Source organism: Acidovorax sp. SUPP2825, assembly GCF_030158995.1.
Classification (GTDB): domain Bacteria; phylum Pseudomonadota; class Gammaproteobacteria; order Burkholderiales; family Burkholderiaceae_C; genus Paracidovorax.
Map to the genome: position 1 here is coordinate 168,531 of NZ_BQXK01000001.1, position 351,109 is coordinate 519,639.

Consider the following 351,109-nt stretch of genomic DNA (forward strand, 5'->3'; position numbering starts at 1 on the left):
AAAAGTAGTTAACTTCCTTGAGGTCGCGTAGCGACTGCGAATCTGGCCTATAGGACGCTATGTCCGCCAATAGAATCGTTTCAATCACGCGGCTCCCTCCCCGTGCGGCCCGAAGGGCCGGTTCTCCACAAAGAATTTAGTCGCGGGAGATCATAGTTCAGCTGCCCCACAGGTCATCTAAGTCCCAACAGATGTAGCCCGTTCTCAGCGCGGAAACCGCAAACAGATCCCGGCAACGTGGGTTCGTTGACGAACAAAGGGCTCCGACGCCCGGGCATCTGCCGCTGAAGAGAAAGTGAGTAGCCACGATACGGACAGTGGTCAACGGCTGCTTCTGGCCGGCAGTTGTTTTCCACACCATGCTGGTTGACCGGCAGCAACCGCTGCATAGTCGATCTTCAAGTTGACTTGACAAGTGCACGCTCTGGGTCGATTACAGCGCCCGTCTGTTCGTCGGTGCTCACCTTTATCCGATGGATTTCTGGGGCCGGCCATTGGTCATCAAGCTTTAGATCAGAGACGACTACCCATCGAATCCTGCTCATGCCTGAGCGCCCAGACCGGCGCCCGAAGGCTGCCTTGCGCAGCCCCCGGGCGCCCCCGGTCAGCGGGGCCGGAACGCGTAGACGTCAGGGTTCCACACCTGTCCGCCCTCATCGTTCTGGCACGAGAAGCCAAAGCCCGAGAACACGTACATCACGCCTCCCACCGCGGCCGCGTTGGTGCGTTTGAGCGCCGGGAAGGCATCGCCGCCCGGGGCCAGCAGGCGCCACGTGCGGTCGTGCAGATTGAAGCGCCACAGTTCGGACGTGGCGTTCTGCGGGAACGCGGCGCCGCAGCCGGAACTGCCGCCCGGCAGGTCGCCCCCGGCCATCAGCAGCGCGTGGCCGATCTGCACGGTCGATCCCTGGTGGCGGGGCGCATCGACGTTGTCGGCTTCGGCGGGCGTGATGTTCTGCCACTGGCGGGTGGCGAGGTCGAAGCGCCAGGTGTCGTTCAACGAGACGAAGCCGTCGCTGTCACTGAATTGCCCGCCGTACAGCGTCAATTGCCCGTCCCATGCGCGCCCGGCCACCGCGGCCTCATGGCGCGAGGTCGGCGAGTTCGCGTCGCCATTGGCGATGATCTGGGTCCACAGGTTGGTGCGCAGGTCGAAGGCCCACAGGTCGTTCAAGGTGTGGAAGTCGGTCTGGATGCCGCCGAACACATAGACCTTCTCGCCGTCCACCCACATGGCGGGGCGCGATCGGGCCGAAGGCCCCGGATTGCCGGGCTGTAACTGCGTCCAGCGGTTCAGCAGGGCGCTGTAGGCCCACAAATCGTCGAAGAACGTGAGCGAGGAAAGGTCGGCGCTGTAGTTGGCGCCGCCGAACACCAGCATCCAGTGCCGCGCCGGCACGGCGGCACTCGCGGCGAAGGCCCGGGCCGGTGGCTTGGCGCCGGGGGGCGACAGCGGCGTCCACCGGGCCAGGCGGGGGTCGAAGCGGTACAGGTCGTCGTAGAACGTGTTCTGGCCACTGGCGAAATCGTCCTTGACCCCGCCGAACAGGTAGATGGACCCGAGGACCGGCGCCACGGCGGGCGTCGAACGCACGGACGGCCCCTCGCCCGTGGTGACCAGCCGGGTCCAGCGGCCGTCTGCTGCTGATGCTTCTGCTGCTGCGCTCCCATGCGCTTGCGCCCCGGGGGCGATCAGCGCCAGGGCCATTCCCAGGCCCCACAGAAATCGTTTCATGAAATTCCTCCGTTGTATTGATTGAATGAACCCGGTCGTCCGGACTTCTCCGGAAACGACCGCGCGCAGTCTATCTTTCCGCTGTTCGGAATATTGGATCGGTCACCACTGGATGCATCTGTAACCTGTGCAGGCTGTCCAAGGTCTTGCGCGCTGCAGCCAGCGGCGCTGGCATCGTGGTGAGGCGGGCCCGATGGGCGGCTTAGGATGTTCTTCGAGTCCTACAGAGGGCCTGCGTGGCTTGGGCGACAGTCAGCGGGTGCGGCACCAAGCCCGCTGGGCCTTCTGGCGCTTCGCGTGTCGATGGGTTGGTTTCACATGAGCGCCGGTCGATCGGCGGAACGAAGAAGGATGCAGAGTTGGACAAACGCATGGCACCGAAGACCATCCTGCACCGCGTGCGGCAAATCGCCTGGTCCGTGCCGGGGCTGCCCGTCATCGCCCTGGCGGTCCGCAACTACATCCTCCACCAGAGCGCCAACCAGGCCGGGAGCATGGCGTTCTCCTCGGTGCTGGCGATGTTCCCGCTGCTGATCCTGCTGTCGGCCACGGCGGCCTATGTGGGCGAGCCGGGGGATGCTGCGGCGCTGGCCCAGCGCGTGCTGGAATACGCGCCGCCGGTGGTGCGCGACGCGATGCAGCCGGTGATCCAGCAGGTGCTGGCGCAGCGCAACCAGGCGCTGCTGGCGATCGGCTTTCTGGTCACGCTGTGGACGGCGTCGTCGGGCATGCAGGCGGTGCGCACGGCGCTCAACCGCTCGTACGGCATCGAGCGCGGCCTGCCGTTCTGGAAGGCGCGCATCAAGGTGACGGTGTTCACGGTGGTGGTGGGCGGCGGCATCTTCGCGGCGTTCAGTTCGGTGATCGTCATGCCCTATGTGTGGCAGCTGCTGGAGCGCAACGTGGGCGTGGGCCAGGAGACGCCCTGGCTGCGCAACAGCGTGCGCTACGGCACGGCGTTTCTGGTGCTGACGGTGCTGTACGCGCTGCTCTACGGCTGGCTGCCCGATCTGCGGCAGCGGCTGCGCACCGTGGTGCCGGGCGCCATCGTGGGCGCGGCGATGTGGGTGGGGGCGGCCGCCACCCTGTCGTACACGCTGCGCAGCGCCGGCAAGCTCGCGCTGGTGTACGGCAGTTTCGCGGGCGTGGTGGCCACGCTGGTGTTCCTGTACATCAGCGCCACCACGTTGATCTTCGGCGCGGAGGTCAACGGGGTGCTGCGCGACAGGGCGGCGCTGCCGGAAGACTGGGGCGGCCCCGATGCTTCGCAAGGAGAGTCCACCGCGCCCGGGGCGTGATGCGTTCCGGACTGTCCTGGATGCAAACCTTGGGCAGGACCGCCGGGCGTGGCGGGGTGTGAAGTGCTGGCGCATGCCCCAACCCGGGCCAGGTGCATTCAGCCGGTTCAGAGTGAAAGCCGGCCCCAGCGCATGAATCACTAGGGCATATTGCTATTGAATTAGTAGCAAATGAAATTCAGCGCCCGGCCTCGGGCCAGAGGTACAGCAGCCCGGCCGTCATGGCCAGGTAGCGCCCGAACTTGCCCACCGCCATGTAGGCCACGCAGGGCCAGAAGGGCAGCTTGAGCCAGCCGGCCACCGCGCACAGCGGGTCGCCCACGACGGGCAGCCAGCTCAGCAGGCAGGCCTTGGGGCCGAAGCGCTGCAGCCAGGCGAGGGCGCGGGGGTTGGAATGCTCGCCCCGGGCGCGGTCCACGGCCTTGTGCGCGCCCAGGCCCATCCACCAACTGAGGGCGCCGCCCAGCGTGTTGCCCGCGGTGGCCACCAGCACGGCGGGCCAGAAGAGTTCCGGGTTGAGCTTGATGAGGCCGAACACCGCGGGCTCGGAGCCCAGCGGCAGCAGCGTGGCGGAGATGAACGACACCATGAACACCGTGCTGAGGCCGTACTGGGGCAGCGCCAGCAGGTCCATGAGGTGGTTCATCCAGATTTCCATAACTGGGGCGCAGTTTAGGGGACGCCGGCGAGCCTTCGCTGTCGGACAGGCGCTTGGGCTCCGCTACGATCGCGCCGCGGTGCGGCCCGCCGGTGGGCCGCCGCCGCACACCCATACAAGAGGAGGTTCCCCACCATGCAATGGTTCGATGTTTCCGTCCCGGCCGTGCGCCGGGCCCTGGCCGTGGGCGCGTTCGGCCTGGCCTGCTGGCTGGCCGGTGCGGCGCAGGCCGCTGTCCTGCACCTGGAGGGGCCGGGCGGTGCCCGGCAGGTCGAGACCGAAACGCTGCTGCGCCACCCCGAGGCGCGCGACATCGACGTGCCCGCGGACGTGGCCTACCACCGGCCCATGCGCTACCGTGCCGTGCCCCTGGCCGCCGTGCTGAACGGCCTGGGCCTGGGCGCGGGCGACGTGCTGGAGGCGGTGGCGCTCGATGGTTTCGTCGCCCAGTTGCCCGGCGCGCTGGTGCTGCGCCCGGGTCGGGGCCAGGCCTGGCTGGCGGTCGAGCCGGCCGGTGCGCCCTGGCCCGCGCTGCCGGGCAAGGCGTCGGGCCCCGGGCCGTTCTACATCGTCTGGCCGGTGGCCGACGGCGTGCTCAGCGAGCAGTGGCCCTATGCCGTGGCCCGGCTGCACGTGCGCGAGTCGCCGGAAAAGCGCTGGCCCCGGATCGGCGTCGCGCCCGAGGTGCCCGCGGGCGATGCGCGCCGGCGCGGCCAGGCGATCTTCGTGGCGCAGTGCTTCGTCTGCCACACCATGAACGGCGGCGGCGAGGCGCGCTTGGGCCCCGACCTGAACCTGCCGATGAGCCCCGTGGAGTACTTCCAGCCGCAGGCGCTGCGCCAGCTGGTGCGCAACCCGGCCAGCGTGCGCCAGTGGCCCGGGCAGTCGATGCCCGGCTTCGCGCCGGACCGGCTCAGCGACAGCGATCTGGACGATCTGGTGAGCTACCTGCAGCACATGGCCCGCGAGCGCCGCGGGGCGCGCTGAAGAACGGCGCGGCGGGCCGCCGATGGGGGGCGGTGGCAGCGCCGGACGCACTTTTCATTTGCTGAAATTTTGAGCAGCTACAATCCTGCCTCCTTTTTCAGCACGCGCTGCCTCCCCCCTCCCATGCACATCGGCCACATTCCTTTGGCGAACCGCCTGTTCGTCGCCCCGATGGCGGGCGTCACGGACCGGCCGTTCCGCCAGCTGTGCAAGGCGCTGGGAGCGGGCTACGCGGTGAGCGAGATGGTCACCTCGCGCAAGGACCTGTGGGACAGCCTCAAGACCTCGCGCCGGGCCAACCACGAGGGCGAGCCCGGCCCCATCGCCGTGCAGATCGCCGGCACCGACGCGCAGATGATGGCCGAGGCCGCGCTCTACAACGTGGACCGGGGCGCGCAGATCATCGACATCAACATGGGCTGCCCGGCCAAGAAGGTTTGCAACAAATGGGCGGGCTCCGCCCTGATGCAGAACGAGGCCCTGGCCCGGGAAATCGCCGAGGCGGTGGTCCAGGCCTGTGCCCCGCGCAACGTGCCCGTCACGCTCAAGATGCGCACCGGCTGGAGCCAGGAGCACAAGAACGCCGTGGCCCTGGCCCGGGCGTTCGAGGGCGTGGGCATCCAGATGCTGACGGTGCACGGCCGCACGCGAGAGCAGGGCTACAAAGGCCAGGCCGAGTACGACACCATCGCCGCCGTGAAGGCCGCGGTGCGCGTGCCGGTGGTGGCCAACGGCGACATCACCTCGCCCGAGAAGGCGCGCGAGGTGCTGGCCGCCACGGGCGCCGACGCGATCATGATCGGGCGCGCGGCGCAGGGCCGGCCTTGGATCTTCCGCGAGATCGGCCACTACCTCGCCACGGGCGAGCACCTGGCGCCGCCGCTGGTGGCCGAGGTGCGGCGCCTGCTGCTGGACCACCTGCAGGACCACTATCGCCTCTACGGCGAGTTCACCGGCATGCGCAGCGCGCGCAAGCACATCGCCTGGTACGTGCGGGCCCTGCCCGGCGGTGAGGCGTTCAGGCAACACATCAACACCATCGAGGACTGCTCCGAACAGTGGCACGCGGTGGCCCACTATCTGGATGCGATCGGGCAACGGATGGACCGGCTGCCCCCCGCGCACACCGAGGACGCAGACCCCAGCGAAAAACAGGAAGACCTGGCGGCATGAGCAAGAAACACATCGAAGAGTGCGTGCGGGAGAGCCTGCAGGGCTACTTTCGCGACTTAGGGGGCGAGACACCGGACGGCATGTACGACATGCTGGTGCGGTTGGTCGAGAAGCCCCTGCTGGAAGTGGTCATGAGCCACGCCGACAACAACCAGTCCCGCGCGGCCGAATGGCTGGGACTGAACCGCAACACCTTGCGCAAGAAGCTGGTGGAGCACAAGCTGCTGTAATTCAGTTGCTATAAATTTAATAGCGTAATGCCCTAGTGGATATTGTGCTGAAGCCCGATTTCAATCAAACCCCACCCCCTGCCATGAACGCACTTCTCTCCGTCTCCGACAAGACCGGCATCGTTGAATTCGCCCAGGCCCTGCACGCGCTGGGCATCCGGCTGCTGTCCACCGGCGGCACCGCCCAGCTGCTGGCCAAGGCCGGCCTGCCCGTGACCGAAGTGGCCGAGGTCACCCAGTTCCCCGAGATGCTGGACGGCCGCGTCAAGACGCTGCACCCCAAGGTGCACGGCGGCCTGCTGGCGCGCCGCGAGCTGCCCGAGCACATGGCCGCGCTGGCCGCGCACGGCATCGACACCATCGACCTGCTGGTGGTCAACCTCTACCCCTTCGAGGCCACGGTGGCCAAGGCCGGCTGCACGCTGGCCGACGCGATCGAGAACATCGACATCGGCGGGCCCGCCATGGTGCGCAGCGCTGCCAAGAACTGGAAGGACGTGGGTGTGGTGACCGACGCCGCGCAGTACGAGAGCGTGCTGGGCGAGCTGAAGGCGTCGGGCAAGTTGTCGGATGCATTGCGCTTCGGCCTGTCGGTCGCCGCGTTCAACCGCATCGCGCAGTACGACGCGGCCATCAGCGACTACCTCTCGTCCGTCACGTTCGAGGCCGAGAAGCTGGCCGAGGACTACGTGCCCGCCCGCACTGCCTTCCCCGGCCAGAGCAACGGCATCTTCACCAAGGTGCAGGACCTGCGCTACGGCGAGAACGGCCACCAGCAGGCCGCGCTGTACCGCGACCTGTACCCCGCGCCCGGCTCCATCGTCACCGGCGTGCAGTTGCAGGGCAAGGAGCTTTCGTACAACAACATCGCCGACGCCGACGCCGCCTGGGAATGCGTCAAGAGCTTCGACGTGCCGGCCTGCGTGATCGTCAAGCACGCCAACCCGTGCGGCGTGGCCGTGGGGCTCGACGCCCTGGGCGCCTACGGCAAGGCGTTCCAGACCGATCCCACCAGCGCGTTCGGCGGCATCATCGCCTTCAACCGCCCGGTGGACGGCGCGGCGGCGCAGCAGATCGCCAAGCAGTTCGTGGAGGTGCTGATGGCCCCCGACTTCACGGCCGAGGCGCTGGAGGTCTTCAAGGCCAAGGCTAACGTGCGGCTGCTCAAGATCGCGCTGCCCCCGGCGCTGGACGCGGCGGAATACGCGCTGGGCAGCAACACGCCCTGGCACCGTGGCCGCAACGCCATGGATGCCAAGCGCATCGGCTCGGGCATGCTGCTGCAGTCGGCCGACAACCATGAGCTGTCGATGATCGACATCAAGGTCGTCACCCAGAAGCAGCCCACGCTGGAAGAGATGGAAGACCTGCTGTTCGCCTGGAAGGTCGCCAAGTACGTCAAGAGCAACGCCATCGTGTTCTGCAAGGGCGGCATGACGATGGGCGTGGGCGCCGGCCAGATGAGCCGCCTGGACTCGGCGCGCATCGCCAGCATCAAGGCGCAGCACGCCAGCCTCTCGCTGGCCGGCACGGTGGTGGCGAGCGACGCGTTCTTCCCCTTCCGCGACGGCCTGGACGTGGTGGTGGACGCGGGCGCGACCTGCGTCATCCAGCCCGGCGGCAGCATGCGCGACCAGGAAGTGATCGACGCTGCCGACGAGCGCGGCGTGGCCATGGTGTTCAGCGGCGTGCGCCACTTCCGCCACTGAGCCGGGCGGCAGGAACCGCCCCCAAGCGCGAAGGCCCTGCCAGCGCGGGAAAGGCAGACCCTGCCTTCCTGCGCCGGCAGGGCCTTCGCCGTTGTGGCGTCAGGTCACCCGACCGTCTGCACGGACTGGCGCACGCTGCCGGCGCCGTGCATCTTGCTGGGGTCGCCCGCCATCACGTTCACCGGCGTCTTGCCGCCGTCCACATCGGTGTTCGAGATATTGACGGTGGAGTGCTTGGAGTCGAAGCGGAAGGTGAAGGCCTTGAGGTTCTGCAAGGTCGAATCGGAGATGTCCACATTCGCCGTGATCGGGTAGCCGCCGCGCGTGACCGCCAGCTGGCCGATGTTGTCCGCGTAGATGCCCTGAAGCTTCAGGTTCACGTCGCCGTTGATCTGGATCGCCTTGTCGTGGCTGTTCTGGAACGACGAGTTCGTGATCTCCACCTGGGCCGGGCCGCTCGGAAGGTCCTTCGCCGAGATGCCGGCGCGCTGGGCGTCGACCGCCTTGTTCTCCGCGCCATCCACGGTGACGAAGTCGTCCCCGGTCTGCAGGCCGTGCACGTTGTCCAGCTTGGCATCGCCCAGCAGGTGGATGCCGTCCCCGCCCTTGAACTGCAGGTTCTTGATCGATGCGCCCGGCTCGAGGATGAACATCGGCAACTGCGTTTCGGCGGTGCCGCCGCCGTTCAGCCCGGCGCCGGCGTTGAACAGCTTGCCTTGCCCGTCGTAGGTCGTGCCCGCCTTAACGATGATGGGCTTGTTCACCTCTTCCACGCCCGTGGGCTCGGCGACCTTCATGTTCGCCGGCGGCTTGGTGACGGCTGAATTCGTTGACGGGGATGGGGCCGGTGTGGGGGCTGCCGACGGCGCGGTCGCCGGTGCCTTGCCGCCCGAACCCACCTCCGTGGGGGGCGGCGGTGCAGGCGTCGGCGATGGCTTGGGCGCGTTCGTGATCGTGGACGGGTCGGGCGTGGGCGCCGCTGCCGTCGGCGCCGGGGCTTGCGTGGGCGTGGGCGCGGGCGCCGGTGTGGCCGCACCGGGGGACGGTGCCGGCGACGGTCCCGAAGAAGGCGCGGCGGCGGGCGAGGGCGAGACAGACGGGGCCGGAGATGGTGCCGGCGAAGGGGACGGCGACCCGCCGCCCGAGCCGCCGGATGAACCGGACCCCTGCTGGCCGCTCAAGTCCTTGATCAGCTTTTCCAGGAACCCCTTGAGCAGGGACTCGATGGCTTTCTGCAGCGTCTGGCTGTCGGTGCCCGAGGCGGAGGACGGGGAATTTCCGGACTGGACCTGGGCCTTGCGGTGGGTGTTCCAGGCACTGAAGGAAGAAAGAAGGTCGATGGGGCTCATGGGTGCTCGCGATCCCGGCGGAACGGGCCGTCGGTCAAAATGCCACGCAACATGCGTGGCTTCGCGAACACTGTGCGCCGCGCGCCTGCTTTGCAGGGCGGCCGCGCGAAGCGGCGCCGCACCACCCGAAGCGCCGTGGGTGGGCAGTGATTGACCCGCGGGCGGGTTCGGTCCCTAGCGGGCGGCGAGCGTGCGGAACACGTCGCGCGCGATCGCCACGGTTTCGTCGATGTCCTGCGCGGTGTGCGCGCTGCTCACGAAGCCGGCTTCATACAGCGCCGGGGCGATGTACACGCCGCGGTCCAGCAAGCCATGGAACAGCGTGTTGAACCGCGCGCCGTCCGTCGCCATCACCGTGGGGTAGTTCTGCGGCAGCTCGGGCAGCAGGAAGAAGCCGAACATGCCGCCTTCGCTGTCGGCGCTGAACGGCACGCCTTCCGCCTGGGCCGCCCGGGCTAGGCCTTCGACCAGCGAGCGGGTGCGTGCGCCCAGCGCGTCGTAGAAGCCCGGCCGGGCGATCTCGCGCAGCGTGGCCAGGCCGCAGGCCGTCGCCACGGGGTTGCCCGACAGCGTGCCGGCCTGGTACACGGGCCCGAGCGGCGCCAGGTGCTCCATGATCGCGCGCGGCCCGCCGAACGCCGCCAGCGGCATGCCGCCGCCGATCACCTTGCCCAGTACCGTGAGGTCGGGCTGGAAGCCGGGAATGCTCCGGGCGTACAGGCTTTGGGCGCTGCCCAGCGCCACGCGGAAACCGGTCATGACCTCATCGAACACCAGCAGCGCACCGTACTGCGTGCACAGCTCGCGGCAGCGCTGCATGAACGGCACGCTGGCGCGCACGAAGTTCATGTTGCCGGCGATCGGCTCGATCATCAGGCAGGCCAGATCCCGGCCATGCAGGGCGAAGGCCTCCTCCAGCTGCGCGATGTCGTTGTATTCGAGCACCAGGGTGTGCTGCACCACCTCGGGCGGCACGCCCGCGCTCGTGGCGTGGCCGAAGGTGGCCAGGCCCGAGCCGGCCTTCACCAGCAGGGCATCGGCATGGCCGTGGTAGCAGCCGTTGAACTTGATGATCTTGCTGCGGCCCGTGGCGCCGCGCGCCAGGCGGATGGCGCTCATGCCGGCCTCGGTGCCCGAGCTGACGAGGCGGATCATCTCCATCGAGGGCACGTGCGCGATGATGGCCTCGGCCAGCTCGACCTCGCGCTCGGTCGGGGCGCCGAAGCTGAAGCCCTCGACCGCCGCCTTCTGCACCGCATCGAGCACGGCCGGGTGGCCGTGGCCCAGGATCATCGGCCCCCAGGAACCGATGTAGTCGATGAAGCGCTGGCCGTTGGCGTCCCAGAAGTAGGCGCCTTGCGCACGCTGCACGAAGCGCGGCGTGCCGCCCACGGCCTTGAAGGCCCGCACGGGCGAATTGACGCCGCCGGGGATGAGCGCCTTGGCGCGTTCGAACAGGGAGAGGTTGAGGTCAGTGCTGGGTGTCATGGGGTGGCATCACGAAGCCGTCGATGGCGGTGGGGTCGGGGGTGGGCTCGCCGTCTTCGTCATCCTCGTCGTCGTCGGGCTGCGCCCAGAACATGCGGTCGGGGATGATGTGGCCCATGCCCGGGCGAAAGCCGGCGTCCAGGCAGCGGTCCAGGTAGGCGAGCGCCTCGCTCGTGGCCTCGCCCAGGTCGTTGCCGCTGGCCACCAGCGCCGTCAGGGCGGCCGAGAGCGTGTCGCCGGCACCGGCGAAGGTGGCCTCGAACAGTTCGAACTTGCCGCTGCCCAGCACCGTCTGCGGCGAGGCGAGCACGTTCTCCACGAACTGCTCGGGCGCGGGAATGCCGGTCACCAGGACATAAGGCACGCCCAGTTCGGAGGCGGCCATGGCCAGATCGCGCGCGGAAGGTTTTTTCTCGCTGGTCCAGTCCGGCAGCAGCCAGCGCCACAGGGTGCTGTGGTTTCCTGCCAACAGCGAGACCTGGGGCAGCAGCAGTTCCTGAAAGGCGTCCAGGTACTGGTCGATGAGGTCGTCCCGCCACCAGGACAGGTTGGGCATGTAGGCGATCACGGGCACGTCGTCGTAGTCGGACGCGATGGACGCGATGGCGCTCAGGTTCTCGGGGCTGCCCGCGAAGCCCACCTTGATGGCCTGCACGGTGAGGTCCTCCAGCACGGTGCGCGCCTGCTCGGCCACCGCCTCGTCGTCGAAGGCGTAGTGGTCGAAGATCTCGGCCGTGTCGCGGATGTAGGCGCCCGTGGCCACCGCGATCGGGTGGCCGCCCACGGAGGCGATGGTGGCGATGTCCGCCGTCAGCCCGCCGGCCCCGCTCGGGTCGTTGGCGTTGAACACCATCACGCAGGCGGGGGTGGCGCCGTCGTCGTCGGCTTCATCGGGGGATAGGGAGAGGTCTGGGGGGAGGGGGGAATCTGTGGTCATGGCGCCGCACCAGCGTAACGGTTGGCACGGAAACTGCCTTCCCGTTGAGATGCTTGGATACAATCGTTGCATTCTATGTGAAGGCCATTTAAGCTGTGACGGACCCTAAAACCTGGATGTGCTTGATTTGCGGTTGGATATATGACGAGGCAACAGGTTCTCCTGAGCACGGAATAGCGCCCAATACGCCGTGGGATCAAGTGCCCATGAATTGGACCTGTCCGGAGTGTGGCGCTCGCAAGGAAGACTTCGAAATGGTCCAGATCTGAGGCGCGGCTCCTGCCAGCGTTGTTATTTCCCCTTCAGGAGCGGTGACGAAATTGACTACAACAGGCGCATCCTTCAAGGTGCTCGTCGTGGATGACAGCAATACCATCCGCCGCAGCGCAGAAATCTTTCTCAAGCAGGGTGGCCACGAAGTGCTGCTCGCCGACGATGGCTTCGATGCCTTGGCCAAGGTCAACGACTACCAGCCCCAGTTGATCTTCTGCGACATCCTGATGCCCAAGCTGGACGGCTATCAGACCTGCGCCATCATCAAGCGCAACGCGCGCTTCGCCGACACGCCCGTCGTGATGCTCTCCTCCAAGGACGGCGTTTTCGACAAGGCGCGTGGACGCATGGTGGGGTGCCAGGAATATCTCACCAAACCATTTACCAAAGACCAGCTGCTGAAAGCAGTTCAGCAGTTCGGTAATGCCCAACAAGGAGCGATGTAATGCCTATCCAGAAAGTACTGGTCGTTGACGACTCGAAGACCGAGTTGATGTTTCTGACCGACTTGCTGCAAAAAAAGGGCATGCAGGTCCGCACCGCGGAAAATGCCGAAGAAGCCTTCCGCCGCCTCGCGGAAGAAAAGCCCGACCTGATCCTCATGGACGTCGTGATGCCGGGCCAGAACGGCTTTCAGCTCACGCGCGCCATCACCCGAGACCCCCAGTTCGCTGACGTGCCGATCATCATGTGCACCAGCAAGAACCAGGAGACCGACCGGGTGTGGGGCATGCGCCAGGGCGCTCGCGGCTACATCACCAAGCCGGTGGATCCTGCCGAGCTGCAAGCCAAGATCGACGCACTGAACTAAAAGCGCCCGGACCGTCCATGGCCAACCGTGAAGCGCTGAGAGAGCTCCAGACCCGCCTTGCAGCCCGCCTGCAGGCGGCGCGGGGCGAGGGTGTGTCTGTTTCGTCCTGGCTGGCCGTCGAGTCGGCGGGGCGCCGTTTCCTGCTGCCGCTGGGCCAGTCGGGAGAGATCTTTCCCTGGGCGGGCGTGCAAGCCGTGCCCTATACCCATGCCTGGTTCCTCGGGGTGGCCAACCTGCGCGGCTCGCTGATCGGCGTGGTCGATCTGGCAGGTCTGCTCGGTTTGCCGTCCAACCGCACCGAGCAGGCGCTGGCCGATGCCAGCCTGCTGGCTTTCAATGCGGTGCTCGATGTGAACGCCGCGCTGCTGGTCGATCGCCTGGCCGGCCTGCGCGGCACGGAAGCCTTTGTTTCCTCCGAGCCCCCCGCCGAAGACGCGCCCCCGTTCTACGGCACCACGTATCTGGATTCCCAGGGAGTCCAATGGCAGGAGCTCAACCTGCAAGCCCTGTCCCAACACCCCGCTTTCCTCAGCATCAGTGCTTGAGTTTTTCTGTAAGGCCGCACCATGTCCGTCGTCAACCCATTTGCAAAAATGTTCAACCGCAAGCCCGCCGAGCCGGATGCCAACCCAGGGCTTTCGGGAGCGGATGCCGGACTGGATCCGTTGACGTCCGATGCGTCCTCGCTGCGTGACTCCTACCAGGCGGACGCCATGAACAGCGTGCAGGGTGACCCTTCTGCGATCTCGCAGTTCGCAGAGGGCGAAGTCGCCGACGAAGACCTGATCTCGCTGCCCCTGCTGGGCCGAGCCACGGCCGCCAGCCACCAGCGCCGCCTGCTGATGCTGCTGGCCATCGGCGTGATCGTGCTGGCGGCGATCGCCGGCTGGGTGCTGCAGCAGGCCGACCGTTCCGCACAGCAGCTGGCCGCGACCGGCCAGTCGCTGATGCAGTCGCAACGCCTGGCCAAATCCGTTTCGCAGGCGTTGGTGGGCAGCCCACAGGCCTTTCCGGACGTGATGGAAAGCTCGGGCTCGCTGGCACGCGACGTGCGCGCATTGAACAGCGGCGACAACGAACGCAACGTGCAGGCGCTGGGCGAGACGTTCAAGCCCGACCTGGAGGCCGTGACGCCGCTGATGGAGCGGGCCGAGCGCAACGCCAGCGTGGTGATGGGCCAGCAGAAGATCCTGACGCAGGTGGGCGACGCGCTTCGCACCATCAACCGCCAGTCGTCCGACCTGCTGGAAATCGCCGAAACGATCTCCTCGCTCAAGCTGCAGCAGAACGCCCCGGCCGCTGAAATCTCCGCCGCCGGCCAGCTGGTGATGCTGACCCAGCGCATCGGCAAGTCCGCCAACGAATTCCAGACCACCGAAGGCGTGAGCCCCGAGGCCGTGTTCCTGCTGGGCAAGGACTTGAACTCGTTCAAGGAAATCGCCCAGGGCATGCTGGACGGCAGCGCCGACCTGCGCCTGGCCGCCACCCGGGACGCGCAGACCCGCGAGCAGCTGGAAAGCCTGATCAAGCTCTACGAACAGACGCGTTCGCAAGCCAGCGCCATTCTGGGTAACCTGCAAGGCCTGGTGTCCGCCCGTGAAGCGCAGTCCGCCATCATTGCCGACAGCGAACCGCTGCGCCGCCAGCTGGAAGGCCTGCAGACCAAGCTGTCGTCCCAGACGGGCCTGGGTGCCGGCCAGTTCGCTGCGCTGGCCATCGCCGGCCTGTTCGTGCTGTTGTGCGGTATCGGCATCTCGCGCGTCCAGCTGATGGACAGCCGTTCGCGCCAGGCCTCTGCCGAATCGCAGCAAAAGGACGCCCGCCGCCAGGAGCAGGAAGCCAAGCGCGTGAACGACGCCAACCAGGCCGCCATTTTGCGTTTGATGAACGAACTGCAGTCGGTCGCCGAAGGCGATCTGACCCAGGAAGCCACCGTGACGGAAGACATCACCGGCGCCATCGCCGACTCGGTGAACTACACGGTGGAAGAGTTGCGCCAGCTGGTGGGCAGCGTGCAGAACACGGCCACCCGCGTGGCACAGACGACGTCCCAGGTGGACAGCACCTCGACCGAGCTGCTGGCCGCTTCGACCGAGCAACTGCGCGAAATTCGCGAAACCGGCCGCTCGGTGCTCGACATGGCGAGCCGAATCAACGAAGTGTCCACGCAAGCGCAGGAATCCGCCTCGGTGGCGCGCCAGTCGCTGCAAGCGGCCGATTCCGGCCTGCAAGCCGTGCAGAACGCCATCGGCGGTATGAATTCCATCCGCGACCAGATCCAGGACACCTCCAAGCGGATCAAGCGCCTGGGCGAATCGTCGCAGGAGATCGGCGAAATCACCGAGCTGATTTCCGACATTACCGAGCAGACGAACGTGCTGGCACTGAACGCCGCCATCCAGGCCGCATCGGCCGGTGAAGCCGGTCGCGGCTTCTCGGTGGTGGCGGAAGAAGTGCAGCGGCTGGCCGAGCGCTCCGCCGATGCCACGCGCCAGATCTCGGCGCTGGTGAAGGCCATTCAGACCGACACGCAGGATGCCGTGGCCGCCATGGAGCGTTCCACGCAGGGTGTGGTGGAAGGGGCCCGACTGTCCGACAGCGCCGGTACGGCCCTGACCGAGATCGATCGCGTGTCGCGCCGCCTGGCCGACCTGATCGAGCAGATTTCGTCCTCCACGTCCCGCGAAGCCGAACTGGCCAACGAAGTGGCCGACAACATCCAGCACATTTTTGCGGTGACGGAACAGACCGGCGAGGGCACCCGCACGACGGCCCAGCAGGTGCGCGAGCTGTCGCACATGGCTGAAGAGCTGCGCCAGTCGGTTGCACGTTTCAAGATCGCCTGACGCGCGGACCCATCAACGAACTGGCTCGCGGAGCCGGGGACGAATCCATGTCATCTACTGACGCCGCAAACGCACCCGCCGCAGACTGGACCCAGGGTGAGCAGGACCTGGGTCCTCTTGCTTGGGTGCTCGATGAGTTGCGCAAGTCCCTCGACGGCGCCGTCAAGGCCATGCGCCGCTTCGTGCGCGACGCCGAGCTGGCACGCGAATCCGATCTGGCGTCGCTCGACGCCGGCACGTTGCGCATCGCGCGGCAGCAACTGCACCAGGCCAGCGGGGCGCTGGAGATGGTGGGCATGGGCCCGCCCGCGCTCGTGCTGCGTGCCATGGAGGCAGCGGTGCAGAAGTTCGTGCACCGGCCCGAGTTGTGCAGCGACGAAGCCGCCGGCGTGATCGAGCGCGCGAGCTTCGCGCTGGTCGAATACCTGGAAAGCGTGCTGGCGGGCAAATCCGTCTCGCCGGTGGCGCTGTTTCCCCAATACCGCGATGCCCAGGCGCTGGCGGGTGCGGAACGTGTGCACCCGGCCGACCTGTGGCCGGTGGAGAGGCGCTTTCGCGAGCCCGACTTCGCCGTGTCCGTGCCGCCGCTCGACTACGGCCCCGAGGCGCGTGCGCGGCTCGACTCGGCCGTGCTGCGCATCGTCAAGACGGGCGACCTGACCGCGGCAAGCGATCTGCGCGACATCTGCCTGGCCTTCGTGGCATCGCAGTCGGACCGCCAGTCGCGCGCGTTCTGGAAGATCTGCGCGGGCTTCTTCGAGGCGCTCTCCAAGGGGCGGCTCAACCCCGATCTGTACGTGAAGCGCGTGGCCTCCCGCGTGCTCATGCAATATGCCACCCTGGCCAAGGGCGATCCGACCATTGCCGACCGGCTGGTGCAGGACCTGCTCTTTTTCTGCTCCCAGGCGCGGCCGCTGGCGGCCAACGAACCCGCGGGCGATGGATCGGCACTGCAGGCCGTGCGCCAGGCGTTCGGCCTAGACCGGTTCAAGGCCGTCGATTACGAAACCCCCCGGTTCGGGCTGTTCGATCCGGCGCTGCTGGCCCAGGCGCGCAAGCGCATGTCGGCCGCCACCGAAACCTGGTCGGCCCTCGCAGGCGGCGACCGCAACAAGCTCAAGCCGGCCACCGACCAGTTCAGCCTGGTGTGCGATTCGCTGTCCAAGCTGCACCCGGGCAGCGACAGCCTCGCCAAGGCGCTGACCCGCGCCGTGGAGGTGACCACCCGCTCCGGAGAGCCTCCGTCGCCGGCCCTCGCCATGGAAGTGGCGACGGCCGTGCTGTACCTGCAGGCCACGTTCGAAGAGCTGGACTCGGCACACGAATACATGGCGGACCGCGCCGCGCGGCTGGCGGAGCGGCTGGACAACGTGACCGCGGGCGGCGAATCGGCCCCCCTCGAGCCCTGGATGGAAGAGCTGTACCGCCGCGTCAGCGACCACCAGACGATGGGCAGCGTGGTGGACGAGCTCCGGTCCACGCTCGGCGAAGCCGAAAAGGCCCTGGACCAATATTTCCGCAGCCCGGACGACCTGTCCACGCTGGCGCCCGTGCCGGGCCGCTTGGCGCAGATGCGCGGTGTGCTGTCGGTGCTGGGCCTGGACCAGGCATCGCTGGCGGTGCTGCGCATGCGCGACACCGTCGAGCGTCTGCTGATCGGCCAGGTTCCCGAATCCGAGCGCCAGCAGGTGTTCGAGAAGCTGGGCAGCAGCCTGGGGGCCCTGGGCTTCCTGATCGACATGCTGAGCTACCAGCGCACCATGGCCCGCAAGCTGTTCGTCTATGACGAAGAGCTGGGCGAGTTGCGCATTCTCATGGGCCGCACCCGTGGCCGTGCCACCGATGCGCCCGAGGAACTGATCGCCAAGGTCGAAGAGCGCGGCCCCGTGGTCGCGCCCGAAATCGTTCCCCGCGTGGAGCCTGCACCCAAGGTGGTTCAGGAGTCGCTGGGCGAACTGGCCCCGACGCTGGAAGAAGTGCTGGAATTGCCTTCCTCCGCAGCGGCGCTGGCCGAGGCCCCGCCGGCCGCCATCGAACCCGTGGAGAGCCTTCCCCCCGCGCCTGCGGCGCCCGCACCGGCCCCCGTGGCGGCTGCCGATGCCACGCAGGACGATGAGGAAGACGAGCTGCTCGACATCTTCCTGGAAGAAGCGCGCGAAGTGGTGGTCAACGGACTGGCCGCGGTCGACGCCCTGAAGGCCAAGCCGGCCGACCTGAGCGAACAGACCACGCTGCGGCGCGCGTTCCACACGCTCAAAGGCAGCTCGCGCATGGTGGGCCTGGATGCCTTCGGTGAAGCGGCCTGGTCGATGGAGCAGGTGCTCAACGCCTGGCTGGCAGAGCAAAAGCCCATGCCCCCGGCCCTGCTGCAGTTGTCGGGCGAGGCCTTGCGGGCCTTCGGTGCCTGGGCGGACGACATTGCTGCCGGCGATGCCTCGGCCTGGCAACCCCGGGCGTTCAACGCATCGGCCGAAGCCATGCGCGACACCGGCACCTTCCTGCCGCTGGCCGTGCCCTCGGCCGGTGGCGTCGTGGCCGAAGCGGTGGCCGAGCCGGTGCCGACCGTGGCCGAGGACCTGTCGGAGCCCTTGCCCGAGATCGATCTGCCTGTCGAAACGCCGGAGGTGCAGGCCACCCCCGCTGCTGCCGAGACCATCGAACCCGCGACGGCATCCGTGCCGGCCCATGAGTTCGACCTGATCCTCGAAGACGAGCCGCCGATGCTCGACTTCGCAGACACCGAAATGCCGGAGCTGGCCGGAGCCGAACCAGCGCCGCAAGAGCCTGCGCAAGCCGCAGCGCCCGAAATGGCCGAAGACATCGACTTTTCGGTGTTCGCCGAGGCTCTGGCGGAAGAATTGCCCCCGGTCGCCGAGGCCCCTGCGCAGGAGCCGGTGCAGGACGTGCCGCTGCCTTCGCTCGACGACGTGCTGGTGGACGCGGCAGAACCTGCGGCGCTGTCCGAACTGTCGCAGGCCGAGTTGGCCGATTTGGCGCTGGACCTGCCCGAGGACCTGGCGGCCGAGGCCTTGCCCGATCTGACCGCGGATGACTCTCTGCTGGACGTGCCCGAACTGGAGTCCGACGCGGCAGGTGCGTTGCCGGACACCGCCGCCCACCAGGACGATCTCGCAACCGAGCCAGAACCACACACCGAGACCGAGCCCGAAATGGCCTCCGTGCGGGACATGGTCGAGGTCGTGGAAGCCATGGAGGATGGGGTCGAGGATGTCCCGGCCGAACCGGTCGCCGATGCCGACGCCGAAGCGGCCGCGCAGGACGAGGCGGTGAAGGTCATCGAGACCTTGCGCATCGGCATCCCGCTGTACAACGTGTACCTCAACGAGGCCGACGAATGGTCGCGCCGCCTGGCCACCTGCCTGCAGGAATGGGCTTTGGAACTGCACGAACCGCTGCCCGACACGGCCGTGGCCCTGGCGCACTCGCTGGCCGGCAGCTCGGCCACCGTCGGCTTCCATGCCCTGTCGGAAATGGCGCGCGCCCTGGAGCATGCGCTCCAGCACGTGCAGCTGCGCGGGGAAGGCACGGCCGACCAGGCCCGTGTGTTCCTGGCGGCGGCCGACGACATCCGCCGCCTGCTGCACCAGTTTGCCGCAGGCTTCCTGAAAGAACCGAACCAGCAGGTGCTGGCCGAGCTGCGCGAGATCTTGCAGACCGAGGTCGGCAGCGGCCTGGCCGCGCTGGAGAGCGAGGCCCTGGCCGACGAGCCTGCGCAGGCCTTGCAGGAACTGCCCCCGGCCGAAGCACTGCCTGCCGAACCCGTGCAGGCGCCGGCGGTCGAGGAGACCGCCGAAGCCGACGTACCGGGCGAAGAGGCTTCGCCGGAACCGGTGCAAGAGGCCCAGACGGATTCCGCAGAGGCCCCGTCCGAGCCCGAAGACGTGCCTGCGCCGGTGGCCCGCGGCTACGTGGCGCCTGCGTTGTCGGTCGTGGTGTCCAACCCGTACGACGACGAGGTGGACGCGGCCATCGCCCATGCGGTGGCGCAGTCGTCCGATATCGACGACGACATCGACGCGCTGGACGTCATCGACCCGGACCTGTTCCCCATCTTCGAGGAAGAGGCGATCGAGTTGCTGCCGGTGCTGGGCGCCGCGCTGCGGCAGTGGGCCGCCCGGCCCGAGAACCTGGGCGCCCGCAGCGAACTGCTGCGCGCCCTGCACACCCTCAAGGGCAGTTCGCGGCTGGCCGGTGCCATGCGTTTGGGCGAGATGGCCCACCGCCTGGAGTCGGCCGTCGAACAGATCGACGTCGAAGATCCCAAGGCGGAGCTGATAGAGCCCCTGCTGGCCAGCTTCGACGGCCTGCAGGCCAGCTTCGATGCGCTGCGCAAGATCGGCTCGCAAGGCCTGGTCGAGCCCGTGGCCGTGGCACCCGTGCCCGCCTCCGAGCGGCAGGACTTGTCGTCGTCGTCGGCAGAGGCCCCCGAGGCACCGGTGCTGCAGAAGCTGCCCGCGGTGCGCCTGCCGGCGGCCTCGCAGCTCACGGCCGTGCGGCCCGTGTCGAGCCAGTCGGTGCGCGTGCGTGCCCAGTTGCTCGACCGGCTGGTCAACCAGGCGGGCGAGGTGATGATCGCCCGTTCGCGCCTGGATGTGCGGTTGGGGCAGATGAAGGGTTCGCTGGCTGATCTGTCGGGCAACCTGGATCGCCTGCGCCAGCAGCTTCGCGACATCGAGGTGCAGGCGGAATCGCAGATGCAGTCGCGCCTGGCGCTGTCCAAGGATTCGGCCGCAGGCTTCGATCCGCTGGAGTTCGACCGCTTCACGCGGGTGCAGGAACTGACGCGCATGATGGCCGAGTCGGTGAACGACGTGGCCACGGTGCAGCGCAACCTGCAGCGCTCCATGGAAGGCGCGGAAGACGATCTGATCGCCCAGGGCCGCCAAGCCCGAGAACTGCAGCGCGACCTGCTGCGCACCCGCATGGTGGAGTTCGAAGGCATTTCCGAGCGCCTGTACGCTGTGGTGCGCCAGGCGTCCAAGGAGACCGGCAAGCAGATCAAGCTGGACATCTCCGGCGGCTCCATCGAGATGGACCGGGGAGTGCTGGACCGCATGACGCCCGCCTTCGAACACCTGCTGCGCAATTGCGTGGCCCACGGCATCGAGGCCCCCGAGGTCCGGACGGCAGCGGGCAAGCCGGCGTCGGGCACCATCACGGTGGACCTGCACCAGGAAGGCAACGACGTCTCGGTCGAGTTCCGCGACGACGGCGCGGGCCTGAACATCGACCGCATCCGCGCCAAGGCCGTGGACCAGGGGCTGATTCCTGCGGACGCCGAGCTGAGCACGGCCGATGCCGCCAACCTGATTTTCACGCCGGGCTTTTCGACGGCGAACGAGATCACCGGCCTGTCCGGGCGGGGCATCGGCATGGACGTCGTCCGGGCCGAAGTCAACGCCCTGGGCGGCCGCATCGAGACCCACACCACGGCGGGGCAGGGCACCTCCTTCCGCATGGTGCTGCCGCTCACCACGGCCGTGACGCAGGTGGTGATGCTGCGCGCGGGCGATCTGACCATCGGCGTGCCGGCCAACCTGGTGGAGATCGTGCGCCGCACGACCGCCAGCGAGCTGGATGCCGCCTACCAGCATGGCGCGTTCGAAGACGGTGTGGAGGCCTTGCCCTTCTTCTGGGCGGGTGCCTTGCTGCAGTCTTCGCAGCGCAGCAGCGAGACCTCGGGCAAGACCCGTCCGGTGGTGGTGCTGCGCAGCGCGTCGCAGCGCATCGCGGTGCACGTGGACGAAGTGCTGGGCAACCAGGAAGTCGTGGTGAAGAACCTCGGGCCGCAGCTGTCGCGCCTGCCGGGTCTGGCGGGCATGTCGGTGCTGGCCTCCGGTGCCGTCGTGCTGATCTACAACCCGGTGGCGTTGTCCACGGTGTACGGCGACCAGGTGCGAGCCCAGCTGGCAGCGCTGTCGGCGCCGGCCGGCGGTGCCGAAGCGCACGGCGGCGGCGATGGCGAGCGCAAGGCGGCGGTGCCGGCCCTGTCGGCGGCCAGCCAGGTGCCCCTGGTGCTGGTGGTGGACGATTCGATCACGGTGCGCCGTGTCACGCAGCGCCTGCTGCAGCGCGAAGGCTATCGCGTCGTGCTGGCGGCCGATGGCCTGCAGGCCCTGGAGCGGCTGCAGGAAGAGCGCCCGACCGTAGTGCTGTCCGACATCGAAATGCCGCGCATGGATGGCTTCGACCTGGCGCGGAACATCCGTGCCGATGCGGTGCTGCGCGACCTGCCGATCATCATGATCACCTCGCGCATCGCGCAAAAGCACCGCGAGCACGCGGCCGAACTGGGGGTGAACCACTACCTGGGCAAGCCGTATTCGGACGAGGAGTTGCTGAGCCTGGTGCAGCACTACGCGCGGGCAGCCGCCGAAGCGGCCGTGGCCTGAGCCGCCCCGCTGCCACCGCCATGAGGGCCGCTTTCGAGCGGCCCTTTTTTCTTTTCATCCAGGGGGCCGACCGCACCATGCCCTGGTGGCTGTCGGCATGGTCGCGCGCTCTCCCGCCAAGGCCATCGCGCCGCCAGTCGCCGTCGCCGGGTCAGTCCTTTGCGGCCTTGACCACCCCGTACCGCGCGAGCGTGCGTTGCCGCGCCTCGTCATGGTCCACCACCGGGCGGGGGTAGTTCTTGCCCAGCACCACGCCCGCCGCCTGCAGCTCCAGGGGGGCCGCTGTCCAGGGCGCATGCAGCGCCTTGCCCTGCAGGCCCGCCAGTTGCGGCAGATAGCGGCGGATGAACTTGCCGTCCCGATCGAACTTCTCGCTCTGGCTCACGGGATTGAAGATGCGAAAGTAGGGCTGCGCGTCGCAGCCGCTGGAGCTGGCCCATTGCCAGCCGCCGTTGTTGGCCGACAGGTCGAAGTCGTTCAGCTTCTCGGCAAAGTAGCGCTCGCCCCAGCGCCAGTCGAGCCCCAGGTCCTTGGTGAGAAAGCTGGCCACCACCATGCGCAGGCGGTTGTGCATGTAGCCCGTCTGGTTGATCTGCGCCATGGCGGCATCGACCAGCGGGTAGCCCGTGCGGCCCTCGCACCATGCGGCGAACAGGGCTTTGGCGTGGACGCCGCTTTCCCATTCGATCGCATCGTAGGCCGGCTTGAAGCTCGCGCCCGCCACGTGGGGGTAATGGGCGAGGATCTGGAAGTAGAAGTCGCGCCAGATCAGCTCGCTCAGCCAGGTGGCGGCCCCGGCGCTGCCTTTGCGGCTGCGTTCGTGGGCCGCGCGTGCGGCCACCCGGGGCGACAGCGTGCCGAAGCGCAGGTGCACGCTCAGGTAGCTGGGGCCCTTCACCGCCGGGAAGTCGCGGGCCTCGCCGTAGTGGTCGATGCGGCCGAGGAAGTCCTCGAACAGGGTCTGCGCGCCCTGCATGCCCGTGGGCAGGTGCAGCGACTTCAGGCCCGTGGGCTCGAACCCCAGCGACTGCAGCGAAGGCACCCCGCGGCGCAGGCCCGCAGGCCTGGGGGCCAGCCGGGCGGCGTGGCGCTCGACGGGGTAGGAGCTCAGGTAGAAATCGTCGGCCTTGCGCAGCCAGGCATTCTTGTAAGGCGTGAACACGGTGTACGGCGTGCCCGACTGGGTCAGCACCTCGGCGCGCTCGAAGATGCTGTGGTCCTTGAAGGTGAGCAGGCGCTTGCCCATGCCATCCAGGGCGCCGCGCACGCGTGCATCACGTTCGAGCGCCAGCGGCTCGTCGTCGTGGTTGGCGAACACCGCCTGCACGTCCAGTGCCTGGGCGAGCGCGGGAATGTCCTGGTGGGCGATGGCGTGGCGCACGATCAGGCCGCCATGCGGGTCCTTGGAGAGCGCCCGCAGGGCTTCATCCAGTTCCACCAGGGATTCGCGGATGAACTCCACGCGCCGGTCCGCGCGGGGCAGGGCGTCGAGGATCTCGCGGTCGAAAACGAAGGCGCAATGCACCTGCGCGCACTGGCGCAGGGCGTGGTACAGGGCGGCGTGGTCGTTGCTGCGCAGGTCGCGGCGGAACCAGACAAGGCCCGATGAAAAGGTGTGCTCCATGATCGTCGTTAAAATTGCCAAATGCCTGCCGATTCTGCGCCCATGAACCTGACGCACCATTTCTTGATCGCCATGCCGGGACTGGAAGACGCGTCGTTTGCCCGCAGCGTCGTGTACCTGTGCGAGCACAGCGAGCGTGGTGCGCTCGGCCTCATCATCAACAAACCCTCCGACATCAGCCTCAAGGGGCTGTTCGACAAGGTCGATCTGTCGCTGCGCCGCGCCGACCTGTCCCAGGAGCCCGTCTTCCAGGGCGGCCCGGTCCAGACCGAGCGCGGCTTCGTGCTGCACGAACCCATGCTGACCGACAGCGTGGACACCGACGAATCGGCCTATGCCTCCACCATGACCATTCCGGGCGGGCTGGAGATGACCACCTCCAAGGATGTGCTCGAGGCCCTGTCCACCGGCGCCGGCCCGCGCCGGGTGCTGGTCACCCTGGGCTACTCGTCCTGGGGCGAGGGGCAGCTCGAATCCGAACTGGCCGAGAACAGCTGGCTGACCGTGGGCGCCGACCTGTCGGTGATCTTCGACACGCCGGTGGGCGAGCGCTACGACCGCGCCCTGGGCCTGCTGGGGCTGCAGTCCTGGATGCTCTCGCCCGACGCGGGGCATGCATGAGCGGCACGCCCGCCGCCGCTCCCACCGCCCCGCTGGCCGTCCCCGCGCATTTCCAGAGCTTTCTGGCGCTTGACTTCGGTCTCAAGCGCACCGGGGTCGCCGTGGGTTCGCGTCTGCTGCGCACCGCCACCCCCCAGGCCACCATCCGCGCCGAAGGCGATGCCCGCTTCGCGCAGGTGGCCGAGCGCATCCGCGAATGGCAGCCCGATGCGCTGGTCATCGGCGTGCCCTACCACCCCGACGGCGCGAGCCACGAGAACACTGCGCGCGCCCTCAAGTTCGCGCGCCAGTTGCGCGGGCGCTTCGGCCTGCAGGTGTTCGAGGTGGACGAGCGCTACAGCACCACCGAGGCGCATTCGACCGGCGCCCGCGATGCCGACGCCGCCTCGGCCTGCATCATCCTGGAGCAGTTTTTGAGGAATCTTCCATGAGTGCCACGCCCCCCACGTCCCCACCGCCCACCCCGGGCACCCCGGGCACCCCGGGCACCCTCGCGCTCGACGCCGAAGCGCTGTACCGCGAGCTGCTGCGCGGCGTGCGCAGCCTGCGCACCGCCAACACCCAGCTGGCGGGCATCGCCTCGGGCGGCGCCTGGCTGGCCGAGCGGCTGCAAAAGGACCTGGGCCTGCCCGGCGAGGCGGGCGTGCTGTCGTCCGCCATGCACCGCGACGATTTCTCGCAGCGCGGCATGGCGGTGAGCGCCCAGACGGCGCTGCCCTTCGACGTGAACGGCGCCGACATCCTGCTGCTGGACGACGTGCTCTACACCGGCCGCACCATCCGCGCGGTGCTCAACGAACTGTTCGACTACGGCCGCCCCGCCAGCGTGCGGCTGGCCGTGCTGGTGGACCGGGGCGGGCGCGAACTGCCGGTGCAGGCCGAGTTCGCCGCCGCCCGCGTGGCGCTGCCGGACACGCAATCGCTGGCGCTGGCCCGAACCGAGGCCGGCACCTTCCACTTCCAAGTCCAAGAGGCCTGACGGTGCTGTACAAGCGCAATCCCCAACTGAACGCCAACGGCGAGCTGATCCACCTGCTGTCCATCGAGGGCCTGCCCAAGAGCATCGTCACGCACATCCTCGATACGGCAGCCAACTTCGTTTCGGTGAACGACCGCGAGGTCAAGAAGGTGCCCCTGCTGCGCGGCAAGAGCGTGTTCAACCTGTTCTTCGAAAACAGCACGCGCACCCGCACCACCTTCGAGATCGCCGCCAAGCGCCTGTCCGCCGACGTGATCAACCTGGACATCGCGCGCAGCTCGGCCAGCAAGGGCGAGTCGCTGCTGGACACCATCGCCAACCTCTCGGCGATGGCTGCCGACCTGTTCGTGGTGCGGCACAGCGAATCGGGCGCGCCCTACCTCATCGCGCAGCACGTGGCGCCGCACGTGCACGTCATCAATGCGGGCGATGGCCGGCATGCCCACCCCACCCAGGGGCTGCTGGACATGTACACCATCCGCCACTACAAGAAGGATTTCAGCAACCTCACGGTGGCCATCGTGGGCGACGTGCTGCATTCGCGCGTGGCCCGCTCCGACATCCACGGCCTGACCACGCTCGGCTGCGCCGAAGTGCGCGTGGTGGGCCCGCGCACGCTGGTGCCGACCGACATGGCCCAGATGGGCGTGCGCGTGTGCCACACGCTGGAGGAGGGCATCAAGGACGCCGACGTCGTCATCATGCTGCGCCTGCAGAACGAGCGCATGAGCGGCGCGCTGCTGCCGTCCAGCCAGGAATACTTCAAGAGCTTCGGTCTCACGCCCGAGAAGCTGCAGTTGGCCAAGCCCGATGCCATCGTCATGCACCCGGGCCCCATCAACCGCGGCGTGGAGATCGACTCCGCCGTGGTGGACGGCAAGCAGAGCGTGATCCTGCCGCAGGTCACCTTCGGCATCGCGGTGCGCATGGCGGTGATGTCGATCATCGCTGGCAACGAGGCGTGATCATTTGCTATGAAATTTATAGCTACATGCCCTAGTGATATCTGCGCTGGCGGCCTTTTTTGCTTAAAACCATGAAGATACTGATCCAGAACGGCCGCGTGATCGACCCTGCCAGCGGCCTCGACCAGACCGGCGATATCGCGCTGGCCGCGGGGCGGGTCATCGCCGTGCAGCGGGTGCCCCGCGACTTCACGCCCAACCGCGTGATCGACGCCACCGGCTGCATCGTGCTGCCCGGGCTGGTGGACCTGGCGGCGCGGCTGCGCGAGCCGGGCCACGAGCACGAGGGCATGCTCGAATCCGAAATGGCGGCGGCCGTGGCCGGCGGCGTGACCAGCCTGGTGTGCCCGCCCGACACCGACCCCGTGCTGGACGAGCCCGGCCTGGTGGAGATGCTCAAGTTCCGCGCCGAGAAGCTGCACCAGGCGCGCCTGTTCCCCCTGGGCGCGCTCACCCGCGGCCTGGCCGGCGAAGTGCTGACCGAAATGGCCGAGCTGACCGAATCCGGCTGCGTGGGCTTCGGCCAGGCCGACGTGCCGCTGGCCAGCACCCAGGTCACGCAGCGCGCGCTGCAGTACGCCGCCACGTTCGGCTACACGGTGTGGCTGCGCCCGCAGGAACTGCACCTGGGGCGCGGCGTGGCGGCCAGCGGGCCGCTGGCCACGCGCCTGGGCCTGTCGGGCGTGCCCGTGGCGGCCGAGACCATCGCGCTGCACACCATCTTCGAACTGCTCAAGACCACGGGCGCACGCGTGCACCTGTGCCGCATCAGCAGCGCGGCGGGCGTGGAACTGGTGCGCCGCGCCAAGGCCGAAGGCCTGAAGGTGACCTGCGACGTGAGCATCAACTCCCTGCTGCTCACCGACACCGACATCGGCTTCTTCGACAGCCGCGCCCGCCTGTCGCCGCCGCTGCGCCAGCAGCGCGACCGCGACGCCCTCCTGGCCGCGCTGGCCGACGGCACCATCGATGCGCTGGTGTCCGACCACACCCCGGTGGACGAAGACGCCAAGACCCTGCCGTTCGCCGAGGCCGAGCCGGGCGCGACCGGGCTCGAACTGCTGCTGGGCATCGCCCTCAAGTGGTCCGCCGACCACGGCGTGCCGATGGCGCGTGCGCTGGCCACCGTCACGTCGGAACCCGCGCGCGTGCTGGGCAGCGCCCTGGGCACGCTGCAGGCCAGCGTGGGCCAGATCGTGGAAGGCGGCGTGGCCGACCTGTGCGTGGTCGATCCCGCCGCGGCCTGGACCGTGGAGGCCGGTGCGCTGCGCAGCCAGGGCAAGCACACGCCGTTCTCCGGCTACGAACTGCCCGGCCGCGTGCGCTGCACCCTGGTGGGCGGGCAGATCGCCTTCGAGCGCGGCAGCGAGTGAGCGTGCGCACCGCCGCCACCGGGCCCGCGGCATGAAGCGCCAGGTCCGCGCCGCATGGCGCCTGGTGCGCGTGCTGGTGCATCTGGTGACCGGGCTGGGCACCGTGGCGCTGCGGTTTCCCCGCATGCCGGAAAGTGAGCAGCACGCGCGCGTGCAGGCCTGGTCGCGGCAGATGCTGGTGCACGCCGGCATCACCCTCGACGTGCGCGGCACGCCCGCGCCCCATGGTCCGGTGCTGCTGGTGGCCAACCACCTGTCCTGGCTCGACATCACCGTCATGCATGCCGCGCGGCATTGCCGTTTCATCTCCAAGTCCGACGTCAAGGGCTGGCCGCTGGTGGGCACGCTCGCCACGGCGGCCGGCACGCTCTACCTGGAGCGCAGTTCGCGCCGCGATGCCGTGCGCATGGTCCGGCTGATGCAGGAAGCGTTGGCGCGCCGCGAGGTGCTGGCCGTGTTTCCCGAAGGCACCACGGCCGATGGCACCGCGCTGCTGCCGTTCCACGCCAACCTGCTGCAGGCCGCCGTGGCCGCCAACGCCCCCGTGCAGCCGGTGGGCCTGTGTTTCGTGGAGCGCGCCACCGGTGCGCCGACCACCGCGCCGAACTATGTGGGCGACGACACCCTGGTCGGCTCCCTGTGGCGCACCTTGACCGCAGACGCCTTGGTGGCGGTGGTGCACTACGGCCCGCTGGAGCAGGCGCAGGGCCGCGACCGCCGCGCCTGGGCCGACGATCTGCGCCACGCCGTGGACGCCCTGCGCCGCCCCTGAGCCACGCCCCAGGGCAGAACGCCTGCCCGGCATCGCAGCCATCGGCGGCTGCGCCAGTGTCGGTGTCAGTGGGTGCGGGCGGGGTCTTCCAGCGGCAGGAGCCGGTTGGCGATCTGCGTGGACTTCACGATGGACGTGCTCGTCGTGGCATACGGCGCGAGCTTGCCCAGGCAAGGGTCCAGCGCTTCGATGTCGCGCAAATAAAGCCGACAGAAGAATGCGTCGTCGCCGGTGACCTTGTCGCATTGCACGACTTCGTCGATTTCACGAATCACCTGCTCGACCCGGGATAGCTCTCCGGGCAGCGGGCGAACCCGCACGATCGCTGCAATCGGAAACCCAATGGCCTTGGGCGACACCTGGATCGAAAATTTCTCGATCACTCCCTGGTCGATCAGTCGCTTGATCCGTTCGGCGCAGCTGGGTTGAGACAGGCCGACCCGCTCGCTGAGCGCTTTCACGGTGGTCTTGGCGTCTTCGTGCAAGGCGCTCAACAGATTCCGATCAATGTTGTCCATATTATTCAAATGAGGTAGTGGCGAAAAATATCTAATTTAATTAGGATGATTGGCATTTGAATCTCATTTTTTGCATTCCTCTCATTGATTCCCCCTTATTAGAATGGGTGCCGTTTCAGCAGAGGGGCAATATAAGCGACTTGGGAGAAATCGGAAGCACGATTTTCTCCAGGCTTATGCGGATCGGGCATGGCTTATTGCGTGCCAGGAATGCTGCTGGACTTTCAATGTGGAGCGCTCCCGGCGGTCCGGCTCGCGGCAATGTGAAATTTGCCGCCGCGAATCGACCGCGGTGCCGCCTTTTTAATGCGGAGATCAAATGATTCAAAACCAGCTCAAGACACACGGCTACTGCCAATTCATCCCCGAGATCGAATGCGTTCCCGGCGAACTGAAAATCCTGCACCAGGAGTTCGATGGCTTGGAGCACGACCCCTACGCGCCTGCGCAGGTCCAGCGGTTCCGGCGGTATGGCAACGGGATCATCCTTCCGTGGGACGACCAGGCCGACATCCATTGGATTCCGACGGTGCGGGACGACCAGGGCGCCCGGCTGTCTGGCTACGATCAGGGCGGCAACAACCCGGAGCACCCCGACATCCGGTACTTTCATGCCCTGAGCGAGGCCGCCAAAGCCACCGATTTCCTCTGCGATCTGGTGAAGAAGGATTTCTCGCACACCTTCTGGTCGGAGGCCGACCGCCGTTCCCCCATCTATTTCGGCGTGCATTTCGTGAAACTCCGGTCCGGCTCATCGTCCGACCTGGGCATCAGCTCGCCGGACTGCTTCCACCAGGACGGCGAACCCTTCACGTTCGCCCATCTGATGCGCCGAACGAAAAGCACCGTGGGCGGCACCAATTACATCGGCACGGTGGAAGCGCGTGGCCTCGGGCTGCACGAAGTGCCCAAGGAGCAGGTCATCGCGGAATTCGAACTCTCGCAGTTTCTGGAGAGCTTCGTGGTCCATGATCCGCGCGTATCCCATTATGTGACGCCCATTCGTCGAAAAGAAAATGAAATGGATGACGGAGAACGCTGCGTTATACTCATCGACTTTTCCAGAATGAGGCAGAGCATTTAAACCATGGGTGTTTTTTATTCCTTGCTCCCGATCGTGCTGGCGCTGGTGGGCGGTTTCCTTGCCGGGAAAATCATTCCGCCCCGATTTTGCAAGCGGCTGATCGGTTGGATATTGCCCCTGGTCTGGCTGCTGCTTTTCCTGATCGGCGTGGAGTTTGGCGAGGTCATTCTTTCTGCGCAATCGGTCGGGCAGGTGGTCAAGACGGCCGTGATCTTCGCCCTGCTGACCACCCTGGTGCCCTGCGGCCTGATTTTTGCGGCCGGCATTCGCAGCAGCGGCACGGCGGGCGCCAAGGCCGGCAAACTGGGCTTTCACACCATCTGGCCGCCGCTGAAGGAGTGCTGCATCGCCCTGTCCATGGTGGCGCTGGGCAGTGCCCTGTTTTTCGTCAACCAGGCGTATCTGGCCGATGCCCTCTGGCTGCCATCGAGCTCCGCCATCCTGCTGGCCTTGATCGTGTTGGTGGGCATCGACCTGGCCCACGTCAAGCTCAGCTCCCATTGGTTTTCATGGGCCGTGCTGTCGGTGCCGGTGCTGGTGGTGATCGGCTCGTTCGTGGGTGCGGCCGCGGCCTCCTGGGCCACGGGCGAGGCCATGAGAACCTCGCTGGCGCTGTCGAGCGGCTTCGGCTGGTTCACCCTGTCGAGCGTCATGGTGGGGCACCACCTCGGGCAGACCTATGGGACCATGGCGCTGATGACCGACTTGTTCAGGGAGCTGATAGCGATCGTCGCGCTCTACGCCATCGGTCGCTACCAGCCCGCGATCGGCATCGGCAGCGCAGGCGCCACGGCGCTGGACTCCACGCTGCCGATCGTCAAGCAGGCCTGCCATCCGGATGCGGTCCCGCTGGCCCTGGTGAGCGGCTTCATCCTCACCATCCTGGCCCCCGTCTTCATCGCCTTCTTCCTGTCGTAGACGGCCGCTGTTCGCCTCGGATGGGGCGAGGCAGGCCGCCGCCACCATCGACGCACCCATCGCGGGATCAGGCGCGCGGAAACGCCACCACGTGGTCCACCTGCGGTCGAATGCCGATCCACTCGCCCACGGCGTGGTCGTGGTGGCTCGGCACGTGGGCCATCACCGTGAGGCCGTCCCGCAGTTGCAGCGTGTACAGGAACTCCGAGCCCCGGAACGACTTGCGGACGATGCGCGCCTGCACGGGCGAGGCGTCGTCGTGCACCACATCGTCGGCCCGCAGCAGCACGTCGCATTCCCCGCCGGGGTAGCCCGTGGGCAGGGGGCACTCGGCCGCATCGGTCAGGTCGCCCAGCGGCGTGCGGGCCACCACGTTGTCCCCGCGCTGCTCGAGCGTGGCCGGCGCGAACACCCCGTGGCCGATGAAGTCGGCCACGAAGCGCGTGGCCGGGCGGTGGTAGAGCGCATAGGCATCGTCCCACTGGTGCAACTGGCCGCTTTCCATCACGCCGATGCGGTCGCCGATGGCGAAGGCCTCCAGCTGATCGTGCGTGACGAACAGCGCCGTGGCGCCAGCCGCTTTCAGGATGCCGCGCACCTCGTGCGCCAGGCGCTCGCGCAGGTCCACGTCCAGGTTGGAAAACGGTTCGTCCAGCAGCATCAGCTGCGGCCGGGGCGCCAGCGCGCGGGCCAGCGCCACGCGCTGCTGCTGCCCGCCGGAGAGCTCGTGCGGAAAGCGGGCGGCGCTGCCCTCCAGGCCCACGAGCCGCAGCACCTCGTCCACGCGCGCTGCCTGTTCGGCGCGCGGCAGGCGGTGGATGCCGAAGGCCACGTTGCGCCCCACGGACAGGTGGGGGAAGAGGGCGTAGTCCTGGAACACCATGCCGATGCGCCGCTGCTCCGGTGGCACGCTGCGGCCCGCGCCACCGCTCACCACGGCGCCGCTGAGCCGGATCTCGCCGGCCGTCACGGGCTCCAGCCCGGCCACGGCGCGCAGCAGCGTGGTCTTGCCGCAGCCGGAGGGGCCGATGAGCACGCCGATCTCGCCCGCTGCGAGGCCCAGGGTGACGCCGCGCACGGCGGCTTGCGCGCGGCCGGCGTAGCGCACTTCCAGTTGGGAGACTTCAAGGAACATGGCCGCGATTCTAGAAGGCGCCAATGCGTAGAATTCGCATTTGCATCCAGACGGCCCTGCCGGCGTGCCCTTCAGCGCTCGACCGAGGCCGTCTTCGACCGGAATGCCCCGTCCGATTCTCCCGACCCGTCCCTTCAGGGCCCGCCCTTGCCACGCCTTCTTTCCGCCCTGCGATCCATTCCCCTGCTGCTGCTCGCCGCTGCGCTGACCTTGCCGGTGCTGGCCGTGCTCGCGTCGTGGCTGCCGGGCAGCGCGGGTGGCGCCGAGGCCGGGGCCATCCTGCGAGAAATGGCCGCCACCGTGCTGCCCGGCTACTTCGCCACCACCGTGTGGCTGGGCCTGGCCGTGGCCATCGGCGCGGCGGTGGTGGGCACGGCGACGGCCGCTGCCGTCACCCTGTTCGATTTTCGCGGCCGCCGCACGCTGGAATGGCTGCTGCTGCTGCCGCTGGCCATGCCGGCCTATGTGACTGCCTACGCGTACACCGACTTCCTGCAGTTCAGCGGCCCGCTGCAGGTGTGGCTGCGCGAAACCTATGGCCTGCAAGGCCGGCTGCTGCCCGAGGTGCGCAGCCTGGGCGGCGCGGTGTGGGTGTTCATCTTCTCGCTCTATCCCTATGTGTACCTGCTGGCCCGCACGGCACTGGGCGAGCGCGCCGCCCACCTCATGGAAGCCGCCCGCCTGCTGGGGGCCCCGCTGGCGCGGCGCGTGCGCACCGTCGCGCTGCCGCTGGCGCGCCCCGCGGTCGCGGCTGGCGTGGCGCTGGTCCTCATGGAAACACTGGCCGACTTCGGCGTGGTGAGCTACTTCGGCATTCAGACCTTCACCACCGGCATCTACAAGGCGTGGCTGTCGATGGACAACCGCCTGGCCGCGGCGCAACTGGCCACCATCCTGCTCGTGCTCGTCATGCTGCTGCTGCAACTGGAGCAGCGTGCGCAGCGGCGCATGCGCTTTGCCGCGGGCGGGGCGGGCCGTGCGGGCTCCGCCGAGGCCCAGCCGCAGCGGCTGCAGGGGCTGCGCTGCATCGCCGCGTGGGCGGTGTGCGTGCTGCCGGTGGTTTTCGGCTTCGTGGCCCCGGTGGCCTTCATGCTGCGGCCCCTGGCGGCCGACTGGTCCGTGCTGCCCTGGTCGCGCTTTCTGGAGTGGGCCGGCAACAGCGTGCGCCTGGGCAGCATCACCGCCGTGCTGGCCGTGGCCATCGCCCTGGTGCTGGCCTTCGCCGTGCGGCGGCGGGCCGGCGCGCTCACCCGCGGCGTGGCGCAACTGGCCAGCCTGGGGTATGCCGTGCCCGGCGCCGTGATCGTCGTGGGCCTGCTGCTGCCCGTTGGCTGGCTGCAGGCCGCCGCGCCCCAGTGGGGCCTGCCATCGATCATCACCGCCACTGCGGTCGGCATCGTATGGGCCTACCTCGTGCGGTTTTGCGCCGTGGCGTTGCAGTCGATGCAAAGCGGCTACGCGCGCATTCCCGCCAGTCTGGACGACTCCGCCCGCATGCTGGGCGCCGGCGGCGCCGGCCTGCTGGCCCGGGTGCACTGGCCCCTGCTCAAGCGCTCCACGGCCGCCGCGGCGCTGCTGGTGTTCGTCGACGTGATGAAGGAACTGCCCGCCACCATGGTGCTGCGGCCCTTCAACAGCGACACCCTGGCCGTGGTCGCCTACCAGCTGGCGCGCGACGAGCGGCTGGGCGAGGCTGCCTTGCCGTCGCTGGCGCTGGTGGCGGTGGGGTTGGTGCCTGTTGTGCTGTTGAGTCGGACGTTGCGGAGCCGGGGGTGAGGGGGAGATAGAGGGGGCTTTTCAGGGCCTGTTTAAAGCCACGCACCCGCACGGGGCGCGACTTGTAGCGGGCACTGATCTCCGGATACCCGAGGTTGTTTCAACCCACGCGCCCGCACGGGGCGGGACTGCCGATCGCCTGCAGTGCCTGGCCGCCGCTGGTGTTTCAACCCACGCGCCCGCACGGGGCGCGACCGGACTGCTGGGCCTGACGTGCTGCAGCCGCTGCAGTTTCAACCCACGCGCCCGCACGGGGCGCGACGATTGAAAGCGCCCGCCACCTCCCCGACTGCAGAGTTTCAACCCACGCGCCCGCACGGGGCGCGACGTCATGAACCGGCCTTGCGTCGTGTCCGCGTTTCAACCCACGCGCCCGCACGGGGCGCGACCCATCGGTCGTTTTGACCATCTGGATGAGCGTGCGGTTTCAACCCGCGCGCCCGCACGGGGCGCGACCTGTCAACCGTGCGCTTGCCGCTGATCGCTCCGGCGTTTCAACCCACGCGCCCGCACGGGGCGCGACTGCGCACGGCGCCGCGTCCCACCACCGTGCGCAGATGGTTTCAACCCACGCGCCCGCACGGGGCGCGACACGGCGGTCATGTGGTCCTCAGAGCGGGTGGAAGGTTTCAACCCACGCGCCCGCACGGGGCGCGACCATCACTCCGGCGCCGTTCGGGTCCAGCACGCGCTGTTTCAACCCACGCGCCCGCACGGGGCGCGACGCAGCAAGATGCTCTTCGACTGCGTCAAGGTCGTGTTTCAACCCACGCGCCCGCACGGGGCGCGACCTCAGTTCGTCATCGCCCTGCTCGGGCATCAAGTCGTTTCAACCCACGCGCCCGCACGGGGCGCGACGCTCTTCGAGCCTTTGGGCAAGCGGGATCAGCTGGTTTCAACCCACGCGCCCGCACGGGGCGCGACTGACGCTGCGCGCCGATAAGTTCGCGGAGGAGCGGTTTCAACCCACGCGCCCGCACGGGGCGCGACACCTGGGCGGTTCGGTGGCTGCAACGTTCAGCGAAGTTTCAACCCACGCGCCCGCACGGGGCGCGACGCGGGCCCGACTACCGAATCCGCAACCCGGCCGATGTTTCAACCCACGCGCCCGCACGGGGCGCGACCCTCGGACATCGGCGAGTAAGTGCCGATGAATTCGTTTCAACCCACGCGCCCGCACGGGGCGCGACGCCTTGCCGCCCAGCAGGTGCAGCACGCTGTCGCGGTTTCAACCCACGCGCCCGCACGGGGCGCGACTTCCAGCCGAAATCGAGCAGCGGTTGCTTGGCCGTGTTTCAACCCACGCGCCCGCACGGGGCGCGACGTCGCTGTGGGCGGCAGCTGGATTGCCGCCGCCAGTTTCAACCCACGCGCCCGCACGGGGCGCGACGGCTTGGCGCGCCATCGCAATGGACGGCGAATCAGCGTTTCAACCCACGCGCCCGCACGGGGCGCGACCCCCCGCCGGCAGGCGGCTACGCATGAGAGTTCGTAGTTTCAACCCACGCGCCCGCACGGGGCGCGACAAGAACGCCCGACCGATCACCGCCGAAACGCTGGTGTTTCAACCCACGCGCCCGCACGGGGCGCGACGCCATCGCTACTGCCACCGCCACCGCTGTGGACGTTTCAACCCACGCGCCCGCACGGGGCGCGACCAAGCGGGCGATCCACTGGCCGCCGATGGACTCAACGTTTCAACCCACGCGCCCGCACGGGGCGCGACGCCAGTGGCCAGGGCATTGCTGAGCGACTGCTGGATGTTTCAACCCACGCGCCCGCACGGGGCGCGACGTTATTCAGTCCATCGTTCAAGTAACCGAAGAATTGTTTCAACCCACGCGCCCGCACGGGGCGCGACGGTTCGCACCCCTGATGCGGGTGCTTTCGACGTGGATGTTTCAACCCACGCGCCCGCACGGGGCGCGACCGGTTGCGGGTGCGGAACTCCTGAAAGCGCCAGTAGTTTAAACCCACGCGCCCGCACGGGGCGCGACCTTGGGCTTGGAACCCGAGCCATCCGAGCGGATGTTTCAACCCACGCGCCCGCACGGGGCGCGACGGTTTCGCCCGCGTTGTAACCGCGCCAGCCCTTGAGGTTTCAACCCACGCGCCCGCACGGGGCGCGACAATCGCGGCCCAGTTCGATGTGGCGACGTGTGGGCGTTTCAACCCACGCGCCCGCACGGGGCGCGACGTGCATGCCCGGGTGGTTCACGCGGTTGGTACGGTGTTTCAACCCACGCGCCCGCACGGGGCGCGACTGTGTGCACGTCACACCCCCTGATTGCGGTGCCGTCGTTTCAACCCACGCGCCCGCACGGGGCGCGACGCTCGCCCGCGAAGAGCTTGCCGCTGTTGCCCTTGTTTCAACCCACGCGCCCGCACGGGGCGCGACCTGCCTACAGCGACCAGATGGACTCCCCGAGCGATGTTTCAACCCACGCGCCCGCACGGGGCGCGACATGATGAGTTCGCCGGGGAAGGCGAGTTGCAAAGTGTTTCAACCCACGCGCCCGCACGGGGCGCGACGGGCTTTCAGTGCAGCCGGTGTGCAGGCATTGAAAAGTTTCAACCCACGCGCCCGCACGGGGCGCGACCCGCGTCGCACGACACCACCAGCTTGTCCGGGTCGAGTTTCAACCCACGCGCCCGCACGGGGCGCGACGGAAGATCCGGTATCGGCCGAACCACCGCAGGAGGTTTCAACCCACGCGCCCGCACGGGGCGCGACCGACAAGCTGCTGGCGGTGGTTTATGCCGGCCCTGTTTCAACCCACGCGCCCGCACGGGGCGCGACGGGCGCTTCCGCCACGAGCGACAACCCAGGGCAGCGTTTCAACCCACGCGCCCGCACGGGGCGCGACGGCAGTCGTAATACGCCTGCACCAGCTTTTCGAATGTTTCAACCCACGCGCCCGCACGGGGCGCGACACAAGGTGGGCCGGAAGGTGAAGCCGCTGAGGTGTTTCAACCCACGCGCTCGCACGGGGCGCGACGGGGCAGCGGGTGTTCGTACGCGACGGGGTCATCGTTTCAACCCACGCGCCCGCACGGGGCGCGACGCCAGGCTCTCCGGGCCCGGCGTGTGCCAAGCGTTCGTTTCAACCCACGCGCCCGCACGGGGCGCGACAGGTCCACCTTTGTCACCGAGCCCTGGTAGTCCACGTTTCAACCCACGCGCCCGCACGGGGCGCGACGATGCGCACGAAGTCGATCAGGCCCGCCAACTGCGTTTCAACCCACGCGCCCGCACGGGGCGCGACCGCTGGTCGGCTGCATTGCTGACGTCAGGCAGGCTGTTTCAACCCACGCGCCCGCACGGGGCGCGACGAGGGACTGCGGGTGTCGGCCGCGGTAACCGACGGTTTCAACCCACGCGCCCGCACGGGGCGCGACCCGCTCCACGAATTGGGGATCGTTCCCCACGCTGGAGTTTCAACCCACGCGCCCGCACGGGGCGCGACAAAGGGCTGAGCGCCTGGAGCGCACGTTTCTCAAGTTTCAACCCACGCGCCCGCACGGGGCGCGACAGTGGATCGAGTTCAGTGGGTGTGCGGTCGGTGGGTTTCAACCCACGCGCCCGCACGGGGCGCGACTTCATCAATCGTTGATCCAATATGCAAAGGTATTGTTTCAACCCACGCGCCCGCACGGGGCGCGACCACCAAGCCGGCGGTTTCCTCCATATGTCGGATCTGTTTCAACCCACGCGCCCGCACGGGGCGCGACTGCCCATTTATAACCGCCTGTCCCCACTAGCAAAAATCCCCTCTTTCCGCGAACCCCTTCCCTTTGGCAGGCGTACCAGCGCCTCTCCCACGTGCCAGGAGAAAAATCATCGATCAATCAAAGAGTTGGAACTCCGCGAAGCGCGATGGCCGTGCCCAGTCGCTTGGGGTTCGCAAAATGGCGCCGCCGGTGCCCAAGGCGTGTCAGAGAATGAGCGGAGCGTTCAGGTCGAGAACGGGCTTGGCCCCCACGTGTTCCACCCGGTCTTTCCATTGTTGGCCCAGGTAGTAAAACCGAAGGCTGTCCGTGGACGGGTCGATGATCTGGACCAAGCGGTTTTTCAGGGCCACCCATTGTGCCGAGTCCACTTCGATCTCGAACACCGAGTACTGCACGCGCTGGCCAAAATCCAGACACGCTTTGGCGATGTGCCGCAGGCGCCGGGCACCCACCTTGTCCTGCGAACGGACGTCATAGCTCACAAGCACCATCATGATCGGCGATGCCTCATTTCCAAAGGAAGGGTGGGTAGGCGTCGAGGTCGCCGCGCAAGTGGCGGGCCAGCAATTGGGCCTGGATGAATGGAAACAGCCCGATGGGCGCCTTCTCTTCCAGAAAAACGTGCCGCAGCGTTTCGCGCTTGCGCTCCTGGTAGGCCGTCAGCACCGTCTTGCGCGATTCTTCGCGCAGCAGCACGGCGCCGTTGTCCATCGTCTGAAAATCGCGCTCGCCGATCTGGCGCAAGTTGATCAGCGACAGCGCCAGCCGGTCGGCCAGCAGCGGCCGAAACTCCTCCAGAAGATCCAGCGCCAAGCTGGGCCGGCCTGACCGGTCGCGGTGCAGAAAGCCCACCGCCGGGTCCAGCCCCACGCTTTCCAGGGCCGAGCGGCAATCGTGGGTCACCAGGGTATATAAAAAAGAGAGCAGGGCGTTGACCGCATCCAGCGGCGGCCTGCGGCTGCGCCCGGTGAACCGCATGGCGGTGCCGGGCACGCGGATGAGGTGGTCGAACACCCCGAAGTAAGCCTGCGCCGCTTCCCCCTCGTACCCGCGCAGCAGGTCCACCGACGGTGTCTGGGCCAACTTACCGGCGATGCGTTCCAGACGCTGGTGGGCATGCGCCAGGGCGGCTTCGTCTCCGGCCGCCAGCTTGCTGCTGTGATCGCGAAGGGCCCGGCCCAGCACGGCGCGCTGGTTGTGCAGCTTGCCCTGCAAAAGATTGCGCACGATGCCGGCACACCCCTCGGGGTTGTCCGCGTTGCGGTACTGCGCGCGCCGCAGCAGGACGTTGTCGGACACGGGTCCTTCCACCCGTGCCAGAAACCTGCCGTTGGTCGTGAGAAAGCAGGTGCTGATGCCCTGTTCCGCGCAATAGCCCAGCAAAGGGGGCGACACCAGCACGCGGCCAAAGCACACCAGGCTTTCCAGCATGTGCACGGGCAGCCGGGCACGCACCGTTTGCTCGACTTCCATCACGATGTTCGCACCGTCCTTGTGAAGCCAAGCGCCTTCGGTGGTCACATACAGGGTGTTCAGCTGTCTGCGCATGGTGGCTCCGCCTCGCTGTCTTCTTTCAGTTGTCGGGCGAGCCAGTCGTTCACGCTGCTCTGGCGTCCCAGCAGCTTGGGCTGGCACAGGTCGAGCAGCGAGCAGGCATCGCAGCGCTTGGGGCTGTACTGCGCGGTGGGTGTGATGTTCGCGTCCAGCATGGCGCGTGTGGCACCGATGGTTTCCCGCGTGAGTTGGCGCAGGGCCTGATCGAACGGCACATCGGTGCGTCGGCGTGTCTCGCCATAGAACAGGGCGCCCTGCGCAATCGGCTGCTCCAGCATCGCTTCCAGGCACAGGGCCTGTGCGCACAATTGCACTTCGTCCGCGCGATGGGCCTTGGGCCGCCCGCGTTTGTATTCCACGGGAAACGCCTGTTCGCCGTCTTCGATCTCGTGGAACTCCACCACATCCGCAATGCCGGTGATGCCAAGCCCCGGGTGCGCCAGCGGCATGGCCGTGACCGTGCGCACACCGCGTCGGCGCTCGCCCCGGGGCTTGTCGGCGCGCTCGTGAAGCACCCGCCCCTCTGCGGTGTGACGGCTTTCCGCCCAAAGTTGCTCCACATGGATGAGGGCGCACTGGCGAGGGCAATACAGGTAGTGTTGCAGTGCCGAAAGGGGAATGAAGTCCGATTCGTCCACGGCCTGCCTCCAGGCGTGCGAAGCCGCGCTAGATCAGCTCACGAACGGCCACGCCCGAAGGAATGGCCGCTCGGTCGATCTCCACGCGGTAATCCGCGAACCGGCGTGGAGCGCTGTCTGCATCGGCCTGTGCCGGTGTGATCCGGACGGCATCGAACAGCACATGCGCTGGTGCATTGCCCATGGCGCTTTCATGCTCGAACACGATCAGCTTGCGGGCCGCCATTTCGCCGCGTGCGGCCGAGCGGTCGTGTTCGAACATGTTGATGAGCGCGCGCCAGAACAGCTCCAGGTCTGCGTCGGAAAAGCCCGTGCGCTCGGCCAGCTTGGCCGAGACAAAACCGTGCGCGCGGTACAGCCCGTAGGGAATGATGTGCTTTCGACCCATGGTGCGGTTGTCGCCGCTCTGCGCCTCGGCCTCCTTCTCGGTGGTCACGGCCATGCGGGTGATCGAAATCTCCAGCGGCACCACCGGGTCGATGGAGGTGGCGAACGCCATCTGCACCGGCCCGCGCACCTGGCCCGCGTTGACACCCGTGGTCATCACCGCGCCGAAGGTGCGCACGTCGAAGAAGTTGTTGCACATCCATTGCGTGATGGCGCGGGCTTTCTCTTCTTCCTTGGGCAGCTTCTTGTCTTCGGGTTTCAGCGACTGGGCATCGTAGGCTTTGCGGTGCTGGTTGTTGAGCACGGCCTTTTCCTGCATGTAGATGGCATAGCGCTCGTCGGTTGGTTTGTCCAGGCTGACGAAGTTGCGGATCTTGCGCTTCAGGCACACGTCGGTCACCAGGCCCCGGTTGGTCTCGGGGTCCAGGCGCGGCAGGTTGCCGGCGTCTGGATCGCCATTGGGGTTGCCGTTGGTGATGTCGAAAAGGTAGACGAACTCGTAGCGGTGGGCAATGGCGGTCATGCGGGGGCTCCCTCGGTGTTGTCGGTGTTGGAATCTGCGGTGTCTTGTTCGGCCTCCGTGCCGCCTTTGATGAAACGGCTTTGGGACTGGTGGTAGTACCCGATGGCGAAGCGGCCCTGGTCCTCGATGCGCAGGCTGCGCGGGAACTGCTCCCCCAGGCCATCGACGATTTCGCGGATGTCTTTTTCCAGGTTCACGGCCAGGCCCGGTTTGTCCTTGCGCAGCTTGCCCAGGTGGTTCTGCGTATTGCGCAGCAGCACCGGAAAGACGGATGCCGGCGTGGCCGATGCCGCGCCGTAATACCGGTCGCGGATGGTGGCATTGACCTGGCCACCGAGTGCGCTGCGCTGCACGGCTTCCAGCACCGCGAACAGGCGGCCCAGCCGGTAGCCTGGGTTTTCGGATTGCTTGTCGAGACTCACGGGAACCTCCTCCTTGTGGATGTGTGTGTGGATGCCCAGCCGCTTCTCCCGGGCCAGGATGCCTTTGCAGATCGCCGCGCGCAGGCCCGACAGGTTGCCGTCCGAGCGGATGCGCATGAGGGTGTTGGCCAGCAGGCTGCGCGGATAGGGCCGGCCGCTCAGCACCGAGCGCATGAATTCGCCGGCCAGGTTGTTGAAGGCATCGTCCATCTTGGGCATGGCGCCTTCGCGGTTGGGCACCGTCGCAAGGAGGACGCGGCGCGCGGCCGGCGCGGTCTTCCAGGGAACAGGTTCGATCCGAAAGTCCTGCGCATGCTCTGCCAGGCGCTGGGCGAAGAGGCCCAGCGTGCCCGTCTCCCAGAAGCGGATGGAGATGCGCGAGGCGTTCGGAGCCAGCCCCAGCACGAACATGCGCGTGCCGTCCTGCAGCTTCGGATTCAGTTCGCTCAAGGGGCGTCCCTTGGCGATCTGCTCCAGCACTTCACGCACCCGCGCCGCTTCCTGGGAATCGTCCGGCGGCGCGTTGAGCAGCGACTCGAACGTCAGTTCGGCTTCCTGCGCCTGATCCGCATCGTCCGCCTCCGCCCAGAACACCACGCTCGCATCGCCGATCTGGATGCGCTGGCGGTTGTGCTCGCCACGCCGCAGCAGGTGGTTGAACACGGTGGTGTAGGCAAAGGCGGCCTGCTCGGAAACGGGCGCGTTTTCGCCCTGGCTCTTGCCATACGACGTGAACGACTCCAGGTTGAACGACACGATGGATGCGCCAGAGCTTTGCGCACCGTTCACGCCTTTGATGGCAGGGTGCAGGCGCGCCACTGGCAGTTGCTCGCCGGTCACCAGGCAGTGGGCCCGCGCGTGGGGCGCCGCATCTTCACTGCCCAGCAGCCGTGCGCGCACCGTTTGCGCGGCGGGGCGCTCGTGCAGGTGGGTGCGCTCGCCGTCCAGGCGAAAGACGACGTTGGCGTCCAGCATCTCCGGCGTGAAGGGGGCCTCGGCAAAGCGCGCCGGTGTCCAGCCGGACAGGAAGCCCAGAAGCGCCTTGAGTCCCGCATCCTCCGTGCCTGCCAGGCTTTCCTGGTGCAGCGCCTTGAAGGCTTCGTGCTCCTTGTCCGCACGCTTGCTCGTGGCGCTGGCGCCCAGCACATAGCTGGTCTTGTCCCAAAGAAAGTTCGACTTGATGCCCACCGTGCGCTTTTCGGGCTGCGGTACGTTCATCGGGCGCGGCAGCGGCTTTTTCCCGGAGGTGTCGCGGATGTCGTTCACATCCACCACGCGCCCATCGGGTGCCAGCAGAATCTCGTAGCTGATCTTCTCGGGGCTGTAGCCGAAAGGCGAGAGCCCCTCTTCGCCGCGCGTCAGCAGGCGCTGGTAGTAGGTGTTGAGGGCCTGCAGGATCATGCCTTGACCTCCTCGCTGTGCCAGGGCGGCACCTCGATCACGCCGTCCGCCATCTGCGCGCGGAAGAAGCGGGGCGACATGCCCCGGTCGAAATCGATGTCGTGCAGCGTCCAGCCCAGGTCGCGCGCCTCCTGCAGGCTTTCGTGCTTCTCGGGGATGGGGTCGCCGTCTTCGATCAGCTGGAAGTTCGCCGGAAACTCCCGCACGCCCATGCAGGGCTGCTGAAAGCACTGTCCCTTGCGTGCGCGGCGGTTGAAGATGTCCAGGTGCTTGCCGACCGAGTCCTCGGCCCCGGCCTTGGGGGTGAGATCGAAGTGCGCTTCGATCACATAGGCCACGTCGCGCAGGATGGTGGCGGCGCGCTGCTGCCGGTCTTCATCGACGTAGTTCACCAGCCCCGCGGTGTCGCCGGCCTTCATGGCTTTGGTCACGCTGGCGGGGGAGAGCTTGCCGCCCACTTCGTTGCGCCGAATGGATTCGAAGCGGATGGGATTCAGCACATGGATGCGGTCGACATGCCATCGGATCGCCGGCTTCCAGTGGATCGCATCGAGAATGCCGCGCGCGGCGGAGGGGGTGATGACGTCGTAGGAGACGCGTTCCACCTTCATTTCGGGGCGCGTAAAGCAAGCGCGTTCGCCCCAGACCTTGAGCTTCACTCCATATCCCATTGGCCCTCCCGTTTGTGTCATTGAATCATCGCTGGGCACCCCTACAGCGGGCTTACCAGTTCAGGTGTTCGGTGCGGATGAATGCCGGGTGATCCCAGCTCAATCCAAATTGCGGGTCGTAGAGGCCGTCATGGGCGAGCACCATGAACTGGTCGCCCCATTTTTGAGGCGCGACAGGAATGACCGCGCCCGCCTCGTCGAGCGCATCGAAGCCCTGGCGGGGCAGTTGCACCAGATAGGGTTGCAGCTTGCGCGCGAGGCCGACGCTGCCTTCGGCGTGCTCCAGATCGCGCAGCAAGCCTTTGGCGTCGTCGTCATACGGCACGATCACCGGCATCTGCACGGTGTCGATCATGCGGAATTTCGTGGCCAGCGTTTCCATGGGAAGGCTGTCGATGCGGCTTTCGCGCAGCAGGCCCATGAGGTCGGGCTTGTCCAGCGAATCACCGCCCTTTTGCCAATACAACAGGGCGAAGTAGCGGCCGATGGCCTCGGGCGACAAAGGGTCGCCTGCGTTCTGACGCAGCACTTCGCGGGCGGCCTGGGCGTATTGCTTCAGTTCAGGCGGCGGGGCCCAGTCTTCGTTGGCGTTGGCAAACACCAGCACGTCGCTGGCGTCCAGGGGCCTGCCGCCTTCGCGGTTGCAGCGGCCTGCCGCCTGGGCGATGGAGTCCAGGCCCGCTTCGGCGCGCAGCACGGTAGGGAAGTCCACATCCACGCCGGCTTCGATCAAGCTCGTGCTCACCACCCGGCATGGCTCTCCAGCCTTGAGCATCTGCCGCACCTCGGCCAGCACGGCGCTGCGGTGTTTGGCGCACATCAGCGTGGTCAGGTGGCGTGCGCCGGGCAGATCGGCCATGGCCTGGTACACGGCCCTCGCATGGCGGCGGTTGTTGACGATGCACAGCACCTGTTCGCGCGAGCGCATTTCGGCGGCCAGCGCCTCGTCGCTCAGCGTGCCCACATGCCGCACCCGCACGCGTTCGAGCTGGCGGAACAGCCGGTCCGGCTCCGGCGCCAGTTCGCGCACGCCCGTGAGCCCGCCTTCGAACGCCGGCGCCTCCAGGGCGGGCTGCGTGGCCGTGCACAGCACCACGCTCGTGCGGTAGTTGCGGGCCAGCTCATCGATGGCGGCCACGCAAGGCCGCAGCAACTGGAGCGGCATGGTCTGCGCCTCGTCCAGGATCACCACGCTGCCCGCGATGTGGTGCAGCTTGCGGCACTGCGAGGGCTTGGCCGCGAACAGGCTTTCGAAGAACTGCACGGCGGTGGTGACGACGATGGGAGCGTCCCAGTTCTCCATGGCCAGCCGCAGCTTCTGGACCGACTGGTACTTCTCGGGGTCATTGCGCGGGGGCGGCTGTTCCACGAAGGCGCTGTGGTGCTCCAGCACGGCCGCCTCGCCCAGCGGGCCCAGTGCCTTGCGGAACACGGCGGCGTTCTGCTCGACGATGCTGGTGAACGGGATCACGAAGATCACGCGCTGCAGCCCGTGGCCAATAGCGTGGTCGAGCGCGAACGCCAGCGATGCCAGCGTCTTGCCGCCCCCCGTGGGCACCGTGAGCGAAAACAATCCTGGCTCCTGCCCCGCCTGGCCCCGCACATGGCGCAGGATGTCGGCACGCAGGCGGTTCACGCCGCTATCGGCCTGGAACTGGCCCAGGAAATGGTTGAGCTGCTCGCGCAGCGCCACGAGCGTGGGCGGCGCGCCGCCGCCACGGCGCAGGTCGGGGCGTTTTTCAGCGAGGTGGTAGAACGCCTCGGTATCGAGGAAGTCGGCATCCACCAGGCACGAGAACAGCATGCGTGCGAGAAACGCCAGCTGGAACGGATACCGGTCCTTGGCCTGCTGGCGGCCCTGGCCGCTGTAGGGCTTGAAGCCCGCAGGCGCCCCGAGGCGAGCGGGCAAGGCGATGTCTTGTTCCCAGGCGGGGTGCAGCGCCGGCAGGTCGGACGACAGCCGGTCGGCCAGGGCCGTGCGCTCGCCCTCGCCCTGCCCATTGGCCAGCCCCGCATGGTGGCCGGCAATGCCGTAGGCCAGCAGTTGCCCCATATCCCCCAGGCGCTCCTGTGCGATGCGTGCCCCCCAGGTGGAGTGGTCCACACGCAGCGGACTGCCGCGCAGCCGGTCCTGAAAGGGCTCGGTGTACTTGCCCAGGTCGTGCAGATGCCCGATCACCCGGGCCAGCGCCTCGCCGCCGAAAACAGCAGCGAATTCTCCGGCCCCTCGGCCCACGGCGTGCAGATGGTCCGGCAGGGGCTGCCAGCCTTCCCGGTCCGCGCTGCCGGTGGAATGCGCATAAAAGCGCGGCGTGCCAGTGCCTTGCTCTGGGTCGTTCAATGGTTTTTCCTCCCTTTGGATCGGTGGCCGCAGTCCTTTATGGATGAGCTGTCGGCGGGGGCATTGTGGCGGTTGTGTGTGGCGGGCCGCCTGCGGGATTTCCCTTTGGTGCGCCTTCTCGGTCACGTCCAACGAATGAACTGCGCCGCAACCGGGCCTGCATCGCCAGCCCCCGGATGTCCCTAAGCCACACCTAAGTCTCGTTGCCCAAACTGCCCCCCATGCAACGACCCAACGAAAGGACTGCCATGAACTCCGTTCTATCGACCCCCCGCCGCCTGACCCTGGCCCTGCTCACTGCCGGCGCCATCGGGGCCACCGGCGCGGGGCTGGTGACCAACATGCATTCCAGCCGAGCCGCCATGCCGCCTGCCGCGGTGCAGCCGGCGGCCATGCCGTACACGGGCGGCGTGACGGCGCCGGACTTCGCGCAGATCACCGCGCGCAACGGTCCGGCGGTGGTCAACATCAGCGTGAGCGGTACCACCAAGACGTCCATGACCGATTCGGACGACGACGATGACGAGACCGCGGCCCACCCGCGCAGCGGCGCGCAGGGCATCGACCCGAACGATCCGATGTTCGAGTTCTTCCGCCGTTTCGGCATGGTGCCGCCCGGCCTGCAGGCCCCCGGCCGCCAGCGCGAGGTGCCCACGCGGGGCGAGGGCTCGGGCTTCATCGTGAGCGCCGATGGCGTGATCCTCACCAACGCCCACGTGGTCAAGGGCGCCAACATGGTCACGGTGAAGCTGACCGACCGGCGCGAGTTCCGGGCCAAGGTGCTGGGCTCCGACCCCAAGACCGACATCGCGGTGCTCAAGATCGACGCCAAGGACCTGCCCGTGGTGCAGCTGGGCAGCACGCGCAACCTCGCGGTGGGCGAGTGGGTGCTGGCCATCGGTTCGCCCTTCGGCTTCGAAAACAGCGTGACGGCCGGCGTGGTGAGCGCCAAGGGGCGCTCGCTGCCGGACGACAGCTACGTGCCCTTCATCCAGACCGACGTGGCGGTGAACCCCGGCAACTCGGGCGGCCCGCTGTTCAATGCGCGCGGCGAGGTGGTGGGCATCAATTCGCAGATCTACAGCCGCTCGGGCGGCTACCAGGGCGTGTCGTTCTCCATCCCGATCGAGGTGGCCGCCAAGGTCAAGGACCAGATCCTGGCCACGGGCAAGGCCAGCCATGCTCGCCTGGGCGTGTCGGTGCAGGAGGTGAACCAGGCCTTTGCCGATTCGTTCCAGCTCGACAAGCCCGAAGGGGCGCTGGTGGCCGGCGTGGAAGAGGGCGGCCCGGCCGACAAGGCGGGCCTGAAGTCGGGCGACGTGATCCGCAGCGTGAACGGGCAGCCCATCGTGGCCTCGGGCGACCTGCCGGCCATCGTGGGCCAGGCGGCGCCCGGCACGCAGGCGCGGCTGGAGGTGTGGCGCCATGGCAAGCGCGAGGAGTTCACCGCCACGCTGGGCGATGCGAGCGACAAGGCCACCAAGATCGCCAGTTCGGAAAAGTCGAGCGGCAAGGGCCGGCTGGGCCTGGCGCTGCGGCCTTTGCAGCCGCAGGAGCGCCGCGATGCCGGCGTGGACGGCGGCCTGCTGGTGGAGGATGCCCACGGCCCCGCCGCCCTGGCCGGCGTGCAGCCCGGCGACGTGCTGCTGGCCATCAACGGCACGCCGGCGCGGGGCGTGGAGCAGGTGCGCGAGGCGATGGCCAAGGCGGGTAAGTCGGTGGCCCTGCTGATCCAGCGCGACGGCGACAAGATCTTCGTGCCGGTGCCGCTGGGCTGAAGCCCCGTCCTGCGCGGCGGCATTGGGCCAGCCGCTATGCTTGGCGGCCATGGACGCCGCCGCCTGTTCGCAACCCCCACGCACCCGCGCCGCTGGCGCTGCGATTGCCGCAGCCGCCGCCGGCGCGGTGGCGTTTGAGACCTGAAAAGAAGAGGAGGGCCGCCCCATGCGCCTGCTGCTCGTGGAAGACGACACCATGATCGGAGAGGCCGTGCACGATCTGCTGCGCGCCGAGCATTACGCAGTGGACTGGGTGCGCGACGGCGAGATGGCCGACACCGCCCTGCGCACGCAGACTTACGACCTCGTGCTGCTGGACCTGGGCCTGCCCCGGCGCGACGGCCTGGCGGTGCTGCGCGACCTGCGCGCGCGCAAGGACCGCACGCCGGTGCTGGTGGCCACCGCGCGCGATGCGCTGGCCCAGCGCGTGGAGGGGCTGGACGCCGGCGCCGACGACTACGTGCTCAAGCCCTACGAACTCGATGAACTGCTGGCCCGCATCCGCGCCCTCACGCGGCGCGCGGCCGGGCGGGCCGAGCCGGCATACGAGCACAAGGGCGTGCGGATTTTGCCGGCCACGCGCGAGGTGACGGTGAACGGCGCGCCCGTGGTGCTGTCGGCGCGCGAGTGGGCCGTGCTGGAGCCGCTGCTGGCGCGCCCGGGCATGGTGCTGTCGCGCACCCAGCTCGAAGAAAAGCTCTACGGCTGGAAGGACGAGATCAGCAGCAACGCCGTGGAGGTGTATGTGCACGGCCTGCGCAAGAAGCTGGGCGCCGAGCTGGTGCTGAACGTGCGCGGCGTGGGCTACATGGTGCCCAAGGCATGATGCCGCCCGCCACCCAGGACCCGACCCACAGCCAGCCCGCGGGCCCCGGCGGGCCGGCGCCGCGCACGGGCGCACCGGCGCATTCGCTGCGCGCGCGGCTGCTGTGGTTCCTGCTGGCGGCGATCGTGTGCACGGCGCTGTTGCAGATCCTGCTGTCGTACCGCTCGGCGCTGTCCGAGGCCGACGAGATCTTCGACTACCACATGGAGCAGATGGCGATGGCCCTGCGGCCCGGCCTGCCGGAGGTGTCGGCCAACGCGCCCGGACCGCTGGTGCACGACGACGAGAACTACGAGTTCGTCGTGCAGGTCTGGTCGGCCGAAGGATTGCGCGTGTTCGAGTCCGCCGTGGGCGCTGCCCTGCCGCAGCGCGCGGTGCTGGGCTTTTCCAGGGTGAAGGCGCATGGCACCACCTACCGCGTGTTTTCGGTGCAGACGCGCTCCCAGGTCATTCAGGTGGCGCAGGACATGGCCGTGCGCAAGGCGATGGCGCGCGACTTGGCCCTGCGCACGGCCGGGCCCATCGCACTCATGGCGCCGCTGCTGGCGCTGGCCGTGTGGTGGGTGGTGAGCGGCTCGCTCGCGCCGGTGGAGCGCGTGCGCCGCGAGGTGGCGCAGCGCCAGGCGGACGACCTCTCGCCCGTCGACGGCGATGCCCTGCCCGCCGAGGTGCAGCCGCTGGTGGACGAACTGAATCTGCTGTTCGCGCGGGTGCAGCGGGCTTTCGAGGCACAACAGCACTTCGTCGCCGATGCGGCGCACGAGTTGCGCTCGCCCCTGGCCGCGCTCAAGCTGCAGGCACAAGGGCTGCTGCGCGCACCGGATGCCGAGGCGCGCGGCGTGGCGGTGGCCCGCCTGTCGGCCGGCATCGACCGGGCCACGCGGCTGGTCGAGCAGCTGCTGGCCCTGGCGCGGCAGGAATCCAGCGTGGCCGCGGGGGCCCCCGCGCAGTCCGTGGTGTTGGCCGACCTGGCGCTGCAGGCGGTGGCCGATGCGGCGCCCGCCGCCCAGCAGCGCGGCATCGACCTGGGCCTGGCCCGGGCGGATGCCGCCCCCATTGCCGGTCATGCCGAGGCCCTGCGCATCCTGCTGCGCAACCTGGTGGACAACGCGGTCAAGTACACGCCCGACGGCGGCGTGGTGGACGTGCATGTGATCGCGGATGCGCCCGCGAACGGCGTGGAGCCGGGCGGCGCCGTCACCCTGGTGGTGGACGACAGCGGCCCCGGCATCGGCGAAGGCGACCGCGAACGCGTGCTGGGCCGGTTCTACCGCGCGCCGCAGGCGGTCGAGGGCGGTGCGCAGGTGCCGGGCAGCGGGCTGGGCCTGGCGATCGTGCAGTCCATCGCGCGCATGCACCAGGCGCAGGTTGCCCTGGAGGGCTCGCCGCGCCTGGGGGGCTTGCGGGTGTCGGTGCGGTTCGATGCGCTGGCGGGGGCCGCGCCCTCCGCGCCGGCCCCGCAGGCGCCATCGGCCGGGGACGGCGCTTGACCGGCTTCGCCGTCCTCTCGGGCCTGGGCCACGCGGTGTTCGTGGCGGTGGGCCTGCTGATCTACGTGATGGGCACGCGCATCGGGCGCCAGCGGCGCCACCCCTCCGCCGCGGTGGCCTGGGTGCTGGCCATCGTGGCCTTTCCGTACGTGGCGGTGCCGCTGTTCGTGCTGTTCGGCGCCCGCAAGTTCGCGCGGCCCCTGCGCCGCCCCCGCAAGGCGCAGCAGGAGACCGCCGCGGCCGCCGCGCAGCCCGCCGGCCCGCCCTGGGCCGCGCGGCTGCTGGCCAGCATGGAGCTGGAGCCGGCCGTGCGCAACGCGCGCGTCGTGCTGCACGCCGACGGCACGCAGGCCCTGCACACGCTGCTCGCGACCATCGCCTCGGCCGGGCACCGGCTGGACGTGTGCACCTTCGTCTTCGGCGACGACCCGGTGGGCCGGCAGGTCGCACGGGCCCTGGGCGAATGCGCGCAGCGCGGCGTCGCCGTGCGGCTGCTGCTGGATGCGGTGGGCAGCCTGGCCACGCCCGGCGCGCTGGTGAAAACGCTGCAGGCGCAGGGCGTGCAGGTGCGCCGCTTCATGCCCATGCTGCACAACCCGATGCGCGGGCGCACCAACCTGCGCAACCACCGCAAGCTGGTGGTGGCCGACGTTGAGCGGCTGTGGAGCGGCGGGCGCAACCTGGCCTGCGAATACTTCCTCGACCAGCCCGGCCACCCGGCCTGGATCGACCTGAGCTACGAGGTGCACGGCCCCCTCGCCCTGCAGGCCGCCGCGCAGTTCGAGGCCGACTGGAGCACCGCCAGCGGCCGCCTGGTGCGCGCCGCGCTGCCCCAGCCGCTGCCGCCGGGCCCGCGCGATGGCCCGTTGGCCCAGTGGGTGCCCAGCGGGCCGGACCACGCCGACGACACCGTGCATGCCCTGCTGCTGGCCGGCGCCTACCACGCGCAGGAGCGCATCGTGGCCGTGACACCGTATTTCGTGCCCGACGACGCGCTGCTGGAGGCCTGGTGCATGGCCTGCCGCCGCGGCGTTCGCGTGAGCCTGCTGGTGCCCTGGCGGTCCAACCACCGCCTGGCCGACTGGGCCCGCGAGCGCGCCCTGCGCGAGCTGGGCCTGGCCGGCGCCGAGGTGTGGCTGGCACCGGGCATGGTGCATGCCAAGGCCGTGCTGATCGACGACGACCTGGCCCTGTCCGGCTCGCTCAACCTCGACGCGCGCAGCCTGTTCCTCAACTACGAGGCGATGACGGCCTTCTACGGTCCGGCCGAGGTGCAATGGCTGTCGGACTGGTGCGCGCGCCAGATCGCCCTGGCGCGGCCCTATGTGCCCCGGCGCCCGTCCTGGCCGCGCGACATCGGTGAGGGCGTGGTGCGGGCGGTGGGCTTTCAGCTGTAGGACGGCCGTTCGCCCGGCGCGGGGCTCCCGCAAAGCGGTGTTTTGCTATTGTTTTTATAGCTTCATCGGCAATAAGTACTAGGGCATGAGGCGGTTTTGGTATCGAAATCGCCCTGTGGGCGCGTGGGGCGCCCGGGCCGGCCAGCCCGCGCTCACGCCCGGCCCGCCTTGCGCCGCAGCCGCCGCCAGCCGATCACCATGCCCGTAGCGCTCAACGCCGCGCCCCCCAGGCCCAGCACCAGCATCACCGCGTCCCACAGCGGGCGCCGCTCCAGCAGCGGCACCCAGTCCCAGCTGTGCAGCATGGCGAAGAGCCAGCGGCTGGCGCGGCGGTGGCCGTCCAGGCGGCCCAGCACGGCGCCGGTGAGCGGGTCCACGTGCACCCAGGTGGCGTGTTCGTCGGCGAACACCGCGCGCAGCACCGGCAGGGGTTTGGCGGGCGCACCCGTCATGGTGTGGGGCGCGCGGGCGTAGTAGTACAGGTCGTAGTGCGCCAGCGTGTCCACGCGCACCAGGGGCGCAGCCACCAGGCGGGCGATGGCCTCGCGCAGCGCGGCGGTGTCGATGGCGGTGGGCGCGGCCGTGGCGGCATCGAGCACCTCGGGCGCGCCTTGGGCGGGCTGTGCCAGCACCAGCGTGCGGCCCGTGGCGCGCACCCAGCGCAGTTCGCGCGTGGCGCCGCCAGACTGGGCTAGCAGCGCGGCCAGCGAGGCCGTGGGCGGGTGCGGGCCCTGCGGCGGGCCCATGGCCAGCGGCCCGCCCTGCAGGGCCGCCAGATTCAGCGGCGGCGCGCCGCTGTCGAACAGCTTCCACGGGTTCATCGACATGAAGCCGCTGAAGATCCACGCGATGGTCGCCGCCGAAAACACCAGTCCCAGCGCATGGTGCCAGCGCATCGCGGGCGTGGGGTAGGGCGTGCGCGCGCCGCTGCGGTAGCGCCCGCGAAAGCGCCAGCGCTGCAGGCCCACGACGGTGCCGGCCAGCGCCGCCAGCGTGCCGGCCACGGCGAGCGTGTTCACCGTGGCGCTCCAGCAGGGCTGCAGCGCGTTGCCGCGCAGCGGGTAGAGCCAGTGGATCCACGTGCCCACGTAGCCCCACAGGCGCTCGGTGCGCGGCGCATCGCGCACCACCTCGCCCGTGGTGCCGGACACGTAGAGCACGGTGCCGTCCGCATCGTGCAGCCGCACGCGGTGCAGCGGCCGGTGCATGTCCAGCCCGCGCGAATGGGTGAACGCATCTTCCTGCAGCGTGCCTTCGTAGTCCGCGGCCACGCCGGGGCCGGCCCAGGCCGCGGCGCTGGCCAGCGCGCGTGGCGCGTCCACCGCGCGCAGCACCTCGCCCGTCGCCGCGTCGATCACCGTGGCGGGCGAGCGGGGCGGCGCCCCTTCGGGCCGGACCAGGTACACCGCGCGCCCGCCGCTGGCCACCGCCAGGCGCAGCTCGGCCAGCGGCACCAGCGCCAGGCCGGCGGGCGCCAGCGCGGCGTCGGGCTCCCGCAGGCCCGTGCCGTCGCCCAGCGGCGGCAGGTGGGCGGTGCGCTCGGCCTCGGTGAGCTGGGGGTAGCCCACGTACATCATCACGATGCCGGAGACGAACCACATCGCGAAGAAGCCGCACAGCAGCACCCCCAGCCAGCGGTGGGTGAGAAACAGCCAGCGCTTGGCGCGCACAGGGCGGGTCCAGTCCATGGTGCGTTTCCCGTCGGCGGTCAGAACGCCACCTGCAGCGACACGTCCACCGTGCGCGGTGCGCCCAGGTACACCTGCGCGCTGCGCGCTTCGGCCGCGTAGAGGCGGTCGGTGGCATTGCGCAGGTGGCCCGAGAGCGTGGCGGTGGGCGAGAGCTTCCACGACAGCCCCAGGTCCAGCAGCGTGTACGAGGGCCAATACTGCGTGTTGGCCGCGTCCGCATAGATACGCCCTACGCGCCGCGCCCCCGCCGTGGCCTGCAGCGCGGGCGTGACCGCGTAGCCCAGCCACAGGTTGGCCACGCTCTCGGGCGTGTTGATGGGCGTGCGGCCGGCCAGCGACACGCCGCCCTGCACGAACTGCTCGTAGCGGGCGCGGGTGCGCATCGCGTTGGCCTGCAGCTGCCAGCGATCGGTCAGGCGCAGGCCCACGGCCACCTCCGCGCCGCGCGACGACTGCTCGCCCACCAGCACGGTGAACGCGGGGTTGTTGGGGTCCTGCGAGGCGATGTTGCGCCGCGTGATCTGGAACGCCGCCACCGTGGCCGTGCCCCGCCCGCCCCAGAAGTCGAACTTGGCGCCCGCTTCCAGCTGCCGGCCCGTGGTGAGCGCGCTGTTGTTGGCCACGTCGGCGAACGAGGCCGTGGACAGCGAGCCCGACGGCGGGTCGCTCGCCGTGGCGTACTGGGCGTACACGTTGGCGCCGGGAGCCACGTCCCACACCACGCCCAGGCGGCCGGTGGTGGGCGTGTAGCTGCGCTCGAACGTGGCGGGGCTGGTGGCGGTGACGGCGCGGCGGTTGGTCAGGTCCAGCGCGATGCGCTCCTGCCGCAGCGCCGTCACCAGGTTCACGCCGGGCACCAGGGCCGTGCGGTTCTCCACGAACACCGCGGTGGTCTGCACGCGGTTGTCGCGGTCGGCGCGAAAGCCGGGCGCCATTCCGGGAATGTCGAAGAAGCGCTCGGTCGTGAAGCGGTACGGGTCCACCGTGCTCACCGTGCCGGCCAGGCTGTTGGGAAAGCGCGTCTGCCGGTTCACGCTCACGTCCAGGCCGAAGGCCCAGTCGCTCGGCCGGCCGGCCAGCGTGCCGTGCCAGGTGGCCTCGGTGCGGTTGCCCACCAGTTGCTGGTCGTGCCGCTGCAAATAAGCGCTGCCGCGCGAGACCAGGGTGTTGGCCGCGTTGTACTGGTAGGTCTCCACGTTGCGGTAGTCGCGCAGCGCGTCGTAGGCATAGAGCGTGTTGCGCCATTGCAGGGCGTCGGACACGCGCCACTGCGCCACCGAGCGCAGCCAATGCACGCGGTGGGCGTACATGCCGTCGCTGCTGTTGTAGTTGGCAAAGCGCGTCCCGGGATCGATGCGCAGCGCGCCCACGGCGGGGTTGAGCACCGGTGTGCCCCAGTAGGGGCGGTCCACCGCGTCCTTCTGGTACTCGTACGCCAGCAGGTGCGTGAAGCCGCCGCCCAGGTCGGACAGCAGCGACGCGGCCAGCTGCGTGGACCGGGTCTGCGTGCCCGTGGTCCAGCTGCCGGCGTCGCGGTGGTTCAGGTCGATGCGCGCGAAGTGGCTCGGCCCTGCGCCGCCGTCCTGCGGCCCCGCGATGCGGCGGTTGAGGCCCGCCGAGGCCTCCTTGAGCCCGTACGAGCCCGCGCGCAGCCGGCCTTCCGCGAAGTCGCCGCTGCGGTCGGGCGTCTTGGTGATGTAGTTGAGCGAGCCGCCCACGGCCCCCGCACCGTACAGGAAGCTCGAGGCGCCGCCGACGGCCTCCACCCGGTCGTAGATCCAGCTGTCCACCGCGCGCGTGGCGCTGCCGTACTGCACCGTGATGCCGTTGTACAGCTGCGTGACCGAGTTGTTGCTGAAGCCCCGGTAGCTGGCCGCCATCGAGCCCGGCGCGTTGTGCGCGGTCACGCCGGGGATCGCCCGCAGGATCTCCTGCGTGTCCTGCGCGCCACGGGCTTCGATGGTGGCGCGGTCCACCACGGTGACCGAGGCGGGCGTCTCGCGCGGCGTGAGGCCCAGGCGGCTGCCGGTCTCGGCGGGGGTGTCCAGGTTCAGCCGGCCCAGGGGCTCGGCGGATGTGCCCGAGACGGTCACCGGCGCCAGCGTGGGCACGGACGAGAGGGGCGCGTCCTGCGCCGGGGCGGCGGCGGGCCCGAAGCCGGCCAGCGCCGCCAGCACCGCGTGGGAAAACGGTGAGCGTGCCTTGCGCGGTGTTCGGGCCGAAATCGGCTGCGGCTGCAGTGGTGGCGCGGGCAGGGCGGAGGAGAAAAGGGAAGTCGTGGTCATGGCATCGATCAGCACGCGGATCGCCCGCACCCGGCGCACGCCGCCCGCCGCGCGGTGGCGGCGGTACGGCAGTGCGCCCGGCGGGCCGGATCAGCAAAGGGGAGGGGAAATGCGTTCGCGCGGGGCAGCAGTCACCCGCCCACGGGCGGATGGCCGCGCTGCGGCGAACGCAGGGAGCCGGCGAGGCTCAGGCGTGCTGAAAGACCGGGGGGCCGCGCGCAGGCAATGGCGCGGCCGTGGCGGCTGCGATGCGCGCCGCTGCAATGGCCTGCATCGCATGCCCGAGCGGCAGCGGCTGCGGCAGGGTTTGCACCGCCACCACCGGGGGCGGCGCTCCGTGGGGAATGCACAGGGGGCAGTCCATGGCCGTCTGCCCCATCTCCACCGGCCCGTCGTCGGTCTGCACATAGACCTTGACCATGCCGGACGTGGAGCAGACCCACTCCATCGCCCGCGCATGCACCAGCGGCGAGGCCGTGGCCACCGCCATCGCCGCCATGAAGCCCATCAACACCCAACGGCGCAGCGCACGCAGGGCGTGCAGCAGGGCGATGGAAGTCGGTTGCTTCATTTTTGATAGCACTATGCCGGGAGGTTGATTGCGCTGGAGGCCTTTTTGACCCAGATCCGCGTTCGTGGAGCAGCACCACCGGATCGTCGGGGCGGGCCGCCGGATTGTAGGCCGGGGCCCCGGCTGCGCGGTGGGGTCGGCGGCGCGCGTGCCGGCAGGGCCGACAATCGGCCTGGCGCCCGTCCACCCTTCGTCATCCGTTCACCTTCATCCATCCTATCCATCCACGCCGTTCGCGTGGGAGGCGTTTTCCATGAACCAGGCCGTCCGTCTCGTCGCGTTCCTCGAAGCTTTCAAGGGCCTGCTCGTCCTGGCCGCCGCCACCGGGCTGCTGTCGCTGGCGCACCGGGACATCTACGCCATCGCCGTGCGGCTCATCGAGCATGCGCACCTCAACCCCGCGGCGAAGTACCCGCAGATTTTTCTGGATGCAGCCCGCAACGTGCAGGACTCCCGGCTCATGCTGCTGGCCCTGGGCGCTGCCGCGTATGCCGCGCTGCGGCTGGTGGAGGCGTACGGCCTCTTCAAGGAACGCCCCTGGGCCGAGGTGCTGGCTGCGGGCAGCGGGGCGATCTACCTGCCGTTCGAGTTCATCGGCTTCCTGCACCACAGCAATGCGCTGCACGCGGGCATTTTCGTGGTCAACGCGCTGGTGGTGGGGGTGATGGTGCGGGCGCTGCTGCAGCGGCGCGCTGCGCGACCGGGCGGTGCGCCGCAGGGTCTGCACGGCCGCTGACGCCGAAGGCGGGTGGCGGCGCCGGGGCGGCTACCATGGCTGTTTCCCCCGCGGAGTTCCCATGCGCAAAGCAATGACCGTCCTCGCCGTCGTCGGCACCCTCGCCGCCCTGTACTTTGCGTACCGCTACGGCGTGTATTGAGCACAGACCCAGCGCGCCCATCATCGCCACGGCCGCCTGCGCCGGTGGAAAAAACCATTAAAGAGACAACATGCCATGCCCATGAAACCCACCCGACTCGCCATTGCCGCCGCCATTTCCCTGGCGGCCCTCGTGCCCCACGCGGGCGCCCAGACCCCCGCCAAAAAGCACGACGATTTCTTCTGGCTCGGCGAGATCAACAAGGCCACCGCCGTCATCAACACCGACGAAGGCCTGCTCGACAAATCGCTGTCGCCCCTCGTCTACAAAGGCATCACCCAGGTGCTGGCCAACGGCGACAAGCCGGGTGGCAAGCGGCCCTCATTGGTCATCACCTTCGAGCCGTTGCTGATCGAAGCCGCCGGCCCCCAGATCACGCTGCTGCACGCCGGCCGATCGAGCCAGGACATGCTGGCCACCGCGCGGTCCGCCATCCTGCGCGATGAAATGCTCCACCTGGCCGAGGCGCTCAGCCAGATCACCGCCACCCTGATCGAACTCGCCGGCAAGCACCGGGCCACCGTGGTGCCCAACTACACCAACGGCGTGGCCGCCCAGCCCAACAGCTACGGCCACTATCTGCTGGGCATCGCCGCCGGGCTGGAGCGCGACGCCCAGCGCATCCGCGAAGCCTATGCCCGCATGGACCGCTCGCCCATGGGCACCACGGTGCTCAACGGCACCAGCTGGCCATTGAACCGCCAGCGCATGGCGGACTACCTGGGCTTTTCCGCCACGGTGGACAACGCGTACGACGCCGCGCAGATCTCCGCCGTGGACCAGCCCGTGGAGGCCGGTGCCATCGTCATGGCCATCGCCCTGCATGCCGGCAGCTTCATCGAAGACGTGATGACCCAATACGCCCAGCCGCGTCCCTGGATCCTGCTGCAGGAAGGCGGCGGCAACACGTATGTCTCCAGCGCCATGCCGCAAAAGCGCAATCCCGGCCTGCTCAACAGCACCCGCCGCGACGCTTCCACCGCGCTCAACCTGGGCATGGGCCCCGCACTCCAGGCGCACAACATCCCCCCCGGCATGAGCGACCCCAAGGAGGTCCGCACCAACGCCGCGATGGTGCAGGCGGCGGTCGGCGTACTGAACAACTGGACGCGCATCCTCAACAACCTGGTGATCGATCCCCAGCGTGCGCTGGAGGAGCTCAACAGCGACTGGACCGCATCGCAGGAACTGGCCGATGTACTGATGCGCCAATACAAGCTGCCCTTCCGCGTCGGCCACCATTTCGCCTCGGAGGTCGTGGAATACGCCAAGGCCAAGGACATCAAGCCTCTCGCGTTTCCGTATGCGCAGGCGCAACGCATCTACGCCGAGACGGTGAAGGGAACGGAGTTTGCACAGGTGCTGCCCCTGTCCGAGGCCGAGTTCCGTTCCACGCTCGACCCCGTGGCGATCGTCAGGAACCGCCAGACCGCCGGCGGCCCGCAGCCCGCCGAAATGGACCGCATGCTGCGCGAGGCCACCCAGCGCGTGGCCGAGCAGGACGGCTGGATTAAGGCCCGGCGCGCGCAGATCGCGGCGTCGCTGGCGCGGCTGGATGCGGATTTCGAGAAGTTGGGCGGGGCCCGCTAGGGTGCTCGCGCTCATCGCTGGTGCCGCGCTCGCTCTGATAGCGAGTGGCGCGATGGCCTCGCCACAGCAGCCCCCTCAGCGGGAGGCAGAGCCAGCGCGCGAAAACTTCTACCTCGGCACGCTGGATACCGCTGAATGGGGACTGGTCTCGATCTTCGGCCCTGATGGCACAGAGCGGCACGATTGGCCAAGGACCGGCATGGGCAATTCCGGCCCATCGGTGCGGTTGAGCTTTCCAGGTGCCGGGCTTTTCGGCCTGCGCGTGTGCAACGGGTCGACATTCCGATACCGGTGGTGGGCCGAGGACGACGGCATTCGTGCCGAGCCAGTTTTCCAGACGATGGCCGCGTGCGACGATCAGCCCCTGATGCAGATGGAGGCCTGGGCCCATCGGCAGTTGTCGCAAATTCGCCGATACAGCCTGTACACCGCAGCCGGTGGCACCTTGAGACTCAGGCTGTCTTTTGCCGATGGCAGCCGTTGGGAGCTGCAAGGCTGGCCGTGACGCGGTCGGTGCCGCGCGGCTTCGACGCATTTCGAAACAGTCGCGCACAAGGGCCGGGCTATGGTGCGACGGTCACAGGTAGGTTGTGGCCATCGTTCAATCCATGCACCAGGAGAAGAAAACCCATGGCACTCGTTCCATGCCCCGAATGCAACCGACAGATTTCCGATCAGGCGGCCGCTTGCCCCGGCTGCGGCCATCCGCAGGCACCCGCCATCAGCAGGCGCTCTGCCTTTGAATCCGGCACCCACGAGGGCCGCCACGCCGGTACCGTGAAAGCCGGCATTGCCGGGATGACCGCCGCCAGCCTGGGTGGCTGGGCCGCGCGGGCGGTGGCGGTGGTGGTGCTCGGCATCGTCGCGGTCGTGGCGATGCTCAGCCGCTGAGACGCGGTTTGCGGGCGCTGGCCCCGCATGCCTTGGACCGACTGTCCCTGGAAACTCCGGCTCGCCGCCATGCGCTGCGTCCGCTCACCGTCGGAGGCCCGCCCCGGGTGATCGAGGGCTGGCTGGGGCAAGAGCGCCCTTAAAAAAACGCGACTTTCCGCAGATCCAGGGCCGGAACGCTTGTAAGAAACCCGTCAGAAACGCATGATCCCGGGTCTTTTTCGACCTGCTGCCAGTTGATCCATGGTTTTTGCGTTCTCCCCGCCTGTTCCCCCCTTTCTGGATATTCGGAGATGGGCTGGCCGATGGGCCCTCTTCATTGCGCTCGCCGCCCTCTCGCAGGGCGCGTGGGCCATGCAGATCTTCGTGAAAACCGTCTCCGGAAGGACCATCGCTCTGGACGTGGAGCCCAGCGACTCGATTGAGAACGTGAAGGCCAAGATCCAGGACCAGGAAGGCATTGCGCCCGAGCAGCAGCGGCTGATCTTCGCGGGCAAGCAACTGGAAGACGGCCGAACCCTCTCGGACTACAACATCCAGAAGGAATCGACCCTGCATCTGGTGGTGCGCCTGCCGAGCGTCGAGGACTCGTTCACCGGCGCTTCGCCCGCCGGCAGTGGGCAGATCACCGCGTCGCTGACCGGCGTGAGCGGTTGCACGTTCGACGCCGCGCAGACCGCGTTCGAGGTGCCATCCAGCCGCCCCGCGGGCGCGCAGTTTCCCCAAGGCGTCTTCCGCTTCGTGGCGACCACCTGCGCGGGCAAGGTCACGGTGACGTTGAAATACCCGCAAGCGCTGGTAGCGGGCAGCCGCTTCATGAAGTACGGCCCGCGCACGGTGGGCGCGGCGCAGTCGGAGTGGTTCGAATGGCCGGGCGCACAGATCAATGGGGACACGGTGACCTTCGACATCGAGGACAACGGCCCGGGGGACGCCGATCCGGCAGTGGGCACGATCTCCGATCCGGGCGGGCCGGCGGTGATCGCCGCGGCGCCGGCGAGTGCCGCCGCCATTCCCACGCTGTCGCACTTCGGCCTGGCGATGCTGACGGCATTGCTGGGGCTGCTGGCATGGCATCGGCGGCGATCTGCCTGAGTGCAGCGCGCACTTTGTTCAGCGAAAGATTTCGATTCCCTCAAACCAATGCAGCCGATAAATCCTGGCTTGACGCGCGGTGGTATGAGCGCGTAAATTGCAAGCGTTCGGTGTCGCAAAGCCGACCGCATGGGAGCAATTCCCTGCATAGCCGATTCGGCACCAGCCTCGGCGTCCGACCCGACCAGTCATTGGCGACGGAAACAGCACCGCTGTTTTTGATCGCCCATGCTGAAAATCACCACGGCTACCCTCCGCAAGCGTGCCTACTTTGCCCAACAGGGCCTTTGCATTTATTGTGAGTTGCCGATCTGGGAGCCGGAATGCCGCAAGAGATTTGCGCAGGCATACAGTCTTCCTGACGCTCTGCTCGATGTGCTTCGGTCGACAGCCGAGCATTTGGTGGAGCGTCAACGAGGTGGCCTGGATCATCCAGCAAACATTGCGGCTTGCTGCCATTGGTGCAATTGGAAGCGCCATGCCCATCGGCACCACTGCGCGCCCGACCCGGTTCGTTATCAGTCAGAGGTAAGGCGAGCCATGGCGGCCCGGCTATGGCATCCGGCTGCCAGGAGCATTGAGCGAAATCGGCAGTTACTGTCCTCTGCAGACCTCCGAAACGACGACTTCGGAAGTTTGTTCCGAACTTGCCTCGCCTTACCCGCCGACTTTGCCTGCAATGGGCCCTGCGGGGTAAACCTGGTCCCTCAGCAGCTATCGCAAGCTACCTTTTAACCCGCTGTTCAGGCCATCAACTTTGGCCGCTGACCAATCCACGTCGCCACCTTATACGCGTCATACGACGGCGTATTCGGTGAGGCTGACGGGTGAAGGGCCTCGGCCAGTTTGAAAGGGTGGATTTCTGTGGAGGTTTGCATGCCTGTATGGTCTTGTGTGGACCGCTCAGCGCCAAGCGAATGCGGGTGTGTAGAGGCTGTACACATGCAATGATTCAGTTCGCAGTCGTCCATTTAAGCCCGTGCTGGTCGGGCAAAGGACCGGAAGCTTCAAGAAAACGAAGAGGGGGGAACGAGATGGCATCACACCTACCAGCGCTTTCAGCGAAAAGGATCACGCCACTTGCAGGTGAAAGCCATGGATTCCCAGAACGTGCGTTCATTGACCGTGCACGACGTTTTCACGAGCGCGTCAGCCAGTTTCCATTCAAGCTAGCAACGGTGGCCAGCTTCATCGTGGGATGCGTCTTGATCTACCTCTACTTGATGAGGATCGAATACGTGCCATCCGACTTGCTGGGATTGTTTGGCCTGGCAACTCTGGTGTCTGTGTGGTTGCTCTTGCTGTGGGTGTTCGTGACCATCCCAATGTTCGGGACGGTGTTCGCCGCGATGTCTTATGAAGTCAGACCACGGGGATGGTGGGCAACGTTGTCAGGCCAGATCGGTGGAGCCTGGCTATTCATTTGGTGGATGACGAAAACAGTGCCATACGCCCACTACGTAGGATTGGCTGGTGCAATTGCACTCGTTGTAATGTTCTTGATGTTGTGGAGAGATCGTCCCCATCCGTCAATCGGCACGCTCTTTTTGACAGTAGCGGCACTAACCTTGGGGGGCTCACTCATTCCCATGGGCGTGTTCATCCTGGTGTGGGCAAGTGGCATCGCTGAATCCAAGCCTGACAGCTGGGCTGATTGGCGGTTGCTGTGTGGGCTTACTGTGTTGCTCCTATTGCTTGTGGCGAACACCGCTGCGGTCGTGCGCAATATCAGGCCAGTCGTGTTTTGGTCTGTAGCCAGCGTGGTGGTCGCGGCGCTTTTCGTCGGGTTTGCGGGCTTGTGGTATGTGCCGGCAGTCTTAGCGGAGCGAGTAGGAGTGAAGCTTCCAGGTGAAAGCACGATGACCGTCTCTAAAGAAACGTGTCTGCGCCTCATGGCCGTTACGGAGATGCGGCAACCGCACGGCGAGGCTGGCCCTGTACCTCAATGCTCAGAACTGGTGAACTTCGTCAGAGCCGAGGTTCAACTGCGGTGGGGTGGCCGCTGGCTGCTGGCCGTTCGGTCGATCAACGGGATGCATATTTCGGGTGATGCACCACGGGTGACCATTGCTGACGACGGGACTCAGCTGGTGATTCCTGGCAAAAAACGCGGATGAGTGAGCGGCTTGCGACTAGAGAACACAAGACCTTTTGAAATGTGCTCCCAGTTGTCCTGGATGAGCAGGACTGGTTTGGGCAATAGTGGACTGGTAAACCATCGATTGCAAAGGGAAATAAAAAATCCGGAAGAGTTTGGACTCCCCGGATTGGTCGATGGTCCCCTCGACAGGAATCGAACCTGTATCTAGCGCTTAGGAGGCACTCGTTCTATCCATTGAACTACGAGGAGGACGGGCGATTGTAAAGGCGTGGCCATGGCAGCTTTTCCCCGCTGTGCTGAGACCTCCGCAAAAGAGGATCGCGCCCGGCGCGGGGCCAGAGGCCATGGGAGTGCCGCATTTCCGCAGCGGCAAAGCGCCCCGGGTCGGTGCGCCGCTCTAAAATGCCTCCGCAATGATTTCACCGATGACGCCTCCACAGTTCCACGCCATGCTCCAGGCGGAGGGACTCTCTCCCGCCATGGAGGCCCTCAACCGCGGTGTGCCGCATCGGTACACCGGCGTCTTTCAGGTGATCGAGTCGCAGCTCATCAATGTCTTCCTCTACGACAAGCAGCACCAGATCCGGCCCGAGGCGCTGGCCGTGGTGGCGCTGGACAACAGCTTTTGCCAGTTCGTGCTGCGCGATGGCTCGCTGCTGGTGGACAACTCGATGCATGACGAGCGGCTGCTGGCCAGCTCGTTCCGCGGGGTGGTGGTGGCCTACCACGGCGTGCCGGTGACCGATCACCGCGGCGGCCTGTACGGCACGCTGTGCCATTTCGATCTGGTGGAGCAAGGGCTGGCGTCCGCGCAGTTCGAGTTGCTGCAGGCCGCGGGGGGCCTGCTCTATCCCTATCTGCCGCACGGGGATGGCCGGGTGCAGAACGCGCCCCAGTTCGCCCGCACCGCGGCGGGCTGATGGGCCCCGTCAGTCGTACCGCACCGTGTAGATCAGGTCCACCGCGCTTTGCGCGCCGGTCTGGCCGCGCAGCGTGAGGCTCTTGGTCAGGTCGTAGAAGATGTACAGCGTGCCCAGGGCGCCCGAGAGGCTGCGCTCGTAGGTCACGTACAGGTCCTTGGACAGGCGCTTGCCGAAGGTGAGCGCGGCGGCCGAGGCATCCTCGCCCGAGCCGGGGCCCTTGAACCCGATCTCGTCGAGCCCCACGCGCTTGGCGAAGTTGCCGGCACCGGCATTGCCGTTGCCCCCGAGCAGCGCCAGCGCCGCCTGTTGCAGCAACGCGGCCTCGGCGCCGCCGGCGGCACCGCTGCGGCCCAGCACCACCCAGGAGAGCTTTTCGGCGTCGGGCAGATCGGGGTCGGAATAGAGCCGCACGCGCGGCGCCTTGGCCGAGCCGGTGACCTGCACGCCGGCGCGCACGCTGATGTTCGGCCGGATGGCCAGGATGTCCAGCGCGGGGTTGTCGTACGGGCCGTTGAAGCGTGCCAGGCCCGTCTCCACATCGAGCGACTGGCCCCAGGCGCGGTAGCGGCCTTCCACGGTGCGCACCTCGCCGGTGACGCGCGGCGGCGCCCCGGCGACGGTGGCGCCGCGGATCTCCAGCTCGCCCGCCAGGCGGGTGGTGATGCCGTGGCCCTGCAGTGCGAAGTCGTCGCCCAGGTTGAGGGTGACGATGATGTCCGGCGGCTTGGCCGCTTCCACGCGGCCGGCGGCTTGGCCCGCGCGCTCGGCCTGCTTGACGGTTTCGCGGTCCTTGGCGGCGGAGCGCACGACCACGTCGGTGCCCAGGCTGGGTGCGCCGGCCTCGGGCAGGATGATGGTGGCGCGGTCGGTGGTGAGCTTGCCGCGCAGCGTGAACTGGCCCTGGCGCAGCCGCGCCTGCAGATTGCCGGACACGCTGACCTGGCGGTCGGCGCGCACCAGCACCTGCAGGGCGCGCGCTTCAGCGTCGAAGTCCATGGCGATGCCGGAGCCGGTGGCGCCGCTTCCGCCCGTGGCCCACGACACGCTGCCTTTACCGGTGAGCGTGCCGCCGTCGCGCGGGGCCGCGGTGCGGTTGCCGCTGAAGCCGGCGATGCGGGCGTTGCTGCCCTGCCCGCCGTTCACGCGGAATTCGGTGATGTCGAGCCGGTCGCCGTTCAGCGTGGCGCGCAGGCGCCCGTCCTGCAGGTCCACGCCGTCGATGAGCGAGCGCACCGACAGCTGGTCGGCGCCGAGCGTGCCGCTCCAGCGGGGGGCGGCGCGGTTGCCGGCGAGGGCGACATTGGCGTCCAGCGTGCCCTTCACGCGCCAGCCCGGCGGTGCCAGGGCGGACCACACGCCCACGTCCGGCAACTGGGCGCGCACGGTGGCGGCGAGTGGAGCATCGGCAGGCCATTGCCAGCCGCCATCGGCACGGGCCAGGCGGGTGCTGCCATCGGCCTGCACGCGGCCGGCGCGTTCGCTGTCCCATTGCACGCGGGCACGCACGGTGTCGCCTTCGGCCTGCAGCTGCACTTCGGCCTGCCGCACGCCCGCTGGCGTGCCGGGCCCTTCGCTCGTCTGCGCGCGGCCGGCGCCCTGGCCCTGGCCGCTGCTGTGCACCACCGTCGTGGTGGGCGCGGCACTGCCGGCCAGCACGCGGATGTCGCCGCTGGCGCGCCGCACGCTGGCACTGGCGCGCAGGGTGTCGCCCGCGTCCACGTCCCAGTCGCCGTCGAACACGAGGTTGCCGGCCAGGCCCAGGCGCTGCAATGCTTCCTGGCCTTGGGGGCCGAACGCTTCGGTCCAGGCCATGGGCAACCCCTGCAGGCGGCCCTGCGTGCGCAAGGCGATGGCGCCATTGGCGGCCTGGGCGAAGCGGACGGGCTCCCAGTGCAGCGTGACCTGCCCCGGCGCCGGGCCGGAGACGGTGGCCTGGCCGCCCGAGGTCTCCACCTGCAGGCTGGGCGACTGGCGCAGAGCAACGGATAGCGGCTGGTTGAACTGCACCGTCCAGGGGCCGGACAATTGCTCGTCGCGGGCCTGCGCACGCAATTCGGTGATCTGCGCGTTCCATTGCCCGGGGGCGGCCGTGCCCGCAGTGCCGCGCAGGCGCAGGTCCAGGCGGCGCCGGTCCACGCGCGCCTCGCCGTCCAGCGACAGCGTGGACTGGGGTAATCCGCCGGCCAGTTCGGCGCGCACCGCTGTGAGCCGCACGGCCATGGGTGCGGCCGAGCCGCTGGCGGGCAGGGAGACGTCGAAGCGCGGCGCGGCCAGCCGGGCCTGCCATTCGAACCGCTCGCCGGCAGCAGCGCGGGCCGTGCCTGCGGCGGCCGGGGCCAGCAGGCCGGCGGCCTGCAACTGCCGCTGAAGGGTCTGCCAGCCGCCGTTCCAGCGGGTGGTGAGCTGGGCGTCGCCCTGCATGGATGCGCCGCGCAGGGCGGTGGCCAGGCCGGGCAAGGACTCGATCCAGCGCTGCACGCGCTGCGCATCGGCCACGCGCAGCTCCAGCTGGCCGTTGCCTGCCCGGGGAGCGATCTGGCCGTCCATCTGGGCCGTTGCACCCGGCACGGTGGCCTGCAACTGTCCTTTGACCGACAGGTCGGCCGTGCCGATCTGCAACTGGCGTGCATTCACCTGCGCCTGCAGGGCATCGAGCTGCAGGCGGGCGAGCGCCAGCCGGCTGCCTTGCCAGGTGCCTTCGGTGGCCAGCCGCTCGACGCGCAAAGCTGCGGGCACGCCGGCACGCCGGGGTGCCGCGGTGCCGGTGGCGCGCAGGTCGGCGGAAAAGCGCACCAGCGGTTCGCCGTCGCCGCCTTCGCTCCGGGCCTGCGCCTGCCCGGCGACGGGGGTGGAGTCCAGGGTGCTGTAGAGGGCGCTGGGGCGAAGGCCCCGCACTTCGGCACGGCCTTCCATGGCGCGCGTGGCGGGGGTGAAGCGGCCCTGCAACGCCACGCTGCCGTTGCCGATGCGCGCAGTGGCGTCGGGCACGGTCCACTGCGTGCCGTCGAAGGCGGCCTGGGCATCGATGCTTTCCAGGGGCAGCCGGCGCTGGTCCCACGGGCCCGGCACGGCGTTGCGCAATTGGGCGCCGATGGCCCAGCCGGTGCCGGTAGCGTCGGGGGCAGCAGCGGCCGGGTCCACGCGCAGTTGCCCGCTCAGCGAAGTCACGGGGGCCTGCGGCCACAGGGCGGCCAAGTCGAGCGATTCGACATCGGCGCGCGCCTGCAGCACGGGTTGCGTAGCCCAGGGTGCGATCTCGGCCTGCACGTCGGCGCGCATCGGCTCGGCGGGTTTCGCGGGGCGGGCCGCTGGCTTGCTGGGTTTGGCGGATGGGACGGGGTTGGGGCGGGAGGCACCCGCTGCGGGCGGAGCCACTGTCAGTGGCTCGGCGGCCTGTGCCTGCAATTGGGCGGTGATCTGCAGCCGTGCGGCTGCGGTGGCCAAGTTGCCTTTGGCCTCGGCATGGGCCTTGGCTTCGATGTCGTCGCCGCCGCCCGGCGATGCCGTGCGCACGGTGCCGTCGGCCTTCAGCTCCAGCGCCATCGGCGCCTGGGCCTGCACGGTGGCCTGGCCGGAATAGTGGCCCTGGGCGAAGGCCACGCTGTCCAGCGCCAGTCGGTGGTGGGTGCCGTCGTAGCGGTAGTGGCCCGCCAGCCCCTGCGCGGTGACCGGGCTGGGCGCGGCCCAAGTGATGCTGTCCACGCGGAACGGCAGGTCGATGCGCAGCGGCAGTTCCAGCGATTGCAGCGGCTGCGGCGGCGTTTCGGGCTCGGTGCGGGGCGGGCCCTGCGGGATGATCTTGACCTCGGCCGCATGCACTTCGCCCAGCGTGAGCTGGCGCTGCAGCAAGGGCGCCAGCTGCCAGGCAATGCGCGCATCGTTGACTTCCACCGCCAGCGTGGGGCTGCTCCAGCGCAGCCAGCCGATGTGGCCGCCGGCGCGCAGCGAGCCGGTCACGTCGCGGGTTTCGAGTTGCTGGTCGGCGGGAAGGTAGCGTGCCGCGCGGTCCAGCGTGGTGGCCAGCGAGGCTTGGCCACCGGCCCACCACCAGGCCGCACCGAGGACGAGGGCGACCAGGGCCAGCAGCGCGGCAAGGGTCCAGGCGGCGATGCGCCAGCCGCGGCGGCGCCGGGGCGCGGGAACGGGGGCCGCGGCGGCGGCGTAGGGGTTTCGGGGAGGGCGCGTCGCCATGGGTCTTTCAGAGTGCGGTCAGAAGCTGAAGCCCAGCCTCAGGTGCAGCCGCAGTTGCTTGGCCTGCACGCCATAGGCCAGGTCGGCCTGCAGCGGCCCGACGGGGCTGCGCCAGCGCAGGCCGGCGCCCACGCCCACGCGCGGGTCCAGGTCGCCCGCGCGGTCGGCCACCGCGCCGGCATCGATGAACATGGCGGTTTCGAAATCGGTGCGGTTGCCTCGGAACTCGATGGGCCGCTGCCATTCGGCGCTGGCCACGGTCAGGTAGCGGCCGCCATACAGCTGGCCGTTGGAGGTGCGCGCCCCGATCTCGCGGTAGCCGTAGCCGCGCACCGTGGTGTCGCCCCCGGTCAGGAACAGCGTGGTCACCGGGATCTCGGCCGCGCGGCGCGCAAGCACTGCGCCGCCTTCGGCGCGCAGGGCCAGCCGGCTGGTGCGGGTGACGCCTTCGCCCATGTCCACGCGGCCCATGGGGTAGAACGACTGCCACCGCAGGTAGGCCCGCACGAACGGGTCGCGCTCGGGCCGCAGCGTGGTGCCCACACCCAGCTCCGCGGCCAGGCCGAAGCCCCGCGTGGGATTGGTGGTGTTGTTGAAGTAGCGGCCCGTCCAGCCGTAGTTGGCGCTGATGGCCGCGCTGGAGGGAGGCGCGTCCGTGCCCTGGCTCTTGGCGGTGTCGTGCTGCAGGAAATAGCTGCGGTCGATGTGGTCGGTGCTCTTGCTGCGGCCGCCCCGCAGGCGGCTGCTGTTGACCTCGTAGTCGCCCGTGGTCTCGCGCTGCACCTGCGCGCCGGTGAACCAGCGCCAGCCGTCCTCGCCGGGCAGGTCGGTCCAGTCGGTGGACAGCAGCTTGTTCTTGCGGTCCACCGAGACCTTGCTGACGGCGCGCCAGCCGATGCCGGGCAATTGGTTGTGGATGTGGTCCACGCTCAGCCGCGGGCCGCTGTCGGTCGACAGGCCCACGCCGAACACCACCTTCTGCAGGGGGGCCTCGCGCACCTGGGCCACCACGGGCGCGGCCTGCGGGTCGGTGCCGTCGGTTTCCAGCGAGAGGAACACGGCGTCGTAGTAGCCGCTGCTGGCCAGCCGCATCTGTGCATCGAGCAACTGGGCTTCGCTGTAGTCGGCGCCCGTGGGCAGGCGGGCGATGCGGCGCGCACCGTCGGCGCTGTAGCGCTCTCCGCCCTGCACGCGCAGCGCGCCGAAGCGGTAGGGCGGTCCGGGGTCGTAGGTCACGCCCAGCTGTGCTTCGTTGCGGTCGGCGTCGATTTCCGCGCGGCTCTTGGCGATGCTGGCGGTGGGATAGCGCGTGGCCTGCAATTGGCGCAGGCCCTGGGATTTGGCGCCGTCCCAGGCGTCCTGCGTGAAGGGCTGGCCGGGCGCGAGCGACCAGCTGCGCTGCACGCGCGCGCGTCGGTTGGCGAACTGGGGCGAATCGGCCTCGGCGCCGGTGAAATCGATGTCGGCGCGGGCCACGCGGGTCTGCGGGCCGGGCTCCACCTCCACGGTGATAGTGCGCGGCGCGCCGGTGGCGCCGGGCGTCTCCTGCATCGTGATGGTGAGCGTGGGGCTGAAATAGCCCAGGGTGCCGAGCAGTTCGCGGGCATTGGACTCGGCCGCGCCCAGCAGGCGGGTGATCTCGCTCGACTGCAGGTCGGGCAACTGGCGAAAGCGCTGCAGCTCCATGTGCCGCGTGAGGTATTCGCGCACGGCATCGGGTGCGCGCACTTCGAGCGAGAACGCATCGGGACCGGTGCCGGCACCGGCATCGGACTGGATGGTGTTGTTGTCCACCGTGCCTTCCTTGGCGCCCGGCAGCAGGCTGCAGCCCTGCAGGGCCACCAGGCTCGAAAGCAGCAACGCCGGCCACAAGGCCGGCGTCGGAAATCGTCTCGAAAAATGCGTTGCGGGGAGGGACACGTAAAAGAGGGCTTGGTGGGGCTGGAAGGGAGTGCTGCCAGGCCGTCGCATCCGGGGTGCGCAACGGCAATTGGGGGCACTATGGCCTGAAAAACGCACCGCCGCTGTCAGACAGCGGCGCGCGCTGGGTGGTCCCGGCGGTCAGGCGGTCACTTGGACAGCAGCCGCATGGTCTCTTCCAGGCCCTTGAGCGACAGCGGGTACATGCGCTGGCCCACGATCTGTTGGATGATGCCGATGCTCTGCCGGTACTGCCACACGCCCTGCGGCTCGGGGTTGATCCAGGCGAACCGGGGAAAGGCATGGATCAGGCGCTGCAGCCACTCGGCGCCGGCCTCTTCGTTGTCGTATTCCACGCTGCCGCCGGGCTGCAGGATCTCATAGGGGCTCATGGTGGCATCGCCCACGAAGATGAGCTTGTAGTCCTTGTTGTACTTGCGGATGATGTCCCAGGTCGGAAACTTCTCGGCGAAGCGGCGGCGGTTGTTCTTCCACATGAAGTCGTATACGCAGTTGTGGAAGTAGTAGAACTCCAGGTGCTTGAACTCCGTCTTCACCGCGGAAAAGAGCTCTTCCACGCGCTGCACGTGCTCGTCCATGGTGCCGCCCACGTCCATGAGCAGCAGCACCTTCACGTTGTTGTGGCGCTCGGGGACCATCTTGATGTCCAGGTAGCCCGCATTCGCCGCCGTGCTGCGGATGGTGTCCGGCAGATCCAGCTCCATCTCGTGCCCTTCGCGAGCGAACTTGCGCAGCCGCCGCAGCGCCACCTTGATGTTGCGCGTGCCCAGTTCCTGCGTGTCGTCGTAGTCCTTGTAGGCGCGCTGGTCCCACACTTTCACGGCGCTCTTGTTCTTGCCCGCGCCGCCGATGCGCACGCCCTGCGGGTTGTAGCCGCCGTGGCCGAACGGGCTGGTGCCGCCCGTGCCGATCCACTTGTTGCCGCCCTCGTGGCGCTCCTTCTGCTCTTCCAGGCGCTTCTTGAGCGTCTCCATCAACTCGTCCCAGCCCATCTTCTCGATGGCGGCCTTCTGCTCGGGCGTGAGCTCGCGCTCCAGGATCTTGCGCAGCCAGTCGGCAGGGATGTCCTTGCGGAAGTCGGCCACCATCTCCACGCCCTTGAAATAGGCGCCGAAAGCCCGGTCGAACTTGTCGAAGTGCTTCTCGTCCTTCACGAGCACGGTGCGCGCGAGGTGGTAGAAGTCGTCCAGGCTCCAGGCGTCGTCCGAGTTCGGACCCACCACGCCGGCCTGCAGGGCCTCCAGCAGGGTGAGGTATTCCTTCACCGACACCGGCAACTGGCCGGCGCGCAGGGTGTAGAAGAAGTCGATCAGCATGGGTTGAAGCCTTTTAGCCCTCTGGCGCTTATTCCACTAGGGCGTGCTGCTGCAAAAGGTATAGCAATTGGGCTTTGGCTTCCGGCCATTCGCCCGAGCGCATGCTGTACATCACCGTGTCGCGGATGGTGCCGTCGCGGCGCAGCGCGTGGCCGCGCAGCACGCCGTCTTTTTTTGCACCCAGGCGCTCGATGGCGCGCTGCGAGGCGAAGTTGTAGTTGTCGGTGCGCCAGCCCACCACGTGGCAGCCCAGCGTGTCGATGGCGTGGCCCAGCAGCAGCAGCTTGCACGTGGTGTTGACATGCGTGCGCTGCACACTCTTGGCATACCAGGTGAAGCCGATCTCCACCCGCTTCACGGCCGGCACGATGTCGTGGTAGCTGCTGGTGCCCAGCACTTTGCCGGTGTCTTCCTGCACCACGGCGAAGGCGAAGCGGTGGCCTTGCTCGCGGCCGGCCAGGGCGGTCTCGATGTAGGCGCGCACGTCCTGCGGCTCGGGGACGGAGGTGATGCGCAGCGTCCACAGCGCGCCATCGGTGGCCGCGGCGCGCAGGCCCTCTTCATGCGACAGCGCGAGGGGCTCCAGGCGGATGCCGCGATCGCGCAGGGTGACGGGTTCGACGAAAGCCATGGAAAGAATCACTCCTTGTCGCTAGGTGCGCGGCTGGCGCGCCAGCGCCGTGCCGCCTGCAGGCCGAAGCCGCCGCCCAGGCCCACGAGGGCGATGCCCGCCAGGCTGGACGGGCCGTAGCCCGAGGTGAAGATGTCGAAGCCCAGCAGGTGGCCGATCCAGTAGCCCGCGAGCGCGCCGCCCACGAAGCCCACGGCGTCGGACAGGCCTTCCATCAGCAGGCGGCGTGCGCTGCTCATCTCGGGCCCTTCATCGGTTGCGCTGGTTCATGAAGACCAGCTTCTCGAACAGGCCCACGTCCTGTTCGTTCTTGAGCAGGGCACCCACCAGCGGCGGCACGGCGACCTTGTGGTCGGCGCTTTGCAGGGCTTCGAGCGGAATGTCTTCGGCCACGAGCAGCTTGAGCCAGTCGATGAGCTCGCTGGTGGACGGCTTCTTCTTGAGGCCCGGCAGTCCGCGCACGTCGTAGAACGTCTTCATCGCCACGGCGAGCAGTTCGGCCTTGAGCGTGGGAAAGTGCACGTCGACGATCTTGCGCATCGTCTCGGCTTCGGGGAACTTGATGTAGTGGAAGAAGCAGCGGCGCAGGAACGCGTCGGGCAGCTCTTTTTCGTTGTTGGACGTGATGAAGACCAGCGGCCGGTGCTTGGCGCGGATGAGTTCGCGCGTCTCGTAGCAGTAGAACTCCATGCGGTCGATCTCGCGCAGCAGGTCGTTCGGGAATTCGATGTCGGCCTTGTCGATCTCGTCGATCAGCAGCGCCACGGGCTGGTCGGCGGTGAAGGCCTGCCACAGCACGCCCTGCACGATGTAGTTGCGGATGTCCTTCACGCGCTCGCTGCTGTCGGCATCGCCCAGCTGGCTGTCGCGCAGGCGGCTTACGGCGTCGTATTCGTACAGCCCCTGCTGCGCCTTGGTGGTGGACTTGATGTGCCACTGCAGGAGCGGCATGCCCAGCTCGCGCGAGACCTCTTCGGCCAGCATGGTCTTGCCGGTGCCGGGCTCGCCCTTGACGAGCAGCGGGCGCTGCAAGGTGATGGCCGCATTCACTGCGAGCATCAGGTCCTGGGTGGCAACGTAACTCTGTGAGCCTTGGAATTTCATGGGCCGTAAATAGGGTAATCGTTGATAAAAGGCCTGGAAAGGCGCTGGCTATAATCGTTTTCTGCCCGAGCACCGACAAACTTCCACGAGATTGTGCGCGCAAAATGAACAAGAAGTTGACCACGATATTTGCCCTGGCTGTCGCTTGCGTGACCGCGGTTTCGCAGGCCCAGGAGACCAAGGGCGATGCCAAGGCGGGCCAGGGCAAGGTCGCCATGTGCATCGGTTGCCACGGCATTCCGGGCTACCAGGCCAGCTTTCCCGAAGTGCACAAGGTGCCCATGATTTCGGGGCAGGGTGAGCGTTACATCGCCTCGGCCCTGAACGCCTACAAGAAGGGCGACCGCAAGCATCCGACCATGCGCGGCATTGCCGACTCGCTCACCGACCAGGACATCGCCGATGTGTCCGCGTACTACGCGGCCCAGGTGCGCGAGGGAGCCAACCTGCCGGCCAAGCCCACGCGCGAGCCGAGCGTGCAGGTGGCGCAGCTGCTGCAAAAGGGCGCCTGCGTGTCCTGCCACGGCGATAACTTCGCCAAGCCCATCGATCCGTCGTATCCCAAGATTTCAGGCCAGCATGCGGACTATCTGTTCGTGGCGCTCAAGGCCTACAAGGCCGACCCGAACAACGCGCACCTGGGCCGCTCCAACGCCATCATGGCGGGCATTGCCAAGCAGTTCACGAATGCCGAACTGAAGGCGCTGGCGGGTTACATCGGTTCGCTCGACGGCGAGCTGCAGGTGGTGCCGCAGTCGCGTTTTCGCTGACCGTCGCGCGCCGGGGCCTCGCCTCGCGGCTGTCCATCTCAACCCGCCTTCTGGCGGGTTTTTCTTTGGCTGGAAGATGGCACAGGCCATGCCCCGGGGCGGGTGCGCAGCAGGGCCGATGGAGGTCCGGATCGGCGTGGAGGGGCGTTATATTTTGGTGTGCCCTGTCTTTCGTTCCATCCCATCAACGCATCTCCATGAGGCCAACGCATGAGCATTTCCGTCGCCGGTCGCCAACTACAGAATTCCTCTGCCTTGTCGGAGTCGGGGCGGCACGCCCTGGCCTTCGTGGACGGCGGTCCGCAATGGCTGGACTGGGCCATCGCTTCGCCCGGGGCCCATTACCACTTCCCCGATGAGACCGCCCTGCTGGATGGCACGCAGAAAGGCCTGCACGGGTCTCCCATGGCGCTGCTGCCCCGCTTGGGGCTGGCGGTCAGCCCGGTCAAGCTGATGACGCTGGGGTTGAGCGACCTTCGTACCTTGGCGCTTGCCGAAGCCGGCGATGCCGGCCCTGCGGTGGTCGCGCAGGTCCAGCGCGTCCTGCAAGAGCATCGGCTGCTCACCGCCGCGGACCTGCGCAACGCGCAGGCGTTCCTGGCCTCGCTGGGCGTGGCGGGGGCCCCGGTGTTGCAGTGCATCGATTTCATGGACTGGGTGGCGCTGTGCGAATTGCCGGGCGGATCCTTTGGCGGGCCCGCGCCCTCGCAGCCGCTGCAGTCGGAGGCCGCGACATTCGGCGTGGACCAGGCGCGCACGCCCCGCGAGTTCGCCGACTACTACCGCGTCTATCTGCACCTGGCGGCCCATCTGCCCGGCCTTGCGCAGGCGTCCGCGGCACAACGCAGCGAGGCGGCGCAAGCGGCGCTCTATGCCTTGCTACCAGCACTTCTCGGTGCGCTCGATGGTCCGGTGCTGAGTGCGGTGCCGACGTCTCCGGCGGAGGTGCGGATGGCGGTGCACAACTGGCTGGCAATGGGCAGGCGCATCGGCTTTTCCCGGGCGTCCGAGGGTGTTCGGTGCATCGTCGAGGGCGCCAGGTACCGGGGTGAAACCGGCGCGGCGGCCGCGCGGATCGTCGACACGGCCCTTCAGCAGGCGATGGCGGTGCTGGCCGCGAATGACCTGCGGTCGGCGCGGCTGGGCCAGGACGGGGCGACGATGGCCGCGCCGGTCGGCCCTGCGAACGCGCAGGTCGAGTTGCAGGTGTCCAGCGCTGGCCTCGTTTCCCTGACGCGCGTCGGCGGCACGGACGCATAGCCACCGCTGCAGGCCCGTCCGGGGCCCTGCGGGGTTCTCATTCGCGCGGGGACAGGTCCATGAGCTCCAGTGGTGCCGGCCGGCCGAATTGGTAGCCCTGGGCCTGGGCGCAGCCCATGGCGCGCAATTGGCGGGCCTCGCCCTCGGTTTCCACGCCCTCGGCCACCACGGCCACGCCGAACCCCTTGGCGATGTGGAGCACGGCGGTCACGATGGCCGCGTCCTGGGGCGAATGCAGCAGGTTGCGCACGAAACGCTGATCGATCTTCAGGCAATCGAACGGCAGCCGGCTCAGGTAGGCCAGCGAGGAATACCCCGTGCCGAAATCGTCGATGGCGATCTTCACGCCCAGCGCGCGGATGGCGGCCAGGCGTGCCTGCGTCACGCCGTCGTCCTCGATCAGCACCGATTCGGTCAACTCCAGCGTGAGGTGGTCCGGCGGAAGCCCGCTGTCGCGCAGCACCTGCTGCAGCGTGGCGGGGAAGTCCGACTGGATGAGCTGGCGCGCCGACACGTTCACGTGGATGTCGAAGCCCTCCGGCAGGCGGGGCAGTTGGTCCGCAATGGCCTGCGTGGCCGCGCGCAGCACCCAGTCGCCCAGGGCCAGGATGAGGTCGGATTCCTCGGCGATGGGAATGAACGTGCCGGGCGGCACCAGACCGCGCGTGGGGCTGTTCCAGCGCACCAGGGCTTCCGCCCCTGTGACGCGCCCACTGGCCAGGTCGATCACGGGCTGGTAGTGCACGAGGAACTGGCCTTTTTCCAGCGCCTGACGCAGTTCGATGGCCAGCCGCGTGCGCTCCATCGACTGCTCGACCATGCTGGGCTCGAACACCACGCACTGGTTGCGGCCGCGCCGCTTGGCCTCGCCCAGCGCGATGCTGCCGTTGCGCAGCCATTCCGCCAGATGCTCGCCCGCCAGCGAGCCCGCGACCACGCCCACCGAGGCATTGAGCATGACCTCGTCCGCCCCCACGGAAAACGGGGTGGAGAACAGGCCCAGCACGGCCTTGCCGATGGTGTCTTCCGCCACCGCGTGCCCGTCCAGGTGCAGCAGCGCGAATTCGTCGCCGCCGAGTCGCGCCATCAGCACGGTGGCTGGCAGGTGCTGGCGCATGCGCTCCGCGATGGCCTGCATCAGCCGGTCGCCGGTGCCGAAGCCCACGCTGTCGTTGATGGCGCGAAACGCATCCAGCCCCACCAGGCTCAGCACGGCCCAGCGCGGGGATTTCCAGTCGGCTTTCTCCAGCAGGCCGCGCCGGGTGAGCAGGCGGGTGAGGGGGTCGCTCAGCAACTGCTCGCGCATCTGCTGGAAGGACTGGCGCAGCCGGTCGGCCATCTGGTTGAAGGCCTGGATGAGCGTCGTGGTCTCGCGCAGCGCGCTGGCGTGCGGCAGCAGGCCCGGTTCCCAGTCGCCGCGCGACAGGCGGTTGGCGGCGTCGGCCGTGAGCAGGATGGGGCGCGCCACGCGCTGCACCGCCCACAGCCCCAGCAGCAGCCCGAGCAGGGCGATGCCGCTCGCCGCCAGAATGGAACGGCGGCTGATGACGCGCGTGTCGCCCAGCAGGTCGGACTCTGGGAGCAGCACGACGATGCGCCAGTCGATGCCGGGCTGCTGCGTGAACGGGGTCACGCGGGCGAAGTAGCGCTCGCCGTTGTATGCGAACTGAAAATCGATGCCCGCATCGGAGCGGGCGTGGGGCAGGGCGGCGGCGGCGGCGCGGATGGGCGCGCTGGCGCTCCGGCCGGCGGTGAGCCGCTCGCGCTCTCCGCCGCGCGGGGCGGGCTGCTCCGACAGCACCGAGCCTCCCTCGGACTGCGCCACCAGCCGCTGCTCCGTGTCCAGGATGAAGATGTGGCCGTTCCCGCGCAAGGGGTCGTCCCGCAGGAACTGGTTGAGCGTGTCCAGGCGCACATCGGCCTCCATCACGCCCACCATCTGGCCGCTGGCGATCACGGCGGAGGCCGCCGAGATGGTCACATCGGCGCGCTCTCCGGCCGTGGTGTAGATCGGCGACCAGCCCGCCTGCCCGGACCGGGCCACGGGCACGTACCAGGGCCGTGTGCGCGGATCGTAGCCGCGGAACGAGGCCGACACCGCGTCGGGCGTGCCGCTCTGGTACACGTGCATCAGGCCCTCGGTGGAGCGGTCCTTGAGGATGAGCCGAAAGCCGTCCGCCTCGCGGCGCATGCCGGTGTATTCGCCGTCACGGCTGCCGAAGCTCAGCAGGCTGATCTGTCGCTCGTCGCGGTACAGGGCATCGAACACGGCGCGCAGGTGTTCGTGGATGGGCCGCATGTCGCCCGGCTGGTACAGGCCGTGGCGGCCGATGGCATCGGCGATGTCGCGCTGGATTTCGAAGGGCCGCGAGAGAAAGCGCGACAGCCGGTCCCGGGCGGTGAGCGTCACCGCGTCCAGCAGCCGCACGCTTTCCTGGTCGATCAGGTGGCCGATCTGCCGCTGCTGGGTGAAGGCATGCAAGGCCACGGTGGCCGCGAACAGCACGGCGAACGGGACGGCAATGGCGGTGCGCAGAGAAATCTGCCACCGGCGCATGTCAGGCCCCCTGGTCGGGTGCGAGGGCACCGCGGGTCCGTGGGCACCGTGCAGGGTACGGCCTGGCCCACAGCGCCACCGCGGCGGGCGACGCTGCCGGCCGGTCAGCGATCTGGAGGGCGGTTCTGGACATGGCGGCGTGCGGCAGGCGGTGAGCCCTCAGTCCCGGGTGGCGCGCCGCTGCACGCAGGCGACATATGCATCGCCATCGGGCGGGCGGCCGGAACGCTGGCTTTCCCACAGCATCTGTCCCAGGCATTCCATGGCGGCATGGTGCGCATCGAGCAGCGAGTCCTTGCGGGCGGCCAGCAGTTCGACCGCCTGGCGGATGCCGCGGGGCTGGTCGATGCTGCACTGCTCGCTGATCGACAGGTGCATGGACAGATGCAGGAAGGGGTTGGTGCGGTCCGGCGTCTCGTCGTAGTTGCGGGCCAGGGCTGCATCGACATCGGCCAGATCGGCGTGGTATTCGGGGTGCTCTGCGATCCACAGGCTGGCCAGGGTCTCGATGGCTTCCATGGGCTGGCCGGCCTGGGATTTGGCGTACACGGCGCAGAAAAAGCGCCGCACATCGGCTTGGGACGGATTGAACATGGCAGCCAGCGTAGCACGGGCAAAGCGGGTTTCAGGCAGGGGTTGCACGGGAGGAAACCGTGCATTCCGGCATGCGGTGCGCCGCTGCGCCCCGCATCGCCGGCGCGGCCGGCTGCAAGCTGTCAGAAGGTCTCCCAGTCGTCGGCGTTGTGCTTGCCGCCTGCTGCGGGCGCTGCTGCTGCGGCGGCGGGGGGCGCGGCGATGGCGCGGGGCTTCGGGGCGGGGGCCGTGGGGGCCGCGGGGGCCTTGCCCGCCGGCGCTTTGGCGGCGGGAGCCGACAGCCGGGAGGGCGCGGTCTTGGGCGTGGGCCGGGCTGCTGTGGCCGCCTGTGCGGGCAAGGCGGCCGTCGGGCGAACCGGCGCCGAGGCAGGCGGGGCCATTACCGCAGGGCGCGGCGCTGCCATGCCGCTGCCGGGGGCCAGCTTGAACACGGCCACGGCCTGCACCAGTTGGTCCGCCTGCACGCGCAGGCCCGAGGCTGCGGCCGCGCTTTGCTCGACCAGGGCGGCGTTCTGCTGGGTGGCCTGGTCCATCTGCACCACGGCTTCGCCGACCTGGGCGACGCCATCGCTCTGCTCGCGGCTGGCCGCGCTGATCTCGCCCACGATGGCGGTCACCCGGCGGATGGAGGTCACCACCTCCTGCATGGTGGCACCGGCCTGGTCCACCAGGGCCGTGCCCTGTTCCACGCGCTCCACGCTGGCGCTGATGAGGTTCTTGATTTCCTTGGCGGCATCGGCCGAGCGTCCGGCCAGGCTGCGCACCTCGCTGGCCACCACGGCGAAGCCGCGCCCCTGCTCGCCCGCGCGGGCGGCTTCCACGGCGGCGTTGAGCGCCAGGATGTTGGTCTGGAAGGCAATGCTGTCGATCACGGAGATGATGTCCGAGATCTTGCGCGAGCTGTCGTTGATGCCCTTCATGGTGTCCACCACCTGGTTGACCACCTCGCCGCCCTTCACCGCAACGTCGCTCGCATCCTGCGCGAGTTGGTTGGCCTGGCGGGCGTTGTCGGCGTTCTGGCGCACGGTGCTGCCCAGTTCCTCCATGGACGCGGCCGTCTCTTCCAGGGCCGAGGCCTGCTGCTCGGTGCGCTGGCTCAGGTCATTGTTGCCCTGGGCGATCTCCGCGCTGGCGGTGGCCACGCTCTCGGCATTGCCGCGCACGGTGCCCACGGTCTGCACCAGGTTGCTCTGCATGCGCTGCAGGGCAGTCAGCAGGGCACCGGTTTCGTCCCTGGATTGGGAAACGATCGGCACGCTCAGGTTGCCGTCGGCCACGCGGTCGGCGGCGTCCACGGCGTCCTGCAAGGGGGCCGTGACGGAACGCGTGATGAAGAAAGCGCAGACCGCACCGATCAGCGCGGCGATGAGCGCCACGGCCCAGACGATCATGCGGGCACTGAGGTACGCGGCGTGGGTTTTTGCGCCACCTTCCTGCATGTTCTTTTCTTGAAGGTCCACCATCTTCTTCAGCGTGGCCAGATAGGTGCCCTGCAAGGCGAATCGGGGGCCGAACAGCAGCTGCCGCGCCTCGTCTTTCTGGTTTTGCAGGCCGAGTACCGCCACCTCCTGGCTGAAGGCGACGTAGGCTGCGCGCTGGGTCTTGATGTCCTGGATGAGGGCACGTTCTTCCGCGGTGTCGGCCAATTTTTCCAGCGTTTCGATGATCGCTGCGCCCGCGGTGCCGTTTCTGTCCAGCGTCGCCTTGTGGGGCGCCATCGACTGTTCGTCGGGCAGGATGATGAGGTTGCGTACCACGCGTGCCGTGTCCATGGTGAGGTAGGACAGCTGCTGGCTGGCCGCGGCCTTGGGGTACAGGTCGGTGATGAGTTGCTGCGAGCCTTCGTCCTGGTCGGCGAGGCGGAACAGGCTCATGCCGGTGATGATTGCCATGAGCAGGAGCACCACGCCGAAGCCGAGGCCCAGGCGCACGCCCAGTTTGAGATTTTTCATGGAAGGGACTTCCTGGAAATGACCGATTGGAGAGATGGCAACAGCAAGCTGCCTATTTGTCATTAATCGTAACCACTAATTGCCAGGGGCCCTGGGCGCCGCCTGTTTTTTGGCGGCTGCGCCGGCCGGTTGTGGGAAAAATTCCACAGCGGCCGGCGTGTCAGCGGCGGGTGCCCAGCGTGCGCGAGATGGCTTCGGCCGCCTTGAGCAGGGCCGGCAGTAACTCGGTCTGCATCATCTCGGCGCTGGTCCGGTTGGCCTGCCCGCTGATATTGAGCGCCGCCACCGTCTCCCCGGCCCGGTTGCGCAGCGGCGCGGCGACCGAGATCAGGCCCTCTTCCAGTTCCTGGTTGATCAGGCACCAGCCCTGCGCGCGGGCCTGGCGCACGGCAGCGAGCAGGGCGTCGTCGTCCAGCAGGGTGTGGGGTGTGAGCCGCTGGCGCGGCACCTTCGGCAGCAGCGCCACCACGTCGGCATCGGGCTGGCCGGCCAGCAGCACGCGGCCCATCGACGTCCAGAAGGCGGGCAGGCGAGAGCCCACGCCCAGGTTGGTGCTCATGATCTTGTGGGTGTGCACGCGCAGCACGTAGACGATGTCGCTGCCGTCCAGCACGGCGGCCGAGCAGGATTCGTGCACCTGGTCCACCAGCGCTTCCATCGTCGGCTCGGCCAGATCCCAGATCGGCATGGACGACAGGTAGGCAAAGCCCAGGTCCAGGATGCGCGGGGTCAGCCGGAACAGCCGCCCATCGCTTTCCACGTACCCGAGCGTCTGCAAGGTGAGCAGGATGCGCCGCGCCCCGGCGCGCGTGAGGCCCGTGCGGGCCGCCACTTCGCTCAGCGTCTGCTGCGGCGCGGTGGCGCTGAACGAGCGGATCACCTCCAGCCCACGGGCGAACGACTGCACATAGCTGTCGCCCGGCCTAGGGTTATCACCAGTCTCCGCGGGGGTATCGCTCATAAGCATTTGGTCCTAAAATTCATTATACGAACATTTGTTCTATATGCGAACAAATGCCCAGCCGCTCCGGCGGGACCCGAATTCTCACCTTTAGGCTTCTCCTTTCCCCATGATCAACAAGATTGCGGATTCCGTGGCCCAGGCCCTGTCGGGCATTCAGGATGGCGCCACCGTGCTGATCGGCGGCTTCGGCACCGCCGGCATTCCCGGCGAACTGATCGACGGGCTGATCGAGCAGGGCGCGCGCGACCTCACCGTGGTGAACAACAACGCCGGCAACGCCGAAGCGGGTCTGGCCGCGCTGCTCAAGGCCGGGCGGGTGCGCAAGATCATCTGCAGCTTTCCGCGCCAGGTGGACAGTCACGTGTTCGACGGCCTGTACCGCTCCGGCCAGCTGGAGCTGGAACTGGTGCCCCAGGGCAACCTGGCCGAGCGCCTTCGCGCGGCCGGGGCGGGCATCGGCGCCTTCTTCTGCCCCACGGGCTACGGCACGGAACTGGCCAAGGGCAAGGAAACGCGCGAGATCGGCGGCAAGCAGTACGTGCTGGAGTACCCCATCCAGGGCGACGTGGCGCTGATCAAGGCCGAGCGGGGCGACCGCTGGGGCAACCTCACCTACCGCATGTCCGCCCGCAACTTCGGCCCCGTCATGGCCACCGCCGCGCGGCGCACCGTGGCCACGGTGCACGAGGTGGTGGAGCTGGGCGCGCTCGACCCCGAGGCCATCGTCACGCCCGGCATCTACGTGAGCCACGTGGTGCGGATCGACCGCGTGGCCACGCAGGCCGGCGGTTTCAAGAAGTCAGCATGAAAATGGCCCCCAGCGCAACAGGAGCTAGCGTGAGTAGCTATCAAAGAAGAAGCAAAGACGAACTGGCCGCCCGCGTGGCGCAGGACATCCACGACGGTGCCTACGTCAACCTGGGCATCGGCCAGCCCACGCTGGTGGCCAACCACATTCCACCGGGCCGCGAAGTCATCCTGCAAAGCGAGAACGGCATCCTGGGCATGGGCCCGGCGCCGGCCGCGGGCGACGAGGACTACGACCTCATCAACGCCGGCAAGCAGCCCGTCACGCTGCTGGCGGGCGGTGCGTACTTCCACCATGCCGACAGCTTCGCCATGATGCGCGGCGGCCACCTGGACATCTGCGTGCTGGGCGCCTTCCAGGTCAGCGCCACGGGCGACCTGGCCAACTGGAGCACGGGCGAGCCCGGCGCCATCCCCGCCGTGGGCGGCGCCATGGACCTGGCCATCGGTGCCAAGCAGACCTGGGTGATGATGGACCTGCTCACCAAGCAGGGCCAGTCCAAGGTCGTGCCGCAATGCACCTACCCGCTGACCGGCATCGGCTGCGTCAAGCGCATCTACAGCGACCTGGCCACGCTGGCCTGCACGCCCGAGGGCCTGGTGCTCATCGATGCCGTGCCGGGCCTCGACCATGCCGAACTCGAACGCCTCGTGGGCCTGCCCATCCGGCCGGCGCACGCCTGACACCGGCCGCCGCGGCACCTTTCCCGACACACACCCTGGAGACAAAAACCATGACGCAAGCCTTCATCTGCGACGCCATCCGCACGCCCTTCGGCCGCTACGGCGGTGCCCTGTCCAGCGTGCGCACCGACGACCTGGGCGCCATCCCGCTCAAGGCGCTGATGGCCCGCAACCCGAACGTGGACTGGGCCGCCGTGGTGGACGTGCTCTACGGCTGCGCCAACCAGGCCGGCGAAGACAACCGCAACGTCGCCCGCATGTCCGCGCTGCTGGCCGGCCTGCCGATCGACGTGCCCGGCGCCACCATCAACCGCCTGTGCGGCTCGGGCCTGGACGCCGTGGGCACGGCCGCGCGCGCCATCAAGTCCGGCGAAGCGGGCCTGATGATCGCCGGAGGCGTGGAGAGCATGAGCCGCGCCCCCTTCGTGATGCCGAAGGCCGAAACCGCCTTCAGCCGCGCCAATGCGGTGTACGACACCACCATCGGCTGGCGCTTCGTCAACAAGCTCATGAAGGCGCAGTACGGTGTGGATTCGATGCCCGAGACGGCCGAGAACGTGGCCGACGACTACGGCATCGAGCGCGAAGCGCAGGACCGCATGGCCCTCGCCAGCCAGCGCAAGGCCGTGGCCGCCCAGCAGGCCGGCCATCTGGCGCGCGAGATCACGCCCGTGCAGGTGCCGCAGAAGAAGGGCGAGCCCGTCACCGTGGACAAGGACGAGCACCCGCGCGAGACCAGCCTGGAGGCGCTGGCCAAGCTCAAGCCCGTCGTGCGCGAAGGCGGCACGGTGACGGCCGGCAACGCCAGCGGCGTGAACGACGGCGCCTGCGCGCTGCTGCTGGCCGATGAGGCGAGCGCCGCCCGGCACGGCCTCACGCCAAAGGCCCGCGTGGTCGGCATGGCCACGGCCGGCGTGGCCCCGCGCGTGATGGGCATCGGACCCGCGCCGGCCACGCAGAAGGTGTTGCAACTGACGGGCCTCACGCTCGATCAGCTCGATGTGATCGAACTCAACGAAGCCTTCGCCGCGCAAGGCATCGCCGTGCTGCGCCAACTGGGTCTGCAGGACGACGACGCGCGCGTGAACGCCTGGGGCGGCGCCATCGCGCTGGGCCATCCGCTGGGCGCCAGCGGCGCGCGCCTGGCCACCACGGCCGTGAACCGCCTGCATGCCACGGGGGGGCGCTACGCGCTGGCCACCATGTGCATCGGCGTGGGGCAGGGCATCGCCGTGGTGCTTGAACGCGTCTGATCGGCCCGCTGCGAAACCCCAGGAAATCAAGCCCGTGTCCACCGCCACCCTCCACACCCCCGCCGGCGCCTTCCGCGTGCGCCTCGACGGCCCCGAAGGCGCACCCGTGCTGGTGCTCTCCAACTCCCTGGGCACCACCCTGGAGATGTGGGACGCGCAAGCCGCGCGCTTCGCCACCACGCACCGCGTGCTGCGCTACGACACGCGCGGCCACGGCGCGAGCGTGGCCTCGCCCGGCCCGTACACGGTCGACCAGCTGGGCAGCGACGTGCTGGCGCTGCTCGACGCGCTGGCCATCGAGCGCGCCAGCTTCTGCGGCATCTCGATGGGCGGCCTCACCGGCCTGTGGCTGGGCGTGAATGCCCCCGCGCGGCTGGACCACCTGGTGGTGGCCAACAGCGCCGCGAAGATCGGCACGGCCGAGGGCTGGACATCGCGCGCCGCGCTGGTCCGCGAGAAGGGCACGGCGGCCATGGCCGAACTGGCCGCATCGTCGCCCAGCCGCTGGTTCACCGATGCCTTCGTGGCTGCGCAGCCCGCCGTGGTGCAGCGCGCCCAGGGCTGGATCGCCGGCATTGCCCCAGAGGGCTACGCCGCCTGCTGCGAGGCCCTTGCCCAGGCCGACCTGCGCAGCGCCATCCGTGCCATCAGCGTGCCCACGCTGCTGATCGCCGGCAGCGCCGACCCCGTGACCACGGTGGCCGATGCGCAGGCCATGCAGGCCATCATCGCGGGCGCGCAGCTGGTGCAAGTGCCGGCCTCGCACCTGTCCAACCTGGAAGCGCCGGCCGCGTTCGACGCCGCGCTGGCCGCTTTCCTGGCACGCTGAGCCGCGGGACACAGAGAGACCGAGACCGCATGGACCCGCAGCCCACCAACCCCCGCTGGCAGCACCGGCCCGCCGGCTCCACCTGGGGCGACTTCGGCCCCCATGACCAACTGGGCCGACTGAACCTGCTCACGCCCGAAAAGGTGCGCCAGGGCGTGGCCGAAGTGCAAGAGCGCCTGGCCTTCGCGCTGAGCCTGCCGCTGGACTATCCCGGCGGTAATGCCCTCAACCCCAATCGCCAGCCGCCCGTGCTGCGGCCGCTGCTGCGCAAGGGGCTGGTCAACTTCAACTGCCTGCTGGGTGCGCTGGAGCCGGGCCGCACCGACGTGCTGTCGGACGACCTGGCCATCCTGCACCTGCAGTACTCCACGCAGTGGGATGGCCTGGCGCACGCGGGCTCGATGTTCGACGCCAATGGCGACGGCCTGCCCGAAGCGCTGTACTACAACGGCTATGCCGCCGGCCGCGACATCGTGGGCCCGGAAGACGTGCGCGATGCCGGCGTGCCCGCCGCGCCGGGCGCGGCCACCAGCACCTCGGCCGCGCATGCGCTGGGCATCGAGGGCATGGCCCGCACGGGCGTGCAGGGGCGCGGCGTGATGATCGATCTGCGCGCGCACCTGGGCGATGCCCGCACCGTGGTCGGCTACGACACGCTGATGCGCGTGCTGGAGGCCGACGGCGTGGCGGTGGAGCCGGGCGACATCGTCTGCCTGCACACGGGCTTTGCCGACGTGGTGCTGGGCATGCGCAGGCACCCCGATCCGGCCGTGCTGGCGGACCGCTGCGCCGTGCTGGACGGGCGCGACGACAGGCTGCTGCAATGGATCACCGACAGCCAGCTCGCCGCCATCGCCGCCGACAACTACGCCGTCGAGGCCTTCCCCGCCAAGGCGGGCCCGGCCTGCTGCGCGGCGCTGCCGCTGCACGAACACTGCCTGTTCAAGCTGGGCGTGCACCTGGGCGAGCTGTGGCACCTGACGCCGCTGGCCGCGTGGCTGCGCGCGCGCCACCGCTCGCGATTCCTGCTGACGGCACCGCCGCTGAATTTGCCCGGGGCCATCGCCTCGCCCGTGACGCCGGTCGCCACCGTCTGAAGCCCTGACCGTCACCCCGTTCCGCGCAGTGCGCACTGCGCGGAAATCCATCCCCTGAAGCCGGGTGACCGGCGTTTGCAATGTGCCGGACCGCCGTGCACACGGAGACTGTTGTGCCTTTCATCATCGAGACCTTCGACAAGCCCGATCACCAGCACGTGCGCCAGGCCACGCGGGCCGCGCACTTGGCGTTCCTCGACCAGCACAAGGCCCTGCTGCTGGCCTGCGGCGCCAAGCTGGCCGACGACGGCAAGGATCTGGGGGGCGGCCTCTACGTGGTGGCGCTCGATTCGCGCGAAGAGGCCCAGCGCTTCATCGAATCCGACCCGTTCCACGCCGCGGGCCTGTTCGAGCGCGTCACGCTCACGCGCTGGCGCAAGGCCTACGTCGATGGGCAGAGCTACCTGTAATCCCCACGCGCCCCTGCATTCCCTGAAGAAGAAAGACCTTCCATGACCACTGCACCCGCACGCGAGCGCGTTCTCATCACCGGCGGCGGCGCCGGCATCGGCGCGGCGACGGCCGAGCGCTGCCGCGCCGACGGCTATGAGCCCGTCATCATCGACCGCGCGATCGCCCACGTGCCCGGCGGCATCCAGGCCGACCTGTCCGACACCGCCGACACCGCACGGGCACTGCAGCAAGCGCTGGCGGGCGGGCCCATCACGCGCCTGGTCAACAACGTGGGCATCGTGGTGCCTGCCGAAGCCGCGGATCAGACGCTGGAACAATTCGACCTCGCCGTGGCGCTGAACCTGCGCTGCGCGCTGCAGTGCATGCAGGCGCTGCTGCCAGGCATGCAGGCGGCGGGCTTCGGGCGCATCGTGAACATGTCCTCCCGCGCCGCATTGGGCAAGGAGCTGCGCACCGCGTATTCGGCTACCAAGGCCGGCCTGATCGGCATGACGCGCGTGTGGGCGCTGGAGCTGGGCCGCCACGGCGTGACGGCCAACGCCATCGGCCCCGGCCCCATCCGCACCGAGCTGTTCGACCGCGCCAACCCGCCCGATGCGCCGCGCACCAAGGCCATCATCGACTCGGTGCCCGTCAAGCGCGTGGGCACGCCGGACGACGTGGCGCATGCCGTGTCCTATCTGCTCGACGCGCGCAGCGGCTTCGTCACCGGCCAGGTCTTGTACGTCTGCGGTGGCATGACCGTGGGCGTGGCCGGGGTCTAGCGCTTTCTCCTCGCGTTTTCTCAAAACCTCACAACACCAAAGAGACAATTTCCATGTCGAAAATCACCGCCTTCTTCACCGAACTGATGCGGCGCTACCTGCCCGATCCGTTCGTCTTCGCGATCATGCTCACGCTGCTGACCATGGCGCTCGCCTTCGGGGTGGAAAACCGCCCCATCAACGCCGTGGTGCAGGACTGGGGCAAGGGCTTCTGGAGCCTGCTGGCCTTCACCACGCAGATGGCGGTGATCCTGGTGATGGGCTACGTGCTGGCGGCCGCGCCCATCGTGGACCGCTTTCTCGACCGCATCGCCTCGCACGTGCACACGCCGCGTCAGGCCATCATCGTCGCCACCATCGTGGGCTGCGTGGGCAGCTACCTCAACTGGGGCTTCGGCCTGGTGATCGGCGGCATCATGGCGCGCAAGCTGGCGCTCAAGGTCAAGGGCGTGCACTACCCGCTCATCATCGCGGCGGCGTACACAGGCTTCACCATGTACAGCCTGGGTTTCTCGGCCACCATCCCCGTGCTCATCTCCACCAAGGGCCACGCGTTCGAAAGCACCATGGGGCTGATCCCGCTCACGCAGACGATCTTCTCCGCGCCCATCCTGCTGACCAGCCTGGCCGTGCTCATCGCACTGCCGCTGCTCAACGCCACCATGCACCCCAAGAAGGGCGAGCCGGTCGTGGAACTGGACCCGGCCACCGTGGCCGACACCAAGCCCGCCAGTGCCGAACACCTGCTGGGCGACGAGAAGACGCTGGCCTGGCGCCTGAACAACAGCCGCGTGCTGAGCCTGCTGATCGGCCTGTACGGCATGGCGTACGTGGCCATGCACTTCATCCAGGGCGGCAACCTCGACCTGAACATGATCAACTTCTTCATCCTGTTCCTGGGGGTGCTGCTGCTGGGCACACCGATGAAGTACGTGGAGAAGGTCAACGAAGGCGTGAAGACCATCGGCGGGATCATCCTGCAGTTCCCGTTCTACGCCGGCATCATGGCCATCATGCACGGCTCGGGCCTGGTGGAGTCCATCGCGCACGTGTTCGTGAGCGTCTCCACCGCCGACACGCTGCCGCTGTGGGGCCTGGTGAGTTCGTTCGTCATCAACTTCTTCGCGCCTTCGGGCGGCGGGCACTGGGTGCTGCAGGGCCCGTTCATGATCAACGCGGCCACCACGCTGGGCGCCTCGCAGGCGCAGACCGCCATGTCGGTGATGCTGGGCAACGGCTGGAACGATCTGGTGCAGCCGTTCTGGATCCTGCCGGCGCTGGCGCTGTCCAAGCTCAAGCTGAAAGACATCATGGGCTACACGGTGGTCTCCATGCTGCTGGTGGGCGCGATCTACGCCGTGACCATGCTGGTCTGGCCGCACCTCTGACCGCAGGCGCCTCTCTTTCTTTCCTTTCCATCCCTTTCCCTTTTTGTTTTCAAGGAGCAACCGATGCTGTTCATGGCTGAAATGACGGTGAACATCCCGTCCACGCTGGCCCCCGAAGTGGCCGACGAGATCAAGCGCAAGGAGAAGGAATATTCGCAGCAGCTGCAGCAGGGCGGGAAGTGGCGCCACCTGTGGCGCGTCGTCGGCGAATACGCCAACGTGAGCATCTTCGACGTCGCCAGCAACGACGAGCTGCACACGATCCTGAGCGGCCTGCCGCTGTTCCCCTACATGCAGATCAAGGTGACGCCGCTGGCCAACCACCCGTCGTCCATCGTGCAGGAATAACGGCGTTGGCCGCTGCGCCCCGCTGGCGGGCGCCGCATCCGCCATGCGCCCCGCTTTTCATCCCCATAAAGAGATCCGAGGAAACAACATGACTTCCGTCCGCCCAAGCCTTCGCTTCGCCGCCCATCGCCGCACCCTGCTGGCCGCCGCCCTGGCCGTGGCCGCCACTGCTGCGGTGCCCAACGCGTTCGCGCAGGCGTTCCCCAACAAGCCCATCACCATCATCGTGCCCTTTGCAGCCGGCGGCACCACCGACATCCTGGCGCGCGTGATCGGCCAGGGCCTGTCCGCGGAGCTGGGCCAGTCGGTGGTGGTGGACAACCGCGCCGGCGCCGGCGGCAACATCGGCGGCCAGATGGCCGCGCGCGCACCGGCCGACGGCTACACGCTCTTCATGGGCACGGTGGGCACGCACGCCATCAACGCCGCGCTCTACAAGAAGATGCCGTTCGATCCGGTGAAGGACTTCGCGCCGCTCACGCGCGTGGCCAACGTGCCCAACCTGCTGGTGGCCAACCCCAACCAGCCCTACAAGACGGTGCAGGAGCTGATCGCCTATGCCAAGGCCAACCCGGGCAAGGTGAACTTCGGCTCGTCCGGCAGCGGCAGCTCCATCCACCTGTCGGGCGAGCTGTTCAAGAGCATGGCCAAGGTGGACATGCAGCACGTGCCGTACAAGGGCAGCGCCCCGGCCGTGACGGACCTGCTGGGCAACCAGATCGGCATCATGTTCGACAACATGCCCTCGGCCATCCAGCACGTGCGCTCGGGCAAGCTGCGCCCCATCGCCGTGACCACGGCCAAGCGCTCGCCCGAGCTGCCCGACGTGCCCACCATCGCCGAAGCCGGTGTGCCCGGCTACGAGGCCACGTCGTGGTTCGGCATGTTCGCGCCCGCCGGCACGCCTGCGCCCATCGTGGCGCAATTGAACAAGGCCCTGGTCAAGGTGCTGTCGCAGCCCGAGACGAAGAAGAAACTGGCCGACCAGGGCGCCGAGCCGGTGAGCGAGACGCCCGAGCAGTTCGCCGCCTTCATCCAGGCCGAAAGCGCCAAGTGGGGCAAGGTCGTGAAGGAGTCCGGCGCCAGTGTGGATTGATTTGCTACATTTTTAATAGCGATATGCCCTAGTGGAATTTGTGCTGGTGGCATTTTTCATGCCGGTGCCGGTCGCTTGAATCGCAGGCGCCGGCGCACACTCAGCAGAACGCTTGGCGCTGCGCCTTGAGCGCATCGCGGTCGATGCTGGCGTGCAGCAGTGCCATGTCGTTCGCGTCCACGCCGTGGCCGGCAAAGTGCTGCGGCCACTGGTCCACCGTGCGTGCCACGGCCTGGATGAGCTCGATGGCCCGGGCGCGCGGGATGCCGAACTCGCTCAGGTCCGTCAGCGCGTTGTCCAACGTGGATTCGGCGCCGTGCCGGCCGACCACCATGGCCTGGTAGCCCATGTTCTGCAGGGTGGGCACCACGTCGAACGCGGGCGACAGCTCGTAGTACCCGTCCCAGCCCAGCCGCAGGCAGTGGTTGCGCTCGTGGTCGTCCGTGTTGTCCATGAGGATGTTGAACACCATGCGCTGGAACAGCTCTTCGCGCTGGGCTTTCTGCCGGTCCGGATGGGCCTGGCGCCGCAGCACGGTGGCCAGCGCCCCGTAGCTCTCCGCAAGGCCCGCCGCCGCCAGCGCCGTACGGGCCGAGAGGCAATGCAGCCGCAGGGTCTGCCCGCCGATGTCGAGCCGGTCGAAGCGCTCGATGGTCAGCGCATGGCGCCGCTTGCCGTGCGCGTGCCGCGAGGGCAGGGGCAGCACGCCGGTGGTGGCCACGTGGATGCCGGCCTGCGCCGCCAGCGTCATGGTGGCGTGTTCGATCAGTGGCGTGTCCACCGCGTCGTCCCATTCGCTGAACTTGACCACGCAGGCCCCGCTGTCGGTCTGCAGCAGTGCCTTGGGCCGCGCACCGCCCAGCGTGACGCCCGGCTGCACCAGCCGCTGGATCTCCGAAGTGATGGGTGCTTGGCGTTGCACGTCTTCCACAGCCTGCGCCAGCGAGGCCAGATCGCGCAACTGCGGATAAGGCCCGATGCGCCGGGGCACGTAGCGCTCGGCGGAGGTGGAGATGCCCAGGGCGCCGAAGCGGTCGTCCCCCGCGAACAGCAGCATCTCCAGGATCGACAGGCGCGCGGGCCGGTCGATGTGGCGGATGATGCGCTCGCCCCACCGGTCGGGCCGCGCATCGTCGATGGCGCCGGGGGCGGTGTCCTTGTGCCCTGCGCTGAAAGTCTGGCCCGCGATGAGGGGTAGGTCTTCGCTGAGCGTGAACTCCCACCAGTCGGCCGCATAGGTGAAGGTGGCGCAGTTGGGCACCAGTTGCGACAGGGCCACGGAGCCCGTCAGCACGGGGGCGGCCGGGTTGACCAGGGTCCAGACATAGAGCGTGTCCTGCGGCGCGTAGGCGCGGGGCGTGACCCCTCCTGGCTGCGTCATGGCCGCTCTTTCTTGATGCCGGCGATCAGGGCGGCCAAGCCTGAAGCGGCATTGGGTAGCCGCCGTTCAATCCGCTGTTTTGCTTGAGTGAAGTCCCGCAGGCCTTCATTTGCGGTCTCCACGTTCCTGTTTGGCACAGGAACGCCGCGCAGGGCTTCTCTGGACGCGCCTGGGTCGGATGGGGAAGGCCGGCTCGCCACCGGCTGGGGCGAATTGGAAGCCTTGCTGTCGGGCGCTGCGCCTGCCTTCAAGGGGGAGGCCGCACGCCTTGCTCGGCCTTGGGCCGCTGTTTCCATGCCCCGGTTTTCTTTCCTGGCCGGAGACCGGGGTTTGGGGCGGGTTCTTGCCACTTCGCGCTCCAGCGAGGCGAGATCGTTCTGCGGGGCAATCAGATCGGCCAGCCCCTGCGCCTGGTTGATGAGCCACAGGCACATGACATACGACGCCATCGCCACGGAGGGATCGCCCCGCTCGATGCGGGCCATGGTCGGCTGCGACACGCCCAGCCGCTGGGCCCACTGCGCCTGCGTTTCCCTGCGGCGCTTACGGGCGATGACGATGTTCTGCGCCAATTGCTCGATCTGCTGCAGTACGGCCTGGGGATAGTCTGCGGGAGGGGTGTTCTGTCTCGGCATTCATAGATGTTAGTGAATATGCCTAAAAATAGAAACCTATGAATCAATGGCTTGGCCGCGGATCAGGGAAAGACGGCCAAAAAATTCGCATAGATAGATGATTTATGGGAAAAGATAAATATCTATGAATAAATTGGAGCAAGCGGCGACTGGCCCTTAGCGATGCCGGCCCACGAATGGAGCGCGAGCCGGCGGTTCGGGGGGGCAGGGCACGGCGCGCGGGCGGCAGCCACTCCCCATGGCGGGCGGCGGGGCGGCAACGCCCTTCCGCCGGTCTTCAGATTTCAGAGCTTCAGAAGAAGTACGTCAGGCCCACGCTGAAGCTGCGCGGCAGGGCGGGCGACACCACGTTGGCGTTGATCGCGCCGTCGTAGTAGGCCTTGTCGAACACGTTCTTCACGCCCGCGGTGATGCGGTAGTTGGAGCCGGCATAGCCGATCGACAGGTCCGCCACGGTGTAGGCGGGCAGGGTGAAGGGGTACGAGCCGACCTGCTCGCTCACGTAACGGGCGCCGGCGCCCAGGGTGATCTGCGGCATCTGGGGCAGCTTGTAGGTGGCCCACAGGGCCAGCGTGTGGCGCGGCGTGAGGTTCAGCGGCAGGCCCACGATGGCGGCGTTGTTGTCGCGTGTGACCTTCGTGTCGGTATAGGTGTAGGCGCCCGTCAGCTTCAGGCTGCGCAGCAGTTCGGCGCCCACTTCCAGCTCCAGCCCGCGCGCGCGCTGCTCGCCGGTCTGCACGCTGAAGCCGGTGTTGGCCGGGTCGGCCGTGGTGACGTTGCGGCGCTTGAGGTCGAAGAGTGCCAGCGCCCCGGTGAGCCCGCCGCCGGGTGCCTCGTACTTCAGGCCCGCTTCCCATTGCTTGCCGGTCTCCGGCGCGAAGGGCGAGCCGCCGAAGCTGGTTCCCGACACGGGCAGGAACGATTCGCCGTAGCTGGTGTAGGCGGCCCATCCGGGCGTGAACTCGTACACCAGCCCGGCCGACAGGGTGGTGGCGGAATCCTTCTGGCGCGTCTGCCGGTTGGCCAGGCGGTCGTCGATCTGGTTGTCCGACCAGTCGCGGCGCAGCCCGACCAGGGCCGTCCATTGCGGGTTGAACTTGATCTGGTCCTGCGCGTACAGGCCCATCACGCTGAGCTTTTCAGGCGCGTTGCTGGTGTAGGCGGCCGGGCAGGTGGTGGCCGCGCCATACACCGGATTGAACAGGTCGAGCGCGCCGATGGTGCAGCGCCGCTGGCCTTGCCAGCTGTGGCTGGTGCGCGCGTCCAGCCCGGTCACCAGGCGGTGCTGCACGCCCAGGGCGGCAAACTGCGACAGCAGCGAGGTGTCGGTGGCCAGCATGTCGTCATCCAGGTACTGGCGTGTGGCCTGCCGGTTCTGCAGGCGCTGATTGGACTGCAGCGCCAGGTTGGAGACGAAGTTGCCGTTGCCCTTCTCCGATTCGCAGCGCACGTTTTGGCGCAGCGTTATCTGCGGCGAGAAGCGGTGCTCCAGGGCGTAGCCGACCGAGGTGCTTTCGATGTCGTAGCCGCCGAAGCTCGGATCGCCCGTGTACAGCGTGGTCCGCACGGGGCCGTTGCGGTTGGGCAGCACCGTGCCGTAGGGCGTGATGCCCTGCTGGCGCATCCAGTTGCTCTGGCTGTAGGTGGCGAACAGCACCAGATCGGTCTGCGCGCCCAGGTCCAGCGACAGCGAGGGCGCGATCCAGCGGTCGCGGCGATAGACGAAGTCGGTTGGATCGTCGCTGTTCGAGACCTGGGCGTTGATGCGGAACGCCGCCTTGCCCGACTCGTTCAGCGGCCGGTTGATGTCGGCCTGCAAGGTGCGCTGGCCGAAGCTGCCCACCTCCACGCCCACTTCGCTCAAAGCATCGCGCTTGGGCCGCTTGCTGATGGCGTTGACGATGCCGCCGGGCTGCACCTGCCCGTACAGCACCGAGGCCGCGCCCTTGAGCACCTAGAAGCGCTCGTAGCCGTACGGCGTGAGGCGGGTCCACATGCCGGGGCTTTGCACCAGGCCGTCGATGAGGATGGATTCGGTGGAGCGAAAGCCCCGGATATTGATGTCGTCGAAGCCGCGCCGCCCGAAGTTGACTGGGCTCACGCCGGCCACGGTCTGCAGCGCCTGCTGCAGGTTGGCGATCTGGCGCGATTCCATCTGCTCGCGCGTGACCACGCTCACCGACTGCGGGGTTTCCAGCCGGCGCATGGGCGCCTTGCCGGCCGTCTGGGCTTCCACCGGGGCGAAACCCACGTCCTTTTCCGTGCTGGCGTTGATGCGCACTTCCTGCAGTTGCGGCGTCGCGTCCGCGCTGGCCTGGGCCATGGCGGCCTGCGACAGGCACAGCGCCAGCGGCGTGAGTGCGCAGCGGCACAGGGTGCGTGCGGGGGAACGGGCCAGCGAAGGGCTCAGGAAAGGGCGCAGGAAAGCAGTGGCGTGGGCAGGCGAGTGCGCCGCGTCGGAACGGGTGTGGACCATGGAAATGCGGGAGAGGAGGGGCGAGGAAGAGGCCGCCGGCCAGCCGGAAGGCCGCCGGAACAGGCGATGGAAAAGAAACGGATCCATTTGATTAAGAATAATTATCATTCAAATTGATGTGAAAACGGGCGAGTCGGGCAGAGGCGCCGGCTATCGGCTGGCTTTCTGCAGGTTTTCAGCCGGCATGCGGCATGCGTGCGCGTGACGCGCCTGCAACCGCTGGCAGAGGCTGCCCGCGCGGTCTTGCGGCCGCCTCAGCCGCCTTGTGCCCGCAACAGCAGTGCCAGCGTGGAGAGCGCTGCCAGCAGCGGTCCGCGGTCGGCCGACCGCAGGTGCCCGCCCAGGCTTTCGAGCAGTGCGGCGCCGCGGTCCAGGCCGCCTTGCCGCAGCTGCCGGGCCTGAGCCTGCGCGCGCGCATCCAGCCCGCCCGGCTGGTGGCGCAGGCCCTGGCGCAGCCACTGGGCCAGCGATTGCAGGGTTTCGTCGAGCAGGGCCTGCACGGGCGTGGGTGCATCGGCGCAGGTGCGCAGCGCCAGCGGCTGGGCGGCTGGCGGCTCGATCTGCGGCACCACGGCGCGCTGGTGGGTGAGCAGGGCCAGCGGCTGCATGACCGCCTCGCCGCCGCGCAGCGCCACCGGCCCGGCCACCGCGCGCAGCGGCCCCCATTCGCCCGCCAGCGCGCGGGCCAGCGCGTCCACGGCGCCCGGCGCTGCCGCACGGTGCGGCAGCGCAAGGTGCAGTGCAGGCCCGGCGTCCTCGTGCTGCGCGTCCACGATGCGCGCATGCAGCACCTGCTCGGCGGCATCCCACTCGCAGTCCTGCACCTGCATGCCGCCTTCGAGCGCCACCACATGCAGCGCGCCCGATGCCCCGCTGGCCGCGCCTGTGGCGGCCTGGCGCGGCTGCACGAAATCGGGCAGCGCGGCGCGCAGGCGCTCGCGCAGCGCTTGCACGCTGGCTTGGCGCAAGGGCGGGGCCAACTCGTCCCAGGCCGCAGGCGAGAGCGGCATCACGCCGGTCTGGCGCGCCCCGGCGGTGATGTCGATGAGGCCGTTGGCGCGGCGCGTGGCGGTCTTGGTGATGACCTGCCCGGTCGCGATCTGCCGCAGCGGAAACCCCGCCACGCGCCGTCCGGCGAGGGCCTGCGCGGGGCCGCTGGCGCCTTCGCTGCGCGGCCATTGGCGTTCCAGCACCGTCACGGTCTGCGTGTCCGGATCGGCGAAGAGCACGTTGGCGCCTTCGGCCGCTGCATCGGACCAGAGCGCGGCGCCCAGCGAGACGAGCTTGATGTGGTCCAGCGCGACCTCGCCCTTCACGCCCGCGCCCAGGATCTGGCTGGCATGCAGCGCGGGGCGTGCTGCCCCCGTCCTGTCCGCGGCCGCGGCCTCGGCGTGAACCGCGGCACGTGGGCGCGCCCACAGCTCGGCTGCCACGGCCAGCAGGCGCAGCGGGTCGTGCCGGCTGCTGCGGGCCTGCAGCGATTGCAGCAGCAGCCACAGCTCCGCGATGCCGTCGTCCACCCAGCGCCAGCCCAGGGCCTGCGCCTGCGCGCGCAGCGCTTCGAAGCGCGCGGCCAGGGCCATCGTGGGCTGGGCCGATCCGTCGAGCCACAAAGACAGCAGCACTGCATCGAGCGCCTCGCGCAGGCGCAGCGCCTCGGGGGACTGCAGCTGCGCGGGTGCCGCCGCGGTGCCGCTGCCGCCATCGGTGCCGGCACCGGCCTGCCCGGGGCCCGCGCGCGGCGGCACTTCCACCATGGTTTCGTCGCCGCCCGCGGGCAGATCGCCTGCGGCGCGAAAGGCCCACAGCGCCACCACGACATGCGCGCAGCCGCTGCCCTGCTGGCAGTCGCAGCGCGCATGCACGAGCGAGCTGCGCGAGAAGAACCGCACGGTGCACATCGGCAACCGGGCCGTGGGCGGCGCGGCAGGGCCCTGCCACGGCCGCACCGCCACCACGGGGCGCGAGGCCGCCAGCCGCGCGGCCTGCTCCAGCACCGAGGGCGCCACGCTGGCCGACACCGCCGCGTCTTCGAAATGCGCGGGGCTCCAGGCGTCCTCCGGCTCCGCGGGCGGCGCTGCGGGCGTGGACGCATCGACCGCAGGGGCGTCCGCCGCACCGTACCGTTGTTGATAGGCCAGCACCAGCATCACGCGGTGGCGGCACATGCCGCTCGCGGCGCAGGTGCATGCGGCATCGCGCAGCGTGCGGCCCGGCGGCAACCGCGTGCGCGCGCCGTCGTCGAATTCCGCGCGCACGGTGCCGTCGGGTTCGGTCTCCAGCCGCGGCAGCACCTGGGCCGCCACGTCCTTCTGCGCGCGTTTGACGAAGCCCGCGTTGGCCAGCGCCGTCAGCGCCTCCGGGGTGAGTTCGAGCAGGTCGGCCCGCAGCGGTGCGTTCATGCCTGTACCTTTTCGGCCAGCCAGCCCGCGAGCTGGCCCGGGGTCATGGCGCCGACCTGCGCGCCTTCCTTGACGAGGCGCGCGGCCATCTCGCGGTCGTAGGCGGGCTCGGCCTGCGCGTCGAGCGCGGCCAGGCCCAGCACCTTCGCGCCCGCGCCGGTCAGCGCCTTCACGCGGCGCACGAGTTCTCCGGGGTCGCCGCCCTCGTAGAAATCGCTCACCAGTACGACGATGGTGCGGGCCGGGTTGGCGACGAGCGATTGCGCATAGGCCACGGCCCGGGCGATGTCGGTGCCGCCGCCCAGCTGCACTTTCATGAGCAGCTCCACCGGGTCGGACACATCGGCCGTGAGGTCCACCACCTGGGTGTCGAAGGCCACTAGCCGCGTGCGCATGCCCGGCAGCTGCCAAAGGCAGGCGGCCATCACCGCGCTGTGGATGACGGAGTCCACCATCGACCCGCTCTGGTCGATGAGCAGCACGATGTCCCACGGCTCGGCATGCCGCCGCGTGCGACTGATGAAAATGGGCCGCTCCACGTAGAGCTTGCCGCGCGCCGCGTCCCAGCGCCGCAGGTTGGCCTGCAGGGTGCGCCGGAAGTCAAAGTTGCGTGCCACTTTCATGCGCGAGAGGCGGCGCCGGTCGCGGCTGCCGCTGAACGCCTGGCGCACTTCGGTGGCGAGCTTTTCCATGATGCGCCGCACCACCTCGGCCACGAGCCGGCGGGCGGCGGCCAGCACCTGCGGGTTCATGAGGTGCTTGGTGTGCAGCACCGCGCGCAGCAGCGATTCGGACGGCTCGATGCGCTCCAGCACCTCCAGGTTGGTCACCACTTCGTCGATGCCGTAGCGCTCCACCGCATCGCGTTCCAGCCGCTCGATCACTTCCTTGGGAAAGAGCGTGTGGATGGTGTTGATCCAGTCCGGCGTGCTGAGCGCCGAGGGCCCCAGGCCCGCGCTGCGCTCGCCGCGCTCGGCGCGATCGCTGTCGCGGCCGTAGAGCCATTCGAGGGCCGCATCGGCGGCCTGCGCGGCATCGCCGAGCGCGCCGCACGCGGGTTCCGCCGGCTCGCCGAGCAACAGGCGCCAGCGTTGAAGGGGGTCGGGGATGGTCAGCGGTGTCATGCGGGGGCTCCGGTGCCGGCGTCGATGCCCCACGCGGCCAGCCGCGCCGCGGCCGCGGCTTCGCCGGCGCGGGCACGGGCCAGTGCTTCGGGGGGCAGTGCGCCCGGGGTCGTGGCCGTGAGGGTGCGGCGCGGCAGGTGCTGCGCGCCGTGCAGCGACAGCACCTGCCCGGCGAGTTGGCCCCGCTCGCGCGGCGGCAGCCAGGCGAAGGCGGCCCGCAGCGCCGGCAGGGCCTGCACGAAGTCTTCGTCGTCCAGCGCCCGGATGCGGCGGTCCATGCCGGCGGCGAAGGCGGGTTCGGTGGCGAGCGCCTCGCGCGCCAGCGCCAAAAGGCCGGCGAGGGCGTCGCCCAGCGTGGCGGCGGTCATTGCGGCGAGCAGGTCCATGGCTTCCTCCACGCCGGCCTCGGGGGTGGCGGCACCGTCGCCCTGCGCGCCACCGCCCAGGCGGCCCGACAGCGCCAGGACCGCGCCCAGCGCCGCGCCGCGGCTGACCGGAGCGGCCTGCGGGTCGGCCGCCTTGCGCTGCCATACCGCGAGGGCGCGCGCGGGTTCCAGCGCGAGCGGATGGGGCGTGCCGTCTTCCAGGTCGGCCAGTGTGTCGGCGACGATGCGCTGCAGCGCGCGGTGGCCGCGCAGATGGTCTTCGGTGTCGGCGGTGGCCACCGCGGCGGGGGCTTCGAGCAGCCAGAGCGCGCGGTCGAATCCGGCCTCCACCGCGACGCGCAGCACGGGGGCACCGGCCATGCCGAGCATCTGGCCGTGGCGCAGCAGCGTGTGCAGCAGCCCCAGCGCGGGGGCCAGCGCCTCGAAACGCGGCTCCTGCGTGATGGCGTCGCCGATGTCCCTCAGCAGCCCGTCGCTCAGGTCCGCGAGGCCGGCCCAGGCCGCGCTGTTCAGGCCTTCGGCCAGCGGCGCGATGCGCCCGCGTGCCTGGCGCAGGCGGTCTTCCAGGCGCGCCCGCGCCGCGTCTTCCAGCGTGGCGCCCCAGGCGCCCGCCTCGATGAGCGCGGCCTGCTGCTCCAGCGGTTCGCTGAGGCTCCAGGCCTCGCCGCGTTCGCCCGACAGCGCCATCGCCGGGCCGCGCGTGCGCACCACGCCCGGCAGCTGCAGCAGGGCCAGCCGGTGCAGCACGCGGCTCCTGGCGCGGTCGCCTTCCTGCAGCAGGTCGAGCGTGACGGTGCCGCGCAGTGGCAGGCCCTGCGCGGCCAGCTCGGCCCGCACGGCCGCGACCAGCGGCGGCTGCGGCGTGCCCGGTGCGAGGCGGCCCGCCGTGTCGCCGGCCAGCACGTCCATCGCCTGCACCAGCACCGGGGCGGTGCCGGCACGCAGCGGGCCACGGTAGGTCCAGGGCAGGGGGGCGTCGAGCGCCTCCTTCACCAAGGCGCCCGCCAGGGCGTCGAGCCAGTCCGAGCGCAAGGGCTGGCGGTGCCCCCGCAGCCGCGCCAGCCCCAGCGCGCGCGCATGCACGGCCATCAGGTCGGCGGTGGAGGCGCTCAGCTGGCGCTCGCGCAGGCGCTGCACCACGCCGCGCAGCAACTCGCGGGCCGCGCCCTCGGCCCCGTGCTCCCAGAGCCACTGGTAGTACTGCGGCGACGGCATGCCAGACGCATAGCCCGCGAAGGCATCGAGCCGCCGGAAGGTGTAGGGCACGATGTAAGAGCCAAATCGTGCCGATGCCTTAGTGGTAATTGGGTGGTTTGCTATATTTTTGATAGTGTCTTCGGGGTCTTCCGCAGGCTGCGGCGTTTCCGGCTCGCCGGTGGGCATGCCGCGCCAGAGCCGCGCGAGCGCGGGTGCGTGGTAGCCGCCGCACACCACCAGCACGGCGCCGCGGTCCTGCGCCATGGCCCAGGCGATCCAGCGCGCCATCATCTGTTCGCGCGCCTGGTTGCCGAGCGAACCCGCCTCCCCCTCGCCGCGCAGGTGGCCGAAGTACGTGGACAGGCGCAGCGCCAGGCCATCGCTGGCCTCCCAGCCGGCGTGCGGATCCTCCGGCCCTGCGTCTTCGAAGAGGTGGTCCCAGAGCGCGTCGCGGCCCTGCACCGCGAGCTGGTCCGCCAGCGCGCGCTCGTAGGCCTCGGCCCGCGCCTGGTGCTCGGCATCGGCCGCATCGGCGTAGCGGTTCTCGAGATGGGCGAACGCGTCGTGCCAGGCGGGCAGGTCGATGAAGCGCACCTGCGCACCGGTTTCCCGCCCGGCCTGCAGCGCCTGCCATTCGGGCGAGTGATCGGCAAAGGGCGTCCACGATCCGCGGTGCGTACCGCCGCGCGCCAGGTAGCTGTAGATCGCCACCGGCAGGCGGTGCGGCAGGTAGAGCTCGTCCAGCCGGTCGTTGAAATCCGCGGGCCCCTCGATCAGCACGAACGCGGGCCGCAGCGCCCGGATGCGCGCCGCCACCAGCCGCGCACAGGCGGGGCTGTGGTGGCGCACGCCGAGGATGACGGGGTCGGCGGGCGGCGCCGTGCCGGCCTTCACGGCAGCCGGTGGCGCGCTTCGTAGTACGCGCGCCAGTGCCCGCCCGTGCGCTTGGCGGCCTTTTGCTCGAAATAGCGGCGCAGCTTGGCGCGGTCGTCGGCGTTGTCCTTGACGATGGTGCCGGCGATGCAGTCCACCAGGTCGGCGGGCGAGCCCTCGCGCCGCTCCAGGAACCAGGCGCGCACGCCCACCGCGTGGGCCACGTTCACGGCCTCGGCGGTGGACATCACGGCGCTCAGGCGGTCCATGGCCGCATCGGGCGGCGCGCCGCGCTGGCCGTCGGCCGGTGCACCGCGCAGGTCTCGGAAGGTGGACACGAGCAGCTCCAGCACCGGCGCCGGCACCGCGTGCGGGATGCCGCTTTGCGCGAGCAGCCGCGCGCTGGCGTCCTGCACCAGCGACAGCTCCCGGTCGAAGTCGAGGATCGGGAAGACGGTCTCGAAGTCGAAGCGGCGCTTGAGCGCGGCGCTCATCTCGTTCACGCCGCGGTCCCGCGTGTTGGCCGTGGCGATGATGTTGAAGCCCTCGCGGGCGTAGAGCATGGCGTGTTCGCCAGCCAGCTCGGGCACCGCCATCACGCGGTCGGAGAGCATGCCCAGCAGGCAGTCCTGCACCTCCAGCGGCGCGCGCGTGATCTCCTCGAACCGCACGATGCGGCCCTGCTGCATGCCCTGGTAGAGCGGTGCGGGCACGAGCGCGCGCGGGCTGGGGCCTTCGTTGATGAGCAGGGCGTAGTTCCAGCCGTACTTGATCTGGTCCTCGGTGGTCGAGGCGCCGCCCTGGATGGTCAGCGTGGAGACGCCCGAGACGGCCGCGGCGAGCAGCTCCGACAGCAGCGACTTGGCCGTGCCGGGCTCGCCCACGAGCATCAGCCCGCGGCCGGTGGCCAGCGTGACCAGCATGCGTTCGATGCTTGCCACGGGCGCGACGATCTTGGGGGCGATGCCCAGCGCCGCATCGCCCAGGATGAAGGCGCGCGCGGCGCGCAGGCCCAGCGACCAGCCGGGCGGGCGCGGGTCCGTGTCCTGTGCGCGCAGGCGCTCCAGTTCCGCGGCATGGAGGATTTCGGAAGGCGGCCGCTGCAGCGGGACACCCGCGGTTGCGGCTTCGCCGGGAGGTGGTGTTTTGCGGGAGATGGCCATGGTGCGGTCGGTCAGGGATGGGAAAGGCAGGGGGCAGCCATGCGATGGCCGGTCAGGCGCGAAGCCCCTCCATGTCGCGGATCAGCTCGCTGGCGGAGATGGCGTCCAGGCGGCCGATGGGCTCGGCATTCTGCAACTCGCCCCAGGCGGAAGGCTTGCCCACCTGCACCTCGCCCAGTTCCTGCTCGGGGTACTCGTCCACCATGCCCACGATGATGCCGGGGTCCAGGTGCAACTCGATCACGTGGGCAGCCCCCAGCGGCTTGGTGAAGTACCAGATGCCGCCGCCGTCCTGCGCCTGCCCGCGGCGCCAGCCCTTGTTGACCAGGCCCAGCACGCGGCCCGTGGGCACCTTGGCTTTGGTCCAGCGCGAGAGCTTGATGTCGGCCTTCTCCGCCTCGGTCAGCGTGTAGGTGTCGCGGCCGATCTGCGGGAACGGCTGCAGCAGCTCGTAGTCCGCGAAGATCTGGCCGAAGGCCGCGGCGTCTTCGGGCGGCAGTTCCAGCGCATGCGGAACGCCGATGCGCACCTGCGCGCCCTCCGGGATATCGAACGGGTCGTCCTCGGCCGTGGTGGTGCTGCCGTCTTCCGCCACGCGAAAGCAGGCCGCGAGCCGGCCGCCGTAGCTGCCGCCATCGTCCACCTCGTACACGCCCCAGACCAGGCGCTGCACGATGTGGCGCACGAGCGGGTGGCCGGCGAGGAAGGTGCGGAATACCTCCGGCGTCCAGCGCCGGCGCGCGCACATGGCCACCTCCAGGCGCAGCAACTGCTGGCTGGCGATGGTGCGCGCGTCTTTCTTGAGCAGCTTGAAGCGCTCCACGGCCTGCGCCGAGAGGTCGGGGTCGTCGGTCTTCTTCGGCTTGGGCAGGTCCGGCAGGCGCGCGCCGTCGCTGCCGTCCACCGAGACCTCGCGCACATAGGGTTTGAGCGTCTCGTCGAAGCCCACCTTGAAGGCCCTCGGGCCGAATTCGAGCCGCAGGGTGCCCTGCGCGTCCAGACCCAGGTCGGGCGCGAGGCGGTCCTCCAGTTCCTCGGGGCTCAGGCCCCGCGCCTCGGCGATGGCGGCGATCTTCTCGCGGGCCTTGTCCTGCAGGCCCTTGAACTTGATCTTCTGTGCGATGCCGTTGAGCAGCATCAGTGCGACGTCGGTGCCGATCTGCGCGAGCACGTCCAGCCCCGTGACGGCGCGCGCATGGGCCGACTCGCCGGGCCAGGCGCGGATGAAGGGCGTGAGCCGGCGAGCGGTGTCGTCGGTGCCCAGCAGGCCCAGCGCGGTCAGCGCCCAGCCGTCCTTCGACGGGCCGCCCGCTTCGAGCCAGGCGCCGAACGCATCCCATGCGAAGTCGGCCAGCGAATCGGGCGCGCAGGCCTCGCGCACCACGGCGATGCCGGCATACACCTCCTCGCTCGTGGGGAAGGTCAGCATCTGGCCGAGCGCGTCGAGCGCTTCGTCGGGCAGCGCCTTGCCGCGGCCCGGGCCGTCCTGCAGCACCGGGCGGCGCCAGCCGCGCGGCTGCCAGAACTCGGGCAATTTGGCGCGCTTGGTCGGGAAGCGGTCCAGCGGGCTTTCGTCGAGCACGGTGCGCAGCGCCTGCAGGACCGTGTCGTCACCGTAGCGGCCGGCCACCTCCATCAGGAGGGCCCCGTGGCCCTGCGCATGCAGCAGCCGCAGGGCGGCGCCCGCGCAGTCGCGCGCCTCGCCCGCTTTGCCCAGGGCCGGCGCGATGAGCGCACAGGCCGCGTGCTCGGGGTATTTCAGCAGCCAGGCGCGGCCGGTGTCGCGCGCGGTCTTGAGCTTGGCGAACGCGCGCGCGGCCGTGGGGGCGATCTCCACGGCACCGTAGTGCATCGCCCAGGCCAGGTTCTCGGCCGGCTTCGCGCGCACCATGGCGGTGAGCGCCGGCAGCGCGGGCAGGCCCAGCTTGGCGATCGCATGGCCCACGCCGTAGCCCTCGGCCTCGCCCGCCACGGCATTCCAGAACGGCACGGCAAGCGCTGGAGGCAGCGTGGCCGCGGCCACGCAGTCGAAGGAATACCAGTAGTAGCGCTCGCGCTTGCGCTCGGCCAGCATGGCGCGCCATGCCGCGATGAGCGCGTCGGCGTCTCCCGCCCGGATGGCGCGCGCGGCGTCCTCGGCCAGGGGGGCGAGCTGCTTTTTCCTGTTCGTGTCGAAGCCCAGCAGATCCACCATCTCCAGCACGTCCTGCGCCGCTTTCGCAAAGCGGTTGAGATGCCAGGAGTTGAGGCGCTGCGCCTCTTCGCGTTCGCCCGGCGCCCATTCCTCGACGGGGGCCAGCGGCAGCGGCTCCAGCGCCAGCGCCGCCGCGGTCTTGCGCGCGGTCTTCGCAAGCCAGGGCGGATCGGCGAGCACGGCCGGCAATTCTTCGCGGGCGGCCACCTCGGCCGGGCCGGTGAGGAGGGCCAATTGCCGGTCCACGGCGGCCTGCGCGGCGGCATCCAGCCAGGGGCGCAGCAGCGGCACGCTCTGCCCGTGCGCACGCAGCAGGCGCGAGAGCATGGGCGTGAGCAGGCCGGCGTCCTTTCCATCCGCGGCCACCAGCCGCGAGAGGGCCGCGATCGCCGCGAGCGGCCAGCGGTCCGCTGCCAGGGACAGGCGCGCCAGCGCGCCCTTGGAGCTGCTGGCGGCCTTGGCCAGCGCATGCACGGCCTCGGGCGTGCCGAGGGTGGCCAGCGCTTCGCCGGCGGCCTCCTCGGCGGCCCCGCGTTCCAGCACCGCCACCGCGCCGGTGCCGCGTTCGCGCACGGCCGTCGCCACCATGCGCCGGTTGCCCCAGAAGCCCTCGGAGTAGCCCAGCCGCGTCTTCGCGGCCAGCGCGATCGCGGCGGGGTCGGTGGCCGTGAGCATCAGCCAGTGCAGGGTGTCGGGCACCTCCTTCTCGGCGGCGAGCCGGTGCGCCAACGCGTCGGAAACGGCAGGCCGGTCGGGCAGCAGCAGCGCCATCGTCGGCTGCCGGCTCGGATGCAGGGAGGGCAGGGCGGCCTCGATGCGGTCCGCACAGGCTTCCCACTCGGCCTGTGGCGCGGCCGCGAGATGGCGGCGGAAGGCTTCCTCGCCCTGGCCCAACGGCCCGCGCCATCCGTTGCTCATCGCGCGGGTCACGGTGGTGGACAGGTGCGCACGGCGCTTCTTGGTGGTCGAGTCGTAATCGTTGGTCGTCTCCAGGCGCTGCGCTGCCATGAGGATGTCGACGGCCCCGGGCAGTCCGTACTGCGCCACGAGGTAGTCCACGATGGCGGCGGCCGGTTCGTTCTCGCCGTAGTAGCCCGAACTGGCCAGGGCCAGCGCGAGCAGTGCCGTGTCGGCCTCTGCATCGGCCTCGGCCGTGGGCCGGGCGAGGCGGTCGATGGTGCGCTGCAGCGGATCGCGCAGGGGCGCATCGGTGGCGGGCAGGTCGACGAGGAAATCGCAGTTGCTGCGCACGCGCTGCCATGCCTGGGGCAGTGCAGCGGCTTTCGCTTCCTGGGGGAAACGGCGCGAGGCATAGGCCTCGCGCTCCATCTGGGACGGCAGGCGCACGGGGTCGCCCTGGGCCAGCCAGGGCGGCACCGCGCCGGGCCCGCCGTCACCGGCCGGGGCATCGGTGGGCGCTGCGGCCGGCGGGGTGGTCTCGGCCCCAGCCGCCGTTTCGGCGAGCAGGGCCTGGGCGAGGGCGGTCGCGCGCTTGTCGACCTGCGCGGTCGTGCCCCAGCCCGTCAGCAGGCCTTCGGATTTCAGGCGCTCGAACGCCATCGAGGCACCCTGGTCGCTCACGCCGTGCTGGCGCTTGAGCACCGCGGCCGAGAACACTTCGTCCACCTTCACCGCACCCTCGGCCAATTGCGTGCAGAAGGCGGTGAAGACGCGATCGCACTGCGCATCCAGGCTTTCCGCCGGGGCGGGAGCCGGTGCAGAAGCGCTGGCGGTGGCGAAGCGCCCGGCACCATCCGTGGCCGCCTGCCTGGAAGCGGCCTGGGGCGCGGGCGCCTTGGCGGGCGCTGGCGAGGCACCGATGGCGGCACCCGGGGCCACGCCGACTTCGCTGTAGCCCTTGTTCGTTTTCTCGGTGACCAGCTTGGTCAGCGCCGCCGAGGCCTTCGCGGCGTCGGCGAACGACTTGGTCTGGCTCTGGCCGGCCGTGCCGATGCGGCCCCACCGGATGTTCAGGTCCGAGCCTGCGGGCTCGATCTCCCAGAATTTGCTGGAGTTTCCTTCGATCAGTTCGAAACGGCGCATGGGGTCGGGTGTCCTTTCGCAAACGGGTCTGGGGGAATGGCCGGCGGCCGCGGCCCGGGCCGCGGAGCCGGTCGAAAAGTCAGGCGCTGCCGGGCGGCAGGCCGGTGCGCTCGGCGGGTGGGGCATGGCCTGCGGCGTCCGCGGGGGTGCCCGTGTCTGCGTTCGCCGCGGCGGACGCGGCTTCCTGCCGCTCCTTGGCCATCTGTTCCACCAGCTGCTGGCGCCCTTGCCGCGCCACCGCGATGAACTTCTCCTGGTTCTTGTGGTGCGGGTACATGCGGTTGGCCAGGTCGATGTTGTGTTCGCGGAACCGGTCCGCCACGCGCTGGGCCTCTTGCGCCGGCAGGCCCATGAGTTCCAGCACCGTGCGGGCGGTCTTCAGGCTGGACTCGAACAGCTCGCGCTCGACGTGCTCCACGCCCAGATCGCGCAGCGCGTTCCAATGGCTCATGTTGCGGGCGCGGGCCACGATTTTCAGCTGCGGAAAGTGAGCGCGCGCCAGTGCGGCGATCTTGACGGACTGGCCCGTGTCGTCCACCGCGATGACCAGGATGCGGGCCTGCGCGGCCCCTGCGATGCGCAGGAGCTCCAGGCGCGTGGCGTCGCCGTAGAACACGCGGTAGCCGAAGGTGTGGGCCACCTCCAGCATCTCCACGCTGTGGTCCAGCACGGTGGTCGGAACGGCTTGCAGCAGCATGGTGCGCGCGACGATCTGCCCGTAGCGCCCGAAGCCCGCGATGATGACCGGCGCCTCCTGCGGCTCGGAGATCTCGGCCGCGGCCGGCACATCGGTCTTGAGCCGCGCATAGCGGCGCAGCAGCACGCGGTCCAGCAGCACCAGCAGCAGCGGCGACAGCAGCATCGACAGCGCCACGGCGCCGATCAGCAGCGACGCGGTTTCGGCCGGCAGCGCGCCCGCCGTCGATGCCGCCTGGAACACGACGAACGCGAACTCGCCGCCCTGCGCCAGCAGCAGCGTCATCACGGGCCGCTCCTGGTACGGCGTGCCGGTCACGCGCGCCAACGCGTAGATCACCACGCCCTTGATGACCAGAAAGCCGAGCAGCACCAGGGCCATCAACCCGGGCGAGCGCATCAGCACGCCGAAGTCGATGGACATGCCCACGGCCATGAAAAAGAGCCCCAGCAGCAGGCCCTTGAAGGGCTCGATATCGGCCTCCAGCTCGCGCCGGTATTCGCTGTCGGCCAGCAGCACGCCGGCGAGGAAGGCGCCCAGCGCCATCGACAGGCCCACGATCACCATCAGCCAGGCGATGCCCACCACCAGCAGCAGCGAGGCGGCGGTGAAGATCTCCGGCGTCCTGCTCTTCGCGATCCAGCGCAGCACCGGACGCAGCAGCAGCCGCCCGCCCAGCACGATGCCGCCCACCACGCCCACGATCTTGCCCGCCTCCAGCAGCAGGTCGGGCGTGGCATGGGGTGCGGCCTCGGCCGCGGCGGCAGCGCCCAGCAGCGGCAGCAGCGCCAGGATGGGAATGGCCGCCACGTCCTGGAACAGCAGGATCGAGAACGCCTTTTGCCCGCTGTCGGTGCGCATCAGGTTGCGCTCGTTGAGCGACTGCAGCGCGATGGCCGTGGACGACAGTGCCAATCCCAGCGCGCCCACCAGCCCCACGCGCCACGGCAGGCCGCAGGCCCACGCCGCCAGCCACAGCAGCGCCGCGCACCCCAGCACCTGCGCGCTGCCCAGCCCGAAGATCGGGCGCCGCAGGCTCCACAGCCGGCTGGGCTGCAGCTCCAGACCGACGAGGAACAGCATCAGCACCACGCCGAACTCGGCGAAATGCAGGATGTCCTGCACGTTGCTCACCAGGCCCAGGCCCCAGGGGCCGATGGCGATGCCCGCGGCCAGGTAGCCGATGATCGCCCCCAACCCCAGCGCCCGCGCGATGGGCACGGCGAGCACGGCCGCGCCCAGGTAGAGGAAGCCGTAGGTGAGCCAGGTGGGTGCGTGGGCCATGGAGAAAGAAGGGGGTGGAGAGAGAGGCGGTGAAGGGACCTCGGCAATTTTGCATCGGTAAGATCGGCGGCTCCCGATCCTTTCATCTTCTTTCCTTTCTTTTCCGGCGGACCCATGGACCTGCACACCTGGCTGGCATTTTTGGCGGCGGCTTGCCTCATCGCGATCTCGCCGGGCTCCGGCGCCGTGCTGTCCATGAGCCACGGGCTCACCTACGGCGTGCGAAAGACGGGCGCCACCATCCTCGGGCTGCAACTGGGGCTGCTGCTGATTCTCGTGATCGCCGGGGCGGGCGTGGGCTCGCTGCTGCTGGCATCCGAGACGGCGTTCAGCGCGGTGAAGATCCTGGGCGCGTGCTACCTCATCTACATCGGCATCGCCCAATGGCGCTCGGGCGATGCGTCGTCCCTGCCGGGCGGGGAGGCCGCGCCGGCGGGCCCGTGGCAAAAGCGCTGCCTCACGGGCTTTCTGACCAACGCCACCAACCCCAAGGGCATCATTTTCATGGTCGCCGTGCTGCCCCAGTTCATGACCGACACGCGCCCACTGTGGACGCAACTGCTCGCCATGGCGGCCACCATGGTGGCGGTGGACATGGCCGTCATGCACGGCTATGCCGCGGGCGCCAGCGCGCTGCGCCGCCTGCTGCGCAACGCCCGCGCGGTGCGCGCGCAGAACCGCGTGTTCGGCGGCCTGCTGATGGCCGTGGGCACGGGGCTCTTCTTCGTCAAGCGCGGGGCCCAGCACGGCTGAATTCGTTTGCTATTAAAAATATAGCAATATGCCCTAGTGGAATATGCACTGGAGGGGTTTTTGACTCATACTCCCCAGCCCGGCCCCGGGCGGCGCTACCATCGCCCCCGCCAACCCAACTTTTGACACCCAGGAGGCGTGCATGCCAGTGATCGCAGTGGCCAATCCCAAGGGCGGCGTGGGCAAATCCACGCTCGCCACCAACATCGCCGGCTATTTCGCCAGCCAGGGCCACGCCGTGGTGCTGGGCGACGCCGACCCGCAGCAGTCGTCCCAACTGTGGCGCGGGCTGCGGTCCCCGGCCGTGCGGCCCATCGGCGACTGGCCGGTGCAGCCCGACGCCATCGGCCGCCCGCCCAAGGAGGCCACCCACGCGGTGCTGGACACGCCCGCGGGCCTGCACGGCGCGCAGCTCAAGTCGGTGCTCCAGCTGGCCGACAAAGTGATCGTGCCGCTGCAGGCCAGCGTGTTCGACATCTTCGCCATCCGTGGCTTCCTGGACGAGCTGGCCCAAAGCCGCCATGCGGCGAACGTGCAGATCGGCATCGTCGGCATGCGGGTCGATGCCCGTACCATCGCGGCCGACAAGCTGGGCGAGTTCGTCGAAAGCCTGGGCCTGCCGGTGCTGGGCCGGCTGCGCGACACGCAGAACTACATCCATCTGGCCGCGCAGGGCCTGTCGGTCTTCGACGTCTCGGCCAGCCGCGTGGCGCGCGACCTGGAGCAGTGGCAGGGCATCTGCGACTGGCTCGACCAGTAGGCCGGGGCGCGCGGCTGTCGCGCGCCCGACAACGCGCACGGCCCGCCCCGGCCTAAAGTGCGCGCATGAAAACCTTCCAGACGTATTCCGAAGTGGCCGCCTGCGTGGGCAGCGAGGTGGCGGTGACCGACTGGATCACCATCACCCAGGCGCAGATCGACCAGTTCGCCGAGGCCACGGGCGACCACCAGTGGATCCATGTCGATCCCGAGCGCGCTGCCCAGGGCCCGTTCGGCGCGCCGATCGCCCACGGGTTTCTCACGCTGTCGCTGATTCCGCGGTTCTTCGAATCGGCGTTCGCCATCGCCGGCGCGCGGATGGGCGTGAACTACGGGCTCAACCGCGTGCGCTTCACCTCGCCCGTGCCCGTGGGCAGCCGCCTGCGAGCGCGGCTCACGCTGCAGGCTTGCGAGCCCGCCGCGCCGGACGGCATCCAGATGACCTGGCTGGTCACCATCGAGCGCGAAGGGTCCGACAAGCCCGCGTGCGTGGCCGAGTCCCTGGCGCGCAACTACGGCGCCGCGCCCTGAAGGCGCCCCATGAAAAAGGCCCGCAGGGCGAACCTGCGGGCCTTTTTTTCGGGGAGGGGCTGGGCCGGCCGCAACCGGCCGGGCCGCCGTGCGATCAGATCAGTGGTCGCCGCTGACCGTGTTGCGCGACTTCGCGGCCGCCACGGTTTGCGCCTGCACTTCCTTGCGGGTGACGACCGTGGCGTTGCCGGAGACGGCCAGGGGCGCGGGCACGTCGTACCAGTCGCCGGCGCGGGGCAGGGTGCCGTTCTGGCGGGCGGCCACCAGGTCGGCCACGACGGCTTCACGGGTCAGCGCGCTGGAAGCGGCGACAGGGGCGGGATAGTCGGAGCCGTCGCCTTCCACCCCGGCGTGGGCGGCGAAGGCGCTCAGGGCGATGGCGGCAGCGGTGGCGAGAGTGCAGTAGTTGTTCATGATGGTGTCCTTCATTGGTTGGTGTTTCCGGGCAAGGCTGGTCTTGTTGGGGGCCGGTCTTGTCCTGCCTCGGTGGGTCCGCCTTCAGGCTTCCTCATCGATGGGTTGAACTGTACGCAGGGTTAACCCTTTGAAAAACAGCACTCCTGGCAATGAATAATTAACGAAATTGAAATAATCGCGGCCCTTGAAACGCCGTCATTCCTGCAATGGATAGATTGCTGACGATGCGCGTGTTCCAGTCCGTCGTGGACCAAGGCGGCTTCGCCGCGGCCGCGCGCGCGATGGACCTGTCGGCCGCGGCGGTCACCCGGCTGGTTGCCGACCTGGAGAGCCACATCGGCACCCGACTTCTGCAGCGGACCACGCGCCGGGTCTCGCTCACCGATGCCGGCGAGGCCTATCTGGCCCGCGTGCGTACCATCCTGGCCGACGTGGAGGAGGCCTTCGCTGCGGCCCAGGCCCACACCTCGGAGATCGCCGGCGTGCTGCGGCTGCACGCGCCGCCGGTGCTCGCGGTCCACATCCTCGCGCCGCTGGTGGAGGGCTTTCACCGGGCGCATCCCCGGGTGGTGCTGGACATCCATGTGGATTCCTCGCTGGAGCCGCCCATCGGCGATTTCGACATCACGCTGCTGAGCGACGACGCGGTCTTCGGCGCCAACGTCATCACCCGGCCCATCGTGCGGTCCGACAGCGTGGTGTGCGCCTCGCCCGCCTACCTGCGGGACCACGGCACGCCGCAGGTGCCGCAGGACCTGGCCCGGCACCAGTGCCTGCTGCGCCGGCGCAGCGACACCAAACCCGGGGTGATGCGCCTGTTCGATCCCCTGCTGGGCCACCGGGCCATCGACATCGAGGTGCAGCCGGTCTGCGTGACCAACCACATCGAGACCCTGCTGCGCGCTGCGCTGGATGGTGCGGGGCTGACCTCGCTGCCGGTCGATCTGGCCGCGCCCTATCTGCGCAGCGGGCAACTGGTGCGGGTGCTGGCGCCCTGGACGGCGGGGCGCTTCACGCTGTATGCGGCCTTTCCGAGCCGCAAGTTCATGCCCGCACGCACGCGGGCCTTCCTGGATTTTCTGAGCGCCCGCACGCGCAAGTCCGTGGAGGAGGCGCTGCAGGCCCCTGGCGTCCTGGACCAAAACGCGGCTCCGCCCGCACCGCAGGCCTGAAGGCCAGGCCCGGGCCTCAACACATCAAAGGAAGCTGTTTTGCCGCCAGGCTTCGTACACCGTGACCGCCACGGCGTTCGACAGGTTCAGGCTACGCTGTCCCGGCACCATGGGCAGCCGCAGCTGCTGGGCCGGCGGGAACGATTCGCGCAGCTCGGGCGGCAGGCCGCGCGTCTCGGCGCCGAACACCAGCCAGTCGCCGGCGCGGAAGCTGGTCTCGTACACCGTGAGCGTGGCGTGCGTGGTCATGGCGAACATGCGGGTGGCGTCCGGCTCGGCATCGCGCAGGAAGGCGGTCCATCCCGCGTGGCGCTGCACCTCGGTGTACTCGTGGTAGTCGAGGCCCGCGCGCTTCATGAGGCGGTCTTCCATGGAAAAACCCAAGGGTTCGATCAGGTGCAGCCGGCACGCGGTGTTGGCGGCCAGCCGGATCACGTTGCCTGTGTTGGGCGGGATCTCGGGTTCGACAAGAACGATATGAAACATGGCGTCTATTGTCGGCATCTGCGCCGCACCCAGCGCGAAAGCTCGTAAACAAACGTATCCAGGCCCGGTGATCGGCCCCGGTCAGGGGCTGTCGGTGCGGGCGACCACCACCGCGGTGATGTGCACGGCGCCGGCCTCGCGCAGCACCCGCGCCGCCGCGTGCAGCGTGGCGCCCGTGGTCATCACGTCGTCCACCAGGACGACGCTGCGGCCCGCGATGCGCGTGGCGCGTGCGGGCTCCAGCGCGAACGCGCCGCGCAGGTTGCGCAGCCGGTCCTTGCGCGGCAGGCCGCTCTGCGCCTCGGTGGCGCGGGTGCGCAGCAGGCTGGCGGCATCCGCCTTCGCTGGCGACAAGGCGCGCGCCAGCAGCGCGGCCTGGTTGAAGCCGCGCTCTTTCATCCGCTCGCGCGACAGGGGAATGGGCAGCAGGCAGTCGGCCGCTTCCACGGCCGGTTCCACCCAGGGCGTGCTGCGAAGCAGGGTGGCCAGCGACGGCGCCCAACCGGGATCGGCCCGGAACTTGAAGTCGGCCAGCGCCTGCGCCCACGGGTAGCCGTAGTCCACCGCGGCAAGGCAGGCGTCCAGCGGCGGCGGGTCGGTGAGGCAGTGCCCGCAGCGCGCCACGCCCGACGGCACGGGCAGGGCGCAGGTCGCGCAGCGCGGCTGCGGTTGCGCGAAGCGGGTGGCGCAGGCATCGCAGACGCGCCGCGCGGGCCAGGCATGGCAGATGGCGCACTGGCTGGGCACGGCACCCAGGGCCGCGCCCAGCCAGTGCGATATCCCTGCAAGGTGCCTGTGGAGCATCGACTCAATATACTCGCCGCGACCCCCGTTCCCCACGATGCCAGAGCACCTTCCCCCCACCATCGACCCGCCCGCCGCGGCCCGCTGGCACGCCGCCGCCCCCGCCGTCTCCCCCTGGCTGCACGAGGAGGTCGCCCGGCGCATGGACGACCGGCTCCAGTGGATCCGCCAGGCCCCGGCCGCCTGGTGCGACTGGGACCCGGTGCGCGGTGGCCTGCAGGCCCATGCCCTGGTGCGCCAGCGTTACCCCCAGGCCACCTGCCAGGTGGCGGAAACCGCGGCGCGCCGCCAGCCGGTGGCCGAGCAGGCACTGGGCGCGGCATGGTGGAGCCCTGCGCGCTGGGGCGGGCGTGCTCCGAAGTTCGGCCTGCCAGCGGACGGCAGCGTCAACATGGTGTGGTCCAACATGGCGCTGCACACGGCCGCCGACCCGCAGCGGCTGATCGGCCAGTGGCACCGGGCGCTCGCCGTGGACGGCTACCTCATGTTCTCCTGCCTGGGCCCCGACACCGTGCGCGAACTCCATGCCGTCTATGCCGAACTGGGCTGGCCGCCCGCCGGCCATGCCATGACGGACATGCACGACTGGGGCGATATGCTGGTGCAGGCCGGGTTCGCCGAGCCGGTGATGGACATGGAGCGCATCCGGCTGACCTTCGCCACCCCGGCCCGGCTGCTGAAGGAGTTGCGCGAACTGGGTTGCAACCTGCACCCGGCGCGCTTCCCCGCGCTGCGCGGGCGGCGCTGGCGCGAGCGCCTTGAGCAGGCGCTGGCCGACCGCCTGTCCGACCCCAACGAGGGCGGCCAGCTGGCGCTGACCTTCGAGATCGTCTATGGCCACGCCTTCAAGCCGGCGCCACGGTTGCGGGTGAGCGAGAGCAGCGCCGTGTCGCTGCAGGACATGCGCGCCATGCTGCAGGGGGCGAGGAAACCGGGCGCCTGAGGGTGTTTTCCCGGGGGCAGGGCCCCCATGATCCGTCGCAACAGCAGGCTACAATTCTTGGCGGTGCTGTTCCGGAACTTCTGCTGCGCGGTGCGATCCCTGCGGCCCCGCCGGGAGGCCGCCTGTCGGCGGCAGGCTCTGCGGTCGGCGCGAAACCTTCCAACCTTCTCATGGTTTGTACGGGGCTGTGCAGCGGATGTCGCCGCGGGCCTTGCAATCGGGCCACGGGAACGGCATGCTGCACGGTGCAGGGTACGCGCCAACCCGCGCGGGCCTTGAAGGTCAGGAGACAAAAAGCGAAGCACCGCCGGTGCTCCGCATCGATGAAACCGGGTTCATGTGGAACCCAGCCGCGCTGAAGGGCTCGGGCATTGCGCCCCAAGGCCCGGGCACGGTCTGGATGTTGGAATTCGCATGGCTTTGTGCGCCGCCCCGACCCCACGCGGGGGCGCCCAGGGATTGGTTAATTGAGGCTTAGAAGTGAGAACTATGAAGAGCATTTCCAACAAGCTGGCTTCTTTGCTGCTGATGGCGGGTGCATGGGTGGGCACCGCAGCCTACGCCGTGCAGGATCTTCCCGGTGGCCCGGCCGTCAACCAATTGAACCTGGCGCCTCCGGTCACCCGCATCGCCGAGGAGCAGCAGTTCCTGCACTGGATGATGCTCATCATCTGCACGGTGATCTTCATCGCCGTGTTCGCGGTGATGTTCTATTCGATCTGGAAGCACCGCAAGTCGCGCGGCGTCAAGCCGGCCAATTTCCATGAGTCCGTGACCGTCGAGGTCATCTGGACCATCGTGCCCTTCATCATCGTGATCCTCATGGCGCTGCCCGCCACCAAGGTGCTCGTGGCGCAAAAGGACACCACCAACGCCGACCTGACCATCAAGGTCACCGGCTACCAGTGGAAGTGGGGCTACGACTACATCACCGGCGAAGGCCAGGGCCTGGCGTACATCTCCACGCTCGACAGCAGCCACCGCCGCATGTCCGACAGCGGCAACGTGAGCAACGCGCCGGCCGACTACCTGCTCAAGGTGGACAACCCCCTGGTGGTGCCCGTGGGCAAGAAGGTGCGCGTGATCACCACCGCCAACGACGTGATCCACTCGTTCATGGTGCCGGCCTTCGGCATCAAGCAGGATGCGATCCCCGGCTTCGTGCGCGACACCTGGTTCCGCGCCGACAAGGTGGGCGACTACTACGGCCAGTGCGCCGAGCTGTGCGGCAAGGAGCACGCCTACATGCCCATCCACGTGAAGGTCGTGTCTGCCGCCGACTACACGCAGTGGGTGGCGGGCGAGAAGAAGAAGGCCGCGGCCAAGCTGGACGACCCGAGCAAGGTGTGGACGCTGCAGGACATCCTGCCGCGCGGCGAGAAGGTCTATGCCGCCAACTGCGCGGCCTGCCACCAGGCCAACGGCAAGGGCGCGGGCCCCATCAAGCCGCTGGACGGCTCCGCCATCGTCAAGAGCGACGACCACACCCAGCAGATCCACATCGTGCTCAAGGGCGCCGCCAACGGCGCCATGCCCTCCTGGGCGCAGTTGAGCGACACCGATCTGGCGGCCGTGGTGAGCTACACCAAGAACGCCTGGTCCAACAAGACGGGGCAGATCGTGCAGCCGTCCGAGATCCTGGCCCAGCGTGGCAAATAGCCACCCACGCCCCAACGCACTGAGGAATCCAAGATGAGCGCAGTTCTCGACAACCACGGTCACGCGGGCGGCCACGCACACGACAGCCACGGCGATCACCACCACCACGGCCCGACGGGCTGGCGGCGCTGGGTGTTCGCGACCAACCACAAGGACATCGGCACGCTGTACCTGCTGTTCTCGTTCACCATGCTGATGGTGGGCGGCATCCTGGCGCTGCTGATCCGCGCCGAGCTGTTCAAGCCCGGCCTGCAGCTGGTGAACCCCGAGCTGTTCAACCAGCTCACGACCATGCACGGCCTGATCATGGTGTTCGGCGCCATCATGCCGGCGTTCGTGGGCTTCGCGAACTGGATGATCCCGCTGCAGATCGGCGCATCCGACATGGCCTTCGCGCGCATGAACAACTTCAGCTTCTGGCTGATGATCCCGGCGGCCATCATGCTGGTGACCTCGTTCCTCATGCCTGGCGGCGCGCCGGCGGCGGGCTGGACGCTGTATGCGCCGCTCACGCTGCAGATGGGCCCGTCGATGGATGCCGGCATCTTCGCGATGCACATCCTGGGGGCCTCGTCCATCATGGGCTCGATCAACATCATCGTGACCATCCTGAACATGCGCGCCCCCGGCATGACGCTGATGAAGATGCCCATGTTCGCGTGGACCTGGCTCATCACCGCCTACCTGCTGATCGCCGTGATGCCCGTGCTGGCCGGCGCCATCACCATGACGCTGACCGACCGCCACTTCGGCACCAGCTTCTTCAACCCCGCCGGTGGCGGCGACCCGGTGATGTACCAGCACATCTTCTGGTTCTTCGGCCACCCCGAGGTGTACATCATGATCCTGCCGGCCTTCGGCATCATCAGCCAGATCGTGCCGGCGTTCTCGCGCAAGCGGCTGTTCGGCTATGCCTCCATGGTGTATGCCACCTCGTCCATCGCCATCCTGTCGTTCATCGTGTGGGCCCACCACATGTTCACGACCGGCATGCCCGTGACCGGCCAGCTGTTCTTCATGTACGCCACCATGCTGATCTCGGTGCCCACGGCCGTGAAGATCTTCAACTGGATCGCCACCATGTGGCGCGGCTCCATGACGTTCGAGACCCCGATGCTGTTCGCCGTGGGCTTCATCTTCGTGTTCACCATGGGCGGCTTCACCGGGCTGATCCTGTCGATGGCCCCCATCGATATCCAGCTGCAGGACACCTACTACGTGGTGGCCCACTTCCACTACGTGCTGGTGGCCGGCTCGCTGTTCTCCATGTTCGCCGCGTACTACTACTGGGCGCCGAAGTGGACCGGCGTGATGTACAGCGAAACCCGGGGCCGCATCCACTTCTGGGGCTCGCTCATCACGTTCAACGTGACGTTCTTCCCCATGCACTTCCTGGGCCTGGCCGGCATGCCGCGCCGCTATGCCGACTACCCCATGCAGTTCGCCGACTTCAACATGCTGGCCTCCATCGGCGCGTTCGGCTTCGGCCTGATGCAGGTGTACTTCTTCCTGTTCATCGTGGTGCCCGCGATGCGCGGCAAGGGCGAAGTGGCGCCTCAGCGCCCGTGGGAAGGGGCCGAGGGCCTCGAATGGGAAGTGCCTTCGCCGGCGCCTTTCCACACGTACGAGACGCCTCCGAAGCTGGACGCCTCGGCCACCCGCGTGATCGGCTGAGGAGGGACTGGCAATGACCCCCGAGCAAAAGAAGTCCAACCGGCGCATGGCGCTGATCCTGGCCTCGGTGGCCGTGGCCTTCTTCGTCGGCTTCATGGTCAAGATGGCCTGGCTGGCCCGCTGAAAGCCTGGACGCGCCATGGGCATGTTCCGCACCGAAAACGCCAAGATGGTGGGCAAGCTGGCCGTGATCTCGGTCGGCATGTTCGCCTTCGGCTACGTGCTCATTCCCATCTACAAGCACATCTGCGAGATGACCGGCATCAACATCCTGTCGCTGTCCGAGCGGCAGGTGCCGGGCAACGGGGTGGCGGGCCGCGATGTGAAGGTGCCCGCGAACACGCAGGTGGACAAGAGCCGTACCATCACCGTGGAGTTCGATGCGAACGCGCGCGGCCCGTGGGACTTCAAGCCCGCGCAGCGCTCGCTGCAGGTGCACCCGGGCGAGCTGGCCACGGTCATGTACGAGTTCCAGAACGTGCAGAACCGCCGCATGGCCGCGCAGGCCATCCCGAGCTACGCACCGCGGCAGGCGGCCGCGCACTTCAACAAGCTCGAGTGCTTCTGCTTCAACCAGTACGTGCTGGAGCCGGGCGAAAAAAAGCAATGGCCCGTGGCGTTCGTGATCGACCCGCGCCTGTCCAAGGACGTGACCACCATCACCCTGTCCTATACCTTCTTCGAGGTGGGCGGCAAGACGCCGCCCGCGCCCACCGAGCCCACTGCCGCGCTGCCGGCCGGCGTGGTGCCGCAGGGGGCCGGATCGTGAGCCCGCGCAGCCCCGGCGAATCGCCAGCGCGCCGCAAGGGCTCGCTGCTGCGCACCGTGCGGGCGGTGGCGTGGTCGTTCATCGGCCTGCGCAAGGGCTCGGAATACCAGCAGGACGTGGAGCGGCTGAACCCCATCCACATCATCGCCGTCGGCCTGGCCGCGGCGCTGCTGCTGGTGGTCGGGCTGATCGCGCTGGTCAACTGGGTCGTCTGATGGACGGCCGCAGCCCGACGGATAACAACGATTTGAGATTCAGGAGCTGACATGAGTGCATCTACCCCCGGCACGACCCCGTACTACTACGTGCCCGCCGAATCGCGCCATCCGGTGATGGCGGCGGCCGGCCTGTTCTTCGTGATCCTGGGCGCGGGCCAGTGGGTCAACGGCCACGACTGGGGCAAGTATTCGCTCGCCCTGGGCATGGTGTGGTGGCTGTTCGTGCTGTACCAGTGGTTCCGCGATGCCGTGCGCGAGAGCGAAGGCGGCCTGTACGGGCACAAGATCGATCTGTCCTACCGCTGGAGCATGAGCTGGTTCATCTTCTCGGAGGTGATGTTCTTCGGCGCCTTCTTCACCGCCCTGTGGTGGGCGCGCTCCCATTCGGTGCCGGCCCTGGGCAGCCTGGACAACGCGCTGCTGTGGCCCGACTTCAAGGCCGTGTGGCCCAGCATGGCGGCGGGCATGACCGCATCGCCCGCCGGCATCGTGGAGCCCTTCCAGACGGTCGGCCCGTTCTGGCTGCCCACGATCAATACGGCGCTGCTGCTGACCTCCGGCGTCACGCTGACCATCGCGCACCATGCGCTGCGCGAAAACCACCGCGGCAAGACCATCGCCTTCATGTGGGCCACCGTGCTGCTGGGCATCGTTTTCCTGTGCGTGCAGGGCTACGAGTACTACCACCTGTACACCGACCTGAACCTCAAGCTCAGCTCCGGCGTCTTCGGCTCCACCTTCTTCATGCTGACGGGCTTTCACGGCTTTCACGTGTTCGTGGGCATGCTGATGCTGCTGTTCATCACGCTGCGCCTGCAAAAGGGCCACTTCACGCCGGAAAAACACTTCGGCTTCGAGGGCGCCGCCTGGTACTGGCACTTCGTGGACGTGGTGTGGCTGGGCCTGTACGTGCTGGTCTATTGGCTGTAATCCAGGCCCCTCGGCGGCCCGACGAAAAAAGCGCCGCAGGGCGCTTTTTTTGCGGCGGTGCTTCGGTGCCCGCCGCGGCCCGTGGGCCATGCCGGGCAGACCGGGTGGCGCTTAGCGCGTGGCCGGCAGTCCGGTGGGCTGGATGTAGCCCAGCTTCCAGGCGGCCAGCAGGCACAGGAAGAGCAGAATCGACAGCCCCACGCGGACGGCGAGCGCGCGGGCCATGTGACCGCTGCGGGCTTTGTCGTTGCGGCCGTTGCGCATCATGAAGAACAGCGCGGAACCGAGGCTCGCCAGAATGGCCAGGAAGGCCAGCACCACCACGTATTTCATGGAGCGCATTATCCCGTGACATCTGCAAGACGCCGACTTGGCCTGCAATTTTGGCTGGTCAGCCTAGCCGCCGTGCTGGCCATGGCCGCGACCGCGTCGCTCGGGCGCTGGCAGCTGTCCCGCGCGGCGCAAAAGGAAGCCTTGCAAGCCGCCATCGACGCGCGTTCGGCCCGGCCGCCATTGGAGGGCGCCACGCTCGCGGCCCTGCCTGTGGCCACGGGGCCGGACGACCCACTGGTGCACCACCGCATCGTGCTGCGCGGCCGCTGGCTGCCCGCCCACACCGTTTTTTTGGACAACCGCCAGATGCAGGGCCGGCCGGGGTTCTTCGTGCTCACGCCGCTGCAGTTGCAGGGCAGCGCCACCAGCGTGCTGGTGCAGCGCGGCTGGGTGCCGCGCAATTTCCAGGACCGCACCCAGTTGCCCCAGATCCCCACGCCGGCGGGCGACACCGAGGTGGAAGGCCGCATCGCGGCGCCGCCGTCGCGGCTGTACGAAGTCGGCGCCACCGGCAGCGCCGAGGGGTCTTCCCGCATCCGGCAAAATCTAGACTTGGCGGCCTATCGCGGCGAGACCGGCCTGGCCCTGGCGCCACTCACCGTGCTGCAGACGGGGGCCGCGAGCGACGGGTTGCTGCGCGACTGGCCCGTCATCGACGCCGGGGTCGAAAAACACTACGGCTACGCCGTCCAATGGTTCGGGCTTTGCGGCCTGGTGGCAATCCTCTATGTCTGGTTCCAAATCGTCCGACGCTTCCTTCGCCCACGCCGCCAGCCTGCCGCCTGACGCGCCCCAGGGCGCCCACCCGCTGGGCCTCACGGTGCACAGCCTGCCGCCCGCTGGCGGGGCCATGGCGGCCGTGCAGCAGTCGCGCCAGGGGCGCTGGAAGATGCTGGGCATCCTGCTGGTGTGCGCCGCGCCCGTGGTGGCCTCGTACTTCACCTACTACGTGCTGCGGCCCGAAGGGCGGCGCAATTTCGGCGAGCTCATCGCCCCTCAGCGCGCGATGCCGGCGGGCATGGCGACCACCGCCCTCGATGGCGCTCCCGGTCGGCTCGACCAGTTGCAGGGCCAGTGGCTGCTCGTGAGCGTGGCGCCCGGCGCCTGCGGCACCCCCTGCCAGAACCATCTGTACCTGCAGCGGCAGCTGCGCGAAAGCCTGGGCAAAGACAAGGATCGCATCGACTGGGTCTGGCTGGTGACCGATGGCGCCGCGCCGCCGCCCGAGATCCAGCCGGGCCTGCAAAAGGCCCAGGTGCTGCGGGTGGATGCGCAGGCGCTGTCCGCGTGGCTTGCGCCCGCCACCGGCCACGCGATCGAAGACCATCTCTACGTCGTCGATCCCATGGGCCACTGGATGATGCGTTTTCCGGCGGGCCTGGACGCCGCCGGGGCCGCCAAGGCCAAGCGGGACCTGGAGCGGCTGATGCGCGCCTCGGCCTCGTGGGACCAGCCCGGCCGCACCGGAGCGCCATGATGCAGGACGCCCAGCCGCTGTACGACCTGGCCCCTCTCGCCCGCATGGTGCTGCTGGGCGCGGTGATCGCGCTCGGGCCGCTGGCCTGGGTGTGGCTGCGCAACCGCGGCACCTCGCGCGTGCGGCGCCTGCAGGCGCTCACCGTGCTGACCCTGTTCCTCACCTTCGATCTGGTGCTGTTCGGCGCCTTCACCCGGCTCACCGATTCAGGCCTGGGTTGCCCCGACTGGCCGGGCTGCTACGGCAACGTCAGCCCGCTGGGCGCGCATGCCGAAATCTCCGCCGCCCAGCAGGCCATGCCCACTGGGCCGGTCACGCACGGCAAGGCCTGGGTGGAGATGATCCACCGCTACCTGGCCAGCGGCGTGGGCATGCTCATCATCGTGCTCACTGTCGGCGCATGGTGGCAGCGGTCGCGCGCGGCCAGGCACCAGGGCCCGCCGCCCGCCCTGAGCCCCTGGTGGCCCACGGCGACGCTGGTGTGGGTGTGCCTGCAGGGCGCATTCGGCGCGCTCACGGTGACCATGAAGCTCTTTCCCGCCATCGTGACGCTGCACCTGATCGGCGGACTGGTGCTGCTGGCGCTGCTGTGCGTGCAGGCCGTGCGCGAGACGCATGCCGCGCGCGGCGTCCCGCCCGTGGCGCTGGGCCGCGGCCTGCGGGGCCTGCTGGTGGCGACCACCGTGCTGCTGGCGGTGCAGATCGTGCTCGGCGGCTGGGTGAGCACCAACTATGCGGTGCTGGCCTGCACCACGTTCCCCACGTGCCAGGGCAGCTGGTGGCCCGACATGGCCTTCGGCCAGGGCTTCGAGATCTGGCGGCCGCTGGGCCTGCTGCAGGACGGCAGCCACATCACCTTCGCGGGCCTCACGGCCATCCACTACGCGCACCGGCTGGCGGCCTACGCCGTGCTGCTGGCCCTCGGGCTGCTGGCCTGGCGCCTGCACCGCGCCGCGCTGCTGCCGGCCCAGGCGCGCTGGATCGCGGGCCTGGCGCTGATGCAGTTCGCCACCGGCCTGTCCAACGTGGTGCTGGACTGGCCCCTCGTGGCCGCCGTGCTGCACACCGGCGGCGCCGCGGCCCTGGTCGTGGTCCTCACCTGGGCCCTGGCTGCCAGCCGCGCCGTGGGCGTCGCCCGTCCCCTGGCCGCCGCTGCCGGCACACCGACAACCGCGCCCACGGGCGCAACGAGAATCTCCGCATGAGCGCTGCTCCCGCCACCTCCCCTCCGATCACCAGCATGCCGTCGCGCGCGGCGCAGTTCTATGCGCTGACCAAGCCGCGCGTGGTCCAGCTGATCGTTTTCTGCGCCTTCATCGGCATGGTGCTGGCCGTGCCCGGCATGCCCAGCGGCGCGCAGTGGGCGCACATGGCCGTGGCCTGTGCGGGCATCTGGCTCGTGGCAGGCGCCGCCGCGGCATTCAACTGCATCGTGGAGCAGGGCATCGACGCGAAGATGAAGCGCACCGCTTGGCGGCCCACCGCCAAGGGCGAGCTGTCCAACACGCAGACGCTGCTGTTCTCGGCGGCGCTGTGCGCGGCGGGTTCATTGGTGCTCTACCGGTGGGTCAACCCGCTCACCATGTGGCTCACCTTCGCCACCTTCGTGGGCTACGCGGTGGTGTACACGGTGATCCTCAAGCCGCTCACGCCGCAGAACATCGTGATCGGCGGCGCCTCGGGCGCCATGCCGCCGGTGCTGGGCTGGTCGGCCATGACGGGCGACGTGGCGCCCGAGGCGCTCATCCTGTTCCTCATCATCTTCCTGTGGACGCCTCCGCATTTCTGGGCCCTGGCGCTGTACCGCGTGGAGGACTACCGCAAGTCGGGCCTGCCCATGCTGCCCGTCACGCACGGCAACGAGTTCACGCGGCTGCAGGTGTTCCTGTACACGCTGATCCTCTTCGCGGGCTGCCTCATGCCCTTCGTGTACGGCATGAGTTCCTGGATCTACCTGGCTGCCGCCGTGGTGCTCAGCCTGGGCTTTTGCGCCTATGGCTTTCGGCTGTGGCGCCGCTACTCGGATGCGCTCGCCCGCGAGACCTTCCGCTTTTCCCTCATCCACCTGAGCCTGCTGTTCGCCGCGCTGCTGGTGGACCACTACGTGCTGTGATCGCCATGAACAAACGCATTGCTCTTAAAAGAATAGCTGCCAGCGCTTTGCTGGTCAGCGCTGGTGGCCTGTTGGCGGCTTGCTCCAAGAAGGGCCCGGAATTCAAGGGCGTGGACATCACCGGCGCCGACTACGCGAAGGACCTGCCCCTGCCTGACCACAACGGCCAGCCGCGCCACCTCAAGGACTTCGCAGGCAAAGTCGTGGTGGTGTTCTTCGGATACACCCAGTGCCCCGACGTGTGCCCCACGTCCATGGTGGAACTGGCGGAGGTCAAGCGCTCGCTGGGCGCGGAAGGCGACCGGCTCCAGGGCATCTTCGTCACCGTGGACCCCGAGCGCGACACGCCCGAGGTGCTCAAGGCCTACATGGCCAACTTCGACCCCACCTTCCTCGCGCTGCGTGGCAGCCCCGAGCAACTGGCCGCCGTGGCCAAGGACTTCAAGATCTATTACAAGAAGGTCGACGGCAAGACGCCCACGAGCTACACCATGGACCATTCGGCCGGCAGCTACGTGTACGACCCCGCCGGCCGCCTGCGCGTGTACAACCGCTACGGCAGCGGTGCGCAGGCGCTGGCAGCCGATGTGCGGGCCCTGCTGAACGAGGGCTGAGGCGGCGGGGCGGCCGCGTCGGCTTGCTCCACCACCGCCGCCCCCGGGCGCCAGGCAGCACCGGCCACCGGGCCCGACACCGGCTCGGCCAGGCCGCGCGCCAGGGCCGCGAGGCGGGGTCGCACGATGGCGCAGTGCCAGCGGTCATGCCGGACCAGCCCACCCGTCAGGGCGATGTGCGCAAGCCCCCGGGCGACCGTCTCTCGGGTGGTGGCCAGGAGCGCGGCCAGCATCGCCTGCGTGGGCAGCCGCACCAGGGTGCTGCGCTGCAGATCGGCCAGCAACAGCAGGGCGCCCGCCAGTCGCGCCGTGGCCCCGCGCATGCGCAGCAGCCCCGACCAGTCCGCAAGCTGCGCCTGCGCCCGCGCGTTCTCGCGCGATAGCGCCTCCAGCCAACCCGGCGCCGCAGCGCTGTGGTGGGGCGAGCGCAGGGCCTCTGCCGACACTTCGCACAGCCGGCCCTCACCCAGGGCCGTGCCCGACAGCTCCGCAGGCGCCGCGAACAGCGCCGTCGTGCCCAGGGCATGGCCGCAGCCCGCCAGGCCCACGGGCCGGTCGATGCCCTCGGCGCCCCGGCGGTGCAGCAGCACCGTACCGACCTTGAGGATCTGCAGCACCGGCGCGGACTGGCCTTGGCGCGCCAGCGTTTCGCCCTTGCGAAAGCGCCGCTCCACCACGCGGCCGGCCATCTGCACCTCGCGCGGGGCCCGGCCGAGCAGGCAGTGCGAGCGGCCGGCGCAGGTGTGGCAGGGAGGCTGGGGCGCGCCCTCTTCGGTCGGTGTGGCACCGTGGGGCCGGGTGCGTAGGGTCAGCACGAAAACGGCCTCCAGGGCATGATTTCTCCCGGCATATTGCTATAAAAATAATAGCAATTGCTTGCGATGGTGACGGACGGAGGGGGCCGGGTGCTCAGGCGTAGGCCAGTTCGCCGTGGCGGCTTTCGATGCGCTGGCCGGCCGATAGCGACATCAGCAAAAGCGCGATGGTCTCGTGCAGGATGACCGTCTGCTGGTTGCCCGTGTCCACCATGTGCCGGCGCAGCGCGTCACGCACCGCCGGCTGGCCCGTGACATCGATCACGATGTCCGCGGCGCTGCCGTGCGCCGCCAGCAATCCCATGAAATCGGAGGTCACGGGCACGCCGTGGCTGCGCGCCAGCTCGATGCTGGGCAGGGAGAGGTCCAGGTCCGCCACCCCGAGCACGGAGACGAACGGCGCTGCCAGCAACTGCTGCAGCAATGGGGTGCCGGTGTGGCCGGCACCGATGACGAGGATGCGAAAGGGCTGCATGGCATGCCTTGGAAATCACGAAGGCGCCAGTCTGCCGGCCGCGGGCCCCGCGGGGCATGATCTGCATCAACATCGGTGGAGGCGCAGCGCGCCCCACCGGGGCAGCGCGTCAGTCGGCCCGGATGCCTTGCGTGCGGATCACGCGGGCCATGAGCGCGGTGTCCGCCTGGATGCGGTTCGCCAACCCCTGGGGCGAGGTCCCGGCCACCTGCCAGCCTTGCTGGAACAGCTTGGCCCGCACGTCGGGGCTGCGGGCGATGTCGGCGATCAGCGCCGACAGCCGCGCCTGCACCGCAGCGGGCATGGTGGCCGGTGCGGCGAATGCGTTCCAGATCTCGAGGTTCAGGTCCGGCACTCCGGCCTCCGCCAGGCTGGGCACGCCGGGCACGAGCGTGCTGCGACCGGCCGAGGTGACGCCGATGAGGCGCAGCTTGCCCGTGCGTTCCTGCGACAGGGCGAGCGCAGGCGGCAGCAGCGCCATCTGCAGCTGTCCGCCCAGCATGCCCGTGGCCACCTGCGGGTAGCCGGGGTAGGGCACGTGCACCGGCGCGATGCCGGCGCGGGCCTTGAGCAGTTCCGTCCCCAAGTGGCCTACCGTTCCCACGCCCGGCGTGCCGTAGCTCCAGCGGCTGCCGGCCTGCCGCGCCGCTGCGAGAAACGCGCGCGCATCGGCATGGGCCGGCACGTCCGGCTGCGAGGCCGGGGCGGTCAGCACCAGCGGCGAGGTGCCCACCAGGCTCAGCGGCGCGAGGTCCTTCTGCGGGTCGTAGGGCACGGCCGGGTTGAGCAGCTTGGCGATCGTCAGGTTGCCGTTGATGAACAGGCCGATGGTGTGACCATCGGTCGCCTTGGCCACCGCATCGGCGCCGATGTTGCCGCCCGCGCCCACCTTGTTTTCCACGATCACCGGATGGCCCAGCGCCTGCGCCAGCGGCTCGGAGAACGTGCGCGCCGTCAGGTCGGGCGACGATCCCGGCGGAAAGCCCACGATGATGCGCAGCGGCTTGCTCGGCCACCCTGGCGTCGCCAGTGCGCCGGGCGCCGATTGGGCCGTGGCCGTGCCCAGAGCGCCAGCGAGCGAAAGGGCCAGCATCAGCGTGCGGCGTCGAAAGGCAGGAAAAGTCATGGGGGTCGTGTCCTTGGAGATCGGGGGCACCGGCAGCCGGCGTCCCATGAAAAAAGCGCGCAATCCGCAGGGGATTGCGCGCTCGGGATTATCGCCATGCCGGCCCGCCGCTGAGGGCGGGCGGCCAGCCGGTCACGCGTACTCGACCAGGGCCTTCTTCATCTTCTTCATCGCGGCCACTTCGATCTGGCGGATGCGTTCGGCGCTCACGCCGTACACGGCGGCCAGTTCGTGCAGCGTCATGCCGCCGGAGCCGTCGTCGTTCACCTTGAGCCAACGCTCTTCCACGATGCGGCGGCTGCGATCGTCCAGGCCCGAGAGGGCGGCGGCGATGCCGTCGGTGGCCAGGGCATCGCGCTGGCGCGATTCGATCATGGCGGTGGGCTCGTGGGCACCATCGGCCAGGTAGGCGATGGGGCCGTAAGCCTGTTCGCCGTCATCGGAGGGCGAGGGGTCCAGCATCACATCGCCGCCCGACAGGCGGGTTTCCATCTCGATGACCTCTTCGCGCTTGACGTTCAGGTGCTGCGCCACTGCATCGATTTCGCGCTCGGAAAGCGTGTCGCGGTGGGTGGCTGCGTCGGCGGCGGCCGCATCGGCCTTGAAGCCCTGCTTCATCGAGCGCAGGTTGAAGAACAGCTTGCGCTGCGACTTCGTCGTGGCCACCTTGACCATGCGCCAGTTCTTCAGGATGTACTCGTGAATCTCGGCCTTGATCCAGTGCATGGCGTAGCTCACCAGGCGCACGTTCTGGTCGGGGTCGAAACGCTTCACGGCCTTCATCAGGCCCACGTTGCCTTCCTGGATCAGGTCGCCATGCGGCAGGCCGTAGCCGAGGTATTGGCGGGCGATCGAGACCACCAGGCGCAGGTGCGACATCACCATGCGGCCGGCGGCATCCACGTCGTTGTTGTCCTTGAGCTGGCGCGCGTACGTGCGCTCTTCTTCCGCCGTGAGCAGCGGAAGGCGGTTCACCGCCGAGATGTAGGCGTCCAGATTGCCCAAGGGAGGGATGAGCGCCCAAGGATTGGCGGGAGCCAGAGCGGTGGCTGCGGTTCCAGATTGAAGCGTCATTCCAGAGATCCTTTCTTCCATGACATTCATGTTAGCACTCCATATGAGGGAGTGCTAAGGGACTAGTTCCCGCACCGGCGTAGGACGTGGGAGATGCGTCATTGTCGGAAAAAAGGGCGTCAGCGCAGCAATTCAAAGGGTGTGGCGCTATTGAATTAGTAGCTGAAAAATCCAAAAACTTCGTTTTGTGAACAATCAATTCACCGGATGGCACCAATCCGCCCCGGTCGGCCAGCCCCCGGCATGCGCGGCAGGGGGGATCGGACTCCGTTCGCCAGTCGGTCAAGTCAGCAACGCCTGCGCGAATTCCTTGGCGTTGAAGGTTTCCAGGTCTTCCAGCTTCTCGCCCACGCCGATGAAGTACACCGGAATGGGGCGTTCCTGCGCAATGGCGGCCAGCACGCCGCCCTTGGCCGTGCCGTCGAGCTTGGTCACGATGAGGCCGGTCAGCTGCAGCGCATCGTCGAAGGAGCGCACCTGGGCCAGTGCGTTCTGCCCCGTGTTGCCGTCGATCACCAGCAGCACCTCGTGCGGCGCCGTCGCATCCGCCTTGGTGACCACGCGCTTGATCTTCTGCAGCTCCTGCATCAGGTGCAGCTGCGTCGGCAGGCGCCCGGCGGTATCGACCAGCACCACGTCCTTGCCGCGCGCCTTGCCGGCGGTGACGGCATCGAAGCTCACCGCTGCAGGATCGCCGCCGTCCTGGCTCACGATCTCGACCGTGTTGCGGTCGGCCCAGACGCCGAGCTGCTCGCGCGCCGCCGCCCGGAAGGTGTCGGCCGCGGCCAGCAGAACCGCTGCGCCCTCATTGGCCAGGTGCTTGGTCAGCTTGCCGATGGAGGTCGTCTTGCCCGCGCCGTTGACCCCCGCCACCATGATCACGGTGGGTGTGTAGCGGCCGATGACAAGCGATTTTTCCAGCGGCCGCAGCAGGTCGGCCAGGGCCTCGGCCAGCAGGGCCTTCACGGCGGCCGGATCGGTGGTCTTGGTGTCCTTGACACGGCGCTTGAGGTCGTCCAGCAGGTGCTGCGTGGCCTTCACGCCGGTGTCGGCCATCAGCAGGGCCTCTTCCAGCTCTTCGTACAGCGCGTCGTTGATCTGGGTGCCGGTGAAGACCGTGGCGATGCTGCTGCCGGTCTTGCGCAGGCCGTTCTTCAGGCGGTCCATCCAGCCCTTGCGCTCGGCGGGCGCGGGCTGCACGGGTGGTGCGGCCGGGATGGGCATCACCGGTGGGGGGACCTGCACGGCGGGCGCCGCCACCGGGGCGGGCACCGGGGGCACGACAGGCGTGGAAACAGGCGCGGGAGCCCGGGACACCGTGGGTACCGCAGGGGCCGGCACAGGTGCCACCACAGGGGCTGCCACGGGGGGCGTGATGGGTGCGGGAGAGGGGGGCGGAACCGCAGCCGGTGCGGGTGCCGTGGGTGCCACGGGTGCCCCAAGCGCGATTGGTGCGGTGGGCACGGGCGCCGCGACCGGGGCTGGCGGCTGCACCGGGGGATGAACGACGGGCGGCGGCGCCACCGGCACCTCCGCCGGCGCCTTCGCGAATGGGTTCTTCAGCCACCCGAAGCCCCCGGAGGCCGCAGGGGCACTCGAAGGGGCTGCGGAGGGCGGCGAGAGCGCGTCTGCGGCGGGCGTTGCAGGCACGGAAACCGCTGGCGCAGCCTCCGCGGGATGGGGGGCTTGCGGCTCGGTGGGGGCGGCGGGCTTTTTCTTGAAAAAACTGAACATTGGAGGGTTCTTAGAATCGCATCCATTCTATGAAACGCGCTATCACCCTTCTGGGCCTGCTGGCCTGCGTGCATGCCGGGGCCCAAACCCCGCCATCCGCTCCCACCCCCCTTCCTCCCTCGGCCCAGGACACGCAGGCGCAGCGCCCGCCGTCCACGGGGGTTCGGCAATTCACCTTGAAGAACGGCATGCAGCTGCTCGTGCAGCCCGATCGCCGGGCGCCCACGGCGGTGCACATGGTCTGGCTGCGGGTCGGCGCGATGGACGAGGTGGACGGCACCTCCGGCGTGGCCCACGCGCTGGAGCACATGATGTTCAAGGGCTCCAAGACCGTGCCGCCGGGCGAGTTCTCGCGCCGCGTGGCTGCGCTGGGCGGGCAGGAAAACGCCTTCACCAGCCGCGACTACACCGGCTACTACCAGCAGATCCCCGCGAACCGGCTGGAAGACGTGATGAAGCTCGAAGCCGACCGCTTCGCCAACAACCAGTGGCCTGATGCCGAGTTCAAGCGCGAGATCGAGGTGGTCAAGGAAGAGCGCCGCATGCGCACCGAAGACCAGCCCCGGGCCGCGCTCATCGAGCAGCTCTACGCCGCCACGTTCATCGCCTCGCCCTACCGCCGGCCCGTCGTCGGCTGGATGAGCGATCTCGATGCCATGACCGCCGACGACGTGCGCGCCTTCCACCGCCAGTGGTACGTGCCGGCCAACGCAGTCGTGGTGGTGGCCGGCGACGTGGACCCCGACAAGGTCCGCGTACTGGCCGAAAAGTACTACGGCCGCATTCCCGTGCGCGCCGTGCCGGCCCGCAAGCCGCGCGTGGAGCCCGTGCAGCAGGGCATCCGCCGCATCGCCTACAAGGCCCCGGCCGAGCAGGCCTACGTGGCCCTGGCGTTCCGCGCGCCGAGCATTACGCGCCTGGAGAACATGGCCGATAGCGACCGCGATGCGTTGTCGCTGCTGGTGCTGTCGGCCGTGCTCAGCGGCTACGACGGTGCGCGCCTGGAGCGCGCCTTGAGCCAAGGCTCCGACCGTGTGGCCGACAGCTCGGACAGCTCCGCCTCCGTCGTGGGCCGCGGCCCCAGCGTGTTCCTGCTGACCGGCGTGCCGGCCCCCGGCAAGACCCCGCAGCAGGTCGAGGACGCCCTGCGCGCCGAGGTCGCCCGCATCGCCCGCGAAGGCGTGAGCGAGGCCGAACTGGCCCGCGTGAAGACGCAGTGGGCGGCCTCCACCATCTACCAGCGCGATTCGCTGCAAAGCCAGGCCAGCGACCTGGGCAGCAACTGGGTGCAGGGCCTGCCCCCCGACGCCGACGCGCGCCTCATCGCCCTGCTGCGCGCGGTGACGCCCGCCCAGGTGCAATCGGTGGCGGCCCGCTACTTCGGCGACGACCAGCTCACCGTGGGCACGCTGCTGCCGCAACCCATGGCCCCTGGCGCCAAGCGCGCCGCCCCCGCAGCCGGCGCCGACGGGCGGATGCATTGATGAGAACGCGCAGGACACCCCCCATGAAAACCTTCCAACGCATGGCCGCACGCGCGTGCCTCGCCTTTGCCGGGGCCTTGTGCCTGGCCCACCCCGCCTGGGCGCTGCTGCCCATCCAGCACTGGACGGAGCCGAGCGGCGCCCGCGTCTGGCTGGTGGAGAGCCCGGCCATTCCGATGGTCGACGTGCAGGTGGACTTCGATGCCGGCGCGCGCCGGGACCCGGCCGCGCAGGCGGGCCTGGCGAGTGCCGTGGCGGCCATGTCGTCCAAGGGCGTGCGCGCCCAGGGCGATGAACCTGCCATGGACGAAAACGCGCTCGGCGAAGCCTGGGCCGATCTGGGCGCGAGCTTCGAGGCCGCGGCCGACCGCGACGGCCTGAGCTTTTCGCTGCGATCGCTCACCGAGCCCGACCTGCTGGACCGCGCGGCGCGGCTCGCAGCCCGGCAACTGGCCCAGCCGAGCTTTCCGCAGGACATCTGGCAGCGCGAGCGTTCGCGCTGGGCCGCTGCTTTGAAAGAGGCGGAAACCCGTCCCGGCACGGCCGCGGCCAAGGCCTTCGGCAGCGCGGTGTACGGCACCCACCCCTACGGTCAGCGCACGACGCCCGATACCCTGGGGCGCATCGAGATCGCCGACATGCAGGCCTACCATGGGCGCTACGTCGAGACCTGCCGGGCCCGCGTGAGCATCGTCGGGGCCGTCACGCGCCCACAGGCGCAGGCGCTGGTGGCCACGCTGCTGTCGCAGATGCCCGCGCGCGATCCCGCCACCTGCCAGCCGCTGCCGCCCGTGCCCGAAGTGCAGGCGCTGGCCGCGCCGGTGCAGCAGGACATTCCCTTCGCCTCGGCGCAGGCCCATGTGTTAATCGGCCAGCCGGGCTTCGCGCGGCGCGACCCGGACTTTTTGGCCCTGCTCGTGGGCAACCACATCCTGGGCGGCGGCGGATTCACCTCGCTGCTGACCAGCGAGGTGCGCGAAAAGCGCGGCCTGAGCTACAGCGTGTACAGCCAGTTCTCGCCCGGCTTGAACACCGGCGTCTTCCTGGTCGGGCTGCAGACCCGCCCCGACCAGGCCGCCGAGGCCGTGAAGGTGTCGCGCGACGTGCTTGCGCGCTTCGTGGCGCAAGGCCCGACCGAGGCCCAGCTCAAGGCCGCGAAGGACAACCTGATCGGCGGCTTCGCGCTGCGCATCGACAGCAACCGCAAGCTGCTGGCCAACGTCGTCAACATCGCGTGGAACGACCTGCCGCTGGATTACCTGGAGCACTGGACCGACCGCGTGCAGGCCCTGACGGCCGCAGATGTGCGCGCCGCCATGGCGCGCAAGCTGCAGCCCGATCGCATGGTCACCGTGGTGGTCGGGGGCCAGCCTTGAACCGGCCCGCACGCCGCGCCGCGCCGGCAGCGCCGGCCAGGTCGGGGGCCGCCGCGAAGAAGCCTGCGGCGAAGGCGCCCGCGGTGAAAGGCGCGGGCGAGGTCCGCATCATCGGCGGGCAATGGAAGCGCACGCGCCTGCCCGTGGCGCAACGCCCCGGCCTGCGCCCCACGCCCGACCGGGTGCGCGAGACGCTCTTCAACTGGCTGGGACAGGACCTGACCGGCTGGCGCTGCCTCGACGCCTTCGCGGGCACGGGCGCCCTGGGGTTCGAAGCCGCCTCGCGCGGCGCCACGGCCGTGCAGTTGGTCGAGAACGATCCTGCACTGGTCGAGCAACTGCACACGCTGCAGCAGCGCCTGCAGGCCCTGGCGGTGCGGGTGCAGCGGGGCGACGGCGTGGCCGCGCTGCGGCACTGCGCGCCGGGCAGCCTGCACCTGGTGTTTCTGGACCCGCCGTTCGACGGCGCCCTGTTCGAGCCTGCGTTGGCCGCTGCGGCCCAGGCGGTTGCGGCCCAGGGGTTCATCTACCTGGAAGCACCGCAGGCCTGGGACGAGGCCGCGCTGGCAGAGCTGGGGCTGGCGGTGCACCGCCATCTGAAGGCCGGCGCCGTGCACGCCCATCTGCTTCAAAAACAGTGATGCTATTTAATTTATAGCGTAATGCCCTAGTGGAATATGCGCTGGAGGCATTTTTTGCTTGTAGTGCTCGCGGCCATCACTGCCGCCGGGGCGGCCTTTCCGCCCGCTGCATAATCCGCCCCTGCGCCCGCCCAACCGCGTGTGCCCCCTTCCGCCAGACCGCAAAGGAGCGACCACGCCATGGCCCAGAACGTCCTCGCCATCTATCCCGGCACCTTCGATCCCATCACGCTGGGCCATGAAGACGTGGTGCGCCGCGCCACGCAACTCTTCGGCCGGGTCATCGTGGCCGTGGCCGCAGGGCACCACAAGAAGACCCTGTTCAGCCTGGAAGAGCGCATCGAGATGGTCCGTGAAGCGGTGCGCGCCTATCCGCAGGTGCAGGTCGAGACCTTCTCCGGCCTGCTGCGCGACTTCGTGGTCGAGCGCGGCGGCAAGGCCATGGTGCGCGGCCTGCGCGCCGTGACCGATTTCGACTACGAGTTCCAGCTGGCCGGCATGAACCGCAGCCTCATGCCCGAGGTGGAAACCGTCTTTCTCACGCCCAGCGACAAGTTCCAGTTCATCAGCAGCACCTTCGTGCGAGAGATCGCCCTGTTGGGCGGCGAGGTGGACAAGTTCGTTTCCCCGGAAGTGTCCGAACGCCTGGCCGTGAAGGTGCGCGCGCAGTCGTCTTGAGGCGTTTTGGCGGCGGGCGCCGTCAGGCTTGCAGTGCTTTCAGCGGTTCGGGTCGTGCGCGGTTGCGGGCGGACTGCACCAGTTCGTGCACGAAGCGCAGCTTGGCGAGCGCCCCGGACGACAGGGCGAACGGATAGGCATCCTGTTGACCCAGGCTGCGGTTCAGGCTGTTGAGCAGCAGCGTGAGCGGCACCCACTCGCTGACCATCGCATCGAAATCCGGGGACTGCGTGGCGAACGGGTCGTTCATCGTGAAGCGCCGTGCCGCGCCCGCTTTGGGCTTCGGGATCTGAAGCCCGGTGCGGTAGCTCGACGCCGTCTCCAGCAGATCGACCATGTGCAGGTAGTGCGCCCAGGTCTCGGCCCAGTCTTCCCAGGGGTGGGCCGTGGCGTAGGCGCTCACATGGTGGTCGCCCCATTCCCGCAGGTGCGGGCTGCTGGCGTAGTAGGCCTGCAGCGCTGCGCCGTAGTCCTGCCGCTCGTCGCCGAACACGGCACGGAAGTGGTCCAGCTTGCCCTGGTCGCGCAGCAACCGGTCCCAGTAGAAATGCCCGGATTCGTGCCGAAGGTGGCCGATCAGCGTGCGGTAGGGCTCGTGCAGCGCCAGCCGGCGGCGTGCCCGTTCGTCGTCGTCGGCTTCGGCGATGTTCAGGGTGATGGTGCCGCTCGAATGCCCGGTGATCACGGGGTACCCCGGCTGGTCGGCCAGGAATTCGAACGCCGGACTTTCGCCGGGGGGCGCCGGCTCCAGGCCCAGCTTCGCCAGCGTGTAGTACAGCTGCCGTTTGGCGTGCTCGATCTGCTTCCAGCGGCGAAGGTTGGCGGGCTCCGACAGGTCGGGAAGGATTCGAGTCTGCCGGCAGGACACGCACAGGGCCTGCGGGTCGTCGCCCTGCAGCGCGAAGTTGCACGCGCGGTGTGCTGTGCGGTGGTGGCAAAGCCGGTACAGAGGCTGGGCACTGCCCCGGCCGGCGTCCGCCACCCGCTCCCACAGGTCGGAGTCGTCACGCAGGCCCGATACCGCGGGCACCAACGCGGCCATCGTCAATTGGTCTGGCAGGAAGGCGAGCTTGGCGCCGCAATGCAAGCATTGGACGCTGTCGAAGAAAACGAGGTGACCGCATTGGTCGCAATTGAATACCTGCATGGTGCGAGCTTAGAGCCTGTGAGGAATCTTGCATTGCACTTGCGGCAAGCCTGTGGCAACCCAAGGGGTTGGCGAAACAAAAACAGGCTCCGAAGAGCCTGTTTTTGCAAGGTTTCCGCAGGCCACGCGGGCCTGCGTGGCCTCAAGGACGCACGACGATGCTGTTGCGCACGTCACGCACGTGCTTGGTGTTGCGTGCGATGGATTCGGCCGTGTTCTTTTCGGTCTGCGACTTGGCGAAGCCCGACAGTTGCACGGTGCCGTTCAGCGTTTCGACGCTGATGGACGTGGCGGACACGGACTTGTCTTCAGCCATCTTGGCCTTCACAGCGGTCGTGATGCCAGCGTCGTCCACGTAGGAGCCGACGGTCTGCTGGTCGCGCGCCACCGAGCAACCGGCGGAGATGATGGTTGCGCCAGCGAGGGCTGCAAAAGCGAGGGCACGTGCGTATTTCATGGTTATTTCCTTGGTTTGGTTTGTTAACACGGGTGCTTTGGGATTCTGCAGCCCACCGACCTGTTGCACCCCCCGCGGTCGATGAACTGTTTCTTGGTGGCGGCGTCGCCTTTCAGCGCTGCAGCCAGTCCTTGAGTTCGTCGGCATGCTCTTCTTCGTCGGCCAGGATGCCTTCCAGCATCCGGCGTGTCGTCGGGTCCTTGTCGCCGATCAAAGTGATCATCTGGCGATAGGCTTCCACGGCGATCCGCTCGGCCACCAGGTTGGCTCGCACCATGGCCTTGAGGTCGGACGATTCGTCGTAGTCCGCGTGGCTGCGCTCTTCGAGCGAGCTGGGCGAAAAATCGGGCTCGCCGCCGAGCTGCACGATGCGTTGCGCGATCTTGTCCGCATGGGCGGACTCCTCGTTCGCATGCACCAGGAATTCGGCCGCGATGGCTGGCGACTCCATGCCGTCTGCCGTGAAATGGTGCCGCTTGTAGCGCAGCACGCACACCAGTTCGGTGGCGAGCGCGTCGTTCAGCAGCTTCACGATGGCATCGCGGTGCGGGCCGTAGGCGGGCGTGACAGCCCCTTCATCCAGATCCTGCGTCGCTGCGTAGTGCAGCGCCTTTTCGTCGAGCACGAGGGTCTCGGAAGGGGCCGCCGGATTGCTGGCCGTGTTGATGGTGGTGACAGGGGACATGGGGACGCTCGCTCTTTGTTATTGAAGTGTTTTAAGCAGTTGCCAGTGAAATCAATATTCGTGGCGGCGGGGGCGGCGGCTCATCAGGCACAGCGTGGCCACTGCAGCGCCTGCAGCGGCGGCCAGCAGCATCGATTTGCCGGGCTGCTCGACCACGTAGCGCGTGGTGACATCGGCCGCCTGGTTGAGCTGGCGGCGAGCGCGTTCGGTGGTGTCTGCGCAGTAGGAAATGCCGCGCGATGCGAGGTCTTGTGCACGGGCTGCGAGATCGTCGATCAGCGGGTTCACCTCACCATGCAACTCGTCCACTTTGCGTGCAGCCTTGTCCAGGGTGTTGTTGGCAGCGTCGCGGGTGGATTGCACGGCGTCCTTGGCGGAGTCGAGCACGCTGTCTGCAGCGTTGTGTGCGGAATCCACGGCTTTTTTCGCGGCGTTCTGGGTGTCGATCATGGTTGGGTTCCTTGGGGTTTTTGGAGTGGTGAGCGCTTCGGTGTGCGGTGCGTTCAGTGCCTTAACCGCGCTTGAGCAGGCTCAGCACGAAGGTGACCACGGCCATGATCACGAAAACGAAGAAAAGAATCTTCGCAATGCCAACGGCGCCGGCAGCGATACCGCCAAAGCCAAAAAGTGCGGCAATCAAAGCGATCACCAGGAAAACCACTGCGTAATGCAACATATTCATCTCCTCTTGCACCAGAAGTTCCGGCGGGTTGGTAGGGGGCGCATCGGTCAGCGCCTGGGATTGAATGTAGTTTTCGCGGTGCGGAGTGGCTGCCGGTCCCTGGCGCGCACCCATGTAGGACGCCGCCCATGAGGGCGGATCTCTCAAAAATCACGGGTGGCCGACAGCGGCCATTCCTGTCAAAAAGGAGCTTGCGGGCGCTGCGCCTGGGCCCGCTTCGCCCCCTCAGTGCACGTGCGGCAGCACTGCGGAAACGAGGGTTCCCTCACCGGGCTCGGATGTGACGGTCAGGCGGCCCCCAGCGGCCTCGACCCGGTGCCGCATGCCCATCAGGCCGTGGGCGGAAGGGTTGGCCTTGCCCGTGTCGAAGCCGCTGCCGTTGTCGCGGATCTGCACCGCCACGTGCGTGGGGTAGTTGTGCACGGCGACCAGCACCTTGCCGGCGTTGGCGTATTTGCCGATGTTCGTCAGCGATTCCTGGACCATGCGGTAGATGGTTAGTTGAACGGATTCGGGCAGTTCCACCGCTTCCAGATTCAGGTCCACCTCCACATTGCTGCGCTCCGCGAACTCGCGGCCCAGGATTTCAAGCGATGCCGTCAGCCCCAGGTTGAACAGCGACGAAGGCCGCAGGTCTTCGATGATGCGGCGCTTGAGCGCAATGCCGCTGTTGAGCGTGTCGGTCAGGTGTTTGAGGCGCTCGGCAATTTCAGGCGCCTGCGAATCCACCCTGGATTTGAGGCGCGCCACGTCGAGCTTGGCCGCGGTGAGTAGGGCGCCCAGTTCGTCATGCAGCTCGCGCGCCAGGTGGCCGCGTTCGTCCTCGCGCACCTGCTGCAGGTGGTTCGCCAATTCGGTGAGGGACGCAGTGCGCTCCCGTACCAGCTGTTCGAGCCGATCGCGCTCGCGCTCCAAGGTTTCCTGCTCGCGCTGGTTGAACGACTGCAGTGCGCTCGCCTGCCGCAGGTACATGTAGAACGCCAGCAGCCCGATGGCCGCCATGGTCGCGATGCCGATGCGCGACAGCATGAGGGAATGAAGGATCTCTTGCGTGCTGTGGTTGGTGCGGTCGGTGCTGCGTTCCGTCAAGCGGCCCGACAGCGAACGGATGGCATCCATGTTCTCCTTGCCCACGTCGGTGGACAGCACGAACTTCCACGCATCGTCGTTGTCTTGGCGCCGCAGCCGCAGGCTCAGATCGAGCTCGGACATCTTGCGGGAAATCTGCCGCGACAGCTGCGTGAAGTCCTCCTGGTCTTCGACCGAGGATGCGGTGAAGATGGCGCGCAGCTCGTCCAGATTGCTGTTGATGGTGGACGCGGCTTTCTCGTAGGGCTCGAGATAACGCTCGTCGCCCGTCAGCAGATAGCCCCGAAGGCCGGTCTCCGCATCGAGCATGTTCTGCATCATGCGATCGAGCGCGGCGCGGGTGGTGTAGGTGCGAGAGAGGGCGCTGACCGCATCGTGCGAGCGGTCATAACCGGCCTCGTTGATGCCAACCAGCGCCGATGCAGCCAGCAGTGCCAGGGGCAAGCTGACAGCCATCTTGCGAAAATTGGACCAACGCATAGGTTTCTCCGAAAGACAGGCGGGTGATTTCTGGATAATGTCACCAGCCAGCGGTGTTCCGCTGCAGGCACGCCCGCAACGGGTGAATTGGCTACCAGAACGATAACGGGCAGCTTGGCTGCCCCTTGAAAGAACGCTCAATGATCAAGATCGGCATTGTGGATGACCATGCGATTGTCCGCTCGGGATTGCGACAATTTTTGTCAGAACATGTAGACCTCCGGGTGGTGGGTGAGGCGTCCAATGGGCGCGAGGCGATCGATCTGGTTCGTGCACAGGAGATCGACGTGCTGCTCATGGACTTGTCGATGCCCGGCCAAAGCGGTCTCGACGCGCTGGCCATGCTGCGTGCGAAGGCGCCCGACATGGGCATCCTGATCCTCAGCGGCTATCCGGAAGAGCACTACGCCATCAACCTGATTCGCCAGGGCGCCAGCGGCTACCTCAACAAGGAATGCGACCCCAAGGAGATCGTCGAAGCCATTCGCACGATCTCGCTGGGCCGCCGCTACCTGACCCCTGCCGTGGCCGATCTGCTGGCCCAGCAGCTCAACCGCAAGGACGATGCGCCGCCGCACGAACAACTGTCGGAGCGCGAGTTCCAGGTGTTCCTCAAGCTGGCCAAGGGCGAGACCGCGGGCGACATCGCCAAGTCGTTGTCGCTCAGCGTGAAGACCGTGAGCACCTACCGCACGCGCCTGATGGAAAAGATGGCGCTGTCGTCCAACAGCGACCTGACCTACTACGCACTGAAGAACAAGCTGATCGATTGAACCAGCACCCAAGCAAAACGGCCACCGGGAAATCGGTGGCCGTTTTCAAATTGGGGCGGGGGAAAAGGGGCCTGAACCCGACCTGATGGCCACGGCCTTTCGGCTCAGCCGGTGGCGGATTTGGGGTTGGCCTGGCGGGCCGTGCTGTGCTCTACGCAGTACTCCACCAGTGCGTCGATCTCATTGGATTTGTCGAACACGGCATCTACGCCCAATTGGGCGCAGCGCATGCGAACGTCCGGCGTTGCATAGTTACTGAGCACCACCATCTTCTGGCCCGCGGTGCGATTGCGGCACGCTGCCAAGACGCCCAGACCGCTTCCCTGTCTCAGAAAAAGATCGACGATGGCCAGGTCCCACTGGCCTGCATTGTTGGCCAGCCACTCTTTGCCTTCGTCTTCGGTTTCTGCAATGCCTACGGCTTCCACCTCCGCCAGTTCCTCGAGCGTGCCGATCAGGTTTTCTCGGATAGTGGCGTTGTCTTCAACAATGTAGGTGCGCAGTTTCACTGTGGGGTCCAGTCCGGATCACGGCGGCAGAATGAGAATGTGATCACAGCTTCACTTTATGGGGAACCAATGTGTCATTCTGCCAGTAGCAACATGCTGAGCCGGTAGGATTCTTCCTACGGTGTGGCGTGACTACATACGCTGCAGTCCCCATGGCGCGGAATTTTCATCACAGTCCATTCCATGGAACGCCCGTCGAGCATCGAGAGCCGCCCTGCCAGCGATTCACCGAACCCCACGATGAGCTTGAGAGCTTCCGCCGCCTGCATGGCGCCGATGATGCCGACCATCGGCGCGAACACGCCCAGGGTGGCGCACTGGGCTTCTTCGAACGCGGCGTCCGGCGGGAAGATGCAGGCGTAGCACGGCGCTTGCGGATGGCGCGGGTCGATGACGGTGATCTGCCCGTCGAAGCGGATCGCGGCGCCCGTGACGAGTGGCGTGCGGTGGGCCACGCAAGCGGCGTTCACGGCATGGCGTGTTGCATAGTTGTCGCTGCAGTCGAGCACCACGGTGGCCTGGCCCACCCATTCATCGAGCCATTCCTTGTCGGCCCGGGCCTGGACGGCATCCACCTGCACGCCCGGATTCAAGGCCTGCAGCGCCTGAGCGGCGGAGTGCACCTTGGGCTCGCCGACGCGCTCGGTGGTGTGGGCGATCTGGCGCTGCAGGTTGGTCAGGTCCACCACATCGTCGTCCACCAGGGTGATGCGTCCCACGCCGGCAGAGGCCAGGAACAGGGCGGCGGGCGAGCCCAGCCCGCCCGCTCCGATCACGAGCGCGTGGGCGGCCAGGATGCGCTCCTGGCCCTCGATCCCGATCTCGTCGAGCATGATGTGGCGCGAATAGCGCAGTAGCTGATCGTCTGTCATGGGCTGGAAACGGAGGCAGTGGCGAAGGCCATGAAAAAGGCCGGGCGCCTGAAAGGCGCCCGGCCGTCGGTGAATCCAGAAGGGATTTAGTTTTCCTTCTTCTCTTCCTTGCGTTCGGTCTGCGTCTTGCTGACAAGCACGGACTGGCCCTTCAGCTGGTTGAGGGCCTGCGCCAACTGGAAGTCCTTGTCCGAACCGAACTCCGGCATCTTGCGTTCGGCGATGGGCTTCTTGGCTTCTTCCTCGAGGCGCTTGCGGGCTTCCTCGCGGGCCTTCTCGCGCGCTTCGTCCTTTTTCTCTTCGCCCTGGCCGCTGGTCAGGTGCTTTTCGAGATCGGCCTCACGCATGCGCAGCGATGCATACACATCGCCTTCGGCGCTTTCATCCACCATCACGTCGGGCACGATGCCCTTGGCCTGGATGGACTTGCCGCTGGGGGTGTAGTAGCGCGCGGTGGTCAGCTTGATGCCGGTGTCCGGGCCCAGGGGGCGCACCGTCTGCACCGAGCCCTTGCCGAACGTCTGGCTGCCCATGATGGTGGCGCGCTTGTGGTCCTGCAAGGCGCCGGCCACGATTTCGCTGGCAGAGGCCGAGCCTTCATTGACCAGCACCACCAGGGGCACGCTCTTGAGGGCGGCAGGCAGACGTTTGAGCGGGTCGCCATTGCCGCGGCGCTGGTAGAACTCTGGCGCCGCCTTGAAGGTGGCCTTGCTTTCCGCCAGCTGTCCGTCCGTGGTCACCACGGTGACGTTCTCGGGCAGGAAGGCGGCGGACACGGCCACGGCCGCATCCAGCAGGCCGCCCGGGTCGTTGCGCAGATCGAGCACCAGGCCCTTGAGGTTGGGCTCTTGGCGATAGACCTCTTCGATCTTGCGAACGAAGTCGTCCACTGTGCGCTCCTGGAACTGCGAAAGGCGGATCCAGCCGTAACCGGGCTCGATCACCTTGCCCTTCACGGACTGCGTCTTGATCTCCTCGCGCGTGATCGTCACCGGGAACGTGCGGCTCTCGTCTTTGCGGAAGATCGTCAGAGTGACCTGGGTGCTCGGCTCGCCGCGCATTCTCTTGACCGCATCGTTGAGGGCCAGGCCCTTCACGGCGGTGTCGTCGATCTTGGTGATCAGGTCGTTCGTCTTGAGACCGGCACGGAAGGCAGGCGAGCCTTCGATGGGCGAGACGACCTTGATGAGCCCGTCTTCCTGCGTGATCTCGATCCCGACGCCCACGAAGCGGCCGGAAGTGCCTTCGCGGAATTCCTTGAAGGACTTCTTGTCGAAATACTGGGAGTGCGGATCGAGGCTGGACACCATGCCCGAGATCGCGTCGGTGATGAGCTTCTTGTCATCGACCGGCTCGACGTAATCGGTCTTCACCAGACCGAACACGGCGGACAGCTGCTGGATTTCCTCGAGCGGCAGCGGCGTCATCGCGCCGCGCGCCACCGTCTGCAGTGAGACGGTGGTCAGTGCCCCGGCAACGACGCCGATCGACACCCAACCTGCGATTTTCAGTTTGTGGCCCATTAAAAACACCTTTGCCGCTTCAATATACACCTTGGAAAGATTGCCCCCAGTGCAGTTCCGCGCTGGAAGCGACTTTTGCGCTGTGCGGGCCGCCTTTACACGGACTTTACGCCTTGCCCTGCGATGCCACTGCGGCCGCGGCCTTGGCGGCGGCTTCGGCATCGCCCAGGTAGTAGTGGCGCAGGGGTTTCAGGTCCGCATCGAGTTCGTAAACCAGGGGGATGCCGTTCGGAATGTTCACGCCGACGATGTCGTCGTCCGAGATGCCGTCCAGGTACTTGATCAAAGCACGGATCGAGTTGCCGTGCGCGGCGACCACGATGCGCTTGCCGGCGCGGATGGCGGGCGCCATGGACTCGTTCCAGAACGGCAGCACACGCTCTACGGTGTCCTTCAGGCACTCCGTCAGCGGGATCTGCTCGGGGGCCAGGCTGGCGTAGCGCAGGTCGCCCCGCTCGCTGCGAGGGTCTGCGGCTTCCAGCGCTGGCGGCGGCGTGTCGTAGCTGCGGCGCCACACCAGCACCTGCGCGTCGCCGTATTGCTTGGCCATGTCGGCTTTGTTCAGGCCTTGCAGGGCGCCGTAGTGGCGCTCGTTCAGGCGCCAGCTGTGGTGCACCGGCAGCCAGGTGCGGTCCATCTCGTCGAGCGTGTGCCACAGCGTGCGCGTGGCGCGCTTGAGCATGCTGGTGTAGGCCAGGTCGAATTCGTAGCCTTCCGCCTTCAGCAGGCGGCCTGCGCTCTTGGCCTGTTCCACGCCCGTTGGCGTCAGATCGACGTCGGTCCAACCGGTGAAGCGGTTCTCGAGGTTCCAGGTGGATTCTCCGTGGCGGATCAGGACGAGTTGGTGCATGGTTTCCCTAGAGCAGGCGGGTCAAAATCCAGCATTCTAAAATTGAGCGGTTTGCCAACCCTAGGACTGACGTGAAATTCATCATCGACAACTGGTATTTGTTCTTTATCGCGCTGGCCTCCGGCGGCATGCTTTTGGTGCCGCTGCTCAAGGATGCCACCGGCGGCTCGCTGACGGCGGCGCGCGCCGTGCAGCTCATCAACCATGAGAAGGGCGTGGTCATCGACGTGTGCGAGCCCGACGAATTCGCCGCAGGCCACGTGGGCGGCGCCAAGAACATCCCGCTGAACCAGCTGGAAGAGCGGCTGCCTCAGGTGGTCAAGAACAAGGCCCTGCCGATCGTGCTGGTTTGCGCCAAGGGCCCGCGGGCCCAGCGCGCCGTGGGCATCGCCAAAAAGCTGGGCTACGACAATGCCCAGGCGCTGGCGGGCGGGCTGAAAGCGTGGAAAGACGCCAGCATGCCGGTTGAAAAGGCCTGAGTTGGCCGCAATGTGTGCTGTGTAGCCATTTTTTGAGCAGGAAGGCCCTCCCATGCAAGCCGTGAAGATGTACACCACCGCCGTCTGCCCCTACTGCATTCGGGCCAAGCAGATCCTCAAGTCCAAGGGCGTGGAGGAGATCGAGGAAGTCCGCGTGGACCTCGACCCCGTGGCCCGCAGCCACATGATGGAAATCACCGGGCGCCGCACCGTGCCCCAGATCTTCATCGGCGACACGCACGTCGGCGGGCACGACGATCTGGTCGCGCTCGACGGCCGGGGCGGCCTGATGCCGCTGCTCGGCGGTGCCCAGGCCGATGCCTGAACTGCCGCTTTTCCGTTTCTGCGGCGCTGCATAATGCAGCCCCAAGTGCCCGCTGCGGGGAGCGTTTTCCCCAGCGGGCTTTGTTTTGTCGAATAGTGTTCTGACTGAAAGACCGACACCATGGCTACCGAAGAAAATCCCGTGTTCCAGATCCAGCGCGTGTACCTGAAGGACTTGTCTCTGGAGCAGCCCAACTCGCCCGCAATCTTGCTGGAGCAGGAACAGCCCAGCGTGGACATCCAGCTGGGCGTGGAAGCCACGCCGGTGGCCGATGGCATTTTCGAAGTGGCCGTGACCGCCACCGTGCAGACCAAGATCAAGGACAAGACCGTGTTCCTGGTCGAGGCCAAGCAAGCCGGCATCTTCGAGATCCGCAACATCCCCGAAGACCAGATGGGCCCGATCATGGGCATCGCCTGCCCGCAGATCGTGTACCCCTACCTGCGCGGCAACGTGGCCGACACCATCACGCGCGCCGGCTTCCCGCCCGTGCACCTGGCCGAAATCAACTTCCAGGCCATGTACGAGCAGCAGCAGGCCCAGGTGGCCTCCGCAGCGCCGTCGCCCATCATCACGCAGTAAGCAGCGTGCAGCGCCGGGAGGCCGTTGCGCCTCCCGCGTGAACCTCGGGCACACGAACGAATGAACATCGTCGTCTTGGGGGCCGGGGCCTGGGGCACGGCCATGGCCGTCAGCGCGGCAGCGCACCCATCGGCGCATGCCGTGACCCTGTGGGCGCGTGACGCGCAGCAGGTGGCCGGCATGCTGGCCACACGGCAGAACGCCCGGTATCTGCCGGACATCGAACTCCCTTCTTCCCTGGCGCTGAGCGCGGGCGACCCGTTGTCGCTGGCCTCCAGCGCCGATCTGGTCGTGGTCGCGACGCCCATGTCCGCGCTGCGCGGCATGCTCCAGGTGTTGAGCGCCGTGGACGTGCCGGTGGCCTGGCTGTGCAAAGGTTTCGAAGCAGCCCCATCGGGCGGCAGCGCCGTGGGCCTCATGGGGCACGAGGTGTGCGCTCAGGTTGCTCCCGGCTTGCGCAGCGGAGTGTTGAGCGGCCCCAGCTTTGCGCAGGAGGCGGCCCGCGGCCAGCCGACGGCGCTGGTGGCGGCCAGCCCGCACGCTGCCGTGCGCGATCTGCTGGTGGACGCGTTCCATGGCCCCACACTGCGGGTGTACGCCAACGACGACATCGTCGGCGTCGAGGTGGGCGGTGCGGTGAAGAACGTGCTGGCCATCGCGACGGGGCTGTGCGACGGGCTCGACCTGGGGCTCAACGCCCGGGCGGCCCTCATCACGCGCGGCCTGGCCGAGATGACGCGGCTGGGGCTGGCACTGGGTGCGCGGCCCGATACCTTCATGGGTTTGTCCGGACTGGGCGACCTGGTGCTGACCGCGACGGGCGACCTGTCGCGCAACCGGCGCGTGGGCCAGGCCCTGGCACAAGGGCTGACGCTGGCCCAGGCGGTGGATTCGCTCGGCCATGTGGCCGAAGGCGTCTACAGCGCCCGGACGGTGCTGGCGCGTGCGCGCCATCTGCAGGTGGACATGCCGATCACCGAGGCGGTGGTGGCGTTGCTGGACGGGCAGAGAACGCCGCGCGACGCGGTGGCGTTGCTCATGGGCAGAAGCCCGGTGGCGGAACTCTCGCGGCCTTGAAGGGCCTTTGAAAGCTCTGCCACCGGGCTTCTTTGCCCGTTGCAGGGGTTGATGCTCAGAGCACGCCGAAGAGCATGAGCAGCAGCACGAGGGACAGTGGGACGCCGAGAAGCCAGAGGATGACAGGCATGGAAGTTCTCCTGAAGAGTGGTTGGTCGATGGATCAACCTTAAAGGCCACCCCTGAGCGCCCCTGTGCGGCGTGGTGACCTGCGCGCGTAGTCCCGAGCCTACCGGCGGTGCAGGAGAGGCCGAGCCGCTCGCCTTCGCCGCGATGCACCGCCCGGTGCGGTGCGCCCTTCAGAATTCCAGGTTGTCGATCAGGCGCGTGTTGCCCAGCCGAGCCGCGCCCAGGGCCACCAGCGTGCCCGTACCCGCCGGGCCGCCGGCTTCGGGCGGCTGCAGGTCGTGGCGGCGCCGCACGGTGAGGTAGTCCGGTGCCCAGCCCTGGCGGCGCAGCGCGTCCAGGGCCTGGCGCTCCCGCTCGCCGGCATCGCCCCCGCCCGCGAGAAAGCCGTCCGCCAGCGCGCGCAGGGCCTGGGCCAGCTGCATGGCGCGCGACCGCTCCTGCGCCCCGAGGTAGCCGTTGCGCGAGCTGAGGGCCAGGCCGTCGTCCGCTCGCCGCGTTTCCCCCGCCACCACGTCCACCGGCAGCGCGAACTGCCGCACCATCTGCCGGATCACCATGAGCTGCTGGTAGTCCTTCTTGCCGAACACGGCCGTGCCGCCGCTCGCGCCCAGCACGCAGGCGAAGAGCTTCATCACTACCGTGCAGACGCCGACGAAGAACCCGGGGCGAAAGTGCCCCTCCAGGATGTCGGCCAGCGCGGGGTCGGGATGCACCTTGAAGGTCTGCGGCTCGGGGTACAGGTCAGCCTCGCGCGGGGCGAAGAGCACGTCGCAGCCGGCCTCGCGCAACTGGGCGCAGTCGGCGTCCCAGGTGCGCGGGTAGCTGTCGAAATCCTCGTGGGGCAGGAACTGCAGGCGGTTCACGAAGATGCTGGCCACGGTCACGTCGCCCAGCGGCCGGGCCTGCTCCACCAGTGAAATGTGGCCGGCGTGCAGGTTGCCCATGGTGGGGACGAAAGCGGGCCGGCCCCGGCCTGCCAGGGCCTGGCGCAGTTCGGCCACGGTGTGTGCAATGAGCATGGGTCATCCCCGATCGGAAAAAGAGGGCTGCAGGAAAAGCAAGGGGAGGGCCGAAGGGACGGCGCGGGCGCGGGCCGCCCTACCAGGCGTGCAGGGCGTCGTCCGGAAAGCGCCCGGCCTTGACCGCCTGCACATAGGCCTGCATCGCGCCGCGCACGCTGCCCGCCTCCTGCATGAAGTCGTGCACGAAGCGAGGCATCTTGGCCAGGTGGATGCCCAGCATGTCGTGCAGCACCAGCACCTGGCCGGCGGTGCCGCTGCCGGCCCCGATGCCGATGGTGTGGCAGTGGGGCAGCTCTGCCGTGAGTTCGCGGGCCAGCGCGGCGGGCACCATCTCCAGCACCAGCATGGTGGCGCCCGCGTTCTGCAGCTCGGACGCCTGCTGGCGCAGGGTGCGCGCGGCCAGGTCGCCCTTGCCCTGCACGCGGTACCCGCCCAGGGCGTGCACCGTCTGCGGCGTGAGGCCCAGGTGGGCGCACACGGGCACGCCGCGCTGCACCAGGAACTCCACCGTCGGCGCCGTCCAGCCGCCGCCTTCGAGCTTGACCATGTGCGCGCCGGCCTGCATCAGCGTGCAGGCGCTGCGCAGGGCCTGTTCGCGGCTTTCGGCGTAGGTGCCGAAGGGCAGGTCGGCGATCAGCCACGCCGTGCCCTGTACGCGGTGCAGGCCGCGCGCCACGCTGGCCGTGTGGTAGGCCATGGTGTCCAGCGACACGCCCACGGTGCTGGGCAGGCCCTGGCAGACCATGCCGAGCGAGTCGCCGACCAGGATGCATTCCACGCCCGCCGCGTCCGCCATGGCGGCGAAGGTGGCGTCGTAGGCGGTCAGCATGGTGATCTTTTCGCCGGCCTCGCGCATCTGCTGCAGGCGCGGCAGGCTGACGGGCCGGCGCTCGGGCAGGGGGGAGGCGGGCGGCAGCGTGCCGTAGGGCGTCGCGGACGAGGCGGAGGCGTTGGGGATGGCAGTGGTCATGGGAATGGGCAGAGCCGGGCCGAAAGTGCGGCGAGTCTATGCGATGCCGCTATGCTTGCCGCCCATGACGAAATCCCCCCTTTCCCTGGACGGCGGCATCGCATCGCTGGCCCAGGACGACGTTGCCCGCGCGCTGCGCGAGGATGTGGGCGCCGGCGACCTCACCGCCGGCCTGATCGATCCGGCGCGCCGCGTGCGCGCCCGCGTGCTGGCCCGCGAAAGCGCGGTGATCTGCGGTGGCCCCTGGGCCGAGGCGGCCGTGCGGGCCCTGGACCCGGCCGCGCGCATCGTGTGGCACGTGCAGGAAGGCGAGCGCTGCGCGCCCGACCAGGTGGTGCTGGAGGTGGAGGGCAGTGCCCGCGCGCTGCTGAGCGCCGAGCGCACGGCGCTGAACTTCCTGCAGCTGCTGTCGGCCGTGGCGACCAAGACGGCGACCTACGTGGACGCCGTGCGCGGCACGCGTGCGCAGATCGTCGATACGCGCAAGACCCTGCCCGGCCTGCGGCTGGCGCAGAAATACGCCGTGCGCACGGGCGGCGGCACCAACCACCGCATCGGCCTGCACGACGCGGTGCTCATCAAGGAAAACCACATCGCCGCCGCCGGTGGCGTGGCGGCCGTGCTGCACGCCGCGCAGGCCGTGGCCGCGCAGGCGGCCTTCGTGGAGATCGAGGTCGAGACGCTGGAGCAGCTGCAGGAGGCGCTGGATGCCGGCGCGACGATGCTGCTGCTGGACAACATGCCGCTCCCGATGCTGCACGAGGCCGTGCGCCGGAACGCCGGCCGCGCCATCCTGGAGATCTCCGGCGGCGTGACGCTCGAAGGCCTGCGCGCCCTGGCCGAGACCGGCGTGGACCGCATCTCCATCGGCACGCTGACCAAGGACGTGAAGGCCATCGATTTCTCGATGCGCATGCAGGACATTGCCTAGCCGATCCGGCCATCCTCCGGACCTGAGATAACGTGTTGGCGCCGCGCCCTGCCGCCGCGGCCGAAAGACCCACCCCATGACGACCCCCACCGCCATCAAGGACGTGGAGTACGAGCAGCCCGAAGACGGCGCCGTCTGCTCCACGAAGTTCGCCTGGGCCCGCGTGCCCGCCGAGCCCTCGCTCACCGAACGCGCCGCGCTCAAGGACCGCATCCGGCGGCTGCTGCGCGAGAAGAACGCCGTCATGGTGTCGCACTACTACGTGCACCCGGACCTGCAGGACCTGGCCGAGGAAACCGGCGGGCTGGTCAGCGATTCGCTGGAGATGGCGCGCTTCGGGCGCGACCATGCCGCGCAGACGCTGGTGGTCTCGGGCGTGCGCTTCATGGGCGAGACGGCCAAGATCCTGTCGCCCGAGAAGACCGTGCTCATGCCCGACCTGGACGCCACCTGCTCGCTGGACCTGGGCTGCCCCGCCGATGCGTTCAGCGCGTTCTGCGATGCGCACCCGGACCGCACCGTGGTCGTCTACGCCAACACCAGCGCGGCGGTGAAGGCGCGCGCCGACTGGCTCGTCACCTCCAGTTGCGCGCTGGAGATCGTGGGTGCGCTCAAGGCGGCGGGCCACAAGATCCTGTGGGCGCCCGACCGCCACCTGGGCGCCTACATCCAGCAGCAGACCGGCGCCGACATGCTGTTCTGGAACGGCGCCTGCATCGTGCACGACGAGTTCAAGGCCGAAGAGCTGCAGGCGCTGAAGGCGGCGCACCCGCAGGCGAAGGTGCTCGTGCACCCCGAGAGCCCTGCCGACGTGGTGGCGCTGGCCGATGCGGTGGGCTCGACCTCCGCCATCCTGAAGGCCGCGCGCGAGATGGACGCGCGCGAATTCATCGTGGCGACCGACAACGGCATGATGCACAAGCTGCGCGCGCTCAACCCGGGCAAGACCTTCCACGAAGCCCCCACGGCCGGCAACAGCGCCACCTGCAAGAGCTGCGCGCACTGTCCCTGGATGGCCATGAACGGCCTGGCCGACGTGGCCCGCGTGCTGGAGACGGGTGCCAACGCCATCCAGGTGGACCCGGCGCTCATCCCGCGCGCGCGCCAGCCCATCGACCGCATGCTGGCCTTCACCGCCGCGCTCAAGGGCGGGCAGCCCCTGGGCGCGCTGGTGCCCCACATCGGCGCGGCATGACGCGCATCGCAATGGGATCTATTTGCTATCGATTTAATAGCTATCAAGGCATGATTTTCTAGGGCATGGGCCTGTTTTGACGTGAATTTCAGGATCGACTTCTCCGACCCGCGCCACCCGGCCGGGCCGCGCCTGCGCCATGCGTTCGGCACGCCGCGCCGCACGCTGGTGGCCCAGGCGCCGCACGAGGTGCGGGCCGTGCTGTACGCGGCCGAGGCCGAGGCGCGCGCCGGGGCCTGGTGCCTGGGCTACCTGCGCTACGAGGCGGCCGGCGCGTTCGACGCCGCGCTGCGCACGCACCCGGCCGACGGGCCCCTGGCGTGGTTCGCCGTGTTCGACCGGGCCTTGCCCTGGCCCGATCCCCCAGTCTCTCCGGGCGATGGCGGCGGCGCGGGAGCGCCCACGGTGGACTGGCACACCCGCCCGCAGCGCGCCGCGTTCGAGGCCGCCCTGGCGCACCTTCACCAGGCCATCGCGGCCGGAGAGTTCTACCAGGTCAACTACACCGCACCGATCCGGGGCACCGTGTCGCCGGTGGGCGGGACGCAGGCGGCGCTGCCGCTGTTCGCCGCGCTGCAGCGCGCCCAGCCGGGCGGCTATGCCGCGTGCATCGACGGCGGCGACGAGCAGATCCTGTCCGTCTCGCCCGAGCTTTTCTTCGACTGGCGCGGGGGCTCGCTGCTCGCGCGGCCCATGAAAGGCACGGCGCCGCGCGGCGCCACGGCCGAGGACGATGCCGCGCAGGCCGCCGCGCTGCGCGCCTCGCCCAAGGAGCGCGCCGAGAACGTGATGATCGTGGACCTGCTGCGCAACGACCTCTCGCGCATCGCCGAGCCGCACAGCGTGCGCGTGCCCGCGCTGTTCCACACCGAAGCGCTGCCGGCCGTGTGGCAGATGACGTCCGACGTCGAGGCCCGCACCCGCGCCGGCACCACGCTGGCCGACGTGTTCGCCGCGTTGTTCCCGTGCGGCTCCATCACCGGGGCGCCCAAGGTGCGGGCGATGCAGGCCATCCACGCGCTGGAGCCCGCGCCGCGCGGCGTGTACTGCGGCGCGGTGGGCATCGTGCGACCGGACGGCGAGGGCGCCGTGGCCACCACTTTCAACGTGCCCATCCGCACCGTGACGCTGCGCGGCCGCGACGCGCGGTGCGGCATCGGCAGCGGCATCACCTCCGGCGCCCAGGCCGCGGCGGAGTGGCAGGAGTGGCAGCACAAGAGCGCCTTCCTGCAGCGCGCCAGCGCCCCGTTCGACCTGCTGGAAACCCTGGCGCTGGAGGAGGGCGTGCTGCGCCACCGCGCCGACCACGTGGCGCGGCTGGCCGCCTCGGCCGCGCACTTCGGCCACGCTTTCGACGCGGCGCGCGTGCAGGCCTGCCTGGAGGCGCTGGCCGCTGCCCACCCCACCGGGCTGTGGCGCGCGCGCCTGCTGCTCGATGCGGCGGGCCACCCGCGCGCCGAGGCCTGGGCGATGGCCCCCACCACCGTGCCGGTGCGCCTGCAATTGGCCACGCGCCCGCTGGAAGGCGCGCACGGCGAATTCGTGCGCCACAAGACCACGCGCCGGGCGCACTACGACGCCTTCACGCCCGAGGCCGAGGGCGTTTTCGACACGCTGCTGTGGAACGAGGCCGGCGAGATCACCGAATGCACGCGCGGCTGCATCGCGGCGCTGCGGGCCGACGGCCTGTGGGTCACGCCCCCGCTGTCCTGCGGCCTGCTGCCCGGCGTGGGCCGCGCGGTGGCCCTGCGCGAAGGCCGGGTCACCGAGGCCGTGCTGCGCGTGGAGGAGGTGCCACAGGTGCGGGCCTGGGCGTTCGTGAACAGCCTGCGGGGCTGGCTGGACGCCACGCTGCAGGCCTGAAGCCGGCGGGGCCGAAGGTCCCTGGCGCTGGGTTTTGCTACTGATTTTGTAGCGGCATGCCCTAGTACTGATTGCGCTGGAGCCTTGTCAGACTTCAAGGCAAATCAGGGTCTGCAGTCCAGGCCATCCCTCGGAGAACCGGTTCAGAGCGGGGCCAAGCCTGCTTCCTGAAACGAGCGGTAGATCTTGACCAGAAAGACGTGGATCTGGCCGTTGGAGGCGCTGATCCCCGGCAGCAAAGAAGCGAAGTCGAATTCGGGATGCTCTGCCGCGAAACGCAGGCTCGCGATGATGCCGGCGGTTTCGTCGGGCGTGTATTCCTCGGGCAGCGAGGCCAGCTGTTCGGCGGTCAGGCCCTGGAAGGCATCAAGGTCGCCGACGTAGTCGATCATGCTCAAGGGGATGCGAAGGAATTTGACGGTATCCATGTTTTTCTTTCCGGCTACTGAATCTTCTGGTCGACCACGAAATTGCTCAGGCCCTGGGAGCTGAGGTTGTGGGCCACTTGCTCCAGCTGGGCTGCGCTGGGGCGGTAGTGTCCGCTGTTGCGGGTCAGGGACTGGATCTCGCCGTTGTGCACGGTGATTTCGCCCGCTCCTGCGACTGGCTGGCCGGCCAGGAAGCTCGAATGGTGGAACTTGCCAGGCGCATGGTAATTGGACGCATACAGGTTGCCATCGTGATCCATGACGAAGATCGCCTTGCCCGCGCCTCCGCCGAAGCATGCCGTCTTGCCGTTGCGGGTGTCGAACGGCTTGCCCTCCGCGTCAAAAATCTTTCCGTCTTTCACCGTCAGCTTGAACTGCTGACGCTGCTCTGCATTGAGATAGGTGACGGAAGTCGCCCACGTCTTGTTGCCCTGAAGGTGCTCGCCGTCGTACTCGGCAAAGAGGGCAACGTTGTGCTGAAACTTGGCCGTGGGCGGCACTGCGGTCGATGAAAGGCGTTTGTCCTCGAAGGGATCGACATGGGGCGTGGGCGGGTTGGCCGGATTCCAGATTTGCGGCGCTTCATGAACGGCCTGCGAGGGGGCAGGACCTGCCGTGGTGGCGCCTGGCAGCATGGAGGCCAGACCGACGGCGTGCTCGGCGGGAGGCCAGGGCGAATTCCCCGGTGCGCCCTGCAGGCCGTGGGGGCTTGCTGCAGCACGGGGGCGAAAGCGGGCTGCGGACCGCCCGGGAACAGCGACGCGAAGCCGGTGAAAGGTTGGTTTTGTGGCGGATGCAGCGGGTGTGCCGGCTGGGGTGGTGTCTGAAAGCCTGGGTGAAAGCCTGGGTGAAATGCCATGGTCGGGGCGGCCTGAGGCGGTGGATGACCCATCCAGGGCATCGCCAGCACAGGCTCTTCCTGTGGCGGCAGCGGCGCAGGTGCGGCCTGCGCTGGAAATCCTCCTTGCGGTGCGCTGGGTTGCGGCCGCGCCTGCGGCAACACCGTTGCGACGGCTCCGCCGTCCGGGAGCTGCGAGGTCGGTTTCATCGACTGCAGGACCGACGCGGCGCTGATGCGCCCCGGCGCGGCGCCGGCTGGCGCGGCAATGCTCGGCTTCTGGGCGGCAGAGAGCAATTTCATCGCATCGTTCAGCGAGATCTTGGCCCCACTGCTGAGTTTGATCTGGATGCGCGGCTGCAGGGAAGACGCGGTTTCCAGTTTGGGCCGGGGCCTGAGCGGCCCTGGCAATGGCGGCTCAGACGTGCCCGTAGTGGGCTTCTCCGGTTTGACGGCCGCCAGTTGTGCCGCCTGCAGCGCCGAAGGGCGTACCGGAGTGAGCCGGGTGGCGATCGCGTTGGGTAGAGGTCTCATGGCAGCCCTGTGGCTTGGGTTTTCGAATGATGTTCATCATCCGAGAAGCGCCATGGAATCTCTCGCAGGACCCGAATCTCCGATGGGGTTTGCGAAGGCGTCCTGACCCGGCAGGCGGGATGGCTCACCGGTGCGACCCACTCTCGCGCTTTGGACGGATCGCCCGGCGCAAAGTGATTTGCTACTTATTTTGTAGCAATATGCCCTAGTGTTGATTGCGCTGGAGCCCTGTGGGGTTCAAAGCCGCTCTTTCACGTAGGACCCGCGGTCCATGTCCACGATCTCCACGCTGAGCTGCACCATCACGCCCTCGGGCCGGGGCGTGAGCCGGCGCAGCACGTCGGCCACGCGGCCGGCGAGGTCCTGCTTGGTCTCGGGCGAGCGGCCGGACAGCAGGCGAAGTTGCGCATGCACGAACGCGCGGTCGTCGGGGGCGGTGCCGATCTCGAAGCGGTCGGTGCGCAGGAAGCGGGACTTGAGGTCCGCCTCGTTCTGGATCTCGGGGCTCGCGGTGAGGGACTGGTTCAGTTCCGCCAGCATCTGGGCTTCGGGCAGACCGGCCAGGTTCTGGCTGTATTCGATGACGAGGTGGGGCATGGCGGTTCTCCTGCGGGGTGGGATGAAAGAAGGGGAAGGGGGCGGATGGGCTCAGTCCGGCACCGGGCCGGGCGGCGCCAGGTCCAGCACGCAGCCGTCGCCCAGCGCCTCGCGCCACACGCGCACGCGGCTGGCGGGCGGCTGCATGCCATCGAGCGCCTGGGCGATGAAGCGGCACAGGTTTTCCAGCGTGGGCGCGCCCAGGCCGGGCACCTCGTCCAGCCAATGGTGGTCGAGCTGCTCGCGCACGGCGGCCAGGCGCTGGCGCAGGTGGCCCAGGTCGATGACCATGCCGGTGGCGGGATCGCGCGGGCCGGTGACGGCCACCTCCGCGTGGTAGGTGTGGCCATGGATGCGGCGGCTGCCCTCGGCCTCGATCTCGCGCTGCAAGGTGTGCGCGGCATCGAAGAAAAAGCGCTGGTGGACGGTGAACTGCATGGTCGGCGAACGGGCGGGAACGGGGGCGGAAAAAAAGGTGCGGAAAAGGGCTCAGCGGATGCCGGTGAGCTTGTGGGTCTGCAGGCTCAGGCGCCACGCGGGGCGGTCGAGGCAGGCGGCGATGCAGCGCTCGGTGTTGGCGGCCTGCTCCGGGCCGTCCATGGGCTGCAGGAAGCGGTGCGTGAACTGCGTCTGCGATTCCAGCGCGGCCAGGTCGAAGCCGGGCTGGGGCCACACCAGCTTGAGCTCCTGCCCGTTGCGCTGCACCCAGGGCGCGCCGGCCTTGGGGCTGATGCACAGCCAGTCGATGCCGGGCGGCGCCGCCACGGTGCCGTTGCTCTCCACGGCGATGCGAAAGCGCCGCGCGTGCAGGGCGTCGATGAGGGCCGTGTCCACCTGCAGCAGCGGCTCGCCGCCGGTCAGCACGACCAGGCGGTGCGCGGCATCGTGCGCGGGCCACTGCGCGGCGATCACGTCGGCCAGCGCGTCGGCGGTGGCGAACTTGCCGCCCAGGGTGCCATCGGTGCCCACGAAGTCGGTGTCGCAGAAGCGGCAGACGGCGCTGGCGCGGTCTTCCTCGCGGCCGCTCCAGAGGTTGCAGCCCGCGAAGCGGCAGAACACGGCGGGCGTGCCGGCCTGGCCGCCCTCGCCCTGCAGGGTGTAGAAGATTTCCTTGACGCTGTAGGTCATGCCAGGGCCTCCACGGCGGCGGGCGCCAGCTCGGCCAGCGCCTGCAGCAAGCGGTCCACGTCGGCCTCGGTGTGCGCGGCCGACAGGGCGATGCGCAGGCGCGCCGTGCCCTCGGGCACGGTGGGCGGGCGGATGGCGGGCACCCACAGGCCGCGCTGGCGCAGGCCTTCCATGGCGGCCAGGGCATCGTCGTTGGCGCCGATCACCACGGCCTGCACGGCGGTGCGCGACTCGCCCAGTTGCCAGTGCGTGCCCTGCAGCCGCGGCGCGAGGCCGTCCCGCAGGCGCTGGACGAGGCGCGCGAGGTGCTCGCGGCGCGAATCCTCCGCCTCGATGAGCGCCAGGCTGGCCTGCAGCGCGCGCGCCAGCAGCGGCGGCGCGGCGGTGGCGAAGATGTAGCTGCGCGTCTTTTGCAGCAGCCATTCGATCAAGGCGTCGTCGCCCGCGACGAAGGCGCCGGCCACGCCCGCGGCCTTGCCCAGCGTGGCCATGTACAGCACGCGCCGCGAGGCCTGCGCGCCGGCCAGGCCCGCCTCGGCCAGCGCGCCGCGCCCCTGCGGCCCGAGCACGCCGAAGCCGTGCGCGTCGTCCAGCAGCAGCAGCGCGTCGTGGCGCTCGCACAGCGCCAGCAGCGCGGGAATGTCGGCCACGTCGCCGTCCATGCTGAACACGGCATCGGTGATGACCAGCTTGCGGCGCGCGGGGCTGCTGGCCAGCGCGGCCTCCAGCGCGGCCAAGTCGGCATGCGGGTAGCGGTGGATGCGGGCGCGCGACAGGCGGGCGCCGTCGATCAGGCAGGCGTGGTTGAGCGCATCGGAAAACAGCGCATCGCCCTCGCCCACGAGCGCGGGCACGATGCCGGCGTTGGTGGCGTAGCCCGCGTAGAAGTACAGCGCGCGCGGCAGGCCCACGAAGCGGGCGAGGTCGGCCTCCAGCGCCGCGTTGGCCGCGCTGTGGCCGCTCACCAGCGGCGAGCCGCCCGAGCCCACGCCGAACTCGCGCGCGCCCGCGCAGGCAGCCTCGGCCAGCGCGGGGTGGCCGGCCAGGCCCAGGTAATCGTTGCTGCAAAAAGCCAGCATGGGCGCACCATCGACCAGCAGGTGCGCGCCGCCGGCCGGCACCACGGCGCGGCGCCGGCGGCGCAGGTGGGCGGCGTCGAGCGCGGCGATGCGTGCCGGAAACTCGTCGATCCAGGAGGCGGCGTCGGGGCGGGGGCTCATCGGGTCGTCCATGCGGCGGGAAGGTCAAAGGGCAGCGCACGGGCGTCCGGCACGGCCTGGTAGGGAATGTCGGCCAGCAGCGGGGCGCCCAGGCGCTGCGCGAGCCAGTCGAGGTTTTCTTGCGGCGCCCGCATGTGCGGGTCGATGCGGCTGGCGATCCAGCCGGCCAGCGGCAGGCCGCGCGCGCGCACGGCATCGGCCGTGAGCGCGGCGTGGCTGAGGCACCCCAGCCGCAGGCCCACCACCAGCACCACCGGCAGGCCCAGGGCCTGGGCGAGGTCGGCGCCGGTCTCGGTGTCCGACAGCGGCACGTGGAACCCGCCCGCGCCTTCGACGACGACCGCATCGGCCTGTGCCGCCAGCGCTTCGTAGCTGCGCACGATGTGCGCGATGTCGATGCGCGTGCCCGCGCGCTCGGCGGCGATGTGGGGCGAGAGCGGGTCGGGCAGCAGCACGGGGTTGTCCAGCGCCGGGGGCACCGCGATGGTGGAGGCGGCGCGCAGGGCGAGGGCGTCTTCGTTGGCGAGCTGGCCATGGTGCCATTCGGCGCCCGCGGCGATGGGCTTCATGCCCACGACGCGCGTGTGGTGGCGCGCCAGCGCGTGCAGCAGGCCGGCCGAGGCCAGCGTCTTGCCCACGCCGGTATCGGTGCCGGTGACGAAGCAGGCGAATGCCGGGGTCGGGTTCATGGGGCGGTCTCCTCGGCCAGGGTGGCCTGCAGTGCGGCGAAGGCGGCATCGCCCAGGTGCTGCACGGCCTCGTCGTCGAGCACGTAGGGCGGCATGGCGTAGAGCGTTTTGCCGATGGGGCGCAGCACCAGCCCGCGCGCCATGGCGTGGCGGTGGTAGCGGCGGGAAAAATCGGGCATGGAGGTGTCCACGTCCCACGCCCACACCATGCCCAGCCGGCGCGCATGGCGCACGCGCGGGTGCTGCGTGATGGGTGCGCAGGCGGCGTCGATGCGCCCGGCCAGCGCCGCATTGGCCGCGAGCGGGTCGAGCTGGTCGAACAGTTCCAGCGTGGCCAGCGCCGCGCGGCAGGCCAGCGGGTTGCCGGTGTAGGAGTGCGAATGCAGGAAGCCGCGGGCCACGTCGTCGTCGTAGAACGCGGCGTACACGGCCTCGGTGGTGAGCACGGCCGACAGCGGCAGCGTGCCGCCCGTGAGGCCCTTGGACAGGCAGATGAAATCGGGCCGGATGCCGGCCTGCTGGTGCGCGAACATCGTGCCGGTGCGGCCGAAGCCGGTGGCGATCTCGTCCACCACCAGGTGCACGCCGTAGCGGTCGCACAGCGCGCGGGCCTGGCGCAGGTATTCCGCATCGTGCATGGCCATGCCGGCGGCGCACTGCACCAGGGGCTCGACGATCAGCGCGGCGGTGCTCTCGTGGTGCTCGGCCAGCCAGACCTCCAGCGCCTGGGCGGCGCGCCGGGCCGCATCCAGCGCGCTCTCGCCGGGTTGCACGCCGCGCGCATCGGGGCTGGGCACGGTGGCCGCCAGGCGCACCAGCGGGGCGTAGGCCTCGCGGAACAGGGCGATGTCGGTCACGGCCAGCGCGCCCACGGTCTCGCCGTGGTAGCCGCCGGCCAGGCCCACGAAGCGGCTCTTGCCCGGCCGCCCGGCGTTGCGCCAGCAGTGCGCGCTCATCTTGAGGGCGATCTCGGTGGCCGCAGCGCCGTCGCTGCCGTAGAAGGCGTGGCCCAGCCCGGTGAGCGCGCCCAGCCGCTCGGACAGCTCCACCACCGGCGCGTGCGTGAAGCCCGCGAGCATCACGTGGTCCAGCCGCGCGAGCTGGTCGGCCAGCGCGGCCTGGATGTGCGGGTGGCTGTGGCCGAAAAGGTTGACCCACCACGAGCTGATGCCGTCCAGGTAGCGCCGGCCATCGGTGCCGTGCAGCCACGGGCCGCGGGCGCTGGCGATGGCCACGGGCGGGTCGGCCTCGTGGCGCTTCATCTGCGTGCACGGGTGCCAGACGCTGGCCAGGCTGCGGGCGACGAGGGTGTCCTGGTTCATCGTGGGTGGCCTTTCACAGGGCCTGCGTGGGCACGTGGTGGCGCAGTTCCACCTGGCGGTTGGCGGCGTCCACGAACACGAGCTGCGGCCGGTGCGCGGCCACCTCGGCTTCCTCGACCTGGGCGAAGGCGGCGATGATGAGCAGGTCGCCCACGGCAGCGCGGCGCGCCGCCGAGCCGTTGACCGACACCATGCCGCTGCCGCGCTGGCCCTTGATGGCATAGGTGACGAAGCGCTCGCCGTTGTCGATGTTCCAGATGTGCACCTGCTCGTTCTCCACGATGTTCGCGGCGTCGAGCAGGTCTTCGTCGATCGCGCAGGAGCCTTCGTAGTGCAGCTCGCAGTGCGTGGCGGTGGCGCGGTGGATCTTGGATTTCAGCAGGGTGCGTTGCATGGCGGGAGGGGCGAAGAAAACGGTTAGAGCTTGCGGTGAGGCGGTGGGGCGGTCAGCGGACCGGCGGGACCAGGATGGTGGGTGCGGCCGGGGCGGCCCGCTCGGGGTAGTCGCGGCTGTAGTGCAGGCCCCGGCTCTCGCGGCGCATCTGGGCCGAGCGCACGATGAGTTCGGCCACCTGCACCAGGTTGCGCAGCTCCAGCAGGTCGCGCGTGACGTGGAAGTGGGCGTAGAACTCCTCGATCTCGGCCTGCAGCAGCGTGATGCGGTGCGCCGCGCGCTCCAGGCGCTTGTTGGTGCGCACGATGCCCACGTAGTCCCACATGAAGCGGCGCAGCTCGTCCCAGTTGTGGGAGATGACCACGCACTCGTCGGCATCGGTCACGAGGCTGTCGTCCCACGGCGGCACGTCGGGCACGGCTTCCGCGCTGGCGGCGGTGATGGCCTGGGCGGCCGCGCGCGCGAAGACCATGCACTCCAACAGCGAGTTGCTGGCCAGCCGGTTGGCGCCGTGCAGGCCGGTGCAGGCGGTCTCGCCGATGGCGAACAGGCCGGGCAGGTCGGTGCGGCCGGCCAGGTCGGTGAGCACGCCGCCGCAGGTGTAGTGCGCGGCGGGCACCACGGGGATGGGCTCCTTCGTGATGTCCAGCCCCAACTCGGCGCAGCGCGCGAGGATGTTGGGAAAGTGCTCCTGGATGAATGCCGGGCTCTGGTGCGAAATGTCCAGGTGCACGCAGTCCAGGCCGTGGCGCTTCATCTCGTAGTCGATGGCGCGGGCCACCACGTCGCGCGGGGCCAGTTCGGCGCGCGGGTCGTGCTGCGGCATGAAGCGCGTGCCGCCGGCCGAGCGGGGCAGCAAGAGCCGCCCGCCCTCGCCGCGCACCGCCTCGGTGATGAGGAACGACTTGGCGTGCGGGTGGTACAGGCAGGTGGGGTGGAACTGGATGAACTCCAGGTTGGACACGCGGCAGCCCGCGCGCCAGGCCGCGGCGATGCCGTCGCCCGTGGCCGTGTCGGGGTTGGTGGTGTACAGGTACACCTTGCCCGCGCCGCCCGTGGCCAGGATGGTCTGCGGCGCGCGGAAGGTCACGACCTCGTCGGTGCCTTCATCCAGCGCATACAGCCCCAGGCAACGCTGCGGCCCGCCGCGGCGCAGCTTGTGCGGGGTGATGAGGTCCACCAGCGTGTGCTGCTCGAACAGCGTGATGCCGGGCGTGGCGCGCACGGTGTCGATCAGGGTGCGCTGCACGGCGGCGCCGGTGGCATCGGTGGCGTGCACGATGCGGCGAGCGCCGTGGCCGCCCTCGCGCGTGAGGTGCAGGGCGCCGTCCTCCTGCGAGAACGGCACGCCCAGGCCCTGCAGCCAGTGGATGGCCTCGGGCGCGTTCTCCACCACGAAGCGCGTGGCGGCCAGGTCGCACAGCCCCGCGCCCGCCACCAGGGTGTCCTGCACGTGGGCCTCGTAGGTGTCGCCCTCGGCCAGCACGGCGGCGATGCCGCCCTGCGCCCAGGCGCTGGCCCCGTCCTGCAGCGCGCGCTTGGTGATGACCGCCACGCGGTGCGTGGGTGCCAGGTGCAGCGCGGCCGACAGCCCGGCCAGCCCGCTGCCGATGATGAGAACGTCGAAATCGTGGGATGGCATGGTGGTGCGTGTGGGCGTGTGGGGCGTTCGGGCCGGGGCACCCGGCCGTGGCGGTGAAGGGCGGCGGCTCAGACCGGCGTGTACGCCAGCCGCACGTAGATGGGCGCGAACGCCTCGGCCTGGGTGATCTCGATCAGGGTTTCCTTGGCCAGCTCCAGCAGCGCGATGAAGGTCACCACCAGCACGGTGCTGCCTTTTTCGGGCTCGAACAGCTCCTCGAATTCCACGAAGCGCCGGCCCTGCAGCGTCTTGAGCACGGCGCTCATGTATTCGCGCACGCTCAGCTCCTCGCGCGTGATGCGGTGGTGCTGCACCAGCTTGGCGCGCCGCAGGATGTCGCGCCAGGCCTCCTGCAGGTCGGCCACGTGCACGTCGGGAAAGCGCGGCTGCAGGCTCTGCTCGATGTGCACCTGCGCCCGCAGGAAATCGCGCCCGTACTGCGGCATGCGCGACAGGCCGGCCGCGGCCAGCTTGATCTGCTCGTATTCGAGCAGGCGGCGCACGAGTTCGGCGCGCGGGTCCTCGGGCTCGGCGCTGCCTTCCTGCTTCTTGGGCGGCAGCAGCATGCGCGACTTGATCTCGATGAGCATGGCCGCCATCAGCAGGTACTCGGCCGCCAGCTCCAGGTTGCGGCTGCGGATCTCGTCCACGTACACCAGGTACTGGCGCGTGACGCCCACCATGGGAATGTCGAGGATGTTGAAGTTCTGCTTGCGGATGAGGTACAGCAGCAGATCGAGCGGCCCCTCGAACGCTTCGAGGAACACCTCCAGCGCATCGGGCGGGATGTACAGGTCGGTCGGCAGCGCGAACAGCGGCTCGCCATACAGGCGCGCCAGCGCCACCGCGTCCACGACCTGGGGGGAGGCGCCCTCGGCACCCCCGGCGGCCAGGGCGGGGGCGGAGGCCCTGTCCGCGGCGGTGCTCATGATCTGCTATTGAAAATATAGCTGCCCGCGCTACGTGCCATTGCGCTGGAGGCCTTTTGGGGGCGGATCAGCCCTGGGTCTGGTAGACGTAGGGCTTTTGCGGCACGCTGGCTTCGTCGTACTCGCCCCAGATGCTGCGGTCCACGCGCTTGTCCCACAGCAGCGCACGGCCGGCCTGCTGCTGCGCGTCCAGTTCGGGCTTCTCGGTCTTGAGCTGGTTGATGAACTGGGTGGTGTCGGACTGGTAGTCGGGGCGGCGGAAGAAGGACATGGCGGTGGTGCAGTCACTGTAGGGAGGCGGCGATTTTAGCGGGCGCCGCCCTTGGCCGGGGCGCCGCCTCGGCGCGCTACAGTGCGGACCCCGACACTGCCCCGGAAAGGACCCCCATGAACACCCCCCGATGGAGCGCCCCGGCGGCCCGGGCGCTGCGCGCGACCGGACTGGCCTGCGCGCTCGGCGTCCTGGCGGCCCTGCTCGCCGGCTGCGATCCGCAACGCATCAGCGAACTGGAGGAGGGCAGCTCCACCGAGGCCGACGTGCGCTCGCGCTTCGGCGAGCCCGAGCGCGTGTGGGACGAGCCGGGCGGCGCCCGCACCTTCGAATACAACCGCCAGCCGGCCGGCCACCAGAACTACATGATCACCATCGGCCCCGATGGCCGCATGAGCGCGCTGCGCCAGGTGCTGGCGCCGCACAACTTCGAGCAGATCGTGCCCGGCATGGCCATGGACGACGTGCGCCGGCGCCTGGGCAAGCCCATGAAGGCCATGACCTACGAGCGCAAGGGCGAAACTGCGTGGGACTGGCGTTGGAACGACGGCGGCAACCAGCCCATGATCTTCACCGTGTACTTCGACGGCCAGGGCCGGGTGCTGCGCAGCGGCAGCGCGCTGGAGATCCGCGAGGGGCGATAGCTCGGCACCGTCAGCGCGGGCTGGCGCGTTGTTTGCATGGCCTGCCGGTGTTGGAGTAGCCTGTGACACCCATCCGTCCCGCCATGCCCGAAGCCCCCTTGCCACCCCCTGCGCCCCCGGCCTCGGCCCCGCCGCCGCCTTCCGCGCCGCTGTACCCCATGGGGTCGCTGCGCCACGGCCACTACGAAGACGTGCAGGCGCTCTTCGCCGGCACGCTGTTCGTGGCCATGGCGCTCATGCTGTTCGGCCAGGCGGGGCTGCTCATCGGCAGCACGGCGGGCATCGCCTTCTTGTTGCACTACGTGACCGACATCTCGTTCGGCAAGCTGTTCTTTGCCATCAACCTGCCGTTCTACTGGTTCGCCTGGACGCGCATGGGGCGGGAGTTCACCGTCAAGACGTTCCTGTCGGTGGCGCTGCTGTCGGTGCTGACGGAGCTGTTTCCCCACGTCATGCACGTGGACTACCTGAACCCGCTGTTCGCCGCCGTGCTGGGCGGGCTGCTGCTGGGCACGGGCTGCCTGTTCCTCGCGCGCCACAAATCCAGCCTGGGCGGCGCCACCATCGTCTCGCTGTACCTGCAGCAGCGCTACGGGGTGCGCGCGGGCAAGGTGCAGATGGCGATCGACTGCACCGTGGTGCTGCTGGCGCTGGTGATCGTGCCGATCGAGCGCGTGGCGTATTCGGTGCTGGCGGTGGTGGTGATGAGCGGGTTCTTATGGATCAGCCACCGGCCGGGAAGGTACGTGGGGCATTGAGGCTGTGTGGGCTGGCGAGGCCGGCTCAGTCAGCGGGCGCGGCGCCCGAAAAATCCCTGCGGTGACCAGGAATGCGAGCCTCGCTGGTCAGTCCACAGTGCGGTCTTATCGCATGGCATCAACGCCCCTGCTGGTTCACCCAGTCCAAGCTCTTGCCTCTGACACACCAGGCAGGATCGCGCACCCAATCGGTGAACCACATGGTGGGGTTGTCTTTAAGGTCTGAACAAAGCGAGTAACCCAGGCTGGGCATATAAAAGCGCACGATCAGAGAGGTCACGGGAATGAGCAACAAGGCCACGCCGCTCGCGAGCACGATGATCGTGAAGAAACGCTCCATTGGCTGGATGGACTTGTCGCTGCAAGGAATCGCGCGCATGGTCCCCAGGATGATTGCTAAAGCGCAGATAAGCGCGATGAATGGGGCGAGCAGTGCTGCGGGTGCGATCCGTACTCCGGATGCCAAGGTGGCTATGCCGACAACGGTTGGGATGATTTCGTAGCGGATTACAAAGCATGAGCCTGCCATGAGTCCAAGGTAAAGGGGAATTCCCCACAACAAGGTGGCGCGAACTTTTTTGACGTCGAACATGGGTAGCGGAGGTGTTACTTAATATCGAACGCAAGAAATTCGACAGAGCCAATCTTTGACCCCCTGGTCAATGGCACGGCCCATTTGCGTCTTTTTCTGAGTCATTGCATCGCTGAGTTCGTTTTGCCATGACTGGGATTTCGTATCGATGTAGTAGATACCTTGAGCGGTCTGCTCAGGAAGCAATTTGAGGGCAGCGATCACCTTGTCCTTCAGACCGTAGTGTCGATCAACAGCATTCAGCCCGATGCCCACACCAACGGCAAAGACGGCCATCACGACCAGTGGAAGCACCGCCACTGTCGTAGCCGATCCGGCGACGCCCGCAGCCATTGAATACGCAATCAGAGCGCCAAGCCCGCCTTTGACGGCCTCCACCCCGATCCCGCCCACTAGGTCATACATGGTCTTCTCGTCATTGAACATGAAGTCCATCAGTTCGATCCCTGTGGACACCACCACGCCCAGCATGAAGCCGCCCTTGGCAATGCCTTGCAGGCTCTTCATTCCGAGTCCCAGTTGCAGCATCTTGGGATTCGTCGCCAAGTAGCGCGTGCCCTGCAACGCGCCGCTGCGCCGCGCCGAATAGCCTTTGATGATGATGTACGTGCCCGTCGCCGTGGTCTTGATGTAAGTCCCTATGCCGGCCATGCCGATGGCATTCATCGTCTTGCCGATGGCCAGCACATCGTTGGCCCCCTGCGCTACGGGCCCGACCCACGGCTCGCTGGCATTCGGGCTGAACTCTTTCTGCCAGTACTGCCCAAAAGTGGATTTGGACAGCATCTTGCGCAGGTTGAATTCCAGCGCTGCATTGTTCCGGGCCTTGTCCTGCAGGATGCTCATGTACTGCCCCTGCGTCAGCACCAGCACGTCCACCTGGTTCTTGTCCATGGACTGGGCCAGGATCTGTCCGTAGCCGACGTTGAAGAACGTGGCCGCGAGTTCTGCGCTCATTCAATCCCCCTTCGAGATCGCGTTTTTATTGGGGGCGAATGCTAATCGGAAAAAGCAAAAAAGTGACTTTTGAGAAATTGAATTGATTAACCAATTGTTAATTAATAGGCGATGCTGTGCTGCGAGGGGGCTGGAGTTGGCAGGCAGGCCGTGACCCCGGCAGCCCAGCCCGCGAGGGCCCTACAGCAGCCCGTATTCGGCCATCGACAGCACCGCGCCGCTAGCGTGTCCAATCTTCACGGCCGCGTTGATTGGACAGCCAATACCCTCACCGCACGCGCATGCCGGGCCTCGCACCCGGCCACGGCTCCAGCACGTGGATGCCGGGATGGGCCTTCTCATCGCCATGGCTGGCGGCCAGCACCATGCCCTCGCTGATGCCGAACTTCATCTTGCGCGGGGCGAGGTTGGCCACCATCACGGTGAGCTTGCCGATCAGGTCGGCGGGCTGGTAGGCGCTGGCGATGCCGCTGAACACATTCCGGTGGCGGCCTTCGCCCACGTCGAGCGTCAGGCGCAACAGCTTGGTCGAGCCTTCGACCGGCTCGCAGTTCACGATCTGCGCGATGCGCAGGTCGATCTTGGCGAAGTCGTCGATGGTGATGGTGGGGGCGATCTCCTCGCCGCCGGGCACGGTCTTTTCGGGCTCAGGCGCCGCGGGCGGCTCGAACAGGGCGTCGAGTTGCTTCACGTCCACGCGCTGCATCAAATGCTGGTAGGTGCCGATGGTGTGGCCGGCGCCCAGCAGCGTCTGCGCATCGGCAAAGGCGAGCGGCGAGACGTTCAGGAAGGCCTCGACCTGCGCGGCCAGGGCGGGCAGCACGGGCTTGAGGTAGATGGCGAGCACGCGGAAGGCCTCGATGCAGGTCGTGCACACGTCCTGCAGGCGCGCGTCCATGCCGTCCTGCTTGGCCAGTTCCCAGGGCTTGTTGGCGTCCACGTACTCGTTCACGCGGTCGGCCAGCAGCATCACCTCGCGCAGGGCGCGGGCGGTGTCGCGCTTTTCGAGGGCCTCGGCGATGGTGCCGCCCTGGCCCGCCAGCGTGGCGAGCAGGGCCTGGCCGTCGCCGCTCATGGCGCCCAGCTGGCCGCCGAAACGCTTGGCGATGAAGCCGGCCGCGCGCGAGGCGATGTTGACGAACTTGCCGATCAGGTCGCTGTTGACCCGGGCCATGAAATCTTCGGGATTGAAGTCGATGTCCTCGTTGCGGCCATTGAGCTTGGCGGCGATGTAGTAGCGCAGCCATTCGGGGTTCATCGACAGGCCCAGGTACTTGAGCGGGTCCAGGCCCGTGCCGCGGCTCTTGCTCATCTTCTCGCCGTTGTTCACGGTGAGAAAGCCGTGCACGCAGATCTTGTCGGGCGTCTTGCGGCCGCTGAACTTCAGCATGGCGGGCCAGAACAGGGTGTGGAAGGTGACGATGTCCTTGCCGATGAAGTGGTACTGCTCAAGCAGCGGGTCGGCCATGTAGGCCTCGTAGTCTTCGCCGCGCTTCTCCAGCAGGTTCTTGAGCGAGGCGAGGTAGCCCACGGGTGCATCGAGCCACACGTAGAAGTACTTGCCCGGCGCATCGGGGATCTCGATGCCGAAGTAGGGCGCGTCGCGGCTGATGTCCCAGTCGCCCAGGCCCTCGCTGGTGCTGCCGTCCGGGTTGGTGCGCACGGTGAACCATTCCTTGACCTTGTTGGCCACCTCGGGCTGCACGTGCACGCCGTTCTGCGTCCATTCCTGCAAAAAATCGACGCAGCGCGGGTCGGAGAGCTTGAAGAAGAAATGCTCCGAGCTCTTCAGCACCGGCTTGGCGCCCGACAGCGCCGAGAAGGGCTGGATGAGGTCCGTGGGCGCATAGACGGCCCCGCAGTTCTCGCAGTTGTCGCCGTACTGGTCCTTGGCGTGGCACTTGGGGCATTCGCCCTTGATGAAGCGGTCGGGCAGGAACATGTTCTTCTCGGGGTCGAAGAACTGCTCGATGGTGCGCGTCTCGATGAGGCCGTTGGCCTTGAGGTCGCGGTAGATCTGCTGGGCGAGCGCGTGGTTCTCGGGCGCGTCGGTGTTGTGCCAGTTGTCGAACGCGATGTGAAAGCCGTCCAGGTAGGGCTTGCGGCCGGCGGCGATGTCGGCGACGAACTGCTGGGGTGTCTTGCCGGCCTTCTCGGCCGCGATCATGATCGGCGCGCCGTGGGCATCGTCCGCGCCCACGAAGTTCACCTGGGCGCCCTGCATTCTTTGATACCGCACCCAGATGTCGGCCTGGATGTATTCCATGATGTGGCCGATGTGGAAGTTGCCGTTGGCATACGGCAGGGCGGTGGTGACGAAGATCTTGCGTGCGGTCATCGGGTGCGGGCGTTCGGGGTGGGCCGCGAAAAACGCGGACAAGCCGCGGATTTTAGGCGCTCGCCCCGGCCCGCGCGGCCGGGGCTGCCCGCAGGGGCCTCATGGCCGCTCGCGCGGCGTCACCCTGGGCTCCAGCGGCTGCGGCCGGTACCCGGGCAGGAACCGGCACTCGCCGCCGAACGTCGCCTGCACGCCCGGGCATTGCGCGGCGATGCCCGCCGGCGTGGGGGCCGGGCCGCCGCGCACCCACTGGCCGAGCGCCGCCAGCAGCGTGGGATAGGCGGCATCGGTCAGGTAGCTGTGGGATTTGTCGGCCGTGAAGGTCTGCACCAGGTGGCCGGCCGTGCCGGCGCGCTCCATCGTGCGGCGAAAGCTGTCTTCCATCTCGACGAAGGCGGTGGGATCGTCCACGCCGTGCACGGCCAGCACCGGCACCGGGATGCGCCCGTCGGGGTCGGTGTCGCGCGCGAAGGTGGCCACGGCCTGCGGATCGGCGCGGTAGCGCTGCACGCTGCGGTTGAGCGCGGCATCGTCGCTCGAGCCGGTGTACACCGCGCCCCGGTTGCCGAAGGGGTTGGCGCCGCCGGTGCGCCGCTGCACGATGTCCTGGAAGTGCCAGGTGGCCCAGTTCAGGTGGCCGTGGATGGCGCTTTCGCGGATACGCACGGTCTGCACGATGGTCTGCACGCGCGACTGCTGCGCGGCCGTGCGCTGCGCCGCGGGCCGGTCCAGGCCCAGGCAGCCGTCCACGCGGCGTTTCAGGTCGGCGGGTTTCAGCGTGGCATCGGGCAGCAGGCCCATCCACAGCGGGTACTGGGGTTCGGCGGGCAGCGGGTGGTTGGCGCACAGCGCCTGGTAGATCACCCGCAGGTCGAGCCGGAAGTCGTACGCCCGGCTGCCGCCGGCCAGCACGCCGCTGGTGAGCAGCACGCCGTCGTAGGGGCGTTTGCCGTGGCCGTCGTCGGTGAAGAGCGATGCGCCCACGGCGGCCACGCTGGCGCCCCAGGACTGGCCGTGCAGCAGCGTCATGCGCGGCGCGGCCACGTGCTGCACGAAGATGCGCCGCAGCCGCTCGGTGTCTTCGGCCGCGGCGTGCACCGCCACGCCTCCCTGGCGGTAGGTGGAGCCGGCCCAGGCGTAGCCGGCGCGCGGCACGACGGCCCAGCGCTCCAGGTCTTCCACCGTGCGCGACAGGCGCGGCGCGCCGAGCGTGGGGCCGCCGTGGGCGTGCAACACGAGCGTGCCGTTCCAGTCCGCGGGGATGGCGATCAGGTAGTGGGCGCCGGCCGAGTCCTGCCCGCTCAGGCAGCGGGCGGCGGCAGGCAGGCCTTTGGGGCACGGGGTGGGGGCGGGTGGGGCTTCGGCCCCGGCAGGCAGCGCCGCAGCAGGAGCGCCAGCCGCCGCCTTTGGGCCGGCCGGTGGATGCGTGCAGCCGGCGGTCAGCGCGGCGATCGCGGCCGCCGCCAGGCCGGTGCGGGCCCTGCGGGCGATGGCCGATGGAAAGTGGGGGCGGGGCGCGAAGGGCATCGGTTGGCTCCGATAGGAGGGGTGACTCCGGGCTGGGTGTGCGGGCTCAAACGGCAGGCGCCCGCACCGCGTTGCCCGCGTCGGCCCAGCCGAAGAAGCGGCAGATCTCGCTGCGGCGCGTCAGGGCGTCCGCACGGCCGAGGGCCATGAGTTCGCGCGTGTAGCCGGCCTCGAACAGCAGGTAGCTGGCCAGCGCGGCGCCGCGCACGTCCTGCATGTTGGAGGTCACGCCCAGGCCGCCCAGCAGCGTGCGGATGGGGCGGGGCAGCTCGCCCACGTAGCGGGCGGCCACCGCATCCAGGCGCTGCGAAGGCGCGATCACCAGCAGTTCCAGCGGGCGCAGGGGGCTGTGCGCGCGCACTTCGGGCGGGATGAGGGACAGCGTCTGGTTGATGCGCTGGGCGCGCTCCACATCCACCGACAGGGCATCCAGGAAGATGTTGGACAGCGTGTGCCCGGCGATCTGCGCGAGCGACGGGTAGGCCGGCGCATCGCTGTGCAGCGCCTCGCCCGCCGGTTCGTGCATGCGGCCCGCGCCCACCACCAAAATGCGTTCGGCGCCCAGATGGATGGCCGGCGCGATCGGCGCGGACTGACGCATCGATCCGTCGCCGAAGTATTCGGTGTGGCCGTCGATGCCCAGCGCCGTGGCGGGAAAGACGAACGGAATGGCCGACGATGCCAGCAGGTGGTCGTGCGTGATGCGGTCGCGCGTGGCCTTGCGCTGCGAGCGCACCCAGGGCTGCTGCGCCTGCGCGGCCTCGAAGAAGGTCACGTGCTCGCCCGAGCTGTAGCTGGAGGCGGTGATGGCCAGCGCCTGCAGGTGCCCCTGGCGGATCAGCCGGGGCAGCCGCACCAGCGGCACCAGTTGCGTGAGCAGGCCGGTGAGCGGCGAGTTGTCCAGCAACGAGCGCGGCCGCATGCGCCGCCAGCGCGCCAGCAGCCAGCCCAGCGACATCAGGGTGAGCCAGCCCGCGCCGCTGCGCATCACGCTCAACGAGTCGGCCCGGTACACCTGTTGCGCGTGGAAATTGCGCCACACGCGGGCGATGCGGCGCACGGCCCGGTCGAACTGGTCCGCCCCGCAGGCGAGGGCGGCCGCGTTGATGGCGCCGGCCGAGGTGCCGGTGATGATCGGAAACGGGTTGGGTTCGCGCCCCGCGCCGCACGCCATGCGCAGGTCGGAGATCGCCTCCAGCACGCCCACCTGGTAGGCCGCGCGGGCCCCGCCGCCGGTCAGCACCAGGCCGATGGGGCGGGGCGAGACGGGTTTGGCGGCGGGGGCAGCGGCGGAAGAGGGCATGGCGGGCCTCGGCGGATCGGTGGTCGTACCCGGCGTTGGATCACCGGGCGGTTGCGGTGCGGGGCGCCTTCAGCAGCAGGGCGGCCAGGGCCTCCCCCTCCATCAGCGTGATGCCGTGCTCGCGGGCATAGCCGCGGGCGTTGTCGCTCACCGAGCCCTGCATCGCGATGTAGGTGCTGGCCGGCACGTCCTGCGCCCGGGCGGCCGCCTGCAGGTCGCGCAGCGGCTCGATGCCATGGGTGGCGGCCTTCCAGCGGCGTGCGCTCACCAGGGCCGTCTGGCCCGCTTTCTCGAGGTGGAAATCGGCTTGCAGGCCGGTGAGGCGGCGCACCGCGTAGCCCTCGGCCTGCCAGGCGCGCTCCAGCGCATCCGCAAAGGTGCGCCAGGGCATCTCCGCCGCCTGCCCCAGCACGGCCTGCACCCGCGCGCTGCTGGGCGCGCGCCACTGGCGCCAGGCGGCCAGGCAGCCCACGCCGAAGATCGGCAGGGCACCCACCGCGGCGTACGGGGCGATGTGCGAGGGCAGCAGGGCGCCGCACACCAGCGCGATCAGACCGGCCACCGACCAACTGATCCACCAGGGCGAACGCAGCAGGATCGCGAACAGGGAGTTGGGGGCCATCTTGAATTTCACGGGAATCCTTGTGCTGAGCGGGTGGGCAGGCGGTGGGCGGGCGCGGCAACGGTGCATTGTCCTCGGCCCTGCGGGGTTGGGAGATCAGGGAATAGACTACCGGCCCCTCAAGGAGTTATTGGCATGGCAGTCACAGAACAGGCGCTGTTGGCGGCGCTCGCGAGCGTAAGCGATCCGCACACCGGCAAGGATTTCGTCAGTGCGCGGGCGGTGCGCAACGTGCGCATCGCCGGTGGCGACGTGGCGTTCGACGTCGAGCTGGGCTACCCGGCCAAGAGCCTGGTGCCCGAACTGGAACGCCAGTTGACCGCCGCGGCCCAGACCGTCGCCGGCGTGGAGCAGGTGGCGGTGCGCATCACCAGCCAGGTCGTCGCCCATGCGGTGCAGCGCGGCGTGCAGTTGCTGCCGCAGGTCAAGAACATCATCGCCGTGGCCTCGGGCAAGGGCGGCGTGGGCAAGAGCACCACCGCCGCCAACCTGGCGCTGGCGCTCGCGGCCGAGGGCGCCAGCGTCGGCGTGCTGGATGCCGACATCTACGGCCCCAGCCAGCCCATGATGCTCGGCATCGAGGGCAAGCCCGAAAGCGCCGATGGCAAGACCATGGAGCCGATGCGCAACCACGGCGTGCAGGTGATGTCGATCGGGTTCCTGATCGATGCCGACCAGGCCATGATCTGGCGCGGCCCCATGGCCACCCAGGCGCTGGAGCAGCTGCTGCGGCAAACCAACTGGAAGGACCTGGATTACCTCATCGTGGACATGCCGCCCGGCACCGGCGACATCCAGCTCACGCTGAGCCAGCGCGTGCCCATCACCGGCGCGGTGATCGTCACCACGCCGCAGGACATCGCGCTGCTGGATGCCAAGAAGGGCATCAAGATGTTCGAGAAGGTGGGCGTGCCCATCCTCGGGATCGTCGAGAACATGGCGGTGCACGTGTGCAGCCGGTGCGGCCACGCCGAGCACATCTTCGGCGAGGGCGGCGGGCAGCGCATGGCGGCGGAATACGGCATGGCCTACCTGGGCGCGCTGCCGCTGGACATGCAGATCCGCCTGCAGGCCGACACCGGCGCTCCCACCGTGGTGGCCGATCCCGACGGCGAGGTGGCCCGCATCTACAAGAAGATGGCGCGCGACGTGGCGGTCAAGGTGGCGCAGCAGGCCAAGGACTTCTCGTCGAAATTCCCCACCATCTCCATCAGCAAGACCACCTGAGGCGGCCGCTGCCGCACGGCCGGCGGCTTCGCCTGCACTGCTGTCCTTTCTGCTTCCTGACAGCGCGGAAAAACATGTCGCGTTGTGTGCAATGTGTCTTGACGTAGCTCAAGCAATGCGCTGACACTGGTTCGAGAGCCCGTGCCAGGGTGGCGCGCGGACGTCGAGAAAGAGCACAGCAGAGAGGAGTGGCATGTCATCCACACAACCCGGTTTTCTGGACAAGGAACGCATCATTGCCGGCCCCGGCTTCAACCGGTGGCTCGTTCCTCCGGCGGCCTTGGCGATCCACCTTTGCATCGGCATGGCTTACGGGTTCTCCGTGTTCTGGCTGCCGCTGTCCAAGGCCCTCTCCACGGCCGGCACCGGCGCCGCCTGCCCCAAGGACATGAGCTTCTTCGCGGAGCTGTTCGCCTCCGGCTGCGACTGGCGCGTGGCCACGCTGGGCTGGATGTACACCCTGTTTTTCGTGTTCCTGGGCTGCTCTGCCGCCATCTGGGGCGGCTGGCTGGAACGTGCCGGTCCGCGCAAGGCGGGCGTCGTGTCCGCGGTGTGCTGGTGCGGCGGCATGCTGCTGTCGGCGCTGGGCATCCACCTGCACCAGTTCTGGCTGATGATCCTCGGCTCGGGCGTCATCGGCGGGATCGGCCTGGGGCTGGGCTATATCTCGCCAGTGTCCACGCTCATCAAATGGTTTCCCGACCGGCGGGGCATGGCGACCGGCATGGCCATCATGGGCTTCGGCGGCGGTGCGATGATCGGCTCGCCCCTGGCGGTGGACCTGATGAAGCGGTTTTCCACCCCCACCGACGTGGGCGTGATGCAGACCTTCGTGGTGATGGCGCTCCTGTACTTCGTCTTCATGATGGCCGGCGCCCTGGGATACCGCGTGCCCGCCACGGGCTGGAAGCCAGCCGGCTGGACCCCGCCGCCGCCCAGCGCCAACACCATGATCACGCAGCGCCACGTGCACGTGAAGCGCGTGTGGGGCATTCCTCAGTTCTGGCTCGTGTGGGTCGTGCTGTGCATGAACGTGAGCGCGGGCATCGGCGTGATCGGCATGGCCTCGCCCATGCTGCAGGAGGTGTTCGGCGGCGCGCTCATCGGCGTGCCGCAGAAATTCGGCGAACTCGACAAGGCGCAGCTGGCGGCCATCGCCGCCGTGGCCGGCGGCTTCACCGCGCTGCTGTCGCTGTTCAACATCGGCGGCCGGTTCTTCTGGGCCAGCCTGTCGGACAAGCTGGGCCGAAAGATGACCTACGTGGTGTTCTTCGTGCTGGGCGGCCTGCTGTACGCCAGCATCCCCAGCTCGGCCGGGGCCGGCAGCAAGCTGCTGTTCGTAGGGGCGTTCTGCATCATCCTGTCGATGTACGGCGGCGGTTTCGCCACGGTGCCGGCTTACCTGGCCGATCTGTTCGGCACGCAGTTCGTGGGCGCCATCCACGGCCGCCTGCTCACCGCCTGGGCCACCGCGGGCATCCTGGGCCCGGTGGTCGTCAACTACATGCGCGAATACCAGCTGGGCCTGGGCCTGCCGCGTGAGCAGGTCTACAACCAGACCATGTACATCCTGGTGGGCATGCTGGTCATCGGCCTGATCGCCAACCTGTTGGTGCGTCCGCTGGCCGACAAGTGGTTCATGACCGATGAAGAGCTGGCGCACGAGAAAAAGCTCGCGCACGAGAAATCGCTGGCGACCGAGGTGGGCTCGGGCACCGGCGCCGGCAGCACCACCAACCCGGCGCTGGTGGCGTTCGCCTGGGCTGCGGTTGGCATTCCCTTGGTCTGGGGCATCTACAAGACCCTGGTGAGCGCGGCCAAGTTCTTCCAGTAAGGGCCGGGCACCATGGTGCTGCCAGGCTCCCTTCACCGGCGGATCAACGCCGCCGCGGCACGGTTCGCCGCCGAGCACACGGGCCGCTTCACGCTCGAGCCACCGCAGGGTGGCGCCGCTCAGGCGCCGCTGCTGCGTTGCGCCGGGCGCCTGCTGAACGGCGACTTCTCGGTGGCCGACCGCTTCACCGCGCAGACCGGCGTGCGCGCCACCGTGTTCGCCCGGCAGGGCAACGACTTCGTCCGGGTCGCCACTTCGGTGCGCAAGCAGGACGGCGAGCGCGCGGTGGGCACGTTGCTCGACCGCTCCCACCCGGCCTATGCCAACCTGCTGGCGGGGCGCGGCTATGCCGGCTACGCCACGGTGTTCGGCCGGCAGAACATGACCCGTTACGATCCGGTGCGCGATGCGTCCGGCCACGTGGTGGGCGTGCTCTACGTGGGCCTGGATGTCAGCGAGATTCCCGCTTTGAACCTGGCGGGCCGGCTGGCCCTGCTGGTGCTGGCGGTGCAGTACGCGCTGTGGGCGCTGGCCTGGCTGGTGCTGGCGCCACTGCCTGCCAGTTGGGTAGCGGTGGTGGCGGGCCTGCCGCTGCTGGCAGCGGCGGCGATCTACGGCATGGTGCAGCGCGGCATTGCCCGGCCGGTGGCGCAGGGCCGCGCGGCAGCGCAGCGCATCGCCGCCGGCGACCTCACCACCCAGATGCATGTGGCCCGGCGCGACGAGGTGGGGCAGATGCTGCAGGCCATCAACGGCATCGGCGTGGGGCTGGCCGGACTGGTGGGCAACGTGCGGCGGGGCGCGGACGGGCTGCGCCTGTCCACCAGCGAGATCGCGGCCGGCAACGGCGATCTGGCCACGCGCACCGAGCAGCAGGCCGGCGAAGTCAACAGCGCCGCCTCGGCGCTGGAGCAGCTCACGGCCACGGTGGGGCAGAACGCCGAGCACGCCCGGCGCGTCAACGGGCTCATGGGCGCGGTGTCGCAGGCGGCCGGGCAAAGCGGCGCTGCGGTGGAGCGGGTGGTCGCCACCATGGGCGACATCCGCGAGGGCGCGCACCGCATCCGCGACATCATCGGCATCATCGACGGCATCGCCTTCCAGACCAACATCCTGGCGCTGAACGCCGCGGTCGAGGCCGCCCGTGCGGGCGAGCAGGGCCGGGGCTTCGCGGTGGTGGCGGGCGAGGTGCGGGCGCTGGCCCAGCGCTCGGGCGACGCCGCGCGGGAGATCCGCGGCCTCATCGCCGCATCGGTCGAGCGGGTGGACGCGGGGGGCGGCCTGGTGGACGATGCGCGCCAGTCCATGCAGGGCATTGCCCACTCGATCGCCGAGGTCACGCACCTGATCGAAGGCATTGCTGCAGCGAGCGGCCAGCAAAGCAGCGGCATCGACGGCATCCACCAGAGCGTCGCCCGGATCGAGCAGATGACCCAGCAGAATGCGGCGCTGGTGGAGGAGGCCGCGGCCGCCGCCCTGCGCATGCGCGAGCAGGCCGCGGCCCTGGCCGACGCTGCGGCCACCTTCAAAACGCCCTAGCATGGTGGCCGCTGCGGAACGCCGCGCGCGCGGCGGTGTCCAACCCGGTCGCTCCCTCGGGAGCCCACCCCTTTCGCCGTTCGTTTCGCCGATGAGCAGGAGACCACGATGACCGACAAGAAAATCGAGTTCTACAAAGGCCCGGCCGGCGGCTGGGGCGCGCTGCGCTCCGTCGGCCGCGCGCTGCAGTACCAGGACATTCCCCTCAAGGGGGCCAAGACCCTGCTGTCGGCCAACCAGCCCGACGGGTTCGACTGCCCCGGCTGCGCCTGGCCCGACCGCAACCATGCCTCCACCTTCGAGTTCTGCGAGAACGGCGCCAAGGCCGTGGCGGCCGAGGCCACCGCCCGCCGCGCGGGGCCGGAGCTTTTCGCCCGGCATTCGGTGGCCGCCCTGGCCGAGCAGAGCGACTTCTGGCTGGAAGACCAGGGCCGGCTCACCCACCCCATGGTGTACGACGCGGCGAGCGACCACTACGTGCCCATTGCCTGGGACGATGCCTTCGCGCTCATCGCCCGGCACCTGAACGCGCTGCCCAGCCCGAACGAGGCCATCTTCTACACCTCGGGCCGCGCCAGCAACGAGGCCGCCTTCCTGTACCAGCTGTTCGTGCGCGAATACGGCACCAACAATTTTCCCGACTGCTCCAACATGTGCCACGAGCCCAGCGGCAGCGCCATGCGCCCGCAGATCGGCGTGGGCAAGGGCACGGTCACGCTGCAGGACTTCGAGGAGGCCGACGCCATCTTCATCTTCGGGCAGAACCCCGGCACCAACCACCCGCGCATGCTGGGCGAGCTGCGCGCGGCCCACAAGCGCGGCGCGCAGATCGTGAGCTTCAACCCGCTGCGCGAACGCGGCCTGGAGCGCTTTCAGGACCCGCAGAGCAAGATGGAAATGGCCACGCTGGGCTCGACACCCATCAGCACACATTACTTCCAGCTGCGCGTGGGGGGCGACCTGGCCCTGGTCAAGGGGATGATGAAGCACCTGATCGAGATCGAGGACCGCGACGGCGGCGTGCTCGACCATGCCTTCATCGCCGAGCACACCACCGGCATCGACGGCCTGCTGGCCGACCTGCGCGCCGAATCGTGGCCTTTGCTCGAAGAGGAGTCCGGCCTGCCCGAGGCGCAGATCCGCGCCGCAGCCGAGGTGTACCGCAATGCCCAGCGCGTGATCGCCTGCTGGGGCATGGGCATCACCCAGCACATGCACTCGGTGGCCACCATCCAGATGATCGTCAACTGGCTGCTGCTGCGCGGCAACATCGGCCGGCCCGGCGCGGGCCCGTGCCCCGTGCGCGGCCACAGCAACGTGCAGGGCGACCGCACCATGGGCATCTGGGAAAAGCCCCCGGCCGCGCTGCTGGACAAGCTGCAGGAGGTGTTCGGCTTCGAGCCCCCGCGCGAGCCCGGCGTCGACACGGTGGAGGCCATCCAGGCCATGCTGGACGGCAAGGGGCGCGTGTTCTTCGCCCTGGGGGGCAACTTCGCCGCCGCCACGCCCGATACCTATGAGACCTGGAAGGCGCTGCGCCGCTGCGACCTGACGGTGCACGTGACCACCAAGCTCAACCGCAGCCACATCGTGCACGGGCGCGAGGCGCTCATCCTGCCGTGCCTGGGCCGCACCGAGATCGACATGCAGGCTGGCGGCCCGCAGGGCGTGACGGTGGAGGACTCGATGAGCATGGTGCACCTGTCCATGGGCATCAACCCGCCGGCCTCGGACCAGCTGCTGTCCGAGCCCGCCATCGTCGCGCGGCTGGCCGCGGCCACGATCGGCGGGCGCAGCCGCACCCCGTGGCTGTGGCTCATCGAGGACTACGCCCGCATCCGCGACAAGATCGAAGCCGTGTTCGCCGACTTCAAGGACTTCAACCAGCGCGTGGCCGTGCCCGGGGGCTTTCGGCTGCGCAACACCGCCAGCGAGCGTGTCTGGGCCACGGCCGGCCGCAAGGCCAGCTTCGTCGCCCACCCCGTGCCGGTGGACACGCCCTCGCACCAGGCCCGCGCGCTGCGGCGCGACACCGTCGTGTTCACGCTGCTCACCACGCGCTCGCACGACCAGTACAACACCACCATCTACGGCCACGACGACCGCTACCGCGGCGTGTTCGGCCAGCGGCGCGTGGTGTTCATCCACGAGGAGGACATTCGGTCACTCGGCCTGAAGGACGGCGACTGGGTGGACATCCAGACCGTGTGGAGCGACGGCCAGGAGCGCCGCGCCGACCGCTTCAAGCTCGTGGCCTACGACATTCCCCGCGGCAACCTCGCTGCCTATTACCCCGAGACCAATCCGCTCGTGCCCCTGTCGTCGGTGGCGCTGAATGCGGGCACGCCGACCTCCAAGTCGATCCCCGTGGTGCTGGTGCCGCATGCGGCCGGGGCGGCAGATGCTGCAGACACGGCCGCCGCCGCGGAACCCGCGGCCGTGGCGGCCATTTGACGCCGTCCGTGCCGGTGGGCCATGACGGCGGGCTCTCGCCCGCGCTGCTGTCGGCGCTGGCCGAACTGGATGATCCGCAGGGCGTCTCCATGCCGCGCCTGGCCAAGCACCTGGGGTTGCCCGGCAGTGCCGTGCTGCGCGGGCTGCACTTGCTGAGCGGCGCGGCCGTGGGCGGCCAGCCGGGCCCCGGCTGGGTGCGCGTGGCGCAGGACGACAGCCGCTGGCTGGCCTGGCTGACCGATGCGGGGCGCCAGCAACTCGCGAGCATGCGAGGGGCGCAAGAATCTTCCGGCCCCGAGGGCCTGGACGACGAAGGCCGCCCCCTGCCCACGCCGCTGGCCACCCGCAGCGTGCAGCGCCATCCCTGCCCGCCGGGTGCTGTGCCTGCCATGTGGGAGGACGACGCGGTGGCCGCCGAAGTGCCGGTGGCCCTGGTGTTTAACGGCCTCTCGCATGCCGTGATGATGGCCACGCCCGCCGACCTGCATGCCTTCGCCCTCGGCTTCGCCTTGAGCGAGGGGATCATCGACCAGCCGGGCGACTGCCACGGCATCGAGGTGCATGCGCTGGAGGCGCCCGCCGGGGTTCCAGCTGGCACGGCCACCGCGTGCGAGGTGCGGGTGGACATCACGGCACGCTGCTTCGCGCGCTTGAAAGACAAGCGCCGCTCGCTCGCGGGCCGAACGGGTTGCGGCGTGTGCGGCATCGACAGCCTGCAGGCGCTGGACCTGGTGCCCGAACGCGTCACCGAACGCGCCTGGGCCGGTGCGCTGCCTGCCGACGCGATATTGCGCGCCGTGGCCGCCATGCCCGCCCGGCAGTCGCTCAATGCCGCGGCGGGCGCCGTCCATGCCGCCGGCTGGGCCACGCCAGGCGGCGAGCTGACAGACCTGCTCGAAGACGTGGGCCGCCACAACGCCCTCGACAAGCTCATCGGCCAGTTGGCCGCGCAGGGCCGGCTGGGGGAGGACGGCTTCGTCGTCATGTCCAGCCGCGCCAGCTACGAACTGGTGCGCAAGTGCGCCCGGCTCGACATTCCCCTGCTGGCCGCCGTGTCGGCCCCCACCTCGCTGGCCATCGACCTGGCGCAGCAGGCCGGCATCACGCTGTGGGGGCTGTGCCGCCCGCCGCGGGCGGTGCGGTACGGGGGCGCGCAAGGGTAGGGCGAAGGGGAGTCATGGCGCCAGCCGACAGCTACCGGTTTGGCAAGCTACCAGCCTTGCACTGTCGAAGGTTTGGGTCAAATCCACCCTGGGCGCCGCGAAATTCCAAATCCCCCTCGCCCTGAGCCCCTTCCCACCCGAAGCCCAACCCATTTGCGCTAACGTCGCTCCCCATGAATCTGTCCTTCTTCCGAATTGGCTGGCGCACGCTGTGGCGCGATCTGCGGGCTGGCGAATTGCGCCTTCTCATCGTGGCGGTCACGCTGGCCGTGGCGGCCCTTACTTCGGTGGGGTTCTTTGCCGATCGGCTGCAGGGCGGGTTGCAGCGCGATGCGCTGCAGCTGCTGGGCGGCGATGTGGTGGTGGCCAGCGATAACCCCACGCCGGCGGCGTTCGTCGAACGGGCGAAGGCCGCGGGCCTGTCCACGGTCACGACGCTGGGCTTTCCCACCATGGGCCGCGCGAGCGATGCGCAGGGCGGCGCCAGCCGGCTGGTGGCGTTGAAAAGCGTGGAGCCGGGCTACCCGCTGCGTGGCAGCCTGCAGGTGGCGGATGCGCCCGGCGCACCCGCGCGGGCCACGCGCGACATTCCGGCGCCCGGCGAGGTGTGGGTGGATGCGCCGGTGCTGGGCTCGCTGGGCCTGCAGATGGGCGATTCGCTGCTGCTGGGCGACGCTCAGTTGCGCATTGCCCGCATCATCGCCATCGAGCCCGACCGGGGCGCGGGCTTCATGAGCTTTGCGCCGCGCGTCATGGTCAATGCGCTGGACCTGCCCGCCACCGGGCTGGTGCAGCCGGCCAGCCGGCTCACCTACCGCTTCGCCGTGGCGGGCGAGGCGCGGGCGGTCAAGCAGTTCGGCGACTGGGCGGCCGAGGCGGTGAAGGCGCCCGAGGTGCACGGCGTGCGCGTGGAGTCGCTGGACAGCGGCCGTCCCGAGATGCGCCAGACGCTGGACCGGGCGCAGAAATTCCTCAACCTCGTGGCGCTGCTCGCAGCGCTGCTGTCGGCGGTGGCCGTGGCGCTGGCGGCGCGCGGCTTTGCCAATGAGCACCTCGATGCCGCCGCGCTGCTGCGCGTGCTGGGCCAGAGCCAGCGCACCATCGCGGGCGGTTACGTGGTCGAGTTCGCGCTGATCGGGCTCTTTGCCAGCGCGCTGGGTGTGTTGCTGGGCTATGCGGTGCACCACGTGTTCGTGCTGCTGCTGGCGGGGCTGGTGGAAACGGCGCTGCCCGCGCCCAGCCTGTGGCCGGTGGCGTTCGGCCTCGGGATGGGCCTCACGCTGATGTTCGCCTTCGGGCTGCCGCCGGTGCTGCAGCTGTCGCAGGTGCCGCCGCTGCGCGTGATCCGGCGCGACCTGGGCGGCCTGAAACCCGCCTCGCTGGCGGTGCTGGGCGTGGGCGTGGCCGGGTTCGCCGCGCTGCTGCTGGCGGTCAGCAGCGACCTGAAGCTGGGACTGATCGCCGTGGGCGGTTTCGCGGGGGCGGTGCTGCTGTTTGCCGGACTGGCCTGGGGCGCGGTGAAGCTGCTGCGCCGCAGCGTGAACGAGGCCACGGCCCCGCGCTGGCTGGTGCTGGCCACGCGGCAGATCTCGGCCCGGCCGGTGTATGCGGTGGTGCAGGTCAGCAGCCTCGCGGTGGGGCTGCTGGCGCTGGTGCTGCTGGTGCTGCTGCGCACCGACCTCATCAGCAGCTGGCAGCGCTCCACCCCGGCCGATGCGCCCAACCGCTTCGTGATCAACGTCATGCCCGACCAGTCGGAGGCTTTTCAGAAAGCGCTGCGCGACGGCGGCGTGGCGCAGTACGACTGGTACCCCATGATCCGCGGCCGGCTGGTGGCCATCAACGGGCGCGAGGTGGGCCCGGCCGACTACGCCGACGACCGCGCCAAGCGCCTGGTGGACCGCGAGTTCAACCTGTCGAATGCCGAGCAGGCGCCCACCCACAACCCCGTGGTGGCCGGCCGCTGGACGCCGGGTGAAAAGGATGCGGTGAGCGTGGAGGACGGCATCGCCGAGACGCTGGGCCTCAAACTCGGCGACACGCTGCGCTTTGACATCGGCGGGGTGATGAGCGAGGCGCGCGTCACCAGCCTGCGCAAGGTGGACTGGGGCTCGCTGCGCGCCAACTTCTTCGTGATGTACACGGTGGGCCAGCTGCCGCCCGAGCTGCCGGTGACCTATCTGGCGGCGTACCGCGCTCCGGCCACGCCGGGCTTCGACAACACGCTGGTGCGGGCGTTTCCCAACATCACCAACGTGGACATGAGCGCCACGCTGGCCCAGGTGCAGGGCGTGCTCGCGCAGGTGATCCGTGCGGTGGAGTTTCTCTTCGGCTTCACGCTGGCCGCGGGGCTGGTGGTGCTGTTCGCCGCCGTGACGGCCACGGGCGAGGAGCGGGCGCGCGAGTTCGCCATCATGCGGGCCGTGGGCGCGCGCGACAGCCTGCTGCGACAGGTGCAGCGGGCCGAACTGGCCGGCGTGGGGCTGCTGGCGGGCTTTCTCGCCAGCGTGGTGGCGGTGGCGGTGGGCTGGGCGCTGGCGCGCTACGTGTTCGACTTCGCCTGGACGGCCACGCCGTGGGTGCCGATCATCGGCGCACTGGCCGGGGCCGTGCTGGCGCTGGCCGCGGGCTGGTGGGGCCTGCGCGATGTGCTGCGCCGCCCGGTGGTGGAGACGCTGCGCCGCGCGGCGGAGTAGCGCAAGAGAGCCTGAACAGCGCAGCGGCGCCGCTATGCCGCCCGCGCGAACGGCGTGCGGATGTCCGACAGGAACTGCTGCGCTCGCGGGTGCTGCGGGCGGCCGAAGAAGTCGGCCGGCGTGGCGCGCTCCAGCACGCGGCCTTCGTCCATGAAGAGCACGCGGTCGGCCACTTCGCGGGCAAAGCCCATCTCGTGCGTCACGCAGACCATGGTCATGCCGCCCTCGGCCAGGTCGCGCATGGCCACCAGCACCTCGCCCACCATCTCGGGGTCCAGCGCGCTGGTGGGCTCGTCGAACAGCATGAGCGGCGGCTCCATGGCCAGGGCGCGGGCGATGGCCACGCGCTGCTGCTGGCCGCCCGACAGTTCGCTGGGCCAGGCCTGCGCCTTGTGCGCCAGGCCCACGCTGTCCAGCAGGGCCAGGGCCCGCTGCTCGGCCGCCTGGCGCGACAGGCCACGCAACTGGATGGGGGCCAGCGTGCAGTTGTGCAGCACCGACAGATGCGGAAACAGGTTGAACTGCTGGAACACGAAGCCGATGCGCGAGCGCAGCGCGTTCACGTCCACGCCCGGCCCGTGGATGGGCTGCCCGCCGATCAGGATGCGCCCGCCCTGGATGGGTTCGAGCCGGTTGAGCGTGCGGATCAGCGTGGACTTGCCCGAGCCCGAAGGCCCGCACACCACGACCACCTCGCCCTGGGCGATGGTTTCGGTCACGTCCACCAGGGCGTGGTAGCTGCCGTACCACTTGTTCACGCCGTGCAGTTCGATCATGTCGTTCGGAGTCCGGAAGAAGAGGAGGGGGCCGCGCGCCGCGCCAGCCGGCGCTCCAGCGCGTAGGCCAGGCGCGACAGGCCGAAGCACAGCACGAAATAGGTCAGGCCCAGGATGCCGAACACTTCGGCCGGGCGGATGAAGACCTGGGTGTTGATCTGCGTGGCGATGAAGGCCACCTCCGTGAGCCCGATGATGTAGCCCAGCGAGGTCTCCTTGATGGTGACGACGAACTGGTTCACCAGCGAAGGCAGCATGTTGCGCAGTGCCTGCGGCAGCACCACCCGGCGCATGGCGCGGGGGTACGACAGGCCCAGGGCGCGGGCGCATTCCATCTGCCCGCGCGGCGGGCCCCGGATGCCGGCGCGCACGATCTCGGCCAGGTACGCGGCGTTGAAGACCACCAGGGCGACCAGCATGGTGGTGAACTGGTCGGTCTTCACCCCCGTCACGCTGGGCAGGAAGAAATAGGCCCAGAACACCACCATCAGGAGCGGCGTGCCGCGCACCACGAAGACGATGGCCGTGACCGGCCAGCGCACCGAGCGCCACGGGCTCACGCGCGCCAGGCCGAACAGCACGCCCAGCGGCAGCGCCAGCAACAGGGCGCCCGCCGCCAGCAGCAGCGTGAGCGCCAGGCCGCCCAGCGGGCCGTTGGGGTACTGGCCGACGAGAAAGTACAGCCAGTAGGTGTCGAAGAGTTCGCGCATGCTTTTTTGGGGAAGGTTCAGACCGTCCGCACGGGGTAGCGATGGTGGTACCAGCTCGCCAGGCCCGTGATGAGCAGCGACACCGTGAGGTAGGCGGCGCTCGCGAAGGCGAACGCCTCGATGCTGCGGAACGTGGCGCTTTCCACCTTGGCCGCCTGGTACATGAGTTCGGCCACGCCGATCACGGTGGCGATGGAGGTGTTCTTCCAGAGGTTCAGTGCCTGCGAGATGAGGGGCGGCACGGTCACGCGCAGCGCCTGCGGCAGCACCACGCGCCGCATGGTGGCAAGGAACCCCAGGCCCAGTGCGCGCCCTGCCTCCATCTGCACCGTGGGCACCGCGCGGATGCCGCTGCGGATGTCCTCGGCCATGAAGGCCGCGGTGTACAGCGACAGCGCGACGACGGCCGCGGCCGCCTCGGCATGGCCGCTGTCGTACAGCCACTGCTTCGCGGCCTCGGGCAGCAGCTCGGGCGCGCCGAAGTACCAGAACAGCATGTGCGCCAGCAGCGGCACGTTGCGCATGCCCTCCACGAAGGCGAAGCCGGCCCAGCGCAGGGGCGCCACCGGCGCCAGGCGCAGGAGCGCCACGACCAGGGCCAGGGGCAGGGCCAGCACCAGCGAGACGGCCAGCAGCTGCAGCGACAGCAGCAGGCCGCCCACCATCATGAGGTGGTACTTGCCGCTCAGCAGCAAGGAGTAGTCAAACAAAGGCATGCACGCCAGTCATTCGGAAAACGCCGCACGCGGGGCATGCGGGCGCGGCGGCCCGCCACCGGGGTGCCTGCCACAGGGCGGCCCGCATGCGCCAATGGCATGCCTGCCGCCCGTGTGCTGCCCCCGGCGGCCATGCCGCCATGGCTGCATCCATCAGCCGTCGATCTTGTCCGATTCGAACTTGAAGGGGCGGGTGGTGAATTTGATCTTGGTGCCGGGGCCGTACCACTTGAAGAAGATCTTCTCGGCCTCGCCGGATTTCTCCAGCTCGCGCAGCGTGTCGTCCACAATGGATTTCACGGCGGTCTCGCCCTTCTTGATGCCCAGCGCCAGCGGCTCCACGCTCAGGTTGGTGGGCAGGATGGCGTAGTCCTTGTTGCGCTCGCCCAGCTTGCCGAAGTCGTCGATCAGCGAGGACTCGTCGTTCACGTAGCCCACGCCCTTGCCTTGCTGCAGCGTGAGAAACGCCTGCTGCGTCGTCTCGAACGTCACCACCTCCACGGTGGGCACGGCCTTGCGCACGTTGGGCTCCTGCGTGCCGCCCTTGACCGTCACCACGCGCTTGCCGGCCAGGTCCGCCACGTCCTTGATGCCGCTGGCCTTCTTGACCAGCACCTTCTGGCCGGTGACGAAGGTGGTCAGCGAGAAATCGATCTGCGCCTCGCGCTCCTTGTTGTGGGTGAGCGATGCGGCCAGGATGTCCACATGGCCCTGCTGCAGTTCGGGAATGCGCGCGGCCACGGCCAGTTGCTTGAACACGGGCTTGACGCCGATCTTCCTGGCGATCGCCTTGCCCAGGTCGATGTCGTAGCCGATCAGTTCGCGCGTCTTGGGGTCGATGAAGCTGTTGGGCTCGTCGGTGCCCAGCACGCCGACGACCAGTTCGCCCTTCTTCTTGATGTCGGCCAGCTGGTCGGCGTGGGCCACGCCCGATACGGCGAACGCGGCGGCGACCAGGGATGCGATGAAGCGGATGCGCATGGTGTTGTTTCTCTCTCTCCGATGGATGAAGCCCGAAGGCTATGCCTGCCGCGGCCAGAGATGAACGTCGCTTTTTTCATAATCAAACTCGCCGAACGCGCTTGGCACGGCGGCGGTTTCCGTGCGGCAGCCCGGCGCGCCCGGGGATGCGCGGCGCCCGGGGTCAATCCGGCGTGGGTGCGGGCGCCGCCTGGAACAGCCGCTCGCCGATGAAATCCACGAACGCCCGCACCTTGGGCGACAGCTGCCGGCTCGACGGCCACAGGGCCGAGAACTGCCCGGTGTGCACCAGGTGCGTGGCCAGCACCTGCCGCAATTCACCCCGCTCGATGGCATCCCGGGCCAGGAAGTCGGGCATGTACGCCACGCCCATGCCGGCGATGGCCGCACCACGCATGGCCTCCATGTTGTTGCACACCAGCTCGGTGGGCAGCGGCTGCGGCAGGCCGGGCAGCACCCAGTCGTGCAGCTTGCCGCCGCTGGGAAAGCGAAAGATCAGGCAGGCGTGCTGCGCCAGATCGGCCGGCACCTGGGGCGTGCCGCGCCGCGCCAGGTACTGCGGCGAGGCCACCAGCACGAAGCGGAACGGCCCCAGCCGGCGCGCGACGAGGCCCGAGTCGGGCAGATCGCCGCTGCGGATGACCACGTCCAGGCCTTCCTCCACCACATCCACCAGGCGGTCGTTGAAGTCCAGCTCCAGTTCGACGTCGGGGTAGAGGGCCTTGAACTCGGGCAGCACCGGCAGCAGAAAGCGGTAGCCGATGACCGGCAGGCTCACCCGCAGGCGCCCGCGCGGGGCCTGCACGGCCGCCTGCATCATCGCGCGGGCGTCCTGCAGCTCATCCAGGATGCGGCGGCAGCGCTCGTGAAAGAGCGCGCCCTCCTGCGTGAGGCGCACCTGGCGCGTGGTGCGCTGGAACAGCCGCAGGCCGAGCTGCTGCTCCAGCCGCGCGATGTTCTTGCCCACGGCCGAGGCCGAGATGCCGAGTGCGCGCCCGGCCTGCGCGAAGCTCGACAGATCGGCTGCGCGCACAAACGATTCGAGGCCGCTGAAGCTGTCCATGGTGGGTGAGAGTGGGGTGAATGGGTTCGGATTGCCAACCCAAGGTTGTTTGTCTGGGGATGTGGGGGCCTATTTTCATCGCATTGCATCGCTTTTATCGTTCATGGGCGTTGGTGGCCTGGGGTCGCCGGCGCCCTTGTCCACTGCCTGAAAGCCGCTGTCCCCGCCATGTCCTCGACCCAACATCCTGCCCGCGCCCCGAAGCCGGCATTCCCCGTGTCCCTTCAACTCCTGGCCGTGTGCCTGGCCGCGCTGGCCATGCCCTTGAGCTTCACCGGCCCGGCCGTGGCCCTGCCCGCGTTGCGCGATGCACTGGGCGGCAGCCCCGTGCAACTGGCCTGGGTCACCAACGCCTTCATGCTGAGCTTCGGCGCCACGCTGATGGCCTGCGGCGCGCTGGCCGATGCCTTTGGGCGCAAGCGAGTGTTTCTGTGCGGCGTGGGCGTGGTGGCGCTCAGCGCGGTCGGGCTGGCGTGTGCCGGCGGCATCGTGGCCTTCAACCTGTGGCGCGCGCTGCAGGGCGTGGGCGCCGCAGCCGCGCTGGCCGGGGGCACGTCGGCCCTGGCGCAAGCCGTGCAGGGCCCGGCGCGCACGCGGGCCTTCAGCTGGGTGGGCACCGCCTTCGGCGTGGGGCTGGCCTTCGGGCCGTTGCTGGCCGGGTGGCTGCTGGGGCACGGCGGCTGGCGGGCCGTGGCGCTCAGCGTGGCCGGGGTGGCGCTGGCCGCGGGCGCGGCCGGTGCGCGGTTCCTGCAGGATTCGCGCGACCCGGGCGCGGCCGGCGTGGACTGGCCGGGCGCGGTCCGCTTCACGGCGGCACTGGCCCTGCTGACGCTGGGCGTGCTGCAGGCCCCCGAGAGCGGCTGGGCCAGCCTTCCCGTGGTGGCGGCGCTGGCGGGCGCTGCGGCCATGGCAACGGCCTTCGTGCGCACCGAGCGCCGCGTTCGGCACCCCATGCTGGACCTGTCGCTGTTCCGCTATCCGCGCTTCGTGGGCGTGCAACTGCTGGCGGCGGCGCCGGCCTATGCCTATGTGGTGCTGCTGGTGCTGCTGCCGGTGCGCTTCATCGGCATCGAGGGCCTGAGCGCGATGGCGGCGGGGCAGCTGATGCTGGCCCTGTCGGCGGCCATGCTGTGCGTGCCGCTGATGGCGGGGTGGCTCGCGCGCTGGTGGTCGGCGGCGGCGCTGTCCTCCGGGGGCCTCGCCGTGTGCGCGGTGGGGTTGTGGTGGCTGAGCGATTGCGCGCCGGGCTCGCCGGCGGCGGTGCTGGCCGGGCCCCTGCTGCTCATCGGCGTGGGCATCGGCCTGCCGTGGGGGTTGATGGACGGGCTGGCCGTGAGCGTGGTGCCGCCCGAGCGCGCGGGCATGGCCACCGGCCTCTTCAACACCGTTCGCGTGGCGGGCGAGGGACTCGCGCTGGCCCTGGTGGGCGCCGGGCTGGTGGCGCTGCTGGCCCTGCAGTGGCCGCAGGTGCCGGGGGGCGATGCGGCGCGCGCCGCCCAATCCCTCGTGGCGGGGGACCTGTCCCGCGCCCGGGCGCTGCTGCCCCAGCTGTCGCAGGCCGAACTGCTGCAGGGCTACGGCCACGCCTTCGCCGCCTTGCTGCGCGTGCTGGCCGGGGTGACCGTGTTCACGGCGGTGGCGGTGTTCGCCTGCCTGCGGGCGGGCGGCGCACGCGGGGCGGCGCTTTCTACAATCGAGGGCTAGTTGTCTTCCCCCGCCCGCCTCCATGTCCACACCCGAATCCCCGCCCGCGCCTGCCCCGGCCACCACGCCTTTCGAATGGATCGGCGGCGAAGAGAAAGTCCGCGCGCTGGTGGACCGCTTCTACGACCTCATGGACCTGGAGCCCGGCTATGCCGAGCTGCGCGCCGCGCACGGCAGCACCCTGGCGGACGCGCGCGACAAGCTGTTCTGGTTCCTGTGCGGCTGGCTCGGCGGGCCGGACCACTACCAGAGCCGCTTCGGCCACCCGCGCCTGCGCGCGCGGCACCTGCCGTTCTCGATCGGCATCAAGGAACGCGACCAGTGGGTCGCGTGCATGGACCAGGCCATGGGCGAGACCGGGGTGCCCGCCGAGCTGCGCACCCGGCTGCGCGAGAGCTTCATGGGCACGGCCGACTGGATGCGCAACCGCGGCGGATGACGCGGCGCCCCATGGATCGTTTGCTATTGATTTAATAGCACTATGCCCTAGTACCCATTGTGCTGGGGGCACTTTTTGTTTCAACTCCCTCCACCGTCCCACACCCGAGGAAAGATTCCATGTCCTGCGATGCACGGTTCGAAGAACAGGCGCTGGCCCTGGGCCACCGCTTCGATGGCGAGATCAAGATCGGCGGCAACTACGTGCCGCTGGTGCGCGACGGCCGGCAGATCTACCTGAGCGGCCAGATCCCGCGCGTGGGCGACACCGTGGTGGTCACCGGCGCCGTGGGCGCGCAGGTGCCCCTGGAGCGCGCGCAGCATGCCGCCCAGGTGTGCGTGATGCGCGCCCTGGCGCTGCTGCAGCGCAGCCTGGGTACGCTGGATGCGGTGCGCGCCGTGCCGCGCATCACGGTGTACGTGCAGTCCGCGCCCGGCTTCACGCAGCAAAGCGAGGTGGCCGATGCGGCCTCGCAGGTGCTATTTCACGTGCTGGGGCCGGTGGCCGGGGCGCACACGCGCACCTCGGTCGGCGTGCTGCAGCTGCCCAAGAACGCCTCGGTGGAGGTGGACCTGATCGCGTCGGCGGACTGACGGCGCGCAGGCCGGCGGGGCGCGGGGCCCGGGCGGGTCGGTGACTGCGGGCGGGCGGGCCACGGCCGCGTCACGCCAGTGTCAAACGGGTTCGTGACACTCTCGCCTTTACCCACCACCCAGGCCATTGCATGCTGGACACCCTCCCACGCCAAGACCTCTCGCCGGCCACCCGCCGGACCGCCCTCACCGCATTCACCGTGATCGCTGCCGCCACCCTGCTGGCCGCCTGCGGCGGCAGCGACAACGACGGCAACAACAACGCCGGCGCCACCGCCACGCTGGCCGTGCTGGAGACCACCGACCTGCACTTCAACGTGCGCAGCTACGACTACTTCAAGCTCGCCGAAGACAAGAGCTACGGCTTCGAGCGCACTGCCACGCTGGTGCGCCAGGCGCGCAAGGAGTTCGCCAACACGCTGCTGGTCGACAACGGCGACACCATCCAGGGCACGGCGCTGGCCGACTACGAGGCCGTGGTCAAGGCCATTCCCTGCACCCAGCAGCTGTCCATGTACAAGGCCATGGGCGCTTTGGGCTTCGATGCCGGCACGCTGGGCAACCACGAGTTCAACTACGGCCTGCCGTTCCTCAACCAGGTGCTGGGCGGCGGCATGGAGGTCGATGGCGTCGATGCCGCGCAAAAATGCGCCGGCGCCGGCTACCCCGCCGTGCTGGCCAACGTGTACAGCAGCAAGACGAAGAAGCCGCTGGTGCAGCCCTACACCATCCTGGAGCGCACGCTGGTCTCCAAGGGCGCGGACGGCAAAGAGGTCAAGCTGCCCATCAAGGTGGGCGTGATCGGCTTCACCACCCCCGGCATCATGAACTGGGACAAGCGCTACCTCGAAGGCAAGGTCTACACCGAAGGCGCGGTCGAAGCCGCGCAGAAATACGTGCCCGAGCTGCGCGCCAAGGGCGCCGACATCGTCGTGGCCCTGCTGCACGGCGGGCTCGATGCGGGCGCCTACTCGGCCACCATGGAGAACCCGGGCCTGTACCTGTCCAAGGTTGCCGGCATCGACGCCATGGTCATGGGCCACCAGCACAGCGTGTTCCCCGACACCGCCGCGACGCCGGCCTATTCGCAAACCGGCGTGGACAACAAGGCCGGCACCATCAACGGCGTGCCCGCCGTCATGGCCAGCTCGTGGGGCAAGGCGCTGGGCGTGATCCAGCTCGCGCTGAAGTGGGACGGCAAGGCCTGGGCGGTGAACAAGACCGCCACCAAGAGCGAGCTGCGCAACATCCAGGGCAAGAACGCCTCGGGCGCCACGGTGTACGTCGATGCCGACCCCACCGTCGCCCCCCTGATCGAGACGCAGCACCAGGCCGCCATTGCCTACGTGAAGACGCCCATCGGCAGCACCGACTTCCGCATGAGCACGCTGTTCGCCGACGTGGGCGACCCCGGCGCGATCCAGATCGTGAACCAGGCCCAGCGCGATTACGTGGCCGCCAACCTGCCGCAGTACGCGCAGCTGCCCGTGCTGTCGGTGAGTGCACCGTTCAAGTCGGGCTTCCAGGGCGGGGCCGACTACACCGACGTGGCCACCGGGCCGCTGGCGATCTACAACGCCGCCGACCTGTACCTGTACCCCAACACCGTGTACGCGGTGAAGGTGAACGGCGCCGACATCCAGGGCTGGCTGGAGGCCGCGGCCAAGCGCTTCAACCAGATCGACCCGGCCAAGACCGCCGAGCAGCCGCTCATCAGCACCTTCCCCGGCTACAACTTCGACATGTTCACCACGGCCGACGTGCAGTACGAGATCGACGTGACGCAGCCCACCGGCCGCCGCATCAAGAACCTGACTTACAAGGGCCAGCCCATCAATGCGGCGCAGGAGTTCGTGATCGCCACCAACAACTACCGCGCCACCAGCGGCAAGAGCTTCATCGACAAGCTGGACGGCTCGGGCACCATCTGGGCCTCGCCGGACGCCAACCGCGACGTGGTGATCGACTACATCCGCAAGAACGCCAACGTGACCCGTGCCGCCAACGGCGCGGCCAAGAGCTGGCGCTTCACCAAAGTGGCCACGGCCGGCCCGGTGGTGTTCAGCTCCGGCGCCAATGCGCTGCCCGTGGCCCAGGCCGCGGGCCTGGCCAACGTCACGCTCATGGCGGCGGACGACGGCTCGGGCAAGGGCACGTCCAAGTACCGGCTGGACCTGTCGAAGTAACCGGCCACCGGCCAGCGGCAACGGCTGGCCAGCAACGCCAAACGACCGGGCCCCGGCATGCACATGCATGCCGGGGCCCGGTGCTTTTTCCAGGGCCGTGCGGGCGCCTTTAGTCGTCCAGCCGTTCGCTGATCACCTTGCCGGTGGTGGGCTCCACGCGCAGTTCCATGTTCAGACCGGCCATGTTGGTGGCTTCGGCTTCCCAGTAGCCGTCTTCGTACTCGATGCCGCGCACGCGGGTGTAGCCGACCTGCTCCAGGGCCTGGCGCACCTGGTCGGCGCTCAGCACCGGCTGGTTGTTGACCGTGCCGCCGCTGCGGCCCACCTGGCTCAGCACCTCCAGCGTCACCGGGTGCAGCACGAACTCCACCTTCTCGCCCTGGTTGGCGGACTGGCGCGCCTTGGCTTCCCAGAAGCCGTCGTCCAGCTCCACGTCGTACACGAATTGGTAGCCCTTGGCGCGCAGCGCCTGCGATACCTGGTCCACACTGGGCAGCGTCTTGCCGATGTCGCTCTTGCGCACGGTGGTGAGGCTGCCGTCCGCGTCATTGACCAGCACGTCCACGCGCAGGCCGTCGAGGGCGACCGCGTCGGCAGACCAGTAGCCGTACCGCTTTTGCAGGTCTTGCGGCGCGACGTACTGGTGCTGGGTGATCACGTTGGCGGCTTCCTGGGCCGTCAGCGCCCAGGCCATGGAAGGCAGGGCGGATGCGGCGGCAGCAGCGGCGGCGACGGCCAGGGTCAGAACGGTCTTTTTCATGGTGTTTTTCCTTTCGGTGTTGCAAGGTGGCGAGAACTGGGAGGCAGTGTGCGCAACCGCTGCTAAACCTTTCGTGAAGCGTCCGTTCATGTGCCGTTTAACGGCGCCGGCAATAATCCCGCGATGAAAAAATGGACCCGGAGCGTGCTTTTGCGTGCCGCCGTCGCGGCGGTGGCGCTCGCGTGCGTGCAGGCGCCCGCGGCCGAGCAGGACGCGGCGCGGCGCGGCGTGCTCAACGGCCAGCTCAAGCCCCTGAACAGCATCGTTGCGGACATCAGCCGCCAGTACGCGGGCCGCGTCATCGAGGTGGAAAGCAAGCGCGGGCGCAAGGGCGAGCCGCGCTACGAAATCACCCTCATCGACGCCCGGGGCAACAAGCAGGAAGTGCTGGTGGATGCCGCCACCGGCTCCGTGGTGGCGCAGGAGCGCGAGTGGCCCACGCAGCCCGTCCCGCTGGCGCAGATGGCCCGGTACGTCAAGCAGCTGGAGCAGCGGTACGGCGCGCGCGTCGTGAACGCCGAGTTCGAGCGCGATGCGCAGGGCAAGGCGGTCTACGAGGTCAAGCTGTCCGACAAGCCCGCCGTGGAGATGAAGCTGTTGATGGATGTGAACACGGGCGAGGTCCTGCATCGGCCGGAGGCGGCCGCTGCACCGGCGCCCCTGAAATCCATGGACGTGGTGCTGGAATCGCTGCGCCCGCGCTTCTCGGGCCTGGTGCTGGAGGTGGAACTGGAGAGCGACCACCGCCACCGCGCGTACTACAGCGTCGAACTGCAGCAGCCCAACGGCTTCAAGCTGGAGCTGGAGGTCGATGCCGTCACCCTGGAAGTGACGCGGCGAAAGGCGGGTGACTGATGCGCATCCTGGTCGCGGAAGACGACGTGGCGCTCGCCGCGCAACTGCGCGCCGCGCTGGAGGCCGCGGGCTTTGCCGTGGACGTGGAGCATGACGGCGAAGCCGCCTCCTTCGCCGGCAGCGCCGAAGCCTACAGCGCCGCCGTGCTGGACCTGGGCCTGCCGCGCAAGGACGGCCTGAGCGTGCTGCACGACTGGCGCGGCGCGGGCCGCAACTGGCCCGTGCTGGTGCTCACGGCCCGCAACCGCTGGAGCGACAAGGTCGCGGGCTTCAACGCCGGAGCGGACGACTACCTCACCAAGCCATTCCTGATGGACGAAGTGGTGCTGCGCCTGCGGGCCATGCTGCGCCGCACGGCCGGGTCGGCCGCCGCCGTGCTGCAGGCGGGGCCGCTCGAATACGACGTGGTGCGGGGCCGCTTCTCGCTGCAGGGCCAGAGCCTGCAGCTCACCGCGCAGGAGCACAAGATCCTGGCCTACTTCATGCACCACCCGGGCAAGCTGCTCACGCGCAGCGACATCGGCGAACACGTGTATGCGCGCGACCTCGACCCGGACTCCAACACCATCGACGTGCTGATCGGCCGCATCCGCCGCAAGCTCGGCGGCGCGCCGCAACTGGTTACCGAACGCGGCCAGGGCTTTCGCCTGCTGCTGCCCGAGGTGCCGGGCTGATGGGCCGGCCAGGCCCGCCAGGCCCGGCGATGGCGCCCGGCGGCATCGACCCGCTGCCTGCACCGGACACGCCGCCCACGCCGGCCCTGCCGGCGCGCGGTCTGTCCGCATGGGCGCTGGCGCTGGCCCAGTGGCCCATGGCCACGCGCATCGCGTTGCTCGCACTGGTCCCCATGCTGCTCCTGGTGGCCTCCGGGGGCTTGTGGCTGCGCGGGCAGATGCACCAGAGCCTGCTGGGGGGCTTCGAGCAGGTGCTGCGCGAGAAGGCCCAGCGCGTGGGCGTGCGGCTGCAGCAGGGGCCCAATGGCGAACTGCGCGAAGCCACCGGGGGGGCGGACGAATTCAGCGCCATCTACGCCGGGTGGTACTGGTGCGCCCAGGCGGGTGGCCAGGTGCTGCGTTCGCGCTCGCTGTGGGACATGGACCGCCTGCCCACCGCCCCCGAGCCTGTGCGGGGCTCGGCCCTGCTGCACCTGGCGACCGGGCCGCTGCAGGAGCCGCTGCTGTCGCTGACGCTGCCGATCCCCCTGGGCCAGCCGCCCACCCCGGTGGCGCTCACGGTCTACGGCCCCGCCGCCCAGTTGCAGACCAGCATGCGCCAGATCGACCACACCCTGGTGGTGGCCGGGCTGGTGCTGATGGTGCTCGCCGGGGGCCTGGCCTGGCTGCAGGTGCGGGTGGGGCTGGCGCCGCTTCGGCGCCTCGAAGCGCTGCTGGCCGCCCTGCGCGCGCCGCAGGGCGACGGGCCCGATGTGGCCGCGCACCTGGCCGCGCCCACGGGGCGCGACCTGCAGCCCCTTCAGAGCGAGCTGGCCGGCCTGCTGGCGCACAACGCGCATGTCGTGGCCCGCGCCCGCGCCCACGCGGTGGACCTCAACCACGCCCTCAAGAAACCCCTGGCCCTGCTCAGTGCCCAGGCCAGCGCGCACCCCCAGGTGCCCAGCGGCGAGGTGCGCCAGCAGGTCGAGGCGATGGCCCAGCTGGTGGACCGCTACCAGGCCCGCACCTTGAGCGATGCGCTGCACGCCCACCCCGGCGCCGCGGGGCAGGCGGTGGACGTGCGCGACTGCCTGTCGCAGGTCGTGCGGATGATGCAACGCCTGCATGCCGCGCAGGAACTGGACTGGGCACTGGACGACCGCACCGCGGGCCGCCTGCTGTGGCGCGGCGAGCAGGCCGACCTGCAGGAGGTGCTGGGCAACCTGCTGGACAACGCAGGCAAGTGGGCCGCCTCGCGGGTGCGGCTGACCCTGTCGCGGCAGGAGGGCGCCGATCGCCCGGGCCTGCGCCTGGACATCGAAGACGATGGCCCCGGCATGACTGCCGAGCAACTGCAGGCTGCCGGGCAGCGCGGCGTGCGGTTCGATGAATCCGTGCAGGGCAGCGGGCTGGGCCTGGCCATCGCGAGCCAGATCGCCCAGGCCTACGGCGGGCAGTTGCAGCTGGACAAAAGCGAGGCCCTTCGGGGCCTGCGCGTGCGGCTGGAGCTGCGGGGGCTGGTGCGGGCAGAGCACCATCCGGCGGGTTGACGCGGCCGCTGCGGTGGCGGTGGCAGGCAGTGCACCGTGCCGCCCTTCAAAGCTCAATGCCGCTGCACCGGCTGCAGCAGCACCACCAGCGCCCCCGCGCCGCCCTCGGCCGGTCGGGCCTGCACGAAGGCCAGCACCTCTTTCTTTTGCACCAGCCAGCTTTGCACGCGGCCTTTCAGCACCGGCGTCTTGCCGGGCGAGCCCAGGCCCTTGCCGTGCACCACGCGCACGCAGCGCAGGCCGGTGCGGTGCGCCAGTCGGATGAACTCGCCCAACGCCTCGCGTGCCTCGTCGGTGCGCAGGCCGTGCAGGTCCAGCTGCCGCTGGATGCTCCAGTGGCCTGCGCGCAGGCGGCGCGTCACCTCGGGGCCGATGCCGCTGCGGCGGTAGCTCATCTGGTCATCCACGTCCAGCAAGGTCGTCACGTCGAACTCGTCGCTGATGGACTCCATCAGCACGCGTTCTTCGTCCAGCTCGCGCTGCACGGGCAGCGGCTCCACCGGCTCGGGCAGGTGCCAGCGCCGGTCGTGCTGCCCGCGCAGGGCCTGCACCGGGCCCACCGCGGTCTCGAACAGCATCAGCTCGGCGCGCGCGCGGCGCGCGGCCTCCAGCCGCTCGCGCTGCAGCCGCGCCTCGCGCTCGGCCGCCTCCGCCAGGGCCTGGCGCAGTGGCTGGAGATCCTGGAAGGACTTCACTTTCATGCGCCGGTTGTACCCGAAGTGCGGCCGCCGCCCTGGCGTGGGCGGCAGTGCCCCGGGATCGCCGCGGGCCATGCCGCACCGGCGCCGGGGCCGGACCCGTTACACCCACCGATCGTTCGGTGCGGTGCGCTCGCCCCCGCTGTCGCCCGTGTTCACCACGCCGCGCTGGCGGTTCTTTGGCGATCAAGGTACCGATGTCACCGCCGCCGGGCCCCGGTACTCCGCCGCGATGAACTGCGTGGCCTGCGCGGGGTTGAAGTTGTCGTCGCTCACGAACACGATCACGCGCCCGCCCCCGGCCAGCGGCGGGCCCCAGGCCATGCCCTCCAGGTTGTCCAGCGGGCCCGCGCCCAGTTGGTCCAGGTCGGCCACCAAGGTTTTGGGCACGGCGGTGTGGTTGTGCGCGCCTTCGGTCCGCAGCGCCTCCAGCGCGAGCGTGTCGCTGCCCGCGCGCGTGTCGATGCGGTACAGCCGCGCGGAAAAACCTGCGCCCGCGCTGTAGCTTCGCTCCAGCACCAGCAGGTGGTGCGGCCCGTCGGCGAGCACCTCGCTCACCCCGTTCAGCTGCGGGCCCCACGGGATGCGCCGGGCGTGCGGCACCGCGTCCGGCACATAGGCGATCTGCCGCAGTGGCCGGCCGCTCGCCACGTCCATCGCCGTGATGCGCAGCGGCCCGCCCGGGGCCTGGGGCGTGGGGCGCGGGCCGTCCTGGATCCACGCGGTTTCCATCGCCAGCCAGGCCGTGCGGCCGTCCGGCGACAGCGCCAGCCCTTCCAGCGTGGCGTTGGCGCGCGGCCCGCGCCGGAAGTCGGGCACACGCCCGAATGCCGCGGGCAAGGGCAGCTCGCGCACCCACGCGCCATCGGCCCGGTGCTCACGCCACTGCGGGCCGAAGCCGCGCGCGAAGTCGCCCTCGCTGGTCCACAGGAACGCCTGCCCGCCCGGCAGCCAGCGCACCGCTTCGGCATCGGGCACGTCCACGTCCGGCGCGGCGTGCCGTGGCGGAGGGTAGGGCGTGCCATTCGCCTGGCGCAGCGGTGCGGTGCCGGTGATCGCGGGGGTCTCCAGGTGCGTGGCCGTGTAGTGCAGCGTGGCGGTGTAGATGCGCGCCGGCTGCAGGGCCGAGCGGTCGTCGCTGATCAGCAGCCAGCGGTCCTGCACCGGGTCGTAGTCGATGCCCGAGATGCCGCCGAAGGTCGTGCCCAGCACCTCGGTGCCGGGGGCGATGGCGGCGGTGCCGATCAGGCGCAGCGCGGCCGGCGCGGCGGTTTCCGGCTCAAGGCCCTGTCGCGCGCCCGTGCAGGCCACCACCAGCACGGCCGATCCCGCGAGGCCGGCAGCCCACCCTGCCCAAGGGCGTTTTCTCGAAGGCGTCAGGCGGGTGTCTGGCATGGCGCGCAGTGTAGGTGCGTCGGGGGCAGGCCCGGCTGCGAGCCCATTCATCGCAGGCACTTGCCGGCAAAAAAGGGCGCCAAAAAACCACCATTTAAAACAGAACATGATGGTACAGTTATGGCCGGTGTCTGGCTTTGGCTGGGCCCCAGCGAGCCTTTTCCTCCATCCCACAACCGACCCATTGGCCATGAACACCTCCCTCAAAACCTTGTCTCTCCTGTCCACCCTGCTGGCCGCCGCCGCGCTGTTGTCCGCGTGCGGCGGGGGCAACGATTCCCTGGACGAACGCGCAGCGTCGCTCACCGTGACCAATGCCTCGGTCAGCGGCCTGGACGGCTCGTATGGCAACGGGAACATCAACGCCAGCGAGGTCACCAAACTCGCCGCCACCGGGACGGCCCCCGAGCTGTGCAGCTTCACCTTCGACGGCGCCGACCGGGTAGGCGGCGACGGCACCGCCTCCGGCACGGTGCGCTACGCCACCAATGCCGACTCGCTCTACCGGCTGGTCCTGAACGTGCGCGGCCGCGAGTTCGCCACTGCCAGCGGCGACGGCGACGACACCGACGTGCACCACAGCCGCGACTACCTCGAGATCGTCAACAAGCGGCTGACGGCCACGGACGGCACGGGTGACACGCTGCGCGTGACCGGGCTGCTCACCCTGCGTGGAAATCGGCCGGTAGGGTGCTGAGCGGATGCAGCGGTCGCTCGCCCGCAGGTGTGTTCCTTGTCTACCTGGAAGCGCCGGGAGTGACGGCCGAGCGGGCCTGCTCCTTGACCCATTCGATGGTCTGGCCTTTGACGCACCACTGAGTGTCGAGCACCCAGTCGTTGGACCACTTGTTGGGGTTGCCCTGCAGGATGTTGCAGGGGTAGTAGCCCAGGCTGGGCATGAAGAAATGCTGGGCGATGCCCGTGATGGGAACCAGCCACATGCCAACGACCGCGCCCAGCATCACGATGATCATGGCGTGTTCGACCGGTTTGACGATGCGTTCGCTCAAGGGAATGGCCCGCATGCCGCCCACGACCAGCACCAGCATGAACATACCCGCACCGAACGGGGCCACCAACGTGCTAGGCGAGATTTGCACCGCGGGCGCAAGGTTGGCGATATCCACGATGGTCGGCACCATGATTTCTGTGGTCATCCAGAGGCAGAGTGCTATCGCTCCTAGAAACGGGAGCGTGCCCCAGAACATTGCTTTTCTGACTTTTTTGAGATTGACCATTTTTAGTTGGGGGTAAGCGTGTCGCTACGACGCTTAACTGCGTTTCTGCGTCGAGCATGAATCGGACCCCAGCGCAATCAATACGACGGCATATTGCTATTAAATTAATAGCAACCGGAGTAAGGCGCTATAGCGGTCGCTACGGAGTGCTGTGAGAAATGGCCGAACTCGCCTGCTTGTTCACCCACTCCAGGCTCTTGCCTTTGACGCACCAAGCGGGATCGCGCACCCAGTCGGTGAACCACATGGTGGGGTGGCCTTCTAGTTCCGAACATATCGAGTAACCGATGCTGGGCATGTAAAAGCGCTGGACTACAGCGGTGACAGGGATTAGCACCATCGCGGCCATACTCAAAAGCACGGTGACCTTGAAGGCGCACTCGAACGGATGGATCGTTCTGTCACTGACGGGAATGGCGCGCATGCTGCCGATCAACGCCGCCAGCATGCTGAAGACAGCGACAAACGGCGTGACTTGCGAAGCAACCGCAATCCGCACTGCTGGAGCGCGTGAAACGATGGCCTCGAGCGTTGGAATGATGCCGTGCGATACCACCCACAAGCAACTCGCGCCGACCCCGATAAAGAGCGGGAGGCCCCATACCAAAGCTTTCCTAACCTTTTTGACTTCAAACATGATCAATCGATTTTTTTGCTTAGTAGCGGAGGCAACCGATCCGGCAAAGCCAGTTCTTCATACCATGGTTAACTGTCTGGCCTATTTCTGATTTCTTCTGTTCGATGGCAGCAGTCAGATCGTCTTGCCATGACTGGACTTTGGTGTCGATGTAATACACGCCTTGGGCCGTCTGTGTCGGAAGCATCTTGAGGCTGGCAACGACGTTGCTTTTGATCTTGTATTCGCTGTCCGCCATATTCAGTACGATGCCACCGGCAACGGCCACCACTGCCATGGTGAACAGCGGAAAAACAGCGACCGTTGTGACAAATGTTCCCACCCCTGCAGCAAGACCGTAGGCGACCAGCCCAGCCAGGCCGCCCTTAACCGCCTCTACGCCAATCCCGCCCACCAGGTCATACATGGTCTTCTCGTCATTGAACATGAAGTCCATCAACTCGATCCCTGTGGACACCACCACGCCCAGCATGAAGCCGCCTTTGGCGATGCCTTGCAGGCTCTTCATTCCCAAGCCCAACTGAAGCATCTTGGGATTCGTCGCCAGGTAGCGCGTGCCCTGCAACGCACTGCTGCGTTTGGCTGAGTACCCTTTGATGATGATGTACGTGCCCGTTGCCGTGGTCTTGATGTAGGTGCCGATGCCTGCCATGCCGATGGCGTTCAGCGTCTTGCCGATAGCCAGAACATCGTTGGCCCCTTGCGCCACCGGCCCGACCCAAGGCTCACCCGCATTCGGGCTGAATTCTTTCTGCCAGTACTGCCCGAACGTGGACTGGGACAGCATCTTGCGCAGGTTGAATTCCAGGGCGGCATTGCGCCTGGCCTTGTCCTGCAAGATGCTCATGTACTGGCCCTGCGTTAGCACCAGGACGTCCACCTGGTTCTTGTCCATGGACTGGGCCAAGGTCTGTCCGTAACCGACGTTGAAGAACGTCGCCGCGAGTTCTGCGCTCATTCAATCCCCCTTTGAGATCGTGTTTTTGTTGGGGGCGAATGCTAATCGGACAATGGTTGATTTTTGATTTTAAAGTAAATTAATTTTTTAACAAATTGTTAATACGTGGGCGATGCTTCGTTGTGAAATGGCTGGAGTCGGGCAAGCAGGCCGCGACTCCGGCAGCGCGTTACAACATCCCGGATTCGGCCATCGAAAGCGCGTTGCCTGGCGCGACGATCACGTGGTCCAGCACGCGCACCTCCACCAGCGCCAGGGCGTCGGTGAGGGTCTTGGTGAGGTTTTCGTCGGCGCGGCTGGGCTTCACGCTGCCGCTGGGGTGGTTGTGGGCCAGCACCACGGCGGCGGCGTGGTGGTGCAGTGCGCGCGTGACGACCTCGCGGGGGTACACGCTGGCATGGGTGAGCGTGCCGCGGAACATTTCGTCCAGGGCGATCATGCGGTTTTGGGCGTCCAGGAACATCACGGCAAAGACTTCGTAGCCTTTTTTTGCCAGGTGCAGCTGCAGGTAGTGCTTCACAGCCGTGGGGGACTCGAACGCCTCGCGCTCGCTCAGTTGTTCCGCGAGCGCACGCCTTGCCAGCTCCAATACGGCCACCAGTTCGGCCCGTTTGGCAGGGCCGAGGCCCTTGATGCGCCGCAGGTCATCGGCGCTGGTGTGCAGCAACCCGCTGATGCCGCTGAAGCCTCCGGTGGGTTTGCCCGTTGCTGAATCCACGGTGGTGGGGGCCAGCAGTTCGCACGCCATCTCCATCACCCCTTTGCCGGCGATGCCCGTGCGCAGGATGATCGCCAGCAGTTCCGCATCCGACAGCGCGGCGGGGCCCCGCTGCAGCAGCCGTTCACGGGGCCGGGCGTCGGCAGGCATGGTTTTCATGAGCATGGTGCGGCAGGTCCGTTGGGGCGGCGGCATGGCCGCGCGCGGGGCAGGGAATGGGCGGGTTTCTACAATGGCGGCCAGTTTATCGGGACTCTCATGACCACCCTCGCCCCCACCTCCCTCGTTGCCGCTCCCGCCGCCGCTCCCACCGTGCAGGCCGGTTCCTTCCTGACCCTGCACTACCGTCTGGCCGGCCCGGCGGGCGACGTGATCAACACCTTCGGCGACAAGCCGGCCACCCTGTCGCTGGGCGCGGGCGAGCTGTCCCCCGCCATGGAGCAGTGCCTGATCGGCCTGCCCGAGGGCACCCGCACCACGTTCACCCTGCCCGCGGGCGAGGCCTTCGGCGACCGCAACCCCGACATGCAGCAGTGGGTGGCGCGCAAGCTGCTGGCCGAGCTGGGCGACCCCGACGAGCGCTACACGGTGGGCGACGTGGTGCAGTTCCCCACGCCGGACGGTCTGGGCAGCTACGCGGGCGTGGTGCTGGCGGTGCGCGAGGACGGCGCGGTGCGCTTCGACTTCAACCACCCGCTGGCGGGGCAGCCGGTCACCTTCGAGGTGCAGCTCATCGGGGTGCTCTGACGCCATGCAAAAACCCCAGGAAATCGTTCTGGCCGAGCCGCGCGGCTTTTGCGCGGGTGTGGATCGCGCGATCGAGATCGTCGAGCGCGCGCTGCAGAAGTTCGGCGCGCCCATCTACGTGCGCCACGAGATCGTGCACAACACCTACGTGGTGAACGACCTCAAGGCCAAGGGCGCGATCTTCATCGAGGACCTGGCCGATGTGCCGCCGGGCTCCACGCTGGTGTTCTCGGCCCACGGCGTGAGCAAGGCGGTGCAGACCGAGGCGGCCGAGCGCGGCTTCAGCGTGTTCGATGCGACCTGCCCGCTGGTGACCAAGGTGCACGTGGAGGTCGCCAAGCTGGCCAAGGAGGGCTACGAGTTCATCATGATCGGCCACAAGGGCCATCCCGAGGTGGAGGGCACCATGGGCCAGCTGGACCATGGCATCCACCTGGTGGAGGACGTGCAGGACGTGGCCCGCGTGCAGCCCGGGCAGACGGCCAAGCTGGCGGTGGTGACGCAGACCACGCTGTCGGTGGACGACGCGGCTGAGATCAGCGCGGCGGTGCGCGCGCGGTTTCCGAGCGTGCGCGAGCCCAAGCAGCAGGACATCTGCTACGCCACGCAGAACCGGCAGGACGCGATCAAGGTGCTGAGCCCGCAGGTGGACCTGGTGATCGTGGTGGGCAGCCCCACCAGCTCCAACAGCAACCGGCTGCGCGAGCTGGCGGCGCGCCTGGGCACGCGGGCCTACATGGTGGACAGCGCCGAGGAACTGCGCGCCGAATGGTTCGAGGGCGTGGCCCGCGTGGGGCTCACGGCCGGGGCCTCGGCGCCCGAGATCCTGGTGCGCCAGGTGATCGACCGCATCAAGGCGCTGGGCGCCGTGTCGGTGCGCAAGATGGACGGCATCGAGGAGACGGTGAAATTCCCGCTGCCCAAGGGCCTGCGCATCGATGCGGCCACGGGGCTGGCGATCACCGAGCGCACGCCGGAGACGGGCCCCGCAGGGCATTGAAATCGTTTGGATGCCAATTTGCTATTAATTTAATAGCTATATGCCCTAGTACTTATTGTGCTGGAGGCCATTTCGATGCATGGTCTCTGGCGCCTGCCGCGGGCCCTGTCCCGGCAGGGACAGGGCGCAAATACCACGCTGGCGCCCCAATGTCCCTACGCGGGCGGCCCTTATGACCCCACGGCGGGTGTGACTTCTTACAATTTGCGGTTGATTCACTCTGAGGGAACCCATCCGTTCCCTGTCTATGGAAATAGCAATACTGTTCGCCCTCATCCTGCTCAATGGCCTGTTCGCCATGTCGGAACTGGCGCTGGTCACGGCGCGCAAGACCCGGCTCCAGAAGCTGATCGATGAGGGCGATAGCGGCGCGGTCGCTGCCGTCAAGCTGGGCGAAGACCCGACCCGATTCCTCTCCACCATCCAGATCGGCATCACCTCCATCGGTGTGCTGAACGGTATCGTCGGCGAAGCCGCGCTGGCCCAGCCGCTGGGCGAATGGCTGCGCACGCTGGGGCTGGAGGCCAAATACGCCAGCTACTTGGCCACCGGCCTGGTGGTGATGCTCATCACCTACTTCTCCATCGTCGTGGGCGAACTGGTGCCCAAGCGCCTGGGCCAGAGCCATCCGGAAGTCATCGCCCGCCTGGTGGCCCGCCCGATCAACTGGCTGGCCATCGCCACCAAGCCGTTCGTGAAGCTGCTGTCCATGTCCACGCAGGGCCTGCTGCGCCTGCTGGGCGTGAAGGAGAACAACGCCAGCGCGGTGACCGAGGCCGAGATCCACGCGGTGCTGGCCGAAGGCACGAGCGCCGGCGTGATCGAGTCGCACGAGCACCAGATGGTGCGCAACGTGTTCCGCCTGGACGACCGCCAGATCGGCTCGCTGATGGTGCCGCGCGCCGATGTGGCGGTGCTGGACGTCGAGGACTCGTTCGAAGAGAACCTCAAATGCATCGAAGAGTCGGACCACGCGCGCTTTCCCGTGGTGCGGGGCGGCATGGAGAACGTGCTGGGCGTGCTGAACGCCCGCCAGTGGCTGTCACGCTCGCTGCGCGAGCAGGCGCGCGACCTGGCCACGCAGCCGCTGCAGACGGCGCTGTACGTGCCCGAGACGATCACCGGCATGGAGCTGCTGGACAACTTCCGCCAGTCCGACCTGCACATGGCGTTCGTGATCGACGAATACGGCGAAGTGCAGGGCATCGTCACGCTGCAGGATTTGATCGAGGCCATCACGGGCGAATTCCACGCCCGCGACCCCGAAACCTCGTGGGCAGTGCAGCGCGAGGACGGCAGCTGGCTGCTGGACGGCCACATCCCCGTGCCCGAACTCAAGGACCGCCTGAACCTGGACGCCGTGCCCGAGGAAGACCGCGGCCGCTACCACACGCTCAGCGGCATGGTGATGCTGCTGACCGGCAAGCTGCCCCGCGTGACCGACACGGTGCAGTGGGAGGGCTGGCAGTTCGAGGTGGTGGACATGGACGGCAAGACCATCGACAAGGTGCTGGCGAGCCCGCTGCCCTCGGTGGAGATCGCCGAGCCCGAGGCGATTTCAGCCGAGTGATCCGCTGAGTGGGTCGCCCTGTGAGGGCGCGGCCCGTGGCGCCAGCTGCGGGCTGACTCGATCCATCAAGAACCCGCGCGGCTGCAAGGCCCCGCGGGTTTTTTCATGCGCGGTGGCGGTGCTGCGCCGTGGCAGCGGTGCCGCGGCCGCTTCAGCTCCAGAGGTCCAGGGGCGGGTCGGCCGCGACGGCGCGAAGGATGTCGGTGCGCGAGATGAAGCCGGTCATGGTGCCGGCCTCGTCGGTCACCGGCAGGCCGGGCAGGCCGGTGTCGAGCAGCACGCCCGCCACGCGGCGCAGTTCGGTGTCGGCAGCCACGGTGGGCACCGGGCTCACCATGATCTCGGAGACGGGCCGGCGCGCCAGGTCGATGGCCGCCTTCACGCTGCCGGGCTCGGGCAGCAGATCGAGCGGCGCCATGTCGGCGCGCAGCAGCAGCCCGACCACGTGGCCCGCGGCGTCGACCACGGGCGCCTGGGCGATGCGGTGCTCCGCCAGCGTGGCCCAGGCGTCGTTCACGCGGATGTCGGGTGGCACGGTGAGGGCGCCCACGGTCATCACGTCCTGCACGCGCGACAGCGGCTGGCGTGGCACCTGTGGGCCCTGCTCGGTCTGCGCGTAGGCGCTCACGGCCTCCTGCGCGCGCAGGTTCACCGGGCCGGGGTCGGGGGCCGGCGCGGGAACGGGTGGGAACGGATCCGCCTCGGGGTCGGCGGAGCGGGTGCGCAGTGCCTGGGGCCGCTGCACCCGCCGCACGGGCGCCACCTGCGCCAGTTGCTCCGGCCCGCCGCGGTACATCTGGCCCGAAGGCCCGAACACATAGAACATCGCCATCTCCTGCCATGCCGCTGCACCGGCGTGCACACCGCCGTGCACGCCGCGATCGGCGGTCCATGGTATCGGCAGATGCTGGGGCCGCAGAAAGCCGGGGCATGGCGGGGGAGGGCGACGGGCTTCGATGGCCTCACGTGGCGGGTGCGTGGCGGGTGCCTGGTGCGCTGCATACACTCGACGGTTTCGTGTGCCGCAAGCCCGTTGCCCGTCGTTCTTCGTGCGGGGCCGTGCGGGCACGGTCTTTCTTTTCGATTCGCCAAAGGCCCCCCATGATCGATCGCTCTGCCATCTCCACTGCACACCAGCGCCTGGCCGCGCAGGCCGGCTTTCTTCGTACCACCCCGCTGCTGCAGTTGAGCGGCAGCGCGCTGGGCGTGGACTGTGCGCAGGTGTGGCTCAAGCTGGAGCATCTGCAGGTGGGCGGCAGCTTCAAGGCCCGAGGCATGCTGTACCGCATGCTGGCCAACCCCGTGCCCGAGAGCGGCGTGATCATCGCCTCGGGTGGCAATGCGGGCATTGCCACGGCGGCCGCGGCGCGCGCGCTGGGCGTGCGCTGCGAGGTGTTCGTGCCCGAGATCTCGCCGGAGGCCAAGCGCGCCCGTCTGCGGGCCCTGGGCGCCGAAGTGGTCGTGACCGGCGCTGCGTATTCCGAAGCGCTGCAGGCCTGCCTGGCGCGCCAGCAGGCCACCGGCGCGCTGCTCAACCATGCGTACGACCAGCCCGAAGTCGTGGCCGGTGCCGGCACGCTGGCGCTGGAGATGGAAAGCCAGGCGGGCGGCCGATTGCCCGACAGCGTGCTGGTGAGCGTGGGTGGCGGTGGGCTGATCGCCGGCGTGGCCGCGTGGTGCGACAGCCGTGCGCACGTGGTGGCGCTGGAGCCCGAGCGCGCGCCCACGCTGCACAGCGCCCGCGCGGCAGGTCGGCCGGTGGATGTGGAGGTGGGTGGCGTGGCCGCCGATTCATTGGGCGCCCGCCGCATCGGCGATATCGCCTGGGAGGTCTCGCAGCGCCACGTGCATGCCGCGCTGCTGCTGCCCGACGAGGCCATCCGCAGCGCGCAGCAATGGCTGTGGCGGGAGCTGAAGCTTGCGGTCGAGCCGGCGGCGGCGCTGGGCCTGGCCGCGCTGCAAAGCGGCGCCTACCGCCCGCGCGCCGACGAGACGGTCGGCCTGATCCTGTGCGGGGCCAATTTCGACCCCGCCACGCTGGCCTGAGCGGCGCCGTGCTGGGGCGCGCCTTGGCCTTCAGGCGGGCGGCTGCGCCCCGTCGCAGTTGACCATCCAGCCCACGCCGAACTTGTCCACCAGCGTGCCGAAGTGCGCGCCCCAGAACGTGACGGTGAAGGGCATGCCCACGTGCCCGCCCACGGCCAGGCTGTGGAATATGCGCTCGCCTCGTTCGGCGCTGCCGGGGCAGTTGACCGACATCGAAAAGCCCGCGTGGCCCGCGAACGGCTGGCCCGGCATGCGGTCGCTGGCCATGAACCGGTGGCCGCCGGGGGCCTCCAGGGTGGCATGCATGATCTTGTTGCGCCAGTGCGCGGGGAGTTGCTTTTCCAGCGGCGAGCCCTCGTAGCGGTGCACGGCGGTGAGTCGCCCTTCCAGGCACTGGGCGTAGAAATCCAGCGCTTGCTCGCAGTTGCCGTCGAAGAAAAGGTACGGTTCGATGTGCATGGAGTCCTCCCTGGGGCAGTGCGGTCCATCCTAAAACGGAAACTGCGGCGCGCCAACCCGGTAAGACGCCCTACTAAAATCGCGGCCTATGCTAGACATCCTCCTTCTTCGAAAAGACCTCGACTCCGCCATCGCCCGGCTGGAGACCCGCAAAAAACCCCAGGCCTTCCTGGATGTCGAGGCCTTTCAGTCCCTGGAGTCCGAGCGCAAGACCTTGCAGACCCGCACCGAGGAACTGCAGGCGCGCCGCAACACGCTGTCCAAGCAGATCGGCCAGCTCAAGGCCAAGGGCGAGAACGCCGATGCGGTCATGGCCGAAGTGGGCTCGCTCAAGTCGGAACTCGAAACCTCGGCTGCCCGGCTGGAGCAGTTGCAGGGTGAACTGCACGCGCTGCTGCTGGCCGTGCCCAACCTGCCGCACGAGAGCGTGCCCGTGGGCGCGGACGAAGCCGGCAACGTCGAGGTGCGCCGCTGGGGCACGCCGCGCGTCTTCGACTTCGCGGCCAAGGACCACGTGGACGTGGGCACGCCGCTGGGGCTGGACTTCGACATGGGCGTCAAGCTGTCCGGCTCGCGCTTCACCGTGATGAAGGGCCCCATCGCCCGCCTGCACCGTGCGCTGTCGCAGTTCATGCTCGACGTGCAGACCCAGGAGCACGGCTACACCGAGTGCTATGTGCCCTATGCCGTCAATGCCGATTCGCTGCGCGGCACCGGGCAGTTGCCGAAATTCGAGGGCGACCTCTTCGCGGCCAAGAAGGGCGGCCAGGACGGCGAGCCCGTGCCCGACCATGCGGCGCTGTACCTCATTCCCACCAGCGAAGTGCCGCTGACCAACTTCGTGCGCGACGTGGTCGTGCCCGAGTCGGACCTGCCCATTCGGCTCACGGCGCACACGCCATGTTTTCGCTCCGAGGCCGGTAGCTACGGCCGCGACACGCGCGGCATGATCCGCCAGCACCAGTTCGACAAGGTCGAAATGGTGCAGATCGTGCACCCCGACAAGAGCTACGAAGCCCTGGAGGCCATGACGGGCCACGCCGAAGCCGTGCTGCAGAAGCTGGGGCTGCCTTACCGCGTGATGAGCCTGTGCACGGGCGACATGGGCTTCAGCGCCGCCAAGACCTACGACCTGGAAGTGTGGCTGCCCGCTCAGAACACCTACCGCGAGATCAGCTCGGTGAGCAACTGCGAGGCGTTTCAGTCCCGCCGCCTGCAAGCCCGCTTCAAGAACGCGCAAGGCAAGAACGAGCTGCTGCACACGCTCAATGGCTCGGGTCTGGCCGTGGGCCGAACCCTGGTGGCGGTGCTGGAGAACTACCAGCAGGCCGATGGCAGCGTGGAGATTCCGCAAGCGTTGCGCCCCTACCTGGGCGGGCTCGCTTTCCTGGCCGCATAGGCCGCGGGCCCGGGCCGCGCAGAATGGCTTTTTTTACGATGTATAGGTAATCAGGCCATGAAGCTCAATGTCGGCTGCGGTCGCAATACCCTCGCAGGGTGGCTGAACCTGGACAGCCAGGCGTTGCCCGGCGTTGACATCGTCGCGGACCTGGACGCCTGTGCGGCCACGCCCTTGCCGCTGGCGGACGGGAGCGTGGAAGAGTTTCTGCTGTCGCATGTCCTGGAGCACATCCCGAAGGTGCTGCCCATGATGCAGGAGTTGCACCGCGTGGCCCGGCACGACGCGCGCATGGTCATCCGCGTGCCCCATGGCGCCAGCGACGATGCCTTCGAAGACCCGACCCACGTGCGCCAGCTGTTCCACGGGTCCTTCGGGTATTTCTCCCAGCCCTACTACTGGCGCGCCGATTACGGATACCGCGGCGACTGGATCACCGACCGCGTCGAGCTGACCGTGGCGCAGCGGCTCCGCGGATTGACCCATGAGCAGATCTGGGAATGCATCCAGAGCCAGCGCAATGTGGTGGTCGAGATGGTGGCCCATCTGCGCGCGGTGAAGCCGGCTCGCATGCCGTTGCGCGACTTGCAGAACGTGCCGCAGATCGTCCTGGTCTGAAGCACTATCGGACTGGGTGTTTCAGGGGTTTTCCCGCTCCGATCGTGCAGCAGCAGCCCATTGCTGGTGTACTTGCGATCCGCCGGCGTTCTGCCGGCCCTCTTTTCAAGGATCGACCCGCGATGACCTCTTTCATGTACAGCGCCAGCGTGCCCGTTTTCAAGCAGATGCTTGGCTCGCTGGGGGATGTAGTCTCCAAGACCGAAGCCCACGCGACCGCACGCAAGATCGACCCGGACGCTTTGCTGCAGGCCCGGCTGTTTCCCGACATGTTTCCGCTGGCGCGGCAGGTGCTGGTCGCGTGCGACTTCGCCAAGGGCATTGCCGCAAGGCTCGCCGGCGTGGACGTGCCATCGCTGCCCGATGCAGAACGGCCGGTTTTCGCTGACCTGCGCACCCGGATCGACACCGTGCTGGCGTTCATCGAAGGCCTGCCCACCGAGGCTTTCGACGAGGCCGCGGCCCGCCAGATCATCCTGCAGCCCGGCACGCCCCGCGAAAAGCAGTTTGCCGGCGAGCACTACCTGCTGCACTACGGCCTGCCGCAGTTTTTCTTCCACGTGAATGCCACGTACGCGATTGCACGGCACAACGGGGTGGAACTGGGCAAACGCGATTACATGGGGAAGTATTAAGAAAACGCCGTCGGCAATCGACGGGGCGCTGGCTTTCAGGCCTTGAACGTCACCCAGGGCTTGAGTCGTACGGCCGCCCGTACCAGCCCTGCAGACTCCTGGGCGTCAATCACCGGTCCGATGGGCTTGTAGGCCTGCGGTGCTTCCTCGATGCGGCGTTCCTCGCGCAGGGTCACGCACTGCCAGCTTTGCTCGCCAGCGCCAGCGATATCTGGGCGCATCGCCCGCATGGCCTGGCGCCGCATGCTTCGCCCGGCGCCATGGCTGCACGACCAGAGCCAGTCTTCAGAACCGAGGCCCGTCACCAGATACGAGGCATCACCCATGGATCCTGGAATCAGCGCGAAGTCGCCGTTGTTCGCTGGTGTGGCTCCTTTGCGGTGGATGTTCATTCCGTTCTCTTGCAGGACCACGTTGTGCGGCACGTCCACCACCAGGCGGGAGCTGGATGCACCGATGATTTGCTCCAGGTCCTTGCGGACCAGCTCGGCCAGCACGACGCGATTGGCCCAGGCATATCGGGCTGCAACTCCCATGGCCTGCAGGTATTCGTCCGCCAGGAGCCCTGACAGCCCATACAAGCCGCTGGCAGGATGCTTTGTGCCGCGTGGCCACTCTGTCCTGGCACGGTCCATCCAAGCCTGTCCCACATAGAAGCCGAGGTCTCGTGAGCCACTGTGGATCATCACCACCACGTCACCGACGCGCAGCCCGGCACGGTAGGCGGCGTGCCTGTCCAAGACTTCTTCGACCACCTGCAATTCGATGAAATGGTTGCCTGAACCCACGGTGCCCAGACAGGGGTCGCGGAACACGGCATGCCGTTCCTGCAAATACGCATCGGGTGCATAGCGTGAACTGCCACCGAAGCTCGCCAGGCCAATGCATTGATCGAGCTCGGCGTGCAAGCGATCCATGTCGGTCCGGGCCCAGATCCCGTCGCTGCCCAGCTGATCGATAAACGCCTGTGGCCCGTCATCAAAGAGCGCGCGGAACGCGCGGGTGTTCACCGGCACATCGCGGCCATTGTTCAGCAGGCTGGCCGTTAGTAGGCCGACTAGTCGATCCTTGTGCGGGGCCAACTGGTCCAGTCGGGCGCCAGTGGTCAGCAGACGAACGCTGCAGTTGATATCCGTGCCGATGGCAGCGGGAATGACGAAGTCCACCGGCGTGGCCACGACGCTGCCGACAGGCGCAACCGTACCCGGGTGGAAGTCCGGCGTGGCACAACAGGCCCGGCAGATGGCGCCGTGCCCGTCGGGCCGCTGCACGGCTGCAAATGCCAGGAGTTGGCGAACAGCCTTGTCCTCCAGGGGAAGGCTTTCGGGCAGAAGAATGTGGGCTTCGGCCTGATCATCGCGCACATGGTAAATGCCGTCGCGATATTCCAGCGCAATGCCAGTGCGCGCAAAGGCGCGCTGAAGTCGTTGGTAGGTGCTCATGGCTGCAAATCCTGCGAGGCCTTGGTGGCGCTCGCCGCGTCTGAGCGGTGCCTTGAAAGGCGACCTGGCTCGAGACGATGAAAGACATCCGGGGATCGGAACCCCGGGAAATGCCCTTCTTGCAGCAGCAGAGTCAAGAAAGAGAAGGCGCGAAGTATAGAGCTGTCCAAACATCGGGGGTGCGCGCGTGTTGCACTTGCTTAAATTCACGGCAAGCAGCAGAAGCTGCACGAATTGAATGACGCGCGCGTTTAATGGCAAAAAATCCTGATATGATCGTTGGCTTCGACACACAGGAGAGGTGGCAGAGTGGTCGAATGTACCTGACTCGAAATCAGGCGTAGTGGCAACACTACCGTGGGTTCGAATCCCACCCTCTCCGCCAAGACAGAAAAAAGCACCCCTAACAAGGTGCTTTTTTTTCGTCCTTTCGGCGCTGTTGACCCTGAAAAATCAACGTGTTACGCTCTGTGATATGGGTTTATGTACAGTAACGCGGCAATGAGCATTCAGTGCGTCATCACGGGCAATCCAAATTTTTATGGCCTAACTGTTGGCCTATAGAAACAAATGCCCAAGCGAATTCTTGAAAAAACGGCGCTGGAGGTCTCCCGCCTTCGCATCGAGGGAGCGCATGCGGTCGGCGGCGTTCCTGGCCTCTACTTGCAGATCCTCGGCGGCTCCCGCGTGTGGGTGTTTCGGTACGTGCACATGCGACAGCGGCGCCGGATGGGCCTCGGCAGCTATCCAGCCGTGAGCCTGTCCGCTGCGCGCGAGGCCGCACGCGCGGCCCTGGGCCTGCGGGATGCGGGCACCGACCCGGTGAAGTCCCGGCAAGACGCGCGCGAGGCCGCGCGCCAGGCAGCCGCCCAGCGGTTGGCGTTCGACACTGCGGCCGAAACCTTCATTCGTGAGCACGAAAGCGTATGGCGCAGCCTCAAGCATGCGCAGCAGTGGCGCAACACCTTGGCCACCTACGTGTCACCGAAATTCGGTGCTGTCTCCGTGTCGGAGGTTGAGCAGGCGCACGTGCTGCGCGTGCTGGCGCCGATCTGGAAGACCAAAACCGAAACCGCCACGCGGTTGCGCGGCCGAATCGAGCAGATTCTCGACTGGGCCACGGCCCACGGCCACCGCACCGGCCCCAACCCTGCGCGCTGGCGCGGGCAGCTGGAGCACATCCTTCCTGACCCGAACAAGGTGGCACCTGTCAAACACCATCCGGCGGTGCCCTTCGGCACGCTGCCCGGCGTTTATCAGCAGATCGCGGGGGTTCAAGGGCAGAGCGCCCGCGCGTTGTGTTTTTTGATCCTCACCGCCGCCCGCTCTGGCGAAGTGCGGGGCATGGTGTGGGATGAGGTCGATTTAGACGCCAGCCTGTGGGTGATTCCGGCTGATCGCATGAAGGCCAAGAAGGAGCACCGCATTCCGCTGTCTGTTCAGGCGGTTTCGCTGCTGCGCGCCCAGGCCCGCATTGAGCACGTTGACTACGTATTCCCGTCCAACCGCAAAGGCCCACTGTCCGACATGGCCCTGACTGCATTGATGCGCCGGCACGAGCTGGGCGCGGTGCCCCATGGTTTCCGGTCCACTTTTAGGGACTGGGCTGGCGAAATGACGACGCACCCGCGTGATGCAGTTGAACTGTGCTTGGCGCATACCATCGACACGAAAACCGAAGCCGCTTACCGGCGAGGCGATATGCTGGAAAAGCGCGCTGCCATCATGCAGCAATGGTCTGATTTCACTCACGGGAAGGCATAGGTATGTCACGCATTGTTGAAGCAGAATTCCACAGCTACGCTCTAAGCGAGGATGCAATACTTAGTGACTCGTTAGTTCTTTCGGGCGAGCTAACTACCGTCGAATCCCTACTTCTTCAGGCGGTGGTTACTCACCACGACAAGGTGTTAGATGGAAACGTTGTGTTGACGCTAGAACCGGCTTGGCTAGCGATCCAAGCAGCGCTTGCGAAGGACCCTGATTTGCTGCGTTCTCTCACCCCCCGACAATGGGAAGAACTCGTCGCTGCCTCGTATGACAAAGCCGGTTACGACGAGGTGATATTGACGCCGCGTAGTGCCGACCTCGGGCGAGACGTCATCGCGATTAAGAAGGGCTGGGGTTCTGTTCGGATCATTGATCAGGTTAAAGCGCTTTCCCCTGACCGACATGTAACTGCGAACGATGTACGCGCACTTATTGGAGTCATGTGTTCAGATCACCAAGCCACCAAGGGAGTGGTTACCACTACGGCCAGCTTTGCGCCACGAATCGCCGAAGACCCAATGATTGCACCTCACATGCCCTATCGCCTCGAACTGGTGGACGGTGCAACTCTTTTTGATCGTCTCAAGAGTCTGAAATAGAGCTGTCCCATGCGCTTGGGCACCCCTGCAACCATTCCGCCACCTCAGAAATTAGCCAGAACAGCTTCGCGCCCATCTTGCGCGGCCGGGGGAAGCCGCGCTGCTCGATCAAGGCGCGCAAGGTGTTCTCAACGATGCCCAGTTCCTCCAGCAATTGGACCTTGCTGAAAATCAATTTCTGCATCACATCGCCCCGCCGGCCCCAGCGCCTGCATGCTCGCCGCTACCGTCTTTGTAGTGCTCGGGCATTTCCAGCGGCGCGACGGCATCCGCCCGGATGCGGCCGGCCCTGATGTCGTTGGCCAGGTCGCGCGCACCGGGTAGCACCATCATGGCCAGCACGGTGTCTTCCAGCATGACCTCTGCGGAGACTTCCAGCGCCAGGTGCAGGTGCGCGGCCCAGGGCGCGCTCCACCGGCAGCCGTCGCACGCCATGCGCACCACTTCTTCAAGCGCCTGGTGCAAGCCGGCCCGGTTGTCGCCCAGCACCTCGACCACCGCCGCCACCTCGGCGCCGATGCCAATCATGAAAGCCAAGGTGGCCAGCAGCTCGCGCTGCTCGGTCTGGTGGCCCACCTTCAGGCACTGGTGGCCGATGGCCGCCATCTCGGCATGCAGCGCCAGCAGCTCGCGCTTGGCGATGGCTCGCGCCACCGGGCTGCGCAAGGCCCTTTCCACCTTGGCCCGTGCTTGATCTGTCGTTTTTTTCTTCATTGCCTGTCCTATTCACAGAGCCCGTATGCAGAGCTGCACGCGGTGGGTTCATCCAGCACTGCCAGCAGATCGAATTGCCGGCCGCCGCGTGTGGTGTTCGCCCACTCGATGCGGGTCCATATGTTCAGATCGGCGAACACCTGCCGGCGGTCCCGCCCGTCATGGGCATCCGCCACGAAGGTGGAAAAGCCGCGCTTCGAGCACTTACCTACGATGTGCTCCCATTCGGATATGCGGGCAGGGTGGGCAGGGAACCGGCTGGCGATCTGCCGCAGCTCTGGCTTGTTCACGTTGATGCACGGCATGCATCCAACGCGCGTCATCCCCTGGCGATAGAGCGGGTTCGGTTCGATCCCGCGCGCCGCCGCGTAGGCGAAAACCTGCTCTGCGGTCCATGCCGCAATGGGCCGCATGATCCATAGGCCACGACCCACGCGCTCCACCTTCTTGACGTTGCGCCGGTTCAAGGATTCGTCACGTCGCACGCCCTGCCAGCTGATGACACGGTGGCCGGCCTCCATCAGTTCCAGCTGATAGCCGACCGCAATATTGCGCTTCAATTCTTCGGTGCAAAACTGGGCCTTGCGCGACGGGAAGCGCCCCTTCCACATGCACAGATCGAGGAACGGATTCCCGCTCGGGTACATCACCGACAGCGCGCGGCGCTTGGCCTTGTTGGTCCACCGCACGCGGCGGCCACCATCCCACCCCCACGCCTGGCGCGGAGCGTGTTCGCCCGTTGGCAGGCCGTCTTCCCCCAGCACCGGGAACATGCGCACGGCGCCGGCCTTGTCGCGCAGGTACACCGGATTGCCCGCGCGATCCGTCTTCGGCACCTTGCGGTATTCGCGGCGCGTGCGCACATCGCGTGCGATGAAAACGCGCTTGGCGGCGAGCTGCTCGGTGAAGTCCGCGCGCAGCCGGCGAATCTTGATGCGCAGCGCCTTTTCGAGGTAGTCCAGATAGGCGTAGGTGTCTTCGTGTTCGTTGCCCGTGTCGCAGAAGATCGGCACCACCGACCCAGCCGGGCACCTTTCGAGCGCGATCAGCAGCGTTGCCAGCGAGTCCTTTCCACCTGAAACGGAAATGACGTGCACCACCTTCGGCAGGACCGCCACCGCCACCGCCACGTCGATGGCGAACACCTCGACGGGTTCGGGGCCGAAGTGCGGGTGCGTGATCGTGGTTTCCCGGTAGCCGCGCCACTCGCGCACGATGCGGCGATCTGCATCGCCGGCCGCCGGGTATCCCTTGGTAAGCACGACGCGCCCGAAGGTTCGGCCCTCCAGTCGGCGGCGCCAGTAAGGCGTGCGCTCGCGGAATTCCTCCACCTTCTGGCCGTCGCGGATGGCATCGAAGTACGCCGCCTTGAGCGGCAAGACCAGATCAGCCATTGCAGCTTTCGGGCTGCTTGTAAACGACCTCGAAATCTGAGCCGGCACGCGGCATCTGCTCGTGGCGCTCCACCAGCTCGGCGCCGTTGCGAACCTCTCCTGTTTCCACCAAATAGACGCACTGCACGGCTGGTGCTGCGCCGCCCGTTACCGGGGCCTCGATCGCCATTTTTTGGATAGCGACCACCGCGTCAGCGAGCGTGACAAGTGCGGTGTCATGGTACGGCTGGCGGCTGAGCGTCACGCTCCACACCTCGCCCTCCTCGGTGCCCACGTTCGCCCAGGCTGCAACCGGAACACCTTCGGGCCAGTAGTCCGCCGCACCCTCCGAATACAGCACCTGCAGGCCCAGGCCGGCAGCCAGCGCTTGCTCAATACGCGCGCCGCGCGAGCGCTCCCAGCCGGGCAGAAGGAACACCGCGTCACAGGTGACCAGCCGCGGAATGTCGGCGCGCATGCAGTCCAGCCATTGCGCCGTGGGGTCGGCGTTGATTTCGGCCGGATTTTCGACGTGGTGCCCCTCGGCGCGCAGCGCTGCCGCGGCAGCGTGGAAGGCGGGAAAGTTCAGTTCGGGATAGCCCGTCATCGGGCCTGCAACGTAGATGCGCTTCATGCTTCTTTTCTTTCAAGCGGCAGCACGCCGCACAAGTTCGACAAGTGCCGCTGCAGCCTGCAGCGGTACGACTCCATTTCCGACCTGGCGCAGCTGGTGAGCGCGGGATTCGTCCACCAGATAGGCCATCCCATCAACCAGCATCCGAACGCCGGGTTCAACCGCCGGGGCAAGGTCCGGGCGGTGGGCGACAAAGCCCGCCCATCGAGGGTCGATAGGACCGGGCGCAAAAAGTGGTGTTCCACGAAGTTCGGAAGCTGTTCGCCACCCGTGTGGGAGCGGCTGGCCTGGCTGGCTTCGCTGTTCGGCGTTCGGTAGTCGCGACTGGCTGGCGTTGGCCATTGCTGGGTTGCCCTGTGAAGCGTCAGCATTTGGGCATTGGTCGATCCGCTCTGTTCTGCGTCCTGCGCCATTGGCGTGGGCCACTGGGCAGCATCCCTGCTCAGGTTGCCGGCCTGGGTTGACTTCACATCCGGGCTCGGCCGGCGCCCATCGTGAGCCGTGGGCGTGGGCCAGTTCTGCGCCTGCCCCGTCAGCGTCAGACGCTCCAGGCCCGGCATCCCTCGATCGCGCGTGTATTCGTTGCCCTGGCTGTTCGAAACGCTGGGCGTCATCCAGAAGCTGGGTTTCTCCGAAAACTCCACTGCGGCCACCGTCAAGGGCATTCCCGCCCCGTTGCCGTTCCCGTGCTTGGCCTTCAGCTTCGCGGCCCTGGCGTGCCACGTCGCCGGGGTCTCTCTGTCGTTCGGCACCGACGCGGCCGGCGTCGGCCACGCGCCACGCGAGGCAGAACCACCGTGCGCGTCCGTGGCTGGCGCCCACATCGGACGCGGAAAGAGTGATCCATTCCGCGTTCCACCCGCGGTCGGCCAGTTCTCCCACGACTCGGGCGGCGGCGCGTTCTTCGAGCGTTCCTTCGGCTTCGTCCACAGCGGTGGCGGTGGCAGTAGCGATGGCGCTGACGTTCTCCAAAAAGAGGAACCACGCGTTGCAATCGTCAGCGAGGTCCAGGATGTTGAAGAACAAGCCGGAACGCTTGCCATCAAGCCCAGCACGCCGGCCTGCAATGCTGATGTCCTGGCATGGGAAGCCGGCAATGAGGCCATCCACGCGTCCACGCCACGCTGGGCCGTCGAAGGTGAGCAAGTCAGACCAGACAGGCGCCGGATCAAGGGCTCCCGCTTCCATAAGCCGGGCAAGCTGCGCGGCTGCAGGTGCTTCCCGCTCCACGTAGCAAACGGTGCGGTGCTCGACGCCCAGTAGCTCGAATCCGGCTCGGGCGCCTTCTCCAAGCATGCCGACGCCGGCGCATAGTTCGATGGAATGTAGAGCCACATCAGAGGCCCTCACCGCGCACCACGCGCTTTCCGGCAATCAGGCTGGGGTGCCTGTCGTGCATCGACCGATGCCGCATTTCAGGGCAGGTGTACGTTTCCGCGTCCTGCCAGTTCGTGCGAATCGGCAGCGCGGCGCCATAGCCCACGCGCTCCGCTTGCTTGATCTGCGCCCAGCGCGACGGCTCCACGGGGTGGCCCAGGGTGGCCGAATTCTTCGTTTTCACAGCCATGGCTCAGCCCTCCACGCGCTCGACGCGCAGCACGCCCTTGCCGGTGGCCAAGTGCGCGTGCGCCTCGGCCTGGGTGGCATTGGCTGCGCGCAGCCTGATGGTGGGCAACAGCTTTGCGTCTGCCAAATCCTCAACATCGGACGGGTTGGCGTTGTCGGGCACAAGGTGGGCGCGGTAGCTGTGCAGCGGTTGGGGGTTTTGGTTGGTTTGCATGTGCTCTCTCGGTTTGGGTTGATTGACGATTCAGGCCACCAGCTGCAGCTGCGCCTGTTTTGGGTCTGGTGCGGCCACGGCCGGCGGCCGGCGCCTGCGGCGCGGCTTGGCTTCGGCTGCCAAGCGCTCGCGCTCGGCGTCGAACACCTGGCGCAGGCGCTCGGGCGTGGTGGCCTCGCTGCGGACGTAGCCGCCGGCAAGCGGGCGCTGGAAGCAATGCACGCGCGGGTCGGTGCGTTTCGCGTTCATGGGGTGTGGCTCCTTTCAGACTGGGTGGAAATGGGGTGGGGAAAGTCGGTGCGCACGGGGCACGCCTCGGTCAGCGCCGCCAGCAGATCGCCCAGCAGCTCGGCGGGCGTGGCCAGCACCTCGCGCTTCATCTGCTCGCGCGCTGCCGGGCCGTCCTGCATGTCGTCGCATCGACGGCGGGCGGCCAGCAGCACTTCGGCGCGTGTCGGCGGGGTGGGTTGGTCGCTTTCGGCCATGCCGCTGCGCGCCTCGGGGGCGGTGGTGGGTTGCATTGCTTCGCTTTTCATCACTGCCAGCCCTCCGCGAGGGCTGGGGACCGCAGGGCGCGGAAATGGGCCAGTGCTTCGGGGGTGCACCAGTCCTCTTTTTCGTGGTCGCCGCGGCCAAAAGCCAAGCGGGCCAGATCGCCCGTAAGGCGGGCCGTACAGTTATTGAAACCAGTCCAAGCGCGCGGCAAAGCCGCGCGGGCCGGGGCCTCGGCCTGGCCCTGCGCTTGATCTGCTGGATTGCCGACATCCGCTGCATGCGTGCTCTCGCCCAGGACGGGCGCCCACGCAATGCGACGACTCACCAACCACCGGCCGCACATGCGCCCGCGCTGCGGCTGCAGGCCCACGATGCGGCCGACCTTGACCTCTTCGCCGTATTTGTTGACCTGGCCGTCTTCGGGCGTGCGGTGGGCCGTGCGCAGGTGCCACTGGCCGCGTGGCAGCGCGTGCCCGCCCATGGCTTCCATGAATGCCCGCCAGTCCGCCCGAATCTCGCCGCGTCGATGGCACGCGCCGAACGCGCGCAAAGTGGCCCGGTCGCCCTCTCGCGCGAACAGTTCGAGCTGGTCGCCCGACACGCGGCGCAGCTCGCGCCAAACCGTCACGCTGGGCATGCCGATGGTTTGAAACTGCCGAATTCCCCAGGTGGCCGCCCAGGCGTCCACGCGGCGAAAGCCCACGCCGGTTTCCTTCACGTCGGGCTTGCCCTGTTCTCCGAAGTCCATGGTGATCTGCTCGCCCTGCACCACGTCCATGTGTTCGGCCAGGGCCAGGTGGCCCACGCTTTTGGCGATGTACTTCGCCACGTAGCCGGCGGCGCCGCCCTTCACCATGCGCTTGACGTTCACGCGGTTCTCGACGGCCCCGCGTTCGCTGCCGTCGTCGCTCAGCCAGTATTTGCGAATGGCCGCCTCGATCAGCGCCGCACCTTCTTCGCATTCAGCCCACACCAGCGCGTGCCAGTGCGGCGTGGCGTCGTGGTGCGGCTCGGCCACGCGCAGGCCGTACATACGCACACCCTTGCGTGCCAGCGCGGCGCGGGTCTTGGCCCACATGTCGCGCAGCCACAACTGGCCGTCGCGCGGAGTGGCGCCCTTGTAGTTGCGGTTCGGGATGGGGCGGCCACCGCTGCCCAGCTTCACGGGATGGAATCGGCTCGGCAGCGTCAGCGTCAGGAACAGGCCCACATGCGCGTTGGCGTCGGCGTATTCCTCCGCCCCGCGAATGCGCGTCATCAGCTCTCCGCCGCGAATGATCGGGTTCGCCGTGCCCAGCTCGGCCAGTTCGCGCAACGTGAACACCTGGCCGGCCTCATTGCGGTACAGCGTGTGCCCCAGCGCCTCGGCATTGCGCTTGATTTGCGCTTGCCGGCGTTGCAGTCCGTCGCTGCTGACGTAGCCGCCGCTGGCCTTGTGCACCAGTCCCAGGCCCACCGCGCCGGCTTCCACCACGCGCGCCACATGCACGCGCAAGCGCCTGCGCCACCACGCCGCATCCTGTGCGCGCTTGATGGCCGGTTCACCTTTGATCGGCTTGTCTTCGGTGATGCCCACGCACCGCACCAGCATGCGAATGGAGTCCACGCGGGCTTCCAACCCGTCGCCACGGCCGATGCACAGGGCGTCCAGTTCGTCGGCTTCGGCGGCCAGCTTCTTGGCCATCTCGCAAATTTCGAAGTCCGGCAGGTTCCACAGCGCCGCGGCGCCGTAGTCGTCTTCATATGCCGCGATGGCCTGCATCAAGTCCCACGCCACGGCCCAATCGGGTGGCGTGGCCAGGAACTCTTCCGCGGTCTGCGCCATGCCCATGACGGGCGCCGCCGTCGCGCCGAAGCGCGAGCGGATGGCCGCCTGCCAACCGGCCGGCGCGCACTTGATGACGCGTTCCATGTGCCGGTTGGCGGCGTGCGCCGTGGGCTTGTGCCGCTCCCACTCCGCCAGGCTGGCGGTGGGCGGCTTTCGCGGAATCGTGGCCATCGTTCTGCCTCGCCTTACACGCGCGCGGCCAGCGCCGTGATGCGGGTGAAGTGCTTTTTTGCCAGCCGAATTTCAGTGCGCAGCGCGTCCTGCTCGGGGGGCGGCATTTCCTGCCAGTCGCGGCTGGCCAGGGTGGAAAGTTCATCGACCTCCAGCCCGATGCCGGCCACCATCACCAGCACCATTCGCCAGCGGATCGGCAGCCCGCGCCATTCGAGCGATGCCGCATCCCGGAACTTGCCCCGGCTGGAGCCACGCACGTATTCGTCGCGCAGCTCCACAAGGCGCTGGAGCACCTGAGGGGGCGCCACCACCGCGGGCGGTAGCTCCACCTGCGGCGGCTTGGCCAACAGATCGAAGTCAGGCGCAAGCACCGCGGTCACCAGCCGCAGGTGCGTTACACGGTCTTCCAGCGGCTGTTTCATGCGCTCGCTTTCGCCACACCGAAGCCGCGCACGTCGCCATGCAGTCGGTCGGCCACGTCAAAGGCACGATCCCATGCCGCCGCAAGGCTGGCAGCGATCAGGTGGAGCGACACACGCCGGCCATCGGCCGCGCGATAGGTCATTGCGTACATGCTCATGTGGGCAGGTTCCAGCCGTTGGATTGAAGGAAGTCCAGCAGGCGCGGCCACACGCCAGGTAGCTCGGCCATTTCCTCGGCACAGACGTGGCCCGCCCACTCGCGCGCCACCGCCGCGGCGATGCACTCCAGGCGCTCGGAAATTTCGGGGTCTTCGGCGGCCAGGCACAGGGCGCGCAGGGCGTATGCCTCGCCGTTGGTCAAACGCAGGGGCGTGCCGTTGTCGGCTGGCAGCGCGTGGCGAATGGGACGGGGGGCGCTCATTTGCCACCCCGCAAAGCCATGCCGAAGGCGGCCAATCCAACCACCGCCAAGGCGGTGCCCAGCCACACCAGCGGCTCGGCATTCATGGCCATGCCGCCCGCCGTCGTCGCGGCGGAAAGGAGGCTGAGGCGATAGGCAATCACTCGCATGGATCGCACTCCAGCCCGAATGCCTGAAAGCGCACAGCGGGCACCTTCTCCAGATAGGCTTTTTTGCACTTGCCTTTGAGTTCCCACCGATGGGCCATGCTTTCAAAGCGCGCGCCGAAGTCAGTGCGGCCATACATGCGGTTCAGCCATTCGTGCACTTCCATCCGCGGGTTCGCGTCGAACTCCAGCAACGCCAATGCGCGCTTGAGATTGGAGGCATCGAACAGCCGCAAGTCCGTCAGATCGAACTCGAATCGGTCGCCGTTGTAGAGGCCCAGCAGCAAGCGAGCAGCCACGCGCGCGCCGCTGTGGGTTTGGGTGGTGGCCAGGATGAAGAAGTGCGCCAGGGCCTCGATGGGGTCACCAACGGCGCGTGTCGGTACAGGTTTCTTTTCAGTCGCGGTTTCTGCTGTCATGGCCGTCCTTTCGGTTTTTGGGCGTGAGAAAGTCCGCAGCGCCTGAAAACAGGCTCTGTCGGTGTTGCGAAACAGGGATGGGTGCCGCTGCTATTCAGCGGCTCAGGGCACGCGCGTTACGTCGTGTTGGGCACGGGCGCAGCACCTGCGAACAGGTCGCCCGTGACGGGCGCGGTGTAGCGGGCCTGGTGCTCTGCCTGGCCGGCGTTGTCCAGAACCACGCGCATCAGGTCGCGCCGCACGTGGTTGGACAGGGGGATGGATACCGCGGGGTTCGGCGTGGCCCCAGGGTTCAACAGGCGAGAGATTTCGCCCGTGAAAACGAACGTGCAGCCGCACTCCACATTGGTGCACTGGTAGATGGTTTCGCGCATGGTCTTGGTGACCGCGGCGCTTGTCCGAATCTCGCTCTGTGCATCGCACATGGGGCACGCCATGCGGGTGCCCTCATACCGCAGGCGCTTGCCCTGGTGACTGGTGCGCGAGCGCGCAGGCTGCGCGGCGTGCAGCGCCTGGTGCTCGGCGTCTGTGTGCATCATGTTGTCTTCCTGGGTGGGCATCGGTTGCGGCTTTTGAGCGGCTCTTGAGCGGCTATTTGCTGCCCGTCAGGCAGCCGGCGTGTCCTGGCCCTGGCCTTGGTCGCCCAGGTAGGCCTCCAGGCCGCGCAGGTACATGCGGCGCATGAAGCTGGCCGCGCTGCGGTCTTCCTGGGCGGCCAGTTCCTTGGCCTTGTCCAGCTCTTCGGGCCACAGGCGCATGCCCGTTTGCTCCATCTTCTTTTTGGGTTCAGCCTTAACGGGCTCGGCCAGACGGCCGGACGCCTTGCTGGCTCTCACCAGCGCCTGAAAGCTGTTGGGGGCGGTCTGCATCATGTTCATCCTTGGTGTTGTCTATCGCCAATTTCGGGCCGGGCCGCTTGCCCGTCATTTCGTAAACGCTGCGCTCGATCTGCCTGCTAATCAGCAGCTCAATCACCGCGGTGGTGGTGGGCAGGCCGTAGTGCTGGCGCAGCAGCTCCAGGCGGTGCTCCAAGTCGGCGGAGACTTCCACCAAGTTCTGTTTGGTCTGCATTGCGCATGGCTTTCGCTCTTTAGCGGCCCAGTTGGGCGGCATTGGCTGGTGGGGCATCCCCCATCAATCCCAAATCCTGCAGCGCCTTTTCAGCCGCTCGCATCGCCATGCTCTCGATCAGGGTCGCTTTCTGCATTCCCAGGCGGGCGGCCAGCACAGCCAACAGCTGCTGGTCTGCCTTTTTGAATCGCACGGTGTGACGGAACACGCGGGCGTGCTCCTCCCTGTTTTCGTATGCCATTGCCAAGCCTCCCCGCCTGTGTGGCGGTGTGTACCATCGTGTTAGATGGCGTGTTTACCTATTGCGCCGAATGGTAACGCAACTTTTTGCGTATTTCAAGAAATGAACGAAAAAATTAGCGCAGGAATTTCTGAGCGATTCAGAAAAGAACGGGAGAGGCTGGGTCTGACTCAGCAGGAAATGGCGCTGGCAGGCCATGTTGCCCACCGGACTCTGCAAGGTTGGGAAGCCGGGAGCTTTGCCCCCAAAGCTGAGTTCCTTGCACAGGCCGCAGATATCGGTGTTGACGTCGGCTATGTCATCACAGGAAGGCGCAACTTTTCGCGTGATGTTGGGCCGCCGACCGGTGACGCTGACTCCATTTCTCTTCCTTTACTGAGCGCCACAGGCAGCATGGGCCGAGGCAATGACCTCATCACAGAGGATGTGATCCTAGGCAACGTACCTATCTCGCGCAGATGGCTTGATATGAACTTGCCGCGGAGCCGGCCCGAGGCCCTGCAACTGGTACATGCGTATGGCGACAGCATGGGCGAGACGCTACGGTCTGGCGACTTCGCGATTGTGGATACAGATTGCCGAGTGGCAGATGTCAGCGGCGTCTATGTTCTGCAGGCCAATGGGCAGCTGTACATCAAACGTGTGTCTCGTTTGCTGGATGGCACGCACGAAATCACCAGCGACAACCCTAACGTCCGCACTGTCGAGGTTTTGAATGGATCGGAGCCGGTGCGCATCTGCGGCCGGGTGGTGTACGGGTGGAATGGTCGGAGGTTCTAGCCATGGAAGTTCTGCAATTCACGTATACCAACGCAGCCGGCGAATCCAAGCTGCGAGTGGTATCCGCTTGGACAGAAGAAGGACACTACATCGTAGGCAACGACGCCCAAGCCGGTGGGTCACCGCGCACTTTTCGGAAGGACCGAATTTCCGAGTATTTGGCCGGGTGTGAGGCTGCGCTGAAAACGCCGTTTGCCGGCCCTCCGCCACAGTTGTCCCGTTCGGAACCCGAAGAAAGCCGCCCTCAAATTCTGTTTACCGGCTTTCCTGCAGCGATGCGCGAGGCGCTTGAACTGGAATGCGTCACCGCTGGCCTGTGCGTGGTGAAAACAGTTACTCAGCGGCTCGTCTTCCTGTGCGCAGGACCGAACGCCGGTCCTTCGAAAATTTCCAAAGCGCGTATTCAGGGAGCTTTCATCGTGACGCAACTTGACTTGCCCGAATTGCTTCAATCTGGAGTTCTACCAGATCGCATATTTGACTAATATATTAAATAACTTTTTAATAAAGGGATGGTTTTATGAACGATATATTGCAAGATGCGCTAGCTTCAATTGGCGGAAATTCTAAAAAGAAAGAGCCGACATATCAAACCAAAATCTTTCAACTACGCGATATTCCCAATGTGATGCGATCAAGGCTGGGCTGGCCTGTCGCCGCCAGTTTGATGGATAGGTGGTTTAACGGGTCGGCATTTGCGATGCCTCCTGAAATGAAGGAAAGCCGGGGAATCTATCCACTCAACAAATTGAGTCCGGCCCATCTTGACGATTCCATTGTGAAAATGTCATGGGCTCTCGGGTTCAACCGAGTCCGCACGGCAATGGCTCAATTGCAAGCGAAGTGGGACAGCCCTGCCGGAATCAAGCAATTGAAAACGAGAGTGGATAGGGTTAGCGCCCGACACGTTGGCCAATGTTGGCGGTTCGGAAACTTGGGACTTTCGGCAAAAGAGCTGGACGATTCTTGCCAAGTCAATTTCCTGCTCTTCGGAAAAATGGGTGATCCCATGGATGATTTCTACGGTGCCATGGGTGAGGCACAAATCAAGATCGCCGTTTCCGGCATCGTAACCCCTTCCGCCGATGGCAAGGCATCAATTGAAATTGACGAGCTTGGATTCTATTTGCGGGATGCATACGATTTTCAAGATGGCAATAACTTCATTTCTCAGCCTTTGGGATGCTGGGGATTTAATGGCGTCGAGTGCGACACATCCTTTCGGGGCGGCATCAACATTGAAGAAGAGATTGCTGATATTCCCCCTGCCTCGGCGGCCGGACGTAAATATTTGGTCCAAAACTCAGATTTTCAAAAATGGCGCTCAAAAAATCAACGCGGTGGCGACTTCATGGTTTTATCTGACGTTCATCGTGTGCATCTTCCATTCTCGAAGAAGATCGTACTTCAATGATGAAGAAAAATAAGCGCCTGTCAATCTGGCTTTTTTTTGCGCTTGCGCTGACCACGTTCGTTTGGTATGCAAGCAAACCCGCTTTCAAGGGCGAAGAGATAAGCCCGATGAAGGTTTACCGCTTGGAGTATTACGATGCGTCACTCATTCAGCGCGCCATTCATTACCAAATGAAAACCCCTTCATTGGTGAGGCTGTATCGCATTCAGCCCGAAACTTTGTTAGGTGAGAGTGCAATTGTCGATCTTTGGATGAATGGCACTCCGTACTGGTGGACTGACCCGCCAGCCAATGCCGTGGTCGTCGGCAGCAGCGTTGTATTCGAGAATATTCCGCCCGAATGAAAGCCATGCTTTCGGCGTTTCACTCCACCAAATTTTTTCAACCACAACGAAGAGGGTCAATACACCATGAGCAACGATCACAAGAAGTCACCACCACCCGCGCCCCCACCAGCTACCCCGAAGCCGGCGCCCGCTCGGGAGTGGCACCGGGAAGTAAAAGATTCTGGCGAAAGCTATGTGACACGGAATACCAGCCCACCACCGCCGCCGCCAGCACCCAGCCGCAAAAAGTGAATGTGGCGGCTGTGCGCAGATTTAGCGGAGGATGCAAATTTGCCGATAGCTGCCCATACTCCTTCCCATGAACACACCTTCTGACGACGAGTGGAATCGCATCTGGGCGTGCCGCTGCGAACTGTTGAACTGGGCGCGCATCACCTACCGCTATCACCGCAAGCGGCAGAAGTTTTTCGACCTGGCAGACAAGCTGACGCAGGTTGCCGCGGTGACGGGTGGCGTCGCGGTTCTTGGAAAGACGCTGGGCGAGTACCTGCCATGGATTGGTGGCGCAATCTCCCTAGCCGGCTTGCTTGCGCTGGTGTTCGGTTACAGCGACAAGCGCCAGTGCCACAAGGAAATCGCGGAGCGTGCCAACAGGCTTGCCGGCGACATATCCGCCCTTCCCATCAATGACCTTGATGAAAAGCACATCAGCGCATGGGAGCGCATCCGCTGTGAAATCGATCTGAGCGAGCCGCCAAACCTCAAAACGTTGGTTGCGAAGTGCGAGTGGGAACAGGCCGTGGCGGACGGCCATCCAAACCATGCATCTGCCCCGCGCTGGTGGCAACAGATGCACATGCATTTCTTTTGACCAATCTTTTGAAGATCGGCCACGCATCCCTTACCGCGTTGCCCGCACCCGAAACTTCTTTTTCGGGTGTTTTGCGCCGCCGTGGGTTTCCAGTTCCAGCCGCGTGGTCAGGCCGTTGTCATCCAGCGTGTGCTCAGCCGACTTGCACAGCCAGTACGTGGCATCCACCTCGGGCTTGAACCCGCTGACGGTCACCGGCGTTTGCACGCGCAACGCCGGTTGCCCGATGGCCAGGGTAATTTCCAGCGTGGCCGCGCCGCGCACGATGCGGCCCATTTCGGCGCGGGCGGCGGCCATGGCATCAGCCTCGGTGGCGTAGCTGTCGCGCAGGGTTTTCAGGTTGTCTTCGGTGCCGGCGATGGCTGATCTTTTCTCCGCGCTGCCGTTGTCGTGCCACTGCGCGCGCACGCCGGTATAGCTGTCGCGCGCTGCCACGTGGTAGCGGTGGCGGTCGCCATCGGATCGGGTCAGCGTGATGCCCTCCAGCTCTTCTCCGGCCGCATTCGTGGTGCTACCGATGGGCAGAAACACCAGCCGCCCTTTCTTCACGGCGGCCACAGCGTCGTGTTGCCGGCCCAGGCGCGTGAGAAAGTGCACATCGCTTTCGTTGGTCTGGTCGATGTGCTGCACCACCGTGCCGGCCAGCGTCTCGTCCACCTTGGGCTGCAGCTTGTTGCGCGCGGCGATGTCGCGCACGATTTGGCCCAGCGTGGCCCCGTGCCAGCTGTGGCTGGCGCGCTGGCGCAAGGTGCTGCGCAGCTCGGCACTGCGGCATCGCAGCTGCACCACGTCCGGCGCGCCGCTGTGCTCGATCTCGTCCACCGTGTACGTGCCCTTGTCCACCATGCCGGCATGCTGGTAGCCCAGCTGCAGCGCAATGGTGGCGCCGATGGGCGGCAGGGCCAGGTTGCCGCGCGAGTCGTCCAGGGTTATTTCCAACTGGTCGGCCTTCTCTCCGCGGCTCTCGCGCAGCTGCAGCATCTTGAGCAGCGGGCGCACGGTCTGCGAAATGTCGCGGCCATTTACCACCAGGGCATACAGCACCTTGCGGTACGCGCCTGCGGTTTCGTTCGGGTCTTGTGCCATCGGTCAGTCCACCCACCAATCCCAGTCATCGCCGGCCCACCAGTCGCCCCAGTCGTCGCCGCCATCGGTGCCGCCGGCCGGGTCGGCCAGGGCGGAATCCACGCGGGCCAGTGCAATGGTGAATTCGGTTTTGCGCGGCACGCCCTCGCGCACGAAGATGCTGCCCGTTTCCTCGATGCTTTCGATGACCCACGCGCCGAAGGCTTCGCCCGCGCCGTTCACCAGGGCATAGGCCGCGCCCTTGTCGGCCATGGCGCGCAGGCGGTCCAGTGCCTTGCGGTCGCCCATGAACTCGGGGGCCTGCAGCCCGGTGAACGTGATGGTTTCTTCGCCTGGCCCCACGTACTGGCGCGCCGGCATGGCGCCCACGCGGCTATTGCTCGGGTGGCGCCAGCTGCTGCTGCGGCGCAGCTCCTGAAAGGCCAGCGTGTCGATGGCGAAGATGAATTGTCCGAGCGCGGCCATCATGTTGCGGCCTCCTTTCGTGCGGGGTCAGTCGATGTCATCCATGCGGCTGTAGCGCCGGCTGGCGGCCTCGCGGTCGCGCCGCTCCAGCGCGGCAGTGACGGCACGGGCAATGGCCTGTTCGTCCATGCCGGGCGCCGCGTTGATGGTGATTTGGTATGTGCTGCGGGCGCTGGTGGCCGGCCCTTGCGCGAGGCTCTGGCCAGTCATGGCAAGCGGCTGCATGGTGGCGGCCGATGCCATGCCTTCCCCCATGCCCATGGGCACGATGGCCGCCGCCGCCATGCCCAGCGCAGCGGCCCGCACGCCGGCAGCGCCGCGGTCAATCCCCAGCGCCGCGCCTTCGCCTACGTAGCTGCCCAACTCCATGAAGACGCGGCTCGGGCTGTGGATGCCCAGCACCTGCTTGAACCAGTCGATGGCATCACCCGCCACCGTGCTGATGGCATCGCGCACGGCGGTGATCCGGCTGATAACGCCATTGCTCAAACCGTCCATCAGGTCCGCGCCCGCGGTGAAGAAACGGTCCTTCAACGCCACAAGGTCTTCCCACAGCGCGGTGGCACCAGCAGACGTATTCGCCCACCAGGTGGCCACCCCGTTCGACAGCTCGGCCCAGATTCCCAAAAGCCAACCCTTCACGGTGTCCCAATTGCGCCACAGCACAAACGCGGCGGTAGCAATCGCACCGATCACCAACACGATGGGATTGGCGATCAAAAACCCCGCGAGCAGCCGCAGGCCGGCCAGCGCCATGGCGGCGCCGCCGCGCAGCAGCAAGAACGCCCGACCGATCACCGCCGAAACGCTGGTGAACAGGGTGCCAATCCATCCCCACACCCGCCCCAGCACGGCCCCAGCCGCCCCGGTGAAACTGAACTGCACGCCCAGCCTCGCCAGCAGCATGCGCAGCGCTGCGCCCTTGAGCAGGATGATGCCCACGGGGATGGCCAGCGCGCCCACGCCCACGGCCAGCATCGCCAGGCCGGCGGTGGTGTACACCATGGCCTTCGTCAGTAGCGGATGGGCGCTTGCGAAGTCGCCCATGGCGCGCACCACCGAGTTAAGCACTTCCAGCAGCTTGACGTAGCCCGGCAGGGCGGCCGTGGACATTTCCGCGTACAGATCATCCCGGCGCTTTTGCAGGTCGATTTCCTTGCCTTGGGGTGTGTTCTGCGCCATGCCATGCAGCTGGGTGATGTTGGCTGCTTTGGAATTCAGCTCGTAGCCCTTTTGCACCATGGCACGCTGCTGATACATGGTCGCCATCAATGCGCCCGCATTGGTGTTGGAAAAGATGCTGCCGATCGCATCAATGGTTTCTTGTTCCGACTCGATGCCCTTCGCCCGCAACGCGGGAATCAGGATCTTCTCCATCCATTCAAACTGGCTTCGCCGGAACACGTCGGCGCCTTTCAAAGCGCCCGGGTTCAGCTGCGAGGTCTGCCCCACCTTGTCATGCTTGACCTTGCTGTAATCCCCGATCAGCCCGAGGCGTTCCAGATTCAGCGCGGCGCGCTTCGTGGTCCTGCCCTGATACAGGTTTTGGTAAGCCGCAGTGAGCCCAGTGCCCACCGCATCACCGCCCATTTCCTGCACCAGCGGCTCCAGGCGATAGAAGAATTCCTTTTCATCGAATCCCTTCGCGGCCAGCTTGCCGCGCTGGATCACGTGCATCCAGTCCGCCGCCCCCACGCGGCCACCCGTGGCCGTGATGACCTGTTGCACCATGTTGGCGTTGCGCTCGAAGTCTTCCCGGTTGTTCGCCCCGCCGCGCATTTCGATGACCTTCATCATGTCCATGAATTTGCGGGAGTTGTCGGCCCCGTGCTCGGCGCCAAAAGCCGCTTCGTTGGCGAATTTCATCTGCGCCAGGATTGGCATGGCTTCCTCGGCGTGGTGCCTGTCGTTGAACACCGTGATGGCGTCCCGCATCAACTCCAGGTTGTCAAGCCTGCTTGTGCCGTAGGACTTGAAGTCCTTCGCAAACTGTATGGCCTTGCTGGATTCCTGCCCGCCCAGTCCCAGGACATTGATGCGCAGTTCCTCGGTTGCCCCATGCCGGGCCTGCCCCATCACTCCCATGGCCGCGTGCCCAGCCCTCGCGCCACCGTAGAGCATGCCGGTCCCTGCCGCTGTCATGGCGGCGCCGCGCGCAGCCATCTGGCCGGCGCTTCGCTGCGCTGCGTTCAGCTTGGCCAGGCGCTGCCGCTGCTTGTCGAGCGCGGCATTGGTCTGCTCGATGTCGGCGCGCAAACGCTCCTGCGCAGTGCCCAGGTTGCCACCCACGCCCATGGCATTCAGGGCCATGCGCGCTTTGCCGGCGGAGATGCGCTGCAGCTCCAGTGCCTCGCGGAGTTTGCGCACCGCGCTTTCCTCGCGCTTGATGCTGGCGACTGTCGCGGTGCCGCTCTGGCGCATCCCGTCGAGGACCGCCATGTGAACTTTGAGCTGATTGGTCAGCCGCGCATATTCGGCGGCCTGCTTTTGCACGCCAGATGCGGCAGCCTGCTGGTCGTTGAGTGCCTTGAGCTTGTCGCGCAGGTCTTTCAGCCCGCGTGATGTCGAGGTCGCCCCGCCCAGTACGCGCTTGAGCGGTGCCGTCACCCGGTCCATCGCCACCATCAGGACTTCCAGACGGAGCTTATTTGTCATCGTTCGCCCCCTGGCTTCGCTGGTGGTGATTTCGGTTCATGGTGCTGTCCTATGGTCTGGGCGGCGCATGCATGGCGTTGTGGCGCTCAACTGCCAAGCGCCGCCAGTGCATCAATTCGCCCAGGTGCATGGCGTCCATGGTGGGCGGCTCCCAGTGCAGAAGGATGGCCACATCGGCCATTGCATCCTCTACACAGAGAGGGATTCCATCGTCGCCTTCGGCACCAAAAAACTCACCACCTCCACGCCGCAGGAAACGAGGTCTGCGGGGTCCATTTCGTCCACCTCGGATTTGATGAGGGTCGGCACAGTGATGCGTGGCAGCAGCGTGGCGATAGCGTCCGTTTTCATGTTCACCACATCGGCCAGCAGCAGGCCCCGCAGATCGCCCGTGCGGGGCCGCATGATTTGCAGCGTGGTGATGGTTTCGCCCTTGCGTTTGATGGGGGTCTGCATCGGCACCTCAGCGCTGGGGCGGCCCGTGCTGTGCGTGGTGTTCGATTCTGCGGTGGTCTGCTCGGTGTTCATCTCGTGATTCCTTGGTGATGTTCAAAAAAACAGCGGGCGGTGCCGGGTGGCGTGCCGCCCGCTGCAAACCAGGCGGCCCACCGTTCGGGCTTGGCCTGGCAGCTTGGCAAAAACTTCTGTGCGTTAGATGCCCAGCGCTGCGCGGGTGCCGGCCAGGTTGTCCACGCCGCCCACGATTTCGACCATGTTCACCAGATCGATTTCGATGACGACCTGGCCATCCACCACTTCCTTGTAGTAGCTGAGCGTGTATTTGTAGGTGCGCTCGGTGCCATCGCCGGCCTTGGCGTTGCCGGGGTCGCGCTCCTGCAGTCGGCCCCGCATCACCACTTCCACGGGCGTGACCGCTTCGCTGTCGTCTGCCTGTACGGCGCCTGCGAAGCGAATCAGCACCGCGTCGTGCGCGGCAGCACCCCACTTTTCCGCGAGGCCGGCAATCCAGCCGGCGGCCTTGATTTCGGCTTCCATTTTTTCCTGGCCGTAGTCCAGATCGACGGGGCCATTCATTCCGCCGCCGCGGTATTCCTCCATCTTTCGACCGAGTTTCGGCAGGGTGACTTCGGGCACCTCGCCCATGTAGTTGACGCCATCCAAGAAGGCGGCGAAGGCTTTGAGCTTGCGCGGCAGGGCCATGGTGAATTTCCTTGTGTGTGGTGGTGGTCGGTGTGGGCGGGGCGGCTATTCGCCCGTGGCCACGCGCACGGCCCAGTCGGCGTAATAGCGGTCGGTGATGCGCTGGCGAAAGCCCAGGTCTTCCAGCGGGGGCAGCGGCGTGTAGTCGTAGTCGATGGTGAGCTTTCCGCTTTTCAGCAGCTCGGTCGTGTTGAATTCGTAGTCGATCCACGCGCGCCCATCGAGGATGTAGCCGCCGGCTTTCAGGCTGCGCAACCGTGCGTTGATGCCTTCCAGAATGTCTTTCACCAGGGAGGGCGTCAGCGGCTTGTCGTTGAACTCGAAATGCCCCTCGGCCATGGTGTCGGCCAACACGTGCGCGGTGCGCGTGGCGGTTTCAAACGAGAACGCTTCGACGGCGCTGCAGGTGCGGTTTCCCCAGAAGCGAAAGCCCAGCTTTCGGATCAGCGTGGTGACGTTGCCTTCATTGAGCAGCGTTGCATCGCTGGCCGGGTTTTGCAGGTCGAAGAACACGTCTTTGCTGATGCCGCTCGGCCCATTCACCGGCACGTTCGAGAGGCTCTTGTGCCAGCCTTGCGTCTGGTCGATGGCGGCGCGCAGGCCCAGGGCATGGGCAACGGCGGGCACTTCGACAGCCTTGTTTTCGGTAGTGCTCCACTGGGTGAAGTTGGGCCAGATGACCATGGTTTCACGCTTGCCGAAGCCCTCGGCGTATTCGAGCGCCTCGCTCACGTCTTCCGCGCCATGCGCATGCACGTAGGCCATGGCGCGCAGCTTCTCGGCCACGGCGGTAAGCGCTTCGGCCACCGGCTTGTTATCCAAGTTCGGCACGCCCAGGATGCGCGGTTTCACCCCCAGCTGCTGCTCGGCGGCGAGTAGCGCTTGAATGCCGGTGCGCGTGCCGTTGATGTAGTCGCCCACCACCTTGCTGGTCTGGTCGGCGGCCTTGGCCTCCGCATCGGCGCCCACGCCGTCCGCAACGCGGACGATCACCAGCACGGGGCGGGACTGGTCTGCAATGGCGGCCAGCGCGGGGGCCAGCGTGCCCTTGGTGCCCGCCTTGGCCTGGGCCTTGGCGATGCTCGTGAAAAGCACGGGCTTGTCGAGCGGGAACGCTGCCGCATCGGCATCGCTGGCGGTGGCCACCAGCCCGATGATGGCGGTTGAAACGAGGCGCAGGGACGTGGTGCCCTCGGTGACTTCGGTGACCCGAACGCCGTGATGAAAATCTGCGATGGCCATGTGTGGTGCCCTTCGGTGCGTTGCAATCGATAAGGCACTCATGGTGCTTTCGCGCGCCCGCGAAAGCCAGCAGCGGGGCCTGTGGGCGCAACACCGACACGAAAAAGCCCGCCGGGCTTGTGGTGGCGGTAGGTTCAGGCCGCTGGAGGTGGTCGGGCCGAAGGTTCCCATTCTGGCAGCCCAGCGGCGAGCGCGGCGCACGCCAGGGCGGTGCGGCGGTCCAGGCTTGCACCTGCGGACAGCATCCGCGCGTAGGTGGCGCTGCTCACGCCCAATTCCGCGTGGGCCTGGGCGTAGCTGTAGCCCATTGCGGACTGCCACGCGCGCAGGTCATCAGAGGTCATCGAAGCACTCAACAAAGCGAGACCGAACTTTCATCGCTCTCTGGAGAACCAGTTCATGCGCACAACCTCTTCCACCTCAATGGGGGAGCCAGCCATTTCCGGGGTGGCCAGTTCTACGAAGGAGCCGTATTCGTTCGTGTAACAGCTGCCTTTGGCGGTGCCGATCAGTTCCCAGTCACCGTAGACGCTCTCTGCATAGACCAATCCAGGATGGGCTTGCACAGACTTGATCGCGGCTGGTGGGATGCTGGTGGGCGTCGCCAGATAGCGGACGCCGTTGGCGCCTGGCTCGGTTTGTTCTGCGGCCCATATGTAGCTGGTTGCTTGCATCTTTTTCTCTCCCGCCCCTCATAGCCGGGAGGCGCCGGAGGCGATCACTGCGATCACCATGTGCATTAATTTACTCTCGTTTTGAGAGTTGTGCAACTGGTTTATTCAGTCGCCGCCGACCCGGCTTCCTGCGGCTCTTTCCAAGACAAGAGGGATGCCGTGATGCACACGACGGGCATCGCGGGTCGCTTCCAAACCGTCACGTCCACCTTGTGGCCGTAGTTCGTGCGAAGGCACAGCGGCCCCACGCGCCGCGTGGCGTACAGCTGATAGGCACCTGCATGGTGGCGCAGCACCCAGCCTGCATGCCCTCGGCCGGTGGCCACGTCGCCCCAGGTTTCCACGGACTGGCTGTAGTCGGCAGGGCGGCCCAGCTCCAGGGCCAGCGCTGACGCGCGATTGCGCAGGCCCAGCCACACCCAGCGCGCCCACCGGCTGCGCGGGTGGTGGCCGGGAGCCCAGTAGCACAGCGCGCGGGCCTCGATGGTGTCGGCCACCGGCACGGGCTGGGGCACGCCCACGCCGGTGATGGGGTCCGCGATCCACTCGAATTGATCGCCGTTGATGCCCACGTCGTTGCCCCACCAGCGGGCCCAGTGCGGCAGCGCGTCATCCTCCCACCGCGTTTGCAGTAGCGCGATGGGCACGACGATGGGCGCCAGCAGATCGGCCGGCAGCATCACCAGCCCGCGCAGCGAAGCCCGCAGGAAAGACAGCGCCGCGGCGCTGCGGTGGCGCCATGGCACACCGGGCAGAGCGAGCACGCACAGCGACGGAATGAGGCACCACGCGAGCACAAGGCAGGCGAGGACGGCGGCAATCGAGAAAAGGTATTGGGTCATGGCTTCGTGGGTTGGGGCGGTCACTGCTTGGCCGCGTGGATGAAAAGGGCGTCTAGGTCGAGGTCCAGCGCGCTGGCCAGCATCGCCACCAGCGGGCTGTCCCGGCGCACCGTGGGCCGGCGCTCCCACTCGATGCGGGCGCGGGTCTGGTCCGGCTCTGGCATGGCGCTGATGGCCGCTTCGACGGCCTCGGTTTGGCCCATGTCGTGCAGCGCGAGCCGGGCCTGGCCCATCGATACCTCTTCCGGCGCACGCTCGGGCGGGGGCGTGTAGGGCAGCGGCTCATTGCCGGCGGCCAGCCACCGCGTATAGGCGCTGTAGTCGGTGTTTGCCGGGTCGGGCGGGATGCTGGCGCCATCGGCCACGCGGATGACGATGGCGGAGGCGGTGAGGCGGTATTTCGTCATGCGAGCAACTCCGCAGAAACGTTGATCCGTGCATCACCGGACAGCAGGCACAGGCACGCTTTGCTGTCGGATGACAGGCCCGCGCTGCTGGAAGGCAAGATGATGAATGCCGACTTCGTTCCGGCCGTACTGGCGAAGGGGCGCTCTGTGCACGACGCGGTGCCGCCGCCGATCTGGAATTGAAATTTGTCGATGGTTCCGGGGAAGGTGATGGTGGGCGCTGCGCGCTTTTCGGCATAGGCCAGCGGCGCCCACACCTGGCTGGTGTTGGGCACCATTCCGGTGGCGTAGGCGTACCCGTTGGCGTTGTTGTACTGCTCGAAGTAGCGGCGGACCAGGTCCAGTTCCGGGCGGTGCTCGAACCGCGTTGCCACCGGCCCGGGCTCCAGCTGCGCGCCGGTCAGCGCGAAGACGTTGCCGGCGGTGTCGAGGCAATTCACCTGGCTGCTGGTGCCGAGAAACAGCGAGTCGCGCCATGCGCCCGCGGGGGTCTGGTAGCCCGCGCCCACGCCCATGCACCACCGCACGTAGAGCCCGGCGCCGTTGGTGACGTTCCATCCGCCCGCGCTCGGAAGCCCACCCGTCACGGTGATGGACTTGTATTCCCACACGTTGGCGGCGTTGACGGTGTATTCCGCCACGTAGGACTTGTCGAACGCCGAATTGAAGAGCGCGACGCAGTGCACGCCGACCCTGGCGGACCGAACCCAAAAGGAGAAGGTGAACGTGGTGCCGAACAGGTCGGCGATGTTGTATCCCTCGATGACTTGCTGCAGCCCGGCCGATTCGCCCGAACCCATGGCGAAGTCTGCGGTGGTGACGGTTACCCGCGCGCTGCGGCGCAAGCCGGGCTCTGACGCGGGACCGTCCAGGGCCTGCTCTGCGGTCACCACGGCCGGCGTGGCAGAGCCTACGAAAGCGAAGCGGTCCACCGGATAGACGCCCGATCCCACCGTGGTGCCCGGAAAGCTGGTGCCGCGCTGAGCGTGGTCTGCCTTGCCGTTGATAAGGCGATTGCGCATGCCCGACAGCGGGCCGCCGTTGAGCGATGGGGTTTGCAGCCCGGCCAGGAATTTCTGCGCCTGCGTCCAAGAACCGTCTTTCGTGCGAAGCCAGGCCATCAGGTCGGCCACGGTGGCGCCTGCCGCCGTGCCGGCCTTGTTGAGCGCCAGCCGCTCCAGGCCGTCCAGGGCCTGCGCCGCGGGCAGCCCGGAAAAGTCGGCGCCCAGCTTGGTGCCGACGATGGTGGCCAGCGCTTCGAGCTGCGCACCGCTTGCCTTGGTGGCCAGGGCCTGCGCCATCACGGCGGCGTCGGCCTTGGAGTTATCCAGCAAAACATGCGCGGCATCGATCAAGACCAGCGCGGCGCGCAGGCGCTGCACGTCGTCGCGGCTGTCGTTGAGCAGGTGAGGCATCGGCAGGTGGAGCGCGTTGGTGCGCTCATCCACCGGGTTGCCCAGTTGTCGGAAGGTATCGACCATGTTGTCCCCTACAGCACGACGCCGTGCAGATTGCGCACCTGTGGCCGTGCGGTGGTGCTTCCGGTGAGGGTGAGCCGCACGCGTGCGCCCTCGCCGCCGTTGAAGTGCTCCAGCTGGTGGGTGATTTGGCGCACGCCGGCCGTGCTGGTGCTGGCCGACAGGTACGGCACCAGCACCCACGGCGCGCCGGCCTGCGTGCCCTGCACGTGCACCGTGACGGCAGAGCCGCCGGGCAGATCGCCTTCGTAGACCACTTTGATGCGGCAGTCCGCGCTGGCGGCCACCGTGCGGCTGATGTAGGTTCCCGAGGTCTGGATGGTGCCGGCCACCAGCTGGATGCCGTTTTGCAGCACGGCGGCCAGCTGGGTGTCGCCGCTGATGCGCGCGCGCACCTTCACCGTGCCGCTGAACGGGGCCGCCAACCAGATGACCTGTCCGTCCGTGAGGCGTACCACCTCGCTGCCCATGGCCTCGGGAAACTGCACCTCGAAAAGCAGATTGGCCGCGGCCGATGGGCGCTCCGCGAAGCCCATCACCATCAGGTCGGTGGCGGCGACCAGCACCAGTTCGCCCAGGTCGATGACGCGTTCCGCCTCGGTGTACTGCGCGCCCAGCACGCGGAAGTACATGTCGCGGTCTTGGTGGGCCGTCCACGTGCTGGCGTTGGACGACGACAGCAGCACGCCCACTTGGTAGGGCTGGCTGGTGACGTAGCCGGCGGTCGGGTCTTGCTTGCCCAGTTCGGCCACGGCCAGCGCGGTGGTGGCGTCGTCGCACAGCACCACCAGGGCGTATTCGCGGCGGGCCTGCAGCAGGGTCGGCGCCCAGGTGATGCGCGTATCTGCGCCCAGCTGGATGGCGTCCGCCGCCACGCGCTGCTCGATCACGACGGCCTGCGATGGCACGCCGTTTTCGGTTTCGCGGATTTGCACCACCACCGGCCCGCCCTTGGCGGTGAATCGGAGGTCCACGCCCGCGCACTGGGTGAGTGAGTCCAGCATGAAGGTTTGTGCCAGGGGGTCGAAGTACCCGTCATACAGCCACTTGCTGCACTGGCTGCTGATTTGCGTGGGCGTGCTGCCGGTGCCGCTCGGCCCGAACACGGCGCCGCCCGTGTTGATGGGCGCCGGGTAAGACAGCGCCCAGTTTTCGGTGGTCACCTGTTGCTGGGTGCGCAGGATGGCCGTGCCCTGGCCAAAGAAGGTTTGCGAGCCCTTGGACTTGAGCGGCCCCAAGAACTCCACCACGCGCGCGCCGGCCGGCACGTTGGCCGGCACCACGAACGTGCCCGACAGCTCGCCCGCAGCATTGGCCACCAGGGTGCCGCCGGCCAGCGGCTGCGCGGGGACGGTGAGGCCGTCGAACACGACGGTGCCCACGGCTTCCCCCGGCCCCCAGCCCTTGAGGTCAAACCGCACGGTAATGGGGCGCAGCGTTTCCAGGGCGCTGGAGGTTTCGGACAACACCTTGCTGGTGCTGCTCGATCCGGCGTAGTTCGTTTGTGAGCCGGCGCCCGTGAAGAGGCGCTCGGTGATGGGCGATGCCCACTGCGTTACCACGTTCGTCCAGCGGTCCACGTTGGGCGTGAGCGTGACGGCGGCCGGCACCGGGTCAAACGCTTGATACGGGTTGACCAACATGCTGCCGGTGCGCATGGTCTGCGCGAGCACGACGCGGTAGCCGTGGGCCGGGGCGATGCGCTCGGGCTGGTTGGCGCCCAGCTGGAACACGGTGGGCACGATGGGCAGCTGCAGCGCGCCGCGCACGATGGCAGCGGTTTGCGCCAGGCCGGCGTCCCGCTGGGCATCGCTCAAAAATGGGTCCGCGAAGATGCCCTTTTTGATGCCGGAATCCAGGCCCTGCGCGTTGAGGGCCAGGCGCAATTCGGCTTGGTCAAGGATGACGCTATCGAGGCGGGCGCGCTCGCCCACGATCTGGCCCATGGGGACCATCTTCACTGCATCGCTTACCACGCGGCGGTCGGCGTCCCAGGTCTGGAATACGCTGGCCAGGGCCAGCATGTCGTCTGGCACGACGGGCGCGGTGGGCTTCCATGGGCTGGAGATTCCGCGCAGCCACTCGAAGGTGCCCTGGCGCGTGATGCACAGGCGGTCAATGCGCCGCTGCATCTGGTTGTAGGTGACCATCACCAGGGTGCCGGCGATGGCGCCGGCCACGGTGAAGCCGCGCCCATCCACGGCGGTGGGCACCACGTTGGCGATGTACTGGTACGTCACCTCGTAATTGCTTCCGGGCGCTGGCTCGGCGCCGGCCGGGCTCCAGTCCACCTGCCCCGCGGTCAGCTTGTAGTCGCTGCCGTCCGTCTTGTACACGGTGGCCCCTTGCTTCACCTGCTCGATCTGGATCACGGTGGCGTCCGCCAGCGGGTCAGCCGCGCCAGCGAAGCCGCCGTGCGTGACGTTGACCGTGCGGCGCGCGGTGATTCGCACTTGTGGAATGCCCTTCATCGGCGGCCGGCCGATGTCGATGCGCTGCGCGCCGATGGTGGTGGACTGGTGCGGCTCGCTGTCGATCAGCAGCAAGTCGGGCGCGGTGTCGTAGATCAGCCGCCGGCCGGCCTGCAGTCGGATGGGGAATCCGCCCACGCGGGCGCGGCCCTCGCCCACGGAATACACCTGCGCGCCCGCTTCGTTGTCGGCGCCCATCACCACGTCCAGGCCGTCCACGATGTAGAGGCCGCCCGTGCTGTCTCCGTCGTACTGCTGGATGGCCCGGGCCACGCCGTCGAGGTTGGGCGGTGCTTCCTTGGCGCGCAGGAACCCGTTGTCGATGGTGTACACCGGGAAAAAGTCCCCGGCCTGGCCGTCGCTTTCATGCCCCCAGGTCGGGTCCATCTTCGTGCGCAGGGCGCCCGGCTGCTGGAACGCGGGCGAGCCCTTGGCCGGGTTCAACAGGCTGGGGTCTTCCAGCTCGGAAACCACGCTGGTGCGCAGGTACACGCCCACTGTGATGACGCCCACCACCGGCACCTTGAAAGTGGCCGGCAGCACGCCGCGCACAGCGCCTTGCAGGTAGATCGCGCCGGCCTGCGCCTGCACGTCGCCCGTCACCGAGTCCACGATGACCTGGGCATCACGCACCACGTCGCCGTCGCGCATGAGCACGTCGCAGAAGGTGCGCAGGCGGTAGGCCATCGCTGCCTGCATGTCGTTGAGTTCCGCGCTCTGGAGCACGCGGTCCTGCTGAAAGTCGAGGCTCTCGAAATTCTTCGCCGGATTGAATCGGTTGTATGTGGTCATGGGGTTGTCGGCCTCAGAAGGGGAGCACGTATTCCTGCACCTGGCGCACGCCAGGGTTGCGGGTGAAAACCGGGACGCGCTCCAGGGAGTACAGATCGCCCGGGTTGTCCACCTGGGCGCGGGTGAAGTAGCGCTGGCCCGGCGGCAGTCCGGCCACCACCGTGCCGCCCACGAAGATGGCCAGTTCGCGGATGTGCTCGCCTGCAGCATCGGCAAAGTCGAAGGTCCATTGCACGTGCAGCCACTTGGTTGGCTGCGCGCTGTTGGCGTAGCGGCTGCCGTCGGGCAACTCGATGGGGCCGTCTGCATCGGGCTGCACGAACTGAACGGAGGTGACCATGCGCCGGCCGATTTCATCGACCAGGCCGGCCGCGGTGGTGGGCTCGGGCTCGGGTGCGCCGTCCCACGCCGCCACGCCGCGCCCCCAAGCCAGAAAAATGGATTGCGCCGCGATGGCGCGGGCCAGGGCCGTGCGGCCCCTGTCTTGCAGAACTGCCATGGTGTTAGGTTTCCTCGGATGAAATGAGCCAGAAGACGGGCTGCCACGGGCCGGCCCACGGGCCGCCCCAATGGGGCGATGGGTGCAGGGTCGAAGGCTGCAGGCTGGCCGCGGCGTCGGTGCGGGCACCCACTGGCGGCGGTGCGATCCACGGCACGGCGGCGGATGGAATCTCGCGCTGCAGCAGCGTGCCGCCGCCTGGGTTGGCCGGATTGCAGGTGCTGCTGAAAAGCTCCATGACGCCACCGGACACGCCAGCCAGGACGTGGGAGTCCAGGCGCCACGCGTCGAGCACGGGCATGTCGTCGTAGCGGGCCACGCTGATGCGGCGATGCGTGGCAGCGCCCACGCCGGCCAGCACGGGAGCGCGGGGCAGCGTGCCGCCGCCGCGTTCTCCGAACGAGACTTCCAGTCCCGACCCGCCGGGCACGCCGCTGTATCCGTCGAGCATGCCGGCGTCCAGCGCCGGGCCTTTGTCCAGCACGATGGGGCGCACGTCGTAGCCGTGGTAGACACGCCAGAAATTGACATGGGCCGGCAGGCTCTCGCGCACCACGTGGGCCACGCGCGCCAGCTCGGCGGCGGTGAGGTTCTGGCCGGCGTCGATGTGCAGCCATGCGCCGTCTTCGTCAATCGTGACGCTGTGGTAGCCCAGCCAGCGTAGCGCGCGGCGCACGCTGGCGGCGCTGCCGCGCTCCATTAGCCAGGGCACGGCCTCGGCCATGAGTGCGTCCACCGTGTCGAAGTACGGGGCGAACTGGGTTACCTGCCATTGCTGGGCAATCCAGGGCAGCAGCTGAGCGTCGTGCGCGGTCGATGACGGCTCAACCAGTTGCGCCAGCGTGTTCCACGCGCGTGGAAAGGTGGTGTCAATCACCACTTCCAACGGGGTGGATGCCGGCGGCAGCACCGTGCGGGGCGATTCCATCAAGCGGCCCCCGCGTCGATCAGCTGCAAGGTGCCCAGCACCGGATATTCACCCACGGCCAGCGGCGTGATGGCGGCGGGCGTGTCGGCTGCGGGGTAGTCCACCGCGTGCACGCCATCGACGTGCAGCAAGGTGGTGATATACGACCGGGCCACGCTGCTGGCCATGACGTTCATTTCCGCGAAGGCGGCGGCCAGGCGGTCGCCCAGCTGCTGCAGCAGGTTGGTCGGCGCGCTGGCGGTGCGGGTGATGCGCGCGGTGATGTGGATCGCCTTGGGCACCGCCACCTGCACGGTCAGGCGCACGCCCAGCATGCGGGTGGCGTCGGCGTTCAGCGCCGCATCGACGGCGGCGCGCACGGGCTCGGCCTGGGCTTGGTCGGTCACCCACAGCATCACCAGCACGGCGCCGGGCACGGGCTGGCTGGCCTGCGCGGCGCGCACCTGGGCCGAGGCCGTCAGGGCGTGGAATTCGTAGTGCTGCCGCGTGCCCTGGGCGCCCAGCGCGGCAATCCTGAGCTGCAGGCGGGTGCGCAGGCGTTCATCTTTTTCACCGGCCATGCGTAAGACGCCGAACAGGGCGGCCAGCTGGTCTAGGTCACCATCGGCGGCGAAGGCCAGCAGGTGAGCGCGTGCCGCGTCGTTGATGCGGGCGCGAATGAGCAGCTCTCGGTAGGCGTGCGACTCGATCAGCTTCACAACCGGGTCGGACTCCAGCGCCAGGATGTCGTCAATCGCCGGCAGGTGCGGGCGCATGCGCTCGGCAAAGTCCGCTTTGGCTTCGGCCAGGATGGCTTCAAACGACAGGGCCTCCACCACGGCCGGCGCGGGCAGCGTCTGCAGGTCGATCATGCGCCGGCCCCCTGGCCCGTGAGCGGTACCGACAGCGACAGGGGCGCGGCGTCGCGGCCATAGCCGCCGATGTAGCTGCCGGTGATGTGCACTTCGGCGCGGCCCGGCCGCTGCGGGTCGCGCACCGTCGTCATCTTGTCGATCTGCAAGCGCGGCTCCCAGCGCATGAGGGCCGACACGATGGCGCCATACACGCGGGTTTGGGTGGCCATGTTGTCGGGCTGGTCGATCAGCGCCGGCACCAGGCTGCCGTATTCGCGGCGCATCACCCGGCTGCCGATGGGCGTGGCCAGGATGTCGCCGATGCTCTGCTGCAGGTGTTCCAGCGCTCCCAGGCGCTGGCCGGTGTTGCGGTTCATCATCGGACGGGCTCCTGCGTGTCGTCGTTGCCCACGCGCACGCCGCTGTGCACATGCTGCACTGCGCTGACGCCCATGGCCACGATGTCCACGCTGCTGGTGATGCGGTCGGGGCCGATGTGCAGTACAGCGCCGCCCACCTGCAGGGTGATGCCGCTCGGCTCCATGGCAATGCGGCATCCGTCGCCGGCCTCCAGCACGATGCGGCGTTCGGTGTGCACGGTGTATTGCTGCTGGCGGTATTCGGCGGATTCCCGCTCGGTCCACTGCGTGCGATTCACGCCGGGCTCATCGGCTGGTGCGTCCATGCGGTCGCTGTAGGCGCCCAGCAGCACGACGCCCTGGGCGAGGTCGCCGCCTGGCGCCACCACCAGGCACTGCTCGCCCACGACGGGCGGCCACCAGCTGCTGCCCTGCTTACCGGCGGCGCGGCCCGCGAGCCATGGCAGCCAGTCGGTGGTGTTGTCGCCCAGTTGCACGCGGCAGCGTGCGGGCTTGGCGTGCCGCACCGCCATCACGGTGCCCATGCGCGCGAGGTTTTCGAGCCGGCGGGCGGCTTCCTGCGGGCTGTCTTGCTGTGGCGTTTCGTAAGGCATGACCGCATGGTGCTTTCGCACGCGCGCGGACGCCAGCAGCGGGCACTGTGGGGGCGCGCATCACATTTGCGCGCCCCGAATGTCAGGTTTGGAGGTGGTCCATCAGCATGTCCCGCAGCGCCCGGCCGTCTTCGTCTGTGATGCCCAGCAAGGGCCGTGCGGGGTATTCATAGCGAGGGCCGCCAGGGTTCACCGCGTCGGTTTCGCCGAAGTGATGCACGCGTGCGATGCGCTCGGCGCGGCCCGCGAACGTCACCACGGCGGCGCCGCCCTCGGCCCGCGCCTTGAGGTGCTTTTGCTGGCGCAGCTTGGCAAACATGGGCTGCCCCTGCCGGGCTTGCTGGCGCAGCTTCTGGCGCTTGCTGCGCAGGTTGTCGCCGGGTGGCTTCCTGGGCACCCATGCGCCCCCGTCCGGGTCGTTCTGCGCGCGCATGCGCTGGGCGTTCATGGTCCGCAGGCGCCGCGCCAGGTCCACCAGCAGGCGGCGGCGCTGCACGGGCTGCATCTTTCTCAGCAGATCCTCGGCCCAGGTTTCGAGCGCTTTCAGTTCGGCCATGGGCTACAGCGGGAAGCGGGAGACTTCGGCCGGCGCGGGAATGTCCCAAGCGGCCAGCATCTTGTCTTTCAGCCACAGTTCCCAGTGCTCGGGCAGGCACTGGCCGCCGGGGTGGCAGGGCTCGGCGGGGTGGGTGACATTGAAGCGCGTTGGGTGCGCGGGGTCGGCTTTGACGATGGCGCGTTCCGTGAGCGGAACGCGGATGCCGATATCCACCGCGGCGGTGTTTAGGTGCTCCACGGTAAACCCGATCCCGCCGGCCTGACTGGCCGGGTTGTCCAGCAGGTCCGACTGGTGCGCCCGCACCCAGGCGAGGATGGGCACAAACAGGGCATCCGTGTGGCCGGTGTAGTCCAGCACGGTGATTGCGGCGGTGTAGCGGTACTCAAACGACAGGCCGCCGGCCAGGGTGGAGACTGCGGCGCCATCGGTGGCCATCACGATCAAGCGTTCCGGGTCGCGCTCCAACTCAGGCACGGCGGCCTCGATCAGGCTGCGCAGGCTGGGCAGTTTCCACATGCTACGGCGCTTCCTTTCGTGCGGCCTCGCTCATGGCGTGGCCGCTGTCGTAGGCGCGTTCGCATGCGGTGCCGCGGACGCGGGCTTGGTCAGCGATTGCCGCCAGCTCTCCCGCTCGTTCGTCAGCGCGGCGGCGCAGCTCGGCAAGCAGATCGAGGGGGGCGAAGTCTGGCGCGCATTGTCCGGCAGCGGCGCGAGCCTGGGCGGCGACACGGTGGGCGGTAATGTAGTCGGCAACGTCGCGCTGCATCCCGAGCCGATCAGCGCGATCCCGCTCAGCATCAGCGCCAGCCGCAGCGATGACGGCCGACGCGCCGGCCATGATCTGGGTGATTTCGTTGCCATGGTTTCCTTCGAGGTTGCGAAACTTTTCGGTCTGCGCGAGCGCTGCACGGCCTGCAGCATCGCGTTCCGTGGCGAGGGTGGCCACGGCATCGGCCGCGCGCAGTTCGGCGGCGTGGCGTTGCAGGGTCTGCCACAGCAGCAGGCTCCCCAGCGATAGGGCGGCGATCTGCCACACATGGGCTTTGATCTGCGCGAGCATGTCAGCACACCCCGTGCGGGTGGCCGCCGCACAACGTGAAATAGAGCATGGCCAGCAGCATGGCCGCGGCGGCGGCAATGCACAGGATGGCCACGCACATGGCCTTGAGAATCTTTTTCATCCTTGCATCTCCATGCAGGTTTCATAGCGCTGCACCTGGCGCGTCCACACGCCGCGGCAGCCCTTCGGCCCCCAGTTCTGAGGCAGCTTGCAATCGCGGCCGGCCTGAAACCGCCAGGCCAGCAGCGCCTCGCATGCTTGCCGGTAGTCGCCGCGCAGCAGCCACGTGCGCGGGCTCTGCGGCTTGCGCCAGTTGCCGATGCCGTACTGCCCCACGAAGTCGATGTACAGGTCGAATTCACCGTGGTAGAGCGTGACGCCCGGCAGGCTGGCGCGGAACCGCGCTTCCTCGGCGCTGTTCAGGTTGCGGGCGAGCCGCTCGGCGCGCTTGCGCGTGATGGGGGCGTCGGTCAGGCGCACGGGGGTGCCGTCTTCATAGCGCGTCGATCCGTGGCCGATGGTGGGCACGTCGCCCTGCGTCGGCACGTAGGGCGCGAGCAGCACGGTGCCGTCAGCGGCGCGGGTCGATGGGCCTTCGCCCTCCGATTTCTTCCACGTGGCGAAGCCCGCGGCCGACAGGGTGAGCGCGGCGACGGCCACGCGCAGGGCGCTTTGCTTCGCATCCATCAGTCGGCCCCCACCGCCCGGCCGTTGGCGGCCCGGTGCCAGCGCCACAGCAGCCAGCCGATTTGCAGCAGCAGATACACGATGGTCAGTGCCGCCACGGTGTGGTTGATGGTCCAGTCGTTGGCGAGCGACGTGCCCACCACTGCGGCCGGCGGCGACAGCTTGGCCGCCTCGATCCCTATGTCCTTGATGATTTCATTCGCCATTTTTCAGTCCCAAATATTGACCATTGCCCGCACGGGCTCGGGTGCCTTCACCAGGCGCACGGCCTGGCCTTCCGGTAGTTCGGCCGCCAGCTTGGCCAGCCCAGGGTTGGCGGCCAGCGTGGCTTCCACGTGGCCGGCGGTGGCGCCCAGCTGCCGCCACGCGAGCGCGTCCAGGGTTTCGTGCGCGTGCGCGCGCACCGTCACGCCTTGCTCGGTCACAGCAGCTCCGCGATCACGCGCGATGACTCCTGCAAGTCCGCGATGGCCCATCGCTGCTGCTGGTTGAACCCGTCGATGCGCAGTTCCACCGCGGCCTGCACGCGGCCTTCCTTGCCGGCCCCCTGCGGCAGCGTGTCCATGTCGCGGTACGCCTCGGCCAGCTGCGCCTGCACGTGCGCGCAGATCGCCGTGCGGTATTGCTCAATGCGCACGCTCTCGCCGTCCAGCTGCTCGGACGGCACCGCCTGCAAGGTGGTGTATCCGGCCTTGATCTGCGCGGCCTTCCACTCCCGCAATTCGCCGTTCACGGACCACATGGCCGTCAGCAGGGCCTTGCGGAGCCGCTCGGGGGTGACCGTGCCATCCAGGCGAATGTCATTGCGCAGCTTCTCGCGGTCGATGTTGGGGAAGAACCCGTCATTGGCCACGGCAGGCTCGGCACCGCGGGCAGGTGGGTTGGCGGTTGCGACGAAGGACATAGCGGCTTTCGGTTGTTAGGTGTGGCGGTGGTCCTGGGCGTCGGGTTGAAGCAAATGAATGCCGCCCTTGCCCAGGAGCCGCCACGGGTGCGGGGTACGCTCGGTTTGCAGCGCCTGTGCCTACTCCGCCGACTTCGGCTTGAGTCGGCGCTCCAGGCGCTCGATGTCTTTTTTCACGCCGGCCCGGCTGTCCAGCTCCATGGCCCGCTGCAGCAAGGGCAGCGCTTCGCGGCACGCCTTCACCGGCCGCTTGAGCATGTCCACGTCGTGGCTGCCGGTCTTTCCCAGCACGGCCCAGCCGGCGGCCTTGAACAGCTTGCTTTTCGCTTGGTCGGGCGTGTCGGCATGCTCTGTCAGCGCCATGGCCTTGGCCACGATCTGCAGCGCTTCGTTGCCCTTCACCTTGCCGTCGATGACGGCTTCTGCCACTTCGTCCTGCACCACGGTCGGCAGATCGCGGTGGTAGTTGTCCGGCGGCGTGATTCCGCTGGCCAGGGCGTATTCGGCAATCTCCAGCGCGCGGGCGTAGTTGCCCGCGTCGATGTGCCAGATCAGCGTGGTGGCGATCACTTCGTCCTGCGTGCCCGGCCTGGCCTGCAGCACGCCGTCGATGTAGGCGTCGTACTCGGGGAGCATCACGCGCTTTGCGTCGATCTTCCGTTCCACGCTCTGCATTTCCTTGAGCCGCAGGCGGTGCTGGTGCAACTGGGCCAGCTGCAATTCGTAGGCCGTGCCGATGGTCTGGCCGTGCACGTCGGCGGTGGAAGCCAGCGATGCCTGTTCCAGGGCGAGGTGGTGCATTCGGTGGCGCTGGGCAAGGGTTTGGCGCATGGCGGGGTGTCCTGTGTTTTTGCCGTAGCTGTGCTTTTGTCGCTCTGACCGCAAATAGCGGCTCCTTTTTTTAGAGCCGCTATTTGCTGCAGCGGTCACACCAGTTCGATGTGCTCGATCAGGCAGGCCTTGCCCAGGTCTTCCACCACGAACGCGTCATTGCTGCTTTCATAGGTTTCGATCTGGTCGCGTCGTGGGTTGTCCAGCACGTGCCGGCGGCGGCCGCCGTCTTGGTAGTAAATCGACAGGTTGGACAGGCTGGTGACAAGCACCGCACCTTCCGGCACGAAGGGCACCGTGATGGCGGCGAGTCCGCCCAGGCGCATCTGGCTGCGCACGATGTCGGCGGCGAGCATTTCGGTGGGCGCCTTCTGGTCATCAACCAGCGGGAACAGCTTGTCGTGCATGAGTCCGCGTCCCACGATGGCCACCAGATCACCGGCAGCGGCGTGCCACGGGTCCAGCAGGGATTTGTGGGCGTCGTACACCAGGCCGTCCAGCGTCTTGTAGTCGCCAGTGGCGCCCACCTGAACCTTGCCGGCGGCTTTGCCGGACGCGATCACGCGCGCAGGCGCCTCGGCGCGCAGCTTCTGCAGCCAGCCCACGTTCACGTCCTGCAGGAGAGGGTTCACTACGCGATCCGTGTTGGCCGCAGCGCTGACGCCGTTGAAACCGACCATGATCCGGTCGAGCGCGCATTGCTGTTGGATGGCGCGAGCGATGCGCAACTGAAAATCCTTGAACTTCGCCCACATGTCCAGCTTGCTGTAGCGGATGTGCGTGTCGTAGTTCGTTTGCACGCACTGGTAGCCGCGGCCTTCGAGGCCCGATGCGTCCCGCGTCACGCGGTCCTTCGTCGTCGTGTCGGTACGGCTCGCAATCGGCCCGTCCGTGCCCAGGCCCAGCTTCGCGCCTTGCATCTCATCCACGGGGACGATGTTCACGGCCTGCAGGAACGCACTGCTTTCCTGAATCCGGTTTTCCAGCTTCTGCTGGATCGACGGGGCGACGTTGAATTTTTCGCCGACGCTCGAAACGCCGTTGAGGGTGGCTTGGTCCTGCAGGTAGCCGTTGAAAAGCAGGCGGGTGGAGTTCTTCATTGGTGTATGCCTTGGGGTGATGTGTTGCGGTGGTGTGCTTCGCTATGGCGTGCTCGCTGCGCTCAGCAATCGGCCTTGGCCACGCCTTCGGTGCCGGTGGCTTGCGGGCGGTGGGTGGGGTCGCCGTCTTGCTTGCTCAGCTTCTCGGTCAGGGCTTTGAAGTCGCTCTGCAGCGTGGCGAATTCGCCGGCCAACTTCGCGTTTTCGGCCTTGGCGGCCGCCAGATCCTTGGCCTGTTGTTGAATGGCGGCATCAGCCGCGCCCAGCACTTCCAGCGTCTTGGTAGCGAAGACCTCGGATGTTTCTGGCGTGGGCTTGGGCGCGGCGATGCCACTCAAGTTTTTCAGCATGTCGCTGAATTTGGTGAGGATGGATGAAGCGATGTTTTCTGCATCGCCCTCCAGTCCCAGGTCGGTTTCCACAGCTGCGCTGAACAGGGCGCCTTCGCTGTGTTTCTTGCCCTTGTACGGGCTGGAGTCGGGGTTTTGCGCCGCGAACTTGAGCACGTCGGTGCCCAGGCTGGCGGGCGTGTCGGTCACACCGAGGCCGGTCAGATACGCCTCGCCCGACTTCGCAAAGTTCGGGTCCACCTCGATGCTGGTGTAAATCTTCTGCTTGGCCTTGTTCATGGCCACCAGCGAGGGCAGCGCCTCGATCTGCGCGAACAGCGCCAACTTGCCATCCTCTACCGTGCGAGCCTGCACGGCCAGTACATCGCCCAGCGCCGCAAAAGCGCTATCTGGAAGCATGCCGCGCATATGCTCCAGCCACACGCGGGCGCCGTACTTCTCGCGGTTGAAGTTCTTGGCCATCTGCTCGATCCAGCTGCGCTGAATCTCCCGGCCGTCGGTGGTTGCGCCCTCGGTGGCTACGCGGAAAAACTTGGATGGCATGTTGCGGCTTTCGTGCGGTGTGTTGATCTGTTGCCTATGTTCCGCACCCGGCCGCATGGCCGCAATTGGCGCGCCCTGTGGCTGCGCGCATCACATTTTTTGATGGGTGCTTTCCGCGCGCGCGCGGCAGACACTGGCGGCCATGACAGCAGAAGCCGCCAGCAAAATCACCGCGCCGAAGAGGCGCAAGCGCCCGCCGAGTTCGGTGATGAACACGGGCTGCGCAGCGCAAAAGGCGATCACGAATGGCATCAAAGCGATGCCCAAAGACACGCTGCCTGCCGGCGACAGCAGCCCGGTGGACGGTGGCGCAGGCGTGCGGCGCGAAGCGCGTGCGCTTTTCTGGATGGGCTGGAAGCTCACGCACATTGCCGAGAAGTTGGATGTTCCCCGCGGCACGCTGCATGGCTGGTGCAAGGCGGAAAAGTGGTCAGAGACGCCGGCCACTCAGCGGGTGGAGCACTCGCTGGAATCGCGCATGGTCCAGCTCATTGCGAAGGACGCGAAGACCGGCGGCGACTTCAAGGAAATTGACCTGCTGGGCCGTCAACTGGAACGTTTGGCCCGCATCGGAAAGTACGAAAAGACCGGGCGGGAAGTGGACCTGAACCCCACTATTGCCTCTCGCAACGACCAGCCCAAGAAGCGCCCGCTAAAGAATCATTTGACCGATGAGCAGGTCGAGCAGCTCACCAGCGCATTCTTCGATTCCATCTTCGAGTACCAACGCACTTGGTGGGACTCGGCCATGGAGCGGATGCGCCTCATCCTCAAGTCTCGGCAGATCGGCGCCACTTGGTACTTTGCCCGCGAAGCACTGATGGACGCGATCAAGACAGGGCGCAATCAGATTTTTCTTTCTGCCAGCAAGGCACAGGCTTATCTTTTTCGTCAATACATCGTCCGCTTTGCCTACGACGCATGCGGCGTTCAGTTGACGGGTGACCCCATCGTTTTGTCCAACGGCGCCACCTTGTACTTTCTTGGGACCAATGCCAAAACGGCCCAGGGTTACCACGGCAACCTCTATTTCGACGAGTTCTTTTGGACGAACAATTTCGAGCAGTTGAACGACGTGGCCAGCGCGATGGCTGCGCACAAGAAATGGAGGATGACCTATTTCAGTACGCCGTCGAGCGTCCAGCACGCGGCGCATGAATTGTGGACGGGCAAGTACCTTCGCCGGCCCGTTGACATTGATGTGAGCCACGCACGCCTATCGACAGGCTCCAAGTGTGAGGATGGCGCGTGGCGCCAGATCGTTACCGTGGTTGACGCCGAGCGCGGCGGCTGCGATCTATTTGACATTCCGAATCTGCGCGCCACCAAGTCCGAAGAGGTCTTCAACAACCTCTTCATGTGCAACTTCGTGGACGATTCGTTCTCTGTGTTCCCCCTTACCGCGCTGCAGCGGTGCATGGTGGACAGCTGGGACAGCTGGAAAGACTTCAAGCCATTCAGCGAGAGGCCCTACGGGTGGCTGCCCGTGTGGGTGGGCTACGACCCTTCGCATACCGGCGACTCTGCCGGCCTCGTCGTTGTGGCACCGCCGACGAAACCCGGCGGCCCTTTGCGTGTTCTCCATACCGACCAGTTCAAGGGCGCGGACTTCGAGGCGCAGGCCCAGGCAATCAAGAAGATCACCGAGCGCTACAACGTCGCGGCCATCACGGTGGACACCACCGGCCTGGGCAATGGTGTGTACCAGCTGGTGCAGAAATTTTTTCCTGCTGTGCAGGGCCTCAACTACAGCGTGGAGAGCAAAACCATGCTGGTGCTCAAGGCGCAACAGGTCATGAAGGCGGGTCGATTTGAGTTTGATGCTGGTAACAAGGATCTGGCAGCCAGCTTCATGGGCATCAAACGCGAGCTGACCGCCAGCGGGCGGAACGTCACCTATGCCGCAGGGCGCAGCAAAGAAACCGGCCACTCCGATTTGGCATGGGCTGCAATGAATGCGATCAGCAACGAGTCCTTGGAAACCGGCACCGACCTGGCCACGCCACAGACCACTTCCTTTATCGATTTCTCGGACTGACCAATGAAAAAACGAACCCGCCGCACTTCCGTTCCAGCCCACATCAGCACTGCATCCGCCGAGCAGGCGAACACGGCACCGCAGGCGCAATCCTTCACCTTCGACCTGGGCGACCCCGAGCCCGTCATTGGCGGTCGGTCTGCTCTGCTGGAGTACGCCGAGTGCATGGAGTCTGGCGACTGGTACGAACCGCCCGTAAGCCTTGCTTCCCTGGCCCGCCTGTTGCGCGTGGGTGCGCACCACGAATCGGCGCTGCGCTTCAAGGTCAACGTGTTGGCGAGCACGTTCGTGCCGTCGCAATGGCTCAGCGCCGAATCCTTCCGCGGCCTGGCGCTGGATTTCCTCGTGCTGGGCAATGGCTACTTGGAGCGCCGCCGCAACCGCTTGGGCGATCTGCTGGAGCTGCGCCACGTGCTGGGCAAGTACGCGCGCCGCGGCATCAAGGCGGGCCGGTTCTTCTTCGTGACCGACCTGCAGTCGCCGCACGAATTCCCCGAAGGCGATGTGTTCCAGCTGCGCGAGCAGGATATTCACCAAGAAATTTACGGGCTGCCCCCGTACCTGGGCGCGCTGCAGTCGGCCATGCTCAACGAGTCCGCCACGCTGTTCCGCCGCCGCTACTACAACAACGGCAGCCACGCCGGGTTCATCCTCTACGTGACCGACCCTGCGCAAAAGCAGTCAGACGTGGACCAGATGCGCGCCCAGTTGACGAAGACCAAAGGCATGGGCAATTTTCGGAACCTCTTCTACTACGCGCCGAATGGCAAGAAGGATGGCATCCAGCTGATTCCCATCAGCGAGGTGGCAGCGAAGGACGATTTTTTGAGCATCAAAAACACCAGCCGCGACGACGTTCTGGCCGCGCACCGGGTGCCCCCGCAGCTGATGGGCATGCTGCCCAACAACGTGGGCGGCTTCGGTGATGTGGAGAAGGCCGCGATGGTGTTCGCGCGCAATGAAATCGCGCCCCTGCAGGCCACCATGGCGCACGCCGTCAACACCTGGGCGGGCGTGCCGGCCTGCGGCTTTCGGCCCTACCTGCTGACCGACGCACCCAACGCCCCGGCGCTGGTGCCGTAGCCCGGCGCCCGCCGAGCCTTGCACAGCCCGCCACAGCGCGGGCTTTTTTACGCCCACCCCGCCCCCTGTCCAGCGGCGTTGATGCCCCTTGCCGGCCCTCCCAGGCCCTGCCGCGCCCCCACCCCGTGCCCAGGTGCCGCCCCGCCCGCCGCCCGCCCTGGCCAGAACCCCCGCCCGACCCTCGACCGACCCCGCGGCGCGCGGTCGAGACCCCGCCGCGCCCGCTCGCTTGATGTGTCGATTTCGTCGGGGGTGCCGAATAGGGCAGGCGCGAGCACTGGCGGGGCCTCGCGGCCGGTTTTTCGGTGCAAAAGCCGTTCGGGAAACGTCGGAATCTGGCGGTTGGGCGTGTTGCATTTTTGCCCGGCGCTTTTTTTGCCCGGCAGGGCGGCGCATCGGGCCAGGAAGGCCCCTAAATCTGATGGCCTAGGGGTTGGCCTATAGTTGCGGTAAGATGCGCTGCAAGCCGCGCCGGCCCTTGCTTCGCGGCTCTCACCCTCTCCGCCATGAATAAGCCTAAGTAGTTGATCTACTTAGGCTTTTTTTTGCGCTTGCGGGTTGCTCAAGCACTTGGCATCCGCTCGGGGTCTACCCGGAAAAGTCTGCGCTGTCCTGGGTCGCTCATGTCCCTGGTCGACCCACGCGGCTCTGCGACCTGCAAAAACATTGGCAACCCTATCGTTGTTTGGGTGGGCGGCGCTAGCGTTGCAATGACCATCGAAGAGGCACTCGGCGGTGCCTTGACAAGCATGTCCTCCAGCGACATGACCTGCATCGACTCCACTGCTCGGCAGCTCTCCAGCCAACTTGCGCCCTGACAAGGGATTCCCCCGATAAGACATGGCCGATACGACCCCCCTCCTGGCCGGATCCGCCCCACGTGCCCCGACCCCTTCTTCCTAAAGTGGCTCCTGCCATCCAGGTATCCAAAGAAGGAATTGAGCGCATGACGAATCTCTCGCAATCGAAGCCGGCCGACCGTTCGGCCGCTGTGTGTGTCATCGGTGCGGGCCCCGGCGGGCTGAGCGCTGCGCGGGCCCTGAAGATGCAGGGGCTGGACTATGACCAGTTCGAACGCCACAGCGACCTGGGCGGCCTGTGGGATACGACGAATCCCGGCTCGCCCGTCTATGCGTCGACCCACTTCATTTCATCGCGCGATCTGTCGGGTTTCATCGGCTATCCCATGCCTCGCGACTATCCCGACTATCCGTCGCACCGGCAGATCCTGGCCTACCTGCGCAGCTTTGCCGATGCGTTTGGCCTGCGAGAAAAAATCCAGTTCAACACCGGCGTGCAACGCATACGGAAAGACAGCGCTTCGCGCTGGGTGGTGGAGCTGGCGGACGGCACGCACCGACTCTACGGTGCCGTGGTCTGTGCCACCGGGGTGAACTGGGACCCCAGCATGCCGAGCTTCGAGGGCGCCTTCCAGGGCGAGGTGCGCCATGCGGCGACCTTCAAGCACGGGGACGAGTTCCGGGGGCGGCGTGTGCTGGTCGTGGGGGCGGGCAATTCGGGCGCCGATATTGCGTGCGAAGCGGCCGCGCATGCCCAGCGTGCCTTCATCAGCGTGCGCCGCGGCTACCACTTCATCCCCAAGCACCTGATGGGCGTGCCCGTCGACCAGATCGCGGAGACGGGGCCGCATCTGCCGATGTGGCTGGCCCGCCCGCTCTTCAGTGGCCTGCTGAGGCTCGTTCAGGGCGATCTCACGCGCCTGGGTCTGCCGAAGCCCGACCACCGCCTTTTCGAGAGCCACCCGCTTCTCAATTCGCAGTTGCTGCACCACCTGCAGCACGGAAACATCGCCGTCAAGCCCGACATCGCACGGCTGGATGGCGGGCACGTGGTGTTCAAGGACGGCTCCCGGGAAGAGATCGATCTGGTGCTCTGCGCGACCGGCTACCGGTGGAGCTGTTCCTACGCCACCGAATTCTTCACTTGGACGGCAGGGCGGCCGCAGATGTACCTGTCGATGTTCAACCGCAGCCACCGCAACCTTTTCGGCATCGGCTATCTGGAAACCAACTCCAGTGCCTACAAGCTGTTCGACACGCAGGCGCACATGATCGCCTGCTACCTGAAGGCGCAGCAGGCGGCACCGGAGAGCGCACAACGGTTCGACGATGCCATCCGCAAGGACGAGCCCGATCTGTCGGGCGGTATCCGATTCGTTCAGTCGCCCCGGCATGCCGTCTATATCGACGCGCATGCCTTCAAGGCCTATCTGCGCAAGTTGCGCAGGCGCATGGGCTGGGGAGAACTCAGCGAGACCATGTACGACGCTCTCAGGGTCAAGGCCAGCCCCGTGCGCCACAGCGGCCGCAACGGGCTCGCCGCTGCGCCGCAGCCGGGCGAGGTAGCGCATGGCTGAGCGCAAGCCTTTCGCCGGCGGGGTTGCCTTGGTGACCGGCGGCGCCGGTGGATTGGGGCGGGCGATCAGCGCGCGGCTGATCCAGCGAGGCATGCACTGCCTGCTGGTCGATATCGACCCGCAGGCGCTGGACCGGGCCGTTCATGCGCTGGGTCCGCTGGCCATGCCGCACGTTGCCGATCTGACCGACCCGATGGCCCGGCAGCTTCTGGTGCAACAGGTGCAGGCCCGGTGGGGCCGGCTGGACCTGTTGGTGAACAACGCGGGCATGGTGGGCACGACCCCGTTCGAGCAGCGCGGCCAGGATTCCATCCGCAACGAGCTGGAGTTGAATCTGATGGCGCCGCTGCTGCTCACTCACAGCCTGCTGCCGTTGCTCCAGTGCACGGGCGACGGCCGGGTGGTGAGCATCGTGTCGCTCGGCGGCATGTTTCCGTTGCCGGAGTCCACCGTGTATTCCGCAAGCAAGTTCGGGCTGCGTGGCGCCATGCTGTGCCTGGGGCTGGACGGCGCGCGGCTCGGGGTGCGGTTTTCCATCGTGAACCCTTCGGCCACCGAGACCCCGATGCTGATGCGCGAAGCGATCCACGGGGGCAACAAGCTGCAGTTCATGGACCCGCCCCAGATGCCCGACGAGGTGGCGCTGCAGGTGATGCGCTGCCTGGACCAGCCTTGCCTGGAGCGCTTTGTGCGGCCTGCCGAGTCCTGGACGGTGCGGCTGGCGATGCTGCTCCCCAATTGCCTGGTGCGGGCGCTGCCCCTGTTCCAGCGCAGGGCCGAGCAGGGCCACCAGCGGTACCTGGATTCGCTGGTCGCGCGTGGGCTCGTGCGCCAGGAAGAGGGCGTGTGGGTATGCGTTGCCGATGCCCGCCGCTGATCAGCGTTGACCGCGGTTTGCCGGCGCGAAGTCAATGAAGTCGGCCGGCACATTCGCCGTGAGCCAGACGCCATTGTCTGCTTGGTAGAACCGGTGCCCTTGGCCGTGCATGGTGGCTGCTGCGATGGTCAGCACCACGGGTTGCCCGTATCGCTGCCCCACGCTGGTCGCGGTCTGCGCATCCTCTGAAAGATGCACATGGTGCCGCGAACCCGGCAGCAATCCTTGCTGGCGGATCGACTCCAGAAACCGGGTCGCAGTGCCGTGGTACAGAGCAGCGGGCGGCGTCTTTTCCTCCATGCGGATCGACACGGTGGGGGTGGAGTGCCCTTGCACCGCGCGGATGCTGGAGCCATCTTCCGAAATCGAAAACCGTTTTTTGTCGCTGGTGATGACGACCTGCTCGATCAATGCACGGTCCAGCGCACGACCGTGCAGGGCCGCCGCCGCGATCAATGTGTCGATGGGGGCCCAGCCCTCGCGATCCAGGGTCAGCCCGATGGATTGGGGTTCATGGCGCAGAACGTAGCTGAGAAACTTGCTGGTTTCGGCGAGTGGCTTGGTGCTCATGGAAAACGCCTTGGGCTGTCTATCCGGCCTGGCGGCGCGTCACTCCGCCGCTGCGGCGATCAATGCCTGCAGGGCCTCGTCCACTTCGCGGTCCTCGACCCCCTGCTGCGGCACCAGGCAGGCTGTCAGCGCCTGGAGTGCTCCTGCTTCCTTCTGCAGCCGTGCAATGGCCTGCCCCGCATCGCGCGGCGCATCAAAGCCGGTGCTTTGCAGCAGCACCCGGCCATCCGCCGCGACCAGCTTGAAGTAGAACTTGCCGTCCGCCTCCCGGTACTGCTTGAACGACGGCAGCGCCGCCTTGGCGGGCTTGGCCTGTGCGGGCGCCACCACTGCGGCGGTGCGCAGGCTGCGCAGCCCCACGGCCCCGCGCAGGTCGCGCATGAACGGCGTGGCGATGGCGCGTGCGCGTTCGGCGCCGGCCAGCAGGGTGTCCTCGATCTGCGAGGGGTCGGCCATCAGTGCTTCGTAGCGCGCGCGCATGGGGGCGATGACCTGGTCCACGCGTTCGAACAGCACCTGCTTGGCGTCGCCCCAGGCGATGCCTTCGGCGTATTGCCGGCGCAGCGCGGCGGTTTCCGCTTCGGTGGCAAAGGCCTGGTAGATCTGGAACAGGGCCGAGCCCTCGGTGTCCTTGGGTTCGCCGGGCGCGCGCGAGTCGGTGAGGATGCCTCCGATGAGCTTGCGCAGCTGTTCGCGCGAGGAGAACAACGGGATGGTGTTGTCGTAGCTCTTGCTCATCTTGCGGCCATCGAGGCCGGGCAGGGTGGCCACATGCTCGTCGATGGCGGCCTCGGGCAGCACGAAGCGCTCGCCGTACAGATGGTTGAAGCTGGCCGCCATGTCGCGCGCCATCTCGATGTGCTGCACCTGGTCGCGGCCCACGGGCACCTTGTGGGCCTTGAACAGCAGAATGTCGGCGCCCATGAGCACGGGGTACATGAACAGGCCGGCGGTCACGCCGTCATCGGCCTCGCGGCCGGCCGCGGTGTTCTTGTCCTGCGACGCCTTGTAGGCATGGGCACGGTTGAGCACGCCCTTGCCGGTCACGCAGCTCAGCAGCCAGTTGAGTTCGGGGATTTCCGGAATGTCGGACTGGCGGTAGAAGGTGACGTGCTCGGGGTTCAGCCCGGCGGCGAGCCAGCTGGCCGCGATCTCCAGCGTGGAACGCTGGATGCGCAACGGGTCCTCGCATTTGATGAGCGCGTGGTAGTCGGCCAGAAAGTAAAAGCTCTGCACGCCGGACTGCAGGCTGGCCGCGACGGAGGGGCGGATGGACCCGACGAAGTTGCCCAGGTGCGGCGTGCCCGTGGTGGTGATGCCGGTGAGAAAGCGCGTGGTGGTCATGAAAGCAAGATCCGCAGAAAAACAAAGGACAAGAGAACCGCAGCCGCGGGCCTGTCGGCACCGCGACCTTCAGGTGCAGGTGCCGATCAGCGCAGCATCGCCATCAGGGGCGTCAGCAGCAGGTTGATGGCCGAGTAGCCCAGCGACATGAGCGGGCGCAGCCAGACCGCCCCCACCACGCCGGCCACGACCAGGGCCAGCACGATGAAGAAGCCGTAGGGCTCGATGCGCGACACCATTTGCGCCTGCTTCCAGGGCAGCAGGCCGACCAGGATGCGCCCGCCGTCCAGCGGCGGCAGCGGAAACAGGTTGAAGGCCCACATGACCAGGTTGACCAGCATGCCGGCGCGCGCCATCTCCAGGAAAAAGCGCTCCTGCACGCCGAAGCCGACCAGCGCGATGAGGAACACCGCCCACAGGATGGCCTGGAAGAAATTGGAGGCCGGCCCCGCCAGCGCGACCCAGATCATGTCGCGCTTGGGGTTGCGCAGGTTGCCGAAATTCACCGGCACCGGCTTGGCGTAGCCGAAGAGAAATGCCCCCGACGTGGCGAAGTACAGCAGCAGCGGCATGAGGATGGTGCCGACCGGGTCGATGTGCTTGAGCGGGTTGAGCGTGATGCGGCCCATCATGAACGCGGTCTGGTCGCCGAAGTGGCGCGCGGCGTAGCCGTGGGCGGCTTCGTGCACCGTGATCGCGAAGAGCACCGGCAGTGCGTAGATGAGAACGGTTTGGATGAGGTTGGAGAAGTCCACCGGGCGATTGTCTCAGACGCCGGCATGGGGCCTTTCCTGCGGCATAAGCGCAACTACGGAGGGCGCCCGGCGCGATCATTGATAGCATGGCACGGCATGTTGCAAAACGTAGCCTGTGCACACTGCCGGGCGCCGGTCGCTGCCTGCGATAACGATATACAACAGGCATAGGAGACAGTCGATCATGGGCTTGGACAGGCTGAAGATTGGTACGCGGCTGGTGCTGGCGTTCGGGGCGCTCGCGGCGCTGATGGCGCTGCTGGTGGTCGTGGGGCTCACCGACATCGGGCGGGCGCAGGCGTCGCATCGCGCGGCGTTGCAACTGGCGGGCGGCCTGGCCGACGCGCAGCGAATGCCGCTGGTGCAGGCCGTTCAAGCGGCGCAAGGGCAGCTGGACGACGTGCGGGTGTGGCTGCTGGTGCTGGGCGGGCTGGTGTTCGCGGTGGCCATTGCCGCGTTCCTGCTGCTGCGCCAGGGCATCGTGAGCCCCCTGGCCCAGGCCATCGTCATCGCCGAAACCGTGGCGGCGGGCGACCTGAGCAAGGAGTTCAGCTCCGACCTGCAGGGCGATTTCGGGCGACTGCTCGGGGCGCTGGGCACGATGGAAGACACCTTGACCGAGCTGGTCTCGCGCATCAAGCAGTCCACCGATGCGATCACGCTGTGCGCGGGCGACATCGATTCGGGCAATTCCGATCTGTCGCGCCGCACGCAGGAGCAGGTGTCCTCACTGACCGAGACGGCCGCGAGCATGGCGCAGCTCACCTCCACCGTGCGCCAGAACGCCGACCGGGCGCGCTCCGCCAGCGGGCTGGCCGTGGCCGCCTCCGCCACGGCCGAGCGCGGCGGCGCGGTGGTGGGCGAGGTGGTGCAGACCATGCAGGCCATCAGCGGCAGCTCGCACAAGATCGTGGACATCATCCAGGTGATCGAGGGCATCGCCTTCCAGACCAACATCCTGGCGCTCAACGCCGCCGTGGAAGCCGCCCGCGCGGGCGAGCAGGGCCGGGGCTTCGCGGTGGTGGCGTCGGAGGTGCGCAGCCTGGCCCAGCGCAGCGCCGTGGCGGCGCGCGAGATCCGCACGCTGATCCAGGAATCCGTGCAGCAGGTGCAGAACGGCACCGGCCTGGTCGGCCAGGCGGGCAAGACGATGCAGGAGATCGTGCACGACGTGGGGCAGGTCACTGCCCTGCTGGGTGAGATTTCGCACGCCCTGCACGAGCAGAGCGACGGCATCGCCCATGTGAACCAGGCGGTCGCGCACATGGATGGCGCCACGCAGCAGAACGCGGCGATGGTGGAGGCTGCGGCGCGGGCCGCGTCGGTGCTGTCGGAACGCGCGAACGACCTGCAGCGTGCCGTGGGCGCGTTCAAGCTGGACGATGACGACACGCCCGCCCTGGGCTCGCCCGGCCATCACGGCCCGTACGCGCTGCGCCTGCCGGGCTGAGGGCAGCGGCGGCGCGTTGACACGCGTCTCAGTGCGGCCTCAGCGCCGCATCCATCAGAGGCCCAGCGCCTGCAGGCTGCCGCGGCCCTCGCGCACCACCCGCGGTTCGCCGCCGTCGTACATGTCGGTCAGGTCCACCACGGTGGTGGGCTCCAGCGGGCAGGCGCCCGCATCGACGACGGCGTCGATCTGGTGCTCGTAGCGCTCGCGGATCTCGCGTGGGTCGTTCAACGGCAGGGTTTCGCCCGGCGCGATGAAGGTGGTGGCCAGAAGCGGTGCGCCGTGCAGTTCCAGCAGCAGTTGCAGGCCCTTGCGGTCCGGCACGCGCAGGCCGATGGTCTTGCGCTGCGGATGGCTCACGCGGCGGGGCACTTCCTTGGTGGCGTCCAGGATGAAGGTGTAGGGCCCGGGCGTCGCCAGCTTGAGCAGGCGGTACTGCCGGTTGTCCACGCGGGCGTAGTTTGCCAGCTCCGACAGGTCGCGGCACAGCAGGGTGAGGTGGTGCTTTTCGTCCACCTGCCGGATGCGGCGCAGGCGGTCCACGGCCGCCTTGTCGTCCAGCTGGCACACCAGGGCGTAGCTGGAGTCGGTGGGCACGGCCAGCACCGCGCCTTGCTTGAGCAGCGCGGCGCCCTGCTTGAGCAGCCGGGGCTGCGGGTTGTCGGGGTGGACTTCGAAATACTGGGCCAAGGGAAGGTCCTCAGGCGGCGGTGTGGATGCGGTCTGCCAGCAGGTCCCACACGGGGGTCAATGCGCCGGGCAGCGAGGGCAGGGCGCCCAGGTCGGTGTGCGATTCGTCCGGGCTGTGGAAGTCGCTGCCGCGCGATGCGGCGAGCTTGAATTCGGTGGCCATGGCGGCATACACCCCGTATTCGGGCACGGAATGGCTGCCGGTCACCACCTCCACCCCCCGGCCGCCATGCTGGATGAATTCGGTGAAAAGCGCGTACTCGGCATTTGCGCTGAATTTGTAGCGGGCCGGATGGGCGATGACGGCCATGCCGCCGGCCTCGCAGATCCAGCGCACCGCATCGCCGAGCGCGGCCCAGCGGTGCGGCACGTAGCCGGGCTTGCCTTCGGTGAGGTATTTGCGGAACACCTCGGAGGTGTCGCGGCACACGCCGGTTTCCACCAGAAAGCGCGCGAAATGGGTGCGGGAGATGAGTTCCGGGTTGCCCACGTAGCGCAGCGCGCCCTCGTAGGCACCGCGGATGCCCACCTGGGCCAGTTGGCGGGACATTTCCATCGCGCGCTCGCCGCGCCCGCCGCGGGTGGCGGCCAGGCCCTGGCCGAGCTGCCGGTCGTCCGGATCGAACCCCAGGCCGACGATGTGCACGGTGGTATCGGCGAAGGTGACCGAGATCTCCACGCCGGTGAGGTAGGGCAGGCCGTGCAATGCGGCGGCGGCCATGGCGCGGTGCTGGCCGCCGATCTCGTCGTGGTCCGTCAGGGCCCACAGCTGCACGCCGTTGGCGTGCGCCCGGGCGGCCAGTTCCTCGGGCGTGAGCGTGCCGTCGGAAACCACGGAATGGCAATGCAGGTCGGCGTTGAGAAGGATGGACACGGATCGATTCTAGGCCGCCGGCCCTCCCGTGTGTCGCAATCTGGCGCCAAGTATGGAAAACCCCCCTGACGCCCATCGCCGCTAACCCGCAAAATGTAAGCAAAAGTGCACGCCGGAAACGCGCCATGCGTTGCATCCACTGCCGTGTGCTTTTTGCGCTTCTTCACCTTCGCTCCCACCTCCCGATGAACTTCCAGAACCTTTCCGTTGGCCGCAAGCTGTGGCTCATCATCCTCGGCCTCATGGGCAGCATGCTGCTGCTGGTCTATGCCCTCGTGAACTACACGGCCCGCGTGGATGCCGAAACCACCGCCGTGGTCCAGGCCAACGAAGACCGCATCTCGCTGGCCTTGCGCTGGAAGGGCATGACGCAGCTGGCCGTGGAGCGCGTGGTGGTGAGCGCGGTGACCACCGACGAGGTGCTGAGCACCCGCATGAAGGCGCTGGTCAAGAACGACATCGCCGCCATCACCGAGATCCAGAAGAAGATCATCGCGCAGGCCGTGACGCCCGAAGACAAGGCCCAGCTCGAACGCGTCTCCGCCGAGCGGGCCGCCGTGCTCAAGATCACGGCCCAGGCGCAGGAAGGCCGTGTGGACATCGACGCCACCCGCAAGCTCGTGGACGACACGTTGCTGCCCGCCGTCACCAAGTACATCCAGACCCAGGAGACCTTCGTCGAGCAGCAGCAGGGCCAGCGCGAAGCGGCCAAGGCCGAGGGCCAGCGCCAGCGGGAGAAGGCCCACTGGATCGGCGCGGCGATTGCTGCCCTGGTGGTGTTGCTGGGCGTGTTCCTGGCGTACCTCACGGTGCACTCGATCACCCAGCCGCTGGACCGCGCCGTGGGCCTGGCCGACGCCATCGCCGAGGGCGACCTGACCGTCGACGTGCAGGACGCGCGCAAGGATGAGCTGGGCCACCTGCTGCGCTCGCTGTCCGCCATGGCGGCGCGCCTGCGCGGCGTGGTGGCCGAGGTGCGCTCGGGCGTGGAGTCGGTGTCCTCCGCCTCCACCGAGATCGCCACCGGCAACCAGGACCTGTCCGCCCGCACCGAACAGACCGCCGCCAACCTCGAGGAGACGGCGGCCAGCATGGAAGAGTTGACCGCCACCGTCACCCAGTCCGCCGACACCGCGCGCCAGGCCAACCAGCTCGCGTCCACGGCGGCGCAGGTGGCCGGGCGGGGCGGCGAGGTGGTAGGCCAGGTGGTGACCAGCATGCAGCAGATCACCGACAGCTCGCGCAAGATCAGCGACATCATCGGCGTGATCGACGGCATCGCCTTCCAGACCAACATCCTGGCGCTGAACGCTGCCGTGGAGGCTGCCCGGGCCGGCGAGCAGGGCCGGGGCTTCGCGGTGGTGGCGTCGGAGGTGCGCAGCCTGGCGCAGCGTTCGGCCGAGGCGGCCAAGGAGATCAAGCTGCTGATCGATACCTCCGTGCGCAACGTGGAATCGGGCTCGCAGCAGGTGGCGCAGGCCGGCCAGACCATGGAGGAGATCGTCGGCAGCGTGCAGCGCGTGTCCGACCTGATCGGCGAGATCACCGCGTCGTCCACCGAGCAGCGCGACGGCATCGCCCAGGTCAACCAGGCCGTGAGCAATCTGGACCAGATGACCCAGCAGAACGCCGCGCTGGTGGAGCAGTCCAGCGCCGCTGCCACGGCGATGCGCGACCAGGCGCAGCGGCTGTCGCAGGTGGTGTCGGTGTTCAACGTGGGGGCGGTGGCCGTGGCGAGGGCGCCGATCCCGGCCCCCGCGCGGCCTGCCGCGCCGCGCCCGGCGCCTGCCGTGGCGCTGAACCGCTCGGCCGCAGCGCCGGCACGCGTCCCGGCAGCCGCTGCTCCGGCAGCGCTCGCCGCGCCGGTTCCCCGCGCTGGCGCGGCGGCGCCCGCCAAACCTGCCAAACCCGCTGCGGCGGCCGCGCCCCGGGCGCCTTCGGCCAAGGCACCCGCCGCAGCACCCGCAGCCGCGCCCCGCGCCGCCAGCGCCGCCGCAACGCCGCGCCCGGCCGCGGCGCGGTCGGCGTCCGGCTCCGAGGATGATTGGGAAACGTTCTGAAAAACCGGGACGCCGGGAGCGGGCCAAGCCAGGCGCAGGCCCCGGCGCCCGGCACCTGGGCGCTCAACGCGGCAGGGGCTGTTTGCTATTAAATCAGTAGCTAATCAGGCAATCAATCCGCCGGCGTGAGGCCTGTTTCCCCATGAATGGGCCCCGGCAGCGCCCGGGCCCGCCGGGCCGCACGATGGCCCGGCGCGGCCCCTTCAAAGCTGCGCGCCTTCCACCAGAAACTGCACCCGACGCTCGCCCTTCCACTCGTTCACGTCCAGCCGGAACGCCAGCAGCACACGCGAGGGCAGTTGCTCGGTGTGGCCGAACCAGATGCCGTCCACCGGCTGGCCCTGGTGCAGCAGCTTGAGCGACAGGTGGTGCTTGTTCTCGCCCACCAGGCGCTGCGACAGCACTTCGACCTCCTCGCTGAACGTGGGCGGCGCGAAGCCCTGGCCCCAGACCTCGCGGTGCAGGGTGTCCACCATGTCCGCGCGGCAGTATTCGGGGGCCAGGGGGCCGTCGGTGTCGAGCCGGCGGGTGAGCGTTGCGGCGTCCAGCCACTCCTGCGCGACCAGGGCGAAGGCGCGCTCGAAGGTGGCGAAGTGTTCCTCGGCCACCGTGCAGCCGGCCGCCATGGCATGGCCGCCGAACTTGAGCAGCGTGCCCGGGTGGCGCTTGGCCACGAGGTCGAGCGCATCGCGCAGGTGAAAGCCTGGAATGGACCGCCCCGAGCCCTTGAGTTCGTGCCCCTTGCCCGGCGCGGCGCTGGCGGCGAAGACGAAGGTCGGGCGGTGCAGCTTGTCCTTGATGCGCGAGGCGACGATGCCCACCACGCCTTCGTGGAAGTCGGGGTCGAACACGCTGATGGCCGGCGGGGGCTCGGTGCCTTCCTCGAACAGGCTCTCAGCCATGAGCAGCGCCTGCTCGCGCATGCCGCCCTCGATCTCGCGGCGCTCGCGGTTGATGGCATCGAGCGTGCGGGCGAGTTCGGCGGCGCGGCCGGGGTCGTCCGTCAGCAGGCATTCGATGCCCAGCGTCATGTCCGCCAGGCGCCCCGCGGCGTTGATGCGCGGCCCCAGGGCGAAGCCGAAGTCGAAGGTGGTCGCCACGGGCGCCTTGCGGCCCGCGGCGTCGAACAGCGCGGCGATGCCCGCCGGCATGGCGCCCGCGCGGATGCGGCGCAGGCCCTGCGCCACCAGGCGGCGGTTGTTGCTGTCGAGGCGCACCACGTCGGCCACGGTGCCCAGCGCGACGAGCGGCAGCAGCGGCTCCAGCTTGGGTTGGCTGGCCTTGTCGAACACGCCGCGTTCGCGCAGCTCGGCGCGCAGCGCCATCAGCACGTAGAACATGACGCCCACGCCGGCGATGGATTTGCTCTCGAAGGCGCAGCCGGGCTGGTTGGGGTTGACCATGGCATCGGCCAGCGGCAGCGCGGGGCCGGGCAGGTGGTGGTCGGTGACGAGCACCTGCAGGCCCAGCGCCTTGGCCTCGGCCACGCCGTCCACGCTGGCGATGCCGTTGTCCACGGTGATGAGCATGTCGGCGCCGCGCTCGTGCACGCGGCGCGCGATGCTGGGGGTGAGGCCGTAGCCGTCCGCCACGCGGTCGGGCACCAGGTAGTCCACCTGCCGCGCGCCCAGCAGGCGCAGGCCGCGCACGGCCACGGCGCAGGCGGTGGCGCCGTCGCAGTCGTAGTCGGCCACCACGATGAGGCGGCGGTCCTGCGCGATGGCGTCGGCCAGCAGCACGGCGGCCTCGCGCGTGCCGCGCAGCGTGTCGGGAGGCAGCAGCCGCGCCAGGCCGTCGTCGAGCTCGTCCTTGCCGCACACGCCGCGGGCGGCGTACAGCCGTGCCAGCAGCGGGTGCACGCCGGCCTGCTCGAGCGCCCAGGCGGCGCGCGGCGGAATGTCTCTTGCTACTATTTTCATAGCAATGTGCCGTAGTCTTTCATGCGCTGGGGCCGGAAAAGGCTTTGAATCCTTTGCACGAATCCGCGCGGCCCCGTCTGCCAGGTGAGCGCGCTGCGCTCGCCGCACAGCGTGAGCCGCGCCGCGCCGCCGGTCGCCACGCGGTCGGCCAGCCGGGCGACCGGGCCGCTGTCCAGCGCCTGCCAGGCGGCGCGCCAGGTGCGCCAGTCCTCGGCCAGGGCGGCATCGCGCAGGGCGGTGGGCATTTCGGGCGGCGGGGCCGCCGGTGCCGCGCCCGGGGCGGCGGGCGGCGGCGACCCGGTGCCATGCACCCAGAAGGAGTTGACCGGCCCCAGGCCCTGCGCCGCACGCGCGTCGTTGAAGGCATGGGTGTAGAGCAGCATCTGCATCTCGCTTTGCAGGCGGTGCAGCAGGCGGGCCTGCAGCGCATCGGGCATCCAGGCGCGCACGTCGCGCTGGATCACGCGGTCCAGCGAGGCGGTGGCGAGCCCTTCGAACACGGCGCCGCGCGCCAGCCAGCGCGTGGGCTGCTCATAGGCGAGCACGATGCCGTCCTCGGCGAACCAGGGCGCCACGATGGCCAGCAGCGCGCGCGATGCGGCTTCGTCCAGGCGCAGCGCGGCCGGATCGCCGACGGTGACGTGCTCGGTGGTCACGCGCCATTCGCAGGGCGTGACGAAGGCCCAGGCCGTGCCGCCGTCGCCATCGGCGCCAGTGACTCCGGTCTGGCGCTGGTGCCAGGCGGCCCAGGGCGCCTGGCGGCGGGTGGCCGGCAAACCCAGGTGGCGGGCCAGGGCGCGCTCGTGGGGGGGGATGAAATCGGTCTCGTCTCCGGGGTCGGTGGCGGGGGCCGGCAGGCGGGCGAGCAGCCGGTCGAGGTGGGGCAGGGCGAGGTCCTGCAAGGCCTGCTGGCATCCGTCCGAGGGGCTGGCCGCGAACGGAATGAGCAAATGGGGGGTGTCCGACATGGGCGTATTGTCCGGGATGCCACAATCGGCGCCGCCCGGTGGCCGACATTTCCAGAGCGGCGGCGGGCCTTCCATCACACCCATGCAAATTCCCTACGAGCTGGCCCTGGGCTGGCGCTACACCCGGGCCGGGCGCGCCACGCGGCGCAACGGCTTCATCTCGTTCATCTCGGGCGTCTCCATGCTGGGCATCGCGCTCGGCGTGGCGGCGCTCATCATCGTGCTCAGCGTGATGAACGGTTTTCAGAAGGAGGTGCGCGACCGCATGCTGAGCGTGGTCTCGCACATCGAGATCTTCGCCCCCCACGGCGCGGCGCTGCCCGACATGCCGCGCACGCTGGCCCAGGCGCGGGCCAACCCCGAGGTCGTGGGCGCGGCGCCGTTCGTCTCCGCGCAGGCGCTTCTGGCGCGCGGCGAGGACATGAAGGGCACGCTGGTGCGCGGCATCGACCCGCTGCGCGAAGGCGATGTGACCGACCTGGCCGCCGCCAACGTCGACGCCCTCAAGGCCCTGGTGCCGGGCGAGTTCCGCGTGGTGCTGGGCAGCGAACTGGCCCGCGCCCTGGGCGTGCGCCTGGGCGACGCGGTCACGCTGATCGCGCCGGGCGGGCAGGTGACGCCCGCGGGCGTGGTGCCCCGCCTCAAGCAGATGACGGTGGCGGGCACGTTCAACTCGGGGCATTACGAATACGACTCGGCGCTGGTGCTGCTGCACCACGAGGACGCCGAGCGCATCTTCCGCCTGGAGGGGCCGACCGGCATCCGCCTCAAGCTCAAGGACCTGCACCGCGCGCCCCAGGTGGCGCAGGAGCTGGCGCACTCGCTCACCGGCGACCTGCTGATCCGCGACTGGACGCAGCAGAACCGCACCTGGTTCGCCGCCGTGCAGCTGGAAAAACGCATGATGTTCATCATCCTCACGCTCATCGTGGCGGTGGCGGCGTTCAACCTCGTGTCCACGCTGGTGATGACCGTGACCGACAAGCGCGCGGACATCGCCATCCTGCGCACCCTGGGCGCGAGCCCGGGCAGCATCATGGGCATCTTCGTGGTGCAGGGCGCGATGGTGGGCGTCATCGGCACGCTGGCCGGCCTGCTGCTGGGCCTGGGGATCGCGGTGAACATCGACGTGATCGTGCCGGCCATCGAGCACGCGCTGAACGCGAGCTTCCTGCCCAAGGACATCTACCTCATCAGCAAGATGCCGAGCGAGCCGCAAAGCAGCGACATCGTGCCCATCGGCATCATTTCCCTGGTGCTGGCCTTCGTGGCCACGCTCTATCCCAGCTGGCGCGCGAGCCGCGTGAACCCCGCGGAGGCCCTGCGCTATGAATGACCTGTCCACGCCCGGCGCCGCCGCGCCCCATGCCGATCCCGCCGCCCGCGGGCCGGTGGTCCTGCAGGCCCGGGGCCTGACCAAGCGCTTCACCGAAGGCCGCCTGGACGTCACCGTGCTGCAAGGGGTGGACCTGGACGTGCATGCCGGCGAGACGCTCGCCATCGTCGGCGCTTCGGGCTCCGGCAAGAGCACGCTGCTGCACCTGTTGGGCGGGCTGGATGCGCCCACCGCCGGCAGCGTGCAGCTGCAGGGCAAGGCCTTCGACACGCTCTCGGCCGACCGCCAGGGGCAACTGCGCAACCAGCACCTCGGGTTCATCTACCAGTTCCACCACCTGCTGCCGGAGTTCAGCGCGCAGGACAACGTGGCCATGCCGCTGCGCATCCGCCGCATGCCGTATGCCGACTGCGTGGCGCAGGCGGTCGAGATGCTCACCGCCGTGGGGCTGGGCGGCCGGGTGCAGCACCGGCCGGCCGAGCTGTCCGGCGGCGAGCGCCAGCGCGTGGCGATCGCGCGGGCCCTGGTCACCCGGCCCGCCTGCGTGCTGGCCGACGAGCCGACTGGCAACCTGGACCGGGCCACCGCCGACGGGGTGTTCCAACTGATGCTGCAGCTCGCGCGCGACAAAGGCACGGCGTTCGTGATGGTCACCCACGACGAGTCGCTCGCCGCGCGCTGCGACCGCGTGGTGCGGCTGACCTCGGGCGTGCTGGCGTGAGCCCTGGGCCGTCCGTGGTTTTTGGATGCTATTGAATTAATAGCGGCATGCCCTAGAAATATATGCGCTAGAGCCCGATTCATGCCTTCATCTGACTCTTCCCTCGCCCTGCCGCCCCTGGCCATCACCCAGGGCGATCCGGCCGGCATCGGCCCTGAAATCGTGGCCAAGGCGTTCCGCGATGCGCCGGACGACCTGCGCGGCTGCTTCGCCGTGGGCGATCTGGCCACGCTGCGCCGGGCCGCCCAGTGCATCCAGCGGCCCGGCGAGCCGTCGCTGCCCGTGGCCATCATGCAGGTGCCCGCCGACGTGGCTGGCGTGCCGCCGCGCTGCCTGCCGGTGTGGCCCCTGCCGGGATTGCCGGGGCCGGTGCCCTTCGGGCAGGTGAGCGCTCAGGCCGGCCGGGCCGCGGCCGACTGCGTGGTCTGGGCCGCGCGGGCCGCCCTGCGCGGCGAGATCGCCGCCCTGGTCACCGCGCCGCTGCACAAGGAGGCGCTGAGCGCCGCGGGCGTGGATTTTCCCGGCCACACGGAACTGCTGCAAGCCGAGGCTGCGCGCCATGCCGGCGTGCCGCTGGCCGATATGCCCGTGCGCATGATGCTGGCGAGCGACGAGCTGCGCACCGTGCTGGTGAGCATCCACGTCTCGCTGCGCGATGCGATCGCGGCCGTCACGCGCGAGAACGTGCTGGACTCGCTGCGCATCACCCACGAAGCGCTCTCGCGCAGCCTGGGCCGCGCGCCGCGCATCGGCGTGGCTGGGCTCAATCCGCACGCGGGCGAGGGCGGCCTGTTCGGCCGTGAAGAGTTGGAAGTGATCGCCCCGGCCGTCGAGGCCGCGCGCCGCCTGGGCGTGGACGCGCACGGCCCCTACGCCCCCGACACCATCTTCATGCGGGCACGCCACACGCCGCAGCGCGCGGGCGAGTTCGATGTCGTGCTGGCGATGTACCACGACCAGGGGCTGATCCCGGTCAAGTACCTGGGCGTGGACAAGGGCGTGAACGTGACGCTCGGCCTGCCGCTGGTGCGCACCAGCCCCGATCACGGCACGGCGTTCGACATCGCCGGACAGGGCATCGCGGATGCCTCCAGCCTGATCGAGGCCGTGCGCATGGCGCGGCGGCTGGCCTCGGCCGCTTGAGCGGCCGGGAGGCCGCCCGCGCCGGGTGCTCCGGGCGCGCCGCGCGCCCTGGCTTTCAGCGCTTGAGGCTGTCGCGGATCTCGCGCAGCAGCACGATGTCTTCCGGCGTCGCCACCGGGGCCGGCGCGGGTGCCGGCGCCTGGCGCTTGAGGCGGTTGATCTGCTTGACCATCATGAAGATGATGAAAGCCAGGATCAGGAAGTTGACCGCCACGGTGATGAAGTTGCCGTAGGCCAGCACCGGAACGCCGGCCTTCTTGAGCGCGTCCAGCGTCTGCGGCACGCCGGGCGGCACGGTGCCCAGCACCACGAACAGGTTGGAGAAATCCAGCCGGCCGAAGACCAGCCCCACCACCGGCATGATCAGGTCGCCGACCACCGAATCGACGATCTTGCCGAAGGCGCCGCCGATGATCACGCCGACCGCAAGGTCTACCACATTACCTTTGATCGCGAACTCTTTGAATTCCTTTGCGATGCTCATTTCGCCCCTCCTTGATATAGCTGAAAACCCTCGCAGTATTGCGCAGGTTTAGGGGTGTTAACGCCTAGGAATACCCATTTTCACTCCGCTACAATTCCGCGATTGCCCCACCCAGCGAAGTACAACGAGGACACCCATGAGTGAAACTCCTATCGACTCCAGCAAGCGGACGTGGCTCATCGCCTCTGGCTGCGCTGGTGCCGTGGGCGGCGTAGCAACCGCCGTACCGTTCGTGAGCACGTTCCAGCCTTCCGAGAAGGCCAAGGCGGCAGGCGCCGCGGTCGAAGTCGATATTTCCGATCTCAAGCCGGGCGAGAAAATCACGGTCGAATGGCGCGGCAAGCCCGTGTGGATCATCAAGCGCACGCCCGACCAGCTCGCCGCGCTGCCCTCGCTGGATGCGCAGCTGGCCGACCCGAAATCGGAGCGCAAGCCGAGCGAACTCACCCCCGAATACGCCCGCAACGAAGCGCGTTCCATCAAGCCTGAAATCCTCGTGGCCGTGGGCATCTGCACCCACCTGGGCTGCTCGCCTTCGGACAAATTCGTGCCCGGTGCGCAGCCCTCGCTGCCCGACGACTGGAAGGGCGGCTTCCTGTGCCCCTGCCACGGCTCCACGTTCGACATGGCCGGCCGCGTGTTCAAGAACAAGCCGGCGCCGGACAACCTGGAAGTGCCTCCCCACATGTACCTGTCGGAGACCAAGCTCCTGATCGGTGAAGACAAGAAGGCATGAGGGAACACGACATGGCCCACGAATTCAAGGACATCTCCCCCAACGCCTCCACCGGCGCCAAAGTCACCAACTGGTTCGAGAACCGGTTCCCGACCGCGTTCGACGCCTACCGCGTCCACATGTCGGAGTACTACGCGCCGAAGAACTTCAACTTCTGGTACATCTTCGGCTCGCTGGCCCTGCTGGTGCTGGTGATCCAGATCGTCACCGGCATCTTCCTGGTGATGCACTACAAGCCCGACGCGTCGAAGGCCTTCGAGTCGGTCGAGTACATCATGCGCGACGTGCCGTGGGGCTGGCTCATCCGCTACATGCACTCCACGGGCGCCTCGGCGTTCTTCGTGGTGGTGTACCTGCACATGTTCCGCGGGCTGCTCTACGGCTCGTACCGCAAGCCGCGCGAACTGGTCTGGATCTTCGGCTGCGCCATCTTCCTGGCGCTGATGGCCGAGGCCTTCATGGGCTACCTGCTGCCCTGGGGCCAGATGTCGTACTGGGGCGCTCAGGTGATCGTGAACCTGTTCGCGGCCATCCCCTTCATCGGCCCTGACCTCGCGCTGCTGATCCGCGGCGACTACGTGGTGGGCGATGCCACGCTGAACCGCTTCTTCAGCTTCCACGTGATCGCCGTGCCGCTGGTGCTGCTGGGCCTGGTGGTGGCGCATCTGCTGGCGCTGCACGACGTGGGCTCCAACAACCCCGACGGCGTGGAGATCAAGGGCCCCAATGCCCCCCGCGACGACAAGGGCCATCCGCTGGACGGCATCCCGTTCCACCCCTACTACACGGTGCATGACATCTTCGGGGTCTGCGTGTTCCTGTTCATCTTCTCGGCCGTGGTGTTCTTCGCGCCCGAGTTCGGTGGCTACTTCCTCGAGTACAACAACTTCATCCCGGCCGATCCGCTCAAGACGCCCGCCCACATCGCGCCCGTCTGGTACTTCACGCCGTTCTATTCCATGCTGCGCGCCATCACCAGCGAGATGATGTACGCCCTCATCGCGTGCGTGGTGCTGGCGGCCGGCTTCGGCGTGGTCAAGGGCCGCCTGCCGGTCTTCATTAAGGTGGCGATCGTGGCCATCGCGGCAGCGGCCATCGCCCTCATGCTGTCGATCGACGCCAAGTTCTGGGGCGTGGTCGTGATGGGCGGCGCCGTCATCATCCTGTTCTTCCTGCCCTGGCTGGACATGAGCCCGGTCAAGTCGATCCGCTACCGTCCGGGCTGGCACAAGTACCTGTACGGCATCTTCGTGATCAACTTCGTCGCGCTGGCCTATCTGGGCGTGCAGCCACCGTCGCCGCTGGGCGAGCGTGTCTCGCAGGTCGGCACGCTGTTCTATTTCGGTTTCTTCCTGCTCATGCCCTGGTGGAGCCGGCTCGGCGAGCCCAAGCCCGTGCCGGACCGCGTGATCTTCAAGGCGCATTGAGCAGGCAGGAGACCCATCCCATGAAAAAAATCATCCTCACGCTGATCGCGGCCCTGGGCATCGCCACGGGCGCGCAGGCCGCCGAAGGCGGCATCGCCTGGGACAAGGCCCCGGTCCAGACCAACGACACGGCCTCGCTGCAAAACGGTGCCAAGCTCTTCGTCAACTACTGCCTGAGTTGCCACTCGGCCGCGTTCATGCGGTTCAACCGCCTGAAGGACATCGGCCTCACCGACCAGCAGATCAAGGACAACCTGCTGTTCACCACCGAAAAGGTGGGCGAGACCATGAAGTCCACCATCGATCCGCGCCAGGCCAAGGACTGGTTCGGCGCCAATCCGCCCGACCTCACGGTGATCGCCCGTTCTCGCGCCGGCCATGGCGGAACGGGGGCGGATTACCTCTATACCTTCCTGCGCACTTTCTACCGCGACGAGACCAAGGCCACGGGATGGAATAATCTCGCCTTCCCGAGTGTCGGCATGCCTCACGTGCTCTGGCAATTGCAGGGCGACCGGCGCCCCGTGTTCGAACAGCAGGAGAGCCATGGCCACAAGACGGAAGTCTTCAAGGGCTGGACGCAGGTGAGTCCGGGCACAATGAGCCCCCTCCAATACGACCAGGCCGTGGGTGATCTCGTCAATTACCTGCAATGGATGGGCGAGCCAGCGCAAAATACCCGGTTGCGCGTCGGCGTCTGGGTTTTGATTTTCCTCGGTGTGTTCACGGTGATTGCCTGGAGGCTCAACGCAGCTTTCTGGAAAGACATCAAGTAACCGCACCAACCGCCTGCGTCGCCAGACCTGGCGCTGCCCAGGTTTTCAGAGTGGACGCATCCTGCGCCCACTCTTTTTGATTTTTAGGAGCCTCTCACCATGATGGTGCTTTATTCGGGTACGACCTGTCCCTTCTCCCATCGCTGCCGTTTCGTTCTGTTCGAGAAGGGAATGGACTTCGAGATCCGCGATGTGGACCTGTACAACAAGCCCGAAGACATCAGCGTGATGAACCCCTACGGACAGGTGCCGATCCTGGTCGAGCGCGACCTGATCCTGTACGAATCGAACATCATCAACGAATACATCGACGAGCGCTTCCCGCATCCGCAATTGATGCCCGGCGACCCGGTGGACCGCGCCCGCGTGCGCCTGTTCCTGCTGAACTTCGAGAAGGAACTGTTCGTTCACGTGAACATCCTCGAATCGCGTGCCACCAAGGGCAACGAGAAGGCGCTGGAAAAAGCCCGCGCCCACATCCGCGACCGCCTCACGCAACTGGCGCCCGTGTTCCTCAAGAACAAGTACATGCTGGGCGAGAATTTCTCGATGCTGGACGTGGCCATCGCGCCGCTGCTCTGGCGCCTGGATTACTACGGCATCGACCTGAGCAAGAACGCCGCGCCGCTGCTCAAGTATGCTGAGCGCATCTTCTCGCGTCCTGCGTACATCGAAGCGCTGACGCCTTCCGAAAAAGTCATGCGCAAGTGATTGCGCAATCCTTCCTTCCCGCACGCCACCATGATGAACGCCCAGGATTCCACCTCCACTCGCCCCTATCTCATCCGGGCCTTGTATGAGTGGTGCACCGACAACGGGCTCACGCCCTACGTTGCCGTGCGGGTGGACGACTCGGTGCAGGTGCCGCGCGAGTATGTGAAGGATGGCGAGATCGTGCTCAACATCAGCTACGACGCGACCAGTGCGCTGCAGCTGGGCAACGATTTCATCGAGTTCAAGGCGCGCTTCGGCGGCAAGCCACGTGACATCATGGTCCCTGTGGGCCGTGTGATCGCCATCTACGCGCGCGAGAATGGCCAGGGCATGGCCTTTCCGCCGCCGGTGGACGTGCTGGAGCCGAGCGAAGGGGGCGTGCTGTCTTCCTCGGTCCTCAGCACGGCCACCTCCGCGCCCGCGGAGTCCGAGCCTTCGACGGGCTCGGATGATCGCGTGGTGCAACTGGTGTCCACCGATTCGCCTCCGGACGACGGTGGTGCGCCGCCCCGGCCGACGTCGCCGGGCGCCGGTGGCCGGCCCTCGCTCAAGCGCGTCAAATAGCGTTGCCGTGCGGCTGCGGCGCATTTCGCGCGGCTAGAATGCAGCCTTCGCCGATTTAGCTCAGTTGGTAGAGCACCCGCCTTGTAAGCGGTAGGTCGTCAGTTCGATTCCGACAATCGGCACCATCTTTCCCTCTTTTCCGTCTCCCCTTTGCCATGCCTTCCCTTGCGGGCTTCAGGTTTGGATTTTGAGGCGAATGGAGTTAACCTCCCACCCCCGAGTGCGCAAATGCGCCTGCAAGGCAGGCAGCAACTGACGCACCTTGGCCGCCGCTGCGTTGCTGCGCACCAGCAGGCACCATGTCGGGCCTTCGATCGGCCCTGCCTGAATGGCGGGCCGCAAAGTGGGGGGGATCAATGGCTCGATGGCCTTGAGCCGCTCCGTGGATTCGCGTGTCAGTGCCGCCAGCTTGGCCAATGTGGGGGATTCCTCCGTGGCTTGAAGCAGGGTGACGGCTTGGTGACGGCGGTTCATGGCAATGCGCCGCGCGGCGCGGAGAAATGTAGTGCACTTGATTATCACGGACGCCCGGCTGGCGCGAAGCCGGGCCATACACCTGACAGGGACACGGCTCATGGCGGCGGGCTTGCTGGTCTCTTTTACCATCATGCTGGTCGCAGCCATGCTCTACCACTGGGTCTTTCTCAAGGGCGCGCGCGAAGGCTGGCCCATCGTCGGGTCGCTGGTCAAGCTGGTGGCCAAGGACGAAATGGAAGAGCGCGACCGCTTCATGCGCGCCAACCTCGACGCCATGGCGCGCAAGGTCGGCGAGATGCAGGCGCGCGTCATGCAGCTGGAATCGCTGGGCGAGCGGGTGCTGGGGCTGGCGGGCATGCCGGCGTCGGAACTGTCGCGGCCGCCGGGGCAGGGCGGTGCGCTGGTGTCGGGTCACCCCATGGACATGCAGGAACTGGAGCGCACGCTGGACGACCTGGCCCAGCTCACGGACCGCCGGGTGGATCTGATGACGGTGGTGGAATCGCGGCTGTTCGACCAGCACATCCGAAAGCACATGGTGCCGACGCAGGCGCCGGTGCTGGGCAAGCTCCCCGGCTCGGCATTCGGCTGGCGCATCGACCCCATCACGGGCCACTCCGCCCTGCACACGGGATTGGACTTCCAGGCGGACACGGGCACGCCCATCCTCGCGGCAGCCGGGGGCGTGGTGGTCGCGCAGGAGTACCACCCCGCCTACGGCAACATGATCGAGGTGGACCACGGCAATCAGCTGGTCACCCGGTATGCGCATGCCTCCAAAACGATGGTCAAGCGCGGCGACCTCGTGCGCCGCGGCCAGAAGATCGCCGAGGTCGGCACGACGGGCCGCTCCACCGGCCCCCACCTGCATTTCGAGGTGCTGGTGCAGGGCGTTCCGCAGGATCCGCAAAAATTCCTGATGGCCGGAGCCCAGGCCCCCTCCACCCGCGTGGCCAGTGCCGGACCGCCCCAAAAGGCCGATGGCCAGCCCGTCACCCCGCGCAGGTAAAATCCGCGGTCCGGACCTGCCGACCCGGGTTGCGCAACTTGCAACCCGAGAACGCAGCCCCACCTGAACTCACTTCTTCTTTAGGGATTCTGGTCGCGCCGTACGCCTTCGGGCACGCGGCGCGGTCCTGCTCGCATGGCCACCAATTTCCTCACCAAATTATTCGGCAGCCGCAATGACCGGCTCCTCAAGCAATACCGCAAGACGGTGGCCCGCATCAATGCGATGGAGCCTGACTACGAAAAGCTGAGTGACGAGGCGCTGCGCGCCAAGACCGCCGAGTTCAAGGAACGCGTCTCCAAAGGCGAATCGCTGGACGACCTGCTGCCAGAGGCTTTCGCCGTGGTGCGCGAAGGCTCCAAGCGCATCATGAAAATGCGCCACTTCGACGTGCAGTTGCTGGGCGGCATGGCGCTGCATTACGGCAAGATTTCGGAAATGCGAACCGGCGAAGGCAAGACGCTCACCGCCACGCTGCCGGTCTACCTGAATGCGCTGTCCGGCGACGGTGTGCACGTGGTGACGGTCAACGACTACCTCGCCAATCGCGATGCCCAGTGGATGGGGCGCCTGTACAACTTCCTGGGCCTGACCGTCGGCATCAACCTGCCGCAGGCGCCGCGCGAGGAAAAGCAGGCCGCCTACCAGGCCGACATCACCTACGGCACCAACAACGAGTACGGCTTCGACTACCTGCGCGACAACATGGTGTACGAGTCGCGCGACCGGGTGCAGCGCGGGCTGAACTTCGCCATCGTCGATGAGGTGGACTCGATCCTGATCGACGAGGCGCGCACGCCGCTCATCATCAGCGGCCAGGCCGAAGACCACACGGCGATGTACATCGCCATGAACGAGGTGGTGCCGCTGCTGGTGCGCCAAGAGGGCGAGGCCGATCCGCGCACCGGCGAGGGCGTCACCAAGCCGGGCGATTTCACGCTCGACGAAAAGACGCACCAGGTGTTCCTCACCGAGCAGGGCCACGAAACCGCAGAGCGCGTGCTGGCCAGCCGCGGCTTGATCGCCGAAGGCGCATCGCTCTACGACCCGGCCAACATCACGCTCATGCACCACCTGTATGCGGCGCTGCGGGCCAACCACCTCTACCACCGCGACCAGCACTATGTGGTGCAGGAAGGCGAGATCGTCATCGTGGACGAGTTCACCGGCCGCCTCATGTCGGGCCGCCGCTGGAGCGAAGGCCTGCACCAGGCCGTCGAGGCCAAGGAAGGCGTGGGCATCCAGGCCGAGAACCAGACGCTGGCATCCATCACGTTCCAGAACTATTTCCGCCTGTACAAGAAGCTGGCGGGCATGACTGGAACGGCCGACACCGAGGCCTATGAATTCCAGGAAATCTACGGCCTGGAAACCGTGGTGATTCCTCCGAACCGCCCGAGCAAGCGCAACGACCAGCTGGACCGCGTGTACAAGACCACGCGCGAAAAGTACGAGGCGGCGATCAAGGACATCCGCGAGTGCCATGAGCGCGGCCAGCCCGTGCTGGTGGGCACCACGTCGATCGAGAACTCCGAAATCATCGACCAGTTGCTGCAAAAGGAAAACCTGCCGCACCAGGTGCTGAACGCCAAGCAGCATGCCCGCGAGGCCGACATCGTGGCCCAGGCCGGCCGTGCCGGCATGATCACGATCGCAACCAACATGGCGGGCCGCGGCACCGACATCGTGCTGGGCGGCAACATCGAAAAGGCGCTGGCCGCCATCGAGAGCGACGAGTCGCTCGACGAGGCGACCAAGGAAAGCCGCGTGGCCGAGGTGCGCGCGCAGTGGATGCGCGACCACGAGAAGATCAAGGAACTGGGTGGCCTGCGCATCATTGCGACCGAGCGCCACGAGTCCCGCCGCATCGACAACCAGTTGCGTGGCCGCTCGGGCCGCCAGGGCGACCCTGGCTCTTCGCGGTTCTACCTGAGCCTGGACGATTCGCTGATGCGCATCTTCGCCGGCGACCGCGTGAAGGCGATCATGGACCGCCTCAAGATGCCCGATGGCGAGGCCATCGAGGCGGGCATCGTCACGCGCAGCATCGAGTCGGCGCAGCGCAAGGTCGAGGCGCGCAACTTCGATGTTCGCAAGCAACTGCTGGAATACGACGACGTTTCCAACGACCAGCGCAAGGTGATCTACCAGCAGCGCAACGAGATCCTGGACGCGACCGACCTGTCCGGCCTGATCGCCAACATGCAGGAAGACTGCCTGACCGATCTGGTGCGCCAGTACGTGCCGGCCGAATCGGTCGAGGAGCAGTGGGACCTGCAGGCGCTCGAAAAGTCGCTGGCCGAGGACTGGCAGATCCAGTTGCCGCTGAAGCAGGAAGTGGACAGCGCGCACGCCATCACCGACGACGAGATCCTGGAAAAGGTGCTCACCGCAGGCAAGGCCGCCTTCCAGGCCAAGCTGGAGCTGGTGGGCCAGGAGAATTTCAACCAGTTCGAACGCGCGGTGCTGCTGCAGAGCTTCGACTCCAACTGGCGCGACCACCTGGCGGCCCTCGATTACCTGCGCCAGGGCATCCACCTGCGCGGCTACGCGCAAAAACAGCCCAAGCAGGAATACAAGCGCGAGGCGTTCGAGCTGTTCCGCCAACTCATCGATCAGGTCAAGAACGAAGTCACCAAGATCCTGATGACCGTGCAGGTGCAGTCGCCTGCCCAGCTGGACGAGGCTGCCGAGGCCCTGGAGAGCCGTGCCGAGAAGATCGCCAACGTGACCTACACCGCCCCCACCGAAACCGGTGAGGTGGAGGTCCGATCCGAGGCGGCCATGGGCGCCATGGAGGCTGGTGCGCTCGCGGGCGAAGTGCCCCGTGTCGGCCGCAACGACCCATGCCCTTGCGGCAGCGGCAAGAAGTACAAGAGCTGCCACGGCCGCCTGGACTGACCATGCGGCACCGCCCTGATCGCAGGGCGGGATACCCGTGCCTCGGGCGCGCAGGGATGGGGTGCGGCGGGCCGCAATAGTGGTGGCTTCGTCTTCGGCTTGTCACGGGCCGCTGCTAGGCTGTTTCGCGTCACAGGGAGAAGGGCGCAAGGATGATCGACAAGCGGTTTTTCCCGCGGCAGGTGGTTCAGGCCACCGGCAACCGATGGGATTGGGCCCTGCTACCCCTGGTGCTGGCCGTGCTTTTCGCGCTGGCCTGGGGCGGCTCGCAGATGGCACGGCCCTACCAGGTGGGCGACGTGCTGCCGCTGTCGCTCGATCCGTGGATGCTGCCGTATTACCTGCTGCGCACCACGCTGCGCATGTTCATCGCGCTGGGCGCATCGCTGGTGTTTGCCTGCCTCTTCGCGGCGCTGGCGGCCAAGTACCGCACGGCGGAGCGGGTGATGGTGCCGCTCTTGGACATCCTGCAGTCCATTCCGATCCTGGGCTTCCTGTCGATCACGGTGACGGGGTTCATCGCGCTGTTCCCGGGCAACCTCTTCGGCGTCGAGTGCGCGGCGATCTTCGCCATCTTCACCTCGCAGGCCTGGAACATGGCTTTCAGCCTGTACCAGTCCATGCGCACGGTGCCGGCCGAGCTGCGCGAAGCCGCTGCGGTGTTCCAGCTGTCGGGCTGGCAGCGCTTCTGGCGGCTGGAGCTGCCCTTCGCCATGCCAGGGCTGCTGTGGAACATGATGATGTCCATGTCCGGCGGCTGGTTCTTCGTGGTGGCGTCGGAGGCGATCTCGGTATCGCACCAGGACATCAAGCTGCCGGGCGTGGGCTCGTACATCGCCCTGGCCATCGAAGCGCGCGACCTGGGCGCGATCGGCTGGGCGATCGTGGGCATGCTGGTGGGCATCGTGCTGTACGACCAGCTGTTCTTTCGCCCGCTGATCGCCTGGGCCGACAAGTTCCGGTTCGAGGAGGGTGGCAGCGAAGCCCAGCCGACCTCCTGGCTGCTGTCCTGGATGCGCCGCACGTCGCAGCTCAAGCGGGTGGTGGCGCTGTTCGTGGTGCCGCTGGAGTGGTCGCTCACGCGGCTGCGTCGGCGCCACGATGGCACCTCGATCCGTGCACGCCCCTCCGTGCCCCATCCCGCCCTGACGCGCGCAGGCGATGCCTTGCTGGCCGCAGCGGTGATGCTGGCGGTGATCTGGCTCGTGCGCTTCATCCACAGCGAGGTGGGCTGGCACGAGGTGGGCCATGTCTTCGTGCTCGGCACGTACACGCTGGTGCGCGTGGTCGTGCTGATCCTGCTGGCGGCGGTGGTCTGGGTGCCGGTGGGCGTCTGGATCGGCATGAATCCGCGCTGGGCAGGCCGGCTGCAGGCCGTGGCGCAGTTTCTGGCGGCCTTTCCGGCGAACCTGATGTTCCCGCTGGCCGTGGTGCTGATCGTGCGCTGGCACCTCGATCCGAACCTCTGGCTGGCGCCGCTGATGGTGCTGGGCACGCAGTGGTATCTGCTCTTCAACGTGATCGCCGGGGCTTCCAGCGTGCCGTCGGAGTTGCGTTATGCCGCACAGAACCTGGGGCTGTCGGGCTGGCTGCGCTGGAAGCGCTATCTGCTGCCGGCGGTGTTTCCCAGCTTCGTCACCGGTGCGATCACGGCCAGCGGCGGCTCGTGGAACGCGAGCATCGTGGCCGAATACGTGACCTGGGGCGACACCACGCTGCAGGCCGATGGCCTGGGCAGCTACATCGCCCACATGACGGCGATCGGCGACTTTCCCCGCATCGCGCTGGGCATCGGCGTGATGTGTGTCTTTGTCATGGGCATGAACCATTTCGTGTGGCGGCGCCTCTACGCGATGGCCGAAAACCGCATGCACTCCTGACGCCTGGAACCGAACCCATGGAAACCTCTCCCATGTCCCCCATCGCCGAGCTGGCCCAGGTGGGCAAGTCTTTTCGCTCCAGCGACGGCACCGCGCGTTCGGTGCTGGAGGGGGTCGATCTCGTGCTGCAGGAGGGCGAGATCGTCGCGCTGCTCGGGCAGTCGGGGTCGGGCAAGTCCACGCTGCTGCGCATCCTGGCGGGCCTGGTTCCGGTGGATGCCGGCGATGTTCGCTACCGGGGCCAGCCGCTGTACGGCCCGGCGCGCGGCATCGCCATGGTGTTCCAGTCGTTCGCGCTCTTTCCGTGGCTCACGGTGCAGCAGAACGTGGAGCTGGGCCTGGAAGCCCGGGGGGTGGCCCCCGCTGAACGATCACGGCGGGCCGCCGCCGCCATCGAGCTGATCGGGCTGTCCGGGTTCGAGGGCGCGTTGCCGCGCGAGCTGTCGGGCGGCATGCGCCAGCGCGTGGGCATTGCGCGCGCCCTGGTGGTGGAGCCCGAAGTGCTGCTGATGGACGAGGCCTTCTCGGCCCTCGATGTACTGACGGGCGAACGGCTGCGCGACGACATTCTGGAGCTGTGGGGCAGTGGCAGCATGCCCACGCGCGCCATGCTCATCGTGTCGCACAACATCGAGGAGGCCGTGCTCATGGCCGACCGGGTGCTGATTTTCGCCAGCAACCCGGGCCGCGTGCGGGCCGAGCTGGCAATCCAGCTGCCTCGCCCGCGCCACCCCGACAGCCCCGAGGTGCGGGCCCTCATCGACGAGGTCTACGGGCTCATGACGGCGCGCCAGCCGGGCACGGGCCGCCCGGCCGCCGAGCCGTCTCGCAGGCCCCTGGCCGACCAGTTGCCGGCCGCCGACGTCGGTCGGATGGAGGGGCTGCTCGAGCGGCTGTCCGAGGCGCCTTTCGACGGCCGGGCCGACCTGCCGCGCATGGCCGAAGACGCGGAACTGGCCGACGACGAACTGCTGGTTCTGGCCCAGGCGCTCGCTCTGCTGGGGTTTGCGCAGCTGGCCGACGGCGACCTGCACCTGACCGCGCTGGGCCAGCGCTACGTGCAGGCGCCCAACACCGTGCGGCAGACCCTGTTCGGCCAGCAGCTGCTCGCGCATGTTCCGCTGGCGGCCCACATGCGGCACAGCCTGGAGCAAGACCCTGCGGGCGAGCTGCCGGAAAAGCCGTTCTTGCGCCTGCTGCACGAAAGCCTGGACGAGGCCCAGGCCGAACAGGTGCTGCGCACGGTCATCGAATGGGGCCGCTATGGCGAAGTGTTCGAATACGATTTCCACACCGGACTGATCCACCTGCCCGATGGCGATGCCCCCCAGGCCAGGCCAAATGCCACGCCCTAGAATCGGCAGCTTTCGCCGTTGACCTTCCTTCTTCTTTCCCTTACCCGCCGAGACCCACTGCCATGCCCGTGAACCTGATTGCGCCGAATCCCGCTGACCTGCATCCCGTGCCCGGCGTGCGCCTGGGCGTGGCCATGGCCGGGGTGCGCAAGGCCAATCGCCGCGACCTCACGGTGCTGCTGATCGACGAAGGCGCGACCGTGGCCGGCGTGTTCACGCAGAACCGCTTCTGCGCGGCCCCCGTGCAGGTCTGCCGCGAGCACCTGGCGGGCGCCCAGGCCATCCGCGCCATCGTGGTCAATACCGGCAATGCCAATGCGGGCACGGGCGCCGAGGGGCTGGCGCGCGCACGGTCCACCTGCCAGGCTGCGGCCGGCTTGCTGGGCCTGTCGCCTTCGCAGGTGCTGCCGTTTTCCACCGGGGTGATCATGGAGCCGCTGCCCGTCGACCGCATCGAAGCCGGCCTGCCCGCTGCCATCGCGGACGCGCAGCCCGGCCATTGGGCGCAGGCGGCCGAAGGCATCATGACCACGGATACGCTGCCCAAGGCCTTCAGCCGGCAGGTGCAGATCGGCGGCGCCACCGTGACGGTGACGGGCATCAGCAAGGGCGCGGGAATGATCCGTCCCAACATGGCCACCATGCTGGGCTTTCTGGCCACGGATGCGCGCATCGAACCCGCGCTGCTGCAGCCGCTGCTGCGCGAACTGGCCGACCGTTCGTTCAACCGGGTGACGATCGACGGCGACACCTCCACCAACGATTCGTTCGTGGCCATCGCCACCCAGCAGGCCGCGCATGCGCCCATCGTGTCGCTGGACAGCGCCGAGGGCCAAGCGCTCAAGGCCGCGATGCTGGACGTCGCGCAGAAGCTGGCACAGGCCATCGTGCGCGACGGCGAGGGCGCCACGAAGTTCATCACCGTGCGCGTCGAGGGCGGCAAGACGGCAGAAGAATGCAAGCTGGTGGCGTACGCCATCGCGCATTCGCCGCTCGTCAAGACGGCCTTCTTCGCCAGCGACCCCAACCTGGGCCGCATCCTGGCGGCGGTGGGCTATGCCGGCATCGCCGATCTCGACCAGACCCTCATCGAGCTGCACCTGGACGATGTGCATGTGGTGACGAAGGGCGGGCGCAACCCCAGCTACCGCGAGGAGGATGGCCAGCGCGTGATGAAGCAAAGCGAGATCACCGTGCGCGTGGGCCTGGGCCGTGGCGATGCCGCGGAAACGGTGTGGACCTGCGATTTCAGCCACGAGTACGTGACGATCAACGCCGACTACCGTTCCTGAATCCGGGCCCCCTGCAGCGCTTATGACCGCCACCTTCGAACACCTGATGCTCCGTGCGGAGCAATTGATCTCCCGCATCGAATCGGTACTGCCCCAGGCCCTGACCGCACCGGACTGGTCCCGTGCCATCGCGTGGCGTTATCGCAAGCGCAGCGGTGGCCACGGTGCGCTGGAGCCCGTGCGCCACGTAGGGGACATGCGTCTGGACGATCTGAAGGAAATCGATGCCCAGAAAGAAAAGATTCAGCGCAACACCCAGCAGTTCGTGGAAGGCCGGCCGGCCAACAACGTGCTGCTGACGGGCGCCCGCGGGACAGGCAAGTCCTCCCTCATCAAGGCGTGCCTCAATACCTATGCGCCTCAGGGGCTGCGCCTGATCGAGGTGGACAAGGCCGATCTGACGGACCTGCCCGACATCGTGGAGATCGTGGCGGATCGGCCCGAGAAATTCATCGTCTACTGCGATGACCTGAGCTTTGAAGAGGGCGAGCCGGGGTACAAGGCGCTGAAGTCGATCCTCGACGGATCGGTGGCGGCTTCCACGCCCAACGTGCTGGTGTATGCCACCAGCAACCGCCGCCACCTGCTGCCCGAGTACCACAAGGAAAACCTGTCCTATACCCACACGGAGGATGGCGAGGTGCACCCGGGCGAGGTGGTGGAAGAAAAGATCTCGCTGTCCGAACGGTTCGGCCTGTGGGTCAGCTTCTACCCTTTTAGCCAGGACGAATACCTGGCCATCGTGGCGCAGTGGCTTTCCTTCCTGGGTGTCGCGGATGCGGAGATTGCCGCAGCGCGCCCCCAGGCGCTGGTCTGGGCACTGGAGCGCGGATCGCGCAGCGGCCGGGTCGCCTACCAGTTCGCGCGGGACTATGCGGGGCGCCAGCATGGCTGATCCCGTGGTCCCTGTCGACGCCAGAACGCACACCGACGTGGCGGTCGGCATCCTGCTGCGTGCGGATGGCGCCATGCTGCTGTCCACCCGGCCCGCGGGCAAGCCTTACGCCGGATACTGGGAGTTCCCTGGCGGCAAGCTGGAGGCCGGGGAGACCGTGGAAGAGGCCTTGCGGCGCGAGTTGATCGAGGAGCTGGGCGTTACCATCGGTGCGGCATCCGTCTGGAAGGTGACGGAGCACGACTACCCCCACGCACTGGTTCGCTTGCACTGGTGCAAGGTCTGGGAATGGCAGGGCGACTTCGAAATGCGCGAGGGCCAGACCATGGCCTGGCAGCAGTGGCCCCTGCAGGTCTCGCCCGTACTGCCGGGCGCTTATCCCGTACTGGAGTGGCTGGCCCAGGAGCGGGGAGCAACCTTTGACCCTTCCACGATCAATCAGCTATAAAAATAATAGCTAAACGCCCTAGAAACATATGTCCTGGGGGCTATTTTTCCCAGGCACCCGGCGGAATGTGCGGAAGCCCGTCGCCCAGGTCGGGGTCTTGGGTCGGTGGTTCGGTAGGCACGCGGAATTCTTCGCTCGCCCAGGCCCCCAGGTCGATCTGCTTGCAGCGTTCGCTGCAAAACGGTCGGAAGGGATTGCTGGGGCCGTAGAGGCTTTCGCCACGGCAGGCCGGGCACGTCACGTACTTGGCGTTGGAGGGGGCCGGCGAACGCGGCTGAGAACGGCTCATGGTCAACGGGCGCTCAGGCGCACAAGGTCAGTTCGAACGCAGCATCTTCGTTGGCGGCATGCAGCTTGCCGTCATCATGCTGGCGCATCAGCCGCACGGAGACGATCAGGCGGTTGCCGCTGATCTCCGGGATCAGGTCCAGGGACGGATCGATGCGAAGGCGCAGCAGTTGGAAGGTGCGGCCCTGGGGCAGGGTCTGTTGGAACTGCCCATGGTCCGCGGCCACCTTCTGGGGCACGCCCGAATCACGCAGCAGCTTCAGGAGGACGTACAACGACTCCGCCAGGGGGGCGAGGGTGGTTGCCCAGGCTTCCAGATCCTGCTGGCGCTGCTGGGGGGCATGGTGCTGCCAGGCGTAGTAGGCCGGCAGATCGAAGCCGCACGTTCCCCCGGGAATGCCCACCCGGCTGCGGATGCTCATCAGCCAGTCGTTTTCCGCCAGGGCCTGCCCTGCCTTGCCCGTCTGCGCATTCAACCCGGCAAAGCACCGATCGAGCTGCGCGATGATGCCGTCCAGAACCGCTTCGGAAATCGAAGGGTTGCCCCGATAGCCATCCAGCTGGTGCTTCTGCTTTTCCAGATCCTTGAGCACATCCGACTTGAGATCGGCGCGCGCCGCGACATCCATGATTTCGAAGACCGTCACCAGTGCGTAGTGGTGGTCCAGAGGATGCTGGCGCGGAATCAACTCACCCAGGCGGCGAAACAGCTGCTCGAGCCGCAGGTAGGTTCTCAGTCGTTCGTTGAAGGGATATTCGTAAAGGATCACGCTGCAGGGTTCCTGGGGCACACGGCTGGCGCTGCCAGCTTCGCGCGTCCGATATGCCGGGCATCATAGCCCGAACCGCTGGGCGATCTGAAGGACGTCAGCTCGCAACCCTTGCAGCGAGATCCCGTCGTTGTAGACCACCATGTCCGCTGCCGCCTGCCGGATCGCCCGGGGGGCTTGGGACGCCATGATGCCTTCGATCGTCTCGCGCGTCAGGGCGCTGCGCTGCTGCACCCGGAGGATCTGGGTTTCGGGGGTGCAGTCCACCACGAGAATTTGGTCCAGCTGCTGCGCCCAGCGGGCAGACTCGACCAGCAGCGGGATGTCGAAGACGATCAGGGCCGCACCGCTTTGCACGGCGCGCGAAGCGGCTTCCTGCGTTGCCAGGGCCACCAGCGGGTGGACGATGCGCTCCAGGCGCTGACGCGCCGCCGGGTCCGTGAACACGAGTTCCCGCATGCGGTCGCGATCCATCGCACCGTGCGCATCGATCAAGGCGTCGCCGAACGCGTCGCGGATGGGTCCGATGGCGGCCTCCCCTGGGGCCGTCACCTGGCGCGAAAGCCGATCAGCGTCGATGAGTGCGGCGCCGTGTTCCGCCAGCATTTGGCCCACCGTGCTTTTCCCGCTGCCGATGCCGCCGGTCAACCCCAGGCGCAAAGCGGTCCGCGATCCGGTCGCCATGGACTCAAAGCCCCAGGCTGCGCAATAGCCCCTGCAGGATCGTTTCCGGCCCGAACACCATGGCTGCGAGTCCCGAGCCGACCAGGAACGGTCCGAAAGGAATGTATCCGCCTTCGCGCAACTGGCTGGCGAATTTCATGCCGATGCCAATGAACGCTCCGATGACGGACGCAATGAGAATGATGGGCACCAGCGCCGGCCAGCCGAACCAGGCACCGAGTGCTGCAAAGAGCTTGAAGTCGCCATGGCCCATGCCTTCCTTGCCTGTCGCGAGCTTGAAGGTCCAATACACCGTCCACAGGGACAGGTAGCCTCCCACGGCCCCCATGACCGCGCTGAACAGCGGAACGGTGGTCCACTGCAGCGCAGAGGCGATGAGGCCCGCCCAGAGCAAGGGCAGCGTGATGTCATCGGGCAGCAGCGTGGTGTCCCAGTCGATGAACGCCAGCGCGATCAGCGCGGCGGCGAATCCACACCAGGCCACTGCGGTGAGCGTCGTGCCCCAATGCCAGCCGCAAAAGAAGAATAGACCGCCCGTGGCCAGTTCGACCAAAGGATATCGGGGACTGATCCGCACTTTGCAGGCGGAGCACCGTCCGCGAAGCCACAGATAGCTCAGTACGGGGATGTTTTCATACCACTGCACCGCATGCCCGCAGGCGGGGCACCGCGATGCCGGCGTCCAGAGGTTGAAGGATTCCACCGGCGCCACTGGCGCCTCCGTGGAGGCCGCATCCTTGTTCGCCATGGCGGCAAAGTCAGCGCATTCTGCAGCCCACTGCCGCTCCATCATCTTCGGCAAGCGATGGATTACGACATTCAGGAAGCTACCGATGAGCAGACCCAAAATGCCGAGTACCGAAGCGTCTCCCCAAGATCCCAGTTCCATCAGACGACTTGGCCCAGTTTGAAGATCGGCAGATACATCGAAACCACGATGCCCCCAATGATGGTGCCCAGGAACACGATGATGATGGGCTCCATCAGGCTGGACAGCCCCGCGACCATTTCATCCACTTCGGCCTCGTAGAAGTCTGCGGCTTTGCCCAGCATGTGGTCGATGGAGCCGGATTCTTCGCCAATGGCGCACATCTGGATCACCATGGAAGGGAACACGTTGGCATTGCCCATGGCAGCCGTCAAGCTCGTCCCTGTCGAGACTTCCTGCTGAATCCGTTCCGTAGCGAGGGCATACACGGAATTGCCAGAGGCGCCGCCCACCGAATCCAAGGCTTCAACCAGAGGAACCCCTGCGGCGAACATGGTGGACAGCGTCCGGGTCCAGCGAGCAACGCATGATTTATCGATCAAGGACCCGAACACCGGAAGCCGCAGCAACAGACGGTCCATGAACATCTGTACTTTTTCGCTGCGGCGCCACGCCTGCATGAAGAAATAAAATCCGCCGCCCAATACGCCAAAAATCAGCCACCACCATTTGACGAATACCTCGCTCATGGCCATCACGAGGAGCGTAGGTGCCGGCAGTTCAGCGCCAAAGGAGGTAAATACTTCCTTGAATGCGGGGATCACAAAGATCATGATCACCGTGACCACGACGAATGCAACGATCACCACCGAAATGGGGTACATCAATGCCGATTTGATCTTCGATTTGATGGCCTCGGTCTTTTCCATGTACATGGCAAGCCGGTCCAGCAGCGCCTCCAAGATACCCGCGGCCTCGCCGGCTTCGACGAGGTTGCAATAAAGGCTGTCGAAGTACATCGGGTACTTGCGGAAGGCTGCATTCAGCGACGTCCCGGTTTCCACGTCACTGCGAATGTCGTTGAGCAATTTCGTGACGCTGGCATTGGTATTGCCCCGGCCCACGATATCGAAGGATTGCAACAGCGGCACGCCAGCCTTCATCATGGTGGCCATCTGGCGCGTGAACAATGCGATGTCCTTGGGCTTGATCTTCTTGCCCGAACGCATGCGCCGCTTCTTGATCTTGGTAGGCAGCACACCCTGTCTGCGCAAGGTCGCCTGGACCTGGTTTTCACCTACGGCGCGCACTTCCCCGCGGACAATCTTTCCACTGCGATCCTTGCCCTCCCATTCAAAGACGAAGTCCTTGATATCCCTCGATGCGGCGGTTGCCATAATGATCCTCGCGATTGGCGCTATTCGTTGGTGACGGCCAGCACCTCTTCGAGAGAGGTCAGCCCCATCTTGGCTTTATACAGGCCTGCTTCGCGCAAGGAGCGGACCCCCTCCGCCTTGGCCTGCTTGGCGATTTCCAAGGCGCTTCCATCGCGCAAAATAATGCGTTGAATTTCTTCGGAAATCGGCATGACCTGGTAGATGCCCAGCCGCCCCTTGTAGCCATTGTTGCAAGCGGAACAACCGACGGGACGATAGGTCACCCAGGTGCCATCGATTTCATCTTCTTTATAGCCTGCCTCGAGCAGGGTTTCATGTGGAATATCGGCGGGCGCTTTGCAGACCGGGCACAAACGGCGAGCCAGGCGCTGGGCTGTTATCAGAATGACGCTGGACGCAATGTTGAATGGCGCAATTCCCATATTGCGCATCCGGGTGAGCGTGGTCGGAGCATCGTTGGTGTGGAGGGTGGACAGCACCAAGTGGCCCGTCTGTGCCGCCTTGATGGAAATATCCGCCGTTTCAAGGTCGCGAATTTCGCCGACCATGATGATGTCAGGATCTTGACGCAGAAACGACTTGAGGGCGGTGGCAAAGGTCAGCCCCGCTTTCTCATTGACGTTCACCTGATTGACACCAGGCAAATTGATTTCCGAGGGGTCCTCCGCGGTCGCGATGTTGACACCTGCTTTATTCAGCAAGTTCAGGCAGGTGTACAAGGAAACGGTTTTCCCTGAACCCGTTGGTCCGGTCACCAAAATCATGCCGTAAGGCCGGCCGATGGCATGCATCAACCGTTCCTTTTCTTCCGGCTCGTAACCCAGCGCATCGATACCCAGCTTGGCGCTGCTGGGATCCAAAATCCGGATCACGATCTTTTCGCCAAAGAGCGTTGGCAGCGTGCTCACCCGAAAGTCGATGACCCGATCAGGGCCGACTTTGAGTTTCATGCGGCCATCTTGTGGAACGCGCTTTTCCGAAATATCCAATCGGGAAATGACCTTGATCCGGGAGGCCAGCTTGTCCTTGATGGCGATGGGGGGCGAAGCGATTTCTCGTAATTCGCCATCGATCCGAAAACGCACCCGGTACTGGTGCTCGTACGGTTCGAAATGCAAATCGGACGCACGCATGTTGAACGCGTCCAAAAGCATCTTGTGGAGGAACTTGACGATCGGCGCATCTTCAACATCGTTGGCGCTGTCCGAGTTTTCGGGGGCTTCTTCGACCTTGACATCGTCGAATTCGAAATCTCCCCCGCCCGACAGGCTTTCCATCGACTCGCTGACCGACTTGGTATTGGCCTCGATCAGCTTGATGAGCTTGTCGTATTCCGCAATGATCCAGTCCACCCCCATCTGGGTCGTGAATTTGATCTTTTCCGCTGCCTCTTGGTCGGTGGGGTCTGCGGTGGCCACGATCAGCCGGTTGTTGCGCTTGCTCAGTGCCACAACGCGATAGGCGAGGCAGATCTTCGGATCCAGGAGATCTTTGGGAATCCGAAGAGGATCGATGGCTTCCAGATCCAGCAAGGGCGCACCGAATACGGCAGAAACCGTGTGCGCCAGATCGGCAGAGGAAACAGCCCCCGACCCGGTCAACTCGGCAATGAAGCTTGTTTTGCCGACTTGTGACTTGCGAAAGATATCTTCGGCTGATTTTTGACTCAGCTTGCCGGCTGACATCAATGCCCGGCCTAGACCTGGCAGGGCAATTGCGGCGCCTTCTTTGGGTGCGGTATCAACGGCCATGTAACCAGCAGAATCAATGTGGATGGAAAGGAAACCATCCTAACATCGCGCGGATGTTCGGGCCATGGGATCAACGGGATAGAGTGCGGCGAAACCACGAAGGTGTAACAACGTGGTCGGGGTGAGAGGATTCGAACCTCCGGCCTCTACGTCCCGAACGTAGCGCTCTACCAGGCTAAGCTACACCCCGATGTGTTGTTTTCAAGGCAATTACAGACGCCGCTCCAGCAATTGCGAGGCCAATTCTAGCAAACCTTCCGTGTAGCGATTGGAGGGCAATTGCCTTGCAGCATCGATTGCCTGCTGTGCTTGGGCCGCAGCGGCAAGTCGGGTTGCTTCCAGGGCCCCGGTGCTCTTCACAATTTGCACGATGGCTGGAAGCTCTTCCACCGCGCCCGTCTGTATGGCGCTCTCTATCAGGCGCCGCTGGTCCTGGGTGCCGCGCTGCATGGCAATGATCAGGGGCAGGGTCACTTTGCCCTCCCGAAGATCATCTCCCAGATTTTTACCCATCTCTGAAGAGTCGCCGTCGTAGTCGAGCACATCGTCAATCACCTGGAATGCGGTGCCGAGCGCCTGACCGTAATCTGCGCAGGCTTTCTCCAGATCTGGTGAACTGCGAGCCAGAATCGCTGCCAGCCGGGCGCTTGCTTCAAAGAGTTTGGCCGTCTTCGACCGGATGACCTCCAGATAGCCCTGCTCATCCAGCGATGCGTCATGGGTGTTCATGAGCTGCTGCACTTCCCCTTCGGCGATGACATTGGTGGCCTCTGAAAGAATCTGCATCACGCGCATGTCATCCGCATCGACCATCATCTGGAAGGCGCGCGAGTGCAGGAAATCGCCGACCAGCACGCTTGCCGGATTGCCGAAGTTCTCGTTGGCTGTCGGGCGCCCTCGCCGCAGCGTGGACTCATCCACCACATCATCGTGCAGCAAGGTCGCGGTATGGATGAACTCCACCACCGCTGCAAGATTGAAACGCTGAAGCCCCTTGTAGCCGAGCGCGCCGCACATCAGCAAAAGCAAGGCTGGACGCAGGCGCTTGCCACCTGCGGAAATGATGTAGCGGGCAATGTCTCCCACAAGAGAGACTGACGAATTCAGCCGGGCGGCAATGACTTTATCCACCTCGTGCATGTCGTCGGCGATCAAGGCGAGGGTTGCTGAAGTGCTGGAGGTGGTGGTGGACAAGATGAGCGTGTGCAGCGACGAAAAATGGATTATAGGAATCGCTTTGTACCGACTCGGGTGCTCCTGGCTTGCCCACCGCAAAAGACGACTTTTCCGGTTGCGGCCTGGTCGGATGCGGCCGGCTGGCTAAAAAAGTTGCCTCGTGCTATAGTCGCCGGCTCTGCGGAAATTCGTCCGCAGAACTCCATTCAAAGAGGTTCACATGTACGCGGTCATAAAAACCGGCGGCAAGCAGTATCGCGTTGCTTCCGGCGAAAAAATTAAAGTAGAACAGATTGCTGCGGACGTAGGCCAGGAAATTGTGATCGACCAGGTTCTGGCCGTCGGAAACGGCGCTGAAATCAAGGTTGGTACCCCCCTGGTGTCCGGCGCAACCGTCACGGCAACCGTCGTGGCGCACGGCAAGCACGACAAAGTGCACATCTTCAAGATGCGCCGTCGCAAGCACTATCAGAAACGCCAAGGCCATCGCCAGCAGTTCACCGAGCTGCAAATCGGTGCGATCGCCGGTTAAAAGGAGCTGATGTCATGGCACAGAAAAAAGGCGGCGGCTCTACGCGAAACGGGCGCGATTCCAAGCCCAAGATGCTCGGTGTGAAGGCTTTCGGCGGCGAATTGATCAGCGCGGGCTCGATCATCGTTCGTCAGCGCGGTACGCGTTTCCACCCCGGCACGAACGTCGGTGTGGGCAAGGACCACACGCTGTTCGCACTGGTCGATGGCCACGTGTCCTTCGGCACCAAGGGCGCACTGTCCAAGCACACCGTCAATGTGACGCCGGCCTGACGCCTGCCACTTGATGCTTTCGAAGCCCCGACCTGTCGGGGCTTTGTCGTTTTGGAAGTGTTGGCTGCCGGATGAATCGGCACGGCGTCGCTTTCCGAACCCTGTTTTGTAAACTGGATCCCCATGAAGTTCGTCGACGAAGCCTTTATCGACATTGCTGCCGGCGACGGCGGCAATGGTTGTGTGTCGTTCCGGCACGAAAAGTACAAGGAGTTCGGCGGTCCCAATGGGGGCGACGGCGGCCGGGGCGGGCATGTCTTTGCCGTGGCCGACCCGAACTTGAATACGCTCGTGGACTTCCGCTATTCCCGCCGCCACGAGGCCAAGCGTGGTGAGCACGGCATGGGGTCGGACATGTTCGGCGCCGCTGGTGATGACATCACATTGAAAATGCCGGTGGGCACCATCATCACCGATGCCGAGACGGGTGAAGTGCTGTATGAACTGTTGGTGCCGGGCGAGGTGATCACCATCGCCAAGGGTGGCGACGGCGGTTTTGGCAACATGCGGTTCAAAAGTGCCATCAACCGTGCGCCGCGCCAGAAAACACCAGGATGGCCTGGCGAGAAGAAAAATCTCAAGCTGGAGTTGAAGGTGCTTGCCGATGTCGGACTGCTGGGCATGCCCAATGCCGGCAAATCCACCTTGATCGCCGCCATTTCCAATGCGCGGCCCAAGATCGCCGACTACCCCTTCACGACGTTGCACCCCAATCTGGGCGTGGTTCGGGTGGGGCCGGAGCAGAGCTTCGTCGTCGCCGACATTCCTGGGTTGATCGAAGGCGCTTCCGAAGGGGCCGGGCTCGGGCACCAGTTCTTGCGCCACCTCCAGCGCACGCGTTTGCTGTTGCACGTGATCGATCTGGCGCCTTTCGATGACGCTGTCGATCCTGTCGCGCAAGCCAAGGCCATCGTGGGCGAGCTCAAGAAGTACGACGCGGGTCTCTATGACAAGCCGCGCTGGCTGGTGCTCAACAAGCTGGACATGGTTCCCAAGGAAGAGCGTGAAGCGCGCGTTCGGGATTTCGTGAAGCGGTTCAAGTGGAAGGGGCCTGTTTTCGAGATTTCAGCCTTGACGCGCGAGGGCTGCGAGCCGTTGATCCATGCCATTTACCGGCATGTGCAGGTTCAGCAGAAGGCCGAACAGACGCCGGAAGAGGTGGATCCACGTTTCGTGGGCGATCGGCCCGAGTGATCCGTCTGCTTCGCCATTCCTGCTACTTATTCAATAGCGTTCATCGCTTGGCCATCCAGCGCTGACGCCAATACTGTCCATATGGTTTCCAGCATATTGCGCGACGCGCGCCGCATTGTCGTCAAAGTAGGGTCGAGCCTTGTGACCAACGAGGGCCGTGGCCTGGATGAGGCTGCCATCGGCGAATGGAGTCGCCAGCTGGCGGCGCTGGCGCGCGGTGAATCGGGTGGGCGGCGCGAGGTGGTCATGGTGTCCAGCGGGGCGATTGCGGAGGGTATGAAGCGTCTGGGTTGGGCAACGCGCCCGCATGAGATCCACGAGCTTCAGGCGGCTGCGGCGGTCGGCCAGATGGGGCTGGCGCAGATGTACGAGACCAAGTTGAGGGAACAAGGGCTAGGTAGTGCGCAAGTGCTCCTCACGCATGCCGATCTGGCGGATCGGGAGCGGTATTTGAATGCCCGGTCCACGTTGCTCACCCTGCTGCGCCTGGGCGTGGTGCCTGTGATCAACGAGAACGATACCGTGGTCACGGATGAGATCAAGTTCGGCGATAACGATACGCTCGGTGCGTTGGTGGCCAATCTGGTGGAGGCCGATGCCTTGATCATCCTGACGGATCAAAAGGGGCTTTACACGGCAGATCCACGGCGCAATCCGGACGCACAGTTCGTGCATGAAGCTCAGGCGGGCGATCTCGCCCTGGAGGCGATGGCGGGGGGCGTGGGCTCCAGCATCGGCCGGGGCGGCATGATCACGAAGATCATTGCCGCCAAGCGGGCCGCGGGTTCAGGCGCCTCCACCGTGATCGCGTGGGGCCGCGAGACCGATGTGCTCGTTCGCCTGACCCAGGGCGAAGCCATCGGAACGCTGCTGGTCGCGCAGACGCAGAAAAAGCAGGCGCGCAAGCAATGGATGGCGGACCATCTGCAACTCCGTGGCGCCGTGACCGTGGACATGGGAGCGGCGGTCAAGCTGCGAACCGAGGGAAAAAGCCTTCTGCCGATCGGCATGACCGCCGTGGAGGGGGATTTTTCTCGCGGTGACGTCATCGCCGTGCGTGATGAGACCGGGGCGGAAGTGGCGCGGGGGCTTGCCAACTACGCCAGTGCGGAGGCGCGATTGCTATGCCGCAAGCCCTCGGCGGAATTCGAACGGTTGCTGGGGTATGTCGCCGAGCCAGAGATGGTGCACCGGGATAACATGGTGCTGGCAAACGCCTGACGCACAGGCATGGCCTTGCGGGCTGCCTTTTCCTTGCGGAGAAGGCGGCGGCGCGTCAAACCAATTTGGGCAGGAACTGCGAAGGCGACAGAGGAATGCCAGCTCCCTGTTCCGAAGGGGGCGAGGTGGCTTTGCTCTTTTGAGGGTCGGGGTCGAAGCTGGCACCCGGGGGCATTTCCATACCAGGACTGACCAGCAGGGAGCCTGCCCGGTGCATGGGCATGCCGCTGGGCAAGCCTTCGCCTTCACGGGAGCGCATGCCGCTGCGCAGATAGCGATTGCGTTGCTCGTGGCGCGGCAGAAAGCGTGCCAACTCGGTGAGCGCCATTTCATACACGCCACGCTTGAACTCCACCACCACATCGAGCGGTACCCAGTAATCGTTCCAACGCCAAGCGTCGAACTCGGGGTGGTTGGTGGCGCGCAGATTCAGGTCCCAGTCATGGCCCAGCAGCTGCAGCAGATACCAGATTTGCTTCTGGCCCTTGTAGTGTCCGCGCGCATCGCGGCGGATGTACCGGTCAGGCACCTCATAGCGCAACCAGTCCCTGGTGCGGGCAACCACGCGCACATGGCCCGGCTGCAATCCCACTTCTTCGTGCAGTTCGCGGTACATTGCCTGTTCGGGAGTTTCCCCCCTGTCGATGCCGCCCTGCGGGAACTGCCAGCTGTGGGTGCGGATCCGCTTGCCCCAGAACACCTGGTTTTTCTGGTTGAGCAGGATGATGCCGACGTTCGGCCGAAAGCCGTCCCGGTCAAGCATAATCTAACCCCAATTTTTTAAACTGTGACCATTATGCACGGCGCCTTGTGCGCAGCAAGCAGACCGGGCGCAATTGCATGAAATCCCCCCAATGAAAGCGTCCCAATTCTTCGTCTCCACCCTCAAGGAAGCCCCGGCCGATGCGGAAGTGGTCAGCCACAAGCTCATGACGCGGGCGGGCCTCATCAAGAAGCTGGGGGCGGGCATCTACAACTACATGCCCATGGGACTGCGCGTGATCCGCAAGGTGGAGGCCATCGTGCGGGAAGAGATGAACCGGGCCGGCGCCGTCGAGGTCGCCATGCCCGTGGTGCAGCCGGCGGAGTTCTGGCAGGAGACCGGCCGCTTCGACAAGATGGGTCCGGAACTGCTGCGCATCCAGGACCGGCACGGGCGCGATTTCGTGATCCAGCCCACGAGCGAAGAAGTGGTCACTGACATCGCCCGCCAGGAACTTCGCAGCTACAAGCAGCTGCCCAAGAACCTGTACCAGATCCAGACCAAGTTCCGTGACGAGCGCCGCCCGCGTTTCGGGCTGATGCGGGGCCGCGAGTTCATCATGAAGGACGCCTACTCCTTCGACCGCGATCAGGATGCCGCCAAGGCCAGCTACCAGGTGATGGCCCAGGCCTACCGCCGCATCTTCGACCGCTTCGGCCTGACCTACCGGGCCGTGGCCGCGGACAGCGGCGCGATCGGCGGCGACCTGAGCGAGGAATTCCAGGTCATCGCCGCCACGGGCGAGGACGCGATCGTCTACTGCCCCCAGAGCGATTACGCCGCGAACATGGAAAAGGCCGAGGCGCTGGCCCCCGCAGGCCCGCGGCCAGCGGCAGCCCAGGCCCTGGCCAAGACGCCCACGCCGGGCAAGAGCACCTGCGCGGATGTGGCGCAATTGCTGGGCGTGGCGCTGCAGACCACCGTGAAGTCCCTGGTGCTCGCCACCGACGAGACCAACGAGGCCGGCGAGATCGTCAAGACGCAGGTCTGGCTGCTGCTGCTGCGCGGCGACCACGACATGAACGAGATCAAGGTGTCCAAGGTGCCGGGCCTGGCGGGTTTCCGTTTTGCCACCGTGGGTGAGATTGAAGACCACTTCGGCTGCAAGCCGGGCTACCTGGGCCCACTGCAGCTGCAAAAGCCGGTGAAGCTGGTGGTGGACCGCGAAGTGGCCGTGATGGCCGATTGGATCTGCGGTGCCAACGCGATTGACTTCCACATGACGGGCGTGAACTGGGGACGCGATCTGCCGGAGCCCGAGGTGGTGGCCGACCTGCGCAACGTCGTGGCGGGGGACCGCTCGCCGGACGGCCAGGGTGAACTCGCCATCGAGCGCGGCATCGAAGTCGGCCATGTGTTCTACCTCGGGACCAAGTACAGCAAAGCCATGAACGCCACCTTCCTGGGCGAGGATGGCAAGCCCGCATTCTTCGAGATGGGCTGCTACGGCATCGGCATCACCCGCCTGCCGGCCGCCGCCATCGAACAGAACCACGACGACCGCGGCATCATCTGGCCCGACGCCATCGCCCCCTTCACGGTGGTGGTGTGCCCGATCGGCATGGACCGCAGCGCGGAGGTCAAGGCCGCGGCCGAACAGCTCTACGGTGATCTGCTGGCGGCCGGCGTGGACGTGCTGCTGGATGACCGCGGCGAGCGCCCGGGCGCGATGTTCGCCGACTGGGAGCTGATCGGCGTGCCGCACCGCGTGGTGATCTCCGACCGTGGGCTCAAGGAAGGCCAGCTGGAATACCAGCACCGCCGCGATACCGCCGCGACCAAGGTCGCCACGGCCGATATCCTGGCGCACATCAAGGGTCGGCTGACACCATGAGCGCGATGAAAGGCGAGGCCGGGGCGGTTTCGCGCCGGGCCTGTCTGGTGTCCTTGTCCGCTGGGCCGGCGGCTTGGCTGGCGGCCCCCCAGGCCGCCCATGCCGGGGGGCAACTGGAAGAACCCCTGATCGATTCCGTGCGCACCGCCTTGAGTTCCGCGGTGCTCAACCAGGCGCCGCCCGAACCCCAGTTCGGCACGACGGAAGCGCGGCTGCTGTACCTGCGCTGGCTGGGCACCATGAGCGACCGACTGCGCCGCCGCAAGCCGGATTGGGAGGTGCGCCGGGATTTCCTGCAGACCGTCTGGTACGAGTCCAAGAGGGCAGGGCTCGATGTGTCGCTGGTGCTCGGCCTGGTGCAGGTCGAAAGCGCGTTTCGCAAGTTCGCCGTGTCCAGCGTGGGCGCGCGGGGCTACATGCAGGTGATGCCGTTCTGGACGCGGGTGATCGGCGACGGCGATCCGGGCAAGCTGTTTCACATGCAGACCAACCTGCGCTTCGGCTGCGTGATCCTGCGCCACTACCTCGATCGGGAGCGTGGCGATCTGTTCATGACGCTGGGCCGCTACAACGGCAGCCGTGGCCGGCCGCAGTACCCCGACTCGGTGTTCGCTGCACAGCGCAACTGGGTGTTCCAGGACCGCATCACCACCGCAGCCGAGGGCCTCGCACCGGCCGGTGGGTAGCCGCCCGGTGGGGCCTCCTGGGTGCCGCCGCCCTCAGATGGCGCTGGCCGCGGCGATGGGCACGCCGTTCGCATCCTGCAGCCGCGACACCATGATCTGGTCGATGCGGTAGCTGTCCACGTCCAGCACCTCGAACTTGTAGCCGCCCCAGTTCACGCTGTCGGTGCGCCGGGGCACGCGGCGCAGCATCACCATGAGGAAGCCGGCCAGCGTTTCGTACTCTTCGGCGTGGGGCAGTTCGTCCAGGTTCAGTGCGCGCAGCACGTCTTCGACCGGGGTGACGCCGTCGATGAGCCAGGAGTTCTCGTCGCGGCGCACGATCTGCTCCTCGTCCGCCGGGCCCATGACGAGGTCGCCCATCACGGTGCTCATCACGTCGTTCAGGGTGACGACACCCACCACCAGGCTGTATTCGTTCACGATGACCGCAAAGTCTTCGTGCACCTGGCGAAACTGCTCCAGCACTTCGGACAGGGACAGCCGGTCCGGCACGATGAGCACCTTGCGCACCAGGCCCTCGTCGGCCAGCGAGATGGGCTGGTTGTTGAGCACGCGCTGGAAGAGGTCCTTGGCGTCCACGTAGCCGACCACGTGGTCGATGTCGCCGTCGCACACGGGATAGGTCGAGAAGGGCTCTTCCGCAATGCGCGCTCGGATCACGGTATCGGGATCGTCGCGCAGGAAGTACGCGATGCGGTCGCGCTGCGACATGGCGCTGCCGACGGTGCGCGTGTCCAACTCGAACACGTTCTCGATCACCTGCTGCTCCCGCGCGGCCAGCACGCCGGCGCGGGCACCGGCCTCCATCATGGCCAGGATGTCGTCGGAGGTCACCCGGTCGTCCCGCAGCGACGACAGCCCCAGCATGCGGAACAGCAGGTCCGCGCTGCGGCTGTAGAGCCAGACCACGGGCCGCAGCACGGTCATCAGCAGCTTCATCGGCGCTGACACGCGCAGGGCCAGGCGTTCGGGATTGGCCATGCCCAGCCGCTTGGGAAACAGGTCAGCCAGCAGGATGAACAGCGAGGTGATGATGGTGAACGACGCCAGGAAGCCCGCGGTCTCCGCGCGTGCGTTGCTCAGCCAGTAGGCGAACAGTTCGGTGAAATGGGGGCTGAGCGCGCCTTCGCCCACGATGCCGCCCAGGATGGCGACGGCGTTCTGGCCGACCTGCACCACGGTGAAATAGTCGCCGGGCTGCTCCTGCATGCGCATGACGCGGTCGGCGCGGGTGTCGCCTTCGTCGGCCATCTGGCGCAGGCGCAGGCGGCGCGAAGCCGCCAGGGAGATTTCCGCGATGGAGAAGAACGCGCTGGCCACGATGAGGAGGCCGATAACGAAGAGACTTTGGGACAGGGTCATGGGACGGCAGGCGCCGCCATGATCGTGCTGTGCGCCAGCGTGCCGAGTGTAGCCGCCCTGCCGCGCGCCTTCGCTCGCCCGCACGCAGGGGATGCGAGCGGGCGGCGAGGGCTACTTCACTGCAGGAAGCCGATGCGCGATTTGCCGCCTGCGCTGCGCGGCAGGTCGCCCACTTCGATCGCGCTGCGGTGCTGCAGGCGCGCGTTGCCGAAGCCCGTCATCAGGGCGCGGCGCATTTCGCGCGGGGGCATCTGCGCGAGCAGGTCCAGCACGTCGGACTGCGGCTCGGGGTCGAGCATGCGGCCCCAGTCGTGGCCGTTGCGGATGCCCTGGTAGAGGTTGCGCGCGATGGCGCGGGCCTGCTCCGGCGTGGGCGCCTGTACCTCGAACACGTTCATGCGGTTGAGGATGGGGTCGGGAATGCCGCGCTCGTCGTTGGCGGTGGTGATCCAGATGACCTGGCTCGCGTCGATGGCGACCTCGGCGAACTCGTCGGTGAAGCTCTGCGCCGTGTCGTGCTCCAGCAGGCCATACAGCGCGCCCAGCGGGTCGTACTGCGCGTCGCTCGCGGCCTTGTCGATCTCGTCCACGACGATGACGGGGTTGGCGTATTCGCCCTCCACCAGCGCCTCGAACACCTTGCCGGGCCGCGCGCCCTTCCACTGCGAGGACGAGCCCGACAGCAGCCAGCCAGCGGTCATCGAACTCATGGGCACGAGGTTCATGCCGGTGCCGAGCAACTCGGCCAGGTGCCGCGCGAAGTGGGTCTTGCCGATACCGGGAGGGCCCAGCAGCAGCATGGGCGTGACTTCGAGCCCATCGCGGCTGTCCTGCGCCAGGGCCACGTGGCGCTTCACGTCGTCGAGGACGTCGGTGAAGTTGGGCAACTGGTCGTAGAGGTGGGCCATGTCCGGCACGCCGGAAGGCTTGACCTGGAAGCGTTCGGGCCCGCGTTCCAGCATGCGTTCGTACACCGCGCGCAGATTCTCGTATTCGCGCTGGCTGCCGCCGTCCTGCAGCCGCGTGAGCTTGCGCTCGACGTCGCAGGGGTGGAACACGTTGCGCAACTGGGCCACCGGCAGGCTCAGGGCCGGCGTTTGCGGAACAAGGCTTTGTGTCGTCATGGCGCGCTCCTGTGTGAGGAAGTCACGCACCCATTCAAGCACACAACATGCCCGGTCTCAACGGCGGAAAAACCCCGTCAACCCGCCCTTGTTGTTCCCATGCAAAAGGCCGCCCTGGGGCGGCCTTCGGTCGATGCAGCCGCCAGGGGCTGCCGGCGTCACTCGCCTTGCGTGCCCAGCACCTGCTTGAGCTCGCCCGACTCGTACATCTCCATCATGATGTCCGAGCCGCCGATGAATTCACCCTTCACGTAGAGCTGCGGGATGGTGGGCCAGCTGCTGTATTCCTTGATGCCCTGGCGGATCTCCGGATCGTCCAGCACGTTCACCGTGGCCACGCTCTTGGGGTCCACGCCGCAGGCCTTCAGGAGCTGGATCGCGCGGCCCGAGAAGCCGCACATCGGAAAACTCGCGCTGCCCTTCATGAACAGCAGGATGTCGTTGGATTTGACGAGGGCGTCGATGCGTTGCTGGGTGTCGCTCATGGGTTGCTCCTGAAAGTGGCCGTGGATCGGCGGCAAGGCGTGATTATTTCACTGTCGGCGAAGGCCGGTGGGCGCTGCGGTGATCCGCGGCATGCCCTGGTGGTGGTGCGCAGGCTCCACATGGGGACGCCGCGGGCGCTTTCCAGTGCCGGCGGCCGGGGGATGGAGCGCATCACGGCGCGGGCGGGCGGCGGCCGCCGGTGCAGCGCGCATGCCCGGCCAGATCGGTGCGGCTTTGCACCTCGGTGAAGCCGGCCTGGCGCAGCAGCGCCTGCACGGCCTCGGCCTGGTCCCAGCCGTGCTCCAGCAGCAGCCAGCCGCCGGGCACCAGATGGGCCGGTGCTTGCACCGAAATGGTGCGGATGTCGTCCAGACCGTCCGCGCCGCTGGCCAAAGCGTTCAGGGGCTCGTGGACGAGGGCCGCCAGGTGCGGGTCGTCCGCCGCGATGTAGGGGGGATTGGAGACGATGGCATCGAACCTCTCGCTGTCGCTCAGGCCCGCGAGCCAATCGCCTTCGGCGAAGCGCACCGGCAGGCCCAACCGCTCGGCATTGGCCCGGGCGACCTGCAGGGCCTGGGCGCTGGCATCGACCGCCAGCACCTGCGCGTCGGGCCGCTGGTGCTGCAATGCGAGGGCGATGGCACCGCTGCCGGTGCCCAGGTCGGCCACGCGCGGGGCGGCGATGGGCTGCAGCACCTGCAGCGCCCAGTCCACCAGGGTTTCGGTGTCCGGTCGCGGGTCCAGCACGCGGGCATCGACCTGCAGCGCCAGGCCGTAGAACGCCTTGCGGCCCGTTAGGTAGGCCACCGGCTCGCCGGCCGAGCGGCGCCGGCACAGCGCCAGGAAGGCGTCCATCGCCGGCGGGGGCACGGCGTCGGTGTCGTGCGCCAGCAGCCAGGCGCGGCCGGCTTCGGGGCGGCCGAGCGCGTGCAGCAGCAGCAGCTGGGCGTCGATGCGTGGCAGGCCCAGGGTGTGGGCCTGGCCGAGCGCCTGGGCCAGGGTCGGTGAGGTGTTTGCTATTGAATTTATAGCATCCAAGGCAATGAATCCTTCGGCATCGGGGCGATGGGGCTGCAAACCGATCAGGCCGTGGTTTCCAGCTCGGCCAGTTGCTCGGCCTCGCGCGCGTGGCGCAGGGCGTCCAGCACGTCGGCGAGGTCGCCTTCCATGATGGCCAGCAGCTTGTAGAGCGTGAGGTTGATGCGGTGGTCGGTCAGGCGCCCCTGCGGGAAGTTGTAGGTGCGGATGCGGTCGCTGCGGTCGCCCGAGCCGATCAGTCCCTTGCGCAGGGCGGCCTCCTTGGCGGCGCGCTCGCTGCGTTCCTTTTCCTGGATGCGCGCCTGCAGCACCTGCAGGGCCTTGGCCTTGTTGCTGTGCTGGCTGCGCCCGTCCTGGCATTCGGCCACGATGCCGGTGGGCAGGTGGACCACGCGCACGGCCGAGTCGGTCTTGTTGATGTGCTGGCCGCCGGCGCCGCTGGCGCGGAAGGTGTCGATGCGCAGGTCGGCGGGGTTCAGGGTGATGGCCTGGTGTTCGTCGGGCTCGGGCATCACGGCCACGGTGCAGGCGCTGGTGTGGATGCGGCCCTGCGTTTCGGTGGCGGGCACGCGCTGCACGCGGTGGCCGCCGGATTCGAAACGCAGCGCGCCGTAGGCACCGTCTGCCTCCACGCGCAGCACCACTTCCTTGTAGCCGCCGATCTCGTTCTCGTTGGCGCTCAGGATCTCGATCTTCCAGCCCACATTGGCGGCATAGCGGGTGTACATGCGCGCCAGATCGCCCGCGAACAGGGCCGACTCATCGCCGCCCGTGCCCGCGCGGATTTCGAGGAAGGCATTGCGGGCGTCGTCGGGGTCCTTGGGCAGCAGCAGGCGCTGCAGCTCTGCTTCCAGCTGCGCCAACTCGGCCTCGGCGGCGGCGATCTCCTCCTGCGCCATCTCGGCCATGTCGGGGTCGGCGAGCATCTCGCGGGCGCCGGCCAGGTCGGCCTCGCGCTGCTGGTGGCGCGCGTAGCGGCCGGCGATCTGCGTGACCTCGGCGTGCTCGCGGGAGATGGTGCGGTACTGCGCCATGTCGGACATGATGTCCTCGCGCGAGAGCAGGAAGTCGAGCTCTTCGAGGCGCTGCGCATAGCGCTCGAGCTGGGTTCTGAGAAAGGGCTTCATCGTCGGGGGGAAAGAAATTGCTACGTTTTTTGTAGCTGATAGCGCTAGTGGAATCTGCGCTGGGGGCGTTTTTGGCCTGGTGGCAGGCCGCGCAGCCGCGTCGCTACAGGCCGGTCTTGCTTTGCGAGCGCAGGAACAGGCGCGAGACGGTCTGGGCCGTCTGGGCGCGGGTCTCGGCGTCGCCGGCCCGCAGTTCGGCCAGGGTGCCGTGCAGCATCTTCTGCGTGAGGCCGCGCGACAGGGCCTCCAGCACCGCGTCCATGTCCTCGCCCTTGGCCAGGAGCTTCTTGGCGCGGGCGATCTCCAGCGCGCGCCACTCGTCGGTCTGGACGTTGAGCTGCTGGATCAGCGGCACCACGCCGCCGGTGGGGCTGCGCTGGTCCATCCAGTGCATGAAGCTCTGCACGCCCGCGTCGATGATGGCCTCGGCCTGGGCCACGGCGGCCTGGCGGTGCGCCTGGGCGGTCTGCACCACGCCGGCCAGGTCGTCCACGGTGTAGAGGTAGATGTCTTCCAGCGCCTTGACCTCGGGCTCGATGTCGCGCGGCACGGCCAGGTCGACCATGAACATGGGGCGGTGGCGCCGCTTTTTTAGGGCGCGCTCCACGGCGCCCAGGCCGATGATGGGCAGGCTGCTGGCGGTGCAACTCACCACGGCGTCGAACTCGTGCAGGCGGTCGGGCAGGTCGGCCAGGCGCATGACCTCGCCGCCGAAGCGCGTGGCGAGCTTTTCACCGCGCTCCAGCGTGCGGTTGGCCACGGCGATGGCCTTGGGGTTCTTGGCGGCGAAGTGGGTGGCGGCCAGCTCGATCATCTCGCCCGCGCCGACGAACAGCACGCGGATCTCGGACAGGTCCTCGAACAGCTGGCCGGCCAGCCGCACGGCCGCGGCGGCCATGCTGATGCTGTGGGCGCCGATCTCGGTGCTGGTGCGCACTTCCTTGGCGACGGCGAAGCTGCGCTGAAAGAGCTGGTTGAGCGTGGTGCCCAGCGCGCCGGCGGTTTCGGCGGCGCGCACGGCGTCCTTCATCTGGCCGAGGATCTGCGCCTCGCCCAGCACCATGGAATCGAGCCCGCTGGCCACGCGGAAGGCATGGCGGGCCACCAGGCCGTCTTCCAGCGCGTAGGAGTGCGAGCGCAGCAGCGCGGGGCTGACGCCGCCGCTCTGGGCGAGCCAGCCCAGCGTGTGGTCCAGCGCGGATTCATTGCCGGCGCAGTAGATTTCGGTGCGGTTGCAGGTGGAGATGATGGCCGTCTCGACGCTGGGATGGCGGCTGGCACCGCCCAGCGACTGGCGCAAACCCTGCAGCGTGGGCGCGATCTGATCGAGCGCGAACGCAAAACGACCGCGCAGATCGAGCGGCGCGGTCGTGTGGTTGATGCCAAGGGCCCAGACTGCCATAAGCGGCGATTATAAAATTGCCGGCCCGATGCAGGGGGCTATGCCTGTAATAGTCTTGATCTGGGTCATGTCCATGGATGCTTTGTCCGCCGTCAACCATCTGCTGAATTTCGTGCTGCCCGCGTTCGCCGTGGCGCTGCTGCTGGTCGCCGGCTGCAAGGTCTTCCTGCGAAAGCGGGCGGCCACGCGCGAAACGCTGGCCCAGCTGGGCGTGCTGTTCGGGGTGGGCTGCCTCGTCCTCGCGGCCGGTCTGGCGTGGTGGGGACGCGACGGAAAGATGCTCACCTACGCGGCGCTGGCGGTGGGCTGCGCGACCGCGCAGTGGGTGCTGCTGCGCGGCTGGCGCTGAGAAAGAGGCGCCCCGAAGGCCCGCCGGGCCCTCAGCCCAGCTTGTGTCGGGTTTGCAGCAGGCCCACGCCCAGCGCCATGAAGGTGCCGCCCACGATGCGGTTGAACAGCTTGGCGCGCGCCACCACGTGGCCCTTCACCAGCGAGATCAGCACCACGTAGAAGGCGTGCGAGATCAACGCGCAGACGGCGAACGTCGTGGTCAGCAGCAAATACTGCGTGAACAGCGGCTCGCCGGGCACGATGAACTGCGGGAACAGGGCCGAGAAGAACAGGATGGCCTTGGGGTTGGTCAGCGACACGCCCAGCCCCTGCGCCACCAGCTGCCAGTTCTTGCGCTCGCGCCGCAGGGTGGGCGCCAGGCCGGCATCGCTGGCGATCAGCGCGTCCTGGCTGCGCCAGCGCTTGATGCCCAGCCAGATCAGGTACAGCGCGCCGACGACCTTCATCACCAGGAACGCGTTCGCCGACAGGCTGAGGATGGTCCCCATGCCGACCATCGCGAGGCCCGAGACGGCGAAGATGCCGGCCGAGCTGCCGAGCGAGCTGAACGCCGTGCGCCGCGCCCCGACATCCACCGAGTTCGACACCGCCAGCAGCACGGCCGGGCCGGGGGTGAAGCACATCAGCAGCGAAACGCCGCAGAAAACGAGCCAGTGGGCGAGGGTCATGGTGGGGGGCTTTCGGCGGCGGTGGACGAGTGGGTATTTTGGCCGAGCCGGGCCGGCGGTGAAGGGCTTTGCGGGTAAGACCCCGTGCCGGGCGAGGCAGGCCGGCCCTAAGCTGCGGCTGATCCCATCCAGACACAAAAGAAGGAGACTTTCGCATGCGCCTGCGCACCTGCCTGGCGGCCGCCACCCTGGCCTGCCTGTCCGTGGCCGCCCTGGCCCAGGGCTTTCCCTCCCGGCCCATCCGCGTCGTGATCGGCTTTCCAGCGGGCGGGCCGCTGGACCAGCATGCCCGCCTGCTCACCGACAAGCTGCAGGCCGTGCTCGGCCAGCCCGTGGTGGTGGACTACAAGTCGGGCGCGGGCGGCACCGTCGGCGCGCAGGACGTGATGAAGGCGCCGCCCGACGGCCACACGCTGATGCTGGCCAACACCGGCGTGATGGTGATCAATCCGGCGCTCTACAGCCGGCTGCCCTACCAGACGCTCAAGGACTTCACGCCCGTCGCGCGCACCGCCATGCAGCCGCTCGCGCTGCTGGTCAACCCGAAGCTGCCGGCGAAGACGCTGCCCGAATTCATCCAGTACGCACGGGCCAAGCCGGGCCAGGTCAACTTCGGCTCGGCGGGCAACGGCGGCATCAGCCACCTGGTGCCGGAGATGTTCAAGACGGCCACGGGCCTGTTCATGGTGCACATCCCGTACCGCGGCAGCGCCCCGGCCTTCACCGACCTGATGGCGGGCCAGGTGCAGTTCATGGCCGAGAGCATTCCGCAGGCGGCCGCGTACCACAAGCAGGGCAAGGTGCGCGCCCTGGCCGTGACCAGCCGGCAGCGCAACCCGGCGCTGCCGGACGTGCCCACGGCGATCGAGAGCGGGCTCAAGGGCTTCGAGGTGGTGGGCTTCTACGGGTTTCTTGCGCCGGCCGGCACGCCCAAGGACGTGGTCGCCAAGCTGAGCGATGCGTTCGGCCAAGTGCTGCAGATGCCCGAGGTGCGCGAGCGCATGGTGTCGCAGGGCGCCGATCCGGCCTTCCTGGGGGCGGACGCCTTCGCGGCCTTCCTGGCGACCGAGATGCCGCGCTGGGCCACCGCCGTGGCGCAGTCAGGCGCGAAGCTGGATTGAGGAATTCGAGCAAAATCGCCCTCCAGTACATATTCCACTAGGGCATTGTGCTATTGAATTTATAGCGATTCGCTGCGGCCGGGGTGGCCGCGCCCCGGTCAGACCACCGTCGTGCCCGGCCCGTTGCCGCCCTGGGGCTGCGGCACCGCCACGGTCGGCGAGGTCGGCGTGGGGTGGGTGAGCGACGTGGTCGCCGGCGGCGACAGCGCCAGGCCCGCACCGCGCAGGTTGTCCAGGATGGTGAACAGCAGGTCGCTGCGCACGCCGCCCGAGTTGCGCGGATTGCTCACGTAGCCGATGGCCAGGAAGGTGAGCGTGCCGTTCAGGATGCCTTCGAGCTGCACGATGGGTTCGGGGTCTTCCATGATCCCTTCGTGGGCGTGGAAGGCCTGCAGGATCACCTCGCGCATGCGCTGTGCATCGGTGTCCAGCGGTGCGGGCAGGCGCAGCAGCACGCGGCCCGGCGCGCCGGTCAAAGTCATGTTGCGCACGGTCTTGGTGATGAACTCCGAGTTGGGCACGATCACGGTGGACCGGTCGCCCAGCTGGATCTCGGTGGCGCGCACGTTCACGCGGCGCACGTCGCCCTCGGTGTCGCCCAGCACCACCCAGTCGCCCACCTTTACCGGCCGCTCGGCCAGCAGGATCAGGCCCGAGATGAAGTTCTGCACGATGGCCTGCAGCCCGAAGCCGATCCCCACCGACAGCGCGCTGGCCACCCAGGCGATGCGCTCCACGCTGATGCCCAGCGCCGCGAGCGCCGCGGCCACCACCAGCACGCCGCCCACGTAGCCGAGCAGCGAGACGATGGAGCTGCGCATGCCGGGCTCGAGCGACGTGTTGGGAAAGTAGCGGTCGCTCAGCCAGCGCTTGAGCACGCGGATGGCCACGAACCCCGCCGCCACCACGGCCAGCGCGGTGAGCAGGGCCTGGGGCGCGAGCGCGAAATTGCCCACCTGCAGGCCGTTATTGAGGCTGCTGCCGCGCCGGAAGACCTCGTCCGGTCCGGTGCCGAACGGCGCCATCAGCGCGATCACCATGTAGAAGAACAGCACCACGCGCAGCACGCCCGAGCCCAGCACGGCCGCCTGGTCGAGCAGGCCCGCGTCGATGCCCATGCCGGAATGCAGGCGGCGCCCGAAGCTGCCCTTGGACGACAGCACGGCCTCGCACACGTCGTCGGCCAGCTGGTAGAGCAGGTAGGCGGTGGCGAAGACGATGGCGCTCCACACCATCTGCCGCGCCAGCGTGCTGGCCAGGGCGACGAAGCCCAGCGCCACCAGCACCAGGGTCGCCACCGAGGCGAAGCCCGCGCAAGCCACGAGCAGGCCCACCCACAGCGGGCGCGGGGGTGCGGCAGTGGCCTCGGCGGGCTCGCTTCCGCCGTCCGCCGCGCCGTCCTTGGCCGCGGTGCGCGGGGCGTGCAGGTGGCGCAGGCAGGCGATGGCGATGAGCGCGACCAGCAGCGCCGTCATGGCCTGCGTCGTCACCTCGGCCGCGAGGCTGGCGCCCACGGCGGTGTTGATTTCGGTGATGAGCCCGCTGGTGATGGCGACCAGGGCGATCCACCAGGGGTAGGGGCTCAGCCGTCGCGCCAGGTCGTCCGACAGCGAGGGCAGCCGCCAGGAGCTGCGCCGGCGCGACAGCAGGGCGTGCCCCAGGCCGATGGCGAACGAGGCGAAGATGGCCAGGCGCACCGCCGTGCTGCCCAGGCTGTGCAGCCGGTCGCCGAGGTTGTCGCCCACGTCGACGCCGCTGAGCGCCAGTTGCGCTGCCAGCCCGATCAGCAGCACGTGTACCACGACCGACACCGCCGCGAGCAGCGAGCGCCGCAGGCGCCCGGACGGCAGGCGCGTGGGCGCCACGCGCACCAGCACGCGCTTGGCCAGCCAGTTGCCCAGCACGGCCAGCAGCAGCGCGCCGGCCAGGCTGCCGAGGAAGGTGGCACGCCGGGCAGGCTCCATCGCCCGCTCCAGGGCCTGGCGGATCTCGACCGCCAGCATCGACAGGCGGGCGGTGTCGGAGGGCCAGGCGTTGCGCAGCGCGCGCCAGTAGGTGGGGCCCAGCGGCGAGTCGATGCGGGCGGTCAGCGCATCCTGGAACTGTTGGCGGCGCTGGCGCACGAGGTCGGCGCTGCGCTGGTCGGCATCGACCACGATGAGGCGGGCGAGCTTGAGGTCGGCATCCACGACGGCGCGCTGCTTGGCCAGTCCGGCCCGCTGCTGCGCCACGTCGGGGGAGTCGGCGGGCGCGCCTTTCTCGGGCGAGGGGCCGAGCCCGGCCAGGCGCGTGTCCAGGTCGGCCAGCTCTTCGGTGCGCTGTGCGACGAGTTGCTCGGCGGCCGTGCCGATGGCATAGACCTCGTTGACGCGCTTGCGGCCGTCGTCGTCCGGATCGAGCTTTTTCGGGACGGCATCGAGCTGCTTGCGCAGGTCGTCCACCGACCGGGGGGGCGGATCGCCGGCCCGGGAGGCCGTGGCGCTGGCGGCCGGGGCCGGGGCGGATGCCGCCGCGGTCCGGTCCTGCGCCGCCGCGGGGTGGGACAGGGCCAGGCCCACGAGCAGGCCGGCCAGCAGGGTTCTGAAAAAGGAAGGAAGCAAGGGCGAGTCCGTGCGTACAAGGACCCGAAAGCGTATCACTGCCCCGGGCTGAACAGGTCCACCCGGTCGGTGATGATGCCGTCGGTGCCCAGGTCGATCAGGCGCTGCGCGGCCCACTCGTCGTTCACCGTGTAGCTCAAGGCGCGCAGCCCGGCGCCTTTCACCTGGTCCACGGTCTCGGCGGTCCACAGCGCGTGGTTGCAGACGATGGCCACGCAGCCGAGCTGCTGCGCGGTGTCCAGCCAGCCGGCGCCCAGCGTGTCCAGCAGCAGGCCGCGCGGCAGCAGCGGCGCCGCGTCGCGCGCACCGGACAGCGCGCGCACCTGGAACGAGGTGAGCAGCGGCGGCACCGCGGCGCCCTGCCACAGGCGCGCGGCGTGCGCGGCGACCACGCGGCCGGTTTCTTCCTCGGTGCCGGGCGTGGGCTTGATCTCGATGTTCAGCAGGTGGCCGTTGGCCCGGCAAAAGCGCGCCACCGCGTCCAGCGTGGGCAGCGGCTCGCCGGCGTGGGCGCGCGAATGCCAGGCACCGGCGTCCAGGCGCGACAGGTCGCTCCAGGCCTGTTCGCCCGCCGTGCCCCGGCCGCAGGTGGTGCGTTCCAGCGTGGCGTCGTGCAGCAAAAAGGGCACGCCGTCGCTGCTGAGCTTGGCGTCGCATTCGAACATGCGGTAGCCGTGGTGCGCGCCCAGGCGGAAGGCCGCCAGCGTGTTCTCGGGCGCGAGCTTGCCGGCGCCGCGGTGGGCGATCCAGCGGGGATAGGGCCAGTCGGACGCGGAAACGGCTGGCGCAACGGCAGCAGCAGCGGAAGGTGCGGTCATGTCAGTGAACGAGGGTTGGGGATGCTGTCGCGGCGTTCGAAACCGGCACGGCCCGTGCCGTCCGATGGCCGCGGAGCAGGCCGCGCCCGCAGGCGCCGGTGGCGACTGCGGAGGGCTTCATAGACTTTCGCCGAACTTGAGCAGGTTGCCGTGCGGGTCGATCACGTACAGCTCGCGCATGCCCCAGGGCTGTTCGCGCGGGGGATCGACGGCCAGGCCGCGCGCGGCGAAGTCGGCATGCAGCGCGCGGGTGTCGCCCCGCACGTAGCAGGAGGTGTTCTCGGCGATGTGGCGCTCGGTGCAGAGCCAGAAATGCAGCTCGCAGCCGTCGCGCTCGGCGATGAGGTAGTCGCCCGTGCGCAGCCGGGGCGCGAACCCCAGCCGGTCGGCGCAGAAGGCCGCGCTCTCATCCAGGTCGAGCGAGGCCAGCACGGGAACGGTCGCGTGCACGAGCCGGGCCGGCGCGGGTTGGCGGCTCATGGGGTCGCTCACATCCGCTTGCCGGTGGCGGCGTCGAACCAGTGCAGGCGCGACGGGCGCGGCGCGACGTGGATGGTGTCGCCGGGCTGGGGCGAGTGCGTGCCTTCTTCCACGCGCACGATGAGGGATTCGCCGTTCATGCGGGCGTACACCAGGCGTTCGGCGCCCAGCAGCTCGACGGTCTCGACCTGCACGGCCCAGCCGGTGGCACCGATGTCCAGGTGCTCGGGGCGGATGCCGAGGATCGCGCCCTGTTTGCCACCTTCCGCGTTCTTGAGCAGGTTCATCGGCGGCGAGCCGATGAAGCTGGCCACGAAGGTCGAGGCGGGCGAGTGGTAGACCTCCTCGGGCGTGCCGAACTGCTCCATCACGCCGCCGTTCATGACGATCATGCGCTGCGCGAGCGTCATGGCCTCGACCTGGTCGTGGGTGACGAACAGGCTGGTGATGCCCAACTCGCGGTGCAGTTTCTGGATCTCCAGGCGGGTCTGCGCGCGCAGCTTGGCGTCCAGATTGGACAGCGGCTCGTCGAACAGGAACACCTGCGGCTGGCGCACGATGGCGCGGCCCATGGCCACGCGCTGGCGCTGGCCGCCGGACAGCTCGCGCGGCTTGCGCTCCAGCAGGTGGCCCAGCTCCAGGATCTTGGCGGCCTTGTCCACGCGCCGCTTGATCTCGTCCTTGGGCACCTTGGCGATCTTCAGGCCGTAGGCCATGTTGTCGAAGTTCGTCATGTGCGGGTAGAGCGCGTAGTTCTGGAACACCATGGCGATGTCCCGCTCGGCGGGCTCGAGGTTGTTCACCACGCGCGGGCCGATGGCGATCTCGCCGCCGCTGATCTCTTCCAGGCCCGCGACCATGCGCAGCAGGGTGGATTTGCCGCAGCCCGACGGGCCGACGATCACGATGAATTCGCCATCCTGGATTTCGGCGCTGACGCCGTGGATGACCGGGGTGGCCTTGGGGCCGGCGCCGTAGCGCTTGATGACGTTGCGAAGCGAGAGGGATGCCATATCTTTGGGATTCTTGTCAGATCGATTGGTGGTCGTTGACCGTTATTTCTCGGTGTCCACGAGGCCCTTGACGAACCACTTCTGCATGAGCATCACCACCACGGCCGGCGGCAGCATGGCCAGGATGGCCGTCGCCATGACGATGTTCCATTCGTTCTGGCCGTCTCCGCCGGCGATCATGCGCTTGATGCCGATCACCACCGGGTACATGTCTTCGCTCGTGGTGGCCAGCAGCGGCCACAGGTACTGGTTCCAGCCGTAGATGAACTGGATCACGAACAGGGCGGCGATCGAGGTCTTGGACAGCGGGATCAGGATGTCCTTGAAGAACCGCATCGGGCCCGCGCCGTCCATGCGCGCGGCCTCCACCAGCTCGTCGGGCACGGTCAGGAAGAACTGGCGGAACAGGAACGTGGCCGTGGCCGAGGCGATCAGCGGCACGGTCAGGCCCGCGTAGCTGTTGAGCATGCCGAGGTCGGACACCACCTGGTACGTCGGGCCGATGCGCACTTCCACGGGCAGCATCAGCGTGATGAAGATCAGCCAGAAGCACAGGCCCTTGAAGGGAAAGCGGAAGTACACGATGGCGAAGGCCGACAGCAGCGAGATGGCGATCTTGCCGAAGGTGATGACCAGGGCCGACACCAGGCTCACCCACATCATGCGGGCCACGGGGGCCGTGGAGCCCGCGCCCGCGTCGCGGCCGAACAGGGCGGCCTTGTAGGTTTCCCAGAAGTGGCCGCCGGGCAGCAGCGGCATGGGGGCCTGCACGATCTCCTGCGCGGTGTGCGTGGAGGCGACGAACGCCAGGTACAGCGGAAAGGCGACGATCAGCACGCCCAGCACCATGATCACATGGGCCAGGATGCCGGCGGTCAGGCGGCGCTCAACCATGGGCGGCCTCCATCGAGAAAACGCTTTGCGCCAGGCATTGCATCGGGCGTTGCATCAGTAGTTCACTTTCTTTTCGACATAGCGGAACTGCACCACGGTGAGCGCGACGACGATCAGCATCAGCACCACCGATTGCGCGGCGGAGCCGCCCAGGTCCATGGCCTTGAAGCCGTCGTAATAGACCTTGTAGACCAGGATGGCCGTGTCCTTGCCCGGGCCGCCCTGCGTGGCCGCATCGACGATGGCGAAGGTGTCGAAGAAGGCATACACCACGTTGATCACCAGCAGGAAGAACGTGGTGGGCGACAGCAGCGGGAACTGGATGGTCCAGAACCGGCGCCACGGGCGCGCGCCGTCAATGGCCGCGGCTTCGATGAGCGACTTGGGGATCGACTGCAGCCCGGCCAGGAAGAACAGGAAGTTGTAGGAAATCTGCTTCCACACCGAAGCCATCACGATCAGCGTCATGGCCTGGCCCGAGTCGAGCAGGTGGTTCCAGTGGATGCCGACCTTCTCCAGGCCGTAAGCCACCACGCCGAGCGACGGCGAGAACATGAACACCCACAGCACCGCGGCCACGGCGGGCGCGACGGCGTAGGGCAGGATCAGCATGGTCTTGTAGAACATGGCCGCCTTGACCACGCGGTCGGCGAAGATCGCCAGCATCAGCGACAGGCTGATGCCGATGCCCGCCACCAGCACGGAGAACATGGCCGTGGTCTTGAACGACTCCACGTAGCTGCCGTCGTTGAAGAGCTGGCGGAAGTTGGCCAGGCCCACCCATTCGGTGGAGGTTCCGAAGGCGTCCTGCAGCTGCATCGACTGCACCAGCGCCTGGCTGGCGGGCCAGAAGAAGAAGACCAGGATGATGGCCATCTGCGGCGCGATGAGCAGCCAGGGCAGCCAGGCAGATTTGAAACGGACGCGTTTTTCCATGGGGCGGAAGGTTGGGAGAAATCGGCGCTTCCCAAAGCAAAAAGCAGATGGATGACCCATCTGCTTTTTACGGTTGGCGAAACGGTCAGTTTAAGCCGTATTACGACTTGTTCGCCTTCTGGAAGCGTTCCAGTTGCTCGTTTCCACGCTTGACGATCGTGTCCAGCGCTTCCTTGGCGGTCTTCTTGCCGGACCACACCTGTTCGAGCTCTTCGTCCTCGATCGCGCGGATCTGCACGTAGTTGCCCAGGCGGATGCCGCGGCTCTTGTCGGTCACCTTGCGGATCATCTGCGTCACGGCCACATCGGTGCCGGGGTTCTGCTGGTAAAAGCCCGACTTCTCGGTCAGCTCATACGCGGCCTTGGTGACGGGCAGGTAGCCGGTGCGCTTGTGGCTGGCGGACTGAACTTCAGGCGTGGAGATGAACTGGAAGAACTGCGCCACGCCCTTGTATTCGGCAGACTTCTTGCCGGCCATGACCCACAGGCTCGCGCCGCCGATCACGGTGTTCTGCGGTGCGCCGGGCACGTCGGGGTAATAGGGCAGGGGAGCCAGGCCGTAGGCGAACTTGGCGTTCTTGGCCACGTTGCCGTAGAAGCCCGACGACGTGTTGATCATTGCGCACTCGCCGGACACGAAGCTGGCCTCGGGCACGTTGCCGCGGCCCTTGTAGACGAACAGGCCCTGCTTGGCCATGTTGGCCAGGTTCTCGATGTGGCGCACGTGCAGGGGCGAATCGACCTTCAGGCGCGCGTCCAGGCCCTGCAGGCCGTTGGACTTGCTGGCGAACTCCACGTTGTGCCAGGCCGAGAAGCTCTCGACCTGCGTCCAGTTCTGCCAGGCCGTGGTGAACGGGCACTTGTGGCCCGATGCCTTGAGCTTGGCTGCCGCGTTGACCACTTCGGGCCAGGTGGCGGGCGCCTTGTCGGTGGGCAGGCCGGCTGCCTTGAAGGCGTCCTTGTTGAAGTAGAAGATGGTGGTGGAGCTGTTGAACGGGAAGCTCAGCATCTGGCCGTTGGGGGCCGTGTAGTAGCCGGCCACGGCGGGGATGTAGGCGGCCGGGTCGAATTTGGCGCCCGCGTCCTGCATCACCTTGCCCACGGGCACGATGGCGCCCTTGCTGGCCATCATGGTGGCCGTGCCCACTTCGAACACCTGCAGGATGTGCGGTGCGTTGCCGGCGCGGAAGGCGGCGATGGAGGCCGTCATGGACTCGTCATACGTGCCCTTGTAGGTCGGCACGATCTTGTATTCCTTCTGGCTCTCGTTGAACTGCTTGGCCAGGTCGTTCACCCACTCGCCGTTGACCGCGGTCATCGAATGCCACCATTGGATCTCGGTCTGTGCCTGCGCCGTGGCGCAGAGCGAAGCGGCGATGGCGGCAGCGGCCGCCAGGTGCTTGAATTGCATGAAAACTCCTCGAATCGATACGAAATGCACGAAGCGCCGATGGTAGGACGCATTTCGTGACACGAATATGTCGTTGTCGCATAGGCCCACGCAGCGATCAAGCGGGGAAACCCGTCGCGGCGCAGGGCCCCGCCATGGCCGCCAAACGGGCGCCAGTGTTGGCGATTTCGTGACAATTTCGTGACAGATCGGCGGTGGCTGGAGTCGCCTTGGCGACTGGTGCCGCGCACCATTTCAGCGAATTGCAAGGATGCCAGCAGGGTTTTGTGCGGTGCACAATGATCTCGCGTCCCCATTTCGGGGCTGATCGCGGGGCCGAATCCCGCGCCTTTTCCTTTTCCGATCCTCCGGACCTTTCCATGGCCAAAACCTCTCTGGACAAAAGCAAGATCAAGTTCCTGTTGCTCGAGGGCATCCACCCGTCCGCGCTCGACGTGCTGCGCGGTGCGGGCTACACGCAGATCGAGGCGATCTCCGGCGCGTTGCCCGACGACGAACTCAAGCGCAAGATCGCCGATGCGCACTTCGTGGGCATCCGCTCGCGCACCCAGCTGACGGCCGAGGTTTTCTCCCACGCGCACAAGCTCGTGGCCGTGGGGTGCTTTTGCATCGGCACCAACCAGGTGGACCTGAACGCCGCGCGCGAGCGCGGCATCGCCGTGTTCAACGCGCCTTACTCCAACACCCGCTCGGTGGCCGAACTGGTGCTGGCCGAGGCCATCCTGCTGTTGCGCGGCATTCCCGAGAAGAACGCGGTGGCGCACCGCGGCGGCTGGCTGAAGTCGGCCGACAACGCCTATGAGATCCGCGGCAAGACGCTGGGCATCGTGGGCTACGGCTCCATCGGTACGCAGCTGTCGGTGCTGGCCGAGGGCCTGGGCATGCATGTGATCTTCCACGACGTGGTCAACAAGCTGCCCCTGGGCAATGCGCGCCAGGCGCCCTCGCTGCACGCGCTGCTGGGGCAGGCCGACATCGTGAGCCTGCACGTGCCCGAGCTGGCGTCCACGCAGTGGATGATCGGCGCGGCCGAGATCGCGGCGATGAAGCCCGGCGGCATCCTCATCAACGCCGCGCGCGGCACGGTGGTGGAGATCGAGCCGCTGGCCGAGGCGCTCCGGGCCAAGAAGCTGCTGGGCGCCGCCATCGACGTGTTCCCGGTCGAGCCGCGCACCAACAAGGACGAGTTCCTGTCGCCGTTGCGCGGGCTGGACAACGTGATCCTCACCCCGCACATCGGCGGCTCCACCATGGAGGCGCAGGCCAACATCGGGCTCGAAGTGGCCGAGAAGCTGGTCAAGTACAGCGACAACGGCACCTCGATCTCGTCGGTCAACTTTCCCGAAGTGGCGCTGCCGGCCCACCCGGGCAAGCACCGGCTGCTGCACATCCACCAGAACGTGCCGGGCGTGCTGTCGCAGATCAACCAGATCTTCTCGGACAACCGGATCAACATCGCCGCCCAGTACCTGCAGACCAACGAGAAGGTGGGCTACGTGGTGATCGACATCGACGCCCAGTCGTCCGACCTGGCGCAGGACGAGTTGGCCAAGGTGCCGGGCACGATCCGCAGCCGCGTGCTGTTCTGACCGGCCGGGCCGGCCGCCAGGGGCTCCGCCGGCCTGCCTTGGGATTCGGGGCAAAAAAGGCCTCCAGCACAATGAAAACGCCGGCATGACGCTATAAAAATAGTAGCGGCCGGGGTGCGGTCGTTGCCGCACTGGCTGGCGGGGCGGTCCCGGCCCCCGGGACCGCCCGGAGGCTGGCATAAAATCGCGGCCCCGAGGCACAGGGGCGCCCCACGCGCCCGACCCAGGTTGACCCCATGAACGTTCCCATAGCGCTGGCTGCCCTGCAGGCGCAGGCCGCCGAGCCCGCCCGCCTGCGAGAGATTCCCTACAACTACACCTCGTTTTCCGACCGGGAAATCGTCATCCGCCTGCTCGGGTCTCCGTCCTGGGACGTGCTCGACCAGTTGCGCCGCGAGCGCCGCACCGGCCGCTCGGCCCGCATGCTCTATGAAGTGCTGGGCGACATCTGGGTGGTGCAGCGCAACCCCTATCTGCAGGACGACCTGCTGGACAACCCCGACCGGCGCAAGCTGCTGGTCGAAGCGCTGGAGCACCGCCTGGCCGAGATCGGCAAGCGCCGCACGCCGGCCGACGACTCCAGCCGCGATCAGCTCGTGGGCCAATTGGTGGAGGCAGCCCGCCGCGCCATCGCCGAGTTCGACGCCACCTTCATCGAGGCAGCGCAACTGCGCCGCCAGGTGCAAAAGCGCCTGGGCCGCCACACGGCCAAGGACAACATCAAGTTCGACGGCCTCTCGCGCGTGTCCCACGTGACCGACGCGACCGACTGGCGCGTCGAATACCCGTTCGTGGTGCTCACCCCCGACACCGAGGCCGAGATGGCCGCGCTGGTCAAGGCCTGCATCGACCTGGAGATGACCATCATCCCGCGCGGCGGCGGCACCGGCTACACCGGCGGCGCCATTCCGCTCACCTGGCGCAGCGTGGTCATCAACACCGAAAAGCTCGAAGCCATGACCGAGGTGGAAATGCGCCGCCTCCCGGGCATGGACCGCGAGGTCGCCACGGTGTGGACCGAGGCCGGCGTGGTCACCCAGCGCGTGGCCGATGCGGCCGAGCGCGCGGGCTACGTGTTCGCCGTGGACCCGACCAGCGCCGAGGCCTCTTGCATCGGCGGCAACATCGCCATGAACGCCGGGGGCAAGAAGGCCGTGCTGTGGGGCACGGCGCTCGACAACCTCGCCAGCTGGCGCATGGTGACGCCCGACGCCCAGTGGCTGGAGGTGACCCGTGTGAACCACAACATGGGCAAGATCCACGATGCCGAGGTGGCCAGCTTCGAGCTGCAGTACTTCGAGGCCGACGGCAGGACGCCGATCCGCACCGAGCGCCTGGACATCCCCGGCAAGACCTTCCGCAAGGAGGGCCTGGGCAAGGACGTGACCGACAAGTTCCTGTCGGGCCTGCCCGGCATCCAGAAAGAGGGCTGCGACGGCCTCATCACCAGCGCGCGCTGGGTGGTGCACCGCATGCCCGAGCACACGCGCACCGTGTGCCTGGAGTTCTTCGGCAACGCCAAGGACGCGGTGCCCAGCATCGTGGAGATCAAGGACTTAATGTTCGCCGAGCAGCAGCGCAGCGGCGTGCTGCTGGCGGGCCTGGAACACCTGGATGACCGCTACCTGAAGGCCGTGGGCTACGCCACCAAGAGCAAGCGGCACGGCGGCGGCCTGCCCAAGATGGTGCTGTTCGGCGACATCGCGGGCGACAACGCCGACGACGTGGCGCGCGTGACCAGTGAGGTCGTGCGGCTGGCCAATTCGCGGTCGGGCGAGGGCTTCGTCGCCATCAGCCCCGAGGCGCGCAAGAAGTTCTGGCTGGACCGCAAGCGCACGGCCGCCATCAGCCGCCATACCAACGCCTTCAAGATCAACGAAGACGTGGTGATCCCGCTGCCGCGCATGGCCGAGTACACCGACGGCATCGAGCGCATCAACATCGAGCTGTCGCTGCGCAACAAGATCGCGCTGTGCGATGCGCTGGAAGACTTCTTCCTGCGCGGCAACCTGCCGCTGGGCCGCCAGGACGACGCGCACGAGATCCCGTCGGCCGAGCTGCTGGAAGACCGCGTGGGCCAGGCCGTGGCGCTGGTGGGCGAGGTGCGCGCGCTGTGGACCGGCTGGCTGCGCGACGTGGAGCCGCTCTTCGCCCAGCTGCAGGACCACACGCTGCGCGCCAGCTGGAAGACCCAGCTGCGCGAGCCGCTGGCCAAGATCTTCGCCGGTGCCGCCTTCCAGCCCATCATGGACGAGGCCCAGGCGATCCACCAGCGCGTGCTCAAGGGCCGCGTGTGGGTGGCGCTGCACATGCATGCCGGCGACGGCAACGTGCACACCAACATCCCGGTCAACAGCGACGACTACCGCATGCTGCAGACGGCCCACGAGGCCGTGGCGCGCATCATGGTGCTGGCCCGCCAGCTCGACGGCGTGATCTCGGGCGAGCACGGCATCGGCATCACCAAGCTGGAGTTCCTGACCGACGACGAACTGCGGCCGTTCGCCGACTACAAGCAGCGCGTGGACCCCGAAGGGCGTTTCAACAAAGGCAAGTTGCTACGAAATCAGGAGCATGGTGCCCTAGCGGATATTGCCCGGGAGCCCGGTTCGGCCCGCAACTCGCTGATGTTCGCCGACCTGACCAACGCCTACACGCCGAGCTTCGGCCTGATGGGGCACGAGTCGCTGATCATGCAGCAGAGCGACATCGGCGCCATCGCCGATTCGGTCAAGGACTGCCTGCGCTGCGGCAAGTGCAAGCCCGTGTGCGCCACCCACGTGCCGCGCGCCAGCCTGCTGTACAGCCCGCGCAACAAGATCCTCGCCACCTCGCTGCTGGTCGAGGCCTTCCTGTACGAGGAGCAGACGCGCCGGGGCGTGTCGATCAAGCACTGGCAGGAGTTCGAGGACGTGGCCGACCACTGCACCGTGTGCCACAAGTGCTACACGCCGTGCCCGGTCAAGATCGACTTCGGCGACGTGACCATGAACATGCGCAACCTGCTGCGCAAGATGGGCAAGAAGACCTTCCGCCCGGGCAACGCGCTGGCCATGACCATGCTCAACGCCACCAACCCCGACACCATCAAGCTGATGCGCAGCGCCATGGTCGGCGTGGGCTTCAAGGCCCAGCGCATCGCCGTGGACCTGCTGCGCAAGGTGGGCCGCCGCCAGACCGCGCGGCCGCCGGCCACGGTGGGCACCGCGCCGGTCAAGGAGCAGGTGATCCACTTCATCAACAAGAAGCTGCCCGGCGGCCTGCCCAAGAAGACGGCGCGCGCGCTGCTGGACATCGAGAACAAGGACTACGTGCCCATCATCCGCAACCCGGCCATGACCACGGCCGAGACGGAGGCGGTGTTCTACTTTCCCGGCTGCGGCTCCGAGCGCCTGTTCAGCCAGGTGGGCCTGGCCACGCAGGCCATGCTGTGGCATGCGGGCGTGCAGACCGTGCTGCCGCCGGGCTACCTGTGCTGCGGCTACCCGCAGCGCGGCAGCGGCCAGTTCGAGAAGGCCGAAAAGATGATCACCGACAACCGGGTGCTCTTTCACCGCGTGGCCAACACGCTCAACTACCTCGATATCAAGACCGTGGTGGTGAGCTGCGGCACCTGCTACGACCAGCTGCAGGGCTACGACTTCGGCAAGATCTTCCCGGGCAGCCGCATCATCGACATCCACGAATACCTGCTGGAAAAGGGCGTGACCCTGCAGGGCAAGGGCGCCTACCTGTACCACGAGCCCTGCCACAACCCCATGAAGCTGCAGGACTCGGTCAAGACCGTGAAGGCGCTGGTGGGCCCGCAGGTGCTCAAGAGCGAACGCTGCTGCGGCGAGTCCGGCACGCTGGGCGTGACGCGGCCCGACATCTCCACGCAGGTGCGCTTTCGAAAGGAAGAGGAAATCAGGAAGGGCGAGGCCGCGCTGCGGGCCAGCGGCGCCGCGGGCGCGCAGGACAACGTGAAGATCCTCACCAGCTGCCCCAGCTGCCTGCAGGGCCTGAACCGCTACCAGGACGACCTGAACAACGGCCTGCTGGAGGCCGACTACATCGTCGTCGAGATGGCGCGCGAGATCCTCGGCGACCAATGGATGCCCGAATACGTGCAGCGCGCCAACGCGGGCGGCATCGAGCGGGTGCTGGTCTGATGGCGGCCACGGCGCCGGCTGCGGCCACCGTGCCCGATTGCCCGCTGTGCGATGGCGACGGCGGCGCGCTGGTCTGGCGCGGCCCGAAGCTGCGCGTGATCCGCGCGCAGGAGGCCGGCTTTCCAGCCTTCTACCGCGTGGTGTGGAACGCGCACGCGGCGGAGTTCACCGACCTGGACGCGGGCGACCGCCTGCAGTGCATGGAGGCCGTGGCGGCGGTGGAGACCGCGCTGCGCGCCCATGTGCAGCCGGACAAGATCAACCTGGCCGCGCTCGGCAACATGGTGCCGCACCTGCACTGGCACGTGATCGCGCGCTTTGCCTGGGACAGCCATTTCCCCGGCGCCGTGTGGGCCACGCCGCAGCGCGACCGCGCGCCCGAACGCGAGGCCGAAGTGGCCGCCCGCCTGGCCGCGGCCGAGGCGGCGATGGCCGCGCGGCTGGCGCAGCTGGCCTGACGCCCAGGCGCCTGAGCCCGCGCGGCGCTCGCTGCCGGCCCGGCCAGGGCGCGGTGGGACAATCGCGCTCCGGCTCCATCGGGCCGCCCGCAGCGGGCACAACGCAAACGCACAGAGGATTTCCATGGCAGGTTTGAAAGCCGGCGCACCCACGCCGCAGTCGATCACGGTGCACGAGGCATCGCGCGTGCTGGAGGTGGTGTTCTCGGACGGCGCGGCCTTCCGCATCCCGTTCGAGCTGATGCGCGTGTACTCGCCCTCCGCCGAGGTGCAGGGCCACGGCCCGGGCCAGGAGGTGCTGCAGACCGGGCAGCGCCACGTCACGCTCGCGGGGCTGGAGCCGGTGGGGAACTACGCGGTCAAGCCCACGTTCTCCGACGGCCACGACACGGGCATCTTCTCGTGGGATTGCCTCTACGACCTCGGCCAGCGCCAGGACGCGCTGTGGGCCGACTACCTGCGCCGGCTGGCCGAGGCCGGTGCCGATCGCGACACGCCGATGCCGCCCCGGCGCGGCGGTGGCGGCCATTCGCACGGCTCTGGCGGCTGCGCGCACTGACGGCGGCGGGCCCGCTCGGCGCGCGCCCCAGCGTCCAAATTGCGACAGATGCCCCATGCAGGTGCGGGGTTGTCGCTGTACGAGCGGGGCCCGCGCCCCTAGCATCGCGGAATGAGCACCACGCATTTCGGATTCCAGTCGGTCGATGAAACGGAAAAGGCGCGCCGCGTGCGCGGCGTTTTCGACTCCGTCGCATCGAAGTACGACGTCATGAACGACCTCATGTCCGGTGGCCTGCACCGCGCATGGAAGGCCTACACGGTCATGGTCGCCAACCTGCGCGAGGGCCACCGCGTGCTCGACATCGCGGGCGGCACGGGCGATCTGGCGAAGGCCTTCGCCAAGAAGGTGGGCGCATCGGGCGAGGTGGTGCACACCGACATTAACGAAGCCATGCTGCGCGTGGGGCGCGACCGCCTCATCGATGCCGGCGTGGTGCTGCCCACGCTGGTCTGCGACGCCGAGAAGCTGCCCTTTCCCGATGGCCACTTCGACGTGGTGAGCGTGGCCTTCGGCCTGCGCAACATGACGCACAAGGACCAGGCCCTTGCCGAGATGTGCCGCGTGCTCAAGCCGCGCGGCCGCCTGCTGGTGCTGGAGTTCTCCAAGGTGGCCAAGCCGCTGGAGAAGGCCTACGACTGGTATTCCTTCAAGGTGCTGCCCCAGCTGGGCCGGATGGTGGCCGGCGACGACGCGAGCTACCGCTACCTCGCCGAGTCGATCCGCATGCATCCGGGGCAGGAAGAACTCAAAACCCTCATGCAGAAAAATGGCTTTGGGCATGTGGACTATCACAACATGACGGGGGGAATCGTCGCTTTGCATGTTGGAATCAAGTGCTGAGCCGCCTTGCGTTTTCGTTCGCAGCCGGCACGTATCTATAAATTGGAGATGACATGATGAAACTGTGGTCCGTGGCGCTGGTCGCCATGTTGTTGGTGGTGCATGCCGATGCGGATGCGCGCCGCATGGGCGGCGGCAAGTCCGTTGGCAAGCAGTCGAGCAACGTGACGCAGCGCGAGGCGGCTTCGCCTCCACCCGCCGCGCCCGGCGCACCGGCGCAGAACGTCAACAGCGCGGCGGCCGCCAAGCCCGCCGCCGCACCGGCAGCCGCTCCCGCGGCGGCCGCCAAGAAGCCCTGGGGCGCGATGCTCGGCGGCCTGGCCGCGGGCCTGGGCCTGGCCTGGCTGGCCCACTCGCTCGGCCTGGGCGCGGGCTTCGGCCAGTTCCTGCTGATCGCGCTGCTGGCGCTGGGGGCCTTCGCCGTGTTCCGCATGTTCATGCGGTCGCGCAAGCCCGCCGAAGGCGGTGGCGCGGGCAATTCGCCCTTCGCCTTCCAGGGCGCCGGCGGCGGTGCCGCTTCGCCGGCCGAGGCGCAGATGCCCCGACAGTACAGCCCGCAGAACGTGGGCAACGATGCCTCCGCGCGGCCCTTCGAGCGCAGCAGCATGGCCTTCGACGCCTCGCGCCAGAGCGGTGGCGGCTCCGGCGTGGTGATCGGCTCGGCGCTGGCCGGCTCGCAGAACTGGGGCGTGCCCGAGGGCTTCGACACCGAAGGCTTCCTGACCGCGGCCAAGCGCAACTTCATCACGCTGCAAGGCGCCTGGGACCGGTCCGACATCGCCGCGCTGCGCTCGATGATGACCGACAGCATGGTGGAGGAGATCCGCACCCAGTTGAGCGAGCGCGAGTCGCTGCGCGGCGCCAGCCAGCCCAACCACACCGACGTGGTCATGCTGGAGGCACAGCTGCTGGGCATCGAGGACCTGGGCGACGGCTACATGGCCAGCGTGGAGTTCTCCGGCATGATCCGCGAGGAACTCTCGGCCGGCCCGAGCCCGTTCCGCGAGGTGTGGAACATGACCAAGCCCAAGAGCGGCGGCAGCGGCTGGCTGGTGGCCGGGGTGCAGGCCCTGCAGTAACCCACCGCAATGGCGCGGCGGGCGCGGGGGTAAAGCCCTCGGTGCCGCGCCCAGTTCGGGGAATAATCGGGGACTATGGCAACACAGTCCCCTTTTTCATTCCTGGATGGGCTTTTCGAGCGCATCGCCGCAGGCCCGCAGCCACCGCAGTGGCTGGTGCACGAGGTGCAGCACCGCCTGGTGCTGTTCCTCAACCACGTGCTCATGCAGGAGCCCGAGGCCATGGACCGCCTCGTGCGCCAGAAGGGGCGCGTGGCGCGGGTGCAGTGGCGGGTCTATTCCATGGCCCTGCAGATCACCCCGGCCGGGCTGCTCGACCTGGCGCCCGAGGGCCAGGTGCCGGACCTGCGCCTGGAGGTGATCGAAACCTCGCCCCTGTCGCTGGCCCAGACCGCGCTGCGCGGTGACAAGCCCGGCATCCGCATCGAAGGCGACGTGCAACTGGCCGCCGACATCAACTGGCTGGTGGACCACGTGCGCTGGGACGTCGAGGAAGACCTGGCCCGCGTGATCGGCGATGCGCCGGCCCATGCCATCGGCTCGGCGGCCCGCCGCGCTGCGCAGGCGCTGCGCCAGTTCGTCGGCGCACGCCGGGGGTCCTCTGCCGGCGAGGCCGGCGGTACCGACCGATTCGCACCATGAGTCGTTTCTTTCGCGGCGTCACCATCGTCTGGGTGGTGCTCCGCTATGGGCTGGACGAGTTGGTCCTGACGAGCTTCCAGAAGCCCTGGCTGCGCCTGGTGGCGCGCATCGTGTCGATCGGCCGCAACCTGGACGCCCCGCGCGGACAGCGTCTGCGCGAGGCGCTGGAGCGGCTGGGCCCGATCTTCGTGAAGTTCGGCCAGGTGCTCTCCACCCGGCGCGACCTGATGCCGCCCGACATCGCCGACGAGCTGGCGCACCTGCAGGACCGCGTGCCGCCCTTCGATCCCGACGTGGCAGTGGCCACCATCGAGCGCGCCTTCCGCCGCCCGCTGGCCGAGGTGTTCGTGTCGTTCGACCGGGTGCCGATCGCCAGCGCGTCCATCGCCCAGGTGCACTTCGCGGTCGTGCGCGACCGCAAGGGCGTGGAGCGCGAGGTGGCCGTCAAGGTGCTGCGCCCGGGCATGCTGCCCGTCATCGAGAACGACCTGGGCCTCATGCGCCTGATGGCCGGGTGGGTGGAGAGCCTGTCGGCCGACGGCAAGCGGCTCAAGCCCCGCCAGGTGGTGGCCGAGTTCGACAACTACCTGCACGATGAGCTGGACCTGGTGCGTGAGGCCGCCAATGCCGCGCAGCTGCGCCGCAACATGCAGGGGCTCGAACTGGTGCTGATCCCCGAGATCCTCTGGGACTTCTGCCACGCCGAGGTGCTGGTGATGGAGCGCATGAAGGGCGTGCCCATCAACCAGATCGAACGCTTGCGGGCCGCGGGGGTGGACATCCCCAAGCTGGCGCGCGACGGGGTCACGATCTTCTTTACCCAGGTGTTCCGCGACGGCTTTTTTCACGCCGACATGCACCCGGGCAACATCCAGGTGAGCCTGGAGCCGGAGACCTTCGGGCGCTACATCTCGCTGGACTTCGGCATCGTCGGCACGCTCACCGAGTTCGACAAGGAATACCTCGCGCAGAACTTCACGGCCTTCTTTCGCCGCGACTACAAGCGCGTGGCGGAGCTGCACATCGAAAGCGGCTGGGTGCCGGCCCACACGCGCGTGAACGAGCTGGAAGCGGCCATCCGCACCGTGTGCGAGCCGTACTTCGACCGCCCGCTCAAGGAAATCTCGCTCGGCATGGTGCTGATGCGGCTGTTCCAGACCTCGCGGCGCTTCCATGTGGAGATCCAGCCGCAGCTGGTGCTGCTGCAAAAGACGCTGCTCAACATCGAGGGCCTGGGGCGCCAGCTCGACCCCGACCTGGACCTGTGGAGCACCGCCAAGCCGTTCCTCGAAAAGTGGATGCTCGACCAAATGGGCCCGCAGCGCCTGTGGCGCGAACTGCGCGCCGAGGCGCCGCGCTTCGCCAAGATGCTGCCCGAGCTGCCGCGCCTGCTGCACGGCTACCTGCGCGAGCGGCCGCACGACCACCGGCGCGAACTGCTGGAACTGCTGGCCGCGCAAAAACGCACCAACCGCCTGCTGCAGAGCCTGATCTACGGTGGCATGGGATTTGTATTGGGGCTGCTGGCGATGCAGCTGCTGATCCGCGTGCGGCTCTTCTAGCCTTTTCCCGACCCCTCCCTTTTCCCTTACCCCTCCCTACGCGACATACGAGGAGCATGCCGTGCTGTTGACCCTGGTCATTGTCTATCTGCTGATCACCATCGCCATCGGCTTGCTCGCGGCGCGGCGGGTGAAGAACTCGGCGGACTTCGCCATCGCCGGGCGGCACCTGCCGCTGTACATGATCGTGACGACCACGTTCGCCACGTGGTTCGGCTCCGAGACGGTGCTGGGCATTCCGGCCAAGTTCATCGAGGGCGGGCTGGGCAACGTGGTGGAAGACCCGTTCGGCGCGGGCTTCTGCCTGATCCTCGTGGGGCTGTTCTTCGCGGCGCGCCTGTACCGCATGACGCTGCTGACCATCAGCGACTACTACCGCGAGCGCTACGGCCGCGCGGTCGAGATCGTGTGCTCGCTCATCATCATGTTGAGCTACCTGGGCTGGGTGTCGGCACAGGTGACGGCGCTGGGCCTGGTGTTCAACCTGCTGTCCGGCGGGGCCGTCAGCATTCCGGTGGGCATGACCATCGGGGTGGTCTCCATCCTAGCCTACACGCTGTTCGGCGGCATGTGGTCGGTGGCGGTGACGGACTTCATCCAGATGATCATCCTGGTGGGCGGGCTCACGATCATCGCGGTCTTCGCCGGCAACATGGCCGGCGGGGCGGACAAGGTGATCGAGCTGGCCAGCAGCCGCGACCTGTTCCGTTTCCTGCCCGAGCCCAAGCTGCACGACATTCTGTTCTTCATCGCGGCGGGCATCACGATGATGTTCGGCTCCATTCCGCAGCAGGACGTGTTCCAGCGCGTCATGTCGGCCAACAACATCCGGGCGGCCACGCGCGGCCCGGTGATCGGCGGCATCTGCTACATCCTGTTCGCTTTCGTGCCCATGTTCCTGGTGGCCAGCGCGCTCATCATCATGCCGACCGAAACGGCCGAACTGCTCAAGGACGACCCGCAGAAGGTGCTCCCCACCCTGGTGCTGCAAAAGATGCCGTTCATCATGCAGGTGTTCTTCTTTGGTGCGCTGCTGTCCGCCCTCAAGTCCACGGCCTCGGCCACGCTGCTGGCGCCCAGCGTCACGTTCACCGAGAACATCTGGCGCCAGTTCCGCCCGAACGGCACCGACAGCGACCGCCTGCGCACCATGCGCATCAGCACGCTGGTGTTCAGCGCCCTGGTGCTGGCCTATTCGATCCACATGCAGGGCACGTCGATCTATGAACTGGTGTCGGGTGCCTACCAGGTGCCGCTGGTGGGGGCCTTCGTGCCTCTGGTCTTCGGCCTCTATTGGAAGCGCGCGACGACCCAGGGCGCCATCCTGGCCATCATCGCGGGCCTGTCGTCGTGGCTGCTGTTCCTGGCCACGCCGGCCGGCGCCGTGTTCCCGGCCCAGCTGGCGGGCGTGCTGGCCGCCACGGCGGGCATGCTGATCGGTTCGCTGGCGCCGCAGGGGCTGCGCAACGTGCGCGCTTCGCACCACCCGGTGGCAGGGGCGGAGCAGGCATGAAGGGACTTGGGTGCGGTGCCTATAATTGAAGGTTTTGCACTTTCCATCGCACACGCTCAAGATGCCTATCTATGCTTATAAATGCGGTTCCTGTGGCCACGCCAAGGATGTGCTGCAAAAAATGTCCGACGCGCCGCTCACGGTGTGCCCGGCCTGCGGGGCCGAGGCCTTCTCCAAGCAGGTGACCGCAGCCGGTTTCCAGCTCAAGGGCTCGGGCTGGTACGTGACCGATTTCCGCGGCGGCAATACCGGCGGCGCCAGCGCCAAGCCCGATGCGGCGGCCTCCGATGGTGCAGCGCCTGCCGCTGCGTCTGGCGGCGACAGTGCCCCCAAGAAGGAAGCGGCGGCTCCCGCGCCAGCCCCCGCGCCGGCCGCCAGCAGTTCCGACACCAAGAAGAACTGAACGGCCCCGGATGTCCGCTTTGCGCAAATGGCTGTTCACCGGCCTTCTGGTCATCGTTCCCGGCGTCATCACGGCCTGGGTGCTGAACTGGATCGTGAGCACGCTCGACCAGACCCTGCAGATCCTGCCCGGCTCCTGGCAGCCCGACAAACTGCTGGGCTTTCACATTCCCGGCTTCGGGGTGCTGCTCACCCTGGGCATCCTGCTCGCGGTGGGCGCGCTCACCAGCAACTTCGCGGGGCGCAAGCTGGTGGAGTGGGGCGATGCCCTGGTGAGCCGCATCCCGGTGGTGCGCTCAATCTACTCCAGCGTCAAGCAGGTGTCGGACACGCTCTTTTCCGAGGGCGGCAACGCCTTTCGCACCGCCGTGCTGGTGCAGTGGCCGCGCGAGGGCGTGTGGACGGTGGCGTTCATCACCGGCACGCCGAGCGGCGAAGTGGCGGCCTATCTGCGCGATGAATACGTGAGCGTCTATGTTCCCACCACCCCCAACCCGACGGGCGGCTACTTCGTGATCCTGCGCAAGAGCGATTGCATCGAACTCGAAATGAGCGTCGATGCGGCACTCAAGTACATCGTCTCCATGGGGGTGGTCGCACCCCCGGATCTCACGCCGCCCGATTCCCGATAACACCTCGTCGCATGCCCGCTTGCCGCGGGCGTGCGGAAACCTTGTCGCGCTCCACGAGGGCGCAGGAAGACTCTCCAATGGCCATGCGTTCCCACTACTGCGGTCTCGTCACCGAAGCCCTCCTGGGCCAAACCGTCACCCTCGCGGGCTGGGTGAACCGCCGCCGCGACCATGGCGGCGTGATCTTCATCGACCTGCGCGACCGCGAAGGCTACGTGCAGGTGGTGTGCGACCCCGACCGCGCCGAGATGTTCAAGACGGCCGAAGGCGTGCGCAACGAGTTCTGCGTGCAGGTCAAGGGCCTGGTGCGCGCGCGCCCCGAGGGCACGACCAACGACAGCCTCAAGAGCGGCAAGATCGAGGTGCTGTGCCATGAGCTGAACGTGCTCAACCCCTCCGTCACGCCCCCCTTCCAGATCGACGAGGAGAACCTGTCGGAAACCACGCGCCTCACGCACCGCGTGCTGGACCTGCGCCGCCCGTACATGCAGAACAACCTGATGCTGCGCTACCGGGTGTCGATGGAGGTGCGCAAGTTCCTCGACGCCAACGGCTTCGTGGACATCGAAACCCCCATGCTCACCAAGAGCACGCCCGAAGGGGCGCGCGACTACCTGGTGCCCAGCCGCGTGCACGACGGCCAGTTCTTCGCGCTGCCGCAGTCGCCCCAGCTGTTCAAACAGCTCTTGATGGTGGCCGGCTTCGACCGCTACTACCAGATCACCAAGTGCTTCCGCGACGAAGACCTGCGCGCCGACCGCCAGCCCGAGTTCACCCAGATCGATATCGAAACGTCGTTCATGGAAGAGCAGGACATCCGGGACATGTTCCAGGGCATGATCAAGACGGTGTTCCAGAACACGCTGGGCGTGGACCTGGGCGAGTTCCCGGTCATGACGTACCAGGACGCGGCCTACCGCTACGGCTCCGACAAGCCCGACCTGCGCGTGAAGCTCGAATTCACCGAGCTGACCGAGGTGATGAAGGACGTGGATTTCAAGGTGTTCTCGGGCGCGGCCAACATGAAGGGCGGCCGCGTGGTGGCCCTGCGCGTGCCCGGCGGCGCGCGCGAGACCGGCGGCCTCTCGCGCGGCGAGATCGACGGCTACACCGAGTTCGTGAAGATCTACGGCGCCAAGGGCCTGGCCTACATCAAGGTCAACGAGCTGGCCAAGGGGCCGGACCTGCAAGGGCCCTCGCGGTGGCCGGGCCTGCAGTCCCCCATCGTCAAGAACATCCATGACGCGGCCATCGCCGAGATCCTCAAGCGCACCGGCGCACAGGACGGCGACCTGCTGTTCTTCGGCGCCGACAAGGAAAAGGTCGTCAACGACGCCATCGGCGCGCTGCGCATCAAGATCGGCCACAGCGAGTTCGGCAAGAAGAACGGCCTGTTCGAGGACCGCTGGGCGCCGCTGTGGGTGGTGGACTTCCCGATGTTCGAGTTCGACGAGGATTCGCAGCGCTACACCGCCGTGCACCACCCCTTCACCGCGCCCAAGGACGGCCACGAGGACTGGATGGTCACCGCGCCCGAAAAGTGCATCTCCAAGGGCTACGACATGGTGCTCAACGGCTGGGAGATGGGCGGCGGCTCCGTCCGTATCCACCGCGCCGACGTGCAGCAGAAGGTGTTCGACGCCCTCAAGATCACGCCCGAGGAAGCGCAGCAGAAGTTCGGCTTCCTGCTGGACGCCCTGCAGTACGGCGCGCCACCCCACGGCGGCCTGGCCTTCGGCCTGGACCGCATCGTCACGCTGATGACGGGTGCCGAGTCGATCCGCGACGTGATCGCCTTCCCCAAGACGCAGCGCGCGCAGTGCCTGCTGACGCAGGCGCCGAGCCCGGTGGACGAAAAGCAGCTGCGCGAACTGCACATCCGCCTGCGCAACCCCGACGCGGTCAAGGCGGCCTGATCCGCCAGGCGCACGGCCGATCCCCCGGGACCGCTGAAGCGATAGACCCCCAAGCGGCAGGAGCGTCATGTTCCTGCCGCTTTTTTTCCATTGAAGGACGCGTTGATGCAAACCCGCAAAGTGACCCGGCTCTCCGTGACTCTGCTGGCCCTGGTGGCTGCGCTGGCCGGCTGTGGCGAGAAGAAGACCGAGCTGGGGCAGGGCGGCTCCGTCGTCACCGGCTCGGCCGGCCCGGAAGGGGCGCGCAACGCCGCGCGCGAACTGGTGCGCTGCGACGCGCCCGTGGCCACGCTGGCGCTGGCCGAGAACCCGAACGGCTACATCATGGGGTCGGGCTACCAGTTGCCGGCCTCGCCCGTGCCGCTGATCAAGCTGCTGGCGCAGCAAAGCGGCTGCTTTCGCGTGGTGGACCGTTCCGCCGGCCTGCGGGGCACGGTGCAGGAGCAGGACCTGAAGGACGCGGGCGTTCTGCGCAAGAACTCCACGGTGCAAAAGGGCCGGGGCTACGAGGCGCAGTACACGCTCACGCCCAGCCTCACGTTCAGCGAGCAGGACGCGGGCCGCGGGCTGTCCGGCGTCATCGCCATGATTCCGGTGCTGCGCGACATCGCGGGCCTGGCCGGCCTGGTGGAGCAGGTCAAGTTCAAGGAAGCGCAGACGGCCCTGCTGCTGTCCGACAACGAGACCACCGAGCAGGTGGCGGCCTCCACCGGCGCGGCGCGGTCCACCGACCTGGGCGTGGGCGGGCTGGTGTTCGGCAAGCTGGGCGGGGCGGCCGGCGCGGGCTGGAGCAATACCAACGAGGGCAAGGTGATCGCCGCGGCCTTCCTGGATGCGCACAACCAGCTCGTCACGCAGGTGCGCGCGCTGCAGGCCAAGGAAATGCCGCCGCCCGTGGCCACGGCCCGCAAATCCTCGGGAAGCTGACGCGCCGGGCGCGGCGGCCCAGGGAGGCGCCGTGCTGAACGGGCGGGTGATGCGGCAGGGACCGGAACAGGGTATGGGGGTGTGGCACGCATTGTGCTGCTGTCTTCGGCCCCGTCGTGCAGGCCCTGCCTGGATGGCAAAGGGCAAACCCCATGCCGATGGCGTGTGGATTCCGCCATGCATGCATCACAATCTGGGCCATCGCCCAGGCAAAAGGACTTCCTGTGTCTCACGCGTCTCCCTTTCTGGCCACCCCCGAGCAATGGTTGCGGTACATGCCGGCGGCGCAGCACCAACGACAGGAATTGAGACTGGTCGAGAATGCATGGGACCACCTGTCCTTGCTGTCGTCCCTGTCGCTGCTGTCGTCCAAGGCCTCCTCCGGCCATGACCTGGCGCAGGCCCGCAGGGACTTCGCCGCCCTGTCGGCCGACCTGATGCGCGGGCTGGCCGGCGAGGCGCTCAAGAACCGGATCAGCGATCTCGCGTCGCGCGCCCAGGTCTGCATCGACGTGCTGGTGCGCAACCTTTTCGAGCGAACGGCCGACATCGGCTTTTTCGCCACCGACGTGGGCGTGGCCGAGTTCCTGGGCCATCCCGACCCCGACATCCGCCCCACCATCGCCGCCCGGCTGCGCGAATACGCCGACAAGTACACGGTGTACGGCAACATCTTCCTGTTCGACACCGCCGGCCGGCCGTGCGCCCAGTTGCATGCGGTGGAGCCGGTCGCGTCCGAGGCGCAGCGGCAGGCCGACCAGGCGTTTCTGCAGTCGGTGCTGCACAGCCATGCGCCCTATGTGGAGCACTACGCGGCGCACGGTTTCAGCGGCGACGCCGGCAAGACGCTCATGTACGCGCGGCGCGTGGATTTCGAGGGGCATGCCGTGGGCGTGCTGTGCCTTCAGTTCAAGCTGGCCGACGAAATGCCGGCCATCTTCGCCTCGGTGCAGGACGGCGGCGGCGGCTCGCAGGGGCAGGGCTGCGACGCCGTGCTCGCGCTCACGGACGGCCAGGGCCGCGTGCTGGTGTCCAGCGACCCGCTGCAGTTGCCGGCCGGCTGGCCGCTGCCGCAGGCCGCCGCCGCCGGGGTGCAGCCGATCCACCATGCGAGCCGGCGCTACCTGATGGCCGTGCGCGACACCGAAGGCTTCCAGGGCTATGCCGGGCCGGGCTGGCGCGGCGTGGCGCTGCTGCCGCTGGACGTGGCCTTCGACGAGGCGGCCCAGGGCGACGCCGGCGCTTTCCCGGTCGAACTGGCGGGCCACGCCGATGTGCTGTCGCAGGAGCTGCGCGACATTCCGGCGCGCTCGGCCACCATCCAGTCGGCGCTGGAGCGCTCGGTGTGGAACGGCCTGCTGGACCTGCACCAGCTCGGGGGCGATTCGGCGGCGCCGCGCGAGCTGCAGTTCGCCAAGACCTTGCTGTCCGAGATCGGCGCCACCGCCCGCAAGACGGCCCTGGCCTTCGCCAGTGCCCTGCAGGACCTGTACGGCGTGGTCATGCGTTCGCTGCTGAGCGATGCCCGGGGCCGGGCGTCGCTGGCGATGCAGATCCTGGACCGCAACCTTTATGAGCGGGCCAACGATTGCCGCTGGTGGGCGCTGACGCCGCAGTTCGCCCGCACCCTGGAGGCCGGCACGCCGGGCTGCGAACAGGCCACTGCGGTGCTGCAGGGCATCAACCAGCTCTACACCGTGTACGCCTGCCTGGTGCTGTTCGACCGCGAGGGCCGCGTGGTGGCCGTCTCCCAGCCCGGCCAGGCGCGGCAGGTGGGCACCCCGCTGGACGAGGAATGGGTCGGCCGCTGCCTGCGCCTGCAGGGCAGCCAGGGCTACGTGGTGAGCAGCTACGCGCCGAGCCGGTTCTACGACCAGGGCCCGACCTTCGTCTATGCCGCCGCGGTGCGGGGCGAAGGCAATGGCCGCGGCTCCACGGGTCCGTTGCTGGGCGGCATTGCCATCGTCTGGGATGCGGCCGAGCAGCTGTCGTCCATCCTGGCCGACTGCGCGGGGGGCGCGGGCGGGCGCGACGTGCTGGCGTTCGTCGACGCGCAGGGCGCGGTGGTCTGCGCCACGGGCAGCGAGGCGCAGGCGGCGATGCCCGCCTGGGCGGCTGGCCGCACCGAGCCGCGCATGGCGGTCCTGGGCCGCCACCTGTACGCCACGGGGTTCGCGCGGGGCCAGGGCTACCGCGAGTTCCGCGCGCAGGACGGCTACGACCACGGCCTGGGCTGCGCGGTGCTGCGCCACGTGTGCGAGCACCAGGCCGCCGCGGCGCTGGCGCCCGCGCTGGCCACGTTGCCCGGCGCGCGCATCGAGGCGGCGCAGGGCCTGCAACTGGCATCGTTTCGCATGGGCGCGCAGTGGTTCGGGCTGGAGGCCGCCTCGGTGGTGGAGGCCGCACCCGACGTGACCGTGCTGCACGCGGGTGGCCTGCGTGCGCCGTTCCTCGGCCTGGCGCAGATCGGCCACCGCGTGTGCCCGGTGGTGGACCTGCGCAGCGTGATCGCCGCGCCGGCAGGCCAGGCGCATGCGCCGGCCCCGCGCGAGGGCGACCCCAACCGCCAGATCGTGGTGGTGCGCGCGACCCTGGACGACGGGCGCCTGCAGGAGTTCGCGCTGCGGGTGGATGCGCTCGGCGCCATCCTCGAACTGGACCGCCGCACGCTGCAGCCGGTGGGGGTGGGAGCGGTTGCCGGGGCGGCGCCCTTGATCGATGCCGTGGTGCCGGTCGCCACGGCGGGCGAGCCGGCCGGCCGGGCCATGCTCTGCCGCATCTCGCCGCAGTGGCTGCAGCAATGCGCGGCCGGTGCGCTGGCGGACGCGCCACGGCAGGACCTGCAGTCCTTGCTCGCCGCGGCGGCCTGATCCCGTTGCCGGCCGCGTTCAAGATCCCTGAGTCGGTGCTGGTGGTGGTCCACACCCCGGCGCTGGACGTGTTGCTGATCCACCGGGCGGGCGGTGGTGACCACTGGCAGTCGGTCACCGGCAGCAAGGACTGGCCCGACGAGCCCTTCGAGGATGCGGCGGTGCGCGAAGTGCGCGAGGAAACGGGCATCGATGCCCGCGCCCCCGGCTGCGTGCTGACCGACTGGGCGCTGGAAAACGTCTACGACATCTGGCCGCAGTGGCTGCATCGCTATGCGCCGGGCGTGGTGCGCAACCGCGAGCGTCTGTTCGGCCTGTGCGTGCCGCAGGGCACGCCGGTGGTGCTGAGCCCGCGCGAGCACGTGGCGTGGCGCTGGCTGCCTTGGCGCGATGCGGCGCTGGCCTGCTTCTCGCCCTCCAATGCCGAGGCCTGCCTGATGCTGCCCCGGTTCGTGCCGCCGGCCTGACCGCGGCCTCCCGGCCAGCGCTACATCGGCCGCAGGCGCAGCACCGCCGCGAGATCGGCCGGTTCGGGCAGTGGCGAGGCGGGTGACGAAGGCGAGGAGGGCGTGGCGGCGGGTGTGCTGGCGGCGCTGGACGTGCGCAGCACCAGTTCGCCCGGCTTTCTTTCGGTGGCCTGGCCCAGCACGGCGCGCGGCGTGGTCGGGCCGCAGCGCGAGCGCAGGGCGTCGATGGCCGCTTGCCGCGCCGCAGCATCGTCGATGCGGGCGGCGTGCCGGGTCAGCATCTGCTGCGCCAGGTCCAGCAGCTTGGTGTTGAGCGTGGTGCCGGCGGCATCCAGGAGTTGCGCCACCGCGCCGCCGGGGTTGCCCGACAGGCTGAGCGCCACCGCATTCTCGGCGGCCTTGTTGATATGGAGCAGGCAGCCGCGCACGATGTCCGAGTAGTCGGGATGGACCAGGCAGGCATTGGCCATCAGCTCGCACAGGCCGCGCGTGTTGGCGTAGCGCATGCCGATGGCGGTGACCCACGCCGGCCCCTCCTGCAGGTCGATGGAGGTGGCGGCCAGCACGGCCAGCAGGCTGCTCAGGTTGCAGGCGGCTTCGTAGTCGAATTCGCCGATGCCGATCTCGCGCGCCATGGCGCGCACCCCCGCCACGGCCTGGGCGAACTGGCGCTGCTGGATCTGCTGCAGCGCCGCCACGATTTCGCTGAAGCGCTGCACGCGGCGGCTGTCGCCATGGCGCTCCAGGATGCGCACGAAGTCGGCCATGCAGCGCTCCAGGCCCTTGCGGTCGTTGCCCGTGAAGTGCGCGAAGGCCAGCAGCACCAGCGACTGGTAGTCGAACAGCTTGGAGTCGATGCCCAGCACCGCGGCGCGCGACAGGGCCTTGGCCGCCGTTTCGCGGTCGCCCATGTAGTGGGCCATCATGCCGAGCTTTTGCAGCCGCACCACCGAGTCCGGCGTGAGGCCGCTGGCCGTGCGGTAGGTGGCCATGGCGTCCTCGAAATGGCCCATCTCGACCTGCGCGCGACCGAGCACGTCATACGCGTCGGCAAACGAGGCGTCCTCCCCGATCAGGCCCTGCAAGGTGGTGATGGCCCGCGGCGCCTGGCCGGACTCGATCTGCGCCCGCGCCACCCCCAGCTTGGCCCAGGGCAGGGCGCGCGCCTCGATCACCGCCTCGAACAGGGTGCGGGCCTCGTCGTGCCGCGCCAGGCGCAGCAGCAGCTCGGTGCCGATGCGCGCGGCATACAGCCAGTAGGGCTTGCGCGCCTCGAAGCGTTCCACGCACAGCTGGGCGGCGGCCTCGAAGTCTTCCCGCCCGATGGCATCGAAGATGGGGCGCAGGTGGGTCTTGCGCAGGCGCGCCAGGCCCAGCCGCTCGAACAGCGCGCTGGGCGTGAAGGGCTTGAGCAGGTAGCCGTCCAGCGCGGATTCGGCCGCCTCGGCCACCGCGGCGTAGGAGGCCTCGGCGGTGACCATGAAGAACACGGTGGAAAACGGCAGCATCTGGGCGCGCCGCAGGTCGTCCAGCAGCGTCTGGCCGGACTGCCCGGATTCGGCGAAATACTGCTCGCACAGCACGTAGTCGAACACGGTGTGCTCCAGCCGGCTGCGTGCGTCCTGCACCCTGCTGCACTGCACCACGCGGTGGATGCCGTATTCGCGCAACTGCGCCACCAGGATGCTGCGCGAGGTCGCGTTGCTGTCGATCACCAGCGCCTGGGATTCCGTGGAGTCTGGTTCTTTGGCGGTGGCCATGGCGGTGCGGCGCGCGTCCCGGTGAGCAAAGAGCACAGTGTAGGGCGCACGGCGCCGGCCAGAGGGTGGAAAAAAGGCCCTTCCCGCCGGCTGACACCGGAACGACGCGCGGCTGCGACACAATCGCGCCATGGACCCCTCCGACATCCTGCGCGTCGCCACCTACAACATCCACAAGGGGGTGCAGGGCCTGGGCCCGGCCCGCCGCCTCGAGATCCACAACCTGGGGCATGCCGTCGAGCAGCTCGACGCCGACATCGTGTGCCTGCAGGAGGTGCGCAAGATGCACCGCCGCGAACAGCAGTACTTCCAGCGCTGGCCCGACATGCCCCAGGCCGAGTTCCTGGCGCCCGAGGGCTACGAGGCGGTGTACCGCACCAATGCCGTCACCCGCCACGGCGAGCACGGCAATGCGCTGCTGTCGCGTTGGCCCGTGATCGGGCACCGGCATGAGGACATCTCCGACCACCGCTTCGAGCAGCGTGGCCTGCTGCACGTGGAGGTCGAGATCCACGGCCGCCGCGTGCATGCCATCGTGGTGCACCTGGGCCTGATTCCCGGCAGCCGCGTGCGCCAGGTGGCGCAGCTGCAGCGCTTCGTGGCCCGCGAGGTGCCGCCGGACGAGCCGCTGGTGGTGGCCGGCGATTTCAACGACTGGGGCCTGCAGGTCAAGCGTGCGCTGGCGGCCTGCGGGCTGTACGAGTACGAGGAGGCGCCCCGCACCTTCACCTACCCGGCCCGCCTGCCCATGGTGCAGCTCGACCACGTGTATGTGCGCGGGCTCACGCCGCTCGGCCTGCACGTGCCGCGCGGGCGCATCTGGTGGCGCATGTCGGACCACCTGCCGCTCATCGCCGAGTTCCGCCTGTGAGCTGCGGGGGGCTTTGAGCCATGTCGCATGCCGCCGTGCTCGGCGCGGACCACCGCGTCCGCTTGCTGCAGGGGTCCGAGGAGCTGTTCGCGGCCCTCGTGGCCGACATGGACGCCGCCACGTCCGACATCCAGTTCGAGACCTACATCTTCGACTGCACCGGCACCGGCGCCGGCATTGCCGAGGCGCTGGTGCGCGCGGCCGAACGCGGCGTGCGCGTGCACCTGGTGGTGGACGGCGTGGGCACCGGCTCGCTGCCCGGCCCGTGGCCCGAGCGGTTCCAGGCCGCGGGCGTGCAGATGCAGGTGTATTCGCCGGTCGGCACGCTGGGCCTGCTGCTGCCCCACCGCTGGCGCAGGTTGCACCGCAAGCTGTGCGTGGTGGACGGCTGCGTGCTGTTTTGCGGCGGCATCAACGTGCTGGACGACCTGCACGACCCCAACCACGGCGTGCTGGAAGCCCCGCGCTTCGATTTCGCGGTGCGTGCCGAGGGCCGGCTGGTGGAGCAGGCCGACGAGGCCATGCAGCACGTGTGGTGGCGGCTCAAGGCGGTGCGCGACGCGCGCCGCCACCGCCTGGCCGATGCGCTGCGCGACCTGCGCGCGGCCGCCCAGGCCCGGCGCGCGCAGGAGGACGCGGACGACGCGGGCCCCCGCATGCGGGCCGCGCTGGTGCTGCGCGACAACCTGCGCAACCGCAGCCGCATCGAACGCGCCTACCGCCGCGCCATCGCCAACGCGCGGCACGAGATCATCATCGCCAACGCTTACTTCGTGCCCGGCGGCAAGCTGCGCCGCGCGCTGGTGCTGGCCGCGCGCCGCGGCGTGCGCGTGCGCCTGCTGCTGCAGGGGCGCTACGAATACTTCATGCAGTACCACGCTGCCCGGCCCGTGTACGGCGCGCTGCTGAAGGCCGGCGTGGAGATCCACGAGTATTCGCCCAGCTTCCTGCACGCCAAGGTGGCGGTGGTCGATGCGCTGGGCGAACACCCCTGGGCGACCGTGGGCTCGTCCAACCTCGACCCGCTGTCGCTGCTGCTGGCGCGCGAGGCCAACGTGGTGATCGAGGACGCGGGCTTCGCCGCCGACCTGCGCGAACGCCTGGTGCACGCCATGGAGCATGCCGGCCAGCGCATGGACCCGCGCGCCTACGCCGAGCGCCCCTGGCGCCAGCGCGCGCTGGACCGCATCGCCTTCGCCATCATGCGCGCCGCGCTCTGGGTGACCGGCAACCGCTACTGAGCCGGTGCGGCTTGGGTTTGTCGCTATTATTTTTATAGCTATACGCCCTAGAGGAATATGCGCTGGGGGCCAAAAACACTCGGCAAGCCGGGGCGGGCATTCGCTGGTACGATGCCGCCCATGTTCAGACAACTCGCCGCCGAATCGAACGACGCGCCGCCCGAAGAGGGCACGCCCGTTTCCGTCAAAATCCGCGAACGGCTGGCCGCGGCACGCAAGCGCTTCAATGCGAACGACAACATTGCCGAGTTCATCGAGCCCGGCGAGCTGGAGCTGCTGCTCGACGAGGTCGAAGCCAAGATGCAGGGCGTGCTCGACAGCCTTGTCATCGACACGGCCACCGACCACAACACCCAGAACACCGCGCGGCGCGTGGCCAAGATGTACCTCAACGAGGTCTTCAAGGGCCGCTACGCGCAGCAGCCGGCCATCACCGAGTTCCCCAACGCCGAGCACCTGAACGAGCTGATGATCGTCGGCCCGATCACCGTGCGCAGCGCCTGCAGCCACCACTTCTGCCCCGTGATGGGCAAGATCTGGATCGGCGTGCTGCCCAACGAGCACACCAACGTCATCGGCCTGTCCAAATACGCGCGGCTGGTGGACTGGGTCATGGGCCGCCCCCAGATCCAGGAAGAGGCCGTGGTGCAGCTGGCCGACCTCATCATGGAAAAGACCCAGCCCGACGGCCTGGCCATCGTGATGGAGGCCAGCCACTTCTGCATGTCCTGGCGCGGCGTGCGCGAGATGGACAGCAAGATGCTCAACTCCGTCATGCGCGGCGTGTTCCTCAAGGACCCGGCCCTGCGCCGCGAATTCCTCTCGCTCATTCCCGGAAGGAACTGACATGCTCGTCCGACTGCTTTACGCCAGCCGCGCCGTGGACACCTCGCCCGACGCCATCGAAGCCATCCTCAGCCAGTCGCGCCAGCACAACCCCACCTGCGGCATCACCGGCGTGCTCTGCTACGGCGGGGGCGTGTTCCTGCAGGCGATCGAGGGCGGCCGCTCCGCGGTGAGCGCCCTGTACGGCCACATCCAGAAGGACCCGCGGCACAAGGACGTGGAGCTGCTGCACTTCGAGGAGATCCACGAGCGCCGCTTCGGCGGCTGGACCATGGGCCAGGTCAACCTGACCCGGATCAACCATTCCATCTTGCTCAAATACTCCGAAAAGCCCGAGCTGGACCCGTACTCGGTGTCGGGCCGCGTGTCGTTCGCGCTGCTGGAAGAGCTGATGGCCACGGCGTCCATCATCGGCCGCGCCTAGGCGCCCTGCTTCTCCCCCACCCGTCCCCCGAGGCCGCAGGCGCCATGCGCTGCGGCCTTCTGCATTCAGGCTTACTCTCCCTTTTTTCAGCGCCGTGACCTTCAACGCCTTCGCCCTCATCCTGCTGGCCGGGCTCATCCACGCGTGCTGGAACATCGCGGCCAAGAAAGCGGGCGGCGACTCGCGCTTTGCCTTCTTCACCTCGGTGCTGATGATGCTGGGCTGGGCGCCGCTGGGCTGGTGGCTAGGGCGCGATGCCGTGCCCGAATGGGGGGCGAGGGAATGGGGCTTCGTCGTGGCCAGCGGGCTGCTGCACGTGGCGTACTACGTGATCTTGCTGCGCGGCTACCGCCAGGCCGACCTGACCGTGGTGTACCCGCTTGCGCGCGGCTCAGGGCCGCTGATGTCGTCGCTCGTCGCGATCACGTTCCTGGGTGAGCGGATCTCGCTGCTCGGGGGGCTGGGCATCGCGGGCGTGGTGGGCGGGGTGTTCCTCATCGCCGGTGGCCCCGCGCTGCTGCGCGCCGCGCATGATCCGGCCGCGCGGCAGCGGGTGCATGCGGGCATCCGCTACGGCGTGCTCACCGGCGCGTTCATCGCCAGCTACACGGTGGTGGACGGCTACGCGGTGAAGGTGCTGCGCATGTCGCCCATCCTCGTGGACTACATGGGCAACTTCGTGCGGGTGGCGGTGCTCGCGCCCGTGGTGCTGCGCGACCTGCCGGCCGCGCGCGTGCTCTGGCGGGTGCAGTGGCGCTTCGCCCTGCTGGTGGCGGCGGTGAGCCCGGTGGCCTACGTGCTGGTGCTGTACGCCATGCAGGAGGCCCCGCTGTCGCACGTGGCGCCGGCGCGCGAGGTGTCGATGCTGTTCGCCGCCCTCATCGGCGGCCACCTGCTGGGCGAGGGCGACCGGGCCGCGCGCATCGCGGGCGCGGTGCTGATCGCAGCGGGCGTCACCGCCCTGGCGCTGGGGTAGGGCATGGATGCGGGTGCCAGCGCCGTGCCGCCGCTGCCGATGCTGATCGGCTGCGATTTCTCCAGCAGCCCCAGCCGGCGCAAACCCATCGTGGTCGCCAGCGGGCAACTGGCCGGGGCACGCGTGGTGCTGTCGGGCCTGGAGACCTTCGACACGCTGGCGGGCTTCGGCCGCTGGCTGGCCGAGCCGCGCACCTGGGTGGGCGGGTTCGACCTGCCGTTCGGCCTGCCGCGCGAGCTGCTGGCGCACCTGAGCTGGCCGCTCACCTGGCATGCCAGCATGCAGCACTACCGGAGCCTGAGCCGCGCGCAGATCCGCGACACCTTCGCGGCATTCTGCGATGCGCGCCCGGCGGGCGCCAAGTTCGCCCATCGGGCCGCCGACGGGCCGGCGGGCTCCAGCCCGTCGATGAAATGGGTCAACCCGCCCGTCGCCTACATGCTGCACGCGGGCGTGCCGCTGCTGCTGGATGCCGGCGTGCACCTGCCCGGCCTGCATGAGGGCGACCCGGCCCGCGTGGCGCTGGAGGCCTACCCCGGCCTGCTGGCGCGCGAGATCCTGGCCCGGCGCAGCTACAAGAGCGATGACCGCGCCAAGCAGACGCCCGACCGCCTCATCGCCCGCAAGGACCTGGTCACGGCGCTGGAGAACGGCGCCACCCGGCTGGGGCTGCGGCTCAAGCTCACGCACGCGCAGCGCGATGCGCTGGTGGACGACGCCAGCGGCGACCGCCTGGACGCCGTGCTGTGCCTGGTGCAGGCCGCCTGGGCGGAGCAGCGCCACCGGCAGGGCGATGCGCTGTACGGCCTGCCGCCGGGGCTGGACCCGCTGGAGGGCTGGATCGTCTCGGCGCCCGTGGATTGAGGCCCGGGCCCTCACAATGGCACCGAGGCGGCGCCGCAGGCCGCGCCCCGTCCATGCTCAACAGCCATGTAAAAGACACGCCATGACCTCGTCGCTGCCCGATTGCCGCACCCGCCAGGCCGGTGCCTTCGCCCTGCGTTGCGGCGCCGCGCTGCTGGCGGCCGCATGCCTGGCCGGTGCTGCGGGGGCCGCGCCCGCGCCGTGGTACTTCTGGCGCAGCAAGGTCGACGGCAAGCGCGTCTGCGCCCAGGTGTCGCCGGGGCCGGGCTGGGAGCGCGACAGCACGCCCTACGACGGCCCGGGCTGCGAGGCGCGCCGCCGGGTGTTCGTCATCCCGATGCGCTGACGCTGCCGCCGCAGGGCGTGGCAGCACCTGCACCGCGCCGCTATACGCCGGCCTGCTGGTGCCGCCATTCCTGGCTGCGTCCGCCGTAGCCGTAAGCGGCCGCGCGGGCATCGATCAGGTGGATGTAGCTCACCTCGTGCAGGCGGGGCAGCAGGCCGGCGAACGCGGCATGGATCTCGCGCAGGTAGCGCGCCTTCTCCGCCTTGGTGTTGGTCTCGTCGGTGATGCTGATGTCCAGGTGGAAGGCGGTCTGGCCCAGCTCGGCCAGCGAGACGCCCCCGATGAACCATTGGTCGGCCGCGATGAACTGCACCGTGGTGGCGATCACGGGCAGGGCCTTGCCCAGTACGTTCTGGGTGATGTCGGCGACAGCCGCGGTCGCGCGGCGGGCCAGGGCGGCATCGGCGGGGCCGGACAGGTGGATGGCGATGTGGGGCATGGTGCGGGTGCTCGTTGAAAGGATGCCGAGATTTTTCGCCGCATCCACCTTTCTGAAAAGCGGGATTCATGGATACCATCCATCGGTTATTCCGTTGGATGCACTGAACCATGCACGCCTTTCCCCTTGACCAGCTTCGCACCTTCGCCGCCGTGATCGACGCGGGCAGCCTCACGGCCGGCGCGCCGCGGGTTTTCCTGTCGCAGTCGGCCGTCAGCGAACAGTTGCGCAAGCTCGAAGAGCAGGCCGGCCAGTCGCTGCTGCTGCGCTCCAAGGCCGGCGTGGCGCCCACGGCGGCGGGCGAGCGGCTGCTGGGCCATGCGCGCCAGTTGCTCGCGCTGAGCGAAGCGGCCTGGCGCGATCTGCACGGCGTGGCGCTGCAGGGCACGCTGCGGCTCGGGGTCACCGATTACTTCCGACCGGCCGATCTGGCGGGCCTGCTGGCGCGCGTGGAGGCGCAATACCCGCAGGTGCGGCTGCAGGTCACGGTGCAGAAAAGCGGGCTGGTCGAAGCGGGCTATGCCAGCGGCGAGTTCGACGTGGGGCTGACCATGGCCTTGCCCGCCGCGCGCACGGCGGCCGGCGCGGCCCGCGCACGGCCTGCCGCCAATGCCGCCGCGGCCAAGGCGTCGCTGCTGCGCCAGGAGGCCCTGCACTGGATGGCCGCCCCCGGCGTCACGCGCGTGCGGGGCGAGCCGCTGCGCCTGCTCGCGCTGCCCGACAGCTGTTCGCTGCACCAGTTCACCGTGGCGCTGCTGGAACGCCGCCGGGTGCCTTACCGCATCGCGCTGCTCGCCTCGGGCGTGGCGGGGCTCCAGTCGGCGCTGGCCGCGGGCCTGGGCGTGGCCTGCCTCAATGCCTCGGCGCTGTGCCCCGGCGTGCGGGTGCTGCCGGCGCCGCACGGCCTGCCGGCCTTGCCGCAGGCGGGCTTTTATCTGCTGCCGCCCCGGGCCGGGGAGTCTGATTTCGTGCGCGAGGCGCGCGGGGTGCTGGCTGCAGGCTTTGGCTGATCCCCGCACGTCCGTGCGGATTGCTATTGAAAATATAGCGTTATGCCCTAGTTCCAATTGCGCTGGAGGCACTTTTCACCCCCATCGGTGAAGGGCGGCCCGCACAACCCTCGGGCCCCGGCCGCCCTTTGCGTTTCAATGGCTCTTGGGCCGCAGTGGCCCGAAACGCAGTGGCGCTTTGGTTCTGCAAAGGTTGTCGCTTGAATCGACCCGGCATGTAGTGACCAGAAGATTGCCTCTGCGTGGCTGCGCATCACCCTGGATGTCGTGAAAGCCAATGATTGAGGCATTTGGGCATTCCATCGTCACGGCGGGGGGTGAACAGAAAGCGGTGCTTTGTCGCGAATCGGTGTCAACCACAATTTGTCACAGATGATTGCAATCGTTATGGTTAGCATCCGCCGCAATAAAAAATTGCAACGACTCTGCATCTGCGATTGGGGGAGGTGGTTGGCTCAGGGTCGACCGGCGACGCTTTTCATGCGCATGGTGAGAGACAAGAGGATCTCCAATGTGTGTGACGGGAATCGACCGCGCGGCCAGAGCCGTGCGGTATTGGCTGTGCTTTGCTCTGATATCGACATGTTGCGGGCTGGCTTGGTCAGGCACTGCCAGTGGCCTGGCCTGGCTTCAGACCCAGGTGCAGGCGACCGGCCAACTGGCCGGCGCCTCCAGTTCTGCCACTGCGCTCCAGAGCCAATGTGAAGCAGCCCGGACGCTGCTGGAATTTTCCGATCTCGCCAAAGCTGCATCGCTGACGGCCGCGCTGGATGCAGCGCCATTGGCCGAGACTGCGACGGAGGTGCTGGCATGCACCCAATGGTTGCAGCAGCAACAAAGCCAGATTCCACGGACCCCCGAACTTCAAAGCCGGCGCTCGGTCTCCGGCGGCTTCGCCATGTATGACAGCCTCAGCGGGACCAATGCGCTGGATACCGGCTGGGCACTGCAAGCACTGGCTGGCCAATGGAGCACGACCCAGGCTGAGCCCACCCTGGCTTGGCTGCAACAGCAACAGGCCGCCAACGGCAGCTTCACCGTGGGTGGCGTTGGTGATCTGCTGAGCACGGCCACCGTGCTGCGTGGTCTGCAGGAACACCGTCAGCGCTCCGTGGTCGCGGCAGCCATCGCCGACAGAGCAGCCGCTTATTTGCTGGGTCAAGCCAACCCGGCGGGACATTGGCAGTCCGATGCCGGCATCACCGCGCTCATCTATGAAGCCGTGCACCCCTACAGCGGCGCTCTGCCGACCATGGGCCCATCCGTAAAGGCATGGTTGCTGGCAGCGCAAAGCTCCAGCGGGGCTTGGGGCAACAACGATCCCTGGACCACGGCACTGGCCCTGCGCGCGCTTGCATTGGCCGAACGCCCTGCCATCAACCCGGCTCAGGCCGCGCTGCGTATGCAGTTTGTGGACGCGCGCAATGGCATTCCCATCCCTGGAGTGCAGCTCACGGGTCCGGCAAGCAGCGGCATCCTTGGATTGAGCGATAGTTCGGGCCAGATTCACCTGACGGGACTGGTTCCTGGCGCCTACACCCTCACTGCCAGTACCTCCGGCTACAGCACCGTCCAGACATCGGCCACATTGCGCGCGGGCCTTGTGACGGACCTGGGTACCCTTCAGATGCTGGTGCCAGGCAACAGCGCCACCGCGGTCATCAGCGGGATCGTCAAAGACACTGCCAGCGGAATGCCTCTGAGTGCAGTGACCGTCACGGTGGCTGCTCAATCGCTGAGCGCCACCACCGACGCGGCTGGCCGTTACCTGATCAGCAGTGTCGCACCCGGCAACGTCAGCGTGATCGCCCGCAAGGCCGGCTACTACGACGCCTCCGGCCAGGCCAACGCATTGGCCGGGCAAACCCTGGACTTTTCCCCCGGCCTGGTGCCCAGCCAGCCTGGCGGTTCGGGCAGCACCACCGACTGCCGCATCACTGGCCGCGTCACCAACGCTGCCGACACAACGCCTGTTGCCGGAGCCACCGTGGCTCTGAGCGGCGCCAATACCGGCACGACACTCACGGATGCCGATGGCACCTATGTGTTGGCTGGCCTGGTTTCAGGCGACACACGCATCAGCGTCAGCCAAGCAGGCTACAGCTCTGCCGAGGCCAACACCCGACTCTCCTGTAGTTCACAGAGCAACACGGCGGTTCAGTATTCCCCCAGGCTCCATGCGGGCAGCCAAAGCCCGCCAGAGGCCAACGGCGCTGGCCTCAGCGGCATCGTGCTGGACGCGCGAACCGGCCAGCCTATTGCAGCGGCGCAGCTGTCCGCCACGACCACCACCGGCATCGTGCGCACCACGGCGAGCCAGGTCGATGGCCGCTTCGCACTCCGCGGGCTGGACGGAGCCGCGGCGCAGCTCGCTGTGACGGCCGCAGGCTATGAGGGCGTCACGGCTGGCTACTTGCTGCAGCCTGCACAGAACAGCGACCTGGGACAACTGCGCTTGCGTCCCCCGCAAACAGCAGCGCTGGCCGTGGACCTGCAGGTGCAGGCCGTCAGGCGCCACACCTTGCAGACCGACCCGCAGACGTTGCGCGTTCTTGGTGCGCTGCAGGTGCAGATACGCAACGCAGGCACACAGCCGGCCCCGGCGAGCGTCCCGTTGCTCGCTTTCCTGGACATGGACGGTAATGGCGAATACAACCCGGGCACGGATGCCGTGCTCGGTCAGGCAACGCTGCCGGCGGCGCTGGCTTCGGGGCAGTCCCAAACACTCGAGATCGTGGTGGCGGGCATGCTGCCTTTCCGCGATGCACCGATCCATGTGATCGTTGATCCCGCAGGGACCATTCCTGAGAGCAGCAAGCTCAACAACGTGCGATCCAGCGCGCAAGATGTGCTGTTCACTCCCTCGGCCGCAGCGTTCTCGCCCAAACTCAAGTGGCACTGGGATGGGAGCAACTCGCCGTACCCCGATTACAACCAGGTCATGATGGCGCCGGTTGTCGGGCGCATCGTCGATACCAACGGCGACGGGCGCCTGGATGAGGATGACATGCCGGCCGTGGCGTTCACGTCGTTCTCGGCATCGCTGGGGTACAACAACGCAGCGACGATCCGTGTCGTCGATGGCAAGACCGGCTCGCACCTGTTGTCCATCCGGGACGACTCCATTTCCGCGATTGCCAACTTGGCGCTGGCGGACCTCGACGGCGATGGGAAGCCGGAGATCATCGCCATCACTCGGGACTACCGCGTCGTGGCCTTCCGCCACACCGGCGAGCGGTGGTGGGTTTCCGATGTGACCGTTGCCAGTTCCGGCTCTCCTCCGTGGGGGGCGCCGTACGTGGCAGACATTGATCGCGACGGAAAGCCGGAGATCATTTTTGGTCTCACCGTCCTGAACTTCGACGGCACCACCAAGTGGCGTGCCAATGGTCCGTATGTCGGCACTTCCTATGAACGAAACGGGGGTTTTTCCATCCCCATCGCGGCCGACATCCAGGGGCACGGCAATGCCAACGTGATTTTCGGAGGCGCGCTCTATTCCGCCGATGGAACGCTGGTGTGGCAGGCCCCCATGGATGGATACACCGCCGTTGCCTCCTTCGATTCAAGCCGGCAACCATCCATTGCCATCGTCCATTCGGGCCAGATCTCGCTCATCGGTGCGGACGGGCAGGTCCGTTGGACGACCGCGCTACCCGGCGGAGGAACAGGCGGCCCGCCCACCATTGCCGACATGGATGGCGACGGCATCCCGGAAATCGGCGTGGCGGGCTCCAACGCGTATTCCGTATTCCGGGGCGATGGATCGCTGCTGTGGAGCAAGGCATCGCAGGACTGGTCTTCGCAGATCACGGGTTCGACCGTCTTCGACTTCGACGGCGACGGAGTGGCCGAAGTGCTCTATGCCGATGAAATCAAGCTGCGCGTATTCAAGGGCCCGACAGGCGAGGTGCTCTGGGAGCAGCCAAACACATCGGACACGACCTTGGAATATCCCTTGGTCGTCGATGTGGACGCCGATGGGCATTCGGACATGCTGGTGGTGGCCAACGACTTCGGTTGGCTCATCAATGCGACAGCACGTTTCCACGGCGTTCGGGCTTTCGAAGATGTTAACAACGCATGGGTGCCCACGCGCACCCTCTGGAATCAGCACGCGTACAGCATCAACAACATCAACGATGACCTGAGCGTTCCCCGCGACCCCGAGCCCAGCTGGAAGAGCCACAACACCTTCCGGCTGAACCGGCGCATGGATGCGGACCCCCGGGCTGTCGCGGACATCACGGCCAGCTACGTGCGCGTGGTGGACAAGGGAGCGCAGCCGCTTTCGCAGATCATCGTGCGCGTGGGCAATGCCGGCTCCTACAAGGTGCCCGCGGGCACCCCGGTCGCCGTCTACAACACCGACCCCGCCCTGGGCCAGCCTGCGGCGCAAGCCCTGGTGGCGCAAGGCGTCACGCAAAGCGTGCTGCCAACGGGCGCCTACGAAGATCTGGCGATTGTCCCCGCCCGGCCTTTGGCCCAACTCAGTGCCATGGGCACCGTTTGGATCGTCGCCGACGACGATGGTACGGGCAGGCACACCCTCTCGGACTTCGACCGTGGCAACAACGTGGCAGCGGCCGACCTGGGGGCCATCGCGACCCACCTGGTTGTCTCGGTGGCCACGGACAAGCCGATCTACGCCGAGGCGGACACTGCCAGCTTCACAGCGATGGTGCACAACGCGGGCAGCTTTGCCCGCGACGCGCTCGTGCGGCTGACGGTACTGGATGTGGCCGGCCAGTCCGTGGACGTGTTGCCGCTCGGCACGGCCGCCCAACTGCAACCGGCGACTACCGACCAGGTGCGGGCACCTTGGTCGGTGGCTGCCGTACTCGCCGGCGACTATCAGGTCCGGGCGGAACTCGTCACCTCTCAGGGCCTGGTCTATGGCAGCGCAAGCGCTTCCTTTGCCGTGAAAGCGGGTGCCGGGGTAGGAGCGGTAGACAACAGCCTCAACAGCGCCCGCGCAAGTACGGACCGCAGCCGCTACAGCGCTGCGCACACCGTGTTCATCGACTCGCGGGTTGCCAATCTCAGTGCCAATTTGCTGCAGGAAAACCTGCGTGCCATCACGCAGGTCATCGCGCCCGGTGGGCAGGTCGTGCTCGTCCACGCCGAGGACATCGCCCAGGCCAGTCCGCGCAGCCAGCGCAAGTACGGCTACTACCTCAAGGCCGGCAGCCTGGTGCCGGGCACCTACCAGGTGCGCATCCAGCTCTTCGGCTCGGCCAGCTACCAGAGCACCCGAATGGCCATGGGCGCCAAGTCGAGCGTTCTGGCGGGCCTTGCAGACGTCGAACTGGCGTCCAGCACCACCAGCTTCGTGGTTCAGGACGCCTTGCAAAGCGGTGTGGGCATCACGGGCCAGCTCAGTGCGGCCCCCGCTTCCGTGATCGTCGGCGCCTCATCGGCACTGCAGCTGAGTCTGGCCAACAACGGCAACTCGGCCATCGCGGGGGCTACGGTGCGCGTGCGCGTACTGGATCCCGCCAGCGGCACACCCATCGCTGTCTTCACCCAAACCGGCGTGCAATTGCCCGTGGGTGCAGGTGGACAGTACAGCTGGAACTGGGTCGCGGCAGGCACCGCAGGCAGCGTGCTGCCGGTGGCCGCCACCATCGAGATTGCAGGGAACGAGCAACCTCTGGCGCAAGCCACCCTCACGCTCATGGCCCCGGGCGGGCAGCCGCCTGTCGAGATCCAGCCTGTGCCTCTCGATTGGCAATGGCTGCTCGCGCTGCTGCTTCTGATGCCCGCGGCGATGCATGGCATTGCGCGCCGTCGCTTGTCCCCGCGCGCTCCCCTTCAAAGCGAACCATGAATTACGCGACCCCGAGCATGAGTGCACTCCAACACCCCCGAAACGCGTGGCATCCCTGGCTGCGCCCTGTGGCCCGCATCGTGATGTCGGCACAACTGGCATTGGCGCTACAACCCTTGAGCGTGCTGGCCCAGGAAGGCGCGCCTGTCGTCCCTGCGACCGCCCAGCAGCAAATGCAGCGCCTGGCCCAATGGCAGCAACGCATCGAGCAGGCCAAGCTGGAGCAAGCGCGTGCGGCGCAGCCGCCCGGCGCGCTGGCGACCGAGCGCACGAGCCGCAATCTCACCCGGGTGCACGAACTGCTCAGAGAAGTCAAAGCCCGGACCGACCGGCAGCCTGCCCCGACCGCCAGGCTTGGCAACGCCGGGAATCAAACAGCAAAGGCCGCCCCGACCGCTGACCAGGCCAACGAGGCAGACCAGGCTCAGATCAGCGCACTCCTGGCGGCGATCGATGCCGATACCGATGCCGTGTTGGCCGACTTTGCCTCGGTGCGCCAGCAACTCCAGGCGCAGGGCGTGAGCGCGGAGATCCTCGCCCGCCACGATCAGGCGCAGGTGGAACTGGAAAAGCGTGCCAGTGAATTGCGCGAATTGATTCGTGCCTGGCGACAGGCACCCGGGGTGGCCACGTTGGCGTCCCTGGACGCCTACTTCCAGCGGTATCCGGCTGCCCGTGCCCATGCAACGGCAGACCCTGGCAAATTACCCTGGAGGTCGCCGCAGCCCAATCAACGTCCGCCGGCCGGTAACCAGACCGCGTGGTTCCAGAACCTGCATGGCAAACAGCAGGTGAAGCTCGCGCAGGCAGGCGGGGGAAACAGCCTCGGTCTGCAGTTCACCATCCCGCCAGAACCCGGACAAGCGCCCACGCCCGAGGATTTGGCGGAAACCTCGGAAGTCACCCTCACCACCGCCGTCCGCGCAAAGGCCCAGGAACTGGGCAACAACCCCGTTGCCATCCAGAACTGGGTGCGCAACACCATCGAATGGGTCCCGACCTGGGGAGCCATCCAGAGCGCGCAGGACACCCTGGACAAGCAGCGCGGCAATGCCATCGACATCGCCGGCCTGCAGATCGCGCTCCTTCGCGCAGCCGGTATTCCTGCACGCTATCAATTCGGCACGGTGGAAATCCCCGCCGTGCAGGCCATGAACTGGGTGGGTGGAGCCTCCAACGCACAGGCTGTTTTGCAACTCATGAACCAGGGCGGCATTGCAGCGCGGGGCAGCGTGCAGGGCGGGACGGTCCAGAGCATCCGCTTCGAACACGCATGGGTGCAGGCCTATGTGAACTGGGCGCCCGGGCGGGGTGCCAAGAACGCGACGGCCTCCCAGCACAACCATCCCAATGGAGCGTTGAATGCCTGGGTGGCGCTGGACGCCAGCGTCAAGCAATACAGCTACGCAGCGGGCATGGACCTGCAAACCGCCGTCCCCCTGGACGCCCAGGCCCTGCTCAACGCCGCCCAAAGCGGAGCCACCGTCAACGAACAAGAGGGCTGGGTACAGAACCTCAACCAGGCTGCCATCCAGAGACAACTGGACACCTACCAGAGCCGCCTGAAAACCCACATCGACACCCAAAAGCCCAACGCCACGGTCGGCGACGTCATTGGCAGGAAGATCATTCCGCAGACCATGCACAGCGTGCTGAGCGGTGTCACCCCGCTGGCCATCATTCAGACCGGCCAGCAGAGCACTGCGGTTCCGGCCGGCCTGCAGCACCAGTTCACTTACCGCTTGAGCGACGGTTGGGGTAATGAGCTGCTGAGCTATACAGCCCCAACGAGCCGCCTGGGGGGCAAACGCCTCACCTTGAGTTATGTGCCTGCGGACCAGGCCACGTCGGACCTCATCGCAAGCTATCTGCCCAAGCCCAATGCGGACGGCAGCCCCATACGCCCAGACCAACTGCCCAGCAGCCTGCCGGGCTACCTCGTCAAGCTGAAGCCGCAAATGGCCCTGGATGGGCAAGTGGTGGCACAAGGCACAGGAGTGGTCACCATGGGATCGGATCTGCAAGGACAGGGCGGCTTCACCCAGTTGTACGATCCCACGCAGTGGGACCTGACGCCCGACCAAAGCCACGTGGCGGGCCAGGCCACGGCCATTGGCATCAGCGCAGGGGGCATCAGCGCCAGGCAACTGGACAGCCTCAAGACAAGGCTGGAGAACACCAAAAACCAACTGCAAGCCAACCAGCTGCAGAACCTGACTGGCGAGCAAATCAGTGGGGACCTGCTCACCGCCGTGATCTGGAGCTGGTTTGCAGCGGCGGAGAGCCACAACCGCCTGAGCCAGAACCAAGCCGGGATGGTTGAAACCCCGGGCCTGTCCTACGGCTTGTTCCATGCCGTAGCCCAGCCGACCTACAGTTGGGGCGTGGTCAGGAAAGTGACCTTCCCTGGGGTGAACATCGACATCGGGCACATCCGGAACGTCAGCTGGGCCAAGAACAACGACGACAGGAAGTGGTCCAGCTACAACCGGCTCCGGGGCCAGTACATGAGTGCGCTGGAACATGCGGTGCCCGAGCGGTTCTTCAATGACCCGGCGAAATGCAATCTGGCGGGCAGCTCCAGTCCAGTCACGGGGCTACCCGACTGCCCGCAGGGAATCAGTGCGGTCAAGGCCCTGGGGATTGCGGCGGCGCAGGGGCAGAAGATTTATACGATCACGCAGAAGGTTTACAAACACAACCCGGGCATCGTGAACACAGCGCTGTCGGCGCACAGCCATGACACACAGAGCCGGGTGCAGCGGTCGCTGGACGCGGGGTATGAGGTGACCATCCACGAGAGCCCGATCACGGAGAGTGAGTGGACTGGGGCGGGGTACATGGCCATTGATCCATCTACGGGCGCGGGGGCCTACACCATTGAGGGTGGGAGTAATGGCGGTGCTTTGACTGGTGATTTTGGACAAAGATATTTAGCTTGGGTGAGTAGTAATATGATTACCAGCCCATATATACTTGGATTGGCAGCTCTGCTCTCCCCGATGCTCTCGGTAACGAAGGCATTTTTTGGATTCTCAGGCACCGCTTTGGGATTAAATAATCCATATACAACTTTACTGAGAGGTATTGCACTATCTTTGGGGCTGCTAAGTGTTTCTGCATTTGCAGGCCTATTGGGCAATGTCGTTGTTGGTGGTGTTGCCATATTGCCCGTGTTGGCTATATCTATCGTGCTGTTTGTCGGGTTTTTCAATTTAACAATCATGATAGAGGGTTTGTTTTATGCGGAAAATAAAAGAAAAATAAATACTATTGACTCATACATATGCTGAACTGTTTAAATTATGGGAATCTATAAAAATCAGTGGAGTAAATACCGGAGAAAAAGCAAATTGGCTATGATTGTCCTAATATTTGGATTGCCGTTAATAGTAGCCATTTGCAATTTTATTCAATGGCTTTTTAATATCGATTTAAAACTTGTCTTCCCTTTTCTTGCTGCGTTTTGGGCGATCTTGTGGGGTTTTCTCTCATATCGATTGATTAGATTCCCTTGCCCGCGCTGCGGCGCCCCTTTCTTGCTCAATCAAACACCGGATTTCAAAATCAAAAGAACCTGTCAAAAATGCGGCCTTAAGCTGTATGAGGACCAACCCGGAAGTAACACCAGGCCCCAATAGTTTTTTAATTATTGATGGATTATTAAGTTGGCCAATGTTCACCATCCCGCCAGAACCCGGACAAGCGCCCACGCCCGAGGATTTGGCGGAAACATCGGAAGTCACCCTCACGGTCGCCGTCCGCGCAAAGGCCCAAGACCTGGGCAACAACCCCGTTGCCATCCAGAACTGGGTGCGCAACACCATCCAATGGGTGCCGATCTGGGATAAACACCGATATCGGGCACATCCGGAACGTCAGCTGGGCCAAGAACAACTACGACAGGAAGTGGGTGGCATACAACCGGCTCCGGGGCCAATACATGAGTGCGCTGGAACATGCGGTGCCCAAGCGGTTCTTCAGTGACCCGCAGAAATGCAACCTGCAAGGAAATACCAACCCACGCCAGGCCTGCCGGACTGCCCGCAAGGCATCAGCGCCGTCAAGGCCCTGGGGATTGCGGCATCGCAGGGGCAGAGGATCTACACGATCACGCAGAAGGTCTACAACGACAACCCGGGCATTGTGAACACGGCGTTGTCCGCGCACAGCCATGACACACAGAGCCGGGTGCAACAGTCGCTGGATGCGGGGTATGAGGTGACTATCCATGAACGACCCATCACAGAGAGTGGGTGGACGGGGGCTGGGTATATCCAGATTGATCCGGCTACGGGGGCGGGAGCATATACGATTGAGGGCGGGGCTAATGGAGGGTGGATTGTATTGGTAATAGGGGGACTTTTGTTGGCTGTTGGTTTGTATTTTGTATTGCTTCCTTTTTTCTTGTTGTTTGCGAGCTATTTGACCGCGGTTTTACTTGTGCTTCTTGGTGTGTTGCAGCTTATTCTTGCTATGCAACTGGATAAAAATGATTTTAGGGCTTTTTTGGCCAATTTAGCCCACGGAGAAATGTCTGCAGGACTAGCGGCGATATGGGGCGGCCCAATTGTTGGCGTGGTGCTATTTGTTTTGTTTAGCTATCTCAATGTTGTTCTCTCTTGATTTTATGACCCTTACCGCAAAAAGATGTTTCGCTATAATATTGGCGATTGTTCTTATATGGCTTGTTGTGTCTTTTGTCGCAAATGTTCATTTGCAAATTTTTCTAAGCGCTTTGGTATGGTTGGTGTTGCTTATTTATGAGCGATTTATTTCTTCCAAAAATGAGTAAAATAATTATTCTTTGAATTTTGGTAGGCACAGGCGCGCTGGCGGCTGTGCGCACGAGCCGCAATCTCACCCGGGTGCACGAACGGCTCAGAGAAGTCAAAGCCCGGACCGACCGGCAGCCTGCCCCGACCGCCAGGCTTGGCAACGCCGGGAATCAAACAGCAAAGGCCGCCCCGACCGCTGACCAGGCCAACGAGGCAGACCAGGCTCAGATCAGCGCACTCCTGGCGGCGATCGATGCCGATACCGATGCCGTGGCAGAGGATCTACACCATCACGCAGAAGGTCTACAACGACAACCCGGGCATCGTGAACACGGCGTTGTCGGCGCACAGCCATGACACACAGAGCCGGGTGCAACAGTCGCTGGATGCGGGGTATGAGGTGACTATCCACGAGAGCCCGATCACAGAGAGTGGGTGGACGGGGGCTGGGTATATCCAGATTGATCCGGCTACGGGGGCGGGGGCCTACCCCATTGAGGGGGGAGTAATGGTGGTGTTATTCTTGTTTTCGTATTTGTTATATTGTTTGCGTTCTTTTCTATATGGTTCCCGCTGCTTGCAGGAGCTTCTGCGTTATGGGTGGCCGGAGGATTTTCGGCATCAAACTTTTTCCTGGGATGTTTGATTGATCCATCATCTGATTTAAGTTTTTACACTGGGCTGTTAACATTTGCTGCAATGCTGATGGCTTTTGCACTTTTAAGCAGCACCTTGTTTCTAGGTGCTGTGTTTATAAGTGGGTTTCTGGCGATGCTATCAGCTTATGATGCCTTTTCATCCCCTGGTGAATCTCGGTTAACTTGCAGAATTATTGGATTGGGCTGAAGGTGAAGTTGCTTAAATTCCTGTGGGCAGTTGTAAAAAAAGACGCCTCGGGACTCTTATTTGGATGCGTTATTTTTATTTTTCTCTGTATTGTTGTTGGTTTTGTAAGATTTTTAATATTTTTCTTTAATTAAAATTTTGGCAAACGTCGTGAATTATTGGAAAGTTCAAAAATTCGAATTCTCCAGCGGCAACCTGCTCACCAGCCACCATCTGGAGCTGGTGAGCTGCAGCAGAAAGCCACAACCGTCTGAGCCAGAACCAGGCCGGGATGGTTGAAAACCCGGGCCTGTCCGACGGCTTGTTTCATGCCGTAGCCCGGCCGACCTATAAGGGAACCTCTCAAAACCCATCCGGTCCCTTGTTGATCGAGAACGCGTGCTCCATCCTTTGCCATGATCACTCCCCGTAGCGCCCTGAAGTTCGACCTGTTCGCTGAGGCCTCGCGCCAACACAAGA

General features: G+C 67.6%; 330 protein-coding genes, 4 tRNA genes and 1 CRISPR repeat array (1 of these 335 running past the window's edge). Of the genes, 159 read left to right on the top strand and 175 right to left on the bottom strand.

Annotated elements, in window-relative coordinates; translation table 11 throughout:
- Window positions 1-88: the 5' end (the start) of an AAA family ATPase gene (locus AVAK2825_RS00760; RefSeq protein ID WP_284393190.1), read on the bottom strand. The gene continues 2,147 nt to the left of window position 1, outside the view; 88 of the gene's 2,235 nt are visible here — the first part of the coding sequence; its start codon is at window positions 86-88; its stop codon lies off the left edge, out of view.
- 516 nt (window positions 89-604) lie between these two features.
- Window positions 605-1,735, bottom strand: a complete 1,131-nt coding sequence (locus AVAK2825_RS00765; protein WP_284393192.1) for a Kelch repeat-containing protein — start codon at window positions 1,733-1,735, stop codon at window positions 605-607.
- 371 nt (window positions 1,736-2,106) lie between these two features.
- Here AVAK2825_RS00765 and AVAK2825_RS00770 point away from each other — a divergent pair, with 371 nt between their 5' ends.
- Window positions 2,107-3,033, top strand: coding sequence for a YihY/virulence factor BrkB family protein (locus AVAK2825_RS00770; RefSeq protein ID WP_284393195.1), 927 nt, complete (start codon window positions 2,107-2,109; stop codon window positions 3,031-3,033).
- A 178-nt stretch (window positions 3,034-3,211) separates the two neighbouring features.
- Here the strand turns inward: AVAK2825_RS00770 and AVAK2825_RS00775 are convergent, their stop codons facing one another.
- Complete coding sequence (locus AVAK2825_RS00775) at window positions 3,212-3,691, bottom strand: YqaA family protein (protein WP_372588224.1); 480 nt, start codon at window positions 3,689-3,691, stop codon at window positions 3,212-3,214.
- Window positions 3,692-3,826: 135 nt separating this feature from the next.
- On the opposite strand from AVAK2825_RS00775, the gene AVAK2825_RS00780 reads away from it, so the two are divergent.
- The 4 genes from AVAK2825_RS00780 to purH all read left to right on the top strand — a co-directional run bounded on the left by AVAK2825_RS00780 (window position 3,827) and on the right by purH (window position 7,790).
- Entirely contained in the window at window positions 3,827-4,678 is an 852-nt protein-coding gene (locus AVAK2825_RS00780) for a cytochrome c (RefSeq protein WP_284393198.1), read from the top strand.
- A 123-nt stretch (window positions 4,679-4,801) separates the two neighbouring features.
- Window positions 4,802-5,851 carry a tRNA dihydrouridine synthase DusB gene (gene dusB, locus AVAK2825_RS00785; RefSeq protein WP_284393200.1) on the top strand — a complete coding sequence of 350 codons (1,050 nt, stop codon included), beginning with the start codon at window positions 4,802-4,804 and terminating at the stop codon, window positions 5,849-5,851.
- Window positions 5,848-6,081 carry a Fis family transcriptional regulator gene (locus tag AVAK2825_RS00790; RefSeq protein ID WP_284393202.1) on the top strand — a complete coding sequence of 78 codons (234 nt, stop codon included), beginning with the start codon at window positions 5,848-5,850 and terminating at the stop codon, window positions 6,079-6,081. The genes dusB and AVAK2825_RS00790 overlap by 4 nt, the downstream gene beginning before the upstream one ends.
- 83 nt (window positions 6,082-6,164) lie before the next feature.
- On the top strand, window positions 6,165-7,790 hold the full coding sequence (gene purH / locus AVAK2825_RS00795) for a bifunctional phosphoribosylaminoimidazolecarboxamide formyltransferase/IMP cyclohydrolase (RefSeq protein ID WP_284393205.1): 1,626 nt from the start codon (window positions 6,165-6,167) through the stop codon (window positions 7,788-7,790).
- A 104-nt stretch (window positions 7,791-7,894) separates the two neighbouring features.
- Here the strand turns inward: purH and AVAK2825_RS00800 are convergent, their stop codons facing one another.
- From AVAK2825_RS00800 to thiD, 3 genes are all read right to left on the bottom strand, one after another.
- Complete coding sequence (locus tag AVAK2825_RS00800; RefSeq protein ID WP_284393210.1) at window positions 7,895-9,139, bottom strand: pectate lyase; 1,245 nt, start codon at window positions 9,137-9,139, stop codon at window positions 7,895-7,897.
- A gap of 174 nt (window positions 9,140-9,313) precedes the next feature.
- The gene (hemL, locus tag AVAK2825_RS00805) at window positions 9,314-10,627 is read right to left on the bottom strand and encodes a glutamate-1-semialdehyde 2,1-aminomutase (protein ID WP_284393212.1); all 1,314 of its coding nucleotides are present in this window, start codon (window positions 10,625-10,627) and stop codon (window positions 9,314-9,316) included.
- The gene (gene thiD, locus AVAK2825_RS00810; protein WP_284393214.1) at window positions 10,611-11,564 is read right to left on the bottom strand and encodes a bifunctional hydroxymethylpyrimidine kinase/phosphomethylpyrimidine kinase; all 954 of its coding nucleotides are present in this window, start codon (window positions 11,562-11,564) and stop codon (window positions 10,611-10,613) included. Before thiD ends, hemL begins: the two co-directional genes overlap by 17 nt.
- A gap of 95 nt (window positions 11,565-11,659) precedes the next feature.
- On the opposite strand from thiD, the gene AVAK2825_RS00815 reads away from it, so the two are divergent.
- Genes AVAK2825_RS00815 through AVAK2825_RS00840 form a run of 6 tightly spaced genes read left to right on the top strand, consistent with a single transcriptional unit; the run spans window position 11,660 to window position 21,907 of the window.
- A complete protein-coding gene (locus tag AVAK2825_RS00815; protein ID WP_272567365.1) occupies window positions 11,660-11,833 on the top strand; it encodes a rubredoxin in 174 nt (57 codons plus the stop codon).
- A gap of 51 nt (window positions 11,834-11,884) precedes the next feature.
- Window positions 11,885-12,283 carry a response regulator gene (locus AVAK2825_RS00820; protein ID WP_092741676.1) on the top strand — a complete coding sequence of 133 codons (399 nt, stop codon included), beginning with the start codon at window positions 11,885-11,887 and terminating at the stop codon, window positions 12,281-12,283.
- Entirely contained in the window at window positions 12,283-12,648 is a 366-nt protein-coding gene (locus AVAK2825_RS00825) for a response regulator (RefSeq protein WP_092741674.1), read from the top strand. Before AVAK2825_RS00820 ends, AVAK2825_RS00825 begins: the two co-directional genes overlap by 1 nt.
- A 17-nt stretch (window positions 12,649-12,665) precedes the next feature.
- Complete coding sequence (locus AVAK2825_RS00830) at window positions 12,666-13,193, top strand: chemotaxis protein CheW (protein WP_272567367.1); 528 nt, start codon at window positions 12,666-12,668, stop codon at window positions 13,191-13,193.
- 21 nt (window positions 13,194-13,214) lie between these two features.
- A complete protein-coding gene (locus AVAK2825_RS00835) occupies window positions 13,215-15,494 on the top strand; it encodes a methyl-accepting chemotaxis protein (protein ID WP_284393221.1) in 2,280 nt (759 codons plus the stop codon).
- 47 nt (window positions 15,495-15,541) lie between these two features.
- Window positions 15,542-21,907: a hybrid sensor histidine kinase/response regulator gene (locus tag AVAK2825_RS00840; RefSeq protein WP_284393223.1), complete on the top strand. Its 6,366-nt coding sequence runs from the start codon at window positions 15,542-15,544 to the stop codon at window positions 21,905-21,907.
- Between the two features lie 151 nt (window positions 21,908-22,058).
- Here the strand turns inward: AVAK2825_RS00840 and AVAK2825_RS00845 are convergent, their stop codons facing one another.
- Window positions 22,059-23,531: a cryptochrome/photolyase family protein gene (locus tag AVAK2825_RS00845; protein ID WP_284393228.1), complete on the bottom strand. Its 1,473-nt coding sequence runs from the start codon at window positions 23,529-23,531 to the stop codon at window positions 22,059-22,061.
- Window positions 23,532-23,552: 21 nt separating this feature from the next.
- On the opposite strand from AVAK2825_RS00845, the gene AVAK2825_RS00850 reads away from it, so the two are divergent.
- The 6 genes from AVAK2825_RS00850 to AVAK2825_RS00875 all read left to right on the top strand — a co-directional run bounded on the left by AVAK2825_RS00850 (window position 23,553) and on the right by AVAK2825_RS00875 (window position 28,241).
- Entirely contained in the window at window positions 23,553-24,152 is a 600-nt protein-coding gene (locus tag AVAK2825_RS00850; protein WP_272567371.1) for a YqgE/AlgH family protein, read from the top strand.
- Entirely contained in the window at window positions 24,149-24,583 is a 435-nt protein-coding gene (gene ruvX / locus AVAK2825_RS00855; protein ID WP_284393231.1) for a Holliday junction resolvase RuvX, read from the top strand. The genes AVAK2825_RS00850 and ruvX overlap by 4 nt, the downstream gene beginning before the upstream one ends.
- Window positions 24,580-25,131: a bifunctional pyr operon transcriptional regulator/uracil phosphoribosyltransferase PyrR gene (gene pyrR / locus AVAK2825_RS00860; RefSeq protein ID WP_284393234.1), complete on the top strand. Its 552-nt coding sequence runs from the start codon at window positions 24,580-24,582 to the stop codon at window positions 25,129-25,131. Before ruvX ends, pyrR begins: the two co-directional genes overlap by 4 nt.
- Entirely contained in the window at window positions 25,071-26,096 is a 1,026-nt protein-coding gene (locus AVAK2825_RS00865; protein ID WP_502870470.1) for an aspartate carbamoyltransferase catalytic subunit, read from the top strand. The genes pyrR and AVAK2825_RS00865 overlap by 61 nt, the downstream gene beginning before the upstream one ends.
- A gap of 71 nt (window positions 26,097-26,167) precedes the next feature.
- Complete coding sequence (locus AVAK2825_RS00870; RefSeq protein WP_284393239.1) at window positions 26,168-27,469, top strand: dihydroorotase; 1,302 nt, start codon at window positions 26,168-26,170, stop codon at window positions 27,467-27,469.
- A gap of 31 nt (window positions 27,470-27,500) precedes the next feature.
- Window positions 27,501-28,241, top strand: coding sequence for a lysophospholipid acyltransferase family protein (locus AVAK2825_RS00875; RefSeq protein WP_284393241.1), 741 nt, complete (start codon window positions 27,501-27,503; stop codon window positions 28,239-28,241).
- A gap of 65 nt (window positions 28,242-28,306) precedes the next feature.
- Here AVAK2825_RS00875 and AVAK2825_RS00880 read toward each other — a convergent pair whose 3' ends face one another.
- Window positions 28,307-28,759, bottom strand: a complete 453-nt coding sequence (locus AVAK2825_RS00880) for an Lrp/AsnC family transcriptional regulator (RefSeq protein WP_284393243.1) — start codon at window positions 28,757-28,759, stop codon at window positions 28,307-28,309.
- A gap of 319 nt (window positions 28,760-29,078) precedes the next feature.
- Here AVAK2825_RS00880 and AVAK2825_RS00885 point away from each other — a divergent pair, with 319 nt between their 5' ends.
- Together AVAK2825_RS00885 and AVAK2825_RS00890 are read left to right on the top strand one after the other, a co-directional pair.
- The gene (locus AVAK2825_RS00885) at window positions 29,079-29,843 is read left to right on the top strand and encodes a 2OG-Fe dioxygenase family protein (protein ID WP_284393247.1); all 765 of its coding nucleotides are present in this window, start codon (window positions 29,079-29,081) and stop codon (window positions 29,841-29,843) included.
- A 3-nt stretch (window positions 29,844-29,846) separates the two neighbouring features.
- The gene (locus tag AVAK2825_RS00890; RefSeq protein ID WP_284393249.1) at window positions 29,847-30,761 is read left to right on the top strand and encodes a LysO family transporter; all 915 of its coding nucleotides are present in this window, start codon (window positions 29,847-29,849) and stop codon (window positions 30,759-30,761) included.
- A gap of 67 nt (window positions 30,762-30,828) precedes the next feature.
- Here the strand turns inward: AVAK2825_RS00890 and AVAK2825_RS00895 are convergent, their stop codons facing one another.
- On the bottom strand, window positions 30,829-31,896 hold the full coding sequence (locus AVAK2825_RS00895) for an ABC transporter ATP-binding protein (RefSeq protein WP_284393251.1): 1,068 nt from the start codon (window positions 31,894-31,896) through the stop codon (window positions 30,829-30,831).
- A gap of 147 nt (window positions 31,897-32,043) precedes the next feature.
- Here AVAK2825_RS00895 and AVAK2825_RS00900 point away from each other — a divergent pair, with 147 nt between their 5' ends.
- Window positions 32,044-33,672: an ABC transporter permease gene (locus AVAK2825_RS00900; protein WP_284393253.1), complete on the top strand. Its 1,629-nt coding sequence runs from the start codon at window positions 32,044-32,046 to the stop codon at window positions 33,670-33,672.
- A gap of 30 nt (window positions 33,673-33,702) precedes the next feature.
- Window positions 33,703-37,404: direct repeats of the CRISPR family, unit length 32 nt; unit sequence GTTTCAACCCACGCGCCCGCACGGGGCGCGAC.
- Between the two features lie 203 nt (window positions 37,405-37,607).
- On the opposite strand, the gene cas2 is transcribed toward AVAK2825_RS00900, so the two are convergent.
- Genes cas2 through AVAK2825_RS00935 form a run of 7 tightly spaced genes read right to left on the bottom strand, consistent with a single transcriptional unit; the run spans window position 37,608 to window position 45,341 of the window.
- Window positions 37,608-37,898 (bottom strand): CRISPR-associated endonuclease Cas2, encoded by a 291-nt coding sequence (cas2, locus tag AVAK2825_RS00905; protein ID WP_284393258.1) that lies wholly within the window; start codon window positions 37,896-37,898, stop codon window positions 37,608-37,610.
- Between the two features lie 13 nt (window positions 37,899-37,911).
- Window positions 37,912-38,952 carry a type I-C CRISPR-associated endonuclease Cas1c gene (gene cas1c / locus AVAK2825_RS00910; RefSeq protein WP_284393261.1) on the bottom strand — a complete coding sequence of 347 codons (1,041 nt, stop codon included), beginning with the start codon at window positions 38,950-38,952 and terminating at the stop codon, window positions 37,912-37,914.
- The gene (gene cas4 / locus AVAK2825_RS00915) at window positions 38,937-39,596 is read right to left on the bottom strand and encodes a CRISPR-associated protein Cas4 (RefSeq protein ID WP_284393264.1); all 660 of its coding nucleotides are present in this window, start codon (window positions 39,594-39,596) and stop codon (window positions 38,937-38,939) included. Before cas4 ends, cas1c begins: the two co-directional genes overlap by 16 nt.
- 28 nt (window positions 39,597-39,624) lie before the next feature.
- Window positions 39,625-40,506, bottom strand: coding sequence for a type I-C CRISPR-associated protein Cas7/Csd2 (gene cas7c, locus AVAK2825_RS00920; RefSeq protein ID WP_284393266.1), 882 nt, complete (start codon window positions 40,504-40,506; stop codon window positions 39,625-39,627).
- On the bottom strand, window positions 40,503-42,329 hold the full coding sequence (cas8c, locus tag AVAK2825_RS00925) for a type I-C CRISPR-associated protein Cas8c/Csd1 (protein WP_284393268.1): 1,827 nt from the start codon (window positions 42,327-42,329) through the stop codon (window positions 40,503-40,505). The genes cas7c and cas8c overlap by 4 nt, the downstream gene beginning before the upstream one ends.
- On the bottom strand, window positions 42,326-43,000 hold the full coding sequence (gene cas5c / locus AVAK2825_RS00930) for a type I-C CRISPR-associated protein Cas5c (protein WP_284393270.1): 675 nt from the start codon (window positions 42,998-43,000) through the stop codon (window positions 42,326-42,328). The genes cas8c and cas5c overlap by 4 nt, the downstream gene beginning before the upstream one ends.
- A gap of 52 nt (window positions 43,001-43,052) precedes the next feature.
- On the bottom strand, window positions 43,053-45,341 hold the full coding sequence (locus AVAK2825_RS00935) for a CRISPR-associated endonuclease Cas3'' (RefSeq protein WP_284393272.1): 2,289 nt from the start codon (window positions 45,339-45,341) through the stop codon (window positions 43,053-43,055).
- Between the two features lie 248 nt (window positions 45,342-45,589).
- On the opposite strand from AVAK2825_RS00935, the gene AVAK2825_RS00940 reads away from it, so the two are divergent.
- The 4 genes from AVAK2825_RS00940 (at window position 45,590) to AVAK2825_RS00955 (ending at window position 50,832) form a co-directional block, all read left to right on the top strand.
- Window positions 45,590-47,119 carry a DegQ family serine endoprotease gene (locus tag AVAK2825_RS00940; protein ID WP_284393274.1) on the top strand — a complete coding sequence of 510 codons (1,530 nt, stop codon included), beginning with the start codon at window positions 45,590-45,592 and terminating at the stop codon, window positions 47,117-47,119.
- Between the two features lie 166 nt (window positions 47,120-47,285).
- Window positions 47,286-47,945, top strand: coding sequence for a response regulator transcription factor (locus AVAK2825_RS00945; RefSeq protein WP_272565085.1), 660 nt, complete (start codon window positions 47,286-47,288; stop codon window positions 47,943-47,945).
- Window positions 47,945-49,435, top strand: coding sequence for an ATP-binding protein (locus tag AVAK2825_RS00950; RefSeq protein WP_502870471.1), 1,491 nt, complete (start codon window positions 47,945-47,947; stop codon window positions 49,433-49,435). The genes AVAK2825_RS00945 and AVAK2825_RS00950 overlap by 1 nt, the downstream gene beginning before the upstream one ends.
- Complete coding sequence (locus AVAK2825_RS00955) at window positions 49,432-50,832, top strand: phospholipase D-like domain-containing protein (RefSeq protein WP_284393278.1); 1,401 nt, start codon at window positions 49,432-49,434, stop codon at window positions 50,830-50,832. The genes AVAK2825_RS00950 and AVAK2825_RS00955 overlap by 4 nt, the downstream gene beginning before the upstream one ends.
- A 152-nt stretch (window positions 50,833-50,984) precedes the next feature.
- On the opposite strand, the gene AVAK2825_RS00960 is transcribed toward AVAK2825_RS00955, so the two are convergent.
- The 3 genes from AVAK2825_RS00960 to AVAK2825_RS00970 all read right to left on the bottom strand — a co-directional run bounded on the left by AVAK2825_RS00960 (window position 50,985) and on the right by AVAK2825_RS00970 (window position 55,379).
- On the bottom strand, window positions 50,985-52,520 hold the full coding sequence (locus AVAK2825_RS00960) for a PepSY domain-containing protein (protein ID WP_284393280.1): 1,536 nt from the start codon (window positions 52,518-52,520) through the stop codon (window positions 50,985-50,987).
- 20 nt (window positions 52,521-52,540) lie between these two features.
- Complete coding sequence (locus AVAK2825_RS00965; RefSeq protein ID WP_284393282.1) at window positions 52,541-54,808, bottom strand: TonB-dependent receptor; 2,268 nt, start codon at window positions 54,806-54,808, stop codon at window positions 52,541-52,543.
- A 187-nt stretch (window positions 54,809-54,995) separates the two neighbouring features.
- On the bottom strand, window positions 54,996-55,379 hold the full coding sequence (locus AVAK2825_RS00970) for a DUF2946 family protein (protein WP_284393284.1): 384 nt from the start codon (window positions 55,377-55,379) through the stop codon (window positions 54,996-54,998).
- A gap of 253 nt (window positions 55,380-55,632) precedes the next feature.
- Between AVAK2825_RS00970 and AVAK2825_RS00975 the strand changes: the two genes are divergently transcribed.
- From AVAK2825_RS00975 to AVAK2825_RS01000, 6 genes are all read left to right on the top strand, one after another.
- Window positions 55,633-56,115 carry a DUF2127 domain-containing protein gene (locus AVAK2825_RS00975; RefSeq protein ID WP_284393285.1) on the top strand — a complete coding sequence of 161 codons (483 nt, stop codon included), beginning with the start codon at window positions 55,633-55,635 and terminating at the stop codon, window positions 56,113-56,115.
- A 217-nt stretch (window positions 56,116-56,332) separates the two neighbouring features.
- Window positions 56,333-57,847 carry a lyase family protein gene (locus AVAK2825_RS00980; RefSeq protein WP_284393286.1) on the top strand — a complete coding sequence of 505 codons (1,515 nt, stop codon included), beginning with the start codon at window positions 56,333-56,335 and terminating at the stop codon, window positions 57,845-57,847.
- Between the two features lie 52 nt (window positions 57,848-57,899).
- Window positions 57,900-58,352, top strand: a complete 453-nt coding sequence (locus AVAK2825_RS00985) for an META domain-containing protein (protein WP_284393287.1) — start codon at window positions 57,900-57,902, stop codon at window positions 58,350-58,352.
- Window positions 58,353-58,477: 125 nt separating this feature from the next.
- On the top strand, window positions 58,478-58,738 hold the full coding sequence (locus AVAK2825_RS00990) for a hypothetical protein (RefSeq protein ID WP_284393289.1): 261 nt from the start codon (window positions 58,478-58,480) through the stop codon (window positions 58,736-58,738).
- A gap of 366 nt (window positions 58,739-59,104) precedes the next feature.
- Window positions 59,105-59,833, top strand: coding sequence for an IPTL-CTERM sorting domain-containing protein (locus AVAK2825_RS00995; RefSeq protein ID WP_284393291.1), 729 nt, complete (start codon window positions 59,105-59,107; stop codon window positions 59,831-59,833).
- A 1,034-nt stretch (window positions 59,834-60,867) separates the two neighbouring features.
- Window positions 60,868-61,950, top strand: coding sequence for a hypothetical protein (locus tag AVAK2825_RS01000; protein WP_284393292.1), 1,083 nt, complete (start codon window positions 60,868-60,870; stop codon window positions 61,948-61,950).
- 158 nt (window positions 61,951-62,108) lie between these two features.
- Here AVAK2825_RS01000 and AVAK2825_RS01005 read toward each other — a convergent pair.
- Window positions 62,109-62,183 (bottom strand) — tRNA-Arg (locus tag AVAK2825_RS01005).
- 176 nt (window positions 62,184-62,359) lie between these two features.
- Here AVAK2825_RS01005 and AVAK2825_RS01010 point away from each other — a divergent pair.
- Window positions 62,360-62,854 carry a guanylate cyclase gene (locus AVAK2825_RS01010; RefSeq protein ID WP_284393294.1) on the top strand — a complete coding sequence of 165 codons (495 nt, stop codon included), beginning with the start codon at window positions 62,360-62,362 and terminating at the stop codon, window positions 62,852-62,854.
- A 9-nt stretch (window positions 62,855-62,863) separates the two neighbouring features.
- Here the strand turns inward: AVAK2825_RS01010 and AVAK2825_RS01015 are convergent, their stop codons facing one another.
- The 6 genes from AVAK2825_RS01015 to AVAK2825_RS01040 form a co-directional block, all read right to left on the bottom strand.
- Window positions 62,864-67,048: a translocation/assembly module TamB domain-containing protein gene (locus AVAK2825_RS01015; RefSeq protein WP_284393295.1), complete on the bottom strand. Its 4,185-nt coding sequence runs from the start codon at window positions 67,046-67,048 to the stop codon at window positions 62,864-62,866.
- Window positions 67,049-67,066: 18 nt separating this feature from the next.
- Window positions 67,067-68,908, bottom strand: a complete 1,842-nt coding sequence (locus AVAK2825_RS01020; RefSeq protein ID WP_284393296.1) for an autotransporter assembly complex protein TamA — start codon at window positions 68,906-68,908, stop codon at window positions 67,067-67,069.
- Between the two features lie 209 nt (window positions 68,909-69,117).
- On the bottom strand, window positions 69,118-70,305 hold the full coding sequence (locus tag AVAK2825_RS01025; RefSeq protein ID WP_284393297.1) for a vWA domain-containing protein: 1,188 nt from the start codon (window positions 70,303-70,305) through the stop codon (window positions 69,118-69,120).
- A 28-nt stretch (window positions 70,306-70,333) separates the two neighbouring features.
- Window positions 70,334-70,936 carry a GNAT family N-acetyltransferase gene (locus AVAK2825_RS01030; protein WP_284393298.1) on the bottom strand — a complete coding sequence of 201 codons (603 nt, stop codon included), beginning with the start codon at window positions 70,934-70,936 and terminating at the stop codon, window positions 70,334-70,336.
- 8 nt (window positions 70,937-70,944) lie between these two features.
- The gene (locus AVAK2825_RS01035; RefSeq protein WP_284393299.1) at window positions 70,945-71,175 is read right to left on the bottom strand and encodes a hypothetical protein; all 231 of its coding nucleotides are present in this window, start codon (window positions 71,173-71,175) and stop codon (window positions 70,945-70,947) included.
- Window positions 71,176-71,185: 10 nt separating this feature from the next.
- The gene (locus AVAK2825_RS01040; RefSeq protein ID WP_284393300.1) at window positions 71,186-72,040 is read right to left on the bottom strand and encodes an AAA family ATPase; all 855 of its coding nucleotides are present in this window, start codon (window positions 72,038-72,040) and stop codon (window positions 71,186-71,188) included.
- Window positions 72,041-72,144: 104 nt separating this feature from the next.
- On the opposite strand from AVAK2825_RS01040, the gene AVAK2825_RS01045 reads away from it, so the two are divergent.
- Window positions 72,145-72,810, top strand: coding sequence for a c-type cytochrome (locus tag AVAK2825_RS01045; protein WP_272565067.1), 666 nt, complete (start codon window positions 72,145-72,147; stop codon window positions 72,808-72,810).
- 210 nt (window positions 72,811-73,020) lie between these two features.
- Complete coding sequence (locus AVAK2825_RS01050; RefSeq protein ID WP_284393303.1) at window positions 73,021-74,070, top strand: hypothetical protein; 1,050 nt, start codon at window positions 73,021-73,023, stop codon at window positions 74,068-74,070.
- Window positions 74,071-74,107: 37 nt separating this feature from the next.
- Here AVAK2825_RS01050 and AVAK2825_RS01055 read toward each other — a convergent pair whose 3' ends face one another.
- The 4 genes from AVAK2825_RS01055 to AVAK2825_RS01070 all read right to left on the bottom strand — a co-directional run bounded on the left by AVAK2825_RS01055 (window position 74,108) and on the right by AVAK2825_RS01070 (window position 80,134).
- Entirely contained in the window at window positions 74,108-76,627 is a 2,520-nt protein-coding gene (locus AVAK2825_RS01055) for a bifunctional diguanylate cyclase/phosphodiesterase (RefSeq protein WP_284393305.1), read from the bottom strand.
- Window positions 76,628-76,786: 159 nt separating this feature from the next.
- On the bottom strand, window positions 76,787-77,221 hold the full coding sequence (locus AVAK2825_RS01060; protein ID WP_284393307.1) for a DUF1841 family protein: 435 nt from the start codon (window positions 77,219-77,221) through the stop codon (window positions 76,787-76,789).
- 122 nt (window positions 77,222-77,343) lie between these two features.
- Window positions 77,344-79,173, bottom strand: coding sequence for a methyl-accepting chemotaxis protein (locus tag AVAK2825_RS01065; protein ID WP_284393310.1), 1,830 nt, complete (start codon window positions 79,171-79,173; stop codon window positions 77,344-77,346).
- A gap of 160 nt (window positions 79,174-79,333) precedes the next feature.
- The gene (locus AVAK2825_RS01070) at window positions 79,334-80,134 is read right to left on the bottom strand and encodes an IclR family transcriptional regulator domain-containing protein (protein ID WP_284393314.1); all 801 of its coding nucleotides are present in this window, start codon (window positions 80,132-80,134) and stop codon (window positions 79,334-79,336) included.
- A 109-nt stretch (window positions 80,135-80,243) separates the two neighbouring features.
- Here AVAK2825_RS01070 and AVAK2825_RS01075 point away from each other — a divergent pair, with 109 nt between their 5' ends.
- The 10 genes from AVAK2825_RS01075 (at window position 80,244) to AVAK2825_RS01120 (ending at window position 88,817) form a co-directional block, all read left to right on the top strand.
- On the top strand, window positions 80,244-80,945 hold the full coding sequence (locus tag AVAK2825_RS01075; RefSeq protein ID WP_284393318.1) for a 3-oxoacid CoA-transferase subunit A: 702 nt from the start codon (window positions 80,244-80,246) through the stop codon (window positions 80,943-80,945).
- A 29-nt stretch (window positions 80,946-80,974) separates the two neighbouring features.
- Window positions 80,975-81,628 (top strand): 3-oxoacid CoA-transferase subunit B, encoded by a 654-nt coding sequence (locus AVAK2825_RS01080; protein ID WP_284393321.1) that lies wholly within the window; start codon window positions 80,975-80,977, stop codon window positions 81,626-81,628.
- Window positions 81,629-81,678: 50 nt separating this feature from the next.
- A complete protein-coding gene (pcaF, locus tag AVAK2825_RS01085) occupies window positions 81,679-82,881 on the top strand; it encodes a 3-oxoadipyl-CoA thiolase (RefSeq protein WP_284393323.1) in 1,203 nt (400 codons plus the stop codon).
- A gap of 34 nt (window positions 82,882-82,915) precedes the next feature.
- Window positions 82,916-83,710 (top strand): 3-oxoadipate enol-lactonase, encoded by a 795-nt coding sequence (gene pcaD / locus AVAK2825_RS01090; protein WP_284393325.1) that lies wholly within the window; start codon window positions 82,916-82,918, stop codon window positions 83,708-83,710.
- A 29-nt stretch (window positions 83,711-83,739) separates the two neighbouring features.
- Window positions 83,740-84,807 (top strand): cyclase family protein, encoded by a 1,068-nt coding sequence (locus tag AVAK2825_RS01095; protein ID WP_284393326.1) that lies wholly within the window; start codon window positions 83,740-83,742, stop codon window positions 84,805-84,807.
- Between the two features lie 113 nt (window positions 84,808-84,920).
- Entirely contained in the window at window positions 84,921-85,217 is a 297-nt protein-coding gene (locus tag AVAK2825_RS01100; RefSeq protein WP_284393330.1) for a YciI family protein, read from the top strand.
- A gap of 42 nt (window positions 85,218-85,259) precedes the next feature.
- Entirely contained in the window at window positions 85,260-85,985 is a 726-nt protein-coding gene (locus tag AVAK2825_RS01105) for an SDR family oxidoreductase (protein WP_284393332.1), read from the top strand.
- A 53-nt stretch (window positions 85,986-86,038) separates the two neighbouring features.
- Complete coding sequence (locus AVAK2825_RS01110) at window positions 86,039-87,373, top strand: short-chain fatty acid transporter (protein ID WP_284393335.1); 1,335 nt, start codon at window positions 86,039-86,041, stop codon at window positions 87,371-87,373.
- A gap of 63 nt (window positions 87,374-87,436) precedes the next feature.
- A complete protein-coding gene (gene catC / locus AVAK2825_RS01115) occupies window positions 87,437-87,721 on the top strand; it encodes a muconolactone Delta-isomerase (RefSeq protein ID WP_272565052.1) in 285 nt (94 codons plus the stop codon).
- 88 nt (window positions 87,722-87,809) lie between these two features.
- Window positions 87,810-88,817, top strand: coding sequence for a Bug family tripartite tricarboxylate transporter substrate binding protein (locus AVAK2825_RS01120; RefSeq protein WP_284393338.1), 1,008 nt, complete (start codon window positions 87,810-87,812; stop codon window positions 88,815-88,817).
- 100 nt (window positions 88,818-88,917) lie between these two features.
- On the opposite strand, the gene AVAK2825_RS01125 is transcribed toward AVAK2825_RS01120, so the two are convergent.
- The 10 genes from AVAK2825_RS01125 to kefC form a co-directional block, all read right to left on the bottom strand.
- Entirely contained in the window at window positions 88,918-90,198 is a 1,281-nt protein-coding gene (locus AVAK2825_RS01125; RefSeq protein ID WP_284393340.1) for a type II toxin-antitoxin system HipA family toxin, read from the bottom strand.
- Entirely contained in the window at window positions 90,195-90,770 is a 576-nt protein-coding gene (locus tag AVAK2825_RS01130; RefSeq protein WP_284393342.1) for a helix-turn-helix transcriptional regulator, read from the bottom strand. Before AVAK2825_RS01130 ends, AVAK2825_RS01125 begins: the two co-directional genes overlap by 4 nt.
- A 355-nt stretch (window positions 90,771-91,125) precedes the next feature.
- Window positions 91,126-92,787: a TonB-dependent receptor gene (locus AVAK2825_RS01135; RefSeq protein WP_349817150.1), complete on the bottom strand. Its 1,662-nt coding sequence runs from the start codon at window positions 92,785-92,787 to the stop codon at window positions 91,126-91,128.
- On the bottom strand, window positions 92,788-93,309 hold the full coding sequence (locus tag AVAK2825_RS24770) for a TonB-dependent receptor plug domain-containing protein (RefSeq protein ID WP_349817151.1): 522 nt from the start codon (window positions 93,307-93,309) through the stop codon (window positions 92,788-92,790).
- 254 nt (window positions 93,310-93,563) lie between these two features.
- A complete protein-coding gene (locus tag AVAK2825_RS01140; protein ID WP_284393344.1) occupies window positions 93,564-95,711 on the bottom strand; it encodes a YehQ family protein in 2,148 nt (715 codons plus the stop codon).
- Window positions 95,708-96,835: a vWA domain-containing protein gene (locus AVAK2825_RS01145; protein ID WP_272549053.1), complete on the bottom strand. Its 1,128-nt coding sequence runs from the start codon at window positions 96,833-96,835 to the stop codon at window positions 95,708-95,710. Before AVAK2825_RS01145 ends, AVAK2825_RS01140 begins: the two co-directional genes overlap by 4 nt.
- A complete protein-coding gene (locus AVAK2825_RS01150; protein WP_284393349.1) occupies window positions 96,832-99,312 on the bottom strand; it encodes a DUF5682 family protein in 2,481 nt (826 codons plus the stop codon). Before AVAK2825_RS01150 ends, AVAK2825_RS01145 begins: the two co-directional genes overlap by 4 nt.
- Complete coding sequence (locus tag AVAK2825_RS01155; RefSeq protein ID WP_284393350.1) at window positions 99,309-100,454, bottom strand: ATP-binding protein; 1,146 nt, start codon at window positions 100,452-100,454, stop codon at window positions 99,309-99,311. Before AVAK2825_RS01155 ends, AVAK2825_RS01150 begins: the two co-directional genes overlap by 4 nt.
- 52 nt (window positions 100,455-100,506) lie before the next feature.
- Window positions 100,507-104,691 (bottom strand): DUF4132 domain-containing protein, encoded by a 4,185-nt coding sequence (locus AVAK2825_RS01160; RefSeq protein ID WP_284393351.1) that lies wholly within the window; start codon window positions 104,689-104,691, stop codon window positions 100,507-100,509.
- Between the two features lie 79 nt (window positions 104,692-104,770).
- The gene (gene kefC, locus AVAK2825_RS01165; protein ID WP_284393353.1) at window positions 104,771-106,672 is read right to left on the bottom strand and encodes a glutathione-regulated potassium-efflux system protein KefC; all 1,902 of its coding nucleotides are present in this window, start codon (window positions 106,670-106,672) and stop codon (window positions 104,771-104,773) included.
- A 114-nt stretch (window positions 106,673-106,786) separates the two neighbouring features.
- On the opposite strand from kefC, the gene AVAK2825_RS01170 reads away from it, so the two are divergent.
- From AVAK2825_RS01170 to AVAK2825_RS01180, 3 genes are all read left to right on the top strand, one after another.
- The gene (locus AVAK2825_RS01170; RefSeq protein ID WP_284393355.1) at window positions 106,787-107,425 is read left to right on the top strand and encodes a LysE family transporter; all 639 of its coding nucleotides are present in this window, start codon (window positions 106,787-106,789) and stop codon (window positions 107,423-107,425) included.
- A 142-nt stretch (window positions 107,426-107,567) separates the two neighbouring features.
- Window positions 107,568-108,185 (top strand): nucleotide-binding protein, encoded by a 618-nt coding sequence (locus tag AVAK2825_RS01175; protein ID WP_284393358.1) that lies wholly within the window; start codon window positions 107,568-107,570, stop codon window positions 108,183-108,185.
- Window positions 108,186-108,250: 65 nt separating this feature from the next.
- Window positions 108,251-108,715, top strand: coding sequence for a MaoC family dehydratase (locus AVAK2825_RS01180; protein WP_284393360.1), 465 nt, complete (start codon window positions 108,251-108,253; stop codon window positions 108,713-108,715).
- A 99-nt stretch (window positions 108,716-108,814) separates the two neighbouring features.
- Here AVAK2825_RS01180 and AVAK2825_RS01185 read toward each other — a convergent pair whose 3' ends face one another.
- The gene (locus AVAK2825_RS01185) at window positions 108,815-109,129 is read right to left on the bottom strand and encodes a DUF4148 domain-containing protein (protein WP_284393362.1); all 315 of its coding nucleotides are present in this window, start codon (window positions 109,127-109,129) and stop codon (window positions 108,815-108,817) included.
- Window positions 109,130-109,338: 209 nt separating this feature from the next.
- Between AVAK2825_RS01185 and AVAK2825_RS01190 the strand changes: the two genes are divergently transcribed.
- The gene (locus AVAK2825_RS01190) at window positions 109,339-110,304 is read left to right on the top strand and encodes a LysR family transcriptional regulator (protein WP_284393364.1); all 966 of its coding nucleotides are present in this window, start codon (window positions 109,339-109,341) and stop codon (window positions 110,302-110,304) included.
- 24 nt (window positions 110,305-110,328) lie between these two features.
- On the opposite strand, the gene trmL is transcribed toward AVAK2825_RS01190, so the two are convergent.
- Together trmL and AVAK2825_RS01200 are read right to left on the bottom strand one after the other, a co-directional pair.
- On the bottom strand, window positions 110,329-110,790 hold the full coding sequence (gene trmL / locus AVAK2825_RS01195) for a tRNA (uridine(34)/cytosine(34)/5-carboxymethylaminomethyluridine(34)-2'-O)-methyltransferase TrmL (protein WP_272565035.1): 462 nt from the start codon (window positions 110,788-110,790) through the stop codon (window positions 110,329-110,331).
- A gap of 81 nt (window positions 110,791-110,871) precedes the next feature.
- Window positions 110,872-111,594 carry a ComF family protein gene (locus AVAK2825_RS01200; RefSeq protein ID WP_284393368.1) on the bottom strand — a complete coding sequence of 241 codons (723 nt, stop codon included), beginning with the start codon at window positions 111,592-111,594 and terminating at the stop codon, window positions 110,872-110,874.
- 37 nt (window positions 111,595-111,631) lie between these two features.
- Between AVAK2825_RS01200 and AVAK2825_RS01205 the strand changes: the two genes are divergently transcribed.
- From AVAK2825_RS01205 to AVAK2825_RS01235, 7 genes are all read left to right on the top strand, one after another.
- A complete protein-coding gene (locus tag AVAK2825_RS01205; protein ID WP_284393370.1) occupies window positions 111,632-112,537 on the top strand; it encodes a methyltransferase domain-containing protein in 906 nt (301 codons plus the stop codon).
- Between the two features lie 489 nt (window positions 112,538-113,026).
- On the top strand, window positions 113,027-114,196 hold the full coding sequence (coxB, locus tag AVAK2825_RS01210) for a cytochrome c oxidase subunit II (protein ID WP_284393372.1): 1,170 nt from the start codon (window positions 113,027-113,029) through the stop codon (window positions 114,194-114,196).
- Window positions 114,197-114,229: 33 nt separating this feature from the next.
- Window positions 114,230-115,870: a cytochrome c oxidase subunit I gene (gene ctaD / locus AVAK2825_RS01215; protein WP_272549039.1), complete on the top strand. Its 1,641-nt coding sequence runs from the start codon at window positions 114,230-114,232 to the stop codon at window positions 115,868-115,870.
- A gap of 13 nt (window positions 115,871-115,883) precedes the next feature.
- Window positions 115,884-115,994: a cytochrome oxidase small assembly protein gene (locus AVAK2825_RS01220; RefSeq protein ID WP_272549038.1), complete on the top strand. Its 111-nt coding sequence runs from the start codon at window positions 115,884-115,886 to the stop codon at window positions 115,992-115,994.
- A gap of 21 nt (window positions 115,995-116,015) precedes the next feature.
- Complete coding sequence (locus tag AVAK2825_RS01225) at window positions 116,016-116,639, top strand: cytochrome c oxidase assembly protein (RefSeq protein WP_372588226.1); 624 nt, start codon at window positions 116,016-116,018, stop codon at window positions 116,637-116,639.
- The gene (locus AVAK2825_RS01230) at window positions 116,636-116,854 is read left to right on the top strand and encodes a DUF2970 domain-containing protein (RefSeq protein ID WP_284393374.1); all 219 of its coding nucleotides are present in this window, start codon (window positions 116,636-116,638) and stop codon (window positions 116,852-116,854) included. The genes AVAK2825_RS01225 and AVAK2825_RS01230 overlap by 4 nt, the downstream gene beginning before the upstream one ends.
- Before the next feature lie 51 nt (window positions 116,855-116,905).
- The gene (locus AVAK2825_RS01235; RefSeq protein ID WP_272565029.1) at window positions 116,906-117,787 is read left to right on the top strand and encodes a cytochrome c oxidase subunit 3; all 882 of its coding nucleotides are present in this window, start codon (window positions 116,906-116,908) and stop codon (window positions 117,785-117,787) included.
- Between the two features lie 111 nt (window positions 117,788-117,898).
- On the opposite strand, the gene AVAK2825_RS01240 is transcribed toward AVAK2825_RS01235, so the two are convergent.
- Window positions 117,899-118,129 carry a twin transmembrane helix small protein gene (locus tag AVAK2825_RS01240; protein WP_272549034.1) on the bottom strand — a complete coding sequence of 77 codons (231 nt, stop codon included), beginning with the start codon at window positions 118,127-118,129 and terminating at the stop codon, window positions 117,899-117,901.
- 6 nt (window positions 118,130-118,135) lie between these two features.
- On the opposite strand from AVAK2825_RS01240, the gene AVAK2825_RS01245 reads away from it, so the two are divergent.
- From AVAK2825_RS01245 to AVAK2825_RS01265, 5 genes are read left to right on the top strand one after another with little or no spacing between them, the layout of a single operon-like run.
- Window positions 118,136-118,906: an SURF1 family protein gene (locus tag AVAK2825_RS01245; RefSeq protein WP_284393378.1), complete on the top strand. Its 771-nt coding sequence runs from the start codon at window positions 118,136-118,138 to the stop codon at window positions 118,904-118,906.
- Window positions 118,848-119,597: an SCO family protein gene (locus tag AVAK2825_RS01250; protein WP_272565026.1), complete on the top strand. Its 750-nt coding sequence runs from the start codon at window positions 118,848-118,850 to the stop codon at window positions 119,595-119,597. The genes AVAK2825_RS01245 and AVAK2825_RS01250 overlap by 59 nt, the downstream gene beginning before the upstream one ends.
- Window positions 119,597-120,802, top strand: a complete 1,206-nt coding sequence (locus AVAK2825_RS01255; RefSeq protein ID WP_284393831.1) for a COX15/CtaA family protein — start codon at window positions 119,597-119,599, stop codon at window positions 120,800-120,802. The genes AVAK2825_RS01250 and AVAK2825_RS01255 overlap by 1 nt, the downstream gene beginning before the upstream one ends.
- Entirely contained in the window at window positions 120,799-121,710 is a 912-nt protein-coding gene (gene cyoE, locus AVAK2825_RS01260) for a heme o synthase (protein ID WP_272565025.1), read from the top strand. The genes AVAK2825_RS01255 and cyoE overlap by 4 nt, the downstream gene beginning before the upstream one ends.
- A 5-nt stretch (window positions 121,711-121,715) precedes the next feature.
- Window positions 121,716-122,324 carry an SCO family protein gene (locus tag AVAK2825_RS01265; protein WP_284393381.1) on the top strand — a complete coding sequence of 203 codons (609 nt, stop codon included), beginning with the start codon at window positions 121,716-121,718 and terminating at the stop codon, window positions 122,322-122,324.
- On the opposite strand, the gene AVAK2825_RS01270 is transcribed toward AVAK2825_RS01265, so the two are convergent.
- The 5 genes from AVAK2825_RS01270 to ftsY form a co-directional block, all read right to left on the bottom strand.
- A complete protein-coding gene (locus tag AVAK2825_RS01270; protein WP_284393383.1) occupies window positions 122,264-123,139 on the bottom strand; it encodes a Crp/Fnr family transcriptional regulator in 876 nt (291 codons plus the stop codon). The two genes, AVAK2825_RS01265 and AVAK2825_RS01270, sit on opposite strands and share 61 nt — an antisense overlap.
- A 94-nt stretch (window positions 123,140-123,233) precedes the next feature.
- The gene (locus AVAK2825_RS01275) at window positions 123,234-123,614 is read right to left on the bottom strand and encodes an oxidoreductase (RefSeq protein WP_272565022.1); all 381 of its coding nucleotides are present in this window, start codon (window positions 123,612-123,614) and stop codon (window positions 123,234-123,236) included.
- A gap of 109 nt (window positions 123,615-123,723) precedes the next feature.
- Window positions 123,724-124,740, bottom strand: a complete 1,017-nt coding sequence (locus AVAK2825_RS01280) for a Bug family tripartite tricarboxylate transporter substrate binding protein (protein ID WP_284393386.1) — start codon at window positions 124,738-124,740, stop codon at window positions 123,724-123,726.
- Between the two features lie 132 nt (window positions 124,741-124,872).
- Window positions 124,873-125,814, bottom strand: a complete 942-nt coding sequence (gene rpoH / locus AVAK2825_RS01285; protein ID WP_272565019.1) for an RNA polymerase sigma factor RpoH — start codon at window positions 125,812-125,814, stop codon at window positions 124,873-124,875.
- 282 nt (window positions 125,815-126,096) lie between these two features.
- On the bottom strand, window positions 126,097-127,548 hold the full coding sequence (ftsY, locus tag AVAK2825_RS01290; protein ID WP_284393388.1) for a signal recognition particle-docking protein FtsY: 1,452 nt from the start codon (window positions 127,546-127,548) through the stop codon (window positions 126,097-126,099).
- A 29-nt stretch (window positions 127,549-127,577) separates the two neighbouring features.
- Between ftsY and AVAK2825_RS01295 the strand changes: the two genes are divergently transcribed.
- The 4 genes from AVAK2825_RS01295 (at window position 127,578) to coaD (ending at window position 131,727) form a co-directional block, all read left to right on the top strand.
- Window positions 127,578-129,032, top strand: a complete 1,455-nt coding sequence (locus tag AVAK2825_RS01295; protein ID WP_284393390.1) for a M16 family metallopeptidase — start codon at window positions 127,578-127,580, stop codon at window positions 129,030-129,032.
- Window positions 129,033-129,055: 23 nt separating this feature from the next.
- Complete coding sequence (locus tag AVAK2825_RS01300) at window positions 129,056-130,408, top strand: M16 family metallopeptidase (protein ID WP_502870466.1); 1,353 nt, start codon at window positions 129,056-129,058, stop codon at window positions 130,406-130,408.
- Window positions 130,405-131,049 carry a 16S rRNA (guanine(966)-N(2))-methyltransferase RsmD gene (gene rsmD, locus AVAK2825_RS01305; protein ID WP_284393392.1) on the top strand — a complete coding sequence of 215 codons (645 nt, stop codon included), beginning with the start codon at window positions 130,405-130,407 and terminating at the stop codon, window positions 131,047-131,049. Before AVAK2825_RS01300 ends, rsmD begins: the two co-directional genes overlap by 4 nt.
- 180 nt (window positions 131,050-131,229) lie before the next feature.
- Window positions 131,230-131,727 carry a pantetheine-phosphate adenylyltransferase gene (gene coaD, locus AVAK2825_RS01310; RefSeq protein ID WP_272565014.1) on the top strand — a complete coding sequence of 166 codons (498 nt, stop codon included), beginning with the start codon at window positions 131,230-131,232 and terminating at the stop codon, window positions 131,725-131,727.
- 22 nt (window positions 131,728-131,749) lie between these two features.
- On the opposite strand, the gene AVAK2825_RS01315 is transcribed toward coaD, so the two are convergent.
- The 6 genes from AVAK2825_RS01315 to AVAK2825_RS01340 all read right to left on the bottom strand — a co-directional run bounded on the left by AVAK2825_RS01315 (window position 131,750) and on the right by AVAK2825_RS01340 (window position 136,267).
- Window positions 131,750-132,874 carry a zinc-binding metallopeptidase family protein gene (locus tag AVAK2825_RS01315; RefSeq protein ID WP_284393394.1) on the bottom strand — a complete coding sequence of 375 codons (1,125 nt, stop codon included), beginning with the start codon at window positions 132,872-132,874 and terminating at the stop codon, window positions 131,750-131,752.
- 142 nt (window positions 132,875-133,016) lie between these two features.
- Window positions 133,017-133,331, bottom strand: a complete 315-nt coding sequence (locus AVAK2825_RS01320; RefSeq protein ID WP_092741513.1) for a BON domain-containing protein — start codon at window positions 133,329-133,331, stop codon at window positions 133,017-133,019.
- Window positions 133,332-133,443: 112 nt separating this feature from the next.
- The gene (locus AVAK2825_RS01325) at window positions 133,444-134,016 is read right to left on the bottom strand and encodes a ferritin-like domain-containing protein (protein WP_284393399.1); all 573 of its coding nucleotides are present in this window, start codon (window positions 134,014-134,016) and stop codon (window positions 133,444-133,446) included.
- 51 nt (window positions 134,017-134,067) lie between these two features.
- Window positions 134,068-134,466 (bottom strand): hypothetical protein, encoded by a 399-nt coding sequence (locus tag AVAK2825_RS01330; protein ID WP_272565011.1) that lies wholly within the window; start codon window positions 134,464-134,466, stop codon window positions 134,068-134,070.
- Between the two features lie 61 nt (window positions 134,467-134,527).
- A complete protein-coding gene (locus AVAK2825_RS01335; protein ID WP_011796896.1) occupies window positions 134,528-134,692 on the bottom strand; it encodes a DUF1328 domain-containing protein in 165 nt (54 codons plus the stop codon).
- Between the two features lie 231 nt (window positions 134,693-134,923).
- A complete protein-coding gene (locus AVAK2825_RS01340) occupies window positions 134,924-136,267 on the bottom strand; it encodes a sensor histidine kinase (RefSeq protein WP_284393400.1) in 1,344 nt (447 codons plus the stop codon).
- Window positions 136,268-136,407: 140 nt separating this feature from the next.
- On the opposite strand from AVAK2825_RS01340, the gene AVAK2825_RS01345 reads away from it, so the two are divergent.
- Window positions 136,408-137,040: a response regulator gene (locus tag AVAK2825_RS01345; protein WP_092741509.1), complete on the top strand. Its 633-nt coding sequence runs from the start codon at window positions 136,408-136,410 to the stop codon at window positions 137,038-137,040.
- A 104-nt stretch (window positions 137,041-137,144) separates the two neighbouring features.
- Here AVAK2825_RS01345 and AVAK2825_RS01350 read toward each other — a convergent pair whose 3' ends face one another.
- The 4 genes from AVAK2825_RS01350 to gpmA all read right to left on the bottom strand — a co-directional run bounded on the left by AVAK2825_RS01350 (window position 137,145) and on the right by gpmA (window position 140,794).
- The gene (locus AVAK2825_RS01350; RefSeq protein ID WP_272565009.1) at window positions 137,145-137,549 is read right to left on the bottom strand and encodes a response regulator; all 405 of its coding nucleotides are present in this window, start codon (window positions 137,547-137,549) and stop codon (window positions 137,145-137,147) included.
- A 116-nt stretch (window positions 137,550-137,665) separates the two neighbouring features.
- A complete protein-coding gene (locus tag AVAK2825_RS01355; protein ID WP_284393408.1) occupies window positions 137,666-138,421 on the bottom strand; it encodes a HesA/MoeB/ThiF family protein in 756 nt (251 codons plus the stop codon).
- An 86-nt stretch (window positions 138,422-138,507) separates the two neighbouring features.
- Entirely contained in the window at window positions 138,508-139,944 is a 1,437-nt protein-coding gene (locus AVAK2825_RS01360) for a S41 family peptidase (protein ID WP_284393410.1), read from the bottom strand.
- A gap of 106 nt (window positions 139,945-140,050) precedes the next feature.
- The gene (gene gpmA, locus AVAK2825_RS01365) at window positions 140,051-140,794 is read right to left on the bottom strand and encodes a 2,3-diphosphoglycerate-dependent phosphoglycerate mutase (protein WP_284393411.1); all 744 of its coding nucleotides are present in this window, start codon (window positions 140,792-140,794) and stop codon (window positions 140,051-140,053) included.
- A 71-nt stretch (window positions 140,795-140,865) separates the two neighbouring features.
- Here gpmA and AVAK2825_RS01370 point away from each other — a divergent pair, with 71 nt between their 5' ends.
- The 4 genes from AVAK2825_RS01370 to AVAK2825_RS01385 all read left to right on the top strand — a co-directional run bounded on the left by AVAK2825_RS01370 (window position 140,866) and on the right by AVAK2825_RS01385 (window position 143,257).
- Window positions 140,866-141,273 carry a rhodanese-like domain-containing protein gene (locus AVAK2825_RS01370; protein WP_284393412.1) on the top strand — a complete coding sequence of 136 codons (408 nt, stop codon included), beginning with the start codon at window positions 140,866-140,868 and terminating at the stop codon, window positions 141,271-141,273.
- A 52-nt stretch (window positions 141,274-141,325) separates the two neighbouring features.
- A complete protein-coding gene (gene grxC, locus AVAK2825_RS01375) occupies window positions 141,326-141,598 on the top strand; it encodes a glutaredoxin 3 (protein ID WP_272565005.1) in 273 nt (90 codons plus the stop codon).
- Between the two features lie 120 nt (window positions 141,599-141,718).
- A complete protein-coding gene (gene secB / locus AVAK2825_RS01380; protein ID WP_092741496.1) occupies window positions 141,719-142,180 on the top strand; it encodes a protein-export chaperone SecB in 462 nt (153 codons plus the stop codon).
- Window positions 142,181-142,240: 60 nt separating this feature from the next.
- Complete coding sequence (locus AVAK2825_RS01385; protein ID WP_284393415.1) at window positions 142,241-143,257, top strand: NAD(P)H-dependent glycerol-3-phosphate dehydrogenase; 1,017 nt, start codon at window positions 142,241-142,243, stop codon at window positions 143,255-143,257.
- A gap of 299 nt (window positions 143,258-143,556) precedes the next feature.
- Here the strand turns inward: AVAK2825_RS01385 and panC are convergent, their stop codons facing one another.
- Together panC and panB are read right to left on the bottom strand one after the other, a co-directional pair.
- The gene (panC, locus tag AVAK2825_RS01390; RefSeq protein ID WP_284393417.1) at window positions 143,557-144,405 is read right to left on the bottom strand and encodes a pantoate--beta-alanine ligase; all 849 of its coding nucleotides are present in this window, start codon (window positions 144,403-144,405) and stop codon (window positions 143,557-143,559) included.
- A 79-nt stretch (window positions 144,406-144,484) separates the two neighbouring features.
- Window positions 144,485-145,378, bottom strand: a complete 894-nt coding sequence (gene panB / locus AVAK2825_RS01395; protein ID WP_284393419.1) for a 3-methyl-2-oxobutanoate hydroxymethyltransferase — start codon at window positions 145,376-145,378, stop codon at window positions 144,485-144,487.
- Window positions 145,379-145,442: 64 nt separating this feature from the next.
- Between panB and nadC the strand changes: the two genes are divergently transcribed.
- The 3 genes from nadC (at window position 145,443) to pabB (ending at window position 149,367) form a co-directional block, all read left to right on the top strand.
- Window positions 145,443-146,309 carry a carboxylating nicotinate-nucleotide diphosphorylase gene (gene nadC, locus AVAK2825_RS01400; protein ID WP_284393438.1) on the top strand — a complete coding sequence of 289 codons (867 nt, stop codon included), beginning with the start codon at window positions 145,443-145,445 and terminating at the stop codon, window positions 146,307-146,309.
- Between the two features lie 76 nt (window positions 146,310-146,385).
- Entirely contained in the window at window positions 146,386-147,504 is a 1,119-nt protein-coding gene (gene nadA, locus AVAK2825_RS01405; protein ID WP_284393439.1) for a quinolinate synthase NadA, read from the top strand.
- 81 nt (window positions 147,505-147,585) lie between these two features.
- Window positions 147,586-149,367, top strand: a complete 1,782-nt coding sequence (gene pabB / locus AVAK2825_RS01410) for an aminodeoxychorismate synthase component I (RefSeq protein ID WP_284393445.1) — start codon at window positions 147,586-147,588, stop codon at window positions 149,365-149,367.
- Window positions 149,368-149,510: 143 nt separating this feature from the next.
- Here pabB and AVAK2825_RS01415 read toward each other — a convergent pair whose 3' ends face one another.
- The 12 genes from AVAK2825_RS01415 to AVAK2825_RS01470 all read right to left on the bottom strand — a co-directional run bounded on the left by AVAK2825_RS01415 (window position 149,511) and on the right by AVAK2825_RS01470 (window position 159,359).
- Window positions 149,511-149,759: a hypothetical protein gene (locus tag AVAK2825_RS01415; RefSeq protein ID WP_284393446.1), complete on the bottom strand. Its 249-nt coding sequence runs from the start codon at window positions 149,757-149,759 to the stop codon at window positions 149,511-149,513.
- Window positions 149,760-149,809: 50 nt separating this feature from the next.
- A complete protein-coding gene (locus AVAK2825_RS01420) occupies window positions 149,810-150,430 on the bottom strand; it encodes an IQM protein middle domain-containing protein (RefSeq protein ID WP_284393447.1) in 621 nt (206 codons plus the stop codon).
- Window positions 150,431-151,404: 974 nt separating this feature from the next.
- Window positions 151,405-151,764, bottom strand: a complete 360-nt coding sequence (locus AVAK2825_RS01425) for a 5-carboxymethyl-2-hydroxymuconate Delta-isomerase (protein WP_284393448.1) — start codon at window positions 151,762-151,764, stop codon at window positions 151,405-151,407.
- Between the two features lie 51 nt (window positions 151,765-151,815).
- The gene (locus AVAK2825_RS01430; protein ID WP_284393451.1) at window positions 151,816-152,202 is read right to left on the bottom strand and encodes a 6-carboxytetrahydropterin synthase; all 387 of its coding nucleotides are present in this window, start codon (window positions 152,200-152,202) and stop codon (window positions 151,816-151,818) included.
- Window positions 152,203-152,253: 51 nt separating this feature from the next.
- On the bottom strand, window positions 152,254-152,892 hold the full coding sequence (gene queE, locus AVAK2825_RS01435; RefSeq protein ID WP_284393453.1) for a 7-carboxy-7-deazaguanine synthase: 639 nt from the start codon (window positions 152,890-152,892) through the stop codon (window positions 152,254-152,256).
- Window positions 152,889-154,112: an 8-amino-7-oxononanoate synthase gene (gene bioF, locus AVAK2825_RS01440; protein WP_284393455.1), complete on the bottom strand. Its 1,224-nt coding sequence runs from the start codon at window positions 154,110-154,112 to the stop codon at window positions 152,889-152,891. The genes queE and bioF overlap by 4 nt, the downstream gene beginning before the upstream one ends.
- The gene (gene bioD, locus AVAK2825_RS01445; protein WP_284393457.1) at window positions 154,109-154,801 is read right to left on the bottom strand and encodes a dethiobiotin synthase; all 693 of its coding nucleotides are present in this window, start codon (window positions 154,799-154,801) and stop codon (window positions 154,109-154,111) included. The genes bioF and bioD overlap by 4 nt, the downstream gene beginning before the upstream one ends.
- Window positions 154,798-156,123: an adenosylmethionine--8-amino-7-oxononanoate transaminase gene (bioA, locus tag AVAK2825_RS01450; protein ID WP_284393459.1), complete on the bottom strand. Its 1,326-nt coding sequence runs from the start codon at window positions 156,121-156,123 to the stop codon at window positions 154,798-154,800. Before bioA ends, bioD begins: the two co-directional genes overlap by 4 nt.
- Window positions 156,124-156,136: 13 nt before the next feature.
- The gene (panD, locus tag AVAK2825_RS01455; RefSeq protein WP_284393461.1) at window positions 156,137-156,517 is read right to left on the bottom strand and encodes an aspartate 1-decarboxylase; all 381 of its coding nucleotides are present in this window, start codon (window positions 156,515-156,517) and stop codon (window positions 156,137-156,139) included.
- 52 nt (window positions 156,518-156,569) lie between these two features.
- Entirely contained in the window at window positions 156,570-158,159 is a 1,590-nt protein-coding gene (nadB, locus tag AVAK2825_RS01460) for an L-aspartate oxidase (protein ID WP_284393463.1), read from the bottom strand.
- A 68-nt stretch (window positions 158,160-158,227) separates the two neighbouring features.
- Window positions 158,228-159,088: a segregation and condensation protein A gene (locus tag AVAK2825_RS01465; protein ID WP_284393465.1), complete on the bottom strand. Its 861-nt coding sequence runs from the start codon at window positions 159,086-159,088 to the stop codon at window positions 158,228-158,230.
- A 67-nt stretch (window positions 159,089-159,155) separates the two neighbouring features.
- A complete protein-coding gene (locus AVAK2825_RS01470) occupies window positions 159,156-159,359 on the bottom strand; it encodes a DUF3460 family protein (RefSeq protein WP_284393467.1) in 204 nt (67 codons plus the stop codon).
- A 116-nt stretch (window positions 159,360-159,475) separates the two neighbouring features.
- Between AVAK2825_RS01470 and AVAK2825_RS01475 the strand changes: the two genes are divergently transcribed.
- Window positions 159,476-160,003: an outer membrane protein assembly factor BamE gene (locus AVAK2825_RS01475; RefSeq protein WP_284393469.1), complete on the top strand. Its 528-nt coding sequence runs from the start codon at window positions 159,476-159,478 to the stop codon at window positions 160,001-160,003.
- An 83-nt stretch (window positions 160,004-160,086) separates the two neighbouring features.
- Window positions 160,087-160,761 carry a YitT family protein gene (locus AVAK2825_RS01480; RefSeq protein WP_502870467.1) on the top strand — a complete coding sequence of 225 codons (675 nt, stop codon included), beginning with the start codon at window positions 160,087-160,089 and terminating at the stop codon, window positions 160,759-160,761.
- A 118-nt stretch (window positions 160,762-160,879) separates the two neighbouring features.
- Here AVAK2825_RS01480 and AVAK2825_RS01485 read toward each other — a convergent pair whose 3' ends face one another.
- The 6 genes from AVAK2825_RS01485 to AVAK2825_RS01510 all read right to left on the bottom strand — a co-directional run bounded on the left by AVAK2825_RS01485 (window position 160,880) and on the right by AVAK2825_RS01510 (window position 168,100).
- Window positions 160,880-161,353, bottom strand: a complete 474-nt coding sequence (locus tag AVAK2825_RS01485; protein ID WP_284393471.1) for a DUF1240 domain-containing protein — start codon at window positions 161,351-161,353, stop codon at window positions 160,880-160,882.
- 18 nt (window positions 161,354-161,371) lie between these two features.
- Window positions 161,372-162,310: a hypothetical protein gene (locus AVAK2825_RS01490; protein WP_284393473.1), complete on the bottom strand. Its 939-nt coding sequence runs from the start codon at window positions 162,308-162,310 to the stop codon at window positions 161,372-161,374.
- Window positions 162,311-162,578: 268 nt separating this feature from the next.
- Window positions 162,579-164,648, bottom strand: a complete 2,070-nt coding sequence (gene metG, locus AVAK2825_RS01495; RefSeq protein WP_284393475.1) for a methionine--tRNA ligase — start codon at window positions 164,646-164,648, stop codon at window positions 162,579-162,581.
- Between the two features lie 99 nt (window positions 164,649-164,747).
- Window positions 164,748-166,175: a hypothetical protein gene (locus tag AVAK2825_RS01500; RefSeq protein ID WP_284393478.1), complete on the bottom strand. Its 1,428-nt coding sequence runs from the start codon at window positions 166,173-166,175 to the stop codon at window positions 164,748-164,750.
- A gap of 46 nt (window positions 166,176-166,221) precedes the next feature.
- Window positions 166,222-167,478 carry a patatin-like phospholipase family protein gene (locus AVAK2825_RS01505; protein WP_284393480.1) on the bottom strand — a complete coding sequence of 419 codons (1,257 nt, stop codon included), beginning with the start codon at window positions 167,476-167,478 and terminating at the stop codon, window positions 166,222-166,224.
- 40 nt (window positions 167,479-167,518) lie between these two features.
- A complete protein-coding gene (locus AVAK2825_RS01510) occupies window positions 167,519-168,100 on the bottom strand; it encodes a restriction endonuclease (RefSeq protein WP_284393482.1) in 582 nt (193 codons plus the stop codon).
- Window positions 168,101-168,235: 135 nt separating this feature from the next.
- Here AVAK2825_RS01510 and apbC point away from each other — a divergent pair, with 135 nt between their 5' ends.
- From apbC to AVAK2825_RS01540, 6 genes are all read left to right on the top strand, one after another.
- A complete protein-coding gene (gene apbC, locus AVAK2825_RS01515; protein ID WP_284393486.1) occupies window positions 168,236-169,327 on the top strand; it encodes an iron-sulfur cluster carrier protein ApbC in 1,092 nt (363 codons plus the stop codon).
- Between the two features lie 193 nt (window positions 169,328-169,520).
- Window positions 169,521-171,161 (top strand): OFA family MFS transporter, encoded by a 1,641-nt coding sequence (locus AVAK2825_RS01520; protein ID WP_284393489.1) that lies wholly within the window; start codon window positions 169,521-169,523, stop codon window positions 171,159-171,161.
- A gap of 12 nt (window positions 171,162-171,173) precedes the next feature.
- Entirely contained in the window at window positions 171,174-172,700 is a 1,527-nt protein-coding gene (locus tag AVAK2825_RS01525) for a methyl-accepting chemotaxis protein (RefSeq protein WP_284393491.1), read from the top strand.
- A 108-nt stretch (window positions 172,701-172,808) separates the two neighbouring features.
- Complete coding sequence (locus AVAK2825_RS01530) at window positions 172,809-175,154, top strand: FdhF/YdeP family oxidoreductase (protein WP_284393493.1); 2,346 nt, start codon at window positions 172,809-172,811, stop codon at window positions 175,152-175,154.
- Window positions 175,151-176,317 carry a formate dehydrogenase accessory sulfurtransferase FdhD gene (gene fdhD / locus AVAK2825_RS01535; protein WP_284393494.1) on the top strand — a complete coding sequence of 389 codons (1,167 nt, stop codon included), beginning with the start codon at window positions 175,151-175,153 and terminating at the stop codon, window positions 176,315-176,317. Before AVAK2825_RS01530 ends, fdhD begins: the two co-directional genes overlap by 4 nt.
- Before the next feature lie 173 nt (window positions 176,318-176,490).
- Window positions 176,491-179,013 carry an ABC transporter permease gene (locus AVAK2825_RS01540; protein WP_284393495.1) on the top strand — a complete coding sequence of 841 codons (2,523 nt, stop codon included), beginning with the start codon at window positions 176,491-176,493 and terminating at the stop codon, window positions 179,011-179,013.
- Window positions 179,014-179,045: 32 nt separating this feature from the next.
- Here the strand turns inward: AVAK2825_RS01540 and AVAK2825_RS01545 are convergent, their stop codons facing one another.
- From AVAK2825_RS01545 to AVAK2825_RS01565, 5 genes are all read right to left on the bottom strand, one after another.
- A complete protein-coding gene (locus AVAK2825_RS01545) occupies window positions 179,046-179,789 on the bottom strand; it encodes an amino acid ABC transporter ATP-binding protein (protein WP_284393497.1) in 744 nt (247 codons plus the stop codon).
- Entirely contained in the window at window positions 179,786-180,499 is a 714-nt protein-coding gene (locus AVAK2825_RS01550) for an amino acid ABC transporter permease (protein WP_284393499.1), read from the bottom strand. The genes AVAK2825_RS01545 and AVAK2825_RS01550 overlap by 4 nt, the downstream gene beginning before the upstream one ends.
- A gap of 17 nt (window positions 180,500-180,516) precedes the next feature.
- Complete coding sequence (locus tag AVAK2825_RS01555) at window positions 180,517-181,215, bottom strand: amino acid ABC transporter permease (RefSeq protein ID WP_284393501.1); 699 nt, start codon at window positions 181,213-181,215, stop codon at window positions 180,517-180,519.
- Between the two features lie 153 nt (window positions 181,216-181,368).
- Window positions 181,369-182,196 (bottom strand): ABC transporter substrate-binding protein, encoded by an 828-nt coding sequence (locus AVAK2825_RS01560; RefSeq protein WP_284393503.1) that lies wholly within the window; start codon window positions 182,194-182,196, stop codon window positions 181,369-181,371.
- 163 nt (window positions 182,197-182,359) lie between these two features.
- On the bottom strand, window positions 182,360-183,259 hold the full coding sequence (locus AVAK2825_RS01565) for a LysR family transcriptional regulator (RefSeq protein ID WP_284393505.1): 900 nt from the start codon (window positions 183,257-183,259) through the stop codon (window positions 182,360-182,362).
- 168 nt (window positions 183,260-183,427) lie between these two features.
- Here AVAK2825_RS01565 and AVAK2825_RS01570 point away from each other — a divergent pair, with 168 nt between their 5' ends.
- The 4 genes from AVAK2825_RS01570 (at window position 183,428) to AVAK2825_RS01585 (ending at window position 188,181) form a co-directional block, all read left to right on the top strand.
- On the top strand, window positions 183,428-184,963 hold the full coding sequence (locus tag AVAK2825_RS01570) for an MFS transporter (RefSeq protein ID WP_284393507.1): 1,536 nt from the start codon (window positions 183,428-183,430) through the stop codon (window positions 184,961-184,963).
- Between the two features lie 22 nt (window positions 184,964-184,985).
- A complete protein-coding gene (locus tag AVAK2825_RS01575; protein WP_284393510.1) occupies window positions 184,986-185,402 on the top strand; it encodes a group II truncated hemoglobin in 417 nt (138 codons plus the stop codon).
- 119 nt (window positions 185,403-185,521) lie between these two features.
- Window positions 185,522-185,995, top strand: coding sequence for a RidA family protein (locus AVAK2825_RS01580; protein ID WP_284393513.1), 474 nt, complete (start codon window positions 185,522-185,524; stop codon window positions 185,993-185,995).
- 131 nt (window positions 185,996-186,126) lie between these two features.
- Window positions 186,127-188,181 carry a bifunctional 2',3'-cyclic-nucleotide 2'-phosphodiesterase/3'-nucleotidase gene (locus AVAK2825_RS01585; protein ID WP_284393516.1) on the top strand — a complete coding sequence of 685 codons (2,055 nt, stop codon included), beginning with the start codon at window positions 186,127-186,129 and terminating at the stop codon, window positions 188,179-188,181.
- A 109-nt stretch (window positions 188,182-188,290) separates the two neighbouring features.
- Here the strand turns inward: AVAK2825_RS01585 and AVAK2825_RS01590 are convergent, their stop codons facing one another.
- Window positions 188,291-188,941 carry a PepSY domain-containing protein gene (locus tag AVAK2825_RS01590; protein WP_284393518.1) on the bottom strand — a complete coding sequence of 217 codons (651 nt, stop codon included), beginning with the start codon at window positions 188,939-188,941 and terminating at the stop codon, window positions 188,291-188,293.
- A 123-nt stretch (window positions 188,942-189,064) separates the two neighbouring features.
- Here AVAK2825_RS01590 and AVAK2825_RS01595 point away from each other — a divergent pair, with 123 nt between their 5' ends.
- Genes AVAK2825_RS01595 through AVAK2825_RS01605 form a run of 3 tightly spaced genes read left to right on the top strand, consistent with a single transcriptional unit; the run spans window position 189,065 to window position 191,999 of the window.
- The gene (locus AVAK2825_RS01595; protein ID WP_284393519.1) at window positions 189,065-189,796 is read left to right on the top strand and encodes a PepSY domain-containing protein; all 732 of its coding nucleotides are present in this window, start codon (window positions 189,065-189,067) and stop codon (window positions 189,794-189,796) included.
- On the top strand, window positions 189,796-190,470 hold the full coding sequence (locus tag AVAK2825_RS01600; RefSeq protein ID WP_284393521.1) for a response regulator transcription factor: 675 nt from the start codon (window positions 189,796-189,798) through the stop codon (window positions 190,468-190,470). Before AVAK2825_RS01595 ends, AVAK2825_RS01600 begins: the two co-directional genes overlap by 1 nt.
- Window positions 190,470-191,999 carry a sensor histidine kinase gene (locus AVAK2825_RS01605; protein WP_284393527.1) on the top strand — a complete coding sequence of 510 codons (1,530 nt, stop codon included), beginning with the start codon at window positions 190,470-190,472 and terminating at the stop codon, window positions 191,997-191,999. The genes AVAK2825_RS01600 and AVAK2825_RS01605 overlap by 1 nt, the downstream gene beginning before the upstream one ends.
- A 53-nt stretch (window positions 192,000-192,052) precedes the next feature.
- Here the strand turns inward: AVAK2825_RS01605 and AVAK2825_RS01610 are convergent, their stop codons facing one another.
- A complete protein-coding gene (locus AVAK2825_RS01610; protein ID WP_284393529.1) occupies window positions 192,053-192,700 on the bottom strand; it encodes a Smr/MutS family protein in 648 nt (215 codons plus the stop codon).
- Between the two features lie 183 nt (window positions 192,701-192,883).
- Window positions 192,884-194,092 (bottom strand): esterase-like activity of phytase family protein, encoded by a 1,209-nt coding sequence (locus tag AVAK2825_RS01615; protein WP_284393531.1) that lies wholly within the window; start codon window positions 194,090-194,092, stop codon window positions 192,884-192,886.
- 190 nt (window positions 194,093-194,282) lie between these two features.
- Here AVAK2825_RS01615 and AVAK2825_RS01620 point away from each other — a divergent pair, with 190 nt between their 5' ends.
- Window positions 194,283-194,789: a hypothetical protein gene (locus tag AVAK2825_RS01620; RefSeq protein ID WP_284393533.1), complete on the top strand. Its 507-nt coding sequence runs from the start codon at window positions 194,283-194,285 to the stop codon at window positions 194,787-194,789.
- Window positions 194,790-194,829: 40 nt separating this feature from the next.
- Here AVAK2825_RS01620 and AVAK2825_RS01625 read toward each other — a convergent pair whose 3' ends face one another.
- The 4 genes from AVAK2825_RS01625 to radC all read right to left on the bottom strand — a co-directional run bounded on the left by AVAK2825_RS01625 (window position 194,830) and on the right by radC (window position 197,808).
- Window positions 194,830-195,249 carry a hypothetical protein gene (locus AVAK2825_RS01625; RefSeq protein ID WP_284393534.1) on the bottom strand — a complete coding sequence of 140 codons (420 nt, stop codon included), beginning with the start codon at window positions 195,247-195,249 and terminating at the stop codon, window positions 194,830-194,832.
- Between the two features lie 220 nt (window positions 195,250-195,469).
- The gene (locus AVAK2825_RS01630; RefSeq protein WP_284393536.1) at window positions 195,470-195,967 is read right to left on the bottom strand and encodes a hypothetical protein; all 498 of its coding nucleotides are present in this window, start codon (window positions 195,965-195,967) and stop codon (window positions 195,470-195,472) included.
- A gap of 19 nt (window positions 195,968-195,986) precedes the next feature.
- On the bottom strand, window positions 195,987-196,925 hold the full coding sequence (locus tag AVAK2825_RS01635; RefSeq protein ID WP_284393538.1) for a hypothetical protein: 939 nt from the start codon (window positions 196,923-196,925) through the stop codon (window positions 195,987-195,989).
- Between the two features lie 169 nt (window positions 196,926-197,094).
- Window positions 197,095-197,808: a RadC family protein gene (gene radC / locus AVAK2825_RS01640; RefSeq protein WP_284393540.1), complete on the bottom strand. Its 714-nt coding sequence runs from the start codon at window positions 197,806-197,808 to the stop codon at window positions 197,095-197,097.
- 93 nt (window positions 197,809-197,901) lie between these two features.
- Between radC and AVAK2825_RS01645 the strand changes: the two genes are divergently transcribed.
- From AVAK2825_RS01645 to AVAK2825_RS01655, 3 genes are all read left to right on the top strand, one after another.
- Complete coding sequence (locus AVAK2825_RS01645; RefSeq protein WP_284393542.1) at window positions 197,902-198,390, top strand: FKBP-type peptidyl-prolyl cis-trans isomerase; 489 nt, start codon at window positions 197,902-197,904, stop codon at window positions 198,388-198,390.
- A 4-nt stretch (window positions 198,391-198,394) separates the two neighbouring features.
- Window positions 198,395-199,390 (top strand): 4-hydroxy-3-methylbut-2-enyl diphosphate reductase, encoded by a 996-nt coding sequence (gene ispH / locus AVAK2825_RS01650; RefSeq protein ID WP_272548964.1) that lies wholly within the window; start codon window positions 198,395-198,397, stop codon window positions 199,388-199,390.
- A gap of 247 nt (window positions 199,391-199,637) precedes the next feature.
- Window positions 199,638-200,960, top strand: a complete 1,323-nt coding sequence (locus AVAK2825_RS01655) for a hemolysin family protein (RefSeq protein ID WP_272567714.1) — start codon at window positions 199,638-199,640, stop codon at window positions 200,958-200,960.
- A gap of 151 nt (window positions 200,961-201,111) precedes the next feature.
- Here AVAK2825_RS01655 and AVAK2825_RS01660 read toward each other — a convergent pair whose 3' ends face one another.
- A complete protein-coding gene (locus AVAK2825_RS01660) occupies window positions 201,112-201,786 on the bottom strand; it encodes a CBS domain-containing protein (protein ID WP_284393907.1) in 675 nt (224 codons plus the stop codon).
- A 275-nt stretch (window positions 201,787-202,061) separates the two neighbouring features.
- Between AVAK2825_RS01660 and AVAK2825_RS01665 the strand changes: the two genes are divergently transcribed.
- Window positions 202,062-203,006: a threonine/serine dehydratase gene (locus tag AVAK2825_RS01665; protein ID WP_284393553.1), complete on the top strand. Its 945-nt coding sequence runs from the start codon at window positions 202,062-202,064 to the stop codon at window positions 203,004-203,006.
- A gap of 30 nt (window positions 203,007-203,036) precedes the next feature.
- On the opposite strand, the gene AVAK2825_RS01670 is transcribed toward AVAK2825_RS01665, so the two are convergent.
- On the bottom strand, window positions 203,037-203,465 hold the full coding sequence (locus AVAK2825_RS01670) for a VOC family protein (protein WP_284393555.1): 429 nt from the start codon (window positions 203,463-203,465) through the stop codon (window positions 203,037-203,039).
- 88 nt (window positions 203,466-203,553) lie between these two features.
- On the opposite strand from AVAK2825_RS01670, the gene serS reads away from it, so the two are divergent.
- The 3 genes from serS to AVAK2825_RS01685 all read left to right on the top strand — a co-directional run bounded on the left by serS (window position 203,554) and on the right by AVAK2825_RS01685 (window position 206,117).
- The gene (gene serS / locus AVAK2825_RS01675; RefSeq protein ID WP_284393557.1) at window positions 203,554-204,864 is read left to right on the top strand and encodes a serine--tRNA ligase; all 1,311 of its coding nucleotides are present in this window, start codon (window positions 203,554-203,556) and stop codon (window positions 204,862-204,864) included.
- Between the two features lie 57 nt (window positions 204,865-204,921).
- Window positions 204,922-205,482: a class I SAM-dependent methyltransferase gene (locus tag AVAK2825_RS01680; RefSeq protein ID WP_272567708.1), complete on the top strand. Its 561-nt coding sequence runs from the start codon at window positions 204,922-204,924 to the stop codon at window positions 205,480-205,482.
- A gap of 122 nt (window positions 205,483-205,604) precedes the next feature.
- Window positions 205,605-206,117, top strand: coding sequence for a DUF1993 domain-containing protein (locus AVAK2825_RS01685; RefSeq protein WP_284393909.1), 513 nt, complete (start codon window positions 205,605-205,607; stop codon window positions 206,115-206,117).
- A 35-nt stretch (window positions 206,118-206,152) separates the two neighbouring features.
- Here the strand turns inward: AVAK2825_RS01685 and AVAK2825_RS01690 are convergent, their stop codons facing one another.
- The gene (locus AVAK2825_RS01690) at window positions 206,153-207,559 is read right to left on the bottom strand and encodes an RtcB family protein (protein ID WP_284393561.1); all 1,407 of its coding nucleotides are present in this window, start codon (window positions 207,557-207,559) and stop codon (window positions 206,153-206,155) included.
- 295 nt (window positions 207,560-207,854) lie between these two features.
- On the opposite strand from AVAK2825_RS01690, the gene AVAK2825_RS01695 reads away from it, so the two are divergent.
- From AVAK2825_RS01695 to AVAK2825_RS01705, 3 genes are all read left to right on the top strand, one after another.
- Window positions 207,855-207,944 (top strand) — tRNA-Ser (locus tag AVAK2825_RS01695).
- Window positions 207,945-208,129: 185 nt separating this feature from the next.
- Window positions 208,130-209,323: a tyrosine-type recombinase/integrase gene (locus AVAK2825_RS01700; RefSeq protein ID WP_284393563.1), complete on the top strand. Its 1,194-nt coding sequence runs from the start codon at window positions 208,130-208,132 to the stop codon at window positions 209,321-209,323.
- 2 nt (window positions 209,324-209,325) lie between these two features.
- Window positions 209,326-209,928 carry a restriction endonuclease gene (locus tag AVAK2825_RS01705; protein WP_284393565.1) on the top strand — a complete coding sequence of 201 codons (603 nt, stop codon included), beginning with the start codon at window positions 209,326-209,328 and terminating at the stop codon, window positions 209,926-209,928.
- On the opposite strand, the gene AVAK2825_RS01710 is transcribed toward AVAK2825_RS01705, so the two are convergent.
- The 19 genes from AVAK2825_RS01710 to AVAK2825_RS01805 form a co-directional block, all read right to left on the bottom strand.
- Window positions 209,912-210,112, bottom strand: a complete 201-nt coding sequence (locus AVAK2825_RS01710; RefSeq protein WP_284393568.1) for a helix-turn-helix transcriptional regulator — start codon at window positions 210,110-210,112, stop codon at window positions 209,912-209,914. The genes AVAK2825_RS01705 and AVAK2825_RS01710 overlap by 17 nt on opposite strands.
- The gene (locus tag AVAK2825_RS01715) at window positions 210,112-210,642 is read right to left on the bottom strand and encodes a hypothetical protein (protein ID WP_284393570.1); all 531 of its coding nucleotides are present in this window, start codon (window positions 210,640-210,642) and stop codon (window positions 210,112-210,114) included. The genes AVAK2825_RS01710 and AVAK2825_RS01715 overlap by 1 nt, the downstream gene beginning before the upstream one ends.
- Before the next feature lie 8 nt (window positions 210,643-210,650).
- Window positions 210,651-212,036, bottom strand: a complete 1,386-nt coding sequence (locus AVAK2825_RS01720) for a phosphoadenosine phosphosulfate reductase domain-containing protein (RefSeq protein WP_349817152.1) — start codon at window positions 212,034-212,036, stop codon at window positions 210,651-210,653.
- On the bottom strand, window positions 212,029-212,649 hold the full coding sequence (locus AVAK2825_RS01730; RefSeq protein WP_284393571.1) for a DUF4406 domain-containing protein: 621 nt from the start codon (window positions 212,647-212,649) through the stop codon (window positions 212,029-212,031). Before AVAK2825_RS01730 ends, AVAK2825_RS01720 begins: the two co-directional genes overlap by 8 nt.
- A gap of 12 nt (window positions 212,650-212,661) precedes the next feature.
- Window positions 212,662-213,945, bottom strand: coding sequence for a DNA cytosine methyltransferase (locus AVAK2825_RS01735; protein WP_284393573.1), 1,284 nt, complete (start codon window positions 213,943-213,945; stop codon window positions 212,662-212,664).
- Between the two features lie 40 nt (window positions 213,946-213,985).
- Window positions 213,986-214,216 carry a hypothetical protein gene (locus tag AVAK2825_RS01740; RefSeq protein ID WP_284393575.1) on the bottom strand — a complete coding sequence of 77 codons (231 nt, stop codon included), beginning with the start codon at window positions 214,214-214,216 and terminating at the stop codon, window positions 213,986-213,988.
- Between the two features lie 3 nt (window positions 214,217-214,219).
- Window positions 214,220-214,429, bottom strand: a complete 210-nt coding sequence (locus AVAK2825_RS01745; RefSeq protein ID WP_284393576.1) for a hypothetical protein — start codon at window positions 214,427-214,429, stop codon at window positions 214,220-214,222.
- A 30-nt stretch (window positions 214,430-214,459) separates the two neighbouring features.
- On the bottom strand, window positions 214,460-214,678 hold the full coding sequence (locus AVAK2825_RS01750) for a hypothetical protein (RefSeq protein WP_284393577.1): 219 nt from the start codon (window positions 214,676-214,678) through the stop codon (window positions 214,460-214,462).
- On the bottom strand, window positions 214,675-214,950 hold the full coding sequence (locus AVAK2825_RS01755; protein ID WP_284393579.1) for a hypothetical protein: 276 nt from the start codon (window positions 214,948-214,950) through the stop codon (window positions 214,675-214,677). Before AVAK2825_RS01755 ends, AVAK2825_RS01750 begins: the two co-directional genes overlap by 4 nt.
- A gap of 14 nt (window positions 214,951-214,964) precedes the next feature.
- On the bottom strand, window positions 214,965-216,923 hold the full coding sequence (locus tag AVAK2825_RS01760) for a replication endonuclease (RefSeq protein ID WP_284393581.1): 1,959 nt from the start codon (window positions 216,921-216,923) through the stop codon (window positions 214,965-214,967).
- A 14-nt stretch (window positions 216,924-216,937) separates the two neighbouring features.
- Entirely contained in the window at window positions 216,938-217,348 is a 411-nt protein-coding gene (locus AVAK2825_RS01765; RefSeq protein ID WP_284393583.1) for a hypothetical protein, read from the bottom strand.
- Complete coding sequence (locus tag AVAK2825_RS01770) at window positions 217,345-217,506, bottom strand: hypothetical protein (RefSeq protein ID WP_284393585.1); 162 nt, start codon at window positions 217,504-217,506, stop codon at window positions 217,345-217,347. Before AVAK2825_RS01770 ends, AVAK2825_RS01765 begins: the two co-directional genes overlap by 4 nt.
- Window positions 217,503-217,769 (bottom strand): hypothetical protein, encoded by a 267-nt coding sequence (locus tag AVAK2825_RS01775; RefSeq protein ID WP_284393587.1) that lies wholly within the window; start codon window positions 217,767-217,769, stop codon window positions 217,503-217,505. Before AVAK2825_RS01775 ends, AVAK2825_RS01770 begins: the two co-directional genes overlap by 4 nt.
- The gene (locus tag AVAK2825_RS01780) at window positions 217,766-217,918 is read right to left on the bottom strand and encodes a hypothetical protein (RefSeq protein ID WP_284393589.1); all 153 of its coding nucleotides are present in this window, start codon (window positions 217,916-217,918) and stop codon (window positions 217,766-217,768) included. The genes AVAK2825_RS01775 and AVAK2825_RS01780 overlap by 4 nt, the downstream gene beginning before the upstream one ends.
- Complete coding sequence (locus AVAK2825_RS01785) at window positions 217,909-218,334, bottom strand: DUF7673 family protein (protein WP_284393591.1); 426 nt, start codon at window positions 218,332-218,334, stop codon at window positions 217,909-217,911. Before AVAK2825_RS01785 ends, AVAK2825_RS01780 begins: the two co-directional genes overlap by 10 nt.
- 116 nt (window positions 218,335-218,450) lie before the next feature.
- Entirely contained in the window at window positions 218,451-218,873 is a 423-nt protein-coding gene (locus AVAK2825_RS01790; RefSeq protein ID WP_284393592.1) for an Ogr/Delta-like zinc finger protein, read from the bottom strand.
- 66 nt (window positions 218,874-218,939) lie between these two features.
- Window positions 218,940-219,092: a hypothetical protein gene (locus AVAK2825_RS01795; protein WP_284393594.1), complete on the bottom strand. Its 153-nt coding sequence runs from the start codon at window positions 219,090-219,092 to the stop codon at window positions 218,940-218,942.
- Between the two features lie 34 nt (window positions 219,093-219,126).
- Complete coding sequence (locus AVAK2825_RS01800; RefSeq protein ID WP_284393596.1) at window positions 219,127-219,405, bottom strand: hypothetical protein; 279 nt, start codon at window positions 219,403-219,405, stop codon at window positions 219,127-219,129.
- 19 nt (window positions 219,406-219,424) lie between these two features.
- Complete coding sequence (locus AVAK2825_RS01805) at window positions 219,425-219,646, bottom strand: hypothetical protein (RefSeq protein ID WP_284393599.1); 222 nt, start codon at window positions 219,644-219,646, stop codon at window positions 219,425-219,427.
- Window positions 219,647-219,748: 102 nt separating this feature from the next.
- On the opposite strand from AVAK2825_RS01805, the gene AVAK2825_RS01810 reads away from it, so the two are divergent.
- The 5 genes from AVAK2825_RS01810 to AVAK2825_RS01830 all read left to right on the top strand — a co-directional run bounded on the left by AVAK2825_RS01810 (window position 219,749) and on the right by AVAK2825_RS01830 (window position 222,998).
- Window positions 219,749-220,426, top strand: coding sequence for an XRE family transcriptional regulator (locus tag AVAK2825_RS01810; protein WP_284393601.1), 678 nt, complete (start codon window positions 219,749-219,751; stop codon window positions 220,424-220,426).
- Between the two features lie 2 nt (window positions 220,427-220,428).
- Window positions 220,429-220,911, top strand: coding sequence for a BRCT domain-containing protein (locus tag AVAK2825_RS01815; RefSeq protein ID WP_284393603.1), 483 nt, complete (start codon window positions 220,429-220,431; stop codon window positions 220,909-220,911).
- Between the two features lie 35 nt (window positions 220,912-220,946).
- Window positions 220,947-221,840, top strand: coding sequence for a DUF6402 family protein (locus tag AVAK2825_RS01820; RefSeq protein WP_284393605.1), 894 nt, complete (start codon window positions 220,947-220,949; stop codon window positions 221,838-221,840).
- Window positions 221,837-222,184 carry a hypothetical protein gene (locus tag AVAK2825_RS01825; RefSeq protein WP_284393607.1) on the top strand — a complete coding sequence of 116 codons (348 nt, stop codon included), beginning with the start codon at window positions 221,837-221,839 and terminating at the stop codon, window positions 222,182-222,184. Before AVAK2825_RS01820 ends, AVAK2825_RS01825 begins: the two co-directional genes overlap by 4 nt.
- 301 nt (window positions 222,185-222,485) lie before the next feature.
- Window positions 222,486-222,998: a hypothetical protein gene (locus AVAK2825_RS01830; RefSeq protein ID WP_284393610.1), complete on the top strand. Its 513-nt coding sequence runs from the start codon at window positions 222,486-222,488 to the stop codon at window positions 222,996-222,998.
- A 30-nt stretch (window positions 222,999-223,028) separates the two neighbouring features.
- Here AVAK2825_RS01830 and AVAK2825_RS01835 read toward each other — a convergent pair whose 3' ends face one another.
- The 28 genes from AVAK2825_RS01835 to AVAK2825_RS01970 form a co-directional block, all read right to left on the bottom strand.
- A complete protein-coding gene (locus AVAK2825_RS01835) occupies window positions 223,029-224,084 on the bottom strand; it encodes a contractile injection system protein, VgrG/Pvc8 family (protein ID WP_284393612.1) in 1,056 nt (351 codons plus the stop codon).
- Between the two features lie 3 nt (window positions 224,085-224,087).
- The gene (locus tag AVAK2825_RS01840; protein WP_284393614.1) at window positions 224,088-224,552 is read right to left on the bottom strand and encodes a phage tail protein; all 465 of its coding nucleotides are present in this window, start codon (window positions 224,550-224,552) and stop codon (window positions 224,088-224,090) included.
- A gap of 24 nt (window positions 224,553-224,576) precedes the next feature.
- The gene (locus AVAK2825_RS01845) at window positions 224,577-227,204 is read right to left on the bottom strand and encodes a phage tail tape measure protein (RefSeq protein WP_284393616.1); all 2,628 of its coding nucleotides are present in this window, start codon (window positions 227,202-227,204) and stop codon (window positions 224,577-224,579) included.
- Window positions 227,205-227,253: 49 nt separating this feature from the next.
- Window positions 227,254-227,385: a GpE family phage tail protein gene (locus tag AVAK2825_RS01850; protein ID WP_284393618.1), complete on the bottom strand. Its 132-nt coding sequence runs from the start codon at window positions 227,383-227,385 to the stop codon at window positions 227,254-227,256.
- Window positions 227,386-227,393: 8 nt separating this feature from the next.
- Entirely contained in the window at window positions 227,394-227,732 is a 339-nt protein-coding gene (locus tag AVAK2825_RS01855; RefSeq protein WP_284393620.1) for a phage tail assembly protein, read from the bottom strand.
- 123 nt (window positions 227,733-227,855) lie between these two features.
- The gene (locus AVAK2825_RS01860; protein WP_284393621.1) at window positions 227,856-228,365 is read right to left on the bottom strand and encodes a phage major tail tube protein; all 510 of its coding nucleotides are present in this window, start codon (window positions 228,363-228,365) and stop codon (window positions 227,856-227,858) included.
- Between the two features lie 45 nt (window positions 228,366-228,410).
- On the bottom strand, window positions 228,411-229,607 hold the full coding sequence (locus tag AVAK2825_RS01865) for a phage tail sheath subtilisin-like domain-containing protein (protein ID WP_284393624.1): 1,197 nt from the start codon (window positions 229,605-229,607) through the stop codon (window positions 228,411-228,413).
- A 134-nt stretch (window positions 229,608-229,741) separates the two neighbouring features.
- Complete coding sequence (locus tag AVAK2825_RS01870) at window positions 229,742-229,951, bottom strand: hypothetical protein (RefSeq protein ID WP_284393626.1); 210 nt, start codon at window positions 229,949-229,951, stop codon at window positions 229,742-229,744.
- Between the two features lie 30 nt (window positions 229,952-229,981).
- Window positions 229,982-230,281 carry a hypothetical protein gene (locus AVAK2825_RS01875; protein ID WP_284393628.1) on the bottom strand — a complete coding sequence of 100 codons (300 nt, stop codon included), beginning with the start codon at window positions 230,279-230,281 and terminating at the stop codon, window positions 229,982-229,984.
- 101 nt (window positions 230,282-230,382) lie between these two features.
- Window positions 230,383-231,123, bottom strand: coding sequence for a DUF7338 family protein (locus AVAK2825_RS01880; RefSeq protein WP_284393630.1), 741 nt, complete (start codon window positions 231,121-231,123; stop codon window positions 230,383-230,385).
- Between the two features lie 20 nt (window positions 231,124-231,143).
- Window positions 231,144-231,530: a hypothetical protein gene (locus tag AVAK2825_RS01885; protein ID WP_284393632.1), complete on the bottom strand. Its 387-nt coding sequence runs from the start codon at window positions 231,528-231,530 to the stop codon at window positions 231,144-231,146.
- Window positions 231,527-233,011, bottom strand: a complete 1,485-nt coding sequence (locus AVAK2825_RS01890) for a hypothetical protein (protein WP_284393634.1) — start codon at window positions 233,009-233,011, stop codon at window positions 231,527-231,529. The genes AVAK2825_RS01885 and AVAK2825_RS01890 overlap by 4 nt, the downstream gene beginning before the upstream one ends.
- 8 nt (window positions 233,012-233,019) lie before the next feature.
- Window positions 233,020-236,271 (bottom strand): DUF4815 domain-containing protein, encoded by a 3,252-nt coding sequence (locus AVAK2825_RS01895; protein ID WP_284393636.1) that lies wholly within the window; start codon window positions 236,269-236,271, stop codon window positions 233,020-233,022.
- Between the two features lie 13 nt (window positions 236,272-236,284).
- Window positions 236,285-236,770 (bottom strand): BW3TFN family phage tail fiber component, encoded by a 486-nt coding sequence (locus tag AVAK2825_RS01900; protein WP_284393638.1) that lies wholly within the window; start codon window positions 236,768-236,770, stop codon window positions 236,285-236,287.
- Between the two features lie 4 nt (window positions 236,771-236,774).
- On the bottom strand, window positions 236,775-237,698 hold the full coding sequence (locus tag AVAK2825_RS01905) for a phage tail protein (RefSeq protein ID WP_284393640.1): 924 nt from the start codon (window positions 237,696-237,698) through the stop codon (window positions 236,775-236,777).
- Complete coding sequence (locus AVAK2825_RS01910) at window positions 237,698-238,549, bottom strand: baseplate J/gp47 family protein (RefSeq protein WP_284393642.1); 852 nt, start codon at window positions 238,547-238,549, stop codon at window positions 237,698-237,700. The genes AVAK2825_RS01905 and AVAK2825_RS01910 overlap by 1 nt, the downstream gene beginning before the upstream one ends.
- Window positions 238,546-238,911 carry a GPW/gp25 family protein gene (locus AVAK2825_RS01915; protein ID WP_502870468.1) on the bottom strand — a complete coding sequence of 122 codons (366 nt, stop codon included), beginning with the start codon at window positions 238,909-238,911 and terminating at the stop codon, window positions 238,546-238,548. Before AVAK2825_RS01915 ends, AVAK2825_RS01910 begins: the two co-directional genes overlap by 4 nt.
- Window positions 238,908-239,504, bottom strand: a complete 597-nt coding sequence (locus AVAK2825_RS01920) for a phage baseplate assembly protein V (protein ID WP_284393644.1) — start codon at window positions 239,502-239,504, stop codon at window positions 238,908-238,910. Before AVAK2825_RS01920 ends, AVAK2825_RS01915 begins: the two co-directional genes overlap by 4 nt.
- A gap of 82 nt (window positions 239,505-239,586) precedes the next feature.
- Window positions 239,587-240,060 carry a phage virion morphogenesis protein gene (locus AVAK2825_RS01925; protein WP_284393646.1) on the bottom strand — a complete coding sequence of 158 codons (474 nt, stop codon included), beginning with the start codon at window positions 240,058-240,060 and terminating at the stop codon, window positions 239,587-239,589.
- A gap of 3 nt (window positions 240,061-240,063) precedes the next feature.
- Window positions 240,064-240,579 carry a phage tail protein gene (locus tag AVAK2825_RS01930; RefSeq protein ID WP_284393648.1) on the bottom strand — a complete coding sequence of 172 codons (516 nt, stop codon included), beginning with the start codon at window positions 240,577-240,579 and terminating at the stop codon, window positions 240,064-240,066.
- 1 nt (window position 240,580) lies between these two features.
- Window positions 240,581-241,123, bottom strand: coding sequence for a DUF2514 family protein (locus AVAK2825_RS01935; protein ID WP_284393651.1), 543 nt, complete (start codon window positions 241,121-241,123; stop codon window positions 240,581-240,583).
- Between the two features lie 117 nt (window positions 241,124-241,240).
- Window positions 241,241-241,810 (bottom strand): glycoside hydrolase family protein, encoded by a 570-nt coding sequence (locus tag AVAK2825_RS01940; protein WP_284393653.1) that lies wholly within the window; start codon window positions 241,808-241,810, stop codon window positions 241,241-241,243.
- Window positions 241,810-242,016 (bottom strand): hypothetical protein, encoded by a 207-nt coding sequence (locus AVAK2825_RS01945; RefSeq protein ID WP_284393655.1) that lies wholly within the window; start codon window positions 242,014-242,016, stop codon window positions 241,810-241,812. The genes AVAK2825_RS01940 and AVAK2825_RS01945 overlap by 1 nt, the downstream gene beginning before the upstream one ends.
- 3 nt (window positions 242,017-242,019) lie before the next feature.
- Window positions 242,020-242,235, bottom strand: a complete 216-nt coding sequence (locus tag AVAK2825_RS01950) for a tail protein X (RefSeq protein WP_284393657.1) — start codon at window positions 242,233-242,235, stop codon at window positions 242,020-242,022.
- Window positions 242,232-242,714 carry a head completion/stabilization protein gene (locus AVAK2825_RS01955; RefSeq protein ID WP_284393659.1) on the bottom strand — a complete coding sequence of 161 codons (483 nt, stop codon included), beginning with the start codon at window positions 242,712-242,714 and terminating at the stop codon, window positions 242,232-242,234. The genes AVAK2825_RS01950 and AVAK2825_RS01955 overlap by 4 nt, the downstream gene beginning before the upstream one ends.
- Window positions 242,715-242,834: 120 nt before the next feature.
- Window positions 242,835-243,545, bottom strand: a complete 711-nt coding sequence (gene gpM, locus AVAK2825_RS01960; protein ID WP_284393661.1) for a phage terminase small subunit — start codon at window positions 243,543-243,545, stop codon at window positions 242,835-242,837.
- A gap of 95 nt (window positions 243,546-243,640) precedes the next feature.
- Window positions 243,641-244,645 (bottom strand): phage major capsid protein, P2 family, encoded by a 1,005-nt coding sequence (locus AVAK2825_RS01965; RefSeq protein ID WP_284393663.1) that lies wholly within the window; start codon window positions 244,643-244,645, stop codon window positions 243,641-243,643.
- Window positions 244,646-244,707: 62 nt separating this feature from the next.
- Entirely contained in the window at window positions 244,708-245,538 is an 831-nt protein-coding gene (locus AVAK2825_RS01970; RefSeq protein WP_284393665.1) for a GPO family capsid scaffolding protein, read from the bottom strand.
- 259 nt (window positions 245,539-245,797) lie between these two features.
- On the opposite strand from AVAK2825_RS01970, the gene AVAK2825_RS01975 reads away from it, so the two are divergent.
- The 4 genes from AVAK2825_RS01975 (at window position 245,798) to AVAK2825_RS01990 (ending at window position 251,913) form a co-directional block, all read left to right on the top strand.
- Window positions 245,798-247,576, top strand: coding sequence for a terminase large subunit domain-containing protein (locus AVAK2825_RS01975; RefSeq protein ID WP_284393915.1), 1,779 nt, complete (start codon window positions 245,798-245,800; stop codon window positions 247,574-247,576).
- A 3-nt stretch (window positions 247,577-247,579) separates the two neighbouring features.
- On the top strand, window positions 247,580-248,659 hold the full coding sequence (locus AVAK2825_RS01980; protein ID WP_284393667.1) for a phage portal protein: 1,080 nt from the start codon (window positions 247,580-247,582) through the stop codon (window positions 248,657-248,659).
- A 946-nt stretch (window positions 248,660-249,605) separates the two neighbouring features.
- The gene (locus AVAK2825_RS01985; RefSeq protein ID WP_284393669.1) at window positions 249,606-251,036 is read left to right on the top strand and encodes a flavin-containing monooxygenase; all 1,431 of its coding nucleotides are present in this window, start codon (window positions 249,606-249,608) and stop codon (window positions 251,034-251,036) included.
- The gene (locus tag AVAK2825_RS01990) at window positions 251,029-251,913 is read left to right on the top strand and encodes an SDR family NAD(P)-dependent oxidoreductase (protein ID WP_284393671.1); all 885 of its coding nucleotides are present in this window, start codon (window positions 251,029-251,031) and stop codon (window positions 251,911-251,913) included. The genes AVAK2825_RS01985 and AVAK2825_RS01990 overlap by 8 nt, the downstream gene beginning before the upstream one ends.
- Here AVAK2825_RS01990 and AVAK2825_RS01995 read toward each other — a convergent pair whose 3' ends face one another.
- From AVAK2825_RS01995 to AVAK2825_RS02005, 3 genes are all read right to left on the bottom strand, one after another.
- Window positions 251,914-252,483 (bottom strand): RNA 2'-phosphotransferase, encoded by a 570-nt coding sequence (locus tag AVAK2825_RS01995; protein WP_284393673.1) that lies wholly within the window; start codon window positions 252,481-252,483, stop codon window positions 251,914-251,916. It abuts the gene before it with no gap.
- Window positions 252,484-252,522: 39 nt separating this feature from the next.
- Window positions 252,523-253,827: a tryptophan--tRNA ligase gene (locus AVAK2825_RS02000; protein ID WP_284393675.1), complete on the bottom strand. Its 1,305-nt coding sequence runs from the start codon at window positions 253,825-253,827 to the stop codon at window positions 252,523-252,525.
- 86 nt (window positions 253,828-253,913) lie between these two features.
- On the bottom strand, window positions 253,914-254,582 hold the full coding sequence (locus AVAK2825_RS02005) for a site-2 protease family protein (protein WP_272565547.1): 669 nt from the start codon (window positions 254,580-254,582) through the stop codon (window positions 253,914-253,916).
- A 184-nt stretch (window positions 254,583-254,766) separates the two neighbouring features.
- Here AVAK2825_RS02005 and AVAK2825_RS02010 point away from each other — a divergent pair, with 184 nt between their 5' ends.
- Window positions 254,767-256,032 (top strand): methyl-accepting chemotaxis protein, encoded by a 1,266-nt coding sequence (locus AVAK2825_RS02010; RefSeq protein WP_284393683.1) that lies wholly within the window; start codon window positions 254,767-254,769, stop codon window positions 256,030-256,032.
- 54 nt (window positions 256,033-256,086) lie between these two features.
- On the opposite strand, the gene AVAK2825_RS02015 is transcribed toward AVAK2825_RS02010, so the two are convergent.
- Both AVAK2825_RS02015 and AVAK2825_RS02020 read right to left on the bottom strand, forming a co-directional pair.
- Complete coding sequence (locus AVAK2825_RS02015) at window positions 256,087-256,722, bottom strand: L-threonylcarbamoyladenylate synthase (protein WP_272565544.1); 636 nt, start codon at window positions 256,720-256,722, stop codon at window positions 256,087-256,089.
- A gap of 10 nt (window positions 256,723-256,732) precedes the next feature.
- The gene (locus tag AVAK2825_RS02020) at window positions 256,733-257,596 is read right to left on the bottom strand and encodes a 3',5'-nucleoside bisphosphate phosphatase (RefSeq protein WP_284393688.1); all 864 of its coding nucleotides are present in this window, start codon (window positions 257,594-257,596) and stop codon (window positions 256,733-256,735) included.
- Window positions 257,597-257,781: 185 nt separating this feature from the next.
- On the opposite strand from AVAK2825_RS02020, the gene AVAK2825_RS02025 reads away from it, so the two are divergent.
- Window positions 257,782-259,656, top strand: coding sequence for a methyl-accepting chemotaxis protein (locus AVAK2825_RS02025; RefSeq protein WP_284393690.1), 1,875 nt, complete (start codon window positions 257,782-257,784; stop codon window positions 259,654-259,656).
- A 203-nt stretch (window positions 259,657-259,859) separates the two neighbouring features.
- On the opposite strand, the gene recJ is transcribed toward AVAK2825_RS02025, so the two are convergent.
- Both recJ and AVAK2825_RS02035 read right to left on the bottom strand, forming a co-directional pair.
- Complete coding sequence (gene recJ, locus AVAK2825_RS02030; protein ID WP_284393692.1) at window positions 259,860-261,575, bottom strand: single-stranded-DNA-specific exonuclease RecJ; 1,716 nt, start codon at window positions 261,573-261,575, stop codon at window positions 259,860-259,862.
- Window positions 261,572-262,543, bottom strand: a complete 972-nt coding sequence (locus AVAK2825_RS02035; protein ID WP_284393694.1) for a phosphoglycerate mutase — start codon at window positions 262,541-262,543, stop codon at window positions 261,572-261,574. Before AVAK2825_RS02035 ends, recJ begins: the two co-directional genes overlap by 4 nt.
- Window positions 262,544-262,625: 82 nt before the next feature.
- Between AVAK2825_RS02035 and AVAK2825_RS02040 the strand changes: the two genes are divergently transcribed.
- The 3 genes from AVAK2825_RS02040 to pdxA all read left to right on the top strand — a co-directional run bounded on the left by AVAK2825_RS02040 (window position 262,626) and on the right by pdxA (window position 265,743).
- Window positions 262,626-263,879, top strand: coding sequence for a lipoprotein-releasing ABC transporter permease subunit (locus AVAK2825_RS02040; RefSeq protein ID WP_284393696.1), 1,254 nt, complete (start codon window positions 262,626-262,628; stop codon window positions 263,877-263,879).
- On the top strand, window positions 263,872-264,600 hold the full coding sequence (gene lolD, locus AVAK2825_RS02045; protein ID WP_284393698.1) for a lipoprotein-releasing ABC transporter ATP-binding protein LolD: 729 nt from the start codon (window positions 263,872-263,874) through the stop codon (window positions 264,598-264,600). The genes AVAK2825_RS02040 and lolD overlap by 8 nt, the downstream gene beginning before the upstream one ends.
- An 81-nt stretch (window positions 264,601-264,681) precedes the next feature.
- Entirely contained in the window at window positions 264,682-265,743 is a 1,062-nt protein-coding gene (gene pdxA, locus AVAK2825_RS02050) for a 4-hydroxythreonine-4-phosphate dehydrogenase PdxA (RefSeq protein ID WP_284393700.1), read from the top strand.
- Window positions 265,744-265,798: 55 nt separating this feature from the next.
- On the opposite strand, the gene mscL is transcribed toward pdxA, so the two are convergent.
- Window positions 265,799-266,227 (bottom strand): large conductance mechanosensitive channel protein MscL, encoded by a 429-nt coding sequence (mscL, locus tag AVAK2825_RS02055; RefSeq protein ID WP_284393702.1) that lies wholly within the window; start codon window positions 266,225-266,227, stop codon window positions 265,799-265,801.
- Window positions 266,228-266,363: 136 nt separating this feature from the next.
- Here mscL and petA point away from each other — a divergent pair, with 136 nt between their 5' ends.
- From petA to AVAK2825_RS02085, 6 genes are all read left to right on the top strand, one after another.
- Window positions 266,364-266,963, top strand: coding sequence for a ubiquinol-cytochrome c reductase iron-sulfur subunit (gene petA, locus AVAK2825_RS02060; protein ID WP_272565535.1), 600 nt, complete (start codon window positions 266,364-266,366; stop codon window positions 266,961-266,963).
- Between the two features lie 11 nt (window positions 266,964-266,974).
- Complete coding sequence (locus AVAK2825_RS02065; protein ID WP_284393705.1) at window positions 266,975-268,390, top strand: cytochrome b; 1,416 nt, start codon at window positions 266,975-266,977, stop codon at window positions 268,388-268,390.
- Window positions 268,391-268,410: 20 nt separating this feature from the next.
- Window positions 268,411-269,166: a cytochrome c1 gene (locus AVAK2825_RS02070; RefSeq protein WP_272565533.1), complete on the top strand. Its 756-nt coding sequence runs from the start codon at window positions 268,411-268,413 to the stop codon at window positions 269,164-269,166.
- 99 nt (window positions 269,167-269,265) lie between these two features.
- The gene (locus AVAK2825_RS02075; RefSeq protein ID WP_272565532.1) at window positions 269,266-269,877 is read left to right on the top strand and encodes a glutathione S-transferase N-terminal domain-containing protein; all 612 of its coding nucleotides are present in this window, start codon (window positions 269,266-269,268) and stop codon (window positions 269,875-269,877) included.
- A 33-nt stretch (window positions 269,878-269,910) separates the two neighbouring features.
- A complete protein-coding gene (locus AVAK2825_RS02080) occupies window positions 269,911-270,444 on the top strand; it encodes a ClpXP protease specificity-enhancing factor (protein WP_284393917.1) in 534 nt (177 codons plus the stop codon).
- Between the two features lie 49 nt (window positions 270,445-270,493).
- Window positions 270,494-270,569: transfer RNA gene (locus tag AVAK2825_RS02085), tRNA-Thr, on the top strand.
- Between the two features lie 49 nt (window positions 270,570-270,618).
- On the opposite strand, the gene AVAK2825_RS02090 is transcribed toward AVAK2825_RS02085, so the two are convergent.
- Complete coding sequence (locus tag AVAK2825_RS02090) at window positions 270,619-270,918, bottom strand: hypothetical protein (RefSeq protein ID WP_272565530.1); 300 nt, start codon at window positions 270,916-270,918, stop codon at window positions 270,619-270,621.
- Window positions 270,919-270,922: 4 nt separating this feature from the next.
- Between AVAK2825_RS02090 and AVAK2825_RS02095 the strand changes: the two genes are divergently transcribed.
- From AVAK2825_RS02095 to AVAK2825_RS02125, 7 genes are all read left to right on the top strand, one after another.
- Window positions 270,923-271,930: a M23 family metallopeptidase gene (locus AVAK2825_RS02095; RefSeq protein WP_272569826.1), complete on the top strand. Its 1,008-nt coding sequence runs from the start codon at window positions 270,923-270,925 to the stop codon at window positions 271,928-271,930.
- Between the two features lie 135 nt (window positions 271,931-272,065).
- The gene (gene secA / locus AVAK2825_RS02100) at window positions 272,066-274,831 is read left to right on the top strand and encodes a preprotein translocase subunit SecA (protein WP_284393707.1); all 2,766 of its coding nucleotides are present in this window, start codon (window positions 272,066-272,068) and stop codon (window positions 274,829-274,831) included.
- Between the two features lie 152 nt (window positions 274,832-274,983).
- Window positions 274,984-276,711: an ABC transporter permease gene (locus AVAK2825_RS02105; protein ID WP_284393708.1), complete on the top strand. Its 1,728-nt coding sequence runs from the start codon at window positions 274,984-274,986 to the stop codon at window positions 276,709-276,711.
- Between the two features lie 32 nt (window positions 276,712-276,743).
- The gene (locus AVAK2825_RS02110) at window positions 276,744-278,066 is read left to right on the top strand and encodes an ABC transporter ATP-binding protein (RefSeq protein WP_284393709.1); all 1,323 of its coding nucleotides are present in this window, start codon (window positions 276,744-276,746) and stop codon (window positions 278,064-278,066) included.
- Window positions 278,067-278,128: 62 nt separating this feature from the next.
- The gene (gene argJ / locus AVAK2825_RS02115) at window positions 278,129-279,358 is read left to right on the top strand and encodes a bifunctional glutamate N-acetyltransferase/amino-acid acetyltransferase ArgJ (protein ID WP_284393711.1); all 1,230 of its coding nucleotides are present in this window, start codon (window positions 278,129-278,131) and stop codon (window positions 279,356-279,358) included.
- A 22-nt stretch (window positions 279,359-279,380) separates the two neighbouring features.
- Complete coding sequence (locus AVAK2825_RS02120) at window positions 279,381-280,253, top strand: ATP-binding protein (protein WP_284393713.1); 873 nt, start codon at window positions 279,381-279,383, stop codon at window positions 280,251-280,253.
- The gene (locus tag AVAK2825_RS02125; RefSeq protein WP_284393715.1) at window positions 280,231-280,701 is read left to right on the top strand and encodes an NUDIX domain-containing protein; all 471 of its coding nucleotides are present in this window, start codon (window positions 280,231-280,233) and stop codon (window positions 280,699-280,701) included. Before AVAK2825_RS02120 ends, AVAK2825_RS02125 begins: the two co-directional genes overlap by 23 nt.
- A 40-nt stretch (window positions 280,702-280,741) precedes the next feature.
- Here the strand turns inward: AVAK2825_RS02125 and AVAK2825_RS02130 are convergent, their stop codons facing one another.
- The 8 genes from AVAK2825_RS02130 to AVAK2825_RS02165 all read right to left on the bottom strand — a co-directional run bounded on the left by AVAK2825_RS02130 (window position 280,742) and on the right by AVAK2825_RS02165 (window position 287,440).
- Window positions 280,742-280,990, bottom strand: a complete 249-nt coding sequence (locus tag AVAK2825_RS02130; protein WP_272565521.1) for a DNA gyrase inhibitor YacG — start codon at window positions 280,988-280,990, stop codon at window positions 280,742-280,744.
- A 13-nt stretch (window positions 280,991-281,003) separates the two neighbouring features.
- Window positions 281,004-281,759, bottom strand: a complete 756-nt coding sequence (gene zapD, locus AVAK2825_RS02135; protein ID WP_272565520.1) for a cell division protein ZapD — start codon at window positions 281,757-281,759, stop codon at window positions 281,004-281,006.
- Between the two features lie 63 nt (window positions 281,760-281,822).
- On the bottom strand, window positions 281,823-282,443 hold the full coding sequence (coaE, locus tag AVAK2825_RS02140) for a dephospho-CoA kinase (protein ID WP_284393718.1): 621 nt from the start codon (window positions 282,441-282,443) through the stop codon (window positions 281,823-281,825).
- Window positions 282,444-282,447: 4 nt separating this feature from the next.
- Window positions 282,448-283,332 (bottom strand): prepilin peptidase, encoded by an 885-nt coding sequence (locus AVAK2825_RS02145; RefSeq protein WP_284393720.1) that lies wholly within the window; start codon window positions 283,330-283,332, stop codon window positions 282,448-282,450.
- Window positions 283,332-284,549 (bottom strand): type II secretion system F family protein, encoded by a 1,218-nt coding sequence (locus tag AVAK2825_RS02150; protein WP_272565514.1) that lies wholly within the window; start codon window positions 284,547-284,549, stop codon window positions 283,332-283,334. Before AVAK2825_RS02150 ends, AVAK2825_RS02145 begins: the two co-directional genes overlap by 1 nt.
- A 20-nt stretch (window positions 284,550-284,569) precedes the next feature.
- Window positions 284,570-286,300: a type IV-A pilus assembly ATPase PilB gene (gene pilB, locus AVAK2825_RS02155; RefSeq protein ID WP_284393723.1), complete on the bottom strand. Its 1,731-nt coding sequence runs from the start codon at window positions 286,298-286,300 to the stop codon at window positions 284,570-284,572.
- A gap of 113 nt (window positions 286,301-286,413) precedes the next feature.
- Window positions 286,414-286,490 (bottom strand) — tRNA-Pro (locus AVAK2825_RS02160).
- Between the two features lie 20 nt (window positions 286,491-286,510).
- Window positions 286,511-287,440, bottom strand: a complete 930-nt coding sequence (locus AVAK2825_RS02165; protein ID WP_284393923.1) for a polyprenyl synthetase family protein — start codon at window positions 287,438-287,440, stop codon at window positions 286,511-286,513.
- A 256-nt stretch (window positions 287,441-287,696) separates the two neighbouring features.
- On the opposite strand from AVAK2825_RS02165, the gene rplU reads away from it, so the two are divergent.
- The 4 genes from rplU to proB all read left to right on the top strand — a co-directional run bounded on the left by rplU (window position 287,697) and on the right by proB (window position 290,695).
- A complete protein-coding gene (gene rplU / locus AVAK2825_RS02170) occupies window positions 287,697-288,008 on the top strand; it encodes a 50S ribosomal protein L21 (RefSeq protein WP_092741307.1) in 312 nt (103 codons plus the stop codon).
- A 14-nt stretch (window positions 288,009-288,022) separates the two neighbouring features.
- Window positions 288,023-288,280: a 50S ribosomal protein L27 gene (gene rpmA, locus AVAK2825_RS02175; protein WP_272548923.1), complete on the top strand. Its 258-nt coding sequence runs from the start codon at window positions 288,023-288,025 to the stop codon at window positions 288,278-288,280.
- Between the two features lie 123 nt (window positions 288,281-288,403).
- Window positions 288,404-289,474 carry an Obg family GTPase CgtA gene (cgtA, locus tag AVAK2825_RS02180; RefSeq protein WP_272565511.1) on the top strand — a complete coding sequence of 357 codons (1,071 nt, stop codon included), beginning with the start codon at window positions 288,404-288,406 and terminating at the stop codon, window positions 289,472-289,474.
- Window positions 289,475-289,555: 81 nt separating this feature from the next.
- A complete protein-coding gene (gene proB / locus AVAK2825_RS02185; RefSeq protein ID WP_272565509.1) occupies window positions 289,556-290,695 on the top strand; it encodes a glutamate 5-kinase in 1,140 nt (379 codons plus the stop codon).
- A 55-nt stretch (window positions 290,696-290,750) separates the two neighbouring features.
- Here the strand turns inward: proB and AVAK2825_RS02190 are convergent, their stop codons facing one another.
- The gene (locus AVAK2825_RS02190; protein ID WP_272565507.1) at window positions 290,751-291,458 is read right to left on the bottom strand and encodes an RNA pyrophosphohydrolase; all 708 of its coding nucleotides are present in this window, start codon (window positions 291,456-291,458) and stop codon (window positions 290,751-290,753) included.
- A gap of 91 nt (window positions 291,459-291,549) precedes the next feature.
- On the opposite strand from AVAK2825_RS02190, the gene AVAK2825_RS02195 reads away from it, so the two are divergent.
- Window positions 291,550-293,292 carry a proline--tRNA ligase gene (locus tag AVAK2825_RS02195; RefSeq protein ID WP_284393733.1) on the top strand — a complete coding sequence of 581 codons (1,743 nt, stop codon included), beginning with the start codon at window positions 291,550-291,552 and terminating at the stop codon, window positions 293,290-293,292.
- On the top strand, window positions 293,289-293,978 hold the full coding sequence (locus AVAK2825_RS02200) for a lytic transglycosylase domain-containing protein (RefSeq protein ID WP_284393735.1): 690 nt from the start codon (window positions 293,289-293,291) through the stop codon (window positions 293,976-293,978). Before AVAK2825_RS02195 ends, AVAK2825_RS02200 begins: the two co-directional genes overlap by 4 nt.
- A 33-nt stretch (window positions 293,979-294,011) precedes the next feature.
- Here the strand turns inward: AVAK2825_RS02200 and paeA are convergent, their stop codons facing one another.
- From paeA to hemA, 6 genes are all read right to left on the bottom strand, one after another.
- Entirely contained in the window at window positions 294,012-295,340 is a 1,329-nt protein-coding gene (gene paeA / locus AVAK2825_RS02205) for a polyamine export protein PaeA (RefSeq protein WP_272565502.1), read from the bottom strand.
- A gap of 116 nt (window positions 295,341-295,456) precedes the next feature.
- Window positions 295,457-296,464 carry an AAA family ATPase gene (locus tag AVAK2825_RS02210; RefSeq protein WP_284393738.1) on the bottom strand — a complete coding sequence of 336 codons (1,008 nt, stop codon included), beginning with the start codon at window positions 296,462-296,464 and terminating at the stop codon, window positions 295,457-295,459.
- A gap of 158 nt (window positions 296,465-296,622) precedes the next feature.
- Entirely contained in the window at window positions 296,623-296,949 is a 327-nt protein-coding gene (grxD, locus tag AVAK2825_RS02215; RefSeq protein ID WP_272565499.1) for a Grx4 family monothiol glutaredoxin, read from the bottom strand.
- 172 nt (window positions 296,950-297,121) lie between these two features.
- Window positions 297,122-297,970 carry a peptide chain release factor N(5)-glutamine methyltransferase gene (gene prmC, locus AVAK2825_RS02220; RefSeq protein ID WP_284393925.1) on the bottom strand — a complete coding sequence of 283 codons (849 nt, stop codon included), beginning with the start codon at window positions 297,968-297,970 and terminating at the stop codon, window positions 297,122-297,124.
- Window positions 297,971-298,032: 62 nt separating this feature from the next.
- A complete protein-coding gene (prfA, locus tag AVAK2825_RS02225) occupies window positions 298,033-299,115 on the bottom strand; it encodes a peptide chain release factor 1 (protein WP_284393740.1) in 1,083 nt (360 codons plus the stop codon).
- A 103-nt stretch (window positions 299,116-299,218) separates the two neighbouring features.
- The gene (gene hemA, locus AVAK2825_RS02230) at window positions 299,219-300,517 is read right to left on the bottom strand and encodes a glutamyl-tRNA reductase (protein ID WP_284393743.1); all 1,299 of its coding nucleotides are present in this window, start codon (window positions 300,515-300,517) and stop codon (window positions 299,219-299,221) included.
- Between the two features lie 73 nt (window positions 300,518-300,590).
- On the opposite strand from hemA, the gene AVAK2825_RS02235 reads away from it, so the two are divergent.
- Window positions 300,591-300,866, top strand: coding sequence for a hypothetical protein (locus tag AVAK2825_RS02235; RefSeq protein ID WP_284393749.1), 276 nt, complete (start codon window positions 300,591-300,593; stop codon window positions 300,864-300,866).
- A gap of 31 nt (window positions 300,867-300,897) precedes the next feature.
- Here AVAK2825_RS02235 and AVAK2825_RS02240 read toward each other — a convergent pair whose 3' ends face one another.
- Window positions 300,898-301,536: a LysE family translocator gene (locus AVAK2825_RS02240; protein ID WP_284393750.1), complete on the bottom strand. Its 639-nt coding sequence runs from the start codon at window positions 301,534-301,536 to the stop codon at window positions 300,898-300,900.
- A gap of 155 nt (window positions 301,537-301,691) precedes the next feature.
- On the opposite strand from AVAK2825_RS02240, the gene AVAK2825_RS02245 reads away from it, so the two are divergent.
- Window positions 301,692-302,657: a Bug family tripartite tricarboxylate transporter substrate binding protein gene (locus tag AVAK2825_RS02245; protein ID WP_284393752.1), complete on the top strand. Its 966-nt coding sequence runs from the start codon at window positions 301,692-301,694 to the stop codon at window positions 302,655-302,657.
- Between the two features lie 98 nt (window positions 302,658-302,755).
- Here AVAK2825_RS02245 and AVAK2825_RS02250 read toward each other — a convergent pair whose 3' ends face one another.
- The 7 genes from AVAK2825_RS02250 to ugpB form a co-directional block, all read right to left on the bottom strand.
- The gene (locus AVAK2825_RS02250; protein ID WP_284393927.1) at window positions 302,756-305,230 is read right to left on the bottom strand and encodes a DUF3772 domain-containing protein; all 2,475 of its coding nucleotides are present in this window, start codon (window positions 305,228-305,230) and stop codon (window positions 302,756-302,758) included.
- 62 nt (window positions 305,231-305,292) lie between these two features.
- Window positions 305,293-306,075: a glycerophosphodiester phosphodiesterase gene (gene ugpQ / locus AVAK2825_RS02255; protein WP_284393754.1), complete on the bottom strand. Its 783-nt coding sequence runs from the start codon at window positions 306,073-306,075 to the stop codon at window positions 305,293-305,295.
- A 117-nt stretch (window positions 306,076-306,192) separates the two neighbouring features.
- Window positions 306,193-306,555 carry a bleomycin resistance protein gene (locus AVAK2825_RS02260; RefSeq protein WP_284393756.1) on the bottom strand — a complete coding sequence of 121 codons (363 nt, stop codon included), beginning with the start codon at window positions 306,553-306,555 and terminating at the stop codon, window positions 306,193-306,195.
- An 8-nt stretch (window positions 306,556-306,563) separates the two neighbouring features.
- Window positions 306,564-307,568, bottom strand: coding sequence for a sn-glycerol-3-phosphate import ATP-binding protein UgpC (locus AVAK2825_RS02265; RefSeq protein WP_284393758.1), 1,005 nt, complete (start codon window positions 307,566-307,568; stop codon window positions 306,564-306,566).
- 42 nt (window positions 307,569-307,610) lie between these two features.
- Window positions 307,611-308,462 carry a sn-glycerol-3-phosphate ABC transporter permease UgpE gene (gene ugpE, locus AVAK2825_RS02270; RefSeq protein WP_284393761.1) on the bottom strand — a complete coding sequence of 284 codons (852 nt, stop codon included), beginning with the start codon at window positions 308,460-308,462 and terminating at the stop codon, window positions 307,611-307,613.
- Window positions 308,463-308,516: 54 nt separating this feature from the next.
- The gene (gene ugpA / locus AVAK2825_RS02275) at window positions 308,517-309,398 is read right to left on the bottom strand and encodes a sn-glycerol-3-phosphate ABC transporter permease UgpA (RefSeq protein WP_284393763.1); all 882 of its coding nucleotides are present in this window, start codon (window positions 309,396-309,398) and stop codon (window positions 308,517-308,519) included.
- A gap of 100 nt (window positions 309,399-309,498) precedes the next feature.
- Entirely contained in the window at window positions 309,499-310,809 is a 1,311-nt protein-coding gene (ugpB, locus tag AVAK2825_RS02280) for a sn-glycerol-3-phosphate ABC transporter substrate-binding protein UgpB (protein WP_284393765.1), read from the bottom strand.
- 359 nt (window positions 310,810-311,168) lie between these two features.
- Between ugpB and serA the strand changes: the two genes are divergently transcribed.
- The 15 genes from serA (at window position 311,169) to nudB (ending at window position 330,419) form a co-directional block, all read left to right on the top strand.
- The gene (gene serA, locus AVAK2825_RS02285) at window positions 311,169-312,398 is read left to right on the top strand and encodes a phosphoglycerate dehydrogenase (RefSeq protein WP_284393767.1); all 1,230 of its coding nucleotides are present in this window, start codon (window positions 311,169-311,171) and stop codon (window positions 312,396-312,398) included.
- Window positions 312,399-312,634: 236 nt separating this feature from the next.
- The gene (locus AVAK2825_RS02290; protein WP_284393769.1) at window positions 312,635-316,549 is read left to right on the top strand and encodes a DUF3683 domain-containing protein; all 3,915 of its coding nucleotides are present in this window, start codon (window positions 312,635-312,637) and stop codon (window positions 316,547-316,549) included.
- Entirely contained in the window at window positions 316,549-317,007 is a 459-nt protein-coding gene (locus AVAK2825_RS02295) for an HIT family protein (RefSeq protein ID WP_284393770.1), read from the top strand. The genes AVAK2825_RS02290 and AVAK2825_RS02295 overlap by 1 nt, the downstream gene beginning before the upstream one ends.
- A 124-nt stretch (window positions 317,008-317,131) precedes the next feature.
- Window positions 317,132-317,566, top strand: coding sequence for a gamma-butyrobetaine hydroxylase family protein (locus tag AVAK2825_RS02300; RefSeq protein ID WP_284393772.1), 435 nt, complete (start codon window positions 317,132-317,134; stop codon window positions 317,564-317,566).
- A gap of 111 nt (window positions 317,567-317,677) precedes the next feature.
- A complete protein-coding gene (gene ubiE, locus AVAK2825_RS02305; RefSeq protein ID WP_284393774.1) occupies window positions 317,678-318,409 on the top strand; it encodes a bifunctional demethylmenaquinone methyltransferase/2-methoxy-6-polyprenyl-1,4-benzoquinol methylase UbiE in 732 nt (243 codons plus the stop codon).
- 53 nt (window positions 318,410-318,462) lie between these two features.
- On the top strand, window positions 318,463-319,488 hold the full coding sequence (locus AVAK2825_RS02310) for a Tim44 domain-containing protein (protein WP_272565476.1): 1,026 nt from the start codon (window positions 318,463-318,465) through the stop codon (window positions 319,486-319,488).
- Window positions 319,489-319,563: 75 nt separating this feature from the next.
- Window positions 319,564-320,130 (top strand): hypothetical protein, encoded by a 567-nt coding sequence (locus AVAK2825_RS02315; protein WP_284393776.1) that lies wholly within the window; start codon window positions 319,564-319,566, stop codon window positions 320,128-320,130.
- Window positions 320,127-321,692, top strand: a complete 1,566-nt coding sequence (gene ubiB / locus AVAK2825_RS02320) for a ubiquinone biosynthesis regulatory protein kinase UbiB (RefSeq protein WP_284393778.1) — start codon at window positions 320,127-320,129, stop codon at window positions 321,690-321,692. Before AVAK2825_RS02315 ends, ubiB begins: the two co-directional genes overlap by 4 nt.
- A 61-nt stretch (window positions 321,693-321,753) precedes the next feature.
- A complete protein-coding gene (locus AVAK2825_RS02325) occupies window positions 321,754-323,205 on the top strand; it encodes a high affinity choline transporter 1 (protein WP_284393780.1) in 1,452 nt (483 codons plus the stop codon).
- Between the two features lie 61 nt (window positions 323,206-323,266).
- Window positions 323,267-323,608 (top strand): FmdB family zinc ribbon protein, encoded by a 342-nt coding sequence (locus AVAK2825_RS02330; protein WP_272565471.1) that lies wholly within the window; start codon window positions 323,267-323,269, stop codon window positions 323,606-323,608.
- A 10-nt stretch (window positions 323,609-323,618) separates the two neighbouring features.
- Window positions 323,619-324,239: a DUF502 domain-containing protein gene (locus tag AVAK2825_RS02335; protein ID WP_272565470.1), complete on the top strand. Its 621-nt coding sequence runs from the start codon at window positions 323,619-323,621 to the stop codon at window positions 324,237-324,239.
- A gap of 77 nt (window positions 324,240-324,316) precedes the next feature.
- The gene (gene aspS, locus AVAK2825_RS02340; RefSeq protein ID WP_284393784.1) at window positions 324,317-326,155 is read left to right on the top strand and encodes an aspartate--tRNA ligase; all 1,839 of its coding nucleotides are present in this window, start codon (window positions 324,317-324,319) and stop codon (window positions 326,153-326,155) included.
- Window positions 326,156-326,260: 105 nt separating this feature from the next.
- Entirely contained in the window at window positions 326,261-327,082 is an 822-nt protein-coding gene (locus AVAK2825_RS02345) for a CsgG/HfaB family protein (protein ID WP_272565468.1), read from the top strand.
- A gap of 224 nt (window positions 327,083-327,306) precedes the next feature.
- Window positions 327,307-329,952 (top strand): chemotaxis protein CheW, encoded by a 2,646-nt coding sequence (locus AVAK2825_RS02350; RefSeq protein ID WP_284393787.1) that lies wholly within the window; start codon window positions 327,307-327,309, stop codon window positions 329,950-329,952.
- Window positions 329,949-330,419 (top strand): dihydroneopterin triphosphate diphosphatase, encoded by a 471-nt coding sequence (gene nudB / locus AVAK2825_RS02355; RefSeq protein WP_284393931.1) that lies wholly within the window; start codon window positions 329,949-329,951, stop codon window positions 330,417-330,419. Before AVAK2825_RS02350 ends, nudB begins: the two co-directional genes overlap by 4 nt.
- Window positions 330,420-330,439: 20 nt before the next feature.
- Here nudB and AVAK2825_RS02360 read toward each other — a convergent pair whose 3' ends face one another.
- Complete coding sequence (locus AVAK2825_RS02360; protein ID WP_284393789.1) at window positions 330,440-332,179, bottom strand: response regulator; 1,740 nt, start codon at window positions 332,177-332,179, stop codon at window positions 330,440-330,442.
- Window positions 332,180-332,309: 130 nt separating this feature from the next.
- On the opposite strand from AVAK2825_RS02360, the gene AVAK2825_RS02365 reads away from it, so the two are divergent.
- The 7 genes from AVAK2825_RS02365 (at window position 332,310) to AVAK2825_RS02395 (ending at window position 337,747) form a co-directional block, all read left to right on the top strand.
- The gene (locus tag AVAK2825_RS02365) at window positions 332,310-333,050 is read left to right on the top strand and encodes an endonuclease/exonuclease/phosphatase family protein (protein WP_272565463.1); all 741 of its coding nucleotides are present in this window, start codon (window positions 332,310-332,312) and stop codon (window positions 333,048-333,050) included.
- A 20-nt stretch (window positions 333,051-333,070) separates the two neighbouring features.
- Entirely contained in the window at window positions 333,071-334,291 is a 1,221-nt protein-coding gene (clsB, locus tag AVAK2825_RS02370) for a cardiolipin synthase ClsB (RefSeq protein WP_284393791.1), read from the top strand.
- Between the two features lie 120 nt (window positions 334,292-334,411).
- Entirely contained in the window at window positions 334,412-335,137 is a 726-nt protein-coding gene (gene folE / locus AVAK2825_RS02375; protein ID WP_272565459.1) for a GTP cyclohydrolase I, read from the top strand.
- A gap of 1 nt (window position 335,138) precedes the next feature.
- Entirely contained in the window at window positions 335,139-335,561 is a 423-nt protein-coding gene (locus AVAK2825_RS02380) for a BLUF domain-containing protein (protein WP_272565458.1), read from the top strand.
- Window positions 335,562-335,655: 94 nt separating this feature from the next.
- A complete protein-coding gene (locus AVAK2825_RS02385; protein WP_284393796.1) occupies window positions 335,656-336,537 on the top strand; it encodes a DMT family transporter in 882 nt (293 codons plus the stop codon).
- 3 nt (window positions 336,538-336,540) lie between these two features.
- Window positions 336,541-337,401, top strand: a complete 861-nt coding sequence (locus tag AVAK2825_RS02390) for a DUF429 domain-containing protein (protein ID WP_284393801.1) — start codon at window positions 336,541-336,543, stop codon at window positions 337,399-337,401.
- Between the two features lie 82 nt (window positions 337,402-337,483).
- The gene (locus tag AVAK2825_RS02395; protein ID WP_284393803.1) at window positions 337,484-337,747 is read left to right on the top strand and encodes a hypothetical protein; all 264 of its coding nucleotides are present in this window, start codon (window positions 337,484-337,486) and stop codon (window positions 337,745-337,747) included.
- A 40-nt stretch (window positions 337,748-337,787) separates the two neighbouring features.
- Here the strand turns inward: AVAK2825_RS02395 and AVAK2825_RS02400 are convergent, their stop codons facing one another.
- Window positions 337,788-338,186 carry a 4-oxalocrotonate tautomerase gene (locus tag AVAK2825_RS02400; protein ID WP_284393805.1) on the bottom strand — a complete coding sequence of 133 codons (399 nt, stop codon included), beginning with the start codon at window positions 338,184-338,186 and terminating at the stop codon, window positions 337,788-337,790.
- Window positions 338,187-338,296: 110 nt separating this feature from the next.
- Here AVAK2825_RS02400 and AVAK2825_RS02405 point away from each other — a divergent pair, with 110 nt between their 5' ends.
- From AVAK2825_RS02405 to AVAK2825_RS02425, 5 genes are all read left to right on the top strand, one after another.
- On the top strand, window positions 338,297-339,196 hold the full coding sequence (locus AVAK2825_RS02405) for a LysR substrate-binding domain-containing protein (RefSeq protein WP_284393807.1): 900 nt from the start codon (window positions 338,297-338,299) through the stop codon (window positions 339,194-339,196).
- A gap of 517 nt (window positions 339,197-339,713) precedes the next feature.
- Window positions 339,714-345,026 carry a carboxypeptidase regulatory-like domain-containing protein gene (locus AVAK2825_RS02410; RefSeq protein WP_284393809.1) on the top strand — a complete coding sequence of 1,771 codons (5,313 nt, stop codon included), beginning with the start codon at window positions 339,714-339,716 and terminating at the stop codon, window positions 345,024-345,026.
- A complete protein-coding gene (locus AVAK2825_RS02415) occupies window positions 345,023-348,319 on the top strand; it encodes a transglutaminase-like domain-containing protein (protein ID WP_284393811.1) in 3,297 nt (1,098 codons plus the stop codon). Before AVAK2825_RS02410 ends, AVAK2825_RS02415 begins: the two co-directional genes overlap by 4 nt.
- Before the next feature lie 310 nt (window positions 348,320-348,629).
- Complete coding sequence (locus tag AVAK2825_RS02420) at window positions 348,630-349,013, top strand: hypothetical protein (protein ID WP_284393813.1); 384 nt, start codon at window positions 348,630-348,632, stop codon at window positions 349,011-349,013.
- A 9-nt stretch (window positions 349,014-349,022) separates the two neighbouring features.
- Window positions 349,023-349,652, top strand: a complete 630-nt coding sequence (locus AVAK2825_RS02425) for a hypothetical protein (RefSeq protein WP_284393815.1) — start codon at window positions 349,023-349,025, stop codon at window positions 349,650-349,652.
- Window positions 349,653-351,109: the final 1,457 nt, after the last annotated feature.

Coding starts and splice junctions, on each gene's coding strand:
- AVAK2825_RS01485 (WP_284393471.1), bottom strand. CDS start 161,353: ATGTTCGACGTCAAAAAAGTTCGCGCCACCTTGTTGTGGGGAATTCCC.
- AVAK2825_RS01730 (WP_284393571.1), bottom strand. CDS start 212,649: ATGAAGCGCATCTACGTTGCAGGCCCGATGACGGGCTATCCCGAACTG.
- AVAK2825_RS00895 (WP_284393251.1), bottom strand. CDS start 31,896: ATGTTCCTTGAAGTCTCCCAACTGGAAGTGCGCTACGCCGGCCGCGCG.
- AVAK2825_RS00800 (WP_284393210.1), bottom strand. CDS start 9,139: ATGAGCCCCATCGACCTTCTTTCTTCCTTCAGTGCCTGGAACACCCAC.
- AVAK2825_RS02395 (WP_284393803.1), top strand. CDS start 337,484: ATGACCTCGTCGCTGCCCGATTGCCGCACCCGCCAGGCCGGTGCCTTC.
- AVAK2825_RS02065 (WP_284393705.1), top strand. CDS start 266,975: ATGGCCCACGAATTCAAGGACATCTCCCCCAACGCCTCCACCGGCGCC.
- AVAK2825_RS01425 (WP_284393448.1), bottom strand. CDS start 151,764: ATGCCCCACCTCGTCATCGAATACAGCCAGAACCTGGCCGGTCTGCCC.
- coaE (WP_284393718.1), bottom strand. CDS start 282,443: ATGGCGACCGGATCGCGGACCGCTTTGCGCCTGGGGTTGACCGGCGGC.
- AVAK2825_RS02090 (WP_272565530.1), bottom strand. CDS start 270,918: ATGAACCGCCGTCACCAAGCCGTCACCCTGCTTCAAGCCACGGAGGAA.
- AVAK2825_RS01475 (WP_284393469.1), top strand. CDS start 159,476: ATGAACACCCCCCGATGGAGCGCCCCGGCGGCCCGGGCGCTGCGCGCG.
- AVAK2825_RS01345 (WP_092741509.1), top strand. CDS start 136,408: ATGATCAAGATCGGCATTGTGGATGACCATGCGATTGTCCGCTCGGGA.
- AVAK2825_RS01815 (WP_284393603.1), top strand. CDS start 220,429: ATGGAAGTTCTGCAATTCACGTATACCAACGCAGCCGGCGAATCCAAG.
- catC (WP_272565052.1), top strand. CDS start 87,437: ATGCTGTTCATGGCTGAAATGACGGTGAACATCCCGTCCACGCTGGCC.
- AVAK2825_RS02345 (WP_272565468.1), top strand. CDS start 326,261: ATGCAAACCCGCAAAGTGACCCGGCTCTCCGTGACTCTGCTGGCCCTG.
- AVAK2825_RS01110 (WP_284393335.1), top strand. CDS start 86,039: ATGTCGAAAATCACCGCCTTCTTCACCGAACTGATGCGGCGCTACCTG.
- AVAK2825_RS01610 (WP_284393529.1), bottom strand. CDS start 192,700: ATGAAAGTGAAGTCCTTCCAGGATCTCCAGCCACTGCGCCAGGCCCTG.
- AVAK2825_RS01545 (WP_284393497.1), bottom strand. CDS start 179,789: ATGATCGAACTGCACGGCGTGAACAAGTGGTACGGCAGCTACCACGCC.
- panD (WP_284393461.1), bottom strand. CDS start 156,517: ATGCAACGCACCCTGCTGAAATCCAAGATCCACCGCGCCACCGCCACG.
- AVAK2825_RS01900 (WP_284393638.1), bottom strand. CDS start 236,770: ATGGCAGTTCTGCAAGACAGGGGCCGCACGGCCCTGGCCCGCGCCATC.
- AVAK2825_RS00980 (WP_284393286.1), top strand. CDS start 56,333: ATGCCCATGAAACCCACCCGACTCGCCATTGCCGCCGCCATTTCCCTG.
- AVAK2825_RS01800 (WP_284393596.1), bottom strand. CDS start 219,405: ATGCAGACCAAACAGAACTTGGTGGAAGTCTCCGCCGACTTGGAGCAC.
- AVAK2825_RS01185 (WP_284393362.1), bottom strand. CDS start 109,129: ATGAACAACTACTGCACTCTCGCCACCGCTGCCGCCATCGCCCTGAGC.
- AVAK2825_RS02315 (WP_284393776.1), top strand. CDS start 319,564: ATGGCAACACAGTCCCCTTTTTCATTCCTGGATGGGCTTTTCGAGCGC.
- AVAK2825_RS01830 (WP_284393610.1), top strand. CDS start 222,486: ATGAACACACCTTCTGACGACGAGTGGAATCGCATCTGGGCGTGCCGC.
- AVAK2825_RS01295 (WP_284393390.1), top strand. CDS start 127,578: ATGAAACGCGCTATCACCCTTCTGGGCCTGCTGGCCTGCGTGCATGCC.
- recJ (WP_284393692.1), bottom strand. CDS start 261,575: ATGAAAATAGTAGCAAGAGACATTCCGCCGCGCGCCGCCTGGGCGCTC.
- AVAK2825_RS02400 (WP_284393805.1), bottom strand. CDS start 338,186: ATGCCCCACATCGCCATCCACCTGTCCGGCCCCGCCGATGCCGCCCTG.
- AVAK2825_RS01585 (WP_284393516.1), top strand. CDS start 186,127: ATGCTGGACACCCTCCCACGCCAAGACCTCTCGCCGGCCACCCGCCGG.
- AVAK2825_RS01265 (WP_284393381.1), top strand. CDS start 121,716: ATGAACAAACGCATTGCTCTTAAAAGAATAGCTGCCAGCGCTTTGCTG.
- AVAK2825_RS01220 (WP_272549038.1), top strand. CDS start 115,884: ATGACCCCCGAGCAAAAGAAGTCCAACCGGCGCATGGCGCTGATCCTG.
- AVAK2825_RS01945 (WP_284393655.1), bottom strand. CDS start 242,016: ATGGCGAATGAAATCATCAAGGACATAGGGATCGAGGCGGCCAAGCTG.
- AVAK2825_RS00790 (WP_284393202.1), top strand. CDS start 5,848: ATGAGCAAGAAACACATCGAAGAGTGCGTGCGGGAGAGCCTGCAGGGC.
- apbC (WP_284393486.1), top strand. CDS start 168,236: ATGGCAGTCACAGAACAGGCGCTGTTGGCGGCGCTCGCGAGCGTAAGC.
- AVAK2825_RS01300 (WP_502870466.1), top strand. CDS start 129,056: ATGAAAACCTTCCAACGCATGGCCGCACGCGCGTGCCTCGCCTTTGCC.
- AVAK2825_RS01705 (WP_284393565.1), top strand. CDS start 209,326: ATGTCACGCATTGTTGAAGCAGAATTCCACAGCTACGCTCTAAGCGAG.
- AVAK2825_RS01255 (WP_284393831.1), top strand. CDS start 119,597: ATGCAGGACGCCCAGCCGCTGTACGACCTGGCCCCTCTCGCCCGCATG.
- AVAK2825_RS02310 (WP_272565476.1), top strand. CDS start 318,463: ATGATGAAACTGTGGTCCGTGGCGCTGGTCGCCATGTTGTTGGTGGTG.
- AVAK2825_RS01845 (WP_284393616.1), bottom strand. CDS start 227,204: ATGACAAATAAGCTCCGTCTGGAAGTCCTGATGGTGGCGATGGACCGG.
- aspS (WP_284393784.1), top strand. CDS start 324,317: ATGGCCATGCGTTCCCACTACTGCGGTCTCGTCACCGAAGCCCTCCTG.
- AVAK2825_RS01850 (WP_284393618.1), bottom strand. CDS start 227,385: ATGGCCGATGTGGCCATCCTTCTGCACTGGGAGCCGCCCACCATGGAC.
- AVAK2825_RS01045 (WP_272565067.1), top strand. CDS start 72,145: ATGAACAAGAAGTTGACCACGATATTTGCCCTGGCTGTCGCTTGCGTG.
- AVAK2825_RS01760 (WP_284393581.1), bottom strand. CDS start 216,923: ATGGCCACGATTCCGCGAAAGCCGCCCACCGCCAGCCTGGCGGAGTGG.
- AVAK2825_RS02390 (WP_284393801.1), top strand. CDS start 336,541: ATGGATGCGGGTGCCAGCGCCGTGCCGCCGCTGCCGATGCTGATCGGC.
- AVAK2825_RS02145 (WP_284393720.1), bottom strand. CDS start 283,332: ATGGAACTGGGATCTTGGGGAGACGCTTCGGTACTCGGCATTTTGGGT.
- serA (WP_284393767.1), top strand. CDS start 311,169: ATGGCCAAAACCTCTCTGGACAAAAGCAAGATCAAGTTCCTGTTGCTC.
- petA (WP_272565535.1), top strand. CDS start 266,364: ATGAGTGAAACTCCTATCGACTCCAGCAAGCGGACGTGGCTCATCGCC.
- AVAK2825_RS00840 (WP_284393223.1), top strand. CDS start 15,542: ATGTCATCTACTGACGCCGCAAACGCACCCGCCGCAGACTGGACCCAG.
- dusB (WP_284393200.1), top strand. CDS start 4,802: ATGCACATCGGCCACATTCCTTTGGCGAACCGCCTGTTCGTCGCCCCG.
- AVAK2825_RS02365 (WP_272565463.1), top strand. CDS start 332,310: ATGGACCCCTCCGACATCCTGCGCGTCGCCACCTACAACATCCACAAG.
- AVAK2825_RS01140 (WP_284393344.1), bottom strand. CDS start 95,711: ATGAACGCACCGCTGCGGGCCGACCTGCTCGAACTCACCCCGGAGGCG.
- AVAK2825_RS01420 (WP_284393447.1), bottom strand. CDS start 150,430: ATGCTGCCAGGCGCCACCACGGCAGGTCCTGCCCCCTCGCAGGCCGTT.
- AVAK2825_RS02010 (WP_284393683.1), top strand. CDS start 254,767: ATGGGCTTGGACAGGCTGAAGATTGGTACGCGGCTGGTGCTGGCGTTC.
- AVAK2825_RS01715 (WP_284393570.1), bottom strand. CDS start 210,642: ATGAAGAAAAAAACGACAGATCAAGCACGGGCCAAGGTGGAAAGGGCC.
- AVAK2825_RS01935 (WP_284393651.1), bottom strand. CDS start 241,123: ATGCTCGCGCAGATCAAAGCCCATGTGTGGCAGATCGCCGCCCTATCG.
- AVAK2825_RS00775 (WP_372588224.1), bottom strand. CDS start 3,691: ATGGAAATCTGGATGAACCACCTCATGGACCTGCTGGCGCTGCCCCAG.
- rpmA (WP_272548923.1), top strand. CDS start 288,023: ATGGCACAGAAAAAAGGCGGCGGCTCTACGCGAAACGGGCGCGATTCC.
- AVAK2825_RS02150 (WP_272565514.1), bottom strand. CDS start 284,549: ATGGCAACCGCCGCATCGAGGGATATCAAGGACTTCGTCTTTGAATGG.
- AVAK2825_RS01810 (WP_284393601.1), top strand. CDS start 219,749: ATGAACGAAAAAATTAGCGCAGGAATTTCTGAGCGATTCAGAAAAGAA.
- rpoH (WP_272565019.1), bottom strand. CDS start 125,814: ATGACGCTTCAATCTGGAACCGCAGCCACCGCTCTGGCTCCCGCCAAT.
- AVAK2825_RS01070 (WP_284393314.1), bottom strand. CDS start 80,134: ATGAGCGATACCCCCGCGGAGACTGGTGATAACCCTAGGCCGGGCGAC.
- AVAK2825_RS01530 (WP_284393493.1), top strand. CDS start 172,809: ATGACCGACAAGAAAATCGAGTTCTACAAAGGCCCGGCCGGCGGCTGG.
- AVAK2825_RS01875 (WP_284393628.1), bottom strand. CDS start 230,281: ATGCAAGCAACCAGCTACATATGGGCCGCAGAACAAACCGAGCCAGGC.
- nadC (WP_284393438.1), top strand. CDS start 145,443: ATGACGAAATCCCCCCTTTCCCTGGACGGCGGCATCGCATCGCTGGCC.
- AVAK2825_RS01240 (WP_272549034.1), bottom strand. CDS start 118,129: ATGCGCTCCATGAAATACGTGGTGGTGCTGGCCTTCCTGGCCATTCTG.
- hemL (WP_284393212.1), bottom strand. CDS start 10,627: ATGACACCCAGCACTGACCTCAACCTCTCCCTGTTCGAACGCGCCAAG.
- AVAK2825_RS01120 (WP_284393338.1), top strand. CDS start 87,810: ATGACTTCCGTCCGCCCAAGCCTTCGCTTCGCCGCCCATCGCCGCACC.
- ubiE (WP_284393774.1), top strand. CDS start 317,678: ATGAGCACCACGCATTTCGGATTCCAGTCGGTCGATGAAACGGAAAAG.
- AVAK2825_RS01995 (WP_284393673.1), bottom strand. CDS start 252,483: ATGAGCACCAAGCCACTCGCCGAAACCAGCAAGTTTCTCAGCTACGTT.
- AVAK2825_RS01570 (WP_284393507.1), top strand. CDS start 183,428: ATGTCCTCGACCCAACATCCTGCCCGCGCCCCGAAGCCGGCATTCCCC.
- AVAK2825_RS01635 (WP_284393538.1), bottom strand. CDS start 196,925: ATGAGCGCAGAACTCGCGGCGACGTTCTTCAACGTCGGTTACGGACAG.
- AVAK2825_RS01480 (WP_502870467.1), top strand. CDS start 160,087: ATGCCCGAAGCCCCCTTGCCACCCCCTGCGCCCCCGGCCTCGGCCCCG.
- rplU (WP_092741307.1), top strand. CDS start 287,697: ATGTACGCGGTCATAAAAACCGGCGGCAAGCAGTATCGCGTTGCTTCC.
- AVAK2825_RS02120 (WP_284393713.1), top strand. CDS start 279,381: ATGACCGCCACCTTCGAACACCTGATGCTCCGTGCGGAGCAATTGATC.
- AVAK2825_RS02130 (WP_272565521.1), bottom strand. CDS start 280,990: ATGAGCCGTTCTCAGCCGCGTTCGCCGGCCCCCTCCAACGCCAAGTAC.
- bioF (WP_284393455.1), bottom strand. CDS start 154,112: ATGAGCCCCCGCCCCGACGCCGCCTCCTGGATCGACGAGTTTCCGGCA.
- AVAK2825_RS00990 (WP_284393289.1), top strand. CDS start 58,478: ATGGCACTCGTTCCATGCCCCGAATGCAACCGACAGATTTCCGATCAG.
- AVAK2825_RS01975 (WP_284393915.1), top strand. CDS start 245,798: ATGCCCAAAGACACGCTGCCTGCCGGCGACAGCAGCCCGGTGGACGGT.
- AVAK2825_RS01145 (WP_272549053.1), bottom strand. CDS start 96,835: ATGACACCGCTGACCATCCCCGACCCCCTTCAACGCTGGCGCCTGTTG.
- AVAK2825_RS01865 (WP_284393624.1), bottom strand. CDS start 229,607: ATGGCCATCGCAGATTTTCATCACGGCGTTCGGGTCACCGAAGTCACC.
- AVAK2825_RS01785 (WP_284393591.1), bottom strand. CDS start 218,334: ATGACAGCAGAAACCGCGACTGAAAAGAAACCTGTACCGACACGCGCC.
- AVAK2825_RS02235 (WP_284393749.1), top strand. CDS start 300,591: ATGGATGCTTTGTCCGCCGTCAACCATCTGCTGAATTTCGTGCTGCCC.
- AVAK2825_RS01605 (WP_284393527.1), top strand. CDS start 190,470: ATGGGCCGGCCAGGCCCGCCAGGCCCGGCGATGGCGCCCGGCGGCATC.
- AVAK2825_RS01055 (WP_284393305.1), bottom strand. CDS start 76,627: ATGCGCCGGTGGCAGATTTCTCTGCGCACCGCCATTGCCGTCCCGTTC.
- AVAK2825_RS01360 (WP_284393410.1), bottom strand. CDS start 139,944: ATGGGCCACAAACTGAAAATCGCAGGTTGGGTGTCGATCGGCGTCGTT.
- ruvX (WP_284393231.1), top strand. CDS start 24,149: ATGAGCGGCACGCCCGCCGCCGCTCCCACCGCCCCGCTGGCCGTCCCC.
- AVAK2825_RS00965 (WP_284393282.1), bottom strand. CDS start 54,808: ATGACCACGACTTCCCTTTTCTCCTCCGCCCTGCCCGCGCCACCACTG.
- AVAK2825_RS00885 (WP_284393247.1), top strand. CDS start 29,079: ATGATTCAAAACCAGCTCAAGACACACGGCTACTGCCAATTCATCCCC.
- AVAK2825_RS01050 (WP_284393303.1), top strand. CDS start 73,021: ATGAGCATTTCCGTCGCCGGTCGCCAACTACAGAATTCCTCTGCCTTG.
- cas2 (WP_284393258.1), bottom strand. CDS start 37,898: ATGATGGTGCTTGTGAGCTATGACGTCCGTTCGCAGGACAAGGTGGGT.
- cyoE (WP_272565025.1), top strand. CDS start 120,799: ATGAGCGCTGCTCCCGCCACCTCCCCTCCGATCACCAGCATGCCGTCG.
- AVAK2825_RS01500 (WP_284393478.1), bottom strand. CDS start 166,175: ATGCCCTTCGCGCCCCGCCCCCACTTTCCATCGGCCATCGCCCGCAGG.
- AVAK2825_RS02295 (WP_284393770.1), top strand. CDS start 316,549: ATGGCGGCCACGGCGCCGGCTGCGGCCACCGTGCCCGATTGCCCGCTG.
- AVAK2825_RS02110 (WP_284393709.1), top strand. CDS start 276,744: ATGTCCCCCATCGCCGAGCTGGCCCAGGTGGGCAAGTCTTTTCGCTCC.
- AVAK2825_RS01580 (WP_284393513.1), top strand. CDS start 185,522: ATGTCCTGCGATGCACGGTTCGAAGAACAGGCGCTGGCCCTGGGCCAC.
- AVAK2825_RS01505 (WP_284393480.1), bottom strand. CDS start 167,478: ATGCCCTCTTCCGCCGCTGCCCCCGCCGCCAAACCCGTCTCGCCCCGC.
- AVAK2825_RS02245 (WP_284393752.1), top strand. CDS start 301,692: ATGCGCCTGCGCACCTGCCTGGCGGCCGCCACCCTGGCCTGCCTGTCC.
- AVAK2825_RS00970 (WP_284393284.1), bottom strand. CDS start 55,379: ATGAAGCAACCGACTTCCATCGCCCTGCTGCACGCCCTGCGTGCGCTG.
- AVAK2825_RS01855 (WP_284393620.1), bottom strand. CDS start 227,732: ATGAACACCGAGCAGACCACCGCAGAATCGAACACCACGCACAGCACG.
- AVAK2825_RS01105 (WP_284393332.1), top strand. CDS start 85,260: ATGACCACTGCACCCGCACGCGAGCGCGTTCTCATCACCGGCGGCGGC.
- AVAK2825_RS00770 (WP_284393195.1), top strand. CDS start 2,107: ATGGCACCGAAGACCATCCTGCACCGCGTGCGGCAAATCGCCTGGTCC.
- AVAK2825_RS01930 (WP_284393648.1), bottom strand. CDS start 240,579: ATGTGGAAACTGCCCAGCCTGCGCAGCCTGATCGAGGCCGCCGTGCCT.
- AVAK2825_RS01490 (WP_284393473.1), bottom strand. CDS start 162,310: ATGAGCGCAGAACTCGCGGCCACGTTCTTCAACGTCGGCTACGGACAG.
- AVAK2825_RS01665 (WP_284393553.1), top strand. CDS start 202,062: ATGATCGATCGCTCTGCCATCTCCACTGCACACCAGCGCCTGGCCGCG.
- queE (WP_284393453.1), bottom strand. CDS start 152,892: ATGACCTACAGCGTCAAGGAAATCTTCTACACCCTGCAGGGCGAGGGC.
- AVAK2825_RS02360 (WP_284393789.1), bottom strand. CDS start 332,179: ATGGCCACCGCCAAAGAACCAGACTCCACGGAATCCCAGGCGCTGGTG.
- AVAK2825_RS01415 (WP_284393446.1), bottom strand. CDS start 149,759: ATGATCGACTACGTCGGCGACCTTGATGCCTTCCAGGGCCTGACCGCC.
- AVAK2825_RS02195 (WP_284393733.1), top strand. CDS start 291,550: ATGAAAGCGTCCCAATTCTTCGTCTCCACCCTCAAGGAAGCCCCGGCC.
- pilB (WP_284393723.1), bottom strand. CDS start 286,300: ATGGCCGTTGATACCGCACCCAAAGAAGGCGCCGCAATTGCCCTGCCA.
- AVAK2825_RS01685 (WP_284393909.1), top strand. CDS start 205,605: ATGACCTCTTTCATGTACAGCGCCAGCGTGCCCGTTTTCAAGCAGATG.
- AVAK2825_RS01720 (WP_349817152.1), bottom strand. CDS start 212,036: ATGGCTGATCTGGTCTTGCCGCTCAAGGCGGCGTACTTCGATGCCATC.
- AVAK2825_RS01065 (WP_284393310.1), bottom strand. CDS start 79,173: ATGAAAAATCTCAAACTGGGCGTGCGCCTGGGCCTCGGCTTCGGCGTG.
- AVAK2825_RS01470 (WP_284393467.1), bottom strand. CDS start 159,359: ATGTCCTTCTTCCGCCGCCCCGACTACCAGTCCGACACCACCCAGTTC.
- AVAK2825_RS00975 (WP_284393285.1), top strand. CDS start 55,633: ATGAACCAGGCCGTCCGTCTCGTCGCGTTCCTCGAAGCTTTCAAGGGC.
- AVAK2825_RS01340 (WP_284393400.1), bottom strand. CDS start 136,267: ATGCGTTGGTCCAATTTTCGCAAGATGGCTGTCAGCTTGCCCCTGGCA.
- kefC (WP_284393353.1), bottom strand. CDS start 106,672: ATGGCCCACGCACCCACCTGGCTCACCTACGGCTTCCTCTACCTGGGC.
- AVAK2825_RS01355 (WP_284393408.1), bottom strand. CDS start 138,421: ATGACAGACGATCAGCTACTGCGCTATTCGCGCCACATCATGCTCGAC.
- AVAK2825_RS01200 (WP_284393368.1), bottom strand. CDS start 111,594: ATGCTCCACAGGCACCTTGCAGGGATATCGCACTGGCTGGGCGCGGCC.
- AVAK2825_RS01690 (WP_284393561.1), bottom strand. CDS start 207,559: ATGAGCACCTACCAACGACTTCAGCGCGCCTTTGCGCGCACTGGCATT.
- coxB (WP_284393372.1), top strand. CDS start 113,027: ATGAAGAGCATTTCCAACAAGCTGGCTTCTTTGCTGCTGATGGCGGGT.
- AVAK2825_RS01990 (WP_284393671.1), top strand. CDS start 251,029: ATGGCTGAGCGCAAGCCTTTCGCCGGCGGGGTTGCCTTGGTGACCGGC.
- AVAK2825_RS01170 (WP_284393355.1), top strand. CDS start 106,787: ATGGACCTGCACACCTGGCTGGCATTTTTGGCGGCGGCTTGCCTCATC.
- AVAK2825_RS01765 (WP_284393583.1), bottom strand. CDS start 217,348: ATGAAACAGCCGCTGGAAGACCGTGTAACGCACCTGCGGCTGGTGACC.
- AVAK2825_RS02105 (WP_284393708.1), top strand. CDS start 274,984: ATGATCGACAAGCGGTTTTTCCCGCGGCAGGTGGTTCAGGCCACCGGC.
- AVAK2825_RS01320 (WP_092741513.1), bottom strand. CDS start 133,331: ATGAAATACGCACGTGCCCTCGCTTTTGCAGCCCTCGCTGGCGCAACC.
- AVAK2825_RS02210 (WP_284393738.1), bottom strand. CDS start 296,464: ATGACGACACAAAGCCTTGTTCCGCAAACGCCGGCCCTGAGCCTGCCG.
- AVAK2825_RS01010 (WP_284393294.1), top strand. CDS start 62,360: ATGACGCCTCCACAGTTCCACGCCATGCTCCAGGCGGAGGGACTCTCT.
- AVAK2825_RS02040 (WP_284393696.1), top strand. CDS start 262,626: ATGCAAATTCCCTACGAGCTGGCCCTGGGCTGGCGCTACACCCGGGCC.
- AVAK2825_RS01330 (WP_272565011.1), bottom strand. CDS start 134,466: ATGATCGACACCCAGAACGCCGCGAAAAAAGCCGTGGATTCCGCACAC.
- AVAK2825_RS01335 (WP_011796896.1), bottom strand. CDS start 134,692: ATGTTGCATTACGCAGTGGTTTTCCTGGTGATCGCTTTGATTGCCGCA.
- AVAK2825_RS01275 (WP_272565022.1), bottom strand. CDS start 123,614: ATGCAGCCCTTTCGCATCCTCGTCATCGGTGCCGGCCACACCGGCACC.
- AVAK2825_RS01795 (WP_284393594.1), bottom strand. CDS start 219,092: ATGCGCCTGTGGCCCGAAGAGCTGGACAAGGCCAAGGAACTGGCCGCC.
- AVAK2825_RS01915 (WP_502870468.1), bottom strand. CDS start 238,911: ATGATGAACCGCAACACCGGCCAGCGCCTGGGAGCGCTGGAACACCTG.
- ugpB (WP_284393765.1), bottom strand. CDS start 310,809: ATGCAATTCAAGCACCTGGCGGCCGCTGCCGCCATCGCCGCTTCGCTC.
- AVAK2825_RS01740 (WP_284393575.1), bottom strand. CDS start 214,216: ATGGCTGTGAAAACGAAGAATTCGGCCACCCTGGGCCACCCCGTGGAG.
- AVAK2825_RS01835 (WP_284393612.1), bottom strand. CDS start 224,084: ATGGCACAAGACCCGAACGAAACCGCAGGCGCGTACCGCAAGGTGCTG.
- ugpA (WP_284393763.1), bottom strand. CDS start 309,398: ATGGAAAAACGCGTCCGTTTCAAATCTGCCTGGCTGCCCTGGCTGCTC.
- serS (WP_284393557.1), top strand. CDS start 203,554: ATGCTAGACATCCTCCTTCTTCGAAAAGACCTCGACTCCGCCATCGCC.
- AVAK2825_RS02380 (WP_272565458.1), top strand. CDS start 335,139: ATGCTCGTCCGACTGCTTTACGCCAGCCGCGCCGTGGACACCTCGCCC.
- cas7c (WP_284393266.1), bottom strand. CDS start 40,506: ATGACCGCCATTGCCCACCGCTACGAGTTCGTCTACCTTTTCGACATC.
- AVAK2825_RS02405 (WP_284393807.1), top strand. CDS start 338,297: ATGCACGCCTTTCCCCTTGACCAGCTTCGCACCTTCGCCGCCGTGATC.
- AVAK2825_RS01205 (WP_284393370.1), top strand. CDS start 111,632: ATGCCAGAGCACCTTCCCCCCACCATCGACCCGCCCGCCGCGGCCCGC.
- AVAK2825_RS01955 (WP_284393659.1), bottom strand. CDS start 242,714: ATGTCCTTCGTCGCAACCGCCAACCCACCTGCCCGCGGTGCCGAGCCT.
- AVAK2825_RS01770 (WP_284393585.1), bottom strand. CDS start 217,506: ATGAGCATGTACGCAATGACCTATCGCGCGGCCGATGGCCGGCGTGTG.
- AVAK2825_RS01190 (WP_284393364.1), top strand. CDS start 109,339: ATGGATAGATTGCTGACGATGCGCGTGTTCCAGTCCGTCGTGGACCAA.
- AVAK2825_RS01775 (WP_284393587.1), bottom strand. CDS start 217,769: ATGAGCGCCCCCCGTCCCATTCGCCACGCGCTGCCAGCCGACAACGGC.
- AVAK2825_RS01655 (WP_272567714.1), top strand. CDS start 199,638: ATGGAAATAGCAATACTGTTCGCCCTCATCCTGCTCAATGGCCTGTTC.
- AVAK2825_RS02165 (WP_284393923.1), bottom strand. CDS start 287,440: ATGCACGAGGTGGATAAAGTCATTGCCGCCCGGCTGAATTCGTCAGTC.
- AVAK2825_RS01735 (WP_284393573.1), bottom strand. CDS start 213,945: ATGCTTGGAGAAGGCGCCCGAGCCGGATTCGAGCTACTGGGCGTCGAG.
- AVAK2825_RS01700 (WP_284393563.1), top strand. CDS start 208,130: ATGCCCAAGCGAATTCTTGAAAAAACGGCGCTGGAGGTCTCCCGCCTT.
- AVAK2825_RS01825 (WP_284393607.1), top strand. CDS start 221,837: ATGATGAAGAAAAATAAGCGCCTGTCAATCTGGCTTTTTTTTGCGCTT.
- gpmA (WP_284393411.1), bottom strand. CDS start 140,794: ATGCACCAACTCGTCCTGATCCGCCACGGAGAATCCACCTGGAACCTC.
- AVAK2825_RS01970 (WP_284393665.1), bottom strand. CDS start 245,538: ATGCCATCCAAGTTTTTCCGCGTAGCCACCGAGGGCGCAACCACCGAC.
- AVAK2825_RS00890 (WP_284393249.1), top strand. CDS start 29,847: ATGGGTGTTTTTTATTCCTTGCTCCCGATCGTGCTGGCGCTGGTGGGC.
- AVAK2825_RS01805 (WP_284393599.1), bottom strand. CDS start 219,646: ATGGCATACGAAAACAGGGAGGAGCACGCCCGCGTGTTCCGTCACACC.
- cas5c (WP_284393270.1), bottom strand. CDS start 43,000: ATGGGATATGGAGTGAAGCTCAAGGTCTGGGGCGAACGCGCTTGCTTT.
- panB (WP_284393419.1), bottom strand. CDS start 145,378: ATGACCACTGCCATCCCCAACGCCTCCGCCTCGTCCGCGACGCCCTAC.
- AVAK2825_RS01030 (WP_284393298.1), bottom strand. CDS start 70,936: ATGGCTTTCGTCGAACCCGTCACCCTGCGCGATCGCGGCATCCGCCTG.
- AVAK2825_RS01630 (WP_284393536.1), bottom strand. CDS start 195,967: ATGTTTGAAGTCAAAAAGGTTAGGAAAGCTTTGGTATGGGGCCTCCCG.
- pdxA (WP_284393700.1), top strand. CDS start 264,682: ATGCCTTCATCTGACTCTTCCCTCGCCCTGCCGCCCCTGGCCATCACC.
- AVAK2825_RS24770 (WP_349817151.1), bottom strand. CDS start 93,309: ATGGTCCACACCCGTTCCGACGCGGCGCACTCGCCTGCCCACGCCACT.
- AVAK2825_RS01745 (WP_284393576.1), bottom strand. CDS start 214,429: ATGCAAACCAACCAAAACCCCCAACCGCTGCACAGCTACCGCGCCCAC.
- prfA (WP_284393740.1), bottom strand. CDS start 299,115: ATGAAGCCCTTTCTCAGAACCCAGCTCGAGCGCTATGCGCAGCGCCTC.
- AVAK2825_RS01750 (WP_284393577.1), bottom strand. CDS start 214,678: ATGAACGCGAAACGCACCGACCCGCGCGTGCATTGCTTCCAGCGCCCG.
- AVAK2825_RS02070 (WP_272565533.1), top strand. CDS start 268,411: ATGAAAAAAATCATCCTCACGCTGATCGCGGCCCTGGGCATCGCCACG.
- AVAK2825_RS00870 (WP_284393239.1), top strand. CDS start 26,168: ATGAAGATACTGATCCAGAACGGCCGCGTGATCGACCCTGCCAGCGGC.
- metG (WP_284393475.1), bottom strand. CDS start 164,648: ATGACCGCACGCAAGATCTTCGTCACCACCGCCCTGCCGTATGCCAAC.
- nadB (WP_284393463.1), bottom strand. CDS start 158,159: ATGCCATCCCACGATTTCGACGTTCTCATCATCGGCAGCGGGCTGGCC.
- AVAK2825_RS01180 (WP_284393360.1), top strand. CDS start 108,251: ATGAAAACCTTCCAGACGTATTCCGAAGTGGCCGCCTGCGTGGGCAGC.
- mscL (WP_284393702.1), bottom strand. CDS start 266,227: ATGAGCATCGCAAAGGAATTCAAAGAGTTCGCGATCAAAGGTAATGTG.
- panC (WP_284393417.1), bottom strand. CDS start 144,405: ATGCTCATTGCACACACCGTGGCCGAACTGCGCCAGGCCCTGGCAGGC.
- AVAK2825_RS00875 (WP_284393241.1), top strand. CDS start 27,501: ATGAAGCGCCAGGTCCGCGCCGCATGGCGCCTGGTGCGCGTGCTGGTG.
- AVAK2825_RS02265 (WP_284393758.1), bottom strand. CDS start 307,568: ATGGCATCCCTCTCGCTTCGCAACGTCATCAAGCGCTACGGCGCCGGC.
- AVAK2825_RS02415 (WP_284393811.1), top strand. CDS start 345,023: ATGAATTACGCGACCCCGAGCATGAGTGCACTCCAACACCCCCGAAAC.
- AVAK2825_RS01870 (WP_284393626.1), bottom strand. CDS start 229,951: ATGACCTCTGATGACCTGCGCGCGTGGCAGTCCGCAATGGGCTACAGC.
- AVAK2825_RS01890 (WP_284393634.1), bottom strand. CDS start 233,011: ATGGTCGATACCTTCCGACAACTGGGCAACCCGGTGGATGAGCGCACC.
- AVAK2825_RS01125 (WP_284393340.1), bottom strand. CDS start 90,198: ATGACGCAGCCAGGAGGGGTCACGCCCCGCGCCTACGCGCCGCAGGAC.
- AVAK2825_RS01895 (WP_284393636.1), bottom strand. CDS start 236,271: ATGACCACATACAACCGATTCAATCCGGCGAAGAATTTCGAGAGCCTC.
- AVAK2825_RS01940 (WP_284393653.1), bottom strand. CDS start 241,810: ATGGATGCGAAGCAAAGCGCCCTGCGCGTGGCCGTCGCCGCGCTCACC.
- AVAK2825_RS01965 (WP_284393663.1), bottom strand. CDS start 244,645: ATGAAGAACTCCACCCGCCTGCTTTTCAACGGCTACCTGCAGGACCAA.
- AVAK2825_RS00850 (WP_272567371.1), top strand. CDS start 23,553: ATGCCTGCCGATTCTGCGCCCATGAACCTGACGCACCATTTCTTGATC.
- AVAK2825_RS02300 (WP_284393772.1), top strand. CDS start 317,132: ATGGCAGGTTTGAAAGCCGGCGCACCCACGCCGCAGTCGATCACGGTG.
- AVAK2825_RS02075 (WP_272565532.1), top strand. CDS start 269,266: ATGATGGTGCTTTATTCGGGTACGACCTGTCCCTTCTCCCATCGCTGC.
- AVAK2825_RS01315 (WP_284393394.1), bottom strand. CDS start 132,874: ATGCAGGTATTCAATTGCGACCAATGCGGTCACCTCGTTTTCTTCGAC.
- AVAK2825_RS01525 (WP_284393491.1), top strand. CDS start 171,174: ATGGTGCTGCCAGGCTCCCTTCACCGGCGGATCAACGCCGCCGCGGCA.
- AVAK2825_RS01755 (WP_284393579.1), bottom strand. CDS start 214,950: ATGCAACCCACCACCGCCCCCGAGGCGCGCAGCGGCATGGCCGAAAGC.
- cas1c (WP_284393261.1), bottom strand. CDS start 38,952: ATGCGCAGACAGCTGAACACCCTGTATGTGACCACCGAAGGCGCTTGG.
- nadA (WP_284393439.1), top strand. CDS start 146,386: ATGACGACCCCCACCGCCATCAAGGACGTGGAGTACGAGCAGCCCGAA.
- AVAK2825_RS01595 (WP_284393519.1), top strand. CDS start 189,065: ATGAAAAAATGGACCCGGAGCGTGCTTTTGCGTGCCGCCGTCGCGGCG.
- AVAK2825_RS01590 (WP_284393518.1), bottom strand. CDS start 188,941: ATGAAAAAGACCGTTCTGACCCTGGCCGTCGCCGCCGCTGCTGCCGCC.
- AVAK2825_RS02240 (WP_284393750.1), bottom strand. CDS start 301,536: ATGACCCTCGCCCACTGGCTCGTTTTCTGCGGCGTTTCGCTGCTGATG.
- AVAK2825_RS01645 (WP_284393542.1), top strand. CDS start 197,902: ATGACCACCCTCGCCCCCACCTCCCTCGTTGCCGCTCCCGCCGCCGCT.
- radC (WP_284393540.1), bottom strand. CDS start 197,808: ATGCTCATGAAAACCATGCCTGCCGACGCCCGGCCCCGTGAACGGCTG.
- AVAK2825_RS01025 (WP_284393297.1), bottom strand. CDS start 70,305: ATGCTGATCGACTTCTTCTACACCCTGCGCGCCGGCCAGTTGCCGGTG.
- AVAK2825_RS02335 (WP_272565470.1), top strand. CDS start 323,619: ATGTCCGCTTTGCGCAAATGGCTGTTCACCGGCCTTCTGGTCATCGTT.
- AVAK2825_RS01860 (WP_284393621.1), bottom strand. CDS start 228,365: ATGGCCCTGCCGCGCAAGCTCAAAGCCTTCGCCGCCTTCTTGGATGGC.
- AVAK2825_RS01985 (WP_284393669.1), top strand. CDS start 249,606: ATGACGAATCTCTCGCAATCGAAGCCGGCCGACCGTTCGGCCGCTGTG.
- AVAK2825_RS00985 (WP_284393287.1), top strand. CDS start 57,900: ATGGCCTCGCCACAGCAGCCCCCTCAGCGGGAGGCAGAGCCAGCGCGC.
- bioD (WP_284393457.1), bottom strand. CDS start 154,801: ATGAACCCGACCCCGGCATTCGCCTGCTTCGTCACCGGCACCGATACC.
- AVAK2825_RS01560 (WP_284393503.1), bottom strand. CDS start 182,196: ATGCGCATCCGCTTCATCGCATCCCTGGTCGCCGCCGCGTTCGCCGTA.
- ugpQ (WP_284393754.1), bottom strand. CDS start 306,075: ATGACCGCACCTTCCGCTGCTGCTGCCGTTGCGCCAGCCGTTTCCGCG.
- ubiB (WP_284393778.1), top strand. CDS start 320,127: ATGAGTCGTTTCTTTCGCGGCGTCACCATCGTCTGGGTGGTGCTCCGC.
- bioA (WP_284393459.1), bottom strand. CDS start 156,123: ATGAACCAGGACACCCTCGTCGCCCGCAGCCTGGCCAGCGTCTGGCAC.
- AVAK2825_RS01790 (WP_284393592.1), bottom strand. CDS start 218,873: ATGATGCACACAGACGCCGAGCACCAGGCGCTGCACGCCGCGCAGCCT.
- purH (WP_284393205.1), top strand. CDS start 6,165: ATGAACGCACTTCTCTCCGTCTCCGACAAGACCGGCATCGTTGAATTC.
- secB (WP_092741496.1), top strand. CDS start 141,719: ATGGCTACCGAAGAAAATCCCGTGTTCCAGATCCAGCGCGTGTACCTG.
- AVAK2825_RS00845 (WP_284393228.1), bottom strand. CDS start 23,531: ATGGAGCACACCTTTTCATCGGGCCTTGTCTGGTTCCGCCGCGACCTG.
- AVAK2825_RS01620 (WP_284393533.1), top strand. CDS start 194,283: ATGAACACCTCCCTCAAAACCTTGTCTCTCCTGTCCACCCTGCTGGCC.
- AVAK2825_RS01175 (WP_284393358.1), top strand. CDS start 107,568: ATGCCAGTGATCGCAGTGGCCAATCCCAAGGGCGGCGTGGGCAAATCC.
- thiD (WP_284393214.1), bottom strand. CDS start 11,564: ATGACCACAGATTCCCCCCTCCCCCCAGACCTCTCCCTATCCCCCGAT.
- secA (WP_284393707.1), top strand. CDS start 272,066: ATGGCCACCAATTTCCTCACCAAATTATTCGGCAGCCGCAATGACCGG.
- AVAK2825_RS01095 (WP_284393326.1), top strand. CDS start 83,740: ATGGACCCGCAGCCCACCAACCCCCGCTGGCAGCACCGGCCCGCCGGC.
- AVAK2825_RS02290 (WP_284393769.1), top strand. CDS start 312,635: ATGAACGTTCCCATAGCGCTGGCTGCCCTGCAGGCGCAGGCCGCCGAG.
- AVAK2825_RS01910 (WP_284393642.1), bottom strand. CDS start 238,549: ATGATCGACCTGCAGACGCTGCCCGCGCCGGCCGTGGTGGAGGCCCTG.
- argJ (WP_284393711.1), top strand. CDS start 278,129: ATGCCCGTGAACCTGATTGCGCCGAATCCCGCTGACCTGCATCCCGTG.
- coaD (WP_272565014.1), top strand. CDS start 131,230: ATGGCCCAGAACGTCCTCGCCATCTATCCCGGCACCTTCGATCCCATC.
- clsB (WP_284393791.1), top strand. CDS start 333,071: ATGTCGCATGCCGCCGTGCTCGGCGCGGACCACCGCGTCCGCTTGCTG.
- cas8c (WP_284393268.1), bottom strand. CDS start 42,329: ATGATCCTGCAGGCCCTCAACACCTACTACCAGCGCCTGCTGACGCGC.
- AVAK2825_RS02095 (WP_272569826.1), top strand. CDS start 270,923: ATGCGCCGCGCGGCGCGGAGAAATGTAGTGCACTTGATTATCACGGAC.
- paeA (WP_272565502.1), bottom strand. CDS start 295,340: ATGACCCTGTCCCAAAGTCTCTTCGTTATCGGCCTCCTCATCGTGGCC.
- AVAK2825_RS01225 (WP_372588226.1), top strand. CDS start 116,016: ATGTTCCGCACCGAAAACGCCAAGATGGTGGGCAAGCTGGCCGTGATC.
- AVAK2825_RS02025 (WP_284393690.1), top strand. CDS start 257,782: ATGAACTTCCAGAACCTTTCCGTTGGCCGCAAGCTGTGGCTCATCATC.
- AVAK2825_RS01925 (WP_284393646.1), bottom strand. CDS start 240,060: ATGGCCGAACTGAAAGCGCTCGAAACCTGGGCCGAGGATCTGCTGAGA.
- AVAK2825_RS01615 (WP_284393531.1), bottom strand. CDS start 194,092: ATGCCAGACACCCGCCTGACGCCTTCGAGAAAACGCCCTTGGGCAGGG.
- AVAK2825_RS01680 (WP_272567708.1), top strand. CDS start 204,922: ATGAAGCTCAATGTCGGCTGCGGTCGCAATACCCTCGCAGGGTGGCTG.
- AVAK2825_RS01880 (WP_284393630.1), bottom strand. CDS start 231,123: ATGACCCAATACCTTTTCTCGATTGCCGCCGTCCTCGCCTGCCTTGTG.
- AVAK2825_RS01780 (WP_284393589.1), bottom strand. CDS start 217,918: ATGCGAGTGATTGCCTATCGCCTCAGCCTCCTTTCCGCCGCGACGACG.
- AVAK2825_RS02200 (WP_284393735.1), top strand. CDS start 293,289: ATGAGCGCGATGAAAGGCGAGGCCGGGGCGGTTTCGCGCCGGGCCTGT.
- AVAK2825_RS01465 (WP_284393465.1), bottom strand. CDS start 159,088: ATGAGCACCGCCGCGGACAGGGCCTCCGCCCCCGCCCTGGCCGCCGGG.
- AVAK2825_RS02190 (WP_272565507.1), bottom strand. CDS start 291,458: ATGCTTGACCGGGACGGCTTTCGGCCGAACGTCGGCATCATCCTGCTC.
- AVAK2825_RS01565 (WP_284393505.1), bottom strand. CDS start 183,259: ATGGACAGCTTCAGCGGCCTCGAATCGTTTGTGCGCGCAGCCGATCTG.
- AVAK2825_RS01510 (WP_284393482.1), bottom strand. CDS start 168,100: ATGGCCCCCAACTCCCTGTTCGCGATCCTGCTGCGTTCGCCCTGGTGG.
- AVAK2825_RS01540 (WP_284393495.1), top strand. CDS start 176,491: ATGAATCTGTCCTTCTTCCGAATTGGCTGGCGCACGCTGTGGCGCGAT.
- AVAK2825_RS01520 (WP_284393489.1), top strand. CDS start 169,521: ATGTCATCCACACAACCCGGTTTTCTGGACAAGGAACGCATCATTGCC.
- AVAK2825_RS02080 (WP_284393917.1), top strand. CDS start 269,911: ATGAACGCCCAGGATTCCACCTCCACTCGCCCCTATCTCATCCGGGCC.
- AVAK2825_RS01980 (WP_284393667.1), top strand. CDS start 247,580: ATGAAAAAACGAACCCGCCGCACTTCCGTTCCAGCCCACATCAGCACT.
- folE (WP_272565459.1), top strand. CDS start 334,412: ATGTTCAGACAACTCGCCGCCGAATCGAACGACGCGCCGCCCGAAGAG.
- AVAK2825_RS01710 (WP_284393568.1), bottom strand. CDS start 210,112: ATGCAGAAATTGATTTTCAGCAAGGTCCAATTGCTGGAGGAACTGGGC.
- AVAK2825_RS01325 (WP_284393399.1), bottom strand. CDS start 134,016: ATGTCCCCTGTCACCACCATCAACACGGCCAGCAATCCGGCGGCCCCT.
- AVAK2825_RS01160 (WP_284393351.1), bottom strand. CDS start 104,691: ATGCGCCGTTTCGAACTGATCGAAGGAAACTCCAGCAAATTCTGGGAG.
- AVAK2825_RS00830 (WP_272567367.1), top strand. CDS start 12,666: ATGGCCAACCGTGAAGCGCTGAGAGAGCTCCAGACCCGCCTTGCAGCC.
- AVAK2825_RS01040 (WP_284393300.1), bottom strand. CDS start 72,040: ATGAAATTCCAAGGCTCACAGAGTTACGTTGCCACCCAGGACCTGATG.
- AVAK2825_RS01015 (WP_284393295.1), bottom strand. CDS start 67,048: ATGGCGACGCGCCCTCCCCGAAACCCCTACGCCGCCGCCGCGGCCCCC.
- AVAK2825_RS02000 (WP_284393675.1), bottom strand. CDS start 253,827: ATGACCACCACGCGCTTTCTCACCGGCATCACCACCACGGGCACGCCG.
- AVAK2825_RS00780 (WP_284393198.1), top strand. CDS start 3,827: ATGCAATGGTTCGATGTTTCCGTCCCGGCCGTGCGCCGGGCCCTGGCC.
- ctaD (WP_272549039.1), top strand. CDS start 114,230: ATGAGCGCAGTTCTCGACAACCACGGTCACGCGGGCGGCCACGCACAC.
- AVAK2825_RS01555 (WP_284393501.1), bottom strand. CDS start 181,215: ATGCCTTTGTTTGACTACTCCTTGCTGCTGAGCGGCAAGTACCACCTC.
- AVAK2825_RS01840 (WP_284393614.1), bottom strand. CDS start 224,552: ATGATGGCCGCGCTCGGACAATTCATCTTCGCCATCGACACGCTGGCC.
- AVAK2825_RS01035 (WP_284393299.1), bottom strand. CDS start 71,175: ATGAGCAGCGCACGCCGCCTGCTGATGGAAGGCCTGTCCGACGCCGTG.
- AVAK2825_RS01905 (WP_284393640.1), bottom strand. CDS start 237,698: ATGGAATCGCCCCGCACGGTGCTGCCGCCGGCATCCACCCCGTTGGAA.
- AVAK2825_RS01075 (WP_284393318.1), top strand. CDS start 80,244: ATGATCAACAAGATTGCGGATTCCGTGGCCCAGGCCCTGTCGGGCATT.
- AVAK2825_RS00945 (WP_272565085.1), top strand. CDS start 47,286: ATGCGCCTGCTGCTCGTGGAAGACGACACCATGATCGGAGAGGCCGTG.
- hemA (WP_284393743.1), bottom strand. CDS start 300,517: ATGGCAGTCTGGGCCCTTGGCATCAACCACACGACCGCGCCGCTCGAT.
- AVAK2825_RS02125 (WP_284393715.1), top strand. CDS start 280,231: ATGCGGGGCGCCAGCATGGCTGATCCCGTGGTCCCTGTCGACGCCAGA.
- AVAK2825_RS00835 (WP_284393221.1), top strand. CDS start 13,215: ATGTCCGTCGTCAACCCATTTGCAAAAATGTTCAACCGCAAGCCCGCC.
- AVAK2825_RS02330 (WP_272565471.1), top strand. CDS start 323,267: ATGCCTATCTATGCTTATAAATGCGGTTCCTGTGGCCACGCCAAGGAT.
- proB (WP_272565509.1), top strand. CDS start 289,556: ATGGTTTCCAGCATATTGCGCGACGCGCGCCGCATTGTCGTCAAAGTA.
- pcaF (WP_284393323.1), top strand. CDS start 81,679: ATGACGCAAGCCTTCATCTGCGACGCCATCCGCACGCCCTTCGGCCGC.
- AVAK2825_RS00765 (WP_284393192.1), bottom strand. CDS start 1,735: ATGAAACGATTTCTGTGGGGCCTGGGAATGGCCCTGGCGCTGATCGCC.
- AVAK2825_RS02035 (WP_284393694.1), bottom strand. CDS start 262,543: ATGTCGGACACCCCCCATTTGCTCATTCCGTTCGCGGCCAGCCCCTCG.
- AVAK2825_RS00950 (WP_502870471.1), top strand. CDS start 47,945: ATGCCGCCCGCCACCCAGGACCCGACCCACAGCCAGCCCGCGGGCCCC.
- AVAK2825_RS00880 (WP_284393243.1), bottom strand. CDS start 28,759: ATGGACAACATTGATCGGAATCTGTTGAGCGCCTTGCACGAAGACGCC.
- AVAK2825_RS01575 (WP_284393510.1), top strand. CDS start 184,986: ATGTCCACACCCGAATCCCCGCCCGCGCCTGCCCCGGCCACCACGCCT.
- pyrR (WP_284393234.1), top strand. CDS start 24,580: ATGAGTGCCACGCCCCCCACGTCCCCACCGCCCACCCCGGGCACCCCG.
- AVAK2825_RS01920 (WP_284393644.1), bottom strand. CDS start 239,504: ATGCCTTACGAAACGCCACAGCAAGACAGCCCGCAGGAAGCCGCCCGC.
- AVAK2825_RS00825 (WP_092741674.1), top strand. CDS start 12,283: ATGCCTATCCAGAAAGTACTGGTCGTTGACGACTCGAAGACCGAGTTG.
- AVAK2825_RS01625 (WP_284393534.1), bottom strand. CDS start 195,249: ATGACCACAGAAATCATGGTGCCGACCATCGTGGATATCGCCAACCTT.
- AVAK2825_RS01820 (WP_284393605.1), top strand. CDS start 220,947: ATGAACGATATATTGCAAGATGCGCTAGCTTCAATTGGCGGAAATTCT.
- AVAK2825_RS01550 (WP_284393499.1), bottom strand. CDS start 180,499: ATGCGCGAACTCTTCGACACCTACTGGCTGTACTTTCTCGTCGGCCAG.
- AVAK2825_RS02260 (WP_284393756.1), bottom strand. CDS start 306,555: ATGAGCCGCCAACCCGCGCCGGCCCGGCTCGTGCACGCGACCGTTCCC.
- cgtA (WP_272565511.1), top strand. CDS start 288,404: ATGAAGTTCGTCGACGAAGCCTTTATCGACATTGCTGCCGGCGACGGC.
- AVAK2825_RS01060 (WP_284393307.1), bottom strand. CDS start 77,221: ATGTTCAATCCGTCCCAAGCCGATGTGCGGCGCTTTTTCTGCGCCGTG.
- AVAK2825_RS01430 (WP_284393451.1), bottom strand. CDS start 152,202: ATGCAGTTCACCGTCCACCAGCGCTTTTTCTTCGATGCCGCGCACACC.
- AVAK2825_RS01885 (WP_284393632.1), bottom strand. CDS start 231,530: ATGACGAAATACCGCCTCACCGCCTCCGCCATCGTCATCCGCGTGGCC.
- lolD (WP_284393698.1), top strand. CDS start 263,872: ATGAATGACCTGTCCACGCCCGGCGCCGCCGCGCCCCATGCCGATCCC.
- AVAK2825_RS01155 (WP_284393350.1), bottom strand. CDS start 100,454: ATGGCCATCTCCCGCAAAACACCACCTCCCGGCGAAGCCGCAACCGCG.
- AVAK2825_RS01250 (WP_272565026.1), top strand. CDS start 118,848: ATGTCTGGTTCCAAATCGTCCGACGCTTCCTTCGCCCACGCCGCCAGC.
- AVAK2825_RS02420 (WP_284393813.1), top strand. CDS start 348,630: ATGAGGACCAACCCGGAAGTAACACCAGGCCCCAATAGTTTTTTAATT.
- ftsY (WP_284393388.1), bottom strand. CDS start 127,548: ATGTTCAGTTTTTTCAAGAAAAAGCCCGCCGCCCCCACCGAGCCGCAA.
- ispH (WP_272548964.1), top strand. CDS start 198,395: ATGCAAAAACCCCAGGAAATCGTTCTGGCCGAGCCGCGCGGCTTTTGC.
- AVAK2825_RS01000 (WP_284393292.1), top strand. CDS start 60,868: ATGGCATCACACCTACCAGCGCTTTCAGCGAAAAGGATCACGCCACTT.
- AVAK2825_RS00960 (WP_284393280.1), bottom strand. CDS start 52,520: ATGGACTGGACCCGCCCTGTGCGCGCCAAGCGCTGGCTGTTTCTCACC.
- AVAK2825_RS02425 (WP_284393815.1), top strand. CDS start 349,023: ATGCAACCTGCAAGGAAATACCAACCCACGCCAGGCCTGCCGGACTGC.
- AVAK2825_RS01280 (WP_284393386.1), bottom strand. CDS start 124,740: ATGACTTTTCCTGCCTTTCGACGCCGCACGCTGATGCTGGCCCTTTCG.
- ugpE (WP_284393761.1), bottom strand. CDS start 308,462: ATGGTTGAGCGCCGCCTGACCGCCGGCATCCTGGCCCATGTGATCATG.
- AVAK2825_RS01670 (WP_284393555.1), bottom strand. CDS start 203,465: ATGCACATCGAACCGTACCTTTTCTTCGACGGCAACTGCGAGCAAGCG.
- grxD (WP_272565499.1), bottom strand. CDS start 296,949: ATGAGCGACACCCAGCAACGCATCGACGCCCTCGTCAAATCCAACGAC.
- AVAK2825_RS01235 (WP_272565029.1), top strand. CDS start 116,906: ATGAGTGCATCTACCCCCGGCACGACCCCGTACTACTACGTGCCCGCC.
- grxC (WP_272565005.1), top strand. CDS start 141,326: ATGCAAGCCGTGAAGATGTACACCACCGCCGTCTGCCCCTACTGCATT.
- AVAK2825_RS01660 (WP_284393907.1), bottom strand. CDS start 201,786: ATGTTCTATGTGTTCGGGCCTTCGGGCCAGATGTACCGCGGCGGGCCG.
- AVAK2825_RS00940 (WP_284393274.1), top strand. CDS start 45,590: ATGAACTCCGTTCTATCGACCCCCCGCCGCCTGACCCTGGCCCTGCTC.
- AVAK2825_RS01600 (WP_284393521.1), top strand. CDS start 189,796: ATGCGCATCCTGGTCGCGGAAGACGACGTGGCGCTCGCCGCGCAACTG.
- gpM (WP_284393661.1), bottom strand. CDS start 243,545: ATGCGCCAAACCCTTGCCCAGCGCCACCGAATGCACCACCTCGCCCTG.
- AVAK2825_RS01385 (WP_284393415.1), top strand. CDS start 142,241: ATGAACATCGTCGTCTTGGGGGCCGGGGCCTGGGGCACGGCCATGGCC.
- trmL (WP_272565035.1), bottom strand. CDS start 110,790: ATGTTTCATATCGTTCTTGTCGAACCCGAGATCCCGCCCAACACAGGC.